This is a genomic window from Salinibacterium sp. NSLL17, from assembly GCF_015864935.1.
Taxonomy (GTDB): domain Bacteria; phylum Actinomycetota; class Actinomycetes; order Actinomycetales; family Microbacteriaceae; genus Rhodoglobus.
On record NZ_JADYWH010000001.1, the window covers coordinates 568,932 to 1,024,622 of the forward strand.

A 455,691-nucleotide genomic window follows, 5' to 3' on the forward strand; every position below is an offset into this window, starting at 1 on the left:
AGCGGATGCCGCAATCCCGACCGCGGTGCGTCTTCCGGGAGTGCTGCTGCCGGGCTTTCGCGACGCGCACGTGCATCTCGGATTGACGGAGCCGCGCGCTCTCGTGGCTGGCGGCCTCGCGGCGGTCGACGATTTGGGTGGGCATCCTGAGCGTCTGCGAGAGTGGGTGATTGACGATGCGGTTCCCGCGCTGAACCACGCGGGCGCTTTCATTACCGCGCCTCATGCTTACCCGGCGAATCGTGCGTGGGCGGCGACGCTTGCGGTTGCTGAAGTGGAGACGGGTGAGCAGGCGATGGCGGCGGTCGCGCAGCAGCTCGCCGCTGGTGCGACCTTTGTGAAGGTTGCGCTGAATGCCGAGGATGGCCCGGTCGTTGATGATGAAACCTTGTGCGCACTGGTGGAGTACGCGCACAGTCGCGGCGCCGAAGTTGTCGTTCATGTGCAGGGGCCAGGGCAAGCGCAGCGGGCGTTTTCTGCGGGGGCCGATCGCCTGGCGCACACACCATGGACCGAGAAACTCAGTGACGCCCTGATTGCTGAAATGGCGGAGCCGAACTCCCGCTTTCTTGCCGGACGTCACTCGTGGATCAGCACCCTCGACATCCACGGCTATGGCCAGCGTGGTCGCGACTTCGAGACTGCGAGCGACAACCTGCGACGCTTTCACGCCGCGGGCGGCACCGTTCGTTACGGCACCGACATGGGCAATGGCGATCTTCCTCCCGGCCTCAACCAGCGCGAACTGACCGCACTGCAGGATGCCGGGGTGCGCTACGACGCCCTGTTGCGGGCGTTGTGCTTACCCGGTTTCGGCAGCACCGTGAGCTACTTGCCGACGGTGCCGACCGCGGATGCCGACCTCGCGTCGTGGCTCATGACCGCCACCGTGGTCACGGCCCGTGAGCTGCTTCACGCTGACTTTGCCGTGAGCGCGACCCGCGCGCACGCGGCTTGGGACGGCGACAGCGCTGTTCCCACCGCAACAACCCCCATCCCGACCACATGGAGGATCGACCTATGACCGACACCCACGCGCCGACTGCTGCGCACGATGACGCGACGGCTGCGCCCACCGGAGCCAGCGCGCCACTCGACACGAGTGCCGAGGCCGCAGCAGCACTCGACGCCGCCGACCCGCTGAAGCAGTACCCGACCAAGTTCGTGCGATCCGCTGAAGTGCGTGCCTACCTCGACGGCAACTCGCTCGGGCGACCCACCACCGCGAGTGCGGCCCGCTTGGCCGAGTTCGTTGACGAGCAGTGGGGTGGCCGTCTCATCCGTGGCTGGGATGAAGCGTGGTACGAACTGCCTCTCACCCTCGGCGATCGTCTCGGCGCTGCAACGCTCGGTGCTGCACCCGGCCAAACGTTCATCGGCGACTCGACCACGGTCGTGCTCTACAAGCTGATTCGCGCGGGTCTGAGCGCGCGCCCCGAGCGCAGCGAGATCGTGATCGACACCGGCAACTTTCCGACCGATCGCTATCTGGTCGAGGGCATCGCCGCCGAGCTCGGCAAGACGCTGCGCTGGATCGACCCCGCGAGCGACGGGGGAGTCACCGCCGCCGAAGTAAAGGACGCGCTCAACGAGAACACGGCCCTTGTCGTGATCAGCCACGTCGCCTACCGCTCCGGCCACCTCGCCGATATGCCCGGCATCACCGCCCTCGCCCACGAGGCCGGAGCGCTCGTGCTCTGGGATCTTTGCCACTCCGCCGGCGTCGTCGAAACCGAACTCGATGCCTGGGGCGTCGACCTGGCTGCTGGATGCACGTACAAATACCTCAACGGAGGCCCGGGTTCCCCCGCCTTCGGCTACGTGCGCGCCGAGCACATCGAGGCCATGACGCAGCCGATCCAAGGGTGGATGGGCAGCAACAACCCCTTCGAAATGGGGCCAGGCTACGCACCGCACGAAGGCATCCGTCGCTTCATCAGTGGCACACCATCGGTCGTCGGCTCGCTCGCGATGCAAGACATGCTCGGCCTTATCGAAGAGGCGGGCATCCCCGCGATCCGCGCCAAGTCGGTCGCCCTCACCGAGTACGCGCTCGCGCTCGTTGACGAACTGCTCGTGCCGCTCGGCGTCACCGTCAGCTCGCCGCGGGATGCCGCCGAACGGGGCAGCCACGTCACGATCGACCACGAGAGCTTCGCCGCCGTGAATGCCGAACTCTGGAAACAGGGGATCATTCCTGACTTCCGCCGGCCTCACGGCATCCGCCTCGGGTTGTCGCCGCTCAGCACAACCTTCGCCGAAGTGCAGCTCGGCATCGAGGCCATTCACGCACAGCTCACCAAGTAACCGCCATGATTCTGGATGACTTCGACTCCCGCCCCGGGAGTGCAACAGCCCTGCTCCGCACCTTTGTGGGCTCGCAGCTGCGTCAGCTTGGCGGCTGGATCTCGTCGGCGCATCTCGTGCGCATCATGGAAGCGCTGGGAGTCTCTGCCAATGGCGCCCGCAGCGCCATCGCACGAGTGAAATCAAAGGGCCTTCTTGTGCCTGAAATGGTCGACGGCCAGCAGGGCTACCGCGTGAACGAGGATGCCGTGCCGATGCTCGAGAGCGGCGATCGCCGCGTCTTCAGCTTTCGCCAGCAGCGCGAAGATGACCCGTGGTGTCTGATCTCGTTTTCGATCCCCGAATCACGCCGCGATGAACGCCACCAGCTTCGTCGCAGGCTCGGCTGGATCGGGTGCGGCACCGTCGCCACCGGCCTCTGGATTTGCCCGGCGCACCTCAAGCCAGAAGTGTTGCGCATTCTTGAAAATCTCGAACTGAGTGAGTGCGCGACGCTGTTTATTGCGGGACGGCCCGAGACGACTCAGTCGTTCGCGGATGCCGTAGCCCAGTGGTGGGACCTCGACCGCTTGCGTGAATTGCACGACAGTTTTCTCGCCCAGCACTCAGCCTTGGTGGGCCCGGCGTCGACCGATGCCGAAGCGTTCGCGTGCTATATCCATGCTCTCGATCAGTGGCGTGTGATCCCGTACGTCGATCCGGGGTTGCCGGATTCTGCGTTGCCCGAGGATTGGCCGGGGCGGGCAAGCGTCGATCTTTTCGGTCGCCTTTCGCGTTCGTTGGCGGCGCGGGCGCACGCTTTTGTGCGCAATTCGGCCCAGTAACGGCGTCGCAGACCGACGCACGAAGCGGGTAGCTGGCCGAGTCGCGAGGCCGCACGCTGCGCACAATAACAACGGGTTACGCGCACATGAGCAATTCGTTTAAAACCTTGGAATGAGCTGTGGGCAGGGCTATCGTCTGACATACCCCCATTGGGGGTAGACCGTTGATTTCACAATTCATAAGGGGACTGCCCGCTATGTATCCACGAAGCAGCAGGCCAACGCGGCTCACGATCGGGGCTCTTGCCACGTCGTGCGCCATTGCGTTGACCGCGATCACCGCTCCGGCCGCCCTAGCGGCCGAAGCAACAGCAACTATTGCCGACGTTCAAGGCACTTCAGCCTCGAGCACCATGGTCGGCAACACCGTCACCGTCGAGGGTGTTGTCACCGCTGACTACCGTGGGGCCTCCGGCTACCGTGGCATTGTCATCCAGACTCCCGGATCGGGTGGGGCGAGCGATGCTACGCCCGGCGCCTCCGACGGAATCTTCATCTTCCTGGGCAGTGCGAACCCCGCAGTGTTAATCGGAGACAAGGTCACCGCAACCGGCCCCGTCGCTGAATACTTCGGACTGACCCAGCTCGGTTCGGGCACGGCCGTCGAACTCGTGACGGCCGCCGCCGACCTTGACCCGGCTGACCGTGTCGAGGCATCCGCCCTCGATGCGAGCGTTGTTGGTGCCGACCGGGAGCCTCTCGAGTCGATGCTCGTTGCTCCCACCGGCGACTACCTCGTGAGCTCCAGCCACCAGCTCTACAACTTCGGCACCCTCTGGCTCAGCCCAGAAGAGCTCGCCGTCAAGAGCACCGAGACTACGGATGCCGGAGCCGACGCCGCCGCGATCGCCGCTGCTAACCGTGCCAGCCGCATCTTCCTCGATGATGGCTACAGCATCCAAATCTCTAACGGTTCTCACCCCGGTGAGCAGCCGTACTTCTCAGCAGACACTTTTGTGCGCAACGGTGACACTGTCGAGTTCCCGGCGAACCCCTACGTTCTGAGCTACGGCTTCGATGACTGGCGTTTGCAGCCGACCGTCGCGATCAACGATGCGAGCCCGGCGGAGTACCTGCCCACGTTCGAGTCCACGAACCCGCGTGAAGAGTCGGCTCCTGTTGTTGGTGGAGACTTCAAGGTTTCGGCCTTCAACGTCTACAACTACTTCACAACACTGACGAGTGAAGACTCGGATGCTCGTGGTGCAGACACCGCTGAAGAGTTCGCCATTCAGCAGTCGAAGATCGTTGCCGCTATCAACTCGCTCGATGCGGATGTTGTGGGTCTCATGGAGATCGAGAACTCGATCAAGCTAGGTGGCAACCTCGACGAAGCGCTCATGGATCTCGTGGGTGCTCTCAACGCGGCTGCCGGCGCCGGAACGTGGGACTACGTTCGCACGCCAGCAGACCTGAACGATGCGGCCATCACCGACTTCATCACGAACGCGATCATCTTCAAGCCAGCAGCAGCCACTCCGGTTGGCGACAGCTTCACTGCTGTTGACGAGTCGGTCTGGGACATCGCGCGCGAACCGATCGCTCAAACTTTTGAGTCGAACGGTGAGCTCATCACGGTGATCGCTAACCACTTCAAGTCAAAGGGCGGTTCGGGAACCGAGCCGACTGACGGCCAGGGCTTCTTCAATGTGGAACGCGTTGAGCAGGCCAACGCCGTGAAGGATCTCGTTGACTCGATCTCCGCTGACGAAGCGAAGAGCGACCAGGTCGTTCTCGTCGGTGACTTCAACGCCTATTCCGAAGAAGATCCGATTCAGGTCTTCACCGAGGCCGGCTTCGTTGACACTCTCGCGGCCATGACCGATGACCAGTACACCTACACGTTTGATGGTGAACTGGGATCGCTTGACCACATCATCGTCTCGCCGTCGCTTGCCGACCACGTGACCGATGCTGCCGTCTGGAACATCAACTCGCCCGAGTGGGGCGATCGCGGCTACGCCTTCGGAGCAACCGAAGCGGGAAGCGTGTTCCGCTCGAGCGACCACGACCCGATCAGCATTGGCCTCAGTACTGAGGCCGCGCCGGTCGAGATCGAGATCCTCACCACGAACGACTTCCACGGTCGTATCGAGGCAGACCGTGGCATCCCCGGTGCAGCTCAGCTCGGCGGAATGGTGAACTACTGGGAAGCCATGAACCCCAACACCACGTTCGTTGGTGCCGGTGACTTCGTCGGAGCCACGACATTCACCTCGTTCATCCAGAACGACCAGCCCACGATCGACGTGCTCAACGAAATCGGACTCGACACGAGTTCTTTCGGTAACCACGAATTCGATCAGGGACGTGCCGATGTTGACGACCGCATCGTGGATGCTGCCGATTGGCCTTACCTCGCCGCGAACCTCTACGACCGGGACACCAACGCTCCGGCCTACGACGAGTACTTCTTGCAGGAGTTCGATGGCGTGACCGTCGGATTCATCGGTGCTGTTACTGAAGACCTCAACGAGTTGGTCAGCCCCGCTGGCATCGAGTCGCTCGAGATCCGCAGCATCGTGACCGAGGTTGACCGTGTTGCGGACTACCTCACCGATGGAAGTGACGCCAACGGCGAAGCAGACGTTCTCGTTCTGCTCGTTCACGAAGGTGCGGCATCCACCGACATCGCAGCATCGACCGACGACTCGGCCTTTGGCCAGATCGTCATGGGCCTGAGCCCGAAGGTCGAAGCGATCGTGTCGGGTCACACTCACCTCGCGTACGACCACGAGGTCACCGTTCCTGGCATGGACCGCCCGCGTTTGGTGGTTTCGGCCGGACAGTATGGTGCCAACTATGGCCACTTCGACCTCAACGTCGACCCGGCAACGAAGGAGATCATCGACTTCGAGGCTGAGGTTCTGCCGATTGAGGGCTTCGAGCCCGATGCCGCTGTTCAGTCGATTGTCGACGAGGCTACTGCAGCGGCCGCCGAGCTCGGCAACGCCAAGGTCGGAGAAATTTCCGACAGCATGTACCGTGCGGTGCAGACTCCGGTTGATGGAACTCCGTTCCCCGAGAACCGTGGTGGCGAGTCGACCATCGGCAACTTCGTCGCCGACGTTCAACTGTGGGCAGCTTCCGATTCGGGCGCAGAGATTGCGTTCATGAACCCGGGTGGTTTGCGCACGGACCTCGTCTACGAAGCATCAGGTGCTGGCGACGGTGACGGTGAAGTGACGTACCGCGAGGCTGCGAACGTGCAGCCCTTCGGCAACACGCTCACGACGATGTCGCTGACCGGTGCTCAGATCAAGTCAGTTCTCGAAGAGCAGTGGCAGCCCGAGGGTGCGCAGCGTCCGTTCCTCAAGCTCGGAGTTTCGGAAGGGTTGACGTACTCGTACGACCCCACCGCGGCTCAGGGTGAGCGAGTAACCGCGATGTACCTCAACGGTGTTCCGGTGGATGTTGCAGCCAGCTACACGGTGGTTGCCAACTCCTTCCTCGCGGCCGGTGGCGACAACTTCGCTACTCTCGCCGAGGGAACCGACCGCGCCGACAGTGGCCGCGTCGACCTGCAGTCCATGGTCGAGTGGTTCGAAGAGAACACGATCGCTGACCCGCCGCTCGAACAGCGCGCCATTGGTGCTGTTGTTTCAGCTCCGGATGCCGACGGCTACAACCCCGGAGATGACGTCACGCTCGACCTCTCGTCGCTCACCTTCAGCCGCGGCGGCTCAGACGCCACCACGGTCGAGGTTTCGGTTGATGGAGACGTGCTCGGTTCGGCAACGATCGACCGCACCATCGTCGACACCACGGATGAGCAGGGCCGCGCTAGCGTGACCGTTACGATCCCCGCCGGCGCACCTTCGGGCACGCTCGCGCTGACCGTCATGGTTGCGGGAACCGACACTGCGGTCGTAGTGCCCATCGAGGTCGCGACGACTGCTGAAGCCATCGAGAACACGAAGGCACCGAGCATCCGCGGCAAGGTCGAGGTTGGTAAGACAGTCAAGGCCGTGCACGGTAACTGGAGTGTGGCTTCGGCCGACTACAGCTACCAGTGGCTGCGCGATGGTGCACCGATCGCTGATGCGACCGACAGCCGGTACCGCATCACGACCGACGACATTGGAACCGAGCTGAGCGTGCAGGTCACGGCCAGCAAGGATGGTTACTCGGATGGTGTTGCAGAATCGGACGCACAATCGGTGGAGAAGATCTCCTCGAGTGTTCGCTCGAGTCTCTCCTCCTGGTTCGTGTGGGGCAACCGCTCCGTCACGGCGGATGCCAGCGTCACGGTCGGCAAGGATGGCACGACCGCAGGCGAGGTGACCTTCTACGACGGTCGCACCGCCGTCGGCACGAGCACGGTAGATAAGCGCGGCAATGCCTCGCTGAAGCTGCCGAAGCTCAGCCGCGGCATCCACTGGATCTCGGTTGAGTACTCCGGTAACGACCTCGTGGAGTCCAGCACAAGCTGGCCGCGACTGGTCTTCGTCTTCTAGGCGAAAGCTGGCAGCTAGCTGCATAACGCGAAGAGGGTCCCGCACAACGCGGGGCCCTCTTTTCGTACTTTTACCCAGATTGATGAAATAAATTTGGCCTGCTGATTGCTACTAACTATGGTGAGCAAGCTCCCATCGATCTCCAACCTGCAAAGGAACCCCTGAATCATGGCTAGTCGTATCTATAAGAACATCACCGAACTTGTCGGTAACACCCCGTTGGTTCAGCTCAACTCCGTCACAGACGGTGCTGGCGCTACGGTGCTGGCGAAGCTCGAATTCCAGAACCCGTCGGCCAGTGTGAAGGACCGCATCGGTGTTGCGATCATCGACGCCGCTGAGAAGGCCGGGGCCCTGAAGCCCGGCGGAACCATCGTTGAAGGCACCAGTGGAAACACCGGCATCGCCCTCGCCATGGTCGGTGCAGCCCGCGGCTACCGCGTTGTGCTCACCATGCCGGAGAGTATGAGCAAGGAACGCCGCATGTTGCTTCGCGCGTTCGGTGCAGAACTCGTCTTGACCCCTGCCGGCGAAGGAATGCGTGGCGCCGTTGAGAAGGCTGCCGAAATCGTTGCTGCTACTGAAGGCGCCGTTGCCGCACAGCAGTTCGCAAACGCTGCAAACCCCGCTATTCACCGTGCAACCACGGGCCCAGAAATCTGGAATGACACCGACGGTGCCGTCGACATCTTCGTTGCGGGAATCGGAACCGGTGGAACGATCACGGGTGCTGGCGGTTACCTCAAGGAACAGAACCCTGAGATCAAGGTTGTCGCTGTTGAGCCCGATGAGTCCGCGATCCTCAATGGTGGAGCTCCTGGCCCCCACAAGATTCAGGGAATCGGCGCCAACTTTGTGCCTGAGATTCTCGACCGCGATGTCTACGACGAGGTTCTCGACGTCAACATCACTCAGTCGGTCACGATGGCTCGTCGCCTCGCTGCTGAAGAGGGCATCCTCGCTGGTATCTCCTCGGGAGCAACCGTTCACGCGGCTCTCGAATTGGCCAAGCGCCCCGAGAACGCGGGAAAGACCATCGTTGTCATCATTGCGAGCTTCGGCGAGCGTTACCTGTCGACGCTTCTCTACGAAGACCTCGTCGACTAGGGGCTTGTCGACTAAGACCGAGTCACCTCAACTCAACGCCGCTAACCACCACTAACGACGGATCCCTCTATTGTTTGCTCGAACTCGTGAAGACATCGCTGCCGTGCGCGAACGCGACCCCGCAGCCCGTGGTGCCTTCGAGATTTGGCTGACCTATTCGGGGATGCACGCCGTGTGGGGTTACCGCTTGAGCCACTGGCTGTGGACTGCGCGGGCATTTTTTCTTGCCCGCGTGGTCTCCCAGTTCGTGCGCTTCTTGACCGGCGTTGAGATTCACCCTGGCGCGCAGATCGGCCGCCGCGTCATTATCGACCACGGCTCCGGAGTCGTCATTGGCGAGACCGCCATCGTGGGCGACGACGTCTTGATTTACCATGGCGTCACACTGGGCGGCACGAGCTCACAGGGCGGCAAACGTCACCCCACGCTCGGCAACGACATTGTCGTGGGCGCTGGGGCTGCCGTTCTTGGCGACATCACGATCGGCTCTGGCTCGGTGGTCGGTGCTGGTGCCGTAGTGGTGGCGGATGCTCCCGCCGATTCTCTTCTCGTCGGGGCTCCCGCCGTGGCGCGCCCCAAGGGCCGCACTAAGGCCCCCAAAGACGGCTTCAACTACATCGATCCCGCCATCTACATTTAGTCACTCGCGCTCGGCGGAGAGCCACTCGCGTTCAGGCGGCCTCACGTAGTGCCCCCTGAGCGCACCGTTCTCCCTGCACCCTCAGGGTCGGTTTCGTCAGTTATGCTCAGCATTATGACGTCAGTTGAGGCAGCGCCCATCGAGCCCGAACGAAGCGAACTAGCGCCCGGCGGGATCGTCGTCGAAAATGTCGCACGATCGTTTGGCGAAGTCCACGCGGTGCGCGACGCCAGTTTCGTCGCGACTCCCGGAACCGTCACCGGCCTCATCGGGCCCAATGGTTCCGGCAAGACCACGCTCATGCTCATGCTGGCATCCCTGCTTCAACCGGATGCCGGCAGCATCCGCATTGCCGGTCACGATCCCGTCACCGAGACGGCAGCGGTCCGCTCGCAGCTCGGATGGATGCCTGATGTGCTCGGTTCGTGGCCCACGCTCAGCGTGCGCGATACGCTCAGCTACACCGCGCGCATGTACGCAATGGATAAGGCGGCCGCGGCCGCACGCGCAAGCGAACTCATTGCGCTCGTCGACCTCACCGAGCTTGCCGACAGCCCCACTCGCGTTCTTTCGCGCGGGCAGAAGCAGCGCCTGAGCCTTGCTCGCGCGCTCGTGCACGACCCCAGCGTCCTGCTGCTCGATGAACCCGCCTCGGGCCTTGATCCGGTTGCCCGTGGTCATTTGCGCACGCTTGTTCGCCGACTTGCTTCCGAAGGAAAAACGCTCCTCGTCTCCAGCCACGTGCTCTCTGAGCTCGACGAAATGGCCGATGGCGCGGTGTACCTGTCGAAGGGCGTCACGGCGTCCGCGGAGGCCTTGGCGCGCAGTCGCGCCACTGCTCGTCCCTGGCGCATCCGCTCGAGCGACGTCGTGGCCCTGCGTGCGGCACTCGTCGCGGAGGGAATCGAGGAGGCTGCGATAGCGACCGATCGCACGGAACTCCTTGTTGCGCTTGAGGGGGAGGCTGCGGCATCCACGCTGCTTGCTCGACTGGTGGGTGCTGGCATTGCGATCAGCACTTTTGCCCCGGCGGTGGGCGACCTCGAACATGCCTTTATCGACCTGAGCTCGGAGGAAAGTAAATGAGCGCGTTCTTCGCCGGTGTCGGAGTAATTCTTTCGCTCGAACTGCGCCAGCGCGTGCGCACTACGAGCTGGTATATCTTGCTCGGTGTCTTCGTAGCGCTGATCCTCATGGTGACGGTGCTGTTGTCATTCGCGCTGAATGGTTTTGGCACTGACGACAATGGTGCTGCCGGGGTCTACTCCACCGTCATCTACTTCGTGCTGCTGCTCGGTACACTGGTGGCGCCCGCCCTGAGCGGCAACGCCATCAATGGCGACCGGGATGCCGGAACCCTGGCAACCACGCAAGTGACGCTCATCACAACCGGCCAACTGATCGTTGGCAAGTTTCTCTCGGCGTGGATCACGGCGCTCGCGTTTTTGGTGGCCGCTATTCCGTTCCTCGTTTATGCGGCTATCGCCGGCCAGCTTCCGGTGAGCACTATCGTCGTGTCGATCGTGGTGCTCGCGCTTGAACTGGGCGTCGTTGCTGCGGTCGGGGTGGGGCTTTCGGGCCTCATGTCGCGCCCGCTGTTCTCCATCGTGGTGACCTACTTGGTGGTCGCTGCTCTCAGCGTCGGCACCATCATCGCGTTCACTCTTGGGGGGCTGGCGCTGCAGACGACGGCAACTCAGACCTCAAGCCACGCGCTTGAATACGACAGCGCCGGAGCGCCGACGGCGTGCTCGGCGCCCGAAGAGTATGAGTACCAGACGCCACGCTTCGATCTGTTCTGGGGCGCATTGGCGGCAAACCCGTACGTGATTCTGGCGGATGCCGTGCCGACAGCGTACGACTCGAACGATCAACCGACCGACCTCTTCGGCTACTTCAAACTGTCGACTCGTATGGCCCAACTTCCGCAGGACGCGGGGTACAGCTACGGCGAGTGCGTCGTTGGTGAGAGTGAGCAATACCCGGACGTCCCGAGTGCTCGCAGCGTGATCGAATCCACGACTCCGAGCTGGGCCGTTGGGTTAGCGATTCACCTCGTCCTTGCGGGGGCGTTGCTTGCTGGGGCCTGGGTTCGCACCAAGACCCCAGCGGCAAAGCTGAGTCGCGGCAGCCGCATCGCTTAGGGAGACGGCTTTCGCGGCGTTAGCCCATCGTGTTGACGATGAGCCCAATGTGAGTGAAGAAGTTGAGTGCGCCGAAGAGGAGGAACGCGGTGCCGCCGAGAGCAAGAGCGACCCCGGTAACCCACTGAACCTTGGTCGGCGTGCTGCGAACCGCAAAGCTGCGGGTGGCGAACGGGAAGAGCAGTGCTCCGAGGCCTACGAGCGCGAAGAGGCCTGACATGAAGATCGCTTCGACCCAGGGCCATTCGGCGAAGGCGCCAGAGATGGGCTCCTCGGGAGGGGCGGCGAAGAGCTGGAAGATGACTCCGGCGAAAGCAATCGCGATGAGAGCGAGGCCGAGACCGAAGATGAGCACGCCAAGGGGTTCAGCAGTGCGGGCGACGGCGCGGGCGGCATCCTTGGATTCTTCGAGCACGGATGCGCGGCGCCAGAGCACGAAGCTCGCGGCGAGCAGCAGCACGCCGAAGGCCAGGCTCGGCTCGCCGAAGATGATGTTGTCGAAGGGGAAGTAGGCCGCGAAGGGCCAGGTCAGCGTCATGTGTGCGCCCGTGACGGTGAGGATCAGGCCCAGCACTCCGAAGTTCACGGCGTGACCGCGGAACTCCACGTCAGCTCCCGCCATGAGCTTGCGAGCAAACAACACGAGACTGAGCAGTCCCGCACCGGCGGCCACCGCCATGATCGTGTTGTAGGTGGGCATTTGTGTCCAGTCGATGACTAATCCTTGATCCATCTCGTCAGTCAACACCCCGCGGCAGCGATACTCAAATTTGCCTAAATCGCGTATAGCTGCGCCGAGATGGTGCACGGTCATGTCTCATTCGTGTTGCGGTAGACAACTCAGTTGCGCAAGCGCTTGCACAAACCGTTGATCGTCACCTAGCGTGAGTCATGAACACGCTCTCTTGAGCTGCAATGAGCGAGCGAGTTCAGAGCTGCAGTTGTTCCCCCGCACGCTGCTCGGCCTGCGGGCAAACCTCGACGAGGAGGATTTGTATGATTTCCCACAACTTTCGACGGGCCATGCTGCCCATCGCCACCCTTGGCGTCGCAAGCATGGTTCTTACGGGCTGCGCCTCCGGTTCCGGTGGCACGGGTGGCCCCGGCGATTCTGGTGAAGCGGATGGCGTAGTCACCATCTACGGCACCATCGCTGACACTGAGGCTGAACTTCTCGAAGAATCCTGGGCGGACTGGGAAGAAGCGAATGACATCGACATTCAGTACGAATCGAGCAAAGAGTTCGAAGCGCAGATCAGCATCCGCGCTCAGGGCGGCAACGCCCCTGACATCGCAATCTTCCCGCAGCCAGGTCTTCTCGCCGACCTCGCTTCGCGCGATTACATTCAGCCGGCGCCCGAGAGCGTTCAGGCCAATGTCGACGAGTACTGGTCTGCAGACTGGGCCGCGTATGCCACCACCGGTGACACCCTCTACGGTGCGCCGCTCATGGCCAGCGTCAAGGGCTTCGTCTGGTACTCGCCTTCGCAATTCGAGGAGTGGGGCGTCGAAGTTCCCGAGACCTGGGACGAACTGCTCACGCTCACCCAGACGATCGCCGACGAAACCGGAACCGCACCCTGGTGTGCCGGGTTCGGTTCGGATGCCGCAACCGGTTGGCCAGGAACCGACTGGGTAGAAGACCTCGTGCTTCGCGAAGCGGGACCAGACGTCTACGACCAGTGGGTTTCGCACGAGATTCCGTTCAGCGATCCTGCGATCGTCTCGGCGTTCGACTCCGTCGGGGACATTCTCCTCAACCCTGAGTTCGTGAATGCTGGATTCGGCGACGTGAAGTCGATCAACTCCACGCCGTTCGGTGACCCGGCACGCGCGCTCGGCGACGGCACGTGTGCCCTCCACCACCAGGCATCCTTCTTCGACGGGTTCATTCAGGACCCCAAGAACGGAAACGCTACGGTCGGACCGGATGCTGACATCTGGGCCTTCGTGACGCCGTCTGCTGAAGCGGGTGGCAACGCAGTCACCGGTGGTGGCGAGATTGTCGGAGCCTTCTCCAACGATGAAGACACGATCGCTGTGCAGGAATACCTGTCGAGCGCGGAGTGGGCAAACTCTCGGGTGAAGCTGGGCGGTGTCATTAGCGCTAACAATGGCCTTGACCCGGCAAGCGCGAGCAGCCCCATCCTGCAGGAAGCCATCACGATTCTGCAGGACCCCGACACCACGTTCCGCTTCGATGCTTCCGACCTCATGCCGGGTGTTGTTGGCGCTGGATCGTTCTGGACCGGAATGGTCGACTGGGTCAACGGCAAGTCAACAGAAGACGTGCTCTCGACCATCGACGCATCATGGCCGTCTGAGTAACATCGTTCAACGGTGAGCGTGGGCTGGACCCTTGTGTTTCCAGCCCACGCTTACTTTTCTCCCACTCGGGCCGACTCCTCGGTAGAGTCGAAACAGCAGCAATGCCAGTGAAGTGAAGAGTCCAGTGATGCACTCGAAAGGTCGCTAATGTCAGCTTTTCTCGCGTGGATTTCCACGCTTCCCGCTCTCGCTCAAATACCGCTTGTGCTTCTGGCATTCTTCGCGGTGATCGCCCTGCTGATCTTCTTCATCGAGATCGCTCCACGCAGTGGCCGCAAGTACACGATCATCCGCGCCGTGGCGTGCGTGCTCATCCCCACCCTCATTTTCTTAGCGCTGGGTTCGGTGTACTGGGCAGCCGGCGCAGCAGCCGTCTTCGGGGGGCTCTTCTTCCTCCTCGACTACCGCTCTAAGCAGGGCGCTGGCTACCTCTTCCAGCTCGTCGGCTTCATGAGCCCGGCGATTTTCTTGCTCGCTATCGGTCTCATCTACCCGACGATTCAGACCACGATCCAGGCCTTCATGAACAGCCGCGGAACACGTTTCGTTGGCCTCGAAAACTTCATCTGGATCTTCACTCAAGACACCGGCATCCGCACCGTTCTCAACACCGTCGTGTGGGTGCTGATTGTTCCCACGGTCTCTACGATTTTCGGCCTCGCCTATGCGGTCTTCATCGACAAGTCGCGCGGCGAGAAAGTGTTCAAAGTGCTCGTCTTCATGCCGATGGCTATCTCGTTCGTGGGCGCGAGCATCATCTGGCGCTTCGTGTACGCGGTGCGCCCGGCCGACCAAGAGCAGATCGGTTTGCTCAACCAGATTGTGGTCTGGATGGGCGGGCAACCGGTCGACTGGATCTCGAACTCTCCGTGGAACACCTTCTTTCTCATCGTCGTGCTGATCTGGATCCAGACCGGTTTCGCGATGGTGATTCTCTCGGCCGCGATCAAGGGTGTTCCCGCCGAGCAGCTTGAGGCTGCGGAACTCGACGGAACGAACGCGTGGCAGAGCTTTATCAATGTGACCGTGCCGGGCATCCGCAGCTCACTGGTTGTTGTGCTCACCACGATCTCGATTGCCTCGCTCAAGGTCTTCGACATTGTGCGCACGATGACTGCCGGCGCGAACGAAACCAGCGTGATCGCGAACGAAATGTACTCGCAGTGGCAAGGCTTTGAGGTCGGCAGGTCTGCCGCCTTCGCGGTCGTGCTGTTCGTGATGGTGCTGCCGATTGTCGTGTACAACGCGAGACAGATTGCTAAGCAGAGGGAGATCCGATGACCGCGACAGTGCCCGCGAAGCTTCCACTCGGCAAGAAAACCAAGAAGCAACTGGCCCGGGGCGAGAAGCAGTCAGCCGCCAAGCGCACCAAGAAACGCCTCACGAGCCGTGGCGCGACGATCGCCGCGCTGGTAATCGCGGTGTTGTGGACGACGCCAACCTTCGGGCTCTTCGTCTCATCGCTGCGGCCGCCCGAGGAAATTCTGCGCAACGGTTGGTGGACGATCTTCCAGAACCCTGGCTTCACGCTCAACAACTACACCGAGGTATTGGCGGCGGGAAACAGCACGCTCAACCTCGCTGGCGCCTTCATCAACTCGATCGCCATTACCTTGCCGGCCACGATTTTCCCGCTCGTCATTGCGAGCCTGGCGGCCTACGCCTTCGCCTGGATCAAGTTCCCCGGCCGCAACTGGATGTTCATCGGCGTTTTCGCGCTGCAGATCGTTCCCCTGCAGATGGCGCTTGTTCCGCTACTGAGCCTGTTCTCCCGGGGACTTTCGATCGGTGACATCGAAATCTTCTCGAGCCTCAACGCCTCCAACTCGTATTCGCAGGTCTGGATTGCGCACACGATCTTCGCGCTGCCTCTGGCCATCTTCTTGCTGCACAACTTCGTCTCCGAGATTCCCTCCGAGCTCATCGAAGCGGCGAGAGTGGATGGCGCGGGGCACGGCCAAGTCTTCTTCCGCATCGTGCTTCCGCTCACGATGCCGGCCATTGCGTCGTTCGCGATCTTCCAATTCTTGTGGGTCTGGAACGACCTCCTCGTGGCGCTGGTGTTTGCCGACGGACGAGTAGCGCCCATGACGAAACTCTTGGCAGAGATCACCGGTAGCCGGGGTCAAGACTGGAACCTGCTCACCGCCGGTGCCTTCATCTCGATCCTCGTGCCGCTCATCGTGTTCTTCGCGCTGCAGCGCTACTTCGTGCGCGGACTGCTCGCCGGTTCGACGAAGGGATAGCGCCAGTCGCACGGACGAGCGCGCCAACGTCTCGGTGAGGCACTAGCCGCCGACCACGAGCAGGACGCTCGCGGTGATGCCCAACGCAATGCCCAGGTATTGCACGGGCGCAATTCGCTCACGCAATACGATGGCCGCGAGCAGCACCGTGCCCGCCGGGTAAAGGGCGGTAAGCACGGCAATGACCGAGAGGTCGCCGATGCGCACTCCCGTGATGATCGCCATGTTGGCGATCACGTCGAGGGTGCCGCCGATCATGGCGAAATAGAGTCCGCGACGCCAGAGGGACGAGCGGGCGGGGGCTGGTGCTCCGGCTCGTTTGCGCTTGGCCAACGCCGCCATCACAAAGAACAGCGAGAACATGAGGAGCGCGTTGACGACACGGTTTCCCACGACCGGGATGATGCCAGAGTCGTCGGGGGCGGCATCCAAGATCACAAAGAACAGCCCGATCGCACTGCCCGCACCAACCGCCATGAGCAGTGCCTTGGCACTCGGTCGCACAGCACCCTTTTCGGGAACGAACCCGACGAGCACGACGGCAATGAGCGCGATCGGGATCGCGACGAACCCAAACGCCCCGAGAGATTCTCCACGCAGCAAGCCGACCGTCACCGGGACGATTGCCGACATGACCGCGGTCACGGGCGAGAGGATGCTCATCGGCCCGATCGCGAGGCAGGCGTAAAGCAGGCCGATTGCCACCGCGCTATTGACGCCAGCGATCGCGCCATAGAGCACGGCCTCGGTTGACCACACGTTCGAGACGAACGGGAAGATCAGCAGCAGCACAGCGAGGCCAGCAACGGCACCGACCGCGGTGGCCAAAATGGGGCTAATTCGCTTGGCTGCGATACCGCCGAAAAAGTCTGCGGCGCCGAATGTGAGCGCGCTAGAAAGCCCAAGAAATACGGTGAACATGGCGCCTGTCGCTATGGGGACTAATCATGCCAATGGTAGTGGCTGCGCCTAGACTTCTCGGCATGGTGTCTGCCCAGTCTGTTCTTGAGTCCACGTTCGGTTACGACTCGTTCCGGGGGCAGCAAGGCGAAATCATCGACACCATCGTCGGCGGTGGTGATGCGCTTGTTCTCATGCCTACCGGTGGCGGCAAGTCGCTGTGTTATCAAATCCCCGCGCTTGTTCGTGAGGGCACCGGCGTTGTTATTTCCCCGCTGATCGCTTTGATGCAAGATCAAGTGGATGCCCTGGCCGCCGTTGGCGCCCGTGCAGAGTTTCTCAACTCCACCCAGTCCGCCGACGAGCGCACTCGCGTCGAAAACGCGTACCGGGCTGGCGAGCTGGATCTTCTCTACCTCGCGCCCGAGCGCCTCCGCGTCTCGTCCACCGTGTCACTTCTCAAGCAGGGCCAGATCGGGCTCTTCGCCATCGACGAGGCGCACTGTGTGTCGCAGTGGGGCCACGACTTTCGCCCCGACTACCTGCAGCTCGATGTGTTGCATGACCTGTGGCCGAGCGTCCCGCGCATTGCGCTCACCGCGACCGCGACTGAGGCCACGCGCAAAGAGATCGCCCAGCGACTGAAGCTCGCTGACGCTACGCAGTATGTTTCTAGTTTTGACCGGCCCAACATCCAGTACCGCATTGAATCCAAGGCGCAGCCGCTGCAGCAATTGCTCACGCTGCTGAACACCGAGCACTCGGGCGACGCCGGCATCGTGTACTGCTTGTCTCGCGCCTCGGTCGAGAAGACGGCGCAGTTCTTGGTGGAGAACGGTATCCCCGCGTTGCCGTACCACGCGGGTCTCGACTCGCGAGTGCGCGCCAGCAACCAGAGCCGTTTCTTGCGCGAAGAGGGCATGGTGATGGTTGCGACGATCGCGTTCGGCATGGGCATCGACAAGCCTGATGTGCGTTTTGTCGCTCACCTCGACCTACCCAAGAGCGTCGAGGGTTATTACCAAGAGACCGGTCGTGCCGGTCGTGACGGTCTGCCCGCGACGGCATGGCTCGCCTACGGACTGCAGGATGTCATGCAGCAGCGCCGCATGATCGATCAGTCGGGTGGCGACCTGGCCCACCGTCGCAACCTGAGCGCGCACCTCGATGCGATGCTCGCGCTCTGCGAAACCGTGGAATGTCGCCGCGTGCAGCTGCTCGGTTACTTCGGTCAAGAGTCGACCGCGTGCGGCAATTGCGACACCTGCCTGTCTCCGCCCGAGTCGTGGGATGGCACTGTCGCGGCCCAAAAGCTGATGTCCACCATTGTGCGGTTGGAGCGCGAGCGCAACCAGAAGTTTGGCGCCGGCCATCTGGTCGACATCCTCATCGGCAAGACCACGCCGCGCGTGACGCAGCAACGTCACGACGATCTGGCCACGTTCGGAATCGGTTCGGATGTCTCGGAGCAAGACTGGCGCTCGGTCGTGCGGCAGTTGCTCGCGCAGTCATTGCTCACGGTGCAGGGGGAGTACGGCACGCTCGCGATCACGCCCGAGAGCGCCTCGGTGCTGAGCGGCGGGCGCACGGTGAAACTGCGCAAGGAAGCGCCTCGCAAGGCTCGTGGTTCCGGTGCAGCGGGCGGTGCGGCGAAGCGCAAGGTTATGACCGACCTGCCCGCCTCGGCAACCGATCTGTTTGAGAATTTGCGCACCTGGCGTTCGGGAGTCGCGCGCGACAACGGTGTGCCCGCGTACGTCGTGTTCGCGGATGCCACCCTGCGCGGCATTGCCGTCACCAAACCAGAGTCGTTGGCTGAGCTGTCGGAAATCAGCGGTGTGGGCGAGAAGAAACTCGAGACGTATGGCGCTGCGGTGCTTGCGGTCGTTGCGGGGGAGTCGCCGGAAGCCGCTGTTGCGCCACCGGTGGCGGCTGCCGCTTCGCCCGCCTTTGCCGCGGCGCCTGCTGTCAGCGCGTCGACTTCCGCGCCGTCACGCCAATCTCGCCCCGCGGCATCTCGCCCAGCGGCATCCAAGTTGGCTCCTTCACGACCGGCTCAGCGCCAAGCGCCCGCCCCGGCAGCATCCGTTCCCGGCGACGAAAACGACATCCCGTTCTACTCGGATGATGACGCCCCCTATGACGGGCCGCCTGAGTTTTAGGCAGTTGCGAGGGGGAGCCGGATGATGATCCGGGTTCCCTCTCCGACAGCAGACTCGACTTCGGCGCTGCCTCCGTGCTGGTCGACAACCTCGCGCACGACCGCGAGACCGATACCGGAACCGGAGATGTCGCGGGCTGCGGTGCCCCGCCAGAGCCGATCGAAAACGTAGGGCAGATCGTCCACGGGGATGCCGGGGCCGGTATCAGAAATCGTGAGTACCGCATCGTCGCCCTGCACGGCCAGCGCAACCGTCAGTGAGTCGTCGTCGCGGCAATAGCGCACAGCATTGGCGATAACGTTGCCGACCGCCTGATGAAGCCGGTCGGCATCGCCCTGCACAAACACTGGCTCGGGAAGATTGGTGATGACGTGAAGCCCGGCCGCTCGAAGTTGGGCGTCATGCAGCGCTACCTCTTCCTGGGAAATCTGAGCCAGATCCACACGGCTCTCGTGGGGCAGAGCCCCGGCGGTTTCGGCGGCAGCTAGTTCGGCCAGGTCGGCGACGATGCGACCGAGCCGCAACGACTGATCGTGCAGTGCAGCAAGTCGTTCAGCATCGGGAACGACCAAGCCATCGCGAAGCTCTTCGAGACCTGCTTGAAGCGCAGCAAGCGGGGTGCGCAATTCGTGAGCGACATCGGCGGTGAGATTGCGACGGTCGCGTTCAGAGCGCGCAACCTCGTCGGCCATCCCGTTGAACGCGACGGCGAGTTCTCCGAGCTCGCCGGGCGCGCGGCCATCTACTCGTGACGTGCGATCTCCCGCAGTGAATGCGCGGGCAGCATCCGTCACCCGGTGCAACGGGCCAACAAGAAAACGGGTGACAACCCAGCTTGCCGTGAACGCGATAGCAAGCGCGGCGAAGGCGGCGATCACAATCCACGCCCACGCTATGTCGAGCACGCGGGACGAGCTGGCCGTCGATAAAGCCACTCGCACGGTACCGACGACCGCATCGTCGACTGTCACGTCTGCGACGCTGGCCGAGGAACTCAGTGCGCCTCCACCACCGGGCGAGTTTTCATTAGGAATGCCGCTTGAGACAACCGTTGTGCCCGCCAAATCGAGGATCACGAGTCGAGCGGATGCTGCTTCGCCGATGCGCACGGCGCGCGACAGATCAGCCGCATCCCAGCTTCCCGCACGCTGAAAAGATTCAGCGGCGGTGGCGGCGATGGCGTCGGCAACCTCCTGTCGATCGGCTTGTTCCCCCGCTTGCACCCCGCGGTCGACACCGATGAGGGCGGCTCCGGCCAGCACCAACACTGTGGAGATTGCGACCGCGAGAAACGCGAGGAGGATGCGTGTGCCCAAGGCTCCAAAGCCCCACAGGTTAAGCCCGGAGGTGCGCGTCATCGTCCTGCCTCATCCTTAGCGAACCCGAGGCGGTACCCCACACCGAGCACTGTTTCGACGACGTGCGTTCCCTCTGTTCCGAGCTTGCGGCGCAGGTTCTTGATGTGGGAATCGATTGTGCGCTCGTAGCCCTCATATTCGTAGCCGCGCACCCGATTCACTAACTCATAGCGTGAATAGACCCGGCCGGCGGCAGCGGCGATTGCAGACAGAAGCCCCCACTCTGTGGGGGTGAGGTCGAGCTCCACGTCATCCAACCACGCGCGATGGGAATGGTCATCGATTCGAAGGCGGCCGCTGCCGTAGGTAGTGACCTCATTCTCGGTCGTGCTGCCACCGTGGCGATTCAGTACGGCTTGGACACGCAGTACAACCTCGTGGGGGCTGAAGGGCTTCGTGACATAGTCATCGGCGCCGAGTTCGAGGCCGCGAATGCGTTCCTCGGTTGTGCTCCGAGCGGTCAAGACGATGACCGGGAGGCTGCCCAGAGTTTTGATCTCGCGAAGAAGGTCGGTTCCCTCGATATCGGGCAAGCCAAGATCGAGCAGAACGAGATCTGCCGAAGCGAACAGTTTGAATGCCTCGGCACCCGAACCGGTCGTGAGCACCGAAAATCCGGCGCGTTCAAGGTAGCGACGGAGCACCTCGCGGATGTCCCGCTCATCTTCGACGACCAGCACGGTTGGCATACCTCACCTTATTCCACGGCGCGAAAATGCAGTCTCCACACGATCTCCACACGGCTGCATCTCCCTCTGCACATCGGGAGCGCACTGTGTGCCTATACACAAGGAACAGGAGCATCACATGCGCAAGGCAACCATCATCACCACCTCAATCGTCGGCGGCGTACTCGCTGTCACTCTCGTCGCGGGAGCCAGTTTCGCTGTCGGTACCGGCCTCGGCCGTATCTCAGCCGGTGCTGGGTCAAGCCAGAGCGGCTTCTCGCACGGAAACTCGGGCCACTCAGCAGGAGAGGGGCAGGATTCATCGAACATGGAACGCGAGGGCCGGAATGGTCATGACTCGAATGACAGCTCGATGGGCGAAAATCTCACTCTCGAAAGTGGCACGCTTACGGGCGCTGAAGAAGCGACGCTCTCCCTCATGGCTGAAGAGGAAAAAGTAGCTCACGACCTGTATGTCGCATTCGGCGACCTCTATGGCGACAAGGTGTTTGACCGTGTTTCGAACTCGGAAAGTAGCCATCTTTCCGCGGTGCAAACCCTGCTCGAGCGCTACGGTCTGGCCGACCCCACCGTCGGACAACCCGTCGGCGAATTCGAGTCCGAGAGCATGCAGGAGCTCTACGACTCATTGCTCGCCCAGGGATCGGTTAGCCGCGATGACGCCTACGAGGCGGCTCGCACCGTCGAAAAGACCGACATCCGTGACCTGGCGGCAGCCGCGGATGAGTTCACGGCACCTGACGTTATCGCTGTGTTCGAACGGTTGCTCGCCGCATCCGAAAAGCACCTGGCTGCGTTCGGCGGTTGATGTCGGGAGGCTGGCGGGCTACCGGCGGCGAGGTGGCGTGCCTTTGGCGCGTTACTGGCGTAGCCCGCATCCACCGCATCGTGGAGTATTGGTCACATGAACGAGACACGCATAGTTGATCTGCGCCGTGAGCGCGGCTGGACCCAAGAGAAGCTCGCCACTGAGTGTGGTGTCGGCATCCGCACCATCCAACGGTTAGAAGCGGGGAGTGACGCCAGCCTCGAAACGCTGTCGCTGGTCGCGGATGCACTCGGGGTGCCGGTTCGGGATCTCTTCGCCAGCATCGAGAGCGATGAGTTGAGCGGCCGGGTCGATTCATTCGAGTCGCGCGCTCAGGATCAGCAGTCGTCACGCAAACGGGTGGCAGGTGCTTGGGTGTGGCTATTCGTCGGTGTGGGCGTGGTGATCAGCATGTTCAGCTTTGCGATCAATACGCAGTTGTCGAGCATGGGTTTCGTCGCCTATTGGCTCGGTGGCAGTCTCATTTTCATTGCTCTGAAGCGACTTGTTCTCGAGCCATATCTCCAACGCACATTCCCGCTGTCGCGCAGCAAAGGTGACCGCCGACTGCAGAAGAGCCGCGAGATCTGACCCTTTTCGCTTCAGGTTAGGTATGCCATACTTAGGCAATGCTTACCTTGGAGCGCGAGATCGCGAAGGACGCCCGCCCGGGCTATCGACCATTCGCTGCCCGCGTGGAAAGCATCCGCGAACTTTCGCCTCACTTTAAGCGGGTTACCTTCGCGGGCGCTGAGTTTGAGACCTTCGGCACTGATGGTTTCGACCAGCGCATCAAGATCGTTTTTCCGCTGCCGGGCATCGGCCTGAGCGACATCGGCGCGAACGATCCGCAGACCATCGCCGATGGCACCTGGTACGCCCGCTGGCGTGCGCTGCCCGACGAGGCGCGCAACCCGTTCCGCACGTACACGATCCGTGCCGTGCGTCCCGAGCTCCGCGAGATCGACGTCGACATGGTCTTCCACGGTGCTAACGGCCCCGCCGGGCAGTGGCTTTCGAACGCAGCAGCCGGTGACGAAGTCATCATTGTCGGGCCCGACGCCGCGAGCATCCACTCGGGCATCGGCATCGACTGGCACCCCGGCCCCGCCCGCACCGTTCTTCTCGCCGGTGACGAAACCTCAGCGCCCGCTATCTGCAGCATCCTCGAACGCCTCGACTCCAGCGTTCAGGCTCACGCTTTCATCGAGATTCCGGATGCCGCAGACCAGCCGCCGCTGAACCTTCCGAGCAACTGCCACGTCACGTGGCTACCGCGGGGCACGCAGCCCGCAGGTTCCGTGCTCGACCCCGCCGTCCGGGCGTGGACGCAAGCCAACGCCTCACTCGTGTTGCCTGCGCTCTCGCCGGCCGCGCAACCACTCGGTGATATCGATGTCGATACCGAGCTCCTCTGGGATTCGCCGGGCGAAGCATCCGGAACGCACTTCTACGCGTGGCTTGCCGCGGAGGCCTGCGTCATCAAAATGCTGCGCCGTTTTCTCGTGAGCGAGACGGGCGTTGACCGCAAGCAGGTTGCGTTCATGGGGTACTGGCGTCTCGGCAAGTCCGAAGCGCAGTAGCTCGCACCACCGCCCCCGACCATGACCCAGACTGCCTCGGCTTCGCGCGCACGACTGAGCCTCCGCACCCAGCGCTGGCTCACTCTCGGCTCAGCTCTTGGTTTGCTCGCGATTGTGCTCGTGCTGAGTCTCGCGCTCGGCGCTCGCGGCGTCGAGTTTTCACAAATTGGGCAAGCACTCTTCGACCCGGAGGCAGGCAACAACGACCAGCTCGTGATTCGTGAACTGCGCTTGCCGCGCACGATCGTCGGCTTGCTCGCCGGGCTCTCTCTCGGAGTCGCAGGAGCCGTCATGCAGGGCGTCACCCGCAACCCGCTCGCCGACCCCGGGCTGCTCGGCGTCAACGCCGGTGCCTCGCTCGCGGTCGTCTTCGCGATCAGTGTTCTCTCGATCACGAATCCCACCGGCTACATCTGGTTCGCCTTCGCCGGAGCCGCGGGCGCTGCCGCCATCGTCTACGCGATCGGCTCTCTGGGCCGCGAAGGTGCCACCCCGGTCAAGCTCGTGCTCGCCGGAACCGCCGTCACCGCCGGCATCACCTCCGTGATTTCCCTGGTTTTGATCTCCGACACCGACACCCTCAACACCTTCCGCTTCTGGTCCGTCGGGTCGCTCGCCAGCCGCGACCTCGAAGCCGTGCGCCTCACGATCGGTTTCGTTGTCGCCGGTGCACTCCTCGCGATCATTTCGGGGCGGATGCTCAACCTTGTCGCCCTCGGAGATGACCTCGCTCGCGGCCTCGGCCAGCGGGTCTATGTTGCGCGTGCCGTTGCTGCCGGAGCCATCGTTCTCCTGTGCGGCTCCGCCACCGCGCTTGCCGGCCCCATCGTCTTCGTCGGTCTCGTTGTTCCCCACATCGTGCGCCCCTTCACTGGCCCCGACTACCGCTGGATCATCGCTGTCTCCGCCGTCGTCGGCCCCAGCCTGCTTCTGATCGCCGACATCGTGGGCCGTCTCGTGGTCGCGCCTTCCGAGCTCGAGGCGGGGCTCGTCGTCGCCGTCATCGGTGCGCCGGTCATGATCGCCCTCGTGCGCCGAGTGAAGTTGGCCGGGCTGTGACCGCCATGCGGGGCGCAACCGTGAGCGCCAGCCGAGCCTCTCGAGTCCCGTTGACGGCCCGTACTCTCCGCATCACCATCGGGCTCATCGTTGCCGCAGTGGCGCTTGCTCTCGTCAGTATTGCCGTTGGGGCATATACGCTCACGCTGCCCGATCTGCTCGCAACTCTCTTCGGCGGCGGCACCTCATCCGACCAGTTCATTGTCTTCAAGTTGCGGCTACCGCGCGTGCTGCTTGCCATCTTGGTGGCGATCGCGTTCGGCCTCGCGGGGGCTCTCTTCCAAAGCCTCCTGCGCAATGCGTTGGCGAGTCCCGACATCATCGGCATCAGCGGTGGAGCCAGCGTCGCCGCCGTGCTGAGCTTGCTCGTGTTCGGCGCGACAGGCCTCATCGTCTCGCTCTCCGCGCTCGTTGGTGCGCTTCTCGTCGCGTTCACGATCTACTTGCTCTCGTGGCGCTCCGGCATGAACGGCATGCGCTTCGTGCTCATCGGCGTCGGTATTGCGTTCATGGCGCAATCCGTGCTCGGGTACCTCATCACGCGCGGTGATGTGCGCGATGCGCAACAAGCTCTCGTCTGGATGGTGGGCGGGCTTGGCGGTGCCAGCTGGGACGACATCCTCATCATGGCCGTTAGCCTTGCCATCTTGCTCCCCGCGGTGGCCGTTCTTGCCTCCAAGCTCCGGATGCTGCAGCTCGGCGATGATCTTGCTGCGGGTCTTGGGGTCTCCGTGCAACGGTCGCGGCTTGCCCTCATCGTCGTTGCCGTCGCTCTCGTCGCCATCGCGACAGCACTCGTGGGCCCCCTCGCCTTTGTCGCCTTTGTCTCCGCCCCGATCGCTCGTCGCCTGGTGCGCGGGGGAGGCCTCGCGCTGGTGCCGAGTGCCCTGGTCGCGATTGTGCTCGTGCTCGGTGCCGATTTCGTCGCTCAACACTTGCTCACTGCCGGAACCCAGGTGCCGACCGGAATTGTCACCGGCATCGTGGGCGCCCCGTATCTGCTGTGGCTCATCTCCACCACCAACCGCGAAGGACGTGCCTCGTGACCCAGGCTGACGCACCCCAGAACCACGCGCCCCAAGCGGACGCGTCCACAGCCGTCGCGCCCCACTCCAGCGCGCCCGTAGCCGGCGCACCCCAACGCCCCGCGCACTCGTTACGCGCCGACAACGTCACCCTCAACTATGGCGGCCGCGACATTGTGTCGAACTTGAGCGTGGAGATCCCCGACGGCAAGGTCACCGTGATTGTGGGCGCCAATGCCTGCGGCAAGTCGACGCTGCTGCGCGGGCTGTCACGGTTGCTGCGACCGGCTTCGGGTCACGTGATGCTCGATGGGCGCGACATCCATTCGGTGCCGTCGAAAGAGATCGCGCAGGTGGTGGGCATTTTGCCTCAGTCGCCAATCGCGCCGGAGGGCATCACCGTTCGCGACCTCGTGGCTCGCGGACGCTACCCGCATCAGGGCTGGTTTCAGCAGTGGTCGGCGGCGGATGAAGCGGCTGTCGAGCACGCGCTCGAAGCGACCGACACGGCCCAGTTGGCGTCGCGGCGCATCGAGGAGCTCTCGGGTGGGCAGCGCCAGCGGGTGTGGATCGCGATGGCTCTGAGCCAGGATCCCGACATTCTGCTGCTCGACGAGCCCACCACGTTCCTCGACGTGCGCCACCAGCTTGATGCGCTCGACGTTCTCGCTGATCTCAATCGTGAACGTGGCACCACGATCGTGATGGTGCTGCACGAACTCACTCTTGCCGCCCGCTACGCCGACCATATGATCCTCATGTGCGAGGGGCAGATCATCGCCGAGGGAACACCTTCCGAGGTTGTTACAGCAGAGCGGATGCGGGAGGCGTTTGGGCTCGAGGCTCAGATCATGGCCGATCCGGTTTCTGGCTCACCGATGGTCATCCCGCTGGGGCGTCGCTCGGGGCGCTAGTGGCACTGTCGTCGGACGCCGGCGCCGCCTGTGCGCCAGCGCCCTGCCGGCATGTTCGCCCGCACGCTGCTTGCGCAACTCACTAAGGTAAGCCTATCCTTACTGTGCACCTATCGTCCGATCGAGGAGATCAATGTCACGCCGTTCCCGCCTTGCAGCCTTCGCTGCGGCCACCGCCGCTCTCATCGCGTTGAGCGGTTGCGCCGCCTCAACGTCCGAAGGCGAAACGGATGCGCCCGCAGCATCCGACGCATTCCCTGTCACGATCGAGCACGCCTTCGGTGAAACAGTCATCGAGAGCGAACCGCAGCGCGTCCTCACCCTGGGTTGGGGCAGCGGCGACGCGGTTCTCGCTCTCGGCGTCGTGCCGGTGGGCATGGAAGCCCAGAACTACGGTGGCGATGAGAACGGCGTTCTGCCGTGGGCGGCGGATGCTCTCGCCGAGATGGGCGCAGAGACCCCGCTCATCTTCCCCGCGACCACGGATGCTCCCGCTTATGAGGAGATCGCGGAAGCCGCTCCCGACTTGATCCTCGCAACCTACTCGGGAATCACCGAGGAACAGTACGATCTCCTCAGCGAGATCGCACCTGTCGTTGCGTACCCCGAGCTGCCGTGGTCGACTCCGTGGCGCGACGTCATCAGCATCACGGGCAGCGCCCTCGGCAAGACTGCTGCCGCGGATGACGTGCTCGCCAACATCGACGCTCTCGTCGCCGAGAAGGCGGCCGAGCATCCCGAGTTCGAAGGCAAGACCGTTGCGGCCACCTTCGACGTGGGCGGAACTTTCTACGTCTACAAGCCCGCCGACCCCCGCGTGGAGTTCTTGCTCGACCTCGGTCTCGAGAACGCGCCCGCCGTCGACGCTCTCTCGAATGGCGACTCCACGTTCTTCTATACGCTCAGCTACGAGAAGCTCGATGAGCTCGACAGCGATCTGTTGATCGCCTATGCCGAGACCGAAGAAGTCGGCGACATCTTCGCCTCGCAGCCTTACGCGCAGAGCATCCCGGCTGTCGCCAACGGTGGCCTCGTTGCCGTCAATGGCGCATCGCTCGTCGCTTCGGTATCGCCTCCCACGGCGTTCTCGCTGCCCTGGGGAATCGACAGCTTCGTGGATGCAATCTCTGGCGCGCTGAAGTAGCGAATCACCACGCGAATCACCTCTCGAAAGCGGCCACAGACGTCAACGTCAGTGGCCGCTTTTGTGTCGCCCGGGGTGCCCGACCATCTGCGCTTTCGGGTGCGGTGGGCCCGGACACCCTTGTGCACGACCTCGCTAACGCCGTGAGCTGATAGCTAGATAGGCAATTCGACCACCCCTGGATAACGATCAGGCCAAACTTTGGGACCAGAAGGGCAGGTAGGCGCCTCGCTCGTTACCGTGAAGTGAGAAATTGCTCACTTTTTGTTAGGGGATGCAGATGTCTACAGCGTTGAGAAGAACCGTGTCCATCGCGGCGGTAGGAGTAACTGCGCTCCTGCTGCTCGGCGCCTGCAGCCCGCCCGTAGAGCCCGAACCTACGGCCGCACCTGCGGGTGGACCCGCTCCCACGGAGACGGCCACGCCCGCGTTCCCCACTACGGTCGTACACTCTGGGGGCGAAACCACGCTCGAAGTTGCCCCAGAACGCATCTTCACTTTCGGCGCTCAGCAGACGCATTCGCTTCTAGCGCTGGGTATCGCGCCGGTCGCCTCCGGCGGCGGCTCGCTTGGTCCTTGGCGGGAGGAAGCGATCGGCTCGCTCGGCGCCGGCGGGGTGCCGACCATCGATCCTCTCGACGGTGACACTCTTGCCGATGTGGAAGCAGTCTCGCCAGACGTTATCGTCACGGCGCTGCCTTCTCATCCGTTCGACATGGATCCGACGTCATGGCTTGCCTTTTATGATGCTCTCCCTGACGTAGCGCCCACTATCCGCCCAGCACTGTCAGCCCTCGACTCTCCCGAATTCAGCTCCTCGAACTCGTGGCGCGAAACCCTCCTCCAGATGGGGCAGATTGTTGGTCACGTGCCTGAGGCTGAGGCTCACCTAGCGTCTATCGACGATTCGTTGGCGGCGCACGCTGCGGCGCATCCTGAGTTCGCAGGAAAGACCATCGCGGTCATCTCGCCGCAAGGAGGCTCTGTTGCCTACAGTAAATCGAACACTGCGGTCGCGGCTCTCCTCGAGCAACTTGGTTTCACTTACTCCGATGACTCAACTGTCGCCTACAACTCAGAATCGGACAACGGCAAGGTGTACTACTTGTGGGCCGACGATGTCGAACAGCTTGACACCGATGTGCTGATTTATATCGGGGACCCGGTCGGTGCGCCCTATTGGGTGACGTTCGTTGAAGCCAGTGCTACGGGGGCTGACGGGGTCATTCACTATCCGGGATTCCTCGATGAGCCGACTCTGGGCATGATCGCGCCCACTGCGCTCACCGTGCCGTGGGCAGTTGATGCCTTCGTGGCAGATCTGGCTGCGTCGATTGGTGCTCCGTAGGCGGCCTTAGTTCACGCGCAGAAAAGGCCCCGCCGACATTGCGTCGGCGGGGCCTTTGTGGTCTGCGGTGGTGCTTCTGGTTAGTGAGAGTGCTCAGCCGGCGCTTCGCCAGCTTCAGCGGCAGCCTGCTGTTCAGCAACCTGCTTGTGAACCTCGACCATGTCGAGGTTCTTGGCGCCCTCAATGACCTGCTCGAGAGCAGGAGCGGGGAGTGCTCCGGGCTGCGAGAAGACGAGTACGCCTTCACGGAAAACCATGAGCGTCGGAATCGAGGTGATTCCTGCTGCGCCAGCGAGTTCCTGCTGGTCTTCGGTGTCTACCTTGCCGAACGTGATGTCCGGGTGGGCTTCGCTTGCAGCTTCATAAATGGGCCCGAACTGCTTACAGGGGCCACACCATTCGGCCCAGAAATCCACGAGGAGGATTCCGTCTTTAGTGACCGCCTGGCCAAAGTCTTCTGAGGTGAGAGTGATTGTCGACATAGTTACATCCTTTCACGGAGGCCAACAACAGCACCTGAACAAAGATTCCCGAGGTATCAGGAGCGAGATTCGCACTAGTTCCCACAACGCTACGGCGGCTGTTTTGCGGTTTTGCACAAAGGGATGCGGTGGGTCCGGCATCCACTTGGTTGACCGTGAACGAGACACTTTGCACCCGCTCGCACCAGTCGTACGTTGTGATTACCGAACTTTGACGAATCGAGATAGCCATGACCCAGGTTCACGACCACACGGCGACCGAGTCGGCGCCGGAGTCATCCACCCCCGCCAACAACGCCGCACCTTCCTCTGCTGCAGCGACGACAGATAGTGCCGCCGCTGCCCCCACCATCGATGTCGAATGGTTGGGCGAATACCTTCTGGGCAAGTGGGCGAAGGAGCGCAAAGAGTCCCGCACGCTGATGTCGAACCCTGAGTTCCACCGCGTCGACGGGCTCTCGATGCAAGACCACCGCGAGCGTGTTCTGCACCAGTTGTCGCTCCTCGTCGAGAACAAAGCTGTTCACCGCGCGTTCCCGGTTGACCTTGGCGGCAACGACGACCACGGCGGAAACATCGCCGCGTTCGAAGAGACCGTGCTGGCCGACCCGTCGCTGCAGATCAAGTCGGGCGTGCAGTGGGGACTCTTCGGTTCCGCCGTCGTCCACCTCGGCACGAAAGAGCACCACGACAAGTGGCTGCCCGACATCATGAGCCTCAAGACTCCCGGCGCGTTCGCGATGACCGAGATCGGTCACGGATCGGATGTCGCGAGCATCGCCACCACGGCGACCTACGACCCCGACACCGATGAGTTCGTCATCAACACCCCGTTCCGCGCGGCGTGGAAGGAATACCTCGGCAACGCGGCCCTGCACGGCAAGGCAGCAACTGTCTTCGCTCAGCTCATCACTAAGGACGTCAACCACGGCGTGCACGCGTTCTACGTTCCGCTGCGCGACGACAACGGCCCGCTCCCCGGAATCTCCACCGAAGACGATGGTCTCAAGGGCGGCCTGAACGGTATCGACAACGGTCGCCTTCACTTTGACCACGTTCGCGTTCCCCGCACCAACCTCCTCAACCGCTACGGCAACGTTGACGAGAACGGCGACTACGCCTCCGACATCGACAGCCCCGGTCGTCGCTTCTTCACGATGCTCGGCACGCTCGTGCAGGGTCGCGTTTCGCTCGATGGTGCCGCAGTGCTCGCGAGCAAAATGGCCCTCACGATTGCGATCAAGTACGGCGCAGAGCGTCGACAGTTCACGGCATCCAGCAACACCAACGAAGAAGTAATTCTGGACTACCAGCGTCACCAACGTCGCCTGCTGCCGCGCTTGGCTCAGACCTACGCGATGTCGTTTGCCCACGAGGAGTTCCTCGACAAGTTCGATGGCGTTTTCTCGGGTCGCACCGACACCGATGCTGACCGTCAAGACCTCGAAACTATTGCGGCCGCACTGAAGCCGCTCAGCACGTGGGCTGCGCTCGACATCCTGCAAGAGTCTCGCGAGGCTTGTGGTGGTTCTGGTTTTATGGCCGAAAACCGCCTCACGCAAATGCGCGCCGATATGGACGTCTATGTCACCTTCGAGGGCGACAACAACGTGCTGCTGCAGTTGGTTGCTAAGCGCCTGCTCACCGACTACTCGCGCAAATTTGCGGGGGCGGATGCTGGTGCCCTGGCTCACTACGTTGCCGACCAGGTCAACGAGGCTGCCGTCAACCGCACGGGTCTTCGCCGCTTCGCCCAGAACGTGGTGGACTTCGGTTCAACCGCTCGTTCGATCGGCTACGTTCGCGACACCGACTCCCAGCGCCAGCTGCTCACTGACCGTGTTGAGACGATGGTGGCGGATGTCGCGGGCAAGTTGCGTCCAGCAAGCAAGCTTCCGCAGGCTGAGGCTGCCGCTCTCTTCAACAGCCACCAGAACCAGCTCATCATGACTGCGTACGCGCATGCCGAGCTGCTCCAGTGGGAGGCGTTCACTCGCGCCATCGAGAAGATCGAAGATAAGGACACCGCTCAGGTCATGACCTGGTTGCGTGACCTCTTCGGTTTCTCGCTCATCGAGAAGAACCTCGCGTGGTACCTCATGCACGGTCGCATCTCCACGAACCGCGCGCAAGCGATCACCGACTACATCGACGACCGTCTGCTGCCGCGTCTGCGTCCGCAAGCTCTGGATCTCGTGGCCGCGTTCGGCCTGACCGACGAGTTGGTGCGCGCACCGATTGCCTCGGGTATCGAAGCGAAGCGCCAGAACGAGGCTCGCGACTACTACGCCGCGCGTCGCGCGAGCGGCGAAGAGCCCGTGCACGAAAAGGATCTCAAGCAGAAGAAGCCCCGCTAACAGCACTGATCTACAGAGAAGGCTGCCGCCCCACATAGCGTGGGGCGGCAGCCTTTGTGTATCTCTACCCGGCGGTTATTCTCGCGCGGACTCGTCAGTTGACTCTGCAGCGTTGCGTGCACCAGCGCCGTCATCGTCGGCACCCTCGGCGTCATCGTCGCCGCGGCGTCCAGCGTCGAGACGAAGGCTGGCGAGGAATCCAAACGCAAGGAAACCGGCAGCCGCGAGCGCGGAATACCGTGTCGAATCGGTGAACGCTTGGCGGGCGTCGGCTGCGGCATCCGGCGACTGAGCATCGAGCGCGCTGATGCCGGTGCCGGCGGAGTCGACGACGAGATCCACGATCTGGGTGCGGGTTTCGGCGGGGATGTCCGCGCGCTCCGCAAGCTTGGCGTCGAGCCCGGTGCCGAGGCTCGCGAAGAGCACGGTTCCCAAGATTGCGATTCCGAGCGCAGAGCCGATCTGGCGAGCGGTGCTCTGGGTTCCGGAGCCCTGACCCGACTGGCTGAGAGGCACGTCCTTGAGCACAACGCTCGTGAGTTGGGCGGTGGCGAGACCGACTCCGAAGCCGTAGATGAAGAGGCCGGGCGCGATGTGCCACCAGGCGGCATCTGGGCTCAGGACGAACGCGACGATCAGCACCCCCACGATCTCGGCGCCGATTCCGACGCGCACGATCGTGACAGGAGTCACCTTGTTGCCGAACGCACCGGCGAAGCCACTCGCGACGAACGAACCAATAGCGAGGGCGAGGATGACGAAACCAGTCTGCAGGGCGTCATAGCCGAGCACGTTCTGCAGCCACAGCGGTAGCGACAGGATGATGCCGAACTCACCGAGAGAGACGATCATCGCAGCAATATTTCCATTGCGGAACGACGGAATCTTCAGCAGTCCAAACGCGAGCATCGTCGATTTGCCAGCGCGCTCGCGAGCGAAACCCCAGCGCACAAACACGATGCCGCTCACGACGGCGAGGGCAAAGGCGAAGGGGATAGGGGAGACGTCCCACGTCCAGAAGGCGGGAGGGGTGTCGCTGAAGAACCAGCCATAGCTGCGGCCCTCAATGAGAGCGAAGACCAGTGACGCAAACAGCACGACAGAGAGAACCGCGCCCACGACATCCACTCGTCGTTGGGCCGAGGGCTCCTTCGATTCGATCGTGAAGATCAGGATGCCGATAACGATGATGACGCCGAGCGGCACGTTGATGCCAAAGGCCCAGCGCCAGGAGTAATACGTCGTGAGCCAGCCACCGAGGAGCGGGCCGACAGCCGCCATGCCGCCGATGGTGGAGCCCCAGACGGCGAAGGCGATAGCGCGCTCGCGGCCGCGGAAGGTTGCGTTGATCGTCGAGAGTGACGACGGAAGGATCATTGCCCCGCCGACGCCCTGCACCAGGCGGGAGGCGATCAGCAGTTCGCCCGTCGCGGCAGTGGCGGCAAGGATCGAGGAGAGAGCGAAGATTGCCACACCGATGAGCAGAACCTTGCGACGACCGTAGCGGTCAGCGAGGGTGCCAAACACGAGCAGTAGTGCAGCGAAAACAAGGGTGTAGCTTTCCTGCACCCACTGCACTTGAGTGGAATTAAGGTCGAGGTCTTCGACGACCGAGGGTATGGCAACGTTAACGATCGTCGAGTCGACGATGATGAGCGCAACAGCAATGCTGATGAAGAGGAGGCCTAACCAGCGTTTGCGTGAGGCGCGTCGATCGTTCATTGAGCGGTCTGTTCAGCCCTCAGGCGTGCGGTGGTGAACACCGCGGCACTGGCGAGTACGGCGACGAGAGCAACGATCGCGGCGACCGCGGTGGGCTGCGAGATGAGGTCGCCGGTGAGGCGTCCAACGGCAACCCATGCGAGCCCCCAGCTCAGCGAAAGCGATGGCGCAAAGTGCGCGCGGCCACGGGCAGCGAGGGCGATACCGACGGCGCCAGCAACGAAGACAACAGCGACGCCCCACACATCTTGCGAGATGCCGAAGCCCGTAAAGCCGATGGCAGTGAGCCACGCGGCGATATTGGCTGCGGTGGCGACGCAGACCCAACCGAGGTAGAGACCGATGGTGCCGTCGGTGATGATGGTGTCGATTGCGCCGGCAGCGGGCAGCTTGACGGTGATGAGGTAGGCCCGGATGAGCACGATGAGCAAGAGGATGATCACCGGAACACTCAGAGCGAGCATGTCGAACTGAATCGAGAGAATCCAGGCCGCATTCAACACGAGAGAGGCAGCTACCCAGTACCCCACGCGACGGTGCAGCTCGGTGCGGGTCTGTTTCGGCAGCATCTGCCACACGGCGTAGGCCACGAGGCCGAAGTAGATGACGCTCCAGATGGTGAATGCTGCACCGGCCGGGGCGATGACGGTAGCATCGGCGCTCAGCGCACCGCCTGCAACTTCCTCTACGGGGGTGCCGCCATAGGCGCCAGATCCCACGAAGGCCCCGATGAGGGCAAAGGTCGCGCTCGCAGCGACGGTGATCTGGCGGACTACATCTTTGGACTCGCGCATCACGTTCTCCTTCGGTAGGCCTTTAGCCTAGAACTCCCGTGTCGGAGTTGTCCGAAGAATCGCTGAAATGTGGGTGTCGCTCAGCTAACGCGTCCGTCGAGGTGACGCATTTAGTGCGTGAAGCCGGCGAGCAAGCTCGGAACGGCCAGGTTCACGAGCAAGATGATGCCCGTGAGCGCAACAATCGCACCCATAACGACGAGCACTGCCTTGCCGAGAACGGTGATTACGGAGATGAAATTCATTCCTCAAGGATATCTGAGTAGATCGGGATGTGGTCCCGGTGCATAGTAAATTCCCTCTATGACGTTCAACGACAATGCCCGCATCAATCCAGACAAAGTCTCCCGGCGCGGGCGCAACACCGGAATCGCGGTCGGCGGCGGCAGCACACTGCTGGTCATTGGGCTTTTCATCGCGTCTCAAGTTCTCGGCGTCGATTTGACCGGGCTTGTGGGCGGCGGTGCACCGAGCGGAGAGCAAGAACAGGGCCAAGCGCTCACGGAATGCACTACGGCAGAGAAAGCCAATAGCGGCATCGATTGCCGTATCGCCGGAGCAGCAGATTCGCTCGATACCTATTGGGAGGGGCAGGTCGACGGCTACCGCACCACCAACGTTGTTCTTTTCACTGATCAGGTCAACACCGGATGCGGTGGCGCGACGAGCGCGACGGGGCCGTTCTATTGCCCTCCAGACGAGAAGATCTACGTCGACACCGCTTTCTACGATGACCTGCGCAGCCGGTTCGGTTCCTCCGGCGGGCCTCTGGCCGAGATGTATGTCATTGCGCATGAGTGGGGCCACCACATTCAGAATTCCACAGGCGTTATGGAGGGCCTCGACCGTCAAACAACGGGCCCGTCATCCGACTCGGTGCGACTCGAGTTGCAGGCAGACTGTTTCGCGGGAGCGTGGGTGGGGGCGGCATCCACCATCACTAACGATGACGGGGTGGTCTTTCTTGACCCCGTCACGGATGCCCAAATTGCGGATGCTCTGAGCGCAGCTTCGGCTGTAGGCGACGACCGCATCCAAGAGTCGACCCAGGGTCAGGTAACTCCCGAGTCGTGGACGCACGGCTCGAGCGATAAGCGTCAGCAGTGGTTTACGACCGGGCTCAACGGCGGTCCGGACGCGTGCAACACCTTTGAGGTGGCAACGCCCTAGCGCTCGCTCGCGAGTCGACGGGCTAGCTACAGTGCGACAGTGCGGAACCCGGCGTTGCCCATCGAGGAATCGGGAGTGTTCTGCGAGCGGGCCGAGTTGCGATAACGGTTGCAGTACGAGATGTGGCATAGGTAACTGCCGCCGCGCAGCACCCGAACGGTTCCCCCGCTGGGGCCGGCCGGGTTGTCGGTGGGCGCATCGGCGGCGAGTGTCGAATAGTAGTTCGCGTCGTACCAGTCAGAGCACCACTCCCACACGTTGCCGACGGTTTGGAAGAGTCCGTAGCCGTTGGGCTCGAAGCTGCGCACGGGCGCGGTGGTCAGGTAACCATCATCGAGAGTGTTGGTGCGGGGAAAGTCACCTTGGAAGATGTTGGTGCGCCAGCCGCCGGCATCCATTTCGTCGTCGCCCCACGGGTACTTGGACTGGTCGAGACCTCCGCGAGAGGCATATTCCCACTCGGCCTCGGTGGGAAGTCGTCGGCCCGCCCAGGCGCAGTATGCTTCGGCGTCGTTGAAGCTGATGTGCACGACCGGATGATCGCCCAAACCTTCGAGGGAAGAATTGCGCCCGCCGGGGTGCTGCCAGTCGGCACCAGTCACGCCGAACCACCACGGAGCTCCTGCGGCCCGCCCCATAATGTCTTCCTCGGGGGCGTCGACAGCGAGATGGAAGACTGCCGAATTTCCGAACGTTTCTGCCTCGGTGAGGTAGCCCGTGGCATCCACAAAGCGGGCGAAGTCGTCGTTCGTCACACTCGTGACGTCGATGGAGAAAGCGCTCAGAGAGACTGGATGTTGCGGCAGTTCGCCATCGGCGGCGTTGCGGTCGCCTGAGGAGTCGCCCATCACGAAGGTGCCCGCGGGAATCGCAGCCTGCTCGACAGGGTGGTCGCCGGTTCCGGCGGTCAGTGGCGTGAATGTTGCTGCTGAGGATGACGCGGATCCGGATGCGGATCCGGATGCGGCAGTGGCGTCGGCTGCTACTGCTGAGGATGACGCGGGCGGTGCTGCCAGTGGCATGCCGAGAGGTGCCGCGGAACTGCGTTGGGGCGTGCAGGAGCAGCTGTCTCCGCAGCCTGAGTTTGAAGCGTCATCCATCGTTCCAGCCTAAACTTTGTCGACGCTGGCGCTTACGGCTGCGTCCGATGACGCGACGTACTTAGCGAAGACGTCACGTACTGAGCGCTCCGGGTTTTCTAAGATTTCACGGAAGTCTTCGAGCCACGTCAGCATCTCTTGCGTTTGGTGCAGCCACAGCCAGTGCATGGCGTGTCGATTGCGCCACACGCGGGTGTTTTCGCGCACTTCGTCCCACGAATCCAGCATGTGCTTGAGGCTGAGTTGTCTGCGTCGCTGGAACGAAATTTCGGCCTCAATGAGGTACCCGGCATTTGTGTCGTCGAGAACCCACAAGGTGAGAAGGCGCATCATTGCATCGTCGCGGATGCCGTGATCAGGCTCGTCATGGAGTAGCCAGCGGCGGAGTTCCTCGACGCCAGCTTCGTTAATGACGTAGCTTGTGCGCCCTCGCTCATTTCGCTCGCTGATGTCGATGAATCCCTTGGACTCCATCTTGGTCAGCTCGGAATAGACCTGCGAGGGGCTCGCATGCCACGCGCGGTCGACATCGTCGGCGAAGCTTGAATTGAGGTCGTAGCCGGTGCGTGGAATGCCACGTGAGAGGGCGGAAAGTATTGCGTGCCTCAGCGCCAAGAGGGCCTCCTTTGATTCGAGCCATCGTCAATTTAGGTCATCGGGCGTTGCTCGTCAAGCGCCGATGCTTGCCAGAATGCTCCTTTCTTGAACTATACCTTTGGCATGAAGTTTTGGGGTTAATGCCGCTGTAACACTTTCGAAATAGAAGTACGGTCTAATTCCAATTGTGGAGTACAAGAATTTGGCACATAACCGGTTTCTCCGGTTCGTTGGGGCACGACTGCTCTTGACGGTTCTCACTGCGTTTTTCGTAGCGGCCGTTGTGTTTTTCGCAATCCGAGCAATACCGGGTGACCCGGCGCTCACGATCCTTGGAACTGACAGTACTCCTGAGGAGCGCGCCGAGCTGCGTATCGTCATGGGCTTAGACCAATCGATACTGGTGCAGTTCTTCGGCTGGCTTGGCCGTCTCGTTACGGGCGATCTGGGGTACTCCTACAGTCAGGGTCGACCCGTCGCAGATATTGTAGGGCCAGCACTCGAAAACACTGCGATGCTCGGAGCAGCCGCAACGCTGATCGCCGTCGTCCTTGCTCTCGTCATGGGCAATCTCGCCACGTCATCCATCCGCTGGGTGCGTCGAGTGATCGACTGGGTCGAGGCATTCTTCTTGTCGGCACCGCAGTACACCGTTGCGCTCCTCCTGCTGCTTGCATTCGCAGTGCTACTTCCTCTCTTCCCTGCCGGTGGCATTAGTTCTCGCGGCGATGGCGGCTTCTTCGATGTCGCCGCACATCTCGTGCTCCCCGCCACAGCATTGGCGCTCGCCCCCGGAGCGCAAATGGCTCGCTCGTTGAAGACGTCGATCGCCACCCTTCAATCGACAGAACTCCTCCCCGCACTTCGCGCTCGAGGGCTTTCCCCGTGGCGACTCGCGGTGCATGCGCATCACAACGCACTGCCGCCCATGATCACCGTGTTGGGAATCCAAGTTGGCTCGATGCTCGGTGGCGCTCTATTCGTCGAGAACATCTTCAGCATTCCCGGCCTCGGTGCCCTCGTGGTGCAGTCAGTTAGCTTGCGCGATTACACCCTCGTTCAGGCAGTCGCGCTGCTCATCGCTGTCGTCTTCGTTGTTGTGCTTCTCCTCGCCGACATTCTCAATGCACTACTTGATCCCCGCATCCGTGTAGGTCGGGCATGACTAGATTTCCCGTCATTGGAAGGAAAGCCACCATGGCAACACCATCGAAGACCGCAGCCCCGCGGTTCCAGCGCAGGGCGCTTCTCTCTCGGCTGCCGCTGAGGAGCCAAATTGCGCTCGCCTTGGTTGCCAGCGTGGGACTGATCGTGATCCTCGCGCCGGTCTTGCCGATCGCTGATCCGCTGAGCGGTTCCCTCTCTGAACGACTGCTGCCGTTTTTTAGCGATGGCCATGTCCTGGGCACCGATAGCCAGGGTCGGGACATGCTAAGTCGACTGGTGTACGGAACGCGTACCTCTCTGATCGCGGGGGTCGTGCCCATCGTGATTGCCACGACGCTCGGCCTAGTTATCGGCACTATTGCGGGGCTCGCGGGCAAGGTAACCAACACCATCCTGATGCGCGCCGTCGACGTCATGTTTGCATTTCCCGGCGTGCTACTTTCACTTCTTCTCGCCATCACCCTCGGCGTCGGTCTGGGAACGCTCATCCTCGCGCTGACTCTGGTCTGGATCGCACCCGTCGCCCGAATCGCAGAGACTGAAGTAACGCGAATTCGTGAACTTGATTTCGTCACGGTCGCGCGAGCTAGTGGTGCAGGCCTCCCGTCGATTCTGGGGCGACAGATCGTTCCGGTTGCGCTGCCGGCGGTCTTAGCATTCTCGACCTCACTTGTGGGGGCCAACATCGCCATTGCGGGTGGGCTTGGGTTCATTGGGCTTGGGGTTCCTTCACCGGAACCGGAGTTGGGATCCATCCTTCAAGAAATGCAGGCTGCCATTTATAGCGACCCCGGGCTGGCGCTCGCACCCGTTGTCGTAATCATCGCGCTCTCGATGCTCTTTCCGCTCGTCGGAGATGGCTTTCGAGATGCCATCTCCGGACGGGGGCAAGAGTCATGAGCCTAGGCACCACAACCGCAGCATCGGGAGGGCGACTCGATGCCCAAACACCGTTGACGCTCGACGCATCACACGTCTCGGTGTCATTTCGATCGCCCCGCGGTGGCTGGAACACTGTCGTCGATTCGATTGGCCTCGGCCTCGAGCGTTCTCAAGTCACCGTCCTCCTCGGCGAGTCAGGCAGTGGCAAGACGGTATTCGCTCGCACCATTACGGGAATGGCGCATCCCGCAGCAAGGGTCGACGGCACTGTTGAGTTTGACGGAGTCGACCTGTTGACCGCCGACCGTAGAGCTCTCCGCCGACTTCACGGGGACCGAATTGGAATGGTGCCTCAAGACCCAAACTCTTCGCTCGATCCCATGAGGCGAATCGGCGGACAGATAACCGAGACACTCCTTCAACATGGGAAGGCTCCCAACCGTGCAGCCGCTTTGGCGCGAGCAACTGAGTTGCTTGAGTTGGTGCACATCGCTGATCCCGAAAGGGTTTTGCACAACTACCCCCACGAAATCTCTGGTGGCATGCGTCAGCGAGTCGCGATCGCGATCGCAATCTGCTGTGAGCCGGAGCTGATCATCGCGGATGAGCCGTCGAGCGCTCTCGACGCCTCAGTCGGCGTTCAAGTCGTGCGACTCCTCGATGATCTTCGTGAGCGTATGGAGACCGCAATTCTCTTCATCACTCACGACATTGGAATCGCAGCGCTCATCGCCTCGAAGCCGCACGACCGCGTTGCGGTCATGTTGGGCGGCCGCATTGTTGAGCTCGGCTTCGCGCATCAAGTTCTCCACAACGCGCAGCACGAGTACACGCGTGCGCTTCTCGCAGCCGAACCGTCCGCTAACACTCCGCGAGGGGCGCTCGCGGTCGTCCCAGACGAGGTGCGGATGAGGCGGGATTGGGGTCCGTTGCGTGACATCGAGCCCGGCCATGCCGTGGCTTCAACTCCTCAGGAGGTAACAGCATGAGTTCAGTTCTCGCTGCCGATGGCATCGTGAAGCGTTTTGGCGCATTTACCGCACTCGACGGGGTGTCCTTCCGCCTCGAGCGCGGACGAACGCTCGGTGTAGTAGGTGAATCAGGTAGCGGAAAGTCGACTCTCGGCAGAATTGTGATGCGACTCATGGCTCCGGATGCAGGTGTCGTCACCCTCGGTGACGATGACTTGTTCTCGATGACTGAGCGCCAGCTGCGTATGGCGCGCCGACGAATTCAACTGGTTCCCCAGGATCCGAGGCACGCCCTCAACCCCACGATGACGGTTCAGCAGTCGCTCGCTTTTCAACTCCGGGCTCAGGGGGTGCCCACCCGCGAGTGGTCCGCACGTTGCGTGGAACTGTTGGCGCGCGTATCGCTCACTGCTGACTACCTTCACGCCTACCCGCACGAATTATCTGGTGGTCAGGCGCAACGGATTGCAATCGCACGCGCGATCGCCAATAACCCAGAGGTGATTGTTGCTGACGAGGCGGTGTCGGCACTGGATAAGTCAGTTCAAGCGCAGGTGCTCAACACCTTTGCGGAGCTGCAGAGCGATCTTGGCGTTGCGCTCTTTTTTATCAGCCATGACCTCGCGGTCATCGAGCACATCAGCGATGACGTGCTCGTACTGAACCGCGGTGAAGTCGTCGAGTCGGGGCCGACTCGCGCCGTGTTGGACGATCCGAAAGACCCGTACACGCGGGTGCTTTTGGACGCGAGGCATAGTGCGGAGGCCGTATGACCGATGAAAAGAAACGCGCACACCCCTACGACACAAGGAGAGACATGCATTTCACAAACACCCGCACGCGGCGCTTAACGGCGGTCGCGGCCGCGGTTGTGTCTACAGCACTCGTCCTGACCGGCTGTGCCGGTAGCGACGGCGGAGACACAGCTGAGCAAGAACTCGTCATCGGTTCACAGATGGCATCCTTCCCCAGCCTTGATACCGGTGCCATCACCACCGCCGGCTATGAGGGCCAGCGACTCATCGGAAACCTGATCTACGAGGGCCTTACCAAGCGAGACGTTTCTGACCCGAACGCCCCTGCTGGCGTCGCGCCGGCTTTGGCTGCGTCATGGGAGATCGCGGAAAACGACCTCGACTACACCATCCACCTGCAAGAGGACGTGACCTTCCACGATGGCACGGCGTGGGATGCTGACGCGTTGCTCTATAACCTCACTCGCTATATGGACGAGACTGACCCGAATTACGACCCGGTGCTGGTGACCTACTACTCGGTGCTGAACTTCATTGAGTCGACCGAAAAGGTCGACGACACGACGGTCGTTTTCCATCTCAACGAGCCTTTTGCCTTCTTCCTTGCTGACCTCTACAACGTCTACTTCGCTAGCCCCGCTTCGTTGGAGGAGTTTGGTGCAGCAGGTCAGGCCAAGGATCCGGTCGGAACTGGGCCGTTCGTTTTCGATTCCCTCGAAGAGAACCAGTCGATCTCGTTCGTTCGCAATGACGACTACTGGGCTGACGTAGCAAAGCTCGACCGGCTGACTGTTGAATTGATTCCTGATGCTTCGGCTCGCACCGCTGCCTTGCGTTCGGGACGTGTCGACTGGATCGAGTCAGCGCAACCAGATGACTTCGCAAGCCTCGAAGCGGCTGGGTTCGTTACGGCTGGTAACGCGTTTGACTGGGAATGGTCATGGCAGTTGATGACGCAGGAGGCGCCGCTGGATGACATCCGCGTGCGTCAAGCGATGAACTACGCGATTGACCGTGAGGCAATTGCTAGTGACCTGCTGCACGACACGGCTTCGCCGGCATATCAGATGTTCGCCCCCGCGAGCCTTTATTATGACGAAGCCGATGACATCTATGACTACGACCCCGAACTGGCGAGTGAGCTTCTCGCTGAAGCAGGCTATGCCGATGGTGTTGACATCACGGTTGGCTACATCACAGCCGGTTCTGGTTCGATGCAGGCCAAGTCGATGAACGAAGCGCTGCAAGCGCAACTGGCCGAGGTCGGCATTCGGGTCACCCTTGACCCAGTGGACTTCTCGGGCATGTACGGGCAGTTGGGTGAGGGTGACACTGGTTGGAACGCTGCGAACCAGGCGTTCAGCCTTGAACAGCCCTCGAGCTGGAACGGCTTCTGGTTCGGTTGCGATGGCAACTTCTTTAGCTACTGCAACGAAGAAGCAGATGCGGCTTACGCTCAGGCGATCGTGACAACTGACGAAGAGGAGCGTGGTGCGCTCCTGACAGAGGTTGGACATCTCGTCACTGAGGATGCTGCGTGGTTGTTCGTTGCGAACGACACCGCACCTCGCGCCATGTCAGCTGCTGTCGAAGGCTATGAGCAGCCGAAAAGCTGGTGGGTTGAATTCACTGACGTATCGATGGCTGACTAAGAACAGCTAGCGCCACAGCGGCCGGCCCCGTCTGACGACGGGGCCGGCCTTTCGCGCGCCTCCACGCCTCATCGACTTCGCACCTTCGCGCGAAGGCGATGAGGGCTCTTTGTCTCTCTCGCCGTCGACCACTGTGTGTCGCGGCGTGTGAGGCTTGCGGAGGCTGGTTCTGGGCCGTGCCGGGGCGCTAGTCCGGGCCGGGAACGCCGGGAAAGTCGGATTGGGCTGCGTGGGCTCATGGCGCTGGGTCTTACTTCTGTGGCATCACTCGGCTCCCAGCGAGTGCGATGCTGCGGTGCTAACTCGGCGGGGTTGTCACGCTTCGGCGCTTGGCCGCCCTGCGGGCTAGATGCTTGCGTGTGCCGCCAGTGGATTCGACTCACGGAGTTCTGGCTCCGCGAGCGGGGCGGTCCTGCGGCTGCGTGCGCGATCTAGGAGCGCGAGGATTGCCGCTATGAACAGGAAGACCGAGGTGAGTGCAATCGCGAGTGTCGGACCGAGCGTGGGTTGGCCCGCGACCGTGGCTACATCCTCGTAGCCGTAGTAGAGGATGAGCGCGAAAGCGATACCGATTGCGGAGCCGAAACGCTGTGAAAATTGAATCAAGGATCCGGCGACACTTGCTCGATAGTCAGGAACTTCAACCAAGGTGCGTGCTTGGTTCGCAGGTCCCGCTAGTGCATTTCCGAAGGAATTGGTGACCAGGATAGCGCTGACGATCCACGGCAGCGCTGCGAGGGGGGCGCTGCCGAAGGCTACTGCGATTCCTGCTAGTGAGAGTGCGCCCATGCCGGTTCCTATCGCGATCAAGCGGTAGGTGGAACGTTGGGGGAGCCTGCCGGCAATCCACGAGCCGATGATCGTGGCCACGGCTGCGGGAAGCATCCAGAGAGCTGTCTGGAGCGCGGTCTGTCCCGCCTCCCGCTGTAGTCCGACGGTGATGACGAGGGTGCCAGCTGTGGCCGCTGCGTGCATGAATCCGGCGATGAAAACACCAACCGTCAGGTGTCGAAACCCGAAAAGCAGTGGGTCAACGAGAGCTTGACGGCCATTGCGCGCTCGCTGTCGCTCGTAGAAAACGAAAGCGAGTGCGAAAATTGCCCCCAGTAGTGTCAATGCCAGCGTTAACCATGATGCAGGCGAGTCAGAAGAGACCGTGCTCAGGGGGCCGGCGAGCAAAATAACGGCTGGCGTCAGGAGAATGACTCCGATCGAGTCGAACCCGTGGCGCTTTTCGCCGCGTGGTTCTCGCACCACGAAGACTGCAACGGGCAGCACCACAATTCCGATAACGACGTTAAGCCAAAAGAGTGCTCGCCAAGCTTCGGGACCGCCGACGAGTTCCATGAGAACTCCAGCGATTACGGGGCCGAACAGCGCGGTAGCCGCGATCGTCGCCGCTAGAGCCGCTAGTGGGCGTGATCGTTCTTCAGGCGGGAAAATGCGTTGGATAAGCCCGAGCACTTGCGGCATCAATATGCCTGCTCCGGCGCCTTGAAGCAGACGCCCTCCGATCAGCCACGCGATATCAGGAGCTAGGGCACAGACCACGCTCGCGCCGAGGAACATAAACCCGCCGACCAAGAAAATGCCTTTGCGGGACAGAACGTCGCCGACGCGTCCGGCGGGCAACAACAAGACGGCGTAAGCGAGGGTGTAGCCCACCACCATGACTTGAATAGTGGAGCCCGAGCCACCAGTAGATGCTTGGATTGCGGGCAACGCAACGCCAACTTTCGACACGTCCAGGATGGTGAGCGCAGCGGTTGCCGCAAGCACGGCGAATGTCGCCCAACGATGTGGTGCGCGCTGCTGAGCGGCTGCTGAGTTGCCGGCGGTCACGAGAGCCTTTCGTTGGTGGCAGCGTCAATGTCGTAGAGAACCGAAATGAAGTGCGGACGGAAACACAAAGGAAACACCGATACTGTACAACAGTATTGGAGTACGTTTCCACACTAAAGATGAGTAGAGAGCGAGAGCCCGATGAGCGACCGGACAGCTGTTGTCATGATCGACATGCAAAACATGTACCTTGAGCAAGATCGACGCGATGCCTTCGGATGGCCTCCGATTTGGAACCTTGATGCGGTGGTAGCAGAGTGTTCAGCGTTGCTCGCCGACGCTCGCTCGACGGGCATCCCGATCATCTACACGCGCCAAGTAAGCCGGCCTGATGGCGCAGACACGACTCCGAGCATCCGTCGCCTCGAAGCAAAGCTCGCGGATGCCGCAGAGGGTCCGGGTTTCGATCCCAGCGACTGGTCGTCACAGATCCTCGATTCCGTGGCCCCGCAGCCCGGTGACATCGTTATCGAAAAACACCGCTGGGACGCCTTCTTCCAGACAGACCTCGACACGATTCTGCGCAATCTCGACGTTCGCCGTCTCGTTGTTGCCGGACTGCAGACCAATGTCTGTATTGAAACCACGTCGCGCACAGGCATGATGAAGAACTTCGAAGTGGCAGTGCCTGAGGATGCGGTTTCGACTGACGGCAAGTCGCTGCATGACAACGCACTTGACGCGATGCGTGTGCTGTACGTCGAGGTTGCGCCGTGGCGTGAGCTCCTGGCCCCGGGGGCCCCCTGGGATCGCGCCTTTACAACGCCCCATTACGGCCGTCGTCAGGAGAGCTAGGCAACAACTCTCATGCGCGCTGGCACCAAGGTGCTCTGCCGTGCCATTCGGGTGCAGGGCAGAGTGCCGCCAGCGGGACTTGCGGAGAGAATCAGCCTAGGACGGGATCCGTCGGCCGCACTTCGCGGGTTCGCCGCGGAAGCTTGAGCACCGCGTAGACCGCAACGACGCTCAGAATCATATTCACCCAGTTGATCTCGTATTCCGCCTTCGGAAAGTACTGCGCTGCGAAGGCGACAAGCCCTCGAAGCACGAGTGCCCACATGTTGATCGCGAGAAAACCTTTGCGGGCCCATTCGCTCCCGCGGCCCACTTGGATAAGCAGAAGAAGCCCGATCACACCAGAGGTGATCAATCCGGCTTCGGGATCGTCGAGGGGAAAGAAGCCCCACACAATCGCGACAACTTGGGTGGCGATCGCGACTCGCAGCCACGGAAACGTGGTCTCGTCATCCGCGGCTATCTCCGAAGCTGATTCGGGAGTCGTGTCAGTCACGTTCGAATCTTTCCATGTGCTGACTCTGTCGACTATCTCTAGCGTCGCCCCAAGTCGAGGGGCATGGGACAGCCTCGAGCCTCGGCCCTCACGTCGCGGGCCGCTGTGATGCTCGCCCCTCGCCGTCGGAAATTCAGGAAAATCTCGCGGGGTGGCAATGCGAGCCCTGTTAGCTTGGCGGGTCGCAGGAACGCATCCTCGGATTTCCTGAGTTTCCAACAGGGTGCGCGCAGCGCGCGCTACTCACGGGGCGAAGTCGCCCCGCTACCTTTCTCGACGTACCTAACGACAGGTCGTAGCCTCTAGTCAGGACGTCACGAGGAAGAGGCGCGCATGAACAGACGCGTGATCGGGCTCGCACTTGTTGCGCTGCAATTTGTGCTGATCGCTGCGTTGGTGCTTGTGCCGTGGACTGATCCGCTGTGGCACAGAGACGCAATCGCTTTCAGCGTCGCTGGCGTGCTCGCGCTCGCCGGAGCGGTCGTCGCGGTCCTCGGGGTGCGCGGGCTTGGCCGTTCCCTCACTGCCAACCCGGTGCCGCTCGCGAGCTCAGAGCTGGTAACGGATGGCCTCTACGGCTGGGTTCGCCATCCGATCTATAGCGGCCTCTTGGTTGGTTCCCTCGGTGTCGCGTTGGCCGGCGCATCCTGGTGGCACCTAGGGACATGGCTGGCGCTCGTGGCGCTGCTCATGGCCAAAGCACGCTGGGAGGAGCGCATGCTCGTCGAACGCTATGTCGACTACGCCGAATATGCGATGCGCGTCGGCCGTTTCATCCCCGGTGTCGGACGCATCGGTTGAACCCGATGTGCCATTGACCTAGGAAGCACGACCCGGCCGGAGCGGCGCCGCGATTCGCGCGCCACGATGCGCCTGGCTGGAAACGATGTTCTTGTTGGCTTGGAGCGTCGCTGCCGTGTTTTCTTAAGCGCGCTGCCGCTCAGGAAAGAGCAGCGCAAGCACTTCGCTTGAGAGGTGCTTGGGGAAGGCCCAGAACAGGTCACCATCGCGTGTCGAGATGACAAAGTGAGCGGAGTCTGCCCAGGCCGCAGGGACCCCAAACTCTGGTTCTCCCGCAACAGCGGTAGCGCTGAGCACGGGAATAGTGCGATCGCCCACAATTCCGAGTTCGGGAACGAAGGTGAGGCGGCCGTCGGCGATTTCACACACGCCGACGCTCCATTCAGTGCCAATGTTGAGAACCCGGCCGTCCAACGCCCGGATGGCGCAGGCCACTTTGTTGGCGTCAAAGAGTCGTCGATCACGTGCTCGGTGATTTGTCGGATCCCACGGGATGAGCGCAGCGAAGACCATGACGAGGAACTCGAAGAGCGCGCTCACTGTGCAGGTGCTCCTCGTTCTGATTGTCCTCGGCAAACGCTGCCCACTGCCGCTACAGAAGAGCATAGTCAGGCGTGGCTGAGGTCGATCGAGCCACTCACGTATGCAATTGGAGACTCGGGAGAATAGGGGAGGCCAGCGTGCACAGCTTGAGGAAAGCAAGGCTTCGTCGAGTGCCTGTTGCGAATTCTCCTGAATTGCCGTGATGGCAATGGCGATGGCAAACGTGAAGACAGAAGTTCAATGGCGAGCTACGCGAGAAGGCCCAGAGGGCAAAAAAATGACCCTCGCCCGGTAGAAGCCCGGGAAAGGGTCAAGTGGCTCCGACGGGCGTCGATCCCGTGACCTCACAATTTTCAGTCGTGCGCTCTACCAACTGAGCTACAGAGCCGTAAGAGTTTCCTCCTACTCGTAAAGGTTTCCCCCTACTACAGAAAAAGCCCCTCCTTGCGAAGAGGCTTTCTGTTTGCGACCCTGACCGGACTTGAACCGGCGACCTCCGCCGTGACAGGGCGGCGCGCTAACCAACTGCGCTACAGGGCCAAGCTATTAAATTCTGTGTGTGTCTGGTGACCCCAACGGGATTCGAACCCGTGCTGCCGCCGTGAAAGGGCGGTGTCCTAGGCCACTAAACGATGGGGCCTCGAAGTCACAGAACTTCTTAGCTACCGAGGGAAAAGCATACGGTGCGTTTCGTGATTTACCAAACTGAGAAGCAAACTGACTGATATTTCATGAAGCGCTTTTTCCAACAGGCTCAAATGTACCCGACTTTTGCGGCGCCGGATACTACGTTCAGTGAGAGGTTGAGACTTTTGCGCCAAGTGTCGTTGGCGCGGGTGATCTTTCCCGCGTGGCTACGCGCTCTAAGCCAACGCCCGATAACGCTGAGGGGAATAATGAAGGTCATGCATGCGAGTCGGGGAACCACGGCAACGCGAGCGCTCCGCTCTCTCGCCTTCCGCGTCATTGGCTTCACCGCCGCGCTTAGCCTTGTCGTTGGCGTGAGCGTCGTTGCCGGTACCAGCCAGGCAGCATTCGCCGATGATTACCCCACGTGGAGTGACGTCACCGAAGCCCGCAATGACGAAGCCGCAACCAAGAAAGTTGTCGAGCGCATTGAGGCGGCACACGTTCAGCTCGAGGCTGATGCCGCAGCCGCCCAGAAAGAGGCCGAAGAAAAGGGCAACATCTGGCAAGAGGCTGACACGAAGTACCAAGCGAAGGCCACCCAGACCGCAACTTTGCAAGAGCAAGCGGATGCCGCAAGCGCCGAAGCTGACGAAGCTGAGACACGCATCGGTGAGCTTGCCGCGCGGCTCGTGCGTGCCGGTGGTGGCGACGTCACCACTAGCCTCCTCGCCAACTCGCAGGACGCAGACGCGCTGCTCTACAACCTGGGCATGTCGTCAAAGATTTCGCAGCAGACATCCTCCCTGTTTGATCGCGCTGTTCAAGCTCGCAATACGGCGCAGTCGCTGAGCGATGCTGCGGAAGTTGCTCGCGCCGAACTTGAAGTTCTCAAGATCGCGGCTGAAAAGGCTTTCGCTGAGGCTCAGGCCGCCGCTCAGGCCGCCGAAGAAGCTCTCGCCGAGCAGCAGGAGCGCAAGATTGAGTTCGACGCTCAGCTCGCCGCACTGACTTCTGCTCGCAAGGCAACTGAAGACAGCTATCTAGAGGGCGTGCGTGAGCGCGAAGCCGCTCGCGCTGCTGCAGAAGCTGCCGCACAGGTTCCGAATTTGGACGCTGGCGAAATCAGCCTGAGTGGTTGGGCCCGCCCCGCCGGGGGATACATCACTTCGGTGTATGGCTACAGCTCGAATTACGGCTCCAGCTTCCATAAGGGCACCGATATCGGTGCTGCTTGTGGTGCTGGCATTTATGCGGCGTCGAGCGGAACCGTTGTTTATGCCGGTTATGGCTGGAATGGCGGCTACGGAAACTACATCATCATTGAGCACAGCGGTGGATTGCGCACCGCGTATGGCCACATCGTTGACGGCGGTATTCGGGTTTCTTCTGGACAGAGTGTGGCCGTCGGAACGAAGATCGCCAGCGTCGGCTCGACCGGAAACTCCACCGGATGCCACCTTCACTTTGAGGTGCGCCCCAACGGCTGGGACACGACAAACCCGGTGCCGTTCATGGCGGGCCAAGGCATTCAACTCGGCTAAAGCCTCAGAACGTGCTCCTGCTGAAGGGAAATGCTCGCGAATCAGCACCGCAGTCTTTCCATGGCATCCTGATGGGCCGGGATCGGCCGGGGAGATGCGTTGCGGCGTGCACTAATGCACGCGAAACCCGCATTCAACAAAAGGTTGAGACTTTTGGGTCGCATGTTGTTAGTGTGGTCAATGTTATTCGTGTGACTAATGGCCATTAGTCGGCGCTGAACAATGTTTAGGGGAACAATTGAAGGTCATGCATGCGAGTCGGGGGACCGCAGCAAAGCACAAGCTTCGCTCACACTCTTTTCGGGCAATCAGTTTCGTCGCGGCGCTCAGCCTCGTCGTCGGGGTCAGCGTTGTTGCGGGAAGTAGCCAGGCTGCTTTCGCCGATGACTACCCCACGTGGAGCGAAGTCACTGAGGCCCGCAACAACGAAGCGGCGACTCAAAAGGTAGTCGACCGCATCAAGGCCGCACTGGTAGAACTCGAAGCTCAAGCCGTCGCCACTCAAAAGGATGCCGAAGAAAAAGGCAACATTTGGCAAGAGGCCGACACGAAGTACCAAGCGAAGTCTGCACAGACCGAAACTTTGCAAGAGCAAGCGGATGTCGCAAGCGCCGAAGCCGATGAAGCTGAGAAGCGCATTGGTGAGCTTGCTGCGCGGCTCGTGCGTGCTGGCGGCGGAGACGTCACCACGAACCTCCTCGCCAATTCTCAAGACGCCGACGCCTTGCTTTACAACTTGGGCATGTCATCGAAGATTTCCCAGCAGACATCCGCTCTGTTCGATCGTGCCGTTCAGGCTCGCAACACCGCGCAGTCGCTGAGCGATGCTGCCGAAGTGGCTCGCGCCGAACTTGAAGTTCTGAAGATTGCCGCCGAGAAAGCGTTTGAGGAAGCTCAAGCAGCAGCGGCTGCAGCGGAAATCGCAGTAGCGGAGCAGCAGGAACGCAAGGTTGAGTTCGACGCTCAGCTTGCTGCTCTCACTGCCGAGCGCGTCGTCACCGAAGCTGACTACCAGGCTGGGGTCAAGCAGCGCGAAGCGGAGCGCATTGCACGCGAGAAGCGGGCTGCTGCGGCAGCCGCGGCTGCAGCTGCTGCTGCCGCCGCTCAAAACGGTGGCTCCAGTGGCGGTTCAGGCTCCTCGAGCGCCAACGGCTGGACTAAGCCTGCCTATGGCTACATCACGTCGGTGTACGGCTACAGCTCGAACTACGGCTCAAGCTTCCACAAGGGAACTGACATTGGCGCTGGCTGTGGTGCCCCGATCTACGCCGCATCAAGCGGAACTGTTGTGTACGCCGGTTATGGCTGGAATGGCGGCTACGGCAACTACATCATCATCGAACACGCTGGTGGAGTGCGCACCGCTTACGGTCACATTATTGCCGGCGGCATCAACGTCTCCTACGGTCAGAGCGTGGGTGTCGGAACCAGAATTGCCAGCGTCGGCACGACCGGAAACTCCACCGGCTGCCACTTGCACTTCGAGGTTCGCCCCAACGGGTGGGACACCACCAACCCCGTGTCATTCATGTCAGGTAAGGGCGTTGGCCTCGGCTAAAGTCTGAGCACAGGCTTGAGGCAACGACGTCTCTGGCAGAGGGAGCACGCCATGCACTCAGTTGCCGGACTCGTTGTTGTGATTACGGGCGCTGCCCGCGGAATGGGCGAGATTTATGCTCAGCGCGCTGTCGCTGAGGGTGCCGCGAAAGTAGTGCTGCTTGACGTCGATGCCACGGCTCTGGATGTCGCAGCAGCCGCTCTGAGTGCTGCGGGCGGTTCCGTCACCAGTTACGTTGTCGATCTCTCGTCACGCACCGCGATCGAGTCTGTCGCCGAACGCATCCGCACCGAAGTCGGAACCCCCCACGTGCTCATCAACAACGCGGGCATTGTGCGCAGTGGCTACTTCTGGGAGCACGATGCTGTCCGCGACATCGAAGCGACCATGCAGATCAACACGCTTGCGGCTATGTATCTCTCGCGCGAACTGCTGCCGGCGATGATCGAGGGCGGAGCGCCCAGCCGCATCCTGAATATCGCGTCGGCGGCCGGAACTCTCTCGAATCCGAATATGAGTGTCTACGCGGCATCCAAGTGGGCCATGATCGGCTGGAGCGATTCGCTGCGGCTCGAACTGAACAAAGCGGGCCACGCCCATATCGCGGTGACCACTTTTGCGCCCAGCTACATCAGCACCGGGATGTTCGCCGGCGTGCGGGGGCCGCTGTTGACCCCCATCATGACTCCCGAGATCGCGACCTCGGCAGCGTGGTCGGCAATGCTCCGCGGCAAGCCGCTACTCATGAAGCCCTGGACAGTGGGACTCGCTCGCGGGCTCAAAGGCGTGCTGCCGACGCGCGCTTGGGACTTTGTGGCAGGGCGAGTCTTCAAGGTCTACAACTCGATGGATGAGTTCACGGGGCGCTGAGTTCACGGGGCGCTGAGTTCACGGGGCGCTGAGTTCACTAGGAGCTGAGCCCACCAGCCGATAAGTTCGGCGGGCGCTGAGCCGCGCTAACCCGTTAAACGCCGATGGCGGATGCCTGAGCATCCGCCATCGGGGTGACGCGCACGGTACCTGAGCACCGCGCGCGAGAAGTGCGTAGTGCTGCTTAGTGGCCTTCGGCCTTGAGCTTCTCGAAGCCAGCCTGAACGATTGCGTCAGCTTCTGCTGCGTCGCCCCAACCGTCGATCTTGACCCACTTGCCGGGCTCGAGGTCTTTGTAGTGCTCGAAGAAGTGCTCGATCTCCTTGCGCGTGAACTCAGGAACATCGTTGATGTCCTGAATGCGCGACCAGCGCGGGTCTTTCGCCTGAACGCAGATGACCTTGGAGTCGATGCCGCCGTCGTCGCTCATGTTGAGCACAGCAACCGGACGAACCGAAATACCCACACCGGGGAAGGTCGGAGCATCGAGCAGAATCAGAGCGTCTACGGGGTCACCGTCGAGGCCGAGAGTGTTCTCGAAGAAGCCGTAGTCGGTGGGGTAGGCGAAGGTGGTGAAGAGAAAACGGTCGAGAAATACGCGACCGGTTTCGTGGTCAACTTCGTACTTGTTCCGGCTTCCGCGCGGAATCTCAACGACAACGTCGTATGCGGCCATGTAGCTGCTCCTAAGAAAAATGTGGGGTTGCTGCAATAACGTTACTGGATGCACTCCGACAGACGCCCCCGTCTTACTCCCGCAATCGCTGATGTGAGGCGTGCTGTGCGCACTGCGTTGAGCTCATTACCGGTGCCCGCGGGTTCGGCGGCGGTGCCTGCAGGCTCAGAACCGCTCGTTCTTGTCGCCCTCAGCGGAGGCCCCGATTCGCTTGCGCTGGCGGCCGCAACGGCCTTCGAAGCGTCCAAGGCCGGCATGCGGGCCGGTGCCGTGATCGTGAATCACAACCTTCAAGACGGGTCAGCGGATGTTGCCGCCGCCGCCGCACAGCAGGCTCGCGACCTCGGGCTTGAGCCCGTCGACATCCGCTCGGTTCTCGTCGGTGACGCCGGAGGCCCCGAGTCTGCCGCCCGGGACGCGCGCTACGCGGCGCTCGCCGAAGCCGCCGCCGAGCATGGCGCCGTCCGGGTGCTGCTCGGCCACACCCTCGACGATCAGGCCGAAACCGTGCTGCTTGGCCTTGCCCGCGGCAGCGGGGCTGGCAGCCTCAAAGGGATGGCAGCCGACACTGGCCAGTACCTGCGGCCGCTGCTGGCAGTGCCGCGAACCACGACCGTTCAGTGCTGCGAAGACTCCGAAATCGCGGCGTGGAATGACCCGCACAACCTCGATACCTCGTACACGCGAGTGCGGGTGCGGCAGACCATTTTGCCGCTGCTGGAAAGCGAACTGGGCCCCGGCATCCGCGACGCTTTAGTGCGAACGGCAGACCAAGCGCGCGAAGATGCCGACGCTCTCGACCATTTTGCAGAAGAAATCGCGGAAGATTTGGCCGAGATTTCGGAGGCGGGAATCTCGTTGCCGGTGCGCGCGCTTGCGGCGAATCCGGCCGCTCTACGTCAGCGTTTGATTAGGTTGGCGGTGGCAAGCGAGTTCCATGTCTCGCTCAGTCGCACCCACACTCTGGAGATCGCGCGCCTCGTCACCGACTGGAGGGGGCAGGGACCGATCGACGTTCCCGGCGTTAGGGTTGAACGACGAGAGAACCTTCTCCACTTTTCGGCCCACAGTGAGGAACGCGATGCAGTTTAGCGATGTCGAAGGAGACCTCAGCGAGGTCCTTCTGACCCAGGAAGAGATCCACGAGAAGATCGCCGTGATGGCGCGTCAGATCGAGGCCGACTATGCCGGCGAGAAGCTGCTGCTGGTCGGTGTGCTGCGCGGTGCTGTCATGGTGATGGCTGACCTCGCACGTGAACTCAACCTGCCGATCGAGATGGACTGGATGGCCGTCTCCTCGTATGGCGCCGGCACGCAGTCCTCGGGTGTCGTTCGCATCCTCAAAGACCTCGACAGCGACCTTGAGGGCCGCAAGGTACTCATCGTTGAAGACATCATCGACTCGGGCCTCACGCTCTCCTGGTTGCTCGGCAACCTGCGCAGCCGCGGTGCTGCCTCCGTGGAGATCTGCACCCTGCTGCGCAAGCCGGATGCCGCCAAGGTCGAAGTGGACGTCAAGTACGTCGGCTTCGACATCCCCAACGCGTTCGTGATCGGCTACGGCCTCGACTACGCGGAGAAGTACCGCAACTTGCGCGGCGTCGCAGTGCTCGCACCCCACGTCTACGCCTAGGGCCGGCTGAATGCGGGCGAAGGCAGCAATCGATCAGGCGACCGACGAGATTGTTGGTCTGTTTGAGAATCGGGTAGCCGAGCAGAAGGCCCCAGCATCGTTCTTCGCGGTGTTTGGTCCAGACGGCATCGTGCTGGAGGGCGGCTACGGCGAGAAGGTTCTTGGCGAAGGCAACGCTCCCGACCGCGACACGGTGTTCCGCATCGCGTCGTGCACGAAGAGCTTCACGTGCACGCTGCTGCTGATGCTGCGCGATCGTGGACAGCTCAGCCTCGATGCGCCGATCACTGACTTTGTTCCTGCGTTCACCGCTCTCGAGCCAGCGGCTGCTCCCGTGACTCCGAGTGTGCGTCAGCTCATGACGATGTCGGCGGGGTTCCCCACCGATAACCCCTGGGGTGACCGCGTGGAGGAGATGACGCGGGCCGAACTCGACGAGTTCATGGCGGCGGGCATCCGCTATTCGAGCACGCCAGGCACTCGCTTTGAGTACTCGAATCTCGGCTACGCCCTGCTGGGTGAAGTCATCGCCGAAATTACGGGCCGCCCCTACATCGAGGCGATTGCCGCCGAAATTCTCGAACCTCTCGGCCTTACCTCGACCCGCTTCGAGGAAGACCCGGATGCCGATGTCGCCCTCGGCTACCGGCTCGCCAATGGGCAGTGGCAGGTTCAGCCGTTCACCGGGCCCGGAGTCTTTTCTTCCATGGGCGGTTTGTTTTCTAGCGCGACCGACCTGGTGCGGTGGTCGCTGTGGCTCGCTGGTGCCCTCGATCCAGACGGCACTTCAGACGGACCCCTGTCTGCCGCCAGCCGCCGCGAACTTCAGCAGATTCAGCGCGCCGTGCCCGAGGGCATGTCGAAGGCTGCCGAGTTTTCCGAGCCGACAGCCCACGGTTATGGCTACGGCCTGTTCATCGATGAGGGCACGACGAAGATCGTGTCGCACTCGGGCGGTTACCCCGGCGTGAGTGCCCACATGCGCTGGCACGCCCCAACCGGCCTCGGCATTGTGGCGTTCGAGAATGGCACGTTTGCGGCATCCTCGATCCCGGCAACTCAGGCTTTGCAGGCTGCGTTGAATGCGTACGGCGAGCTGACGACGCCAGCTCCGGCCTGGCCCGAAACTCTGGCCGCTCGCGACGTGTTCGATGGCCTCGTTCGCGAGTGGGATACCCCCACCGCGGATGCGCTCGCCGCCGTGAACTTGGCGCTCGATGTTCCGTGGGAAGAGCGCATCGCTGGCATTGCGAAAGCGATTGCTGAGGTGGGGCCGCTCACCGGTGCGCCGCTGACCGAAGTACCGCGCACCCTCAGCGACACTCCTGCCGTGACCAACTGGACGATCGACGGCGAACGCGGTCGCATCAAGTGCCACATTTTGATGAGCCCCGAACTGCCACCCCGCGTGCAAACCTTCGCGGTGACAACCGAAAGTCACTAGCCGCAGCGAGCCCGCTCGGAACGCATTACGCCGAGGGCAAACATGCAGTGGTCTTGCAGCGCGATAACGGTAACCTTGCAGCACGTTTCTTCAGAGAGAGGCACTGGGTCACCCGACCCGGAACATCATGAATTTTAAGCGCATTTTCCGCGGCCCCGTTCCGTACATCATCATCGGTATCGCCGCCGTCTCGATCGCCGCGAGCCTTCTCCTCGGCGAGGGCTACAAAGAGATCACCACTCAAGAGGGCCTCGACCTTCTTCAGGGATCGACGGTGTCATCAGCCACCATCATTGACGGTGAGCAGCGCGTTGACCTCGAGCTCTCCAAAGCCGACGGCGACAACGGAACGAAGGTGCAGTTCTACTACGTAGCACCGCGTGGCACCGAGATCGTTTCTGCTGTCAACGGCGCCGACGTCAAGGAGTTCAACGACCAGGTTCCGCAGGAAAACTTCTTCGTCTCCTTCCTCTCGATCATGCTGCCGTTCCTCATCATCGGCATCATCTTCTTCTTCATCTTCAGCCGCATGCAGGGTGGCGGCGGCAAGGTTATGCAGTTCGGCAAGTCGAAGGCCAAGCTCGTGGGTAAAGACACCCCGCAGGCCACTTTTGCGGATGTCGCTGGTGCTGACGAGGCCATCGAAGAGCTCGAAGAAATCAAAGACTTCCTGAAAGAACCGGCCAAGTTCTTGGCTGTTGGCGCCCGCATCCCGAAGGGCGTACTGCTGTACGGCCCTCCCGGAACCGGTAAGACCCTGCTGGCCAAGGCCACCGCGGGGGAAGCTGGCGTGCCGTTCTACACAATCTCTGGTTCTGACTTCGTCGAAATGTTCGTGGGTGTCGGTGCAAGCCGTGTTCGCGACCTCTTCGAGCAGGCCAAGCAGAATGCTCCCGCAATCATCTTCATCGACGAGATCGATGCTGTTGGTCGCCACCGTGGTGCCGGAATCGGTGGCGGTAACGATGAGCGCGAGCAGACGCTCAACCAGTTGCTGGTCGAGATGGATGGCTTCGACGTGAACGCCAACGTGATCCTCATCGCCGCAACGAACCGCCCTGATGTTCTCGACCCCGCGCTTCTGCGCCCTGGTCGTTTTGACCGTCAGATTGGTGTGGATGCTCCCGACAAGATCGGTCGCAAGCAGATTCTCGAAGTGCACGCCAAGGGCAAGCCCATGGCCGAGGGCGTTGACCTCGAAGTGCTCGCTCGCAAGACGCCCGGCTTCACCGGTGCTGACCTGGCGAACGTGCTCAACGAAGCAGCCTTGCTGACCGCGCGCTCCAACGCGCAGCTCATCGACAACCGTGCTCTCGACGAGGCCGTTGACCGTGTCATGGCCGGCCCGCAGCGTCGTTCGCGCCTCATGAACGACAAAGAGAAGCTCGTCACGGCGTACCACGAGGGTGGTCACGCGGTGGCTGCTGCCTCGATGCGCAACACCGACCCCGTCACGAAGATCACCATTCTTCCTCGCGGTCGTGCCCTCGGTTACACGATGGTGATGCCGCTCGAAGACAAGTACTCCGTTTCGCGTAACGAGCTGCTCGATCAGCTCGCCTACGCGATGGGTGGTCGTGTTGCGGAAGAAATCGTGTTCCACGACCCGACGACCGGGGCATCCAACGACATCGAAAAGGCCACCTCGATTGCTCGCCGCATGGTCACCGAATACGGCATGAGTGCCCGAATCGGTTCCGTGAAGCTGGGCAGTGCCTCAAGCGAACCCTTCATGGGTCGCGACATGAGTTCGAGCCGCGAATACTCCGAAGAGCTCGCCAAGATCATTGACGAAGAAGTTCGACTGTTGATCGAGAAAGCTCACGACGAGGCATGGCAGATGCTCAACGAGAACCGCAAGGTGCTCGACAAGATCGCCCTCGAGTTGATGGAGAAAGAGACCCTCGACCACGTCGAGCTCGACAAGATCTTCAAGGGAATTGCCAAGCTTCCCGAGCGTCCCCAGTGGCTCTCGAGCGACGCGCGCCCCGTGTCGCAGTTGCCTCCCATCAAGGTTCCCAAGAAGAAGGTGCCGAAGGCTGACGCAAGCGACAGCGACGAAAGCACCCCTTCGAAGCCGGCACGCACCCCACGGCCACGCAAGTCGCCCGGGGTAGCAACGGCCTAGGACACCATGTCGATCGACCTCGCACGCATTGAAGCTGCGGTAGCCGAGATTCTGGATGCCGTCGGCGAAGACCCGAAGCGGGCAGGCCTCACCGCCACCCCGCGTCGGGTCGCCGAAGCGTACTCCGAGTTCTTCGCAGGCAACACGATCGACCCTCTCGTGCACCTCTCCGACAGCATCGAGTTCACCGCTAAGGCGGATCAGACGGGCGAGCTGGTGCTCGTGCGTGACATCGAGTTTCGGTCCATGTGTGAGCATCACCTGTTGCCGTTCTTGGGCGTCGCGCATGTCGCCTATGTCCCGGATGAGCGCATCATCGGCCTGGGCAATATTGCGCGGGTCGTGGAGACGATTGCCGCGCGCGCGCAACTGCAGGAGCGACTGACCGAGGAGATCACCGAGGCGATCAACACGGGGCTGTCGCCGCGAGGAGTGCTCGTTGTTATTGATGCTGTTCACGGCTGTGTTTCGGCTCGCGGACCCCGCCAGACCGCCAGCTCCACTGTCACTTTGGCGTCTCGTGGAGTTCTCAGCGATCCAGTGGAACGCGCTGAAGTGATGGCGCTCATCGGCCGAGGTGGCGATGCGTAGAAACCCTCGCGTGGCGGTTCCCCAAATCATGGGCATCCTCAATGTCACGCCTGATTCTTTTAGCGACGGCGGCCAGTTCGAACATGTGGACGTCGCCATTGCGCGAGGCATCGAACTGCGCAACCAAGGCGCGGATGTCGTCGATGTCGGTGGCGAATCGACTCGCCCCGGTGCCGAACGGGTCTCAGCCGCGGCGGAGCAGCAGCGGGTAATCCCGGTGATCACGGCGCTCACGGCTGAAGGCGTGACCGTGAGCATCGACACCATGAATGCCGAGACAGCACTGGCCGCGGCGAATGCGGGAGCATCCATCATCAATGATGTCTCTGGTGGGCTTGCTGACCCCGAGATGTACCGCACCGTTGCCGAAACAGATCTGCTTTATATTGCGATGCACTGGCGTGGGCACAGCACCACGATGGGGCAACTCGCGCACTATGACGACGTGGTTGACGACGTGCGCAGCGAGCTGAAGGCGCGTCTGGCAGAAATGATGGTGTGGGGAGTGAAGCCCAATCGGGTGGTGCTCGATCCCGGCCTGGGCTTTGCCAAAGACGCCCGCCACAACTGGGCGCTGCTCGCGCGTATCGATGAGATTGCGTCGCTGGGGCATCCGGTGCTGATCGGGGCGTCACGCAAACGCTTTCTCGCAAAAATGCTTCCGGCCGATGCGCCGCCAGCCGAACGCGACCTGGCTACCGCAGTGATCAGCAATGTCGCCGCCGAGGCGGGCATGTGGGCCGTTCGGGTGCACGATGTTCCGTCAACGCACATTGCACTTTCCGTGTATCGAGCTATGCAGAAGGGCAAGAAACGATGAATCCCGCACTGGACGAAATCACCCTCACCGGCTTGCGCGCCACTGCCTTTCACGGCGTCTTCGACCACGAGCGTCGCGATGGTCAAGTCTTCGTGATCGACGCGACCGTGTATCTCGACTTTGCAGCCGCTGCCCGCACCGACGACCTTGACCGCACCATTCATTACGGCGTCTTGGCCGAAGAGATCGTCGCCGCCGTCGAGAGCAACCCGGTCGATCTCATCGAGACGGTTGCCGAACGCATCGCCGCTGTAGTGCTCGCACACGAGGCCGCCGTGAGCACCAAGATCACGCTCCACAAACCAGAAGCACCCATCACTGTGCCGTTCACCGATGTCTCGGTCACCATCACTCGTCAGCGTGCAGCCCGCGCCCAGACCGCCGGCTTCAGCGCAGAACCGCAGCCGCTGCCGTGATGCGACAGCAACGACTGCACGTCGAGTTGCCGGTGATGCTTGCCATCGGCAGCAATCTTGGCGACCGCGAAACCACCCTGCGCGATGCCGTGCACGCCATCAACCGCATCGACGGTGTGACCGTGGATGCCGCCTCCAGCATTGTGCAGACTCCGGCCCTGAAACTCTCCGGCATCGACCACTCTGCTCCCGCGTATCTCAACGCGGTCGTGTTAGCGAGCAGTTCGCTGGAGCCCCACGCTCTCCTCGCTGAGCTGCAGCGCGTCGAGGCTGAGCATGGTCGCGTGCGCGACGAACGCTGGGGCGATCGCACGCTCGACATCGACATCATTTCTTTCGCGCACCTGCAAGTGGATGACGAACTTCTGACGATCCCGCATCCGCGGGCCGCCGAACGATCGTTCGTACTCGTGCCGCTGCTGCAGCTCGACCCCCACGCGCAGCTCGCCGGAATCGGAAGCGCGGCGGACGCCCTTGCCGGCATCGAGAACGACGCCGCCGAGTTTGAGGCGGAACCCCTGTGGTAGCCCGCACGTCAGCCGTGCACTTGGTCACCATTGCCGCGGCGGGAGCAGCCGTCGGCTGGTTGCTCGAAGTGTTGTTGACGGCATCCGGAAACCCGATTGTGACACCCTCGGTCGCCTTGGCGGTCTCGCTCTTCTTGATCGCCGTGATCGTGGTCGTGCTGGCAGTGCCCATCTACCGCTCATCACGCGGGCTGCGCAAAGAACGCGTGAATCCCTTCTTCGCGCTGCGCGTTGTCGTGCTCGCGAAAGCATCGAGCTTCGCCGGGGCTCTCCTTGGCGGAACCGCCCTCGGCATCGCGGTCTACCTGCTGAGTCGCACCGTTTCTCCCGAAACCGGTGCCATCGGCACGAGCTTCGTTGTTTCGGCTGGCGCGATAGTGTTGCTGATCGCAGGATTGGTCGCTGAATATTTGTGCACCATCCCGCCTGATGATGACGACCCGTCGTCGCAGAACCCGATGGACCCCCAAGGAGCAGCGTGACCGAGCGACTTGATCTCCCCGACGCCGAGTGGCGCGGCGTCTCCCGCAAGTACACCATCGTAGAAGCGGTCGGGCTGCTCATTACGGGCATTATCCTCACGGTGGGAACGTCGATCCCGACCTTCATCACCGGAATCCAGTGGCTTGCCGTAATTCCGATTTCGCTCGGCATCATCTTCGTCATCAACATCGCGCTCACCCCGCGGCGAGTGCGGGCGATCGGCTACATGCTGCGCGAGGATGACCTGGTCTTTCGTCGCGGACTGATGTTCCGCCGCGTGGTTGCTGTGCCCTATGGCCGCATGCAGCTCGTCGACATCAACCGCGGACCCCTCGATCGCGCCGTTGGCCTCAGTGAACTCAAGTTTGTGACGGCCGCGGCATCCACCGGTGTGGTGATTCCTGGCCTTCCTGAGCAGGATGCTGAGGAGTTGAGAGACACGCTCGTCGCCCTGGCCGAGAGCCGCAGGGCCGGACTGTGAGCGACCCGCGCGAGCCCGCCGAGCCGCTGGAGCCTCGAGAACCGCTGGAGCCTCGCGAGCCAGTGGACCCGCTGGAGTCCGTGAACGCAACTGAGCCTGCGAGCCTGAACGCAACTGAACCTGCTGCTCCCGCCGTGGCGCTCACGGTGCCCGAGAGCGCTCGTCGCCTTGCCGACGGCGAGTGGCATCGGCTGCACCCGGCAACGCCGTTCTTGCGCGGTGGCATCGCGTTCGTGGCAATCATCGGTGTCATCATCGTCAACGCCCGCGACGTCTTTCTCGACACCATTTTTGGCGGCGGCAGCCGAGAACTGCGTTTCTTGGAGCGTTTTGCCGAGTCAAGCCTGATCATTTTGGCGATTCTCGCCGTGCTCGTCATCCTGATTCTGAGCGTCGGTGGTTTTTATCTGTCGTGGCGGATGCACACCTTCCGCATCACGGACGAGCTAGTTGAGGTGCGCAGCGGCATCCTGTTCCGCACCAACCGTCGTGGACGACTAGATCGCATTCAGGGCATCAATATCTCGCGGCCATTCTTGGCACGCCTGTTTGGGGCCGCCAAGCTCGAAGTGAATGTGGCAGGTCAAGACGCCAACGTTGAGCTGGCCTATCTCGGCTCCGCTGGCGCCGACGATTTACGAGTCGCGATCTTGCAGCTCGCCTCGGGCACCCGCGCGGCTGAAGCAGCGGCCGATGCAGCCGCACAAGCCCCGACCGGTGTCACGGGTGTGGTGGAGTCGCGCGTCAACGAATTCTTGGCCCCAGAGCTCGACCCCCATGCCGCGCCGCCAGAGTCGATCGTGCGCATCAGCATCCCGCGGCTCATCGGTTCTCTCGTGCTCAGCGAAGCGACCATCATCGCGATTCTGGTGGGCATCGGCATCATCACGACGATCATCGTTACTGGCGACTACGGCTGGATCTTTGCGCTCCTCCCGGGCTTTCTCGGTCTCGGCGGATATTTGGCTTCCAGACTGACGCGCTCGCTTCGGTACTCCATCGCGGCAACGGACGACGGCATCCGGGTCGGTTATGGCCTGTTGTCGACGACCAATGAGACGCTCCCGCCCGGCCGCATTCACGCGGTTGAGGTATCGCAGCCGCTGTTATGGCGCGCTGCCGGCTGGTGGGAAATCAAGATCAACACCGCCTCGCAAGCAACAAGCTCAAGCGGTGCGACCGCGAAGACAACGCTGCTCCCGGTCGGAGATATGGCCGATGTGCACCGCGTGCTGCAACTCATTCTGCCGAGCCTCGCCGACGCCAAGTCGCGGGAACTGCTCGAGTGCGGTCTTGCCGCTGGAGCCCACGATGACGACTACGTCACCTCGCCCAAGCGGGCGGCCTGGCTGCGCTGGTTCTCCTGGCGCCGCAATGGTTTCGTGCTGATTTCGGATGCCGTAGCGCTGCGCAAGGGAGCCATCTGGCGTTCCCTCGTGCTTGTGCCTCAAGCCCGCATGCAGAGCGTCAGCATGAACGAGGGTCCGCTGCTGCGTCGCATGGGTCTTGCTGAGCTGCGAATTCACACTGTTGCGGGGCCGATTTCGGCCACCATCGGTGCGCTCGACCGCAACGATGTTGTGCGCTTCTTCGATGAGGTTGAGCACGCGGCTGTGCATGCCGCAGGCGTCGACACGAGTCACCGCTGGCGCAGTGCTGGCGTGGACGCCGAGTCCCCGGCACCAACACCACGTGAGGACAACGCGTAATGGCGCAGGCAGCTGGCCGACTCGGAATCGGCATCATTGGCGCGGGAAAGGTCGGCCCGATTCTTGGCGCAGCCCTCGCCGGCGCGGGCCATGCAATCGTCGGAATCGCGGCGACGTCAGAGCGCAACCTTGAGCGTGCAAGCGCGATCCTTCCCGACGTTCCCGTGCTCGACATCCCGACTCTGGTTGAACGCAGCGAGCTTGTGATTCTGGCGATTCCCGAGGGCGAGATTGAGTCCTTCGCGAAGGGTCTCGCCGATGCTGGAGTGTGGCAACCGGGGCAACTCGTGCTGCACACTGCGCCGGGGCTCGGCTATCAGGCGTTGGCGCCGGCACTTGCTGTTGGAGCGATTCCGCTCGCCGTACATCCGGCCATGGTGTTCACGGGAACAAGCCTTGACCTCACGCGCCTGCACGAAACCTATTGCGCCGTCAGTGCGCCCACTCCGGTATTGCCGATTGCGCAAGCTCTCGTCGTGGAGATGGGCGCCGAGCCGATCGTGATCTCCGAAGACGAGCGTGCTGCGTGGGCCGAAGCGGTGAGCACCGCGACTAGTTTTTCGGCCGCGATTGTCCGTCAATCTTTAGATTTGCTCGGCAGCGTCGGGGTGGATGCCCCCGCGCGTGTTTTAGGGCCGCTTCTGCGGTCCTCGGTCGAGAGTGCGCTCGCGCGTGCAACTGCGACTAGCATCGATGTTTCCTTGCTCGACCCCGAGCCGAGGCCCCATTCACAGGAGGACCCCTCGTGAGTTCACACTCCCGCCCGCAAGTTATTGAGACCGTCGCGGGTATGCGCGATGTGGTTGCGCACGAGCGCGCCGCTGGCCGCACTATTGCTTTGACGCCCACGCTGGGCGCTCTTCACCAGGGTCACCTCGCTCATGTTGAGCGCGCCGCCGAGCTCGCCGATGTGCGCATCGTTTCGATCTTTGTGAATCCCACCCAGTTCGGTGCCACCGAAGATCTCGACAAGTATCCGCGCACGATGGATGACGATCTCGACATGCTTGGCGAGCTGGGGGTTCCCTACGTCTTCGCCCCCAGCGTGGAGGAAATGTACCCGAAGGGGCCAACCTCCACCACGATCTCGGCCGGCCAAATCGGCACGATGTTCGAGGGCAAAACGCGCCCCGGCCACTTCGACGGTGTGCTCACCGTTGTCGCCAAACTGCTCGCCATCACTAGCCCGCAGTTCGTCACCTTTGGCCAGAAAGATGGCCAGCAACTCTTTCTCGTTCGCCGCATGATCACCGACCTCAACATCCCGGTGCAGCTCGAGATCATTGAAACCGTGCGCGAAGAAGACGGCCTCGCTCTTTCAAGCCGCAACCAGTTCTTGGATGCTCACCAGCGCGAAGCAGCATCCATCCTGTCGACAGCATTGAACGCGGCAACCTCGGCCGCCGACAGCGGCCTTGACGCCGTGATCGCCGCCGCGCAGGGTGCACTCATGGGGGCATCGGGTGTGGAGCTCGACTACTTCACTGTCGTTGACACCGACACCTTCATGCCGGTGCCCGATGGGTACCGTGGGCCCGCTGCTGCCCTCGTCGCTGCCCGTGTGGGGGAGACCCGTCTGATCGACAACGCGACCCTCTACGTCGGCTAGTTTTCGGGCGCATTCTTGGGCGCGGCAGTGTTGCCTTATCCCGGCTACGATTGAGGGCGTGAATGACGCCGCTAACGCCCCCGAGCCCACCGAAGCTGAAGTTTCTGAGCAAAAAGCCGTTCGGTTAGAGAAGCGTCAGCGACTCATCGATTCGGGCGCGGAGGCCTACCCGGTCGGCGTCGCGATCACCACGAGCATTCCGGCCGTGCGCGAGAAGTACCCGTCGCTTGAAGCGGATGACACCACCGGCGATGTCGTTGGTCTCGCGGGTCGCATCGTGCATCTCCGCAACACGGGCAAGCTGTGCTTTGCCTCGCTGCAGTCAGGTGACGGCCAGCGTATCCAGGTCATGGTTTCTCTCGGCGAAGTGGGCGACGATTCGCTCGCGCTGTGGAAAGAACTCGTTGACCTCGGTGACCACCTCTTCGTGAGTGGAGAAGTCATTTCGAGCCGCCGCGGCGAGCTTTCGGTCATGGTCAAGGAATGGAAGATTGCGGCCAAGGCTGTGCTTCCCTTGCCCAACCTGCACTCCGAGTTGAGCGACGAACAACGCGTTCGTAGTCGCTACCTCGACCTCATCGTCCGCGACCAGGCCCGCTTCACGGTGCGCGCTCGCGCCAAGGTCAACGCGAGCCTGCGCGCCACGTTCGCCGCGCACGATTACCTCGAAGTCGAAACGCCGATGCTGCAGACGATGCACGGTGGAGCATCCGCTCGCCCCTTCGTCACGCACTCCAACGCATTCGACACCGAGCTGTACTTGCGCATTGCTCCCGAGCTGTTCTTGAAGCGTGCCGTCGTCGGTGGCATCGAGCGTGCCTTCGAGATCAACCGCAACTTCCGCAACGAGGGTGCTGACTCCACGCACTCGCCCGAGTTCGCGATGGTCGAGGCGTACCAGGCCTACGGCGATTACAACCAGATGGCAGACCTCACGCAGGAGCTCGTGCAGAACTCCGCGCTCGCCGTGACGGGCTCCACGCTCGTCACTCTCTCCGACGGCACCGAGTATGACCTCGGCGGCGAGTGGGCGCGTATCTCGATGTACGATTCCCTCAACGAAGCAGCTGGCCTGAGCGTCACGCCGCAGACTCCCGCCGACGAACTGAAGGTGTTGGCGGATGCCGTTGGCATCGAGGTCACTCAGCCCACCCACGGCAAGTACGTGGAAGAGCTGTGGGAGCACTACGTCAAGCCGGGCCTCGACCACCCGACCTTCGTCATGGACTTCCCCGTCGACACGAGCCCGCTCGTGCGCGACCACCGCAGCATCGAAGGTGTTGTTGAAAAGTGGGACCTCTACGTTCGCGGCTTCGAATTGGCGACCGGCTACTCCGAGCTCGTTGACCCCGTTATTCAGCGCGAACGCTTCGTTGAGCAGGCTCTCCTCGCGAGCCAGGGCGACGTTGAAGCCATGCGCCTCGACGAAGACTTCATCCGCGCTCTCGAGCACGGTATGCCCCCGACCGGCGGAATCGGTGTCGGCGTTGACCGTTTGCTGATGGCCATCACGGGCCTCGGCATCCGCGAAACCATCCTCTTCCCGTTGGTTAAGTAAGCACGACAATGACTGACCCAGTGCCCAACGAGACTCCGGATGCGGCTGAGACGCCGGATGCGGCTGAGACGCCGGATGCGGCTGAGTCTCCGAAGAAGTCGACGATCACCCCCATGCGCATCGCGCTGTGGGTGCTCGTCTCGGGCGCTGGCCTCTTCATGGTCGTCTCGGGACTCGTCGGTGTTATGGTGAAGGCGCAGTAATGGATCGCAAATCTTCACGGCTCATCATGACTGTGACTCTCGTGGGACTTGTCGTTCTCATCGCCATAGTCACCTTCGTCAACGGTTAGGCTAGAAACGTGCCTCAAGAATTCTGGTCGAACGCCATCTTCTCCGTCATCCCGACGATTGCTATTGGCGCCATTTTCTGGATCGTCATGTCGGCCATTATTCGTTCTGACCGCACCGAACGTGACAGCTACGCCAAGATCGAAGCTGAAGAGCGCGCCAAGGTTGCCGCTCAGGCCGAGTCAACACCTACCGCGTAGTTACCGCCGACCGCCTAGTCACTACCGACCGCCTAGGCACCAGTTGGTCGCTGCAGTAGTTTCCTGCTGAGCACCAGAGGTTGGGTTTTAGGCCGAGCCACGCAGTTTGATTTCGGTGGGCAGAATGCGACCGGGAGTTTCCGGTGTGATGCCGTTGACGAGTTCTAACACCATGGATGCCGCTTCTCGGCCCAAGAGATCGGCTGGCTGACGCACTGTCGTGAGTTGGGGTTGACACCGCATCGCCCAGTCGCTGTCATCGAAACCAACGATGCCGATGTCTCCGGGCACTGAGCGCCCGCGTTCGCGCAGCACATCCATGGCGCCGGCAGCGAGAGCATCGGATGCTGCAAAGACTCCGTCGATGTCCCCGGCGCGGTCGAGGAGGGCTTTCATTCCCTCAACGCCGCTGTTGCGCGAGTAAAGCGGAAAGTCGACAACCAGGTTCTCGTCGAACTGGTCGCCCAGGGCATCCCGAAAACCGGCTAGTCGTTCGCTACCGGAGTCGCGGTCGAGGGCGGCGGCAATCATGCCGACTTTCTTGCGCCCGGTGGAGAGGAGCTCGCGGGTGATATCGCGGGCTGCGCCGCGGTTGTCGATGCCGACGTAGGGCATGTCGGGCGCGCTCATGGGGTGACCGACGAAGACGGCGGGGAGTCCAATGTGGGCGATGGCGTCGGCAATGGGGTCGTGTTCGCGGGCCGAGACGATGACGGCGCCGTCGACGAATCCACCGCGGAGGTAGTCGGCAATGCGAGCACTGTCGCGGTCGGAACCGATGATGAGGCAGACGAGTTGGTAGTCCGCTTCGGAGAGGCGTTCGTTGGTGCCGAGAAGAATCGCCCCGATGTTGGGGTCTTCGAGAAAGACCGAGTGGGGCTCATGCACGATGAGCGCGATCGCCTTGGAACGCTGGGTTGCGAGGTTGCGAGCCGCCATGTTGCGCACGTAGCCGACTTTGGCGATGGCCTTCTCGATGGCCTCCCGAGCCGAGTCAGAAACGTACGGTTCGCCGTTGAGCATGCGGGAGACGGTGCCACGGGAGACGTTGGCCTCGGCCGCTACGTCGAAAATTGTCGCGCGGCGTGGTCGTGCCCCAGGTGTTGCCATAACCCCATGCTAGCGCTCTCACGGGTGCGGCACTGGCCCCGTTTCGCGGGACTGTTCACGCTCACAGACACGCCGAATGCTTGACAGAGCGAATAAGGCTCGCTTAGTCTGTGAACGCTCCCAGAGATTGTCGCCAATTTTTGTGGGTCAGGTTCTGTGCACGTTCACAGAATCCGAACAATTGTGAGCAGAACTGCTGACTCAGCAGCTGCGCCCATCGCCAAAGGAGGCACGCGTGACCACACCCCGCGCAGATCGCGTCGCGAGCTGGTCACCCGATTCCCTCGTGCTCGGTTGTGACTACAACCCCGAGCAGTGGTCCGAAGAAGTGTGGCAGCAGGATGTGGCCCTCATGCGTGAGGCCGGGGTCACCCTCGTCGCGATCAACATCTTCGGCTGGGCTGAGATTGAGCCGCGAGCGGGGGAGTACAACTTCACTCGCCTCGACGCGATCATGGATCTGCTGCACTCTGCCGGCATCCGCGTAAACCTCGGCACCGGCACCTCCTCGCCGCCCGCGTGGCTTACGACGGCGCACCCCGATATCTTGCCCACCGCGGCCGACGGCACCCGCCGTTGGCAGGGTGGCCGCCAAGGGTGGTGCCCGAGTTCTCCCGAGTTCCGCTCGGCAGCTCTCGGCCTTGTCGAGAAAGTAGCCGAGCGCTACAGCAGCCACCCAGCGCTCGCGATGTGGCACGTCTCCAACGAACTCGGATGCCACAACGCGCACTGCTACTGCGACACGTCCGCTGCCGCGTTCCGCGTCTGGTTGCAGTCGCGCTACGAGACCATCGATGGCCTCAACGCTGCTTGGGGCACGACCTTCTGGAGCCAGCGCTACAGCGACTGGAATGAAGTTCTCCCGCCCCGGATCACGCTCTCGTCGGCAAACCCTGCGCAACGACTCGACTTCAACCGCTTCAGCTCCGACGAACTTCTCGGCTACTACAAGGCCGAAGCGTCGCTGTTGCGCTCTAAGAGCAGCATCCCGGTGACCACGAACTTCATGGTGACCGCGCACATCCGCAGCCAGAACTACTGGCAGTGGGCGAGCGAAATGGATGTCATCGCCAACGATCACTACCTCGATCACCGGCTGCCGCATCCGAATAATGAACTCTCGTTCGCGGCTGACCTGACTCGTGGGCTTGCCCAGGGTTCGCCGTGGATGCTCATGGAGCAGGCCAGCAGCGCAGTGAGCTGGCAGCCCCACAACCTGGCCAAGCAGCCGGGTGAAATGCTTCGCAACACGTTGACCCACGTTGCTCGGGGAGCGGACACAATCTGCTTCTTCCAGTGGCGTGCGTCGCGACAGGGTGCCGAGAAGTTCCATTCGGCCCTGCTTCCTCACGCCGGTACTGACACTGCTGTGTGGCGCGAGACCCTCGACCTGGGTGAGAAACTCCACTCCCTCGAGACTCTCGCGGGCACTCGGGTCGAGGCGTCCGTCGCTCTCGTCTTCAGCTGGGAATCCTGGTGGGCGGCCGAAGGCGACTCGCAGCCATCGTCGGCCGTGCGCTACCTCGAACAGGTTCACGCCGCCTACAACGCAGCAAGCGCGAACGGCGTGACGGTCGACATCGTCGCTCCCGGTGCCGCGCTTGGCGAGTACACGCTCGTCATCGTTCCTAGCCTCTACCTCGTCGACGACGCGAGTGCGGCCGTCATCAGCGACTACGTTGCGGGCGGTGGCAACGCGGTTGTCACGTTCTTCTCCGGCATCGTGGACGAAACCGACGGCATCCGCCTGGATGTCACCGGCGAGACCCCTCCCGGTGCGTTCAGCGACATGCTTGGCGTCTGGACCGAACAGTTCATGCCCGTGAAGCCCGAAACACGTCTGCTGCTGAACGATGGCGGTCAGGCGAGCATCTGGGCTGAGCACGTCCGCCCCACCACAGCGGATGTCGTTGCCGAGTTCGCGTCCGGCCCCATTCCTGGTGGGCCGGCCGTCACTCGCAATCGCTTCGGTTCGGGAGCTGCGTGGTACGTGGCAACCGCGCTCGACGCTCCGAGTTTTGCCGACCTGATGGGCCGCGCACTCAACGAGGCTGGCGTCGAGGCGCTCGATCTTCCCGCCGGTGTTGAAGTCGTGACGCGTTCAAACGACACCGACCGCTTCCGCTTTGTGATTAACCACAGCGCGCATGAAATTTCTTTCCCCGCCGACGGCGCAGAATTGTTGACGGAAACTACGGTCACAGGTTCGGTGGCTGTTCCCGCTGGTGGCGTTCGCGTCATCCGCCTGACTGTCGAAGAAGGAGCAACGCGATGACTACAGACATTGCTACGCCCGCCACACCAAAGAAGGCGGTGACGAAGAAGGTTCCCCGCGCTACCAAAGCCACGAAGAACCGTGGAGCGGTGCTGTTCTTTATCGCCCCGTTCTCGGTGCTGTTTGCCCTGTTCTACATCTTGCCGATCCTGGTCGCGATCTATCAGTCGCTGCTGACGGTTGAACGAGAAGGAACGTTCGGTAAGCCCACCGAGGTGTTTGGTGGCTTCGTGCAGTACGCACGAGTGTTCCAGGACGACGCTTTCTGGTCATCCATTCTTCGGGTGCTCACCTTCGGTGTCGTGCAGGTGCCGATCATGCTCGGCCTCGCGTTGTTGCTTGCGCTGCTGCTGGACTCCCCGCTCGTCAGAGGCAAGCGCTTCTTCCGCCTCGCGTTCTTCGCACCGTATGCCGTTCCCGGTGTTATCGCGGCGGTCATGTGGGGCTTCCTCTACTCGCCCAAGCTGTCGCCGTTCACCGCGATCACGAGCGAAATCAATTTCCTCGGTGCCGACCTCGTGCTGTGGGCCATCGCGAATGTTGTGACGTGGGTGTTCGTGGGCTACAACATGATCATCATCTACTCGGCGCTGCTCGCGATCCCCAGCGAGATCTACGAAGCCGCTCGCCTCGATGGTGCGTCGCAGGCTCGCATCGCCTGGTCGATCAAGATTCCGTTGATCACCCCCGCGATTACGCTCACCGCCATTTTCTCGATCATCGGAACGCTGCAGCTGCTCGCTGAACCTCAGGTCTTCAAGAGCTTCACCTCAGCCGTGACCAGCACGTTCACGCCCAACTTGCTCATTTACTCGACAGCCTCGGTGCCGAACGTGAACCTCGCCGCCGCTTTCTCGGTCGTGCTCGCGCTCTTCACCTTCGCGCTCTCGTTCACCGTGCTCAAGTTCACCCAGCGAAAGGCTGATTGATGAGTGCCACGACAACTCCCGTGAAGAAGCACAACGGTCCTCGCGAAAGCCTGTTCTCTCGGGCCGGCGCCATGCTCGTCATGGCTATCTGCACCTTCTACTTCTTGGTGCCGATCTGGTGGCTCTTCGTGGCCGCGACGAAAGACCGCGCCGATTTCACGACAAGCGCACCGCTCTGGTTCGCTGACTTCAACCTCATCGAGAACATCGGCAACTTGGCGGCCTACCGCGACGGCGTTTTCTTCCGCTGGATGCTCAACAGCGTGCTCTACGCCGGTGCGGGTGCTGCCATCGCAACACTCTTCGCGACGATGATGGGCTACGCGCTGGCGAAGTACAGCTTCCGCGGCCGCGAAACCCTCTTCAACGTTGTGCTCGGTGGCGTGCTGGTTCCGGCAACGGCTCTCGCGCTTCCGCTGTTCTTGGTCTTCAGTCAGGTGGGCGCCACCAACACGTTCTGGTCGGTGTTCTTGCCGAGCATCGTGAGCCCGTTCGGTGTGTACCTTGCCCGCATTTATGCGACCTCGAGCGTGCCAGACGAGCTTGTTGAAGCTGCCCGTATCGACGGCTCGGGCGAGGTGCGTACCTTCTTTACGGTTGCCACTCGACTGATGACGCCGGCAATGGTCACTATTTTCCTCTTCCAATTCGTCACGATCTGGAACAACTTCTTCCTGCCGCTCATCATGCTGCGCGACGAGAAGCTATTCCCCGTCACGCTTGGCCTCTATATCTGGAACAGCCAAGTCAGCCAGATTCCCGAAATTCGGGCGTACGTGATCATCGGTGCCCTGCTGTCGATCATCCCGCTCATCATTGCTTTCCTCAGCCTGCAGCGCTTCTGGCGCAGCGGGCTGGGAACGGGCGCAATCAAGTAGTCGCCCTCTCGACCACTCGGCTTACCCCGAGGGAAACCCCGCACCACACCACAATCACAATCGCAAGGAAGGTAATCGCATGGCTAATCGCATAGCTCGCGCTGGAGGAGCATTGGTGCTCGTCTCCGCGCTCGCACTCACAGCATGCTCAACCGGAGCCAGCACAGACGGTGGCACTGACGCCGCCGCGTGCGCCCCGTCAGATGGACCCGTAACGCTCAACTTCACCACTTGGTTGCCCGGCATGGAAGACGCCGTCGCTATCTGGAATGAAGCCAACCCCGACATCCAGGTTGAAGTTCAGACTGGACCGAACGGTAACGGCGGAACGTACAACAACTTCTTCAACCAGATCGAAGCAGGCAACGCGCCTGACCTCGGTCAGATCGAATACGACGCACTGCCCAACTTCCGCGTACAAGACGGCGTCGTCAACATCGCCGACTGCGCCGGAGTTCTGGATGCTCAGGACCAGTTCATTGACTGGACCTGGAGCCAGGTGACATTCGGTGAAGAAAACGCTGTGTACGCAGTGCCGCAGGACACCGGCCCCGAGGGTCTCTTCTACCGTGCCGACCTGTTCGAGGAAGCCGGAATTGACATTCCGACCACCTGGGCAGAATTCGAAGAAGCAGCCAAGGCCGTTCGCGCAGAGGGTGGCTACATCACCAACTTCTCACAGAGCGACATCAACGCCTTCGCCGGTCTCGTTTGGCAGGCAGATGGCCAGTGGTTCGAGAACGACGGTGAAGCGTGGGACGTAACCCTCGACTCGCCCGAATCGATCATGGTCGCTGAGTACTGGCAGAACCTGATTGACCAGGACCTCGTTGCTGTTCTCCCGCCGTGGACCGACGAGTGGAACAACGGCTACAACTCGGGTGACGTCTGGAGCTGGGTTTCCGCAGTCTGGGGAGCAAACACCATCACGAGTGGCGCTCCTGACACCGCAGGCAACTGGGCTGTAGCTCAGATGCCGCAGTGGAACGAAGGCGAATCCGCTGCCGGCAACTGGGGCGGATCGAGCACCGCAGTTCTCAAGGGAAGCGAACACCCCTACGAGGCTGCACAGTTCGCACTCTGGTTGAACACTGACCCTGAGGCGCTGTCGAGCATGAACAAGACGGCAAACATCTACCCGGCAACGAAGACTGGTGGCGACCTGCCCGCATTCTCCGAAGGCCTGGACTTCTACGGCGGACAGAACATCTACGACGTGTTCGCTGCTGCCGGCGCCGAGGTCAACCCCAACTTCACGTGGGGCCCGACCATGACGCAGACCTACACGGATGTTGCTGACGGATTCTCCGCCGCAATCTCCGGTTCGGGCACCCTCTCGGAGGCCCTGACCAACGGTCAGCAGAAGACAATCGACGCCATGAAGGCTGCCGCGATTGCTGTCAACGAATAACACGAACGATCTCGTTCACCTCCGTGCCGCGGGCACCAGCTTCGTGCTGGATGCTCGCGGCACGGGCGTGCCGTCGATCACGCACTGGGGCGCAGACCTCGGAGAACTTGACCGCGACGAGCTCGCGGCGCTCGCAGATTCGCGCGAGCGTGCCATCGGGCCGAGTTCCATCGACGAACCTTTCCGGCTGAGCATCGTTCCCTTGCTCGCCGAGGGCTGGACCGGGTTGCCCGGTCTTGAGGGCCGCCACGATCGGGCCGCCGGAGCAAGCGGTGGGCGTGTGCGCCGGCCGTCTCTGCAGACCGCGAGCATCGAGCATCCGACCCCCGACCGTATCTCGGTCACGCTGGTCGACGACGATGCCCTCAGCCTCACTATCGACTTTGAACTGTCTGCCGCCGGAGTGCTGCGCAGCCGTTCACGATTGACCAACACGGCCACCGAGGCTTTCGAGCTGTCGTCGTTGGCCACTGTTCTTCCGCTCCCGCCTGTTGCGCGCGAGCGACTCGACTTCAGCGGAATCTGGGCGGCCGAACGCCAACCCCAGCGCTCCGCCATCGACTACGGAACCTGGCTGCGCGAGTCGCGCCATGGTCGCCGCGGTCACAACGATTCCTTCCTCACGGTGTCGGGAACACCCGGCTTTGGTTTCCGCCACGGTGAGGTGTGGGCGGTGCATGCCGGCACCAGCGGCGATACCCGCGTCTGGATTGATCGCCTCGCGCTCGGCTATACGACGGTGGGCATCGCCGAACTGCTCTCTCCCGGCGAAGTGCGTCTCGCGACCGGTGACACGCACGAAACTCCGTGGGCCTACGCCGCGTGGTCGAATGCTGGTCTCGACGGGCTGAGCGACCGTTTCCACGACTGGTTCCGGAGCCTGCCCGCGCATCCATCGACACCGCGCCCGCTCACCCTCAACACGTGGGAGGCCGTCTACTTCGACCACAACTTTGACCAGCTCGCGGCACTTGCGGATGCCGCAGCCGACGTCGGTGTTGAGCGTTTCGTTCTCGACGACGGCTGGATGACCGGCCGCACCGACGACAAGCGCGCGCTCGGCGACTGGACGGTGGACGCCACGTCATGGCCCGAGGGGCTCGCTCCACTCGTTGATCGAGTGACAGCCAGCGGGATGCAGTTTGGCTTGTGGGTAGAGCCCGAGATGGTGTCTCTCGACTCAGAACTTGCGCGGGAGCATCCGGAGTGGATTCTGCGCGACGACGACCGGCCGCTGCCGAAGTCGTGGCGCAACCAGCACGTGCTCGATCTTGATAACCCTGCCGCGCGTGAGCATGTGCGCGATGCGATTGCGGCGCTGCTCGACGAGTACGCGATCAGCTACCTCAAGTGGGACATGAACCGCGACCTGCTCGGTGGTTCGGTGCATCGTCATGTCGCGGCAACGTACCTCCTCATGGATGAGCTGCGCGAGCGCTACCCGCACGTCGAGATTGAGTCGTGCGCCTCTGGCGGTGCGCGGGTGGATGCCGGAGTGCTCGAGCGCGTGCAGCGAGTGTGGCCATCCGACACCAACGATGCGCATGACCGTTTCTCGATCATGCGCTGGACCAACCTGCTCGTGCCGTTCGAATACTTGGGCTCGCATGTGGGGTCTTCGCCCGCGCACACGTCGGGGCGTTCGCTCTCTCTCGGCTTCCGTCTCGCGACCGCGCTCATGGGGCACTCGGGCATCGAATGGGATCTCACGACGACAACCGCTGAGGAGCAGGAGGCGTTGCGCACCTGGGCGAGCGCCTACCGCTCGCTTCGCGGACTCATCCATTCGGGGCGGGTGGTGCGCAGCGAACTCAGCGCCGACCCCATCATCACCGGCGTTGTGGCGGAGGACATCAACGGCGTTGTGGCTGACGCCCTGTACTGGGTGACGAGCCTCACCACCCCCACCGATTCTGTACCCACCGCCCGGCGTTTGCCCGGGCTTGACCCGCACCGTATGTACCGCATCACCCCCGTCGATGTGGGTGCGGAAGCGGCAACCTACCCGGGCACTGCGCCAGCGTGGTGGCACGACGGCGAGCTCACGCTGTCGGGCGCGGCGCTCGGGTCGGTTGGACTCACTCTGCCGATTCTGCATCCGGATGAGGCACTTGTGTTGCGGGTGACGGCTGTGGGCGGCGAAGACTCGAGCGGCGCGCTCTAACGCGGTCGCCGGAGCACAGCTATTCGCGCGGCTTGAGTCGCACTGTGGGAAGCTCTGGCGCGGGCAATGGCGCTTCGTCGCACCCTGCGACGGTGCCGAAACGACCGTCGGGGTTTCCGCCGTTGATCACATCGGCCTGCCACTGCGCGCGGAACTCTACAATCTCGTCGTGGCTGCGCCCAATGAAGTTCCACCACATGACGATGGATTCGCCGAGTGGCTCACCTCCGAGTAACAGGAGTCGGGCATCCGTCGACGCGCTAATGACGAGCTCGGTCACGCCGGGAGCGAGATAGGCCAGGTGATCGGGTGGGGTCGTGACATCCGCGATAGTCACGGCACCGGCATCCACGAGCACGCCGTGTTCGAAGTTGGCATTGATGGGCAGCGTCACGGTTGTGCCGGCGGGGATGTCGAGTTGGGCGCCGAGAAGCGGAGAGAAGACGCGCGCTGGCGACGATACGCCCGCAAGCTCACCGATGAAGATGCTGACGGTTGCGCCCTGAAGATCGAAAGGGATCGGCGCGAAGTTCTCGAAGCTCGGAGCGGTGTGCCGGTGGGCATCCGGCAACGCGACCCACAGTTGCGCACCGTGCAACAGCGTGGGCTCGGCGGGCGAGATTTCGGAGTGGGAAATGCCGCTGCCGGCCGTCATCAGGTTCAGTTCGCCGGGGCGCACCGCAGCGAGGCTGCCGACGCTATCGCGGTGCTCGATGTCGCCAGCGAAGAGCCAACTGACGGTCTGCAATCCAGTGTGCGGATGCGGGGGCACGAGCATCCGCGTCGTGTCAGGTCCGTAGTGGTCGACGAAGCACCACCCACCGATGAGGGATCGTGACCGCTGCGGAAGAGTGCGCCGCACGTTCATCGCGCGCGGGCCACCGAGCGGGACTTCGCGAGGCTCAAGTAGTTGCACGCCTGCCGCTGGCTGCGTTTCGCACACGACCTCGGCCGGGTTCTTCTCCGGGTTGCTCACGGCGGCTCCTCACTCCAATGTTGCCTCAGTGAGTGCTAGCGTGCCACAAAAATTACCCCGCGATAAGTGGGGTCACCGAACGCCACCATCTGGTCGAGCACCGCGATCGAGACGGGCAGATCGTGGGAGTCGACCCAGGTCTCGCCCTGCTCGGCGGTGATCCACGGATCGTTCAGCAAAACGGTGTCGCCCTTCACCGAGTGAGCGACGACCCAGTGCGGGGTCGAGGCATCGTGCATGGGTTCTTCTTCGATCAACAGAATCGCGAGCTCGCCGCCGGCAACGCGCTCGGTGATCTGCTCAATCGACAGCGGGGCGGTGTGCTGCTGGATGCCGCGGCTCGCCGCTTCGGCCCGCGACTGTTCTTGCAGCTGCTCGCGGAACGTGCGCTCTTCGCCCTCGTAGGTTTCGAGGAGCGTCGGTTCGGTCGTGTCGAGGTGCAGTTCGAGGCTGATGCCGGATGCGGACTGCGCGATCACGTCGTGAACCGCCACCGCGAGACCGAGAGGTTCGCACGCGGGGAAGTTCGTGGCCGAACGCCAGAAAGCGAGTTCGCGTTCGCGGGCATCCTCGTCTTCGGTGTCGGCGAAGGGTTCGAGGCCGAGGTGACTGAGGGCTGTCATTGCGGCTACAGCGCCACAGGTGAAGAGCGTGGTCTGGCCGTAATAGCGCAGTTGCTCGTGCGGCCAGACGTCGTGCCACAGCACGAAGCCGCGAACGCCCTGAGTGCCATCAGCCGAGGAGATAGGGGTTCGCAGTTCGGTGAAGCCGAGGTCGGCGGCGAAGGTGGGGAGCTCAGCGTCGAGCGGGAGCTGCCACTTGAGGGCGGCGTCGCCACGCTCCGCGGAAGCCGCAATCAGTTCGCCGAGAAGACTCTGGGCGGCAGCATCGCTGTCGGCCCAGAGATCAACGAGCTTCGTGTAGCGCGTATTGGGGCGACCGGAGGTGAGGGCCGCTGCACTGCCGGTGGGGGAGTCGAGCATCCACACCCGCGGGTTATAGGGCTCGCGATCGCGTTGCCATGCGGCGGCACGGTCGGTGCCGAGAGCCTCGATGAGATGCGTGGGAAGCTCGGCGGGCGCGAGCTGAACGAGGGCAGCGCCGATGGTCGCGCCAACGACAGCAACGTCAGCGTCGGTTGTGTTCGAGGCGGCAGAGTCAGCAGGAGTGGAGGTGTCCACGGGGTCCTTTCGGGGCGAGGTCGGGCGCTTGTGGCGCCGAGCTCAGTGAGTGGGTGCTTCGTGAATCGACGCTGCAACGAGCGCCTGAGTGTAGGGATGAGTCGGGGCGTTGAGCACGTCGTGGCACTGACCAGATTCGACGACTTCGCCGTGTCGCAGCACGTACACGCGGTCGGCAAGCTGGCGCACCACGGCGAGGTCGTGCGAGATGAAAAGGATCGAGAGGCCGAGTTCAACGCGCAGTTTGGCGAGCAGATCGAGAATCTGCTTCTGCACCGACACATCGAGCGCCGAGACTGATTCGTCGCAAATGAGTAGCTGCGGTTGAACAGCCAGAGCACGGGCAATGGCGACTCGTTGGCGTTGACCACCCGACAGTTCTGCCGGTCGCTTGCTCGCGAAGTCGGTGGGCAGTTCGACCAACTGCAGCAGGCCATTGAGGTCGGATGCCGGACGCCCTGCCACCCGCAACGCCAACTTCAGCGACCGACCAACACTGATCATCGGGTTGAGCGACGAGTACGGATCTTGGAACACGATCTGCATTTGCTTGGGCGTGCGTGAAGCGCGGCCGGCGGCGAGGGCGACACCGTCAAACTCGATCACCCCGCTGGTCTCGTGCTCGAGCCCCGCGACGCAGCGGGCGATTGTGGTCTTGCCCGAGCCGCTCTCGCCGACGATGCCCACGGTCTCGCCGCGGCCCACGGTGACGCTCACTCCGTGCAGCACGGTCTTGTCTCCGAAGCTCTTGGTGATGTCGGTCGCGACCACAAGGTCGCCGGTTGCTGTGTTGGCGCCCGTCTCGGCGTCGGCGTCGGCGTCGGGGTTGGCGGTGCCGGTCCCGGTCTCAGTGCCGCTCGGGCCCGCCGCAGCATCCGCAGCGGTCACGCCGGGCCCGGATGCCGTACGCACCACCCCGGCGGAGCGATCGGTGAGCGAGGGGTCGGCTTCGATCAGCGCCCGAGTGTAGGGGTGGCTTGGCGCATTGAGTACGGAGCTCGTGACACCGCGCTCAACAATCTCGCCGTGGCGCATCACGAGTACGTGTTCGGCTCGCCCACGCACCATTCCGAGGTCGTGCGAGATGAGTAGGGCAGCCATGCCGCGCTTCTCTTGCAGGCCCCGAAGGAGGTCGAGAATCTCGCACTGGTTGCTCGCGTCGAGAGCCGTGGTCGGCTCGTCGGCAATGAGCAGTTCGGGGTCAGTGGCGAGGGCCGCCGCGATAGCAACCCGCTGCCGCATTCCGCCGGAGAGTTCGTGCGGGTAGGCGCGCGCGACATCCGCGGGCAGGTTCACTTCGGCCAGGCTTCGCGTGATGCGAGCGGTGCGTTCCTCGCGGCTGAGGCGGGTCGCGCTCGCGGCATCGATCGTCATCCCGATTTGGGTGCCGCAGCGGTGCACGGGGCTCAGGCTCGTGAACGGATCTTGCAGCAGCAGTGAAATGCGGCGACCTCGGGTCGCACGCCACACGGCATCCGTTGACGGCAGCTCGATGGTGGCACTCGACAGCGCGATGGTGCCGCGCGCGTTGAAGCCCGCAGGCAAAAGCCCGGCGATCGCTTTAGCGGAGAGCGTCTTGCCCGAACCCGATTCGCCGATGAGGGCAAGGGTTTCGCCTGGCGCGATGGAGAAGTCGAAGGGTGCGACAACAACGCCAGCAGGCCCGTCGATCGTGAGTCCGGTAACGGCCACTTGAGCGGTCGAGCCGATGCTCGATCCCGAGCCGATAACCAGCCCGGCACCCGACGCGGGCACGTTTGTCATGCTGGTCTCGGTCATGAGCGTCCCGTTCTGGTCAAGTTTTGGCCGAGCCAGTCGCCCACAAGATTTGCCGCCGAAGCGACGCCGATGATGAGCAGTGCCGGCACCAGAACCGCAGCCGGGTTGTCGATCATGATGGCGCGACCGTCGGTGAGCTGGCGTCCCCAGTCGGCCGTGCCGGGGGCAACACCAACGCCCAAGAACGACAGCGACGAGAACGCCACGAGCGCGAAGGCCACGTTGAGCATCGAGTTGGTGATGATGAGCGACCACACGTTCGGCAGCACCTGCGTGAACATGATGCGGGTCTTGGAGAGCGACAGCATTTGGGCTGCCTCCACGAAGGGGCGCGCGGCCTGCTCCATAACGCCGGCGCGCACAATGCGGATGTCCGAGGGCGAGAACAGCAGAATCAACAGCAGCACGGTCATCCAGTAGCCAGCGCCGAAGACACCCGCGACCACGATCGCCGCCAGCAGCAGCGGAAGCGAGAACAGCAGGTCGGTCCAGCGGCCAATGATGAAGTCGATGGGGCCGCGCAGATAACCCGCCACCGTGCCGAGCAGAATGCCGAGAATCATCGACCCGAGTGCAACACACACCGGACCAACGAGGGCGGATGCCGCTCCCGCGATCGTCAGCGCAAGCACGTCGCGACCGAGTTCGTCGGTGCCGAGAAGGTGACCGGGGCTGCCCGGGGGCAGGAGCGAATCGAGGATCGACTGGGCTGTGGCATCCGGGGCAATCAGGTTGCCGAAGAGCACCAAGAAGGCGACGACTCCGAGCAGGGCGAGTGACAACCACACCGCAACCGGGTGCCGACGGCGCGACCGCGGAAGTTTCGCTAAGACGATAGCTTCGGTGCTGCTCACTGAGCACTCTCCTTGGCGCGGATGCGGGGGTCGAGAAAAATGTAGGCCAGGTCGGCCAACAGTGCGATGGTTGCGATCGTCACGGCCACCAGCAGGGTGAGCGCTTGCACGACGGCGATGTCTTTGAACAGCACGGAGCCTTGCAGCAGGGTGCCGAGTCCGGGCAGCGCGAACGTGGTTTCGGCGAGCACGGTGCCGCCGACCAAGAAGGTCAGTACGAGGCTGGCACCGGTCACGATCGGGATGGCGGCGTTGCGCAGGGCGATCATATGCACTTGGCGGTCGGGCAGGCCGCGCGCGCGACCAAAGGTTACGTAGTCACTTTCGAGTTCGCGCAGCATGGCGGTGCGAGTGAGCTTGAGGATGATCGCGCCGAGCCCGAGCGCCAAGGTGATGGCGGGCAGCACGAGGTGCCAGAGAGTGTCGAGGCCACCGTCGCCCGATCCATAGACCGGGAAGATCGGTAGGTAGAACGCGAACACATAGAGGAGGAGGAGTCCGACGGCGAAGGTGGGGGCGCTGAGGCCGACGATTCCGAAGCCGGTCGCGAAGCGGTCGATCCAGCTTCCTGAACGAACGGCGCTCTGCACGCCGAGCGGAACGGCGACGATCACGGCAAGGAGGAACGCGAGTCCGCTGAGGGCGGCAGTGATACCCAGGCGCGAGCCAATCACGTTCGATACCGAATCTTGCAGCCGAATGGACTGCCCAAAGTCGCCGGTGAGGGTGTTGCCCAACCAGATCAGGTACTGCATATACAGCGGCTGATCGAGGTTGTATTGCGCACGGATGGCGGCGATGGCTTCCGGCGATGATGCCCGGTTGCCGAGCAGGTTCTTAACGATGTCGCCGGGGGCGAGATGCAGCATCGAGAACACGATGATGGACAGCACCAGCAGGATGCCGATGGTGCCGAGCACGCGCACCACAAGCATGCGGCCCAAGGACCGTGATTGTGATGCGCGTGCAATCGGGGTGGTTGTCACAGATTATCCAGCGGGGGTGAGCAGGGTCGGCCACGCGGAGATGAACGCGAATGAGCTGTAGCTACTCATGTCGATGTCCTTGGAGAACGCGGTTGCGGACTGTCCCCACCAGAGTGGAACGCTGATGATGTCTTCTGCCTGCAGCGTTTCGGCCTCGATGAGGAGGTCGATGCGGGCAGAGGGGTCGGTCTCAGCGCCGACACGTTCGAACAGCGAGAGAACTTCGGGGTTCTCGTAGTTCGAGATGTTGTAGTCGCCGAGCATGTACGTCGACACTTCAGCAGGGTCGCCCAGCGTGGAGAAGTACCACATGAGGCCAACGCCGTAGCTGCTGTCTTGTTCGAGGCTCGCGAGCCATTCCTCGATGGGAACTTCACGCACGTTCAGCGTGATCCCGATCTTGGAGAGGTTCTCGGCGAGCGACTGAGCGGCGGTGCCGAGCTGCGGTCCCGTGGAGGGGAACAGAATGTCGGTCTCGAAGCCATCCGGGTGATCGGAGGCCGCGAGGGCTTCCGCAGCAGCATCGAGGTCGAAGTCGTACTGCGGGATGGTCGCGAGCAGGTCGCGCGCATCGTCGGCGCTGTAGACGCTTCCGAGGGATTCGGGAGTCGCGATGGCAGTCGCTACTTCGCCGTGGCCGCGCAGCAGCTTGTCGACGATCGTGGTGCGGTCGACGCTGTGGGCGAAGGCTTCGCGCACCTTCGGGTCGTTGAACGGTTCGAGGGCGGTGTTGAAATACATACCGACGTAAGAGAGGTCGTTGACGTAGTCGACGCGCATGTTGTTGAGGTCTTCCCACTGGGTCGACTGCGCGAGCGGCACGTTGAAGGCCACATCGATGTCGCCAGACTGGGCGGCAAGAAGGCGAGTTCCCTCATCCGGGATGAACTTCACGTTGATGTTCTTCACCTCGGGAAGGTCGCCCCACCAGCTGTCGACGCGTTCGAAGTTCACGTGGGAGTCGGGCACGAACTCGGTGACCTTGTAGGGGCCCGAGCCCAGAAGCAGGGCGCTGCTGGTGCCGACTTCGCCGTTGTTCTCTTCCCAGAACTTTTGCGAAGTGATGAAGGCCGCGCCACCCGTGCTCATGTTGGCGGCGAATGCTGCATCAGGGGCCGAGAGGGTCACGGTGACTTCGAGGTCGCCGGTCTTCTCGACGCTCTCCACGCCACCCAAGTAGTACGAAAGGCCGGGCGAGCTGGTTTCGTCGCGCGCCTGCTCGAGGCTGAACACAACGTCATCGGCGGTCACCGGGGTGCCGTCTTGGAACATCGCATCGTCGCGCAGCTCGTAAACGTAGGTCACGTCATCCGGCTGGTCCCACGATTCGGCGAGGCCGGGCTGCAGGGCCCCGTCGGCGTCGATCGAGACAAGGCCTTCTTGAGTGATGGAGGCAATGTAGTAGTTGAGGATGCCGCTCTCGGCACCCACATAGAGGCTCGAGAGGGAGCCGGGTAGAGCAACCGTGATGGTGTCAATGTTGCCGTCGCCAGTGGGCGTGCTCGACGTGGCACAGCCCGCGAGCAGCAGGGCCGAGGCAGCGACGGCGACTGTGGACGCCCGAGCCCCCTTAGCCAGGGTGGAGTTAGTCGATCTCATGCGAAGTTCGTGCCTTTCGGTGAGCGTTACAGGAGGTGAAAAAGGAGAGGATGCAAATTTCGCGCGTTGGAGGTGCGAGTGCTGTGACAGTGCCGCGCGGTCACTGTTGGTTTTCCGGGCCACCTCGCGCATGGCCAGCAGCCGAAGGGCCACTGCGATGCTTGGAGTGTCGGCGGAGTCGTCGAGCGTTGTCGCATAGATGCGTCGACGAAGCTTGGGTTGCAATTCGAGGGCCACGACGCCGTCGGGCAAGGCGGTAGTGGCTAAGGCGAGTTCTGAGAGGAACGTCACACCGATGCCGGATGCCACGAGCGCGAGTGCTGCGCCGGTGGTTGTCACATCGTGCCGCAGGGTGGGGTTTTCGCCGAGGGCGGTCGCGACGGCAACAAGCTGCTCGGTGCAGGTAGCCGGGCCGCCGATCCACGTAAACGGAAGAAGCCCCGCAACACTCGCTGACGCTCCGAGCTGATCGGCGGTGGCCCGAGGCACAATCGCGAGCACGTTTTCGGAGAGCAGAAAGCGCGAGCGCAGTCCCTCCGGGCTCGTGTGCGAGCTCGACGCGATGGTGTGGTCGCTCGCGTAGCGATAGTCGAGGGCAATATCGGCGCGACCTTCGGCGACGGCGCTGAGGGCGGCATCCGGTGCGGCTTCGCTGAATTCAACGTGGATGCCCGGAAACTCGCGATCGAGCCGCGAGAGTAGTGGCGCGATGATGCTGGCGACGGCGGCGGGGAACGCGGCGAGACGCACAGCGCCCCGGTCGAGTCCGAGGTGCGCGGTGAGGTCGCTCGCGGCGGCGGTGACGGCGGCATCGATGCGGGGCGCGTGGCGGGCGAGCAGGGCGCCGGCTTCGGTGAGTTCCATGCCGCGCGGCGTGCGTGCGACGAGGGCGATGTTTAGTCGGGCTTCGCTGCGCTTGAGATGTTGGGTGATGGCGGGCTGGCTGAAACCGAGTCGGCGAGCGGAGGCAGAAACGCTGCCCGTCTCTTGGATAGCGACGAGGATGCGCAGCATGTGAAGGTCGAGCGCGCGCGTCAGTTCGTCAAGGGTGGCGGATTCCTGCGGTGCGTCCTGCATAACGACACCTTATGGGCAAACGCCACCTGCATAACGTTACAGAATGATTAACTTTGGCTATGGGGCGCGACGCAACCCTTTCGGGGGCAGGCCGAATCGCGACCAGAAAAGTACTCTTAAATCATGACAAGTTCTCGACGCCTGCCCGCACTCATCTCGGGCGCCGTAGCTCTTTCCCTCGTTCTGGGCGGTTGCTCACTTGTGGAGCAGGCCGTGACCTCGGCCGGGGAAGGTGTCATTGCTCACGCCGCGCTGTCTCGGATGGTTTCTGAACTGGCGGAACTAGAGGGTGTGGACGAGGCGTCGTACGACTACACGAGTGATCCCGTGGTGGGGGATTCCGGCGACGTGAGCGTGATTGCGGCGTCGGCGATCGAAGGCGCCGAATTGGAGCGAATTGCCGAACAATTTCGAGAGGGATACACTGATTTTGAGCGAGCTGCGTTCTTGCCGAGTTTCACGCTTGCGCTCGCCGACGATTCCGCTGGGGTTCTAGAAACGTCGGGTCTCCCCGAGTCGACGGAGACATTCGTTGAGAGTTTTGAGTTTTGGCGAGCGGCATCTGCGGCGGCAGGGACCGAACTCAGTGTGAATCTGCAAAACGTTGACGGTTTCGGCGGCAGTTTTCGCTCGGTTTTTATCCCAGATGAATCAGATTTCGATGTAGCGGCAGACCGCGTGGTCGAAAATTACACAGCTCTGCAACAGCTCGCGAGCGAATCAGAGCAGAACCACACGAGCTGGTCTGTGGCCGGCATTTATTCGCCAGACGAACTTGCTCCGCTGGAGTTCGTGGAGCTCGTCACTGATCTTCGCGCAGTGATCCCTTTGCGGGACAACTCGAAGGTTGGCGACTCGAGCCTTGGAGATGCCGACTATCCCGAAGGCTTCCAGGCGACGTGGGCAACACCAGGAGTGCTCGACGGGATTTCCGAGATCTCTGTGGTGAGCAACGAGGACACCGACGAGACGTGGAAAGCGGCACTTCAAGCTGCGACTCGCACTGGCCAAATGGAGAACATCAACTTCCTGTTTCGCGCCGGCGATCGAGGATTTAGTTTCCATACCTCCGCGTGCAGCGGATCGGTCGAGGCCACCGCCAATGACGACACTTTCTTCCAGGCTGTTTCTTCTTCCGGAGCACAGCTTGCTCCCGGCGCTGGCGCTGGCATGTGCTTCCCCGAGCAGTGATGCCGATAGCGGTCCTTGGTGGCTTCGCGGGCGATGGAAGATGAGGGCGAATGATGAGTTTTCGACGGCGGATTGTGAGTGCGCTGGCGGCGCTGTCGTTGCTTGCGCCCGCGCTGGCGGGGTGCTCGTTCTTGAGCGATGACGCAGCCGATCTCGACAGTGCCGGGCTGGTCGCTTCGTACGAGGAGTTCCTTGCCGAGAGCACCACTGAACTAAAGGAAATTGAGGGCATCGGGGAAGTCTCGCAAGCCCCGATCTCCGGTGTGATGTGGGAGAGCCCCGTCATGATCGATGTCGAGGTGAGCGAAGAGTTCGCTGAGGCCCAAGCGGTTGCCGTCGTCGAAACGTTGCGCCGTGTATCCGACGGCTATCCCTCGTACGGCATCCCGGTAGCGTTCACGATTCGGGTGGCGGGAGAATCCGCCGGTCGTTTTCGGGTGGCCGGCCTTGGACTTTACCCAGACTTCGTCATCAGCAACTTCAACTATTGGCGAGCGCTTGAGCAAGCGTTCGGCGCTGAGCTGACGATGGTGCTGTTGACCGACGCCTACGACGAGGCTTCGTACTCGCGAATCATAGGCCCGGGCAACGGCGCGGTCTCGCGAGAAACTATCGCTCAAATGCTGATCAAGTACGACGCGCTCGCGACAGTGTCTTCGGAGCAGAGCAGTGGTGGCATCGGCGTGGCTGCAGCGCAGGGTCGCAAGTACGAGATGTGGGCACTCCCCGGGCTCAATGCCTCTAACCACCTACCGCCGAGGGATGTCATCGAACTCGTTGCCGCCCTCGGCCGCTCTTTTCCGTTGCAAGAGAATGCGTGGCTCGGCCTCGACTACGACTATCCAGCCGCTCTCGCCGCGGCTGGCGCGCTGGTGCAGTGGATTGACAACGAAGCTGCACTGCACGGCCGAGAGGTAGCAGTCAATAGCGCTGAGTACCGCGATGACGAGTGGCCGGCAATCGTCGCCGCTGCCGCAGGCACTGCTCAAGTCACCGGCTTTGACTTCGGCTATGCCTCGCCCGAGCGCGAGTTTCGTTTTCACACTTCCCCCTGCGAAGGCACGATCGAGCAGACAGCCGACGACGAACTGCTCTTCGCTGCGTTGCGCGAGGGCGGTCTTGCCTCATTGGAGGATCTGGCGCCGGGGCGCTGTGTCCCCAACTATCCGCAGTCGCGATAATGGGGCGACGGCCCAGCATTTAGCGATGGGCCCTCAGCGGCACCGGTGAAACGTAAGCTTGAGTCATGAATTTTCCTCGGCGCGTGACGAGCATGGTGATGGCCGTCGTTTTGCTCGCGCTCGGTGGGTGCACTGCGCTCGGTGATGAGGCATCCGACCTCCGCATCGAGGGGTTCTCCGAATCGCAGCAGCGCGATTTCATGGAAAGCCTCGTCGAGCTCAGGAGGATCCCGGGGGTGAGCGAGGTGTCGTGGACGGCAACTCCGAACCCCTTCTGGGAGAGCTTCGCGACGATCGAGGTGGGTGTGAGCGAGGCTTTCGCGGAGCAGCAATTGGGGGTCATCGCCTCGACCATGAATCAGTACGACGGCAATGGTGAAGGCCCTGGGCTGCCGATCTCGTTCAGCATCCGGCTCGACGGCGACGACGATGCCGGGTTCACTGTGTCGGGCCTCGGCCTTCCTCGCGATGAAGTCGTCGAGAACTATCGTTATTGGCGCGAAATTACAGCCGTAATGGAACTCGATATGAGGATGAATCTCCAAACGACCGTCTTTTTCAGGGATGATTACATGCGCGTGATTTCGGCTCCGACCGACACTCACCCGCTGCAGCCGCTACGCCACGTGATCGACCACTACGACGCGCTTGCGGCCCTTACTTCTCCTGAAGGCAATCCCGCTGGTGCGCTCTCCGCAGCGGGCAACGGAGTGTTTGAGTTCTGGTCCATTCCGGGCTTGCAGTCGTCGGGTTCGCTTCCGCCGCGCGAGGTGCTTAATCTTGCGGAGCGGCTCAGCGGCCTATTTTCGTTGCGCACCAATGCGTGGCTCACTGCTGAGCCTGACGACGGCGATAGTTTCCCCGAAGGAGCCGGGATTCGCTGGGATGCCGACCCCACAGCGCAGCAGGGCCGCCAAGTGGATCTACTGTTCTCGGAATACCACGAGGAACATTGGCCCGCGATTGTCGCTGCTGCCGCAGCCTCCTCTCAACTCGCCGTGTTCCATTTCCAGCACTTCTCCTTCGACCGAGACTTCTCCTTCCACACCTCGACCTGCGAGGGAACAGTCCAAAAGTCAGCTGACGACCAAGCACTCTTTGACGCGATCCAGGCGAGCGGCGTCACACTGCTGGAAGGCGCAGCGCCGGGGCAGTGCATCCCCGACTTTTATGAGTGAACGGGTGACATCCGTGCATCGGCGTGCTGGCCCCGGCGCGTGCATTCCTGAGCAGCAACCCAGCACAGTCACGCCTAGGGCGAACAGGGGCCTATTTCGCGATTTCTCTGGTTAGTCTCTTTACATCGGTACCGAATCTGTAGCGGTATCTAAGGAGTGAAGAGATGTTTGAGAGATTTACCGACCGCGCCCGTCGTGTAGTCGTTTTGGCCCAAGAAGAGGCCAAGATGCTCAACCACAACTACATCGGCACAGAGCACATTTTGCTTGGCCTCATCCACGAGGGTGAAGGCGTTGCCGCAAAGGCGCTTGAGTCTTTGGGTATTTCGCTCGACTCCGTGCGCGAGCAAGTGCAAGACATTATTGGCCAAGGTCAGCAGCAGCCGACCGGCCACATCCCCTTTACGCCGCGTGCCAAGAAGGTACTTGAGCTGAGCCTGCGCGAAGCGCTGCAGCTTGGTCACAACTACATCGGCACCGAGCACATCCTGTTGGGCCTCATCCGCGAGGGTGAAGGCGTTGCCGCTCAGGTGCTCGTGAAGCTCGGCGCTGACCTCAACAAGGTTCGCCAGCAAGTCATCCAGCTCCTCGGTAGCTTCCAGGGCAAAGAGGCGGTTGCCGTTGGTGGCAACGAGTCTGCGCCCGACAAGGGATCGCAGGTTCTTGACCAGTTCGGCCGCAACCTCACTCAGGCGGCTCGCGATGGCAAGCTCGACCCCGTTATTGGTCGCGAGAAGGAGATGGAACGCGTTATGCAGATCCTCTCCCGCCGCACCAAGAACAACCCCGTCCTCATCGGTGAACCCGGTGTCGGTAAGACGGCTGTTGTTGAAGGCCTCGCCAACGCGATCGTTGCTGGCGACGTTCCCGAGACGCTGAAAGACAAGCAGCTTTACTCGCTCGACCTCGGAAGCCTCATCGCTGGTAGCCGTTACCGCGGTGACTTCGAAGAGCGCCTCAAGAAGGTCACCAAGGAGATCCGCACCCGCGGCGACATCATCGTCTTCATCGACGAGATCCACAGCCTCGTCGGTGCCGGCGCTGCTGAAGGTGCCATCGACGCAGCATCCATCCTCAAGCCGCTTTTGGCTCGTGGCGAGCTCCAGACCATTGGTGCGACGACCCTCGACGAATACCGCAAGCACTTTGAGAAGGATGCCGCGCTTGAGCGCCGCTTCCAGTCCGTGCAGGTGCACGAACCTAACCTGCCGCACACCATCAACATCCTCAAGGGACTGCGCGACAAGTACGAGTCGTTCCACAAGGTATCCATCACTGACGGTGCCATTGTTGCCGCAGCGAACCTCGCCGACCGTTACGTCGCCGACCGTTTCCTGCCAGACAAGGCCATCGACCTGCTCGACGAGGCCGGCGCACGTCTGCGTCTGTCGATCTTGTCGGCACCTCCTGAGCTGCGCGAATTCGACGACAAGATCGCCGACGTTCGCTCGCGTAAGGAAGGCGCTATCGAGGATCAAGACTTCGAGAAGGCTGCAAGCCTGCGCGACGAAGAGAAGAAGCTGCTCGGCGAGCGTCTTCGCCTCGAGAAGCAGTGGAAGTCTGGCGACGTTGGCGCGAGCGGAATCGTGGATGAAGGTCTGATTGCCGAAGTTCTGGCAGCAGCAACCGGCATCCCCGTCTTCAAGCTCACCGAAGAAGAGTCCAGCCGCCTTATCTTCATGGAGAAGGCACTTCACATGCGCGTCATTGGTCAAGAGGAAGCCATCTCGGTTCTCTCCAAGACCATCCGCCGCACGCGTGCAGGCCTCAAGGACCCCAACCGTCCGAGTGGTTCGTTCATCTTCGCCGGTCCGACCGGTGTCGGTAAGACCGAGCTCGCTAAGGCGCTTGCTGAGTTCCTGTTCGACGATGAGTCGGCCATGATCTCGCTCGACATGAGTGAATACGGCGAGAAGCACACTGTTTCACGACTGTTTGGTGCCCCTCCCGGATTCGTTGGATTCGAAGAGGGTGGCCAGCTCACCGAGAAGGTGCGCCGCAAGCCATTCAGCGTTGTGCTGTTCGACGAGATCGAGAAGGCTCACCCCGACATCTTCAACTCGCTCCTGCAGATCCTCGAAGAGGGTCGCTTGACCGACGGTCAGGGTCGAGTGATCGACTTCAAGAACACCGTCATCATCATGACCACCAACCTCGGCACGAAGGACATCACCGCTGGCCCCATGGGCTTCCAGGTGGAAGGTGACTCGGCAACCAGCTACGACCGCATGCGCGGCAAGGTTGTTGAAGAACTCAAGAAGCACTTCAAGCCTGAGTTCCTCAACCGTGTTGACGAGACCATCGTCTTCCCGCAGCTGAGCAAGCCAGAACTGTTGCAGATCGTTGACCTCTTCATCAAGCGTCTCTCTGAGCGCATGATGGATCGCGACCTCACCGTCGAGATCACTGTTCCCGCCAAGGAGCGTCTCATCGAAGTCGGGTTCGACCCCACTCTCGGTGCACGACCGCTTCGCCGCGCAGTGCAGCACGAAGTCGAAGACGCGCTCAGCGAGAAGATCCTTCACGGCGAGCTCAACGCCGGCGACCACGTACACGTTGACTTCGTTGACAACAAGTTCGTGTTCGTCACGAGCCGCCAGCCGGGTCTCCCCGAAAAGGAGCCGGCCGAGGTCGAGGCCTAAACCTCCGACCTTGCCACCGCGGCACTAGCCACACGACAGCGGCTGCACGACACCTTCTGGTGCCGGGCAGCCGCTTCGTCGTTAACGGAACCAGCCACCTGGCAATCGCCCCGCTGCCGGCGGGAGCAGGTGTTCGGCGAAACTCGTCGCGCGGTGTGGGGCTGTGCGCCCCTGAGCGGTACCGTTACTGCGTGACCACCTTCAGCATCCGCCCGGCACGAACGCATGATGTGCGGGCCATCCAGAGCCTTATCGAGCCCTTGGTGAACGAGCGCATCCTGCTCGGTAAAGACCTTGTCGTCTTTTACGAGGCAGTCCAAGAGTTTCGGGTGGCTGTCGCGCCCGACGGCTCCGTTGTCGGATGCGGTGCCCTCCACGTGATGTGGCACGACCTGGCCGAAGTGCGCACCCTCGCTGTCGCCTCCGAATGGCTGGGAAAGGGCGTCGGCCATGCGCTCATGGATCAGATTGAAGCGGATGCTCGCGCGCTGGGTCTTGACCGGTTGTTCTGCCTGACCTTCGAAACCGGTTTCTTTCAGCGCCATGGCTTTGAGCCGGTTGAGGAAGAAATCGTCGATCCGACCGTATTTGCGCAGTTAGCGCTCTCGCCTGACGAGGGTGTGGCCGAATTTCTGGATCTTTCCCGTGTAAAACCCAACACCCTCGGCAACACGCGCATGCTGAAGCACCTTTAGTGGCCTCAGACGTTTAGCCTTGCGGTATGTCGACGTTTAGGAACCCTGTCGGCCCGCAGTCAAGCAGCGTCTACTGGCGCCGGCGCTTGATCGTCGGGCTAGGACTCCTTGCCGTCATCGCCATCATCTTGCTGATTGTCTTCGGCCCTAAGGCCTCATCGGACCCCGCATCCACGTCTACAACGACGTCGACGACGGATCCCTCGGCCGCCGAATCCAGCACGCCAGCCGCCACTGATGCCTCTGGCTCGCTTGTCTGCGATCCCGCGAAGCTCACCCTTGAGGCGATCACCGACGAATCAAGCTACGCCGAGGGCCAGAACCCGCAGCTGTCGTTCTCTATCAAGAGCACCATGACAGAGCCGTGCGCTATCGAGGCCGGCAGCGACATCCAAGAGTTTGTCGTCACCAGTGGTAGCGATGAAATTTGGAACTCAAAGCACTGCCAGACCGAAGGCGAGCCGGGCACGGTCGTGTTGCAGCCTGGTGTGCCGGTGCAGTCGAGTTCGATCGAGTGGGATCGCACCCGGTCCGCCACCGACACCTGTGAGTCAGACCGCCCCGTTGTTACCGCGGGTGGCGCCAGCTACCACCTTGAGGTCTCGCTTGGTGATATCGCCTCTGACAGCACCAAACAGTTCTTGCTGAACTAACCCGGATAGGCCATGGCTTCCTCAACCTCCGCGGCGCAGAGCGCCGAATTCAGTTCCCCCTTGCTCGCTCAAGCTCTCGAAGCTGGCGACCCCGTAGCGGTTGCTCTGGCGCTGCGCAACGACAGAGTCATGGTGCCGTTGCTGACGGATGCGACGGATGCGACGGATGACGCCGCAGCGTCGAGCGAGAACGAAGCGCAAGTGCGAGTGTTCCGGCGCGGTGAAGCAGACAAATACATGCTCTTGCTGTTCTCGTCGGTTGAGGCCTATGTGGCCATGCTGCCGGAGGAGACTGACCATCAGGTCGTCGCCTATCGTGCAGATGATTTGCGCGCGTTCCTTGAGACCAATCGAGGCGTTCTGGAGTCGGTCTGGTTCGACGTAGCGGGCCCCCACACGATGCAAGCATCGCCCGATGACATCTTGGATGCCCTCACTCTTTCCTAGACCGACTGCTTGTTGACGGCCTTGGGGCAAATATTTGCCTTCCGGGAGGAATCAGGCTTCTGACCCAGTTCAGGGGACAAACACCCCAAAATAGACCATTTAAGGCCCATTTCGGCACTCTTTAGGGTTACATCCAGACTCGCAGCGGCATCAATGTTATAAACAGGCCTTTCTATCCCTTGTCTGTGACGGTTACTCTGTTCAACGTGGAAGACAACAGTTTCGGTGTGCCAGCGGGATGGTACCCAGACCCTCTGGGCTTGCCCCAGTTGCGCTGGTGGGATGCCCAAGCCTGGACTGAGCACACCTCAGATGCACGTGCCCCTATCGTTGTGCAGCCAGCTACCAAGCTGGCGTTCGCCGACGATGACTATGACGACGACGTAGACGAGCTTCCGTCGCGGCGCGAACAGCGCGATCGTGAACGTCATGACACCGGTGACTACCTCAGGACCGAGACTCGTAGCGAGCCGGAGCCCGAGACTGCAGCAGTTCACGACGAACTGAGTGCTCAGCCGCTTCTCGCAATGACATTGCGTGAGCTCGAGGCACCCATTGACGACGCGCAACATGCCGATGAGCCAATGCTGCTGCCGAAGTCGGCTAACGCCCACGCGAACTCGATGCCTGGTGCATCCACCCTCAGCGCTTACGCCGAGGAAGAAGAGGCACCCGAGCGCGAGATCCGCCAACACCGCACGTACAACGCGGCTGTCTGGCTCATCGCGATCCTTCCACTTGTTCAGCTTCTGACCAGCATGTTCCTGATTGCAGGCGCCGGCCTCGGTAGCAACTTGCCGCTGCTGCTCGTCGTCTGGATTGCTCCGTACATCGTCGTTCTGGGCCTCGCCGCCTACGACAACCTGCTGCTGCAGGTGTGGGGTCACGAAAAACCAGCAAACGCTGCGTGGGCATTCCTGACCGCACCGGTTTACCTAGTGGTTCGTGGTCTGCGCACCATGAAGGAGACGGGCAAGGGCATCGCGCCGATCGCCACGTGGGCCGGCACGATCGTGTCGCTGGTTATCGGAATGTTGATCCTTCCCGGACTCCTCATCTCCTTGATTCCGCAGACGTTCAGCAACCAGATCGAGAGTTCGATTCAGGCTCAGGCTGCGACGCTCGGCGCAAACATCGAGCTTTCTTGCCCCGCAACTCCGCCGGTTCTCATGGGCGACACGTTCACGTGTCGTGCAGTGAAGCCCGCCAATGGCCAGAGCGACTCGATCCTGGTCAGCTTGCAGCGTGAGAACGGCTGGATCAGCTGGCGCGTAGAGGACTGGGGTCTCTGGACCCTGTTCGGCTAGCCAACAGTTCACCACCTAGCGTCGCAACGGCGGCTCATCTTCGGATGGGCCGCCGTTGCTGCGTTCTGGGGGAGGAGCGTGACTCGTCGGCTCAGAACTCGGGGATGTGCACGCGTTCTTCGGTCGCCCCGGCGAAGGCCAAGCGGAGGGCTTCGCGAACGTGGGCAGCGTCGGCATCAATGACTGTGTCGAAGCCCAGCCGTGCCGCTTCTGCCAGTCGCTGTTTCGCTGACGATGCTGGCCGAATTTCGCCGGCCAAACTGATTTCGCCGACGACGGCCATCGTGGCGGAGAACGCTTTGTCTTTGTAGGCACTGGCGATTGCCAGTGCAATCGCGAGATCCGCTCCGGGCTCGGTGACGCGGATGCCGCCCACCGTCGACACATAGACATCGAATGTCGATAGGGGAATACCCGCTCGCCGCTCAAGCACCGCGAGCAACATGGCCACTCGTGAGGCATCGACGCCGTTGACGACGCGACGCGGTTGGGGAGCTTGAGACTTCACGATGAGCGCCTGCACCTCAACAGGCAGGGCGCGCCTGCCCTCGAGGGCGATCGTGACACACGTGCCACTCACGGGTTGGCGGGCGTGGGAGAGGAAGAGCCCGCTGGGATCGGAGACTTCGGCGATTCCTTCGCCGGTCATCTCGAAGCAGCCGACTTCTTCGGTGGAGCCAAAACGGTTCTTGTGGGCGCGGACAAAGCGCAGCGCCGTCTGGCGGTCGCCTTCGAACTGGAGCACGACATCCACGAGGTGTTCGAGCAGTCGTGGGCCCGCAATGGTGCCGTCTTTGGTGACATGGCCAACGAGCAGAATGGGCAGGTTCTGGTCTTTGCTAACCCGGATGAGTGTGGAGGCGACTTCGCGCACTTGCGATGGCCCGCCGGCGATACCTTCGGTCGCGGCGGAGGCAACAGTTTGCACGGAGTCGACGATCACGAGTTGTGGCTTGACGTGATCGATCTGACCGAGGATCGTGCCGAGATCGGTTTCGGCGGCCAAGAACAGCGAAGGGTGCAGGGCGTTGGTGCGTTCGGCGCGCAAGCGAACTTGGCTGACCGACTCTTCGGCCGTGACGTAGAGAACACGCTGACCGGATGCCGCAGCCCGCGATGCCACTTCGAGCAGCAGTGTTGACTTGCCGACGCCGGGTTCACCACTCAACAGAATGGCAGCGCCGGGCACGACACCGCCGCCGAGCACGCGGTCGAACTCCGCGATGCCGCTCGGCCAGTGCGCAACGGACTCGGCACCGATCTCGGTGATGGAGCGTGCGCCGCTCGTGTCAGAGACGGCAACGGTGGCCACACGCTTGGTGATGCCTGTTGCTGCGCCCGCATCGGTCACGGTGCCCCACTGCTGGCATTCGCCGCAGCGGCCCACCCACTTGATGCTCGTCCAGCCGCACTCAGTGCAGCGAAAATTACTTACAGCTCGGGCCATGTTTCAACCCTAGGCGGCACGACCGACACTGCTAGGCGAGAGTGAGGAACAGCTTCTCGATATCTGCCGGGGACATTCCATCGTGGCTGCCCTCGCCATCCGCATCATCCGTCGAGCATGATTGCAGGGCGTTCGCGATGATCATGAAGCCAGCGCGATCGAGTGCCTTGCTGACGGCAGCGAGTTGCGTAACGACGTCTTTGCAGTTCGACTCGGCTCCCATCGACTGGATGAGGGCGTGCAGTTGACCTTCGGCGCGCTTGAGGCGGTTCATCACCTTGCGCATCGCTTCGGGGTCGTGCCCGGTAGCGGCATCCGTGGAGGCAGCGATTTCAGAGGTGGTCATGACTAATTGCCTTTCGTAACGGGTAGGCCAGCGGTGCGCCAAGCGGAGGTTCCGCCCTCGATGTTGACAGCGTCGAAGCCCTGGGTGTTGAGCCATTCGACGGCCTGAGCACTGCGGCCGCCGCTTTCGCAGATGACGTAGACGGTCTCGTCGCGGTCGAGTTCTTCGACGCGAGCAACGAGTTCTCCGAGCGGAATACTTGCGGCCTTTGGCGCATGCCCCGAAACGTATTCGACGGGTTCGCGCACGTCAATAACGACGGGGTTGGTGAGTTCGGAGAGGGTTTGGGGTGTAACGGCGTTCATGGGGATTCCTTGGGAGTGACGTGGATCAGGTGGGTACGGGGGAGGGGTAAGTTACGCGTTCGCGGCGAGCCACGTGCGGTAGCCGCCATCGAGGTTGACGGCGTCGATTCCGTGCTGGGTGAGGATGCGCACGGCGGTGTGGCCGCGCTGTCCGACCTGGCAGTGCACGATCACGCGGCGGTCATCGAGCTCACCAAAGCGGGCACGCAGATCGTCGAGCGGGATATTGACGGCGTGCGGGATGGCGCCGCGCTCGAATTCGGCGGGGGTGCGAACATCCACCAGCACAGTGCCGGCCTCAAGCTCGGCAGCGATTTCGTGCCACTGGATCGAGGCACTCAGGTCGTCCCGCAGGTTCTTGGCGACGTAGCCGAGGTGGTTGATCGGGTCTTTCGCTGAACCATACTGCGGCGCATAGGCGAGTTCGAGGTCGGCGAGAGCACTCGCGGTGAGGCCGACGCTCGTGGCGGTGGCAATCACATCCATTCGCTTATCGACACCCTCGCGACCGACAACTTGGGCTCCCAAGATGAGATCGGTGTTGGCGTCGACGATGAGCTTGAGTGACAACGATTGAGCGCCCGGGTAGTAGCCAGCGTGAGAAACCGGGTGGGTGTGAATCACGCGAATGTCGCGACCGGCAGCACGAAGCGCGCGTTCGGTCGAACCGAGGCTGGCGGCAGTGAGATCGAAAACGCCGACGATGGCGGTGCCCAGTGCTGGCTTCGAGTGCACGTCATCCCCGGCGAGAGTGTCGGCAAGGTAGCGGCCGTCACGGTTGGCCGGCCCGGCGAGCGCAACGAGTTCGTGCTCGCCAGTGATGGCCCCGACCTTCTCGGCAACATCGCCGATCGCATAGATATGGGGTGCGCTGGTCTGATACCCCGCACTGACTCGGATGCCGCCCGTTGGCCCCGTAGCGAGGCCAGCGTGCACGGCGAGCCCGTTGTCGGGTCGCACCCCAACGGCCGCAACGACGAGGTCTGCGGCAAGGCTGGAGCCGTCGCTGAGCTGGACGGAGGTGTCATCCATCGCGATCGCTTCCGTGCCGAGGTGGAGGGCAACACCGTTCTCGCGCAGGTGCGCTTCAATCGGGGTCACCATTTCGGAATCGAAGGTTGCCAGAACGTGGGCGGGGCGCTGCACGAGCGTGACGCTAAGCCCGCGCTTGGCGAGGTTCTCGGCCATCTCGATGCCGATGTAGCCGGCACCCAAGACGACGACGTTCGCAGTCGCCGGGTCGAGGGCGTCGAGGGAGGACTGGAGCAGGTCGACGTCTTCGATATTGCGCAGCACGAGCATCCGCTCACTGCCGGGGATGGCGGGGATGACCGCGCTCGCGCCCGTTGCAATGACGAGCTCGTCGTAGCTTTCGGTGCTGATGGTGTCGTCGACGTGGTTGTGCACGGTGATGCTGCGTTGGGTGGGGTCGATAGCGGTGACGTTGTGGTTCACGCGCACGTCGAGGCCAAAACGGCTGCCGAGGCTGGCGGGGGTCTGCAGGAGAAGTTCGTCGCGGTCGGTGATGACGCCGCCGAGGTAGTAGGCAAGGCCGCAGTTGGCGAACGACACGTGACCGCTGCGCTCAAAGATGACGATCTCGGCGTGTTCATCGCGACGGCGCATGCGGGTGGCGAAGGACATGCCGGCGGCAACTCCGCCAATGACGAGGATGCGGCGGGTGCGGTGCGTGGGGGAAGTGCTCATCAACCAAGCATACCTAGGGGGGTATGCGGGCCCCAATCTATCGGGGCAACTAGAGATCCGCTGAGCGCGAAATGCGTGCGGGAGAGGGCGCGCCGCACTCCTCGATCGTTTTTGAGGAATGCGCGACTTATGGATGCTTCCCGCCTACGATGAGGGAGCGAACAAGGGAGCACCGTGGCGAAAGACAAAAACATTGACCCCCGATTCGACCCCGTTTTTCAGCGAGGTTACGCAGCAGGGGAGGGCGGCCAGCGCGAAGAAAACACCCGCGCCGCCCGCAACGTCGACAGCTACCGTCAACCTGGTCCCGCCAGTGTCGCGCCGTCGACTCCGCGAGTCCCCGCCGACGATCGCGCCACAGCAGCGGCAGCGACCGCCACCCTCTCCGCCCGGGAACCTGGCCCTTCGCCGGCCAGCGGCGAAACTCATCCCTCGGCGGCGCCGCAGTCGCAGTATCTGGATGACGCGGCCGCATCCGTAGACCCTGTCGCGACCCGCACGCCGACAAGTCTCGCCCGCAACCCCTGGATCTACGTTCTCTGGGCGGTGGGCGGTGGTCTCATGGCGAGCGGCGTCGGAGGGCTGTGGTGGGCGTTCAAGGGGCTCTATGGTCGCGGCACTATCAACGAAAACAGCTGGGAGCTGTTCAACCTCGCTCAGGTCGCAGCACCGATCTGCATCACCGCTGGCGCATTCTGTGTAGCAAGTGCCCTGCTCGTGCACTGCCTCAACTGGATGCGCCGCAACCCGTGAACGCACGTCACCGATATCTGTACTAAACTCTCTCCCGGTACCGTGTCCGAGCGGCCGAAGGTGCAACTCTCGAAAAGTTGTGTGCGTGAAAGCGCACCGTGGGTTCAAATCCCACCGGTACCGCCAAAGAAAAGCCCCCTACTTCCTGGTGTTTACAAGGAAGTTAGGGGGCTTTTGCTTTCCGCATGTCGCCATTTGGCAACAAACTGGCAGCACATCGCAGGTGTCCTAGCGTGATCCGGCGCCGCAGATCGTGAACCTTGACCCGCTCGAAAGCTTTGTCAGTAGTCGCGCTTGCGGATATCCGCCAGAGCAATCAGGAACATCTATCGGCTCCGCAGACGCCAGAGAAGTCAAGAGCGATATCGGTCGGCTCGTCGATGTGACCGCGAGCCTCGACACCGTCAACGTCACCCACGACGGGGTGAACGTCACCTCTCACGAACGGGAGCGGGCCCGCGCCCTGACGGTGACCGGCCCCGAGCCGATGCGGCATCGTAGAAAATACGAATAGTGGTCCTGTTTTCAAACGGCACTAGTGGCCCTATTTGGGTCGGCGTGACTATGGTGCTCATGAGGAGGCCCTTTCGGCTGCAAATGACGTGGTGATGCCAGCTGTGATGGGTGTTGGTGAGATGCCGAAGACGGTTTCAAAGGCCGTGGAGTCAAAGAGATACGGTGCGGTGTATTGGTAGCTCATCTCGAGGGTTTCGCGCGCTGCAGTGTTGAAGAGAGCTCCGATTCGCAGGGTCGTTGCAGACGTCACGTTGATGCGTGAGTCGGGTGCTCCGGCGAGGTGCAGGTATTCGCGGCCGGTGAGCGCCGGCGCCGTCGGGACGTGCCAGGTGCTCCCGCTGTCCGCGGGGTGGGTGCCGAGGATTGCGAGGGACTCGCCGATATCGGGTGTGTAGGTGAGCGAGTGCGGTTGGTCTGCATCGAAAAGCCAGCTTGCGGGTTTGCCGGCCGCGATCTTGGCGAGGGCAAAAGTGTTGAAGGCGCTGGTTGTCGCCTCGGGGCCGTAAAAGTCGGCGCTGCGCGCGACAGTGAAGGAAAGCCCGCGTTCTTCTTTCGCCGTGTGGAGGGCCGTGAGCGCGTCTGCTCGAATGCGACCTTTCTTGCTGACGGGGCGGAGTGCGCTCAGTTCCGTCATGGGGCCGTCGACGAGCCCATACGCGTAAACATTGTCGAAGTAGATGAGATGGGTGTTGTTGGCGATCGCGGCGTCGATGCTGTTGCGAAGAATGATCGGCCACTGCTGCGCCCAAATGGTGGACGAGTAGGCCAGGCCCGCAGTGAGATACGCGACCTGCGCGCCGGTGAGGGCATGTGCCACGTCCGCGGCGGTCAGGAGGTTCGCAGTGATGGATGACACGCCGTCGATGGTGGACGGCCGGCGGCCAACTGAGGCTATCTTTTCGCCGCGGCGGAGGAGGGCTCGGACGGTCTCACGCCCGATAACCCCGTTCCCGCCGAGGACGACGTGTAGCTGCTGGGTAGTGGTCATGACTTGTCTCGATTCTGGTTGGTATGGAAAAACTTGTGGGTAGCATCTTCCTGGGCGATGCGACGCAGTCCGGCAAAAAGTGGATCTCCGAGAACGGTTCCGACGACCATAAATTCCGCTATCTGGTGCGGGTCCGACAGCATGGTCAGGGCGTGACGGTCCGCAGCTGCCGCGGTCGCTGCAGCTGATGCATACGCGCCCAAATACTCGCTCGGAGCGTCTAAGTCGATCGCGTCTAATCCGTCTAGGGCTCGCACCGAGCGGTCAATCCCGGGACTATCGTCGGTGAACTTCCAACCCTGTGAGCGGGCAAGGCGCATCACGTGCCCCGCGAGGTGTCACGGGGAAGAGACCCTACAACCCGCGGTGTGCCCATCGCGTACGATGCGACGCTGAATATCTCGGCAAACGGCGCACCCTTAGTATTCGGCGCCCGAATGATGTCCTTCGTCGCGGCGATCGAAGGGCCAGCCGTTTCCAGCAACGCACGGGTAAGTCGAACACGTTCGGCATGCAGCTCCTCGTATTCGACCTGATTGGGGGCAGATCGAACTCCTTCAGGAAATAACCCCTCGCGTTGGTAATACTTCACCGCAGAAAGAGGAGCGACGGCTTGCCAGGAAGGTTTGGATATTTGCACTATCGGATAGTATCACTATCTATTGACGGGTCAAAACTCTGTCCAACTACGACCGTCCATGAGGCACATCCGGCACCCAAGGTGGAGATGTGGCTTTCTGAATTTTGTGGCGGGGTTCCTCCTACTTCTAATGGCGGGATTAGTTCACACCGACTACGAGGTCGTCGGAAGTTGGTGCTGCAACGAGGGCGACCGCAGCGATTTCCTGACCGTCGGCAGAGTCCTCGAAACTGTCCGCTAATTACCTCTATGGAACTGGACGCCTGCTCATCGGGCCGCGGGAGCGACACAGGCAAGAGCGAGAGCGACGGCTCCATGCTCAGCCCCCGGGTGGGCGCCTCAACCATTCTCCGAGTGCCATCGCTGATGCAAGCCCGCATCAAGTGAATTGCTGCGCACACGATACGAGCGGGGCGTCCGTCGCGGCATACGCCGGCTGCGGCGAACCCATCACCACTCGCACACACCAAGCATTGCTCGTGTTACGCAGGAACCCTAACGATGCCACTCGCGGTCGAGCACGAGGCATGCAGAACTGCCGAAAGCGCCAAAATCGTGCTTCGTTGATCCCGCCATGTTGGTGCGCTGCGCGGACAGGGTTCTATGACGATGCCGGTTTGGCGATGGGAGATGAGTTCTCGGAATACGTGGAAAACCATTACTGCGCGGTAGAGCTGCATCACATGGCTTCGCTCGCCGCTTCCGCGCCCAAACACGTCTACGCAGCGCGTGATGAAAAGTGGCAACACTTGGTACAAAACCGCAATGTCTCAAGTGCGACGACATGATCGAAATGCCGGAAATGCGGAGAATTTGAGGACGATAACCCTGTGCACAGGGAGGGAATGAGGGTTCACAGCCCACCGGAACCGCCAGCAAAAGCCCCGCATTCCTTGTGAATGCGGGGCTTTTTCGTGCGGGGGCGCTGGCGCCGTGGTGCAGCTCTAGAACTGAGGCTTGTTGCTTGGACGGTTGGGGTCGTCATCGTGGAAGGGCAGCGCGGCAACTACCAATGCCGGAATAAGGAACCCCATGGCGAACGATAGCCAGAAAAACGATCCGAAGCTGCGATCTTTGCGCTTAGCTGAGCCGGCGACCAAGAACGAGATGAAGAGGTTCAGCAGAAAAAAGCCGCCAAGAAATAGGGAGTAAACGAGGTCATAGGTTGCCGGAAGTAATGGGTTCACGTGGCCACACTATCGACCTCGGCGAGTTCGTCTTCGGTCGCCATCCGGAATCCGCCGCCCGCGGGGGTCTCGATCGCGTGGCGGGGCTGGCCGCGCGTGGCCCACAGGCTCGCGCCGATCGACGTGGCCAGGATGACGAAAATCACACCGAGCGACAGAGTCGTCGAGATGTAATACACGTCGAGCAGGAGCATCTTGATTCCGACCCAGACGAGCAAGAGAGCCAGGCCGATCTTCAGATAGATGAAACGGTGCATGAGGTCAGCGAGCAGAAAGTACATTGCTCGTAGGCCGAGGATCGCGAAGGCATTGGCGGTGAACACAAGGAACGCTTCGTCGGTGACGGCGAAGATGGCCGGGATCGAGTCAACGGCGAACACGATGTCGGTGATCTCGACAAGAACCAGCACGGCCAGCAGCGGGGTAGCGAGCAGCACGCCCGCCTTGCGCACGACGAACTTCTGACCGTAGAAAGCATCCGTCATGGGGACGCGGCGACGGAAGATCTTGAGCACGACGGATTTCTCGGGGTCGTAGTGCTCGTTTCGTTTGCGCAGCATCTGGACGCCCGTGAAGACCAAGAAGGCACCGAATACGTACAGCACCCACGCGAAGCTACTGAGCAGGGCTGCACCGGCGGCGATGAAGATGCCACGAAACACGAGAGCACCGATGACCCCGAGGAACAGCACGCGGTGCTGAAACTGTGGGGGTACGGCGAAGGCGGAGAAGATGATTGCCCAGACGAAGACGTTGTCAACGGCAAGCGACTTCTCGATAACGAAGCCGGCAAAGTACTGCTGGCCGAATTCCGCACCAAACAGCCACCAGATAATGCCACCGAAGGTCACGCCGGACGCGACCCAGATCACGGACCACGCTGCGGCTTCGCGCACGCTAATGACATGAGCGGTGTGATGCGCGACCAGGTCGATCGCGAGCATCACGAGGATGACGCCGATAACGGCGAGCCAAGCCCACAGAGGGACGTTCATGAAACAACTCCAGAATGTTAGAAATTCTGGAGGTCTCGTCGAGCACTTTCGGGCCCTAGCTGCACCGGGTCATGATGACACGACCGTAATGACGATGAGCTTCGCGGGGACTACTCCCCTCCGTGCTGATAACTCAAACACACTTCGGGATTCCGCTCAATGAATCGAACTCGGAACTCGGGTTTTTCGCAGCTTGGACCGGTTCGTACAATTAGCCCAACGGGATGTCGAGCATGTCTTCGAGGGTTTCGCGCACGAGCGACTCTCGGGTTTCGCGGGTGCGGAAGTTCACAAGTTGGTACGCCGAGGTGGCATCAACGAGGGCGAAGAGCACGAGGGCGGCGCGCTCCGGGTTGACTGGGGCGAACTGCCCGGCATCCTGACCGGCGCGGATGATCCTGATGGCGAGCGCATGCCAGGAATCCATTGACTGGCGAGCGGCTTCGGCGAGCGAGTCGTTGCGGCGGCCGAGGCTCCACGCATCGGTCCAGACTTCGCCGACGTTATCGCGCGCCGGGTCTGCGATGGCCTCAATGAGCGCTCGAATCTGATCGAGGGGTTCGGCTGGCGCGAGAGCGTAGCGCTCGACTTCGGCGATCTCTTTTTCGGCGATCGACGCGAAGGTCGAAGCCACTAGGGCTTCCATGTTGGGTTCGTAGTGCGTGATGAGCGGGGCGGTTACTCCGCAGTGGGCGGCGAGGTTGCGCAAGGAGATCGCGGCAAGTCCCCGGGCGAGGGCGATGGCCTGAGCCGCGTCACGAATTTCGGATGCTCGCTCGGTGGCGTTTCGTCGTCGAGTTGTGCCTGCTGCCATCCTCGAAGTGTAGCCGTTCTTGACTCTTATTGAACAGGTGGTAAATAATGGAGGGTATGAACACCTTTAACCGCGACGTTGTCATCGTCGGAGCCGGCGCCACAGGCCTTACCGCAGCACGGGCTCTCGTTCGCGCGGGCAAGAGCGTGATCGTTCTTGAAGCGCGTGACCGCATTGGTGGTCGTCTCTGGACGAACGACATCGACGGGCAGATGTATGAGATCGGCGGCCAGTGGGTTTCGCCTGACCAAACCGCACTCATCGACATGCTCGCCGAACTCGGCCTCGAAACCTACTCCCGCTACCGCGAAGGCGAGAGCGTCTACGTGTCGCGCGATGGTGTTGCGCGTCGCTTCACCGGAGACATCTTCCCCGCCGGCGAAGCAACCGAAGCCGAGATCACCCGACTGATTACGGTGCTTGACGCCCTCGTGGCTGAGCTCGACCTTCAGGCTCCGTGGGAGCATCCGCTGGCCGCAGAATTCGACCGCATCTCGTACCGCAGCTGGCTAGAAAGCCAGAGTGCGGATGCCGAAGCTGTCGACAACATTGCGCTCTACGTTGCCGAGGCGATGCTCACGAAGCCTGCCCACTCGTTCTCGCTGTTGCAGGCGTTGCTCATGGCCGCCAGTGCTGGCAGCTTCAGCAACCTCGTGGATGCCGACTTCATTCTCGATAAGCGCGTGGTCGGTGGGCTTCAGCAGGTTCCGCTGCTCATGGCCGACGCCCTGGGTGGCGACGTTGTTCGCCTTTCGCAGCCCGTTCGCCGAATCGAATGGGATGCCACGGGCGCGACCGTCACGAGCGACGAGCTAGCGGTGCGTGCCGAGCACGTGATTGTTGCCGTGCCACCGAACCTCTACGACCGCATTGACTACGTTCCTGCCCTTCCTCGGATGCGCCAGCAAATGCAGCAGCACTCCTCCCTCGGTCTCGTCATTAAGGTGCACGCGACCTATGCGACCCCGTTCTGGCGCGCGGCCGGGCTTTCCGGTACAGCCTTTAGCCCGTACCAAATCGTGCACGAGGCGTACGACAACACCAACCACGGCGAAGAGCGCGGCACCCTCGTGGGCTTTGTGTCGGGGGAGAAGGCCGACGAACTGTTCGCGCTTGATCCGGTCGAACGCAAGCAGCGCATCCTCGAATCGCTCGCGACCTACTACGGCGACGAAGCACTCACTCCGGCCGTGTATTACGAAAGCGACTGGGCCTCCGAAGAGTGGACCCGCGGTGCGTATGCCGCGAGCTTCGACCTCGGCGGGCTCACGCGGTACGGCGCTCTGCAGCTTGAGCCGGTGGGACCAATTCAGTTCGGCTCCAGCGACCTCGCGGCGGAAGGGTACCAACACGTTGACGGTGCTATTCGCGTGGGACAGCGGCTCGCGGCATCCATTATTGAAGCGTCGAAAGGCTAGTCATGAGCTGGAGAATGCCATCCGAAACCGCTGAACATGAGCGCACGTGGATGGCGTTCCCGCGCGTCGGCGAAACGCTCGGTGCGACCGATGCCGAACGAGAACTCGGCTATGCCGCGTGGGCCGATGTGGCCAACGTCGTCGCCCAGTTTGAGCCTGTGTCAATGGTGGTTGACCCCACCGAAATGCTTCGTGCTCGGCGGATGCTCGCCAGCAGTATTGAGCTGTTCGAGGCCCCGCTCGACGAGTTCTGGATGCGCGACATCGGGCCCACGTTCGTGCTCGACGATGAGCGGCCGGGCGTGCTCGGCGCTGTCGACTGGATCTTCAACGGTTGGGGTGCTCCCGCGTGGGCGGAGTGGGCTAAGTCGGCTGAGATCGGTGGTTTCGTCGCGGAAGCTGCGGGTGCCGAACTCGTTAGCTCGCTTCTCGTTGCTGAGGGCGGCGGACTACACGTGGATGGCGAAGGCACCGTCTTGCTGACCGACACGGTGCAGCTCGACCCGCGCCGTAATCCGCTCGCTGACCGAGCACGCGTTGAGCAGGAGATGCTGCGCACGATTGGCGCGACTCATGCAGTCTGGCTGCCGCGCGGGCTCACCCGCGACTATGACGACTTCGGCACCAACGGGCACGTCGATATCGTCGCGACAATCGCATCGCCGGGGCGCGTGCTGCTGCACGCCCAGCCCAACCCCGAGCATCCGGACCATCAGGTGATGGCCGAGATCCGGGCCAGCCTCGAGAGCCAGCGGGATGCTGCCGGTCGAGCCTTCGAGATCGTCGAGTTGCCGACGCCCGCGACCCTTCGCGACGACCATGGCTTCGTCGACTACAGCTACGTCAACCACCTCGTCGTCAACGGGGGAGTCATCGGTTGCGGGTTTGCCGACGAAGTCGCGGATGCCCGAGCCGCCGAAATCTTGGCCGACGCGTATCCCGGTCGCACCGTGCACATGGTCGACTCCCGGGAGATCTTTGCGCGGGGTGGCGGCATCCACTGCATCACCCAGCAGCAGCCGAAAGTGCCCGGGCTCAGCGACGATGCTGCTGCCGCGCTGGAACCGGGAGCGATCGTATGAGTACCTTCGACGTCGTTGAAGCCTCGATAGCCGAACTGCAAGCGGCGCTCGCGGCAGGAACTCTCACGAGCGAAGAACTCGTCACCGCCTACCTCGCGCGCATCGACCGCTATGACCGCAGCGGGCCAAAACTCAACGCCGTCGTTGTGCCGAACCCGGAAGCGCTCGCCGAAGCGCGGGAGTCGGATGCTCGGCGCGCCGCTGGCCAGTCGCGGGGGCCGCTTGATGGCATCCCGTACACGGCTAAAGACAGCTACCTGCACCGTGGGCTCACGGCAGCAGCGGGTAGCCCCGCCTTCGCCGACCTGCGCGCGATGCGGGATGCTGCCACAATTGGTGCCCTGCGCGGTGCCGGAGCCATCTGCCTCGGCCTCACCAACATGCCCCCGATGGCCAACGGCGGAATGCAGCCCGGCGTGTATGGCCGTGCCGAGAGCCCCTACAACTCCGAGTACCTGACCGCCGCCTATGGCTCGGGATCGTCGAACGGATCGGGCACGGCAACGGCGGCGAGTTTTGCGGCCTTCGGCCTCGGTGAAGAGACCTGGTCGAGCGGCCGGGCTCCGGCATCCAACAACGCGTTGTGTGCCTACACGCCGTCGCGCGGCGTGATCTCGGTGCGCGGCAACTGGCCCCTCGTGCCCACGATGGATGTCGTCGTGCCGCACACCCGCACCATGGCCGACCTGCTCGCCGTGCTCGACGTGATCGTGTTCGACGATGACGACACTCGCGGAGACTTCTGGCGCTCGCAGCCGTGGGTGGAGATCCCGGCGGCGTCTAGCCTGCGGCCCGAGACGTATATGTCGCTCGTGATCGAAGATCCGGAGCTACCGCTGGCGGGAAAGCGCTTCGGCGTTCCCCGGATGTACATCAACCGCGATACCGAGGCGGGCTCGGGCACGCGCGGTGTCGGCGGTCCGACAGGAACCGCGATTGACACCCGCCCGAGCATCCTGACCCTGTTTGACCAAGCGCGTCGCGACCTCGAAGCAGCCGGCGCGACCGTGGTGGAGGTCGACTTTCCGGTCGTCTCGAACTACGAAGCCGACCGGGCTGGTGCCCCCACGATCGCGACCCGCGGTCTGGTGAGCCCCGAGTTCCTGAAGCGCGAAATCGTCGATCTCTCGGCGTGGGCGTGGGAAGACTTCCTCCAGGCCAACGGCGACCCGAACTTCGACACCATCGTGGGTGTCGACGGCAGCACGATCTTCCCGACGACACCGGGCACCCCGCATGATCGCTACGACGGCTTCGAAGACGACATCGCGGTGTATCCGACTCAGGTGCGCGACCACCCCTACGAGAAATTCACCGACATCCCCGAGCTCGAAGCGGGCGTGCGCGGCCTCGAAGAAACCCGCCGCATCGACCTTGAAGAGTGGATGCGGGCCAACGAGCTCGACGCCGTAGCTTTCCCCGCGGTCGCCGACGTGGGCGCCGCCGATATGGGAACGAACCCCGCCACGGCGGCAGCAGGATGGCGAAACGGTGTCTGGGTCGCGAACGGCAACCTCGCGATTCGGCACCTGGGCATCCCGACCGTCACTGTTCCCATGGGGCTCATGGACGACATCCGGATGCCCGTGGGAATCACTTTCGCCGGTGCCGCGTATTCCGACCTCGACCTGCTGCGCATCGGCATCGCCTATGAAGCGGCGTCGCAGCGTCGGGTCGCGCCGCCGCGCACTCCGCCGCTGGTCGACTAAGCGGGTCGCACCCTAAAGCTGCTTGATCATTTCGAGTTCGCGTCGGGACTTATCGAGAATGTACGGAACCGTGTGCCTTGTCAGAGCGAAGCCGCGATTTTCGTACGCGGCGCGCGCTCGAGCGTTGTCTTCGTGCACGCCGAGGGTGAGGGTGCTGCCGTACTGGAACGCCCACTGCTCGATGGTCGTGAGCAGGGCATCCGTCACGCCAGCTTTCCGGCCACGAAAATCGGGAGTGACGTAGACACCCACAAGGAGCGGGCCCGTTTTTGCGTCAGGGATATAGCACCCCATCGTGCCGATCCACCTGCCTTCGGTGGTGATGGCGGCGACAGCAATGGCTAACGAGCTCTGCCCGCGAACAGCCCGAAGCTGCCACTCTGCGTCCGTGGCGTGCTGAGCATCCTCTAGGTGCTCCGCGAACCCCATCGGGGTATCGGCCAGCATCTCCAACCTCAGATCGCGGACCTCGCGCCAGTCGGCGGCATCCGTTCGTCGGATCGAAAACTGTGGCTCGCGCATGATCTGAATCTTAGTTGTGGGCCTGGCACGCAGCCTGCCGTACCGTTGCAGACATGGTTCACACTCACAGCGGCAAGGGCAGCGACGTTGAGGCAGTGCCCGCTGCGGTCATCACGGTTTCTGACCGCAGCTTCCGGGGGGAGCGGGCGGATACCTCGGGGCCGCGCGCGGTCGAGCTGCTCACGGCGCAGGGCTATGCGGCGTCGTTGACGGTGATTCCGGATGGCGCGGAATCAGTCACTACTGCGATACGCGCCGCGCTCGCCGCTGGTGCCCGCATCGTGATCACGAGCGGCGGAACGGGAGTGGCTCCCCGGGATCTCACGCCCGAAGGAACCCGGCCCGTGCTCACACGCGAGATTCCCGGCATTGCCGAAGAGCTGCGCCGCGAGGGGGCTCGCCACACAAAGATGGCGGTGCTGAGCCGCGGTCTGGTTGGGGTTGCGGGCACTGCTCTCGTGGTGAACCTGCCCGGGTCAACGAAAGCGGTCGAAGAGGGGCTTGCGGTGGTCGCGCCGTTGATCGGCCACATTCTGGAGCAACTTGATGGCGGAGACCACTAGCGAGATTGCAGGCTGAGGAGCCCGAGCCCGACGGTAAAAGCCAGACGGCTCGCCGCTCACCGCACGTTATTCGGGGCGACGCCAGTCACCCGAACGGCCACCGGACTTCGCGAGCAGTCGCACGTTCTCAATTTGCACGGTCTTGTCCATGCCCTTGACCATGTCGACGATCGCGAGAGCCGCCACCGACACCGCGGTCATGGCTTCCATCTCAACGCCGGTGCGATCGGCGGTGCGTACGGTCGCGGTGACGGCGACACCGTCATCCGTCACCTCGAGGTCGACGGTCGCGCCGTGCACGCCGATGATGTGGGCGAGCGGCAAGAGTTCGGCGGTGCGCTTTGCCGCTTGGATGCCGGCGATGCGCGCGACCGCCAGAACGTCACCCTTGGGAGCGTTGCCCGAGCGCAGCGCATCAATGATCACGGGGGAGCAGCGAACGAAACCCTCCGCCGTCGCCTCGCGAACGGTCGGGGTCTTGGCGGTGACATCCACCATCCGGGCTTGGCCAGCGGAATTGAGGTGGGTGAAAGGCTGATCGCTCATGAGACCAGTGTGACAGTCAGGGTGTCACCGTTGAGCACATCGGTCGTGTCTTCGGGCACGAAAGCCAGGGCGTTGGCGCTGGCCAGACTCGCGACGAGATACGAACCGGCACCGCCGGCGCTCGCGGGACGAACGGATGCCGCACCCTGCCCATCTTCTTCGACAACAGCGGGCATGTATTGCGCTCGCCCCGCGGGGCTGCGCCAGCCCGTTGTCACGGTGGCGGTGAGCGTCGGCCGCACGATCGGCGATCGGCCCGCCAGCGTGAGAAGCGCGGGGCGAACGAGGGTTTCGAAGGAGACGAAGACGCTCACGGGGTTGCCGGGGAGGGCGAAGAGGAGGGGGCCGCTGTCGGGAGCGGTTGCGGCGGCGGTCGTGGCGGTGCTGTTGTCGCTGCTGCCGTCGGTGGCGGCGCTGGCGTTGACGACCGGGAACCGGCCGAAGCCCTGGGGCTTGCCCGGCTGCATCCGCACCGGTCCGAACCAGATGCCGAGCGGGGCGAGCACGGCCTTCACGACGTCGTAGGCGCCGACGCTCACTCCACCCGAGGTGATGATGGCATCCAGGTCGGGGGCGTGCGTGTCGAGGATCGCACGCAGAGCATCGTCATCGTCGGGCACAGAACCGAGCAGCACCGGGATGCCGCCGCACTCGGTAATCAGCGCTTCGAGCAATAGAGAATTCGAGTCATGGATCTGGCCCCGGGCGAGAGGCTCGCCGGGCTGGCGCAGTTCGCTGCCGGTCGAGAGCACGCCAACGCGCGGTGCCGGAATCACCGAAAGAGTTCCGACCCCAGCGGCGGCAGCGGCGGCAAGATCGCGCGGGCCGAGAACGCGCCCGGCAGGCAGCACCGCAGCATCGGTGCGCACGTCGGTGCCCTGGGGGCGAATGAACGCAGCCTCGCTCGGGGCCCGAAAAATGAGCACCGTCGCGGTGCCCTCATCAGTGTCTTCGATGGGAACGATGCAGTCCGCGTCGTCGGGAACGGGAGCGCCGGTCATGATGCGCGCGGCCTCGCCGGGGAGCAGTCGCGGGTTCTCTGCGGACCCGGCGGGGAGGTCGGCAACCACAGTGAGGGTAACCGGGGTTTCGGTGGTGGCCGTTGCGGCATCCGCTCGACGAAGCGCGTAGCCATCCATCGCCGAGTTATCGAAGCCGGGCACATCCGCGGCGGCCCGAACGTCGGCGGCGAGCGTGCGGTGCAGGGCCTGAGCGATCGGAACAGTGATCGCGGGCAGCGTGGCGGTGGTCGTCAGAATGCTCGCGAGGTGCTGCTCAATACTGATCGATGCCGGTAGCGGCGTTGCGTCGAGGGCCATAGGCTCACTCTAGCGAAAACGGTTCACACTCGACTGGGTGCGGGCGTAGCGAAAATCGCCCTTTATCTCCGCAGGTGCGGTGCTAAACTCCGATTTATGACGCACTATCGGATTAGCGAAGCCGCAGGGCTCCTCGGAGTCAGCGACGACACCGTGCGACGGTGGATCGCCTCCGACGGACTGCCTGTCTCTCTCGATGACGCCGGGCGCCAAGTCATCGACGGCGCGGACCTCGCGCAGCGGGCTCAAGAGCGTGCGCAGCAAGCCCTGCAGTCGGCAGCGGCATCCGGCTCACCGAGCAGCGCTCGTAACCGGATGGTTGGGCTCGTCACGGGCATCCTGAGCGACACCGTCATGTCGCAGGTCGAGCTGCAGTGCGGCCCGCATCGCATCGTGTCGCTCATGTCGACCGAAGCGGTGCGCGACTTGAAACTCGAAATTGGGTCGCTCGCGGTCGCCGTTGTGAAGGCAACGATGGTGGTTGTTGAGGCTCCGAAAGACAACTCCTAGTGATGCTTCCGGTGCGGAAGCAGGGGCAGCCGCGGCAGCAGGGCGGGCACAGGCGACGACGGGTTCGCGTGCTGACGACGGTCGCCGCCATCGCGATGGCAGGTCTGGTGGGGCTCGCCGGATGCTCGGCAGCAGACCCGGCACCGGCATCCACGTCTGCTGACGGTGCGCTGCAGGGTGAGCTCACGATTTTCGCCGCAGCCTCGCTGACGGCCTCGTTCACCGAGTTGGCTGAGGCCTTCCACGCCGCGAACCCCGGCGTGACTATCGCTCCGATTTCCTTCGACGGCTCCTCTACTCTCGCGACTCAAATCAGTGAAGGCGCCCCGGCCGACGTCTTCGCCTCCGCGGATGACGCGACAATGCAGCAGGTCAGCGCCGAGCTCGCGACTGCTCCCGTTTCGTTCGCGAGCAACGAATTGCAGATTGCAGTGCAGCCCGGCAACCCGCTGGACATCACGACGCTGAGCGATCTGGCGGAGCCCGGAGTGCAGGTTGCCCTGTGCGCTCCCGCGGTTCCGTGTGGGGCGGCCTCCCGCATCCTGCTCGACGCTGCAGACGTCGAACTCACGCCCGTAACCGAAGAACAGAACGTGACGGCCGTGTTGACCAAGGTTGAGCTGGGCGAAGTGGATGCCGGGCTCGTCTACGTCACGGACGTTCTGAACGCGGCGGGTGCCGTCGACGGCATAGCGATTGCCGACGCTGCAACCGCACGCAACACGTACCCGATCGCTGTGCTGAACGAGGCTGCACAGCCGGTCATCGCCGCTGCCTTCGTCGAATTCGTGCTTTCGCCGGCGGGGCAGAGCATTCTTGCGGGCTACGGATTCTCTAAGCCATGAGTGCCTCCTCGCGCCGTGCGCAGACCGACCGGGACGGAGCCGCCGAGGTCGCGACCGGCCCAAGCGCAGCCAGCCGAAGCGCAGCCAGCCGAAGCGCAGCCTCCCGCACCACGGCAGCAGCAGGCTCTGGCATCCCGCGTCTGCTTTACCTGCCCGCGGCCCTCGGTTTCGCCCTGCTGATCTTGCCCCTCGTCGGGCTGTTTCTCCGGGCCGATTGGCCCAGCGTGCCGGCCGCGATCGTCTCGGAGGAGGCGCAGTCGGCACTCTGGCTGTCGCTGCAGACTGCCCTCGCCGCGACGGTGCTGTGCCTCATCGTTGGCATTCCGCTCGCGCTGGTGATCGCTCGCTCGGGCAATCGGCTGGCCGGTCTGCTGCGTGCGCTCACGACGCTCCCGCTCGTGATGCCACCCCTGGTCGGAGGCATCGCCCTGCTCTACCTTCTCGGACGCAACGGGCTCGTCGGCAGTGTGCTCGAACTGTGGTTCGGCATCCGCATTCCGTTCACGACGGGTGCTGTCGTAATCGCCCAATCGTTCGTGGCGTTGCCCTTCCTGGTGATCTCGGTCGAGGGCGCGCTGCGCACCGCGGGCACTCGGTACGAGGCGGTAGCCGCGACGCTTGGCGCCGGCCGCTGGACGGTCTTTCGTCGAGTCACCCTGCCGCTCATCATGCCGGGCGTCATCGCCGGAACCGTGCTCTGCTTCGCCCGCGCGCTCGGCGAATTCGGCGCCACCGCCCTCTTCGCCGGCAACGCCGCCGGCACCACCCGCACGATGCCCCTCGCGATCTACACCGCGTTCAACGGCGCCGGCGTGAGTCAAGATTCGGCCATCGCTCTGTCGCTGCTGCTCGTGGTGGTCGGCATCGTCATCCTGCTTCTACTGCGCAGCTGGCGCACAACCCCGGAGCGCTGACCCATGACGCTGGATGCCACTATTCAGGTGAGTCGAGGCTCGTTCAGTCTCGACGCGAGCGTCACAGTCGCGCCCGGAGAAACGCTCGCGCTGCTGGGCCCGAACGGCTCCGGTAAGTCGACGCTGCTCGCGGTGATCGCGGGGCTGCTCGCTCCCGACCAGGGCTCCGTCTCGGTCGACGGTCGGGTGCTCACCGAGGTTCCGCAGTCGGGTGGCGGGCGGATGACCGTGGTGCCCGCTCATCGTCGTCGCATCGGGTTGCTCGGACAAGACCCCCTGCTGTTCCCACACCTCAACGCCCTCGAGAACGTAGCTTTCGGGCTGCGTTCGCGCGGGCTGCTGCGCTCGAACGGAATGAATGCCACGGATGCCCGCGAACGTGCTTCCGAATGGCTGGCGGCCGTCGGCATGAGCGAGTTCGCCGCTCGCAAACCCGCCGAACTCTCGGGAGGCCAGCAGCAGCGCGTGGCGATCGCCCGCGTGCTGGCCACCGAACCCGATGTGCTGCTCTTCGACGAACCGATGGCCGCCCTCGACGTGCAAAACGCTTCCCTCGTGCGCACCCTGCTGCGCGAGTGTCTGGCCTCCCGGATCTCCGCCACCCACACCGGAATCGATGGCCGCCCGCCGACCGCGCCCGCCACAATCGTCGTTACCCACGATGTGGTGGATGCCATGGTGCTAGCCGACCGCGTTGCGATCATGGATGCTGGCCGCATCATCGACAGCGGCGACGTTGCCCGAGTGCTCGGCGAGCCCGTCAACCAGTTCGCCGCCACTCTGGTCGGCCTCAACGTGCTGCACGGAATCGTCGAAACCCGTGAACTCGTGCGACTTGCGGATGGGCGTGGATTCGCCGTCGACGACGTCGTACCGGAGGTCGGTGCGGAGGTTTCGGTCGCGTTCCCGCCGTCTGCGGTGACGCTGCGCCGGGAGGTATCCGCCCCCTCGCACCCCAACGAATGGCACGCCACCGTCGATCTTCTCGAGCCCGGCCTCAGGGGAATCCGCGTCACGCTGCTGGGCGACACGGTCGTGGCCGAGACAGCGGCGGCCGATCTGCTCGCGCACGACATCACGCCGGGGGACCGCATCGTGGCATCCGTCGCAGCATCCCAGATCACGGTGTACCCACGCCGCTAAAACGCACCGCCACAACGCGCCGCTAAAACGCACCGCCAATTCGCATCGCGAATCCTCGGGACACTCCCGTCGTTCTTGGGGCGCACGTTGCTAGGATTTGCCCATGCGCGTGACACGACTCAGAGTGTATCCAGTGAAGTCTTTTGCCGGCGAAGACGTCGATTCGGCGGCCGTCAATCCATGGGGCCTTGACCAGGATCGCCGCTGGGCGCTTGTCGATAGCGACGGCAAAGCCCTGACCGCGCGTCAGCACAACCACCTTCTCGGCCTCACCGCTCACGCGCTGAGCGAGACGGCCGTGCGGCTTTCTGACCGAGACGGCTCCAGCGTGACCGTCGACATGGCCGACGGCGGCGACACGATCGAGGTGAGCCTCGATGGGCAAGGCACCGCCCTTGCAGCCCGCGGCGACGTGAACGCCTGGCTCAGCGAACGCGTCGGCCTCGACGCTCGCCTCGTCTGGCAGTCCGACCCCACTGTGCGCGCGATCGACCCCGACGACGGCGGCCAGCCCGGCGAAGTCGTGTCTCTCGCTGATGGTGGCCCGCTGCTGCTCGCAAGTGAAGCGTCGCTGCGTCAGCTCGACGAGTGGACCGACGCTGATGACGCGCCCCTCGACATGATCCGGTTCCGTCCCAACGTGATCATCGACGACCTCGAACCGTTCGTCGAAGAAAGCTGGACCAGCGTGACGATCGGTGACGTGCGCTTCCGCGTCACCATGATCTGCGACCGCTGCGTCATGACCACGATCGAACCCTCCACTCTCGAGCGCGGTAAGGAACCGATTCGCACCCTGGCGCAACACCGCCAGCGGGACCACAAGACGTGGTTCGGCATCCGGCTCACTCCGCTTGATGGCGGCAGCATTCACGTGGGCGATGCGATCGACGCGACGGCCTCGGAGGTTTCGCAGCCTTCCGCGGGTTAGTCTGACGCTATGAGTTCCTCCGCGATCGGCACCCCCGTCGTGGACACCCTGGGTCGGCCGCTGCACGACATTCGCTTCTCGGTCACCGACCGCTGCAATTTTCGCTGCGTCTACTGCATGCCCAAGGAAGTCTTTGGCGCTGACTATGCGTTCATGCCGCGCGACGAACTTCTGAGCTTCGAAGAGATCACTCGCTTGGCGCGCATCGCCGCACGTCACGGTGTCGAGAAGATCCGCCTCACGGGCGGCGAACCGCTGCTGCGCAAAGGACTCCCTGAACTAGTCGGGATGCTGTCGAAGCTGACGACCCCGGCGGGCGCGCCCCTCGACCTCGCCATCACCACCAACGGCTCAGCGCTCGGCCACCTTGCCCCCGCGCTGAAGGAAGCTGGCCTGAAGCGGGTTACCGTGTCGCTCGATTCGCTCGACGATGCGACCTTCCAGTCGATGAATGACGTCAAGTTTCCCGTGAAGAAGATCTTGGACGGCCTCGACGCAGCGCACGCTGCAGGACTGGCCCCGATCAAGATCAACATGGTCGTCAAGAAGGGGCACAACGACAAAGACATTGTCGCGATGGCCCGTCACTTTAAAGACACCCCGTTCATTCTGCGCTTCATTGAATACATGGATGTCGGCACCACCAACGGCTGGCAACTCGGCGAAGTAGTGCCCTCGGCCGAGGTTGTCGCCCGTATCAACGCAGAGCTTCCCCTCGAAGAAATCGCCCCGAACTACAGCGGCGAGACCTCGCAACGCTGGCGCTATCGCGATGGCAGCGGAGAGATTGGCGTGATTTCCAGCGTCACTCAGTCCTTCTGCCACACCTGCTCGCGCGCCCGCATCTCTGTCGACGGCAAGCTCTACACCTGCCTCTTTGCGAGCTCCGGCCACGACCTGCGTGCCCTCATGCGCGACGGCTGCACCGACGGCGAACTGTCGGATGCCATGGCCCACCTCTGGCGCAACCGCACCGACCGCTACTCAGAGTTGCGCTCGCTCAACACCACCCGGCTGGCGACCACGCCAGGACCGGGCGCTAAGAAGATCGAGATGTCGTACATTGGTGGCTGACATGACCACTCACATTCGCTATTTCGCCGCTGCCGCCGAGGCCGCTGGGCGCGATGAAGAGCACCTCGAAATCGAGTCGGGGGCAACTCTGGCAACGCTCAAGGAGCTGCTCATCGAGCGCTACGGTTCGCTCATGCAGCGAGTGGTGGAGTCGGGGTCATTCCTGATCGACGGCGTTGTTCGTCGTGATCCCGCGTACGCGGTGGGCGTTCGCGTCGACGTGCTTCCGCCGTTCGCTGGCGGCTAGAGCCCAGCTCCGCCTACGGCTGCGACGTGGCCTGTGCGCCTGACTGTCGCTCGCCGATCGTGTGCGCCGAAAGTCGCCGCTACAGCCCCACCCATTCGGTCGCGCCACCGGCAAGCTGCTGACGTTTCCAGATCGGCACCGTCGCCTTGATGCGTTCGACGAGCAGTTCGCACGCCTCGAAAGCTTCGCGACGGTGTGCTGCGGAGACGGCTGCCGACAGGGCAACATCCCCAATCTGCAGCAGGCCAACCCGGTGCGCTGCCGCAATCGCCAGGCCGGTTTCGGCCGCCACCTCGGCGCAGCACTGAGCAAGCAGCGCTTCGGCCTCGGGATGCGCCTGATACTCCAGCGACCACACTTCGTTGCCGGCGTCGTGATTACGCACCACTCCCGAAAACACGACGACCGCGCCGGAAGCGGGGGACTCCACCGCGCGCCGGATCGCGGCCTCATCGATCACGGCATCCGTAATGGTGGCGAAGCTTGCGGGGATCTGATCGTTCACGTTTAGTACCTCGCGAGCGCAGGATCAATGACCTGCGAGTAGTCGTCGATGCCGCCCACTAAGTGGCGGATATTGGTGAAGCCGGCGCTCTGCAGCATTCGCAGGGCACGTTCGCTGCGGATGCCGTGGTGGCAATACACAACCACAGGAATGTCGGTGCGGATGTCGGCATGCCGGCCCTCGAGGCCACCCAGCGGAATCAGCTCGGCAGTCTCAATCGCGGCAATCGCGTACTCGAAGGGCTCACGAATATCGATGAGTTGCAGTGGCGCACCCCCGTGGAGCAAGCCCGCAAGTTCGCGTGAGTCGATCTCGTCGCCGGTGCCGCTCGCGTCATTCGAGCCGTGGGTGCCACTCGACGCGGGCGCCGCCGTCACCCCACAGAACAGGTCGTAGTCAATGAGCTTGGTCACGGCATCCGCTTCATCGCTTGCGGCGTACTCAAGTTCCCGGAATCGCCCCGACACAGCGTCGTACGTGGTCACTCGTCCGAGGAGCGGTTCGCCGATGCCCGTGATGAGCTTCACGCTTTCGGAGCACATGATCGCGCCGATCATGGCGCACACGGTCGGCAGCACTCCGCCCTCAGCGCACGAGGGAACGGTGCCTGGCGCGGGTGGAACAGGAAACAGGTCGCGATAGGTCGGTCCGTGACCAGTCCACGCCACTCCGGCTTGACCGCCGTAGCGCAGGATCGCTCCCCAGACGGCGGGGATGCCGGTCAGCGCCGCCGCGTCATTGACGAGATAGCGGGTGGCGAAGTTGTCGCTGCCGTCGAGCACGAGGTCATACCCCGCAAAGAGTTCGAGCGCGTTGCTGGAATCGAGCCACACATCGTGGCCCGTGAACGAGACCTCCGGATCGATCCGGCCGACAGTCTCGGCCATCGAATCGAGCTTGCTGCGCCCGATGTCGGCGACCCCGTGAGCGAGCTGCCGGTGCAGATTGGAGAGCTCAACGGCATCCGTATCGATCACGCCGATGGTTCCAACACCCATTGCAGCCAGCGCGGGAATGGTAGCACTGCCTAAGCCGCCAGCGCCGACAACAAGCACTCGTGCGTGAGCGAGGCGACGCTGAGCGAGCTCACCGAAATCAGGATTAGCCAGCTGGCGCGAGTAGCGAATCAGCGCTTCGGAAGTGAGCGGTGCGCCCGGCTCGACGAGCGGCTGGCGGTCATGCTGAGCAGGCGATGTCACAGGGCGATCCTTACCGCGCCGGGAGCGGCACAGTCTCGATTCTAGCCTCCGCGTTAGGGGCATTCTGGGGGTCTGCTGCGGCTGTCAACGTTGGGACTTTTGCCGATTCGTATCGTGACGTAGAGTGGCAGAAATTAATGAGCGGTAATCAAGTAAGTCACTCATTCGGAATGATCGGAAGATGGCGCAACGATCCCCGTTCGTCGCTGCTGTCCTCTTCAAAGGAGATCCTCTGGTGTCTGTTCGTCGAAGTCGACCGGCATTCGCTGCCGTCGCGGCCGCTCTGCTTATTCTTCCCCTTGCCGCCTGTACCTCCGAAGCTGCAGACCCAATCGATCCGCTAATCGAAACGCAAGCAGTCTGCGAGCAGGTATCCGACGCGGTAACCCTCACCTTCAATCTGAGCACTTCAGTCGATCAGGGGCGGGCGATCGAAGCTGAATACGAAGGAGCGAAACGCGTCGCCGCGAGGATGATTCAGCGGATCTCTCCCTCCGAAGAAACCAAATTGGCCCCGCTGATCGCTGAGCTGCAAGCGGTGACCCCGGCGGCCGCGGTTGCTGCGGAGGGGGAGCCCTACGATCCCGACTCTGCCGAATGGACGGCTGCCTATAGAGCTGTGCTCGATCAGTGCGAGGCAGAACTTGGCATGTTCGGAATCGAAGGCTGGGTCGGCGGCTAAGTTCAGCCCTCGACCCTCGACCCTCGACCCTCGACCCTCGAGCGTCGGTGACTGCCGATAGGGTGTGGGCGGGCCGGAGATCTCGGCCTGCCACCCGATCTAAGGAGTACCCGATGGAAGCCGCTGTAATCGCCGCCTGGACGTTCGTTTCTGAAGCCCCCATTCCCGAAGACGTGATGCCGATGCTGCTGCCCGGCGAACAGCCCATCGCGGCCTACAAGACGTTCCGCGACAGCGCCGTGTTCACTAATAAGCGCCTCATCGTGCGTGATGCTCAAGGCATCACCGGCAAGAAGGTGGAGCTCTACTCGCTGCCCTATTCGAACGTGCTCATGTGGTCATCCGAGAACGCGGGAACCCTCGACATGAATGCCGAGCTTGAACTCTGGACCCGCGCCGGCCACATCAAGATCAAGGTCGGCAAGGCCATCGACGTGCGCAAGCTCGATATGCTCATCGCCAACGTGGTGATCGGCGCGAGCTAACAACACGAACCAATGCACGGCGGGGTGGGGCAATGAAAACAGATTTCAAGAAGACGCTCGACGCGTATCAAGCGCGCCACAACGAGTTCAGAATTCTGGATGTCCCGCCTCAGCAATACCTCATGGTCGACGGCCATGGTGCGCCCGGTGCCGACAGCGACTACACGGCCGCGATCGGCGCGCTCTATCCCGTCGCGTACACCTTGAAGTTTGCAAGCAAAGCCCTCGACCGCGACTACGTTGTGCCGCCGCTGGAAGCGCTCTGGTGGGCCGAAGATATGGCCTCCTTCACGAGCGGTCGTGACAAGTCACAGTGGGACTGGACCGCGATGATCCTTGCGCCCGAGTGGATCACCGCGACCATATTCGAGGATGCCGTTGCGGCGGTCACCGCCAAGAGCAAGACGCCAGAGAGCCTGCCGGTCAGTCTCGACAAGGTGCGCCTCGAGACTCTCGACGAGGGGCTGTGCGTGCAAACACTCCACCTCGGCCCCTATGACGATGAGGCCGAGATTCTTGCGCAGATGCATACCGAATTCATTCCCGAGCAGGGGCTGCGGATGACCGGCAAGCACCACGAGATCTACTTCAACGACTTTCGTAAAGTCGAGGCATCCAAACTGCGCACGCTGCTGCGGCAACCCGTGGAACGCGCCTAGTCCGGAGCGGGTTTAGCTAAAGCTTGGCGATCTCGATTTTCTTCAACTGCATCATGTGCTCGAAGGCATTCGGCCGTGTCATGAGTTCGTCGATATTGGCGGGAGTGATCTGCCAACTCACCCCGAATTTGTCTTTGCACCACCCGCAGGCTTCCGCTTCGGGAACCGCCGAGAGCGACGCCCAGTAGCGGTCAATCTCAGCCTGATCCGCACACGGAATCACAAACGACACTGCCTCGGTGAACGTCACGTGTTGGCGAGTGGCGGCATCCATTGCTACAAACCACAGGTCTCGGAGCCTGACATCGCCAAACATGACGGAACCCGGATGCGCGGGGCCCGTGCGTTTGGGGTAGCGAACGTCGGCCCCCAACTGCGCATTGTCGAACACGGAGGCGTAGAACTCGACGGCTTCTCGAGCACGGTTCTGCACGCCGTCGCCGAACAGCAGCGCGGGCATGATCGTGGGCCGCGGTTCACCAGCGGGATCGGTGAGGATCAGCTGCCAGTTCACGCCAAAACGGTCGCGCAACCATCCATAGCGCGGGCTGAAATCGTAGTTAGCGATCGGCATGAGCGCACTGCCGCCGTCGATAAGCGCATTCCACAACGCATCAAGATTGCGGCGAGCATCCGGATCAATAGAAGGATCGAAATTGACCATGAACGACGTGGACTCGTTGAACGCAAACCGCTCGCCCGCGTTGATCGCCAAAAAGTCTTGCCCGGCAAGACGGAAAGTAACCGTCAGCACCGCACCGGCGAGGTCGCGTTGAAAGTCAGCTAAGCCCTCCGAAGGGTAGTGCGTGGTGTCGACTATCGAACTGTCTGAAAACGCCGCGGTATAGAACTGCACAGCGTCTTCGGCATTGCCGTTGAACCACAGGCACGGCGTAATCGTGGTCATGGTGTTCCTCCTCGAACCCATGTCGTCGCAACGCGCGGCGGCTAATGATCTGAGCCTAAACCCATCTCGGGGCATCCTCTAGAGTGCATGATCTGAAAGGAGCACCGCGGGGGTCGTGCGCCAGTTCCGTATCCTTCCGCTTAAACTGACCGGATGGGATCTTCCGATGCGACCAGCAAGCTCCGCAGCGCGCGCGGTGAGTGGTGGTATGCGTTCCGTCGTGCCTATCACGGCTTCATGCTGCACCGCGGAATCGACTCCGCAGCGACGCTCGCCTTCTTCTCGGCGCTCGCCACTCTGCCGGCGGCGCTCAGCGTCGTCTCCGTGTTGGCGATCGCCGAAGGCAAAGATCAGGCCGCCGACACCGTGATTGATCTCGCCACCGAAGTGCTCAAACCCAGCACCGTCGAAGTCTTGAAAGAACCTCTCACGCAGCTGTTCTCCATTGGCAGCCCGGGAGTCGCGCTCACCGTCGGGCTCCTCTTGAGCGTCTGGTCACTGTCGAGCTATGCGACCGCCTTCGGCCGCGCCGCGAACAGCGTGTACGAGATTCAAGAGGGGCGCCGCTTTGTAAAATTCCGCGGACTCATGCTCGTACTGTCGACCTTCTTGCTCGCCGCCTTCGCCGCCGTCGTTGTGCTGCTGCTGACCACCAGAAACGTAGCATCCGCCGTGGGCGAGGCGCTCGGCATCGGCGAGCCCTGGATTACCGTCTGGTCGGTGGGGCGCTGGCCGGTGCTCGCCGTCATCCTCACCATGATCTTCGCCGTGCTCTACTACTACACGCCCAACGTGCGACACGAACGGATGCGGTGGGTGAGCACCGGAGCAATCTTTGCGATCGTGACGTGGGGGATTGCGACCGCGGGCTTTGGTTTCTACGCCTCCAACTTCGCGAGCTATGACCGTGTATACGGCTGGCTCGGGGGAGCGCTCGCGCTGCTCATCTGGCTCTACATCAGCAACCTCGCGTTTGTCGCCGGCCTTGAAGTGGATGCCGAATTCACCCGGTTGCGTCAGTTGCTCGCCGGGGTGCCCGCCGAGAACACGGTTCAGTTGCCGCTGCGCGACACCTTCCGCAATCACGTGCTCGCCCGGCGCCAAGCGGAGGATGAAGCGCGCGCGATCGTTATTCGCGAGCGCGACATCCCCTAGCTCGTGTCGACTGCGACTCCCGCTGCGGTTCGGAGCGTTAGCCCTAGCCCTAGCGCGGTGCGCGCACGCTCGACTTGAACCCGCGCAACCGCAGACTGTTCGTCACGACAAAGACCGACGAGAAGGCCATTGCCGCGCCCGCGATGAGCGGGTTGAGCAGACCGAGCATCGCGATCGGCAGGGCCGCCACGTTGTAGGCGAAAGCCCAGAACAGGTTGCCGCGGATGATCCCGAGGGTGCGCTTGGCGAGCCGTACCGCGTCGGCGACAACCATGAGGTCACCACTGACGACGGTGATGTCGCTGGCGGCGATTGCAGCATCGGTGCCGCCACCCATGGCAATGCCGAGGTCCGCGGCGGCCAGAGCAGCAGAGTCGTTCACTCCATCGCCGACCATCGCCACAACCCGGCCTTCGGCCTGCAGCTGACGGATGACGTCGAGCTTGCCCTGCGGAGTGATGCCGGCGTGCACGTCGGTGATTCCCACTGCGCCGGCAACGGATGCTGCAGCGCCGGCGTTGTCACCGGTGAGCAACACGGGGCGCAGGCCGAGGCGGACGAACTCGGCGATGGCGTCCGCACTGCTTGCCTTGATGGTGTCGCCGACAACCAGCACGCCTCGCGCTTGACCTGCCCACGCGATGACCATTGCGGTCGACCCGGCAGCTTCGGCCTTCTCGACTAAGGCGCGGGCGGCATCCGACACCATCTGCTGGTGATCGGCGGTGAGCCACGAGGGTTTGCCGACGAACACCACGGTGCCGTCGATGGTCGCCTGAACGCCGGTGCCCGCATGGGCGGCGAAGTCTGTGACGGCCGGAAGGGCGATGGCCCGCTGTTCGGCTGCCGCGACAACCGCACGGCCCACCGGATGCTCCGAGCCAGCCTCGACGGCGGCGGCGCGAGCCAGCACGAGCTCCTCGTTTTCGCCCTCGAGCACATCGATCGAGCTGAGGCGCATTTCGCCCGTCGTGACGGTTCCGGTCTTGTCGAGAACGATGGTGTCAACGGAGCGGGTCTGTTCAAGAACCTGCGGTCCGCTGATCAGGATGCCGAGCTGCGATCCGCGACCGGTGCCCACGAGCAGGGCAGTCGGCGTTGCGAGGCCGAGGGCGCACGGGCACGCGATGACGAGGGTCGTGACGGCGGCAGTGAACGCGAGTTCGATGGGGCCGCCGGCGATCATCCAGCCGACGAAAGCCACGACAGCGAGGCCGAGCACGACCGGAACGAAGATCGCCGAAACACGATCGGCAAGACGCTGGATGTCGGCTTTGCCGGTTTGTGCTTCTTCGACCATCCGACCGAGGCGGGCCAGTTCGGTGTCGCGGCCGACGCGGGTGATTTCGATGACGAGTCGTCCGCCGACGTTGAGGGTGGCGCCGGTGACCCGATCGTCGGGGCCGACTTCGACGGGCACTGATTCGCCCGTGAGCATGCTCGCGTCGACGGCGGAGTTGCCTTCGATGACGAGTCCGTCGCTGGCGATCTTTTCGCCCGGGCGCACGACGACGTGGTCGCCGACGACGAGCGAGGACACGGCAACGCGCTGTTCGACACCACCGCGCAGAACGGCGGCATCCTTCGCGCCGAGCTCGAGCAGGGCACGAAGAGCAGCACCGGACTCACGGCTAGCGCGAGCCTCGATGTACTTGCCGAGCAGAATGAAGACGGTGACGGCGGCAGCAACTTCGAGGTAGATCTCGCTTGAGCCACCGTGGGGTGTTCCGAAGAAGGTCATCGTCATGTGCATGCCGGCCTCGCCAGCACCACCGAAGAAAAGGGCGTAGAGCGACCAGCCGAACGCCGCGATCACGCCGAGACTGATGAGGGTGTCCATGGTGGCGGCACCGTGGCGGAGGTTCACGGCCGCAGCGCGGTGGAACGGCCACGCACCCCACACGACAACCGGCGCGGTCAGCGTGAGGGCCAACCACTGCCAGTAGGTGAACTGCAGCGCTGGGATCATCGACATCAAGACCACGGGCACGGCCAGTGCGGTCGAGACGAGCAGGCGGTGCAGCAATTGCGAAGCCCAGTCGTTGTCGCTGCTCGTGGAGCTAGCGTTGTCGTTTTCGTCACGCTCGTGAATGGGCGCCGGGATGACGGCGCTATAGCCCGCAGCCTTCACGGTTTCTAGAAACTGCTCGGGATCCATGCCCTCGGGCGCGCGAACGCGAGCCTTCTCGGTGGCGTAGTTCACGGTCGCCTCGACGCCCGGGAGCTTGTTGAGCTTGCGCTCGATGCGGCCAGCGCAGGAGGCGCAGGTCATTCCGGTGATGTCGAGTTCGACATCCAGGAGGTTGATGGTGCCGGGCGCTGCGGTGGTGGCGGTGCCGTCGGTGGTTGCTGCGTTGTCGGATGCCGCGACCATTAGAGACTCTTCACGAACGTGTAGCCGGCCTCCTCGATTGCGGCGCTGACGGTGGCGTCGTCGAGAGGAGTCTCAGACGTGACAGAAACGGTGGAGGGCAGGCCCGAGGCGAGGTCAACCGAAACTTCGGTGACGCCATCCACTTCAGAAAGTTCTTCGGTGACGCTGGAGACGCAGTGGCTGCAGGTCATTCCTTCGACCAGGTAATCGGCGGTGTGAGACATGGTTCTCCTTCGATTGCCGCAGGCGCGAGGCGCGGGCGGAAGTTGTTGTTAGGAACGAGTTCTAGGAACGAACGAGGCGCGCGATGGCGGCACTCGCTTCGCGAAGTTTTTCGTCGGCGACAGCTCCGCCTTCACGGCTGGCTTCGGCGACGCAGTGGGTGAGGTGGTCATCAAGTAGCGCGAGCGCTACGGACTCGAGGGCCTTCGTGGCGGCAGACACTTGCGTGAGCACGTCGATGCAGTAGGTGTCTTCTTCAATCATGCGGTGGATGCCGCGAACTTGACCTTCTGCGCGACGAAGGCGCTTGAGCAGCACTTCTTTGTCTTCGACATAACCGACCATGATATTCCCTCCAACTGGATACCCCCAAGGGGTATTTCCATTAGACGCTTCTTGCCGGGAGAAGTCAACCCGAAACCACGTGCGGCTCGAGCTGGCTGCGGTGGCGGCCGCGCGGCCGGGGCGCGAGCTGACCCGGTGGCTAGGCTGCGAGCGCAGGCTGAGTAAGTGCCGACTCGAACTCGTCTACCGAACCGGCCACGGCATCCAGCTCACTGTTCTGAAGAACGGTGCTGATGCTGCCATCGTCGTGATGTGCAAGCACGACAGGCAATCCTGTGGTGGCGACGTGTGCGATCTCGGCGGGAGTGATTTCGTTGCGGTGTCGCACGGTGAAGGGCACACCGAGGCGCGCCACCATGGCATCCCACTGGGGTTTGCGGCGAATAGGCGAGTGCGTGATGTCGCACAGCGAGCACGCGGCGGTGCCCAGCATGTGCCCGATCACGTAGCGGGTTTCGCCCCAGACGCCGCCATCAGCGTTGTAGATGCCGGTGTAACGGATGATCGCCATGATGCCTCCTCGCCCGGCACGGTGCCGGAACTCCTGTGTGAGGAGTTATTCGGAGACCTGGGCTGGTGCGTTTGGCGAGGCGGGTGTGTGCAGGCCGTGGGTGTCAGTCGGGAACGCTGAACGAACGCGCCCATCGCGCTTTTCTCAACAGGATCACCACGGAAACTACTGTCACGATCGTGATGGAGACGATGATCAGCACCACATTGGCATCGACCCAGGTCGCGAAGAATCGTGCAAAACCAGAGCTGAGGATGCCGCCGGTGCCGCCGTCGTAGAGGTAGGTGAGAAACAGGCTGTACGGGTAGCTGATCGCGGCCGCAATGATCATCGTCACAATGCCGATGCCCGCGGCGACGCCGAAGCCGTGCTCTTGAACGGGAAAGCGGTCGGAGGCGCGAGCGAAGAGCGAGAAGGCAATCAGAATCGCAAAGGGGGCGGTAGCGGCTCCCGCGGTTGGCGAGGCGAGGCCGAATATTGCGGCGAGTGCGGCAGCAAGGGGGATGGTGAGTAACGTGACAAGCACTCCGCGGCGAAAGCGGTACGGCCCGTCAGGCTCGAGGATAATGTTGCCGCGGCTGTGCTCAGCGGCAGCGATTTGGGCTTCGACTTCGAATACGCGCCCTTGAGCGTGGGCATAGTTGCCGGGGCCAGGGTTGTGATACATCTCTGACACTGTGATCACCTCGTGTGGCGCGGCGGGAGTTTCTCGCCGGGCACCTTTTCGCTAGCTCTGAGGATACCTAAGTATTTCTCCACAGTGGGCCCTTCACGGTGAGGATCTTGATGCCGCACCGGTTGCGTGGCTGTTTCCCGTGGATGGTTATCTTTCCGTTCGAAGACCTGACCATGCCCTAATCGCTTTGTGGGCGAGGTCGCTCACCCTCGACGCGAACCCCTTCGTGATTTCCTGTTCGTCGAGTGGTTTTCCATTGAGGATGATGCCGGGCGATGAGGCATTGATGGTCATGACGTGATTGGCGAAACGATTGGCTGCATTCGCCGAATTGGTGGCGGATGACGACAACGCTTGTCGCGACGTCTCGAAGCGGGTAGTCGCTGATGTTGCTGCAGCATTGGCTTTCGCGATGATGCTTTCGCGGTGCGCAGCGAGGGCTTTGGCGACGTTCATGACAATCACGAGGATGGCGACAACCGCGGTGACGGTAAGCGGAATGGCGACTTGTTCGGCCCGGGTCGGGAAAGGAAAATCGGCGCGCCCCGCGAGGATGTCCTCAATGATGCCGGTCGTGCCGCCGTTAGAAACGAAGCTGGTGTAGACGTCAGAGAGCAGGCCGGAGAGGGCTCCGAGAACGGTAGCGATGGTGCCAACGACGAGGGCGAACATGAAGTCACGGCCGCGTGTCACGGTCTGGCGAGAACCTAGGGCAAAGAGTTGAAAGGCCGTGAGCATTCCGAGGGCGCCGAAGATGGCTCCGATTCCGAATCCCAGCAGGCCAATAAGGATTGCGGCGGCGATTGCGAGGGGGATCGCGAACAGCGAGAGAAATGCTCCGAGGCCGAAGTTGTAGGGCGTGGTGTCGGCGGGAAGGGTGCGACCGTTGGTGTTCGCGGCGGAGATCATGGCGTTGGAGTGGCGTTCGAGCGAGCGCGCGTATTTGGCGGGGCTCTGCTGTGAGAAGAGACCTGACATCGTGGCGACCTCCGATCGCACCGCAACGGCTCCGTTGCTTGGGCTATCAGAATAGCTTTCTTGCCGGTGAAGCGGCAGGGAGCGTGCGAAGTCTCCTAGGGGCGCGGATGCCCTGTGTTGGGTTTACTGCACACGGTTAACGGTTGCGAGGCCCCGAGGGGTTCGCCGCCTGCGGTTACCCGCGCAGGGTTACCCGCGCAGCGCGAGCGCGAACGGGAGCACGGCATCCGCTCCTGCTTCGCGGAGTGCTTTGGCGGCGATCGTGAGAGTCCAGCGCGAGTCGACAAGATCATCAACGAGCAGGAGCGGGCCCTGAGGCAGTTCGTCACCGACCCACGCGAACTGTCCCCACACGCTTGCGAGCCGGTAGGCACTGTTTCCACCGGGTTCGCCGGTGGGCCCATCGCCGGTGAGCGAGAGCGCGCCAAGGTAGGGCAGTTTGCCGGCGCTGGCGAGGGCTTCGGCGACGGATGCCACGAGTTGTGGTCGGCTGCGTGACGGCGTCGAGACGACGGCGACGGGTCGCTCATCCCACCCCCAGTCGGCGAGTACTCTGACGCAGGCTGCAACGAGCGCGGGGCTCGCTGGCGCGTCGGGGGTGCCGGGGGCGAAGAGGGTGCGTAGGGTGCCGCCCCAGCCGAGGTCGGTGAGGCGGGCGAGGGCGCGGCCTTCGGTGGCGCGCAGGTTGGGGTTGATGCGTCCGCGCACGGGAACGCCGAGCTTGTCGGCTCCGGTGGGCCATTGCGCGCGGGGTTCGATGGGGACGCCGACTTTGTCGAGGGTGGCGGTGGCGCGGGTGGTGGCATCCGTGCTGATGTCGGTGGGGTACCAGATGCCGGCGCAGTTGTCGCAGCGGCCGCAGGGCGTGGCGGTGTCGTCGTCGAGGGCGCGTTGCAAATATTCCATGCGGCAGCCTTCGGTGCCGGCGGGCAGTCGTTCGTAGTCGAGCATGTGTTGTTGTTCGGCGCGGCGGGCGGCGGTGACTCCGGCGTAGCGTTCGGCGTCGTAGCTCCAGGGCTGGCCGGTGGCGGTCCAGCCGCCTTGCACTCGCGCGACGGCGCCATCGACGTCGAGCACTTTCAGTAGCAGTTCGAGTGGGGTGCGGCGCAGGTTCACGCGGGCTTCGAGCGCTGGCGTGGAGACGGGCCCGGCCCCAGAGCTCGCGGCGGCAGTCAGCTCGGCAATCACGAGTTCGGCGTTGGCTTGGTCGGGCATGGATGCGGTGGCGAAGTATTCCCAAATGTCTTCGTCTTCGCGCCCCGGCATCAGCAGCACGTCAGCGTTGTCGGTGGCACGACCGGCGCGGCCGACCTGTTGGTAATACGCGACGGGGGAGGACGGGGCGCCGAGGTGCACGACGAAGCCGAGGTCGGGTTTGTCGAAGCCCATGCCGAGCGCGCTTGTGGCGACGAGCGCTTTCACGGTGTTGTTCTTGAGCGCCTGCTCGGATTCTTCGCGTTCTTGCGGGTCGGTTTTGCCGGTGTAGGCGCGCACATCCATGCCGCTGTCGCGCAGCAGCCGCGCGGTGTCTTCGGCGGCGGAGACGGTGAGGGTGTAGATGATGCCGCTGCCGGGCAGTTCGGCGAGGTGGCTCAGCAGCCAGCCGAGGCGAGCTCGGGCATCCGGCAGCTTCAGGACACCCAAGCGGAGGGATGCTCGCGCCAGGGGGCCGCGGATGGTGACGACTTCGGTGCCGCCCGTGGCTGTGTTTTCGGCGCTGTCGCTGCTCCCGGTTTCGAGTTGGGCGGCGATGTCGGCGACGACGCGGGAGTTGGCGGTGGCGGTGGTGGCGAGCACGGGGACGCCGTCGGGCATGGTGGCGATGAGTTCGCGCAGGCGCCGGTAGTCGGGGCGAAAGTCGTGGCCCCAGTCGCTGATGCAGTGCGCTTCGTCGACGACGAGCATCCCGATGCGGTTGATTAGTGCGGGCAGTTGGTTGTCGCGGAAGCTGGGGTTGTTGAGGCGTTCGGGCGAGACGAGCAGCACGTCGACCTCGTCGTTGGCGAGCTGCTGCTGAACTTCGGCCCATTCGTGCGGGTTGGTCGAGTTGATGGCGACGGCCCGAACTCCGGCACGGGATGCCGCGGCGATCTGATCTCGCATGAGCGCGAGCAGTGGCGACACGAGCACGGTAGGGCCCGCACCTCGCCGGCGCATGAGCAGCGTGGAAACGAAGTAGACGGCGGACTTTCCCCACCCCGTACGCTGCACGACAAGCGCGCGGCGGCGCCCATCGACGAGCGTCTCGATCGCCTCAAACTGTCCCTCATGAAAATCGGCGGTCTCATTGCCGACAAGCGTGCGGAGAACGGCCAGGGCATCGGTGCGGGTATCTGTCACGTGGCTAGTGTGGCAGGGGGTGCTGACTTTTCGGTGCTTGGTCGCTGTCGATCAAGATTCTTATCGGATGTGTGCTCGTGAGATGGAGCAAGTGGCTGACGGTGGCTCCGGGTAACTTGTCCCTCACAGCGCGAATTCTGCAGCGACTTTGAGCCCCACCTGGACTCCTCGCGAGAGAACATATACTCTCGAAGCAGGGCCGGCACCAAAGATCCCCCACCAAACTTTTAAGAGGACCCTTGTACAACTATGTAGATCTCTTTTCCGGATGCGGCGGCCTTTCATTGGGCATCGAACGCTCCGGAGGAGAACTCCAACTTGCGGTCGAAAAATCCGACATGGCGGCTTACACCTTCTATGCGAACTTCATCGACGAATCGATCGACGACGATTCTTGGAAGGCATACGTTAAGTCGTCGATCGAAAATCAAGTTCAGAACCGAGTCGCAGTTTCAGCGCTTCGCGACGTGCTCGACAACGAAGCTGCCATGGCCGGGCTCGCAAGCTCAGGAATTGACGTCGTCGTCGGTGGGCCGCCTTGCCAAGGATTCTCTCTGGCTGGACGCCGCAACCCAGACGATGTCCGGAATACGCTGCCGTGGGAGTACCTCGAGTTTGTGAAGCGCACAGCTCCCAAAATGGTGGTGATCGAGAATGTGGTCGGGATGAGCCACAAGTTCTCGCCTGATGAAGAAGCGCCTTTCGTTCAATTGCAGCAGGCCTTGCGTGAGACCGAACCCGGGTACGAGGTCCAAGGCGTAGCCGTTAACGCTCTGCATTATGGTGCACCGCAGAACCGCCCCCGGTTGATGATTATTGGCATGCGATCAGACATCGCACAAGAACGAGGCATCAAAGCAACCGGACACCTCTGGAAGTCTGCGTTCACCGACGACGAAAAGTTTGAGCCCGCACCCGCTCTCGCGCCTAAGCCGACGGTCTCGTCGAAAGAGTCGCCGACAATCGCTGATGCAATCGGGGATTTACAGGACGTGCTGCCCACGCCCAAAAGCCGTCGGTCCGCGGCGTTCCACAAAGCCACTTCTACACGAACGCTGTGGGGCCTCCCCAAGTCGAAAATTCGGCGCGAACACCTCCCTAACCAGTCACCGCGCAAGCACAGTGAGTCCACGACTCAACGATTCCGCCTTTACCAGTGGCTTAGGGACAACCGACTTCAACCGCGACTGCTATCGCAACTCTCGAGCGGGCCGGCGGAGGCAGCCTCGATTGTCAGATTGCAGCTTGCGGGTGCGAGGTATCCAGCGATCGCCCCCGACGGCGCAGTTCTCGCCGACTCGGCTGAGTCAATGTTCGAATTGATGGTTGAACTCAAGACGAAGAAGCATTCACAGAAGGCGCTGGAGTGGTCTCAACCTGCTCGCACGGTTGTCACGCTGCCAGACGATTACGTGCACCCCAGCGAACCTCGTATCTTTACCGTGCGCGAGATGGCCCGTTTTCAAGGCTTCCCCGATGATTTCGAGTTCCGCGGAAAGGAAACAACCGGATCGCTCCGTCGTCGCTTTGAGGTTCCGCAGTATTCGCAGGTGGGAAATGCTGTGTCGCCATTTCTCTCACTAGCTGTTGGGAAGATGATCGCGGACGTCCTCTAGCGGGAAACGCGAGTTTTGCTCTTCTGTGCTCGTGCGCGGTAGGTTTCGTAGCAACCGATAAACCGTCGCATGGAGAGGCAAAATAATGCGCGAGCTAACTCCTGGGGAACTAGATAATGCTGCATACCTCACTTCGTACGACGTTCCCTATGCTCTTGTCGAAATCACGGGCACCCAGCTAACGAAGTCGATTCTGGACGCGACTGACTTGTTCCGCGAGTTTGTTGCTGCCTCTGGCATTCACGATTACGCCGCTCAGGCTTGGGGCATCGATAAGCGCATCATTTCGACGAGTCTCATCGGAGATCAGGGACGCCGCCTGGGTTCGAAAACTAGTCTGTACCGTGCGAATGGCAGAGGAGATCCTCGACTGTGGATCGCTTCGCTGGCGTCAGTCGCGGCTCACGACCAGATCATCGCGGTGATCTGGTCCCGAGCTCAGTTTTGGGTGGTTAATCTTTCGTTGGGTAAATTGGCGGAACGCATGCTGGCAGAGCCCGCGCTAGCGGATGTGCTCGGAGACTTCGTATCGGAGAAGACTTCGAATGTACGGGAGCTGCTCGCTCTGTTGCGTGTGATTTCAGCGAAGGGCTTCATTCGAGCGCCAGTCGACGGTTCGACGGCTATTGGCCGACTCCTCGAATCTGAGCTCGGAATCGAGATGAATTCGCGTTCCCAACCGGATTTCAAAGGTATCGAGATCAAGTCTTCGCGTGCATCTAAGAACAGGACGAGTCTATTTGCAAAGACGCCCGCGTGGCCCGTGTCAAACTTCCATAGTTCGCGTGAGTTGCTCGATGAGTTCGGCTACGAGAGAGGGGACCGTAGAAAGCTCTACTGCCAGATCGACGGACATAAATTTAACTCGCAGGGGCTTCGGCTTGTCGTTCACGAAACGAAAGACTCGCTCTCTGTAGCCCACGAGCCGTCTGCTGATGGGAACGTAGTCGTGTGGGACCTGGAAACGCTCCGCTACAAGCTATCTGAAAAACACGATGAGACTTTTTGGGTTGAGGCTAGTTCGAAGAAGATAGATGGCTGGGAGTACCTTCACTTCAAAACTGTTCGACACACGCGCAAACCGATCATCGCGCAGCTGGCGCCTTCGCTATCAAACGGCACCGTTTCGCTTGATTTCACAATCTCGTCCAAAGGCTCGAAGGTTCACGACAAGGGCTATTTGTTCAAGCTGTTGCCAAAAAACCGTGACCTACTCTTCCCGCCCGCGGATAGCTATGACCTAGCTGCAGGCGATTGACGTTCAGGCTGTCACGCTCGAAATAATGACGGGGTTAAGGGGCTCGCGTACTTGAAAAAGTTCCTAATTTGGTCGAACAGAATTCTAGCTCCGTCGCCGAAACGGGGTCTAGATAATCCGAATCGCTTATGCATGGGAGCTAGCCGCTTTTCGCGCCGAAGACGCTAGAGGCTGATGGAATATTCGCGCGGCCGGAGTGTGGGGGAACCGTCGGCGCCCCATAACTGGGGTTGTTTCCACGTTCATATGCGGCCGTAGGCTGGGGTCTTCATTAGAAATGAGCTGAAATCAAATGAACACACCGAGCGAATCCCTGCCCGCTGAGTCTCTTGACGGAGAAGGTGCTTTTAGTCAGACGCCGCACGGGTATATGAGCAGCGCGATTGCGGATCAGCGATCTCGCAGCAGAGAGGCAGCTGCTTTGCAGCTGACCGAGGCGTTCGGAATAGAGGCGTTCGATGCCGCCACGATCGCTTCTGCGGCTGCCGATCTCGGCCAAATTCGGGAAGCCATACGAAGAGTCAGAACCCGCAGGTACGGGGCTATCGCCGTCAAATTCATCGAGCTGGACGTGGTCACTTGGCACATTCTGCCATCGCCCGAGAATGTTCGGTTTGAAGAGACTCGAGTTCGTGCTAGTAATCCTGCGCCTCGGTACCAATCGATCGCGACGGAAATGCCAGTGTTGTTGTTGGATGTCGAGTCTGAAACTGAGTTTGTGACCCGCCTCGATTCAGAGGTAGAGGCGGTCTGGATCACAAACGACCATGCTAAGTCGATCCCATCTCGAGGTATAGAAAACCCGGGCCTTCTGTCCGTCGCCAGAATCGAAAGTCCTGAGCACGGCACCGTCGGTTTCTTGGACGCAACTGACGGCTTTGGAAGGACAGTAGGGGCACACAAAGCTCTGGGCATAAGCTCCCGGGACGTGCTTTGGAAGTATTCTGACCCCGCGAAGGACCAGTCTCTACGCCAAGAGTTAGTCAAATTGCGCGTCAACCCGCACGACCCGAACGATCAAATTGGTTTGCACCTTTCGGACGAAGACCGGGCTCGTTTGCGAGGGTCCGTAATGCTCAGAGCTCAAATCATTGTTGGGTTTTCTGATTTTCAGGAACAGACTGAATCGGGGAATTTGACGTTTGATCAGGTTCGCAGAAAACTAGTTGGGCATATCCACATCGAACCGGCCAAGCCGTTTTCTTTGGGAACTCAATATGCGCTCAAGGCGACGGCGGCGATCGATGCTCTTGCAGCGTCTGACGACCTGCCTCCAATTCCTGAGTTTTCAGCAACTGAGGTAGCGACTGCTTTCGGGCTTAATTCAACGTTTGTCGCTTCATCCGAAACGACTTTGCAGGATGGACGCGCTGCGATCAGGCCGGATGAGGTCTTCCTGCTGGGGTTAGCCGCGCTGAGGTCGAGTACGGGGCGCAATGATCGTCGCGTCCGAATCACCAATGCGGCCGTGCGAGACTTGACCGGCCAGACACCCTCTCGTCCCGACCGCACGATGCTGGCGGCAGATCTCGCGTTAAGACTAGGCGAGTTAGCGTCAGGCACCCAGGCCGACGACCCATCCTTCGATTCTCGAAGGAGTGCGCTTGACAGAGCGATTCGACCCCGGTTCCTCGATAGCGTCCAACTCTCTAGAGAGCCGATCCAAGATCTATTGGCTCTGGCGCACCTAGAGCTGAGCGAGTCAAGGGACAGCCTTTCAGAGCAGAAGCCGCGACCATTCGCGGCGGAGTTGTCCGCGTTGGCGCTATTCCATCTCTTAGGGACGCCCGGCCGGCGCTTACTTGAGCGCGCAACGAAGAAGGAAGCGGGAGGAGCCGGATATATCAGCGAGCCGAATGTGATCGTAGAGGCGCTAGTTTCCTCTGAAGCAGGATTGACACAGCTCGCTCAGGTAATTCTCGACGGCCGCGGCGCACGCCTACCTCAGAATGTGAAAGGCGCCTCCGACCCGGTGGACGCCGTGATCCAATCAGGTGAGCTGTTAGATGCCGCGGGGCTTCGAGCGGTAGCCGGAGATTCAAGCGACCCTGGGCCACTTCCCGAGAGCCCTCAATCCAGACTAAATTCGCAGATTTCAGTCTTTCGTCAAGAGGTTAATAATCTGGTGGAGAGAGTCGACGTAATAGGGCAGATTTCCGTGACAAACGATGAGGGTTCGCCAGCGCTGATCGTGTCGCAAGGTGCGCCGCTAGCAGCCGAAGCTGGAGAACTTCAGAAGGTTGTTTACCGTGTCCAAGGTTGGGCGCAGTCTTTGGAAGATCAGATCACTCGAGCTCGCAAATTGGCGGCCGCATCCGACAACGAAGCGCTAGACGATCCGTTGTAGAGATGGTCTATGAATTCTCGCCGGAGCACTATTTCGCGGCGCATCGTGAAGGCGGTGAGTGGGTGAGGAGCTACATCGAAGACCTAGTGCCCCCGCAATCCATAATCGCTGGAGAAAAGTGGGCCGGCGTAGATTCCGCTGTTTACATTGCGATCGACATTCGTCGAACGGTTTCGTACGTTGGCTCAGTTTGCCGAGTGGACCAACAAGGTCTCCGTGGTCGAATGCGGGAACACCTAACGACACCGCGGGGTCGTAGTTGGGTGCTTATTTCCATTATTCCTCTACGCCAGGGGACCCCGTCATCCCAAGTTCGAATTATTGAAGGTCTCGTCGCCCGCATTCTCAACCCTCATTCATTGCTCAGGATGCCAGCAGCGTAGCTTCTTGAGTCGCAGATTCCAGTCTCTTTGTGGAGGCCGGTGCGGCGGCGTGCGTAATAAGCAATTCGCTTCAGATTAAGGGTCGGAAATATCCCATCTAGCGGTGACGCTACATGACGGCCGGATCTGGCTTTCGAATTCCGATGGATCTGTCAACGTAGCCGAAGCTGACATCTCGGCCGAAGGGTTCGCGTTCGCGAAGGTCGGTTGCCCTTAGGCGCTCGCCGCCGTCTCAAGCAGCTCGACGGCAGGAATATCTGCAGGTGCCCATTCGAGCGAACTCAGTTCTGAGGGCGCGAGCCAGGCAACTTCTGCGTGCTCGGTCAGCGCTGGTGTGCCGGAGAGCAGCTCGCAGTAGAACGTGGTCAGCGCGACGATTCCGAAGTCGTACTCGTGCGACGTAGTGGTAATCAGTTCGCCCACGGCGACTTCGCACTGCAGCTCTTCGGTGATCTCGCGCGCGAGCGCATCGTGGGGAGTCTCGCCAGCCTCTATCTTGCCGCCGGGAAACTCCCACATGCCGGGCAAAGCTCCGCCGGGTCCGCGCTGCGCGCACAGGATGAGGCCTTCGCGCACGATGACCGCACCAACGACGTTGATCTGTTTCTTCACGGATGATCTCTCTCAGGGACATCCCGAAGGGAGTCCGTTTCGCGTTTGCCACAGGCGGGCCTGCTCGCTTCAGCCTATTGGCGAGCGTCGACTCTGCAGGGTGCGACACTGCCCGCAGCCGAGCGAGGTCACTTCTGGCAGCTCGGGCACCACCACGTGAAGCGTGTATCCGTGGGGCCAGTACCGAGTTGCGCCGACTCGATGCGGGTGCCGCAGCGCAGGCAGGCATCGCCGCGGCGGCCATGAACCCAGTAGCGCGGTTTTCCCCGCGGCAGACCAGTGAGATTGCGGATGGGGCGATCCTTGTTCACAGTGATCGCCTTGTGTGCGAGAGCCACCAGACGTTTCGGATCGGCGACCTCACCGATCGGCGTATCGGGGCGGAATCCGCGCAGAAAGCTCAACTCGTTCGCGTACACGTTGCCGAGTCCTGCGAGGTTCCGCTGATCGAGTAGCGCGAGCGCCACCGGCCGCGCAGGGTCCGACAGCAGGTTCGTAAGCGCTAGGTCGGCATCCCAATCGGGCCCCAAAAGGTCTGGCCCCAAGTGACCCACGATGCTGTCTTCGGATGCCGTCGGCACCACCTCAAGCAGCCCCAGTTCGAAACCGACCGCGGTCTTCGCTGCCGTGCTCAACACACCCCGCGCAAGATACGCCGGCTTGCGCCAACGCTCACCGTTCGCGTAAATCTTCCAGACGCCCTCCATCTTCAGATGGCTGTGGATGGTGAGACCTGAGTCGGGGTCGCTCGCGGCTGCGGCGGCGTCGGTGCCCTCGGCAACCCGAATCAGCAGGTGCTTGCCGCGGGGCACCACACTCGTGACTCTCTGACCGCTGAGGTCGAGCGTCGCAAAGGCGGGCACTCGGAAGTCGGTGCGGGTGAGCACGTGCTGGTCGAGCGCTGCCCGCAGTTTCGCTGCCGCCTTGTAGACGGAATCACCCTCAGGCACGCAGCCTCAACCCCTGCGGTGTTGCGACAAATCCAGCATCCACGAGCGCTTTGCCCACCGGGGTGCCGACGGCGAAATCACCGTTGACCTTCTCGATGCGCAGCTTCGGTAGCGTTCCGCGCAGGGTGCTCGTCAATGAGCGGGTCGCTGCATCAACGACGGCAGGTTCCAGATCGAACGCCAGCAACGACTTGCCACCACGCTCTAGGTAGAGCGCAAGATGCCCATCGACCATCACGACGATCGCACCCGCCTTGCGGCCGGGGCGATGCTTCTTGGGGGTGTCAGCAATGGACTTTGCGGATGCGGTTGCAGGTGCCGAGGTTGCAGCCCACGCTTCCGAGCCGTCGTCGCCAGCCAGCCCAGCGCCAGAACCGGCCTTGCCAGCGCTGCCAGCAGCAGAAGCGTCGCCACTCTCCGCCCCAGCATCCGCGCCACCGACCCCCGGCCACCCAAGAGCAGCCCCGTAGGGGTTGGCGGGGTCGGTCGCGGCGAGCGTGATCGCCAGAAGTTGGGGCGCAGCATCCGGATCCCGAGTGAAACCACGCAGGCGGTCGACGGTGGCTCCGGTCGCAAACTGGGCGGCACCGAGCCCCTCGATGAAGTAGCCGCGGCGGGCGCGACCGGTCTCTTCGAAGCCGCTCAGCACGCGGTACGTCAGGGCGAAGCCACCACGGATGCCCTCGCTCACGACCGCGCCGCGCGTGACGACAGCGTGCCGTTCGAGCATCAACTCGGCGGTCGACTTGGCGCGCACCGTCGTCTCGCCCTCGGCGGTCTCGAGCAGTGCCCACCGGCCGGACGCACTCGGCGGCCCTGCCTGAGCCACCGTCGATACGCGACCGCGATAGGCACGAGCCCGTGCCGGACGCGGCGCCCGAGTGGCCCGCACCGTTCCTCCGAGATGCGCGCGCAGGGGCGCAAAACTGTCGTTCGTGATGAGCGACCGCCACACCAGATCCCACAGTTCCTTCAGCAGCACCTTGTCATCCGTGCTGCCCACCTGATTCGACAGCTGCCTAAAGAAGAACGCCCCGCCACCGGCCAGCGCCTCAAGAATGCTCTGCTGCAGCTCGCTCAGCCCATCTCGATCGGGCTCGGGCAACGTCAGCGCTGCGGTCGCGGCGGGGTGCAAACTAATCCACCCATCGCTGCCCGCCAGTGCTCCCTGCCCGGCCCACACCACTTCGCCCGACGTCGTCAGCTCGTCAAGCCACGCGGGCGAATAGTCGCGCACGCGCGAACCCAGAATGAAGTTCTCCCACGCGGATGCCGGGGCTGAGTATCCAGCCAGTTGGTCGATCACTTGGGCCAGGCCATCAATTCCGCGCAGTGAGTCACCGGCAGCGGAAACGTGTTGCCAGGCGGGCAGGAACCGTCCGAGCGTCGCGTGGGACACCGGCTCGACCTCTTGGCGCAGCGCCGCAAGTGAGCGACTGCGCAGCCGACGGAGAACATCCACCGAGCACCATTCGGTGCCGCTCGCGCCGGGGCGGAACTCGCCATCGACAACACGACGGTCGGCCGCGAGGCGACGCAGGGTGTCCTGCACGACGGCGGTTCCGAGTCCGAAGCGGGCTGCGGCATCCGCCAGTGTGAAGGGTCCGTGGGTGCGGGCGTAGCGACTCACGAGGTCGCCAACCGGATCGTCGACGGGCTCGATGAACGCGGCGGGCACGCCAATGGGCAGCGGAACCCCGAGCGCATCGCGCAGTCGCGCCGAGTCCTCGATACCAGCCCAGCGACGTTCGCCTGCGATGGTCACTTCGAGTACGCGGTTCGCTTTCGCGAGCCCGGCCAAGTCAGTGGCGAGGGCGGCGCCCGTCACGAGCGAGCGCGCCTCAATCTCGGCAACGGTTTGCGGACCAAGTACGCGCAGCAGATCGACGATGCCCTCGGCATCCCGAGCGTGCCGCTCGGTCACCAGTCGCTGCAGCTCGTTCTCGGTCTGGGCGATCACGTCGGGGTCGAGCAGTTCGCGCAACTCGGCACGGCCGAGAAGCTCGGCGAGCAGTGCCGGATCGAGCGAGAGGGCAGCCGCGCGACGCTCGGCCAGCGGCGAATCGCCCTCGTATACGAAAGCGGCCATATAGCCGAACAGCAGGCTGCGCGCGAACGGCGACGGCACATCTGTCTCGGTCTCCATGACGCGGATGCCGCGGCTCGCGATGCGCTTCGTCAGCGCCGTGAGCGCCGGCAGGTCGTACACGTCTTGCAGCACTTCGCGCACGGTCTCGAGCACGATCGGAAAGCTCGGGTATTTGCGCGCCACATCCAGCAGTTGCGAGGCCCGCTGGCGTTGTTGCCACAGGGGCGAACGCTTGCCGGGATCGCGGCGCGGCAGCAAGAGCGCGCGGGCGGCGCACTCCCTAAAGCGTGCGGCGAACAGCGCGGAGCCGCCCACTTCTTCCGTGACAATCTGTTCGAGCTCGTCAGCGTCGAACACAAAGAGGTCGGCACCGGGCGGGGCGGCATCGGTGTCGGGGATGCGCACGACGATGCCATCGTCACCGGCCATGGCTGCGCCATCCACCCCCAGCTGTTCGCGGATGCGCGCCGTGATCGCTAACGCCCACGGTGCGTGCACGGGCATGCCGTACGGGGAATGCAAGATCACGCGCCAGTCGCCCAGTTCATCGCGGAAGCGTTCGACCACTAGCGTGGTGTCGCTCGGCACGTGACCGGTGGATGCCTTTTGCTCGGTCACGAGGGCGATCAGGTTGGTGACGGCGTGCTCATCGAGCCCAATCGACTCTGCCCGCGCGCGTGCATCGTCAACGGATGCCGTAGCAATTTCTTTAGTGAACGCCCCGATGGCTTCGCCCAGCTCTGCCGGGCGGCCAAGGCCATCGCCCTTCCAGAACGGAACGCGGCCGGGCTGGCCGAAGGCGGGGGAGACGAGCACTTGATCGTGGGTGATGTCTTCGATGCGCCAGCTCGTGGTGCCGAGGGCGAAGATGTCGCCGACGCGTGATTCGTACACCATCTCTTCGTCGAGCTCACCGACACGACGGCCGGGAGCACCCGCTTCGCCGCCGATCATGAAGACGCCGAAGAGGCCGCGGTCGGGGATGGTGCCGCCCGAGGTGACGGCGAGACGTTGGGAGCCGGGACGACCGCTGAGCGTGCCGGCGATGCGATCCCACACGACGCGGGGACGCAGCTCAGAGAATTCGTCGCTCGGGTAGAGGCCGCTCAGCAGGTCGAGGGTCGCGTCGAAAGCACTGCGCGGCAGGGTCGAGAACGGGGCGCTGCGACGCACGGTGTCGAACCACTCTTCGATGTCGATTTCGTCGAGCGCCACGGCGGCGACGGTCTGCTGCGCGAGTACGTCGAGCGGGTTTGTCGGCACGGCCAGTGCTTCGATCTGCCCACTGCGCATCCGCTCAACCGCAACGGATGTGTGGATGAGGTCGGTGCGGTGCTTCGGAAACAGCATGCCCTTGGAGATTTCCCCGACCTGATGCCCGGCTCGCCCAATGCGCTGAAGCCCACTCGCGACCGACGGCGGCGACTCAACCTGAATGACAAGATCGACGGCACCCATGTCGATGCCGAGCTCGAGCGAGCTCGTCGCAACGACGCAGCGCAGCACGCCCGTTTTGAGGTCGTCTTCGATGATCGCGCGCTGATCTTTACTGACCGAGCCGTGATGCGCGCGGGCCAGCAGCGGAGCGGCACCCATCGTGGATCCGCCCTGCGCCATCATTTGGGCTGGCGGCTTCCATGGTTGCTGCGGGGCGGCGTAGGCGGCGGCATCCGCACTGGCTTGGGAACCCGCGAGCACTTCGGCACCGTCGATGCTGCCGTCGCTCATCCGTTCGTCATAAATCTCGTTGAGGCGGGCGGTCAGGCGTTCGGCGAGACGCCGCGAGTTAGCAAAAACGATGGTGGAGCGGTGCTCGAGAATCGCATCGACAATGCGCTCTTCGACGTGCGGCCACAGGGAAGCAGCTGATTCCGGAGTCGCCTCGTCGTCGATGCCGTCACCGCCGCTGGCCTTGCCGCGCGCAGAGGCCACGGTGCCGGGAATGGTCATGTCCGGCACGGGAACGACGACGCTCAACTCGAAGGTCTTCGCCGAGGGCGGGTGCACGATCGTGACGGGGGCGCGTCCGCCCAAGAATCGCGCTACTTCTTCGATCGGACGCACGGTGGCGGAGAGGCCGATGCGCTGCACGGGTTTCGCGAGCAGGGCATCCAACCGCTCAAGGGACAGCGCAAGATGGGCGCCGCGCTTGGTGGCGGCAACCGCGTGAACCTCGTCGATGATGACGGTGTCGACATTCTTGAGGGTCTCGCGGGCCGCCGAGGTGAGCATCAAATACAGCGACTCAGGGGTCGTGATGAGGATGTCGGGAGGGAGCCGGGCGAGCAGCCGCCGGTCTTGCGCGGTGGTGTCTCCCGATCGCACGCCGACGGTGATGTCGGTCTCGCCGAGCCCGAGCCGCCGAGCGGTTTGGGTGACGCCGACGAGCGGTGCGCGAAGGTTGCGCTCGACGTCAACGCCAAGAGCTTTCAGTGGCGAGATGTAAAGAACGCGAGTGCGCTGCTTGGGGTTGGCCGGGGGAGGGCTCGAGGCGAGTTGGTCGATCGCCCACAAGAAAGCGGCGAGCGTCTTGCCGGAACCTGTGGGGGCAACCACGAGCGCATTGGCTCCGGACGAGACAGCATCCCAGGCGCCGAGCTGGGCCGGGGTGGCAGCATCGAACGCACCCTGGAACCACTCTCGGGTGGCGGGCGAAAATTTGCCGAGCACATCGCTCATTGTTCTATCTTCGTCGCAACCCCTGACAGTGCCCTACGGATTTCGCCGAAGGCGTGCAGCGGGTGCGCCGGCCCGCTACGCGTGCGTGCTCACCAAGACCGCACCACAGGCGCGGTCTTGGCGCCAACCCGCTACGCGTGCGTGTGCAGAAAGCTCACAAAGTCGTTGAGTTCGTCGGTCGAGATCGCGTGCGCGAGTCCCTCATAAATGCGGGTTTCGGCGCGCGTGTGGTCAACGAGCCACTCTTCGGTGCGCTCGATCGCCGCCGTCGGAATAACCGGGTCGTCGGTGCCTCGGCCCCAAAACACGGGCGGGCGGATGCTCGCGAGCTTCGCATCTGCGGGGTGCTCGGCACTGGCCACGAACCCGGAGAGTGCGACGGCACTCGCGAAGCGTTCCGGGGCGAGTCGCAAGAGTTGGAGCGACATGGCTGCCCCTTGCGAGAAACCGATGAGGCTCACACTCGTGTACTGCTGGGCATCAAGCCATTCGAGCACGGCGTTGGCTGCGTCATCCACGCCAGAAACCTGGGGGAGGCCGCCACCGCTGAGATCGATCGGAAACCACGAGAACCCACCGCTCTCGGGGAGCGGCGCTCGCAGCGAGGCGATCACGGGGCCGAGCGGCAGGGCGGGAGCCAGCGCAAACAGATCGCCCTCGTGAGACCCATACCCGTGCAACAACACGATGAGCGGACGACCGGCCCGTTCGCGTTCGGGGGCCGACCAGAGCACTGCGGAGGAATCGATCTGCATGGCACCAAGCCTACGCGGCGCGGCTAGGGGAGAACTATCACAGCGAGGGCGCTCGAGAAGAGTTCAAACTTTGAGTCGAACGTCTCGAACGCAGCAGTGTTACACGTCAGCGTGGCGACAAGTTCGCTCTCCGAACTTGGCATCGATCGCGCCGCAATCGCTGTTGTCGTGGGCACCCCATCGGCATCGGTCTGTTCGAGAGTTGCCGTGGCGAATTCCATTGTGGAGTCGCTGTTCGCGGCCGCGACGGGGAGGTCCGTGGTGCCCATAGGGCTTCGAACCGACAAGTTCGGATTCCTTGCTGTGAAATCCCTAAGCTCCTGATCGACCAGCGCATAGGAAGCATTGTCGTCTCCTAAAGAGTCGGGGTTGGGAAAAGCTGTGCGCTGCGAAGTAATGAGCTGACATCCGGTGGCCTCGTCATGAAAGATATTGGTGCCATCGTGACCGACGGTGAGTGGCAGCCATGTCGACTCAAGAGCGAGCGTCCACACGGGTTGACCATCGAAAACCGCTTGTCCGTCAAGTGGAACTCGGTTTGACGGGTCAACCGAGTCGACCGGATCCGCGGTGGCACTCGGCGTCGACTCCGAGCTGCTCCCGAGGCTGCAGTACCCGTCGGCATAACAGATCAGAGCACTCGTCGCCCGGCTAACCAGAACGTTGGCAACGAGCGCTGCGCCCATACCTGAAATCAGCATGAACGGGATTACGAGGACGAGCGCCCAAGCCCACCACGGCCAACGGCGGCGGGCTGCCGGCGCTGCACTGACGGCTGCAGGATCGGTCTGTTCCCGTAGCGGTGTAACGGAGGGCTCAGATTCCTGCACATCAGACGCCTGCAGTTCCCCGCTCGACGACTCAGCACTCGACGGCTCAGCACTCGACGGCGCAGAGGAGGGGTTTTTCTCGGTCATGGTTCCCTTTCGCGTGACAGGCAAGTGCCTGAGACCTGAACGCTAATTCGAGGGCTGTTGCCTCCAGCGGGGGTTGCGCGAGCTGTGCACTGCGCGAATGAAAGCGGGATTGTGGATGACTAGTCACAGGCCTGGGCAGCCCGCCGCGGCATCCGCCCCGCCTTGGAGTGCACGCCAAACCCGCACGATGGGTGACAATGGAGCATGAGCTCCGTCGGCACACCAGATCCCAACTCGTCTTGGCTTTCAGATGAGGAGCTTGCGGAGACCCGCAGGCGACTGCCGCTGATCTATGTTGAGGCTGTTCCGGTGCGTGTGGATGGGCTGGGTCGCGTCACCGAGGTCGGCACTCTGGTGCGCGGCAACGATGGTGAAATCACCCGCACTCTCGTGTCTGGCCGTGTCATGTTTGGCGAGACGTTGCGCGACGCCCTGTTCCGTCATCTGGAAAAGGATCTTGGCCCGATGGCCTTCCCGCTTTTGCCAGCGAGCCCGACCCCGTTCATGGTCGCTGAATACTTCCCGTGGCCCGGCGAAAGCCAGTTCACCGACCCTCGCCAGCATGCTGTCTCGATGGCCTACGTCGTTCCCGTCACCGGCACGTGCGAACCGCGTCAGGATGCGCTCGAGCTCACCTGGCTGAGCCCTGCCGCCGCGGTCTCCGACGACGTCACCGCCGACATGGAAGGCGGCCGCGGAGCACTCTTGCGCGCAGCCCTCGCTTCCGTCGGCGTTCTGCCGTAACTCGCGAACCCCACCACCCGTTAAACGCCGAAGGGCGACGAGCCCCAACCCAGCATTGCTGGGTGAGATTCGCCGCCCTCAGACGGTAAAACTGTGTTGCGCTGGGCCTAAGCCTTAGCGCCCGCTGCTCGAAGCACGACGGTTGGGTCGCACTACCTGGCCAACGCGAACGGGGCCGCTTCCGGCCTGAGCGCGGCCCTTGCCGCCACGCGGACGCGTGGGAGCTTCAGCCTGCTGCTGGCGCGGCTGCTGAGTCGAACGCTGTTCGCTTGAGCCTGAACCGGCAACGACGGCGCCACGGCCGGAGCCCTGACGATCGTTACGCTGCTGGCCGCCACGAGCGCCATCGCGAGCGCCATCACGGGCCTGGCCATCGCGAGCGGCACCGTTACGGCCACCACGAGAGTTGCCTCCGTTGCCGCCACGACCACCGGCTCCGCCACGGCCACCCTCACGGGCACCGTCGCGTTCGCCTTCGTAGAAGCCGGCTTCGCCGTCACGACGTGAACGCTTGCGCTGGGCGTTTGCACCCTGCGAACGTCCACCCTGTGACTGGCCACGGGCGGGGACTGCTGCGCGAGGCGCAGGCTTGACGTATTCGGCTACTTCACCGGTCAGGGCCACTACGGCTTCTGACTTGGCGTTGACGTGCTGCGGGGTCACCGTGATGGCGGCCTTACGCAACAGCGCTGCGGTGTCTTTGCGCTGGGTAGGAAGAACGATTGTGACAACGTCGCCCTCTTCACCAGCACGAGCGGTACGGCCACTGCGGTGCAGGTATGCCTTGTGCTCGGCGGGCGGGTCAACGTGGATAACCAGCTCAATGTTGTCGACGTGCACGCCGCGGGCTGCAACGTCAGTAGCAACAAGCACCTTCACGTCGCCAGCGGAGAACGCGGCGAGGTTACGGTCACGGGCAACCTGCGAGAGGTTTCCGTGCAGGTCAACGGCGGGGATTCCGGCATCCGTCAACTGGCGTGCCAGCTTCTTGGCGTGGTGCTTGGTGCGCATGAAGAGGATGCGGCGGCCGGTGCCCGAAGCAAGCTTCTCGATGAGAACGCGCTTGGACTCGACGCTCTCAGTTTCGAAGACGTGGTGGGTCATAGCGGAGACGTGTGAGTTTGCTTCGTCAACCGAGTGCAGTACCTCGTTGTGAAGGAAGCGGCGAACCAGCTTGTCTACACCGTTGTCGAGGGTGGCGCTGAACAGCATCCGCTGTCCATCGCTGGGGGTCTTGTCGAGGATGCGGGTGACGACGGGCAAGAAGCCAAGGTCGGCCATGTGGTCGGCCTCGTCAAGCACAGTGATCTCGACGGCGTCGAGGTTCACGAAGCCCTGCTTCATGAGGTCTTCGAGGCGACCGGGGCAAGCAACGACGATGTCGACGCCGGCCTTGAGGGCAGCGACCTGGCGGTTCTGGCTGACGCCACCGAAGATCGTGGTGGTGTTCAGGCCATACGCGGCAGCAAGAGGTTCGATCACAGCAGAGATCTGCGTGGCGAGCTCACGGGTTGGTGCGAGCACGAGACCCAGCGGGCGACCCGGGCGACGCTTGCCACCGGAAAGCTTGCCGCCGAGGCGAGCAACCATCGGAAGCGAGAAGGCGAGGGTCTTGCCCGAGCCAGTCTTTCCGCGGCCGAGAACGTCGCGACCGTTAAGGGTGTCAGGCAGGGTGTCGAGCTGGATGGGGAACGGCGTGGTCTTGCCGTCGGCTGCAAGGGCTGCAACCAGCGGGGCGGGTACGCCGAGCGAGCTAAAAGTTTGTTCAGTCAAAGTAATGGTGCCTTTCAGGCATAAGTAACAGATGGGCGTTACACCGGAGGCACACGGGCACAGTTCGCAATGAACGTGGCAGTGCTGATCTACACCGACCCAATCAGGCGTTTCGCACGGGTGCGGCACACAGGTCAGATCTCGAACTTTCGTTCGGCGCGGATTACTCCAGTTCGCCGGAGAAAGTTTTCTACGAGCCGCACGTTTCTGATTGACGTGGGCGAGAAGAGGGAAGCGTTCTACGACGCAGGGAAACACAATTGTTTCGCAAGTAACCCCAGCGTAGCAGTTATGCCCCTAGTAGCGCTCGCCTACCGGCACTTGCCCAGCCAGAGTGTTGCCGGCCTGCGCGAGCGGGCACGCCCACGCGGGGTCGTACGCACACGAGGGGTTGTAAGCAAAGTTGAAGTCGAGCACGAGTGACTCGGGCGTGCTGCCAGGCCCCAGGTCGGCACCCTTCACGGTGTCGAGAAGGTAGCGGCCACCACCGTAGGTGCCGCCCTTCACGCGAGAGAGAGCATCCTTCACGGGGATGAAGATTCCGCCGCCATAGGACGCCAAGCGCCACACATCGAGCGAGCCAACCGAATCAATCTCGACCGTGCCCAGCAGGTCGAACGGCACCACGCCATCCGTTCCCGTTTCCACGTTCATGCGGCGACCGTCACCCGGAACAATGGATGCCTCGAAACGCCAGTCGGGATTGTACGACTCAAACGGCAGCCCCTTAAAGCCGCGCAGGTCCTCCGGCAATAGCGGCGAAGCTGGATGCGTGGCAAACATCTCATCTCGTCCCGCACGCCAGTCGGCGTGGGCGCTCGCGGCATCCGGATTCTCGCGGATAGCGGCGTAGAGAGCAAAGTTGCGGCGGCGCCAGTCGGCTACTTCAAGAGCGGTCATAGATTCAGGCTAACCCTCGCAGCCGACAGCGAGCTTGATGTCGGCCGCTACTTAGTGCGCGTCAGCAGTGCCCGCACTTCACTCTCCGCGGATGCCAACCGCTGCGGATCGATTGTCTCGCCGGCCGAGAACAGGTCAACGATGCGCGGGTCAACGTAACTCTTCTTCGCGATGGCGGGGGTATTGCCGAGCACGTCGGCAGCGGCTTCCATCGCCTCACGGATTGCGCGCGATCGCGCCCGCTGGCTCCGTTTCGGCACCGCGACCTCAGTGGCAGCCGCGCTCACTGCCAAACTCGATGCCGCCGCAATCGTGCCGCGCAGTGTACGAAAGTCCTTGGCCGTGAAGTCACCACCGGTGCGCTCGCGAACGTAGTCATTGATGTCCGCAGCGGTCAGAGACCGGCGCTCGCGGCCCTCCCGCCACGAGAGAACCGACGCATCGGGAGCGCTGCGAAGCCGACGCCGAATGAATTCGGCGAGGTCGGCATCCACAATTTCGCTTTCCCACTGCTGACCACTCTTGGCGGGAAAGCAGAGCTGCACGCGGTCACCGACGACGGTGACGTGGTCGCACAGCAGGGTGGAGAGGCCGTGGCTGCCGTGCTCTTCGGCGTAGCGTTCGCTGCCAACCCGCAAGGAGCCGGTGTCGAGCATCCGAAAGGCGGCAGCAAGAGTGCGTTGACGGGGATCGTCGCTCGAGCGCAGAGTGCGAGTGACGACACCGCGGGCGCCGGGCAAGACCGCCGCCAGTTCGAGGGCGCGATCGAACTTCACGCGATCTTGACGCTCACGCCAGGCGGGGTGATAGATGTACTGGCGGCGGCCCGCTTCGTCGAAGCCGGTGGCGAGAACATGGCCGTTCTCGTACGGGCAAATCCACACGTCAGTCCAGGCTGGCGGGATGCCGAGGGAGGCGAAACGTGCCGTGAGATCGGCCTCGGTTACCGTTGCGCCATCAGGGTCGCGGTAGCTAAACCCTCGCCCTGATCGCACACGCGAATAGCCGCGCCCTGTTGTATTGCTCCGCCGCAGTCGAGGCACCGCGTGTTCCTTTCGCGCCCACGATTCGGCTCACGCCGACGGCTGAAGCCACAACGGTCAACCTAAAGGTTGAGATTACTTCTTCTTGTTGTGCCCCAACTCCACGTTGGTGCCAAGCGCTGAAGCGCTGCACCCCGCCACTGCCAGAAGGCCCAATAGAGCGGCCACAGAAGGGGAGTGACAATGCCGGCGCTGAAGATCAGTTGATCGCGGTACAGAGTTTTTCCGCCGGGAGCGGGGCTGACGGCCATCGTGTGTTCCCACTCGGTGACGAGAGCGAGAGGGCCGCTGAGCCCACGACCACTATCGCGCACGAGGCGAACCCCATCGGGTGTCTCGATGAACGATATGTCGATCACTTGCTGGCCAACCGTGAACAGCCCTAAGGCCGACATATTGACCGGATGCTCGCCCGCCTCCCACAATTCAGGAAATCCCCCGACCTCTAACGAGTTGAAGGTCGTCAGCGGAGCCGAAACTTCCTGAAAAACGTGCGGGCTGCGGATGGCACGCCACGCGTCGTCGGGGTCACAATCGAGTACGAGCTTCAGTAGAACGCGCATAGTCATAGTGTCCTCCTGTGTGAATCAGGAATCCAGAGTGGAACGTAAAAGAGCACGCAGGCGAGCGTGAGCAGTAAGCTGTGCGCACCGATTCGGCAGGAGCCTTGATGTCTATTCCTCCGCACGCGAGCTCGAACTCGAGCACCGCAGTGCCTATTCCCGAGACAATGACGGCGGTGACTGCTCGGCGCTATGGCGATACAGATGTGCTCGCGATCGAGACCATTCCGACTCCCAGTGTCGCGCCGGGAAAGCTGCTTGTGCGGGTCTTGGGCTCCTCCGCCAACGCACTCGATTGGCGCCTGCTGAGTGGCACCCCGCTCTTTGTGAGGCTCGTGATGGGGTTGCGCAAACCGAAGCGTCTCAGTCCGGGAGCGGATGTCGCTGGCCGCGTCGTTGCGGTCGGTGACGACGTCACCGGCTTCGCGATCGGAGACGCTGTCTTTGGCGAGGCAGCCGGCGGAGCCTTCGCCGAGTACGCCGCCGTGAGCGCTAAAAACTGTGTGACTCTGCCCGAGGGCGTCGACTTCGTGGCGGCCGGGGCAACGCCGGTCGCTGGCCTCACTGCGCTGCAAGGATTGCGACGCGAAGGCGCAGTGCAGCCCGGCGATCGCGTGCTCATCAATGGTGCCGCGGGTGGGGTGGGCACCTTTGCCGTTCAGCTCGCCCGCATTCTCGGCGCAACGGAGATCACTGCAGTCTGCAGCGGCCGCAACGCCGAGCAATCGCTAGCTCTCGGTGCGACTCGAGTCGTCGACTACGAAACCGAGGACTACATCGCGGTCGGCGGCCAGTACGACGTCGTGTTCGACCTCATGGGCAATCGAACCGCAGTCGAGATGCGCACCATCCTCGCTCCCGGTGCCCGTTTCGTGGGCGTCAGCGGCCCCATGACTAACCGGTGGGTTGGCCCCGTCTTCCACCTCATGCGCATGGGCCGGGCCTTCAAAGGGGCGGATGTCTCGTTCCGCCAGTTCACTGCTGCACCCACGCCCGAGGATCTCACCTACCTCGCCGAGTTGCTCGCTTCCGGCGAGCTCGTTCCCGCAATCGAACGCGTGGTCGGGCTCGACGGAGTCGTTGACGCGATCGACCAGATCGCCTCCAGTCATGGCAGAGGCAAGGTCGCGGTCGTGCCGGGCGGGGCTCCGAACGCTGGTGAATAGCTGCGTGATCTCGCCGTTGTGCGATGCGGCAGCCGGCAGTCAGCATCCGCCCGTCGGCGTCTGATGTCACATTCTGTAACCCAACGTGACCGAGACGACCGCCGCGTTTAGCCTCAAGAAGTGAACGATCCCCGCACCCAACCCCAGTACCAGGTTCGCTTTGGCTTCGGTCGCGCCCAAGCGCTCGAGCTGAGCGCCGGAGCCGACGTTGTTGTGTGGGCGGATGCTCTGGCCGACGGTTCCACGCCTGCCCCCGAGTTGCCCGGAACATTCTCGATTCTCAGCGCCGGCACCGGGGCAGCCACGGCCGTCGCTGAATGGGTCATCGCGCAACAAGAACTCAAAGGTGACCGCTTCACCGTCGCCGTTATCGCTGCCGGAAACGCGCACGGCGGGTTCGCCGTCGACGACCTCCTCGCGGCGGGTGCGATCGTAGATGCTCTCGCCGATGCCGGCATTGACTACATTTCTCCGGAAGCGGCATCCGCTGTCGCTGCGTTTACCGGGCTCAAGTCTGCCCACAACCACCTTTTGTCGGCGAGCACAGCAGGTCAGCAGCTGATTCTGGATGCCGGACGCGGCGCCCTCGATGAGGCCATTGTCAGCAACGGTGCAGCCAGGTTTGCCATCGTTCGGGAATGACGCTTGCTCCTCGAGCGTTGTTCTGACCAACACCGACTTAATGGAGGACAGTATGAAGGCAGTAATCGGCGACACCGTCATCGCAGAAGCACCCAAGGAAGATCTCCTCAAGATTGAGGGCAACTGGTACTTCCCGCCGGCCAGCGTGAACCACGAACTGCTCGAGAAGAGCCCCACCCCGTACCACTGCCCGTGGAAGGGCGACTGCCAGTACTTCGTCGTCAGCGCCAACGGCCAGCAGTACCAGGACCGTGCGTTCAGCTACCCGAACATCCTCCCGGGTGCAGCAGAGCGCGTCGGCAAAGACTTCTCCAACTACGTCACCTTCTGGAAAGAGGTTCAGTTCGTCGACTAATCGACGACTTTCTCTAGTGCGCAGTTAGCGTGCCGCAGTGCGGGCACGGTGACTGCGCACTTTTGCGCGGTTACCGCAGCGCTGCATCGAGCACCACCGGCGGTTGTTGGAGCGTGACTCGTCGTAGAAGACGAGAGCGCAGTCATCGGCAGCGCACTCCCGAATCCGCTCGTGCTGCTCGTCGCCAAACAAGAAGACGGCTTCACGCGCCATCGTCGCAAGGGCCTGGCCGGTGCGAACGCGCGTGCGGCCTGCCTGCAGGTTTCCTCCCGCTAGCCGCGGGGGAACATCCGGTGTCGCCGCGAACAGGTTGATGATGTCGATCTGCTTCGAGTCAGGCACACCGTTCACGCTCAGAGTGGTGGCGATCGACGAAATCGCTTCGCGTAGACCCTTCGCATCCGTGAGGTCACGATCGGTGACGGTGCCATCGCAGGCTTCGAAGCGGCCCTCAAGCCACGTCGCGAGGTCGGCTGGCGTGTGCAGGCGCTCCCACGCGGGATTGTTGCCCATCGCACCGGTGTAGGCGAAGTCGAGCGCGCGGGCGCCAGAATCGAACCACCACTGACGTGACGTGCGCGACGTGAACCATTGCCCGGTCGCGCCGCCAGCGTTCTCGCTCGTAGGCGTAGGCGTGGGGCTGGCTGCGGGCATGCCAATAGGGGACGCGGTTTCGGGATGATGCACCTAACCATTATCGCCGGTTACGAGACACCCCGTGACCGGGTGCGCTCGCGGCTACCCTCGCGGTCGTGACACAACCCGGTGCACCCACTCGATGCGGTTGGCTGTGCTGAAACGACGCGAACACAGTCCACACGCTAGAGGCCTAGTCGGTTTGCGGTAACGAAAGTGTTGGTGGCCTGCCGGGCAGGTGCCAACCCAGGGTGCGAACTCATCGGCGATGGCTCCGCCGTGCAGGCGTTTGCCCTCATAGCCGAGCTCTTTGGCGACGGCTTTCCACTGCGCTCCATGGCCGGCACCGGGCCCAGCCATTGCGTGCGCTATCTCATGCAGCAGGATTTGGTGGATCTCGTCATCCTCGTACCGCGCAGCCAGATACCGGGACACGGAGATGCGTTTGTGCGTGAAGTTGCAGAGCCCCGCGCGCGTCTTGGCGTTGTCGAAGGTGAACTGCCAGCTGTCATCCAAGTGCAATCGGATGAGCGCATCAGCCCACACGCGCACTCGGGAAAGTTCAGCCACCTGTTGAGGCTAATCGAAAAGTTCTAGCCCAACCGCACGCGGTTATCGACCGGCTCGACCGCATCCGCGTCAGTTGCTGCTTCGATGGATGCCGCCCGATCAGCTTCGCGCTGAGCTCGCGCCCGACGACGCTTGCGCTTGCGGGCGCTCGAGATGATTCCGCTGGTGATCATGAAGCCGGCATAGACGAAGAGTGCAATAGCGATGACGGGAACAAGCCAGGTCTTGGCGTTGCCGTTCACGAAATTGCTGACGTAACCAATCCACGGGACGCTATACCAAAGCTTGCCCTGCACCTGAACGGGCAGTACTTGCAGTTCGTCGGCGACGTCGTTGTTATCGCCCTGCAACGTGAAGGTGCGGCTGCCATCGCTCGAGTTGGTGATTGCGGTGACGCGGTGCGTGATCACACCGGCTTTGCCCGACTCGATTTGGTAGGTGATCACGTCCCCGACAATGATCTCGTTGGTGTCGATGGGCTTGACGACGATGAGCGTTCCCGGGGGAAGGCTCGGTTCCATCGAGCTTGTCAGCACGGTGAGGGGCTGCGCGCCCGCGAGGTTGGGGATGATGATGACGAGGGCGCCGACGAGTAACACCAAGGCGAATAGTCCTCCGCTAATACCCATGCCGAGGTAGTAGAGAACTCCGTGCGATTTTTCATCGTCTGTGACGTTGTTGCGAGCGTCTGCACGCGTCGAAATCTTAGACATCGTCAGTCTCCTTTCGTGAGCGACGACCGACGAGCCACGAAATGCCGGCGCCGATCAGCGCGGCCAAGAACAGGATCAGTACAAGGTACTCCTGGTAGAGCCGCCACGAGTTGGGGTCAAGGTTGAATGAGGTGGGAAAAGTGGGGGTGAGGCCTGACGCCGTGCCGTCCGCAGTGTCGGCTATCGCAGGGCTGGGGCTCGGAGTGGGGATAGGCAGCGTTGATGAGCTTCCGGCTCCCGTCGCTGTTGTACCGGTTCCGTTCGTTGGCCCGGGCACGGCGGGAACCACCGGAACTGTCGAGCCTGAGTTTTCGCACTGCGTTGCTGGCAGGGTTCCCGGCGTCGTATCCGAGAGGGTGAACCGCAGCGATACGGATGCCGTCGCTCCTTGACCTTGCGAGCCAGTCAAGTTGCCGAGGGCGAGAGTTGCGGTCACGGGCACGGTCTGTCCGGCGGCAATGGTCACGCCCTCGTTCGTCACGAGGCAGGGCGAGGCTCCGCTGATGGCGTGGGCTGAGCCCGCATTGCTGGGAGTACTTGTTGTCACGCTGAGCGCGTTCGCAAAGGTGGCATCCGAGTAGGACACATCCTGCATCGTGACGCGGAGGAAGCCCGCGGCGGTGCCGGTGTTGCGCACGTACACGATGTCACTTTGGCTGTCACCGGGGCTCAAGAGTGCGATGCTGTCGAAGATCACACCAGGGTAGGTGCGGGCGAACGAGACGCCATCATCGCTAACTTCAACCACTCCAACGCCGGTCGCGGCGCTCGCGGGAGTTGCCCCGAGAACGACGCCCAGGGCTACTAGTACTGCGAGGCCGGATGCCCGGCGAAGTCCTAGCCGCATGCGATGCCACTATTGCCATTGCGTGGTTGCAGCGAGATCGCAGCTGAGCTGGCAGAGGTGGATCCATTGGAAGCGACCGCTCGCACGGTCAGGCTTCCAGAATTCCCACCGCTTGCGCCATTCCCGGTATCAGTCACGATTGCGTTGCCGCTATTGTTTCCTCTGTTGGAGATGAGCGTGCTTGTGTTCGTCGTGTTGCCAATCAAGACATTGTCGAGATAGACGTTGTAGCCGCCGTTGGGTGCCGTGAAGCCGCTCGGAGTAGTCCACGAGAGGGTGATGTACTCCTTGTCGTTCTCCACGTTTTCGCACGAAATGGCGGTCGGTGCGTTCGGGACAGTGGACTCGAACACGCTCTGCGTGATCGTGCGTTTCGCTTCGGTCTGGCTGTCAGTTGCAATCCACGAGGTTCCAGCGTTCGTGCGAACAGTGAGCGTCGCAGTGAGCGACTTTCCGGCATCAGCAGTCATGTTGCCGGTGAAGGTTGTTGAAGCACAAAGAATGGCGGAACTAGAGGGATTGATCGAAACAGGGAGCCCACTGAGCGACACCGTCCCGGAGCTGAGCGTGGTGGACACGATTGGCGTGCTGGTGGCGCAAGCGGTGCTGCTGCCGACCCAGAGCTTCAGGCTTACGAGCGATCCGGTGAGCGTGCTTGTGCTGCTGCGAGCGATGACGAGGTCTTTCAACGATGTCGCCACCGAACCCGTGTTCTGAACAACGATCGATTTCGTGACCGTTTGATTGCTCGCGGTGTAGGTGGATGGCCCGAGGGTAGAAAACGTGGACGCTCCAGCGCTGGTTCCGGTGGTAACTGCTACGGATCCGGTAGTCGCGGTCGCGGTTTTGGCGGACGATGCAGTCCAAGCGGCAAAGCTGATGCCAGAGACCAGAGTAAGAAAGACGGCAACACCCGCGATGATCGACATCCGGGTGGAGCGTTTCATGCCTCGGTATCCCACCGTGGCGGCGCTTTCTCCTGATCGGATCACGGCTGCACCCCCGAAATCGTTGCGGTGATGGCAACGTTAGTCGACTGGGCACTCGCAGGAGCGTTGTCGGGAAGGGCAACAACGAGGCAGGCGCTCGCGGAGGCGCCGGCGGCGAGCGTGCTGCTCAGCGTTCCCGTAGGTGTTCCGGAGGTGGGGCATGCGCCGTTGGCGACGGAGATCGTGAAGGGGTTCGTCGTTGAGGAACCCGTTGCGGCAGCAGCGATCGCTGCTGAAAGCACGAGGGGCACGTCACCCGTGTTGGTGATGGTGAAGGTGCCGGTGACGGAGTTGCCTGGTGCGAGTGTTGACCAGTTCAACGACTGCGTGCCGACCGTGAGCGCGGCTGTTCCGGCGCTCAGAGTCGGCTCGGGCGTCGCGGTGAGTGAAGAGTTGAGGTAGGCGTAGGTACCGCCGGTGCCGACCAGGCCAAGTGACACGGCGATGGTGAGCACGGCGAGTGCTTTCACGACGCCAAGAGTTCCTCCGCCGAAGATGGCGAGGGGCGATGCTGCACGGCGCTGGTGGCGACCGTTAACCATGTCAAGGCGGTGCGAGCCGCGAACTGTTGAAGAGTCCATGGTGCACCGCCTTTCGATGAGAGAAAACTGCTGCTAAATGTGAAGAGGATTGTTGGGTGTGCGTCCCCCCAGGCCGCACACCCAACCGGGTAAAACTAGTTTTGCGTGAGCGTGATGGCGAAGTTGCTCAGCGAGACAGCGCCGAGCTTCGAGAGGTTCTCGGCTCCGGCAGTCGTGCTCTTCGGGTAGTTCATCGTTACGGTCACGACTACTGGCTGCGTGCCGGTTGTTGGGCTGATCGAAGTCGCGGGTGAACCGTTGACGGTAAAGGTCGCAGTGGCGACGATCGCAGCGGCGAGCTTGACGTCGGCGTCAACGCTGGTGCTGACAGCTGCGACGGATGCGGGTGCAACGGCGATTGCTGCGGAGAGGTTGTCGCCGGTTGCTGTCACGTTGAAGGTCTTGGTGTACGTGAAAGTATCGCCGGGAACGATCTTGAACGTGGGTGATGTCACGGTTGCCTTGGTGCCGAGCTTCCAGCCATCTCCGGTGATCGTTCCGGGTGCTGCGACGATGTCGAGCGTTCCGGCGTTGATGCTCTGGTTTGTTCCGGCGCTTACGGTTGCTGACGAGTTCCACGTAGCGAGGGTTCCTGCACCACCGAGGAGAAGAGCGATTCCTGCTGCACCTGCGATTGAGCCTTTGACGAGCTTGTTCATGATTTCCTTTCGCGGCGCAGCAAAGCAGGCCGGGACGAGTGTGGTTCGGGTGGTTCGGGTTATCAGAAGCTGTGTGCTGGTTTCGGGTTCCTGCATCTCGGACTGAGCAAACGCGAGTTTTTTGGGCTCACGCTCAACTTCCTAAGACGAACCTACATGTCCGCACTATGGAGGACAGGCCCCAGTAATGGGGGGCAGGCTATGTCCGCACCATGGGGGACTAGACGATCCCGTTTGGGGGACGAAATACCCCGATTTTGCAGGGATGTTCGTCAAAACCCGCGGAAAGGGTACAAGCGTTGTACCCCGAAAGTATCGAAACAATCGGGGTACAACGGGACAGATCTGTCTATCCTCTACCCGGTTTGACCTGAAAAATACTTTTCGCGGGAGGGGGAGATTTCACCGCAGTGGCGTCTGTGACCACCGGGGAGCTGCCAATAAAGTCCAAAAGTTCGACCCCGGCGATCACTTTCGAGGGGTGCGGGCCGCTCGCAAGCAGGCGCGGCATCCAATGCAGGGGGAGTGCGGATGGCGACCCCACGAGCACAATATTGCCGAAGCGGCGTCCTTTGAGGATTTGGGTCTCGGCCAGCGCCGCGACATGACCGACCGTGTGCTTGAGCGTGGCGGCCTGGCTGCGAGCAAAAGCGAGCCCTGGGCCATCGGCAACATTGACGACGACGATGCCGTCGGGCGCGAGCAGCGTCATTGCTTCGGTATAGAACTCGATGCTCGTGACGTGGGCTGGCGTGCGGGCTCCGCTGAAGACGTCGACGACAAGAAGATCAACAGCGCCGCGCATCCCGGCCGGAAACTTTGCCAGCACTTCACGCGCATCGCCGTGACGAACGCGGATGGATGCCCGCTTCGACCACGGAAGTTCCTTGCGAACAAAGTCCACGAGATCCGATTCCAGCTCCACGACCTGTTGGCGTGAGCCGGGGCGCGTGGCCTCGACATAGCGGGGAAGGGTGAGGGCACCGCCGCCGAGGTGGACGGCGGTGATCGGGGCGCCGGGCTCGGAGAGCTGATCGATGACGTGTCCCATGCGCTGCACATATTCGAAGAACAGTTCGCTCGGGTCATCCATGTTGACGTGGGATTGCGGGGTGCCATCAACGGTGAGGGTGTACGCGCCGTCTATCCACTTGTCTGGTGCAATTTCTGCATAGTGGCCGCTTAGTTTCAGGGTGGTGCTGGGGTGCTCGGCCATGGCATTGACTTTGCCACACTCCGGTTCGACATGCAGCCACGATCGAGAGCGCTGAGGGTGGTGCGCGGTACGGTGAACCATGGCTGATGTGAACCGCGAACTTCCTCCCCACTTGCAAGCGCAATTGAACGCGCAGTCTTATGTGGGGCCGGCCACCTTTGGCATGCGGCCCATGTTGAGTGAGCCAGAGCAGTTGGATTCGTGGCAGCCCGATGTCGCTGTGGTTGGCGCACCCTGGGATGACAGCACCACGAACCGCCCCGGTGCCCGCTTCGGGCCTCGTGCTCTGCGCGCCAGCGCCTACGACCCCGGCACCTATCACCTCGATCTTGGCGTCGAGATCTTCGACCACCTCAACGTTGTTGACTACGGGGATGCCATCACGAGTCACGGAATGTGGGAGCTATCGAGGGCGGCCATCTTCGATCGCGTCTCTGAAGTTGCCAGTCGTGGCATCATCCCGTTCATCATTGGCGGAGATCACTCCATCACGTGGCCGGCAGCCACGGCGGTTGCCGAGCATCATGGTTTTGGCAATGTGGTCATGATTCATTTCGATGCGCACGCCGATACAGCGAACATCCTCGAGGGCAACCTTGCCAGCCACGGAACCCCGATGCGTCGTCTCATTGAATCGGGCGCCATCCCCGGTCCCAACTTCTTGCAGGTCGGGCTGCGCGGCTACTGGCCAGGTGAAGAAGATCAGAAGTGGATGCGCGACAACGGCCTCAAGCACTTCATGATGCAAGAGTTTTGGGAGCGCGGCGTCAAGGAGATGATTCCTGAGATTATTGCGGCGGCGAAGGCTCGAGCATCCAAGGTCTATATCTCGATTGACATCGATGTGCTCGATCCCGGCTTCGCGCCGGCGACAGGAACGCCCGAGCCCGGTGGCTTCGCGCCCATTGATTTGCTGCGCATCATCCGCCAGATTGTGCTCGAAACGGATGTCGTTGGTTTCGATGTCATGGAGGTCGCGCCGGCCTATGACCACGCGGACATCACCGTCAATAACGCTCATCGGCTCATCTGGGAAGCCTTCGGGGCGATGGCCGCGAAGAAGCGTGCGGCGGGACTCACAGCAAACCCCTAGTCGAATTTGCGATTTAGGTCAAGAATCGAGTGGACACGGCGCGGCATCGAGGCTTATAGTAGATCCTTGCGCTCCCAGACAAATTAAGCGGTCATATTGCGGACAGCTGGGTGCCCCGAGTATAGCGGCGGGGTGTTTCTGGTGAGCATTTCATTACCGACCGTCAATTATCTTGACAGACGAACCCGACGGGGTTCACGGAGGTTGTTCCTTGGCTGCTGCGCGCGATGCGTCCACCAATAAGTCCCCGAAAAACGGCCGCTCAGCTTCGCGGCTTTCTTTCGCAAAAATCACTGACACGCTCACGGTTCCCGATCTGCTCGCCTTGCAGACCGAGAGCTTTGATTGGCTCGTCGGAAACGACATCTGGAAGAACCGTGTAACTGACGGTGTTGCCGCCGGTCGTACCGATCTGCCGACTCGTAGTGGTCTCGATGAAATCTTTGAAGAGATTTCACCGATTGAAGACCTCGGCGAGACGATGCAACTGTCGTTCACTGATCCTGAGCTTGAAGAACCCAAGTACTCGATTGACGAGTGCAAGGAGCGCGGCAAGACTTTCGCTGCGCCTCTCTACGTAAACGCTGAGTTCATGAATCACCTCACCGGTGAAATCAAGACTCAGACCGTTTTCATGGGCGACTTCCCCCTCATGACCGCTCGCGGTACCTTCATCATCAACGGAACCGAGCGCGTAGTTGTTTCGCAGCTCGTCCGTTCGCCTGGTGTGTACTTCGACCGCCAGCCAGAGAAGCTGTCCGACAAGGACATCTACTCGGCTCGCATCATCCCGAGCCGTGGTGCTTGGCTTGAGTTCGAGATTGACAAGCGCGACCAGGTCGGCGTTCGCATCGACCGCAAGCGCAAGCAGTCGGTCACGGTCTTCCTGAAGGCCCTCGGCCTGTCCAGCGAAGAGATCCTCGAGGAGTTCAAGGGCTTCCCGTCGATCGAAGCCACCTTGGAGAAGGACAACATCCTTACCAAGGAAGAGGCCCTCAAGGACATCTACCGCAAGCTTCGCCCCGGCGAGCAGGTTGCTGCTGAAGCCGCACGTGCGCTTCTTGACAACTTCTACTTCAACTCCAAGCGCTATGACCTCGCGAAGGTTGGTCGTTACAAGATCAACCGCAAGCTCGGTCTCGACACTGACATTAAAGAGTCGGTGCTCACCGTTGAAGACATCATCGCGACCATCAAGTACATGGTTTCGCTTCACGACACTTCGGCACCCAACGTTTCGGTAAGCGACAGCGGTGTAGCCAGTGTTAAGGGCGTCCGCGATGGCAAGAAGGTTGCCGTTCGTCTCGACATTGACGACATCGACCACTTCGGCAACCGTCGTATCCGTGCTGTTGGTGAGCTCATCCAGAACCAGGTTCGTACCGGCCTCAGCCGTATGGAGCGTGTTGTTCGCGAGCGCATGACCACACAGGACATCGAAGCGATCACCCCGCAGACCCTGATCAACGTGCGCCCCGTCGTCGCCGCGATCAAGGAGTTCTTCGGAACGTCGCAGCTCTCGCAGTTCATGGACCAGAACAACCCGCTCGCGGGACTGACCCACAAGCGTCGCCTTTCGGCGCTGGGCCCAGGTGGTTTGAGCCGTGAGCGCGCTGGTGTTGAAGTTCGAGACGTTCACCCCTCTCACTACGGCCGTATGTGCCCGATTGAGACTCCTGAAGGCCCCAACATTGGTCTGATTGGTTCGCTCGCATCGTTCGCACGTATTAACGCCTTCGGTTTCATCGAGACCCCGTACCGTCGCCTCATTGACGGCGTTGTTTCGACGACCATCGACTACCTGACTGCAAGCGACGAAGACGACTACATCGTCGCGCAGGCAAACGCACCGCTCACGAAGGACATGAAGTTCGCTGAGCCTCGCGTGCTTGCACGTAAGAAGGGTGGCGAGGTTGACCTCGTTCCCGTTGAAGACATTGCCTACATGGATGTCTCGCCGCGCCAGATGGTGTCGGTAGCGACCTCGATCATCCCCTTCCTCGAGCACGACGATGCAAACCGCGCACTCATGGGTGCCAACATGCAGCGTCAGGCTGTCCCGCTGCTGCGCAGCGAGAGCCCGCTTGTCGGAACCGGTATGGAAGCCTTCGCCGCCATTGACTCTGGTGACGTTGTCACCACGCTCAAGGCTGGTGTTGTCTCTGAGGTTTCAGCAGACGTCGTTGTTGTTCAGCTCGATGAGGGCGGAACGCAGGAATACTTCCTGCGCAAGTTCGACCGCTCTAACCAGGGCACGAGCTACAACCACCGCGTTATCGTCAGCGCCGGAGAGCGCGTCGAGGTTGGCCAGGTCATCGCTGATGGTCCTGCAACTGAGAACGGCGAGCTCGCGCTCGGAAAGAACCTCCTCGTGGCATTCATGCCGTGGGAGGGTCACAACTTCGAGGACGCGATCATCCTGAGCCAGAACCTGGTCAAGGATGACGTACTGTCGTCGATCCACATCGAAGAATATGAAGTGGATGCTCGCGACACCAAGCTCGGTAAGGAAGAGATCACGCGCGATCTGCCGAACGTCAGCCCAGAACTTTTGGCTGACCTCGACGAGCGTGGAATCATCCGTATCGGTGCTGAGGTTCGTCCAGGCGACATCCTCGTCGGCAAGGTCACGCCTAAGGGTGAGACTGAGCTTTCGGCTGAAGAGCGCTTGCTCCGTGCCATCTTCAACGAGAAGAGCCGCGAAGTTCGCGACACCTCGCTGAAGGTTCCCCACGGTGAGCAGGGCACAATCATTGCTGTCAAGGAATTCTCCGCAGACAACGATGACGAACTCGGCTCGGGTGTCAACCAGCGTGTTGTTGTGTACATCGCACAGAAGCGCAAGATCACCGAAGGTGACAAGCTCGCTGGTCGTCACGGCAACAAGGGTGTTATCTCCAAGATTCTGCCTGTCGAAGACATGCCGTTCTTGGCCGATGGAACCCCGGTCGACATCATCCTGAACCCGCTCGGTATCCCCGGTCGAATGAACTTCGGTCAGGTACTCGAAACTCACCTCGGTTGGGTTGCGAAGCAGGGTTGGGAAGTTGAAGGCAAGCCGGAGTGGGCGAAGAACCTTCCTGAGGAAGCGTTCAGCGCTGCACCAGGAACCAAGGTTGCTACCCCTGTATTCGACGGTGCGTACGAAGAGGAAATCGCGGGTCTTCTTGACTCCACGACTCCTACTCGTGACGGCGTTCGTCTCATCGACCACACGGGTAAGACCCCGCTGTTCGATGGTCGTTCGGGTGAGCCGTTCCCGGCTCCCGTTTCAGTCGGTTACATGTACATCCTCAAGCTGCACCACCTCGTTGACGACAAGATCCACGCTCGTTCAACCGGTCCGTACTCCATGATTACTCAGCAGCCACTCGGTGGTAAGGCTCAGTTCGGTGGACAGCGCTTCGGTGAGATGGAAGTGTGGGCACTCGAGGCCTATGGTGCCGCATACGCTCTGCAGGAGCTTCTGACGATCAAGTCGGATGACATCCTCGGTCGCGTCAAGGTATACGAAGCCATCGTTAAGGGCGAGAACATTCAGGAGCCCGGTATCCCCGAGAGCTTCAAGGTTCTCATCAAGGAAATGCAGTCGCTGTGCCTCAACGTCGAAGTTCTTTCGGCCGACGGTTCAACGGTCAACCTGCGCGACACGGACGATGAAGCGTTCCGTGCCGCTGAAGAGTTGGGCATCAACATTTCCGCGCGGTTCGAGTCCTCGTCTGTTGACGAGATTTAACTCGACCGACCACGACTGCAGAACTTTCGAAGAGAGAAGATAAATTGCTCGACGTTCACGCGTTTGATGAAATCAAAATCGGTCTCGCTACCGCCGACGACATTCGTCGCTGGTCGCACGGTGAAGTAAAAAAGCCAGAGACCATTAACTACCGCACACTCAAGCCGGAGAAGGATGGTCTGTTCGGCGAACAGATCTTCGGACCTTCGCGCGACTGGGAGTGCTCCTGTGGCAAGTACAAGCGTGTCCGCTTTAAGGGCATCGTTTGTGAGCGCTGTGGTGTTGAAGTAACCAAGTCGGCTGTGCGCCGTGAGCGCATGGGCCACATCGAGCTTGCTGCTCCGGTTACCCACATCTGGTACTTCAAGGGTGTTCCGAGCCGTCTCGGTTACCTGCTTGACATGGCACCGAAGGACCTCGAAAAGGTCATCTACTTCGCTGCATACATGATCATTTCGGTTGACGAAGAAGGCCGTCACGCTGACCTGCCTGCGCTTGAGAACGAGATCCGTCTCGAAATCAAGACGCTTGAGGGACAGCGCGATTCCCGCATCGCTGACCGCTTGACCAAGTTCGAGGAAGACCTCGCCGCTCTTGAAGAAGAGGGTGCGAAGGCCGACCAGAAGCGTCGTGTCAAGGATGCTGCTGAGAAAGAAATGTCTCAGCTGCGCAAGTCGATCGATGAGCAGATTGCTCAGCTTGAGCGCGTGTGGGAAGACTTCCGCACTCTCAAGATCGGTGACCTGAAGCCTGAAGACTCTGTCTTCCAGGAACTGCAGGACCGTTTCGGTAGCTACTTCGAAGCATTCATGGGTGCCGAGGCAATCAAGAAGCGCCTTCAGGCCTTCGACCTTGCTCTCGAGAGCGTTGAACTGCACGACCAGATCGCGAACGGTAAGGGTCAGAAGAAGATCCGCGCCATCAAGCGCCTGCGTGTAGTCAACTCGTTCCTTCAGACCGGCAACTCGCCGGCCGCGATGGTGCTCGATGTTGTTCCGGTTATTCCTCCGGAGCTGCGCCCGATGGTTCAGTTGGATGGTGGCCGCTTTGCGACCTCCGACCTCAACGACCTCTACCGTCGTGTGATCAACCGCAACAACCGTCTGCGTCGACTCCTTGACCTCGGTGCTCCCGAGATCATCGTCAACAACGAGAAGCGCATGCTTCAGGAAGCCGTTGACGCACTGTTCGACAACGGTCGTCGTGGTCGCCCCGTCACCGGTACTGGCAACCGTGCCCTCAAGTCCCTGAGCGACATGCTCAAGGGTAAGCAGGGTCGTTTCCGCCAGAACCTGCTCGGAAAGCGCGTTGACTACTCCGGTCGTTCGGTGATCATCGTTGGACCGCAGCTCAAACTGCACCAGTGTGGTCTCCCGAAGCAGATGGCTCTCGAGCTGTTCAAGCCGTTCGTTATCAAGCGCCTGATCGACCTGAGCCACGCTCAGAACATCAAGAGCGCTAAGCGCATGGTTGAGCGTGCACGTCCGCAGGTTTGGGACGTACTCGAAGAGATCATTCGTGAGCGCCCCGTGCTGCTGAACCGTGCACCAACACTGCACCGTTTGGGCATCCAGGCATTCGAACCTCAGCTCGTTGAGGGTAAGGCTATTCAGCTTCACCCCCTCGTCTGTGCTGCGTTCAACGCTGACTTCGACGGTGACCAGATGGCTGTTCACCTTCCGTTGTCGGTTGAAGCACAAGCTGAAGCTCGCATCCTGATGCTCGCAAGCAACAACATCCTCAAGCCGTCTGACGGTCGCCCAGTGACTCTGCCCACCCAGGACATGATCATTGGTCTGCACCACCTGACCACGCTCAAGGAAGACGTTGCTGGCGAAGGCCGCGCGTTCTCGTCGGTTGCTGAAGCGATCTTCGCGTTCGATCAGCACTCGCTTGACCTCAACGCCAAGGTGCGTCTGCGTCTCGACAACGTGTACCTCTCTGAAGAAGATGCCCCTGAGGGCTTCGTTCAGGGTCAGTCCAAGCTCATGGAGACGACCCTCGGTCGTGCCCTCTTCAACGAGGCGCTTCCGAAGGACTACCCATACATTGAGGCACTCGCTGACAAGGGCCAGATTTCGGCTATCGTCAACGACCTCGCTGAGCGGTACGTGAAGGTGGATGTTGCATCAGCTCTTGACGCGATCAAGGATGCTGGATTCCACTGGGCTACTCGCTCCGGTGTAACCGTTGCGCTGTCTGACATCGTGACCCCGCCGAACAAGCCGGAGATCATTGGCCGCTACGAGAAGATCGCAGCTAAGGTTCAGGGCCAGTACGAGAAGGGACTCACGACCGACGCCGAGCGTCGTCAGGAGCTCATCGAGATCTGGAACAAGGCAACCGCAGAAGTAGCGACTGCCATGCAGTCCAACTTCCGCACCGACAACAACATCAACCGCATGGTGTCGTCTGGTGCTCGTGGTAACTGGATGCAGGTTCGTCAGATCGCCGGTATGCGTGGTCTGGTATCGAACCCGAAGGGTGAGATCATCCCTCGCCCGATCGTCCACTCCTACAAGGAGGGCCTGACTGTAGCCGAGTACTTCATCTCGACTCACGGTGCTCGTAAGGGACTGGCTGACACCGCGCTGCGCACTGCAGACTCGGGATACCTCACGCGTCGACTCGTTGACGTGTCGCAGGATGTCATCATTCGTGAAAACGACTGTGGCACCCGCAAGGGACTCGACATGCCTATCGCAGCGCAGAACGCTGATGGCAAGTGGATCCTCGACGACAACGTTGAGAACTCGGTCTACGCTCGCAGCCTTGCTGCGGAGGCCACCAACGACAAGGGCGATGTAGTCGCTGCTGCTGGTGCAGACGTCGGAGACGTTCTGCTCGAGAAGCTCGTTGCTGCTGGTGTTCACAGCATCAAGGTTCGTTCGGTGCTCACGTGTGAGTCCGCTGTTGGTGTGTGTGCAGTCTGCTACGGCCGCTCGCTCGCAACGGGACTCCTCGTTGACATCGGTGAGGCTGTCGGAATTATCGCCGCACAGTCGATCGGTGAGCCCGGTACTCAGCTGACCATGCGTACCTTCCACACCGGTGGTGTTGCTTCGGCAGACGACATTACGCAGGGTCTTCCCCGCGTTACGGAACTCTTCGAAGCTCGTACCCCTAAGGGTGCAAGCCCCATCGCAGAAGCCGCTGGTCGCGTCACGATCGAAGACACCGACCGCAGTCGCAAGCTGATCCTCACGCCAGACAATGGTGACGAGCCCATCGCTTACCCGATCCTGCGTCGCGCAACCCTCCTCATCGAGGATGGCGAGCACGTAGAACTCGGCAAGCAGCTGCACGTTGGAAACGTTGACCCGAAGGAAGTTCTTCGTGTTCGCGGTGTCCGTGCCGTTCAGCAGCACCTCGTCGATGGTGTCCAGGGCGTTTACCGCTCGCAGGGTGTACCGATTCACGATAAGCACATTGAGGTCATCGTTCGTCAGATGCTCCGCAAGGTGACTGTTGTTGACCACGGTGACACTGGACTCCTCCCGGGTGAGCTGGTCGACCGTTCGAAGTACAACGAGCTCAACCGCGGTGTTCTCACCGAGGGCAAGGCAACGGCATCCGCGCGTCAGGAGATCTTGGGTATCACCAAGGCTTCGCTGGCAACCGAGTCGTGGCTGTCGGCTGCGTCGTTCCAGGAGACCACCCGCGTTCTTACGCAGGCAGCTATGGAAGGCAAGTCCGACCCGCTCATGGGACTTAAGGAGAACGTCATCATCGGTAAGCTCATCCCGGCTGGTACGGGATTGCCGCGCTACCGCGATGTATCGGTCGAGGCAACGGAAGAGGCGAAAGCCGAACGTTACCCCAACCGCATCTTCGCTGATGATGCAAGCCTCACCGAGAGCGACTTGAGCTTCGTCGACTTCGACAGCTTCAGCTCGAATGATTCCACGCCGGGAACCTACAACTAAGTAGTCTCGGCATCACCTCCGGGTGATACCACGAAGGGCCCTCGTCATTGCGACGGGGGCCCTTTGTCGTGTGACTGAAGTTCGCCGCTAGAGCGCGGGAATCTCGATGCGGGAGTACTCGTCGTCATCCGCCACGAGCGTGGCCAGCAGCGGCCGGCCAGCGGGAAGCAAACGAATCGTCACTGCTCCGATGCTGGCGGAGTCGAGGATTCGCACCGCCGCCTCCGTGATGAGGGGCAGTGTTCCAGGGGGGAGAGGATGCGGGTAGCGGTCATCGAGCAAGACCACTGAAATCCCGCGCCGACGAGTGCGTTGCACTGCGGCCACAATCTCGGGCAGGTCGAGCTGACGTGCGCGCAGGCTATCTCGCAAGCGAGCCTCAGCGATGAGGAGTTCGTCGCGTTCCGCCGTCGTCAACTCAACTCCATCCGCTATGCGTTGCAGCTGGGCCCCCACGGCAGAGTCGAGGGCAACAAGCCGGCGGGAACGTTCTGCAGTGCGAGCGAGTGCCGCAGCTTCCGCGGCGGCGCGGGCCGTCTCAGCCCCATGGATGCCGTCCAAGCGTTGGCTGGTGCGGCGCATGCCGAGCGAGAACAGAGAGCCGACCAACACAAAGGGTGCTTGGCGGGCAACGAGCACAATTGCTTCGAGGAGCCGGTCGTCGGTCGTGAAGCCCCACAGGATTACGGTAGCGCCGATCGCGGCGAACCCGATCCAGGCGAGAAGGTCACGACGGCGCAAACTGAGGTAGAACATCGCGATGGCTCCGGCGCCGACGTACCACTGCGAGAAGCCGCCAGTAATGGCGTTGTCGGAGGAGAGGGCAGAGGCGGCAACGCTGGCGACGATGACATACACACTCACGCCGACCCCTACCCGCGGTTGAGTGTCTCGGGTGAGAACGAGCCAGATGGTGGCGAAGAGCCCGATGGATATATAGACGGGCACAGGGGAGCGCACGTCGTCCAGTGAGAGCAACGCGAGCGCTGACATCGTGACGAAGTAAATCCAGATCAAGGTGTGGGCGCCGCGGCCCGTAATCTGTGGCAGCTCAAGACGTCGGGATTGAGTAGCGTCTTGCCTCATTCGATCCACCCCACCGTTACGCAGGTACCTTCGCCTGGTTCAGACTGCACGGTCGCGTACGCACCGGGTAGCGCCTTCACGCGGCCGAGGATGCTCACCACAATGCCGAGGCGGTTGGCGGGAACCCTGTGCGGCTCAAAGCCTTGGCCATCGTCGGTCACCGTGATTTCGACGCGGTCAGAGTCGAGGCGTAACAGCACGCCCCGACTGACGGGCTCGACGGCCGCTGCCGCATGAACCACGCTATTGCGCAAAGCTTCGACGGTGGCTTCGATGAGCGCACTCGCGATCGACGACGGGAGCGGCGCTCGACGGGTGCCCTCGACGACGAGAGCGGCGGCATCCGTGATCTCGCTGATCGACGATGTCAGCCCTTGAATCAGGTAGTCGACATGGATGAGTTCGGGAACGCTCGCCGTGGCGTGCTTGAGCTCACTCAGTCGAGCGATGGTGCGGGCAGCCTGATCCCGGGTGGAGGTGGAATCACTGCGGCCGGCACCCGCCGCCGCAAAGATGGTGGCGATTACTTCGTCGTGAACGAGGGCATCAAGGTGCGCCTGTTCTTCGCCGCGGGCGGTGAGGGCTGCTGCTCGCATGGTTGAGGTGCGGGCGGCGGCTGTGGCGACATCCACTTCCCGTCCTGCCGTCATAGCGACGGTGGCTACCGCGGTGAAAGCGGCGCACACCGTGATGGTGAAGAACGCATATTGGATAGCGAGAGAGACGTCAGCGCCGCCGTCAGCAAGAATGCGGATCGGGGTTATCGCAAATGAGTTGCCGAGCAAAAACGCCCACGCTGCGGCAGGTCGCCAGGCAATCGCGGCGGGGACGGTGCCGAGGGCGGTGAGGCCGACGGTCCACGGAGCCATCTCGGCGGGCATGGGACCGTTGATGAAAGCGGGAACCCAGCTGAGCACTGCCACGGTGAAGATCACTGCATATGCTCCGTGGAGAATGCGAAGCTGGTGCAGGGAGCTCCACGGGGCCACTGCCACCATCACCATCGGCGTTCCGAAGACTGCGATGCCGGCCACGAGTTGCCAATACGGGTAGGCATACTCCGCTTGATCGAAGAATGAACTGATGGTGAGCGCCAAGAAGAAGAGGGTTGCCGCCGCCAGCACGGTAGTCATGCTGCGCACGACCCCGAGTTCTGCACCGTCTGCCGTGGGCGACAGGCGGGTGAAAGTACTCACGCTGCGGCGGACTCTCATGAGCTCGGTGGAGGCAGGATGCCGTCTTCGACCGCGCGCTTATAGAGGTCTACTTTGGTGTGGGCGGGGCGCCCAGCCATCGCGTACTTATGACGGATGCGGCGCACGTACTCTGCCACGGTGCTGGTGGAAAGCCCGGCACGGTGCGCGACCGCTACCGACTTATCTCCCGACGCATAGTGGGCGAGCACTTCTTGCTCTTTCGGGCTCAGGCCGGCAGCCGGCAGTTCCGGATCGGAGTCGAGTGCGGCGGCCCAGTCGGTCGTCACGACGGGGTTGCCGAGCGCGGCTTCACGCACAGCATCCACAATGATGTCTCGCGATTCAGACTTGCGCACAATGCCAAGCACGCCAGCCCGGGATGCCGCCCGCACTTCAGAAGCGTTGTCTGCTGCTGTGAAGACCAGGACGTTGAGACCGCGCTCGCGCAGCCACGCGACGTTCTGTTCGACGGAGCTGCCGTCAGAGAGGCGCACATCGAGCACGACAAGGTCGAGGAGATCAATAACCGACTCGAGCTCGACCACGCTCGATGCGGAGGCGAGGAGCGTGATGTCGGGGCAGTGACCGAGAAGAGACGCAAAGCCGAGTTGTACTGTTTCGTGGTCGTCCACGTGTGCCACTCGGTAGGTGCGTGGCGGTTGATCCTGCGTTGTCAAAGGTGCCCCGTTCGGATCAGGGTAAGAAAGTGGTTGGCAAGGAATTGCAGTTACCCCACACAAATCTACCGGAACTTTCAGTCTGTCCCCCAAACGGGTGTCATTGATAATGACGACTGTCAGAAGTGGGCACCCAGTGACACGATCAGTCTGTAGGACTACCAAGGGGGCAGAAGGCTCGTGAATCGTCACGCCGTAAACGATCTGATCGACTGCTCGCTTCACCGTTGGTACCGCATGGTGTCGGAGTGGCGCAGCCCGGCTCCCGGAAGCGAAGCAGGATGCGTGGCTTGCCGCGAATCTGAATTTGCCACGGTGGACCGTCGCGGCCACTGGCCGCACGACCTCATCCACTCGTTCGTGGAAACTCTCGAACTTGTGACCTTTCAGCTGGCAGTATCGATCCACGAAGAGCGTCACTGCCCCGGTACGGATGCGCGTTCGACGAAGCCGTGCTCGACCTGCTTGGCTGCGGCCCGGTCTACGGTGCAAGCGTGCGCTCACCGCCATGCGCAAGACATCTCTGACGTAATGACGGAATGTGCGCTGCCGCGATTGGCTGTTTACGTCGAAAAAAACATCAATTTGGCACTTAATGCTGCGACTCGCGGCGAATGGGCTTCCTGAAACGTGCTGACTACCCCTCACAAGTGGGGCTAGTGGTGCAGATGTGAGTCGATTAGCGTTGGACTCCGCTAGGACCTTGGGGGGAGGCACGCGTGACAACACTTGCTGAAGTATTGATTCTTCGCGGAATGATGCCGATTGAGAGCATTGATTCTGTAGGAACTTCGCACTCTGATGAGGAAGCCCTCGTCAGAAATCTACTCGACAGCGGAACAATTTCGCCGGCACAACTCGCGTCCGCGCGTGCTGCGCAGGCCGGAGTGCCGTTCGTTGAGCTCGTTGACTTTGCGGTCGACCACCAGGCTGTTGCGCTTGCACCGGCCTCGATTTGCCGCCGCCACGAGGTTTTGCCCATCGCGTTCAGCGAGGGATACCTCGTGCTCGCCATGGTCGACCCCGGCAACATCTTTGCCCTCGATGACATTCGTGCAGCTACCGGTCGCCAAGTGCGCACCGTCGTTGCTGAGCGCAGCGACCTCCAAGCAGCCCTCGACCGGTTCCACCGCGCTGATGGCGAACTCTCTAGCCTCTCCAGTGAACTTGAGCAAGAAGCGACCTCCACGGATGTCGCGCTCGCCTCGAACAACAATGAGCCGACTGAAGACGACGCCCCTATTGTTCGCTTCGTGAACCTGCTGATTAGCCAGGGCATCCAAGACAAGGCGTCGGATATTCACATCGAGCCCGGTGAACATGACCTCGGCGTCCGCTACCGCATTGACGGTGTTCTGCACGAAATGCAGCGAGCTCCGCGCCAGATCCAGAACGGTGTTATCTCGCGCCTCAAGATCATGGCCGAGATGGACATCGCCGAGCGTCGCAAGCCTCAGGATGGTCGTATCTCGGTCATCCATGGTCAGAAGAAGATCGACCTTCGTGTCGCGACCCTGCCGACCGTGTACGGCGAAAAAGTCGTTATGCGTATTCTCGACAACTCGAACACGACGCTCGACCTCAGCCAGTTGTACCTGCTCGAGCACAACGCCAAGATTTACAAAGAGGCATACACGAAGCCGTACGGCATGATCCTCGTTACCGGTCCTACGGGTTCCGGTAAGTCGACGACGCTGTACACCACCCTTAATGCCGTTGCTCGCCCGGAGATCAACGTCATCACGGTTGAAGACCCGGTGGAGTACCGCATGGCGGGCATCAACCAGGTGCAGGTCAACCCGAAGGCGGGGCTCACGTTCGCGAGTGCGCTGCGCTCGATTCTGCGTTCTGACCCGGATGTTGTTCTCATCGGTGAGATCCGAGACCAAGAGACGGCGCAGATTGCGATCGAAGCCGCTCTCACCGGCCACCTCGTGTTGAGCACCCTGCACACCAACGGCGCACCTGCCGCTATCACCCGATTGATCGAGATGGACATTGAGCCATTCTTGGTCGGTTCGGCCATCGACTGTGTCGTCGCTCAGCGACTTGCGCGACGCCTGTGTGATCGATGCAAGCAGCCTGCGGCTCATAACCCGCAGGATCTCGTGAACTTGAAGGTCGGCTTCAACCCAGAAGGTCCGATGCCGACCCTGTATGCACCTGTCGGGTGCACCGTGTGTTCCAAGACGGGATACCGCGGTCGAATTGCACTGCACGAAGTGATGGCAGTGTCCGAAGAGATCGAACGTCTTGCTGTCGCTCGTTCGTCGAGCGCGGAAATTAGCCGCGTCGCTATCGAGCAGGGGATGCGCACTCTGCGCATGGACGGCTGGGCGAAGGCTCAGCTGGGCTTGACGTCCATCGAAGAGATTTTGCGCGTCGTCGCATAAGACGAAGTACCTGGGGGAATTATGGCTAAGCGGATTTACGACATCCCGTCGCAATCGGTAGACGAAAGTTTGTTCACACCGAAGGGGCAGAGCGCACCGTCGGCTCAGAGTGTCCCGGCGGATGCTCCACCGCCCACACCAGGAACCAGTGTTCCCGGTGTTGGCAGCCCGCAGGCTTCAGCGGCATCGGCGTTCCCCGAGTGGGCGCAAACGGGTGCTGCACCGTCGGCTTCGGCCGCAACGGTGCCAGCATCGCCGCTCCCGACGATTCCACCGCCGTCTGGCTCGATCAAGAGCACCGACACATCTGCCGCTTCGGCGCCTCCTGCACCTCCTGCCCCGCCTGCACCTGCAGCGCAGGCTCCGGCTGAGCCCGCCGCTACGCCGTCAGCGGATGCCGCTGCCGAGGGTGGGCGTCGCGCACGCCGCATGGCTACCGAACCGGTCACTTCGATCGACTCGCTCGACGAACTGTTCCGCCAGGCTGCCGCCGGCGCGATGTCTCAGACGTCGGCTGCGACCTCAGCCGCTGGTGCTTCGATGCCGGTGCCGGAGGCTGCACCTGTTGCCGAGGCTCCGCCCGCAGCACCCGTTCCGTCGCCGACAGCTGCCGAGGTTCCGTACTTCACGGAGGACTCCTCCGGCGCCGGCGATAGCCCGACCGAAGTTCTGAACGAGGTTCCGTTGGATCCACCCACGATGGCGTTCCCGCCACCGTCGGCTGCTGCCCAGGGAGGCCTTCTGGATCTCCCGGATGCCGCGCCTGAGGTTGATGAGGCGCTGAACTTCCCGCCGCCCGGAGTGGACGAGGGGCTCTTGAGCTTCACGAGTGGTTTCGGCGCTGCCGAGCCAACGCCTTCGCGTGAGTCACAGCTTCTCTCGGTTCCTGAGATCGTTGAAGAGGCTCGCGAAGCGCGCCCCGACATGGAACTCACGGCACGTGAGGGGTCGAGCCCTGAGCTGCTCGACGCGCTCAAAGAAGTTGTGTACACCGGCGCTTCTGACCTCCACATTTCCTCGGGTGCTGTTCCCATGATCCGTGTGGATGGTGGGCTGCAGCCGCTGAAGGGAATCGGCGAGTGGGACAAGGACCGTACTCGCGAGGCCCTGTTCAGCATCCTGGACGCAAAGCAAGAAGAACAGTTCCTCGAAGTGCTTGAGCTCGACTTTGCTTTCGAACTGTCTGAAGCTGCTCGTTTCCGCGTGAACTTCTACATGGATCGTGGAAACCTTGGCGCTGCTTTCCGAATCATTCCTACCGAGATCAAGCAGCTCAAGGATCTCGGTATCCAAGAATCCGTTGGCCAGTTCGCTGGCCTGCCGCGTGGACTCGTTCTCGTAACGGGCCCGACCGGTTCGGGAAAGTCGACGACGCTCGCCGCGTTGATCGACCTCGTCAACCGCACGCGTGCTGACCACATCGTTACGGTCGAAGACCCGATCGAGTTCTTGCACGGCAACCAGAAGTCACTCGTCAACCAGCGTGAAGTTGGCCGCGATACTCACTCCTTTACGGCAGCGTTGAAGCACGTTCTGCGTCAAGACCCCGATGTCATCCTGATTGGTGAGCTTCGAGACCTTGAGACGATCTCCATTGCGCTCACCGCAGCAGAGACCGGTCACCTCGTGTTCGCTACCCTGCACACGCAGGATGCTGCTCAAACCGTTGACCGCATCATCGACGTCTTCCCGCCGCACCAGCAGGGCCAGGTTCGTACGCAGCTTGCGGCCGTGCTCCAAGGCATCGTCTGTCAGACGCTTGTGCGCCGTGCGAGCGGTAAGGGACGAGTAGCAGCCACTGAGGTGCTCACGATGACTCCCGCTATCGGAAACCTCATTCGTGAGGGCAAAATCTATCAGATCCCGTCGGCGATGCAGGCGGGTCGTAGTGGCGGAATGCACACGATGGACCAGCACCTTGCCGGTTTGGCTAAGTCGGGCGCTATCACCGAAGAAGCCGCACTTGCAAAGTCGCATGACCCTGAGGGCATGCATCGATTGATGAGCGATAGCTCGACGAGAGTACCCAACTAATGGCTGCACCTACTTCCACCACCAAGTCGTATGAATACAAGGCCCGTGACCACTCGGGCAAGGTCGTCAAAGGCCGGATCGACGCCTCGAGCGAGAACGCCGTGCTCACCCGCTTACGCTCGATGGAGATCAGCCCGATCTCGGTCACAGAAGCAGGCGCCGGCACTGGGCTGAACAAGGAGATTAATATCTCCTTCCTCCAAAAGGGTGTTGGCCTTGATGATCTCGCGGTGATGAGCCGTCAGATGTCAACGATGATCTCCTCGGGTCTCTCTCTGATCCGCGCGCTCGTCATCTTGTCGGAGCAAACCGAAAACCCGACCCTGGCTAAAGCCTTGGCTGAGATTCGCCAGGATGTCGAAACCGGTGGCACACTCTCGGACGCGTTCGCAAAGCACGGCACTGTCTTCCCGCCGATCATGATCCACCTCGTTCGCGCCGGTGAAACCGGCGGGTTCCTCGACAACGCACTTGAGTCGATCGCGAACAACTTCGAGGGCGAGGTTAAACTTCGCGGAACCATTAAGTCGGCGCTGACCTACCCCGTCGTGGTGCTCATCATGGCGATTGCCGCTGTCGTCGGCATGCTGCTCTTCATCGTTCCGGTCTTTGAGCAGATGTTCGCGGATCTGGGCGGTGAACTCCCGCTGCTCACCCAGATTCTGGTGTGGATGTCGGACGCGATGGTGATCGTTGCGCCAATCCTCGTCGTCGGTGGCATCGTTTTCAGCGTCTGGTGGGGCAAGAACAAGCACACCGAACGAGTGCGCAAATTCCTTGACCCGTGGAAGCTGCGGATGCCCGTTTTCGGTCCGCTTTTCCGCAAGGTTTCGATTTCTCGCTTCACCCGTAACTTCGGCACCATGCTGGGCGCGGGTGTCCCCATCCTTCAGGCTCTGTCGATTGTCGGCGAGACTTCCGGAAACTACGTGATCGAAGAATCCCTTCGCCGCGTTGCAGACGCTGTCCGTTCAGGACAGTCGGTCTCAGCCCCGCTAGCGAAGGAAACCGTATTCCCGTCGATGGTGACCCAGATGGTCGCGGTGGGTGAGGACTCCGGATCAATGGAGGTCATGCTCTCGAAGATCGCAGACTTCTACGACGATGAGGTTCAGAAGACAACTGAACAGCTCACGGCGCTTATCGAGCCTCTCATGATTGGCGTGATCGGTGCGATCGTTGGCGTCATGGTTATCGCGCTGTACATGCCTATCTTCGCAATTTTCGATCAGATCAAGTAGTACCTAGTTAATAGGCACCTAGCAGCCCCAGGCGGGGGTATCGTGACCCGAGTCGCGGTGCCCCCGTTTGGTCTTTAACAAGTGGGGAAATCGAGCTTCATGAGATGAATTATCCGCCTCGGTTTACGTAACTGAGCTGTCGGCTCAACCGTGCTTGTGAGGGTCTCCGTACTCCTGAAAAAGGCCCAAAATGCGCTGCGACGCGCACATGACCCCTCAGACTGGGGGCGTGATTCGGGCAGTTCACCCCCGTTTGCGGGATTCTCAGGTAGCCCACATGTTGAGAGTATTTTTTGTGGGGGGCTGAGAAGCTAATTTTTTCTGGGGGCCCCTGTCCAAGATCCGAACCACAGACAGGAAATCCAAAATGATTGCACGTTTGAATGACGCACTGCGCAGCAAGCGCTCAGACCTCGAGAACGACCAGAAGGGCTTCACACTCGTTGAGCTCCTCGTTGTCGTTCTGATCATCGGCATCCTCGCCGCGATCGCTATCCCCTTCTTCCTCAACCAGCGCCAGGGCGCTTGGGAATCACAGGTCAAGTCGGACATCGCCAACGCGGTTATCGCAGCAGAGACTCACGCAGTGAGCGCCAATGGTTCGTTTGAGTTGCTCGACCAGACTGCACTCGAAGACAACGGCTACAAGGCTACGCCCGGCGTAAACCTCTCGATTGACTCCGCGTCAGCTACGCAGTACACCTTCGCCGTTACCCACGACCTTTACGACACGCGTACTTGGGCTTACAACAGTGAAACTGGCGTAACGACCTTCACCGACTAATAATCATTAGTTAGCTGAAGAACGGGGCGTCGCCAAGCGGCGGCGCCCCGTTTTCACACCTCGAGAGTGATCGCTCTCACCGGGAGAACCGATCTCCCCAGCACGACTTTCATACCCTTAAAACCCGCAAGAAAGGGCTCATCATGCTTAAGGTTCTACAGCGTCTTCGTAGCTCCGACGCAGGAATGAGCCTTCTTGAGGTTCTCGTCGCAATGATGATCTTCGCGATCGTCTCGCTCGGCGTACTGCAGACTCTGACAACGGTTCTGGCTATCACCCGCGACAACCGCGCTCGCGTTGTTGCCACCAACTTGGCTGCTCAAGAAGTTGACCTGGCGCGCGACGCCGGCGACGTCTTCACACTCTTCGACGACACGTACACCAAGACGCTCAATGGCGATGTCTTCACCGTGTCTCGCTCAACGGCTTGGGTGCCATCGAGCAACGCCGACGCGACCTGCGGATCGGGTGGCGGAACGCTTCAATACAAGCGCATCAACGTCGAAGTCACGTGGCCCAATATGCGCGTCGGCACCGAACCCGTGCAGTTCGACACTCTTCTTGCTCCGAACGACCGCATCAACGACCCCGATCTCGGCACGATCCTGGTGTCCGTAATTGGCGGTTCGGGTGAAGGGTCATCCGGGGTCAGCGTGGGGGCAACCCCCGCATCGCCGTCTGAAGGAGCTCAGAGTTTGTCGACTTCGCCAGTCCCGACCGATGACGAAGGATGCACTTTTATCCTGAAAGTTGCACCCGGCAACTACAACGTGAGCGTCTCCCGTTCGGGATACATCACCGATGAAGGTCAGTCGAGTTCGCCAAGCCAACTCACACAGGTTGTCGCGGGCACAGCAAGCTCCGTCTCCTTCAACTATGACGAAGCGGCGCGCTTCGATGTGGACTACATCGCGGCGACCGCTCCTGCAGACGTCGAGATGTCGCGCGATATGGATACCTCCTTCGTGAGCACGTACGGAGTTCATTCTGAGTCAAGCAGCTCGTCGAGTCTCTCGCGCAGCGTAGATCTTTTCCCGTGGCGCTCGGGTTATGTCGGGCTTGCCGGCACGTACATCGCCAAGCCGGAAGACCCCGACAGCACGGCAAATTATTGCGCTTCGCCTAATCCTGCTTTGTGGCCAGAAGAAGTGGTTGCCGGCGTTACCTATCGCTCTCCCGCCGCCGCTCCCGTCGCGGCCAATCCGGGCGACAGCGTCGACATGGTTGTGCCGATGGGGCTCGTCGATGTGAGCTCGATCGCTGGCTCCCGCATCCGGGCCACGTCGACGGCTCCAGTCGTAGGAAGCAGCGATCCTGGTTGCACGGAGTCGGTCACACTGAATTTCGACAGGCTGAACTCGAGCACGCAACACATCGCCCTCCCCTACGGAACATGGGAGATCGAGCGTCGTGTTTCTGGATCCTGGGTTTCTCTTGGACTCGGCGATATCCTCAGCCCGATTGTGGGCGCCACGGATACGGTCGCCAGTGTCGTCACTGTCGATCCACGGGTGGCATCGTAATGAGAAGAATACGAGCTGCACTTTTCAGCAGGCTATCGCGACTCCAGCGCGACGAGGCGGGCGTTACTCTCGCCGAATTGATTGTGACAATCGCCCTCATGGGAATGCTGCTGGCAATGGTGATGACGATCTTCATTACCTTCACCCGAACTTTCGCCGTGGAACGGTCTGCAACTGCGAACACTTCTGCGGCGACGATCGCGATGAACGAACTCACCCGTGTTATTCGTTCCGGTACAGAAAATCCTGTAGCGTCCGTGACTCTCAACGAGCCAGTATTCAGCGTTGCCAGCCCAGAAAACGTTGTATTGCAGGCCTACCTCGATACTGATGCTCTTGATCCTGAGCCGGTTCGGGTTCAATTTCAAATCACCGCGGACCGCACACTGGTAGAAACCCGTTGGGACGCGCGTGCGCTTTCCTCTGGATACTTCTCCTTCTACAGCACTCCGGCTTCTGAGCGAACAGTTGTGCGTCAGATTGCCGCTGGCAGCACCTCGGTCTTCCAGTTCTACACAAAAGAGAACATTGAACTCACGATGCCAGCAAGCGGCTATCTCTCAGAATCAGACCGTCGCCTCATCTCTGCGGTAAAGGTGACGATGACCGTTCAGACTGACCCTTCGGGCAACGCAAAAACTGCAACTCTCGAAAACACCGTAGGTATCCCTAACCTCGGTTTCTCCAGGATTGGAATTGACCGATGATTCGTCTTCTTCGTGCTCGCCTTGGTGGCGAAAAAGGTGCGGCTCTCCCCATGGTGATTGGTATCACTGTCGTGTTGGGGCTGTTGGTGACTACAGCTGTTGCTTATGCAACTGGTGGTTTTCGTCAAGCTGCAGCAACTCAAGAGTGGTCTGCCTCTCTCGCAGCTGCGTACGCTGGCGTCGAGGACTATCAGAGCAGGCTTTCTGAAGACACGTCGTACATTCAGTACGGCAACCCTGCCGCCGCTTTCTCTGCCAGCAGCGACGTTCGACTTCCCACGGGAGCGAACGCTAACCCAGCATTCAATGTGGCCGCAGGCGACCCGTGGGTGAGCATTCAGGGAAGTAACGACAACTCTTCCTTCCGGTACGAAGTCGACAACTCCAATTACCAGAGCAGCGGAACAATTCGGGTTCGCTCCACCGGCAAGGTGGGCAGCGAAACCCGCACCATCGTGGCAGACCTACGCCAATCTGGATTTATCGACTTCTTGTACTTCACCGACTACGAAATCATGGACCCTACTTTTAGCAGCGCTAGTAATAGCTGCGTCAAGTACTGGTGGGATGGTCGAGACGGCATCTCTGGAAACTGTGGTGAAATCGCGTTCTCGGGAGGCGACACCATCGACGGTCCGGTGCACTCCAACGACACGATTCGAATTTGCAGTGCAAGCTTCCTCGGTGCCGTAACAACGAGCTACCGCCCCTCGAGCGGCAACAAGTACAACTCCCGCGACTCCAACGGTAACTACTGCAGCGGACAGTACTTCGAGGTTCCTGGTTCTCCGAGCTTCAGCCCGGTGATCGGCATGCCCGCGACTAACTCACAGCACCTGCGTGAAACCCGGTCCGATTTGACAACCGATGGCGTAGCTCGCCCAGGATGTCTCTACACGGGGCCAACTCAGATCACCCTGAACTCGAACGGCACCATCAACGTTCGCTCACCGTGGACTAAGAAAACTCAGATAACCGGATCGCCGGCAACTGGCGGTAGCACGCCTGCCGCCTGTGGCAGCATCACCGCGCTGAACAGCACCTCAGGAGCAACTTTCACGCTGCCGCCAAGCAACGTCATTTACATACAGAATGTGCCAAGCGTGTCCAGCGACCCCAACTACTGGTCGAGCTCCAGCCGTCCGAGCGGTTTGAGCTGCGTTGGTGCCAACAACCACACCGACTCGAACGGCAACGGCAATGGCATCGGCTATCCGATCAGCTCGGAAACAGCTCCGAGCGGAAGCTACGGATGCCGCAACGGCGACCTCTTCGTCAAGGGCACCCTCAGCGGCCAGACCACGCTGTCGGCGGAACATTACATCTATATCACCGGCGATATTAAGTACAACAATGCAGACGAAGACGTCTTGGGCCTTGTCGGAAACGACGCGGTCTGGGTCTGGAACCCGACTACCGGCGACAACCGCTACTACCACAGCACCTTGCTGAGCGGCACGAACCGTCGTATCGATGCGGCTATTCTCTCCGTCGGCCACACCTTCGCAGTGCAGAACCCGGGTATCGGAAGTGGCCGCGGAACACTCACGGTCAACGGTGCTATCGCGCAGAAGTTCCGTGGAATTGTACGCAGCGGTAGTGGTGGATATGTCAAGAACTATGTTTACGATGGCCGTCTCAAGTACACGGCGCCGCCGAAGTTCCTTTCGCCCGTGACCACCACCTATGGTGTGAACGTGTGGATTGAGGTGGAGCCGGCCTACGAGGCATCGGGTGCCGCTCGATGACAGCAACTGCTCTACTCGTCATCTTTGCTGTGATTCTTGGTCTAGCCGTCGGCTCGTTCTTGAACGTTGTGGTGTGGCGGCTGCCGCGTGGGGAAAACCTCACGTCACCGCCGAGCGCGTGCCCGAAGTGTGAACACCGCATCCGCTGGTACGACAACGTTCCGGTGCTTGGCTGGTTGATGCTCCGTGGTCGTTGCCGCGATTGCTCCGAACCCATCGCGGTTCGTTACCCTCTGGTCGAAGCAGCGACGGCGATTGCCTTTGGACTTGTCGCGGCGGTAATCGGCGCCGAAACCAGTCTTATTTGGGCATTGCCGGCGTTCCTTTACTTGGCAGCCATTTCAATCGCGCTGACTCTCATAGACCTTGACACGCAGACGTTGCCCAATCGCATTGTGTTGCCGTCAATCATCGTCGGTATTGTGCTTCTAGCTGTCGCGAGTGCTGGCACCGGAGACTGGGGAGCGCTCATCGGAGCTCTTCTCGGCGGCGCTGCACTCTTCGTTTTTTACCTCATCGTCGCCATCATCCAGCCTCGCGGGATGGGCATGGGGGACGTCAAACTAGCTGCCGTGCTTGGCCTCTACCTGGGGTGGCTCGGATGGGGGGTCGTAGCAGTGGGTGCCTTTGCGGCATTCTTGCTCGGGGGCATATTTGCAATCGCACTGCTCATTATTCGACGAGCAGGCCGACGCACAGCCATCCCATTTGGACCGTGGATGATCGCGGGCGCGTGGGTAGGCATTGCTTTCGGTTCACAACTGTGGAATGGATATATGGTGGCCGCCGGTCTCGTTTGACCGTGGCCCGGGGGGAACTATGGGAAAGAAATTAGTGGGGCTGGATATCGGCTCAACAGCGATCCGTGCTGTTGAAGTCGAAAACCCGCACCTTCAGAAGCCAACGGTGCTTCGCTTCGGCGAAGTGTCACTACCAGAGGGTGCCGTTCGCGCCGGCGAGGTTATTGACTCCGCCACCGTGACGGCATCGATCAAGAAGCTGTGGTCAGCGAATGGTTTTCGGACTCGCGATGTCGTGATCGGCTTCGGCAATTCGAAGGTTGTTGCCCGCGATGTCACGGTGCCGCGTTTGCCCCTGAACCAAGTGCGCGAGTCGTTGCCCTTCCAGGTGCAAGATCTTCTGCCGGTTCCGGCGTCGGATGCGCTCCTCGACTTTTATCCCGCTGCTGAGGCAATGGGCGAGAACGGGCCGATGTTGCAGGGCATGCTGGTCGCCGCGATCAAGGCTCCCGTTCTTGTGAACGTGAATGCCGCATCCGCAGCGTCGGTCACTCCCGTCAATGTGGATCTCGCACCCTTCGCTCTTACGCGTTTGTTTTCCACACCGGAGCTTTCGACGATGACGACACTGTTGGTCGACATCGGAGCGTCGACGACCACGCTGATCGCGTTGGAGGGGCACGTTCCTCACTTCATCCGTTTCTTGCCTAACGGTGGTGCGGACATCACTAAGGGCATCTCGCAGCGCCTGGATATTTCAACGCGAGATGCAGAAGCGATTAAGCGTTCAGTCGGTGTCGTCGCGGCACGCGCGACCGCTGAGCAGCGCCCCGCGCTTGAAGTTTCGTTCGAACTGGTCAACGAAACGCTCATGGCCATTCGTGCCACAATCGCGTACTTCCAGAACGCGCGTAACAACCGTGCAATCGATCGGATCGTTATGACCGGTGGTGGCTCACAACTCCTGGGCCTCGTTGAAACGGTTTCTGAGTTCACGAAGACGCCAGCATCGTTGCCTGATCCGTTCACCATGACCGCGGTATCTCGTGGGCTCAAGGGAACCGGGTCGCCGTTTGACATGGCAGTGGCACTGGGACTGGTTACGGGGGTATCCGCATGAGCGACGATAAGAAAAAGGCGCCGAAGGCTCGTAAAGAGCTGAAGGTTCCCACCGCGTACCCGCCGTACGTCAATCTCCTGCCGCCAGAAGTCGGTCAAAAGAAGGCCGCCGCTCGTGCACGTGGTCGTGCCATTTTCGTGGCAATCATCGCGATTGGCGTGGTCATCCTCGCGTCCGCAGGCATGAATCTTTACGCGCTTCAGCGTTACCTTGCGCTTGAGAATGCGCGGTCGCTCACCCAGAGCTTGCTTACGCAGCAGGGTGAATACAACGATGTGCGTGTCGCCGGTCAAATGGTGCAGTCGGCAACGAACGCTCGAATCTTCGCGACCTCCACCGAGGTCTCCGTCGAGGACATCATTACTGCATTGGGAAAGAATATTCCCGATAGTGCGCCAGGCATCATTTCCTATAGTTTTGAGACGGCCACGCCGCTTCAAGCCTTCGGCGCCGGTATCTCCGTGCTGGAACCGGAGCGGATTGCTCAGTTCGCGATGGAGATCAGTTTCGCCACAATTGCAGACGCTGATAAATGGCTTCGCTCCACCCCCGATGTTGAGGGCGTTTTTGATGCCACCCTCGTCGACGCAGAAAGCGCAGAGGACGGCACAGTCACTGTCAACGTCGTCATTTACCTCGACGACGAAGCTCTCGTCCACCGTTTTGACGAAGTCGAAGTCGAACTCGACCCGGAGGCCGAGGAGACTGAAGCAACGCCAGCTCCCGCGGAAACTCCGGAACCCACATCGACACCCTCACCGACCGAGGAAGCTACTGAAGAGGGGAGCGGATCATGACCATGACACGCTTATGGACGTTGATCGGTGTGCTCGCCGTCGTGATCATTCTCGCCGCGGGCTATGCGGTCGGCGTTGGTCCGGCCTATAGCGCCGCTGGGGAATCTGATCGGCAGCTTGTAGACGTTGACACTCAAAACCAGGTCAAGGCGGCCGAACTTGCTCGGCTTAAGGCTCTGGACGAAGACTCTGCGTCTCTGTTCGCCGAACTGGAAGACCTCCAGCGCGCAATTCCTGCAGTTCACAACACTTCAGTATTCGCTGCGCAGATCGAGTCGCTTGCTTCCAAAGCGGATGTCACGTTGCTCAAAATCAGTTACACGAGCGCGGAAGATGCGTTGGCGCCGGAATCTGATGTCGTTCCTGCTCCTCCCGTAGAGGGAGAGGAGAGCGAGGCTGATGCGGGGGCTGCTACCGAAGCCGAGGCTGGTTCACCCGAGAACACGCAATCCGTGTCCTCAGTGCCTGGTTTGGTCGCCGTAGCAGTGAGTTTCGAGCTGGAAGGCGATCCTGTTGCGCTTCATTCATTTTTAGAGAGCGCACAAACTGGTCTACGAACGCTTACTTTGAGTTCGGTCATCTTTGATTTGAGCAGTGATGCAGGCGTGTTTGAGATGAAAGTCGCTGGATACGTCTATGTGCTTGCTGGCACGGATATCTCGACGCTCAACGCCGACACTGGTGCTGACGGCACCACGGTTGGCTAGCAGCTACGCACGATATGGAAGAACGCCACGACCTTTGGGCCGTGGCGTTCTTCTCGTTTCTGAGGGTTGCTTCGGTAGACTGAGCGGATCAGTCGCTGGCACGAGGAGGCATCAGTCATGACCGATCCATCTGTAGAGCGTGGTTCTTCACCGGAGAACGACGACAACATTGAGGATGCTGTGGTTGTCGACGAGACCCCCGCGGCTTCCGAACCCGTCGCACCTCTTGTCGACCCCGTTGAGGTGCCCACGGCATCCGCGGAGTCCGCTGCGTACGACGACGCCACCCTCGAAGCTGAAGCGGAGCCCGTTGTTGAGCCCGCGCTCGCTGCTGAGCCCGAAATTATCGCCGAGCCCGAGCCCGAGCCGGTAGTAGCCGAGACGACGGGAGCCGCAGCATCCAGTGAGCCCCGCGTCGTTTATGTGACTGCGCCGACGCCGCCCAAGGTGGCAGGCAACCGTGGATTCGGTATTTTCATTGCGCTGGCATCGACCGTCGCCTTCGCGATTGTTTTCGCCATCGCTGTCGTCATCATCGGTGCAGCAGCATCCGGCCGGGTCGCGGTTGCTTTTGTGCAGGCGCCGTCGTTCTACGTTCCCGTCGCCTTCTTTGCACTTGGCGCAATCGTGATTGCGCTCATTGTGAACCGCGCAGGCTGGGCAGCGCACGTCTTTTCGAGCATCATCGTCGGGCTTGTCGTGTACTTCGGCACAGTCGGTGCGCTCCTGCTGATCAACGGAGTCATTCAGAACACTCCGGAACAAGCACATGCAATGTTCCTCGCAGCGCTGGCGGATCCACTAGTCATCGCAGCAGGTTTGCTTGGCCGTGAGGTCTCACTGTGGACGGGTGCGCTGGTCGCGAGACGAGGCCGCAAGGTCACGCAACGCAACGTGGATGCGCGTGCCAAGTGGGAAGCCGAGCTCGCGGAGAAAACTGCTGCTCAGCGCTAAAGTCTCTACCGTGCTCGCGTGCCCCGTTCTGGAGCCTGCGTGTGGGCTGTGACCATTTGACCCCGGCCTGTCCCGGGGGCTATTCTTTCTGAGGTGTGCGCTTTGTCGTGCGCTTAAGCCATGCCTCTCGAGGATTACCGCTCACGCGGGGTTTAGGTGCGAGTCACTCCACACCACAGGGTTCGACCTTCCGGTTGGCCCCCACGGCATACCCGCAAACCAACCGATCAGTTCGGTAGGGGCGTGGGTCCAGATGAACTCGGTGTTCTGAAAAGAACGTCGAATGCTAACCATCATGACGCTGTCACCGTGCAGCAAAATCAAGGAGTAATTTAGTGCCCACCATTCAGCAGTTGGTGCGTAAGGGACGCACGCCAAAGGTCGTCAAGACCAAGGCTCCCGCCCTTAAGTCCAACCCGCAGCAGCGCGGCGTTTGCACGCGCGTCTACACAACAACTCCGAAGAAGCCGAACTCGGCTCTTCGCAAGGTTGCTCGTGTCAAGCTTTCTAACGGCACCGAGGTCACGGCCTACATTCCCGGAGAAGGTCACAACCTTCAAGAGCACTCGATGGTGCTCATCCGCGGTGGTCGTGTAAAGGACCTCCCCGGTGTTCGCTACAAGATCGTTCGCGGAGCGCTCGACACCCAGGCCGTTAAGAACCGTAAGCAGGCTCGTAGCCTCTACGGCGCGAAGAAGGATAAGAAGTAATGCCTCGTAAAGGACCAGCACCAAAGCGTCCCGTAGTCGCAGATCCGGTTTACGGCGCACCCATTGTCAGCCAGCTTGTCAACAAGATTCTTCTTGATGGCAAGAAGGGCCTTGCTGAGCGCATCGTTTACGGCGCACTCGAAGGCGTAACCGAGAAGACCGGCCAAGACGCCGTTGTCACGCTCAAGAAGGCTCTCGACAACGTTCGCCCGACCCTCGAGGTCAAGTCGCGTCGTGTCGGTGGATCGACCTACCAGGTTCCTGTTGAGGTCAAGTCGCACCGTGCTAACACGCTCGCATTGCGTTGGCTCACGAGCTACGCAAAGGGTCGTCGTGAAAAGACGATGACTGAGCGTCTCACCAACGAGATCTTGGACGCATCGAATGGCCTTGGCGCCGCTGTAAAGCGCCGCGAAGACACCCACAAGATGGCCGAGTCGAACAAGGCATTCGCTCACTACCGCTGGTAGTCAGCACCTCGCAGTGAGGCGGGTCAGACGCTGTCTGGCTCGCTTCACTCTTGAGATTCTCGCTTCACCAACATACTTCGGAGGAACCTGTGGCACAGGACGTGCTCACCGACCTGACTAAGGTCCGCAACATTGGCATCATGGCTCACATCGATGCCGGCAAGACCACTACGACTGAGCGCATCCTGTTCTACACGGGTGTAAACCACAAAATTGGTGAAACTCACGATGGTGCGTCGACTACTGACTGGATGGAGCAGGAGCAAGAGCGTGGCATCACGATCACGTCCGCTGCTGTCACCTGTTACTGGAACAAAAACCAGATCAACATCATCGACACCCCCGGCCACGTTGACTTCACGGTTGAGGTGGAGCGTTCGCTCCGCGTTCTCGACGGTGCAGTCGCTGTGTTCGACGGTAAAGAGGGTGTGGAGCCGCAGTCGGAGACTGTATGGCGCCAGGCCGACAAGTACGACGTTCCTCGCATCTGCTTCGTCAACAAGATGGACAAGATGGGCGCGGACTTCTACTACACGGTAGACACCATCGTGAAGCGCCTCGGTGCTCGTCCCCTCGTTATTCAGCTCCCCATCGGACTCGAGTCTGAGTTCGAGGGTGTTGTTGACCTCGTTGAGATGCGTGCACTCACGTGGCGCGGAGACTCAAAGGGTGACGTTCAGATGGGCGCTAAGTACGCCATCGAAGAGATCCCCGAAGACCTCAAGGAGAAGGCTGCGGAATACCGCACCGCTCTGCTCGAGGTTGTCGCTGAGACCGACGACGCCATCATGGAGCGTTACTTCGCCGGCGAAGAGATCAGCGTTGCTGAGATCAAGGCTGCGATCCGTAAGCTCACCGTCAACAGCGAGATCTACCCGGTTCTCTGTGGTTCTGCTTTCAAGAACCGTGGCGTTCAGCCGATGCTCGACGCTGTTATCGACTACCTTCCTTCGCCGGTTGACGTGCCTCCCATGGAAGCACGCGACCCCCGCGATGAAGACAAGATCATCATCCGCAAGCCTGACGCTTCGGAGCCGTTCTCGGCTCTGGCCTTCAAGGTTGCTGTGCACCCCTTCTTCGGTCGCCTCACGTACATTCGCGTGTACTCGGGACACCTTGACTCTGGTGGAGCTGTTGCTAACTCCACCAAGGGCAAGAAGGAGCGCATCGGAAAGATCTTCCAGATGGCTGCTAACAAGGAAATCCCTGTCGACAGCGTTACCGCTGGACACATCTACGCCGTCATTGGCCTCAAGGACACCACGACTGGTGACACGCTGTGTGACCCGAACGACCAGGTCGTTCTCGAGTCGATGACGTTCCCTGAGCCCGTGATCGAGGTAGCGATCGAGCCGAAGACGAAGGCTGACCAAGAGAAGCTTGGTATTGCTATTCAGAAGCTCGCTGAAGAAGACCCCACGTTCCGTACCGAACAGAACCAGGAAACTGGCCAGACGGTAATCAAGGGAATGGGTGAACTTCACCTCGACATCCTCGTAGACCGCATGAAGCGCGAATTCAACGTTGAAGCCAACGTTGGTAAGCCGCAGGTTGCGTACCGCGAGACCATCCGCCGCATTGTGGACAAGCACGACTACACCCACAAGAAGCAGACGGGTGGATCGGGACAGTTCGCTAAGGTCCAGATCTCGCTCGAGCCGATGGAGGTTGAAGGCGACAAGATTTACGAATTCGTAAATAAGGTCACCGGTGGCCGTATTCCTCGCGAATACATTGGCTCAATCGACCAGGGTTTCCAGGCATCGATGAACGTCGGAATCCTCGCAGGATTCCCGATGGTCGGCGTCAAGGGAATCATCCTCGATGGTGCTGCTCACGATGTTGACTCGTCAGAAATGGCGTTCAAGATCGCGGGAACCATGGCATTCAAAGAGGCAGCGCGCAAGGCTGACCCAGTTCTCCTCGAGCCGCTCATGGCGGTCGAGGTTCGTACTCCCGAGGAGTACATGGGAGATGTCATCGGTGACCTTAACAGTCGCCGCGGACAGATCCAGTCCATGGAGGACGCGACCGGCGTAAAGGTCGTTCGCGCCCACGTACCACTGTCGGAAATGTTCGGCTACGTCGGTGACTTGAGGTCCAAGACTTCAGGTCGTGCGGTGTACTCGATGACGTTCGACAGTTACTCTGAGGTTCCCCGCGCGGTAGCTGACGAGATTGTTGCAAAGAACAAGGGCGAGTAATCGCCGCACTACCAGCGCGCAACTAACATAGATACACACCAACTTGCGAAACATTCGGCAGTGAAAAGTCGTCGGGTGCAGAGCAACCGAGTCCTGAGGAGGACCCACAGTGGCTAAGGCCAAGTTCGAGCGGACCAAGCCGCACGTAAACATCGGAACCATCGGTCACGTTGACCACGGAAAGACCACGCTCACGGCAGCGATCTCGAAGGTACTTGCTGACAAGTACCCTTCGGCGACGAACGTGCAGCGCGACTTCTCGTCGATTGACTCGGCTCCGGAAGAACGTCAACGCGGCATCACAATCAACATCTCGCACGTTGAGTACGAGACCCCCAAGCGCCACTACGCACACGTAGACGCTCCGGGCCACGCTGACTACATCAAGAACATGATCACCGGTGCAGCTCAGATGGACGGTGCAATCCTCGTGGTTGCAGCGACCGACGGACCGATGGCTCAGACTCGCGAGCACGTTCTTCTCGCGAAGCAGGTTGGTGTTCCTTACCTGCTCGTTGCACTCAACAAGTCCGACATGGTAGATGACGAAGAGATCCTTGAGCTCGTTGAGCTCGAGGTTCGCGAACTCCTCTCCAGCCAGGGCTTCGACGGTGACAACGTTCCTGTTGTCCAGGTTTCAGGTCTCAAGGCTCTTGAGGGCGACGAGAAGTGGACCCAGTCCATCCTCGACCTCATGGATGCTGTTGACGAGAACGTTCCTGACCCCATCCGCGACAAGGACAAGCCGTTCTTGATGCCGGTTGAAGACGTCTTCACGATCACTGGTCGTGGAACCGTTGTTACGGGCCGCGCCGAGCGTGGAACGCTTTCGATCAACTCTGACGTTGAGATTGTTGGAATCCGTCCGACCCAGAAGACCACGGTCACTGGTATCGAGATGTTCCACAAGCAGCTCGACGAAGCATGGGCTGGCGAGAACTGTGGTCTGCTTCTCCGCGGAACCAAGCGTGAAGATGTTGAGCGTGGACAGGTTGTTGTTAAGCCTGGTTCCGTTACTCCTCACACGAACTTCGAGGGAACCGCATACATCCTGTCAAAGGATGAGGGTGGGCGTCACAACCCGTTCTACGCGAACTACCGTCCGCAGTTCTACTTCCGTACCACCGACGTCACCGGCGTCATCACGTTGCCTGAGGGCACCGAGATGGTTATGCCTGGCGACACCACTGACATGACCGTTGAGCTTATTCAGCCCATCGCCATGGAAGAGGGCCTCGGCTTCGCCATCCGTGAGGGTGGACGTACCGTAGGTGCCGGTAAGGTAACCAAGGTTCTGGCGTAAGCTCAGTAACTAATTACGACGAGGGTCGAGCCGAAAGGCTCGGCCCTTCGTCGTTTAACCAGCGCGGCCGGTGAGCCGCGAGGTGAGCGCGCGAGCGGCGGCCACGGTGGCCTGACCGAGCTCGTCCCACTGGTCATCGACGGCATCCGTTCTGAAAGTCAGCCCGATCGCTGCCGAAGGGTAGCCATTGCGGTCGAACGCTGCAGCGCCCACCGAGGCATACTCCGCAGTGATGTCGCCCACTTCGCTCGCCCAGCCGCGCTCACGAGTCGCAGCCAGTAGCCGGTCGAGTTCTGCCAGCGTGTTCGGCCCGGCAGTCTGGCGCCGAGTAAGGCTGCTGCGCGAGGGATACAGCGCCCGCACTTGCGGAGCAGTCAGTTGCGCGAGCATGGCTCGACCGGTCGCGGTCAAATGCGCGGGGAGTTTGACGCCAACAGCCGAAACAGTGGTGGGCGCCCGGGTTCCTTGCACTCGGGCGGCGTAACTGACATCGGCACCGCTGAGCACGGCAAGGTGCGCGACAACCGGGATCGGGGCTTCGGCCGCGAGGCTCCGCATGAGTGGGCTAGCGAGTGCGGAGAGTCGTTCGCTACGCAGCGCAGATGTGCCGATCTCGGAGACGAGCGAGCTCAACCCATAGGTGCGGTCTTCGGGGTAATGCACCACGAAGCCTTCGTCGATCATGACGGTAAGCAGCTGGTAGACGGATGACCGGGGGAGCGCTAGCTCGCGCGCCAGAGCAGAGGCGGGCACTGGCCCTTTGCGGGTCGCGAGGTGTCGCAGCACGGCCATGGTGTTGCGCGCGGCAGGAATGTTGGACACAGGGCTCCTGTCTGGTATTTCAGACACCATATCGCGATATCCACTCGTGGCGGAGGGGCGATGCGCGTTCACTGGGATCATGACCTCAGCCCCCAGCCAGACAGTGACCATCGGCGTCGGCGCCGTGAGCATCTCCGATGTTGTGGCGGTCGCGCGCCACGGTGCACCCGTCACGATCTCGGCCGAAGCGACGAGCGCGATGGTTGCCTCGCGTGCGGTGATCGAAGCGTTGGCCGACGACGTGCGCCCGCACTACGGTGTCTCCACCGGTTTTGGCGCGCTGGCGACGAAACACATCGCCCCGGAGCAGCGGCTGCAGCTGCAGCGGTCACTCGTGCGCAGTCACGCCGCAAGTTCCGGTGCAGAAATTGCCGACGAAGTGGTGCGTGCGACGATGTTGCTGCGCCTCTCCACGATGGCCACCGGGCGCACGGGTGTGCGGCCCCTCGTTGCCGAAACCTATGCGGCAGTGCTCAATGCGGGCATCACCCCAATCGTCGGTGAGTACGGCAGCCTCGGCTGTTCCGGTGACCTCGCACCGCTCGCGCACTGCGCGTTAGCGGTGATGGGCGAAGGCGACGTACGGGTTGCGGGCGAGCAGCTGCCGGCATCCGCTGCTCTCACAGCTGCCGGCATTACCCCCGTTATCTTGCACGAAAAAGAGGGCTTGGCGCTGATCAACGGCACCGATGGGATGCTCGGCATGCTGTCGCTGGCGATTACTGATCTTGAGGCGTTGCTCACCACCGCCGACCTGTCTGCTGCCATGAGCGTGGAGGGCTTGGCGGGAACCGACCGAGTCTTCGCGGAGGATCTGCACGCCCTCCGGCCGCATCCGGGCCAGGCGCAGTCGGCGGCCAACATGCGCGCGGTGCTGCGCGACTCCGACACGATCGCGGCCCACGCCACGAGCGGCTTCACGCGGGTGCAGGACGCCTACTCGTTGCGGTGCGCGCCCCAGGTCCATGGCGCGGCTCGCGATACGGTCAACTACACGCGTCAAGTGGCCGAGCGCGAGCTTATGAGCGCGATCGATAACCCCGTGGTGATGGTGGATGGCCGGCTGGAATCCAACGGCAATTTCCATGGGGCGCCGGTGGGCTACGCCCTCGATTTCCTCGCGATCGTTGCCGCCGATGTGGCAAGCATGAGCGAGCGTCGCACTGACCGTTTCCTTGACAGCAACCGCAGCGGTGGGCTCAACGCGTTCCTGGCCGATGATCCCGGGGTGGACTCGGGGCACATGATCGCGCAGTACACCCAGGCGGGAATCGTCAGTGAGATGAAGAGGTTGGCAGCTCCGGCATCCGTTGATTCAATTCCGACGAGCGCGATGCAGGAAGACCACGTCTCGATGGGGTGGAGCGCCGGTTTGAAGCTTCGCCGCAGTATCGATGGGTTATCACGAGTGATCGCCATTGAGTTGCTGACGTCGGCACGCGGGATTGAGATGCGTGGCGAGCGACCGTCACCGGTATCAGCGGCGGTGATCGCGAACCTGCGCCAGCACGTTCCCGCTGCAGGGCCCGACCGCTACTTGGCGCCCGACATTGCAGCGAGCGTTGCGCTTGTGCAGTCGGGTGCGCTCTTGTCCGCCGCACGCACTATTACCGAACTCAGCTAGGAGACGTCATGATTCAGGCACACCGCGGTTCCACGCTCAACACTCTTGGCTGGCAGCAGGAGGGTGCTTTGCGCATGCTCCAGAACAACCTCGACCCTGAGGTCGCCGAGCACCCGGAAGATCTCGTCGTCTATGGCGGCACGGGCAAGGCTGCGCGTAATTGGCCCAGCTATCACGCGATTGTTCGTTCGCTCACGACCCTCAAAGGTGACGAGACGCTGCTGGTTCAATCAGGCAAGCCCGTCGGTGTGATGCAGACCCACGAGTGGGCTCCACGGGTGTTGTTGGCAAATTCCAACTTGGTTGGCGACTGGGCCAACTGGGATGAGTTCCGTCGGCTCGAGCAGCTTGGCCTCACCATGTACGGCCAAATGACAGCAGGATCGTGGATCTACATTGGCACGCAGGGGATTCTGCAAGGCACCTACGAGACCTTCTCTGCAGTCGCGGCTAAGCGATTTGGCGGCACTCTCGCTGGCACCATCACCCTCACGGCTGGCCTCGGAGGCATGGGTGGCGCTCAGCCGCTTGCCGTAACCATGAACGACGGCGTTGCGATCTGTATTGATGTTGACCAGAGCCGCATCACGCGTCGCATCGATCACGGCTACCTCGACGTTGAGGCGAAGTCGCTCGCGCACGCGGTCGAACTCGCTGTTGCCGCGCGCGATGCGAAGAAGCCGCTCTCGATTGGGGTGCTCGCCAATGCGGCTGCTGCCGTCCCTGAGCTGTTGGCCATGGGTGCGCCGATCGATATCGTCACTGACCAGACGAGCGCCCACGATCCTCTCGCTTACCTTCCTCTCGGCGTGGACTTCCACGACTGGCAGAGTGCCCGCAGTCATCCTGACTTCGCTCAGCGTGCTCGCGAATCAATGGCGATCCACGTCGAAGCGATGGTGGGCTTCCAGCGTCAGGGTGCCGAGGTCTTCGACTACGGCAATAACTTGCGCACCGAGGCGCTCGCGGCCGGGTATGCCGATGCGTTTGCCTTCCCCGGGTTCGTGCCGGCCTACATCCGTCCGCTGTTTGCTGAAGGCAAGGGCCCGTTCCGGTGGGCCGCTCTCAGTGGCGAAGCCAGCGACATCCACAAGACAGACACGGCGATTCTCGAGTTGTTCCCGGAGAACGAATCGCTCGCGCGCTGGATCAAGCTTGCGGGGGAGCGCGTGCACTTCCAGGGCTTGCCCGCCCGCATCTGTTGGCTCGGCTATGGCGAGCGCGACAAGGCTGGGCTGAAGTTCAATGAGATGGTGGCGTCGGGAGAGCTGGCCGCACCGCTGGCGATCGGGCGCGATCATCTCGATAGCGGCTCTGTCGCGTCGCCGTATCGGGAGACCGAGGCCATGAAGGATGGTTCGGATGCCATCGCCGACTGGCCGCTGCTCAACGCGCTCGTCAACACCTCGTCGGGAGCCACGTGGGTGTCTATCCACCACGGTGGCGGCGTTGGCATTGGCCGGTCGATCCACGCCGGTCAGGTGACGGTCGCTGACGGCACCGAGCTCTCTGCCCAGAAGCTTGAGCGCGTACTCACGAACGATCCCGGTATGGGCGTGATCCGTCACGTCGATGCTGGCTACGATGAAGCTATTGCGGTCGCTGATGATCTCGGCGTTCGCATCCCCATGAACGAGGCTCCGCTCACGAAGGGTCACAATGCTCAACGCTGATCCGCTGTGGCCGCGTGCGGGGGATTGGCCTTCGCCGGTTGACGACGAGTGGGCGGATGTCGCACTCATCGGTATGCCGACGTCGCGCACGTCACTCTCGCCGACGCAGGCTCACACGACTCCCGCTGCGGTTCGTGAGGCACTTCGTCGTTATGCCGCGCTGTCTGATCTTCGGATCGTAGACGCCGGCACCGTGCGCGAGCCTGATCTGAATGAGCAGGGTGCGATTGATGCGGTGGCGCAGTTGCGGGCTGAGCTCGTTATCGCCCTGGGTGGAGACAATGCGGCGACGGTTCCGACGGCGTTGGGGCGGTGGGGTTCAGAGATCGAGTCGGCTGGATTGATCACGCTCGATGCTCACTACGACCTACGAGACGGCACGAGTAATGGTTCACCCGTGCGTCGCCTTCTTGAGGCCGGCCTCGATGGCAGTCGTGTGGTGCAGATCGGCATTGAGCCGCTCGCGAACTCGCTGGCGTACGCCGAGCGGGCGCGCGAGGCAGGAATCACGGTGATCACTCGCGACGAGTTGCGTTCGCGCTCGATGGACGAGGTGATGGCGCAGGCGCTGGAGATTGCTGGCGCGGCGGGCGGGCCTATCCACGTCGATCTTGATGTCGATGTGTGTGATCGCTCGGTCACTCCCGGTTGCCCCGCGTCGGTGCCGGGTGGCATCTCGGCGATTGAGTTGCGCACGGCTGCACGGCTCGCTGGCGCGCATCCGGCGGTCTCCTCGATCGATCTGGTCGAGGTGGATGCTGCCGCCGACGCCCCTGACGAACGAACGGTGCGTCTGGTGGCACTCTGCGTTCTCGAAGCAATCGCGGGAGTGTCGCTGCGATGACAAGCACGGTGATCGAGAACATTGGGCTTTTGCTCACGCATGATGAGGAGCGTCCCGAGATCTCCGCTGCCGCTCTGGTATTCGACGAGGGCCGGGTGGCGTGGTGGGGTGCTTCGGCCGATGCTCCTGCTGCCGACAGGCGAGTGGATGCCGCTGGCCGCTGTGTCCTTCCTGGTTTTGTCGACAGCCACAGCCACATCCTCTTCGCAGGGGACCGCTCGGATGAGTTTGAGGCTCGCATGGCTGGCCGCCGCTACGAGGCGGGCGGAATCCGTCGCACGGTCGCACTTTCGCGCGTAGCGACTGACGCTGAGTTGCTCGCGAACGCGGCCGCTCTAGTTGCGGAGATGCGCCGCCAGGGCACCACGACGGTCGAAATCAAGAGTGGCTACGGTCTGAGCGTTGCAGATGAGGCGCGGATGTTGCGGCTCGCGGCCACGCTCACTGACGAGACCACGTTTCTGGGTGCGCATGTCGTGCCGGCCGAGTACGCGGACGATCGCGCCGCCTACGTGCACCTGGTCATGGGCGACATGCTGGAGGCGTGCGCTCCCCATTCGCGCTGGATCGACGTGTTCTGCGACAGCGGTGCCTTCACCGAGGCGGAGACGCGCGCCATCATCACGGCGGGGCAGGCTCGTGGCTTGGGCGCTCGTCTGCACGGTGCTCAACTGGCGGAGTCAGGTGCTGTGCAACTCGCGGTCGAGCTTGGCGCAGCGAGTGTCGACCACTGCACCTATCTCAGCGATGACGACGTGCAGGCGCTCGCCGGCAGCAGCACGGTCGCCGGACTTCTTCCCGGTGTCGAGTTCTCCACCAAGCATCCGTTCGTGGATGCCCGACGACTCCTCGACGCGGGAGTGACCGTTGCGCTCGCCAGCGATTGCAATCCCGGCTCGAGTTTCACCTCATCCCTCCCGTTCTGCATTGCCCTCGCGGTGCGCGAGATGGGGATGACGTCGCTCGAGGCGGTGACAGCGGCGACGCTCGGGGGAGCCGAGTCGCTCCGCCGCGATGACGTGGGTCGTTTAGCGGTCGGTGCACGAGCGAATGCCCAGATTCTGGATGCCCCGCACTACCGTCATCTGGCGTACCGGCCGGGGGTCCCCCTGGTCTCCAGCGTCTTTGTGGATGGCGTTCACGAGTTGGTGCGGCCGTTGGCCTGAGGCTCCCCAAAAGTCCCGCTATCAGGCGGTAGCGGATGCTCACATCGAGGCATCACGCCGTCGGCAGGACGACACCGATCGGTGCCGTAAAAATCCGACACGCCCGGGTTGCAGTAAATGCGTGGATGTGACAAACTCTTCTAGTTCAACATTTCGCCGCCACGTGCGTGCGGATCACTTCCAGGCAGTGCATAGTTCCACATCGTATGACCCACGCAGAGCGTGAGTTATACACCGTGTTGTAGCTAGGCCGCGGGGAGCAGAACCAAGCTTAACCAACTCCCCAATTCGATTCGAAAGAATTCGTGCTGCGGGAGACGCTTGTGCCAGTTCGCTGGCATGTGCTCCTCGCGGCTTCGCGGGTTGGTATCACAAGCAGTGACAGCAAGAACTTGACAGATAAATAGTGGTGCGAAAGCAAAAGTGCTGAGCGTCTTCGGGTGGCAACATCCGGTGTCGAACAGCCCAGGTGCACGCAGTGCAGCCAAAGTACTAAGGGAAGAGAGCCAGTCATGGCGGGACAAAAGATCCGCATTCGACTTAAGTCGTACGACCACGAGGTCATCGACTCGTCGGCACGCAAAATTGTTGACACGGTTACCCGCGCGGGTGCCACGGTAGTAGGCCCGGTGCCGCTGCCCACCGAGAAGAACGTGATTGCAGTTATCCGTTCTCCCCACAAGTACAAGGACAGCCGCGAGCACTTCGAGAAGCGCACCCACAAGCGGCTCATCGACATCATCGACCCGACGCCCAAGGCTGTGGATTCGCTTATGCGTCTCGACCTGCCGGCCGACGTCAACATCGAGATCAAGCTTTAGCTCGCGCAGTTATTGAGCGACAGAGCCGATAAGGAAAATAATGTCTACAACTAAGACGACTAAGGGTCTGCTGGGCACAAAGCTCGGCATGACGCAGGTTTGGGACGAGAACAACAAGCTCGTTCCCGTGACCGTTGTCGAAATCTCCCCGAATGTGGTTACGCAGCTGCGTAGCCCCGAGGTTGATGGATACAGCGCAGTCCAGATCGCGTACGGCCAGATCGACCCTCGTAAGGTCAACAAGCCGCTTACCGGTCACTTCGACAAGGCAGGTGTTACGCCTCGCCGTCACCTCACCGAGATTCGCACCCCTGACGCCGCGGAATACACCGTTGGCCAGGAGCTCGCAGTCGACATCTTCACCCCAGGCTCGAAGGTCGACGTTGTCGGCACGAGCAAGGGTAAGGGTTTCGCGGGTGTTATGAAGCGTCACAACTTCAAGGGTGTATCTGCAAGCCACGGTTCGCACCGTAACCACCGCAAGCCTGGTTCCATTGGCGCCTCGTCGACCCCCAGCCGTGTCTTCAAGGGCATGCGCATGGCCGGTCGTATGGGTGGTGACCGTGTAACGGTCATGAACCTCGCCGTCCACTCGATCGACCTTGAGAAGGGACTCGTGCTCATCAAGGGCGCTGTTCCCGGTGCTCGTGGCCGTATCGTCTTCGTCCGCAACGCAGTGAAGGGGGCGTAGTACACATGGCTACCTCCATCGACGTCATCGACGCCAAGGGCAAGAAGGTCGACTCTGTTGAACTTCCCGCCGAGATCTTCGACGTGCAGACCAACGTTCCGCTCATCCACCAGGTTGTTGTTGCACAGCGTGCAGCAGCACGTCAGGGTACGCACAACACCCTGCGCCGCGGTGAAGTTTCGGGTGCTGGTCGCAAGCCGTTCAAGCAGAAGGGAACCGGTCGCGCTCGTCAGGGCTCGATCCGTGCTCCTCAGATGAAGGGTGGTGGCATCGTTCACGGGCCGCACCCGCGTGACTACTCACAGCGCACCCCCAAGAAGATGATTGCTGCAGCACTTCGCGGCACGTTGTCCGACCGGGCTCGCGGTGAGCGCATTCACGTCATCGACGCTCTCGCTGTAGACGGCAAGCCTTCGACGAAGTCGGTCTTGGCTCTGCTGAACAACATCGCGCCGAGCAAGAACGTTCTCGTTGTTCTCCAGCGCGAAGATGCAACCAGCCTCAAGAGCATTCGCAACCTCGACACGGTTCACGTCTTGGCTTACGACCAGCTCAACGCCTACGACGTCGTCGTTAGCGACGACATCGTGTTCAGCAAGGGCGCGTTCGACGCGTTCGTTGCGTTCAACACCAAGTCTTCGAACAAGGAAGAGGTCAGCGCATGACCGTCACGTACAAGGACCCGCGCGACATCATCATCGCTCCCGTGGTCTCTGAGAAGAGCTACAACCTGATCGACATGGGCAAGTACACCTTCGAGGTAGACCCCCGTGCGAACAAGACCGAGATCAAGCTCGCTATTGAGAAGATCTTCAGCGTCAAGGTCGACTCGGTCAACACGTTGAACCGCACGGGCAAGACCCGTCGTACCCGTTTCGGTATGGGCAAGCGCAAGGACACCAAGCGCGCCATCGTCACGCTTAAGTCCGGTTCTATCGACATCTTCACGGCTGTCGGCTAGGGACCAAGGAGAAACTAATGGCTATTCGCAAGTACAAGCCCACGACGCCTGGTCGTCGTGGATCCTCGGTTGCAGACTTTGCTGAGATCACCCGTTCAACGCCGGAGAAGTCGCTTCTGCGCCCTCTGCCGAAGACTGGTGGACGCAACAACGCAGGTCGCATCACGACTCGTCACATCGGTGGTGGCCACAAGCGCCAGTACCGCGTAATCGACTTCAAGCGCAACGACAAAGACGGCGTAAACGCCCGCGTTGCCGAGATCGAGTACGACCCCAACCGCACCGCACGTATCGCACTGCTTCACTTTGTTGATGGCACCAAGCGCTACATCGTTGCTCCGAACAAGCTCAATCAGGGCGACATTGTTGAGTCGGGTCCCGGCGCAGACATCAAGCCTGGTAACAACCTCCCGATGAAGAACATCCCCGTCGGTACGGTTATCCACATGATTGAACTTCGCCCCGGTGGCGGCGCCAAGATGGCCCGTTCCGCTGGTGCATCAGTTCGACTCGTTGCAAAAGAAGGCCCCTACGCGCAGCTGCGTTTGCCTTCCGGTGAAATCCGCAACGTTGACGTTCGTTGCCGCGCAACGATCGGCGAGGTCGGCAATGCCGAGCAGTCGAACATCAACTGGGGAAAGGCCGGCCGCATGCGCTGGAAGGGCGTTCGCCCGACCGTCCGTGGTGTTGCCATGAACCCTGTTGACCACCCCCACGGTGGTGGTGAGGGTAAGACGTCCGGTGGACGTCACCCCGTTTCCCCTTGGGGCCAGGCAGAAGGGCGCACACGTAAGCGCAAACTGCCCAGTGACCAGCTCATCGTTCGCCGCCGCAATGTCGGCAAGAAGCGCAAGTAGTAGGAGAGTCAGAAGATGCCACGCAGTCTGAAGAAGGGCCCCTTCGTCGACGACCACCTCCTACAAAAGGTTGTCAAGGCGAACGAAGCCAAGAGCAAGAACGTAATCAAGACCTGGTCGCGCCGCTCGATGATCGTTCCAGCAATGCTGGGTCACACGATCGCGGTGCACGATGGTCGCAAGCACATTCCGGTGTTCATCACCGAAACCATGGTTGGGCACAAGCTCGGCGAGTTTTCGCCCACCCGTACCTTCCGTGGACACGTGAAGGACGACAAGAAGGGTCGCCGCCGCTAACGCGGTGGTGGAGGAGGTAGAGAAATGGTGGAGTCGATCGCACGCGTGCGTCACATCCGCGTGACCCCCATGAAGGCTCGTCGCGTTGTCAACATGATTCGCGGCAAGCAAGCACAGGAAGCACTGGCAATTTTGAAGTTCGCACCTCAGGGCGCGAGCGAGCCGGTCTACAAGTTGGTTGCATCTGCAATCGCGAATGCGCGAGTCAAGGCAGACGCTTCGAACACGTTCCTGGACGAACAGGATCTGATCATCTCGAAGGCTTATGTCGACGACGGTGCAACGCTCAAGCGTTTCCAGCCGCGTGCCCAGGGCCGCGCGTTCCAGATCCTGAAGCGCACAAGCCACATCACGGTCGTGCTGGCCACGCCAGACCACGTCGTTGAAGCCGAGGCCGACAAGGCAGGGAAGAAGTAATGGGACAGAAGGTAAACCCCTACGGTTTCCGTCTGGGAATCACCACCGACCACGTGTCGCGTTGGTTCTCCGACAGCACCAAGCCGGGTCAGCGTTACAGCGACTACGTTGCGGAAGATGTAAAGATCCGCAACCTGCTCAAGTCGAACCTCGACCGCGCAGGTGTTGCTCGCATTGAAATCGAGCGCACCCGTGACCGCGTTCGCGTAGACATTCACACTGCCCGTCCGGGCATCGTGATCGGTCGCCGCGGCGCCGAAGCAGAGCGTATTCGTGGCGAGCTCGAGAAGCTCTCCGGTAAGCAGATCCAGCTCAACATCCTCGAGGTCAAGAACCCCGAGGCTGAAGCTCAGCTCGTTGCACAGGGAATTGCGGAGCAGCTTGCTGCTCGTGTCGCTTTCCGTCGTGCAATGCGCAAGGGTCTTCAGGGCGCCCAGCGCGTTGGTTCGGTCAAGGGTGTTCGCATCCAGGTATCGGGTCGTTTGGGTGGCGCAGAAATGAGCCGCTCAGAGTACTACCGCGAAGGTCGCGTTCCGCTGCACACGCTGCGCGCAAACATCGACTACGGCTTCTACGAGGCTAAGACCACGTTCGGTCGTATCGGTGTCAAGGTGTGGGTCTACAAGGGCGACATCACCAACAAGGAGCTCGCTCGCGAGCAGGCTAACCAGAAGTCGTCGCGTCCAGAGCGTCGCGATGGTGGCGACCGTGGCGGTCGTCGCACCGGTGGCCCTTCGTCCGCACCGAAAGCTGAAGCACCCAAGGCAGAAGCCCCCAAGGCCGACGCATCGGTTGCAGCAGGAGTTGAGGCATAACAATGTTGATTCCGCGTAAGGTCAAGTACCGCAAGCAGCACCACCCCTCCCGTAGCGGCCACGCTACTGGTGGAACCACGGTGTCGTTTGGCGAGTACGGTATTCAGGCTCTGACGCCCGCATACGTTACGAACCGCCAGATTGAGGCAGCTCGTATCGCAATGACGCGTCACATCAAGCGTGGTGGAAAGGTGTGGATCAACATCTACCCCGACCGCCCGCTCACCAAAAAGCCCGCTGAAACCCGCATGGGTTCCGGTAAGGGCTCGCCCGAGTGGTGGGTCGCCAACGTCAAGCCAGGTCGCGTGCTCTTCGAGCTCAGCGGCGTGGACGAGACGACTGCGCGCGAAGCACTCACTCGTGCAATTCACAAGCTGCCCCTCAAGGCACGCATCATCAAGCGCGAGGAGGGCGACGCATAATGGCGATCGGATCCAAGGAGCTAGCCCCTGTCGAGCTAGACACTTTTGAAGACGAACGACTCGTTGACGAGCTGAAGAAGTCGAAGGAAGAACTTTTCAACCTTCGTTTCCAGGCCGCAACTGGTCAACTGGAAAGCCACGGACGTATTCGCGCTGTAAAGCGCGACATCTCCCGCATCTACACGGTTATCCGTGAGCGCGAGCTGGGCATCCGTGCAACCCCCGCTGCCGTCGAGGCTCCCGCCAAGGAGACCAAGAAGCGCAGCACCAAGAAGGCAGACGCCGCGGTTGAGACTGCAGCAGACGCCGCTGACGAGACGAAGGAGGCGTAGTCATGGCCAAGGTTGAAGACAAGAAGACCGCGGAGACGACCGCCGAGGTCGCTCGTGGGTACCGTAAGACCCGTCGCGGACTGGTTACGAGCGACAAGATGGATAAGACCATCGTTGTCATCGTTGAAGACCGCGTAAAGCACCCGTTGTACGGCAAGGTTGTTCGCCGTAACTCCAAGGTGAAGGTTCACGACGAGGCCAACACGGCCGGCGTCGGTGACTCCGTACTTATCAGCGAGACCCGTCCGCTCAGCGCTACGAAGCGCTGGCGTCTGGTCGAGATCCTCGAAAAGGCTAAGTAATGCTTCAGCAGGAATCCCGAGTAAAGGTTGCCGATAACACCGGCGCCAAGGAGCTCCTCACGATTCGCGTTCTCGGTGGCTCAGGCCGTCGTTACGCAGGTCTCGGCGATGTCATCGTGGCAACCGTCAAAGACGCGATTCCTGGCGGAAACGTCAAGAAGGGTGAGGTCGTCAAGGCCGTCATCGTTCGCGTTATCAAGCAGACTCGTCGTCCAGACGGCTCATACATCAAGTTCGATGAGAACGCGGCTGTAATCCTCAAGTCCGATGGCGGAGACCCCCGTGGTACCCGCATCTTCGGGCCGGTCGGCCGCGAACTTCGTGACAAGAAGTTCATGAAGATCATCTCGCTCGCACCGGAGGTGCTGTAGATATGGCAAAGATTCGCAAGGGTGACCTCGTACAGGTCATCAGCGGCCCGACCGAAGAGCGTGGCGGAAGCCGCGGCAAGCAGGGTCGCGTAATCAGTGTTATCGCTGGAAAAGACCGCATTGTCGTGGAGGGTGTCAACTTCGTCACCAAGCACGTCAAGGTTGGCCAGACTCAGCGTGGAACCAAGACCGGTGGCATCGAGACGATGGAGGCATCAATTCACGTGTCGAACGTCGCCCTCGTTGACCCCGAGACCAAGCTCCCGGCTCGTGTTGGCTTTACCGTCGGCACCGATGACCGTGGCAAGACCACGCGCGAGCGCTTCTTCAAGAAGTCGCGCCGCGTAGAGACCAAGAAGTCAAAGGCAGCTAAGGCTGAGCCCAAGGCTTCGAAGAAGGATGCCGAGAAGGCAACCGAGAAGGACGCAGACTAATGACGACGACTGCACCTGCTGCTGGCAAAATCCAGCCGCGCCTCAAGCAGAAGTACCGCGATGAACTTGCGGCTCAGCTCAAGAAGGATCTTGGACTCACCAATGTCCACCAGGTTCCGGGGATCGTTAAGGTCGTCGTCAACACTGGTGTTGGTGAAGCTGCTCGCGACGGAAAGATCATCGATGGGGCCGTCAAGGACCTCACCGCGATCACCGGTCAGAAGCCGTACGTAACTAGCGCTCGCAAGTCGATCGCTCAGTTCAAGCTTCGTGAAGGACAGCCCATTGGCGCACACGTTACCCTCCGTGGTGACCGCGCTTGGGAGTTCCTCGACCGCCTGATCACGCTGGCGCTTCCGCGTATCCGTGACTTCCGCGGTCTGTCGGACAAGCAGTTCGATGGCAACGGTAACTACACCTTCGGCCTCACGGAACAGTCCATGTTCCACGAGATCGACCAGGACAAGATTGACCGCGTTCGTGGTTTCGATATCACTATCGTCACCACCGGTAAGAACAACGAAGAAGGTCGCGCATTGCTTAAGGCTCTGGGCTTCCCCTTCCGCACCGCTGAGAACGCATCTAACTAACCAAGTAACACCGATCGACCAGGTCGGCCTTCGTGTAACGGATGCCGAAACCAGTTGAGACAGGAAACACATAATGACAATGACAGATCCGGTCGCTGACATGCTGACCAGACTGCGCAACGCCAATTCGGCGCACCACGACAGCGTTTCAATGCCTAACAGCAAGCTGAAGTCGCGCCTGGCTGAAATGCTCAAGGCTGAGGGATACATCCTCAGCTGGAGCACCGAGGACGCTCGCGTGGGCCAGACCCTCACGATCGAACTCAAGTACAGCCCCACTCGCGAGCGTTCCATCAAGGGAATCAAGCGCGTCTCGAAGCCTGGTCTTCGTGTCTACGCTCGCTCGACCGAAATCCCCAAGGTTCTTGGCGGACTCGGTGTGGCTATTTTGTCCACCTCCTCCGGTCTTCTGACCGACAAAGAGGCGACTCAGAAGGGCGTAGGTGGGGAAGTCCTCGCCTACGTGTGGTAACCCAAAATGTCACGTATCGGAAGACTTCCTATTGATGTCCCCGCTGGTGTCACACTCACCATCAACGGCCAGGACGTCACTGTAAAGGGCCCGAAGGGTGAGCTTGCGCTCACCGTCAAGGCACCTATCGCTGTAGCACTCGAAGAGGGTCAGGTTCTCGTAACCCGTCCCGACGACGAGCGCGAATCGCGTTCACTGCACGGCTTGACTCGTACACTCATCGCTAACCAGATCATCGGTGTTACCGATGGTTACACCAAGGGCCTTGAGGTCGTTGGTACTGGTTACCGTGTCACCGCAAAGGGCAGCTCAATTGAGTTTGCTCTCGGGTACTCGCACTCGATCACCGTTGACCCGCCCGCAGGCATCAGCTTCGCGGTCGAGGGCAATAACAAACTAGTTGTCAGCGGCATCGACAAGCAGGCGGTTGGCGAAGTAGCAGCCAACATTCGTAAATTGCGCAAGCCAGAGCCCTACAAGGGCAAGGGTGTGCGCTACGCCGGCGAAGTTGTTCGTCGCAAGGCCGGAAAGAGTGGTAAGTAGACATGGCTCTCGGAACCAGAGGTAAGAGCAAGTCGGCCGCTAAGGGCCGCCGTCACGCACGTCTCCGCAAGAAGGTTGTGGGCACCGAGGTGCGCCCCCGTCTCGTGGTTACGCGCTCAGCGCGTCACGTATTCGTCCAGGTTGTTGATGACTCGAAGGGCGTTACCGTCGCTTCTGCATCGACCATGGAGTCGGACATGCGTACGTTCGATGGAGACAAGACCGCCAAGGCACGCAAGATCGGCGAAATGGTCGCCGAGCGCGCGAAGCAGGCCGGTGTTGAGGCCGTCGTATTTGATCGTGGTGGAAGCCGTTACGCAGGTCGCGTTGCAGCTATCGCCGACGGAGCGCGAGAGGGTGGATTGAACCTGTGAGCGACAACGTGGACAACAAGACAACAAACAAGGAGCAGGCCGTGGCCGCTGAGGCGACTAGCGCCATCTCCGTACCCGAGGTCGTCGTAGACGCCCCCGCGACCGACGTAACGAGCGAGCCCCGCGAGGCTCGTCGTGGCGGCCGTGAGCGCGGACCCGACCGTGGTGGCCGTGGTGGTAACAACAGCCGCGACAACGACAAGAACCAGTTCCTGGAGCGCGTCGTCACCATCAACCGTGTATCGAAGGTCGTCAAGGGTGGTCGTCGCTTTAGCTTCACCGCTCTCGTCGTCGTCGGTGACGGTAACGGAATGGTTGGAGTCGGATACGGCAAGGCTCGTGAGGTTCCTCTCGCGATCTCCAAGGGTGTCGAAGAGGCGAAGAAGAACTTCTTCCGCGTTCCTCGCGTCGGCGCTACTATCCCTCACTCGGTCCAGGGCGAGGCAGCTGCAGGTGTAGTCCTGCTGCGTCCCGCATCCGCTGGTACCGGTGTTATCGCTGGTGGACCCGTTCGCGCCGTACTCGAGTGCGCCGGTATCCACGATGTACTGAGCAAGTCGCTCGGTTCCTCGAACACGATCAACATCGTTCACGCAACGGTTGAGGCACTCAAGCAGCTCGAAGAGCCGCGTTCGGTTGCCGCTCGTCGTGGGCTCGATGCAGAACACGTTATCCCGGCTCGCTTGCTGCGCGCCGAGGCTGAAGCTAAGGCAGGTGTCTGATGGCTGGTCGCCTGAAGGTAACCCAGATCAAGTCCAAAATTAGTGAGAAGCAGAACCAACGCGACACGCTGCGCAGCCTTGGGCTCAAGCGCATCGGTTCCGTGGTTGTGCGCGAGGACAACTCGCAGAACCGTGGTTACGTCAACACGGTCGCTCACCTTGTCAAGGTCGAGGAGATTGACTAATGGCTGACGAGAAAGAAACCCCAAAGAAGGCCGCAGCTGCGAAAGCACCTGCTGCCAAGAAGGCTGCTCCTGCAAAGGCCGCAGCTGACAAGGCTCCTGCTGCGAAGGCATCCGCCACGAAGGCTCCTGCGAAGTCGACCGCTGCTAAGGCGTCGACCACCACGAAGTCCTCGAGCGATGATGTTGCAAGCCGCCCGCAGGTTCTGAAAATGCACCACCTCCGTCCCGCTGCCGGTGCTAAGAAAGACCGTATGCGTGTTGGCCGTGGTGAAGGCTCCAAGGGTAAGACCGCGGGCCGTGGAACCAAGGGAACCAAGGCGCGTTACAACATGCGCGTTGGTTTCGAAGGTGGAAACATCAACTTCGTAATGCGTGCGCCTAAGCTGCGCGGATTCAAGAACCCGTTCCGCGTCGAGTACCAGGTTGTTAACCTCGAAAAGCTCGCGGAACTTTACCCCAAGGGAGGCGACGTAACCGTTGCTGACCTCGTGTCCAAGGGCGCGGTTCGTAAGAACGAAAAGGTCAAGGTTCTTGGTCAGGGTGATATTACGGTTAAGCTGAACGTTGTAGTTGACAAGGTCTCCGGCTCTGCCGAGCAGAAGATCGTTGCAGCCGGCGGTTCGGTTCAGTAACTGTCACTACGACAAACGTTAGTGTCGCGTTGGTCACACCGGTGACAAACGCAGGCAGGTTGAGTGGGGAATCCCGCATTGGGATTCCCCACTCGCCCGTAGTACATAGATAAATCGGAGGCCTTGTGTTTAAAGCTGTCGCGCGGATAATCCGCACGCCTGACCTTCGCAGGAAGATCGGGTTCACGCTAGGCATCATTGCGCTGTTTAGACTTGGCTCCTTCATCCCCGCGCCGTTCGTTGACTTTGGTAACGTCCAGGCCTGTCTCGCAGCTAATGCTTCGAGTGGCGGATTGTATGACCTCATCAACCTCTTCAGTGGTGGGGCGCTCCTTCAACTTTCCGTATTTGCACTCGGAATCATGCCGTACATCACGGCGTCGATCATCGTGCAACTACTTCGTGTGGTCATCCCACACTTCGAAACTCTTCACAAAGAGGGCCAGTCTGGCCAGGCAACGCTGACTCAGTACACGCGTTACCTCACGATCGCTCTCGCGATCCTCCAGTCCACGACGCTGATCACGGTTGCGCGAAGCGGCGCACTGTTCCAGTCGGCTGGTACTCCAGAATGTAGCCAGCTCATCACTAACGATGCGTGGTACGCGATCTTGCTCATGGTGATCACCATGACCGCCGGAACCGGCCTCATCATGTGGATGGGTGAACTGGTCACCGAGCGCGGTATCGGTAACGGTATGTCGCTGTTGATCTTCACTTCGATCGCTGCAACCTTCCCGAGCGCGCTCTGGGGCATCTACGTAGCCAGCGGAATCGAGACGTTCGTTCTTGTGCTGCTCATGGGCATCCTCATTATGGCTGCCGTTGTATTCGTTGAGCAGTCGCAACGACGCATCCCCGTGCAGTACGCAAAACGCATGGTTGGTCGTCGCACCTACGGCGGCAACAACACCTACATCCCGATCAAGGTCAACATGGCCGGCGTGATCCCCGTGATCTTTGCTTCGTCGCTGTTGTACCTCCCCGCCTTGATCGCGCAGTTCAACCAGCCACAAGCTGGCGAAACTTCTTCAGCGTGGGTTGTCTGGGTCCAGAACAACTTGGTCTCCGGCGATAGCCCGATCTACATGATCGGTTACTTCCTGCTCATCGTGGGCTTCACCTACTTCTATGTAGCGATTACCTTCAACCCTGAAGAAGTCGCTGACAACATGAAGAAGTATGGCGGCTTCATTCCTGGTATCCGTGCCGGTCGACCGACCGCAGAGTACCTCGACTACGTCCTGACTCGCGTCACTTTGCCTGGTTCTTTGTACCTTGGCCTTGTGGCAATGATCCCGCTGATTGCGTTCGTAGTCATCGGGGCCAACCAGAATTTCCCATTCGGCGGAGCTAGCATCCTGATTATCGTTGGTGTCGGTCTTGAGACCGTCAAGCAGATCGATTCACAGTTGCAGCAGCGCCATTACGAAGGTTTGTTGCGTTGACACGACTTCTCTTGATTGGTCCCCCTGGTGCTGGAAAAGGCACTCAGGCTGCTCGTCTTGCCGAGATCTACGGCGTTCCTGCAATTTCGACCGGCGACATTTTTCGCAGCAATGTGAAGAATGGCACCGAACTCGGGAACAAAGCCAAAGCATTCATGGATGCCGGCGACAATGTTCCCGACTCGCTCACGAACGCACTGATTCGCGATCGTCTCGAGGAGCAGGATGCCAAGCAGGGCTTCTTGCTCGACGGTTACCCTCGCACGACTGATCAGGTCCGTGAGCTTGACGAATTCTTGGCGACCCACGGTGCCGCGCTCGATGTCGTCGTTGAGCTCGAGGCAGACCCTGACGTTGTTGTGGGGCGTCTTCGCAAGCGTGCTCTCGAACAGGGCCGCAGCGACGATACCGAAGAGGTAGTTCGTCATCGCCTCGAGGTGTACAGCGAGCAGACAGCTCCGCTCGTGAAGGTCTATGCAGACCGCGGCGTGCTCGTAACGATCGATGCTCTCGGTGAAATCGACGCGGTTACCGCGCGAATCACTGAGGGTCTGTTCGATCGCGGCATCTCTGCCACTGATGCGGGTTCTCGCTAGAACTCTGATCGGTGGCTAGCGCCACTAGCAGCTCTCGCTGCGCTGTGCGTTGTTACCCACCCCAACAACAAGGGGCTTGTGGATGTCGAACGATGTGTCGAACTCTCAGCAGGATCCTGAGCCTGTAAGTTCGCATGCTGTAGAGCCTGCGCCTGATGCCGCGACGGTCACTGATGCCGCTACAGTCGCGGATGTCCCTGGACAGCCGTCTCGGCGTCGCGGGCTCATCATCACCGTCGTTGTTCTTGCCCTCGCGTTCGTGGCCGCAGCCGTACTGTTCGTGCTTACCTTTGTTCGCCTTGAACAGGCTAGAGAAGCGATCGAGCAGAAGGATCGTGAGATCGAAGAGCAAATCGAACTCATCGATGAAAAGCAAACCTTCGGTCTCGCAATGGACGGCCTCATGGCGGTCGTCGCCGAGTTCGAAGGCGTGCGTGTGGGGGGAGTGGTGAACCTCGACCGCTATGAGGGTTGGGCGCAGCAGACTTGGAAAGACAGGTGGGATGCGCAGGAAGTGCGCGAGGATTCCCTCCGTGTCGAAGAGGCAACCGTGGCACTCCAAGAGACGCTTGCTGCCGCCGCCACAAACCTCGCCACTAATTCAACCGGCACGACTATGGAATCGGTTACTGATTCCTTGGGTCGCGGTTTCGCTCTCTCTGCTGTCGATGACGCGGACGCGTTGTGTGGGCAGGACGTTGCGGGGTGCGTGACCTCTGATGACCCCTATACGGCGCACTACGACGCGCAGTCCGACCAGCAGCCGTATATGAACACGTGGCAGCGCACAGGGCTCGCCTATCACGAGTACGCCCACGTGTTGCAGTTCACAAACTTCGACGAGACAGAGAAGGCTGTGGATGCCTTCGTTGCGAATGCAACCGTGGATGCGCCGAAGTACGAGATCATGGCCGACTGCTTTGCTCTCACTTATCTCGACGGCTGGGCGGTCGAGCAAACCGTATGGGTGAGCGAGTATGAGTATTGGGAGCTCGGCGGCTACGGGTATACCTGCAACGCCTCACAAAAGCAGACTATTCGTGACTGGTACGCGGCGATCGCTTTCGCGCCCCGCACTATCGCGCAGTAGCCCGCTCGCCGCTTCCTAGCTTTCGATGCCGCGAACGAGTTCGTCAATAAAGGTGGGAAAGTCGACTGCTTTCTTGACGAGTTGCTGCACGTAATCGCGATCCGAAAATACGGTGACGAACTGATCGAACACCGTCTGGAACGTCGTGCGGCCGGCAGCGCTGAAGGCGATCAAAGCGATGACGTTAACTTTGTTCTCGCCCCACGGCATCGGCGTTTCATTAATGACGATGCTGATCGCGGTGCGATGGGCATTCATGGTCATCGCGTGGGGAACAGCCAGCGTGTCAGTGAACGCTGTCGATGACATACGTTCCCGTTCGATGGCGCCCGTGATGTAGCCGTGGTCGATCACGCCAGCTTCGATCATCCGATGACCGAGGGCAGCGATCATTGCCTCCTCGCTGGGAGCCGTGAAATTGCGCAAGAAAAGCGCAGGGTCGAAGAATCGCAAGAGCTCGTCAGTAAGCTCTCGACGGCGACGTAGACGACGGATGCGACTGATCGTGCGGCGAATCGCATCGACATCGGTTTCGGTCAAGAACGGCTGGATGAGCACGACATTGTCGGCGAACGACCGCAGATCGATTGTCGTGAGCACGAGATCGGTTGAAAGTTCGGCGAGGTCGACATCGGTGCGCGTGATCACGATGCGAAGTTGCAACTCGTCGCCGAGCACTGCTTCAATGCGCTCCCTCAGGATGACGTGGAGATCGTGATAGTTGGGGCACACGAGCGCAGCGGTGAGCCGCACTTCGCGTTTCGCTTGACGTTCGAGGTGCGACCCAACGTGGAGGGCGATGTAGGAGATCTCATCGTCGTGGATCGTGATGCCCTCATCACGTTGCACTTCTGCGGCGATAAAGACGGCGAGCTCGTAAATCATCGGGTAAGTGGTCTTGATCGACCGAGTCATGGGGTTGCGAGAGTAAGAGAGATCTTGGGCGCGCAAGATGAGATTGCGCACGTGCAGGGACAACCTCATGATGAAGTCGTCATCGTCAAGATCGATGAGATATTCCTCGCCGACGTGTTTCACAGTGCGGCGCACGCGTGTCGTGAGTTCTTCTAGATCGACATCGGCGGGGGAGTCGGGGCTGGCAGCGCGGGTGATCACGCGCGTAGTGAGCAGCAGCTCGATCTCGTTGAGGTCATCTTCGCGCAGGTTCGCACCGAAATGGGAGGTAATGAGCTCCGCAAGGTCGTCCGAGAACGCCGCGGCGTCTGTTGAGTGCACGGGCGCTGTACTCAACGCAGCCGCCGGTTCTGCCTCCGTTGTCTCGGAATCGCGAGGAAGCGTGCGGTCCGCCGCTATCGCGACGTGGAGCAAAACATGGTTGATCCCGTATTCGTTGACGAAGTATCCATGTGAGTCAAGAAGTTCGAGCAGCGAGGTCTTGAACGAGCGGAGGTCTGACGACTCGAACTCGCGCTGAATACTTTCGAGTTCAAGGAACCCCTGGGACTCTTCGTGGCGGAACATTTTGCTCAACAGGCGGCGCAGGTTCGGCTCGGTGCCCGACAAGATAACGAGCGGTCCTCGGCGGGCGAGGGTCAACCCCGACTCTTCGACTGCAGCCTTGATCTTTCGCAAGTCTGCCTCAATGGTGGACTCGCTCACGAAGAAGCTGTCGGCAAGAGCATGGATGTCGGTGCCTTCAGGGGCATCGCCAAGGCGACGAACAAGATGGTACTGCCGATCGCGGGGGCGCTCTGCCTCGCGATTCGAGGCGCCCTTAAGGAACTCCGCGTAGTTGTCGCGATTGAGGCGATAGCCCGAAGTCGACGACTCGATGACTTCAAGGGGGAGCGCTGAAGACTTGACCGCAGTGACATAACTGCGCACGCTGCGCGTAGTGACGCCGAGCTTGTCGGCGAGCTCGGCAGCGGTAACCCACGCCTCGGCCTGAGCGAGGTAGTCGATGAGTCGTGCATGGTTGGCGAGCATAAGAACTCCATTCTCGCCTATGAACCTTTCCGCGGGGGCGGAATCTTCTCTATTGGAACTCAGGGGACCTTCCCAGCGAATATAGATACCGAAGGAATTGAGCAGGTTTATCGCGAGGAGGCGATCAGGTGTCAACGGTGCTGGTCTTGTGCGGAGCAGGTGCCTCGAGCACCTTTTTGGCACACGCACTTCGTCGACAGGCGACTGTTCGCGGACTTCCCCATACCTTCGCCCCCGCGAGCGTTGCAGCGCTGAGCATGCCGCTCACCTCCGTGGATGTCGTGTTGGTGAGCTCCCACGTTGCCGACTTCTTCGATCAGGCAGCAATCGCGGCCCACGCGATTGGTGCGACGGCGATCCAGCTTCCCGCTCTGAACTTTGATGCGGCCGGCGCAAATATTGCCCTCGACCTTCTTGATTCCCTCCCTCAAGTAACGACAGAAAGCAGCAACAATGGCTGAACAGACTATTCGGGTGGCTTCGGCGCACGGGCTTCATGCTCGTCCCGCGTCACTCTTCACGCAGGCAGCAGCTGCCTCGGGCCTCGACATCACAATCGCCAAAGGCGACAAGTCGGTGAATGCGTCGAGCATCCTGAGCGTCATCTCGCTCGGTGTCTCCCACGGCGACGAGGTCACTATCGCCGCTGAAGGCGATGGCGCCGACGCTGTTATCGCCACCTTGACCGAAATTCTCAGTACCGATCACGACGAGAGCTAGTCGTGTTCGGTCGCTTCCCTCGCAGTATCCTCACATCACAGATATCGGAGTAAAACAATGACAACGTCGTCTACGACCGCCAAGAGTGGCGGTGCGCGCGTAGGGGTCCAGAAATTTGGAACCTTCGTTAGCGGAATGGTGATGCCGAACATCGCGGCATTCATCGCTTGGGGCTTTATCACTGCACTGTTCATCCAAACCGGTTGGTTGCCGCTACTCGGCATCGACCCGGTCTGGGTTCAGCAGCTCGGTGGCTGGAGCCTTGACCCTGAGGTAACGAACACGGGCCTCGTCGGCCCGATGATCATTTACCTACTCCCCTTGCTCATTGCTAACACCGGTGGCCGCATGGTCTACGGAACCCGCGGTGGAGTTATCGGAACCATCGCGACGATGGGTGTCATCATCGGCGCCGGTATCCCGATGTTCCTGGGTGCCATGATCGTTGGTCCTGGTGCTGCATGGGTCATGAAGAAGATCGACTCGATCTGGGTTGGAAAGATTCGTCCCGGCTTCGAAATGCTCGTTGACAACTTCTCCGGCGGAATCGTCGGAATGCTGCTCGCGATTGCTTCGTTCTTCCTCATTGCCCCGATCGTTACGGCGATCAGCAACGGTCTCGAATCCGTCATCGCGTTCCTCGTTGACAACGGCCTGCTCCCGCTCGCCAGCGTTTTCGTTGAGCCTGGCAAGATCCTCTTCCTCAACAACGCCATCAACCACGGTGTCTTCACACCGCTCGGTACGGCAGAGTCGCTCGAAAAGGGCCAGTCGATCCTCTTCCTCATCGAAGCAAACCCTGGCCCCGGCCTCGGTATCCTGCTCGCCTTCTTGGTGTTCGGTGTTGGCCTGCTGCGCGCAAGCGCTCCCGGCGCCATCCTGATTCACTTCGTCGGTGGTATTCACGAGATCTACTTCCCCTACGTATTGGCTAAGCCGCTTCTCGTTGTTGCAGCAATTGCTGGTGGAGCAACTGGTGTTCTCACGAACGTCATCTTCCAGTCCGGTCTGCGTGCTCCGGCATCGCCTGGATCGATCATTGCGGTCATCGCGCAGACTCCTCCTGGAAGCATCGTCGGCGTACTGCTGTCGGTAGTGTTCTCGGCTGCCGTTTCGTTCGCTGTCGCTGCGGTCATCATCCGCGCCGGCCGTAAGCGTGACCTTGAGGCAATGGCTAACGGCGACGACGCACTTGCTGCTGCTGTTGCTAAGAACGCTTCCAACAAGGGCAAGGACAGCTCGGTAGGCGACCTGCTCGGAACCGGTGCTGCCGCTGCTGGCGCAACCGCTGGTGCCGCAACTGCTACGAAGATCCAGAACGTTGTGTTTGCGTGTGACGCAGGCATGGGATCGAGTGCCATGGGAGCAACCGTTCTCCGCAACAAGTTTGCGAAGGCCGGCATCGAGGGCGTCAACGTGACGAACAAGGCAATTGCGAACCTCGATGGTTCGGAAGACCTCATCATCACGCAGAATCAGCTGACTGACCGTGCGACGGAGAAAGTTCCCGGCGCAATCCATGTTTCAGTTGATAACTTCATGAACAGTCCGAAATACGATGAAGTCGTAAACATGGTTAGCGAATAACAGGAGAAATCATGAGCAAGGTACTCGAGCTAGACCAGATCAAAGCGGCTGGCACCGCTCGCACCAAAGAAGAAGCCATCGCTGAGGCGGCGGAGATTCTGATTGCTGCTGGCGCGGTAACGCCCGAGTACCTTGGCTTCATGAAGGCCCGCGAAGAGTTGACATCAACTTTCATGGGTAACTTCCTAGCCATTCCGCACGGCACGAACGAGGGCAAGGACACGATCTTGTCGTCTGCGCTCTCGTTCGTGCGGTACGCGGATCCCATCGATTGGGATGGCAACGAGGTTCGCTTCGTTGTCGGCATCGCAGGCAAAGACGGTGGCCACATGGACACCCTCGCCGCCGTTGCCACGATCTTTAGCGACAATGACGAAGTTCAGAAGCTCATTGACGCGTCAAGCGAAGACGAACTTCTCGCTCTTCTCGCTGAATTGAACAACGCATGAAGGCCGTACACTTCGGAGCCGGCAACATCGGTCGTGGCTTCGTTGGTCTGATCCTGCACAAGGCTGGCTATGAGATTGTGTTTGCGGATGTCGCCGCAGAGCTCATCGACAGCCTCGCCGCCGCGGACAGCTACCAGGTGCACGAAGTGGGCGCCGAGCCCCGCACCGAGACCGTCGACAACTTCCGCGCACTCAACAGCGCGAGCAACGAAGCAGGCGTGATCGAAGAGATCGCCACCGCCGACATGGTGACTACCGCTGTCGGCCCCAACATCCTCAAGTTCGTCGCTCCCTTGATTGCTCAGGCGATCAAGGCTCGCGCTGATGATCTGCCACCGCTGCAGGTGCTTGCGTGTGAGAACGCGCTCTACGCCACGAACAATCTGCGCGCCGAAGTTGCGGTCGCTGTCGACGCTGAAACGCTCGCCGCGAAAGCGATTTTTGCGAACACTGCTGTCGACCGCATCGTGCCGGCCCAAGATCCTGCTGCCGGACTCGACGTCACGGTGGAAGACTTTTTCGAGTGGGCTATCGAGAGCGCCCCGTTTGGTGACAACGTTCCCGACATTGCCGACGTGCATTTCGTCGACAACCTCGAGCCCTACATTGAGCGCAAGCTCTTCACTGTCAACACCGGCCACGCCACTGTCGCCTACCACGGCTACCTCCGTGGGGCAGAAACTCTCTCTGCGGCGATGGCGATACCCGAAGTCTCCGCCGAGGTCGATGCCGTCTTAGCTGAGACCAGCGCGATGCTCATCGCTAAGCACGGCTTCGACGCTGCTGAGCACGCTGCCTATGTCGCGACGTGCACTCGTCGATTTAGTAACCCGCACTTGCCAGACACTCCTGAGCGCGTTGGCCGTAGTCCGCTGCGCAAGTTGTCGCGCAACGAACGCTTCATCAGTCCTGCCAGCGAACTGGCAGCATCCGGAACGACTCCTCACGCGATCCTGCGTGCGGTCGGCGCCGCGATGCAGTTCAACGTGCCAGAAGACCCCGAAAGCGTGCGGATGCTGGAGCTGCGGTCATCCCTGACGGCCCCCGATTTCGTGACTGAAGTGATGGGACTTCGCGAGGGCGATGCTCTCTACGCCGCTGCCGTCGAAACGGTTAGCGCGCAATCTTAGCCCCAACTTGGTGAAACGCCCGGGATTAGCGTAGGCTTTCTCTTTGGTGTTTCAGGCCGATTTTTTCGCGCCTTGGCTTTCTCGAAAGTCACTCACCACAATCTACGCAGACCAGCGAACCCCACTTATAGCGACGAAGAGGCTATGGCCAAAAAAGACGGTGTCATTGAGATCGAAGGAGCAGTAGTCGAGGCTCTGCCCAACGCGATGTTTCGTGTTGAGTTGACGAACGGCCACGTTGTGCTCGCGCACATCTCGGGCAAAATGCGACAGAACTACATTCGAATCCTTCCGGAGGACCGTGTAGTTGTAGAGCTGAGCCCGTATGACCTGACTCGCGGCCGCATCACCTACCGCTACAAGTAGACCGCGCTGGAAAGTAACGTCCACGGTGCCCTTGCGGGCTAGTGGAACGACGACAGCGATTCACAAGGAAAAATAATGAAGGTTAACCCCAGCGTTAAGCCCATCTGCGACAACTGCCGCGTAATTCGCCGCAACGGTCGCGTCATGGTTATCTGCAAGTCGAACCCGCGTCACAAGCAACGCCAGGGCTAAGGTTCCGCGAGCAGATCGCACAGTTGCACGGGGTGGGGCGAGCAATCGCCACACACCGCAGCGCACATAACTAAATACAAGAACTAGCAACACCAGATCCGAGGCTTGTGAAAATGAGCAACGGGGACACCACCGGTTGGAGGCCGGTGCACAGGTGCTGTTACAGACCTCCACTCATCAAACAGGAGAAGCCACTATGGCACGTCTAGCAGGCGTCGACATCCCACGCGACAAGCGTGTAGAGGTCGCACTGACTTACATTTACGGTGTTGGCCGCACGAGGGCACTCAAAACCCTCGCCGACACCCAGATCAGCGGAGAGATCCGCGTTCAGGATCTCACCGATGACCAGCTCATCGCGCTGCGCGACTACATCGAAGGAAACTTCCAGGTGGAAGGTGACCTCCGCCGTGAGGTTGCAGCAGACATCCGCCGCAAGGTTGAAATCGGAAGCTACCAGGGTATCCGTCACCGCAAGGGACTGCCCGTTCACGGTCAGCGCACGAAGACCAACGCTCGTACCCGCAAGGGCCCGAAGCGCACCGTAGCCGGCAAGAAGAAGGCCCGATAGACCCTGGGTTCAACCCCAGTGTCGTCGCCATCAACGTTTTAGGAGAAAACAATGGCAGCACCAAAATCGGCCGCTCGTAAGCCGCGTCGTAAAGAAAAGAAGAACATTGCTGTGGGCCAGGCTCACATCAAGTCAACGTTCAACAACACCATCGTGACCATCACTGACCCCACCGGCGCAGTTCTTGCCTGGTCGTCGTCAGGTGTCGTTGGCTTCAAGGGTTCGCGTAAGTCGACCCCTTATGCAGCGCAGATGTCTGCTGAGTCGGCCGCGCGCCAGGCTCAGGAGCACGGTGTCAAGAAGGTTGACGTTTTCGTCAAGGGACCGGGTTCGGGTCGCGAAACTGCGATTCGCTCGCTGCAGGCCGCTGGCCTCGAAGTGGGTTCGATCAACGACGTAACACCGCAGACGCACAATGGTTGCCGTCCGCCCAAGCGTCGTCGCGTTTAGTTTCACGCCGTACTAGCGGGGCAACTCGTTAGTGCTGGCGTCGTGGCGAGGGCCCTTGTGGCCCTCGCTCACAGTTCCAGCGCACAACTCAATACAACGTCGGGCCAGCCACCCGTCGCCCACAAGTGTCATATAGCGGACACTTCGCCGAAAGGAATTACCAGTGCTGATTGCACAGCGTCCCACCCTTGCTGAGGAGAACATTTCCGAATTCCGTTCACGGTTCGTTATCGAGCCGCTCGAACCTGGTTTCGGTTATACCCTCGGAAACTCCCTCCGTCGCACCCTTCTTTCGTCGATCCCCGGAGCAGCTGTCACCAGCATCCGTATCGATGGAGTTCTTCACGAATTCAGCACCGTCGCCGGTGTCAAAGAAGACGTCACTGAGGTCATCCTTAACATCAAGAACCTCGTAGTCTCCAGCGAGCACGACGAGCCGATCACCGCTTACCTGCGCAAGCAGGGTGCTGGTGAAGTTACCGCAGCGGACATCTCAGCACCTGCCGGTGTCGAGATCCACAACCCGGAACTCGTCATCGCAACGCTCAACGACAAGGCCAAGTTTGAACTTGAGCTGACGATCGAGCGTGGCCGTGGCTATGTCACCGCAACCCAGAACCGCAGCGAGTTCAGCGAAGCCGGCCAAATTCCGGTCGACTCGATCTACTCGCCCGTACTCAAGGTCACCTACCGCGTCGAGGCAACTCGTGCCGGTGAGCGCACTGACTTTGACCGTCTGGTTGTAGATGTTGAAACCAAGTCGGCAATCACTCCTCGCGATGCAGTGGCTTCGGCCGGTCGCACGCTGACCGAACTGTTCGGACTCGCTCGCGAGCTCAACACGGCCGCAGAGGGTATCGAGATTGGTCCTGCACCGGTTGACGCCGTGCTTTCGACCGAACTCAGCATGCCGATCGAAGATCTTGATCTTTCGGTGCGTAGCTACAACTGCCTCAAGCGCGAAGGCATCAACACCGTAAGTGAACTGGTTGCTCTGTCGGAGACTCAGCTCATGAACATCCGTAACTTCGGTCAGAAGTCGGTTGATGAAGTGCGCGACAAGCTCGTCGAGATGGGACTGTCGTTGAAAGACAGCGTTCCCGGATTCGATGGAGCACACTTCTACGGCGGATACGCCGACGACGAGACCAACGCTTGAGCCACTGGCTCGAAACTTTGACACTGGAGAATTAGAAAATGCCTACACCTACTAAGGGCCCGCGTCTCGGCGGTGGACCGGCGCACGAGCGCCACATGCTTGCCAACTTGGCCGCAGCCCTGTTTACTCACAAGAGCATCAAGACAACGGAAATGCGTGCCAAGCGCCTGCGTCCCGTTGCTGAGCGCCTGATCACGTTCGCGAAGAAGGGTGACTTGCACAACCGTCGCCGCGCGCTCGGAATCATCGGCGACAAGACCGTCATCCACGAACTCTTCACGGTCATCGCACCGCAGGTTGAGAACCGCGATGGTGGTTACACCCGCATCACGAAGCTTGGATTCCGCAAGGGTGACAACGCTTCGATGGTTCAGATGGAACTCGTTCTTGAGCCCGTAACGCCCAAGAAGAAGGCTCCGAAGGCTGCCGCTAAGGCTGAGCCCAAGGCCGCTGCAGAAGAGCCCGCCGTAGAGGAAGCTCCCGTCGAAGAAGTAGCAACCGAAGACGTCGCCGTCGAGGATGCTGCTGCAGAGACTGCAGAAGAGAAGTAACTTTCTTCGTTCGAGAAAACCCCGGCTCCGCTTCGTGCGGGCCGGGGTTTTCTTCGTGAAATAGGGTTGGACTATGACTGAAACGGCACCCGCCATCCCGGCGCTAGAGTCGGATGCCGCGCCCTTTGCTCGTCTGCGACTAGATATCGCCTACGACGGTACGAATTTCTTTGGGTGGGGCAAGCAACCTGTGCTGCGCACCGTGCAAGGCACCATTGAAGACGCCCTGGCCGTCATCTTTCGGCGGTTTGGGGTTACACCGCAACTGGTCGTTGCCGGACGCACGGATGCCGGCGTACACGCGACAGGCCAAGTGGCTCACCTTGACCTCACTGAGACTCAGCTGCGCAGCCTCGACCGCCCGCGGCGCGGCAACATGGGCGGCCGGCGGTATGACGGACCGGCCTCTCTGGCACGACGGATCAATGGCATCACGGGCCTCGAGTCCGACATCTTTGTTACCCAGTCAGTGATCGCAGCGGACGGGTTCGATGCCCGATTCTCGCCCCTCTGGCGACGCTACGAGTACCGTATTGCCGACAATGAGTCACCGCGCGACCCACGTCAACGCAATCACACACTCTGGTACCCGGCCACGCTCGACGTGGACGCGATGAATGTGGCGGCGAGAGAGCTTCTCGGGCTCCACGATTGGGCTGCCTATTGCAAGCCCCGCGAAGGTGCCACGACGGTGCGCAGCCTTGAGCGATTCAGCTTTACCCGCACCGATGAGGGCATCATCCTCGCTGAAGTGCGCGCCGATGCGTTTTGCCACAGCATGGTGCGGTCGCTGGTGGGAGCCGGAGTCTTTGTGGGACAGGGCAAGATTGATGCTTCGCGCCCCGCCGACATCCGCGATGAACGTTCGAAGGGCAGCGAATACAAGGTCATGCCTGCTAAAGGACTCACGCTTGTCGAGGTCGGTTATCCGCCAGATGAAGAACTGCACGCGCGTGCAGAACTCACGCGATCACGTCGTGAGTTGATCGACTAGTCACCGCTGTTGCCTCGTGCCTCGTCAGTGCTGCGCGGGCGCCCGAAGGTCGGTGGAGCGTCGCACGACGAGCTCGGGCGGGAGTACCTCTTGGCGGTGGGTGTGGGAATCTTCTCGCGCTGAGTGCTCAATGAGCAATCGTGCAGCGCGCGTGCCGAGTTTGTCGATGGGTTGGCGCACTGACGTGAGCGGCACAACCCAGTCGCGGGCGAAGTCAATGTCGTCGTAGCCGACGAGGGCAACATCCTCTGGCACGCTGAGCCCCGCGTCAATAAGTCCGCGGTAGACGCCGAAGGCGAGCATGTCGTTACCGCAAAATACGGCGTCGGGGGTGTCTCCCTCGAGAAGAAGTTCTGCTGCTCGGCGGCCGTCTTGGATGCCGATCCCTGACGTGCTGACTTCAATCAACGACACTTCCGGATCCATGCCAGCCGCAATGATCGCTTCGCGTGCGCCTTGGGCGCGATCGGCGAACTGACGGAGCCCAGTTGGTCCTCCAACGACAGCGATGCGGGTGTGGCCTAGCTGCAGCAGGTGTTCGATTGCGAGGCGCCCGCCTGCGACGTTGTCGACGGAAATGGAGCAGTGTTCTGGACCGCCGTTGTAGTCGAGCAACACGACGGGCAGATCACCCGGGAGGTCTTTGTAGGGGTCGGAGTCTTCGTCGAGGCTCGCAGGTGCCAGTAGTACGCCCCGGACGCGCTGGGCGGCCAACATCGCGAGAAGTCCGGACTCGCGGGTGGTGTCACCTTCGGAGTTGCAGAGCATCACCACGTGGCCCGACTCGCGAACGGTGCGCTCGATGACGTGCGCGGCTTCCATGTAGAAGGGGCTTTCGATATCCAGAACAACAAGCCCGATGACGTTGCTGGAGGCTCCTGTGAGCACGCGGGCTTGCTGGTTGGGCACGAAGCCCAGTTCGGCAATCGCTTTCTCTACGGCGGCGCGGGTGCGAGGGTGGACGGTGTCGGGGCGGTTGATCGTATTCGACACGGTGCCGGTCGAAACCTGGGCCAGCGCGGCGACATCGCGGATCCCGGCGGGCGACTTCGATGTCGCAGTGTCGGGGGTACTCATGGATAGCTCACTTCTTGTGCATGGTTCGGGTGCTGCAGGTTTCTCACTCTAAGGGCATTGCTCGGGTGCGCCGCGTAAGGGTGCAGTCGAGGTTCTCGTAATCGCATCGTTGTGATCATCTCTGCCTAGCGGTTGCATATCGGTATTTGTCCAGTGTACGTTTGAACCGCTTTAAAAAATGAACCGGTTCAAAATTCTCGACCGGGCGCAATGACGCGAAAGTGCTGAGGCTCTAGGCGCTGCGTCCGCGCAACACTGCACTCACACCAAAAGGAGAAACACATGAAGCAACGTCGCTTTGCAGGCCTCGCGATCGGTCTCGTGGCCGTCGTAGGACTCGGCCTCGCCGGATGTTCCGCTGACGCCGACACTTCCACCGCATCCGGGGAAGACGCCTACACAATTGTTATCGTCCCCAAGGACTCGACTAACCCGTGGTTCGTTCGCATGGAAGAGGGCGTCAACAAGTTCGCCGCTGACTCCGGCAACGATGTTTACCAAAAGGGCCCCGCTGAGACGGATGCCACACTGCAGGTTCAGGTCATCCAAGACCTCATCGCTCAGGGTGTAGACGCTATCGGCGTCGTACCGGTTGACCCGGGAGCACTTGAGACCGTCTTGAAGCAGGCCATGGACGCCGGCATCGTTGTTGTCACCCACGAAGGTGCCAGCCAAGAAAACACGATGTACGACATCGAAGCCTTCAACAACACCCAGTACGGCGCATTCATCATGGACAACCTCGCTGAGGCAATGGGCGAAGAGGGCACCTACGCCACGATGGTTGGCCACGTAACGAACGCTTCGCACAACGAGTGGGCCGACGGTGCAGTTGCTCGTCAGGCTGAGGCGTACCCCAACATGACGCTGCTTGCTGCTGAGCCGCGCGTTGAGTCGCAAGACGATGGAGAGGTCGCCTACCAGGCTGCCAAGGAACTCCTCAAGAAGTACCCCGAAGTAACCGGCATCGTCGGAACCTCGTCGTTCGACGCTCCTGGTGTCGCTCGTGCGATCGAAGAACTTGGCCTCACCGGCAAGGTCTTCGTCAGTGGAACCGGTATGCCGGCCGCTAACAAGTCGATCCTCGAAAAGGGCCTCGTCAAGACGCTGACCCTCTGGGACCCGGCAGACGCTGGTTACGCTCTGGCATCGCTCGCCGAGCAGATCCTCGATGGTGAAGACATCGCCGACGGTGTAAACCTCGGAGTCACCGGTTACGAGAACATGACGTTCGCTGAAGGTAGCGACAAGGTTCTCGAAGGTAACGGCTGGGTAGTTATCGACAAGGACAACGTAGATAGCTTCGGCTTCTAAGCAGTCCCGTTTTCGCGATCAGGGCAGATCGAACATCCGTTCTGCCCTGGTCGCACCCCCACGATTTATTCACGCGCGGAAAGGACCGGACGATGGTAGATAACGTCATCGCGGTACGCGATATCGGTAAGGCTTTCGCTGGCGTTCAAGCGCTTGATGGCATCACCCTAGAGATCGCTCCCGGAGAGATCCACTGTCTCGCCGGAGAAAACGGCAGTGGCAAGTCCACGCTGATCAAGGTCATGTCTGGTGTGCACGCCCCCGATACCGGAACCATCGAACTGAACGGCAAAACGTTCTCGAAGCTGTCGCCCATCGAGGCGATCTCGAACGGTGTTCAGGTCATTTATCAAGACTTCTCCGTTTTTCCGAACCTTACGGTGATGGAAAACCTGGCGCTCAACGCCGAGCTCGCCGCCCACCGCACTTTCGTGAGTTGGAAGCGAATGCGGGCCGTCGCCGAAGAGGCGATCGCCAAAATCAACTTCACGATCGACCTTGACGAAAAGGTCGGCCAGCTTTCTGTTGCGCAGAAGCAACTCGTTGCTATCTCCCGCGCTCTCATGAGCGACGCAAAACTCATCATCATGGATGAACCAACGACGGCTCTGACGAAGCGAGAGGTTGACGCGCTCTTCGCCATCATCCTCGATCTCAAGGCCCGGGGAATTGCGACGCTGTTCGTGAGCCACAAGCTCGATGAAGTCTTCGAAATCAGCGAACGCTTCACGATCATCCGCAACGGTAAGTCAGTTATCACGTGCTTGCCGGAGGAACTCGATCACGCGACGTTCTCGCACCACATGACTGGTCGTGAATTCGACGACAACCATTTCGTTCCCGAGCACGTCTCAGACGAGCCCATCCTCGAAACCCGCGGCCTCGGCGTCAACGGCGCCTTCGCGGATGTCGACCTCACTCTGCGCAAGGGCGAGATCCTAGGAATCACCGGGCTGCTTGGTTCTGGGCGAACGGAACTCGCGCTCTCGCTCTTCGGTGCGAAGCCCGCTGACTCTGGTGAGATCCTGATCAATGGCGAAGTCGTCGATGTGAACAGCGTTCGCTCCGCCATCGCCCACGGGATTGGTTATGTTCCCGAAGACCGCCTCACAGAGGGTCTCTTCCTCGAGCGTTCCATTAGTTCCAACATTGTGATCTCCGAGCTCGATTCGTTCGTCTCGAAGTTGGGGGCACTCGATCAGCGCAAGGCGGATGCCGAAGGCCAGCGCTGGGTAGACGAACTCAAGATCGCGACTCCCAACCCCGCTAACGCGGTGAACACTCTTTCGGGAGGAAACCAGCAACGCATCGTGCTGGCGAAGTGGCTCGCTACCCACCCGAAGATTCTGATCCTCAACGGCCCAACGGTCGGAGTAGATATCGGGTCGAAGCACGACATCCATCGCATCTTGCGCACGCTTGCGAGCGAAGGTCTCGGCGTCATCATCATCTCCGATGACATCCCTGAGGTCATCCAGAACTGCAACCGGGTCATGGCGATGAACGCAGGACGAATCGTGGCGGAAATCGACCCGCGCACGACGACCGAATCCGAGCTCGCCGAGCTCATGTCGAAAGACCCGAGCACTATTGACGGGAAGGGCTGAGATGGCCAAGTTAGTGCGAAAGCTCACTAAATCAAACGAGTTCTACCTCTTGCTCGTGATCATTGCCGTGAGCATTGTCATCCAGTTGCGGAGCGGTCAGTTCTTCTCCGCTAATAACCTGGTCGACCTTGCGAACGCGATGGTTGTTCCCGGCATCTTTGCGGTTGGCGCCTTCATGGTGCTGGTGGCCGGCGGAATCGATGTTTCGTTTCCGGCGCTGGCTTCGCTCTCGGTCTACGCGACCACCCGCGTGCTCGTGGATGCGGGCTATTCCGGGGGAGTCTGGCTCCCGTTCCTGCTAGTCATTGTGGTTGGCGCGATCCTCGGAGCGTTCAACGGACTCTTCACCTCGAGGTTCGTGGTGCCCGTGCTCATCATCACTCTCGGTACCGCGAGCGTCTTCTCCGGAGTCATGCAGGGCGTTTTCAAGTCGGTGCAGATTCCGAACCTGCCGCAGGGGATGAGTGACTTCGGCCGGTCAACACTGTTCGTGGCGACAAACCCCGAATCTGGGCTTACGTCCAACATGCCGATGGCCTTCCTCATCTTGGTTGCCGTTGTTGCCGTTGCCTTCGTCGTGATGAGATACACCACCTTCGGCCGTGGTCTCTACGCGATTGGTGGTGACGAAAGTGCTGCCGCTCGTGCCGGCTTTAAGGTGCGCAAGATCAAGTTCTGGCTCTTCGTCATCGTGGGAATCATCGCGAGCCTCGCCGGACTGGTGCGTACGAGCATGATGGACCAGATGCATCCGACGAACCTGCTCGGTATGGAGCTCATGGTCATCGCGGCGGTCGTGCTCGGCGGCGCCTCCATTACAGGAGGAACCGGAACACTGACCGGCACGATGCTGGGAACGCTTCTGATCGTGATTGTGCAAAACAGCATGATCTTGGTCGGCATCCCCACCTTCTGGCAAGGCTTCGCGCTCGGCACCCTGATCCTCGTCGGAACAGGTATCTCGGCCGTGCAACTCACCCGATCACGCAAACGCGCACCTGCGCTGGTTCAAGGATAGGGACGGCAATGTCAGCTCTTACGACTCTTACGCCTCTTCGGGATCGCCTCACTCGCGATCCGCACGTCACGCGCCTCGCCGTGATTCTCGTTCTGCTCTTGACGTTCTTCATGCTCGTCAAGACCAAGAACTTCTTTGGAATCGCGACGTGGCAGTCGATGGCTGTTCAGTTCCCCGAGTTCGGCCTCATGGCTCTCGGGGTGATGCTCACCATGATCATTGGAGGAATCGACCTCTCCGTGGTCGGTGTCGCCAACATGACGGCCATTGGCAGCGCGACCCTCATGATGTCAATCGCGCCCACCGGCGCCGACAGCCCCCAGGGCTACTTGGCTGTTGTCGCGGCGATCGCGTTCTCGCTCATTGTGGGAGCGATAGCCGGCGCCTTCAACGGGTTCTTGATAGCCAAAGTGAAGATCCCCGCCATTCTGGTGACGCTCGGAACATTCGAGCTCTTCACCGGTATCGCGGTCATCATCACGGGAGGAAAGCCCGCAAGTGGCCTTCCCGCGCAGTACGGCGAGATCATGGCGCAGCGCGTCTTCGGGATCATCCCGATGCCGCTCATCATCTTCATCCTTGCCACTGTCGTGATCGCTCTGATCATGTACAAGACAGCATTCGGCACCAAGCTCTACATGCTGGGATCGAATGAGACGGCGGCACGGTTCAGCGGGCTCAAGACCGACAACCTCATCATCCGTACCTACATGACCTCGGGCATTTTTGCCGCCGCTGCCGGTCTCGTGATGCTCGCCAACTACAACTCGGCGAAGGCTGACTATGGCTCCACGTACACCCTGCTCGCCGTGTTGATCGTGGTGTTGGGTGGCGTGAACCCGAACGGTGGATCAGGTCGACTGTCTGGTGTGATTCTCGCGGTCGTCGTGCTGCAGGTTCTCTCCTCGCTGCTCAACACTTTCCCGAACATCAGCAACTTCTACCGCCCGCTGATCTGGGGTGGAGTGCTGCTTCTCGTCATCGTGGTGAATCAATGGACTAAAAAGAACAGGCTCTCTCGTCTGTTCGGTGTGAAAGGAAACAAATCATGAAGCTAACCAAGGACCGCCATGTAGTTGTGGGCGCTGACTTTGCCGGATTCCCGCTCAAAGAGGCCGTCAAGCGCCACTTGGAAGCACGGGACTGGACCGTCACTGACCTGACGCCAACGCTCGACGACATCCCGATGTACCACCGTGCCGGTTTCATGCTCGGAGCCAAAATCGCCGAGGGCGAGTTCGAGAAAGCTCTCGCGTTCTGTGGCACCGGAATGGGCATCCACGTTGCTGCCAGCAAGGTGCCTCACGTGCACGCCGCCGTCTGCGAAAGCGCTCCGGCAGCGCTTCGTGCAGCCACAGCCAATAACTGCAACCTCATGGCCATGGGCGCGTTCTACATTGGCCCGCGCCTCGGAATGGCGATGGCGGATGCGTTCCTTGAGAACAACTTCGGTGACGGTTACGAAGACTGGGAAGGCTTCGCTGACTACCACATGGTCGGTTACGAGGAATGCGAAAACTTCGACTACCAGGCGTACAAAGACAACGGCTTCGAGGTCGTAGGGGAGCGCAACGTTTCCATGGGGCCTGAGCCTCGCGGCCTCGCTTACTAACCGAACGAATAGCCACAGGGAGAGACATGGCGAAGGTATTACTCGCAGGAGAGTCATGGTCGACGACGTCGATCCACACGAAGGGCTTTGACTCTTTTGTCACTTCCGCGTACGCCGAGGGGGCAGATGACTTCATCGCTGCGCTGAAGTCAGCGGGTAACAGTGTTGAGTTCCAACCCAACCACGTTGCGGCCGAACGATTCCCGACTACCGCTGAGGAACTCAGCCAGTACGACGTTGTCGTGCTCAGCGATATCGGCGCGAACACGCTCTTGCTGCCCAACGGCGTCTTTGCCAAGGGCGAGCGGATTCCTCATCGCCTCGAAGTATTGGCCAAGTGGGTGCGCGACGGTGGATCGCTCTTGATGGTTGGCGGCTACCTCAGCTTCCAAGGCATCGAAGCGAAAGCGAACTACCGCAACACAGCTCTCGCGAGCATTCTTCCCGTCGAAATGGAAATCGGCGACGATAGGGAAGAGACTCCGCAGGGCGTCGAAGCGACCTCACTCGGAAATCACCCCGCGACCGCAGGGCTGCCGACCTCCTGGCCAGCAGTACTCGGTCATCACCGTTTGGCGGCACGGGGCAGCGCGCAGACCCTTGCGACCGTCGGCGACTTTCCCCTTCTCGTCGTGGACGGAGAAGGGTTAGGTCGTGTCGCGGCCTTCGCCAGCGACATGGGCCCGCACTGGTTGCCGACCGAGTTCTTGGAATGGGACGGCTTTGCCCCCATGTGGAACCAGCTCATCTCGTGGCTCGCTCGCGAGTCAGACTAAGCACGGAGCGAGTGAGATTTGATGGTGGGCCATGTTGTTGCTCTCGATTGTGGCGCGACTAGCGGCCGAGTAATTCTGGGCGAAGTCGGCCCCAACCAGCTGCGCACGGCAACGCACGCGCGCTTCGCTAACCGTCCGGTGAGCGTGCGCGGCCGCCTGCACTGGGATGTGCTCTCGCTATGGCAGGGCGCGCTCGACGGACTCACCTCCGCGATCCGTGAAGTGCCGACCATTTCGTCGATAGCGACCGATACGTGGGGCGTCGACTACGGGCTGCTGCGCGACGGGCAACTGCTCGGCAATCCACGGCACTACCGCGATGAACGAACCGGCGCCGCGATCGAGCACGTGGAGTCGATGAGCTCGCAGGCTGAGCAGTACGCGGCAACGGGCATCCAGTTCATGCCGATCAACACGATCTACCAACTTGCAGCCGACTCGGCAGAAAATCGGCTTGGGCTAGCTGACACCGTTCTTCTCATGCCTGACCTCTTTACCTACTGGCTGAGTGGGACCAGCATCGCCGAGACCACAATGGCCTCAACGACCGGACTGCTCGATGTGCACACTCGGCAGTGGAGCGACAGTCTGCTTGACGTCGCCGGAGTGCGGCGCGAACTGTTGCCCGAGCTCGTGATCCCGGGTACTCGCGTTGGCGAGCTGGACACGGATGTCGCTACCCAGGTGCGCGCAGAGTCACCCATCGAGGTGGTTGCGGTTGGTTCGCACGATACGGCCTCGGCGGTGACGGCGATTCCGATGCAACCGGAGACGGCAGCATTTATTTCGTGCGGAACGTGGGGACTGGCCGGTGTCGAGTTGGAGAGCCCCGTTGTTACCGAGGCGGCCCGTACCGGTGGGTTCACCAACGAGGTCGGCGTCGATGGACGCATTCTTCTCATGCGCAATGTCATGGGGTTGTGGATTCTGAGCGAAGCAGTGCGCCAGTGGGAACGCGACGGCGAAGCGATCAGTTTGCCCGAACTTATTGAGGCAGCCTCCGCTGTCTCCGACGCGATGCCCGTAGTCGACGTCGACGATCCTCGATTCTTGGCGCCAGGCAATATGCCTCGACGAATTACTGAGTGGTGCACGGAACGCGGCATCCGCCCACCGGGCAATCGCGCCGAAATGGCCCGCTGCATTATCGAATCGCTCGCCCAAGCTTTCGCGGATGCCGTGCTCAGCGCTGGCTCGCTCGGTGACGTCCCCGTAAAGACGATCCACATCGTTGGCGGCGGATCCCTCAACCGGTTGCTGTGTCAGCGCACCGCTGACCGCGCGGGAATCCCCGTTCTCGCGGGCCCGGTCGAGGCGACAGCACTCGGCAGTGTCCTTGTTCAAGCGCGCGCGATGGGGCACATCTCGGGCAGTCTCGACTCGCTCCGCGATCTCGTGCGACGCACGCATCATCCCGTCAGCTATACGCCTAGCTGACACCCCAACTTTCTCTGAATTCGCCTCACCCCTGAATTCGCCCAACAAAGGACTGAAAAGATGACCGCACGAATTGCTCCCGACCTCGTTAGTGCCGACCTGCTGGGACTCACCACCCGCCTCGGCCTGCCCGAGCGCGACCTCGTGATTCTCGCTGAAGGCAACACGAGTGAACTGATCGCTGATGGCACGATTATCGTCAAGACGTCGGGTTCATCGATGCAGAACGCAACGGCAGCAAACTTTGTCAGTGTCGAAATCGAGCCTCTCCTCGAGGTGCTGCGTGATCCGAATGCCAGCCAGGACCGATTGACTGCCGAACTGGATGCCGGTGAGGTCGACGGTCAGCGGGTGCGGGCATCCATTGAGACTCTCATTCACGTTGCGGTGCGTGCGTATGCCCCGGCGCGGTACGTGGCTCATACTCACCCGACCGCTGTTGTCTCGCTACTCGCGAGCGTTCACGCGGAGACTTCATTTGCGGATGCGGTCTACTCTGACGAACTCATGGTCTTGGGTCGCAGCCTCTACATTCCTTATGCTCAGCCCGGTATCGAGCTCGGCCAGTTGTTCCTCACGCGACTCGGTGAGCACGTTGAGCAGCATGGTGAGGTCCCGTCGCTGATCCTGCTCGGCAACCACGGCATTGTTGCCATCGCTGACACGGCGGAGGGTACTGAAGCGATTTCCCTCATGGCTGTGAAGAGTGCACGGGTGCGCCTCGGTGCGTTGCAAGCCGGCGGAATCGCTAGTCTGAGTGCGGAAGTGACCGCCCACTACTTCGATCGCCCCGACTTCCGTGAGCGCCGCGCTGCTCTCACCGGCACCGCTAAATAGTCGCATTGGCGTTTGCCGCCGAGCCACAGTTCCGCTAGAGTTGACCCTTGGTGTCTGCACTATAGGGTGCGGCATCCGATCATGAGCCCTCCAACCGGCATTGTTTCTTCTGAAACAACCATCGGAGCGGGATTCACGAACACCTCACTCGATCAATGAAAGCAGCACTATTGTGACGCGTACATATTCGCCCAAGCCCGAAGACGTCAAGCGGGAATGGGTCATCATCGACGCCGCCGACATCGTTCTCGGTCGTCTCGCCAGCCACGCAGCCATCTTGCTCCGTGGAAAGCACAAGGCCACCTTTGCTCCTCACATGGACATGGGTGACTTCGTCATCATCATCAACGCTGAGAAGGTTGCCCTCACCGGTTCCAAGCTCGCGCAGAAGAAGGCTTACCGCCACTCCGGTTACCCGGGTGGGCTCACGGCCACCACGTACTCCGAGCTGTTGGAGAAGCACCCCACGCGCGCCGTTGAAAAGGCCGTCCGCGGAATGCTCCCCAAGAATTCACTCGGTCGCGCTCAGCTGTCCAAGCTGAAGGTTTACGCGGGTACTGAGCACCCTCACGCTGCTCAGCAGCCGACTCCGTACACCCTCACCCAGGTCGCTCAGTAGCGCCCGCGCTTTACTAAGCAAAGATAAAAGGACTTATTACAGTGGCTAAGATCGAAGATTCAATCACCGAGGGTGCACCCGAGTCGTACACGACCGAGTCGGCAGCAGTTGAGGCGCCCAGCGCACCTCGCCCCGTTCTCACCGTTCCCGGCGCAGCCGTCGGACGTCGCAAGCAGGCAATCGCCCGCGTGCGTCTCGTTCCCGGTTCGGGCACCATCACGGTCAACGGCCGTGAGCTCGCCGAGTACTTCCCCAACAAGCTTCACCAGCAGCTCATCAACGACCCGTTCAAGGTCCTTGACCTGCTCGGCGGTTACGACGTAATCGCACGCATCACCGGTGGTGGCCCCTCGGGTCAGGCCGGCGCACTGCGTCTCGGTATCTCTCGTTCGCTCAACCAGATTGACGAAGAGAACAACCGTGCGATCCTCAAGAAGGCTGGCTTCCTTACCCGTGACGCTCGCGTCAAGGAGCGTAAGAAGGCTGGACTCAAGAAGGCCCGTAAGGCTCCGCAGTTCTCGAAGCGCTAACCCGCTTTCCCTGCTAGCGGCAACGCATGGCACGTCTTTTTGGTACAGATGGTGTTCGCGGATTAGCGAACAGTGATCTTACTGTCGAGCTTGCACTCGGCCTGGCTCAGTCGGCAGCAGTCGTACTGGGTCAGGGTCGAGTTGCTGATGGTCGGCGCGCTTCAGGCCGCCGTCCCGTCGCAGTTGTTGCACGCGACCCCCGCGTATCCGGCGAATTCATTTCCGCCGCAGTATCCGCGGGGCTCGCGAGCTCGGGCGTCGATGTCTTCGACGCCGGAGTAATTCCCACCCCGGCAGCAGCGTTCCTCGTTGCCGATTTCAAAGCCGACCTCGGAGTCATGATCTCCGCGTCGCACAATCCCGCCCCCGACAACGGAATTAAGTTCTTTGGTCAGGGCGGCACGAAACTTCCCGATGAGGTCGAAGACCGCATCGAAGCAGCCCTCGCCGCACCGAGCCTGGCTCCCACCGGCATCGAGGTTGGTCGCATCCGCCGGTTCGCCGATGCTGAAGATCGTTACGTCGTCCACCTGTTGTCGACGCTGCCCAATCAGCTAGCGGGCATCCACGTCGTTCTCGACTGCGCTCATGGCGCCGCGGCCGGCGTCTCACCGCAGGTATTCACGGATGCCGGTGCCAAGGTCACCGTGATCGGTGCAGACCCCGACGGCATCAACATCAATGAGGGCGTCGGCTCGACGCATCTCGACAACCTTGCCTCTGCAGTCCTCGCTCACGGTGCCGATGTCGGCATCGCCCACGACGGTGACGCTGACCGTTGCCTCGCCGTGGACAAAGAGGGCAACATCGTCGATGGCGACCAGATCATGGCAATTCTTGCCGTCTCGATGGCAGAGCGCGGTGTGTTGCAGGACCGCACACTCGTCGCGACTGTCATGAGCAACTTGGGGCTCCGCCGCGCAATGGCTGAGCACAACATCAAGATGCTCGAGACGAAGGTCGGCGACCGCTACGTGCTCGAAGCTCTGGGAGAGCATGGGCTGTCCCTTGGTGGAGAACAATCTGGCCATGTCATCATGACCAAGTTTGCTACCACCGGCGACGGCATCCTCACTGGTCTTCATCTGGTGGCCGAAATGGCGCGCACCGGCAAAACGCTGGCTCAGCTGGCCGCTGTGATGACGGTTTACCCGCAGGTTCTTGTGAACGTTCGCGGGGTTGACCACCACTCGCTCGGTTCCAACGCCGCTATCGCTGACGCGGTAGCTGCTGTGGAAGCCGAACTGGGTGACACAGGGCGCGTACTTTTGCGGGCATCTGGCACCGAACCCATGATCCGCGTCATGGTTGAAGCCGAGCACCACGAGGTCGCTCAGCAGATGGCGGATCGTCTTGCCGCCGTTGTGCTCGCTCAACTCGGCTACTAACGAGCGTTCCCACGGCACGTCGTCGTTACCTGCGTGTGCACCCGGCGCGACCGCGATTTTCTAGGTCTTGCGCAGCAAAACCTTTGAGACCGCATGGTCGGCATCTTTGCGAAGAATGAGCGATGCCCGTGGTCGTGTGGGGCGAACGTTCTGGATGAGGTTGGGCTCGTTGGTGCGCTTCCACACTTCTTGAGCGCGTGCGCGGGCTGCACTCTCGCTGAGGTCGGCAAAGCGGTGAAAGTAGGATCGCGGGTTGCTGAACGCACCGCGCTGGAGTCTCAGGAAGCGCTCCTCATACCAGTGCGCAATGTCGCTCGTGCGGGCATCCACATAGATGGTGAAGTCGAAGAGGTCACTGACGGCGAGGCTATTTCCCGCGCTTGGTGGTTGCAGCACGTTGAGGCCTTCGACGATGAGTACGTCGGGTTTGCGCACAGTCACGGCCGCATCCGGAATGATGTCGTAGGCCAGATGAGAATAGAACGGGGCGCGCACCACAGGCTCGCCGGCTTTGATCTTGCTCACGAAGCGGAGCAGCGCTCGGCGGTCGTAGCTTTCAGGAAACCCTTTGCGTTCGAGGATGCCGCGGCGTTCGAGTTCTGCGTTGGGGTGCAGGAAGCCATCGGTAGTGAGGAGTTCGACGCGTGGTGTGCCTTCCCAGCGGGAGAGCAACTCGCGGAGCAGCCGGGCGATCGTGGACTTTCCGACGGCGACCGACCCTGCGACACCAATGACAAATGGGGTGCGCCCGGTGGATGCTCCCAAGAACTGGGTGGTCGCGGAGTGCAGCTGTTGGGCGTTCTCTGCATACAGATTCAAGAGGCGACTGAGGGGGAGATACACCTCAGCAACTTCGGTGAGGTCGAGTTCGTCGCCGAGTCCGCGCAACTCAATGAGCTCCGCCTGGGTCAGGGGAACTTTCATTTTCGGGGCAAGTTCAGCCCAATCGCTCCGATCGATTTCTAGAAAGGGAGAGATGTGACCGTGTCCGGAGCCATGTTCATGCATCCCGAACATCCTATCTGCGCACGGATACCCAGCTTGGGGAACTAAACTCGTCTCCATGTGTGGAATCGTCGGTTACGTTGGTAACGAAAAAAGCCTTGAGGTTCTCCTCGGCGGTCTAAAGCGTCTCGAATACCGGGGTTACGACTCCGCCGGTGTTGCAATCATTGATGAGGCTGGAGTGCTCGGAACGCGCAAGCGTGCCGGCAAGCTGCAGATGCTCTTGGATGACCTCGAAGCCGAGCCTCTGAGCAACGGCGCCACCGGTATCGGCCACACTCGCTGGGCGACCCACGGTGGCCCCACCGATGTGAACGCGCACCCGCACTTGAGCCGTGATTCAAAGCTCGCGCTCATTCACAACGGCATCATCGAGAACTTCTCTGAGCTGAAGAACGAGCTGCTGCTTGAGGGCGAAACTTTCATCAGCGAGACCGACACTGAGGTGGCGGCGCTCTTGGTTGGGCGCGAGTACGACAAGACGGGTGACCTCACTGCAGCGATGCAGAGCGTTGTTGCGCGTCTCGAGGGTGCCTTCACTCTTCTTGCCGTGCACCAAGACCAGCCTCGGGTTGTTGTCGGCGCTCGCCGCAACTCACCCCTCGTTATCGGTTTGGGCGACGGCGAAAACTTTTTGGGCTCTGACGTTGCGGCTTTCGTGGAGTTCACCCGCCGCGCGGTTGCGATCGGCCAGGACCAGATCGTGACGATCCGTCCTGACTCCGTTGATGTCATCGACTTCGATGGCAACCCTGTTGAGGTCGAAGAATTCGATATCGCGTGGGACGCCTCAGCATCCGAAAAGGGTGGCTGGTCGAGCTTCATGGCTAAGGAAATCAGCGAAGAGCCGGATGCCGTAGCCAACACCATTCTTGGTCGTGTTCAGGATGGGCTGGTCAAGCTCACCGAATTCGAGCCCCTCGGAGACGATGTCATTGCGAACATCGACCGCATCGTCATCATTGCGTGTGGAACCGCGGCCTACGCGGGAATGCTCGGCAAGTACGCCATTGAGGCGTGGGCGCGCGTTCCTGTTGATGTTGAGCTCGCTCACGAGTTCCGCTACCGCAACCCGATTTTGACGGACCGCACTCTCGTGATCTCGATCAGCCAGTCGGGCGAAACCATGGACACGCTGATGGCGGTCAAGTTCGCTATGGAGTCCGGCGCGAAGGTTGTCTCGGTGTGCAACACGCACGGCGCAACGATTCCGCGTGAATCGCACGCTGTTGTCTATACGCACGCTGGTCCTGAAGTTGCTGTGGCATCCACGAAGGCTTTCGTTGCCCAAGCGACCGCGCTGTACTTGATTGGTCTGCACATCGCGGGCGTGCGCGGCACGCTCAGCGAAGAAGAGATTCGCGACAATGTGACCGAGTTGCAGGCTATTCCCGACAAAATCTCTGAGGTCTTGGTGACCTCGCAGTCGATCAAGCAGCTTGCGCACTGGATGACGGACACCCAGTCGGTGCTCTTCCTCGGTCGCCACGTTGGCTACCCGATCGCGCTCGAGGGTGCACTCAAGCTCAAGGAGCTCGCGTACATCCACGCTGAGGGGTTCGCCGCAGGCGAGCTCAAGCACGGTCCGATCGCGCTCATCGAGCCCGGTCAGGTTGTCTTCGTGATCGTTCCGAGCCCGCGCGACCCCAACTCCTTGCACAAGAAGGTTGTCTCCAACATTCAGGAGATTCGTGCTCGGGGCGCTCGCGTTATCGCGATTGCCGAAAAGGGCGACGCTGCAGTGCTGCCGTTCGCCGATGAGGTTATTCCGATTCCGTTGGCCGGTTCGTTCTTTGAACCGCTGCTTGCTGTCATCCCGTTGCACATCTTCGGCATGGAGCTTTCTGCTGCGAAGGGACTCGACGTCGATCAGCCTCGCAACCTCGCGAAGTCTGTCACCGTCGAATAGGTTTCACCGTGATTGTGGGGATCGGTGTGGATGTCGTCGATATCGCCCGCTTCGAGCGAGCGTTGCAGCGCACACCGACCCTCACATCGCGCCTGTTCTCTGAGAGCGAACAGCTCAAGGATGGCAAACCTCGCCCCCTGCGCTCGCTAGCGGGGCGTTTTGCGGCGAAAGAAGCACTCATTAAGGCGCTCGGCGACTCTTCCGGAGTGACCTGGCACGACATGCGGGTGGTTTCCGATCAGCTCGGTAATCCTTCGCTTGAGCTCCACAACTCGACCAAAGCCATTGCCGAACGTCGCGGAATCACCTCGGTGCACCTGTCGATGAGTCACGACGCCGGAATCGCGATCGCCTATGTCATCGCGGAGGCACACCATGGCTGATCTTCGACTCGCCACCATCAACACGGCGGCCATCACTCACAACGTTGAGACCCTGCGTGCGCTCGTTGCGCCGGTGCAGGTGATGGCTGTTGTCAAAGCCAATGGGTACGGCCACGGTGCTATCGAGAGTGCCCGTGCGGCTCTCGCGGGAGGCGCCGACTGGCTCGGCGTTGCTGATCTGACCGAGGCCTTTGGCGTGCGCGGCGCCGGCATCGACGCTCCGCTGCTGGCGTGGTTGCACCAGCCGGGGGCAGCGTTTGGCGAAGCGGTTCGCGCGAACATCGACCTCGGCGTGAGCAGCACCGAGCAGCTGCATGAGGTTGCCGCGACATCCGATACTGCGTTCGTGCATTTGAAAGTCGATACAGGCTTGCATCGCAATGGCGCCTTCCTTGAAGAGTGGCACCAGTTCTTCGAAGCGGCGGTTGTTCACGAGCTCGCGGGTCGCATTCGCGTGCGGGGTCTGTGGAGTCACCTCGCCAATGCGGGCGCCGAGCACGACGCTGACCAGATTGAGCAGTTCTCGGCCGCGGTCGCCATGGCAGAGTCGGTAGGGCTCCGCCCCGAGCTGCGCCACCTGGCCGCATCAGAGGGCGCGATCAAACATCCTTCTGCCCGGTTTGATCTCGTTCGTGTCGGCATCAGCAGCTATGGCCTGTCGCCCGCCGGCGACGTGGATGCCGCGGCTCTTGGCCTTGTGCCGGCAATGACTCTCAGCGCTCCTGTCGTGTCGGTGAAGCGAGTTACGGCCGGTTCTGGGGTTTCCTATGGCTATGCCTATCGCTGCGAGCAGGACACGACGCTCGCGCTTGTGCCGCTTGGCTACGGCGATGGTGTTCCTCGTCACGCCTCCAATCGCGGGCCAGTCTCCATCAACGGTGTCGTTGGTCGGGTCGCGGGGCGAGTTGCGATGGATCAGATTGTTGTCGATATGGGCGATGCGAACGTTGCGGTCGGCGACCGGGCAATTCTTTTCGGTGACCCAGCACAGTCAGTTCCGACAGCGGATGATTGGGCTGCGGCCGCTGACACCATCAATTACGAAATCGTGACCCGCATCGGTTCTCGTGTTACCCGCAGGTATGAGTCGTGACCACTCTGACAATCGCTTCTCCCGACAGCATGGCCGAGCTCGGGGCCGTTATTGCCGCGCAACTCGTGGCCGGTGATCTGGTGATGCTCAATGGTGAACTTGGCGCGGGAAAGACAACGCTGACGCGGGCGATCGGGGAGACTCTCGGCATCCGGGGCACGGTCACGAGCCCCACTTTTGTTCTGGCGCGCACGCATCCGCGACTCGACGGCTCGGGAGCAGAAGTCTCGCACACCGAGGCGCCTCCGCTCGTGCACGTCGACGCGTACCGCCTCGGTAGCGCCGTTGAACTCGACGACCTCGACATCGACTTTGAGGCATCCATCGTCGTTGTCGAATGGGGTGCAGGCCTGCTCGATGGAGTGAGTGAGAGCTGGCTCACGGTCGATATTGTGCGCCCGGTGGGTGCTGGGGCGGCAGATGAGAATCCCGCTTCAGGCTGCGACAGTGCCGCCATCGATCACACCGATGACTTTGCCGAAGAAGCAATCGAACCACGCACCGTTACCGTGACCGGAAACGGCCCGAGGTGGGCAGACATGGAGTGGCTTAATGCTGTTAGCGATTGATACCTCGGCGGGCACGAGTGTCGCGATCGTTGACGCTCAGGGTGTGGTGCATGCGGAACGTAATTCATCAGATACTCGCAAGCACGCCGAAGTGGTTGGCGACTTCATCCACGGCTGCATTGCCGACGCTGGGTGCGCTGTAACCGACCTGACCGGTGTCGTGGCGGGAATGGGCCCAGGGCCCTTTACCGGTCTGCGGGTGGGCATCGTGGCGGCTCGAGCGTTTGCGTTCGGCGCTGGCGTGCCTGTGCTGCCCGTTGTGACCCACGACGCGATTGCCCTTGGCGAAACGGAACCGATCGTTGTGGCGACCGACGCCCGTCGCAAAGAACTTTACTGGTCGACCTATGAAGGGTCGGATGCCGCGGGCTTGCCCGTGCGCGTTGCTGGACCCGCGCTCGCCCCTGCCGCCGCGCTCGCCGCGAGCGTTCCGAATTTCGACCACTTTCAGCTGAGGGACTCGGAGCCTGTGCTGGCCTCGAACCTGGCTCGCCTTGCGTTTCTGCTGCGCGAACACAATCGCCCCTTCGCTGGCGAAGAAGCGCTCTACTTGCGTTCGCCAGACATCACGCTCTCTGCAGGGCCGAAACGAGTGACCGCATGAGCTGGCAATTGCGCCGCGCTACTGAGAGCGACCTCGATGGAATCATGGCCATCGAGCACAGCGAGTTCGCAAACGACGCGTGGTCGAGCGACATGATGCGTGCCGAGATTCGTGACAACCACGGGTACTACGTGATCGCGCATCCGGTGGGGGAGCCCACGGTGGTGACGGCCTATGCAGGTTTACGGTCACCCTTTCGGTCGCCGCAAGCGGACATCCAGACGATTGCTGTTTCTTCGGATGCCCGCCGCCAGGGCATCGGCCGGGCGCTCATGCATGCGCTCATGGTGGAAGCTCGTGATCGTGGAGCGAGCGAACTCTTTCTCGAGGTTCGCGACGACAATCCTTCTGCGCAGCGTTTGTACGATTCGCTCGGGTTCGAGCGTATTGCGGTGCGACCGAACTATTACCAACCGGATGGGGTTGATGCCATCGTGATGCGACTCACTATTCCTGAACCCAAGCTTTCACCGGCGGTGGGCGCATGATGACGAATTCAGTGCCAGCGGTAGCACGCTCTCCCCTTTCGGGACAGCTTCCCGCCAACACCACGAATCCCCTTGTGTTGGGTATCGAGACGAGCTGCGACGAGACCGGCATCGGTATCGTGCGTGGCAACCATTTGTTAGCCAACGTGATCTCATCCTCGATGGATGAACATGCCCGTTACGGGGGAGTGGTGCCGGAGGTTGCGGCCCGCGCGCACCTCGAGGCGATGCAACCGGCGTTGGAGCAGGCGCTCGCCGAAGCCGGCGTTGAGTTGTCAGAGCTAGATGCGATCGCGGTCACGAGTGGTCCGGGGCTTGCAGGCGCGCTCATGGTCGGAGTCGCGGCGGCGAAGGCGCTCGCGGTGGCCACGGGTAAACCGCTGTATGCGGTCAATCATTTGGTGGGCCACGTCGGCGCGGATGTTTTGCGTGACGATGGAACTGAGATTGAACTTCCCACGATCGCGCTGTTGGTGTCTGGCGGCCATACGTCGCTGCTCGAAGTGCGTGACCTGGTCTCTGATGTTGAGCTCCTCGGCGAGACGATCGACGATGCTGCGGGCGAGGCTTTCGATAAGGTCGCGCGTTTGCTCGGCTTGCCGTATCCGGGCGGGCCGCACATCGACCGTGTGGCGGTGGGAGGCAACCCGAAGGCGATCCGTTTTCCGCGGGGACTCACCCATGCCAAAGACGTTGACCGTCACCGCTACGATTTTTCGTTCTCGGGCCTCAAAACGTCGGTTGCTCGGTGGGTTGAGCGCGAGCAAGACGCGGGTACCGATTTTTCGATTGCGGATGTCGCGGCAAGCTTCCGCGAGGCCGTCGTTGATGTTCTCCTCACCAAGGCCGTCTCAGCGTGTGTCGATCGCGGAGTTCCTCGCCTTTTGCTCGGTGGCGGAGTCGTGGCGAATGCGCGAGTTCGCGAGCTCGCTCGGGAGCGTTGCGCGGAGGCAGGGATCGAATTGCGCATTCCGCCGTTGTCGCTCTGTACCGACAACGGGGCGATGATCGCAGCGCTGGGCGCCCAGCTGATTATGGCAAGCAAAGAACCCTCAACGTTGGGCTTTAGTGCTGATTCGACGCTCCCGGTCACCCAAATTCAGGCGTAACGCTGGCGAGAAATCTGGGGGTGCTGCGTTGACAGGCTTCTTTCAGGCTGAGAATATAGGTGCGCCGGTTTCGGCATCATCACCAAAGGAGACCTTCGTCATGTCAGAACCCACGCCTTACGCCGCATCGCCCGCAGGCGCGCCGGTTGCCAAATGGAACGTCCTCTCGATCATCTCCCTCGTGACGTCGGTTCTCGGCCTCAGCCTCGTCGGCATCATCCTCGGGCACATCAGCCTGAGCCAGATCAAGAAGACGGGTGAGCAGGGCAACGTGCTCGCCATCATCGGCCTCGTCCTCGGATACCTCGGTTTCGTTGTCTTCCTCTTCCTCGCCATTGGCTTCGTCGTCACTCTCGGCGCTGTAGGAACCTCGTACTAAGTAGCAACTCACGAAAAGGGCCCGCACGCGAGTGCGGGCCCTTTTCTGTGGGGAGAGTCTTGCTAAAGTGTGCGCATGGCTACCAACAACTCAGACGACTCAATTCCGTCGATCTCAACGCCCGGCGCGTCCTCAACTTCCGGCGAGCCCCTGGCGAAGGCCACTCCCTCAGCTAAGAAGCCCGCAGCGAAGAAGTCGCCTGCCGCCAAGTCGACCACCGCATCCGAATCGACTTCTGCGGCCAAGGTAACCGCCGGGCCCAAGGTCAGTGCAGCAAAGAACACTCCAGCTAAGTCCGCAACCGCTAAGGCCTCAACAACGAAGGCTACGGCGACGAAGGCCGCCACTGCGAAGTCGACGACGGCCAAGGCTGCCACGACGAAAGCTGCAGCCACGAAGGCCGCCGCCGCTAAGACGACCGCGGCCACTACTGCAGCGGCTAAGACGGCCAAGGCAAATGAAACGGCTGCGTCCGCGTCTGCTGCGCCGACCGCAAGCAGCACGGGATCAAGTGTCCCGCCGGTATCGTCAGCGCCCAAGGCCGCCCCGGCTGCCCCCGCAGCGAGCGACGCCGTGAGCGCTGTTTCGCCCGCGGTAACACCACCCGCTGCAGCCGCTAATGATCCCTACTCTGCCCCGACCGGAACCCCAATTCCCGGCTATGCAGCCGGCGCCACCCCCGGTCAGGCGCCATATACGCCAGTCCCTGCCGGTCCGCCGCAGGGCCTGTCGATCGCCTCGATGGTTACCGGAATCGTGGGTGTCTTGTTGACCTTCGTCGGTATGGGACTCCTGCCTGCCGCAGCAGCCGTAGTTCTCGGACATCTAGCGCAGAAGAAGCAGAAGTATGCCCGGCCGTTCTGGTTGACCGGTCTCATCACGGGTTATGTCGGAGTCGGGCTGAGCATCATCATTGGGCTCGTCGTCGCAGCGGTATTCTTTCTGCCGTTCATGCTCATGGGTGGAAACGACTACCGCTTCTAATCGCCACTCTCCGCTGAGCTTCTCGCTCACCCGTTGCGGCGAGCTGCCTAGTCTCAGGCCGGCGTTGGCGTGACGCGCTGCGCAAGCAGTGCGCGCCGCTTGCCAGCAACGCGCGTCAGAATCAAGGTCGCGCTGTTCTCGCCCTTGAGCGAGAGTGACGTTCTAAAAGTCGCGGGGTCGATATCGACCCCGCGCTTTTTGATTTCCAGGGTGCCGATCTTGCGCGCCGCCAGTTCCTTTTTGAGTGAGCGCTTGTCGAGAGTGAAGTCCTCGACGATCTCGAAGCAGGTGGCGAACGGGCTCGCGACAGCGGCATCCGCACTGAAGTAGGCGATTGAAGTGTCGAGCATGCGCCCGTTCAGTTGTCGTGCGAGATCCCCGATGAGGCGCGCGCGGATGACAGCGCCGTCGGGTTCGTAGAGAAACTGCCCGAGCTCTCCCGCGGGTTCGTCTTCGCTGTCAGCGGCTGCCGTGAGTTCAGCGGTGCCGTGGTCTCCGATCACGAGGGCTGCTCGCCGGATGCCGGGGCGGGCGACAGCCCCAAACCAGAGTCCGAGCTCAACAACTTCGCGCCCAACAGAGATCCACTGGGCTTCGGCGGTGTCGGGGATGAGGTCGCGGTCGATTCCGGGGCCGAGTTTGATGCCGGTGGGGTAGCGCTCGGCAAGTCCGAACGCAAAGTCGAGGGAGGGCGTCCAGTCGGCGGGGTTAGTGAGGCGAACCCGGGCGTCGCGGCGAGCAGGATCGAGATACACGCCGTCGATGCCAGCGAGGTCGGCGGTTTCGGCGTCGCCATGAACGACCTGAGCGTTGCTCCACGGCGCGAGGTTGAAGCTGGCAATGGCGGCGGTGGTTTCGTCACGCTCAACGGCGGTGACGTTGATCTCGAGGGCCGCGATGGCGAGCGCATCCGCTCCAATGCCGCAGCCGAGGTCGGCCACCCATTTCACGCCGGCCTTCGAGAACCGACCGGCGTGCTGGGCGGCAACGGAAAGGCGAGTTGCTTGTTCGAGGCCAGCCTCGGTGAAGAGCATCCGGTCGGCAAACGGGCCAAACTTGCTGGCCGCTTTCGCGCGAAGTTTGGATTGGCTCAGCACGGCGGCAACTAGGCCGGGGCTGTGGCCGGCCTTGCGAAGCTCGGCGACGGTGCGCACGATTTCGTCACTCGAGTGCCAGGTCGGCAGCGAGTCCAAGAGGCGAAGGCCCTCGGCTGAAAGTAGCTCGCGCAATTCGCTCTGATTCATTCTCTAACCGTATCCGCATCCGTATTGGCACTCACGTTGATCGAGTGCCAACCAAGCCGTATAGTTGATCTGGCACTCCCGTACGGAGTGTGCCAGCCCAAGCACTTTAGAAAGAGGTCAAACGTGTCGGTGTCCATTAAGCCGCTCGAAGATCGCATTGTTATCAAGCAGGTCGATGCAGAACAGACCACCGCGTCTGGGCTCGTCATTCCTGACACTGCGAAAGAGAAGCCCCAAGAGGGTGAAGTAGTCGCTGTAGGTCCCGGTCGTATCGACGACAACGGAAACCGCGTGCCGCTCGACATCGCAGTTGGTGACAAGGTCATCTACTCCAAGTACGGCGGAACCGAGGTGAAGTACGACGGAGAAGACCTTCTCGTACTTTCGGCTCGCGACGTTCTCGCTGTCATCGTTCGCTAAGTAGTCTCTCGCTCACGCGAAACTAACTTTCTCGTCTCCCGTTCGCGGTGAGGCGTTTCGAAAGCCCAGGGCCTCGGCTCTGGGCTTTCGTCGTTCCTGGTGGCTTTCATGGGCAGCATCCGACCCTAGGATTTAGTAGTGACCTCCACTTCTTCGGCGACTGATCGCGTCTCGCCTAGCGGCCTCGGCTTTGCTATTTCTGCCTACGTCCTGTGGGGCGCGATGCCGATCGTGTTTTTCTCGCTCAAAGAGTCGGGAGCGATCGAGATTGTCGCGTGGCGAATCGTGCTGTCGCTGGTGTTTTGCGCGGCACTTCTGGTGGTCACGCGGGGATACGCACGGGTCATGGCGATCGTCCGCGATCGTCGTACCTTCTGGATGTTGGGCTTGGGCGGCGCCTTTGTTGTCGTCAACTGGCTCATTTATGTGTACGCGAGCCTGAACGGCCACATTGTTGAGGCTGCTCTCGGCTATTTCACGAACCCGATTGTCACGGTGCTGCTCGGGGTGCTCGTGTTGCGCGAGCGACTTCGCCCGCTGCAGTGGGTTGCCCTTGCGATCAGCGCGCTCGCTGTTCTCGTCTTGGCCATTGGCTACGGCAGCTTTCCGTGGATCGCGTTGGGCCTCGCTTTCAGCTTCGGTCTTTATGGGCTCGTGAAGAAAAGCGTGGGTCCGAAGGCGGATGCCGTGGGCGGCCTCGCCGTCGAGACCGCCTTTCTGACGCCGGTTGCGATCGTTGTTCTGCTCGTTCTTGCGGCTAACGGGCAGCTCGCGGCGGGCACTGCGGGCCCGGGACACCTCACTTTGACGCTCTTTTTGGGTGCCATCACCGCGATCCCGTTGATTCTGTTTGCTGCTGCAGCGCGGCGGTTGCCGCTCACCTATATGGGCTTGGCCCAGTACTTGGCACCGATCCTCCAACTCATTGTTGGCGTCTTTGTGTTCCATGAGGCGATGCCGCCAGAGCGCTGGTTGGGCTTCGCGATCGTCTGGGTGGCGCTCGCCATTCTTACGTATGACCTGTTTCGGCACTCTTCTCGTACGCGGCTCGGTTCAGCCGCTGAAGCTCCGGGCGCACCGTAGTATTCCTCTGAAGGTGCGTGATCGCCCGAGATTGGGCACCGAGAGAGGTAAATCAATGACGAGGTTTCGCACGACTCGACGTGTGATTGTGGCGGCAACTATCGTTGTGGCTCTCGCAGCGTGCAGTTCACCGACGCCGTCGGCAACGCCGGTTGCGGCATCAACGCCGACGGCAACTCCCGCTCCGGTCGTGACGCCGACGGGCGATGGCGTTCTTCGTATTGGAACGGTCTTTCCCACCAGTGGCACGTTCTCCTTCTTGGCTGCAGCGCAAAAAGCGGGTGTTGCGGCAGCGGTGAAAGAAATAAATGCTGCCGGGGGAGTCAACGGTGAGCCTGTCGAGATTGTGGCGGTCGATTCGGGCGAGGCTAAGAACACGAAGCTGGAATCAGGTTTCAAGACCCTGGTGTCAAAGGATGTCGACGTGGTGATCGGCCCGTCATCGTCGGTGCTGGCGCAGCGAGCGATGCCGTTGGCGATAGACGCGAAGATCCCTCTCATCTCGCCCGCCGCAACGCTGTCGAGTCTCGACGACGTTTTTGATGACGGCTACTTCTTCCGCACCATCCCGGCCTACGACCAGCAGGGCTATGCGCTCGCTGAGGCATTGGCTGGCGGCGACACAACCCAGAGAATCGCTTTTGTCTATGTCGACGACGACGAGGGTGCAGCGCTGCACGATACCTTCGTCGAGGCGCTCGCCGAGTACGACACGGAACTCGTCGCGGATGAGGTCTTTACGAGTGCAACGACGAAGTTCGACACGATTACGGCCAGCCTGAAAAAGGCGGAACCCGACATCGTGGTGATTGGGTCGACTTATGAGGCTGAGAAAGCAACGAAAGCGGCAATCGAGAAGATCGTGGCTGCGGGGTACAAGGGTTCGGAGCTCTGGCTCACCTCGCTGAACACGGGCGACTATTCGCAAGCGTTCAAGAACGGCACGCTCAAGGGCGTTCGCGGGGTGATTGAGGGAGTTCAGCCGTCGAAGACCTTCACCGCCACGCTCAAGGCCACCAACTCAAAGTTGACAACCTACCGCTACGGGGCCGAAGCGTATGACGCCACGATGGTGGCGGCGCTCGCTGCAATCGTGGCGGGGGACGATGCGGGTGAGGCCATCGCCGGTTCGCTTTACGATGTCTCGAAAAGCGGTGTGAAATGTCTGAGTTTTGAGGAATGCCTCGAAGTGCTCAAGACCACGAACGACATCGACTACGACGGTGTTTCTGGCCCCGTGAACTTCACTCCTGGTGGCAACGTAGAGCCCGCATTCTGGGGTTACTACACTTATGACGGCGAAAATAAGTTCGTCTATAAGACTGGCTCAATCGTCGGCTAGGTCGAGTGCCGCCCGGATTGGGGGCGAGATTGTGCCCATAAATGGCCCGCTCTGAGTTCTTCTTTTCAGCATTGGCCAGTACCGTAACAATGCCGCTCTCTGTTGGGGGTGGTAGATAGGAGCGACTGTGATGACATCCATGCCCTATGGATCACGCGTGTCGTTGCGAACCCGTCGCGGGTTCACGGCAGTTGCAGGCGTTATCGCTGCGGCCCTTGTGTTGAGCGGATGCTCGGCCGAGGCGCCGGTTGAAGAGACCCCTGCGCCCAAAGATTTGACTCTCACCGTCGGAGCCCTGGTGCCCGAGTCGGGAGCGCTCGACAAATTCGGTCCGGCAGTGTCTGCTGCGATCGCATTGGCTGCTCAAGATGTGAATGACGCCAATGCCAAGCTCACGGTGAACGTGGAGTCGGCTGATTCCGGCGACTCCACGGGAACGACCGCTGAGGATGCCGTCACGGAGTTGCTCGCTGCTCGCGCAACAGTGATTATCGGCGGACTCTCCAACGGTATTTCCAAGAAAGTGATCGACAAGATCACGGAAGCGGGCGTTGTCGAGATCTCGCCGGCGAACGATTCTCCTGACTTCTCCAACTACGGTGACAACAACCTGTACTGGCGCACCTCGCCGTCCTGCGCGCTCGAAGGCACCGCATTAGGCAATGAGATGGCAGAGCGAATTGGTGAGGGATCAATCGCGATCCTCTCCGAGGACACCCTGTGTGAACCGCTTCTCCCGCGTGCCTTGAGCGAGGCATTCTTGCGCGGTGGTGGCGAATTGCTTTCGCAAGAGATGATCGATGAAAGCGCTATCGATCTCGATGAGCAGATCGATCGAGCGATCGCAGCCAAACCGGATGCCGTAGCAATCGTGGGTTCAAAGCTCTCCGAGAAGATTGCCAAGGCTTTCATCGCTGCGGGTTACTCGGGCGACCAGCTCTTCTTTACCGGGCTATCGCTCGGCGAGCGTGGCTCGGGATTCGCGGCGGGCAGCCTGACCGGTTCCATCGTGACGCATCCGGGGCTTGATGTTTCGACGATCTCGGACTTCACCGATCGACTGCTGGAAATCAACCCCAGCCTCAAGGACTTCAGCTACGCCGCTGAGAGCTATGACGCGGTCATCCTCGCGAGCTTGGCGGCCTTGGCCTCGCAGAAAATTTCGGGAGAAGCAATCTCGAGCAAGCTGCAAGAGGTCTCCGGTGGCAGTGGTGACGGCGAAGTGGCGACAACATTTGCGGATGCCGCGAAGATTGTGCTCGATGGGCGCACCGTTGATTACGACGGTGTTTCAGGCCCGATAACCCTCAATGACAATGGTGATCCACAGGGCGCCATCATTGGGATTTACCAGTACGGTAGCGACAACGTGTACACCCGGATTAACTGAGAAACGCCCTTGTTTCTCAAAGTCTACGAATGGTAACGATTCCCAAGAGCGTTACAAGGCTGTAGTACAGACGTATTGTGCGGATGTGCCGGGTGGGCATAGCTTGACAGTGTGGTGACACGGTAGTGCCACATTTGATTCCTGAACACATTCGAAACGCAAGGAGCAACATGAGCGTATTCGCGAAGGCTACGGCCTCCCCATCACGGTCCAAGCGGACCCTGTTGAGCGGTCTCGCAATCGTCGGTGCAAGCGCACTGGTATTGGCTGGCTGTGCTACTGACGGTGGAGAAACCTCCACTGGATCCGAGGGTGGCGAACTGTCCCTCAAGCTTGGAACGGCACTGCCCGTAACCGGTAACCTCGCATTCCTCGGCCCGCCCGAGATCGCAGGAACCGAGTACGCAGCGTCACAGGTGAACGAAGCCGACGCTGGCATCCAGATCGACCTCATTCAGGGCGACTCCGGTGACACCGACAACAAGGCATACGAGACTGAAATCCCTCGCCTGCTCGGTGAAGACGTTTCCGCAATTCTTGGTGCAGCATCCTCGGGTGTTTCGCTTCAGTTCATTGACCAGGTTGTTGGCGCTGGAGTAATCCAGTTCTCGCCGGCAAACACCTCGGCCGCATTCACAACGTACGACGACAAGGGCCTGTACTTCCGTACCGCTCCTTCCGACGTGCTTCAGGGTGAGGTTCTCGGTAACCTGATCGCTGGCGATGGTCACGAGACCCTCGGCATGATCGTTCTCAATGACTCCTACGGAACCGGTCTTGCCGGCTACACGCAGGAAGCATTCGAAGCCGCCGGTGGTGAAGTTGTTTCACAGCCCACCTACAACACCGGTGACACCACGTTCGATGCTCAGATCTCTGAAGTTCTTGCTTCGGACCCTGACGCCATCGCACTGATCACGTTCGAAGAAGTTTCGACCATGCTCCCGAGCATCGTCAGCAGCTTCCCGGCCGAGAACCTCTACTTCGTAGACGGTAACCTCGCCAACTTCGGTGATGAGTTTGCTACTGGAACCCTCGAGGGCGCCAAGGGAACTCTTCCCGGCCTGAGCGTCGACACGATTGCTGACTTCACGTCGGCCGTCAACGACTTCTGGGTCGAATCCGGACAGCCTGAGCTCGAAGAGTTCAGCTATGCAGCAGAGTCCTACGACTCGGTAATCCTTCTTGCTCTCGCATCGCTCGCAGCCGGTTCAACCGACTCCGCAGCAATCGCTGAGAAGCTTCAGGAAGTATCGGGTGGTTCGGGCAACGGCGAGAAGTGCACCACTTTCGCTGACTGTGCAGAAATCATCAACGGTGGCGGCGTAGCTGACTACGACGGCATCTCTGGTCCGATCACCTTCGATGAGCTCGGTGACCCCACCGAAGCTCAGGTTGGTATCTACCAGTACGGTGAAGACAACACCTACAGCGCTTACTAAATCTCTCCGAGAGTCACTCTCATAGAGAACGTAAGTTAGCTCAGAGAAAGGCCCCAACCCTCACCGGGTTGGGGCCTTTTTCGTGCGCCCAGCGTTCGGATGTTGTGCTGAATTTCTTTCACGGAAGTCACTAGCGGTGAACCAAACCTGAAACAGCGTCAGGAGCCGTCGTGTGGACGCGAAAGGGCTGTGCGTGAATATCAACCCGCCGAGGGGTGCAAACGCGGCTTAGCGGGCAGCGTGGCGCTCTCTAGCCCTATGGCGAGCCGTGAAGCTGAGCTGCGGAGCGGATGAGAGGGTCGCCCTTAACGCAGTGATGCCCCGTCCGGACGAATCCGGGCGGGGCATCAGGTGCTGCGAAGTGCTGGTGGCTAGGTGCCGAGGGTTCCGAGGTAGAGGCCAATAACCTTGGGGTCATTGAGCAACTCGCGCCCGGTGCCTTCGTAGGCATCGTGGCCCTGGTCGAGAACGTAGCCGCGGTCACAGATTTGCAGGCAACGACGTGCGTTCTGCTCAACCATGATCGTGGTCACGCCGGCCTTGTTGATCTCCGATACGCGGATGAATGCCTCATCCTGCTTCACTGGCGAGAGTCCAGCAGACGGCTCGTCGAGAAGGAGAACGTGCGGATCCATCATGAGTGCGCGAGACATGGCGACCATTTGGCGTTCTCCACCCGAGAGTGAACCCGCGCGCTGCTTGAGGCGCGACTTCAACTCGGCGAAAATGCCGGTCACGAACTCGAGACGCTCATCGTAGATCTTGGGGTTTTGGTACAGCCCCATCTGAAGGTTCTCTTCGATCGTCAGGCTCGGGAACACGTTGTTGTTTTGCGGAACGAAACCAACACCGCGCGCTACAAGCTTGTTTGCTTTGAGCCCGGTGATGTTGTCACCGTTGAGGGTGATTGATCCGCCGCGCACCTGTACCTGGCCGAAGATTGCCTTCAACAGGGTCGACTTGCCGGCACCGTTCGGACCAATAATTCCGATCAGTTCACCCGGGTTAGCGACCAAATTGCAGTCGTTGAGGATGTCGACGCCGGGCAGATACCCTGCGGTCAGGTCCTTGACGTGGACAACCGCATTCTCGGTAGGGATTGCGTTCACTTGCCGGTCTCCTTGCGGTTAGCGATGTTTTCGTCGAGGTGTTTGACCTCCGCGGCGAGTTCGATCGCTTCAGTGTTGAGTTCGCCTTCGATGCGGCCCGTGACGATTCCCAAGTCGACATCCTGATGCGAACCGAGGTACGCATCGATGACGGCTTGGTTCTTCATGACCTCATCCGGGGGACCTTCAGCAACGACCTGACCTTCAGCCATCACGATTACCCAGTCGGCGATGTGACGCACCATGTGCATGTCGTGCTCGACGAACAGCACCGTCATGCCCTCTTCCTTCAGGTCGAGGATGTGGTCGAGCAGCGACTGAGTCAACGCGGGGTTAACACCGGCCATGGGCTCATCCAGCATCACCAGCGTCGGCTGGCTCATGAGGGCGCGAGCCATCTCGAGCAGTTTGCGCTGACCACCGGAAAGGCTGGCGGCGAAGTCAGACGATTTGGCGTCGAGCTTGAACTTCTTGAGTAGAACGATTGCGCGCTCTTCGATCTCGGCTTCTTGCTTGCGCCAGAGGCTGGGGATCATGGCGCGGAAAATATTCTCCCCGATCTGATCCTTCGCGCCGAGTTTCATGTTCTCAAGAACCGTCAAGAGCCCGAGGGCCTTCGTCAGCTGGAACGTGCGCACCTGACCGAGGCCGGCCACTTTGTGCGCGCCCATTCCGGCAAGCGAGTGGCCATCGAAAGTCCACTTGCCTTCGTCGGGCTTGTCGAAGCCGGTCAGAAGGTTGAACAGCGTCGTCTTACCGGCACCGTTCGGACCAATCAACGCGGTAATCGCATTGCGGGGGATCTCGACGTGGTCGACGTTCACCGCGGTGAGGCCACCGAAGGTTCGACGAATTCCGTCAGCGATGATGATCGGGTCGACCTTGGCGACACCAGGAACGATGTCACCCTTGTGGAGTCCGGTTGTCTTTGCTCGCTGCACCGGCGCAGCCGATGCGTCATTACTTGACAAAGGTCAGCTCCTTCTTGTTGCCGAGGATGCCCTGCGGTCGATAGATCACGAGCAACATCAGTGCCACACCCACAAGGATGAAACGCACCGTCTGCGACTGCGTCGTGGTCATGAACGGCAAGAGGCCGACGTTGACCATGGCGGGAAGCAGGTTGCTCAGGAGGGTTTGCACACCCCAGAAGATCACCGAACCGATAATCGGTCCGAAGATCGTTGCAGCTCCACCGAGCAGCAACGCGGTATAGACGAAGAACGTGAGCGACGTGACATACACGCCGGGGTTCACCGAGGCCGGGAGGGCGTAAATGATTCCACCCATGGCACCGAAGACACCACCGAGCATGAGCGACTGCAGCTTGTACGAGAACACGTTCTTACCGAGGGCGCGCACGGCATCCTCGTCTTCACGGATTCCCTTGATCACTCGACCCCACGGGCTGCGCATGACAGCCCAGAGGATGAAGGCAGCAAGCGCCAGAATTGCGATTCCGAAGATGCGAACCCACCAGCCGTTGGCGTTGTACTCCCACGGGCCGAAGCCGTAGGTGCCGTCAGGAATCGGGTTGAACGCACGGAAGCTCTCGTGGTAGCCACTCAGTCCATCGGCAGAGCCGGTGTACTTGTCGAACGTCGTGGTCAGGAACAACAGACGCACAACCTCGGCGGCCGCAATGGTCACGATCGCCAGGTAGTCACCGCGCAGTCGCAGGGTAGGAATACCGAGGATCAGGGCGAAGACAAGCGAGCCACCGACACCGACGAGCATGCCGCCCCACCACGGAAAACCGAAGGTGAGGATCGAGATCGCGTAGCCATAGGCGCCGATCGCCATGAAGGCGGCCATACCCATGTTGAGCAAACCGGTGAACCCGAAGTGCATGGCGAGTCCGAGCGCCGCAAGGGCGTATCCGATCGTTGCCGGTGCAATCAGTGATGACCCGGTGTTGGAGAGAATTTGCAGAATATCCATGAGCGGCCCCTAACCTATTCTCTCTTTGCGACCCAAGATGCCTTGTGGTCTGAACAACAGGACGATGATGAGCACGCCGAGCGCACCCACATACTTCAGGTCGGATGGGATGAAGAGGCTAGACGTCTCAACAAGAACGCCGACGATGATCGAGCCGACAAGCGCACCGAATGCTGTGCCCAGTCCACCGAGGGTCACCGCTGCGAAGACGAGCAGCAGAATCTGCGCTCCCATGTCCCAGCGGATGCCGGGGCGGAAGTAGGCCCACAGCACACCGGCAAGGCCGGCCATGGCTGCAGCGAGGATCCACACCACACGGACGACCTGGTCGACGTCGATTCCGGATGCCGCTGCCAGCGACGGGTTGTCGGAGACGGCGCGAGTTGCCTTACCGATCTTGGTCTTGACGAGCCACCACGCGAAGATACAGATCACGACGATGCTGATGACCATGCTGATCATGTTGGTCTGGCTGAGCGATACCGATCCGAAGAGCGGAATATCGGGGGAGTCGGAGCCGGGCAGTTGCTCGGTTCCTCCTCCACGGAAGTACTGGAAGGTATAGCGCAGTGCCAGCGACAGACCGATTGACACGATCATGAGCTGAACGATACCGACGCCCTTCTTGCGCAGCGGTTTCCAGAGCGCGGCATCGAGTGACCACCCGAAGCCGGCACTGAGGAGCACGGCAAGGGGTATCGCTATCCAGACGGGCCAACCGAGGTCGACCGACACAATGAGTGCCATCACCGCACCGAAGGTCACCATTTCTGCGTGCGCAAAGTTGGAGAGCCCGGTGGTTCCGTAAACGAGCGAGATGCCGATGGCAGCGAGGCCGAGCATCAGTCCGAAGTTCACGCCATTGACGATTCGTTCAACGAATTGATCGAAGAAGCTCGTGACGTTGCGTTCACCGCGGCCGATAAAGAAGTTCATGACGGTCGAGCCGCTGGGCCCGATCATCGCCTCTTTGACGTTGGGAGTGTCGTCGTCGCCTACCTCGTCGATTACCGCAATGCCCTCGGGCAGCGTGTCTTCGTTGAGCGTGACAGTGAATTCGTCACCGTCGGGAACGCCGACTTTCCAACGACCATCAGCATCCGTGGCTACTTCAACCTCGTAGCCGCCGCCAGAGATGGTGAGAAGTACACCCTCTAGCGCCACGCTCTCGAGCTTGACGTTACCGATGATGCTGTTGTCGTATTCGTCGACGTTAACCTCGTCGGCCATTGCAGGCATGGCCATCAGAGAGAAGGCGGCAGAAAGAGCAACAATGAGTGCTACAAGCACTCCTCGTCTATTTTTCCGTCGCGTGCGGCGATATTCCGCTGTGTTCACAGGACCTCCAGGAAGGGACCCAGCCGGAATCAAGAATCCCAGCGGGTTCTGACGTGTCGACGGCAATGACGACACCGGCCGATTGCGGTCCGACATACAAATGCTTGTCGGGTACAAAGCGGTGAAGCCATTATGCGGGGGAATGTTCTGGCATGAAACCCGTTAATATTGATTGGCCGGAGATTTAACACAAGATCACCGGTTTCGCGCTCCCGCCGTAAGGAAGATTTAACATGGAACAGCCAGACCCCTTCGGCTTCGTCGGCCTCACCTATGACGACGTAATGCTTTTGCCCGGGCACACCGATGTAATTCCAAGCGATGCTGACACCAGTTCACGTCTCACCCGCAGAATCCGGGTGTCTTCGCCGCTTATTTCATCGGCAATGGACACGGTTACCGAGGCTCGAATGGCCATTGCGATGGCCCGCAACGGTGGTCTTGGGGTGCTTCACCGCAACCTCTCGATCGACGATCAGGCGGCCTACGTCGACAAGGTCAAACGCAGCGAATCGGGCATGATTACCAATCCGGTAACAACTACGCAACAAGCGACTGTTGCCGAAGTGGACGCCCTCTGTGGCCAGTTCCGTGTCTCTGGTCTTCCTGTCGTGGAAGAAGACGGAACACTCGTCGGAATCATCACGAACCGTGACATGCGGTTCATCGAGCCAGAAGATATGGATTCGGTGCTCGTGCGCGACGTCATGACGACGACGCCGCTCGTGACCGCTCCAGTCGGCATCGACCGCGAGGGCGCTATCGCCCTCCTGAACAAGCACAAGATCGAGAAGCTGCCTCTCGTCGACGACGCAGGCAAGCTCAGTGGTCTCATCACCGTCAAGGACTTTGAGAAGACCGACCAATACCCCAACGCCACTAAAGACGAAGAAGGACGACTGCGCGTCGGAGCGGCAATTGGTTTCTTCGGCGACGCGTGGGAGCGCGCCGAACGCTTGCGCGATGCTGGTGTTGACCTCATCGTGGTCGACACCGCCAATGGCGAGTCCGCTGGCGTGATCGATATCGTTCGTCGCCTCAAGGCTGACTCGTCGTTTGACGCGATCGACATCATCGGCGGCAACGTTGCTACTCGCGCGGGTGCTCAAGCGCTCATCGATGCAGGGGTGGATGCCGTCAAGGTCGGCGTTGGTCCCGGATCGATCTGCACGACCCGTGTCGTGGCCGGTGTCGGAGTACCGCAGGTGACCGCCGTGTACGAAGCGTCACTCGCAGCGCGTGAGGCCGGCATCCCGGTCATCGCTGATGGTGGCCTCCAGTATTCCGGTGACATCGCCAAGGCACTCGTTGCCGGTGCTGAGACCGTCATGCTCGGTTCGTTGCTCGCCGGAACCGATGAGAGCCCCGGCGACCTCATCTTCCTCAATGGCAAGCAGTTCAAGAGCTACCGCGGAATGGGTTCGCTCGGCGCCATGCAGACGCGAGGCAAAAAGACGTCCTACTCGCGCGACCGCTACTTCCAGGCTGATGTGCCGTCGGATGACCAGCTCATCCCTGAGGGCATCGAGGGCCAGGTTCCTTACCGTGGCCCCGTTTCCACCGTCATGTACCAGTTGCTCGGTGGTCTTCGTCAGTCGATGTTCTACACGGGAGCTCGCACCATTGAGGAGCTCCAGCAGAAGGGCAAGTTTGTGCGGATTACCGCCGCAGGCTTGAAGGAATCGCACCCCCACGACATCCAGATGGTTGTTGAGGCGCCGAACTACCGTCGCTAACACGCGCACTCGTCTTGGCCATTGCGCCCGGAAATGAGTGAGCGAGAGACGCTGAAGGCCTGCTGGAGCAATTGCTTCCAGCAGGCCTTCTGTCGTGAAGGGAGGTGTGTGCGTGCGCCCTTAAGCGGAGACGTCGCGGCGGTTGAAGACGACTCCGCCGAGCGCGAGCACAACGGCCGAGATGCCGAAGATGAGGCCGAGGGAACCCCCGTCGACTCCCTCGCTCAGCGGTGAATTGCCGAACGCCCAGTGGTACGGGGAGAGGTTGTGGAGCCATTCGACATCGGCACTTTGGTTGCCGAGCGAGTTAAGAATGTAGCCCAGCAGGGAGATTCCGGCCGCAGCGGCGGAGGCGAAGGCGCGGCGACCGGTGATGGCGCCGACGGCGAGGCCGAAACTGGCTGCGAGCACTCCCATACCGAGTAGCGCCGCGCATCCAGCGACCACGTGGGCAGGCTCGAGGTCGATTCCCGAGGAATCGTTGAGCGCGAGAATCAACAGCGCCGAGACGATGCTGAGCCACAGCAGTCGGAGCATGACGCCGAGACTGCGCTCGACCATGATCTGCACTCGGGAGACGCCGTGGGCGAGAGTGAGCTCGAGCGAACCCGATTCTTCGTCGCCTGCGATTGCGGCCGAGCTCCACAGCGTGGCGGCAATGGTGAACAGAACGAATCCGATCAGGCCGAGGAACGTGGCCTGGACATAGCCGGCGCCGCTCGTGAGGTCCTCGAAACCGAGAGTGCTCGAAAGCCCCTCGGGAATCGATTTGATGACCTCATCGAAGCCCGCGTTCTCGCCCGAGAACGACGAATACAACGGAACGTAGAGGAATATCGCGCCGGCAACTCCGGCAGTCCAGCCGAGCAGGCCACGCCAAGAATCAGCGAGATTGCGGCGAGTGAGCGGGAGAAAGCTGGCGCTCGTGGGCTGACTCATTTGGTTGCCTCATTCGAGTAGAGATCGATGACTGACGATTCGAGATCTTGCTCTTCAACCCGAAGGTCGACCACGTGGAACGGGGCGATCGCCTTGACGAGCGCGTCGATGTGTCCCTCGACCGTGCCGGTGACTTGCACCACATCGCCAGCGGTGACGGCGAGATTGTCTAGTTGAGGCAGCGCAATCAATGCCGTGCGGATGTCGTCGGCTGCGGCATCCGTGAAGTCAATGACAACGCGGCGAATGGCGCTCGCTCGCAGGCTGGCAACGTCACCGACTTTTACTACGGTGCCGTTGCGCAGTACCGCGACCTGATCGGCAGCGTTCTGGATTTCGCTCAAGACGTGAGAGCTGAGGAACACCGTTTGGCCATTGTGTTGGGCTTCGCGCACCATCGAGAGGAACTCTTGTTGCACCAGAGGGTCGAGGCCGCTCGTAGGTTCGTCGAGCACGAGAAGTTTCGGCTCGTGCATGAAGGCCTGCACGAGCCCCAGCTTCTGCTTGTTGCCTTTGGAGAGAGTGCGTACGTGGCGGGTGAGGTCGAGCCCTAAACGCTCAGAGAGCGCGTCGATGCGGCCGGGCGCGACGGGGCCGCTGATCGCGGCGTAGTGCTTGAGTAGTGAGCGGCCAGTGATGCGGCCCTCGAGGAGCAGTTCCCCCGGCAGGAATCCGATGTCGCGGCGCAGCGCAGCACCGCCAGCGATGGGGGACTTGCCGAGCACCGTGGCGCTGCCGGACGTGGGGCGAATGATGTCAAGCAGTAGCCTCATGGCGGTTGTCTTGCCGGCGCCGTTGGGACCAATCATGCCGAACACGCTGCCGGTTTCGACGGCGAGGTCGAGGCCGTCGAGGGCACTATTGCTGCCGTAGCGCTTGGTGAGCGCGTGGGTTTCTATGGCGTAAGTCATGGGTGGGGCCGGAGCCCGGTCCTTCCTAGGAGGGAGTGGTTGAGGGGGTGTAAATGCCGTGGGTGTAGAGCTCGAGGGCGGCATTGCCCATGCGGCTGAGGCTGTCGAGGCTGAAGTGACTGCTGCCGAGGCTGCGAGCGATGTGGCTTTGCAGGGTGAGTGTCGACAGGCTGTGGGTGACGAGGAGCACAGCGCGGGCGTGCTCGTCGGCGGTTGGCGTGATGGCGCCGCTGGCTACTCCCTCGCGCAGCATCGTGTGGGACATCTCGACAAAGCGGTCGAAGAGGTCGGCGCCCGCGACAGAGTCATCGGTGAAGAGGCGGCCCAGGTAGATAAGCCAGGGCTCGAAGGTGGCGAGGTCGGCGTACCACTCGCTTACTGCCGCGCTCACGTCTCCTTCGCCCAGTCCCGCTTTGCGGTGGGTGACCTCCGTGATGATGAAGTCATCGCACGCGGCTTTGAGTTCGCGCATGCTTCCAAAGTGGTGGATGACCAGGCCAGCGCTCACGCCGGCCTCCGTTGCTACGGCGCGGGCGCTCGTTGCGGCGAACCCGTTATGCCCGATGAGCCGAATTGCGGCGTCACGGATGCGGGCTTTGGTGGTGGAGTCATCCGATCTTGAACGCATGTTTAACAAACTAAACAGTTGTTTAATGGTTGTCAATGGTGGACAGGTTCCACCCAATCCTCGGCGCGGTAGGCTGGAGAAGTGAATGATTTCGAGATTGGCCGCGCCAAGCGCGCTCGCCGCGTCTACTCCTTTGATGACATCGCTATTGTGCCGTCGCGCCGTACGCGTGACCCCCGTGATGTGTCGGTGAGCTGGACGATTGACGCCTACACGTTCGACATCCCCGTGATCGCTGCTCCGATGGACTCCGTGGTCTCGCCAGCAACAGCAATTGCGATGGGAAAGCTCGGCGGGCTGGGAGTGCTCGACCTCGAAGGGCTCTGGACCCGGTACGAGAACCCCGAACCCGTTCTCGAAGAAATCCGTTCGCTGCCCGCCGACCAGGCGACCGCACGGATGCAGCAGCTGTATGCCGAGCCGATCAAGCCCGAGCTTGTCACTCAGCGTCTCGCCGAGATCCGCGAAGCCGGAGTGCCCGTCGCTGGCGCACTAAGCCCGCAACGCACACAAGAGCTGTACCAAACAGTGGTGGATGCCGGAGTCGACCTGTTCGTCATCCGCGGCACGACTGTGAGTGCCGAACACGTCTCCAAGACGACTGAGCCGCTCAACCTCAAGGAATTCATTTACGAACTCGACGTGCCCGTGATCGTGGGCGGTGCCGCAACCTACACCGCAGCACTGCACCTCATGCGCACCGGAGCCGCCGGAGTGCTCGTCGGATTTGGTGGCGGAGCCTCCAGCACCACGCGCACTGCCCTCGGCATCCACGCTCCCATGGCAACAGCGGTTGCCGATGTTGCTGGCGCCCGCCGCGACTACATGGACGAGTCGGGTGGACGCTACGTTCACGTCATCGCCGATGGTGGCCTCGGCACCAGTGGCGACATCGTGAAAGCGATCTCCGTCGGCGCCGACGCCGTCATGCTCGGCAGCACCCTTGCCCGCGCTACCGAAGCTCCTGGTGGCGGTTACCACTGGGGCCAAGAGGCGCACCACTCCGAACTTCCCCGCGGAAACCGTGTCGAAGTTGGGCAGCTTGCTCCTCTCGCAGAAATCCTCAACGGGCCATCGTCACACCCGAACGGTCAGTCGAACCTCATCGGTGCGCTGCGTCGCTCGATGGCCACCACCGGCTACTCCGACCTCAAGGAATTCCAACGGGTCGATGTTGTTGTTGCTCCGTACAATCCGCTGTAGCTAAACCCACGTTCACGTCAACTGGCGCTGGAGGAAAACAATGGTCACACTTCGATCGATTGCCCCGACAGCGCCACTGAGCGCTGAGCAACGAACAGCAGCCATTGCGGCGCTGCGCGACACCGAACTCGACATCCTCGTGATCGGTGGCGGCATCGTTGGCACGGGTAGTGCCTTGGATGCCGTGACGCGCGGCCTCAACGTCGGCATGGTTGAGGCGCGTGACTGGGCCTCGGGCACGTCGAGCCGGTCATCGAAGCTCGTGCACGGCGGCATCCGCTATCTGGAACAGCTCGACTTTCGGCTGGTGCGCGAAGCGCTCAAGGAGCGTGGCTTGCTCTTGCAGCGTCTTGCTCCTCATCTCGTGCGGCCGGTGCGATTTCTTTATCCGGTGACGAAGCCGATCTTTGAGCGGCTATATATCGGTGCCGGAATGTTGCTCTACGATCTTCTGAGTTACACGGGTGGGCGACCTCCCGGAGTGCCTCATCACCGTCACCTGACGCGCGGCCAGATGCTGCGGGCGGCGCCGAGCTTGCGCGCTGATGCCTTCCGCGGCGGACTTACGTACTACGACGCTCAAGTCGATGACGCCCGCTATGTATCGACGCTCGCGCGCACCGCGAGCTTCTACGGCGCTCACGTTGCGAACCGTGTTCGGGTCGAAGATTTTGTCAAGGTCGGCGAGCGGGTTGTCGGTGTGCTGGCGCACGATCTTGAGACGGGCGAGAAGTTTGAGATTCGCGCCAAGCAGGTTGTCAACGCCACCGGAGTGTGGACCGATGACACTCAGGCGATGGTCGGTACGCGTGGCCAGTTCAAGGTGCGAGCGTCCAAAGGGGTGCACCTCGTGGTGCCGCGCGATCGTTTCCAGTCGAAGCTGGGGCTGCTGCTGCGCACCGAAAAGAGCGTGCTCTTTGTGATTCCGTGGGGCCGTCATTGGCTCATCGGCACCACCGACACTGACTGGGATCTCGACAAAGCGCATCCCGCTGCCACGGCGGCCGATATCGACTATTTGCTGGCGCATGTCAATAAAGTACTGGCCGTTCCGCTGACCCGTGATGATGTCGAAGGTGTCTATGCTGGCCTCCGCCCGCTGCTCGCGGGGGAGTCAGACCTCACGTCGAAGCTCAGCCGCGAACACATTGTTGCCCACAGCGTTCCGGGTCTCGTTGTTGTCGCCGGCGGCAAGTGGACGACCTACCGCATCATGGCCAAGGACGCTGTGGATGCCGCGGTCGACGCTCTCGACGGCAAGATTTCGCCGAGCATCACCGAAGAGGTCGCACTGCTCGGGGCGGAGGGCTACCGGGCTGCATGGAACAAGCGCGCCGCCCTCGCGCGCAGTTACGACGTGCACAAGTCGCGCGTCGAACATCTTCTCAACCGCTACGGTGTGCTCGCCACCGAGGTGCTTGAGCTTGTGCGCGCGACGCCAAGTCTGGCCGAAGCGCTCCCCGGTGCAGACGACTACATCGCAGCCGAAATCGTGTATGCCACGAGTGCCGAAGGCGCGCTTCACCTCGACGACGTGCTGGCTCGCCGCACACGTATATCGATTGAGGCATGGGATCGCGGAGTCTCCGCTGCGCCCGTCGCGGCAGAACTCATGGCTGGTGTGCTGGGGTGGGATAAAGCCCGTACTCAGACGGAAGTTGAGCGCTACCTACAGCGGGTCGACGCAGAATTGGCGAGCCAAAAGCAGCCCGACGACGAGTCGGCTGACAGGGTTCGCCTCGCAGCACCAGATATTGTTAGCGAGTGAGTACGAGCAATTCCCCCCTGAGCACGCCAGCCCCCAGCACTGAGCCAGCGACGATGTGGGAAATCGCGCGTCGACCGCGCTGGATCGGCGCCCTCGTCTTGGCTCTCGCTATTGCCGCCAGTTTCGCAGCCCTCGGCCAGTGGCAGCTCAGCCGCAGCCTCGAGGGTGGCGAGATCACCGCGCAACAGAGCGAGAGCGTCGTCGAACTCGATTCGGTCGCTACAGCCCAAGAACCGCTGTCGTACCTCACGACAGGTCAAACGGTCACGCTCACGGCTGAGCTCATCACGGGCGACTACGTCATCCTCTCCGACCGCAACAACGACAGCCAAGGAATGGGCTACTGGGTCGTCGCTCATGGAGTCGAACCGAGCGGTGCGAGTATCGCCATCGCGTTGGGCTGGGCCGAGTCGGCGGATGCCGCGGCATCCGCTATCGCTGATTTCGACACGATGGCGACCACGCTGACGATCACCGGAAGGCTGCTGCCAACCGAGTCGCCCCAACAGTCTGACTTTGAAGAGGGGGAGCGCAGCGCACTCGCTGTCTCTGAACTCGTGAACCTGTGGTCAGAGGTTCCGGCGGGAACCTACGGCGGATATGTCATCAGCTTCGATGCTCCCGCAGGTCTCGAGACGATTGATTCGCCCCCGCCATCGACCGAGGTTTCGCTCAACCTGCTCAACGTGTTCTACGCCGTTGAATGGGTAGTGTTCGCGGGATTCGCCGTCTTCCTTTGGTTCCGCCTTGTGCGGGATGTGTGGGAAGAGGAGCGCGAAGCTCGCAGCTCTGACGCGGCCGTAGACTAGAGCCATGGCTCTCGGTCCCCGGCTTTCAGATATTCCCAGCATTCGACGCACTCTTTCGTTCTACAAGGTGTCGTCGATCGTCACCGGTACCTTCCTGCTTGTGCTGTGCCTCATGATGATCTTTCGCTACGGACTGGGCGGCGACATCGAGCTCAACGGCCCTTCCGCTTTCTTGACGCTCACGCCAAAAGAGCTCGTGCAGGGCATCAACGTATCGACCATCATTCTGATCGTTCACGGCTGGCTTTACGTCTTCTATGTCGCCGCAGACTTCATCCTGTGGCGCCTCACGCGTTACTCGTTCCTGCGCTTCCTCTACATCGCCCTCGGTGGTGTCATCCCTTTTCTGTCGTTCTTCCTCGAACGTCAGGTACCGCGACTCGTTGAGACGAAGATCGCGACCCTCGAATCCGCTGCAGCTGCGAAAGCGGCCGGCGCTGACTCCGCAAAGGCAACTGCATGACCGACTCCACGGCCACATCCGCAGACACGAATGCTCGCCCCGTACTCGTCGTCGACTTTGGCGCCCAGTACGCGCAATTGATCGCACGTCGCGTTCGCGAAGCCAACGTGTACAGCGAGATTGTTCCTCACACCATCACCGCTGAAGAGATCGCGGCCAAGAACCCAGCCGGCATCGTGCTGAGCGGTGGCCCCTCAAGCGTTTACGAGCCTGGCTCGCCCGACCTTGACCCTGGCATCCTCAAGCTGGGTGTTCCTGTCTTTGGTATTTGCTACGGCTTCCAGGTGATGGCCCGTCAGCTCGGCGGCACCGTCGCGAAGACGGGGCTGCGCGAATACGGCGCTACCGACATGACTGTTCAGGGCGGTGGTGGAAACCTCTTGGGCGACCAGCCGTCAGAGCAAACCGTCTGGATGAGTCACGGCGATGCCGTCACTGAAGCTCCGGAAGGGTTCGCCGTGTTGGCGAGCAGCGAAGCGACTCCGGTTGCCGCGTTCTCCAGCGTTGAGCGCGGGTTGTATGGCGTTCAGTGGCACCCCGAGGTCAAGCACTCGACGCACGGTCAAGACCTGCTCGAAAACTTCTTGCACGACGCTGCGGGCATCCCCGCCGACTGGAACAGCGGCAACGTTATTGCTGAGCAGGTCGACCGTATTCGTGAACAGGTCGGTTCGGCCAAGGTCATTTGTGGTCTTTCTGGCGGAGTCGATTCCGCTGTCGCTGCCGCGATCGTGCACAAGGCTGTTGGCGACCAACTCGTCTGCATTTTTGTTGACCACGGCCTGCTGCGTCAGGATGAGCGTCGCCAGGTTGAAGAGGACTACGTCGCCTCGACCGGTGTGCGACTCGTCACCGTTGATGCCGTTGACCAGTTCATGGATGCTCTCGCCGGAGTCACTGACCCCGAGACGAAGCGCAAGATCATTGGCCGCGAGTTCATCCGCAGCTTTGAGAATGCCGCAGAAGCGCTCGTGCTTGAAACGAAGGGCAGCGAAGACACCGTCAAGTTCCTCGTTCAAGGAACCCTCTACCCGGATGTCGTCGAAAGTGGCGGAGGAACCGGCACCGCCAACATCAAGAGCCACCACAACGTCGGCGGGCTCCCCGAAGACTTGCAGTTCGAGCTCGTCGAACCGCTGCGCACCCTGTTCAAGGATGAGGTGCGTGCGATCGGTCGCGAGCTGGGATTGCCGGAGGTCATTGTTGGCCGCCAGCCGTTCCCTGGCCCCGGCCTCGGCATCCGCATCATCGGTGAAGTCACACACGACCGTCTTGAGCTGCTGCGCAAGGCCGACGCGATTGCTCGCGCCGAGCTCACCGCTGCTGGTCTTGATGACACGATTTGGCAGTGCCCCGTAGTTCTTCTCGCCGACGTTCGTTCAGTGGGTGTGCAGGGCGACGGTCGTACTTACGGCCACCCGATTGTGCTTCGCCCGGTGTCGTCGGAAGACGCGATGACCGCCGACTGGACTCGACTTCCGTACGACGTACTCGCCAAGATTTCTAACCGCATCACCAACGAGGTGGATGGGGTTAACCGCGTGGTTCTCGACGTCACGTCGAAGCCGCCAGGAACCATCGAGTGGGAATAGCGCTTTAACGACAAAGCCCCCGTCACTCGGCTACTGCCGAAGTGACGGGGGCTTTGTCGTTGCGAGACGGTGGCGCTAGTCGCGAAGGATCGCGAAGAAGCGCAGCAGCTCGAGGTACAGCCACACGACGGTGATCATGATGCCGAAGGTGCCCTTCCAACCGAAGGCGCGGGGTGCGCCGTTGGCGGCACCCTTCTGGATGAAGTCGAAGTCGAGCACGAGCGAGTACGCCGCCATGATGACGACGAGCACACCGAGAACGGCACCGAACGGAATACCGAGGATGGGGATTTCCGCGCTGCGGAGGCCGAAGGCGTCGTCGGTCGCTCCGGTGAGCATCATGACCATGTTTACGAGCGCGAAGACCATGTAACCGACCATCGCGATGAGGAAGACCTTGGTGGCCTTCTTGGATGCACGAATCTTGCCGCTCGCGAAGAGTGCGAGCGTGACGCCGACAACGACGATCGTCGCAATGACGGCCTGGGTGACGACTCCGCTATAGGCGTTCTCGTAGAAACGCGAGATGCCACCAACGAACACACCTTCGACCGCCGAGTAGGCAAGGACGAGGGCGCCGGAGGGTTGCTTCTTGAAGATGTTGACGAGGGCGAGTACGAAGCCCACGAGACCAGCGCCCATCCACAACAGTGGCATGTCGGCAATCCAGCCGATGGCGGCGCCGACGAGCAGAAGCGCGAAGGCCCCTACGGTCTTAGCGATGGTGTCTTCGACGGTCATGACATCGCCGGAGTCGGGAGCCGACTCACGGTTGTACATGTCGTTAAGTTTTTGGTTGGATACCTGGTTCGCGACGGCGATTCCGCCGCGCGAGCTAAATGCAGCATCGCGGGAGAAAGCGGGGTTATTGAGTGCCATGATTCCTCTGGTTGGTGTGGTGTCACACGTTTGTGACGCACCCTTAAAACTACCGGAGTTCGCTGAGAAATGCCGCGTTTTAGCGCCGGGAGGCTGCGCTGACAGCGATCAGCCGAGCAAGCCAGGCTGCCGCCACGAGAACGACGAACGAAATGGCGAGTGCCTGAGGCATCTGCGAGTACTCCTGATAGAACCGCGGCAGGATGATGCCGTTGGCAATCGGGAGGGCAAGCGCGAGATACGAGATGAGCGGCCGGTGTCGCACGATGAGCCAGCACAGCAGCGGAATCACGAGGGTCCACATCGACATGGGGCCCGTGAGCATGAGCCAGATTTGGGTGACGGCGGGCAGGGCCACGATCATCCGTCGCCAGCCTTTGGCGGGCATGATCGAGTACCCGACGACCGTCGATGTGGTGCCGATGAGCAAAATGATGAGCGTGTAGTTGTTGGCGCCCTGCAGATGCATTGCGCCCGCGATGATGAGCACTAACCCCGCGTAATAACGGTCAGCGTAGTGACCCCACTTCAGCGGAAGGCGCCGGGTTGGTTCCCGGAACCGTCTCGGTGTCGGTGGCTTAGCGGCCATTGGTGAGCAGGGAGTACAACAGAATCGCCCACACGACTAGCCACACGTAGCCAAGAGCGGTGGCAATGATCGCCATGGCTTTGCCGCGTTCGCCCGTCTCTTTGATCTGGCGAAGGGCTAAGTGGCCGAAGATCAGTGCGGGAGGCCCGCCAATCGCGGCCAAGATGAGCGCGAGAATCGCCAGAGGGCTTGTTCGTTTCGCCGCCAGAGGGGCCGGGCGCGCAGCATCAGCGGACGTGGGTTCTCCGCAATAAATGCAGAACTTCCACTCCGGTTGCACTGTTGCAGCGCATGACGAACACTCGGGCATATCTAAATATTAGTGGTTGGTCGCGAAACGCATATTCTTGAGCCAATGAGCACCACCATTCGCCCGCTTGTGATCGGGCACCGCGGGGCAAGCGGATACCGCCCAGAGCACACTCGAGCCGCCTACGAGCTCGCATTCACCCTCGGGGCGGATGCCGTCGAACCCGACATTGTGGCCACCCGCGATGGCGTGCTGGTGTTGCGCCATGAGAACGAGATTTCGGGCACAACAGACGTGGCGGAGCATCCCGAGTTTGCTGACCGGCGCACGTCAAAGACGATCGACGGCACCGCGATGACGGGTTGGTTTACCGAAGACTTCACGTGGACCGAGTTGAGCACTCTGCGTGCTCGTGAGCGCTTGCCCGAGGTGCGGCAAGCGAGTACCGCCCACAACGATGCTTCGCCGATTCTGCGATTGAGCGACCTGCTTGAGATTGTGGACCAGCATCCGGAGGCTGCGCGTCGCCCGCTGAAGATCGTCGCCGAGATCAAGCATGCGAGCTATTTCGCGTCGATCGGGCTGCCGCTTGACGAGCTTTTCGCCCGAGACGTGAGCGGGTGGGCGACGGCCGACAATCTCATTGTTGAATCATTCGAGCAGAGCGTGCTGCACAGCATCCGGGATCGTGGGATTCCAGGTCAGTTGGTGTTTTTGCTCGAGGCGAGCGGGGCGCCGTCTGACTTGATTGCACGCTTTGGTGCGAAAGCGCGAAGCTACGCCGACCATCTCACTGATGACGGCCTTGCCCAGTTGGCTCGCGAAGTTGACGGAATCAGCGTTGATAAGAAGATGCTGATGGTGAAAGATCTGGCGGGCAACCTCACGGGCACCAACGATCTCGTAGAGCGCGCTCATGCGGCCGGGCTTCTCGTTTTCTGCTGGACACTGCGGGCTGAGAACCGCTTCTTGCCGACGAACTTGCGTTCGAGCAAGCAGCCCGAGCAACACGGAAATTGGCGTGCGGAGTTTCGGATGCTCATCGATTCCGGTCTCGATGGCGTCTTCGCGGACCAACCCGACCTCGCCGTCAGCGCGCGCGGGTAGAGTCGAGGGGCCATGACGACTGCTCTTGACCCTCACGACCCTGGCCGTTCTGACGACGGGGATTCCACTAGCGACCCTCTGCTCGACGGGCTCAACCCGCGTCAACGGGAGGCTGTTGAATATCGCGGGCCTTCGCTGCTGATCGTGGCGGGTGCTGGCTCGGGCAAGACGAGCGTGCTGACCCGGCGTATTGCCGGACTGTTGCGCTCGGGAGAAGCCTGGCCGAGCCAGATTCTCGCCATCACCTTCACCAACAAGGCTGCCGCCGAAATGCGCGAGCGCGTGGGTGCCATCGTCGGCAATACCGCCGAGGGGATGTGGATCTCCACGTTCCACTCTGCCTGCGTGCGCATTTTGCGTCGCGAAGCTGAAGCCTTTGGGTTCTCCAAGAACTTCACGATTTATGACTCGGCCGACAGCAAAGCTCTGCTCAAGCGGATTCTCAAAGAGCTCGACGCCGACATGTTCGGCCTCACGGTCAGTAAGGCTGCGAACCGTATTTCGCAGCTCAAGAATGAGCTAACCGACGTCGACGGTTTCGCTCGGGATGCCAACATGAGCGACCCGACGGAGAAGAAGTTCCTCGAGGTTTTCCGCCGCTACACTCGCGGCCTCAGCGACGCCAACGCCTTCGACTTCGACGACCTCATCGGGCAGACCGTGTACCTGTTCCGGGCCTTCCCGCAGATCGCGGCAACCTACCAGCGTCGTTTCAAGCACATCCTTGTTGACGAATATCAGGACACCAACCACGCACAGTATTCGCTCATCCGCGAGCTCACGCGGCCGCCGGCTCCTGAGCAGTTCGAGACCTCGCCTGGCGTGCTCATTGCCGGCTCCAGCAATGAGGCGGATGCCGCATCGCTGACCGTGGTCGGCGACAGTGACCAGTCGATTTATGCGTTCCGCGGGGCCGACATCCGCAACATTGTGGAATTCGAGCGTGACTTCCCGAACTCGACCGTGATTCTGCTTGAGCAGAACTACCGCTCGACCCAGACGATTTTGGATGCCGCCAACGCGGTCATCTCCCACAATTTCGATCGCAAAGACAAGAAGCTCTTCACGACGGTGGGCGCCGGCGACAAAATCATGGGCTTCACCGGCTACTCGGGTCATGACGAAGCGCAGTTCGTGGCAGATGAAATTCAGAAGCTGCACGATCAGGGCGTCGCGTACAAAGACGTCGCGGTTTTCTATCGCACCAACTCGCAGACTCGTGCGCTGGAAGAGATTTTCATTCGCGCGGCCCTGCCATACCGCGTGCTTGGCGGTACGAAGTTCTATGAGCGCGCGGAAATCAAGGATGCCTTCGGCTACTTGATTGCGGTCGCGAACCCGGCAGACCCGCTGGCTCTGCGTCGCATCATGAACACGCCGAAGCGCGGCATTGGCCCGGCGACCGAGGCTGCGCTGCAGGCGTGGGCGGATGACCGGGGCATGACCCTGCGCGATGCGATGCGCAACGCCTCCGAACTCGGCCTCGGCCCCAAGGTCACGAAAGCGATCGTTGGTTTGGCTGAGGTGCTCGACGAAGTCATGGCGAAGGTGGAGACATCCAAGCCCGCTGATATTTTGACCGAGCTTCTAGAGCGCTCGGGGTACCTGACGGCGCTGCGCGCCTCGCAAGACCCGCAAGACGAAGCTCGCGCCGAGAACGTGGACGAGCTCGTGGCGGTGACGAAGGAGTTTGGCAAGAACAACCCCGACGGCACCCTGCTCGACTTCCTCACCGAGGTGTCTCTCGTGGCGGCGGCCGATGATCTGGATGACTCCAGCGGAACCGTCTCGCTCATGACGCTGCACACCGCGAAGGGCCTCGAGTACGACTCGGTGTTCCTCACCGGCGTCGAAGAAGACCTGCTGCCGCACCGCATGTCGGCGAATGAACCTGGCGGCCCCGCCGAAGAGCGTCGACTGTTCTATGTCGGCATCACGCGTGCCCGCAAACGACTCTTTCTCTCGCTGGCCATGACCCGCGCCCAGTTCGGCGAAGTCAACGTCGCGATGCCGAGCCGCTACCTGCAAGAGATTCCCACCGAACTCATCGAGTGGAAGCAATCACCCGGGATGGCGAACTCGCGCGGCGGCACCCAGTCCCGTGCGCTCAACGCTCGCCGCGACGGCAACAGCGGCGGCGGCTCGTGGGCCGGCTCGCTGCGACAAGCGGCATCCGGTGGTCTGCCTCCGGCACCGCCGCGGGCAAAGACGGAATGGGCTAGTCCCATCACGGCAACCGTGCGCGACAACGGTGACCTCACACTGGCGGCGGGCGACCGCATCCGCCACACTGATTTTGGTGACGGAACCGTGAATCAAGTCACGGGCGCTGGCCCTAAGAGCATCGCTGACGTTCAGTTCGACACCGCAGGGCGCAAGCGCCTGCTGATCAAGATTGCTCCCATTGAGAAACTTTGATTCTGAAGCAACGGCGAACTCTGGCAGCCCACGGCACGGGGAGCCACGGCTCGTGGTGCCGCGACTGCGACCACTCGACACGGGCGATGAGCTAGCGAAGGCGCTCGCGGCGGTGCGCGCCGATCTTGAACTACCCACCGAGTTCAGCGCCGAGGTTGAAGAGGCCGCCGACGCTGCCGTCGCGGCATTTGAGCCGCCCGAGCTAGACCTCACCGGCATCCCGTTCGTGACGATTGACCCCGAGGGTGCCACCGATCTCGACCAGGCGCTCTACCTCGAACGCACCGGCGAAACGCTGCGCGTGATGTACGCGATTGCCGAAGTGCCGGCGTTCGTGCTGCCCGGTTCCCTCGTTGATGCCGAAGCTCGCAAGCGCGGTCAAACCTTGTACGGTCCCGACGACCGAGTACCGCTGCATCCGACGATCATCAGTGAAGACGCCGCTTCGCTTCTCGCTGGTGCGACGCGTCCCGCTTTTGTGTGGACCTTCGACTTGGATGCCGCGGGCGAGGTCATCGCGACAACTCTCGTGCGCGCCCAAGTGCGTAACCGTCGCCAGTTCAACTACGTCGAAGTGCAAGAGTTGCTCGACAACGACCGCGCGGACGAATCTCTCTCGCTGCTGCCCGAGTTTGGGCGCCTGCGCACCGAGCTGGAACGTCAGCGCGGGGGAGCAAGCCTCAACCGGCCCGACGAGGAAGTGGCTGTCGTTGATGGCCAGTATGTGATCGAGCGTCGAGCGTCGCTACCCGTCGAGGACTACAACGCGCACGTCTCGCTCATGACCGGCATGGAAGCCGCTCGCATCATGCTCGAAGGCAAAGTCGGCATTCTGCGCACGATGCCCGTGCCCGACGACGAGACTCTGGAACAGTTCCGGCGTCAGGTGGCGAGCCTCGGATGCCCGTGGCCCGAGAACCAGAACTATGGCGAGTACCTGCGGGCTCTCGACCACTCCGACCCCCGCGCCCTCGCGGCGACGCATGCCGCCACCTCGCTGTTCCGTGGAGCGGGCTACACGCCCTTCGACGGCGAACCGCCCAAAGACACTATCCAGGCTGCCGTAGCCGCGCCCTACGCCCACGCCACAGCGCCGCTGCGTCGACTCGTCGACCGCTTCGTGCTTGTCGCGTGTGAAGCGATTGTCGCGGGGCGCGAAGTACCGAAATGGGTGCGCGAAGCTCTTCCGCAACTGCCCAAGATCATGGGCCGCACGAGTCAGCTGGCATCGCAGTTCGACCGCGCCTCGGTCGACGTGATCGAAGCGGCACTGTTGCGGCCGCGAGTGGGCGAGGAGTTCGAAGCCACGGTGGTCTCGCAGCGCGGCGACGGTGGCGTCATCCAGATCGCAGAGCCCGTGATTACGGCTCGCATCTCCGGCACGGTTTCAGCTGGCGACACGGTGCGCGTTCGACTCGTTTCTGCCGAGATTGCGACGGGAACGATCGAGTTCGAACTCGCGTAGCTCGCTCGTTCGTCCGCTTGGAGTCGCAGGCGAGGCTGCGCCTAGCTAGGTGGCGTCGGCGAGCGATCGCCGGAACGATGCCAGATACCGGCGCTGCGCCGCGAAGCGCACCCAGCGGGGAAGGTGCGGGTACACCGCGCGGGTGACCCGCATGATCCGGTCGAAGCGTTTCTGGTGGTGGGGTAGCGCATAGGCCTCGCGCAACTCACGGCTCAGCAGCCCGGCGGTCAGCACGCGAACGAGTGGCATTGACGCCCGCAGCCACCACGGTCCGCCGGTCGGATGTAGCAGCTGTTGGGCAACTCGTTGGCTCGCGTCCGTGACGCGCAACGAAGCCACGCTCTCGTTCCAGTAGGCAGCGAATGCCGCACGGTCGGCCGGCCACAGCGCGCGCGGAACGCCCAGCGCGGTCGCAATGACCGCGTAGTCGGCCAGCAGGGTTTCGGCATCCACTTCGCGCAACGGCCCGAACACCAGCTCGCGCACGCGCGTGGCGGTGTCGTACAGCGTGGCGGCGACCCACAACTGCAGCTGCGGGTCACGGGCGTCGTAGCTGTCGGCCCGCACCGGTCGGTGAGCCGCGCCTACGCGCCGCGCAACCTCGGCAGCCTCGGCCGGCGTGCCATAGACGGTGACATAGAGATAGGTGAGGGTGCCGTTGAGGCGATCCAAGGGGCGCCGCGCAAAGTCACTGTGCTCAGCGACCGCCTGACCCACAGCAGGGTGCGCGATTTGCAACAGGATGGCCGCCCCACCGCCGGCCAGCAGAGCGACGTCGGCAGAGACATCCGCAATTCTGAGGGGGTCGAATGCGGGCACACGGCCAGTTTACGAGGCCCGAACCACAAGATTCGCTGATCTTTCGCCACATTCAGTCCGCTATCGGAAAACCCACAACGTTAGGCACGGTAAGGTTTTCTATTGGCGTGCGACTCATGGAGCCGACCAATTTGGCACCGATTCGCCGCCTTCCCCACTCACCATTACGCGCGGATTGGAATGAGCAGCGTGGATCTATATGAGTACCAAGCCAGGGACGTATTTGAGTCTTATGGCGTACCAGTACTTGCCGGCCTAATTGCCGACACCCCAGAAGAAGCCAAAGCAGCTGCCGAGAAAATCGGTGGAACTGTCGTTGTCAAGGCTCAGGTCAAGACCGGCGGTCGCGGCAAGGCGGGTGGTGTCAAGGTTGTTCACAACGCCGACGACGCTTTCGCCGCAGCCGAGCAGATCCTTGGTCTCGACATCAACGGCCACACGGTCAAGCGAGTAATGATTGCTGCCGGTGCTCGCATCGCGCAGGAGTTCTACTTCTCCGTGCTGCTCGACCGAGCAAACCGCTCCTACCTTTCGCTCTGCAGCGTTGAAGGTGGAGTGGAAATCGAGGTGCTTGCTGTTGAGCGCCCCGAGGCTCTCGCCAAGATCGAGGTCAACCCGCTCACGGGTATCGACCTCGCGAAGGCCACCGAAATTGCGATCGCTGCCAAGTTCCCGGCAGAGCTCGTCGACAAGGTTGCTCCTGTCTTCGTGAAGCTCTACGACGTGTACAAGGGCGAAGACGCAACTCTCGTTGAGGTCAACCCTCTCGTGATCACCGAAGACGGCGACATCGTTGCCCTCGACGGCAAGGTATCGCTCGACGAGAACGCTGAGTTCCGTCACCCCAAGCATGCAGAACTCGAAGACGCTGCTGCCGCTGATCCCCTCGAGGCGAAGGCTAAGGCCAACAACCTCAACTACGTCAAGCTCGATGGTGAAGTCGGTGTCATCGGTAACGGTGCAGGCCTCGTCATGTCGACGCTGGATGTTGTTGCCTACGCTGGCGAAAACCACGGCAACGTGAAGCCAGCCAACTTCCTCGACATCGGTGGCGGAGCCTCGGCTGAGGTCATGGCCGCTGGGCTCGACGTTATTCTCAACGACCCTCAGGTCAAGAGCGTATTCGTCAACGTCTTCGGTGGAATCACCGCGTGTGACGCTGTTGCTCACGGAATCGTGGGTGCGCTCGCCGCGCTCGGCGATGCCGCCAACAAGCCTCTCGTTGTCCGTCTCGACGGCAACAAGGTTGAGGAGGGTCGCGCGATTCTCGCAGAAGCGAACCACCCCCTCGTGACGCTAGCCGCCTCAATGGACGAGGGCGCCGACAAGGCCGCCGAACTCGCCAACGCTGCGAAGTAAGGAACCGAGCATGTCAATTTTCCTCAACAAGGATTCCAAGGTCATCGTTCAGGGCATCACCGGCGGTGAGGGCACCAAGCACACCGCTCTCATGCTCGCTGCTGGTACCCAGGTCGTTGGCGGCGTCAACGCACGCAAGGCTGGCACCACCGTTGTTCACGGTGACGTTGAGCTTCCCGTGTTCGGCACCGTTGCTGAAGCAATGGAGAAAACGGGAGCGGATGTTTCGATCGCTTTTGTTCCTCCGGCCTTCACCAAGGATGCCGTTATCGAAGCTATCGACGCTGAGATCCCGCTGCTCGTCATCATCACCGAGGGTGTTCCCGTCGGTGACTCGGCTGAGTTCTGGGCTTACGCCCAGGAGAAGGGCAACACGACCCGCATCATTGGGCCGAACTGCCCCGGCATCATCACGCCCGGTGAAGCACTCGTGGGCATCACGCCCGCGAACATCACTGGCAAGGGCCCGATCGGTCTCGTCTCCAAGTCGGGAACGCTCACGTACCAGATGATGTACGAACTCCGTGACCTCGGATTCTCGACCGCAATCGGTATCGGTGGCGACCCCATCATCGGCACGACGCACATCGACGCACTTGAAGCGTTCGAGGCTGACCCCGAGACCAAGGCCATCGTCATGATTGGTGAGATCGGTGGAGACGCTGAAGAGCGTGCCGCTGACTACATCAAAGCTCACGTCACGAAGCCCGTTGTGGGCTACGTTGCTGGCTTCACGGCACCCGAGGGTAAGACCATGGGTCACGCCGGTGCGATCGTTTCTGGCTCCGCCGGAACCGCTCAGGCCAAGAAGGAAGCACTTGAAGCTGCCGGTGTGAAGGTCGGCAAGACGCCGTCTGAAGCCGCCAAGCTCATGCGCGAAATTCTCGAAACTCTGTAGCAAGCACCTCTCGCTACACAGAAGCGCCGCCGTCCACTGGACGGCGGCGCTTCTGTCGTTTAACGGCGTCCCCCAAAGAGCGGACAATATGTCACGTTAACGTAACGATGAGTTAAAGGGGGGCCCCCATTAAGGGGTAGACCGCGCATATAGTGGCTCGTGGTGAGTGCCCGACCACCAGCTTTGCAAACACGCCATGATCAGCGTGTGTACGTCACATAAGCAAGTCCCATTCACAGAAGAATAGGAACATTCGTGAGCATTCGAAGAGTCATATCGGTGGTGGCAACGACAACTCTTGTCGCCACTTCCCTGGTTACCGGCGCCGCACTCGGCGCCACAGCTGCACCAGCATCCATTGGTGGCGGCGGCCAAACTGAATTTACCCCGGGGCGTTACATCGTCACGATGGTGGATCAGGCTGCTGCAACCTACGACGGTGGTGTGCGCGGTTTTGACGCAACAACCCCGCCCGATGGCGAGCAACTCGACACTCGCCGCCAAGTAGTGCAGGACTACACCGAATATTTGGAAGAGAAGCAAGACGATGTCGCGGCATCCGTCGGTGCTGATATCGACTATTCGTACACGCTCGCGACCAACGGTTTCGCGGCTGATCTGACCGCGGCTCAAGCAGTCGAGCTCTCGGCAAACAAACTTGTTGCCTCGATCGTTCCGGACGAGCTGAAGCACATCACGGCAGCGCAGCGGTCAACAGAGTTCCTTGGCCTTGAAGGCGAAGACGGACTCTGGGCATCCATTGGCGGTGCTGAAACCGCGGGTGAAGGAATCGTTGTCGGCGTGCTCGACACTGGCTTCGCTCCCGAGAACCCTGCCTTTGCGGGTGACGCCCTCGGCAGCACGCCGGGAGCAGCTCCGTATCTCGACGGTGGTTCCGTCGTCTACGAGAAAGCCGACGGCCAAACCTTCACCGGTGTCTGCACCGAAGGCGACCAGTTCACCGCTGACGACTGCACGACCAAGGTCATCAGCGCTCGCTACTTTGTTGATGGTTTCGGTGCCGGCAACCTCGGTGACGCCAGCGTTGGCGAGTACGTCTCGCCGCGTGACGGTGACGGCCACGGATCGCACACTGCGAGCACCGCAGCGGGAAATTACGAAATCGACGCCAACGTTGGCGGAAACGCCCTCGGCTACTTCTCCGGTGTCGCCCCCGCGGCAAAGATCGCTGCCTACAAGGTGTGCTGGAGCGGACCAGACCCGGTCGCCACGACCGACGACGGTTGTGCATCCACCGACCTCTTGGCTGCAATCGACCAGGCTGTCGCTGACGGTGTTGACGTGATCAACTACTCGATCGGTGGAGGCGCTGCCACAAGCACCGTTTCACCCACCGACCAGGCCTTCCTCGGTGCGGCTGCTGCCGGCGTCTTCGTCGCAGCCTCCGCCGGAAACGACGGCCCCGGAGCGACAACCCTCGACAACGCGGCACCGTGGATCACCACCGTCGCCGCCAGCACCATTCCGAACTACGAAGCCACCGTCACCCTCGGTGACGGCCAAGAGTTCGCCGGTGCGTCGATCACGGTTGACCTCGACCCTGCCGCGGAACCGCTGACGGGTGAGCTCGTCTACGCTGCGGATGTCGCCCTCGTCGGTGCTGTTGACCCAGCGCTGTGCCTGGCTGACACTCTCGACCCGGCTCTCGTTGAGGGCAAGATTGTGGTCTGTGACCGCGGTGTCATCGCTCGTGTCGACAAGTCGGCCGAGGTTGCTCGCGCTGGCGGTATCGGTGCGGTTCTTGTGAACGTGACGCCGAGCTCGACCGACCTCGACACTCACGTGATTCCGACCATCCACCTGGATGCTCAGTACCGCGATGCTGTCCTTGCGTATGCAGCGACCGAAGGTGCGACCGCGACCTTCACTCCGGGTAACGAAACCGCGTACCAACCGCCGACCCCTCAGGTCGCTGGCTTCTCGTCGCGTGGTCCCGTTGAAGCTGACGGCAGCGACATCATCAAGCCCGACATCTCGGCGCCTGGTGTCGGAATCCTCGCCGCTAGCGCCAACGCTGAAGGAGCCGAGCCGACGTTCGCGCTTCTCTCGGGAACCTCGATGTCGTCACCGCACGTTGCCGGTCTTGCCGCGCTCTACCTCGGCGAACGCCCCAACGCGACTCCCGCCGAGATCAAGTCGGCATTCATGACAACTGCCTACGACACCGTGGATGCCGACGGAAACCCCGTCACTGACCCCTTCACGCAGGGTGCCGGCCACATCGATCCGACCAAGTTCTTTGAGCCTGGCTTGCTCTACCTGAACGGCATCGGCGACTGGCTGTCCTACATTGAGGGCGCTGGCTACGACGTGCTCGACCCCGCGGTCGAAGCAATCGATCCCAGCAATCTCAACCTGGCATCCATCGGTATCGGCTCGCTGACGGCAGCCGAGACGATCACTCGCACCGTGACCTCCACTCAGGCGGGCACGTTCGAGGCATCCATCTCGGTCCCCGGAATCGAAGCAACGGTCTCACCTTCAACGCTGACCTTTGGTGCTGCAGGCGAGACACAGAGCTACGAAGTGACGATCAGTCGAACGGATGCTCCGCTCGACCAATTCACCACCGGAGCCCTCACGTGGACCAGTGGCGACACCGTCGTGCACAGCCCCATCGCCGTGCGCCCCGTCACCATCCTCGCGCCGGACACAGCCAGCGGAACCGGAACCTACGGCGCCGTTGAAGTGACGGTCACGCCCGGCGGCAACGGCGACATCCCGCTGACATCGACCGGTCTCACCGCGGGAGTCTTCTATGAAGACCCCACTGGCACCGAAACCGATCACTCGGGTTCTGGTGTGAGCGGAGACGAGTTTGAGTACGCAGCAACCGTGCCTGAGGGCACAACGTATGCGCGCTTCGATCTCGATTCGATCGATGACACGGCCGACCTCGATCTGATTGTGTACCTGCTCGATGGCAGTGGCACTCCGATCGCCGGGTGGCAGTCCGCCACGGGAGCCGCCGATGAGCGCGTCAACCTCGCTGATCCGACACCGGGTGACTACCTCGTGATCGCATCGGTGTATGCCGCGAACCCGTCTACCGCGTTCGACGTGCGCACCTTCGCCGTCGTTCCTGGTGCGGGAGAGCCCCTCGGGTTGGACCCCGAAGTTCTCCCGGGTGTGCAGGGTGAAGCAGTGAGCTACACCGCATCGTGGGAGGGCCTCGCCCCCTTCACGAACTACCTCGGTCTCGTCAGCTATGGCGACACGGGAGCAACAACCGCGATTGAGGTTGTGACGCAGGAAGATGTTCTGCCGGGAACGCCCGTGAACACCGTTCTGCCGACCATCTCGGGCAAGCCGCTCGTGGGCAGCAAGCTCACCGCCAACGCTGGCGAGTGGGATGTTGACGGGCTGAAGTTCAGCTACCAGTGGCAGGCAAACGGCGAGAACATCGCCGGCGCCGACAAGCGCAAGTACACGGTCACGAAGGCTGACGAGGGCAAGGCGATCACCGTCGTTGTCACCGCCAGCAAGAAGGACCTGCCGAGCGCAAGCGCCACCTCTGAGGCCGTGATGATCAACTACAGCTCGAGCGTGAGCCTGTCGGTGAGCAAGCACGTTGCCTTCTCGTGGAACACCGTGAGTGCCACCATCCGAGTCGCTACCGGTGAGGATGTCGCAGCGACCGGAACCGTGAAGGTGACGGTCGACGGCAAGAAGGTCGACACCATCACGCTGGACGAAGCCGACAACGGAAAGGTGACGGTGAAGCTGCCGAAGCTCGACCGTGGGCTGCACCAGGTGAAGGCAGAGTTCACTCCGGCCGGTGACAACGTGACCGGCTCAAGCAGCCGCAACGACTGGGTCTGGATCGTCTTCTAGACGACACCTGCTCAGGAGCAACACTCAACAACGGCTGGTCGCCTCCCCACGGGCGGCCAGCCGTTGTTGCGTGTTGGCGCGCTCGCAGTGTGAGGCGCGTTGGCGCGCTGGATGTTAGTCGTCGGTGGGGCGCCGCACGACGGGCGGCGGCCAGGCGGTGTAGCCGAGTTCGCGCGAGATGTTGCGGGCGGTTTCGCGCAACACATTCAATACGTTGTCTTCGGGCGGCCACTCGCTGGAGTGCAACACGACGGCCACGGCGGCGATGACGTTGCCATTGCGATCGGCGATAGGGGCCGCAATCGAGGATTCGCCGAGCACCGCTTCATCTTGCTCCGTGGCGATGCCGCGCTCGGCAATCTGCGCAAACTGCAGAATGAGTTTCGAGGGATCGGTGATGGTGTCACCGGTGAGGCTGCGGAGCGGTTTCTCAAAAAGCTGGTCGGCGGCATCCGCGTTGTAGGTCAACAGGATCTTGCCCATAGCGGAGGCGTGCACGGGAATGGAGAGGCCTGTCTCTGGCATCTGCTCGGTGCCATCTGGCCGGTTGTTGTGATGGATGACGATGACTTCGTCGAAAAGTTCGGAGCCGAGGCGAACAGCGAGCCCGGTGCGTCGCGAAAGTTCTTGGGTCCAGCGCATTGCGCGGGCACGCACGTCGAGGGTGTCGAGGTAGACGTTGGAGAGTTTCAGCAGGGCGGGGCCGAGCATGTAGCGGTTGCCGTTGGGTTCTTTGGCGACGAGTCCGTGTACCTGGAGGGACTTAACGATGCCGTGCACCGTGGACGGCGGCAGCGAGAGAAGGCCGGCGAGTTCCGTGATGCCGAGATGCCGGGCGCCCTGGAGCGACGACAGCACTTGTGCTGCTCGATCAATGGATTGGATCAACGCTGTTCCCCGTCATTTAGCCGGTATTCATTATCTCTGCACCACCGGTCTACTTTCGAACCGGTTGGGCTTGACAAGATGTAACTGAACGTAGCATATTCGACATTATCGAATAACGTTCCGATATTGACGAACGTTCGCGACACCCGGTCGCACGCGCAATACAAGTTCAAAGGAGAACTCATGGATGAGAACAAGCAGTGGCAGAAGCTGGCTGCGGAGTTTCTAGGAACCGCCTTCCTCGTTTTCGTCGGCGTTGGCTCAGTGCCCGCGACGTTCATCTTGAATGGCGATGAGCCGTTCACCATGGCGAGTCTCGGAATCATCTCGTTCGCGTTCGGTCTGATCGTTGTCGTGACGGTCTATGTCTTCGGCTACATCTCCGGCAACCACATCAACCCCGCCGTCACGATCGGCCTCGCTGTCGCTGGCAAGTTCGCGTGGCGTGAAGTTCCCGGCTACCTCATCGCTCAGCTCCTCGGTGCAACCGCCGGTGCCTTTGCGATCGTCGGCGTTCTTGGCCAGGCCGCGGTTGACGCCGGTCTTGGCGTCGCCGCCTACAACCCCGACACGATTCCCGTCAGCCAGGCATTCTTTGCCGAGTTCGTCGGAACGTTCCTCCTCGTCTTCACCGTCTTTGGAGTCATCCACCGCAAGGCAGCCCCCGGCTTTGCCGGACTCGCCATTGGTTTCGTCGTCTTCGCCGCCATCATTCCCGTTGGCCCGATCACTGGCGCATCCATCAACCCCGCCCGTACCACTGGTCCGATGCTCGTTCAGCAGATCATGGGCGGCGAAGTGGCGTGGGAGCAGCTGTGGGTCTACCTCGTAGCTGAACTGCTCGCTGGTGTGCTTGCCGCACTTGCTTTCGGTTTTATTTCCAAGACCAACGCCGACAACGAGACCCTCACTGAAGCACTCACGGAAGAGAAGGCCAAGTAATGAAGAAACTGATCAATACCCCCGAATCGGTACTCGCCGACGCGCTCGCCGGAATCGACGCCGCGCATCCAGAGCTCAAGGTCGACCACGTCAACCGCGTGATCTACCGCGCAGAACCCACTCGCGCTGGCAAGGTTGCGCTGATCTCTGGTGGCGGCTCGGGCCACGAACCGCTTCACGGCGGCTTCGTTGGCTTCGGGATGCTCGACGCAGCGTGTGCCGGCGAAGTCTTCACCTCGCCAACCCCCGACCAGATGCAGGAAGCCACCAAGGTTGCTGACTCTGGTGCTGGCGTGCTGCACATCGTCAAGAACTACACCGGCGACGTCATGAACTTCGAGATGGCTGCCGAAATGGCCGAAGCGGAAACCGGAGTGAAGGTTGCCTCTGTCGTCGTCAACGACGACGTGGCTGTTCAGGACTCGCTCTTCACGGCCGGACGCCGCGGCGTTGGCCTCACGGTATTGCTCGAAAAGATCGTCGGCGCAGCAGCTGAAGAGGGACAAGACCTCGCCGCGGTCACCGCACTGGCACACCGCATCAACGACTCCGGCCGCTCCATGGGTATGGCACTCACCAGCTGTACGGTTCCCGCCGCGGGCAAGCCGACCTTCGATCTGCCCGACGACATGATGGAAATCGGCGTCGGCATCCACGGAGAACCCGGTCGTCACCGCGAAAAGCTCGCGGATGCGGCATCCATTGCTAAGCAACTGGTCGACCCGATCTTGGCCGACATGGACTTCACAGGATCACCAGCCATTGTGATGATGAACGGTATGGGCGGCACCCCGCAGATCGAGCTGTACATCATGTACAACGAGGTCGCGAAGCTGCTCAAGGCTGCTGGAGTTGAGGTTGTGCGCAACCTCGTCGGTGACTACATCACGAGCCTTGATATGGCCGGATGCTCGGTCACGATCCTTAAGGCTGACGAAGAAATGTTGAAACTATGGGATGCCCCGGTGAACACCGCCGGGCTCCGCTGGGGAGTCTAAGAACTATGTCTACAAGCACCATCTCTCTCGACCAACTGATCGCCTGGCTTTCGCGGTTCCGCGATCTCGTGACCGAGAAACAGAGCTACCTGACCGAACTCGATTCGGCCATTGGCGACGCTGACCACGGCTCCAACATGGTCCGCGGCATGAACGCAGTGGTCGAGAAGATTGGTGCAGAGCCCGCGACCGCCGCCGACGCACTGCTGAAGTCTGTAGGTATGACTTTGGTGACGTCCGTCGGCGGCGCGAGCGGCCCGCTCTATGGCACTCTCTTCCTGCGCATGGGCGTGAACGCTGGCCCCGTGGCTGAACTCGACGCTGCCGCCCTCGGCGCAGCACTGCGAGCCGGTCTTGAGGGCGTAGTGGCACGGGGCAAGGCTGAAGCGGGCGACAAAACTATGTTCGACGCGATCGCACCCGCGCTTGACGCGTGGGATGCTGCTGTCGCTGACGGCGCCGATGTTGCTGCGGCGGCATCCGTGGCTCTCACCGCTGCTGAGAAGGGGCGCGACGCGACCGAACCTCTCGTTGCCCGCAAGGGTCGCGCAAGCTACCTCGGCGAGCGTAGCGCCGGACACATCGACCCGGGTGCCACCTCGAGCACACTGCTGTTCCAGGCTCTCGTCGACACCGTTTCGAGCTGATCGTGATTGGCATTGTGGTCGTAAGCCACAGCCCTGCGCTCGCGCAGGCCGCTGTGGATCTCGCGCTTGAAATGGTGGGGGAGACCCCGCCGCCGATCGCGATTGCCGCGGGTGCCGGCGACGGCATCATCGGTACGGATGCCGTGAAAGTTGCTGCGGCAATCGACGAGGTAGCCAACGGCGAGGGCGTTCTTGTCTTCATGGATCTCGGCTCAGCGGTGCTCAGCAGCACCATGGCCACCGAGTTCATGACAACAACTGACGAGGTGCGGCTCACCGATGCGCCCTTCGTAGAAGGACTCATTGCCGCGATTGTTCTTGCGAATGCAGGGGCCTCGCTCGACGAGGTCGACCGCGAAGCGCGGGCAGCAATGGGCGCAAAGCAGAGTCAGCTTGCTGACCAGGGCGGTGCCCCTGACGGGGTTGATGCTCCTGCCGCTGAGACACCCGCTGCGGACGCTCCTGCTGCGGATGCTGTGTCAGCCGACCCTACAGAGGTCACCGCCGAAGCCCCCCTCGTGAACCCTGACGGACTGCACGCCCGACCGGCGTCTCTCATCGTTCAGGCGCTCGCGGGAGTGGATGCCAAACTCACGATCACCGACGTGACTGCGGGCAAGGGGCCGGTTTCGGGCAACAGCCTGATCGGAATCATGTCGCTCGGAGCTGCACACGACCACGTCTTGAAATTCACGGCAACCGGTGGTGCCGCCCAGCAGGCCGTCGACACTCTGGTCGCCATGACGGGCGAAGGCTTCGGGGAACTCGCCAGCTAGCGAATCCGCGGCGACGCCCGCGCGAGTTGTGCCCGCCTGAGCGTCGCCGGTCCGCCCGGCGGCGGCATCCGTCACGCTGACAGATCGATCTATTTTCGGTCCGCCGTCGCGGCTGTTGGCGCGCGGGCGGGTACGCTCACCGAGACATGAATCGCCAGCTCACTCTTCTCTTCGCCGCCTTCGAGGCGCTCCTCGTTGTCGCTATCGGGATCGCGATTCCGCTGGTCCCGCTGACGTTGCTGTGGGGCATCCACTACGGCTTGGCCATCGACTGGACAGTGTTCTGGCGTGCCGCCGTTGATATTTGGCTTGTCGGCCACGGCGTCGACATCACCGTTGTGCTTGATCCGACCGTCGCGAGCGCCGTTGGGTTGCCCGCAGCGAGCACGCCGGTCACGATCACCATGGCGCTGCTCGGGTTCGCCCTTCTGACTCTTCTGCTCGGCGTTCGGGCTGGTCGTCGGGTCGCCGAGACTCCCCACATGCTGCTGGGCACTCTCGCCTCGCTCGCCACCTTCGGCGCAACGTCGCTCGTGCTCACCTTGTCGGCTTTGCACCCGGTGGCGCGCCCCTCGCTGTGGCAGGGCACCCTGTTACCGACGGTGGTCTTCGCGGTCGGCCTGCTGATCGGCAGCCAGATCGTTTCGGCGGCGAACCCTGTGTCGGGAGGCATCCGACGCTGGATTGCTGGATGGCCAGCCCACGTACGCACGATCGTGGCCACCGCGCTGCGGGGCGGGGCGATCGCGGCTGCCGGTTTGCTCACGGTCGCGTCTCTCGTGACGACGCTCGCGATTGTCACGTCCTTCGCTGAGATCATCACGCTGTATGAAGGACTCCACACCGAGGTGCTGGGTGGCGTCGCCGTGACGATCGGCCAACTCGCGCTGTTGCCAAACATCGTGTTGTGGGCGGCAGCCTGGCTCGTGGGGCCCGGCTTTGCGATCGGAACAGGTTCCGCGGTCTCGCCGCTGGCCACCACCCTCGGGCCCATTCCTGCCATCCCCGTCTTTGGCGCCCTGCCGAGCGGAGATTTCGCATTCGGATTCGCCGGACTCCTCGCCCCCGTTGTTGTCGGCTTCCTGGTGGCAGCCGTGCTCGGGCCGCGTATCGCCGGAGAACTTCGTCGCCGCGAACTGGCCATCGTCGCGGTCGGGATCGGATTCACGGCCGCCACCATCATGGGGTTGTTGACGTGGGCATCCGCGGGATCTGCCGGTCCGGGACGACTCATCGATGTTGGCCCCCAGCCGTGGATTGTTGCCCTGTGGGCGTTCGTGGAGTTTTCGGTCGCAGCGGGGCTCGGTCTTCTGGCGTCCGCACGCCCGGAGCGCACTGACGACGGCTTCACTGAGCGCTAGGCTGGGTGCGTGCTCACACTCGTTGTCTTGATTTCCGGGGGCGGGTCTAACCTCGCCGCCCTGCTCGAAGCGGCCGAGAGTGCCGACTTTCCCGCCCGTGTCGTCGCCGTTGGCGCCGACCGCGTTGCTGACGGGCTCGACCATGCCGAGCATTACGGCATCCCCACGTTCTCGGTCGCGATGTCGAACTTCAAGAACCGCGACGAGTGGGGCGATGAACTGCTCGAGCAGATCCAATTCTGGAATGCCGACCTCGTCGTGCTGAGTGGCTTCATGAAGCTGCTGCCGCCGCGCGTCGTCGAGGCTCTTTCGCCCAACATCATCAACACTCATCCGGCCTACCTGCCGGAGTTCCCGGGAGCCCACGCGGTTCGCGATGCGCTTACTGCTGGGGCAACCCAGACGGGCGCCAGTGTTATCAAGGTCGACAACGGTGTCGATAGTGGTCCGATCATCGTGCAAGAGCGCGTTGCAATCGAGCCCGGAGACACCGAAGAACACCTGCACGCCCGCATTAAGCCGATTGAACGGCGCTTGCTCGTGCAGACGATCGAAGACATTGCCACCAATCGCATCAACCTAAAGGAACTCTGAATCCCATGAGCGGCCCCAGCCATAACCCAGCCGATTTCCGCGAACGCGATGTCGTTCCTATCCGCCGCGCCCTCATCTCGGTGAGCGACAAGTCGCGCCTCCTCGACCTCGCGGGTGCGCTTGCCGATGCGGGCGTAGAGCTCGTCTCGACCGGTTCCACGGCGAAGACGATCGCCGAAGCTGGTTATGACGTCACCGAGGTATCGACCGTCACGGGTTTCCCGGAATCGCTCGATGGTCGCGTCAAGACGCTGCACCCGTCCGTGCACGCCGGCATCCTCGCTGACCTGCGCCTCGAGTCGCACGAAGCTCAGCTCGCCGAGCTCGGCATCAAAGCCTTCGACCTCGTTGTCGTGAACCTCTACCCCTTCGTGGAGACGGTTGCCTCTGGCGCTGCTCCCGCCGACATCGTCGAGCAGATCGACATCGGGGGCCCCGCCATGGTGCGCGCCTCCGCCAAGAACCACGCCAACGTTGCCATCGTCACGAGCCCAGACAGCTACGACGAGATCATCGCCGCGGCAGCGGGGGAGGGCACAACCTTCGCGCAGCGTTACGCGCTCGCCTCCAAGGCTTTCGCTCAGACCGCCGCCTATGACACCGCTGTGTCGCAGTGGTTCCTGACCGGTGCGCTTCTCGGTGAGACGGATGCCGCGGCATCCGCCCCCACACTGCCGGTGCACCTCGAGGTTGCCGCCGACCAGCTCGCCGTACTTCGCTATGGCGAGAACGCCCACCAGCAGGCAGCCCTCTACGGTGTGGCCGCGCAGCCCGGAATCGCGCAGGCCACGCAGCTCGGTGGCAAAGAGATGTCGTACAACAACTACGTGGATGCCGACGCCGCTCTGCGCGCCGCCTTCGACCACGACACTCCCGCTGTCGCGGTCATCAAGCACGCTAACCCGTGCGGAATCGCCACTGCAGCCAGCATCGCGGAGGCTCACGTTTTGGCGCACGCCTGCGACCCGATCTCGGCCTACGGCGGAGTGATCGCGGCCAACGGAATCATCACGAAGGCTGCCGCTGAGTCGATCGCACCGATCTTCACCGAGGTTGTCGTTGCTCCCGGCTTTGAGCCCGAAGCACTTGAAATCTTGAAGGCCAAGAAGAACCTGCGCTTGCTGCAGCTGCCTGAGGGCTACGCGCGTGACAGCCGTGAGCTGCGCCAGATCTCGGGCGGCATGCTCGTGCAAGAACTGGATAAGCACTTCTCCCCGGCCTCCGCGTGGACGCTCGCTGCCGGCGACGCCGCCGATGCTGAGACTCTTGCCGACCTTGAGTTCGCGTGGCGAGCAGTGCGCGCCGTGAAGTCGAACGCTATTTTGCTGGCTAACGGCGGAGCATCCGTCGGTGTCGGCATGGGGCAGGTCAACCGTGTTGACTCGTGCCAGCTCGCGATCTCGCGGGCCGGTGACCGTGCCGCAGGTTCGGTTGCGGCCAGTGACGCGTTCTTCCCCTTCGCCGATGGCCTGCAGTTGCTGCTCGATGCGGGTGTGCGTGCGGTGGTTCAGCCTGGCGGTTCGATCCGTGATGAAGAAGTAATTGCGGCAGCGGTTGACGCCGGCGTGACCATGTACTTCACGGGTGAGCGCCACTTCTTCCACTAACAAATGTCGCCCGGTGTACGCCGGCTCTCTACGGGGAGCCGGCGTAGGGCAAACGCATAGAATCTTCCCGGTAGGTTGGGGCGCATGATCAGTGCACAACGGCGTATGGCCGCAGCTTTTATTTCCGGAATTGCCGTTGCCGGCACCGTCTATCTCGCAACCGGGCTGGCGTTCTTTACGTCGAACGGTGCCGCGGCAGAGAACCTGCCGACGATCGCCGAGTACTTCTTGCCGATGGCGCTTGTGCTCTTCTTGCTCTACTCGCTTGCGGCGGCGCTCGAGATTCACCGCTACTGGTACACGACCGCCGTGTCGGCTCTCGTGATCGGCATCGCCGCGGCCTTCTTCGGCACCGCCCTCGGCATCATTGCCTCGGGAGCCGAATGGAATCCCGAAGCGATGGCATTCATCTTGGCGAGCCTGCTCGGCACGAACCTCATCTTTGTCGTAGCCACGATCGTGACCGCACTCACGGTTGGTCGCCGCGTGTGGTTTGCCATGGTCGCCCGTGCCCCGCAGCCGACCCCCACGCTCACCGCTCTCGTTCGCGCCCCTTCCTCGCGCATGGCTGAGGGAGAACTCACTCACCTCGACCGTGTTCCCGTGGATGCCGAACTTGCTGATGCGCAGTGGGAGGCCTACGTTGCCGCCCTCAAAGACAACGGCTTCGAAGTAATCGAAGTGCCCGCCGACGACGATCTCGCCGATTCTGTTTTCATCGAAGACACCGTCGTGATGTTCGGCGAGGTTGCGGTGCTCACGAGCCCCGGTGCTGAGAGCCGTCAGGCCGAGATCGTTGCCGTGCGCACGAGCATCGACGACCTTGGTCTCGAACTCCACGAAATCACCGAACCCGGCACTCTCGATGGCGGTGACGTGCTCAAGGTTGGTTCCACGGTCTACGTCGGTCGCGGCGGCCGCACCAACGCAGAGGGCATCCGCCAGCTGCGGGCGATCGTCACCCCGCTCGGCTACACCGTGATTGCGGTGCCCGTGGAGAAGGTGCTGCACCTCAAGAGCGGCGTCACAGCCCTGCCTGACGGCACGATCATTGGGTACCCCGACCTCGTCGACAACGTCGACCTGTACGACCGCTTCTTGGCTGTTCCTGAGGCCGAGGGTGCTGCCGTTGTTGTGCTGTCGGATGACGCGGTTCTCATGTCGTCGTCGGCGCCCCAGACTGCTGCCCTCATCGAGAACCTGGGCTACCGCGTGGTTACCGTCGACGTGTCTGAGTTTGAGAAGATGGAGGGCTGCGTCACGTGCCTCTCCGTCCGCATCCGCTGAATTGAGACTCTGTCAAAAAATTTGTGGATAGTGATTGTGAAAGCGCCGGGGCGGGCATATTCTAAAAGGCTGTCTGCCCCGCGCCATTCACGACGAGGAGCAGCGGTTCACGGTCGCACACGACGCGACCCGCAGTAATCGCGATCCCTGAACGCAGGGATCCCTCTCGTCAAGGATCCATGGTGTCACCACAGTCTGACCAGCCAGAACGCGTCAAAGCGGTCGGCACTTTTACGGCTATCCGCCGGCTTTACCCCTACGCACAATCGGCCATGCCGTTCATCTACCTCGGCATGGCAGCAGCTCTCGCCGCCGGTATCGTTGCGCTGCTCATCCCGCAAGTGTTGCGCTCGCTCGTGGATGGGCCGCTTCAGTCGGGCGATTCAAGCCAGATTTGGCCCGCCTTCTTCATCGTTCTCGGGCTCGGCATTGTCGAGGCGATCATGATCGCGCTTCGTCGCTACTTCGTGCTCACGCCGGGAACCCATGTTGAAGCGCGCATGCGCAACACCCTCTACATGACCTTGCAGCACCTACCCGTGAGCTTCCACGACCGCTGGCCGAGTGGCCAGCTGCTGTCGCGCGCCGTCAGCGACCTCAACCTCATCCGCCGATGGTTGTCGTTTGGTCTCGTCTTGCTCGTGGTCAACGTGCTCACGATCATCGTGGGGCTGCTGTTCCTCGTGAACATCTCGTGGGTGCTCGGTGTGATCTTTATCGTCACGTCGATCCCGTTGTGGATCTACGGGTACGTCTTCGAAAAGAAGTACTCGATCGTGGCCCGCCGCAGCCAAGACCAAACCGGTGACCTCGCGACTGCTGTCGAAGAGTCGGTGCACGGCATCCGTGTTCTGAAAGCATTCGGGCGAGGAAAGCACGCGCTCGTCGGCTTCTCGGCTCAGGCCGAAAGCTTGCGTGGCACCGAGATTGAGAAAGCCCGCGCAATTGCCGGCATCTGGCTCTGGCTGCTGCTCGTGCCCGACGTCATGTTCGCGCTCGGACTTCTCGGCGGTGTGTGGCTCGTTGTCGAGGGCAACATCTCAGCGGGTGACCTGGTCGCGTTCTTCGCCACGGCCACCGTCTTGCGCTTCCCCGTGGAATCGATCGGCTTCTTGCTGTCGATGACGTTCGACGCGCGCACCGCCGCCGACCGTTTCTTCGAAGTCATGGACTCCGCAAACCCCATCACCGATCCAGAACACCCCGAAACCATCACGGATAGCCAGGGTCGCCTTCAATTCACGAACGTGCACTACCGCTACCCCGATTCACCCGCGAACGTTCCCGATCTCGTGAACGGTATCGACTTGAGCATTGAGCCGGGGGAGACCATGGCCCTCGTGGGGCTGACTGGCTCAGGCAAATCGACGATCACAGCCCTGACGACACGTCTCTACGACGTGACGGAAGGATCGATCAGCATCGACGGCGTCGACATCCGCAACCTCACTCTGATTGAGCTACGGCGTCATCTTGCGATGGCGTTCGAGGATGCCACGCTGTTCTCGTCGAGTGTGCGCGAGAACGTGCTCATGGGGCGCCCCGATTCCACCGAAGAAGAACTGCGCGAAGCGTTGAGCATCGCGCAAGCCGACTTCGTGTACGACCTGCCCAAGGGCCTCGACACCCTCGTCGGCGAAGAGGGCCTGAGCTTGTCAGGTGGGCAACGGCAGCGCCTCGCGCTCGCCCGCGCCGTTGCCGCGAAACCCGCGGTGCTCGTGCTCGATGACCCGCTCTCGGCGCTCGACGTCGATACTGAAGCGCTCGTCGAGGCCGCGCTGCGCAAGGTGCTGAGCTCCACGACCGCGCTCATCGTTGCTCACCGTCCATCGACCGTGATGCTCGCCGATCGCGTTGCTCTTCTCGAAGATGGCAAGGTTACCGCGGTCGGAAAGCACTCCGACCTGCTGGCCACCAGCAGTCATTACCGTTACGTCATATCCAGTCTTGAAGAGGAAGAGCAGGAGGTCAGTTCATGAGCGTGATGGGAACCTCCGGCGAAGAACGCAACGACTACACCAAGGACGAGAGCCGTCAGATTCGCCAGCGCTCGCTGCGCCTGCTCGGATCGCTGATCGCGCCCGTGCGCCTTCGTGTGGTTCTCACGATGGCCGTGGTCGTCGTGAGCACTGCCGCGCAAGTAGCTGGCCCCGCGCTGATCGCCTACGGCATCGACAACGCGTTGCCCGCCCTCATCGACGGCGAAACGTTGCCGCTCGTGCTCGTCGTCAGCGCCTACCTGTTCACGGGCATCGTTGGTGCATCGATGATTGCCTGGTACACCGTGCTGAGCGCGCGCGTGAGCCAAGCAATCCTGTTCGACCTGCGCAAACGCGTCTTCTTGCACACGCAACGCTTGAGCCTTGAATTCCACGAGAGCTACACCTCGGGGCGCATCATCGCGCGCCAAACAAGTGACCTCGATGCGATTCGCGAACTACTCGACTCGGGCATCAACCAGCTCGTGCAGGGTGCGCTCTACATGGGATTCATTGCTATCGCGATGTTCTCGCTCGACTGGGTGAGCGGCGTCATTCTGTTCTGCGCGCTCGTTCCGTTGGGCTTCCTCACGCGCTGGTTCCAGGTGCGCTCGCAATTGCACTTCCGTGAGACTCGCACGACTTCGGCCAAGCTCATCGTGCACTTCGTGGAAACCATGACCGGCATCCGTGCGGTGAAGGCCTTCCGCAAAGAAGAGCGCAACCGCGAACAGTTCGGCGGGCTGGTCGAGAACTATCGGGATGCCAACGCTCGCGTCATCCAATTGTTCGGAATCTTTGACCCGGGTCTGGTTCTCATCGGAAACGTTGCTCTCGCGATGATCCTGCTCGTGGGCGGCTTGCGCGTCTCGACTGGCGACCTTGCGATCGGTGCCCTGCTTGGTGCGCTGCTGTATGCCCGCCAGTTCTTTGCGCCCGCACAAGAGATGGCGATGTTCTACAACTCGTACCAGTCCGCTGCCGCGGCTTTGGAGAAGATTTCGGGAGTGCTTGAAGAGCGCCCGACCGTTGCTGACCCCACGACTCCCATTGACCTGCGCAAGGCCAAGGGAACCGTGACGTTCGACGGTGTGGAATTTGCCTACAACGCCGACAAAGTGATCCTGCCGAAGTTCGATCTTGAGCTGCCCGCCGGTCAGACGGTAGCAATGGTGGGAACGACGGGCGCCGGAAAGTCGACGCTCGCCAAGCTCATTTCGCGCTTCTATGACCCCAGCCAGGGCACCGTCTCGCTCGACGGGGTGGACCTGCGCAAGTTGCATCCGAAGGATCTGCGCCGTGCGATCGTCATGGTCACACAAGAGGCGTATCTGTTCTCGGGCAACGTTGCCGACAACATTGCTCTCGGCAAACCTGATGCCACCCGCGAGGAGATCATCGGTGCAGCGAAAGCAGTGGGCGCGCACGAGTTCATCGAGGCGCTGCCCAATGGGTACGACACCGACGTGAACAAGCGTGGTGGTCGAGTGAGTGCCGGGCAGCGACAACTGTTGTCGTTCGCGCGCGCGTTCATCGCCGACCCTGTTGTGCTGATTCTGGATGAGGCAACCGCGTCGCTCGATATCCCGAGCGAACGCCTTGTTCAGGCTGGCCTTCAGACGCTGCTCTCCGACCGCACCGCCATCATCATTGCGCACCGTCTATCGACGGTCGCAATCGCTGACCGCGTGCTAGTGATGGAACACGGTCGCGTTATCGAAGACGGCACCCCGCAAGAACTCATTTCGGGCTCCGGCAAGTTCGCGCAACTGCACGCGGCCTGGCGAGACTCGCTCGTTTAGGGGCGGTGTCGCGCTGACCGCAGGTCGACGCGATAGCTGCCGTCGGGCATCCATTTCAGCGGCGTTGATTCGGCCTCGTAGTGCACGAGTGCCCGGTCTTCGTGAGCGAGAGGTGGATGCCCGCCAGAACGGATGACGCGCCACCACGCCACGTCTGAGCCGTAGCGGGCCATCACGGTGCCGACTGCCCGCGCGGCTCGCGAGCCGATCGTGGCAGCTACCTCGCCGTAGGTCATCACGTGCCCCGGCGGGATCGACTCCACAACCTCGAGCACGCGGCTCACGAAGTCGTCGCTAGGAGCGGGCACGCTTAGAGCGTGTATTCGCCGAGCTTCTCGCCGTACTGAGTTTCGCCGACGACCTTAAAACCGACCTTGAGGAAGAACTGCTCCGGGCCGTCGTCGCCCTCTTCCCAAATGGCGGTGATGCGGTCGAAGCCACGGCTGCGTGCTTCTTCGCTGAGAGCCTTGACGGCGAAGCGGCCGATGCCCTGGCCCTGCTCGTCTCCGGCGACGCTGACCCGCCAAATGCAGCTGCGGAACTCTTCTTGCGACGCATTGTTGTCGAAATTGCCCCGGACGAATCCGACAACTTTGTCGCCCTCGAGGACAACGCGCGGCCACGACGTCAGCGGGTCGATGAAGGCGTCCGCGATCGCGTAGGAGGGCGGCGTAACGAACTGCTCCTGCCCGCGACGCAGCGACAGGTTGTTGGCAGCCACGATGGTGCTTGCCGATAATTCTTCAAGTCTTAGCTCACCCATGAATACAGGCTAACCCGCGGTAGACAGATGCGCCAAGGTATCTCGATGTCGAGATACATAGGAAAAAGAGTAAGCTGGAGGTGGCCACTAACTAAGGAGCAAAGCTTGTCCAAGATCAAGGTAGAAGGCACCGTCGTCGAACTCGACGGCGACGAAATGACGCGCATTATTTGGCACCGGATCAAGGAAACCCTGATCCACCCCTACGTTGACGTCAACCTCGAGTACTACGACCTCGGCATTGAAAGCCGCGACGCAACCGACGACCAGATCACCATTGATGCGGCTCACGCCATCCAAAAGCACGGTGTTGGCGTCAAGTGCGCAACCATTACCCCCGACGAAGCCCGTGTTGAAGAATTCGGTCTCAAGAAGATGTGGCGCAGCCCTAACGGCACCATCCGCAACATCCTTGGTGGCGTTATCTTCCGCGAGCCCATCATCATCTCGAACATCCCGCGTCTCGTACCGGGCTGGAACAAGCCGATCATCATCGGCCGTCACGCCTTCGGCGACCAGTACCGTGCCACTGACTTCCGCTTCAAGGGCAAGGGAAAGCTGACCGTCGAGTTCGCTCCCGAAGATGGTTCAGAGCCCATGAAGTTTGAGGTCTACGACTCCCCGGGCGATGGAATCGCTCAGGTTCAGTACAACCTCGATGACTCGATCGTTGACTTCGCTCGTGCCAGCCTCAACTACGGCCTCACGCGCAACTACCCCGTGTACCTCTCGACGAAGAACACGATCCTCAAGGCCTACGACGGTCGCTTCAAGGACATCTTCGAGGAGATCTTCCAGACCGAGTTCAAGGACAAGTTCGAAGCTGCCGGCCTCACCTACGAGCACCGCCTCATCGACGACATGGTCGCTTCGGCCATGAAGTGGGAGGGCGGCTACGTCTGGGCCTGCAAGAACTACGACGGCGACGTACAGTCCGACACCGTAGCTCAGGGCTTCGGCTCGCTCGGCCTCATGACCTCCGTTCTGGCCACGCCAGACGGAAAGGTTGTTGAAGCAGAGGCAGCTCACGGCACCGTGACGCGTCACTACCGCCAGCACCAGCAGGGCAAGCCCACCTCCACGAACCCGATCGCTTCGATCTACGCGTGGACCCGTGGACTGGCTCACCGTGGTGTGCTCGACAACAACCAGGAGCTCATCGAGTTCGCTTCGACCCTGGAAGACGTTGTCATCAAGTCGGTAGAGGGTGGTCACATGACCAAGGACCTCGCACTGCTCGTCGGACCGGACCAGAAGTGGGAAACCACCGAAGAGTTCCTCGACACGCTCGACAAGAACCTCGCCGCACGCCTCGCATAGTCTGCGTTTCGCGCGGTAACTGACTGGTTCACACCACGAGGTTTCAGGAAGGGCCCGAAAGCTTCGGTTTTCGGGCCCTTCCGCGTCTGCGCACCCGCCGGAAAACACCCAGCTGTCTCTCGTTATTCTTGAGCGGCGGGTGCTGTGAGGTGCCCACTCATGCAGAACGCGACAGCGTGCCAAGCGGTGCGCCGTGAGGAGGCAGCAGTGACCGTCGTCATAGCCGGATGTGGTGACCTAGGTATCGAGGCTGGGCTCCGCTTTGCGGCGCTGGGGCATCCTGTGCTGGGCCTGCGGCGTTCAGTCGAGAAGCTGCCGCCCGAGATCGCTGGGCAATCCGTGGACTTGTCTGCGCACGTGCCCACGCTTCCTGCAGATACCAGCGTCGTAGTGATTGCCGTCAGCCCCGATGAGCGCACGCGCGACGGCTATCTCGCTACCTATGTCGAAAGCGTGCGGAACATCGCCGCCGCTATTGAGCGAGACTGCGCTGCTGCGCCGAGGGTCATTTATGTCTCGTCCACCGCGGTCTATGGCGTCAGCGATGGCTCATGGGTCGATGAATCTACGCCGGCCACACCCGCCTCGCCGACCGCAACTGTCTTGCGAGAAGCCGAAGTACTGCTGCTCGAGAGCGTCGCTAACTCGACAATTCTGCGCTTGGCGGGAATCTATGGGCCAGGCCGCACCCGTCAGATCGACCGCATCCGTGAGGGGAACGAAACCTTAGCGCTCACCCCTTACTTCACCAATCTGATCCATCGGGATGATGCTGCAGCGGCTATCGTGCACCTCGCGACAATGGCCACATCGCCCGCCAGTATCTACCTCGGGGTAGACGACGAGCCGGCCGATCAACGCGAGGTCATCGGCTTTCTCGCCCGCAGTATCGACCGACCGGTGCCGCCGCCGAAGGCAGACGACGGCGCCAACGATGGCAGGGGCCGCGGCAAGCGTTGCCGCAATGACCGGCTGAAAGGCGCAGGCTTCTCGTTCGTGTACCCGAGCTACCGCGAGGGGTATGCGGCAGTGCTCAGGGGAGTGGGAACCCTTCATCGCTAACGTCTCCTGCTCATTCGATGAGGACCGGGAAAGCGACCTCAGTTCCCGCAGAACTCATCTAAACTCTCCTCACCAGATCTAAGGGGGTTCGCGTGGCAACAGCCAATCGCTCACGGTCATCCTCTCGCTCGGATGATGAGCTCATTGACACAGTAATCGGCGGCCGGTATCGCATCACAGATCTGATCGGCCGCGGCGGCATGGCTTCCGTCTACCGGGCCCGTGATGAGTCGCTTCCCCGGGAAGTCGCGCTCAAACTGATGCTGCCTGGCCTGGCAAATCCGGATGAGATCCGGAGACAGCGCAACGAGGTGGAGACTCTCGCGGCGCTCAACCATCACGCATTGGTCACTCTCTTCGATGCGGTCACCGAGACGGCTGAGACTGCGGATCGCGTCTTTCTCGTCATGGAGTTCGTGGACGGTCCCAATCTGCGTGAAGCGATGACGGCTCCTTTGCCGTCGCCATTGGTGGCCCACCTCGGAGCCGATATTGCCGAGGCGCTTCATTACATGCACGGTCGTGGCGTCGTGCATCGCGACATCAAGCCAGCCAATATCTTGCTAGCGCCTTCGGAACTTCCGGACCGAAAATTTCATTCGAAGCTTGCAGATTTCGGGATTGCACGTCTTGTCGATGGTGCGAAGATGACCTCGACGGGAACAGTCATCGGCAGTGCAAGTTACCTCAGCCCCGAGCAAGCACGCGGCAGTGACGCATTGGGACCTTCCGATGTCTATTCGCTCGGTCTCGTTTTGCTTGAAGCGCTCACGGGGCAGCGCGCGTTTCCCGGGAGCGCCGTCGAGACGATCGGTGCGCGCCTCAACACCCCACCCCGGGTGCCGGACGGTCTCAGCGCGGCGTGGCGAGAGATGCTGGTCACTATGACGGCACTCGATGCTGAACAGCGGCCGCTTCCGATGGATATCGCTGTCGCTTTGCGGGCGCTCGCCTATTCCTCTGAGGATGTGAACGACGCCGAAGGTGAACCCACCCGTTCGCTCGTTCCCTCGGAGAACGGGACAAATGAGGCAACGGGTCTCGAACCCACGAAGGCGTACGCCCGCGTGGAGACACAAGCAACCGAAGCGTGGCCTGCGCCGGAGGCCTCAGAATCTGCAACGGTATCAGCGGCAGCGGCATCATCCGCAGTGCCAGCGCCAGCGCCAGCGCCGAAGCGAAACCCCAGACTAAGTCGGCACAGCGCCAAGCGCCTCGGGATTGTGCTGGCTACCGCTCTCGTGCTCACCCTGGGTGTGGTCGCGTGGACAACTACTCAGAACCAACAGGCGACTCCGTCTGAACCGACGTCGCCCAGCTACCCGGTGGTTCCTGGCGAGCTTGGCACGCACCTCGAGCAGCTCCAAGAGAGCGTGGAGCCATGAATCTCAGAAATCTAACCCTCCCGCGCCGCATCGTCGCCGTCGGCGCTGCCCTCATGCTCGCCCTATCGTTGAGCGCCTGTGCGCCAACCTCACCGGACTTCGATCCCGACGCCGCGGCGCTGCTGCAGTCATCGGTTGCTGATGTAACTGATGCTGCCGCGGCGGGTGACCCCGTGGCAGCCCTGGCAGCCCTCGATGTTCTCCAAGAACAGCTCAACGAGAACACGGCGACTGGTGCCGTCGGGGCTGAGCAAAGTGCCCGAATCCAAGCGTCTCTCGACCTTGTACGCGCCGACCTTACGGCGGCGTTGCCTGACCCCTCGCCCGTTACCGATCCGGTGGACGAAGAATCAGACGAAACATCGAACGGCAACGGCAACAGCAACGGCAACAGCAACGGCAACGGCAAGGACGACGATAAAGAGAAAGACGACAAGGGCAACAAGAAGGATTAGGCGCAGTCTGTCGTGCGCGATTTTTGGTGCGCCGGCATCGGCTCCTTGCTCTCATCCAACGCTCGGCTAGTACTCGGCCAGCATTGAGGATTGCTCCCTAGCGTCGAAGGGCCAGTACAACTGCGCAACCTTCGACGAATTGGAGACACCATGTCATCTCATGCCCACGCAACAGCAGATCAGCTCGGCACCATCCGCTCCATCATGAAGAGCACACGCATCGCGATGCTCACGAGCGTGTCCGCGGATGGCGCGCTTCACAGCCACCCCATGACCGTGCAGGAGGCAGAGTTCGATGGCGACTGCTGGTTCTTGGCTTCCGCCGAGTCGGACACCGTTCAGCAGCTGCTCGCGAATCCTCACGTCAACCTCGCGTACGCGGGTTCGTCTGAGTGGCTGTCGCTGGCCGGCTCCGCCGAAATTGTCCGGGATGGCGTCAAGAAAGAAGCGCTCTGGGACACCTTCACCGACGTGTGGTTCGACGGCGGTGCGGAAGATCCTTCGGTGGTGCTGATTCACGTGAAGGCCGACTCGGCACAGTATTGGGAGAGCCCCGGCAAAGTGGCGACTCTCGTTAGCGTTGTCGCTGCGAAGGTAACCGGGGATGAGCCTCACACCGGGTCATCCGAATCGGTCACGATCTAGTTCTCCAACAACACGCGCTGAGAGGGACGAGGCTCTGATGAAACGACTGCCAGTATTGCGAAACGTTGACCGTCTAGAGGAAGCGGCCGCGCTCGATCCCGCTGTTGAGAAGACGCAGGGCGTCGTGGATGCAGTTCTTCGCCCGCGGTGGTTGCGAGACCTGCTGCATGGCGTTCCGCTGGGTCACCCCGTGCATCCGCTCGGTGTGCACGTTCCTCTGGGCGCGTGGATCTCGGCGGGCGTGCTGGATGCCCTGCCCGGAACCGAGAAGGCGTCGCGAGCACTCGTCGGAGTTGGTGTGCTGGGAGCGAGCGGAACAGCCGTCGCCGGCTTCGCGGATTGGTCGAAGCTCGACGAGAAGCAGCAGCGCGTCGGCATCGTGCATGCCGCGGTCAACATTGTGGCGACAGGATTCTTCGCGGCATCCTTCGTGCAGCGCTCGCGAGGAAAGCACACGAGTGGCAAGGTGCTGAGCTACGCGGGGCTGGCCATCGCGTCGGGCGGCGGCTACCTCGGTGGCCACCTGACCTACCGCCAAGCAGCGGGCGTCAGTCATGCTCCCGACGTCGAGACGACCTTCCCCAGCGGGTGGCAGCAGCTAGCGCCGCTCACTGAGCTTGCGGATGGCTCACTCGAGAAGCGCGTTGTCGCCGATACCGAGGTGGTGGTCTTCCGTCGCGGAGACCGCGTCTCCGTGCTCTCGAACACGTGCAGCCACCTCGGAGCCGAACTCCATGACGGGTACGTCGTCGGCGATGATTCCACCCCGGGCGGGGCGTGTGTGGAATGCCCCTGGCATCAGAGTGCGTTCTCGCTCGACACGGGTGAAGTCATCCACGGGCCAGCGACAAGTCCGCAGCCACGCTTTGAGAGCCGCATCGTGGATGGCACGGTAGAGATTCGGTTGCCGCTCTAGTCGAAGCGCAACCCGTCGGGGCGCGATCCGCGCAGAGCGAGCACGAGCACGATGAGGGCGCCGAGCGGGACGAGTGCGAGAAACGCCCACCCTCCCGAGAGGTTCGAGTCGTGGAGGCGCCGCACGGCAATGGCGATGCCGGGAATTGCTGTGAGCAACACCCAGCCTCCCGCGATGAAGGAGAGAAACACGAGCGCGGGAGAAGTGGCCGTGGTGGCACCGCTCCAGCTTGCGATGCTGAGAGTCGGATAGACCAGCGAGCCGAACGGGCCCACAGTGAGTTCAGTCACCATGGGGCGGCCGGCAATCAGAAGCGGCGCGACGACCTCCAACGCGGTGACCACGGCGATGTTCACGAGCATCCACCACCAGTATTCGCTGCGACTGGCGCGCCCGCGCATCCGGAACGAATGATCGAAGAACCGACGCATCGCGACTCGCATCGACGCCCCGAGGAGTGGTGCGCTCGCCGGCTCCATCGTGGGTGCTGCCGTGGCAGTGAAGGTCATGCCCACAGCTTAGGTGAGCGAATTTCGTTTCGTAAGTCTAGGACGACGGTTTTTTTTCGGAGGAGCCGGGCAAGGTGGGGGCTGGGTTTCCCGAGGTTGCTGCCATTTGCGTCGCATGCTCGAGGAGCACGTGCTTAAGCTCAGCCACCTGCTTCGTGAGATCCGTGACTTCGCGACGGGTAGCGACATGCGAGAGCTCGTCTTGAGCCGCCACTCGTTCCACGATCCAGGAGGCGAGGGTTGCGGTCACGACACCGAGCAGGGCGATTCCGGCCACCATCACGCCAGCGGCAATCACCCGACCGAGCGTCGTCGCGGGATAGATGTCGCCGTAGCCGACCGTGGTGATGGTGACGAACGCCCACCAGATGCCGTCGCCCAGATTGCTGATCTGGGTGCCGGTCACGCTGCGCTCGGTATCCAAAATGGCGAGCCCGGCGACAAACACGAGCAGGAGAGATGATCCGACCGCATAGGTGAGCACACCGCCGCGCACGGCGGTTCCCGCCCGTCGTTGCAGCACGTTCAGCAGAGTGACCAAGCGTAGGAGGCGCAGCGGGCGCAACATCGGCAGCACGACAACAAACAGGTCGAAGAGGTGCTTTCTGAACCAGAACCAGCGTCGGTCAGCCAGTACCAGATTCACGAGGTAGTCGGCCACGAATACCACCCAGGTGACGGCGATGATGATTTCGGCGACGAGCATGGCGGTGCCGTCGAGGTTGGCGATCACTTCCCACGCATACGCGATGAGGAAAATTACGGCGGCAACGGTGAGCGGAATATCCATGATCTGTTGCCAGCGCCGTTGAGTCATGGTGTCGAGCCTAGCGAGGCACAAGCGTCGTGCGGTGCAGGAAGCGGCTAAGGGGAGCCTGTGCTGGCTGGCTGGATGTCGCGAACGAGAGTACAACGAAGGTATGGCTACATTCCTTTCCGTAACGCTGCGCGCGGCTGTGCGTCGCTATCCGCTCGTTGCTCTCACGGTCGTGGTCGGCGTCGTGGGGCTCGCGCTGAACTGGACTCCGGCATCCGCCGTCGTTCCGTGGTTGTTGTCGCTCTATGCGCTGGCGGTTGCCGTGCGCGAGGGCGTGTCGATGGTGCGCAAGCTGCTGCAGCATCAGTTCGGGCTTGATGTGCTGGCGGTCACCGCGATCGTCGCGACGGTGGTCGTCGGCGAGTACTGGGCGAGCATCGTGATTGTGCTGATGCTCACCGGTGGTGAAGCACTCGAAGATTTTGCGGCTGGTCGCGCCAAGCGTGAGCTGAACGCGTTGCTCAGCCGTGTGCCTCAAACGGCCCATCGGCTGACGGCCGCCGGTGACCTGGTCGACGTGCCGGCCACTGAAGTGGCAGTCGGGGATCGTCTTGTGGTGCGTCCGTCTGAGATTGTGCCGGTGGATGCGGTGCTTGTCTCCGCAGCGACCGCCATCGACGAGTCATCCCTCACCGGTGAAAGCATGCCGGTTGAGAAAGTCACCGGAGACCTGTTGTTGAGCGGTTCAGTGAACGGGCCAGAGGCAGTCACAGTGCAGGCGAGCGCTCGCGCCGCCGACAGCCAATACCAAAGGATTGTCGAGCTCGTCACGGAAGCGGCCGAGAGCAAAGCACCGATCGTGCGCCTCGCCGATCGGTACGCGGTGCCGTTTACGCTCATCTCTATCGGCTTGGCTGCAATCGCGTGGTGGATTTCGGGTGACCCCGTGCGGTTCGCCGAAGTGCTCGTGGTGGCGACGCCATGTCCGCTGCTGATTGCGGCCCCGGTGGCGTTTATGGCCGGGATGTCGAGTGCCTCCACCTATGGCGTCGTCGTGAAGAACGCCGGCACTCTTGAGGTGCTCGCTCGGGCGAAAACTGTCGTGTTCGACAAAACAGGCACGCTCACGAGCGGTCGTCCCGTTGTGGTCGACGTTCGTCCGCAGGGCGCGCTAAGCCGCGACGAGCTGCTGGCCCTGGTGGCTGCCGCAGAACAGTATTCGTCTCACGTGCTAGCGGCATCCCTCGTTGATGCAGCGAAGCACGAGTCTCTCGACCTTCCTGAGGTGTCGGATGCCCGCGAAGTGGCGACCCACGGAGTGCAGGCTCGAATCGACGGCAGGCTCGTGACCGTCGGCAAGCCCGCGTTCGTCGCCGAGCAGGCTCCCGCACTCACTCGCATCGATCTTGCGAGCGGTGAAGCTGCTGTGTACGTCGGCATCGATGATCAGTACGCCGGCGCAATCGTGCTGCGCGATGCAGTGCGGCCCGAAGCGGCCCGCACCCTGACAGGACTGCGCGAGCTGGGCATCCAGAAAACGTTGATGCTCACGGGGGATGTGGAGCAGACGGCGCGCAAGGTCGCCGACGAACTTCACATCAGTGAAGTTCATGCGGAATGCCTGCCTGAAGATAAGGTGCGTCTCGTGCACGCGACTAGCCCGCACCCGGTCGTGATGGTGGGGGACGGCGTAAACGATGCCCCCGTACTGGGAGCCGCTGATGTTGGCATCGCGATGGGCGCCAAGGGTTCGACGGCGGCGAGCGAGTCGGCTGACGTGGTGATTCTCGTCGACGATCTCTACCGCGTGGTCTCGGCGGTGCAGGTCAGTCAGCGCACGGTGCAGATTGCGTTGCAAAGCATTTGGATCGGTATCGCCATCAGCATCGGGCTCATGCTTTTTGCGATGACGGGAGCGCTGCCCGCTGTGGTCGGTGCGGCGCTGCAAGAAGTCGTTGACCTCGTCACAATCCTCAATGCGCTGCGGGCGCTGAGCCTCAAGCGTCGCTTGCGCTAATACCCCGAGAAGTAGTCGGTGTGGATGCGGCGGGCTCCGTTAGCGCGCAGCGTCGCCTTGAGGTCTTTGACCAGGGCGGGCGGGCCCGAGAGGTAGGCGCGGCGGTCAGCTAGATCAGGCACGAGCGCGGAGAGGGCGTCGCCGTTCATCCGTCCCTCGCTGCCGAGCACCCAGCCCTCAGGAAGCGACTCGACCGGCTGCGGCCCGAACACAATGACGCGCACGCCGGCTTCGACAAAGAGTCCGCTGAAGGGCAGTGTCTCAGTGCTTGAGGTGGCGTAGATCAGCACGATGTCGCGTTCGTCATCGTGCAGGTGAGAGTGCGCGATATGGCTGGCGAAAGGCGTGACACCGATGCCGCCGGCGACGAGCAAGAGCGGCTCGGTGGTCTTTCGCGGAAGTACGAAGTCGCCCCAGATGCCGGTGGCGTTCACGTCAGCGCCGCGGGGCAGTGCCAGAAGCGCGGCTTTGAAGCTGCTCGATTTCTCAGGCGCCGTAAACGTAATCGACAGGGTTGCCCCCGCCGAGGGTGCTGACGAGATCGTGAAGTATCGACGCGCTCCCCGCAGGTCGGGCGAGGGATGCGGCAACGTGAGCTCAATGTATTGCCCCGCCCGGAACGAGAGGGTGCGGTGCGGGGCAAAGGTGAGTTCCCACGTGCCGGGAGCTATCTCTTCTGTTTCGGTGAGTGTCATCCGGATGGTGCGGCGCTGGGTGAAGGCGAAAGCGACCAGGTTGCCGATGAGGAGTGCCAGCAGCGGGTCGCTGTAGAGGCTGCCGATGGAGAACGGGATGGCGACGAGCAGCGCGACGAGGGCGGCGACGCTGAGGCGTTGCCACCGTCGTGGCGGCAACGTGAGGGGTTCGCTGAGCATGAAGCCGACGAAGAAGATCAACTGCGACGACGTGAAGGTCACGGCAATCGCTTCGGCAATGTCACCGCCATTGGCGAGCGTGAGAGCGATGCGGATGCTGGCCGCGAGCACCACAAAGGTGATCCCCAGATCGAGTCGTTGCGTGCGATACAGGATGAGGAAGGCGGCGATCACGATCAGCGGCTGCAACCACGGTGTGCCAATCCACCAGGTGGGGAAGCCGATCGGAATCCAGTAGAAGACGTAGGCGCCGAGCGCGGCAGGGTTGAAAATATGGCGCCCGCGGAATGCGATCAGAAACTTGGATGCCGCCGCCGCTGTTGAGGCAAGCGCGATCGCCAGCAGCCCGTCGAGTTGCAGGCTCGGTGCCATGATGAAGAACACGAGCAGCCCGGTGATGAGCGACGATTCGAGGTGAGCGCGCTGCCGCACGATGCGGGCGCCGAGCCAGCTGGCGGCGACGCTGAACACGACTGCGATGGGCAGGCTGGCAAGTAGCGCGAAAGGGTCGGGGGAGATGAGGCCGACGAAGGCGAGCACGATCGACGCGACACCGATCACGGCGAGGGAGCCGAGCACGAGGGTGTACATCGGCACGGCACCGAGGGTGCGATCAAGCCAGCGCTTCATAAAAACAATTCTCCCGTGAAATCGGGCGAGTGCTCCACTCGACCGGTGGACAGCATCCGCACCCAATGAAAGTCGAACTCTTCGGCAAGTGACGCAGGATCGGCAAAAAAGAGCGCGGTGGCGAGGCCGTCGGCTTCGAGTGCGGTTGGGGCGATCGCCCAGGTGGCGATGATGCGGTCGGTGGGGAGGCCCGTGCGGGCATCCAGAATGTGGTGCAGCCCAGCCCACGCGCGTCGGTTCGGGGCTGAGGCGCACATCGCCTGATTGCTCACGGTCACGATTCCGATGGCCTTGCTGGTGTCGAGTGGATGCTCCAGCGCGACCCGCAGTTCACCCGCGCCCCGGTGCAGCATGTCTCCGCTCGCGTCCACCGTTGCCGCGGTGACGCCGTGCTCGGCGAGCACCTCCGCCACGAGATCGACGAGGTAGCCCTTTCCGGCAGCGCCGACGTCGAGCATGGCGGGCGTGAGGGTGGTGAGGGTGCTGCCGTTCCAGCTGATGGCTTCGTGCCAGTCGGGCACGCGCGTGCGGGCCGCGGTGGGCTGCAACGAGTAGGTGCGGTCATAGCCGAGCTCTTCCAGAGCGCGGCCCACGAGCGGACTCATGGCGCCGGCGGTGGCATCGTAGAGACGACGGTAGAGCTCGAACAGGGCAGGAGCATCCGCCGGGAAAAGGTAACTGCCGGGGGTTCGTGCAATGCGACTGACGAGGGAGTCGTCACGAAATCGCGAGTACGTGCTATCGAATTGCTCGATGCGCTGCGCTATGGCCGCGAGAATGGCGGCACCCAGTGGCTGTGCCGTATCAATCTGCCAGGGCGCACCAATGGCATCGAACTGTTTACTGGGCGAGGGCATCCGCCTTGATGGCGTCGACGGCGTTGTTGAAACCGCCGCTCGTGAGGGAGGAGCCCGCTACTTTGTCGACGGAAAGTTCGTCGATGTTCTTGCCCACAACTTCGGCGGCGATTCCGTCAATGAACTCGCCTTGAAACTGCTTCGAGTTGGGGTTGTCTCCGTTGCCGACAACGGTGACGTCGGTGATGACGTTACTTTCGAGAGTGAGCGTCACGTCGACGTTTTCTTGGCCGTCGGGGGAGGTGTATTCGCCCGACTCTGTGTAGGTGCCGTCGGTGTACTCGGCACCGGTCGCGGTGGCATCGGGAACAGTCGTTTCAGCCGAACCGACATCCGCAGTGGTTGCCGTGCTTGAGCAGGCGGAGAGTGCACCCACGAGGGTGACACCGGCAAAGAGGGCAACGGCGGTCTTGTTGTCGGTGAGGCTGCGCATGGGGCTCCCAGAGGTAGGCGAGTGTTCAGTATGCCCGAGCAACCCTGACGGGAAGCTGGAACTTCGGCATCGCTCACGACGGTTGGTTGCCGTCAGCCGTCGAGTTGTGTTCCCTCGTCGCTACCGAGCGGATTGTGAGCATTCGGCACGCTTGTAGGCGGCGCACTGCTCTCTCCATCGTCGTCGCTCGGCGTTGCGTCATCCGAATCGTCGAATTCTGGAGCGGCATCGATGGCCTGCTCAAGTTCATCGACGAGGAGCGATTGGGGCGCGATGATTCCTCCCCGGTACCCGGCGCGAGCAATCATGTGCGCCGACACCGGAGCGGTGATCATTTGGAAGATGAGCAAGAAGATCAGCAGGAGAATCGTGGAGAGCTGACGTTCTTGCAGGGCGATGGCCAGGAGCACGAACGCTAAGCCCAGAATTTGGGGCTTGGTCGTCGCGTGCAGGCGTGCAATGGCATCCGGAAAACGGAGAAGGCCAACGCCGGCGGCGACGGAAAGGAAGCCGCCGAGCAAGAGAAATAGGCCGGTAAGGATGTCGAGGATTGAGTCGAGAATCATGAGTTGGTTCTCCTCGACACATAGCGCGCCACCACGACGGAACCGAGGAATGCGGTGCTCGCGAGCACGAGCATTGCGGGCAGGCTTCGCGTATGGCCGTTGTAGACCATCTCCGCTCCTAGCGCGCAAATGATTGTTGTGAGCAGCATGTCTGAGGCGATCATGCGGTCAAGGATGGAGGGGCCGCGGATGATGCGGTAGAGCGCCAGTAGGCCGGCCACGAGCAGCATCACACCGACGGCAATAAATACCCATTCGCTCATCGGGTGGCCTCCGCTTCGTGAATCCGAGCAAGATCATCTTTCGATCCGATGGCGCGGACGATGCGCGCTTCGACAACGAGAACTTTGGTGCGCATCGCCTCGACGTCGGCGGCCGTTGTCGTATCGAAGGAGTGGAAATACAGGATGGCGCGTTCCCGATCGGCTTCAACGACGATGGATCCCGGAACTAGCGACATCGCAATCGCGTCGAGCGTCATGACGAAGTCGGAACGAGTACACAGCTGAACTGCAATGACCGAGGACGTGGGAATCGGTCGCGGGTTCAGAGCCTGGAACGCCACCGTAAACGACGCTACGGTGACGTCGGCGATGAAGTGGGCGATAAAGACGAGCGAGTACCAGAGGTTCAGCCGCCCCGAAATATCGGCGGGGGGCAAATACAGCACTCGGGTAACGGCGATCGCCACGAGGAATCCGGTCAGGATGTTGAGCCACGAGAATTGGCCCCAGAGCACGCCCCAGAGCACCACGAGCCCGAGCAGCAGCGGCAACTGCTGCCAGACCCGGCCGCGAACTTCGGTGCGCGAGACCTTGCGTGCACTCGCTGATTCGGAGGCTGTCGGAGCCGTTGACGCCGATACAGAGGCGGGCTGGTTGTCATGAGGACTCATTCAAGGCCTCCCGGAAACACTGTGTTGACGTAGTAGGCCGGGCCATTGATGTTCTCACCGGCGTTAGCGCTCAGGTCGAAGAGCGGGGTCGCGAAGACGGTGAGCGCGATGCTCACCGCCACCATCGCGACGGTGGCGCCGACCATGATTCGAGGTGTTGTGCGCACTGATTCGACGGTGGGGGAGCTTCCGGTTTCTGCCCGCATCGCCAACGGATTTTCGTAGTCGGCAACCTCTTCAGCGTCGCGCCAGAAGATCATGCTCCACGCGCGAGCGAGGGCATAGAGAGTGAGCAGCGACACGGCCGCGCCGCAGCCGATCAGTACCCACGCCAGCACGGAACCGTTGTTGGCCCCGGCCTCGAACAGCGCCAGCTTGCCGAGGAATCCGGAGAAGGGAGGGATACCGCCCAGGTTCAACAGGGGGATGAAGAACAGCACCGCAATCATGGGACTGGTCTTGAGCATCCCGCCCAGTTTGTTGATGCCGGTCGTGCCACCTTGACGTTCCACCAACCCGGTGGCCAAGAAGAGGGTGGTCTGAACGGTGATGTGGTGAACGATGTAGAACGTGGCCGCGGCGAGGCCGGCCGCCGTGTCGATGCCGATACCGAACAGCATGTAGCCGATGTGGCTGATGAGCGTAAAGGACAACAGTCGCTTGATGTCGGACTGCGCAACGGCTCCCAGAATTCCGATCACCATCGTGAGCGCCGCCACAACGAGCAGCACCGTATTGAGTTGGCCATCCGGGAAGATGATCATTTCGGTGCGGATGATCGCGTAGACGCCGACTTTGGTGAGCAGGCCGGCGAAGACAGCCGTTACCGGCGCGGGCGCCATCGGGTAGGAGTCGGGCAGCCAGAACGACAGCGGGAAGACTGCGGCCTTGATGCCGAACCCAATCAGCAACATGACGTGGAGGATCAACTGGATGTCGTCGGGCAACTCCGCGAGTCGCACGGTGAGCTGCGCGATGTTGACAGTGCCGGTCGCACCGTAAATCATGGCGATGGCCGCGAGGAAGATGGCGGAGGAGACCAGGCTCACGACGATGTACACGGTGCCGGCACGGATGCGGGGCTTGGTGCCCCCCACGGTGATCAGCACGTAGCTCGCGACGAGAAGGATCTCGAAACTGACATACAGGTTGAAGAGGTCACCCGCGACGAAGGCGTTGAAGACTCCGGTCGCCAAGATGAGGTAGGTCGGATAGTAGATCGAGACGGGAGTTTCGCGGTCGCCATCGGCGAGGCCTTGGCCCACCGAGAACACGAGAACGGCCAGAAGCACAGCGGCGGAGACGACGATCATGAGGGCCGAGAGTCGGTCGACCACGAGCACGATGCCGTAGGGGGCAGGCCACCCTCCGACTTCAACGGCAATTGCGCCATTGGTGTTGACGGCCACCAGCAAGGCGGCACCGATCAGGAGAACGGCGCTGAGCACGCTCACGGCAATGAGCGTTTGAACGCGGGGACGGTTGGCTTGGGTGAGAGCTGCTGCCGCGCCGAGCAATGGCAGGAGAACGACAAGAGTGGTTAGTGCGCTCATGCGTCTTCCTCCTTCTCGTCAATTTCTCGCTGTCTGCGTTCGGCCGCCAGGCTCTCTTGCTCCTCGCGTTCCTCTTGCTTCTTGAGGTCGAGGGCGGTGGAGATGGCCGCTGCGGCGCGAGTACCGAACTCGGTGTCGTCACCGTCAACGGCACGATCGGTGGTCACCGAGGTTTTCCTGCTGCCCATCGCGAGGTCTTCTGAATCGTCGTAGACCACATCAGCGTTGGCTAGTCGCCACGACCGGTAGATAAGGGCGAGCAGGAATGCTGAGACGCCGAAGGTGATCACGATGGCGGTCAGGATGAACGCCTGCGGCAGCGGATCGGCGGTGGCATCCTCTTCGCCAAAGAACGCTGCAGCTCCGGAGGGCCCCGAGACGATGAGGATCAGCAGGTTGGTGGCATTGCCCACGAGCAAGAACCCCAACAAAACGCGCGTCATGCTGCGCTCGAGAAGCAGGTATACCCCTACCGAGTAGAGCACGACCATGATGACGACGAGGGTGAGAGAGGCGTTCATATGGTGCTTCCGCTCTCGAGAGATTCAGAGGATTCTTCGCGCTGACGGTCGATCTCAGCTCCGAGGCTGCGGAGAACATCCAGCACCATTCCAATGACGACGAGGTAGACCCCGATATCGAAGAGGGTGGAGGTAGAGAACTCCACATGGCCGAGCACGGGAATCGTCGTTTCGAAGAAGGTGGAGGTAAGAGCATCCGCCCCCAAGAGCAGTGGCACGGTTGCGGTTCCCGCCGCGAGCACGAGCCCGACCCCAAGGATGCGCCCGGCGTCAAAGGGTGCCGCTGCGCCGAGTTCGTAGCGTCCACCGGCGAGGTAGCGGCCTGCCAGTGCGAGTCCCGCCACGAGACCGGCGGCGAACCCGCCTCCCGGCAAATTGTGGCCAGCAAACAAGAGGTAGATCGACAGCACGATCAGGGGGTGGAAGAGCAGGCGAATAACAACTTCGAGGAGAATCGACCGGTTCTCGGGAGCCAACTTGCGGCCCGCGAGTAGCCACGCGTTGCGCGTCGACGGGTCTTGAACGCCGGGCAGATACTCGGAGGAAACGACCTCACGCGACGGCTTGAGACGAGCGCGGATCGTTCCACGGGCGCGGGTTTCGGAGACGCGGGGCAGGTTGTCGGTGCGGCTGCGCAAGAACACCAGACTGGCGACGCCGGTGGCCGCAGCCACGATCACCGAGAGTTCTCCGAGGGTGTCCCAACCGCGGATGTCGACGAGCACCACGTTGACGACGTTGCGGCCGTGACCGATGTCGTACGCGAGTTCAGGCAGCGACGCGGAGATGGGATCTGCACTTCGGGCGCCGAGCGCGACGATGGCGACGATGCCCATGAGGAGGCCGACGGAGAGGCCAACGGCAGCACGCAAAACGCGTCGCGAACTGCCGTGCGCTTTGCCCAAGCGAGCAGGAAGTCGCCGGAGCACTAATACGAAGGCAATCAGAGTGACGGTCTCGACCAGCACCTGAGTGAGAGCGATATCGGGAGCACCGTGGAATGCGAACAACGCGGCCATGCCGTATCCCACGACTCCCACGAGCACAGCAGCTTGGAACCGCTTCTGGGCGCCGAGCAGGGCGAGGGCGGCAACGATCATGACCGTACCGATAGCGAGTTGCCCCGGGCTGTCAAAGAGTCGGATGGAGTCGGGCCACGTGCGATTCAGCGCCAGCGTGCTGCCTACCGAACCGACCATCACGAGCAGGATGACGGTGAGGTAGAACGGCAGCGAACCTCGTTGAGTGGTTGCTGTCACTCGCAGGGCAATGCGGTCGAGCGTGCGCAGGCCGGAGCGGTACAGCTTGTTCGAGTCGACTAGCGAGGGCACTCGGGACTGAAGCCTGAAGACCTGGGCGCGTGCCCAGAAGAGTGCGAGACCGCCAATGAGGGTGGCGGCAGAGATAAAGAAGGCCGCATCGAAGCCGTGCCAGAGCTTGAGGGAATACTCGTAGCCCTCCGAGGGGAACAGCTGCGAATAGCCTTCGAGCACGGTTCCGATGGTGCCGAAGAGCGGTGCGAGCACGAGTCCAGTGAGCGCAAGAATGGCCGGCGACGACAGGAACCAGACATTCTCATGCAGCGGCCGCACTGTCTCGACGCCCTCTTTGCGGGCGAAGGCGCCCCAGAGGAAACGTGCGCTGTAGGCCACAGTGAGGGTGGACCCCACGGCGACTCCGATGACTGCGATCCAGCCGAGTGCCGATCCCGTGCTCGCGCTTTCGAGGAAGCTGGCGAGAACTGCTTCTTTGGCGACGAACCCGGCGGTGAAGGGGATACCGGCCATCGATGCTGCGGCGATGATCGCGACCGTGGCGAGGAAGGGCGCTTCGCGGCCGAGCCCGCTCAACTTGGTGAGGTCGCGCGTTCCGACGCGGTGGTCAATGAGCCCGACGACCATGAACAGCGCCGCCTTGAAGAGAGCGTGGGCAAGCAGCAGCGCGACTCCAGCGAGAGCCGCGGTGCGAGTGCCAAAACTCACGATCGTCAGCAAGAACCCGAGCTGACTGACGGTGCCATAGGCAAGCAAAAGTTTGAGGTCGACCTGGGTGAGCGCGCGCCATCCGCCCACCAGCATCGTGAAGACGCCCAACCCGAGGAGCAGCGGCTGCCAGCCGGGGGTTTCAGCGAACCCGGGTGCCAGGCGAGCGATGAGGTAGATACCAGCCTGCACCATGGCGGCAGCATGCAGATAGGCGCTGACCGGGGTCGGGGCGGCCATCGCCGAGGGCAGCCAAAACTGGAACGGAACGATGGCCGACTTGCTGAGCGCGCCCACGAGAATCAGCATGATCGCGATGGTGACAGTGGTGCCCTCGGGAGCGAGGTCGATGAGCCGCGCCAAGCTGGCAGTGCCGGTGCGTTCGGCCAGCATGACGAGCCCAACCAACATCACGAGCCCACCGGCGGTCGTGACGATGAGGGCCTGCATTGCAGCAATGCGGCTCGCGAGTCGACCGGTGTTGTGGCCGATAAGGAGGAACGAGAACACCGTCGTGGCTTCCCACAGGATGAAGAGCAAGTAGACGTTGTCGGCGATCACGAGGCCGTACATCGTGCCCGTGAACGCGAGGAAGACCGCAGCGAAGCGACCAAGACCTTCTTCGGTGGCAGCGAAGTACTTGATGCAATAGAGCATCACGAGTGTGCCGACGCCGGTAACGACGAGGGCAAGCAGCCACGAGAGGGTGTCTACCCGAAAACTCAGATCGAGGTTCAGCTGGGAGATCCATGGAACGGTCTCCGTTGGCGGAGTATCCGCGAGAACGGCGGGAGTCTGCAGCAGGGTATAGATAAATGCCGCTGCGGGAATGATGGCCGTAACGAAGAAAACACGAACGCCAATGCGGCGGGTGAGCGCAGGGATCACGAGGGAAACGAGCGCGAACGCACCGAGCAGCGCTATCACAGGGCTCTCCGCTGTGAGCTGGGGCTGGAACCTTGCGGATTCAGTGCAGTTCTCCCTTAGGGTGCTCGATCTGGTAGTCGAGTGCTGCAGCGCAACCAGGGCGAGTGGTGTTGCGGCAGAGTGGCGAGATGGTCGGTGTCTTCGTCACGAACATTCTACCGGACGAATATCTGGACGGGTGGTGAAGGCGTCGATGGGGGTGCTGCAGGGATTCGCAGAGACCACTTCGGCAATCCTCCCTCGATCACACTGGGTAGCTCTAAGGTCGATGACATGGCAGAAATAGTGATTGTCGACTCGAAGGAGGCGGCGGGCGAAGTCGCTGCCGACCTCATCGAGGCACTCGTGCGTCAGGCTCCGGATGCCGTCCTAGGCCTAGCAACCGGGTCGACCCCATTAACAACGTGGGCTGCGCTCGCGGCTCGAGCCCTCGACCTTTCTGCTGTGCGGGGTTTCGCTCTCGATGAATATGTCGGATTGCCTGCGGGGCATCCCGAAAGCTACCGCTCGGTGATCACGCGCGAAGTTGTTGAACCGCTGGGGTTGACGCCCGAGCTCGTGCAGGTGCCGGCGGAGAGCGGGCCCATCGAAACGGCGGGTGATGACTATGAGCGCGCGATTGTGGCGGCCGGTGGTGTTGACCTGCAGATTCTGGGAATCGGTTCGACGGGGCACATTGGCTTCAACGAGCCTGGATCGTCGTTCGCCTCCCTCACGCGAGTGAAGACGCTGACCCAGCAGACCCGACTCGACAATGCGCGCTTTTTCGATTCGCCCGATGATGTGCCCAAGCACTGCATCACGCAGGGGCTCGGCACTATTCAACGCGCGGGGCATTTGGTGCTGCTCGCCTTCGGCGTGAAGAAGGCGGCGGCGCTCGCGGGAGCGGTCGAGGGGCCGGTGACGGCGAGCCTTCCGGGATCGGCAATTCAGTTGCATTCAACTGTCACGGTGATTGTGGATGAGGCTGCGGCATCCGAGCTGAAGTTTGCTGACTACTACCGCTACTCCTGGGAGAACCGTCTCGACTGGGAACGGTTGCGCTAAGTCATGACGAACTATGTGGCGCTGCTTCGCGGCATCAATGTGGGCGGCTCAAACGTGATCAGCATGGCGGCGTTGAAAGAGTGCTTCGCCGATGCTGGCTTCGGTGACGTGCGCACCTACATCCAGAGCGGCAACGTCGTGTTCGCCTCTGATGCAAACGGCAGTGCCGAGCTCGAAGTCGCAATTGAGCGGATGCTGCGCGAGCGGTTGGGCGCCGACATCCTCTCGGTCGTGCGTTCCCGCGACGAGTTCGCGGCGACCGTGGCGGCCGCCCCGAGTAACCACGGTGCTGCGGAACTGCTGAGTGATGTGCTCTTTCTCAAACGCCCGCTGACGGCCGCCGAAGCACTGACGCAACTGCCCGAACTCCATCCGCAGGTCGACTCTGTTTCAGCCGGCCCAGACGCGCTCTACTTCTCGCGCACCGTTGTCGATTCAGCGAAATCGCGCGTCGACCGACTGCGCGCAAACCGGCTCTCTAAGCGGATGACGGTGCGCAACTGGCGCACAACCTTGAAACTGCGCGACCTGCTCGAGGTCGACTAGCGGAAGATGATCGTGCGTGCCCCATCGAGCAGCACGCGGTCTTCGGCGAACCACTTCACGGCCTGCGTGAGGGTGCGGCTCTCTTCGTCTTGACCGATCGACCTGAGTTCGCTTGAGGTGCTCGCGTGATCCACGCGCACGACGTTTTGCTCAATGATCGGGCCCTCGTCGAGGTCGCTCGTCACGAAGTGCGCGGTCGCACCGATGAGCTTCACGCCGCGAGCGTGGGCCTGCTTGTAGGGGTTCGCGCCCTTGAAGCCGGGCAGGAAGGAGTGGTGGATGTTGATGATCTTGCCACTCAACTGCGCGCACAGTTCAGGCGACAGAATCTGCATGTAACGGGCGAGCACCACGAGCTCAATGTCGTGCTCTTCGACAACTTCGATGATGCGCTCTTCGAAGGCCAACTTCTGGCCGGGTGTGGTGACCGCGTGCGACTCGAACGGCACCTCATAGAACGCGGCGAGCGAGCCCAGGTCGGGGTGGTTGCTCATGATCAGCGGCATATCGATGGGCAACTGGCCAGCGCGCTGGCGGTAGAGAAGGTCGTTAACGCAGTGTCCGGCCTTGGATGCCAACACGAGAGTACGCAGCGGACGCCCCACAACGTCGAGTTGCCATTCCATCGCGTACCGCTCGGTCACGGGGGCGAGAGCGTGCTCGAATACTTCGCGCGGAGCATCCGATTCCACTTGGAGGCGCATGAAGAAACGGCCGGTGTCTCCGCTGGAGAACTGCTGCGATTCGGTGATGTTGCCGCCGGCCTCAACGATGGCGCCACTGATGGCGTGAACGATGCCGGGCTTGTCATCACAAGTGAGAGTTACGATCCAGTGCATTGAGGTAGTCACTGATTTAGCGTACCGGTGCTCACGGTAGAGTTAGTCAAACATGAGCACGCCACACACTTCCTCGCCATCGTCTTCTCAAGCATTTCCGTGGGCGGGCCTCTTCACTCTCTCGGCACTGATCTTCACCTCGGTAACCAGCGAATGGTTGCCCACCGGTTTGTTGCCGGAGATCGCCGCCGAGTTGTCGGTGTCAGAGTCGCAGGTCGGTCTGCTCATCACGATCTTCGCCGCGACTGTCGTTGTCTCTACGGCTCCGCTCGCCGCGCTCACGCGTAACCAGCCCCGCAAGAAGCTCGTGATCATCGTGCTGATTGTCTTCGTGATCGGCAACCTGCTTGCTGCCGTGGCGCCCAACTATGCGGTGCTCGTGATCGCCCGCATCATCGGTGGGCTTTCGCACGGACTGTTCTGGGCGGTAGTCGGTGCCTACTCGGCTCACCTCGTTCCGCCGCACCAGGTTGGCCGCGCCGTTGCTGTCACGAGCGCGGGCGCGACTGCCGCCTTCGTGCTCGGAGTGCCCGTAGGAACCGCTCTCGGTCACGCCCTCGGCTGGCGCCTCGCCTTTGTCGTCATCGCGATCATCATCGCGGCCCTCACCATCATGGTCGTGCGCATCTTGCCGCCTGTCGATCACCAGCAGCCCCTCGCCACCGGCGAGATCTCGATCCCGCTGCGCAAAGACCGGTCAGTTCCCGGCGTGATCTACGTGTGTATCTTGGTCGCTCTCGTGATGCTCGGCCACAACCTCTTCTACACCTACATCGTTCCGTACCTGATCGGCCCGGCCGGAATCGACACCGGTGCCGTCGCCGGCGTGCTCCTCGTCTTCGGCGCCGCTGGTGCGCTCGGTCTCGCGCTCGCCGGTCTCCTGATCGACCGCTTCCCGCGCAGCATCATCCCCGTCACCGTTGCGCTCGTCGCTATCTGCGCCGTGCTGCTCGCCATGTTCCCCGCCGAACCCGCCATCATGTTCACCGTCATCGTCGTCTGGGGAACCGCTTTCGGTGGCGTTCCCGCGATGATGCAAACGCGACTCTTGCAACTGGCCTCTCCGCGCATGCGCGACGTCGGCTCGGCATACCTCACGACCTCGTTCAACATCGGTATCGGTGGCGGCGCGCTCGTGGGCGGCATCCTGCTCGACAACTACGGGGTCATCTCGTTGCCCTACGTCGACGCCGCCATTCTGGGCGTTGCTGTGATCTTCGCGATCATCGGCGGCGAACTGCTTAGGCGACGAGGCGCGAAGGCCGCGGCAATTCGCGACCAGCAGCCCACACCGCCCGTACCTTAAAGTCGGCATCGAGCAGCACGGCGTCGGCGGCAAATCCGGGAGCAAGCGAACCTAGGTCGCCGGAGCGCCCAATGGCCCGGGCAGGAACAGCGGTAGCCGCGGCAACAGCCTGGGGCACGCTCAATCCCACTTCGGTGACAGCGCGGCGCACCGCGGCATCCATCGTCAGGGTCGATCCGGCAATGGCGCCGCTGTCGCTCAAGCGGGCAACGCCGTCGGTCACCGTGACATCGAGTGAGCCGAGAAGGTAGTGACCGTCACCAGCGCAGGTCGCCGCCATCGCGTCGGTAACGAGCGCGATGCGGCCCGGGGCCGAAGCGAACAACATTTTTACGACATCCGGATGCACATGCACGCCGTCATTGATGACCTCGAGCGTGACACCGGGGGAGTGGAAAGCGGCAGCCACCGGGCCGGGAGCGCGGTGATGGATTTCGCGCATGCCGTTGAACGCGTGCGTCAAAATGCTGGCGCCAGCCTCGAACGCGGCGCGAGTCTCGGCGTAGGTGGCGGCCGTGTGGCCAACCGCTACGCGCACATCGGCGGCGACGAACTGGGCAACAGCGTCGGCGCCGCCCGAAAGCTCAGGGGCCAGTGTGACCTGGCGCAGAGTGCCATTGGCCGCAGCCAATAGCTGCTCGATCTCGGTGGGCGTGGGGGCGCGAAGTGTGGCCGGGTTGTGTGCTCCGCGAAACTCGTTGTCGATAAACGGACCCTCGAGGTGGCTGCCCAACACGAGCGGATCGCGGTGCGCGAGTGCGGCGACCTCGGTCAACCGTTCAACCAGGTGTTCGTGGCAATCACTAATCAGTGAGAGAACAGACCGAGTGGTGCCATGACTGCGGTGGGCGGCAAGCGCCGTTGTGATGGCATCCAGCCCATCGTCGAAGGAGACTCCGTTGGCTCCATGAGAGTGGATGTCGATGAAGCCGGGAGTAAGAAAGTCGCCTTCGGCGTCGGTAACAATGGTTGCCGCATCCGCTCCCTCGCGCCACGAGCCCCCAGTGCCGGTGGCCGCAATGCTGTCGTTCGTGAACGCTACCCACGCGTTGTCGCGCTGCACACCGTCGCTCACGAGCGTCGCGGAGTGGATGATGCGGGTAAACATGGGTTCCGTTCAGGGGAGGAAGGGTGCTCTCAGGCGTGGCGTTTAGCGCGACGATGTAGTCCAAAGTCTGACAGAAATAGGGTGTATCTCAAGGGTGCGTTAGACCACTTTGGGCTCAGACTTCTTTCCGGCCCTGCGGAAATGAGACAAACACTAACTGCTTGCGTTGAGCGTTCACCCGGTATCTTGGAAGTATCCACCCCGTCGCAAGGAGATCATCTGTGTCAACGTTCCTTTCGCCTCTCTCTGAGGTAGACCCTGAGATCGCTGCGGTGCTCGCTCAAGAGCTCGACCGTCAGCGCAATACTCTCGAGATGATCGCGAGTGAGAACTTCGTTCCGCGCGCTGTTCTTGAGGCGCAGGGGTCGGTTCTCACCAACAAGTACGCCGAGGGTTACCCCGGGCGCCGCTACTACGGTGGTTGCGAATTTGTGGATATTGCCGAGAAGCTTGCCATCGACCGCGCCAAGAGCCTCTTCGGTTCCGCGTTCGCTAACGTTCAGCCCCACTCGGGTGCGTCGGCCAACGCCGCCGTACTGTCGGCTATCGCCAAGCCCGGCGACCGCATCCTCGGTCTCTCGCTCGACCACGGCGGGCACCTCACGCACGGCATGCGCCTCAACTTCTCGGGCAAGCTCTACGAAGCTCACGCTTATGGTGTGAACGAAGAGACCGGCGTTCTTGACATGGCGGATGTTCGTGCCAAGGCCATTGAGGTTCAGCCGCAGGTCATCATCGCTGGGTGGTCTGCCTACTCGCGTCAACTCGACTTCGCCGAGTTCCGTTCGATCGCCGATGAGGTCGGAGCTGTGCTCTGGGTCGACATGGCGCACTTCGCCGGACTCGTTGCCGCAGGCCTGCACCCGAACCCCGTTCCTTTCGCGGATGTCGTGTCGTCGACCGTTCACAAGACCATTGGTGGTCCCCGCTCGGGCTTCATCCTCACCAACAACGTTGACATCGCCAAGAAGATCAACTCCAACGTGTTCCCCGGTCAACAGGGTGGACCACTCATGCACGTGATCGCCGCCAAGGCCACCGCTTTCATGCTCGCGGCATCCGATGACTTCAAGGACCGCCAGGAGCGCACGCTTCGCGGCGCCAAGCTTCTTGCTGAGCGTCTCGTTCAAGACGACATGACGTCGATCGGCATTGACGTGCTCACGGGAGGCACCGACGTGCACCTCGTGCTCGTCGACCTGCGCAAGTCAGAACTCAACGGCCAAGAAGCCGAAGACCTGCTGCACTCCGTCGACATCACGGTCAACCGCAACGCTGTTCCGGCTGACCCGCGCCCGCCGATGGTGACCTCTGGTCTCCGCATCGGAACGCCGGCGTTGGCCACCCGCGGATTCGGAGACGCCGAATTCACCGAGGTTGCCGACATCATCGCCGAAACCCTCAAGCCCGGTGCCGACATTGCCGCGTTGCAGCGTCGAGCCCGCGCGCTCGCCGATGCCTTCCCGCTCTATGAAGGACTCGAGAGCCCCGGTAGCTGGGCCTAACCAGCACCAGCAACAGAACCAGCAGAATCTCGGCCGTTCGCGGTCGCTAATAAAGAGCCCGTCGTCGTGTGAACACAGCGGCGGGCTCTTTAGCGTTTAATAGACAAGGCAGTTGATAGACATGGCAGTTGTAGGTGGCCGATCAGCGCATGGGCCCGATGGGAACGGAAAACGATGACCGCAGTAAAGCTTGATGGTGTTGCCACAGCAACCGCAGTGAAGAATGAACTGCGCATTCGCGTCGACGCGCTCAAGGCTCGCGGCATCACTCCGGGCCTCGGCACCCTTCTGGTCGGTGACGACCCCGGAAGTCGTTCCTACGTTGCCGGCAAGCACCGCGACTGTGCCGAAGTGGGCATCGAGTCGTTCCGGGTCGATCTGCCGGCCACGGCATCCGCTGACGAAGTTCGGGATGCCATTGTGGCGTTGAACGAAAACCCTGCCGTTACCGGTTACATCATTCAGCTGCCGCTGCCCGCCGGTCTTGATGAGAACGCGATGCTCGAACTCATGGACCCCGCCAAGGACGCGGACGGACTGCACCCCACCAACCTCGGTCGCCTCGTGCTGGGCGTCGGTACGAAGCTCGATTCGCCGCTGCCCTGCACTCCGGCCGGAATTGTCGAAATGCTCGAACGCTACGACGTTCCTATCGCGGGCAAGCACGTTGTCGTTGTCGGTCGCGGCCTGACAGTTGGTCGCCCCATTGGCCTGCTCCTCACCCGCAAGGGGCTGGATGCCACGGTCACCCTCACTCATTCCCGTACGACCCAGCTGGAGACTCACGTTCGCCAGGCGGACATCGTGGTTGCCGCCGTCGGCTCTGCTGGCCTTATTCGCCCCGAGTGGATCAAGCCCGGAGCAGCCGTTCTCGACGTCGGAATCACCCGCGTCATCGACGAAGCAACCGGCAAGGGCCGCCTCGTCGGAGACGTTGACCCTGGCGTTGCTGACGTCGCCGGCTACCTCTCGCCCATGCCGGGCGGCGTTGGCCCGATGACCCGCGCGATGCTCGTGAAGAACGTCGTCGACGCAGCCGAACGGCTGTAACGGTGAGCTCGAAGCGTCCGGCGCCGCAGCAGGGTAGCGCCACTCAGCGCACCCCGCGCAAGCGTCGGTTTCCGTGGGCCCAAGTTTGGGTGTGGACAGGCACGATCGTGGCGATTGCCTTCGCTGTCGCCCTCGTGCTCAAGATCGTGAGCGAATAGCGAATGCGCCTTAGCGGTCGCGCAACGCCCCGAGCGACGGCAATACTTCGGTCACCGTCGGCTGGCCCATGGCATGCTCGGCGAAGGCGCCATCGAGAGCAACGCGCACTCGCGATGCGGTGTCGGTGTCGACGAGAGCGACGGCTACTCCGCTAAAGGGACGGCCGAGCATCCGCGCGCCAAGTGCTCCGGATGCCAGAGCAGTTTCCACGGCAAGGTCGACCTCGGTGGTGGAGATTCCGTAGTCGTCGCGCAGGCTCGCGTGTGAGGCATCGAGCAGGGCGCCCAGCAGGCGAGGCGTCTCGTCACGGATAGCGAGAGCCGCGTCGCGGACCCGCTGGTTTTCAGTGATGGTGTGGAGGGTGCGACGCACTTCGTCATCCGCGACCGCTGTTTCGAGTTCGTCGGCGGTGGGCGCATCGGTGTCGATCACCAGCAGCTCGAGCCCGGCGGTTTTCCAGTCGAGGGGGAGCGGCTCGGGGCGGGTTTCGCCTTCCAAACGCACAAGAGCGTGGTCGTCGAGTGCAAAGACGCTCGCGGCAACGTCGGGGTGCTCGGAAAGCTGAGCGGTGTGCTCGTCTAGGTTCCACAGATTAGTGAGGGCGAGCGCCAGTGCCGCCTCCAACGCCGACGATGACCCCATGCCGGCCCCGACGGGAATGGTGGTGTCGATGAACACGTCAATGCCGCTCAATGCGTCGGAATCAGCGGATGACGCCATCACCTCCTGCACGATGGCGAGCGCACTGCGGCTCCAGCCTTCTACCGCGGTCGTCGCTAGCTCGTCGAGATCCACCGTGACCATCTCGTCGACGAGGGCACTCGCGATGCGCACGGTGCGGTCAGGGCTGGGGCCGGCGGCGAGCACGGTGCGACGGTTGATCGCGATGGCGAGTTCGGCATCCCTGTCAGGGCTATCGGGGGTGCCGAGCAGGGTGAGGCGACCCGGCGCCGACCAGACGCCAGCGGCGGGGCGACCGAACACGGCCTCGAAGTCGTTGAGAACGTCATCGCGAATATCTGACATGAGTGCTTCCTTCGTTGTTGCGTCTGCGCCGGTAGGCTGTTGCGGTGAGCACGCCTACAGGAACCCAGTACATCATCACTCGCGCCACTGAGCAGGGCGAAGCGCGAGCGACCATCACTGAACTTGCCGCATCGTTGCGTGAGTTCAGCATCGGTGGTGTCGATCTTGTGGAGTCCTACGCCGAATCGGCGATGCCGCCCTTCGCTGATGGCATCGTTTTGGTGCCGTGGCCCAATCGCATCGAAGACGGCACGTGGATGCTCGACGGTGAGCCACAGCATCTCGACATCACCGAACGCGACCGTAACAACTCCATCCACGGCCTGCTGCGCAACACGGGGTATTCACTCATTGAGCGCACAGAAGGCTCGGTCACTCTCGGCGCCACGATCTTCCCGCAGCACGGTTATCCCTTTCACGTGCACACCACGGTGCGCTACGAACTCGTCGAGGGCGGACTGCGCGTGAGCCACACTGCCACCAACCTGTCGGATGCCGCAGCCCCCTACGCGCTCGGAACCCACCCGTTCTTCAAAATCGGTGACACTCCCATCGCGGAGCTGACGCTCACGATGACCGCCGCCACTCGCTTCGAGTCGAACGAGCGCCTCATCCCGACGGCAGAGGTAGCCGTGCCCGGAACGGACTTTGACCTGAGCGCTGGCCGCCCCATCGGTGAACTTGATCTCGACATGGCATTCGCTGGCGTCGAAGTCGTCGAAGGAGTCGCGGCTCGCCTCACTGCTCCCGATGGCCGCGAAGTACGCGTGACGGTCGACGAGAAGTTCGACTTCGTTCAGCTCTTCACGCCCCGCAACTTCCCGACCCTCGCCGGCATTAGCCAGGTCGTCGCAATCGAGCCCATGACAGCGGCGCCCAACGCGTTCAACACCGGCCGCGGACTGCTGTGGTTAGAGCCCGGTGCCCCGTTCTCGGCGACGTGGGGAGTCGAGTTCTCCGCATGACCCAGCCCGACGTGAGTTCAGCACCCCGAGCCCGCGATGTGCGCCGGTGGCGACGGTATCTCGCCGCCGAACGAGCCGAAGCAGCCGTGTATCGGGATCTCGCATCCCGCCGCACGGGAGAAGAACGCGAAATCCTGTTGGCGCTCGCCGCCGCCGAAAAACGCCACGAGGACCACTGGCTGGTCTTGCTGGGGGAGCACGCCGGTCGACCGCTCCCCACCGATCCGCGCACCCGGATGCTCGGCTTCCTGGCCCGACGCTTTGGCTCGGTCTTCGTGCTCGCGCTCGCCCAGCGCGCCGAGTCACGGTCGCCGTATCTGGATGACGACGACGCGACCGACACGATGGCCGCCGACGAAGCCGTGCATGAGGAAGTGGTTCGCGCTCTCGCTACCCGTGGGCGCCAACGGCTCTCGGGAACGTTCCGCGCCGCCGTGTTCGGAGCAAACGACGGGCTCGTCTCCAACCTCGCCCTCGTGCTCGGTATGAGTGCTGCCGGCCTTCCCAACGCTGTCGTGCTGCTCTCCGGAGTCGCCGGCCTCCTCGCCGGCGCACTCTCGATGGCCGCCGGCGAATACGTCTCGGTGCGATCGCAACTCGAACTCGAACAAGCCGCAGCGCACGGACCCGTCGCCACCGACTCCGTCACCCACCTCGACGTCGACGAAAACGAACTCGCCCTCGTCTACCGGGCGCGCGGAATGTCCGCTCAGGAGGCCGAGCTGCACGCCGCCGAAGTGCTCGCCGGCCGCCAAACGGATGCCGCGACAGCGACGGCAGAACACAACCCGATCGGCTCAGCGCTCGGGGCTGCGGCATCCAGCTTCGGCTTCTTTGCGTCGGGCGCCGTCATTCCCGTGCTGCCGTATCTCTTTGGCGCCGAAGGACTCACCGCTGTGGTGATTGCGTCGGTCTTGGTGGGAATCGCCCTGCTCGTTACCGGCTCGATTGTGGGACTGCTTTCTGGGGCCTCACCGCTCAAGCGTGCCCTGCGTCAACTCGGTATCGGTTTCGGTGCTGCTGCGGCAACGTACCTCCTCGGACTACTATTCGGGGTAAGCGTCGGCTAAACCCCGGAGGTTGTCATGGCTTCAGCACTCATCGTTGTAGATGTGCAGCAAGGTTTCGATGATGCTGCCTACTGGGGGCCACGCAACAACCCCGACTGCGAGTCGAATATTGGTGTTCTGATCGGGCACTGGCGCCGCGAAGGCTGGCCCATTGTGTATGTGCGGCACGATTCCCACGACGACACGTCGCCGCTGCATCCAAGCTCGCCAGGCAATGCCTTCAAGGAGTTGCTCTCGGGCACCCCCGATCTGCTCGTCACCAAGAGCGTGAATTCGAGTTTTCATGGCAGCCCCAACCTCGACGAGTGGCTGAAAGCATCCGTTATTGATTCGATTGTGGTGTGCGGCATCACCACCAATCACTGCTGCGAAACGACCGCGCGGGTGGGCGGCAACCTCGGCTACGACGTCACATTTGTGGTGGATGCCACCCACACGTTCGACCGCGAGGGCCCGTTTGGCGAAGAAATAACCGCCGATGAGCTCTCGCGCATCACCGGAGTGAACCTGCATGACGAATTCGCTCAGGTGGTGTTGACCCGCGACCTCGTGGGAGGAAACGCGGGATTCAGCGGAGTCGTGCTCTAGAGCAGCGCGCTATTGCGACCAATCGCAAACCAGATCAGTGGACCGAGGAATGGTGCGACCAGAATCACGATGAGCCACAGGAGTTTGGTATTCGTGGGCATGGTGGAGCGGTAAATCTGCAGCAACGCCACGGCGATCAGGGCCACGTAGGCGACGATCGCGAGAATGCCGATCACGTTCCACAAGATAACTTCAGACATGAAAGCCTCCCGATAGGCTGTTCGACCGCGTGGAGCGGGTACGTCAACTGTAGCGAGCATCGCTCATTAATCAAGCGAGGGATGAGCGTAGGGTCGGCAGCATGTAGTTCGGCGTCGCCGGGCGCAATCCGACCGATTCTCAGCGGGTCAGGCTACTCTCAGAGAAGCTAAAGGCACGCCGATTTTCGGTCGCTTGGCAGCTCACTCACGCTATAACGACGGGGCCCCCATGATTGACCATGTTTCTTCTCCTGCGGTAATGAACCGCGACGATGTTGTACTGCACGATGGACTCCTCGCGCTCAGCAATGACACTCTGACGCCGCGCGAAGCAGTGCGGGACGATCTACTGTTTATTCGCGGCATTCTTGATGACGCTGAGATCCCGTTTCTGCTCGTGCGCGGCGACGGGGAGACCCCGGTTGTTGCCGTCGATTGGAAGGATCGCAAGGCGCTGAAGAACGCTTTGGTCACGGCCTGCCAGAACGAGCCCTTCTATGTGAAGCCGGCGCGCATCAAGGAGAACGGCAAGCCTGTTGCTTCGGATGAGCGCGATAGCCCCGTGTTGGTCGCCGATGGTGTGCTGGTCTCGTCGATCAAGGCAAAAGCGATGATGCTGTTTCGGCCTCGAGTTGAGCCCGCGGGTCGCCTGCGTTTCGATGCGCCATTCGGTGTGCGTCTCGAACTGTGGGAGCACGTGCGCAACGAGGTTGTCGCGCCGAACCCGAACGCCCTCATGCGCCGCTGGGTGCCGCGCAGTGAAGCCATCGACGACACCGTTGAGTTCTATGGGCAGTCGTGGCCGACGCTCAAGGGCATGTTCGAGCCACTGGCTAGCGACATCCAGTTCGACATCGACATTGTGTTCTCGTGGGTTGATGGTGCCGCGGTCGAGTGGCAAAAGGCGAGAGCTGCCCGCATGGCGAACTTCATTGTGGGCGAGGGCGACGACTCTGAGGCGCGCTACCGGCAGTTGGATGAGCTCAAGTACGCGCTTCGTTCCGTGCACTTGTTCGCGCCGTGGATTCGCAACATCTACATCGCAACCGACTCTCCTCGACCGGCTTGGTTGGCCGAGCATCCGCGGGTCACGTTGATGCGCAGCGAAGACTTCTTCGCGAACCACGACGACCTGCCAACGCACAACTCGCATGCGGTCGAGAGCCAGCTACACAACATCCCGGGCCTCAGCGAACATTTCTTGTATTCCAACGACGACATGTTCTTCGGTCGCTCGGTAAGCCCCTCGGCGTTCTTCACCCCTGGCGGCATCTCGAAGTTCATCGAGGCACGCACCCGCATCGGTTTGGGCGAGAGCAGCATTGAGCGCTCCGGCTTCGAGAACGCGGCGCGGGTGAACCGTCGACTACTTCAAGAGAAGTTCGGCGCGACGATTACTCGTCACCTGGAGCACGCGGCGACTCCGCTGCGCGTTTCGGTGATGAAAGAGCTCGAGCAGACCTTTCCGGAAGACTTCAAGCGCACGAGTGCGAGCGCCTTCCGTCAGGCCACCGATGTGTCTGTCACGAACTCGCTGTACCACTACTTTGCGCTGCTGAGCGGCAAGGCAATGATTCAGGCGGATGCCAAAGTCAAGTACGTCGACACGACGTCGCTTGAGGGGTTGCGCAAGATGCGCTCGCTGCTGCGCAAGCGCACGAGCGACTTCTTCTGCCTCAATGACGGCAGCTTCCCGGAGATCTCGGTCGAGGATCGTGCAGCCGCAGTCGGCTCATTCCTCGATGAGTACTACCCGGTTGCAGCGCCGTGGGAGTTGCCCGAGCCTGAATAGCGGCTAGCGGCTAGCGGCTAGCGGCTAGCGGCTAGCGGCTAGCGGTCGCAGCGTAGTGTTCTACGCTGCAATGGTGATTGCTGAGACCGTGTGTGTGGCGACGTTATCCTGAGCGTCATCGGTGACGTTGCTGGGCGCTGCGTCAGTGGTGCTGTCGGCGGGGCTGCTGGCCGTCACGTGCGGGTTCACTGCGGGGGCGATCGTGATGCCCTCCTTGACCAGAATCGCAGCGGTCTCTTCTGGCGTGACATAGGCGAGACTGCCGTAGTCGCCGAGCGGAACGACCGAGTGCAAGACGGTGTCGTCATACACGTGCACCAGGTTGAACGACTGGGCGCCATCGCGGCCACGGCTGCCGCCAACGGCCACGTTGAGGTCTTGCGTGTAACAGGTTGCCGAGGCAACAGACACGGGGATTCCGGCGAAGGTTGCCGCCGTGGAGTAGTGCAGGTGGCCTGCGATGATGCTGCGGATGTCGCTGCCGCGAATCACAGCGGCCAGTTCTTTCTGGCCACGTAATTCGACGGTCACCGCAAGGTCAAGCACGGCGGGTACCGGCGGGTGGTGCATTGCGAGAATGGTGCCGTGGGGCGCCGGGGTGGCAAGCACATTCTGCAACCACAGCAGCTGGGCATCCGTCACATGGCCGTAGTGGTGGTCGAGAACGGTGGAATCAAGCGAGATGATGCGAAGCCCGTTGATGTCGATGACTCGGTCGATGGGCTCTTCGGAGGCGGCCTCATCGAGCAGGTGGGAGTTGAACGCAGAACGGTTGTCGTGGTTGCCCATGACCCACACCACACGAGCGCCGAGGCGTTCTGCTGCAGGTTCGACGATTTCGCGAATAGCGCGGTAGGCCACCGGGTCGCCCTTGTCGGCGATGTCGCCGGTGAAGACAATTGCTTCCGGACGGGAGTTGGATGCCTCGAGTTCGGCAAACAATTGCCGGAGTTTGACCTCGCTGTCGAGGGAGTCGTAGAGCTTCCCCCCGTTTGCCAAGAAGTGAGTGTCACTCAGATGCAAAACGAAATGGTCGGGCCGTGGATACTGCGACGCGTAGCCGGTCATAGAGGTAGTCCAACACTTCAACATGGATGCGAGGTGAACATACTGCGGCAAGTTGCAGCGCGGTACAAGGGTTTAGGCGGGTCGCGCCGCGGTTTGTGGCCCGGTTTGGGGGCATACATCCGCTTGCGGCGGAATGGTCTTGATCTCGCTGGCGATCGTGCGGTGCCGCTTACGAGTTCTGTCGTGTTGCTGCCAGGGTCGTGGCGACGGCATCTAGCACGCGCTACACCTTCATGCCGCGAGCCTGGAGAGCATCGGCAGCGGGTGCGGAAAGCCCAAACTCGTCGATGCCGATCATCTGGACGAATGGCTCGGAGTGGGCTGTTCTCCACGCAGTTCCCGTCGGTAAGGGCGACAGCGATATCGACCACGTGGTCGTGGGCCCGGCCGGAGTTTTCACGATCAACACGAAGCGCCACCGAGGCAAGAAAATATGGGTCGGCGACAGAATGCTCATGGTATCCGGACAGAAGACGGATCACCTTCGCAATTCCCGTCATGAGGCCAAACGGGCAGCCAAGCTATTGACGAAGGCCACCGGTATCTCCGTTGAGGTGCACCCGGTACTGGCAATCGTGGAACCCGCATCGTTCACCTTTCGGCAGCGGCCACAGGACGTCAGCATTATGGATGCCCGCCGGCTGCCCCGCTGGTTGAAACGGCGCAGGGCGGTGTTGGCCCCTGAAGAGCTCGCGTCGATTATCGATGCCGCGACAGAGGTGCGCACGTGGCACCCGACCGCAGACCTCTCGATAGACCCCTCCTACCGTGAACGTTTTTCCGAACTTGAGCGCAAGGATCACCAGGCCTACCTAGTTCGATTGGCGTGGTCGCTTGCTATGGCCATTGCGGCGGGTGCCGTCGCAGTCTCATTCCTCACTTCGTTCACGGCAGGTTTTTGATCGTTCCGCAGGCTCCATCGAAAGCGCGGAAGTGGTCTAAGTTCCCGCCCCGAAGTGTTCGACGTTGTTACGCTGCTGTGAACCCGAAGCCTGCTTTCAGTGCGGTGACGACAGCGAGTGGTTTCCCGCTTTCTGCTGTTGTTGGTGCTGTTTTACCCGAGATGTGCACCGTGATCCCCACCGCTTTATCCCGTTCGTCGTTCTCTGCTCTGCGATCCGGCTTTGCTGCTGTTGTCGCGTTGGCGCTGTTCGTGCCCGCTCTCGGGGTGGCGCTGCCCGCCAGTGCTGCTCCAGTAACGGTGACGACTGAAGCCGAATTGCAGTCGGCGATTGCAGCCGCGAATACTCAAGTAGGCGCAGACGTTATCAACATCGGCGCTGACATCCTCGACGTTGACGTTCTGCTCGATGTGGACGACGAACTCACGATCAACCTCAACGGGTACTCCGTGGGGAGCGTCCGTGTTCGGGCTGCGGCTGATCTCACCCTCGAGGGCCCAGGATCGTGGACAGCGGGCATTGACTATGGCGGCAACTCGGCCGACGAGCGCGACGGTGACCTTAATGCGGCACCCGGATTAGGTGTGCGCGAGGGCAGTACGCTCACGATTAGCAGCCTCACTGTTCATGCGTATGGAACCTTCTGCGACGCCGCCATTGGCGGCTGGAACACCTCAGCGGTGCTCGTGTGTGCATCGACCACCATTGTGGAACCGGGAAGCATTGTGATCGTTGGCAGCGACGTCTACGCCAGAGGAGGATCCTCTGCGTCGGGAATTGGAGGCGGGGCGTTCTCGCAAAGCTCCACCGTGTCGATCACCGGAAGTGTGGTTGAGGTTTCTGAAGGAATTGGAAGCCAGGATCGATTCGGCGAGACTGGCCCGAACGTGCTCACCGTACAGAACTCAACCCTCATCAATGCGGTCATCGAGCAGACAGCGGTATTTGACAGCGGCACCGTACGTTTTCAGGGGCGGTCAGAAATTCGACAGCCACTGCGCAATGAGGGGACTATCGAAGTTGATCCCGCGGGAACGCTGAGGGTCACCGCCGCCGTGACCAATAATGCGATCATTCGGCCATCGACTCTCGTCACGAACGTCGGCGACATGATCTCTGGCAATTCTTACCGGATCATTGCTGATGTGAACGCTGTGGCCCCCGCGGCGCCTGCAACCACAGTTCTCACCGCGTATGCGCCGACACTGGCCGCTGCCGGGGAAGAGTTTCCTGCTGTGAGCAACGGGCAACTCGTGGTCTCGGGATGGAACACTGCTCCTGATGGATCGGGGGTGACCGTCACGACCTCAACCGCCCTCTCAACGCTCGCTGACGCATCCGGAGATCTCGTTGTGTACCCACAGTGGGTTGACCCTGTTCTCACAATGGCCCCACTGCTCGCCGCGGTGACCGCAGGAGATTCGCGCAGTTTCACTCTGGATGCTTCAGGAACCGAGCAGACGGCAGCGGCGACGTTCGTTTCCTCCAACACGAGCGACGTGATCAGCGGGAACGTGATCACCGCTACCGAGGTGGGAACGCGCACGATCACGGCCCGATATGGCACCTTCGCCGTCTCAACTGAGCTGAGCGTTGAAGCGGCGGAGTTCGGCGCGCTCACCGTTACTCCTTCAGTAGCCGACGTTGATCAAGACGGTTCCGTCACCCTCACGATCGCTGGCTTCGACGCGTACGGAAACCCCGTTATGGTCGACGCTTCTGCAGCAGTCGTGACGAGCAGTGTTGCGACTGATGTTATCGATGGACTCACCGTGACCTTCCCCCATGCCAGCCCTCACACGTTGACGGTGACGCTCGGGGCGATCTCCGGGTCGACGACGATTAATGTGATCCCTGCCGCGACCACGGCGGCTGCGGGGCTTGCTTACACGGGATCAGATTCGGGCGCAGCCGGACAGCTGATGTGGCTTGCGCTTGCGCTCGTGCTCGCCGGGCTCGCTCTGGTCGCAGCCCGAGTAGTGGCGGGTCGGGCCTAGCCCCGCCAGCTGTGCTGCGGCGCGAACGAAAAGCATGAGTTGGCCGCGAACAACGCTAGTTCTCGAGGCCTCGTCTCACTTACACGGCCCCGAAGAACTCGTAGTCGGCCACGAGTTCCGCGAGTAACGCGGGTGGCAGCTCCGAGAATTGTGCTGCGCCACCGCTGCCGCGCGGTGTGATCCGGCGAATGGTGAGCGCCCCGAGTTCGATAGGGATGTTCGTTTCCGGCAAGCTGCTTCCCGAAAACGACAGCACGCCTTCCAACCCGACGGTATCGAACCGCTTCACGTATTCGAAGAAGCTCACGTCGTCGCCCGTCTCCCCGCGGTTCCATTCCCTCGCTTTCGCTCGCGAGCGGAGTCGGAACGATTCACTCTCCGTCCCGTCGAGGTTGTCGCGCCGTGACTCCGTTCCTGTGATGGCAATCGGGGTTGCGCCAAATTGGTCAAAGCCAAGAGCCAAGGGGGCTGCATTCGCGCGCCAGGCTTCAATCACGGAGGTGTCGAGCGTTGTCGGGTGCGCAACGCTCACGCGGGCATCCGAGGTCACTTCGACAGGAGAGCCATCGACGGTTCGTAGGGTGCCGTCGAGATCAGGGCGAACTGTGATGCCATCGACGTGCCAGACCAACGCCGCAACGAGAACGCCCATGATCGGATGCTCGAGCAGCCGCTCGCGCCACTCAGCGCCAGTCCACTCTCGTCGCAGGCACATCGCGTCGTAAAGCCGCCGGCGTTGGGTAGTGACGACCGCGGTGAGTTCCTTCCTATTGGTGGCCCAGTGGGTTTTCGCTGCCGCAGCAGATTCGTCAGCCTTGCGCGGGGCGGGGAGTGCCTTGATCAGTTCGCCCTCAGCGGTTTCGAGACTGAGTTTGAGAGAGGTACCGAATCGCGCGACAAAGGAGCGCGGCCCATAGTCGAGGGCGAACGAACGTGAGCTGTCGAGACCGGCGGTCGGGATCATCCGATCGGCAAGTTCGTCTGTCGACCACCCGCGGGCCTCGGCAATCGCATCGACAAGCTCGCCAGCCCGCTTTTGGATGCCTGCGGTGCGATACCGCCGTGCCGTCGCGACGAGGAGCTGGGTCGGTTCTGGATCGCCCGATAGCGACACGACCACGAGGAGGGCGTCGATCTGCGCCCGCTTCAAATGCTTACGTCTCATGTACTGCCGCACGATTTCGGCGAGCTCGGGGCCCGGAACGTGGCTGCAGAGCGAGAGGATGCCACGGTGTGCTGTCGCGGTGGGCACTTTGCCATATTCCCGCAAACGTTCCCGCTCGAAATAGTCCAACTCTCTTGAGTTCGCGAGAGAAAACTCCGGTGGTAAATCTGCATCCACGATGTCGAAGAACAGCAGAGTTTCGCGCGTAATTTCCGGATCATCTAGGGCGAGTGCCTTCACGATGCCTGAATAGCGGATAGCAGCTGTGAACGCTTTCTCCATGGAAACGGCGTCGTCTTTTGTCGCGTCGCGTGCGATCCACGTCGTCAGCACGAAGCGGCCGAGTTCACTGGCGCTCGCCGCAGTGAGCGTACGCAGGTATAGCGGCAGCAGACCCGCACCGGCAGGGTCTTTCAACGTGAAGCCGAGAACGATCCACCAGCGCAGAACGTCGGAGGGCACCTCAGCGCCGTCCGCGTAGGCGGCCGTCGGCAGGTCGGCGAAGGGAAACCACTCCATCTCCTTGGGCAGGCCCTTAGCGAGTCCCTTGGCTGCCTCGGACGCAAGAGCAGATGGCTGCAGATAAACACCGATGTTTCGCCCTAGTCGCTCAAGCGCGGCGATGATCGTTGCGCGAACTGTCGGGACTGTTTCTTGTTCGAGTTGCTGAGCGAGTGCATCAACCGCCCAGTCGCCGCCGAGCGATCCCACCCAGACCACTGCTGCGGTGCGAATTTCGGTGTTGCCGACGCGGAGAGACTCCTCGGCGATGCGCTCCGCCAGGCCGTGCTTCTCCAGCACCCGCTGAGCCGCTGCGCGATTCGACTTTGCAGTGCCGATTGCGAGGTCAGTGACAAGGGGTAAGTAGCGCGCAGCGAGACGGGGAGATGCTTCCAGAATCGGAAGCACATCGGCGCGCAAATCATTGCCGGACCAGTGGTCTTCGATCTCACCGAACTCAAGCCCCAGAACCACATCAAATAGGTGGGGGTTCTCCGCCATGAAGCCCACAAGTTGGGACGGCAACAGCGATGGTCCGCTGAAATAGTCGGTGAGCGCTGATCCGAAGATATGGATGTTGGCACTGCCGACCGTCGACCCCGATTGGATGAGCGCGTGTGCGATCGAACGAGCGTCAATCTCCCGATCGCTATCGCTGGCTCCACGTCCCCAGTAGGAGGTTCCCGATTGTCGTACCCAGTTGATGGGGGCGAAGCCCACGAGGCGATGGCTCACGTGATTCAGCGGGTATAACAGAGTGCGCTCGAGTGCCTCGCCTCCGTAGGAGAGGTAGTTGACGACCTGGGGTAGTGCCTCAAGTGTCACGTCTGCCTCAGCGACCTGTCCCTGATAGGACTCAACTAAATTGCCTGTGGCGTTGCCCGGGTATTTCTTGAGAAAATCCTCTCGTTCTTTCTTCGCCGATTCGACCAGGCGGCTCTGTCGTGCGCGGTAGTCCGTGACAGCCGTGCGTATCGATTCGACAGCGGCGTCGTCGAGCACATTCTCGGCGAGTGGCACCATCGCGGGTACCTCAATGTGCTCCGGGGCTCCATACAGCTCGTAAATGGCGAGGCGTTGAATCGCCCGATCGATCTCTACCGTGCCCTTCTTGCCTCGTGCAAGCGCGCGCTCAAGTACACCGATGGCAGCCGGGATATCTGGCACGTTCTCCAGTGCGTAGATGACCCTTTCGCGATGGGCTGCAGACCCCGTTTCGAGAAGAGTTTCGAGAACGGCGAGTTGGCGGGCAGGGGCGATTCCGCGAAGAACGGCCAGTGCAGGCATCCGCAATTTCTTATCGCCGTGAATGGCGAGGGCCGCGATGAGCTCCCCATGCATCTCTGCGAGCGGGGGATGGCTCGCGGCGATTCTGACTAACTCGAAGAGCGCTCCGTACGTGAATTTGGGGAGCAAGTCTTCAAGCGCGTCGGCGTTCGTGACGAGAAACTCAGCCATGCCGGGAATCGCTCGAAGTCTGGTGGCTCGATAGCGAGCGTAATCGTCTGCAGTGCCGATTAGTTCGGCGATCAACGTTTGGGGGAGATCATTCTCGTTCACCTGCTCAAGTCGCATGAGCGCGGCGATTCTTTCAGTCGTTATCGACGTGAACGGAATGTCGGCAAACCTCCGCCGTCCGTTGCGGCTGAAAGCAGACAAGGCATCCATGAGGAGCGCCCACACAGAGTCGGGCATCGTGCCAGGAGTGCTGAGGGGCTCGACTCGAGCCGCCGAGAGAAAACGACCCCACCGCACGAGAGTCTCATCGTCGGCTCGCTCAATGGACTCCAGCTGAAGGTAGAAGTCCGTGCGGGTAAGGGTGTCGATGCTGGAAAACGCGGCACGGTCGTTCTTGCTGAGCCGCGACGGATAATCCTGATTGCTGCCGTCGAAGACGTAGTCGAGAATGTCGTGACGCAGCACAACATCCAATTCCGCCAAAGAATCTGCGAGCAGAGTGCGGGGGTCGCTGGATGTCATGTGGTTCCTCACCGGGACGCGAACACGGGGTGAGTGAACCTCACAATGAAATGCTACGGGTCTGGATGCTACCGCGCTGTCCCCACATAGGGGCGCGTTGAGCGCGACGTTAGCAGTGCCTCGGCAGCACTCGCGGTGAGCGTCCTAGCCGCGCAGGGGGAACTCGGCGAGTTCCGTCTCCCACGCCGCGACCGCCTGCTTGAGGTCACTCGGCGCGATCGTGAGGTCCATGAAGAATTCCATCTCGCTCGTCACGCTCGGCGGTTGTGACTCAAGCCAGAGGAACACGCGGAGCACGACGGCAGAGGGATCCCAACTCACGAGACCAAATCCGAGGTTCGGTTCGACGTGAGAAATGGTGGGCTGCAGCGCGCCCGCCCCGCTCAGCTCTATTGGCTCAACAAGTCCGCGGGCGGCACGCGTCAGCCACGTGCCCAAGTTGAGCGCTTCCTCGACGAGCAAGCATGGCTCGAGAAAGTTCCACTCTTCGGTGCCGCAGCGCGCACGCCCGTCGATCAACAGCCAGTTGGCGTCGTAGGGATCGACCCGTACATCCTCAAACTGGTACGCCATGGGCTCGATGCTGAGATAGTTCGTTCCGCCAGCGTCCCATAACTCCATGGTGAGGAGCCTAATCGCGGCACGCTCCTGAATGCGGAAAACAACCGCAAGCCGGAGAAGAACCGCAATCAGCTACTTCGAAGGCGAAGAAAAATGTGGGCCCGCCGGGACTCGAACCCGGGACCCGCGGATTAAAAGTCCGATGCTCTACCAACTGAGCTACAAGCCCTACACGTTAAGCGTACCGTGAACTTATGGCAGATAACTTCCATAAGCCCACTCAATACTCTGGAGATAAGTTTGACACATTCGAAGGCGGTCAGGATCCAGCCCAAATAATGCGCGCGGCCCATGACACGGCCCATGCACTCATCGATGGTGCCCGCAATTCGGATGACCCTGCCGTAGTCGACCGCATCGTTGCGTACACCGACAAGCACGGCATCGATGCGCTCGCCGAACTCTGGTCGCGATCGAGCGCCAGCAGCCTTCCGGGCGCACTCTGGCGCATCTATTTGTTGCGTGCCGTCATCCAGCAGGATGCGGTGGGCACAAGCCTTCTCTTCCAGCGCGGTATCGACACTCTTCCCACTATCGATGCCGCCGTGACCGGTGCCGTGAATCCGACCGGGCCTCACGAGATTAAGGAGCTTGCTGACCAGATTCTGCGCGGGCTCTTCCACGGCGACTTCGGGGTCGCGCTCGATCGGGCGGCATCCTTCAGTCGCATCTTGGCATCAGGTGCGACGAGCGTTGCGGATGATCAGGAGCTCCTCAATCCCGAGCGTGCGAGTGAGCTCACGACTCGAGCCGCTCGCTACTCGCTCACCGCCCAAGAGTTCACGGCCTGCGCGAAACTATTCCGCGCAGGTTCGCTCGACTAGTTCACTCCGGCCTGGTGCAGTTTCTCGAGTCGTTTCGCTCGGGCCGCGCCCGACACCTGCACGGTGACGACAACGATCAACGCGAGGATGAACACTGCTGAAGCGAGAACGTTCGCTTCAGCAGGGATTCCTCGTGCCGCCGATACCCAGATGTACTTGGGGAAGGTCGACACAGCGCCCGAGTTGAAGTTGGTGATGATGAAGTCGTCGAATGACAGCGCGAACGACAGCAGGGCTGCGGCGAGAATACCGGGGAGCAACAGCGGGAACGTGATGCGCAGGAACACCTGAAGCGCTGAGCCGTAGAGGTCGCGGCCGGCTTCTTCGAGCGCGGGGTCCAAGCTCGCAACGCGGGCCTTCACCGCGACGACCACAAAGCTAATGCAGAACATTGTGTGGGCCAAAATGATGGTCAGCATGTCCTTCGGAACACCGATCGATAGGAACTGGGCAGCAAGCCCGGCACCCAATACAACTTCCGGGGTAGCCATAGGGAGGAACAGGAACAGGCTCAGCTGCGAGCGGAACTTGAACCGATAGCGCACCATCGCTATGGCGATCATGGTGCCCAGGGTGGTCGCCAGCACTGTTGCTACGACACCGATGAAGATGCTGTTACCGAAGGCCTCGCACACGGCGCCGTTTTGCACGTTGCAGACGTTGAGCCACTTGTCGAAAGTGAATCCGCGCCACGTGATGTTCGACTTGAGCGAATCGTTGAAGCTATAGACGAAGGTGTAGCCGATCGGAATCATGAGGATCAGCAGCGCGAGGGCGCTGTACGCGGGTAATACCCATTTGCTGATGGAGTGTTTCACAGCAGGTCCTCCGTTCCCGACTTCTTCACATAGAAACTCACCATCACGAGAATTGCTGACATCAGAATGATGGAGAGAGCTGCTCCCGCCGGAAAGTTTTGCAGCACAAGAAAGTTCGCCTCGATCACATTGCCCATCATTTGGGTTCCGGTGCCACCGAGAAACTCTCGGCTCGCATTGATGTAGTCACCCGCGGCAGGAATGAACGTGAGCAGGGTCCCTGCCACGATGCCCGGCATGGAGAGCGGGATGGTTACCTTGCGGAATACGTGGAACGGGCTGGCATAAAGGTCACTGCCGGCTTCGAGGTAGCGCACATCGAGCCGTTCCAGAGTCGTGTACAACGGCAGCGTCATGAACGGGATGAAGTTGTAGGTGAGGCCGAAGATCACCGAGAAGGCGGTTCCCGTGACGTGGGCATCCGGGGCAAGCAGCGACATTGCTTTGAGCGAGGTCACCAGAAACGACTCATCCGAGAAGATTTGCTTCCATGCCAGCGTGCGCAGCAGAAAGCTGATGAAGAACGGCGCGACGACCATTACCAGGGCGAGGCTCTGCAGCAGCGGCCAACGACGAGCTTTGACCCCGATGAAATACGCCAAGGGGTAACTAATGATCAGAGCAAAGAACGTGGCCGTGATCGCGTAGCCGAATGAGCGAAGAATGTGGGGCCAGTACGCGCTGATGACGTCTGTGTAGTTTTCCCAACGGAACGCGTAGCTGAACTCTCCAATGTCTCCGAACTCTGCCGGCACCTTGAACGACGTCAGCAGCAGCGACACCAAGGGCGCGAGAAAGAAGAGAACGAGGTACAGGATGCCGGGCAGGAGCAACAGGAGCGCTACCGGGCTCTTCTTCTTGATGCTGTCAGAAGAAGTCGGAGCAGCTGTCGTAGAGAAAGCCGCGAAAGCCATCGCTACGCACCCTCGAGGTGGCGCTGCGCGGCAATCGAGCGAGTGTCGAAGTCAGCCTCGAACCGCGGAGCATCCGCAGGATCGTCGTCAAGGCCAAAACCGTGGCCAACGCCCCAGCTGACCCACACTTCATCTCCGAACTTGACGTCAGAGCCGAAGGTCATGTTTTGCGCGAACACAATGAGCGTGCCTGCGCCGGGGACCTCGACCAAATACTGCGTGCTCACGCCGCTGAACGAGACATCCGTGACGCGGCCGGGGCCCATCACGTTGACGTCAGCGTCATGGGTGGGCTTTGCGGAGTGCAAGGTCAACTTCTCGGGGCGCACGCCGATCGTGATTTCACCGGTTGTGCGGTGCGCTCGGGTGGTGGGCACGACAACTTTGTGACCCGCGACATCCACTGCCACACCCGCGCTTGTCGTGCTCACAACGGGGCCGGTGAACAGATTGGACTGCCCTAGGAAGTTCGCCACAAACGATGTCCTGGGCAATTCGTAGAGCTCTTGGGGGGCGCCCATCTGCTCGATGCGGCCCTTGTTCATCACGGCGATCGTGTCGGCCATAGTCATGGCCTCTTCTTGATCGTGAGTCACGTGCAGGAAGGTGAGACCGACATCCTCTTGGATGGTTTTGAGCTCAAGTTGCATTTGGCGACGCAACTTGAGGTCGAGTGCTCCCAGCGGTTCATCGAGCAAAAGCAGTGCTGGCCGATTGACGATGGCGCGCGCCAGCGCAACGCGCTGCTGCTGCCCTCCGGAGAGTTGCTGAGGTCGCCGGCTAGCGAGGTGGTCAAGTTCCACCAGTCGCAGCACTTCGTGCGCTTTGCCCAGCGGGTCGGCCATCTTGCGGCGACGCAACCCAAAAGCGACATTCTCCAGTACGGTCATGTGCGGGAAAAGGGCGTAGCTCTGAAACACCGTGTTGACGGGGCGTTGGAACGACTTCTGGTTGGTCACATCGGTGCCGCCGACCAGGATCCGTCCAGCGGTGGGAGCCTCGAGGCCAGCGACGAGTCGCAGCGTCGTTGTCTTGCCGCAGCCAGATGGTCCGAGCAGTGCAAAGAATGACCCTGCGGGGATCGTGAGGTTGAGTTCTTCGATCGCTGTGAAGCCGGGGAAGCGTTTATGGATTCCCACCAACTCCAGGTCGGCGCCACTCTCCGCGAACGTGTCTGTCGTCATTAAGCTGCCCCGAGCACGACGCTCTGGAAAGCGGTGTTGTACTTCTGCTCCTCAGAGCTGTCGAGCTCACGGAACACGAACGCTTTCGACAGCATCTCGTCGTCGGGAAAAATCAGTTTGTTGTTGGCGAGCTCAGGATCGATGGCGGCGGCGGCCTCTTGGGCTCCGCTGACCGGAGTGATGTAGTTCACGTAGGCGGCTACCTCGGCAGCGACCTCGGGGTCGTAGTAGTAGTTGATCATTTCTTCCACGTTCGACTTCGCGCCACTGCCAATCGGCACCATGAAGTTGTCGTTCCACAGAGTTCCGCCATCGTCGGGAACGATGAACTCCCACTTGTTACCGTTTTCGGCGTTCAGCTGCACGATGTCACCCGACCACACAATCGCAGCAACGGTGTCGCCGTTCACAAGGTCCTCCTTGTAGGAGTTGCCCTTGATGTTGCGAATCTGGCCATCGGCCACTTGCTTCGAGAACTCGTCGATCGCTGCGTTGAACTCGTCGTCGCCCCAGTCTCCGGCGATATCGACGCCCTGGGCGAGCATGATCAGGCCCATGGTGTCGCGCATCTCCGAGAGCACTCCGACGCGTCCCTTGAGCTCGGCTTTCCAGAGATCCTCAACGGATTCGATTCCACCGGGCAGCAGTTCCTTGTTCCAGCAAATGCCCGCGAAGCCGCCCTGCCACGGGATGCTCAACTCGCGACCCGGGTCAAAGTCGACGTTCTGCAGCGACGGCAACAGGTTGTCGACGTTCGGCATCTTGCTGCGATCAAGCTTCTGCGCGTAGCCAAAGCGGATGAGGCGAGTGGCCATCCAGTCCGTGAGGCAAACGACGTCGGCACCAATATCTTTGCCGAGCGAGAGCTGGTCTTTGACCTTGGCGTAGTAGGTGTTGTTGTCGTCAACAGCTTCGGTGTATTCGACCGTGATGCCGGTCTGAGCTTCGAAGGCGTCGATGGTGGGGTAGTTGCCCGCATCATCGACGTCGACATACAGCGCCCAGTTGTCCCAACGGACGAGCTTGTCGGTGGCGCTGGTGTCTGGGGCTGCGGTCAATTCAGCAGGGCCGGTCGAGCAGGCAGAGAGTGCAAGCCCGGTCGCGCCTGCAGCGGCACCAGTCAGCAACGCACGTCGATTCATGGTGGCGCTCTGGGCCTTGCGGACCAGCTCGCGGATGATCGGATCAGCAGGTAAAGGCTTGGACTTCATGACAAGTTCTCCTAGCATTCGTGACGTGCACCGGACGCCCCGCTGCGCTGTAGGGCTGACTGATATTTGCACATATGCGCAGGAAAATCATTAAAAAGTGTCGAAAACATCGGCATTGCAATATATTTGTCACGAAATCCGCACAAACCGGAAACAAAGGGCGTCTGCTCACAGGAGCGCATTCGGAGCGTGCGCACAGGAAGCCCTTTGCTACACTTTTCTTCGCCGGGCCACAGTAACCCCGGGCTCCAAAATTAGCCGCTTAGAGCGGCCCTGCGTCGTGAGGCGTTCTCTGTGGCTCGGCTTTTCTTCTGTCCGGGCACAATGCTGCACGACAGTACTGCGCCGCGAGACAACACCACGGTTTCTGAATGCCGACCAATCCCTTCACGCGAGGGCACCGAATTACCCACCAGTGAAAGCAACTGACACAAGCCAGTGTCGGCCCGCATCCACTGACTGAAGATTCGCTGCTGAACCCGAAAACTGCGATGAAGGAGCACAGGAACCTGTCATGCTTGTCCTTATGTCTCGTGAAGCTGATGTCGGCGTAACGCCCGAAGAACCCGGCGTGCCCGCCACAAGCCCGCAAGACCTACTCGAGCGTGTCGCCACCGGTGATCAAGCCGCGTTTAGCGCGCTTTATGACCAGATGGCCCCCCGAGTTTTTGGACTCGTCAAGAGGCTCCTGCGTGACCATTCGCAGTCCGAAGAAGTGACGCAAGAAATCTTCTTAGAGATCTGGCAAACCGCAACCCGTTTCGACTCGAACCGGGGCGCCGCGGTCAGCTGGATTCTCACCATGGCTCACCGCCGAACTGTTGACCGTGTGCGTGCATCACAGTCGTCTCGCGACCGTGACGTGCGCATCGGCATCCGTGATCACAACCCGGACTACGATCACGTTTCAGAAACCATAGAAGTCCGACTCGAACACGAAAGGGTAGAGAAGGCCATGTCCCGACTGACTGAACTCCAGCGCCAAGCTGTTTCCCTTGCGTATTACGGCGGCTACAGCCACAGTGAGGTGGCGACCATGCTCAAGGTTCCTGTCGGCACTGTCAAAACCCGACTACGTGATGGAATGATTCGCTTACGCGACGAAATGGGGGTGGCATCATGAACGACCGCAACGACGACTTCGCCGCCCAATCTGGCGCCTACGCCCTCAACGCGTTAAGCCCAGAAGAGCGCGAAGCATTCGAGAAGCACCTGGCCTCGTCCAGCGAAACTCGCACCGAAACCACTGAACTCTCTGACACGGCAGTAGCACTCGGCTTGGCTGTTGACCCTGTCACGCCGCCGCCAGCGCTCAAGAACAACCTCATGGCGCTGATTGCGCAGACTCCACAGTTGCCGCGCGAAGCCGACGTTGTTGCAGAAAGCGACGCCGACAGTGTGGATGCCGCATCTGCGCCACTCGCACACGTCACGCCGTTGGCAGCTTCGGCTGCGCTCGCGGCTGACGACTCGGCTGAGCAGTCAAGCACCGCGCCTGCTGCCCCGGCAACTCCCGCTCAGACCAAAGCTCAGGCCCGCTGGTTTACGCGTCCGGCAACTGCGCTCGCCGCGGTTGCCGCCGCAGTGGCGCTCATTGTTGCGGGTGGGGTGGTGGCTGATTCCATCGGTCGCTCAAGCATTGAGCAGTCCACTTTTGCGTCGCAGCAGGCTGACCAGCTTGCGGCAATTAACGCGGCGAGTGATTCGCAGCGGCTGGTTTCGACTGTTACGGGCGGCGCGACGGCTACCTTCGTGTGGTCGAGTGAACTCGCATCATCCGCAGTGATTGTGGATGGTCTTGAAGCGCTGCCCGCTGATCAGGTTTACGAACTCTGGTACATCGATGACTCTGGCGCTCGGCCGGCGGGTCTCATGGATGCCGCTGACGATGGTCCCACCTGGCGCGTGCTTGATGGCGAGATGGGTGCCGGCGATATTATCGGTGTCACGATCGAACCTCAGGGCGGCTCGGATGCACCAACCACCGATCCCATCGTTGTCTTCGAGAGCGCGTAAACTGTTGCTGAGTCGCTAACGCAGGCTGGCTCGCCCACGCAGCTGGCTCGCGTCACTCGCGAACTGTCGCACTCAGAGGAGCAATCATGATCGGCAGGGGAACCCAAGTTCTCCGGGCGCTGATCGTCGCTGCCTTCTCGGTCTTTGTTGCCGCAGCCGCTCACGTTTTTGCTGGCGGCAGCATGCCCAGCTGGGTTGCTCTCGTTCTCGCTCTTACGTTCGCGGCGCTCATCAGCATTCCGCTCATCGGAAAGCGGATGTCGCTTCCGCGCGTCGCCGTGGCGGTCACGATTGCTCAAACGCTCTTCCACACCGTCTTCGCGGTTATCGGCAATCCGGGCAACGTCGTGGCTCAGTCCAGCGGACACCACGACCTCGCGTTCACGGTCCTCGCTGGGTCGATTAACCATGGCTCGCACGGTGCGGGGGCAATGACCGCAGGGCACATTGTTGCCGGCATCATCACGATTGTGGCGCTGCGTCAGGGCGTGACCGCTCTCAGTTCGATTGCCGCGAGTGCTGGCCGCCACCTTCGTCACTTGTTCTCGACACAGGTTGTTCCGGTTGTTATCCGTCGCACGGTTGTTGCTAACGCCGTCTGCCGCGACGAGTTTGTGGCAACGCTTCAGTTATTACGTTCCGTTGTGAGCCGCAGAGGGCCACCGACCGTCAGCGCGGTCTTCTCCTAACCTTCTCTGCAGTGTGGCGGCTTCGTGCCGCCCCTGTGCGGTTGCGCGCACGCCCCTGTGCGGTTGTGTGTGCCTCCGCGATAACAACGGAAAGCTGACAACTCAGATGACGTTTGTGCGCACTAGTGCGCGCGTAGTCGGGGGAGTGGCTCTTGCTGCTCTGCTCGTATTCGCGATGCCTCAGACGGCTTTTGCCCACGATCAAATCATTGGGCAAATACCGAATGAGAACGAAGTGCTTGAGGTTGCCCCGAGCGAGATCACTCTCGAATTTACGGGCGAACTCATGGACATCACGCAACTTGCCATGGTGGTGGATGCCGACGGCACCGACTGGGTCAGTGGACCCATGCAGGTGACAGATCGCACAGCCATCCAGCCTCTGCTGCCTGACATGCCCGAGGGCAGTTATCAGGTGCGGTGGCGTGTGGTGTCGAGCGATGGCCACCCGATTTCGGGCAGTTTTGAATTCGCGGTTGGTCAGGAGACGCCGGGGGCAACTTTCGGCCTCGAAGAAGAAGCCTCGGAGCAAGAAGACACCGCAGCCTCAGCAACAGACACCTCGACAACGGGCATGAGTCCGCTCGTTGTTACCAGCCTCATCGGTGCCGGCAGCGGCATCGTCCTTTTTGCCGGAGTCATCGCAGCGCGATGGTTCTGGATTCGACGAAAGAAGTAATACAGAAATGATCCGCACCAAAAACACCTTTAGCCTCATCGCCGTTCTCGCGGCAGGGGCACTTGCTCTCGCCGGATGCTCGACCACAGCATCCACCGATGGCGACGACAGCATGGAGTCGACCGCCACTACTCTCACGACGTCCGACACGTGGGTCAAGGCAATCGACAGCGGCATGACGGCCGCGTTCGGCATGGTTGAAAACCCCACCGATCACGACATCACGATCGTGTCGGCGACCACGAGTGCCTCAGATATGACGGAACTCCACGAGACGCTGGAGAACGAATCGGGCGACATGGTCATGCAGCCGATCGAGGGTGGCTTCACCATTCCGGCGGGCGGAATGCTCATGCTTGAGCCCGGCGGAAACCACATCATGATCATGGGCGTTACTGACCCGATTCTTGCGGGAGATGACGTCACTGTCACCCTCACGCTCGATGATGGCAGCACGCTTGAGTTCACGGCTCCGGCCAAGGACTACTCCGGCGCCAACGAGAACTACGAGGGCGACGACGAGATGGACATGGACAACGGCGACACGGACCACGATGACATGGAGATGGACGAATAATTGTCTGAACCAGTAGAGCCTGACACTTCGCGTCGGCTCTCGCGGCGGCACCTCCTCTGGGGCGGTGCCGCTGCGGCGGGCGTCGGCGCGGCAACAGCAGCCGGAGTGAGCATCGTTGGTGGCACTTCGGGTTCGGTCGCACCGACGAGCTCTGGCGATGCCACGACTGCGGGTTTCACCCCGCAGGAGGCCTTTGAAGGTGCTGTGCCGTTTTATGGGGTGCACCAGGCTGGCATCGAAACGCCAGCCCAGTCCAACGCCGTCTTTATCGCGCTCGATCTACGCGACGATATCGACGCTGCTGGGTTGCGTCGCCTCATGAGCGTCGTGACGGATGACGCGGCTCGCCTCACGGCAGGCCAGCCCGCGTTGGCGGACTCCGAGCCTGAGCTCGCCGTCATCCCGGCGCAGCTCACGGTCACGTTCGGATTCGGTCCTCGCGTTGTCGAGCTGGCAGGCAAAGCTGCTCCCGAGTGGCTGCGCCCGCTTCCCGCCTTCGGTATTGACCAGCTCGATCCGGCGTACTGTGATGGCGATCTCCTCATCCAGATCGCTGCCAATGACCCGCTGACGGTCACGCACACCGCGCGCATGCTGCTCAAGGATGCTCGGAGCTTCGCTCTGCCGCGGTGGTCGCAGAGCGGCTTCCGTCGCGCGGCGGGAGCCGAGAATCCCGCCGCCACGATGCGCAACCTGTTTGGTCAGCTCGATGGCACCGGAAATCCTTCGCCTGGCACCACCGAGTTCAGTGACGCTGTGTGGAGCACCGACGTTCCTTCGTGGCTGGAGGGTGGCACGAGTTTCGTGTTGCGCCGTATCGCCATGGATCTCGATGGCTGGGACAAGATCGACCGCCTCGGCCGCGAGGAGACGATCGGTCGCACCCTCGACACCGGTGCGCCCCTCACTGGCACCGTTGAGGGTGACGAACCCGACTTGGAGGCCAAAGACAGACTGGGCTTCCCTGTCATTCCCGCCTTCGCCCATGTTCGCCGGGCGAAAGAGAACGAGGCAGCAAACAAGATGTTCCGTCGTGGCTACAACTACGACGACACGGTGCTGACGGGCGCCGAGAGCGTCTCGAACTCGGGGCTGCTGTTCGCCGCATTCCAAGCGGATGTCGATAAGCAGTTCGTTCCCGTGCAGAAGGCTCTCGACACGCTTGACTTGCTCAACACGTGGACAACGCCCGTCGGGTCTGCGGTCTTTGCTATTCCGCCCGGCTGTCAGCAGGGTGGCTACATCGGAGACACCCTCTTTTAGAGCGTGCGAGCAGACAACGAGAACAGCCCCCGGCCAGCTGGCGCGGGGGCTGTTCTGTTGTGCTTAGGTGGCTCGTTAGCCGAACTTGCCCGAGACGTAGTCTTCGGTTGCTTGGATGCTGGGGTTCGAGAAGATGGTGGTGGTGTCGTCGTATTCGATGAGCTTGCCTGGCTGGCCGGTGCCCGCGATGTTGAAGAATGCGGTGCGGTCAGAGACTCGGGCGGCCTGCTGCATGTTGTGGGTCACGATCACGATCGTGTAGTCCTGCTTGAGTTCCTCGATGAGGTCTTCAATGGCCAGGGTCGAGATGGGGTCGAGGGCCGAACACGGCTCATCCATCAGTACGACGTCGGGCTTGACGGCGATGGCGCGCGCGATGCAGAGTCGTTGCTGCTGTCCACCAGAAAGTCCTGATCCTGGCTTGTCGAGGCGTTCTTTAACTTCTTGCCACAGGTTCGCCCCGATGAGGGACTGCTCGACGAGGTCGTCGGCGTCACTCTTGCTCATGCGGGAGTTGTTGAGCTTCACACCAGCAATCACGTTGTCGCGAATCGACATCGTGGGGAACGGGTTGGGGCGCTGGAAGACCATGCCCACTTGGCGGCGAACGCTTACGGGGTCAACACCGGGCGCGTAGAGGTTGTTGCCGTCAATGAGCACTTCACCCTCAACGTACGCACCGGGAATTACCTCGTGCATACGGTTCAGGGTGCGCAGGAACGTTGATTTGCCGCAACCAGACGGGCCGATGAAGGCGGTGACGGTGCGGGGCTCAATGGTGAGTGACACACCTTCTACAGCGCGAAACTTGCTGTAGTAGACGTTGAGGTCATTGACTTCGATGCGCTTAGACACGAGTGGGGGTTCCTTCGGTTATCGACCGGTCTTGGGGGCGAAGATCTTGGCGATGATGCGTGCCAGGAGGTTCAGTGCCATCACGATCAGGATGAGGGTGAGTGCTCCAGCCCACGCCCGATCGATGTAGGCCTGGGCGTCGGTGCCCTGAGAAATGTAGGAGCTGTACACGAATACGGGCAAGCTCTGCATCCGGTCGCTGAACAGCGAGTAGTTGAAGTTGTTGGTGAAGCCAGCGGCAACCAGCAGCGGGGCGGTTTCACCGATGACGCGGGCGATGGAGAGCATCACACCGGTCGTGATTCCGGCGATGGATGTCGGCAGCACAACCTTCAGAATGGTCAGCCACTTGGGCACGCCGAGTGCAAACGCAGCCTCACGCAGTTCGTTGGGCACGAGTCGCAGCATTTCTTCGCTCGAGCGCACGACCACGGGGATCATGAGCACCGACAGGGCGACTGCTCCGGCGATTCCGACGCGAACGCCGGGGCCGAAGAAGATCACGATGAGGGAGTAGGCGAAGAGACCGGCGACGATCGAGGGGATGCCGGTCATGACATCCACGAAGAAGGTGATCGCTTGGGCAAGACGACCGCGCCCGTATTCGACGAGGTAGATCGAGGTCATGAGACCGATGGGCACCGAGATGATGCTTGCAGCGAGCGTCATTTGCAGGGTGCCGATGATGGCGTGGGCCGCACCGCCACCTTCGCCGACGACGTTACGCAGCGAGAGGGTGAAGAAGTCGAGGTCGAAGCGGGCAGCGCCGTTGATCGCCACGGTGTACAGCAGCGAGATGAGCGGCAGGAGCGCGATAACGAACGCGAGCGTAACCAGAGTCGTCACAAGGCGGTCTGTGGCGCGACGGTGGCCTTCAACGAGCCGTGAGACGGTCACGAGAACGACGCCGTAGAGCACGACGCCCAAAAGCACGGCGCCGACGACGTTGAATTCGGCTGCATCCTGGCCTGCTTGAACGAACAGGAAGATGATGACGAAAGTGGCAAGGCTGCTGATCAGGATGAGCAGGGGAGCCCAGCGGGGCAGTTGCCCGGCGGCGTAGGCGTTCTCGATGGGGCGCGCGGGTGTGGTGGTAGTCATCAGTTCGCTCCCGAGAATTCCTTGCGGCGGTTGACGATGTAGCGCGCGATCGTGTTGACGATCAGCGTGATGGCGAACAGGATCAGGCCTGTTGCGATCAGTACGTTCACATTGAGTCCGTAGGCCTCGGGGAAGCTCAGTGCGATGTTGGCGGCGATTGTCGACGGGTTAGTCGAGCTGATCACGTTGAAGGTGATGACGTTGGAGGCCGACAGCACCATCGCAACAGCCATGGTTTCGCCGAGGGCCCGACCGAGGCCGAGCATTGCTCCCGAGACGATGCCGGCGCGACCGAAGGGAAGCACCGCGATTTTGATCATTTCCCAGCGCGTGGCGCCGAGGGCGAGTGCAGCTTCTTCGTGCAGCACCGGGGTCTGGAGAAAGACTTCGCGGCAGATGGCGGTGATGATCGGCAGGATCATGACGGCGAGCACGATGGAAGCGGTGAGGATGGTGCGGCCGGTGCCAGAGGCAGGGCCGGCAAAGAAGGGGATCCAGCTGAGGTTATCGGCAAGCCACGCGTAGGCGGGCTGCACGCCGACGGCGAGAACGTTGCCACCCCAGAGGCCGAAGACTACGGAGGGCACTGCGGCAAGCAAGTCGATGATGTAACCGAGGGTTGCTGCCAGCGGGCGCGGCGCGTAGTGCGAGATGAAGAGCGCGATGCCGATGGCGATCGGTACGGCCATGATGAGGGCGAGGCCAGCTGACCAGAGCGTTCCGAAGACGAGCGGGCCGACATACGCCCAGAAGTTCGTTCCTTCAAGGAGCGTCGTCTTCTCGGGATCCGCGGTGATTCCGGGAACTCCCTGGATGACGAGGAAGGCAGCGACGGCGGCGAGAATCGCGAGGATGAGCGCGCCAGCGGTGAGGGCCGTACCTGAGAAGAGGCGGTCTCCGGGGCGCTGTTTCGCGCGAATACGGGCGGCCGCAGTCGAGGTCATGTGTCGAGTATCCCTTATCCCTGGCTTGGCTTAGTGCGTGATCTGTACTGCGTGGTGCTCACGGGGACTGCGCGGTGCGCCGGGCCCAGTGCAAAGTCTGCCCGACCCCGCTGCCAGTAGCAACGGGGTCGAAGCAGACTCGAGGTGTTACTTGATGGCGTCTACTGCAGCCTGAGCCTTCTCGAACAGCGTCGAGGAGATCGGAGCTGAACCAGCGGACTCTGCGGCAGTTGCCTGGCCTTCGTCGCTAATGATGTAGGACATGTAGGCCTTCACCAGGTCAACGTTGTCGCTTGATGCGTACTCGTTGCAACCGATGAGGTAGCTGATCAGAACGACCGGGTAGACACCCGATGCGTCGGAGGCGCGGTCGATCTCTACAGCGAAGTCGGTCTCGCCGCGGTCTGCTGCGAAGGGCGAGGCGTCAACGATTGCTGCTGCAGCTTCAGGCGAGTACGGCACGTACTCGTCGCCGACCTTGACGGCAACGATTCCGAGGTCACCGGCGCGCGATGCGTCGGCGTAGCCGATGGTTCCGGTTCCGTTGGTTACTGCGTCAACGAGACCAGAGGTCTGAGGAGCACCCTCGCCACCGAACTCGGTTGGCCAGGCTTCGATCGATCCGACGGTCCAGACCGACGAAGCTGCAGCCGACAGGTAGTCGGTGAAGTTCGCGGTCGTTCCCGAGTCATCAGCGCGGTGAACTGCGGTGATGCCGAGGTCGGGGAGGTCTACGCCATCGTTCTGGGAGACGATTGCATCGTCGCTCCAGTTGGTGATTTCACCCGTGAAGATGCCGGCGATCGTGTCAGCGTCGAGGTTGAGCGAGTCAATGCCGTCGATGTTGAAGATGATCGCGATGGGGGAGATGTAGGCCGGGATCTCAAGGATGCCGGTGCCGGGTACGCAAGATGCGAAGTTGTCTTCAGCGATTTCTTCGGCGCTGAATGCGCGGTCGGATCCAGCGAACTGGCTTCCGCCACCGATGAACGTGTCGCGTCCTCCACCAGAACCGATGGGGTCGTACTCGACCGTGACGTTCTCGTTGGCCGTCTGGAATCCAGCAACCCAGGCCTCCTGGGCTGACTGCTGCGACGAAGCTCCGGCGCCAACGAGGGTGCCAGTGAGGTCGGACATGTTCTCATCGCTGCTGCCGTCTTCGGCTGCTGTGGCGCAGGAGGAGAGGAGGATCGTGCCTGCGATAGCAATGGCACCGATGGTGCCAAGACGCTTGAAGTTCACAGTTTTCCCTTCGGAATGTTGATTACAGGTTTCAGGTCGGTGCGACCCAAATAGAAAACTTAGGCACGGCAGGTAGCCACCTTCGCCCGGTTAGGTAAACGGGAGGTAAACGCCGAATCAACATGAGAAGGGTGAGCCCCGGTTTCGCGGGGATGACGACGGGGAGGAGCTGTAAATTACTTCATCGCGGCTACGGCGGCCAACGCTTTCTCGTAGAGCGAGTCCGAGATGGGGGCCGAACCGGCAGACGCGGCAGCAGCCTGCTGACCTTCGGGACTGATCACGTAGTTCAAGTAGCCCTTAATGACATCCAGCCGGTCGGTGGCAGCATATTCGTTGCAGGCGATGAGGTAGCTGATGAGCACAACCGGGTACACGCCGCTGGCGGTGGATGCTCGGTCAATGTCGACCGCAAAGTCTGTGTCGCCACGGCCTTCCCCAAACGGCGAGACATCGACAATCGCTGCGGCGGCTTCTGCCGAGTAGGAGACGTACTCGTCACCGACCTTCACGGCGACGGTGCCGAGGTCACCGGCGCGCGAGGCATCGGCGTAGCCAATCGTTCCCGTTCCGTTGGTGACAGCATCCACGACACCGGATGTTTGCGGTGCCGCTTCACCGCCGTACTCGAGCGGCCATTTCTCGATTGAGCCAACCGTCCAGGCGTCGGGTGCTGCGCCAGAGAGATAGTCGGTGAAGTTGGCGGTGGTGCCCGAGTCATCGGCGCGGTGTACGGCGGTGATGTTCAGGCTGGGCAGCTCAACGGTGGGATTTTGCTCGGCGATGGCCGCGTCATCCCACTGATCGATCTCGCCCGTAAAGATGCCAGCGATGGTCTCGGCGTCGAGGTTGAGCGAGTCGATCCCCTCGAGGTTGAAGATGATGGCGATCGGTGAAATATAGGCAGGGATTTCAAGGATGCCGGTGCCGGGCACGCACGAAACGAAGTCGGCTTCGGCGATTTCTTCGACCTTGAATGCGCGGTCGGATGCCGCGAACACTGCGCCACCACCAATGAAGGTGTCGCGTCCTCCTCCGGAGCCGATGGGGTCGTATTCGACCGTTGCCGCCACGTTGGCGAGCTGGAAACCTCGAACCCATGCCTCTTGCGCTGCCTGCTGTGACGAGGCGCCGGCGCCGATGATGGTGCCGGAGGGGCCAGACGCGTCGCTAAGGTCGGTGGGTACACACCCGGTGAGCGCGAGTGCGCTGGTCATCGCGATGATGCTGACGGTGCCGAGGCGGGTGAACTTCACTGGGGTCCCTTCGAGAAAATGACGTGCACGTCATTGTCTCGCGAATTCCCTAGTAATTCACCGCCCGGCAACCTTGATGGCCTGCAGGGTGGGCAGGCTTGACTTAGGACTCGTGGGTCTCCACCGCTACGAGGCGCGGTTTTTTGGCATCGCGGGCGAAGTGCAGCACCGAAAAGTCACCGGTGTTGAGCAGGGCCGCTGCGCGCAACTGGGAGTCGGGCTTTGCCTGGGCGGCTTCGGCGAGCGCCCCCACTATCTGTGGCAATACGGGCCCGTGACTACACATCACAGCCGTCTGCTGCTTCTTGAGTCGCTTGGCGACGAGGGCGGTCACCGCTTTGCCGTTGCTCGCGTAGGCGTCTTGGCTCAGATCATCGGTCGCTTTGATTTCGAGTTCGGTGCGTTGCGCGAGCGGGGTGATTGTGGCGAGGCAGCGCGCTGCGGTGCTGCTCAGGATGCGGTTGGGGGCGAAAGCAGCAATGCTCCCGGCGATGGCGGCAGCCTGGTCTGTTCCGCGGTGCATGAGCGGGCGGGTGGCATCCGGTCCGTCCCAGGTTTCCCCGGGAACGGCTTTGCCGTGGCGAACGGCGATCATCGCAAAGGTGCGCGCGTTACCGGCGTCGTAGACGGACGCGAAGCGATCGAGAATGTCAATGTCGTGCGTGTAGCTGACCTTTTTGCGTGCTTTTGCCAGCGATAACCATTCGAGCGAGGAGATTTCGCCGTTGGGGGTGAACTTGGCGCGCTCAAGAATGTGGTCGTTCACTTCGGCAGCCCAGTAGTGCACATACTTGTCGCGGCCGTTAGCGAGTGTGTAGTGCACGTCGCCGAGTGGCACCCCGAGATCGACGGTTAACCCGGTCTCTTCGAAGATCTCGCGCACAGCGGTCTCCGGCAGCATCTCACCAGGGTCGAGCTTGCCCTTGGGCAGCGAGACGTCCTTGTGAACGGTGCGATGCACGAGCAACACTCGCGGTTTGCCGTCGACAACGCGCCAGCAGACTATGCCTGCGGCGAGGACCGGAGTGTTCGCGGCGCTCACCGGCGAGACCCTCCTCGTTTGCGCTGCGTTATTCGCTTCATAAGAACATTCTGCATGTCATTGAGGGGTTCACCGGTCTCTGAACGGCCGTGGCGCACCCAATCGCCTGCCGCATCGAGCCACCACGAGGAGGTCTCTTCGTCGACGGCGAGGTCGAACATGTACTCGAGTTCCGCGATGTCGTCGGGTTCGACGATGCGCACAAGGGCTTCAACGCGACGGTCGAGGTTGCGGTGCATCATGTCAGAACTGCCGATGTACACCTGAGGGTCTCCGCTGTTGTGGAACGCAAATACTCGCGAGTGCTCCAAGTAGCGACCGAGGACCGAGCGCACCCGAATGTTTTCGCTAAGGCCGGGAACTCCCGCCCGCAGGGAACAAATCCCGCGCACCACGATGTCGATCGGAACGCCAGCATTGCTCGCCCGGTAGAGCGCGTCAATGATCGCCTCATCCACCATCGAGTTCAATTTGATGCGGATGCCTGATGGCAGGCCTTCGCGAGCGTTGGCGGCTTCGTTCTCAATCTGCTTGATGAGGCCCTTGCGCAGATGGCGCGGAGCCACCAGAAGCCGCTTGAACTTCTTTTCGATCGCGTACCCCGAGAGCTCGTTGAAGAGTCTCGTGAGGTCTTTTCCGACTTGATCGTCGGCCGTGAGCAGCCCCAGGTCTTCATAGAGGCGGCTGGTCTTCGGGTTGTAGTTTCCCGTGCCGATGTGGGCGTAGTGACGAAGCTTGCCCTCTTCTTGGCGCACCACGAGCGCTAGCTTGCAGTGGGTTTTGAGGCCGACGAGTCCGTACACGACGTGCACTCCGGCTTTCTCGAGCTTGCGAGCCCACGAGATGTTCGCGGTCTCGTCGAAGCGGGCCTTGATCTCGACAAGTGCCAGAACTGCTTTCCCGGCCTCAGCGGCGTCAATGAGTGCCTCGACGATGGGGCTGTCACCACTCGTGCGATACAGCGTCTGCTTGATGGCCAGCACGTTGGGGTCAGCGGCGGCCTGCTCGAGGAACGCCTGAACGCTCGTGGAGAACGACTCATAGGGGTGGTGCAGCAGGATGTCTTTGCGTGCGATCGCTCGGAAGATATCCGCCCGCTCATTGCCCTCGGTCGGCATGAGGCTGCGACTCGTGATCGGCACGTGGCGCGGATACTTCAGCTTGGGGCGGTCGATGCCGGCGAGCTGAAAGAGTCCGCTGAGATTCAGTGGTGCCGGAAGGCGATAGACCTCTTGCTCGGTGATCTTGAGCTCGCGAACGAGCAGGCCGAGCGTGACGTCATCCATGTCGTCGGTGATTTCGAGCCGGATGGGCGGCCCAAAGCGACGGTTGAGAATCTGCTTCTCGAGCGACTTGATGAGATTCTCCGACTCATCTTCGTCAACGTTGACATCTTCGTTGCGGGTAACGCGAAACTCGTGGTGCGCCAGAATCTCCATACCGGGGAACAGGGCGCCCAGGTGATTGGAGATCAAATCTTCGAGCGGGATATAGCGCAGCTGGTCGCTGCCGTCATCCGGCAATTGGATGAAGCGAGGCAGAACGCTCGGCACTTTCAGGCGCGCGAACTCTTCTTTTTGGGTCTTCGGGTTACGCACTCGAATCGACAGGTTGAGCGAGAGCCCCGAAATGTAGGGGAACGGATGCGCGGGGTCGACCGCCAGCGGCATCAGCACGGGAAAAATCTGATTGGAGAAGATGTCGTGAACGCGCTCGCGGTCTTCCGGCCCGAGGTCGGCCCACGTTTCGATATGGATGCCCTCGGAATCCAGTGCAGGCTTCACACTGTTGCGAAACTCGGCAGCGTGGCGCTCTTGCAGGGCGTGGGCGGCAGCACTCAGTTCTTCGAGAACCTCTGCCGGCGCCCGGCCGGTGTTGCTTGGCACGGCAAGCCCGGTGTCGATACGGCGCTTGAGGCCAGCAACGCGCACCATGAAAAACTCATCGAGGTTGCTCGCAAAGATGGCCAAGAAGTTGGCGCGTTCGAGCAGGGGCAGAGACTCGTCTTCGGCTAGTTCGAGCACGCGCTGGTTGAAGGCTAGCCAGCTCAATTCCCGATCAAGGTAGCGATCGTAAATCAGTGTTCCATCATCAACACTCGACGACTCGTCATTGTCGTACTCGTCAAGCGAGTCCGTTGCAGAGCTCGGGTCGACGATCGCGGTCTCGTTGTCCATCCCCTCATCCTGCCACTGAGTGATGAACAACTGATTAACTCCGCCCACACTGGGAGGCAGTTGATAGCGCTTTGCTAGACAGCGATACTTTGCTGATCGAGGTCGGCGGTGGAGCTAGTAACTACATCTACGGCGGGGGCTTTTTCTGTCTCTTCCGCGATATTGAAGCAGTAACCAACGTTGCGTACGGTGCCGATGAGCGATTCGAGATCCCCGAGCTTGGCGCGCAAGCGACGCACGTGCACGTCTACCGTGCGGGTTCCACCGAAGTAGTCGTAACCCCAGACTTCGCTCAAGAGCTGCTCACGCGTGAAAACATGCGAGGGGTGTGAGGCCAAGAAGCGCAGCAATTCGAACTCTTTGAAGGTGAGGTCGAGAGAGCGGTCGCGCGCCTTCGCCGAGTAGCTGGCTTCGTCGATGACGATTCCGGATGCTCGAATCTTCGAGGCGGAACTCTCACCTTCGCGGCGGGCCAGTGCCAACCGGATGCGAGCATCCACTTCGGCTGGTCCGGCACCTGCAACGAGGAAATCGTCGATGTGCCACTGGTGATTGACTGCCGCCAGGCCGCCGTCGGTGACAATGGCGAACAACGGAACCGCTATTCCGCTGGAATTGAGCACGTTGCACAGCCCTTTGGCTGCCGCAAGATTTGTGGTCGCGTCGACCATGATGAGGTCTGTCGTTGGGGCGGCAACAAGAGTTGCAGGCGCAGCAACGACTACCTCCACCGTATGGCTGAGCAATCCCAGGGCTGGGAGCGGTTCAACGTCGGGCGCAGAGCTAAGCATCAAGATGTGTGCCATATGGCCTCCCCACTGCGTGAAAGAAATTCTAGCGCGTGCTCGCGCTCTCCCTTGACGGGGCCCGGCTTCGCCCATTCGTCGATACGATGGGGAGCATGACTTGGCAAAAGTGGAGCGTCGTGCCCGTATGGGCATTAAGTCTTATCGGTGCCGTCATTATTGGTGTCTTCGAGGCACCGGAGCTGCGGGTGACGTGGCTGGCGATCGTGCTGGCGGCCTGCGTCATTCTTACTTTCGTTATCCAGTTGATAATTCACCGCAAAGAGGGATTCGTGGCGCGAGCCACCGCCAGCATGGTTGGCGCGCTTGTCATCGTCGCGGCCGCTACCGCGATTTTCGCTCTGATTTAGTGCGGTTCGGCTGCACAGGGATAGGATTAGTACATGCTTCTCGCACTTGAGCTCTTCTTCGTCGGCCTTCTCGGTCTCGCGACGCTGTCAATCGGCTACGTGTCGGTTGTCGTTGTCTACAACCTCTTTCGCGGCCAGCGCTAACCGCGCCGCATCGTGATTGAGCTAGACACCTCCGGCCCCGCTGAACTCGCGCCACTTTCGTGGCTCGTTGGACTGTGGGAAGGCACTGGCATCGTCGACTATAAGTTCGGCGAAGAGTCACGCAGCGTCGAATTTGGGCAGCGCATCAGCTTCACTCACGACGGTCTTCCGCACCTCAACTACAACTCGTACACGTGGTTGCTTGACGACAAGCAAACTCCGCACGTCACCGAAACCGGGTACTGGCGACTTCGCCGTCCCGCCACCGAGGGAGACCCCGGTCCCGGCCTGTTGCCCGCGATCGGCGAACGCCCCTACGGCACGGCTGACGACGTCGAAACGCTGCGCACAGCCGACGGCGGCTTCGAAATCGAAGTATCGATCGTGCATCCAAGTGGCATCAACGAGTTTTATATCGGCGAAGTGAAAGGGCCACGCATCGATCTGGCTACCGACGCCGTGATGCGCACCGAAAGCGCCAAAGAGTACACGGCAGCTACTCGCATGTTCGGCCTCGTTGAAGGCCACTTGCTCTGGGCGTGGGATATTGCCGCGCTCGGCCAAGATCTCCGCACGCACGCTTCAGGAAGACTCGCTCGTGTCGAATAATTCCTTTGCGGCTCGGCCCGGCGCGGTCGGAACCCCTCCCGAGCATTACGGAAACCCGTTTGGCGAGCAACGCGCTCTTGTCGAGGGGCGTTCCATTGTCGAGCTTGCCGACCGCGCAGTCATCACGATCACCGGTCCCGACCGGCTCACGTGGCTCGACTCTCTGACGACACAGTCGCTCAAGGGGCTTCAGCCCGGAGAGAGCGCCGAAACGCTGTTGTTGAACCCCAACGGTCGCGTTGAGCACGCCATGCGCCTTGTCGACGATGGCGAGACCGTCTGGTTGCTTGTCGATGGTTCGCAACGCGAGGCGCTCGCCGCCTGGTTCGATCGCATGCGCTTCATGCTGCGCGTCGAAATTGCCGACCGCAGCGACGACTTCATGACGATTGGCAGTTTCGGCACCTCGCTTGAGCTTCCCGTTGCCGTCTCGCGCGACACCGCACTTGACTGGCACGATCCGTGGGCAACCGTGACTCGTGGCGGGCACCAGTACTCCACAACTGATGCGCACCCGGCTGCCACCTGGAACTACCGTGAATCACTCGTCGCAGCCGACGCCGACCTCAGCGGTTTCGCCGCCGCAGGATCGCTCGCCGTCGACGCACTCCGCATTGCTGCCTGGCGCCCGGGCTACAGCTCCGAAGTCGACGACCGTACTATCCCGCACGAACTCGACTGGATGCGCTCCGCCGTGCACCTCAACAAGGGTTGCTACCGCGGGCAAGAGACAGTGGCCAAGGTGCACAACCTTGGGCACCCTCCTCGTCGCCTTGTGATGCTGCACCTCGACGGCTCTGAGGGCGCACTGCCCGAAGCGGGTGCCGAAGTGAAACTGGGCGAAAAGACTGTCGGCAGCGTCACCGCTTCCGCACGACACTTTGAGCTGGGACCCATCGCTCTCGCCGTGATCAAACGGGGAGTGAATGCCGCGGAGACTCTGGCTGTTGCCTCCGACATCGGTGAGATCGCCGCAGCGCAAGAAGTGATCGTTCCGCCTGACGCGGGTGCCGAAGCCAACGTGCCGCGCCTGCCTCGGCTCGGAGCCGTCACTCGCGGCTAGCACCATCCATTCGCTGTCCACAGTCCAGGCGACTCTGAACGTTCATTGCGAGTGACCTGTCATGGATGCACGTAACGTCGCTGTTCTCGGTACTCTTGAGGTATGACTCACACCCTGATTTTGTTGCGCCACGGCAACTCCGAATGGAACCAAAAGAACCTCTTCACCGGATGGGTGGATGTCGGGCTCACCGATCAAGGCCGCACCGAAGCGAACCGCGCAGGCGAGCTCATCGCCGCGTTCGACAAGCAGCCTGACGTTCAGTACACCTCGCTGTTGAAGCGTGCGATCCACACCGCAAACATCGCGTTGCAGGTCGCTGACCTCGACTGGCTGCCCGTGAAGCGCTCATGGCGACTCAATGAACGCCACTACGGTGCTCTGCAAGGTAAAGACAAGGCGCAGACTCTCGAAGAGTTTGGCGAAGAGAAGTTCATGACCTGGCGTCGTAGCTTTGATGTACCGCCGCCCCCGCTCGACGACGATGCTGAGTACAGCCAGGTTCACGACCGCCGCTACGTCGGCATCGACGGTGAGATCCCTCGCACCGAGAGCCTCAAGCTCGTGATCGACCGCATGTTGCCCTACTGGGAGTCGGACATCACCAAGGACCTCGCCGCCGGCAAGACCGTGCTCGTCACTGCCCACGGCAACTCGCTGCGCGCGCTCGTGAAGCACCTCGATGGCATCTCGGATGACGACATCGCGAGCCTCAACATCCCGACCGGTATCCCGTTGGTGTACGAACTCGACGACAACTTCATGCCGATCAAGCCGGCCTACTACCTCGACCCCGAAGCAGCAGCAGCCGGTGCTGCCGCTGTTGCGTCGCAGGGCAAAAAGTAGCCTCAGCCCCACGCACGCTTAACGCACAAAGCCCCGACGAGAACGAATCTCGTCGGGGCTTTGTCGCGGAGTGACGGGGTTAGTCGTCTGTCGGAACCCAGTCGCCGGTAGCAAGGTACTGAACCTTCTTGGCGATGGAGACCGCGTGGTCTGCGAAGCGCTCGTGGTAGCGAGACGCCAGAGTGGCATCGACGGTATCAACCGCTGCGCCCTTCCACGTCTCACCGAGCACCTTGTCGAAGACGCTCAAGTGCAGCGCGTCGATCTTGTCGTCGTCGTTGCGAATCTCTTCAGCAACGCGCACGTCTTCATGCTTGAGCAGCTCGACCAGCTTGTTGGCGACCGCGACATCGAGTGCACCGAGTTCTGCGAAGGTTCCTCGCAGCGACTTCGGCACAACCTTGTCGGGGAAGCGGTAACGCGCAAGCTGAGCAATGTGCTCAGCCATGTCACCCATGCGCTCGAGTGAAGCGCTGATGCGCAGGGCGCTCACTACAATCCTCAAGTCGCGGGCGACTGGTTGTTGACGAGCGAGGATATTGATCGCAAGCTCATCGAGTTCGGCTGCCGCCGCATCAATCTGGTCGTCGTCTGCGATCACTGTTTCTGCCAGTGATACATCCGACTCATTAAATGCTTTTGTGGCGTTGTCGATCGACACCGCCACCAGGCTGGCAATTTCCACGAGGCGATCTTGCACCTCGCGTAGTTCTTGTTGAAATACTTCGCGCACGCTATCTACGTCCCTTCGATACGGGCATGACGAAGCCCGCACGGCTTAGGCCACCCTGCCCGCGTCAGGTTAACAGCAGGTGTTGGCGGCCTGAACTTTATCTGAAGTGAGCCCCCGTCGCGAACTTGCGGCAAGTGAACGCCTCAGATGTAACTAACCTAGTGGCTATGGACTCTGCGTGGCTCGTGCCGGCCGCCCTCGCTTTCGGGGTATTTCTTGGCAGCGGTATGTCCTTCATCATTTATGCGGCCGCTAAACGCGGTCAGCGGGCTGCCCACGTGGTGTCTTCTGCGGTGCCGGATGGCGTCGATCAGGTCATTGATGCGCTCGAATCCGCGGGTATCGTGCTCGATCCGTCGAACAACATCATGAAGGCGTCTAATGCGGCGCTGACCTACGGTCTCGTCTGGAATCACGCGCTCGTTCATCCCGAGCTTGTGGAGTTCGTCGACCAGGTTCGCCGCACTGGGGTGCCCATTGCGCAAGAAGTTCACGTTTCTCGTGGCCCCTTCGGCGACGCGAACATTTATCTTTTCGTTCGTGTTGCTCGCTTGGGCACGCGATACGTTTTACTGTTGGCCGAAGATCGCACCGAGTCGTACCGGCTCGACGAGGTACGGCGCGACTTCGTCGCCAACATTAGCCACGAGCTGAAGACCCCGATCGGCGCTGTTGGATTGCTGGCAGAAGCGCTCGTGAGCGCTTCTGATGAACCGGATCAAGTGAAGCGATTCGCAAAACGGCTCACCAAGGAGTCGCATCGTCTCGCTCGCATCACGCAAGAGATCATCGAACTTTCACGACTGCAGTCTGCTGACGGGCTTGCCAAGGCGGCTCCTGTCGACATCGACACCGTCGTGTCAATCGCGATCGATCAGAACCGTGCGGTGGCGGAGTTCAACAAGGTCACGCTCGTGAGTGGCGGGCTGACCGGGTTCGAGACGTTCGGCGATGAAACCCTTCTTGTGCTCGCCCTCGACAACCTCATCTCTAATGCCGTGCAGTACTCGCCCGAGAACACTCGAGTCGGCATTGGGGTAAGGCACCGTGACGGTGCCGTCGAAATTTCCGTCACTGACCAGGGCGTCGGAATTCCGGAAGAGGAACTCGACCGTGTCTTCGAACGCTTCTATCGCAGTGACCCCGCCCGCAGCAGGCACACGGGCGGTAGTGGGCTTGGCCTCAGCATCGCTAAACACGTTGTGCAGAACCACGGTGGCGACATCCGTGTGTGGTCACAGCTTGGCCACGGTTCAACTTTCACGATTCGCCTACCCGAGATCGATCCCGACGTAATTAACGCAACAGGAGAAAAACAATGACTCGCATTTTGATCGTCGAGGACGAACCGTCGTTGAGCGAGCCCCTTGCGTTTCTTCTTGAGCGCGAAGGCTACGAAACAACCATCGCCGAAGATGGACTTGCCGGCCTCGCGGAATTCGACCGCAATGGTGCCGATCTGATCCTGCTCGACCTCATGTTGCCTGGACTTGCCGGCACTGAGGTTTGTCGCGAGATTCGCACGCGTTCCAGCGTTCCGATCATCATGCTCACGGCCAAAGACAGCGAAGTGGATATCGTGGTCGGTCTCGAGCTGGGAGCGGACGACTACGTAACGAAGCCGTATTCGAGCCGCGAGCTCTTGGCCCGCATCCGTGCTGTTTCTCGCCGTCGTGCGGAAGACATCGACGACACCGATTCGGTTCTTGAAGCCGGGGGAGTTCGCATGGATGTCGAGCGCCACACGGTGTCGGTGGATGGCAAAGATGTCACTATGCCCCTGAAGGAATTTGAACTGCTCGAGCTCTTGTTGCGCAACGGCGGTCGCGTACTGACGCGCGGCCAGTTGATCGATCGAGTGTGGGGTGCTGATTACTTCGGCGATACGAAGACGCTTGATGTGCACATTAAGCGCATCCGCTCGAAGATCGAGAAGACGCCGTCTCAGCCGACGATGCTCGTGACGGTTCGCGGTCTCGGGTACCGCTTCGAAGACTAGAGATCAGCGGGGGTGCATGCCGGACTCGCTGAGCCGGTGTGCACCGCTAGGCGCCCCTCTGTGTCGCTGGGGTGAACGAACGCTAGTGCGGGCTATTCGCCGAGCGCGCTTGCCGGAGCGAGGTCGCTGTAGATCGGGTTGTCGCCGGAGATGACCGGAACGAGAAGTTCCTGGCCGCCCTCGTCGCCGAACTGCATGTAGATCGGGAAAAGCGCGCCAGCCTTGACGCCGGCATCGGTGATGACGATCGTGTCGCCGTCTACCTCGGTGCCGTAGGTCTTGACTGCGTTGGAGGTGATCGGCTTCGAGATGTCGATGCGTTCACCGTCGGCCGATTCGTACTGAAGGCGCAGGCTGCCGCTCGTGGTGGTCGTGTTGACGACCGTGATCATGAGGCTTACAGCGCTGTTGTCGTCGTTGCTGATGGCAAGAACGTTGCGCACCTTGACGTCGCCAACCTCGGCCCCGATGCCGTCGCTGGGGTCATAGTGGTTCAATGTCGCCGTAGGCGTGATGAACGAACAACCGGCGGTGCCCACTAGGAGAGCGCCGGCAATAAGGGCGGAGGCTGCAGCGCGTGCTGCGCGAGTGCGTACTGTCACAGATCCATACTATAGATAGCCGAGCCGAGGGGTTTACTTAGGCAAGCCTTACCATGTGTTTACTGTGATAAACTGGGTTTTCTTCGAGAGGACCACTATTCATGTTGTTTGAGGTCGGCGAGACAGTCGTTTATCCCCACCACGGTGCTGCAACCATCACCGAGGTTAAGAAGCGCACCATCAAGGGTGAAGAGAAAGTTTATCTAAAGCTCAATGTAACCCAGGGTGATCTCACCATCGAAGTGCCTGCAGAGAATGTTGATCTCGTGGGTGTTCGCGACGTTATCGGTCGCGAGGGACTCGACGCAGTATTCGAAGTGCTCCGCGCGCCGTTTACTGAAGAGCCCACCAACTGGTCGCGCCGCTATAAGGCCAACCTGGAGAAGCTTGCTTCTGGCGATGTCATCAAGGTTTCCGAAGTTGTTCGCGACCTGTGGCGCCGTGACCAAGACCGCGGGCTTTCAGCCGGCGAGAAGCGCATGCTTGCCAAGGCACGTCAGATTCTTATCTCCGAGCTCGCTCTTGCTGAGAAGACTGACGAAGACAAGGCATCGCTGGTTCTCGACGAGGTTCTGGCTTCCTAAGCCTCGAATAGCTGGCCGTATTCACAGGTGAGCATGGGTAGGCTGATTCGCTACGTCTTTCTGGCGGAGGAGTATTTCCTCGCCCATCGATTTGGAGATACCCGCCCCCTATGACTCAACAGAATGCTCCGCGCATTGCAGTAATCCTGCTCGGCGCCGGAAACGGTACCCGCCTCGGCCGCAACGAGCCAAAAGCTTTCGTTCATCTCGCTGGCCGTCCGACCCTGAGCCGTGCTCTTGAATCCGTGTTCGCCATGGTCGATCCGATTCAAGTCATCATCACGGTGCCTAAGTCGTACGCTCCCATCGCCAAGCAGCTTGCGCGCTCGGTTCCGGGCGGTCGCGACCACGAGCCAACGATTATTGTCGGTGGCGCTACTCGCCAAGAGTCCGTGGCAGCCGCGCTCGACTTCCTCGAGCCCAGCGTCGATGTTGTTCTCGTGCACGATGCCGCGCGCCCGCTGACCCCGAGCGTTGTCTTCGACTCTGTTGCTGCTGAAGTTCGCAGCTCCGGCGCTGGCGTTGTTCCCGGCCTGCCGGTTGCTGACACCATCAAGCGCACGGATGACAGCGGCCTGATTGTTGAGACTGTTGATCGCTCGGTGCTCATGGCCGTCCAGACCCCACAGGGCTTTCCCCGCGACCAGCTCGTCGCGTCGCACGCCGCTGCTCAAGAAGAGCACACCGATGATTCAGCTCTGGTAGCCGCCGCCGGGTATCCCGTCTCGATCATTGCTGGCGACCCTCTCGCGTTCAAGATCACCACGGCGTGGGAGCTTCGTCGCGCCGAACAGCTGTTCACCGAATCCGCGGCCACCGGCATCCGGGTCGGCACGGGCACCGATGTGCACGCCTACGACGAGACCAAACCGCTCTGGCTTGCGGGTCTTCACTGGCCAGACGAGGTCGGCCTTCGCGGTCACAGCGATGGTGACGTGGTTGCACACGCAATCTGCGACGCAATGTTGTCCGCAGCAAAGCTCGGTGACCTCGGCAGCGTCTTCGGCACGAGCGATCCCAAATTCGAAGACGCTCACGGTGATGTGTTCCTGCGTGAAACTCTCTTCCTCCTTCGGGATGCGGGTTTCGAGGTCGGCAACGTTTCCGTTCAGCTCATTGGCAATCACCCGATGGTGTCGCGCCGCCGCGTTGAGGCAGAGGAGTTCCTCAGCGGAATCCTTGGTGCTTCGGTGAGTATCGCTGGCACGACATCCGATGCTCTCGGCTTTACGGGCCGCGGCGAAGGAATGGCGGCGATCGCTACAGCGCTCGTGCACGTGCGCACCGTCGCCGAAGCGGCACACAGCAAGGGCTAGCTTCCCGCGTCACCCCTGGCGCTGGACTCTTTCTGGGTCCCGTCGCTTTGTCGTCGTTTTTCGAGCCTCGTTGCGCGAGTTCTAGCGGTATGGGGCGCACTGTCGCGCCCTCGGGCAGAATCTGAGCGGTATTTTTTTTCGGTTCTGCCTTGGTTCATTGCTTGTCGGACTGCTATACCTGTTATTACACGACTGTGAGCCCAATGCTCACATATGTGCAAATGCAGTACCAGGGTCGATGGGGACACGCACCTCACGTCTACGCCGCCGGCCCTGACAGGCGCCGACAACGAAGTTGCGGCTGGAGAAAGGTGTGAGATGCAATCTGTTCTGGACACGATAATCTGGGCGGCTGATTCGCCGCCAGTGCCGGCCAGCGACAACCCGTTCATTCAGGCCCTTACGTGGGGTGCAACGCACTTCATCGGCCTCTTCAACGCTTCGGGCGAAGCCCTTGTCGGTTTGGCTACCGGCATCCTGCCGACACTGATCGTGCTCCTCACGTTCATGTACGCGATCACCACCTGGGTGGGCGAAGCGCGCATGACTCGTGCGGTGCAGTGGTCAGCTCGTTGGGCCATCACTCGCTACACGCTCATGCCCATCATCGCGGTCATTGTGTTGACCAACCCGATGGCGTACTCCTTCGGCATCTATCTACCCGAACGACAGAAGCCGGCGTTCTACGACTCAGCAGTATCGTTTGTGCACCCCGTAACGGCCTTCTTCCCGCACGCTAACGCTGGCGAGATCTTCGTCTGGGCTGGTGTCTCGGCTGGAGTGCTCTCCATCGCTCCTGAAAAGTACCCGCTGCTCGCGCTGCTGTACTTCGGAACCGGCATCGTCGTTATCTTCATTCGTGGCATCGTCACCGAATGGATCACGAACCTGCTCATCCGTCGTCAGGGTCTGACCGCCGTCTTCGACGAGTACGACCGCGAATTTGCTTTGGCCAGCGAACGCTTCATCGAGGCAAAGTCGACCAAGAAAACCGGATCCTCGGTTGCCACTGAAGGGACGGTGTGATCATGACTGAGAACACCTACAACAAAGTATTCGTCAAGCCAGGCAACGGCGGCTGGGGCAAGGGCCTCCTGCTCGAGCCCAGCGAGACCAAGAACGTCGTTCTCTCGGTTACCGGTGGCGGAATCCACCCGGTCGCCGCTCGCATCGCTGAACTGACTGGCGCAGAAGCTGTGGATGGCTTCACCAACAGCATTCCCGAAGAGCGCGTTGTCGCTGTCGTGATCAACTGTGGTGGAACCGCTCGCATCGGCGTTTACCCCAAGAAGCGCATGATGACAGTGGATGTTTTCCCGGGGGAGCCATCGGGCCCCCTCGCGAAGTACATCACCGACGATGTCTTCGTCTCTGCAGTAGGAACCGAAGATGTTGAACTGGCCGGAGGCTCAGCAGCGTTCGCAACTCACGCTGCTGAAGCGGCTGCAGCATCCGAAGCCGCAATTGGCAGCCCCGCACCGTCGGGAGCGTTCGGTACAAGCAACGTGACGCACTTCACGGCCGAGACCACAACCGGTGGCGGTTTCATCGGTTTCTTCTCGAACATCGCTACACGCTTTGGTTCGGTCATCGGAAACATCATCAACACGCTCCTGTCGTCTGGTCGCCAGACTGTTCAGCTCGTGCTGCAGACGATCCTCCCGTTCATGGCGTACGTGAGCCTCTTGATCGGTTTCGTCACCTACTCGGGACTGTCGGACCTCATTGCGCAGGCAGTGACTCCGCTGGCCTCGAACCCGATCGGCCTCATCCTCCTTGGGGTGATCACGGGACTACCGTTCCTGTCGCCCATCCTGGGACCGGGTGCGGCTATCGCTCAGGTCGTCGGTGTACTCATGGGTACACAGATCGCCGCTGGCGCTCTGCCCGTGCAGTACGCACTGCCGACGCTGTTCGCCATCAACGGTCAGGTTGGTTGTGACTTCGTTCCCGTGGGTCTTGCCCTCGGAGAAGCCAAGCCAGAGACGGTCGCAGTGGGTGTTCCCGCTGTACTCTTCTCTCGCCTGATCACATCGCCGCTGGCAGTCTTGATCGCGTGGGGCGCAAGCTTCGCACTGATCTAACCAGCACAACCACCACACGTAACAGCAGAGAAAAGCGAGACAGCAATGACTACCTACTACCGCAGCGAGGTCACGTCCATCGGAACGGACGCCACCGAAATGTTCGAAGGAGGAGTGGTGATCTTCTTCGGAGAACCCTGCCCCACCGAACTGGCTGAGGTAAGCGTGGTCCACACTGTCGCGCACCACCACCCGCAGCGCGACCCCCAGCCGGGAGACGTGCTGCGGGTGGGGGGCTCTGAAGTCACCATTACGGAGGTCGGCGAAATTGCCGGACACAACCTCCGCACGCTTGGCCACTTCGTGGTCTACAGCGACCCAGAAGACAGCCAGAAAGTTCTCCCCGGCGCCATTCACGCGAAGGGCACACTCTCGTTGCCCAACGCGGGCGTCACCATTGAGCTCATCGAAGGTAGTTGACATGGACACCGGCTTCGCATTGCTGCTGATGGCAGCGCTCGTTCTGAGCGTTGTATTCAGCCTTCTTCAACAGCGCACGTACTCACGTGCAACCAAGCGCCTGGGGACCAGCTTCCTCGGCGTCAAAGACCACTTCCTCGTCTCCGGACGAGGCAAGAACTTCCTCCGGGGAGCGATCGTGCTTCTCGTCGTCGACGCATCAACGTCGCGCATCGTGGCCGCTGAGGCCATGGTGGGCAGCACCGTGATGGCGCACTTCAAGCCGCGGCCCGAGCTGATCGGTGATCTCGACACCGCCGTGCTTCGCACGAAGGAAAAGATGATGACCGCAGCCGTGGACTATGCGACCAAGCAGTACTGGGTCACGTACAAGCGCAACGTCGCAGCGGCAGCCCGCAAGTAGCGACCGTGCATGTTCGGGTGCTTCGGCATCCGGCATTGCATCGTCGTTCCTATCGGGGCATACTAAATACACATACTTGATTAACTAACGCACATAAGTGCATATAACGTGGTTTCAAAGGGGTAGTCATGGGTTACACAAACAAACTGCTTGCGCGTCAGCGTGAGGTCGGTCGTCCCGTCCGCATCGGACTCGTGGGAGCAGGCCAGATGGGCTCCGGCTTCATCGCCCAGATCGCACGTCAAAAGGGCGTCGACATCACCGCCGTCGCCGACATCGCGATCGACCGTGCCGTAAGCGCTCTCGCCAACGCCGGCATCACCGACGTCGACCAGTCGGCCGATCTTGACGCTCTCGCCGCCACGATCGAAGCGGGCGGCCACGTTGTCGTCAACGACGCTCTGACGCTCCCCAAGCTCCCCATCGACATGGTTATCGAGTGCTCGGGCGTTCCCGAGATCGCCGCCAAGGTCGCGCTGGCATCGCTGCTCGGCGGCAAGGACGTCGCCCTCATGACGGTGGAAGCAGACGTCACCGTCGGTCTCCTCTTGGCTCGCATCGCAGCGCAGACCGGCAACATCTACACGGTCTGCCGCGGCGACGAGCCCGTTGAGTGCCTCAAGCTCGTCGAGTACGTCGAAGACATCGGTCTCGACGTTGTTCTCGCCGGTAAGGGCAAGAACAACCCCCTCAACGAAACCGCTACCCCCAGCAGCCTCGAAGCAGAAGCAAAAGCCAAGGGCATGAACCCGCGGATGCTGTGCAGCTTCGTCGACGGAACCAAGACGATGATCGAGATGGCTGCCCTCGCTAACGCGGCAAACCTCGAGCTCACGAAGCGTTCGATGCACGGACCGGCCGCAACAGTGCCGACCCTGCAGGACATCTTCAAGCCCATCGAAGACGGCGGAATTCTCGACCGCAGCGGTGTTGTCGACTACGCCACTGGCCCGGTTGCTCCCGGAGTGTTCGTTGTGGCCAAGGCAACCGACCCCGTTGTTCATGAGGAGCTCAGCTACCTCAAGCTCGGCGAGGGCCCCTACTTCGCGTTCTATCGCCCGTACCACCTCGCGAGCGTCGAGGCAGTGCTCTCGATTGGTGAGGTCATGATCGACCGCCAGCCGTCGCTTGCTCCGATCGCCTGGAACGCCGATGTTTCGGCCATGGCCAAGCGTGACCTCAAGGTCGGCGAGAAGATCGACGGTATCGGTGGCGAGCACGTCTACGGCGATGCTGTTCCGGCAGCCGAGGCTAAGGCCGGGCGCGAACTGCCTATCGGTCTCGCATCGGCGGGCACGCTCATCCGTGACGTTGCCCAGGGCACCGCGGTGACCTACGACGACGTACAGCTCGACGAAACAAAAACCATTGTCATCTTGCGCAAGCTGCAGGATGCCCTTCTCGCCGATGGCCAGTTGCAGGTTCCTGCACTCGCATCGTTGCTCTCCGCCTAAGAAAGGTGACCTCTATGAACACGCAGATCGTTGCGGACCGCGAACTCGCGGCAGCCAGCCTCGCCACCATGTGGAAGATCCGCCGCTTTGAAGAAGCAGTGGAAGACCTCTACGGTCGTGGACTCATGCACGGCACCATGCACCTCTCGATCGGTCAAGAAGCCGTGCCGACCGGTGCGTGCCTCGCCCTCAACAAGGACGACTACATCACCTCGACGCACCGTGGCCACGGTCACTGCATCGCCAAGGGCGCCGACATGGAGCGCATGATGGCCGAACTCCTCGCCAAGGAAACCGGCTACTGCCGCGGACGTGGCGGCTCGATGCACATTGCGGATACCGAAACCGGAAACCTCGGCGCTAACGGCATCGTTGCCGGTGGAATCCCGATCGCGACCGGCGCAGCGCTGTCGGCCAAGATGCGCGGCACCAAGCAGGTTGCTGTGAGCTTCCACGGTGACGGTGCGATGGGTGAAGGTGCCTGGCACGAGGGTGTTGTGCTCGCGGCCATGTGGCAGCTTCCCGTGGTGTTCCTGTGCGAAAACAACCTCTACGGAATGTCGATGTCGTCGGAGAAGGCCTTCAATCTCGACCAGCTTTCTGACCGCGCAAAGGGCTACGGCATCCCCGGAGTCACCGTCGACGGTAACGATGTTCAGGCTGTCTACGATGCCACGAAGGAAGCGGTTGACCGCGCTCGTGCCGGCGGCGGACCGACCTTCATCGAAGCGAAGACGTACCGCTGGCGCGGACACTCGAAGTCAGATAAGAACCTGTACCGCACGCGCGACGAGATCGATGAGTGGCGCGGCAAGGACCCGATTCCGCACTTCGAAGCTCTGGCTCTCGCCGCCGGTGGCCTGACGCAGGCTGACATCGACGCTGTGCGCGACAACGTGCGCACCGAGCTGCGCAGTGCCGTTCAGCGCGCCAACGCTGCACCGGACGCCACTGCTGACGATCTTCTTTCCGCCGTCTACGCGAGGTAACAACGATGACTATTGAGACGACCGCGGCCCAGCCCGCAGCGGCCCCCGCAACGGCCGAGACAGTGACAATGACCTACTCTGAGGCCATTCGCGACGCTATGCGCATCGCCATGGCTAAGGACCCCGCCGTCTTCATCATGGGTGAAGACGTCGGAACCTACGGTGGCGCCTTCGGAGTGACCGGCGAGCTGATCAACGAGATCGGCCCCGACCGCATCCGCGACACCACCATCAGCGAGCTCGGCATCATGGGTGCCGGTGTCGGTGCAGCGATGACAGGCATGCGCCCGATCGTGGAGATCCAGTTCTCTGACTTCACAGCTCAGGCCATGGACCAGATCGCGAACCAGGCAGCGAAGATCCACTTCATGCTCGGCGGCGCGGTGAGCGTGCCGATGGTTATTCGCGCTCCCGGCGGTTCGGGAACGGGTGCTGCCGCGCAGCACTCGCAGAGCCTCGAAGCGTGGTTCGTGCACATTCCTGGACTCAAAGTTGTCATGCCAGCCACGGCGGATGACGCCAAGGGCCTGCTGCTGTCGGCCATCGACGACCCCAACCCGGTCATGGTTATCGAGCACAAGCTGCTCTACAAGACCTCGGGAGAGGTGCGCACGGGAGACATCCGCACTCCGCTCGGTGTCGCTGCTGTTCCTCGCGAGGGCAAGGATCTCACGATCATCGCCACCGGTGTCGAGGTGAGCCGCGCGCTCGAGGCTGCCGAGATTCTCGCCGCCGACGGTATCGAAGCAACCGTGGTCGACCCGCGCACACTCAAGCCGCTCGACAGCGACACCATCCTGCGCACCGTCAAGGCCACCGGTCGTGTCCTGCTCGTTCAAGAGGCTGTGCGTACACTCGGCTTCATGTCCGAAGTATCTGCGATCATCTCCGAGTCGGATGCCTTCGGCTACCTTCGTGCGCCGATCAAGCGTCTTGCTGGCCTCGACATTCCCATCCCGTACGCACCCAAGCTCGAACGTGCTTCGGTTCCTCAGGTTGAAGATATCGTCGCGGCAGCCACTGATCTCGTTCGGAAGTGGTGACATGTCTGAGCTGCCACTGACAATGCCCAAAATGTCCATGACCATGGAAGAGGGCACGATGGTCGCGTGGCTCAAGCAGGAAGGTGACTCGGTTCGATCCGGGGAACCGATCTGTGAGGTCGCGACCGACAAGGTCGACATGGAAGTGGAGTCGCCATTTGATGGTGTGCTCGCTCGCATCATTGCGCAGCCCGATGACGTCTACGCGGTAGGCGACACGATCGCGTTCATCACAACCGAAGCTGACGACCTGCTCGGGGGCCTCTTCGATGAGCCCGTTGTTGAGGCTCCGGCTGCGGTCGCGGCTGACGCGGCTCTGCCCGTTGCTGCGCCTGCGCCGATCGCCACCGGCTGGATCCCTGCCGTTCCGGCCGCCCGCAGTGCAGCAGAGACCGCAGGCATCGACCTCGCTACCGTGACGCCGACTGGCCCAGATAACACCGTGCGAGTCGCGGATGTCGAAGCGGCTACCGCAGCACCCGCTGCGCCAGTTGCGGCAGTTGCGGCACCGGTCGCGCCAGCCGCTCCCGTTGCTCCTGCGGTCGTTCCGACCGCTGCAGCACCCGTCGCCGCGCCAGCAGCTCCGACTGCGGCTCCGGCTGTGGCCGCCGCGCCCGCCGCAGCTCCCGCTCCCGCGGTGGACCCGGTAGAAGCTCGCCGTCTGCGCACCCGCAAGCAAGTTGCCAAGGTGATGTCGGCATCCGCTCTCGTTCCGCAGTTCACTGCCTACGTTGATCTTGATTTGTCAGCTTTGGCTGCCGTGCGCAAAACCACGCTCGGCGGCGCAAGCTGGACTGCACTCTTTGTGCGGGCTCAAGCAATCGCTCTGGCTGAGAACGCTGCGCTCAATGGCACCTGGACTGATGGGGGAGTTGCTGCCAACGAGCACATCGGAATCGCGCTCGCGATTGACTCACCATCGGGGCTCATCGCGCCGGTGCTGACGAACTCGCACGAGGGAACGCTCGCTGAGCTGGTAGCCGAAATCGCCACCGTCGTAGATGAGACGCGTAATGGCACACTGCCGCCAGCGCGCCTCGGCGGCGGAACAAGCGTATTCTCGAACCTGGGTGGATTCGGCGTGGAATCGTTCAACGCACTACTGACACCACCGCAGTCGACGGCTCTGTCGTCGGGGGCCGTCAAGCCACGCATGCGCGTGTTCGCTGATGGAACCTTCGGTGTTCGTTTGAGCTGCACGATCGGCCTCACCGTCGATCACCGTGTAGCTGACGGTGCGGATGCCGCACGCATGCTCGCGACCATCACCAACCTCGTCGCGACCCCGGAGCGCTTGCTCTAGAGCCGCAACCCGCTCGCGGGTTCCACCCCAGCGCTCCGTACGGGCGCTGTCCACCACGTTTCGAAATAGGTACCCATGTCAGAACGCACAGCCACAATCGTTTCGCCGTCCGGACTTCACGCCCGCCCCGCTGCACTGTTCACGCAGGCCGTCAGCAAGAGCGGTTTCAAGATCACTGTCGCTAAGGGTGAGAAGGCTGTCAACGCAGCCAGCATCCTCGCGGTGATCTCGCTCGGCGTTGCTCAGGGAGAAACCGTCACAATCGCTTCGGACGATGAGGGCGCTGACAGCGTTCTCGACCAGCTCGCAGAGCTGCTCGCCACCGTCGAATAACTCGCACTGCAGAAGGCCCGCACCGGCATGGTGCGGGCCTTCTGTGCGTTAAGCGCCGTTCGCCGGTGGGCGATTCTCCTTCAGTGCCGTCTAGTGCCGCCAGTGACGTCTAGTGCCGCCGGTGCCGTCTAGTGCCGCCTAGGGCCGTCTAGTGCGCGCACAAAAGCCCCGCTCCTTCCTGGGGGAGCGGGGCTTTCGGCGGCGAAGCCAGGCCGGTTAGGCCTTGGCTGCTTCTTCGTCGGATGCTGCAACAGCATCCGCTTCGACCTGAGCACGAACGATGTCGCGCTTCTTTTCGAGGCGGCTCACCCAGTAGGCGAATCCGAGGGAGAGAACGGCGAGGACCGCAATGGTCCAGCCGCCGAGGTTTGCTACTCCGAAGAACAGACCGGTCAGAGGGTTAGCTCCGTCGACGAGCGACGAGATGAGCTGTGATCCCTGGTTGTCGCTGAAGCCGGACGCTTCGGCGATGGCGGTGAACTGCGGTGCCGTTGCGGTGGCGATGAACAGGCCGATCGCAATAACGATGGCGCCACCGATGACGGAGCGCACGATGTTGCCGCGGAAGATCGGAACCATCATGGCCACGATGAACGGCAGGGTGGCAAGGTCAACGAGCGGCAGCACCTGGTTGCCCAGGGGAGCAAGCGCAATAGCGATCAACACGGTAACCGGCACGAGCACGAGCGATGTGGCGAGCACAGCGGGCTGTCCTACTGCGATCGCGGTGTCGAGTCCGATGTAGAACTTGCGGCCGGGGAAACGCTTCTGCACGAACTCGCGAGCGGAGTCGGAGACGGGGATGAGGCCTTCCATCAGGATCGACACCATGCGCGGCAGCAGCAGCAGAACGGCGGCGAGGCTGATCGCGAGAACGAGAATCGCGATCGAGTCTTCACGCGGGTCGTCGAAGCCGAAGCCAGCGAGCCCGATGATGATTCCGAGCACGAGACCGAGGATCATCGATTCGCCGAAGACACCGAAACGCTTCTCGATGGACTGCGGGTCGGCCTTCAGGTTGCGGAAGCCGGGGATGCGGTCGAAGATCCAGTTGAAGGGGATCGCGAACAGAATGTACGGCGCGCTGGTGCCGTGCGGGAACGAGATGTCGGGGAAGTTGAAGTACTTCTGAATCAGCGGCGCGGAGAGGTCGGCGAGGGCCAGAACGATCACCATGTGCACGGCGGCGGCGGCGATACCGATCCAGAAGTTGTCAGTGACGGCACCGACGAGAGCGCCGACGAGGGCGAAGTGCCAGAAATTCCAGAGGTCAATGTTGAACGTGCGGGTAAGGCCTGACCACAGCAGCAGCATGTTGACGAGGATGCCGACAGGGATAATCACCGCCCCGATGGTTGATCCGAAGGCGATGGCGGCGCTCGCGGGCCAGCCAACGTCGAGAACGGTGAGGTTCACGCCGAGGTTCACGGCGAGAGCCTGCGCGGCGGGACCAACGGTGCCGGCCATGAGGCCGATGACGAGGTTGATTCCGATGAAGCCGATACCGATGAGGACACCGGCGCGGAGGGCTTGGCTAAATTTTTGGCCAAGAATCATGCCGAAGATGGTGATGAGGATCGGCAGGGTGACCGCGGCACCGAGTGCCGTGAGATAGCTGGTGATATTCGTCAGAATATCTTCAATGATGTTCAACGTTGAACGTCCATTTCTCTGTCTGAAGTGAGTGGTGTGGGTGCGCTAGAGCGCGCTGTAATGCACCGCAATGGTTAACTGCGGTGCACGACGTAGGGGTGAATTAGGCGAACTGCTTCTCGATTTCGGCATACACCTTGTCGAGGCCCATTCCGGTAAGGAACGGGAGTCCGGCGATAACGGGGATTCCGACCGAGTCGGGCACTTGGGTAGTGGCGACGATGAAGTCTGCAGCGAGGTCGCCGCGCAGAGTGTCGGTTACTTTGCCTTGCGAGATTGTGGCGTCGAGGCCCTTGGAGGCGCAGAAATCCTTAATCTTGGTTGCAACCACGGTGGATGTTGCTACTCCGGTGCCGCAGATCACGAGGATGCGTTTTGAGGCCAATTTCGATACTCCAATGTATTCGCGAAGGACTGTTGTGACACAATTATGCACGTTTGATGTACAAATGTGTACAAGTGGTTCTTGTTTTGACTATGACAGTCACCAAGTGCCCGACAGACACGAGACTTAACCACCGCCAATGAAGGATGAGGGTTCATGAGCGACACAACCAACGCAGCTGCGGCAGACGCCAACCACGACGGCGCGACCGCGGCCGTAGTGCCCCGCGCCGATCTCAGTTTTGTGGGGCTGCGGGCCAATTCGAGTGCGGAAGTTCTCACGGCTTTCGCGACCCAAGCACTCGCAGTCGGAGCCGTGCATCCCACCTATGAGGTGGCACTTCTCGAACGCGAAAGCGCGTACCCCACCGGGCTCCCGACCGTCATCCCTGTCGCTATCCCGCACGCGGATGTCGAGCATGCCATCGAATCAGGCCTCGGGATTGCGATGCTGGCAGAGCCAGTTCACTTCGGCGAGATGGGCGGAGCCGACTCCACTGTCGCAGCCAGAGTCGCGGTGCTCATTTTGGTCACCGAGCCGCACGCGCAAACGGAGATGCTCACGCAACTCATCGCCGTGTTCCAACTCGATGGCTGGCACGAGGCTCTGAGCGCCGCCACGACTCCCGAGGAGCTCGCCTCAGCGTTCGCGGGCCTGCTGGCCTCAACGGGCCAGTAACCGCCGGCCTTGCGCCGGCCTGGCCTAGATCTGGTTGAGGAGCGCGAGCGCGAGTTCCGAGTCGACAACCAGCACGTCAAAGAGCCCACCCTTCAGCGCAGCATGGGTGCCCTCTAGTTTCTGTGCTCCGGCGGCAACGCCTACGACGGTGGGAATGTTGCCGAGCTCGTCGAGGTCGATCGCGATAACGCGGTCATTGACGACAGACTCGACCAGTTTTCCGTCGCGGTCGAAGAAGCGCGTGCAGCAGTCGCCGACGGCTCCGGATGCCGCGAACTCGCTGCGTTCTGTCTTGCTCAGGTTCATCGACTCGATGATGGCCCCGGATGCTCCGACGCCAACGTTACCGACACCGACAATGGCGATCTTGGCGCGTCGTGATGCGTTCAGAACGCCCGTGATGGAGGGCTCGCGCAGAAATGCTTCGCGGGATTCGCGGGATTCGACGACGGCGGGCGCGTAAAGGCGGCGGTGCTGCGCTCCCAGTTTGGTGGCGAGCAAGCGCACGAGAACGTTGCCGTCGCGAGCGGAATCGACGATGGAAAGCCCACCGACGAGAGGCAAGACTTCGATGTTCTCGTGGGAGGCGTCATCCGGAATCTCGTCGACGACGGCCTGAACGCTCGAACCCCAGGAGAGCGCCACGCCGCCATCGCGGGGCAGATTGTCGATGAGCCACTGGGCGCCGAGTGCGCCAACGCGGGAAAGTTGATTGTCGGCACCGGTGCTGGGGGCTACGCGGCACTCGCGCAGTCCGTAGCGGGCGACGAGCTGGGCTTCGAGGTCTTGAGCGCGGCCGAAAGGATCGTTGATGCGGATCTCGACGATGCCGTTCTTGCGGGCGTCAGCAAGAACGCGCGAGACGTTCGATCGCGAGACGCCAATCTCTTGGGCGACTTCGGCTTGTGATTTGCCCTCGAGGTAATAGAGAGTGGCTGCCTTCACAAGCATGGCCTGATTGCGTGGACTGGGTATCGGTCCATTCCTCTCTCATGCTTCGTTGCTGATTTGCACTGATTCTACTTCGGTCTTCACACCCGTGCGCGTGATTTGCAGGGTTCTGCTAGCTAGGAGTGTCGAAGGCGTGCCGGCCAACGCGCTAGTTTCCACAGGAAACATCCGAATTTTGTGAGGGCCAAACCCGGCTGGCTCACTTCTGGGGCACAGCCAAGGTTCAGGCGATCGGGAGTAAATTGGGAGGATCGGATCAGGTTACAAACCGAAGAGAAGAGAACACAATGACAAACATTCAGCGTGTAACGGTTCTAGGCACTGGAGTGCTCGGATCGCAGATCGCCTACCAAACCGCGTTCAGTGGATTTGAGGTCGTGGCATACGACATCAACGACGAGGTGCTCGAGAAGGCTCGCACTCGTTTCGACGGACTCGCAAAAACGTACGTTGACGACAGCGTCGCTGGCGCGGCAGACGGCAAGGCACAAGAAGCTCTCGGACGCGTACGATTCTCGTCCGACCTCGCCGACGCCGTTAAGGATGCTGACCTCGTCATCGAGGCCATCCCCGAGATTTTGGACCTCAAGAAGACCACGTACGCCGAGCTGGGAAAACTCGCTCCCGAACACACGATTTTCGCCACGAACTCGTCGACACTGTTGCCGAGCGACATGAAGGACTCCACTGGTCGTCCTGACAAGTTCTTGGCGCTGCACTTTGCCAACCAGATCTGGAAGTTCAACACTGCCGAGATCATGGGCACGAGCGACACCGATCCCGCAGTCTTCACTGCAGTGGTCGAATTCGCTTCGTCCATCGGAATGGTTCCCATTCCGATCCACAAGGAGAAGGCCGGCTACGTTCTCAACTCCTTGCTCGTTCCGTTCCTTAACGCTGCGGCAGAGCTCGCGGCCGATGGTTACGCAGAGCCCGCTGACGTTGACAACACGTGGCGGATTGCCACCGGCGCCCCCATGGGACCGTTCCAGATCCTTGACGTTATTGGGCTCACGACTCCGTACAACATCATGTCCCACGGCGACGAGAACACGAAGCGGTTCGCCGAGTGGATGAAGGCCGAATACATCGACAAGGGCTACCTCGGTATTTCCACCGGTCGAGGCTTTTACACCTACACGAAGTAGTGCTGAGAGGCACGGGGGTGCTCACCTTCCCCCGTGCTCTCTACCCGACCGTGTAACGTCCAGCGTTGGTCGCTAAACTTGCTTAGTGACTATTCGCCTTTATGACACTCGCAGTGCCAGCCTTCTCGACCTCGATCCCCGTGAGCCGGGCAAGGTGGGCATCTACGTCTGCGGTCCTACCGTGCAGTCGTCCCCGCACATCGGTCACCTGCGTTCGGCGCTCGTCTATGACATTTGGCGTCGTTGGCTCACCTATCGGGGGCTCGATGTCACGCTCGTGCGCAACGTCACCGACATCGACGACAAGATTTTGACCCGAGCAGCGGATGCCGCAGCCGAAGGCTCGACCGAACAGTGGTGGGCCTTGGCTTACCGTGTCGAACTCGAGTTCACCGCGGGCTACAACGAGCTCGGCATTCTGCCGCCGACCTACGAACCCCGCGCCACCGGCAACATCGGTGAGATGCGCGAGTTGATCGCCACCCTTATCGAGCGTGGCCATGCTTATGCCGCAAGCGACGACTCCGGCGACGTCTACTTCGACACCCAGTCGTGGCCCTCCTACGGTGAACTCACTCGCCAAAAGCTCGACGACATGGTCGCCGCAGCCGATGCCGACCCTCGTTCCAAGCGTGACCCCCGCGACTTTGCCCTCTGGAAGGGCAGCAAGCCGACCGAGCCTGAGTCGGCGTCATGGTCATCGCCTTGGGGCAATGGGCGTCCAGGGTGGCACATTGAGTGCTCTGCCATGTCTCGCCGGTATCTGGGCGGGGCCTTCGACATCCACGGTGGCGGCCTCGATCTGCGGTTCCCTCACCACGAGAACGAACTCGCTCAATCGACTGCGGCTGGCGACGAGTTCGCTCGCCACTGGGTGCACAACGGTATGGTCAACGTCAACGGGCAGAAGATGTCGAAATCACTCGGCAACTCGGTGTTCGCTCGCGACCTTTTGGACGCCGCTCGGCCCATCGTGGTGCGCTATTTATTGGGAGCGGCCCATTACCGCTCCACAATCGACTACACTGACACGTCACTTGCTGAAGCGGAAGCAGCCTTTGAACGCCTTGAGGTGTTCATTGAGCGTGCCTCGCGTCGACTGCGAGACACTCGCTTCGACGTCGCGAACACCACAGAGGTGCCCGAGGCATTCGGCGAGGCTATGGATGACGACCTCGCAGTGCCTCAGGCGCTCGCGGTCGTGCACGAGACGATTCGTTCGGGCAACGCTGCCCTCGACGACGGAGATCTTGCGGCGGTTGCCACCGCGCGATCACACGTGATCGCTATGGCACAGGTTTTGGGTATCAACCCACTTGATCCACGATGGGGTTCTGAGCGTTCAGAGCCAGCCGTTGCTGCTTTGTCAGTACTGGTTGAACAGCTCATTGAGGATCGCAATACGGCCCGCGCAGCAAAGGATTTTGCTGCCGCAGACCGAATCCGTGATGAACTATCAGCGGCGGGCATCGCACTAGAAGATGACTCGACCGGATCGCATTGGAGCTTGCCGTGACTGATCGGCGCTTCCGACAGGAGCAACACTCGTGAAAAACCCAGGTAACACACCCCGCGCAGGAGCGGTACGCAAGGGCCGCAAGGGCCCCCAGGTCGGCTCGGGAGGCCAGGGACGTCAGGCTCTCGAAGGTCGCAAGCCCACCCCCAAAGCTGAAGACCGCCCGTACCACCCCGCAGGCAAGCGCAAAGCTGCGGCCGAGCGCTATGAAGCAGCCGGTGGAACTCGCCGCAACGGTGGCAAGCCCTCCGAGGGCGGCCAGCGTCCGAGCCAGCCCAGCCGGTCGCGGGTAGCGAAGTCTGCCGACGAGTCTGAGATGGTCACCGGCCGTAACTCGGTGCTCGAGGCCCTTCGCGCCAAGATCCCCGCCCACACTCTCTACATGGCTGCACGCATCGAATACGATGACCGCGTCAAGGAGATCCTCAAGCTGGCGACCTCGCGCGGCATTGCCGTGCTCGAAGTGATGCGTCCAGAACTCGACCGCCTTGCCGGTTTCGACTCTGTGCACCAGGGCTTTGCCCTGAAGGTGCCGCCGTACGAGTACGCGCACCCCATGGAATTGCTCGACAAGGTAGAAGCACGCGGCCAGGTTCCGCTGCTCGTTGCCCTCGACGGCATCACCGACCCGCGCAACCTTGGCGCCATCGTGCGCTCGGTTGCCGCGTTTGGTGGCCAGGGTGTCATCGTTCCGCAGCGTCGCTCAGTCGGCATGACGGCATCCGCGTGGAAGACCTCCGCCGGTGCTGCCGCTCGCACGCCCGTTGCCATGGCTAACAACCTCACGCAGATGATCAAGGAATACAAGAAGCGCGGTGTCTTCGTGCTCGGACTTGATGGGGATGGCGACGTGTCGCTTCCCTCCTTGCCGCTGGCGAAAGAGCCCGTGCTGATCGTTGTCGGCAGCGAAGGCAAGGGTCTCTCTCGACTCGTTACCGAAAACTGTGACGCCATCGTCTCGATCCCGATCAGTGCATCGACCGAGTCGCTCAACGCCGGTATCGCCGCGAGTGTCACGCTCTACGAAATCTCGAAGCTGCGTTCAGCAGCTCGCAAAAAGAAGTAGCGTGCCGCAGGAGTGATCCTGCGCCGCAACGCAGAGAGCCGCTGCCCCCGAGGGGACAGCGGCTCTCTGCGTTTAAGGCTGCTGTTAGCTGGCGCTGACCGCGTCAAGCGCAGCCGTGATGTCGTTCATGAGGTCATCGACGTGCTCGAGCCCGACCGAGACGCGCACGATTCCCGCTCCGGGCTTCGCTTCCGACGCAACCGGGCGGTGCGTGAGTGATGCCGGATGCTGCACGAGGGTGTCGATTCCGCCGAGCGATACCGCGTGCGTGATGAGCTTTACCGACTCCGTGAACTTCGCTGCAGCGTCGTAGCCACCGGCGAGGTCAAGGGCGATGAGCGAGCCGGCACCGTCGGATTGCGTGCCGATGAGGCCTGACGGGTCCTGGCCGGGAAGGCCGGGGTAGAGCACGCGAGCGAGTGCGGGGTGGCCGTCGAGGCGACGAGCAAGCTCCCCAGCGGTCTCCTGCTGGGCGCGTACGCGCAGGGGAAGTGTGCGAAGTCCGCGGTGCAGCAGGTAGGCCGCAAACGGGTGCAGAACGCCACCGGTAAGGGCGCGAACGTTGCGCAGGGCCTTGGCGTGCTCTTCGCTTGTCGCGATAACGCCGCCCATGACATCCCCGTGGCCGCCGAGGTACTTGGTGGCGCTGTGCAGCACCATGGCTGCGCCGAGTTCGATGGGGCGCTGCAGAACGGGGGTCGCGAAGGTATTGTCCACGAGAACGGGCACGGTGCCGGCGGCTTCGACGACCTTCTTGATGTCGACGAGCTCGAGAGTGGGGTTCGCGGGCGACTCAATGATGACGAGGCCCGTGTTGGGCTGAATAGCGTTAACGATCGAGTCGGCATCCGCCCAGGTCACAGTCGTGCCGAGCAGTCCGTTGTCGAGCACGTGGTCGGTTCCGCCGTAGAGCGGGCGAACGCCCACAACGTGCGGGCGGCCGGCGGAAGCGATAGCGATGAGCACCGCGGAGAGTGCTGCCATGCCGCTGGCGTAAGCGACGGCTGCTTCAGCGCCTTCGAGGGCCGCGAGGCTGTCTTCAAAGCGAGCAACTCCGGGCTGCCACAAACGCTGGTACACCGCAGAGTGGCCATCGATGAGGGGATTTCCCGTGGCGAGGTTCTCGTAGGAGTCGCCACCCACTTCGACGCTGGGCAGCGGATTGGTCGTGGAGAGGTCAATAGAGGGAACGTGTTGACCAGATTCCTGCACGCCCTCCATTCCCGCGTGAACAGCAAGGGTTTCGATATGGATGTCGTGAGGCAGCATTACTTGATAACAGCAGAAACTTCGACGCTAATCAACTCTCCTGCAGAATCTTCACGAATTGTGTCGTTTTTCGCATAAGCTGCGACGCAGGAGGCGACCGTGAGAGAGAACACCAGTGTGCCGATCGACTCAATCGATCAAAAAATCTTAGCGAGCTTGGCCGGCAATGCTCGGATGTCCGGATCGGCGCTCTCGGCAGCAGCAGGCGTTTCCGAGTCAACAGTCTCCCAACGTCTTCGCCGGCTGCATGATGAAGGCTATTTGCGAGGCTTTCACGCTGATATCGATGTGGCCAAGCTCGGCGTGAGCGTGCAAGCTCTCATCTCGATCAAGCTCGTCAAGCACGTGCGCGAGGACGTGGATGCCTTCCGAACCGCCGCTCCCCACTGGCCTGGGGTGCTGGCCTTCTTCCACACCGGCGGCGGAGACGACTATCTCCTCCACGTTGCGGCTCACAATGCGGCAGAGCTCAGAGACTTCGTGCTCACCTATTTGGCCGGTCATCCGGCCGTGGCGCACTCCGAGACCAATCTGGTCTTCGAGCATGTGACCGGGCGCGGACTCGAGCAGCTCTTGTCGTAGCGCGTGAGGCGGCGCTAGACCTTGAGGCGCCAGTCCTCTTCGTCATCGCCACCGTCATCCGCCGCGGCTAGCTCACCCTGTATTGAGATGGGCATCGTGAACGAGCCCGTTGGCGGGTTGATCATCGTTGCCTCGTCGCGCCGGAACTGCAGAACGTTTTCTACATAGCTGCCAACCGCTTCAGCCAGCGGGATGTCGTGACCGGAATCCTGCGCGAGCTGACGACGGTGATCCAGCAGCTGGTGGAATGCCTCAGCAGGTTCAAGCTTGCCGCGCATCTCTTTCGGGATCGCGCGAATGACAGGTTCGAAGACGCGTGCTGCCCACTCGTGGGCAAGCATCTCTTCGTCCATGTCTTGCTTGTCGAACGCGGCGCGGTAGGAGTCCATGTCATTGAGCAAGCGGCGAGCTTGGTTTTCTTGAGCATCGAGACCGGTCAACCGCAGCAGACGACGTGAGTGGTGTCCAGCATCCACAACCTTCGGCTGAATGCGCACGCGGGTGCCCGAGTCTTCCGTCTTGATGGCGAGTTCTTCGATGTCAAAGCCGAGAGCGTTGAGACGCTCAACGCGCTGGTTGATGCGCCAGCGTTCTGACTGGTCGAAGCGTTCGGAACCCGTGAGTTCCTGCCACAGCGTGCGGTACTGGGCGACGATGCCATTGCTGATCTCGACGGGGTCAATGTCTTGTTCGAGTCGTCCGCCGGCCTGCAGGTCGAGCAGTTCGCCCGCAATGTTGACGCGACCGATTTCAAGGTCGTTCTCGCGTTGACCATTCGACAGCCGGTCATACAGCTGCCCGGTCTCGGCATCCACGAGGTAGGCCGCGAACGCGCCAGCGTCACGGCGGAAAAGAGTGTTGGAGAGCGAAACATCGCCCCAGAAAAAACCGACAATGTGCAGACGAACCAGCAGCACCGCCAGAGCATCGACGAGCCGGCGAGCGGTCTCTGGACGAAGGCTCTGGGAGTACACGGCCCGGTAGGGGAGTGAGAAGCGCAAGTGTCGGGTAACAAGAACCGACTTCAGTTCTTCGCCATCGGCCGCCGTGCGGTTCGTGATGATCGCGAGCGGGTCAACACAGGGAACGTCGAGTTTCTGCAGCGTGCGCAGCATCTCGTACTCGCGCTTGGCGAGCTCGCTCGAGGTCTCTTTGATCGCCACGACGTAGCCGCTGAGATTGGCAAAGCGCACGAGGTGTCGCGAAATACCCTTCGGCAGGATCGCGATGGAATCATCGGGCCACAGCTCAAGCGGCAACTCCCACGGCAGGTCCAGCAGGGCCGGATCGACGGTGGCGGCGGTGATGTTGACAGAACCAGTCATTCACGTGTCCTTGAAAATAGAACGAGCCCGCCAAACATCCGAACTGGGTTCGACGTCGACGGGCTCGATCGTAAAGCGGAAGTTAGCTTGCGACTACAGGCTTCTTGGTGAGGCGCAGGCCCGACTCGGTGTCGAACACGTGCACGTGGTGAGGCTCAGGGGTCAAGAAGACCTTGTCGCCAGCGTTCGGGTGCGAGCGGCCATCAACGCGAGCAACGATGTCAACACGCTCACCCTTGATCTCTGCGTGACCGTAGAGGTAACCGTCAGCACCGAGTTCTTCAACCAGGTCAACATCAACGGGAAGACCGTTGCCCGTCGTCGAAACAATGACGTCTTCAGGACGGATGCCGATGGTGACGGTCTTAGCGTCGGTTTCGCCGAGGGTCTCAGCGTCAACCGCAACAACAGCGTCGCCGAACTGCAAGCCACCGTCGACAATGTCAACGCTGAAGAGGTTCATGGCTGGGCTGCCGATGAAGCCAGCAACGAAGATGTTCTGCGGTGCTTCGTACAGGTCGCGAGGAGTACCAACCTGCTGGAGGATGCCATCCTTGAGCACAGCGATGCGGTCACCCATGGTGAGCGCTTCGGTCTGGTCGTGAGTCACGTAAACCGTGGTGACTCCGAGGCGACGCTGCAGGCTAGCGATCTGCGTACGAGTCTGAACGCGAAGCTTGGCGTCCAAGTTCGACAGCGGCTCATCCATGAGGAAGACCTGAGGCTGGCGAACGATGGCGCGACCCATGGCAACGCGCTGACGCTGACCACCCGAGAGTGCCTTGGGCTTGCGGCTCAAGTAGGGCTCGAGGTCAAGAAGCTTCGCTGCTTCGAGTACGCGAGCGGCGCGCTCTTCCTTGTTGATGCCAGCGATCTTGAGCGCGAAGCCCATGTTCTCGGCAACCGTCATGTGTGGGTAAAGCGCGTAGTTCTGGAAGACCATGGCGATGTCGCGGTCTTTCGGCGGAACGTCGGTGACGTCGCGGTCGCCGATGAGGATGCTGCCATCGTTGACCTCTTCAAGGCCGGCGAGCATGCGAAGGCTGGTGGACTTACCGCAACCCGATGGGCCGACAAGTACGAGGAATTCGCCGTCTTCTACGTGAAGATTCAGCTTGTCTACAGCGGGGACCGTTGATCCCGGGTAGAGACGTGTTGCGTTGTCAAAAGTTACAGACGCCATTGTTCTAGTTTTCTCCTTCACCGGCAGGTACGTGCCGGACGATCCGTAGTGATGGACAGCGATCGAAATCGCGTTTCGTCATTATTGCACTCTTTTGGGGGGTGGATGACAGAGTGGTCCACCCCAGAACAGTGCGCATCTTAGGATTCGGTTGGGCAATTCCCAGAGATTTCTCCTAGGATTCGAGAGGTGCGCCGTCATTTCTGGGCGCCCCACACAGCGATATACACGGCAGATGAGGTTCGATTGAGCAACGGCAACCCCGGCGACAGCCGACTCAGCAAGAATGAGCGGCGCGAAGCAGCGCGCGAAAAGGCTCGCATTCAGCGTGACGAACAGAAGAAGAAGGATCGCCGCACGAAGTGGATTCTTCAGGGCAGCGTTGGCCTCGCGCTCGTCGCCATCGTCGCAGTAATCGCGCTCGTACTCGTGAACTCAAACCAGCCAGCAGGCCCAGGCCCGCAGAACTTTGCTAGCGACGGAATCCAGCTCAATCAGGGCTTCATCGCGACGACATCCGACGCTCAAGCAGCAGACGCTGAGCCCATCGCGAACGATCGCGATGAAGAATCGGGCGTTCTCGACATCCAGATGTATGTCGACTACCTGTGCCCGATTTGTGGTTCTTTCGAGCAGACCAACGGTGCCTACATTGAGAGCCTCGTTGCCAACGGTGCCGCAACTCTCGAAGTGCACCCGATCACGATTCTTGACCGTCTTTCGCAGGGTCAGCGTTACTCGTCACGTGCGGTCAACGCCGTTGCGTGTGTTGCAGACACTTCGCCGAACGACTTCTACGCGTACCACTCGCTGCTTCTCACCGAAGAGGTGCAGCCTGAAGAGAACACGAGCGGTCTCAGCAACGAAGAGCTCATCGAACTCTTGGATGTCGCCGGCGTCGAAAGCACCGACGCGATCGCCGAGTGCATCACCGATGAGAGCTTCAAGTCGTGGGTGAGCAACTCAACTGCTCGCGCTCTTTCGGACCCCATCCCCAACTCTGACGTCGGAGCGGTCACCGGAACCCCGACCGTTCTCGTCAACGGAATCAAGTACGAGGGTGCAGTAAACGACCTCGTCAGCTTCCAGGCATTCGTTACTCAAGCTGCCGGTGATGACTTCATCGAAAGCTCAACGCCTACGCCTACGCCGACACCTACTCCGTAGCTCGCGCTAGCGCACGAAACGGGCCCCCGATCCGGTTGGATCGGGGGCCCGTTTCGTTGTGCAGAGGAGCGCTGATTATCCGAAGGTGTACGAATACGCTTCGACGGGAAGCTGTAGATGTTGGTGCCCGATGAACACTTCTCGTGGCCGCCATAGTTCACGAACGAGCTTCTCGGTGGTCTGGTAGCTATCTTCACCGAACGTGATGTGACGGCCAACGACCTCAGCGCCAGCCTTGACGTTGGCCGGAACCTTCTCAAGGCGTACTCGGGGGAGTGGGCGTCGATGACGTTTAGGCCGAGGTCCTTGTTCTGCTCGTTGACGAGACCGCCCAAGTTGAGCTGTTCTGCAATCTGTGCTGAATTGCTGAATTGCTGAATTGGTCTTTCAGTGCGCTCGTGGTTTCGGGAGGGAGGCCGAGAGCGAGAGCGTTCACACCGCAAACGCAACCGTTTACCTCATCGATGGTGTCCTCACCCCCGGTGCGTATTTTGTAGCAAAACTTACGGGGATCCGCGCCTGGCGCGGGTCCCCGTTTGTGCGTTAGGGCCCGTAGTTGCAGGGTTTCTGGTGCATCGCCACGGGGTAGACGCGGGGCTCTAGGGTCGTGAGGGCGATGCGCTTTCGTTACCTCGAGGCTTGACTTTCTTCCCTTGGCAGAGTTATTTTCTCTAGGTGAGCAATGAAGCCGTAAGCCGATTCGATGAGGCAACCTCTGTACGTGCGCAGGTCTTGACCATGCTGCGCGACAGCGGACCGTTGCCCCGAATTGAACTCGCCCGCCGCGCTCACCTCAGCCCCACCACCATCACCCGTGCCGTCAGCCAGCTCGTTGACGAAGGCGTGATCGTCGAGGGCAACTCGATCTCACCGACCAAGCTCGGTCGGCCCGCCACCGAGATTTCGATCGTCCGCGACGCGTTCGTCGTCGTCGGCGTTCAAGTGGGCGTCGGCTTCGTTCAGCTCGGTCTTATCGACCTGCTGGGCGGCACTGTGGCATCCAGCTCGCTCAGCTACGACATCGAGACCCCCGCCACCGAGGTCATGGTGGAGGCCGCGACCGCGATCAACGAACTTATAGCGGCATCGGAATATGACCAGTCGATGGTCATCGGCGTTGGAGTGGCCGTTCCTGGTCCCGTGGATGTCGCGGGCCGAAGCATCCTGCTCCCCATCAACCTGGACTGGCGCGATGTTCCCGTCGCCGACATCCTCGAACCGCTCACCGGACTTCCTGTCACCGTCGAGCACAACGTTCGCTCAATGGCGCTCGCCGAAGCCCGCTTCGGTGTCGCCAAAGACCTCGGCAGCGTTGCGTTCATCTACTTGCGCACCGGCCTCGGCGCCGGCCTCGTCGTTGAGGGGCAGCCCTTCGCTGGCGGCGTGCGTGGGGCCATTGAACTCGGTCACTTGCACGTTATCGACAACGGCATCGACTGCGTCTGCGGCGGAAACGGATGCCTCGAAACCATCGTGAGCGAAGGTGCCCTGCAGCGCCAGCTCGCCGAAGCCGGGCTCTCGAGCAACGGCGGGGGAGCGCTCACCGCGCTGTACGCCGCGGCGGACACGAACGAGACCGCGCGAGCATCCATCGACTCGATCATCACCCAGTTGGCTACCGCAACATCGGCCATCGTCAACCTGCTCAACCCCGACGTGATTCTGCTGGGGGGCGCGCTCGCCGAGGTGCCCGAGGCTTTCTTCGAGCGCCTGACCGAACAGACCCGCCAACAAGTGTTTCCGCTCATCCGCCCTCTCGTTCGTATCGAGCCATCGTCGCTCGGCATGTACGCGGGAGTGCTCGGAGGCGGAACCGCTGCGCTTGAACGCTATTTCTACATCTAAACCACAACTTCTCCATCGAACCAAGAGGACCGGACAATGACGTCGAACAGGAACGTGACATGACAGATCGAAAGGCCGAACCAGAGGCCCTGACCATGGCAACACCGACAGCTATCGCTGAGGACACCGAAAAGGGCGAGCGTTCTCTCAAAGGGCTGTACGTCATCACGTTCTTCCTGGGCATTGGAATCTGGACGCTGAGCGCCGTACTCTCGCGCAACGCGCTCATCCCGACGCCCATCGATGTCGTTGCCAGCTTTGCGGAGCTCATCGCCAATGGAACCCTCTGGGGCCACACCGTGACGAGCCTCAGCCGAGTCACGACCGGATTCCTCCTCGGTGTCGCGCTGGCCATTCCCGCCGGCTTCCTCATGGGCTGGTACTGGCTGGCGCGGGGGTTGCTTGAGCCGTGGATTCAGTTCTTCCGCACCATCCCGCCGCTCGCGCTCATCCCGCTGGTCATCGTGATCCTCGGAATCGGTGAGACCGCGAAGATCTTCGTGATCTTCCTCGCCGCGTTCCTCTCCTGCGTGCTCGCGACCTTCCAGGGAGTGCGCAACGTGGACATCACCCTCATCAATGCCGCGCGAGTGCTCGGCGCCAAGGACTTCACGATCTTCACCCGCGTTGTCATTCCGGCATCCACCCCGTTCATCTTCGTCGGAATGCGCGTCGCGCTCGGTGCCTCGTGGGCGACCCTCGTGGCCTCGGAGCTGATCGCCGCCCCGACGGGTCTTGGACGGATGATGCAGCAAGCCGCCCAGTTCTTGCAAACCGACCGCATCGTCGTCGGCATCATCATGATCGGTGCGCTCGGCTTCATCATGGACCGTTTGCTTCTTCTCGCCGAACGGCGACTTACTCGCTGGCAGGAGACTCGCTAATGCCTCTCATCTCGATCAAAGACGTCACCAAGATCTACAACACGGAGCGCGGCCGCACGGTCAGCCTCGACCACGTCAGCCTCGACGTGGAGCAGGGCGAGTTCATCACTCTCGTCGGGCCAAGTGGCTGCGGCAAGTCCACGATGCTCAACCTCGTCGGCGGCTTGCTCATGCCGACCTCTGGTCAAGTGCTCGTGAACGATGAACCCGTCAAGGGGCCCGGCCCCGACCGCGGTGTAATCTTTCAGCAGTACGCGCTGTTCCCGTGGCTTACCGCTCAAGAAAACGTTGAGTTCGGGCTTCGCCTGCAGAAGGTCCCCAAGAAGGAGCGGGCCGAACGTGCCATGCACTACTTGAGCCTCGTCGGTCTTCAAGACTTCGCCAACGCGCTGCCCAAGGAACTTTCGGGCGGTATGAAGCAGCGTGCGGCAATTGCGCGGGCCTACGCCGTGCATCCATCAGTACTGCTCATGGATGAGCCGTTCGGTGCCCTTGACGCCCTCACCCGGGTTCAGATGCAGGATGACCTGCTCGAGACCTGGGAAAAAGAAAAGCGCACCGTGGTGTTCATCACCCACGACGTTGACGAGGCCGTGTACCTCGCCAGCCGCGTGGTGGTCATGAGCCCACGCCCCGGTCGCATCAGCGAAATTATCGACGTTCCCCTCGCGTATCCACGCGGGGAGGAGATTCGGCTCTCTCCCGAGTTTGCCGAGATCCGCGCCAGAGTGTGGCGCGGAGTGCACCACCACGAATGACCCAACCAATCATTACCAACCAATCATCTCCAATCACAGGCAAGGACGCCCCATGAAGAAGAAAATGCTCGGCGCGGCAGCAGTCGCCGCAACATTTGCTCTCGCATTGACCGGTTGCACGACGGATGCCGGTAGCAACGAGAGCGGCGAAGAACTCGTCGCCATCAACGTCGGCTACATCGACACCAGCATCAACGGTGTCGGCATTATTGCCGTCGCTAATGAACAAGATCTCTGGACCAAGGCTGGCCTCGACGTCAACCTCGTTCCCTTCACCAACGGCCCGACCCAGATCCAGGCTATGGCCAGTGGCTCGCTCGACGTCGGTTACATCGGTGGTGGCGCCATGTGGATGCCCGCCTCAGGCCAGGGCACCGTGATCACCCCCAACGAGAGCACCTTTGGTGACTTCCTCATTGCTTCGCCCGAGTCGGGTGCAACCGAAATGGCCGACCTCAAGGGACTCAAGATTGGTGTTCCGGATGGCGGATCGGGCGAAATGATTCTCGCACTCGCCCTCGAAGAAGCCGGCCTCACCGAAGCTGACATCGAGCGCATCCCGCTGGACCCGCCGAGCGTCGTTTCGGCATTCGTTGCTGGCCAGATCGATGTCGCAGCAATCTTCTCGCCCTTGAGCGACCAGATCTTCGAGTCGGTTCCTGATGCTCAGGTCATTGCTAACAACGTCGACTTCCCCGAAACCGAGTTCCTCGGAGCCTGGGTTGCCTCGAACGACGCGATTGCCGACAAGAGCGAAGCGCTTACCCGCTTCCTCGAGGTCTTCATCGAAGCGAACGACTACCGCATCTCCGACACTGAAGACACTGTCGCTCTCTCTGCTGCGCTCTCGGGTGCTCCCGCAGAACAGCTTCAGAGCCAGGCCGATGGGCTCGAATGGTGGACATCTGACCAGATCTTGGCTGACAACGCCGACGGATCAACCTACGAGCGTTTCGGTTCCTTCACGCAGCTGTTCCTTGACGTCGGTCGCCTGACGGCAGACGAAGCTGCAGCACCGGAGGACTTCATCAACGTCGACCTCTTCGCCGCAGCCAAAGACAACCTCAAGTGACCGGTCGGCTAGGGACCGGTGCTCCGGTCCGAATAGGGATCGTGGGCGCCGGCTTCGTAGCCGACTTCTACCTTCGAGCACTCGGCAGCATCCGCGGGCATGACGTAACAGTTGTTGCGGCACGCTCGGCGGAGTCGGGGGCAGCATTCGCGGAACGCTTTGGCATTCCGGTAGTTGTCTCCACTGTCGCTGAACTCGTGGAGCGCGACGATGTCGACATCGTCATCGTCGCGCTCCCGCAAGACCAACACGTGGCAGTTGTTGCCGCTGCGGCGGCCGCGGGCAAGGGCATCATTTGCACCAAGCCGCTCGGCCGTAACTCCGCCGAAGCTGCCGAGTGTCTGCGACTCGTTCGCGACGCAGGCGTCTGGCACGCCTACGCCGAAACCGAAGTGTTTGCTCCGGGTCTCGTGAAAGCGAAAGAACTCGTGGATGCCGGCGCCGTTGGCCGAGTGACCTCGGTTCGAGCGCGGGAATCTCACGGGCATCCGCACAAGCATGCTCGCGATGTATCGCGTTCGGGCGGCGGACCACTGCGCGCTCTCGGCTGCCACTGTGTAGCCATCGGGCGCTGGTTCATCGGCTATGACACCGCTCCCAAGGAAGTCTTCGCGTGGGGTGCACGCCTCTCGCGCGACGACGTCGAAACGGAAGACACCGCTGTGGCGCTCATCCGTTTCGAGGATGACCGCATGGCCCAGGTCGAAGTGAGCTGGGGCCACATTGCCGGGCTGGATGTGCGCAACGAGATTCACGGAACCGCGGGCTGGATCGGCACCGACGAGACCGGTGAGACAGGCATCCGTGCCTTCGCCGGAAACCCCGCCGACTATGTCGTCGAAAAAGCGGGAGCCGCAACCGGCTGGATCACTCCCGTGCCCGACGAGCCCTGGGTGTACGGCTACCACGGAGAACTCACCCACTTTGTGGAGTGCTACCGCGCTGGCACCACGCCGCGCCAAACCTTTGTCGATGGCTACATCGACAACGCAATCATTGATGCCGCGTATCGCTCCATGGAGGTCGGAACCTGGGTTCCGATCGACATGTCCGCGGTCTAACGCAGCACGCTGAACGACGAAAGAACACTAATGACTGAGAAATCCACGCGCCGCCCCAACATCGTGATGATCCTCACTGACGATCACGCATCGCACGCTATCGGTGCGTATGGGTCGGTAGTGAACCAGACTCCGCGCATCGACGAGATCGCGCAGCTGGGCTGGAAGCTCGACAACTGCTTCGCAACCAACTCGCTCTGTTCGCCGAGTCGGGCATCCATTCTCACCGGGACATATAGTCACATCAACGGTGTCAGCACCCTTGTGACGCCGATCGATGCGAGCCAGCCGACCTTCGTCTCTCAGCTGAAAGAGGCCGGCTACCGCACCGCCATCGTCGGCAAGTGGCACATGGGCGATGGCGGAGAAGCTGACCCCCAGAACTTTGACTACTGGGATGTGCTCATTGAGCAGGGCGAGTACCACGATCCAAAATTCTTGAACCCGGATGGGCTGCGCACCGTTCCCGGTTATGCGACTGACATCATCACCGACCTGTCGCTCAAGTGGGTCGATGAGCTCGAGGGTGACGACCCGTGGTGCGTTCTGATTTACCACAAGGCACCGCACCGCCCGTGGGAGCCCGACGAAAAGCATGCCGGAATGTACTCCGACCCCATCCCGGTGCCCGCGACGTTCACCGATGACTACGAAACGCGCACGTCGTCGGCTCGCCGGGCCGCGATGCGCATCGCCGAAAATCTCAACGAAGACGACCTCAAGCAGACACCACCCGAGGGGCTCACGTATGACGAGCTCGCTCTGTGGAAGTACCAGCGCTTCATGGAGGACTACCTCGCGTGCGTCGCCTCCGTCGATGACAACGTTGGCCGCGTCACCGACTGGCTCACAGAGCGCGGCGACTTCGACGACACCCTTCTCATGTACAGCTCAGACCAAGGCTTCTTCTTGGGCGACCACGGTTGGTTCGACAAGCGCTTCATGTACGAAGAATCGTTGCGGATGCCGTTCGTGCTCAGCTATCCAGCTCAGCTGGCGGCCGGCAAGTCGTACGAGGGCATCGTGACCAATGTTGACCTCGCGCAGACAATTCTCGACGCCGCCGGGGTCGAACACCACCCGCGGATGCAGGGCCGCAGCCTCTGGCCCGACCTCATTGAAACTCCGGATGTCGAACCCGCCGAGGGCATGTACTACCGCTACTGGGAGAACGACGATGTCTTCCATCGCGCGCCCGCCCACTACGGCTACCGCACCGACCGCTACAAGCTGATCTTCTTCTACAACGACGGATTGGGTGTGCCAGGAACTGGGCCATTCTCGTACCCCTCCGAGTGGGAAATGTACGACCTCGAAACCGATCCCGACGAACTCAACAACGTCTACGGAACGGCCGAATACGCCGAAGTCGAAGCAGATATGAAAGTCAAAATGTGGAAGGCGCAGGCGTCATTCAAGGATGAGCCGCACCCCAGCCAGCCGAAACCGGTTGGCATCTAAAGAACTTTTCGAAAGTTTTTTCAGGGCACGTGTCGATTCGGCACGTGCCCTGCGTCATGTCAGTGAAGGGCAGGGAAATCCCCGGCCCCGAAAGGACATGATGACGCTGAACTTTCTGGCAATCGCGGTAGCTACGGTGGCAGGGATGCTCGTCGGTTGGGCCTGGTTTTCACCAGCGCTTCTCGGCAAGCCGTGGGCGGCGCGAGCCGGGATAGATCTGGCTGCGAAAACTCCCGGGTGGGCGTATCTATTGGCGCTTGTGGCCACGGCCATAACGGCAACAGCGCTGGCGCTTGCAGCAGCGATCGCCCACGACCAGTTTGGTGGCTCGTTTCTGACCGTGACGTTGGCTGTGGCATCCATTGGCTGGCTCGGTTTTACCGCGTCGCGGAACGCTGTCGAGTATCTTTTTGAGAAGAAGTCCTCGACGCTGTTTGCGATCGATATGGGTCATCAGCTTGCAGTTCTCATCGTCATGTCCGTTGTTATTGGCCTTTTTGGCCACACTTCACAAATCGGTTAGGGAGAAAAACATGCAGTACATGATCCTGATTCACTCTGAACCCATGGACGGCCCGAACCCGGGAGAGCCCGGATTCGACGAGATGATGGCGCCCTGGATGGCCTTCAACCAGAAGCTCATTGATGGCGGCCACTATGTTGCGGCCGACCAGCTGCAGGGCGTCGAGACCGCGACTACGATTCGCCGGGCCTACGGTGCCGGCGACACGATCGTCGATGGCCCGTTCGCTGAAACCAAAGAACACTTCGGCGGCTTCTACATTGTGGAAGCTAAAGACTTGGATGAGGCGCTTGCGCTCGCTGCCGAGGTTCCGATTCCGGCCGGCTCGCTCGAGGTTCGCCCGGTGGTGCCCTCGTAGCGTGCCTGACAACTCAGAGGCGGTCACCCGCCTGGCGCGTGAGGAGAGTGGGCATGTGCTCGCTCTTCTCACGCACCGCTTCGGCCTCGACGTTGCCGATGATGCGGTGCAGGATGCGCTGGTTGAGGCCCTGAACTGGGCCGTAGTGCCTGACAACCCCGCCGCGTGGCTCTATACGGTCGCGCGCAATCGTGCGGTAGACCGTGTGCGACGAGAGGCTGCGGCTGCTCGACGACTAGCGCGAGCAGCGCCCGATCTCGTGCTGGCCGCAGAGCGCAACGGCGCCAGCGGCGGGCACGGCGGACTCGACGGCAACGATGAGGAGGTGCCCGAAATGATCGATGATGCTCACTATTCGGGCGACGAACACCTGCGGTTGCTGCTGCTCTGTTGTCACCCGGCGCTGAGTCGAGACACCCAAGTGGCACTGACCCTCCGGCTCGTCGGCGGCCTCTCGACGGCGGAGATTGCCGCGGCATTCTTGCTGCCCGAGCAGACCCTTGCGCAACGAATCGTGCGGGCGAAGCGCAAGATCCGCGACGCGGGCATCCCGCTCAGCATCCCCGAAGACCTCACGTCGAGAGTCGATGCCCTGCTCACCGTTGTGTATCTCATTTTCAACGAGGGCTATCTCTCGCGGGGGAGTGCGGCAGGCGCCCGCATCGACCTCGTGGAAGAAGCGATTCGACTCACGATCACCGCGCGCGAGCTGCTCCCCGGCAATCCCGAAGTCGAAGGCCTATTAGCGCTGGAGCTGTACGCTCGCGCCCGCCACGACACTCGCTTTCGCGGCGACGAACTGATTCTCCTTGAGCATCAGGATCGCACCCGCTGGGATGGCGAACTCATCGAGCAAGCGAACGGGCTCCTGCGCAGTGCGCTCGCACGCCTGCAGCCGGGGCCGTTCCAAACCCAAGCAGTCATTGCGCGTCACCATGCCACCGCGCGCACTGCTGCCGACACCGACTGGCCGGCTATCGCATCCGCCTACACGGTGCTGCTGGCTATGACTGGTGGCTCTCCGGTTGTGGCGCTCAATCGCGCCGTCGCGGTGTCGATGGCCGACGGGCCCGATGCGGGGTTGCGCTTGCTCAACGACGTCACCGGTCTTGACAGCTATCACCTGTACTGGGCGACTCAAGCGGAGCTGCTGTTGCGTGCCGGTGACGCGGATGCTGCGGCAATCGCCTTCGCCCGTGCGCGTGAAATCGCCACGAACACTGCCGAACAGCAGCATCTCGATCGGCGTATTGCGCAACTGCCCGAGTAGCTCCAGCGGAGTCCCGCTCGCCCCGCAGTTAGGGCCGTTTCGGCGGGGGCGTCGGCTGCGCGTAGTGGTGCTCGCCGACCGCACCCTTCTCGACGACATCCCGGATGCGGGCGGCGCGCACCGCTGGCGTCTTGATGCCGGTAAGGCGCGCATAGATCTGAAAGCGCTCGCTCCGGGTAAGGCTGGCGTGAAACTCTGCCGAGGCCGGGTTTGCGTCGAGGGCGGCCTGAAGGTCGGGGGGAGTCGTCATGTTCTTCTGGCTGTAGGCGGCATCCCAGCGGCCATCCGCTTGGGCGCGTTCGACTTCGGCGAGACCGCCGGGGCGCATCGTTCCCTCCTCGATGAGGCGAGCAACATGGTCGCGGTTCACTTGTGACCAGGGGCTGTTCTTGCGGCGTGGAGTGAACGCTTGCAGCGTGTAGTCGTCGTCGAGGCGTGCCATTTGACCATCGATCCATCCGAAGCACAGGGCAACGTCGAGCGCTTCGCTCCAGGTGATCCCAGTGGCCTTCGATAGTTTCTTGCGCAGCTTGAGGCGCACGCCCTCGAGCGAGGGCTCGCTTTCAAGGTAAGCCGTCCACTCGGCGATGGTGACGTCGAGGATGGGTTTGTCGGCGAAGCTGGCCACGGTGAAGTCCTCCTAGAGTGCGTCGCCCTCAAGCATCGCACCATCCACTGACGGCTACTCCTGTTCGCTGAACAAACACTGATTCGTTGCTGGGCGCGAATCGGGCGTTGAATAGACTCATGCGAGCTACTTACATTTACGGCGCCGGCGATGTCCGCGTCATCACTGCCCCTGACCCCAAGCTCATCGAGAGCACCGACGCAGTCGTTCGCATTACGCGGGCGTGCGTGTGCGGCAGCGATTTGCACCCGTTCCATTCGATGCCAGCGGATGCGGATGCTCGCCCTATCGGCCACGAATTCATCGGCGTTGTCGAAGAGCTCGGCAAAGACGTTTCTACGCTCAAGGTCGGCGACTTCGTCATCGCGCCGTTCGCGTACTCCGACGGAACCTGCGAGTTCTGCCTCGAAGGGCTCCAGACCTCGTGCATCCACGGTGGCTACTGGGGCAACGGCGGCATCACGGGCGGCCAGGCTGAAGCCGTGCGCGTGCCCTTCGCTGACGGCACCCTCGTGAAGGTTCCCGGCACCGTTGACGAGTCACAGTACGCCGGCCTCTTGTCTCTCTCTGACGTCTATGCCACCGGCTGGCACGCCGCCTACAAGGCTCGCGTCGCTCCCGGCCAGACCGTTACCGTGATCGGTGATGGCGCTGTCGGCCTCCTCGCTGTGCTCTCTGCCAAGCAGATGGGTGCTGAGCGCATCATCCTCATGGGGCGCCACAAGGCACGCACCGACCTTGGCATCCACTTCGGAGCCACGGATGTCGTAGCCGAGCGGGGCGAAGAAGGCATCGCGATGGTGCGCGAACTCACCGGCGGCTCCGGAAGCCACGCGGTTCTCGAAGCTGTCGGCTTCATGCCCGCCTACGAGCAGGCCCTCGGGGTCGTTCGTGCCGGCGGAGTGATCAGCCGTGTCGGCGTTCCGCAGTACGAGAATGCCCCGGTCGGCCGCGGCAGTCTCTTCGGCAAGAACGTCGGCCTTGTCGGCGGTGTGGCCCCCGCTCGCGCCTACATCGAGCAACTGCTGCCTGGTGTGCTCGACGGAACCGTAAACCCCGGCCTCGTCTTCGACCAGACCGTGAAACTCGAGCAGACCCCCGACGGCTACGCCGCGATGGATGAGCGCACCGCTCTCAAGGTGATGGTCGACCCGACGTAGCAGTCGCGCGGCATCCCGACGACTAGCGGGAGGGCTCAATGCAGCCTGCGGACGACGTGGATGCTCTGCCAGAAATCGAAAATCACGCCGTGTAGGGTTGTTTCGTCATCTGGTCGCGCGTTCACGGATCCACGTGGAGAACGACTTCAGCCGCAGGCTTATAGTGCGAGGAAACCCTATGAAGGCAACATTTCTTTACGGCGCGGGCGACGTCCGAGTGGAGACAGTAGCGGACCCGGTGATCCAGCTTCCGACAGACGCTATCGTCCGGGTGGTTCGTGCGTGTGTCTGTGGCTCAGACTTGCACCCGTATCACACGCGTAAGCCAGGCCTGGTTGGTGCTCCGATGGGCCACGAGATGGTCGGAGTAGTCGAAGAAATCGGCTCTGAGGTTTCTACCGTGAAGCGAGGGGACCTCGTCGTCGCCACGTTTACGTACCAAGACAACACCTGCGTTTTCTGCCAAGAAGGATTCCACACATCGTGCCTCCACGGCGGCTTCTACAACAAGCCCGAAGTCGGCGGCTTCCAAGCGGAATACGCACGGGTGCCGCAGGCAGACGGCAGCCTGGTGACGGTGCCGGGCGTCGACGAGAAAAGTGAACTGATTCCGTCGCTTCTCGCCCTGTCCGATGTTTACCTCACTGGCTATCACGCCGCGCACATGGGGCGGGTCGGTGCGGGCAAGACTGTGACAGTGATCGGCGACGGCGCGGTCGGGTTGTCGGCCGTACTGGCGTCAAAGAAGCTCGGGGCCGAGCGGGTCATCCTCATGGGGCGGCATCAGTCGCGCACTGATCTCGGTGTCGAGTTCGGGGCAGACGAGATCGTGGCCGAGCGCGGAGAAGAAGGAGTCGCCCGGGTGCGCGAACTCACCCGCGGCGAGGGTAGCCACGTCGTTATCGAGGCGGTTGGCCACTTCCCGGCATACCAGCAAGCTTTGGGATCCGTCCGTGTGGGCGGCACCATCTCGCGCGTAGGCGTTCCCCAGTATTCCGAGGCTCCGATCGGATGGGGTTCACTCTTCAGCCGCAACATTACGCTCACGGGTGGCCCCGCCCCCGTGCGCGCCTACATCGAATCCGCGCTCCAGGACGTGCTCGACGGCTCGATCGCCCCGGGTCGCGTCTTCGACCGCGTCGTGGGTATCGACGAGGTTGCACTGGGATACGCCGCCATGGACTCGCGCGAGAGCCTCAAGGTGATGGTCGCCTTCTAAGCCCTGAGCTGGTTTCTCGTCAGCGGGACCACGAGCTGTGGTCTCGTCAGCGGGACCATGACTGGAGCGCGGTGATAGCCCGGTCGAGGTATTCATCGCGAACCGTCACGGCAAAGCGCACGAATTGCGTGCCGCTCGGACCGTAGAACTCGCCGGGCGAGACAAGCACGCCGATGTCGGCGAGCGCCATCGCGGTATCAATTCCGCTTTCGCCCCGCGTGGCCCAGAGGTACAGGCCGCTTTCCGAGCCGTGAATCTGGAGTCCGGCTGCCTCGACGGCAACTCGGAGACGCTCGAGGCGGGAGGTGTAGAGGGCGCGCTGCTCGGCCACGTGCTCATCATCGGACAGGACTGCGCTGAGCACCTGCTGCACGGGCGCGGGGACCATGAGACCTAGGCTGCGGCGCTTCGACGCGATCTTTCCGATCAGTTGTTCGTCTCCGGCGATCATGCCGCCTCGGTACCCAGCCATGTTGGACTGCTTGCTGACCGAATAGCAGGCGAGAACCTGGCTCATGTCGTCGCCAACTACTCTGGGGTCGAGGATAGAGGGGATCCGCTGCCCGTCGACCTCATTCAACACGGCGTAGCACTCGTCGCCGACGATCACCGCACCGAGCTCACGAGCTCGGGCGACAGCACGACGCAACTCCTCAACGGTCAAGGTCTGACCGTCGGGGTTGCGAGGGGAGTTCAGCCAAATGAGTTTGGTCGCTTCAGGCCACTTGGCCGGATCGTCCTCAGCAACGACGCTGGCACCCACGGCGAGCGCCCCCGCTTCATAGGCGGGATAAGCCAGTGCGGGGCGTACCACGACGTCATCCGCGCCGAGCCCGAGCAAGAATGGCAGTAGACCCAATAGCTCTTTGGACCCGATCGTGGGTAGAACACCCTCTCGATTGAGAGGGACGCCACGTACGCGGTCGAACCAGTTCACCATCGCGTCACGCAACTCGACGACCCCAATGGTCAGGGGATAGCCAGGTGCGCCGCCCGCTGAAGCCAGCGCATCAATAAAGACTTGCGGCGTCGGGTCGACAGGGGACGCGGTCGCGAGGTCGGCAAACCCGCCCGGGTGGGCGACTGCGCGACGGCGGAGCTCGGCCGACACCTCCATCGCTGAAGGGCTCACAGGAGCCGAAGACCCCACGGGGGCGCTCACGCGGCTACTCCGGAGCAGCGAATCGAGCGAATCGATACCGCCAGGGGAAGGGGCGATCGGGCTCCGGTGTGGTTAAAGAAAGCATCCATGTCATCCATAAAATCAGCGCTTCCTATGAATCTCATGGACGTGAACAGCCCATTGGTGTTGTGGGCACCGCTTTTAGGGTGATGAATGACCCGACGTAATAGACGTGTGGCACTCCGCCGACGGCCACTGGTTAAACAGCGATGTCGAGGACAGCTAGGGTTAAAACAACCCCGACTGCCCTCGACATCTTTGCTGGGCCTCCTGTCGGATTCGAACCGACGACCCCCGCTTTACAAGAGCGGTGCTCTAGCCAGCTGAGCTAAGGAGGCTTGGGCCAACGCCCTATTTTAGACATGACTTCACCTATGCTCCCAACCAACCCGCGCAGTCGCCGTCGCGCGCTCGCCGGAATCATCGCTGCAATCGTCGCTGGAGCCCTTGTTGCAGGCCAAAGTCGCATCAATGGAGAGCTCGCAGTAGAACTTCACGATTCGACTCTCGCGGCCCTCATTTCGTTCGGATCAGGGCTCGTCATCCTCACTCTGATCGTTCCGTTTGTGCCGAGTGCACGCGCCGGCTTCCGCACCCTGGGCGTCGAAGTGAGAAGCAAACGTCTTCCCTGGTGGTATCTCACCGGTGGAACCTTTGGCGCATTTTTCGTGCTCACTCAAGGTCTCGCTGCAACAGCCCTCGGAGTAGCGCTGTTCACCGTTGCGGTAGTGGCGAGTCAAACCATTAGCTCTGCGGTCATCGACCGAGTCGGAATCGGCAGCCTGCAGAAGCGGCCCGTTACTCCGCTCCGAGTGGCGGCATCCGCCCTCGCCGTGGGCGCAGTCATTTTTTCGGGGCTGTCAGACCTGCGCCTCGACGGACCCTTCCTGCTGGTGTTCTTGCCGCTTGCCGCTGGCTTCGGGATCGGATGGCAGCAAGCCATCAATGGTCACGTGCGGCATGTGACGCGTTCGCCGCTCACCGCGACCTACGTCAACTTCATTGCGGGCACCTCGGTGCTGGCCATCGCAGCGATCGTTTTCGGTTTTGTTGGCGGCTGGCAGCACGAGTTCCCCACCGACCTGACGCTGTATCTCGGGGGAGCGATCGGCGTGATCTTCATCATCGTTGCCGCAGTGCTCGTGCCCATCACCGGAGTGCTGTTCTTTGCCCTTGGCTCGATCGCCGGGCAACTGCTCGGAGCGCTCGCTCTCGAACTCCTTTTGCCCACAGACAGCGATGGGGTGGCACCAACCACCATAATCGGCGTGGTACTCACCCTCATCGCAGTGGCGATCGCTTCGCTCTCAGGCAAGCGACCGCCCAAAACGCTGCTGTCGAACTAGTCCTGCTCGTCGAACTCCAGCGAGCTCGAGTTCAAGCAGAAACGGTCACCGGTCGGTGTCTGGCTGGCATCGTCAAAAAGATGTCCGAGGTGTGAGCCGCAGGTTGCACAGACAACCTCGGTGCGCACCATCCCGAGTGAGCGGTCTTCACGCAGCTCAACAGCATCCGGGTTGATTGCTTCGTAGAAGCTTGGCCATCCCGAACCGGAGTCGAACTTGGTGTCGCTCTTGAACAACTCTGCGCTGCACGCACCGCAACGGTAGGTTCCCGCACGCTTTTCGTCGAGAAGGGCGCCAGACCACGGACGGTCGGTGCCGGCTTCACGCAGCACTGAAAACTTGATTCCGAGCTCTTCGCGCCATTGCTCGTCTGTCTTAGTCACCTTGTACGTCATGTGGTCTCCTCTATTCGTGAGCTTTCTCTGCTCAGTACATTAAACTCGGGGATGTGCCTATTGATTCCGTGATCGCCAAGTCTTGGGGCGAATTAACAACATCCGAGCTCTACTCGATCATGAAACTGCGCACTGACGTATTTTTTGTTGAGCAAAAAGTCGACGAGACCGAACTTGATGACCGTGATCAAGAGGATGCCACCCGCCACTATTGGCTCGCCGACGGTGCTGACGTCGTCGCCTACATCCGCGTCCTGTTCAACGAGACAGCCGAACACCTCGACGGTCACCGTGTCATCGGTCGCGTTGTCGTGCGCGACGACCACCGCGGTGAAGGCCTCGCCCAGATCATCATGAAGCGCATCGTTGACGACTTCGGTGGCGAAGGGATGCTGCTGCACGCCCAGAAATACATCGTGCCGCTCTACACAAAGTTCGGTTTCGAAGCCTTTGGTGAGCTCTACGACGAAGCCACCATCATGCACCAGTCGATGTACCGCGCAGGTCGCTAATGCGCGGCCTCAACGTCTGCGTGCTCGGCCCCGCCGCGCTCATCGTCACCGCTGTTCTTATTGCGCTGACGCCGATGACCAGCAATGCTGCAGTTCTGGATGCCGCGGGCACCCCTTCTGCGCCGGCAGACGTCACCCTCGCGGCCGACTCTGTCAGCTGTGACGTGACGGATGCCGCCATCACCTGGGGCCTCAAAGAGTCGCTGCGGTCATACATCAGCGGCACCATCGCCAACGGCGAATGGGCGGTGAGCGACGGTGCCACCTACGAAACTCCCAACTTCGGTTGGACGGCAGGCTCCGGCCAACTCGACGCGGGCAGCGGCACTCTGGCTTTTGACGGCAGCCTTCGCCTCACGGGCCACGACGGCATCCTCGACACCACCCTCACGGGCCTTGAGATCGTCTTCGACGGCAGCACGACCGCCAACCTCGTTTTCGATGTCTTTGGAACGACCCAAGAAGGGCTCCCCGTAAACGAGAGTGCTGTCGAGTTCGCCACGATTGATGTCTCAGGCATCACCGTCGCCGATGGCGTAGCAACGCTCGCGGGCGCACCCGTCGTGCTCACTGAAGCAGGATCCGAAGCCTTCGGCACCTATCCGGCTGGGGAAGAATTCGACCCCATCACCGTCACTTTCAGCGCCAACCCCGAGTGCATGCCGCAACCTCAGGATGGCAACCAAGCCCTGCTAAGCGCTCTCATCATCGTCGGCGCCATCATCGCAATCCTCGTAGCGATCGCCATCGTTCTGATTCTGGGACGCCGGCGCCGCCGCAAGCGCGCTGCGGCAATGTAGCTGACGCTCTACGAACCTGACGTTGGCGCGTAAATCGCCCGAGCGAGAGCATCAAGCACCGTGACCGTGCGCGGGCCGAAGCTCAAAATTTCGCCGTCATCCATCTCGACGAAGCGCTGGTTCTTGCCCGCTTCGGTGAGCGCGACCGCGGGGCGGGCTTCGAGCAATCCACTCACGCCGCCAACACTGTCGAGACCGCCCGTCATCACCAGAATGAGATCAGGGTTCGCCGCGACCATCGCCTCGTCGGTCATAGGGCGCATGCCTTCGAGACCGATCTCGGCTGCGACATCCACGCCGCCGAGCGCATCGATCAGCACATCTGAGCCCGACTCTTGACCGAACAAGTAGTAGATCCCTGACGTGCCCCGCAAGTAGAGGAACATCATCCGCAGCCGGTCACCCGAGGGAACGATCTGAGCGATCTCCGCAACCTTCGCCTCGATCGTGGCGCTGAGCTCCGCAGCCAAGGCGTCGCCGGCGGCGGAAACCCCCAGCGCGGCTGCCGTTTGACGTGCCAACTCGGCGATGCCCTCAAGAGAAGGGTCCGTGTCGACGAACACCACCGGAATGCCCGCATCGCGCAGTTGCAGCACCACATCGATCGGGCCAATCGAGCCATCCGTCAATACAAGGTCAGGGCGCAGCGCCAAAATGGCCTCGCTATTGACGGTGTGAGCGTTCGACGTAATCACCGGAAGAGTGGATGCCTCATCAAACGTCGTTGAAATATCTCGCGCCACCAGCGAATCCAGCATTCCCAGACCGGCAATCGTCGCCGCGATGGAGCCCGAAATGTCCATAGAAATCACACGGTCAGTCGATGACACCGTGACGGGCACATCGCCAGCCAAATCGTGCGAAACCACCGTCACCGGCAACGACTGGGCGGGAGCGCTCGGGGGAGCGAGGATTCCGGATGACGGAAGCGCCGCCTGAACCAGCCCGCTGTAATCCTTCGCATCATCCAGCACCGTCAACGCGGTGAGGGGAGAAGCGAGATCAGCCGTGACCGTCACCGTCGGAGTCTCCGCAATAGTGGCAGCCGAACATCCACTGGCGGCAAGCACAACACCAGACAACACCGCCGCAGCAGTGAACAGTCGAGTGCGCATGACAACCAATCAGAAATATCGGGTACTAAGGCAATCCTAACCTCGACTCGCTCCAATTGGTCCACGAAGCCGAGTCGTTCGGCGGGCGCGCAGCCCCAACGCCCTAGGCTTGCCAGCACAGTGGAGGTATTGCCGTGTCCGAAAACGAAGCCGCGTCGCATCCCACTACACGCCTGTCCGAACGCGACAGCCTCATCCTCGACTTTGAGCGCGAATGGACCCGACACGTCGGCGCCAAAGAAGAGGCCATTAGCTCCCAGTTTCAGGTGTCAAGCGCACGCTATTATCAAATGCTCAATGCGGTAATCGACTCACCGGCAGCCGTGCGCTACGACCCCATGTTGGTCTCGCGACTGCGCCGCAATCGAGACAACCGGATGCGCAACCGATCAGTGCGCACCCCCGACCACGACGAAGAATTGACAGACTAAGCAATGGCGAGTTACCCGAAAGACCGATTCGACGAACTACCCGACGACGTCGACCGCATAGGTGCCCACCGCGGCCCTCGACGACGCGGACGCGGCTGGATCGGCTTCGCCTGGGCCCTGCTCGCCACCGGCGTGCTTGTCTTCGGCGGTCTCTTCGCCCTCAGCCAGTACCTCGATGACGACCTCGGCATCCCCTTCTTCGCCACACCAGAAGAGGCTGTCGTCACCCCAGAACCCACCGAAACCGTCCCGCCCGTCACCGACCCCGCCGCAATAGACCCCGAACGCGCGCTCACCATCGACGTGCTCAACGGAACACCGGAAAGCGGACTCCAAACCACCGTCTTTGACGAACTCACCGCAGCAGGATGGCCGACAGGCAGCGCAGCCCCCGCCTCCGCGCGAGACATCGAAGACACCTACGTTTATTACAGCAATCCCGACGATGAAGACGTCGCTGCCGGCCTTGTTGCCGCCATCGGCCGCGGCGAAATTCGCCTCGTGGAAGAAGACATCTTCCCCGGCGCAGAACTCACCGTCGTTCTTGGCACCGACTACCTCGCCCCCGCAGCAGAAGCCACAGAAGAGCCCACAGAATAAAGGGAAGCCCGCACTGCGGGCTGACGCACGCTCGCCCTGATGGGGTGCGCTGCGTCGACTTCTGATTGCCCGCTCCGAGTGCGCTGCGCTGTCTTGCACTCACCCCCGTCGAGTGCTAATTTTGACCTTGGCACTCGCACAGTTCGAGTGCCAACTTATTCGCTTGTACGACGTCCGGGAGGGACGAGAAACACACATGGCAAAGATCATTGCTTTCAACGAAGAGGCCCGTCGCGGCCTTGAGCGCGGCCTGAACATTCTCGCTGACGCCGTAAAGGTCACGCTCGGCCCACGTGGCCGCAACGTAGTTCTTGAGAAGAAGTGGGGCGCTCCCACCATCACGAACGACGGTGTATCCATCGCCAAAGAAATCGAGCTCGACGATCCTTTCGAAAAGATCGGTGCTGAACTCGTCAAAGAGGTAGCAAAGAAGACGGATGACGTTGCCGGAGACGGTACGACCACTTCTGTTGTTCTTGCTCAGGCTCTCGTTCGCGAAGGCCTCCGTAACGTTGCTGCGGGTGCAGACCCCATCAGCCTCAAGCGCGGTATCGAAAAGGCAACCAACTCGGTCATCGAGGCACTCATTGCGAGCGCCAAGGAGATCGAGACCAAGGAAGAGATCGCGGCTACCGCATCCATTTCTGCTGGTGACCCCGAGATCGGTGCACTTATCGCTGAGGCGATCGACAAGGTCGGCAAGGAAGGTGTTGTCACCGTTGAGGAGTCGAACACGTTCGGCACCGAGCTTGAGCTCACCGAAGGTATGCGCTTCGACAAGGGATTCCTGTCGGCATACTTCGTCACCGACCAGGAGCGCCAGGAAGCGGTCTTCGAAGACCCCTACGTTCTTATCGTCAACGGCAAGATCTCGAACATCAAGGATCTGCTCCCCATCGTCGACAAGGTAATCCAGAGCGGCAAGCAGCTGCTCATCATTGCTGAAGACGTTGACGGAGAAGCACTCGCAACTCTCGTTGTGAACAAGATCCGTGGCATCTTCAAGTCGGTTGCCGTCAAGGCTCCTGGCTTCGGAGACCGTCGCAAGGCTCAGCTCGCTGACATCGCCATCCTCACCGGTGGCCAGGTCATCTCTGAAGAAGTTGGACTCAAGCTCGAGAACGCAACTCTCGAACTCCTCGGTCGCGCCCGCAAGGTCGTTATCACCAAGGACGAGACCACGATCATCGAAGGTGCTGGTGAAGAAGAGGCGATCGCAGGTCGCGTCAAGCAGATCCGCGCCGAGATCGACAACACTGACAGCGACTACGACCGTGAGAAGCTCCAAGAGCGTCTCGCCAAGCTCGCCGGTGGTGTTGCAGTTATCAAGGCTGGTGCCGCAACTGAGGTTGAACTCAAGGAGCGCAAGCACCGCATTGAGGACGCAGTCCGCAACGCCAAGGCTGCTGTTGAAGAGGGAATCGTCGCCGGTGGTGGCGTGGCCCTGATTCAGGCTGGCAAGATCGCATTCGACAGCCAGGCAATGGCTGACTTGGTCGGCGACGAAGCAACCGGAGCGAACATCGTCCGCGTTGCTATCGACGCACCGCTCAAGCAGATCGCACTCAACGCAGGCATGGAGCCCGGTGTTGTTGCTGACAAGGTCCGCAACCTCCCCATCGGTCACGGCCTCAACGCAGCAACCGGCGAATACGTCGACATGCTCGCTGCAGGCATCAATGACCCGGTAAAGGTAACGCGTTCGGCTCTGCTCAACGCATCGTCGATCGCCGGTCTGTTCTTGACGACCGAAGCCGTCGTTGCTGACAAGCCTGAGAAGAACCCGGCACCCATGGGTGACCCGTCGGGCGGAATGGACTTCTAAGTCCCACCGCTCTACACAGCTTCACTGCACTACACAGAATGGGCGTCTCCTTCGGGAGGCGCCCATTCTGTCGTTAACGAGAGTTTCTGTGGGTGGGGGAGTCTCTAGCGCCCGCAGCGTGCTGGTCGTGCCGGGGGTGGGCTTGGGCGCGTTGTGAGCGTGCCTGGGCGTACCGCTAGCGGGAGAAGAGGCGCGCGTTTGCGGCTTCGATCTCCGCGTACTGCTGCCCGGCCTGGCTGAGGGCGGTATTGATCGCGGCGAGGTTCTCTTCTACGCGCTGTTGAGTGGCCTTCCAGTCGGTGACGACCGTGGAGAAGGCTGTCGCTGCCTGCCCGGTCCACGAGCCCTGCAGGTTCGTGAGTTGACCGTGAAGGCCAGCAACTTCCGCTTGGATGCGGCCAATGGAATTCTGAACCGCTCCGGTGGCGCTGAGAACGGCTTCGCTATCTACTTGGTATCGAGTCATAACTCGACGGTAGATTCCCGGTCCGCGTTGCGGCGGTCGCTATTCCGCTTCGGTGTCGTCTGACGGGCTCGGAGTGCTGGGGAGGAGAGGAAGCTCCACACGGAAGGTTGCGCCGCCTCCGGGTGTCTCAAGCGCCTGCACGGTGCCGTGGTGGGCTGTGACGATGGCCGCAACGATGGCGAGCCCTAGGCCGCTTCCGCCGGTGTCGCGGTTGCGCGAGCTGTCGGCACGCCAGAAGCGTTCGAAGACCTTGGCGCGAATCTGTTCCGGGATGCCCTCGCCGTGGTCGATAACCGACAACACAGCCAGCTGGCGCTCATGGTCAACTCCAACGCCGATCTCAACAGGAGTGTCTGTCGTGAAGCGCAGAGCGTTGGTGACCAGGTTGGTGAGTACCTGGCGAATCTTGTTCTCTTCGGCCATCACAACGGCGTTGAGGTCCTTCGGCACCGGCGCAATGGCCTGAGTGAGACGAGCAGTCGCCTTAGCGACGGCGGCAGACTTCTTGCGGGATGCCAAGCGTGAGAGGCGAGCGCCTGCGGCAGCAATGGGGCCGGTGGCGAGCGCGGCAACTCCGCGAGAGGGGGTGCTGGGATCGGGGTGTGAGCTCTCGGGGAGAGTGATCACCTTCGTGTCGGTGTCAGCATCCGCGGTGAGGTCTGCCTTGACGATCGCGTCGGAGTCAATGCGGGGGTTGGTGTTGATGACGGTGACGACGCGGCCGGTCGAGGCACGAGCATCCATCGCGGCATCATTGGCCAGCGGCAAGAGGTCGACTTCGGTGAACTGCACCGGTTTGCTGCCATCGATGCGCGCCAGCTCGAGGAGGTCTTCGACGAGCCCGCCCATGCGGATCGCTTCTTTCTCGATGCGCTCCATGGCCTGAGCGATGTCGTCCGACTTAGTGATAGCGCCCATGCGGTACAGCTCGGCGTACCCACGCACGGTGACGAGGGGGGTGCGAAGTTCGTGGCTGGCGTCACCGACGAAGCGGCGCATCTGATCAATCGTGCGCGCGCGGTCGGCGAATGCGCGGTCGATTCGGCCAAGCATGGAGTTGAGGGAGCGGTTGAGCCGCCCCACTTCTGTGTTGGGGGTGGCGACAGAGAGTCGCTGATCGAAGTCTCCGTCGGCAAAACGCGCCGCGGTCGCTTCCACTTCGCGCAGTGGCGCGAACGTCGAGGTGACCAAAAGGCGCGTGAGCGCTCCACCGACGATGACAACGGTGAGGCCGAAGAACAAGAAGATGGCGGCGTAGCGAGCCACAATGGCGTTGGAGTCGCTCAAGTCGCGGGCGATGACGATCGTCACAAAGTCAGGGCCGATGGTGCTGATCGCGGGGTAGGCAATCACTCTCCATTGCCCTCCGATGGCTGTGCTGGGAAGAGTGAACGGGGCGGTCTGTGAATTTGCAACGGCGATCGTGAGACCGTCGAGAACGGGGCGCGAGGCATCCTCTTCCCGGCTGTTGCAACGCATGCTGCCGTCGTGGTTGAGCACCGCGAAATAGAGGTCATTGGGCAGGCGAGACACACTGCACTGAGGATCGCGGGTTGTGCCGGTGTATTGGATGCGGCCATCGAGCCCATCGGCGGCGGCGGTGATCTTGTCGTCGGTTTGCTCGATCAGATAGTCGCGCAACACTGCGGCGGTTCCGACACCGGCAACGAGGAGCCCCATGGTGAGCAGAAGCACCGTGACTCCGGTGACCTTGGTGCGCAAAGAGATGCGGCTCCAGGCGTCGGGGATGTTCTCCTGCATGATAGTGAACGGTACCTTGCGTGTCTGGGAATCGGGAACGAATATGGCCAGCCGAACATGAACAATTACATGTCAGCTGGCCATCGTTGGTGGTTACGGCTTTGCTGCCTTCAGCATGTAGCCGAATCCGCGCTTGGTTTGGATGATCGGCTCTTCGGTGTGCTGATCGAGCTTGCGGCGCAGGTAGGAGATGTAGCTCTCTACGATGCCGGCATCGCCGTTGAAGTCGTACTCCCACACGTGATCGAGGATCTGAGCCTTCGAGAGCACGCGGTTGGGGTTCAGCATGAGGTAGCGAAGCAGCTTGAACTCGGTGGGGCTGAGCTCAATTTGTTCGCTGCCGATCGATACCTCGTGGGTGTCTTGGTCCATCGTGAGGTCACCGGCGCGGATGATCGTCTCTTCGTCATCTTGCATCGTGCGGCGAAGAATCGCCTTGATGCGGGCAACGATTTCATCGAGGCTAAACGGCTTCGTGACGTAGTCGTCACCACCGACGGTGAGGCCGGTTATCTTGTCTTCGGTGTCGTCTTTTGCCGTGAGGAACAGGATGGGAGACGTGTAGCCGGAGGCACGGAGGCGTTTGGTCACGCCAAAGCCGTTCATGTCCGGCAGCATCACGTCGAGGATGATCAAGTCGGGTTCTTCTTCGAGAACAGCCGAGATGGTCTGGGCGCCGCTTCCTACCGCGCGCACCGCAAATCCCGCGAAGCGCAAGCTCGTCGTGAGCAGATCGCGAATGTTCGGTTCGTCGTCAACAATGAGAATTTTCGGTCCGTCAGCCATGTGCCCAGTATCTGCGTGTTTCCTGAATGTGACCTGATAGCTCAGGGCGTGTCGGCAAGTTGTTCACCAGATCGTTCATTGAGTATTTGTTAATTTTAAGCATAGGGTGGCTGCATTGGGATCAGGCGAAGGGGAATCAACTGATGAAGAGATTGATCATAGGAACGCTTATCGCATTCGGCGTGGGAGCCATCGCACTCGCCGCCATCACGCTTCTGTCGAACCTCGCTCGGTCGCAAGACATTACCTGGTGGAGCGTCAATGGGGTCACCCCAATGTGGCCACTCAGCGTCGGATTCGGCGCTCTCTGGCTGATGGCCCTGAGCTTCGCTTTTCTCGTTGTGCTTTCGGTGGTCGGCCTGGCGAAAGACTTCATGATCAAGCGTCGTGCTCGCCTCGAGGGCGAACCGGTCTGAACGAAGTCGGTTATCCGGTGAGTTGAAACAGGTACGCGAACGCAGTTTTTGTGTACGCGATACCTCGACCGCTGGCGCGAATGAGGTCGGCGGTGGCCTGTTCTGGTTTCTTGGGAATCAGATAGCGATCGAGATCGCTGCTGTCGATTCTGTAGCGTCCATCGCGGTGGTGGACGCCGCCCACCAGGGTCAGACGTGGATCAAGGGCGGCGAGGCTTGCATCCCCGTGGCTGCTATTGGCCAAGAAGAGCCCGCGCGGCGCCAGATACCGCGCGCAAGAATCCCACGCGGGGCCGGTGAACAGGGCAATGATCAGGTCGAAGGATGCGTCGGCCAGCGCAAGCGGCTTCAGGAAATCGGCCTTGAGGAAAGTGATCTCGGCCGCGGCTCCCGGCAACGTGGCGCCTTCCAGCTCACCCCGGACCCGCTCGGCGTCGGCAAAGAACGCGGCGGCCCGGCGGTCGGTATCTACATAGGTGACGGCGGGGATGCTGGTCGAGGGAGACAGATCGAGGTAGCTGCCCACATTGAGCGCAGCGACCGGTGCCCAGTGCTCGAGCAGTGCGCGGTACATGTCTGACCGATCACCGATCGACTCTCGATAGCTCAGCCACGATGGGCTTGACTGCGATGACGTGGACGATGGCGACTGTGGCATAGAAAGGGGCCCCTGGGCTCTGTGGTGGGGTTCAACCGTAGCCGGTGCGGTAGCTCTCAATGGTTTGCACGATGCGGCATCCGGGCACCTCGACTTCAGGGGTACCCGGGAGCACACTGGAACGATGGATGACTCAGCCGACACCGTCGTGGGCGATGCCGCGTGCTGGCTGCCGCGCGTCTGCGTCGAGTGCGGCGCCCTCGTCGAGGGGGAGCTCCCGGCACCGTGTTGGCGCTGTGGTGCAGTGGTGGGCGGCGTTGGATACAGTGGGTCCGACTGAGGAGGATTCAGATGGCAGGACCCGGATATGCCGTAATCGATTTCGAAACTACTGGCCTTTTCGCTGGCGGGCACGACCGCGTCGTTGAGTTGGCCGTGGTGCATGTCGATTCCCAAGGCAATCTAGAGGGTCGATGGGAAACTCTCGTGAATCCCGGCCGGGATCTAGGGCCGCAACGAATTCATCAGATTCGTGCTGCGGATGTCATCGAGGCACCGCGCTTCGAGAACATCGCGGGCAAGCTAGTCGGCCTTCTCTCAGGACGCGTGCTTGTTGCACACAACGCGAGCTTTGACCTCAAGTTTCTCGTGGCGGAGCTCGAGAGGACGACTTCCTGGATGAGCACTGACTTCGTGAGTCTTTGCACTATGCAGTTGGCGCGGGAGTATCTTCCTGGTGCCGGCCGCGCACTATCCGACTGCTGTGCGGCGCTCGATATTCAGTTGGATGATGCGCACCGGGCTTCTGCAGACGCGTTCGCGACGGCGCAACTATTGGCGGCGTACATTCAAGCGACCGAGCAGAAGGAATTCTGGAAGGAGCATCTCGACGCAGCGACTAAGCACCCGTGGCCCGCGATAATCTCTCCAGAAAAGGCTTGGATTCCTCGTCCGCCCTTCAACGAAATTACAGCATCGTCATTTCTTCAGCGGGTAACTGAGAAGTTGCCCGAGTACGCAGGGCCCGCTGAGTGCCTGGACTATCTAGCATTGTTGGACCTCTGCCTGCTCGACCGTCATGTGTCGGTGCATGAAGCAGGGCAGCTTGTTGCGCTGGCAGAAGAGCTCGGAATCAGTCGAATAACATGTCAGCAACTCCACTATGAGTACTTCACCGGACTGACCGAAACAGCTTGGGCTGACGGAATTCTAACTGCAGATGAAACTGCGGATCTCGTGCACGTGGGTGACCTTCTTGACGTACCAACGGAGATCATCGCAGCGGCGCTTGACGAGTGCGGTAATCGGCCCCGTACTTCTGAGGTAGCGGAGAGCTGGCCTCCTAGCGACGAGCAAAACGCTCCATCCTTCGCACTCAAACCGGGCGATCTCATCGTGCTAACGGGCGAGATGTTACGCCCGCGTAGCGAAATCGAGTCCGCCCTCGTGGAGCTCGGCTACAAACCATGGAACGCCGTTACCAAAAAGGTTCGACTCCTAGTCGCTGCCGACCCAGACTCACTATCTGGAAAAGCACGTAAGGCGCGGGACTACGGAATTCCTGTGGTTGATGAGACTGGTTTGGAACGCCTTTTACGCACCTAAGCGACCTAAGCCGTCAGGTCTGCGGCATCCAGAATCGTGTAGCTGTAGCCCTGTTCGGCCAAGAACCGTTGGCGGTTTTGTGCGAAGTCTTGGTCGACCGTGTCGCGTGCCACGAGCGTGTAGAAGTTGGCGGGCAGGCCGCTCTCCTTGGGGCGAAGCAGGCGGCCAAGACGCTGAGCTTCTTCTTGGCGAGAGCCAAATGAACCACTAACTTGCACGGCGACGGTCGCCTCGGGCAGGTCGACCGAGAAGTTGGCAACCTTTGACACGATGAGCACCTTCGTGACGCCGTCGCGGAACTCTTGATACAGACGCTCGCGCTCCGGAACGGAGGTGGCACCGGTCAGCTTGGGAGCATTCAGCTGCTCAGACAGATCATCGATCTGGTCGAGGTATTGCCCGATAACGAGAATGCGCTCGCCGGCGTGCTTTTTCACGAGCGCGCGCACCACTTCAGTTTTAGCGGGTGCTGTTGCGGCCAGTCTGTAACGTTCGTCATCAGCGGATGCCGCGTACTCAAGCCGCTCGCTCTCGGGGAGGTCAACGCGCACCTCGAAGCAGCTAGCGGGGGAGATGAAGCCCTGGGCCTCAATCTCTTTCCACGGGGCATCGAAACGTTTGGGGCCGATGAGGGAGAACACGTCGCCCTCGCGCCCATCTTCGCGAACAAGCGTCGCGGTGAGGCCGAGGCGACGGCGTGCTTGCAGATCAGCGGTGAGCTTGAACACGGGCGCAGGCAACAAGTGCACTTCGTCATAAATGACGAGGCCCCAGTCGAGAGCATCCAGCAACGCAAGATGGGCGTACTCGCCTTTTCGCTTCGCCGTCAGGATTTGGTAGGTCGCGATCGTGACAGGCAAAATCTCTTTCACCTGCCCCGAATACTCACCCACTTCTTCTTCAGTGAGGGTGGTTCGCTTCAAGATTTCGGCTCGCCACTGGCGCGCAGAAACCGTATTGGTGACCAAAATCAGGGTCGTGGTGTTGCTTTGCGCCATCGCGCCGAGGCCCACCAAGGTTTTGCCGGCGCCACAGGGCAGCACTACGACGCCTGAACCGTGGTCGAAGAAATTGTCGATGGCGTGCTGCTGGTACTCGCGCAGGCCCCAGCCCGAGGCATCCAGATCAATCTCGTGAGGGGTGCCTGGCGTGTAGCCGGCGTTATCTTCAGCCGGCCAACCGAGTTTCAACAACTCTTGCTTGAGCTGCCCGCGGGCCCACGGCTGGACCACAAAAGTGTGGTCGCCGCGACGTTCGAACAGCAGGCTTGCGACCTTCTTGGCGCGCGTGATCTCGCGCAGCACCGCCGGGTCAGTGGCAGTCAGGGTCAACGCGCCGTCGTCATCACGATCAATGACGAGGCGGCCATAGCGGCCAACCGTCTCAGCAATATCTACGCTGACACTCTGCGGGATAGGAAACTTCGAATACTTCTCGAGCGTCTCCAGCATCGCGGGAGCGTCGTGACCTGCGGCCCGAGCGTTCCACAGTCCCAAACGCGTGATGCGGTAGGTGTGGATGTGCTCGGGGGCGCGCTCCAGCTCCGCGAAAACGGCCAAATCATGGCGCGCGTCTTCGGCCAAAGGGTGCGCTACCTCAAGCAGAACCGTGCGGTCAGACTGCACGATCAGAGGTCCGTCGGGTGCTGTGTTCATCCGACCTAGACTACGCCCGGATGCTTAGCGTTCGTTGGTGGCTTCCACCCCGACGATGCTCTTCAGCGGTAGCGTTCGCTCAATATCGGCTGCGCGGTCGAGGCCGCGCATGCGACCAGCTGCCACGCTGGAAGGTTCGAGCGTGTACTGCACGAGATGGCCATCTGGCATTTTTACCGTGACAAACAGCAGCAGTTTGTTGCGAATCGCGACCTCGATTTGTCGCGACAACCACGCCTGATCTTCATCGCCGGTGGCGCCACCCTGGCCACTGCGCAGCTTCGCCAGCAACTTATCTGGGCCGTCATCTTGAGGCTCTTCTGTGCTTGCAGCACTAACTTGGTCGCGTCGCAGCGACAAGATCGCGCCCTCCGAGTTCTCGGCGGCAACCGGGTAACGGGCATCGCTCAGTGCCCAAAAAAGCTGCTCGACTCCGAATCGCGAGACCAAACGGTCGCCCTCGAGGCGCAATCCGAAGGCACCAAAGTTGGGATCAACCGCGATCGACTGCAGAAGCACTGAGTCAGGAGAAATGACGTAACTGCCGGCCGCCCCTTGCTGGCCAACCCGCACTAGGCCGTGGCGGCCCGCAGCCTCCGTTAGCAAATACTCGACGGGCTGGGGAACCCCCGTCAATGAGATGTCAGTCAAGAAGCTTCGAATGCTGTCAAGCGTCTCGCCGAGCGTCATGGCATGGTGCAGGCTCGATCGCGAGATGCGATAGGTGGATGCCAGGGCGCGGGTCTCGACGTCGGCAATGACGCGCAGCCGAGCATCCAATTGCGGCGCCAACGGTCCTGGCGAAATCACGCTGAGGTCGGGCTGCACATAAACCTGATGCACTTCGTTGGGAAAGACCGCGGCCATGGCGGCGGTTGCTTCTGTCGTTGTGCGGGTGAGCAGGGCAACGCCTGCGCTGCTGGGGAGGCGATTGGCCGTGACGCCCAGGAGGCCAGCATCGCGGGCGTAGCGACGCACCTTCTCGAGCATCGACTCAACCCCGGCGGGGAATAACCAGCGCGTGTAGTCCTCGACGCCGTCGCCCCAGAAGCTGTGAGTGCGGTCGGCCAAAATGGTGCGGATGTCGTCAGGAATTCCCTGATGCCACGCCTCAGCCAAGTGCACCCAGCGTTCAGCCGCGCCGCGCGACATCCACTCGGTGGCATCGGCGGTTGGCATCCACTGGGCATTCGTGGTGGCGATGAGACCGGCACGTTCTGCGATGTCGACGAGGCCGGCGATCTTGTCGAGAGGCACCGACATCGCTGCCGCCAGCCGTTTTGAGTCGGGGAGGGAGACTCCGCCGCGCGCCAAATCGCGCACGGGACTCGAACGCAGCTGATTGATGAGTTCGGTGACTTCGTTGGTGGTCGCGAACGCGTTCTCGGCGGCGATGCTGTCGATACTGTCGCGCTCGGAGGGTTCAACCGACGTGAGAGTGGAGGGCGCGGGAGTGTCGAGCAGTTCACCGGTGGAGGGCAAGCCATCGAATGGCCAACCTGCCAACTGGTCGGTTACGCCGTCAGGGGCGCTGTAGCGACCGCCACGATGAATGAGCAGGGCCAAGCTCACGAGCCGATCGAGTCGACGCTGAACGGCAACCTCGTCGTCACCAAAGTGCCCGACGGCAGAGGCGACTTCCTGCGCGGTAAGGGACGCAGTGTCAGCGACCACCGCGAGAGTGGCAAGCGTGGGGCGGTCGAGATCGCGCAGCACGCGTTCAACCGAGGTGGACTGCTGCAGAGCATCCGCTAGGTCAAAGAAGTCGCTTACAGAGTTGCCGCGCACCGTGCGTGAGCGCAACAACTCAAGAAGTTGATTGTCGTCTAGTGCCCGCAGTTGAGCGGCGAGCAGAAGAGCCGCATCGCTAATTGTGGCCATTCCTATATTCACGTTGGCGACGGCGGCCATTCAACACGAGAAGGGTGATGATGAAAACGACGCCCAAAGGCAAAGCAAAGTAGGGCATAGTGATCACTACGGGCCACACACCGTAATCGAATACGGTTTGGCCCACTGCGGTAGCAACGACTACGGCGACAAAGCTAAGCACAGCGAGTGCGATCGAGATGGCGACCAGGTATGCGAGCACACGCTCGATGCGAAGGTCGCGTTCAGTTGAGTGATTTGTCACGTTGACAAGGATACGCGCCCGTTTACGTTCTAAGCTTGAGTCACGACTACAAAGGAGCATGCCCATGCCTACCGGCAAGGTTAAGTTTTACGACGACGAGAAGGGTTTTGGCTTCATCATGAGTGATGAAGGCCAAGAGGTCTTCTTGCACGCCTCAGCGCTGCCTGCGGGCACGACTGGGATCAAGGCGGGTACACGCCTCGAATTCGGCATTGCTGACGGCAAGAAGGGCGCTCAGGCGCTCTCCGTGCGCGTCATGGATGCTCCTGCAAGCATGGCCAAGATCAACCGCAAGCCCGCCGATGACATGGCCGTGATCATTGAAGATCTCGTCAAGCTCATGGACGGCATCGGTTCTGGCCTCAAGCGCGGTCGTTACCCTGATAAAACCCACGGCGCCAAGATCGCCTCCATGCTACGTAAAGTTGCGGACGAACTAGATGCCTAATAGCCAGTACGAAAAGCTTGCTCGGGGAGCACTCCTCGAGATCACCACTGATGCGTCGATTGGTGCGCTCGTCGGTGAGCAGATCGAAAGCGAAGGCACCGTTTCGGTACTCTTCGCTTCGGCTCTGCCGGGCTATCCGGGCTGGAATTGGACCGTCAGCGTTGCTCACGTTGAGGGTCAGGACCCCACGGTTCTTGAAGCAGAACTCATGCCGGCCGAGGGCGCACTGCTCTCGCCCGACTGGGTGCCGTGGTCTGAGCGTCTTGCGGAGTACAAGGCCGCGCAGGCCGCTACTGAAGCGGCGGATGCCGAAAAGGCTGCTGCAGAAGAAGCCGACGACGATCTTGACGACGACGACGATGATGACGATGACGAGTTCGGCTCGTCCGTCTTACACGGCGGTGACCTCGACGGCGTTGACATTGATGCATCGGATGATGATGAGTCAGACGATGACGACGAAGAGTCAGACGACGACTACGACACTGGTGCGTTTCGCGGCGGTGACCACGAGGGCGTGAGCGTTGATGACCTCGACGAGTCGGATGACGACGACGACGATGATGACGATTCAGACGATGCTGAACTCGACGACGATGATGACGAGTCAGATGATGACGACGACGATTCGGACGAAGAAGACTAGCGAGTTCGCTTTCCGCGCTGTGCGTGCGTGTAGATCAGGCCGATAAGGCCGAGCACGAGGCCCGCAACGGCAGTCCAGAGCCACCACAGGTTTCCGGATGCATTGAGCGGTTCGATAAAAAGCAGCAGCAGTGCAAGACCGATGATCCACAACACCATGCCCACGAGCATGGCTTTGCGGTCGTCGGTCTGCACCGGCTCAGGATCTGGCCGGCGTTCTGAGTCTTTCAACCAGATACGCACGGTTTCAGATTAGTGGCTGTTGGCGATCACATACTCAATCGATGACACCAATTTGCGGATGTCATCCGGCTCGATGGCCACGAAGGTAGCAACGCGCAGTTGGTTGCGGCCCAGTTTGCGGTACGGATCGGTGTCGACGATTCCGTTGGCACGGAGCGTCTTCGAGATCGCGGCGGCGTCGATTGCATCGTCGAAGTCGATCGTTGCGATGACCTGCGAGCGGTGCTCAGGGTTGGTGACGAATGGCGTGGCGACATCGCTGGCGGCAGCCCAGTCGTAGAGCACCGACGAGGATTCGCGCGTGCGAGCATCCGCCCAGGCCAGTCCACCGTTGCCATTGATCCAGTCGATCTGGTTCTCGAGCAGCAGCAGGGTGCTGAGTGCGGGAGTGTTGAGGGTCTGGTTGAGGCGCGAGTTGTCGATCGCGTTTTTGAGCGACAAGAACTCGGGGATGTAGCGACCCGACGCGGCGATGCGCTCGACGCGCTCGATTGCCGCGGGGGAGAAGAGAGCGATCCACAGGCCGCCGTCTGATGCAAAGTTCTTCTGCGGTGCAAAGTAGTAGACATCTGCTTGGTCGGCGTCGAAGTTCACGCCGCCGGCTGCGCTCGTGGCGTCGACAACAGTGAGTACGTTTGCGTCGTCGAAGCGGCGCACGGGGGCCATCACGCCGGTAGAGGTCTCGTTTTGGGGGAACGCAAAGACGTCCGCGCCTTCGATGTTGTCGAGTTCGGCGAGCGACCCGCCCGGGGCGGTGACGACATGAGGCGATTCAAGGTGGGGTGCTGCGGCCGCTTTCGCGAACTTGGAACCGAATTCTCCGAAGGAGAGGTGCGCGCTGCGACGCTCGATAAGGGCGAAGGCGGCGGCATCCCAGAACGCGGTAGAGCCTCCATTGCCGAGTACTACTTCGTAGCCCTCCGGGATCTGGAAAAGCTCTCCGAGGCCCGAACGTACGCGGCCAACGAGGTCACGAACCGGTGCTTGGCGGTGGGACGTGCCGAGGATGTTTCGCGCGCTAGAAACGAGATGCTCGATCTGTTCGGGGCGCACTTTGGAAGGGCCAGCTCCGAATCGTCCATCGGAGGGAAGGAGGTCAGTAGGAATCGTCAGGCTCGGCATGCGTCCAATTCTATTGGCCAGTTCGGGCTAGTCTGGTTTCATGACCGATCTCGTTGACACCACCGAGATGTACCTGCGCACGATTCTTGATCTCGAAGAAGAGAACATTGTCCCGTTGCGGGCCCGCATCTCTGAGCGGCTCGGCCACTCTGGCCCGACCGTCTCGCAAACCATCGGCCGCATGGAACGTGACGGCCTCGTCGTCGTAGAAGGCGACCGCCACCTCGAATTCACGGTTGAGGGCCGGCGTCGTGCCACGCATGTCATGCGCAAGCACCGTCTTGCTGAGCGGCTCCTCGCCGATGTTATTGGTCTCGACTGGGCGCTCGTTCACGACGAAGCCTGCCGGTGGGAGCACGTGATGAGTGAGCAGGTAGAGCGCAAGCTCATCGAAATTCTTGATCACCCCACCGAGTCGCCTTATGGCAACCCCATTCCTGGCTTGGAAGAGCTGGGTGGTGTTGCTGCGGCATCTTTCAGCGACGGCATGGTTAACATCGTTGAGCTTGTCGCTGAAACAACCACCCCGGTGACCGGACTCATCCGTCGATTGGGTGAACCCGTGCAGTTCGAACCTGAACTGTTGCAGCAGCTGTTTGGTGCTGGCGTTATGCCAGGCAAGACAGCCACATTCGCTGCTGCAGACTCCTACGTTGCGGTCACCGTTGAAGGGTTTGGCGAAGGTCTCGAGCTGCCCAACGAGGTTGCCGTTCATATCTTTGTGGAGAAGCCGAGCGCGTAGCTTTCGGATTCCGGCGTTCACCGAGGCGTAACCGTCTCGTCATCCGATTCGGCGCGCCCGCGTGCAATGTGCCCCAAAAACTGGGTTAGCCTGTAGCCCTTGGAGTTCACGAATGAACCGGAGAATCGCATGTTAAGTAGGTGCAGCATCCAAACCGTGGATGCGCGTGCCCACTTCGACATACGACACAGCAGTACTGTGCGCAGCAGTTTTTGCGCGCTGAATCACTAGGCATCGTCTTTCGACGGTGCCTTTTTGTGTTTCTGCCTCCTTTTCGCTGAATTTCGGGGAAGTCGATTGCCTGCAAGCCGTGCAGGCTCTTTCGAGAGGATGACAATGCGCACTTTGGTCCTGAACGCCGGCTATGAGCCGCTCGCGGTCGTGTCCTTTAAACGAGCCGTTGTGCTCGTGATGAATCAGAAAGCGACAGTTATCGCTGCCGACCCGGATCATCCGGTGTGGAGCGCGAGTGAATCGTGGGAGCGACCGTCGGTCATCATCCTTCGAAATTATGTGCGTATTCCTTCTACGCGCAGGTTGCCGGTTTCTCGTCGTGGAGTGCTGCGACGTGACGGTCACCGGTGTGGCTATTGCGGGGCTTCCGCAAACACCATCGACCACGTGATGCCTCGCTCTCGCGGTGGCGAAGATTCGTGGGAAAACCTGGTGGCGTGCTGCTTGCGTTGCAACAACGTGAAGAGCAATCGCACTCCCGCGGAGATGAACTGGCGCCTGCTAATCAAGCCGCGTCCGCCCCACACCAGCGCGTGGTTGGTGCGGGGTATTGAAAGGGGACTCCCAGATTGGGAAGAATATTTGGCTCCAGCGGCGTAACTGTTATGCTGTTGTGATTATTCCTGTGTTCAAGGATTTCCCTAGTTTTCTTTGAGCGCGCTCCACCTGAAGGTTCCCGATTGTCCCGTATCTCATCTGATGGCCCGGACGTTTCCGGCGTGCCCTCGGCGGAACCTTCGAGTGAAGCTCCTGTCTTTCTTTCGCGTCGCGAAGCACGTGCCGCACGAGATGCTGCGACTGTCGCCAAGCCTGTAGCTGCGCCGCAGATTCCTCGTGCTCCTGCTGCGGTCGCTCACGATGAGGCACCGGTTGTGTACACCCCGGCAGCCCCCGCGCTGAATAACCGTGTTGCGCCGATCGTTGCTCAGGCACCTCGTGCCCACTCGGCTCCGAAAGCCACAGCCAAGCGTGTTCGCAAGAGCCCGCTTCGCGCTGTGGCGTCGATGGCTGTTATTGGCGGGCTGTTTGCTGTGGCAGGGTTGCCGGCCTACGGCCAAGGCGGTCTGATCTCAGACGAGGGAACACTCGTGTCAGTTTCTGCTGTCGCGGATGCCGCTCAAGCGAGAGTCCAGTCGGTGACGGTTAGCGCTGAGCTGGAATTGCCGGAGCTCACGCGTGATCAGTTCGAAGCGACATCGCCCGAAGACCTGGCGGCGATTCAGCAGCAGGATGCGATTGCCTCGGCAAACGCGCTCTACGCTTCATCGGGCGCTCAAGCATTGGGCGATGACTACCCGTGGCCGACTGCGGGCAGCAGCCTTTCACCTTTGAATTACTACTACCGCCAGTGCACCGACTTTGTAGCGTGGCGGCTGAACCGCGACGTTGGTTCCTTCGCGGCACCGTTCCGCTGGGCCTGGGCAGATCTCACGCCGAATGGTGGAGACGCATACCAGTGGAAGTCGGCTTGGGAGACCCACGGCTGGACCGTGAGCGCGACTCCCGTTGTCGGTTCTGTGGCGTGGTTTGGCTGGGACAACCACGTTTCATACGTGAAGCAAGTCAATTCCGACGGTTCAGTTCTGCTTGAGGAATACAACTACGTCTACCTCTCCTATGGTCAGCGCACCATCCCGGCCAGCGAGGTCGAGTCGTTCCTCTACCCGCCAGGCCAGTAACTGTTTGGTGTGACCGCGCGCTGGCGAGCATGAAGCCTGCGAGAGTAACTGTGTGGAGTGATTGATCATGACTGACGACGAACTCATGACAACGTTCGAAAACAACACCATCGCGCCTGCCGCGTTTTCACACGAACGTCATGTTCGCGTGGCGTGGTTGCTTGCTCGTGCGTATGGCGCTATTGACGGCTTCGAACGTCTCGCGGTCGGCATTAAGAGCATGGCCGTGCGGGCGGGCAAACCGGATGCTTTTCACATCACGCTCACTCGCGCCTGGTTCGACCTCATTGCGCTGGTAGATGACGTGGATGACGCACCGGAGCTGCTCGACAAGTCCATCATCAAACGTTTCTACTCACGCGAGCGCATCGCTGAGGGTCGCACGCAATGGTTGGAGCCCGACCTGCAGCCGCTGCAGTATCCGCTGCCAGCCGCGATCGATGGTGCAGCACCGCCGACCTCGTAACGCTGGCCTTCTGGCTGAGGGTTCTTCGTGCCGTACTCGGCTACACTCGAAAAGCCAGCCTCTGTAGCTCAACGGAAGAGCAACTCCGTCCTAAGGAGCAGGTTGGGGGTTCGAATCCCTCCAGGGGCACACTCACTTTCTTGCGAACCGGGCTCTTTGGGCCAGGTCATTCGGAGCGTTTCGTTTACGTAACAAAGAATGCTCACCTCTCACGTCGCGCCGCGCTATTCATATGCTCTAGATATGACCAAGACACGGAGAGCGCTGGCAACGGCAGCTCTCGGCGCCGTGGCGATGATGTCGCTCTCAGGGTGTCTCGCTTGCAGCGCCGTCGGCTACGTCAACAACGGTCCTGCCGTGATTGAGCTAGAAGATGCGCTGCACGAGGCTGAGATGCTCTCGGCCTGTTTTGGCGAGGAGTGCGTTGTGCAACCGGTGACTCGAAGCGACGGCAAACGGTGGGAAGTGCCGCAAGAGCCGCCGTACGTGGATGACTCTGTCTTCGTCTTGGGAGGAGAACGCTCGCTCCACGTGGTGGTATCTGACCGCGACGGGTTTGTGATCAGTGACGCAACATATGAGATTCCGGTAAGCGTTGAGCGACGCGGGCTGTTCGGCCAGTGTTCTGGGCCAGTCTCGTTTGAGCCAGTCCTGATCGAAGCACGCCAGTAACATTTCACGAAACGTCGGCTGACAAACTCTCAGCGTTTGTCGTTTACCTGAGCGTTACCGCGCCGCTAACTCCGGTGTTTAGCGTGGGCACCAACATGAGCGAGTTGAGATGGCGTGGCACAGCGGCGGGGGAGTTTCCCCTCATCGCTTCTGTGCAAGAACACGGCATGCTCAAGGATGCACTTGAGAGCGACGTAGCGCGCATCAACCTGCTGGTGGGAGACATCAATTCTCTCGCAGGCATGGTTGCCCGCATCCATGACGCCGGTAAAACAGCCCATGTTCATCTTGAACTCGTGGGCGGAATCAGCCGTGACGGTGCTGCCGTGCAGTTTCTTGCGGAACACGTCGGAGTTGACGGAGTCATCACTACCAAGAGCGCTGCGGTTGCTGCCGCACGAAAGCTCGGCATTGCGTCGGTGCAGCGGTTCTTCGCTGTCGATACTCACGCGGTCGACAACGCGATGCGCCAAGTGCACGCGAGCCGTCCCACCGAGGTCGAGGTGATGCCAGGGCTCATGCCGCGCGTCATCCGCGATCTCAGAGCCAGCATCCAGCAGCCCCTCATCGTCGGTGGGCTCATCCGTAATCCTGACGAAATCGACGCCGTGCTCGACTGCGGCGCCGACTACGTATCTACCGGAAACCCCGCACTGTGGCGGCGTCGACGGTCACGAATTCATACCCGCGTCGCCTAACCTCGACGCTTCCCGAGGCAGATCACCGCCTCACCAGAGTTGCCAGCACCACCCACAACTGAAAACACACCCCAGGGCAGAGTCACTAGAGAGCACCCGGAGGGTCAGCATCATCAACGCGCACGGCACAGCCGTGTGGTGCGTTGGCGCTGCTGACTCCCCGGGTTTTTTTATGCCCAGAACCGAACGAAAGAAGTCCCAATGACTGCGTCACCCCTCATCCTTGGCCACCGAGGTGCGATGGCCTACGCCCCAGAGAACACCCTCGAGGCCTTCGAACTCGGCGCAGACCTAGGCGCGGATGGCATGGAAATCGACATCCATGCCACCAGCGACGGCGTGATTGTCGCCATTCACGACGACACGATCGACCGAACGTCGAACGGTACGGGCCGCGTCTCGGAACTCACTTTCAGTGAGTTGCGCCGTTTGGATTTCGGAACAGGAAACCCGGGCGATTACGCCGGCGCTCTCATCCCGACGCTCGACGAAATCTTTGACCTTGTTGAACGTCGCAGTCTCGTACTGAATATCGAAGTCAAAGACATCTACCGTCACGACAAGGCCTACGGTGAGTTGGCTCGTCGTGCTGCCGATGAAGTACTGCGCCGGGGTCTCGTCGAGCAAGTCTTCTTCTCATCGTTCAACCACACGTCAATGGCTGAGCTCAAGCTCAGCCACCCCGACGTGCGCACCGGTCTGCTCCACATGATGTCGCTGCACGAAATCGGCAACTATGCTGCCACGACCGGTGCGGATGCCATCCATCCCGCTCATCTGGCCCTCACGCCCGAGACCATGCGGCAGGCGCGCGCGGCGAACCTTGCCGTGAATGCCTGGACTATGCCAGCGCCATTCTCCAGCCGGAGTGAGGCGGAACAGATCGACGACCTCATCGCCGCCGGTGTTGATTCGATCATCACGAACACCCCGGATATCGCTGTCGCGCGGCGAGCAGCGCTCGCGAAAGTAGAGGCGCTCGTATGACTCTCGTTTTTGCGCGTCGAGGTGCCGCCGACGTTGCACCGGAGAATTCTCTCGCCGCGATTGAGCAGTCGCTTCGCCGTGGGGCTGACGGGGTCGAAATCGACGTTCGACTCTCACGAGATGCTGAACTTGTAGCGCTTCGCGGCGCAAGCGTTCTCTACGATGGTCAGCCAAAGGCGCTTGTCGAAGAGCTCACCTTGGCTGAGCTGAAGACGGTCGACATTGGCGTTGGGCGCGAGGGATTCGCTGGCACCCGAATTCCGACGCTTGCTGAAGTGGTCGAGTTGCTGGCCGGTTCCGATGCCCATCTCATCCTTGATGTGAAGGAAGACCCGCAGCACAGTGAGGGAGCCAGCCCCGCCGCTGTTGCGGTCGCAGAGCTCGTGCACAAGCGTCGTATGCACGAGCGCGTGACAATCACCTCCACTAATCATGTGTCGATGGCGGCGCTTGCTGTCGCGCATCCGTCTCTCAAGATTGGACTTCGCCACCTTGTCGTGATGGAAGAGGCCGCATCGTATGCCGCTGCGGTCGGAGCGATCGCCCTTCACCCGATCGCTGTCGGCGCCGCCACCGGCGACGTTCATGGTGCGCGAGCTCTCGGCGTGATGGTGTGCGCCTCCACCCTGGTTGCCGAGTTCTGGCCCGTCACCGAAGAGGAGCAGCTCGATCAACTCTTCGCTCTCGGGGTCGACGCTGTGGTCACCGATTCGTACCAATCCGCTCTCAACCGTCGAGGAGTATCCGCATGAACCGGTCTGCATTGAGCAGCGGCGATCGACCGACCATCGATAGCCGCATCATCGCCCACCGCGGTGCCAGCAGCTACGCGCCGGAGAACACTCTTGCCGCGTTCGAGCTTGCCGCCGAAATGGGAGCGACCAAGATCGAATTGGATGTTGACGTTACGAGCGACGGACACCTGGTCGTCTTGCACGACCCCCGTGTCGATCGCACGTCAGACGGCATGGGCTGGGCGCGGGATTTCACTCTCGCCGAGTTGCGCGTGCTCAACTTCGATCGCGGGTTTGAGGGCCAGTTCGCTCGCGCGGTTACTCGCATCCCGACGCTCAGTGAAGTGTTATCGTTCGCGGCCGAGCGAGGCGTCTGGGTCAACATCGAGACGAAAGATTTCACCAACTCGTGGGGTGCTGTCAACGATCTCGTTGCCGCCGAAGTTCGCGCGCATGATGGGGTTGACTCGACCCTGATTTCGTCGATCAACCATCGCGCTATCGCTGGTTTCGCTCGCTCCTACCCAGAGTTTACGACGGCGATCGCATTCGTCGAAACCTTCGCCGATCTGCCCGGCTATGCGCGCCGCTGCGGCGCGAACGTGTTGCACCCCCATTTCTCCCTCATCAACGAGCGATTTGTGGCGGAAGCCCGAGAGCACGGGCTGGGCATCAACGCCTGGACTGTCGACGACGACGCAGCCGCTGACCGCATCCTCGAGTTCGATATCGATGGTCTGATGTCGAATCGACCCGACGTCGGCAACGTCCAGAACCGCGGCGTCGATAACCGCGGTGACCAGCACCCACCACACAGCACATCCCACGACACGGAGGCACGCGCATGAGTCAGATTGAACTGCGAAACATTGGTAAGTCGTATGGCGACAAGGAGATCATCCCGAGCCTTGATCTCACGATCGAAGCCGGCAGCTTCTCGGTTCTCGTTGGCCCGTCGGGGTGCGGAAAATCGACAACGCTGCGCATGATTGCCGGTCTCGAGAAGCCAACCACTGGCACGATCTCGATTGGCGGAAAGACGGTCGACAATGTGACTCCCGGTCAGCGTGGTGTCGCCATGGTCTTTCAGAACTACGCCATCTACCCGACGATGACGGTGGAAGAGAACATCGAGTTTGGCCTGCGCAACAACAAGGTCCCCAAGCTGGAGCGCCGCGAACTTGTGCACGAGATTGCCGAGACCGTTGGCCTCACGCCGCACCTGCGCAAGAACCCTGACGCACTGTCGGGCGGCGAACGCCAGCGGGTTGCGTTGGCGCGCGCCATGGTCAAAAAGCCTGCCGTCTTTCTCATGGACGAACCGCTCTCCAACCTCGATGCGAAGCTGCGCCAGCACATGCGCATTGAGCTCATCGAACTTCACGAACGCCTCGGGGCAACCTTCGTCTACGTCACTCACGACCAGGTCGAAGCGATGAGTATGGGCACCTCGATTGTGCTCATGGACGCGGGCCGCATCCAACAGCAATCGGCACCGACCGAGCTGTACGCGAAACCGCAGAACGTGTTCACGAGTCGCTTCATCGGAACCCCACCCATGAACGTCGTGCCCATTGCTGCATTCGGTGCGGATGTCGACGCCGATGCTCCCGAGGGTGCCGAGTGGCTCGGAGTGCGCCCTGAGCGACTCACGTTTGCCGACACCAGCCGCCCCGTGGTGCCAGGCGAAACTGAGCTCACGGTCACCATCATCGCCCTCGAGAACCTTGGAGCGGAGCTCGTGTACCGCGCCGTGCTGCCCGACGGCTCGCGCATTGCGATTAAGCGATTCGACGAGATCGCGCGCCCCCTCGGTGACGCTCTCGTGCGAGTTGAGACCAACGACATCCACTGGTTTGATGCTAACGAAGAGCGCATCGCCGAACCGGCTATCTCCGGCCAGGTTCGCGAGGTCGTCTCCGCATGAAAACCTCGCTACTGAGAGATCGACGGCTGTTGCCGTACGCGCTCATCGCGCCAGCGCTCGTGATTCTCGCTGTCTTCTATCTGTATCCGATCGGCTACAACGCCGTACTGAGTGTCTTCTCCTGGGACCTTCGTGGCCCGATGAAGTTCGTGGGTTTCGGAAACTTCGCCGAGCTCTTCACGGACCCTGACTTCGGCAAGGTCATCCAGAACACACTCGTGTATATGGGCATGGAAGTGTCACTCGTCATGATCTTCGGTCTGATCTTGGCACTGTTTCTTAATCGCCAAGGCTGGCTCAGCGAGTTCTTGCAGGGCGTCAGCTTTGCTCCCAACGTGATCGCGCTGGTCTCGGTCTCGCTCATCTTTGTGTGGTTGATGGATGACGATATCGGGCTGTTCAACCAAATCTTGAACGCAGTCGGGCTTGAGCCTGTCGGCTGGCTCTCCGATACCGAAGTCGCCCTGTTCTCGCTGGTTCTTGTGTCGGTCTGGAAGTCGGTCGGGCTGAACGCCTTGATTATACTCTCGGCGTTGCAGTCGATTCCGCGGTACCTGTTCGAAGCCGCGGACCTCGACAATGCTTCGGCGTGGACCCGCTTTCGCAAGATCACCATCCCGATGATCTCGCCCACGCTGTTCTTTCTCGTTCTCGTCAACGTCATCGGGTCGTTTCAGGCCTTCGACACAATCAACGTCATGACGCAGGGCGGACCGCAAAGCTCAACCAACACACTCATCTTCGCCGTCTACCGCGAAGGCTTCGAGTACTACCGAGTTGGTTATGCCGCTGCGATCGCCGTCGTGCTGATGGTGCTCGTGGGCCTCATCACCGTGCTTTATTTCCGCGCGTTCCAGAAAAGAGTGCACTACCGATGACTACGACGATTGCCCCTCCTACGCCACCCACGGCTGCCGGTTCTTCGCGCGGCCCCGTGTCGCCACCGCCACCGCCCGTTACACCGAGCGCTCGCACGGCCCGAAGCGGCACGATTCTGTGGAAAGCGGTGCGCGTCATCGCACGCATCGTGGTGTCGCTCCTGCTCGTGTTGGTGTTCGCCGGTCCGTTCTACTGGATGGTGCTCACCGCCTTTCAGACAGCATCCGAAGCGCTCTCCATTCCTCCGCAGTTCTGGGTGGATGCCGTGCGCTGGGATAACTTCATTGCAGCGTTCGACCGGGTGAACTTCGGCCACTTCGCGTTGAACTCGGTAATCGTCACGGGCGGCACCCTGCTCGGTCAGTTTCTGATCATCGTGCCAGCCGCTTATGCCTTCGCACGTTTCCATTTCAAAGGCCGCGACGTGCTCTTCGGCGTCGTGTTGGCGACGATGATGATCCCTGGCCAACTGATCTTCCTTCCGGTGTTCGCGATGTACGCCAAGATGGGGCTGCTCAACACACACCTCTCGCTGATCTTGCCCTTCATCGCGAGTGGGTTCGGCATCTTCTTGCTGCGTCAAACCTTCATGCGAGTGCCCGACAGCTTGATCGAAGCAGCGCGACTTGATCACGCGAGTGAGTTCACGATCATCCGTCGCATCATGTTGCCGCTGGCCAAACCGACCATCGTGACCATCGGGCTGATCACGTTCATTGGCACCTGGAATAACTACTTCTTCCCGCTGGTCTGGACCACCACGGATGCGGCCCGCACGCTTCCGGTGGCCGTGCCGCGACTCGAAGCGCTCGATGAGATCGCGCCGACCATTGTGATGGCCGGAAACATGCTCCTCGTCGTGCCGATCCTCATCGTGTTCCTGTTTGCGCGCCGTCACATCATCTCGGCGTTCACCTATACCGGCGTCAAATGATGCCCTTCGATTTCCTCGTCCGCATCAACCAACAACGCACCACCTCAACACGCACCACCTCAACCACATCAAAGAAAGGCACCACCATGTCCTCTACCCGTTTCTCGCGAGGTCGGGCACGCGCCGGCGTTCTCGCTTCGATTGCCCTCGGCTCGGTTCTGCTCTCTGGCTGCACCGCAGCCAATGCGGATGCCGCAAGCTACACCTACGAGCCCGGTGAAGAGACCGTCGAGCTTGAGTTCTGGACCGCAGCCGTTGAAGACGTGAACCAGGAGCTCGTTGATATGTTCAACGAGACCCGTGGTGACGAGCTCAACATCCACGTCACCGCCAACTACCAGGGCGACTACGTCGAGACCGAGCAAAAGGTCAACGCCGCAGCGCTCGCTGACACTCTTCCCAACATGTTCGTGGATGAGGTCGGCATGACCGACCGGTTCGCTCGCGCCACCACCACGCTCAACCTCGAGCCGTACATGGCCGCTGTCGAGATGGACGACGCGGACTTCCAGATGGGTGAAACCGACAACCTCTACGTTGATGGCGACATGTACGCCTTCCCGCACATGCGCAGTGTTCCCGTGATGTACGTAAACCAAGACATGATGCGCGAACTCGGCCTCAAGGAGACCGGCCCCGAAACATTCGACGAGTTTGAGGAGTACCTCGAGGCGGCTCACGACTATGTCGGCGGCCCTGCGATGATCTTCTGCGACTATGACTTCTGGGTCATGGAAGCACTCTTCTACTCGTACGGCGGAACCGCTGTGCTCAACGACGACGAGACCGCGTCGATGTATGACACCGAGGGTGCCATCAAGACGATCGAGTGGATCGCCGACCTCGAAGACCGCGACCTCATCAAGGTCACCGGTGCTGCAGACGTGAGCGCGTTCTTCGCGGCAGCCGGCAGCGCAGATACAGCATTCACCTTCTTGAGCTCGGGCGGCATCCAGTCGATCCTTGGGCTTGCTGCCGGTAACGGAGTGGATGTTGGTGTCTCGCTGATTCCCGCCGGTGACAACGGCCAGCGTGGTGTCTCAGTCGGTGGATCGAACATCTACCTCGCCAACACCGGTACGGACCAGGAGAAGGCCGCAGCATTCGAGTTCATGAAGTGGACAAGCGACACCGAGCAGGCTGCCTACTCCTCGTCGCGCACCGGGTACCTGCCCGTGCGTCTTTCGGCTCTCGAAACCGACCTGATCAAGGACCTCATGGAGACCACTCCTGGCTATGCGGTTGCTGCTGAGCAGATCACCTACGGCAAGCCTCGCCCGATGACGAAGGCCTACAGCGAGCTCGAAGACCTCATGACCGAGCGCATCCACGCCATCTACTTCGACGACCTCGACGCGTCAGAAGCGATGCCGGCGCTCGCTGAAGAAGTCAACGAAGTGCTGAACCGCTAGCGTTCTCCACACGCACGAAAACAACGGCCGTGAACGGGGAAACCCGCTCGCGGCCGTTGTCGTTGTGCCGTGAGGAGCACGCGCGAACAGCACGTCGCGGACGGAAGGGTCTGTGGGGCGGTGCCCATCAGCGCACTGTCGCGTTCGCACGCACACCTCTAGTCGTACCAACGCCACCGTTGTAGCGTGGGGCTATGACAACAGGCGTGTCGGAGGAACCGTGGCACGCGCTCGATTCTGCTGAGGCGTTTGTTCGTCTGAAGTCGAGCGCGCAGGGGCTGAGCACCGCCGAGGCCGCCGAACGGCAAGCCGAGTATGGGCCGAATCGGTTGGAAGTGCGCAAGCCAACGCCCGCCATAGTGGTGGCATTGCGACAGTTTCGTTCGCCGCTGATCGCGATCCTGTTGGTGGCCGCGACGATTACGCTGCTGCAGCAAGATTGGGTCGACTCGACCGCCATTCTCATTGTGCTCGTGCTGAATGCCTCGATTGGTTTTTGGGAAGAGTCCCGGGCCGAGCGAGAAATGCGAGCCCTCGCCTCGCTCGCTGTTCCACGGGCACGCGCTCTGCGGGACGGCCACGTCATCCGTCTTCGAGCGGTGGATCTCGTTCGCGGTGATGTTGTCACGCTGGAGAGTGGTGAGCAGGTAACCGCAGATGTCAGAATTGTTGATGCTCACGCGCTTCAGGTTGATGAATCGATGCTCACGGGCGAGTCGGAGCAGGTTCACAAAACTCCTGACGCGGTTCCCGTGCATGCGGCGACGGCCGACCGCCGCGGGATGCTCTACAGCGGTACGTTCGTCACGTCTGGCCGTGCTCGTGGTGTGGTCGTCGCGACGGGTCGCGACACGGAGCTGGGGCGGATAAACGAACTGATCCAAACCCGCCCGGAGAGAACGCCACTCCAGCGGAGCATCAACAGTCTCGAACGCCGCATTGGAATTTTCGTTGCAGTCGTTGCCGTCGCGGTGATCGCGACTGGTCTGCTGCTCGGCGAAGAACTCGAATCGGTCTTGCTATCGGCGATCGCCATGGCGGTAGCAACCATCCCTGAGGCGTTGCCCGTCGTGATGACGGTCGCGCTGGCACTCGGAGTGCGCCGGATGGCAACCCAGGGCGCGATCGTGCGCACGCTGCCGGCCGCCGAAACGCTCGGCTCGACGACGGTGATTGCGAGCGACAAGACGGGTACGCTCACCCAAAACCGCCTCGCCGTCGAGCGGGTGTGGGTGCCAGACCGCGGCGTCATTGAGGTTGAGGGCATGCGTTACGAGCCGAGTGGGGTGCTACACGATCTCATCATGGCGGGTTCACTCGTGAACGAGGCACACTCTCGCGATGACGACGAAGGCGGTTTCATCGGTGATGCCGTCGATGTTGCGCTTGCAGTGCTCGCACGCTCGCTTGGTGTTACGAGTGACGATGACGAGCCCGATCAAGTGGCACGGCTGCCGTACGAACCACAGAACCGTTATTCACAATCGCTGCGCCGTAACGACAAGCGGGAGACGGATGCGGCACTCATGCTTTACGTTAAGGGCGCGCCGGAGCTCGTGCTCTCGATGTGTAGCGAGGAGGCCGGGGGAGGCTCCCTCGATGCGACCGCACGCCAGCGGGTGTACGACGCCCAGGCTCAGCTGGCCAGCGATGGTTACCGCGTGTTGGCAATCGCCTGTCGAAGTGTGGAACACAACGAGCTCACGGGTCCGGAACTTCCGCACCCCAGCAAGCTCCAACTGCTCGGCCTTGTTGCTCTCACCGACCCTCCGCGGGCGGAGGCCCTCGAGTCGATCGCCCTCTGTGTTGGAGCGGGGATCCGCGTCATCATGGTGACGGGTGATCACCCGTTGACGGCTACTACGATCGCACGACGACTCGGAATCGCCGACTGTGACGATGTAATCACGGGGGCTCAACTCGACGACCTTGACGATGCTGCGCTAGCTGACCGGGTAGCCCACGCCGGCGTGGTCGCGCGTGTTTCGCCGGCAGACAAGCTCCGCGTTGTTCAGGCGTTGCAAGCCACGGGGGAAACGGTCGCAGTAACGGGGGACGGCGTGAACGACGCCCCCGCGCTGAAAGCGGCCGCTATCGGTGTTGCGATGGGCAAGGCGGGCACTGACGTTGCGCGAGAAGCTGCGGATGTCGTGCTCACCGATGACCGTTTTGCCACCGTTGTCGAGGCAGTTCGGCAGGGTCGCATCGTGTTCTCGGCCATCCGCAAATCAACGTTCTTTCTGCTGTCGACTGGCTTCGGAATCATGTTGGCCGTCGCGATCAGCTTCTTTTTCGATCAGCCGCTGCTGCTTATCCCGGTGCAGGTGTTGTGGATCAACGTTGTCACGAGCGGCCTGCAAGATGTTGCGCTCGCGTTCGAGCCCGCCGAGGGGGACGAGCTTCGGCGGAGGCCGCGGGCAGCGCACGAGGGGATCCTGTCGCGCGAGTTGTGGGTGCGCACCGTGATGTCGTCGAGCTGGATGGCGACCGTGCTGATCATCACGTTCCAGCTGGCGCTCGCCGCAGGCTATGAACTGGATCGCGTGCGCACAATCACGATGACGGTCTTTGTACTGATGAGCTTCTTCCAAGCAGGTAGTGCGCGTACCGAGCGACGCTCGCTCTTCACGATCAGTCCGTTCAGCAACCCGTTCCTTGTTGCGACCGCCCTCGGCTCGCTTGGACTGCAGTGGCTTGTGATGTCGTGGCCGGTCAGCGCCAGCGTGCTGCAACTCGTGCCGCTCACGCTCGGGGAGTGGATGGGGTGCGCAGCCGCCGCGTCGACCGTGCTGATCTTCATCGAGGTCGAAAAGCTTGTGCGCCGGGTTTTGGCGGGGCGAACACGATTGTGAGCGCTACGCCTGGGGCCACTATCGATTTCCCCTCTCCAGATAGAGCAAGAGACGGAAGGCCGAGCAGCCCTCGGGATTCTGCGTAAATACCGACAGCAAGCACAGCGGCTTCGCTGACCTCCTTCCGGGAGCCGCTCGCCTGGGGCTGTTCAGAATTCCTATTCCGCTTCCCTGCCAAGCTTTTTCTGCGCCCGAGAAATTGATACCAAACCATTTAGCGTTGGGCGCCGAATCATCTACATGTCACTCACCAGAACACTTCGGGCACCGAAAGCCACCCTCGCAGGTGCGCTCATCTTGCCAGCACTTCTCATTGCGCTTTCGGGATGTGCAGGTTCTCAACCGTCCGCAACGACGCCGTCCGAGACGAGCGGGAGCGAACAGCCCGCCGAAACCGACGAAAACGTTGTCACGACTATCGGCCTGAAGTTCATGCCGAAGGATCTCACCGTCAAGGTCGGTACGACGGTTACGTGGCAGAACGGCGAGACGATCGGTCACACCGTTACCTCCGGAGCTTGGGGCGACGTCAACGAGTCGACCGGTCTCCGCGGGACGCAAACACCAGACGGCCTCTTCGACCACGACCTAGCTCCGAAGGGCCAGGAGGGCGACACGTTCTCCTACACCTTCGACGAACCCGGCGAGTACTCGTACTACTGCCAACCGCACTTGACCATGAACGCAACCGTCACGGTCGAACCGTAAGAACCCGCACGACACAACGCACCACCAACAAAAAACATCAACAAGGAGAAGAAGCAATGCGTAAATTCACAGCAATCACCGGTCTCGGACTCGCAGCGGCACTCACACTCTCGGGCTGCTCGGCAGCTACAGAGGCTCCGGCCACCACTGATGAGAGCAACTCTTCGATGGTCGTCGACACAGTAAACAGTGACGGCTCCGCACTGCGTGCATCGCTAACGGCCCTGCTCGCTGACCACGTCTACCTCGCCGGTGCAGCCATCGACCAGGCGCTCGCCGATGGTGGCGACCTTACGACGGCCGATGTTGCCGGAGCAGTCGAAACGCTCGACACCAACTCGGTCGAGATCGCAGCCCTCGTGGGCTCGGCTTACCCCGATGCCGAGCAGCCGTTCCTCGATTCCTGGCGCTCGCACATCCCGTTCTTCGTGAACTATGCAGTCGCGAAGGCAACGGATGACCAGGCTGGCATCGACCAGGCAATGTCAGATCTCGGCGGCTACGCAGTGTCGTTCGGCCAGCTGATGGATTCGGTTGTTCCTGAGCTCTCGGCTGAAGATGTACAGGCCGGCCTTGAGACGCACGCTTCATCGCTCATTGCAGCGATCGACGCCAACATCGCCGGTGACCCTGCCTACTTCGCGCTGCTGAAGGAAGCTGCTGGACACATGCCGATGACGGCAACAGCTCTCGCTGGCGGAATTGCAGCCAACAAGGGTATTCAGTAAAACCAATTCACGAGTGAGCCGGCGGGGAGCGATCGAATCGCTCCCCGCCGGTTTCATTGTTTCCGGGAAGTTGTTGAGAGAAAGGGCAAGTACATGAAGATTTTCAGTATTGCGGCACGGATTTGGATTGCACTCGCGTTGCTGGTTAACGCCTACGTGCACTTTGTTCTCGCGACTCCGTTCGATGCCATTGTCGGCTCGCTAGTCAGTCAGGGCGCGTTGTTCCGCATCCAGGGCGTGATGAATATCCTCGCGGCCGTTCTGGTCCTGGCGGTGTACCGCTGGTGGACCGGGCTGGTCGTGGCAGTGATCGCGGCGGGCGGCCTTGCACTCTTGGTGGCATCCGTTTATGTTCCATTGGACCTGAGTGCAATTGGGCTTCCCGTCATCTACGAGCCTGTCTGGTATTCCGACAAGGTGATAGCAGTCATCGCTCAGGGCTTCGCGCTAATCGGCGGCGTCGCGGTGGCGCTGCTTACTCGTAGCGCAAAGACTCAACCGGGTCGGCCTTAGCAGCGCGGGCGGCGGGCAGGGTGCCCGCGAGGAACGCGATGGCCATGACGACCAGGATGATCACGGTGACCGATAGTGGGTCGAAGGCGATCAAGGTGAGCCCCGGGAGGTCAGCGAGGAGTGCCCCGGCGAGCACCGAACTGATGCCTGTTCCGACGAGCATCCCGATGCCGACACCGATCGCGCTCCCGAGGAAGCCGATGATGACAGCTTCGAGGCTGAAAAGTCCGAAGATCTTGCCGCCGCCCATTCCCATGGCTTTCATGAGACCGATTTCGCGGGTGCGTTCCTGTACCGACATGAAAAGGGTGTTCACGATGCCGAAGCTTGCTGCCAGCAGGGCGATGATGGCGAAGGCGTTCAGCACGAGCACGATGGCGTCGATGATGGTTTTGAACGTTCCGAGCTGGTCGGCCACGGTCGTGCCGGTGTAACCGGCATCGGTGAGGCGTTCCTTGAGGGCCGTGACATCGGCATCCGTCGCGGCAGCATCGAAGCGGATGCTCGCCTGGGCGTAGCGCTCTTGCTCATCGAGAGCGATTCCGATGTTCTGCGTCGAGTACAGCTCGTCAGTCAGCGCATCGTTCACGACCAGTCCACCGGCACCAGTGGCGGCGATGCTTTCTTCGGCGACGCCCACGATGGTCGCGTCGACGAGATGCTGGGTGCGTTCCGCGTCAGTGATCGCGATCGTCAGGGTCTGGCCCACCGCGGCATCCGCGTCAGCGAAGCCGAGCGATTCCACATAAGAGATTGGCACATTCAGTTCGAAGGCATCCGAATCGGCGGAGGGAGCTGTGCCGGCTGCAAGCTGCACGGTCTGGCCATCAACGAGTCCGCCCACGGAGGTCAGGTACTGGGGGCCGTCGCCTGACTGGATCCAGTCAGGAGAAATTGACTTGGTTGCCTCAACATCGAGCACGCCGTCAATGTTAGCGAGCGTCTCTAGATCGTCGGGGGTGAGGGCCACCACGGTGGAGCCGGGGCGGTTGAAGCCATCGCTGGCAATCGCATCGGGGTCGTATTCGGCGGGCCCAGAGCTGTCGGCGAAGCCGGCGTTGGCGTCTTGGCTTACTGACACGGTCATAACATCTTCCGCGCCGATCGAGGTCACCGTGTCATCGATGTAGCGATTGATGCCCGTGCCGAGGCCATTGGTGATGGTGAGCGTGAAAGCACCAACGAAGATCGCGAGGATCGTCAGAACGGTGCGGGTCTTCGAGCGGAAGGTATTGGATGCGGCGGTGCCGATCAGGTCGAGGGCGTTCATGCGGCCACCTCCGTGGTGTCGTTCACGAGGAGTCCGTCGCGAATGTAAATGCGGCGATCGCAGCGGGCAGCCAACTCATCATCGTGAGTGACGACAATGAGGGTGATGCCCTTGTCGCGGTTGAGTGCGAAGAGAATGTCCTCGACATTGCCTCCCGTCGCGGTGTCCAAGTTTCCGGTGGGTTCATCCGCGAAAATGATGCGCGGGTTGTTCACGAGCGCGCGGGCAATCACCGAACGTTGCTTCTGACCGCCCGACAGGTTGACGGCCTTGTTCGACGCTTTGTCATCCATCTCCAATTGCTCAAGAGCGGCGTGCGCGCGTGCCTTCCGCTCGCTGCGGCGCACCCCGGCAATCTTCATCGGGAGCATCACATTCTCCAGAACGGAGATGTTGGCGGTGAGAAAGAACTGTTGGAACACAAATCCGAACGTCTTGTTGCGCGCACGATTGAGCTTCTTGCCCTTCAACGTGCTGGTGTCGATCCCTTCAAGCTCGACCGTTCCGGCGGTCGGGGCATCAAGAAGCGCAAGCACGTGCATGAGGGTCGACTTTCCCGATCCGCTCTTGCCGATGATCGCGACGCTCTCGCCCTCGTTGATGTCGAAGGTGACACCTTTGAGGGCGTCAAAGCGGTTAGGGCCTTTGCCGTAGGACTTGTGGACATCCTTGACTCGGATGATGGGGGTAGTCATACGCCCCAGTCTCGCTGACTTCAGCGCTGAGCGAGTCAGCCGAGGGGAGTCACTGGCCTACGGCGAGAGAAGTATCTTCTGCGGTCTACTTCTTGAGCGCTGCTTGGCGTTTCTGCTCAGCAGCACGCTCGAGGCGTTCGATGCGCAACACGTCGACAAGCAGCAGGGCAATGGGCACCACGGATGCGACGCCCCACCATTCTTGATCTCCGCCAGTGTTTACATAAATGACGTTAAACACTACGGCCCAGATGAGCCCGCCGATGAGCCACACCAGTCGCCACCACGGAGTGGTGAGTTGGCGGATGCGTGCCTTCACAAGGGAGGGCTTCGCTGGGGGAGTGGCGTTGTCGGGCATGCCTGCTGGCGCGTCGTCGTGCATCCGCCAACTCTACGTTCTCTCTGTGCTCGCTGGGAAAAGCATCATGGTTCGATGGAATTGAGGGGATGCTGAGTAATTCTTTTCTACAGTGAGAGTGGCGCCACCGCGCTAGCCGCTTGTGAGAAAAGGGAGACCATGGCACACGACCAGTACACCTTCGTTGATCCAACCACTCGCTTCGAGAAGGTTTCGCCTCCGAAGCAGCATCAGCCGGAACCGGGTCTTGACTCAGAGTTGAAGCCGCTCGCTGACCTTGGCGAAGACAGTTATCGTGGCAGCGGCCGCCTTTCGGGCCGCCGGGCACTTATTACGGGTGCCGACTCGGGTATTGGGGGCGCTGTCGCAATTGCGTTCGCGCGAGAAGGAGCCGATATCGCCCTCTCCTATCTCCCGAGCGAACAGAGCGATGCCGAGCGCATTGCCGGCTATATCCGGGATGCCGGTCAGCAAGCCCACCTCTTCCCTGGCGACATTTCGAACGCGGAAGCCTGCCGCACCCTCGTCGCAGACGCCGCCGAAAAACTGGGCGGCCTCGATACTCTCGTGAACAATGCGGGAAAACAGGTCTTTTGCACCAAGCTGGAAGATCTCACCGACGAGGCATTCGATCAGACGTTCAAGACAAATGTCTATGCAATGTTTTGGATCACCAAGGCCGCTCTGGAACACTTGCCGGCGGGCTCCACAATTATCAACACCACTTCCGTTCAGGCCTACAAGCCATCACCGGTGCTTGTCGATTACGCCTCGACGAAGGCCGCGATCAATTCGTTCACGAAGGCAACAGCGGCTCAGCTGGCTGAACGCGGTATTCGAGTCAACGCGGTTGCTCCGGGGCCAGTCTGGACACCGTTGCAGGTGTCAGATGGACAGCCTCAGGAGAAAATCGCCAGCTTCGGGCACGACACCCCTCTGGGGAGAGTCGGTCAGCCCGCTGAAATGGCGCCGGCGTACGTGTTCCTAGCATCGGCTGAATCGAGCTATGTCATCGGCGAAACCCTCAACGCGAATGGTGGAATTCCGACGCCTTAGCCACGTGCGCGGCTGGATTCACCGAATACGTTTGGCTTCTTGAAACCTTTACGTAACACCCAACGGTCACGTTTAACGTTCCCGAAACATAACTGAGGGTCTAACGAAACGCTAAGACGGGATGCTTTGTCGTGCGGGTCAGTGGGAGTGGAATAACCCGACACTCACTGACAATCCGCAAAAGCATCCGTGTGCACAGGGCGCACAAAGCGAAAGAGGTTGAGATGGATACAGTCGTATGGGTACTCATTAGCACTGCATTAGTGCTGCTCATGACCCCCGGTTTGGCATTCTTTTACGGTGGACTCGTAAAAGAGAAGTCAGTAGTCAGCATGATGATGATGAGCTTCGGATCGCTCGGCCTTGTTGCCGTTCTCTGGATCCTCATCGGTGCAAACATGAGCTCGATCGACGGATCGGTCTGGTCGTTCGCCGGCAACCCGTTCAGCAACTTCGGTCAAGAAGGCGTCGCCGGCTCTGACCTCCTCGTTGTTGCATTCGGTGGAACCTTCGCCATCATCACCACCGCACTTATCTCCGGTGCCATCGCAGACCGTGCTCGCTTCGGACCCTGGATGATCTACACCGGTGTGTGGGCAACGCTCGTTTACTTCCCCGTTGCTGCATGGGTATGGGGCGGTGGCTGGATCCAGAACCTCGGAGATAGCCTCGGTGGCCTTCCTGCAGTTATCGACTACGCCGGTGGTACCGCCGTTCACATCAACGCTGGTGCAGCTGCTCTCGGACTCGCCCTGGTACTCGGCAAGCGTGTTGGTTTCAACAAGAACATCACCCAGCCTCACAACGTTCCTCTCGTCCTTATCGGTGCAGCACTGCTCTGGTTCGGTTGGTTCGGATTCAACGCTGGTGCGTCTAGCGATCCAGACGAGGCCGGCCTGATCGTGTTCAACACGCTCGCCGCTCCTGCCGCAGCAATCCTCGGTTGGATCGTTGTTGAGAAGCTCCGCACCGGTAAGGCCACCGCAGTTGGCGCCGTATCGGGTGTTGTTGCTGGTCTCGTTGCCATCACCCCCGCTTGTGCAAACCTGACGCCTGGTTGGGCCTTGGTTCTCGGTCTTGTCGCCGGTGCCGTGTGTGCTCTCGCTATCGAGCTCAAGTACAACCTCGGCTTCGATGACTCGCTCGACGTAGTGGGACTCCACCTCGTCGCCGGCGTCATCGGAACCATCTACCTTGGCTTCTTCGCCACCGACACCGGACTCTTCACTGGTGGAGATGCAGGACAGCTCGCCGTTCAGACGATCAGCGTGCTCGCCGTAGCAATCTTCTCCTTCGTAATGTCCTGGTTGATCGGAACCGCGATTCAGAAGACCATCGGATTCCGCGTTACTTCGGAAGAAGAAATTGCTGGTATCGACCTCGCCGTCCACGGCGAGTCGGGTTATGCACTGTCGACGCAGGAAACTGTATCGGCTAAGTAGAACCCACAACCTCGGGAGGGGCACAGTTGTTATCGCAACTGTGTCCCTCTTTTGGTGGTTAACGAACAAACCCCGCGCCCTCTGGTCCATGCCAGGGAAAACGGGGTTTCGTCGTGCGCGTGCGCGTACACGGAGGTAGGCGTGCGCGTCGTCGAGGCAGGTTACGGCTGCAACCGCATCCGCTCCCACTCGCCAGAGGCGGCACGCGTGAAGCGCACGCGGTCGTGAAGGCGGGAGCTGCGGCCCTGCCAGAACTCGATCGTCGAGGGCTCAACGACAAAGCCACCCCAATCATCCGGTCGGGGCACGTCGCGGCCTTCGAACTCAGCCTCGAGCTCGATCACACGGGCTTCAAGCACGGCCCGGGATGCGAGGGGTTGCGATTGTTCGCTGGCGTGCGCCGCGATCTGACTACCTCGCGGTCGCGTGGCGAAGTACGCGTCAGAAAGGGCAGCAGCGACAGGCCGAGCGGTTCCTTGCACGAGCACTTGCCGGTGGATCGAATACCAGGGGAAGACGAGCGCCGTGGCGGGATTCGCCAGCAGCGCGCGGCCCTTGATGGAGCTGTAGTTCGTAAAGAACTCGAATCCGGTGTTGTCGATGGCGCGCAGCAGCACGGTGCGGCTACTGGGGGAGCCGTCGGCGTCAACGGTCGACAGCACCATCGCGTTGGGTTCGTAGACATTCGCTCCGCTGGCATTTGCTAGCCAGAGGCGGAACTGCTCTATGGGATCAGCGAGCACATCCGAATCATTGAGCGGCAGCTGGCCGTAGTCGGTGTGGGTGCTCAAAGGGTCGGACACGGTGCATCCTTTCGACAGCGTGCGGGGTGCGCGCTGGTTAGTCCTCGTCTTCGATGAGGGCCTTGTTGCGGTCGGGGATGCCGTCCTCGTTCATGTCGCGCTTGCGAGCGAGTCGAGAATCCCAGCGGAGGCTGATCGCGGCGAGGATCGCCGCGAGTCCCGTGCCGATGAGAATGGCAAGTTTTGCACCAGTGGTGTGTTCGCTGTCGGGGAAGGAGAGCTCTGCGATGAGCAGGGAGACAGTGAAGCCGATTCCCGTGAGGAATCCGATGGGCAACAGGTCTCGCAACCCGATCGAGTCGGCGAGACGGAACTTTGTCACCTTGGTGATGAGAGCGGTCGTGCCGAGCACTCCGATGATCTTTCCGACCACCAGCCCGACGATGATGGCAGCGACAACGGGCTGCACAATTACGTCGCTGACGCTTTCACCGTCACCACCGAGGGAAACTCCGGCGGCGAAGAAGGCGAAGACGGGCAGCGCGATTCCGGATGACGTGGGGCGGACCGCATCGTCGAACGCGTGCGTGCGAGTGTCTTTCTCTCCGTGGATGAGTTTCGCTGGAACGGTGAAGCCGAGAACGACGCCTGCGATAGTCGCGTGAACTCCGGAGTCGTGCATGAATGCCCAGGCAACGAGCGCAAGGGGAACCAGCAGCCACCAGCGAGGTTTGCGTGAGCGAACCACGAAGCCGAAGAGCACGATCGCGATGAGTGAGAACAGCAGCGAGAGGAGGTCGATGCTCTCTGTGTAGAAGAGGGCAATGATGATGATCGCGAGCAGGTCGTCGACGACAGCCATTGTGAGCAGGAAGGTGCGCAGGGCGCGGGGGAGTCCGCGACCGAAGATCGCGAGCACTGCGAGGGCGAAGGCAATGTCGGTGGCGGTGGGAATCGCCCAGCCTCCGAGCGCAGTCGAGTCACCCGAAACGAGGATGATCAGCGTGAAGAGTAGCGCGGGAAAGAGCATCCCGCCGATTGCAGCAAAGACAGGAACGGCGGCTTCGCGTGGTTTGCGCAGGCTGCCAGCAACAAGCTCCTGCTTAAGCTCGACGCCAACCACGAAGAAGAAGATCGCGAGTAGGCCGTCTGCCGCCCAAGTGGCCAGCGAGAGATTCAGGTGAAGAGCCTCAGGGCCGATGGTGGTCTCGGCAAGAGCTGCATAGCCGTCACGCCACGGCGAATTGGCCCAGATGAGGGCGATCGCTGCGGCAACCATCAGCAGCACGCCGCTGGTGGTCTCCATGGTGACCCACCGGCGTACTCGCTTGCGGGGGCTCAGTTTCTTGACGGATGTGGTCACAAAATTCCAGACGTTGAGGTTCGTCAGCGGGGTCGCCGACACAATCGCCGACCAGACTTCCCGGCACTCCGCTCGCAATTCTACCGGTTGTGCGCCTGAGGGAGTGCACGGAAAGGCCGCGGGCCTGACCATGCGCTCCACTGACCATGGGAGTTGTCTCAGAATCACGCCTCAGGCTTGCTGACGGCCACTCACTAAGGAAGCGTGGGGGTTTCATCTCGCTGAACCTGGAAGGACGAACATATGCTCACCCTCACCGAAACAGCCACCACGGTCGTCAAGACGATCGTCGAGCAGGACCCCAATACGGAAGCCTCGGGCCTCCGCATTAACGGGGAACCTGGTGCCCCTAACCTCACCGTCGCCGTCGTTGCGGCACCCGAGGCTGGCGACTCTGTCGTCGAAGCTGACGGCGCCCGCGTTTTTCTTGAAGAGAACGCCTCGGTCGCGCTGAGCGACAAGACGCTCGATGCCAGCGTGGGCGAGAACGGCGCAGTGAACTTCGCCATCGTCGACAACGCTTAACTAGTTACTACTTCTGTAGCTAGACCAGATTGTAGCTAGACCAGAATTCGTCGGCGCGCGGTCGATTGAATTCTGTACCTAGTAGCGGGCGAGAGCGTCAGCATCTCGAGCATGAGTAACCGACCGGCGAATAGCATCCAATGCTTCAACCGGATCAGTCTCAGCTTCAGCGATCATTAGCTGGCGCTCCGCCTCTGCTAGTCGAGTCCGGGCGCGCGCACTTGCGCCGCTGCGTCCCACAAGCTCGTGCACGACGGAGATCTGACTCCGTGCCGCCACCAGAGTCCCTTGGTAGGCAGCGCGTGCGTGTTCAAACCGCTGTTGCTGGTTACGCGCCGTCGCAAGAGCCGTATCCAGCTCAGCAGCAGCATCCCCGAGCAGGGCCAACTGCTCAAACGGATCATGAAGAACTCCGGATGCCGGCGCCGTCTGCTCGAGCGCCCTTTCGTTGGCAGCGATTGCAGTCACAATGCGCGCTCCACTCGTCGGATCGGGAGCAGTTTCTCGTGCCACCCGCGCTTCGAGCAGGTCGCTCGCGCTGTCCGCGCGCATCCGAGTCACCGCAGCGTCGGCTTGGGCTAGTTCGTTGACGGCGCTCTCGGCAGCAGACACGGCGCGATCGGCACGATGAAGAGCAGTGGCGGCGGCGCGAAGGGTGTCGGTGACCGCATTAACGCCGGTGGGGCTGATGCCGGGCGCTGCGGCATCCAGTGCTGTCTCGCTCTCATCGAGGGCGGTGCTCGCTGTATCGAGGTGGTGACGTGCAGCTTTCACCGCTGACTCCACGTAGGTGGTTGCGAGCTCCGCGACTGTGTCCTGCGCCGCGGTCTGCCGCAACCGCACAGCCGTCAATCGGGCTCGCAATTGCTGTTCTGTCTCCGCTGCGCCTACCTCGCTCCGACGCCGCTCAGCGAAGGCGGTATCGAAGCGATCGAGCTTCGCGAGTGCCTGTTCGCACAGGGCTGTCATCTGCAAGGTGATGCGGCGGCGCACATGGTCGGCCGTCGCGGAGACGTCGTCACGCTGCTGACCGAGTCGAAAGGCTTCCGTGAGCTGGCCGCGCGCTTCGGCAAGAGCACTCGCAAAGTCGCGGGAGGCTGCGGCGCCGAACTGGGCCACCGCAAAACCGAGTTCGTAGTCGGCCTCGCGCACCCGATCATCCAGCGTCACCAACAGACTGGCCGCGCGAGATTCCAAGGCCGACTGCGACGACGTTCCCCGGATGCCGCGGTCGCCTCCGCGACGAAACAAGACGATGAAAGCGATAACCCCGATCGCCAGCACGAGCACGACGACAGTGGCGACGGCGATCGTGGTGCCGCGCAGGAGTTCGGCGGTGTCGGTGGCGACGAGGAGGGGCAGGGCATGAGGCACCATGCACCGTATTCTAGGGCGGTTTGTCGCGAGAACTGGGGGTGGGGCTACCGGGTGAGTCTGGCGAAACTCGTGGTTGTTGCACGCTTTCTGGAGGTAACTCGCTTAAGGTGGCGGTGTGTGGCGTGCAGATAGAGTTTCCGATGATTTCACGGTCGACCCAGATTCGGGCGACCATGACGTTGACGACGGCGAAAACGAGCACGCTCACGCCCACGTTCAAGTAACAGCGCCTCACACGCTGAGTTTTGGTGAGCCGAACATTATGGCCGGAAACGTTGCAGAGCCCACGTGGACGCTGTGGCGTTCGCAATTGTCAGAACTGGGTGGGCGTTCGCCGCTCATCCACTTCGTTGATTCGCCTCGCACGCGAGTCGATCTTTCGACGACGCATCCCGGTGGTCTTGCCCAGTTCATCACCGGTAAGCGCACTCTGTTGTCGAGCCTCATCCGCGATGATGTCGCCCTGCGCTCGGCGAAGACAGCCGCTGGGGCTGTCGCCGCGAAGGGCCTTGAGCTGGCAACTGCCCGCGGCATTGACTCGGTGCACCTGGGAATCGGTATCGCTCGCTGGACCCACGATGATGTCGAATTCTGCGGCCCCGTCTTGCTGCGCCCGCTCGCTATTCGCCGTCACGGTCGTGACTTTGAACTCAAACTTCGTGGTGCCGCCTTCTTGAACCCTGCGCTTGCCCGCGCTCTTGACGAACAGTTCCATTTGCGGCTCGATGCTGAATCGTTTGTCGCGCTCGCCGATGCCGACGGCACCTTCAAGCCGAACCCGGTTATTGACCGGTTGCGTGGTCTTACCTCGCACCTCGACGCTTTCTCGGTCAGCCCACGCCTCGTGGTGTCGTCCTTTGCAGACGTCGCGCACGGTTTGGCCGATGACGCTGTAGATCTCAAGCACCCCATCCTTGACGCGCTCGCCGGCAACACCGCCGCCGCGTGGACCATCAAGGAAGGTTATGCGCCGGTTCCCGCTCTCTCCGCTGATGAGCGCTCGCCGCAGACCGACAATCTTCTGCTGGATGCGGATGCCGAACAAGAGAATGTGATTGCCCAAATCGAGGCAGGCAACTCTCTCGTCGTTCGCACCCTGCCCGGCACCGGTGGCACGCAAACCATCGTGAACGCGGTGGGTGCCCTTGTTGCTCAGAACAAGCGTGTTCTCGTTGTCAGCCCGCGTCGTGCATCGCTGCAATCGATCGCTGACCGCTTCGCTGACATCGGGCTGCCGGGTCTCTCGGTCGCACCGCGCACGCTTCGCCGCGACATCATCCGTTCCATTTCTCGCAGCGAGAAGGCCAGCCGTCCACAAATCGAAGACGTGGATGACGCCCTGCTGCGTTTGCGCAAGATCATGCTCGACTACCGCGAGTCCATGTCGGTTGCCGACGGTGTGCTTGGTGTCTCGGTGCTCGATTGCGTCTCAGAACTCAGCCGTTTGGCGCTGCTGCCGACACCGCCGTCCACGACCGCTCGTTTGTCGCGGGAGGCAGTGGAGAAGCTCGCGAAGGATCGCAGCGCAGCCACCGGCGTGATTATTGCTGCCGCCAAGCTCGGCGAATTCAAATACGGTCCGGGAGATTCGCCGTGGTATGGCGCCCAGTTCGCCAATGGGGGAGAAGCTCTCAAGGCCCACGGTATTGCTCAGCGTGCGAGCGAGCAGTTGTCGTCGCTGCTGGATGTCGCTAACCGTCTTGTCTCGAACACCCGTATGCGTCCGTTCCAGAGCATCGATGAGCTTGGCGTCTACTTGCGGCTGCTCGTTGATCTTCGCGAAACGCTTGACCGCTTCGTGCCGACCGTGTTCGACCGCGCCATCACTGAGCTGATTGCCGCTACTGCTCCGCGTCGCGATTTTCCGGATATGACGAGCGCGAACCGTCGCCGTCTCAAGAAGCTTGCCCTCGAATACGTTCGCCCCGGCGTTCGCGTGCCCGACATGCACGGCGCTCTCAAGCGCATCCAGAAGCAGCGCGTGCTGTGGCACCGTTTCGTGGCCGAAGGCGCGAGCCCAGCCGTTCCCGTGGGAATCGGTGAAGTGCAGCGGTCGTACCAGCAGGTTTCTGACGATCTCGCAGCCCTCGACATCCCGCTGGGCATCGCTGACTCGCACATGAATCTCTCGAGCCTTCCGATCCCGTTCTTGATCGAGAAGGTCGAGTCGCTCGCGGCCGAATCTGATGTGCTCAACAACCTGCAGGAGCGCACCGCCCTCATGGGCAGTTTGCGTGACCTCAAGCTGAATCCGCTGATCGAAGATTTGGCTCAGCGCCATGTTCCTGAAGATCAAGTGGCGGCAGAACTCGAACTGTCGTGGTGGAAGTCGGCCCTCGATTCCATGCTCGAAGTTGACCGTGCGCTGCTCAACGCCAACACGAGCGTTGTCGACCGTCTCGAAGCCGATTTCCGTCTCGTCGATGAAGCTCACGCTTCTGCCAATGCCAAGCAGCTTTCGTGGCAGATCGCCGAAAACTGGAAGATCGGTCTCGTCGACTGGCCCGATGAGGCTAGTGCTCTCAAGCGCGCTCTCGCCAAGGAACGACTCACGTCCTTCGACGTGCAAACCTCGGCACCCCACTTGTCGCGCACCATTGCGCCCGTGTGGCTTGCTTCGCCCTACGAAATCGATTCGGTTGTCGACACCATGCCGTTCGACACCGTCGTGCTGGTTGACGCCGGTGCTGTGACGGTCGCCGAAGCGGCCGGAGCAATCCGCCGCTCGAAGCAAGTCGTCGTTATTGGCGACCCTGTCATTCAATCGCCGACACCGTTCGAGACGGCGGTGCGCGATGCGACCGGCGATGCTGCACCGCTCGTTGACGACGACACGCGCGAAGCACTCGTTGACGACTCTGCTTTCGCGAAGCTCAGCGGCTTGCTGCCGACCCTCACTCTCACGCGCAGCTACCGCCCCGGCGGTGAAGAGCTCGCCGAACTGGTCAACCGTCGTTTCTATGACGGCCAGATCGAGTCGCTGCCCTGGGCGGGAAGTTTCCTCGGTCACGGCAGCCTCGCTGTCAGCTACGTCGCTGACGGAATTGGAATGCCCGACCCTGACTCTGGTGCTGTTGAAAGCCCTGACGCCGAAGTCTCTCGCGTTGTCGAACTCGTTCTCGACCACGCCACCAAGCGTCCGCAAGAGTCGCTCATGGTCATCACGGCAAGCCCCGTGCACTCTGTTCGTGTCATGCAGGCGGTGTTGGATGCCGTCAGCCGTCGTCGCCCGGAACTGCTCGATGTCATCATCGGCGATCGTGCCGAACCGTTTACGGTCACCACGATTGATCAGGCTGTGGCCCAAAGCCGCGACCGCGTTATTTTCTCCATCGGATATGGCCGCACACCACACGGTCGCGTGCTCTCCGACTTCGGTTCGCTTGGTGAGCCCGGGGGAGAGCGCCTGCTTGCTGTCGCGATGACGCGGGCACGTCGTTCGCTCGAAATCGTCACATCGTTCCGCTCAGAAGACCTCGACGACGGGCGCATGAAGCACGGCGCTGTTGCTCTGGCTGAAGTGCTCGACGAAGTGGATGCCCGCTTTGCTGAAGTTCCTGTGCCCGACGACAGCGACCCCATGCTCGTTGACCTCGCTCGCCGCCTCGAAGCTCGCGGACTGCGCGTTTCGCTCGGGCACCGGGGCAAGCTCGGCCTCGTCGCCTCGCGCGGTGGTCGCTGCGGCACCATCGAAACCGACGCCATGGTTCACGAATCAAGCCTGCGCGAATCGCTGCGCTTGCGTCCTGAGTTGCTACGTCGTCTCGGCTGGCACTACTTGCGGGTGCACGCGTTCGAACTCTTCAGCGACCCCGATCAGGTTGCCGACAAGGTAGCCCGGATGCTCGGAGCAGAACCTGCTCCCACGACCGAGCCCATCACGATCATCCCCGCCACCCGTCCGCAGCAGTAATGACAGACAGCACCCACCCCGAGCAGTCGGGCGCACCGGCGAGCGATCGAGCGTCTGAGGGCGAGCAGTGCAGTGCGGCGGGAGCCGAGCAGTCGGGCGAGCCGCGCGCGAAGCCCACGAAGCGTCGCCGCGTGACGACGGCTCCGCCGGCGGGGTCAGATCCGCATCCGCCTGCTGAACCGGAACGGCATCAGGTTAACGAAAACGACGAGCGGCTCAAGGGCGACAAACCTCCGCATTGGGGGTAAGTGCCTTGGCCGCTCGCCGATAGTGTGTGAGCTACAGCGGTAGCTGCGAGTTGCGGTGCGCTAGCTGTTTTGCTTAGCGAGCAGGTCGCGAATCTGCAGAAGCAATTCTGCTTCGGTGGGGCCGGCTTCAGGTTCAATAACGACCGGCTTGCGCGCGTTCGCGAGCTTGTTGGCGTAGTTCATCGGGGCAACGATCGCGAAGTACACGACGGCTGCGACGAGCACGAACTGGATGATCGCCGCGATGACCGCGCCGAAATAGATCACTGCCCCGCTGGTGCCAACCTCGACCGGGAGTGCTGTCGCCAGTGACTCTGCACTAAACAGGGCGCCGATGAGCGGGTTGAAAACCGCTTCGACAATGGTGTTGACGACTGCCGTGAACGCAGCGCCAATGACGACTGCTACGGCTAAGTCGATGACATTGCCACGCAGAATAAATTCTTTGAATCCGCTTAACATGGGGGCTCCTTTTAGTAGGGGATACGTCAACTATGACGCTTTAGCGGCCGATGATGAAGAAGATGACGAAGAAGTAGTGGAAGAAGTCGACGAGCTCGACGACCCTGAATCACTCGAACTTGAGCCGGATTTCTCCGGCGATGACGGTTGTGAGCTCGAGGAGCCGGAGCCGGAGCCGGAGCCGGAGCCGGAGCTTGAGTCGCTCGAACTCGTGGTGGAACGCGAATCGTTGCGGTAGAAGCCAGAGCCGTTGAAGGTGACTCCGACGGCGGAAAAGATCTTGCGCAGTTTGCCTTGGCAGGCGGGGCACACCGTGAGCGAGTCGTCGGTGAACGATTGCTGAATATCGAACGCGTTGTCGCACTCGGTGCAGCGGTAGGAATAGGTAGGCACGAGATCCTTAGTTGTGCTCGGTGATGGTCACAATTCCCGTGGGGGTAACTATGCCGTTTACTGGTTGGTCATGAATTTCGGTGGGAACTTCATCCACAAATTCGCTGTCGAAGATCACGGCGTAGACGGGCGGCTTGGTCTCCATGGAGCCGAGGGTCTTGTCGAAATAGCCGCGCCCCCAGCCCATGCGCATGCCGGAACGATCCACGGATGCCGCAGGCACGATGATGAGGTCGACATCATTGATGGCGATCGGGCCGAGCACGTCGCTCGTAGGCGCTGGCATCCCGATGAGGTCCTGGTCTTCATCTTCGCCGTCGTAGGGAGCCCAGTCGAGCAGACCGTCGGCGCGCGAGATGGGAAGCAGCACGGTGATGTCGTGTTCGCAGGCCCAGTGCAAGAATCCGCGGGTTTCTGGTTCGTCGGTGGTGGAAAGGTAGGCGGCGATCGAGGTAGATCCGAGTCTCTGAGTGAGCTCGATGAGGTGCTCTGTTACACCAGTGTTAAATTCTTCCCGCTCTTTGGCGGTGCAGATGCGTCGGCGTTCGCGTAATTCGGCCCGGAGTGCACGTTTATCGTGACTGACGTCGTCGGTCATATAAGCATTCTACGAGACTGGCCGACTACGCTGTACCTATGGCTACGAAGATTACTAAAGCGGTTATTCCTGCTGCAGGTCTGGGCACACGATTTCTCCCGGCAACGAAAGCTATGCCGAAGGAGATGTTGCCGGTTGTAGATAAACCGGCCATCCAATATGTCGTAGAGGAGGCGGTTGCCGCTGGCCTCACTGACGTGTTGATGATCACTGGGCGTAACAAAAACGCTCTTGAAAACCATTTCGATCGAATGACCGAGTTGGAGTCGACGCTCCAGCAAAAGGGCGACACTGACCGGCTATCCAAGGTCGAGTTCTCTAACGACCTCGCCGACATGCACTACGTACGTCAAGGTGACCCGCGCGGTCTCGGCCACGCCGTTCTCCGCGCCAAAATGCATGTGGGTCACGAACCGTTCGCCGTATTGCTCGGTGACGACCTCATCGACGACCGCGACGTTCTGCTCTCCCGCATGCTCGAGGAGCAAGAGGGCCGCAACGCGACCATCATTGCTCTCATGGAGGTCGACCCCGCGCAAAGCCACATGTATGGCATCGCGACAGTGGAACCCACCGATGATCCCGATGTTGTGCACATCACCGGACTCGTCGAGAAGCCGGCTCAGGGCACGGCGCTCTCCAACCTCGCCATCATCGGCCGCTACGTGTTGAGGCCAGAAATCTTCGAGGTTCTTGAGCGCACCGATCCCGGCAAGGGCGGCGAAATCCAATTGACGGATGCCCTGCAGGAGATGGCAGAGAACGATATAGCCGGTGGCGTTTACGGCGTCGTGTTCCGCGGCCGTCGTTATGACACTGGTGACCGTCTCGACTACATCAAGGCCATCGTGCAGCTTGCTGTTGAGCGCGACGACCTGGGCCCTGACCTGCGCCCGTGGCTTAAGCAGTTCAGCTCAACACTGGACTAGCGGATGGCGTTTGGCATTCCGACGCTTGGCGACGGAAACATCAGTATTCGGCCCATTCGGGTGCGAGACGCTCGTGCGTTAGAAACAGAACTCCGTGACAACCGGGGGTGGCTTCGCAAGTGGGAGGCCACCAGCCCGGTTGGTCCGTCGTCGTTCGACGTGAAGTCGAGCATCCGCGGTCTACTGCAACAGTCTCGCGTGGGCACCGGTTTGCCGTTCGTCATTGAATACGACGGCGTAGTCGCTGGCCAACTCAACGTGTCGTCCATCACGTACGGGTCGCTCGCTTCGGCATCCCTCGGGTACTGGGTGTCAGAACGCTTCGCTGGCAAAGGTCTCACCCCAACCGCGGTAGCGCTCGCCACCGATTACTGTTTTTTTCAGCTCGGTCTTCACCGCATGGAGATCTGTATCCGGCCGGAGAACGAGCCGAGCCTTCGTGTGGTTGAGAAGCTGGGGTTCCGTTACGAGCAACTGCGTCGCCGCTTCATCCACATCGATGGCGACTGGCGTGATCACTTCTGTTTCGCGCTCACGGTCGAAGAGCTTCCTCAGGGAGTCTTTCAACGGTGGAAATCAGGAAACGCCCCCGAGCAGGATGCTCATATTCCCGCCGAGGACCGTGTGCGGGCCGCGCACCCCTTGGCGCTTCCCCAGCGCTAAGTCGCTCTCGCGCATCTCATCGGCGAGCGCACATCAACGCGCTGTAGCCGTTGTTGCCGGGGGGACTCTCAGCAACTTGTCACGTCACTACCGCGTGCCGACAGCCCGACACGCACGGATACTCGTAGCGTATAGCCATGGAACTCACCAGCATCGGCGGCGGCGTTATGATCGCGCTCGCTGCGGCGCTGTGGCTCGTGTACTTGGTGCCGAACTGGTTCAAGAATCGCGAGTACTTGGCTACCGAACGAAATGCCGTTCGACTTCAGCAAACAATCCGCATTCTCGCGCAGACCTCAGAGATCCCGGACGAGGTGCGCGCCGAAGCTGTTGCACGGCAAGCGGCGGAACTCGCCAAGGCAAGCGTGAACCAAGGACCGGTCGCGGTCGGTCGCGCCGTTACCCCACCCACTCGAGAGCAAGCTCTCGCCCTCTCCGCGCGACGCTTGCGCCGCACGCGCGCCTTCACGGGCGCAGTCCTCCTCGCGAGCGTTGCCGTTATTGCTGTGCAGATCGTCATGATCATCACAGCCGGAGCCGCCATCATTTCTGGCACCTGGCTTGTTCTCGCCGCCGCCACGATGGCGGGTATTAGTGCGAGTGCGATGCTGTCGCGGCTAGCAGAACGCTCACGCAGCCGTCGCGAGAGCAGTGCACCACGAGTTCGTACCGCCGCACCCCGCCGTCGCGTTGTTCTTTCGTCAGAAGCTCCCATCGAAGACGTCACGTCAAAGGTCAGCTGGACCCCGGTTCCCGTGCCGAAGCCCATGTACTTGACCCGCAGCAACGCACCGGAATCAGCCGTTGCGGCAGCCCGCCACGCCGGGCAGATCGACAGCGAGCTTCGGGCCGCGGCGGAATCCGCCGAGCAGGCTCTGCGCGCAAACACTGTCGCGATGGCCTCGGCTACTCGCGAAAGGGAACTTGCGCGTGATGCTGAGCGTGCAGCGACCGCCGCGGCGGAGACTCCGGTTGTGGCATCCGTCCCCAGTCGTTTCGCTGGGATGGGTATCGTCGAAGAATCGGGCAACTCGCTCGACCTCGACGCCGCGCTTGCTCGTCGTCGCGCTAGCTAGCATCTCGCGCTCCTGATTCGTTGCTCGGCACCGGGCAGAACAATAGGGCGCGCCGTGCGGAGATTCTCCGCACAACACGCCCCGTCGCTGTTCTAGTGTGTTGTCGCTGTTTCAGCCCCGTGACCGCTGAGTGAACGCACATCCATCTCGGCGGCAAGCGCCGGATCTTCCTTCTCACGCGACGTGATCGTCCCCAACCAACCGAGCGCGAACCCGAGTGGAATCGAGACGATGCCGGGGTTCTGAAGGGGGAAGATAGCGAAATTCACGCCTTCACCCAGCATTGATGTCGGTGTTCCGCTCATGACGGGCGAGAACACGATCAACAGAACCGCTGCCGAGAGGCCACCAACCATGCTCCACACTGCGCCGCGAGTGTTGAACCGCTTCCAGTACAGGGAGTACAGGATCGTGGGCAGGTTCGCGCTTGCCGCAACAGCGAACGCGAGAGCTACGAGGAAGGCAATGTTCTGACCTTGAACACCGATACCTCCCGCGACGGCGAGGACACCGATCACGACGACGGTGCGACGCGCGATCTTGACTTCCGCATCCGGGTCTCCCTTGCCCTTCTTGATCACGTTGGAGTAGATGTCGTGAGCGAAGGATGCCGCTGCCGTGATCGTGAGCCCGGCCACCACCGCGAGGATGGTGGCGAACGCAATCGCCGAGACGAACCCAAGCAGCAGTGGCCCGCCCAGTTGCAGCGCCAGTAGTGGAGCCGCAGAGTTCACTCCGCCCGGAGCATCCAGGATCGTTGCGGAACCTACGAGGGCTGCCGCACCGTAACCCAACACGAGGGTGAGGATGTAGAAGCCGCCGATGAGCCAAATCGCCCACACGACTGAGCGCCGTGCTTCTTTGGCGGTTGGCACCGTGTAGAAGCGCATGAGCACGTGAGGCAGGCCTGCCGTGCCCAGCACGAGGGCGAGCGACAGTGAGATGAAGTCGAGCGGATTCGCGCCGTACTTGAGCCCCGGCGCCAAGATGGCGTCAGCGGGTGTCGCCACGGAGTTGTCGACCGCGCTCTGCAGCACGCGCGACAGGTCGAACCCGTTGAGCACGAGCACCCAGATCGCCATCGCGATTGCGGCGCCCACGAGGAGGAACGCTTTCACGATCTGCACCCACGTGGTGCCCTTCATGCCGCCAATCAGCACGTACAGGATCATGAGTCCACCGACGATGGCGACCACGATGGACTGACCGACCTTGTCGTCAATGCCGAGGAGCAGCGAGACGAGACCGCCAGCTCCGGCCATTTGAGCGAGCAAGTAGAAGAAGCAGACGGCGAGCGTCGTTAGTGCTGCTGCCATTCTCACCGGACGCTGCTTCAGGCGGAAGGAAAGTACATCCGCCATCGTGAACTTGCCGGTGTTGCGCATGAGTTCAGCTACGAGGAGCAGGGCGACCAGCCACGCCACCAAGAAGCCGATGGAGTACAAGAAACCGTCATAGCCATTGATCGCAATGGCGCCAACAATGCCGAGAAAGGATGCCGCCGAGAGGTAGTCCCCGGTAATGGCGAACCCGTTTTGCGGTCCGGTGAACGAACGACCGCCCGCGTAATAATCTGCCGCCGACGCGTTGTTGCGGCTGGCGCGAATAACGATGAACAGCGTAATTCCGACGAACCCGATGAAGATCGAGATGTTGAGAACCGGATTGCTCTGGGACTCAGCATCAACGGCCGCGGCGGCGAGCATTCCTAGGGTGGTGGCGATCATGCTGCAGACTCCTTTGCTGCGAGATCTTCTCTGATCTGGGCGGCGAGCGGATCCAACCGCCGATTAGCGAACGATACGTACGTCATGGTGATGGCGAACGTGGTGATGAACTGGCCGAAGCCGAGCAGCAATCCAACGTTGATGACGCCGAAGACGGGCGTTGCCATGAAGTCATGCGCGTATGCGGCCAAGATCACATAGGTGAAATACCAGACGAGGAAGAAGACCGTGAGCGGGAACACAAACGAGCGGTGTCGCCGTTTGAGCTCGATGAACATGGGGTCCTTCTCCTCCTCTTGATAATCGAGCCCCGGCTTCACTCTCGGCGCGTTGCCGGTCTCGCCGGGCGGGGAGAGCACATCTTTCGTGGGGGAACTTTCATCAGACATTTGGGGCCTCCTTGCCACAAACAATTGATAGGGGAATGGGTGAAGCGGGAACTAGGGGGAGCGAGTGCGGCCGGCAGCGGTGTATAGCGCATCAAGCACGGTGACGTCTTCAATCGTCGGAGGAATGCGCACCTCGTCGCCGTCGAAAATCTGGCGAATAGTTTTGCGAAGAATCTTGCCCGAGCGCGTCTTGGGCAGCCGCTCGACAACCATCACGTCGCGGAAGGCGGCGACCGGGCCGATGACCTCGCGCACCAGCGCCACGAGTTCGATGGCGAGATCGTGCTCCAGGCGATTGCGGCCGTGCTTCATCGTGATGAACCCAGCAGCCCGCTGGCCTTTCAGCTCGTCGTGCAATCCGAGAACCGCGCACTCAGCGACATCCGGATGCTGCGAAAGCACTTCCTCCAGCGACCCTGTCGAGAGGCGATGTCCGGCCACGTTGATGACGTCGTCGGTGCGACCCATGACAAAGAGGTAGCCGTCGTCATCAAAGTAACCCGCGTCGCCCGTGGCGTAGTACCCGGGAAACTCGTCGAGGTAGGAGCTCGCGAACCGCTCCGGACTGCCCCAGAGCCCCATGAGGGCGCCGGGAGGAAGGGGCAACTGGATAGCAATGTTTCCCTCGGTGCCCGGCGTCGTCACATCGTTGCCGTCACCGTCGAGGATGCGGGGTTGGAAGCCCGGCATCGGCACGCCAGTCGATCCCGCCTTAGCCGGTAGCTGCTGAACTCCGCGCGGATTTGCGCAGATTGGCCATCCCGTCTCGGTCTGCCACCAGTGGTCGATGATGGGAACACGGATGCCGTCGTTGGCCCAGTGCCAGGTCTCAGTATCGAGGCGCTCACCCGCGAGATACACCGCTTGCAGGCTGGAGATGTCATATTTTCCCAGCTCATCGAGCGTGGGGTCTTCACGCCGGATAGCGCGGAGCGCCGTCGGGGCCGTGTAGAGCACGTCAACCTTGTAGTCCTGGATGATGCGCCAGAAGGTTCCTGCGTCGGGGGTGCCAATAGGTTTGCCCTCGTACAAGACGGTGGCCGCGCCGGCCAGTAATGGGCCGTAGACGATGAAGGAGTGGCCAACGACCCAGCCGACATCCGAAGCGGTAAAGATCGTGCTGTCGTTGCCGACATCGTAGATATGACTCATTGCCCACTGCAGTGCCACGGCGTAACCGCCGGTATCGCGAACGACTCCTTTGGGGCTCCCGGTGGTGCCCGAGGTGTAGAGGATGTAGAGCGGGTCTTGAGCGCGCATTTCGACGGCGTCAGCCGGCACAGCGGCGGCCTCAAGCTCATCCCAGTCCAGCCAGGCCACGTCGAGAGAGCCTCCGCTGGTGGTGCCGGTGGAGCTGGTGGCGTATTCGGCGATGTCGCCGTTGATGTGCGGGCGATCTTTGACCACGACGTAACGTACGCTTCCGGTGCTCAGCGCAATGGCTTGGTGCACGATCGGCAGGTACTCCACGGTGCGGGATGGCTCGAGGCCTCCCGTCGCGGTCACGATCACGGATGGCGTGGCGTCGTTGATTCGAACGGCCAATTCGTTGGCGGCGAACCCTCCAAACACGACGGAGTGGATGGCGCCGATGCGTGCACACGCGAGCATCGCCACAACAGCCTCAGAGATCATTGGCAAGTAGATCAAGACACGATCGCCAACGCCGACTCCGAGCTCCTGCAGTGCGCCGGCGAACGAGCGAACGCGTTCGAGCAGTTCCGCGTAGGTGAGGACTTGTTGCTCGCCCGTCATGGCGGAGTCGGTGATGAGAGCAGGGTTGCCTCCTCGCTCGGCGGCAACGTGGCGGTCGAGGGCATTGACGCTCATATTGAGCGTGCCGTCGGCGAACCAGCAGCCCTGGTCGGTTCCGGGTTCAAGGGCGTGCGTTGGTATGGAAAGCGTTGGCGGGGTTATCCACTCAACCCGGGAGGCTTGCTGGAGCCAAAACCCGTGCGGGTCGTGAGTGGCATGTTCCTGAATTTCAGCGAAAGAACCGCTCTGCTGGCGCGAGCGCACAATCGTGCTCTGCGCCGAGACTCGCTCGAGCGAAGGGGCATCTGACATCGATTTCTCCTTTGAAATGCTTGATGTGGATTCTCAGTTGAGGCGGGAGAATCCCGTGCTAGCCTCAGATTACGGAGGGGCGTACAGCACGTAATACCCCCGAAAGTTGGGAATCCGCAATGACGCAGATGTCTGAACCAAGTGACTTCGATTTGATCCAACAGGCCACTCGGGAGATCGCCGCGAGCACTGGTTTCAGCCTGTCGTTTGGCGGCCTCACCTCGGGAATTGAGCTCACCGTCAACGCTTTTAGCGGTGCTCGAACGGGCAAGCTCGATGGTCTAAAAGTGCGAAAAGAGCGCGGCCTTGGTGGGCTAGCTATGGCTCAACGCAGCCCACGTTTTACTCGCGACTACGAGCACTCGCCCGACATTACCCATGACTATGACGGTGCTGTCTTGGGCGAAGGCGTCGTGTCACTCTTGGCGATCCCGATCATTGCCGGGGGAACGCTTCGGGGCCTCATCTACGCCGGCTCGCACTTCCTCGTGGAGCCCGATACTGCGGCGGCACGACCTGCAGTGGCCATTGCTACCGCTCTGGGTAATGAGCTTGCCATTCGCGACGAAGTCACGCGCCGAATGCTGGCGCTGCGCTCGAATCAGGGTGGGGGATTGTCACCGGTCGCGGAGGAACACCTTCGGGAACAGTTCGCTCAGCTTCGCCAACTTGCGGCCACGGTTTCGGATCGGGAGGTGCGGCAAAAGCTTCGCGACATCGGGCGCGGAATGTCTGAAGCGTTGTGCAGTGGAGCTGACGCTGCGCAGGCTCGCCCGACCGTGCAGCTATCGCCGCGAGAGACGGATGTGCTTTCATGTGTCGCGCTTGGCTACAGCAACGCGCGCACTGCTGCACTCCTCTCGCTCACGGAACAAACGGTTAAGGGATACCTGGGGAGCGCCATGAAGAAGCTCGATGCGTCGTCACGCTTCACTGCCGTCTCCACCGCACGCAAGCTTGGGTTGATGCCCTAGGGCTGGCCGAGTGCCACAGCAGTCGATCTCAGGTGTCGAACGCTCGTTCCTGAGTGATATCGTTGGTGCTGTAGTACGGGCCCTTGGCGCAGTTGGTAGCGCGCCTCGTTCGCATCGAGGAGGTCAGGAGTTCAAATCTCCTAGGGTCCACCACTCGCTTAGCCAGAGCCATCGGCCAGTTCGCGAAACACGAAAGAGCTGCGGTCGCTAGATAAAGCCGTTCTCGGTTGCCACCCGCACGGCATCTGGGCCAGAGCTGACATCGAGCTTGCGGTAAGCGTTGCGCAGCTGAGATTTCACCGTGTTCACGGAAATGAAGAGAATCTGTGCCACATCTTCCAGGCGTGACACCTGTGCAAGAGTGGCGAGCACCTCACGCTCTCGAGGGCTCAACGGGTTGATGAGCGCGATCCGAGCGAACGGCTGGGCCACGGCATCAAAGAGTGTGACGAGTTCTGGTGCACGACGCGAGGCAAGCTCTCGCAATTCCGTGTGGGGGACCATCACGCTAGGGCTCGTGAGACCATGGCGCGACATGACGTCGGCCGCTCGTCGGAGCGACTTCTCGGCATCCGTCTCATGGCCGCGGAGAGCGTCGCGTGCGGCGTCCAACAGCAGCGCTTCGGCAAATTCTCGTGGTGTTCCGTGTGCGTGAATGAACTCAGGATGCTGGGTGCTGGACGGCGTAGGGGCGGAGCCAGAGGAAAGCGCGAGTCGCGCCCGAGCGAGCATCGCCGCGCACGTGTCCGAGCCAGTTGCGCGGTCAAGTTCCTGTTCAGCAGTCGTGCGGTGGCCGAGCGCTAGCTGAAGGTCGGCTTTCATCGATTGCAGGAGTGAGCGCGCATAGTCGCTGATTGGGCGGAACTCATTCTGCTTTACCGCAGCAGTCAGCTCATCGAACGCGACCTGGGGGCGGCCAGCGGCAAGCTGCAGTCGGGCCCGAGTCCACACGATGGTTGGCCAGTGTTCAAGGTGGTCGAGGCGTGCGCCGACGAGGGCGATAGCGTCAAGTCCGCGTTCCGGCTGACCGTCTTCGAGATCCCGCAAGGCCGATGCAATGTGCCAGCCGGTCGATGGCACGCTCGTGCGCCAACCGGGGCGGTTGACGTGGGTCACGGCATCCAATTGGGCAGAAGCGTCACGCATGTTCCCGGTGAACGCATAAACATAGGCCAGCAAACTCGAGCGGTGTTGCGTGCGTCCTTCATGGTGATCGGCAGCGAGAAGGTGGGCAATGCTGATTGCCCGTTCCCAGCGTCCGAGCAGAATATTCGTGATCACGATCTGGATGATTCCTGCGCTGATGGCGTGCATCGTCGCGCTACGGGTTGCAGCGCTGAGAAGTTCGACTTGGGCGACAAATCGATCCCCCTCGGCGGCGGCGTCCTCGTAGCGACGCGCGGCTCTGAGCCCAGCAAACCGTGCCAACGAAAGCAGCAGTCTTTCGTGCGGCAGGGAACGCGGCCACTCCGAATCGACACTGTCAATTCCGTGCGCGACGAGCTGGCGCAGACGGGCGGAGGGAGTGCGTTCTCGCTCGCTCATGACAACGGCTAATGAAATGGCCGCGGTGCCGTGCAACGCCACGATGTCGGTCGGTAACTCGCTCAGAAGCGTGTGAAGTTCATCCTGTTGGTAGACGATAAGTTCGGAGAAATGGTGGGCGACAGTCGGCCACAACTGTTCGTACGCTCCTGCACTGATGAACAGTTTTATGGCCTCAAGGCCGTTGCCGCTCTGGCTCAACTGCGTGGCGCTCGTGAGGCGGGCAATGCGCAATTCTTCGGCGCTGAGGCTGTGTGCTGCGTGAATCTGGAGCGCCTCTGAGATCAGCGGATGAAACCGGAACACAAATGTGGAACCAACTTCGCGGAACTCACCAAGACCCTCATTCGCAAATTCTTCAAGAGTCGATTCAGCGTCGACAATGCTCCGGCCGCTCAGCGTGCTGGCTAACGCGATCGACAACTCAGGGGGGAGCGACGCAACTGCCGCAAAATGCAGTTGGTGTGCATGCGCAAACGCCGGCAGAAGGCTCTGGGCGATGTGGGCGGCCAACTGGCGCGTGAGTGCAGCGGGGTCAGCGACGGGTGCGTCCACTGACTCGGGGCGCTGCATCAGAAGGGTGACAGCGATGCGCGTCGCGAGGGGGTGGCCTCGGGTCGCCGCGTGAGCAATGAGGGCGTGCTCCGCCGAGAATCGTGTTGCATTCGCGAAGAGGTCGCGGGTTTCTTCCGGCGTGAAAGCGAGAGCGTTCTCGGTGATGACAGTCGAGTGGATGCGCGCCGCGACGTCGAGGGCTTCAAAGTGACCGCGGCGTCGAGTCGTAACGACAATCGTGAGCCAGTGGCTCTGTTTGAGCAGCCAAACGATGTCGAGCGCATTGTCGTCGTCGACGAGGTGAAAGTCGTCGAGTACCAGACGAGTGGCAATGCGGTCGTGCTCGAGCTGGGCCAATACCAACCCCGGAACGTCATCGAGCTCCGCGTAGCCCAGAATGAAATTGGAGAGGGGGCTCTCGTCAGTCACAGAACCGATTGCTTGGAAAGCACGGACGATCCTGCGCCAAAAACTCGAGCGTGAGCGAGCTCCATCGTCGAGCGAGACCCACAGATCTCGCTGGGGCGCTGCCGCCGAAGGAGATTGGTCGCGTAACCAGGATGCCACGAGACCGGATTTTCCCGAGCCGCCGGAACCACGCACCACGATAAGGGCGCTATCGCGCGCCGAATCGAGCAGAGAACTCAGACGAGTGCGCTCAATGAATCCGTGTGGGATAAGCGGGATGCCGCTGCCGTCGGTGCGACGCGCGGAGGCATCTCGACTCTGGGTTGGCACTGTCATCCGATTCTGGGCACGCACAAAGCACCCCTCATCACCATTCTCGCGGTGGGTAGCACCCGATTTCAACGGGACACAGCACTGCGGGGTGAAAAATGGGGTGAAATGTGGATCGGCGTGCAGAATTCCTAGTCGGCGATGTTCAGGAGCAAATGACCCGAGGACACCGTGAGGCCGACACTGGCGTTCATGGTCGCGATAACGCCATCTTTGTGAGCGACGAGTGGCTGCTCCATCTTCATGGCTTCAAGCACGAGGATGAGGTCGCCCTTGACGACCTTGTCGCCCTCGGCAACCGCGACCTTCACGATCGTTGCCTGCATCGGTGCCTTGACCGAGTCGCCCGTGATGGTGTTGACGCTGGATGCTGCACGACGCTTCGGAGCAGCTGAGAGCGTTGCGCCGGTCGAGGTGCTCGGTACCAGTTTCGAGGGGAGGTTCACTTCGACACGCTTGCCGTTGACCTCAACGACCACGTTGTGGCGAGCTACAGCAGGCGTCTCGTCAGCGAGTGATCCGGTCCACGGCTCAATGTCGTTGTCGAACTCGGTCTCGATCCAGCGTGTGTAGATGGTGAACGGTTCGCTCGTGAACGCAGGATCGCGAACGATCTTGCGGTGGAACGGAAGCACCGTCGGGAGACCAGCAACCTCGAACTCGTCGAGGGCGCGGCGTGAACGCTCGAGAGCATCCTCGCGGCTAGAGCCGGTAACGATGAGCTTGGCGAGCAGGGAATCGAAGGCTCCACTGATCTCGTCGCCGGTCGTGACACCGCTGTCGACGCGGATGCCAGGGCCGCCAGGCATGCGCAGAACGTGCACGGGGCCGGGGGAGGGCATGAAGTTGAGTCCGGCATCCTCACCGTTGATGCGGAACTCGAAAGAGTGACCGCGCGGGATGGGATCGTCGTAGTCGAGAACTCCGCCTTCAGCGATGCGGAACTGCTCCCGCACGAGGTCGATGCCCGTCACTTCTTCGGAGACGGGGTGTTCGACCTGGAGGCGCGTGTTCACTTCGAGGAACGAGATTGTGCCGTCCTTGGCGACCAAGAACTCACATGTGCCGGCGCCGAGGTAGCCCACCTCGCGCAGGATCGCTTTGGACGATTCGTAGAGGGCTTTGTTCTGCTCATCGCTCAGGAACGGGGCCGGCGCTTCTTCCACAAGCTTCTGGTGGCGGCGCTGCAGCGAGCAGTCGCGAGTAGAGATCACGACGACGTTGCCGTGAGCATCCGCAAGACACTGAGTTTCAACGTGGCGCGGCTGGTCGAGGTACTTCTCGACGAAGCACTCGCCGCGACCGAACGCGGCGACAGCCTCGCGGGTAGCGGAATCGAACAGTTCGGGGATCTCTTCGCGAGTGCGGGCAACCTTGAGGCCACGACCGCCGCCGCCGAATGCTGCCTTGATGGCAACGGGAAGACCGTGAAGGTCAACAAAGTCGAGAACCTCAGCAGCACCCGAGACCGGGTTCAGCGTTCCGGGAGCGAGCGGTGCGCCGACCTTCTCCGCAATGTGGCGGGCGGAAACCTTGTCGCCCAGCTTCTCGATGGCATCGGGTGAGGGGCCGATCCAAATGATGCCAGCGTCGATGACGGCGCGAGCAAACTCGGCGTTCTCGGCCAAGAAGCCATAGCCGGGGTGAATGGCGTCCGCCCCAGAGCGGCGAGCGATCGACAAAATCTTGTCGATCACGAGATACGTCTCAGCGCTCGTGGAGCCCTCGAGGGCATACGCCTCGTCGGCGAGCTTGACGTGCCGAGCATCCCGGTCCTGATCGGCGTAGACCGCCACTGAACCGATGCCACTGTCTTTAGCCGCGCGGATAACGCGAACGGCGATCTCTCCGCGGTTGGCGATGAGAACCTTCGTAATACGAGCCATAGTGACCTAGCTTATGGGGATGAGGGCCGAAGCCTTGGGGTGAAGCGCACAAAAATATGGGACAAGCACTGTGAATGCCTACAGAGCGGGCCGATCGATGTTCCAGAGATCCGTCCACTCGGCGTCAAACTCACGCATGAGCTGGCGCACCAACGACACCGAGAGTCCCACGACAGCGTGCGGATCACCCTCGATGCTCTCGATGAAAGCGGCGCCGAGACTGTCGATGGTGAACGAGCCGGCAACTTTCAGCGGCTCTCCGGTAGCGACGTAGGCATCGATTTCGGCATCCGAAATATTGGCGGCGAAGCTCACGCTTGCGCTGGAGACGGCACCGGTGGCGCCACGAACCTGGCCTCCGCGGTGATCGATGAGCCAGTGTCCGGAGTGCAAGACGCCGGTTCGGCCGCGCTGGGCAAGCCACCGCTGTCGCGCGATCTCTGGCTCATGTGGTTTTCCGAATAATTCGCCATCCAATTCGAAAGCGGAATCGCCGCCCAGAATAAAGCCATCAATCGGGGCACTATTCACCAGCGCGCCCACAACCGCTTCGGCCTTGGCGCGAGCCAACAAGTCAACAAGCGCGGGGCCGTCGAGAGGGCCAGGGGCCGCAGCAGCGACTGCGTCTTCGTCAACGCCAGAGGCCAAAAGCACGGGGTCGACGCCCGCAGCGCGCAGGGTTGCGAGTCGCGCAGGAGAGGTGGACGCAAGATAAAGGCGCACAAAGGCTCCTATGCTTAAGGGATGGGTGAATTGCTTGGCGAAATGATCGAAGTAGACGTTACCAACATTGCGCACGGGGGTGTCAGTGTGGCGCGGCACGACGGCCGTGTCGTGTTCGTCTCCGACGCGATCCCGGGAGAACGGGTGCTCGCGCGCATTACCGACGATACAAAGAAGTCGTTCTGGCGCGCGGAGACAGTAAAAGTTGTAACGCCGAGTGAGCACCGTCAAGAGCATGTGTGGTCGGCGGCGAGTGTTGACCGCGACCCCGACAACCGTGCGGGCGGAGCCGAATTCGGTCACATCGAGCTCAGCCATCAGCGCGAGCTCAAAGCTCAGATCCTCAGCGAGTCTCTCGAGCGCATGGCTAAAGTCACGCTCGCGCCCGTCGTCGAAGCCGTTCCCGGTGACGATGAACGCAAGGGACTCGGATGGCGCACCCGCGTCAGCCTGCACGTTGACGAACACGGAAATGTTGGCCCGTTCGCGGCCCGTTCGCACCGCGTTATCTCTGTCGCCGACCTGCCGCTCGCCACTCCAGAGCTCTCTGCCGGTGCACCGCTCGGTGAAAACTTTGATGGCTTCGAGCGCGTAGACATCCTGAATCCCAGCTCGGGCGGAGTTCGCCTGATCATGGGTAAGCAGAAGCCGCAGGTCATCACCGAAACTGTGGGGGAGCGCGAATTCACGCTGCTCGATTCCGGATTCTGGCAAGTGCACCACGGCGCTGCCGCGATGCTGACGTCTGCCGTGCAAGACGCGATCGATCCCGCTCTGTTTGACCCTGCGGCATCCAACCTCGATTTGTATGGGGGAGTCGGGCTGTTCGCCGCCGCGGTGGGCGACAAGTTTGGTCCAACGACCAAGATCACTACCGTCGAAGCCGAGTCGTCGGCAACCGATCACGCCGCCAATAATCTCTCAGACTGGTTGGGCGCCCATGCCGAAACTGGCCGCGTTGACCGGTGGCTGCGTCAGCACCTCAAAGAAGCTACGGCTGTTGAGCGTGACCGTCTGGAACGCTCCACGATCATTCTCGACCCGCCGCGGTCGGGTGCTGGTCGGGAAGTTGTCGACCTCGTTGCCAAGGCGCGCCCTGCGCAAATTGTGTACGTTGCGTGTGACCCTGTCGCCTTCGCGCGGGATGTTGCCTTCTTCTCCGAGCGCGGCTACGGACTCTCGGGAGTTCGAGCGTTCGATCTCTTCCCGCACACTCACCATGTCGAGGCTGTGGGAACGTTCACACGTAACTAGCTCAGTGTGTTGGGCTGACAAAGCCGCATGTTCGCGCTCTCTCGCACTACTATGGGGGACAGAAACTCAGGAGGACGCCACATGGCCCAGACAGAACCATCCGGGACAGAAACGCCCAGTGAGAGTGCCCAGCGCAAAATCACCGTCGCTGTTGTCGATGACCACGAATCAGTGCGATTGGGCCTCAAGGCTGCCTTTATTGATGAGGGATACGACTTCGTTCTCGCCGCAGCAACCGTGAAAGAACTTGTAGAAGGCCTCAACGGCCGTGAAGTCGATGTCGTTGTGCTCGACCTGTCGCTCGGTGATGGCTCGACCGTCACCGACAACGTCAAGAATGTTCAGGCCACTGGCTCCGCCGTGCTCGTGCACAGCATCGCCGACCGAGTCGCCAGCGTGCGAGAAGCTCTTGCTGCCGGTGCCGCCGGAGTGATCCCTAAGTCGTCGGCTACCAAGACCGTGCTCGCTGCCGCTGCAACCGTCGCCCGCGGAGAGGTGCTCAACAATCTTGAATGGGCCACCGCTATTGACGCCGACCGCGACTTCTCCAAAGCACAACTCGGTCGCCGCGAGCGTGAAATCCTGCACCTCTACGCCTCGGGACTGCCGCTCAAGCTCGCAGCCCAGCAGCTCGGCATCGGTTACTCAACCGCTCGCGAATACCTTGACCGCATTCGTGTCAAGTACGTCGAGGTCGGACGCCCAGCGCCCACCAAGGTAGACCTATTGCGCCGCGCAGTCGAAGACGGCATCCTGCCGGGACTTGATTCTGAAGGCGGCGATGGCCACTAGCCTGGCGGTGGCGCGACCCGCGCCGACGGCAAAGCAGCCGCGAAACCCGATCAGCCGCAAACAGGTTGAGCGGGTTATTTCGCGTTCCGTGGCCGTTATTGGTCTGGTCTTTGGCGCCCAAACGCTGCCGTGGCTACTGGCCCAAGCGAGCGAAGCCCAGCCGTGGTGGTTGCTGATTTTTGTTCCGGCGTTGTTCGGAATGCTCATCGTGGTTGTCATTGCCTCGTTTGCCAACAAAGCAGTGCGTGCGGCGCACGGTACGTTCGCCGTGATCTACTTTCTTGCTCTGCTGAGTTGGCCGTTCACGGTGATCCCTGGCGTGGAAGTCTTCAGCGGAATCCATTGGCTCAACTACCTCATCACGGTAGCGACGGCTATGGCAGCAATTTCGTTCAGCCGAGTGCTTGCTACGATCTACCTCTTTGCTGCGCCGTTGGTGTACCTCATCGTGCGCATTCTCCCAGTGGGCGGTGGGGCGCCGTGGCAACTTGCAGTGCTCGAAACGTTCTACGCCCTCATTCTCGGCAGCGCGATCATGATCATCGTCACGATGCTTCGGCAGGCAGCATCCAACGTCGATAGTGCGCAAGCGACGGCGCTATCGCGGTACGGCAATGCTGTGCGCCAGCACGCTACTGAAGTGGAACGCGTGCAGGTGGACTCAATCGTTCACGACAGTGTGCTCACGACGCTCATCTCTGCGGCTCGCGCCTACACGCCCGAAGCTGAGCGGCTCGCGGCAGTCATGGCCGGCAATGCAATTGGCCATTTGCGTGAAGCCGCGGCAACGTCGCCCGACGACATCTCAACCGTGCAGGCCACTGATCTTGCACAACGGGTCGTCACCTCGGCGGAGTTGCTCGCCTCTAATTTCACGTGCGCCGTTCGCAGCGTTGGCGCTCGCTCGCTCCCTGTGGTCGCGGCAGAAGCGGTCCACTCTGCTGCCGTGCAGGCAATGATGAACAGCATCCAGCACGCGGGCGGCTCTGACATTCAGCGCAGTGTCGAGGTGCGCGGTCTTGAAGGTAACGGCATCGAAGTTCTTGTCACCGATACCGGGGCGGGATTCGATCTGGACTACGTGCCGCAAGAACGTCTCGGGGTGCGGGTATCGATTGTGGAACGAGTGGCGAATGCCGGTGGTCGAACGGCTATTGCCTCGGTTCCCGGCGCGGGAACACAAATCTGCATCCAGTGGCCGCACGGCAATCGCAGTGACGAAGTGAACACTGAAAGCGTGCGCACGATCGAGAACGACGCCCAGGGGGATGAGCTGTGAACATCGGAGTTCCTCGCTACCTGATCGTCGGCATGGCGGCGCTCTTCTCGGCGTACCACATCGTTTTGGCGAACTACACGATCGATATCCCTGACACACCCGGTCCGATCTACGTTGCCATGGTTCTTTACGGTGTGGCTACGATCGTCAGCCTGTTGCCGTGGGGCCCCGTGCGGATGCCGATCTGGATGGCGACCTTCAACTTCGCCACCGTCGTCGCGATCTCGCTGCTCGTCGCCAACGAGCTCGACTTCACTCGCGAGGGTGGCACCGGTTACGCAACGTGGTACGTCGCCGCGAGCGGAACCCTGTTGACGATCACGTCGACCCGTGGGCGCCACACCTTTGCCTGGTTAGGCATCGGGTTCCTCGTGGCTCACACGTTTAGCCTTGGCCCCGTTGGGCCAGCTGGTCTCTTCAGCTTGGGCATCATTGGAAGCGCGTCCTGGGTTGCTGTCTCGCACGTGCTCTCGAGTGGACTGGCGAAGGCATCCAAGGATGCGCAGCGGTTCGTTCTCGCTGAGCAGGAAGCGACCGACTGGCAAGCGGCGCAAGATGCCCACGTGCACGAACGGCAATTCCGGCTCGAGCAGACCGGAATGATGGCGCTCGACATGCTCGAACGAATTCGGGAAACCGACGGTGATTTGTCGGAAGCCGAACGCCGCGAGTGCCTCAACCTTGAGGGAGCCATCCGCGATGAGATTCGCGGTCGCAAACTCCTGAACGATGCCGTTCGTGACCAAGTCATGATCGCTCGTCGCCGTGGAGCCACGGTGACCCTGCTCGATGAGGGCGGGATTGACGACCTGTCAGATGAGGACCTCGATCGGGTGCTCAACCGCCTTGCGCAAGCGATCCAGTCGACGAGCGCAGACAAGGTGATTGCGCGCACCGTCCCTGAGGGATCGGATGTCGCGATTACGGTGGTGGGGTTGCACAGCGCCGGCGATGGCGAATCAAGCGCTCTCGGTCTGGATTCACTCGAAGAGGATGTCGTCGACATCTGGCTCGAGATCCCGCGCGTCGACAGCATCAGCGTCTAGCGGCACTGGTCGCGCCCTCTGCGGGTGGCGGGCTGAGCGCGTTATCGTGTGCTCAAACGCGGTTCTAACGCCGGAGAGCCCCGCTGAAGGCTCTGCGTGGTGCGTGTGCTGGCGGTGGGCCGACTGGTTAAAGGCGGAAGGACCGGAGTGGCTATAAGAAGCACTTCTCCGGTCCTTCGCTAGAACCCGGATCAGGACGATAACCCGAATACCGTCCTGATCCGCCCCCAAAGAATTGGCCCGCTTACCCTAGTCGGCCAATCTTTGGCGGTGTAACTCCTATGGAGATCCACCTAGCAGTTAATATTCTGCATCATGCAAACAACTAACAAAGTCGGTTTTTAGGGGGACTCTCGGGGGACAATTCGTCAATTCAGGTGACAAAGTGGCCCTAATTTACAGTTTTCGACGAAATCCGCACCCCGCGAACGGGGTACGACTACGAAACCACATGTTTTCGTCAAAAGGCGGTGCAAAAGCGCCGTCGCTAGCGGCGAGCGCTCGCCTTCCATGCCCCAGGACCGGGAGTGAGCGGTTGCCGAATCGGCCGTTGGCTGCGGGCCCATGCCGTGATCGGGGCCGTCTCATCGGCTCCTGCAAGCTCCGCGGATTCGAGCAGGGCGGCACGAACGACCGCCGTAACCGCTGCGGCCTCCTCTGGCGTGACGTTGCGCGAGACGATGCGGATGTCGGCCGGCTCGTCCTGCGTGTGCTTGCCGGTCACAGCGGAATGTTTCCGTGCTTCTTGGGCGGCATGCTCGCGCGTTTGGTGCGCAGTGCGCGTAGTGCCTTGACGACCTGCACGCGAGTGGCAGCGGGTTCGATGACTCCATCGAGCTCTCCGCGCTCGGCCGCGAGGAACGGGCTAGCAACGTTGTAGGTGTATTCGTTGGCCAAGCGAGTGCGCACGGCTGCGACATCCTCACCAGCAGCCTCCGCAGCCTTGATCTCACCGCGGTACAGGATGTTGACGGCGCCCTGGCCGCCCATGACGGCGATCTCAGCGGTCGGCCATGCGTAGTTGAG

The 455,691-nt window shown here is 61.4% G+C and carries 441 protein-coding genes, 8 tRNA genes and 2 pseudogenes (2 of these 451 running past the window's edge); 296 read left to right on the forward strand and 155 right to left on the reverse strand.

From position 1 onward, the window contains the following. The 8 genes from I6E51_RS02740 to I6E51_RS02775 form a co-directional block, all read left to right on the forward strand. Positions 1-1,024 carry the 3' portion of an amidohydrolase family protein gene (locus I6E51_RS02740; protein WP_197109378.1) on the forward strand. 158 nt of this gene lie to the left of the window's left edge, so the window shows 1,024 of its 1,182 coding nt (coding positions 159-1,182); its start codon lies beyond the left edge, outside the window; it ends in the stop codon at positions 1,022-1,024. Then, complete coding sequence (locus I6E51_RS02745) at positions 1,021-2,307, forward strand: kynureninase (RefSeq protein WP_197109379.1); 1,287 nt, start codon at positions 1,021-1,023, stop codon at positions 2,305-2,307. Before I6E51_RS02740 ends, I6E51_RS02745 begins: the two co-directional genes overlap by 4 nt. Positions 2,308-2,312: 5 nt before the next feature. After that, positions 2,313-3,131, forward strand: coding sequence for a PaaX family transcriptional regulator C-terminal domain-containing protein (locus tag I6E51_RS02750; protein ID WP_197109380.1), 819 nt, complete (start codon positions 2,313-2,315; stop codon positions 3,129-3,131). Positions 3,132-3,328: 197 nt separating this feature from the next. Continuing rightward, positions 3,329-7,588, forward strand: coding sequence for an ExeM/NucH family extracellular endonuclease (locus I6E51_RS02755; protein ID WP_197109381.1), 4,260 nt, complete (start codon positions 3,329-3,331; stop codon positions 7,586-7,588). A 168-nt stretch (positions 7,589-7,756) separates the two neighbouring features. Further along, on the forward strand, positions 7,757-8,695 hold the full coding sequence (gene cysK, locus I6E51_RS02760) for a cysteine synthase A (RefSeq protein ID WP_197109382.1): 939 nt from the start codon (positions 7,757-7,759) through the stop codon (positions 8,693-8,695). A 70-nt stretch (positions 8,696-8,765) separates the two neighbouring features. Beyond that, the gene (cysE, locus tag I6E51_RS02765) at positions 8,766-9,335 is read left to right on the forward strand and encodes a serine O-acetyltransferase (protein WP_197109383.1); all 570 of its coding nucleotides are present in this window, start codon (positions 8,766-8,768) and stop codon (positions 9,333-9,335) included. Positions 9,336-9,449: 114 nt separating this feature from the next. Next, positions 9,450-10,421 carry an ABC transporter ATP-binding protein gene (locus I6E51_RS02770; protein WP_197109384.1) on the forward strand — a complete coding sequence of 324 codons (972 nt, stop codon included), beginning with the start codon at positions 9,450-9,452 and terminating at the stop codon, positions 10,419-10,421. Then, on the forward strand, positions 10,418-11,479 hold the full coding sequence (locus I6E51_RS02775) for an ABC transporter permease (protein WP_197109385.1): 1,062 nt from the start codon (positions 10,418-10,420) through the stop codon (positions 11,477-11,479). The genes I6E51_RS02770 and I6E51_RS02775 overlap by 4 nt, the downstream gene beginning before the upstream one ends. Positions 11,480-11,498: 19 nt before the next feature. Here the strand turns inward: I6E51_RS02775 and I6E51_RS02780 are convergent, their stop codons facing one another. Beyond that, entirely contained in the window at positions 11,499-12,212 is a 714-nt protein-coding gene (locus tag I6E51_RS02780) for a DUF981 domain-containing protein (RefSeq protein WP_231599634.1), read from the reverse strand. 263 nt (positions 12,213-12,475) lie between these two features. On the opposite strand from I6E51_RS02780, the gene I6E51_RS02785 reads away from it, so the two are divergent. The 3 genes from I6E51_RS02785 to I6E51_RS02795 all read left to right on the forward strand — a co-directional run bounded on the left by I6E51_RS02785 (position 12,476) and on the right by I6E51_RS02795 (position 16,053). Continuing rightward, positions 12,476-13,807 carry an ABC transporter substrate-binding protein gene (locus tag I6E51_RS02785; protein ID WP_197109386.1) on the forward strand — a complete coding sequence of 444 codons (1,332 nt, stop codon included), beginning with the start codon at positions 12,476-12,478 and terminating at the stop codon, positions 13,805-13,807. Positions 13,808-13,954: 147 nt separating this feature from the next. After that, complete coding sequence (locus I6E51_RS02790; RefSeq protein WP_197106597.1) at positions 13,955-15,088, forward strand: carbohydrate ABC transporter permease; 1,134 nt, start codon at positions 13,955-13,957, stop codon at positions 15,086-15,088. After that, positions 15,085-16,053 carry a carbohydrate ABC transporter permease gene (locus I6E51_RS02795; protein ID WP_197106596.1) on the forward strand — a complete coding sequence of 323 codons (969 nt, stop codon included), beginning with the start codon at positions 15,085-15,087 and terminating at the stop codon, positions 16,051-16,053. The genes I6E51_RS02790 and I6E51_RS02795 overlap by 4 nt, the downstream gene beginning before the upstream one ends. A 42-nt stretch (positions 16,054-16,095) precedes the next feature. On the opposite strand, the gene I6E51_RS02800 is transcribed toward I6E51_RS02795, so the two are convergent. After that, complete coding sequence (locus tag I6E51_RS02800) at positions 16,096-16,974, reverse strand: DMT family transporter (RefSeq protein ID WP_197106595.1); 879 nt, start codon at positions 16,972-16,974, stop codon at positions 16,096-16,098. A gap of 62 nt (positions 16,975-17,036) precedes the next feature. On the opposite strand from I6E51_RS02800, the gene recQ reads away from it, so the two are divergent. Then, the gene (gene recQ / locus I6E51_RS02805; RefSeq protein ID WP_197106594.1) at positions 17,037-19,115 is read left to right on the forward strand and encodes a DNA helicase RecQ; all 2,079 of its coding nucleotides are present in this window, start codon (positions 17,037-17,039) and stop codon (positions 19,113-19,115) included. Here recQ and I6E51_RS02810 read toward each other — a convergent pair. After that, positions 19,112-20,473, reverse strand: a complete 1,362-nt coding sequence (locus I6E51_RS02810; RefSeq protein WP_197106593.1) for a HAMP domain-containing sensor histidine kinase — start codon at positions 20,471-20,473, stop codon at positions 19,112-19,114. The two genes, recQ and I6E51_RS02810, sit on opposite strands and share 4 nt — an antisense overlap. After that, on the reverse strand, positions 20,470-21,162 hold the full coding sequence (locus I6E51_RS02815) for a response regulator transcription factor (RefSeq protein ID WP_197109387.1): 693 nt from the start codon (positions 21,160-21,162) through the stop codon (positions 20,470-20,472). The genes I6E51_RS02810 and I6E51_RS02815 overlap by 4 nt, the downstream gene beginning before the upstream one ends. Before the next feature lie 118 nt (positions 21,163-21,280). Here I6E51_RS02815 and I6E51_RS02820 point away from each other — a divergent pair, with 118 nt between their 5' ends. The 8 genes from I6E51_RS02820 to I6E51_RS02855 all read left to right on the forward strand — a co-directional run bounded on the left by I6E51_RS02820 (position 21,281) and on the right by I6E51_RS02855 (position 29,043). After that, a complete protein-coding gene (locus I6E51_RS02820; RefSeq protein ID WP_197106591.1) occupies positions 21,281-21,970 on the forward strand; it encodes a DUF2202 domain-containing protein in 690 nt (229 codons plus the stop codon). Between the two features lie 96 nt (positions 21,971-22,066). Next, positions 22,067-22,561, forward strand: coding sequence for a helix-turn-helix domain-containing protein (locus I6E51_RS02825; RefSeq protein WP_197109388.1), 495 nt, complete (start codon positions 22,067-22,069; stop codon positions 22,559-22,561). Between the two features lie 38 nt (positions 22,562-22,599). Next, positions 22,600-23,553: a siderophore-interacting protein gene (locus I6E51_RS02830; protein ID WP_197109389.1), complete on the forward strand. Its 954-nt coding sequence runs from the start codon at positions 22,600-22,602 to the stop codon at positions 23,551-23,553. 21 nt (positions 23,554-23,574) lie between these two features. Then, on the forward strand, positions 23,575-24,612 hold the full coding sequence (locus tag I6E51_RS02835; protein ID WP_197106588.1) for an iron ABC transporter permease: 1,038 nt from the start codon (positions 23,575-23,577) through the stop codon (positions 24,610-24,612). Between the two features lie 5 nt (positions 24,613-24,617). Then, a complete protein-coding gene (locus tag I6E51_RS02840; RefSeq protein ID WP_231599816.1) occupies positions 24,618-25,658 on the forward strand; it encodes an iron chelate uptake ABC transporter family permease subunit in 1,041 nt (346 codons plus the stop codon). 152 nt (positions 25,659-25,810) lie between these two features. Next, positions 25,811-26,551 carry an ABC transporter ATP-binding protein gene (locus tag I6E51_RS02845; RefSeq protein ID WP_197110124.1) on the forward strand — a complete coding sequence of 247 codons (741 nt, stop codon included), beginning with the start codon at positions 25,811-25,813 and terminating at the stop codon, positions 26,549-26,551. Between the two features lie 133 nt (positions 26,552-26,684). Beyond that, complete coding sequence (locus I6E51_RS02850) at positions 26,685-27,695, forward strand: iron-siderophore ABC transporter substrate-binding protein (RefSeq protein ID WP_197109390.1); 1,011 nt, start codon at positions 26,685-26,687, stop codon at positions 27,693-27,695. A gap of 280 nt (positions 27,696-27,975) precedes the next feature. Next, positions 27,976-29,043, forward strand: coding sequence for an ABC transporter substrate-binding protein (locus I6E51_RS02855; RefSeq protein ID WP_197109391.1), 1,068 nt, complete (start codon positions 27,976-27,978; stop codon positions 29,041-29,043). An 80-nt stretch (positions 29,044-29,123) separates the two neighbouring features. Here the strand turns inward: I6E51_RS02855 and trxA are convergent, their stop codons facing one another. Then, positions 29,124-29,525 (reverse strand): thioredoxin, encoded by a 402-nt coding sequence (trxA, locus tag I6E51_RS02860; protein ID WP_197106585.1) that lies wholly within the window; start codon positions 29,523-29,525, stop codon positions 29,124-29,126. 230 nt (positions 29,526-29,755) lie between these two features. Here trxA and I6E51_RS02865 point away from each other — a divergent pair, with 230 nt between their 5' ends. Beyond that, positions 29,756-31,882, forward strand: coding sequence for an acyl-CoA dehydrogenase (locus tag I6E51_RS02865; RefSeq protein WP_197109392.1), 2,127 nt, complete (start codon positions 29,756-29,758; stop codon positions 31,880-31,882). A gap of 75 nt (positions 31,883-31,957) precedes the next feature. Here I6E51_RS02865 and I6E51_RS02870 read toward each other — a convergent pair whose 3' ends face one another. The 3 genes from I6E51_RS02870 to I6E51_RS14365 form a co-directional block, all read right to left on the reverse strand. Continuing rightward, the gene (locus I6E51_RS02870) at positions 31,958-33,604 is read right to left on the reverse strand and encodes a DHA2 family efflux MFS transporter permease subunit (RefSeq protein WP_231599635.1); all 1,647 of its coding nucleotides are present in this window, start codon (positions 33,602-33,604) and stop codon (positions 31,958-31,960) included. Next, entirely contained in the window at positions 33,601-34,398 is a 798-nt protein-coding gene (locus I6E51_RS02875; protein WP_197109393.1) for a tryptophan-rich sensory protein, read from the reverse strand. The genes I6E51_RS02870 and I6E51_RS02875 overlap by 4 nt, the downstream gene beginning before the upstream one ends. 110 nt (positions 34,399-34,508) lie before the next feature. After that, on the reverse strand, positions 34,509-34,643 hold the full coding sequence (locus I6E51_RS14365; RefSeq protein WP_255528431.1) for a hypothetical protein: 135 nt from the start codon (positions 34,641-34,643) through the stop codon (positions 34,509-34,511). 58 nt (positions 34,644-34,701) lie between these two features. Here I6E51_RS14365 and I6E51_RS02880 point away from each other — a divergent pair, with 58 nt between their 5' ends. Beyond that, on the forward strand, positions 34,702-35,568 hold the full coding sequence (locus I6E51_RS02880) for a neutral zinc metallopeptidase (protein ID WP_197109394.1): 867 nt from the start codon (positions 34,702-34,704) through the stop codon (positions 35,566-35,568). Positions 35,569-35,594: 26 nt separating this feature from the next. On the opposite strand, the gene I6E51_RS02885 is transcribed toward I6E51_RS02880, so the two are convergent. Continuing rightward, entirely contained in the window at positions 35,595-36,668 is a 1,074-nt protein-coding gene (locus I6E51_RS02885; protein WP_255528579.1) for a formylglycine-generating enzyme family protein, read from the reverse strand. Positions 36,669-36,677: 9 nt separating this feature from the next. Then, the gene (locus tag I6E51_RS02890) at positions 36,678-37,283 is read right to left on the reverse strand and encodes a PadR family transcriptional regulator (RefSeq protein WP_197109395.1); all 606 of its coding nucleotides are present in this window, start codon (positions 37,281-37,283) and stop codon (positions 36,678-36,680) included. Between the two features lie 169 nt (positions 37,284-37,452). Between I6E51_RS02890 and I6E51_RS02895 the strand changes: the two genes are divergently transcribed. The 5 genes from I6E51_RS02895 to I6E51_RS02915 are packed head-to-tail and all read left to right on the forward strand — an operon-like array spanning position 37,453 to position 42,692. Next, entirely contained in the window at positions 37,453-38,430 is a 978-nt protein-coding gene (locus I6E51_RS02895; RefSeq protein ID WP_307783774.1) for an ABC transporter permease, read from the forward strand. 32 nt (positions 38,431-38,462) lie between these two features. Next, positions 38,463-39,332, forward strand: coding sequence for an ABC transporter permease (locus I6E51_RS02900; RefSeq protein ID WP_197109397.1), 870 nt, complete (start codon positions 38,463-38,465; stop codon positions 39,330-39,332). Then, complete coding sequence (locus I6E51_RS02905) at positions 39,329-40,303, forward strand: ABC transporter ATP-binding protein (RefSeq protein WP_197109398.1); 975 nt, start codon at positions 39,329-39,331, stop codon at positions 40,301-40,303. The genes I6E51_RS02900 and I6E51_RS02905 overlap by 4 nt, the downstream gene beginning before the upstream one ends. After that, positions 40,300-41,058, forward strand: coding sequence for an ABC transporter ATP-binding protein (locus I6E51_RS02910; RefSeq protein WP_197109399.1), 759 nt, complete (start codon positions 40,300-40,302; stop codon positions 41,056-41,058). Before I6E51_RS02905 ends, I6E51_RS02910 begins: the two co-directional genes overlap by 4 nt. 44 nt (positions 41,059-41,102) lie before the next feature. After that, positions 41,103-42,692: an ABC transporter substrate-binding protein gene (locus I6E51_RS02915; RefSeq protein ID WP_197109400.1), complete on the forward strand. Its 1,590-nt coding sequence runs from the start codon at positions 41,103-41,105 to the stop codon at positions 42,690-42,692. Between the two features lie 345 nt (positions 42,693-43,037). Here the strand turns inward: I6E51_RS02915 and I6E51_RS02920 are convergent, their stop codons facing one another. After that, positions 43,038-44,534 (reverse strand): MFS transporter, encoded by a 1,497-nt coding sequence (locus I6E51_RS02920; RefSeq protein ID WP_197109401.1) that lies wholly within the window; start codon positions 44,532-44,534, stop codon positions 43,038-43,040. Positions 44,535-44,675: 141 nt separating this feature from the next. On the opposite strand from I6E51_RS02920, the gene I6E51_RS02925 reads away from it, so the two are divergent. Next, on the forward strand, positions 44,676-45,329 hold the full coding sequence (locus I6E51_RS02925; RefSeq protein ID WP_197109402.1) for a cysteine hydrolase family protein: 654 nt from the start codon (positions 44,676-44,678) through the stop codon (positions 45,327-45,329). A gap of 91 nt (positions 45,330-45,420) precedes the next feature. Here I6E51_RS02925 and I6E51_RS02930 read toward each other — a convergent pair whose 3' ends face one another. Continuing rightward, the gene (locus I6E51_RS02930) at positions 45,421-45,825 is read right to left on the reverse strand and encodes a hypothetical protein (protein ID WP_197109403.1); all 405 of its coding nucleotides are present in this window, start codon (positions 45,823-45,825) and stop codon (positions 45,421-45,423) included. Positions 45,826-46,158: 333 nt separating this feature from the next. Between I6E51_RS02930 and I6E51_RS02935 the strand changes: the two genes are divergently transcribed. Next, a complete protein-coding gene (locus I6E51_RS02935) occupies positions 46,159-46,626 on the forward strand; it encodes an isoprenylcysteine carboxylmethyltransferase family protein (protein ID WP_197106579.1) in 468 nt (155 codons plus the stop codon). A 123-nt stretch (positions 46,627-46,749) separates the two neighbouring features. Here I6E51_RS02935 and I6E51_RS02940 read toward each other — a convergent pair whose 3' ends face one another. From I6E51_RS02940 to I6E51_RS02955, 4 genes are all read right to left on the reverse strand, one after another. Further along, positions 46,750-47,166, reverse strand: a complete 417-nt coding sequence (locus I6E51_RS02940) for a hypothetical protein (RefSeq protein WP_197106578.1) — start codon at positions 47,164-47,166, stop codon at positions 46,750-46,752. Positions 47,167-47,484: 318 nt separating this feature from the next. Beyond that, positions 47,485-47,557, reverse strand: a tRNA-Phe gene (locus I6E51_RS02945). Positions 47,558-47,635: 78 nt separating this feature from the next. Next, a tRNA-Asp gene (locus I6E51_RS02950) sits at positions 47,636-47,709 on the reverse strand. Positions 47,710-47,733: 24 nt separating this feature from the next. Then, positions 47,734-47,809, reverse strand: a tRNA-Glu gene (locus tag I6E51_RS02955). Between the two features lie 256 nt (positions 47,810-48,065). Here I6E51_RS02955 and I6E51_RS02960 point away from each other — a divergent pair. From I6E51_RS02960 to I6E51_RS02970, 3 genes are all read left to right on the forward strand, one after another. After that, on the forward strand, positions 48,066-49,340 hold the full coding sequence (locus tag I6E51_RS02960) for a M23 family metallopeptidase (RefSeq protein ID WP_197109404.1): 1,275 nt from the start codon (positions 48,066-48,068) through the stop codon (positions 49,338-49,340). A gap of 247 nt (positions 49,341-49,587) precedes the next feature. Then, complete coding sequence (locus I6E51_RS02965) at positions 49,588-50,898, forward strand: M23 family metallopeptidase (RefSeq protein ID WP_231599820.1); 1,311 nt, start codon at positions 49,588-49,590, stop codon at positions 50,896-50,898. Between the two features lie 51 nt (positions 50,899-50,949). Further along, positions 50,950-51,768: an SDR family NAD(P)-dependent oxidoreductase gene (locus tag I6E51_RS02970; RefSeq protein WP_197109405.1), complete on the forward strand. Its 819-nt coding sequence runs from the start codon at positions 50,950-50,952 to the stop codon at positions 51,766-51,768. Between the two features lie 184 nt (positions 51,769-51,952). On the opposite strand, the gene I6E51_RS02975 is transcribed toward I6E51_RS02970, so the two are convergent. Next, positions 51,953-52,444, reverse strand: a complete 492-nt coding sequence (locus tag I6E51_RS02975; RefSeq protein WP_197109406.1) for an inorganic diphosphatase — start codon at positions 52,442-52,444, stop codon at positions 51,953-51,955. Between the two features lie 48 nt (positions 52,445-52,492). Here I6E51_RS02975 and tilS point away from each other — a divergent pair, with 48 nt between their 5' ends. The 16 genes from tilS (at position 52,493) to I6E51_RS03055 (ending at position 66,333) form a co-directional block, all read left to right on the forward strand. After that, positions 52,493-53,536, forward strand: a complete 1,044-nt coding sequence (tilS, locus tag I6E51_RS02980; protein ID WP_197109407.1) for a tRNA lysidine(34) synthetase TilS — start codon at positions 52,493-52,495, stop codon at positions 53,534-53,536. Next, on the forward strand, positions 53,526-54,077 hold the full coding sequence (gene hpt / locus I6E51_RS02985; RefSeq protein ID WP_197109408.1) for a hypoxanthine phosphoribosyltransferase: 552 nt from the start codon (positions 53,526-53,528) through the stop codon (positions 54,075-54,077). Before tilS ends, hpt begins: the two co-directional genes overlap by 11 nt. 10 nt (positions 54,078-54,087) lie before the next feature. After that, on the forward strand, positions 54,088-55,521 hold the full coding sequence (locus I6E51_RS02990; protein ID WP_197109409.1) for a serine hydrolase: 1,434 nt from the start codon (positions 54,088-54,090) through the stop codon (positions 55,519-55,521). A gap of 127 nt (positions 55,522-55,648) precedes the next feature. Further along, on the forward strand, positions 55,649-57,649 hold the full coding sequence (gene ftsH, locus I6E51_RS02995) for an ATP-dependent zinc metalloprotease FtsH (protein ID WP_197106570.1): 2,001 nt from the start codon (positions 55,649-55,651) through the stop codon (positions 57,647-57,649). 6 nt (positions 57,650-57,655) lie between these two features. Continuing rightward, entirely contained in the window at positions 57,656-58,240 is a 585-nt protein-coding gene (folE, locus tag I6E51_RS03000; protein ID WP_197106569.1) for a GTP cyclohydrolase I FolE, read from the forward strand. A gap of 10 nt (positions 58,241-58,250) precedes the next feature. Beyond that, positions 58,251-59,060, forward strand: coding sequence for a dihydropteroate synthase (gene folP / locus I6E51_RS03005; protein WP_307783776.1), 810 nt, complete (start codon positions 58,251-58,253; stop codon positions 59,058-59,060). Further along, positions 59,057-59,476 carry a dihydroneopterin aldolase gene (gene folB, locus I6E51_RS03010; RefSeq protein WP_197106568.1) on the forward strand — a complete coding sequence of 140 codons (420 nt, stop codon included), beginning with the start codon at positions 59,057-59,059 and terminating at the stop codon, positions 59,474-59,476. The genes folP and folB overlap by 4 nt, the downstream gene beginning before the upstream one ends. After that, a complete protein-coding gene (folK, locus tag I6E51_RS03015; protein WP_231599637.1) occupies positions 59,476-60,003 on the forward strand; it encodes a 2-amino-4-hydroxy-6-hydroxymethyldihydropteridine diphosphokinase in 528 nt (175 codons plus the stop codon). The genes folB and folK overlap by 1 nt, the downstream gene beginning before the upstream one ends. Further along, on the forward strand, positions 59,997-60,485 hold the full coding sequence (locus I6E51_RS03020; RefSeq protein WP_129072313.1) for a DUF3180 domain-containing protein: 489 nt from the start codon (positions 59,997-59,999) through the stop codon (positions 60,483-60,485). Before folK ends, I6E51_RS03020 begins: the two co-directional genes overlap by 7 nt. Further along, complete coding sequence (locus I6E51_RS03025) at positions 60,482-60,967, forward strand: PH domain-containing protein (protein ID WP_129072312.1); 486 nt, start codon at positions 60,482-60,484, stop codon at positions 60,965-60,967. Before I6E51_RS03020 ends, I6E51_RS03025 begins: the two co-directional genes overlap by 4 nt. After that, the gene (locus tag I6E51_RS03030; RefSeq protein ID WP_307783777.1) at positions 60,964-62,676 is read left to right on the forward strand and encodes a PH domain-containing protein; all 1,713 of its coding nucleotides are present in this window, start codon (positions 60,964-60,966) and stop codon (positions 62,674-62,676) included. Before I6E51_RS03025 ends, I6E51_RS03030 begins: the two co-directional genes overlap by 4 nt. Next, the gene (locus I6E51_RS03035; protein WP_197109411.1) at positions 62,676-63,425 is read left to right on the forward strand and encodes a Rossmann-like and DUF2520 domain-containing protein; all 750 of its coding nucleotides are present in this window, start codon (positions 62,676-62,678) and stop codon (positions 63,423-63,425) included. The genes I6E51_RS03030 and I6E51_RS03035 overlap by 1 nt, the downstream gene beginning before the upstream one ends. Beyond that, positions 63,422-64,285: a pantoate--beta-alanine ligase gene (gene panC, locus I6E51_RS03040; protein WP_197109412.1), complete on the forward strand. Its 864-nt coding sequence runs from the start codon at positions 63,422-63,424 to the stop codon at positions 64,283-64,285. The genes I6E51_RS03035 and panC overlap by 4 nt, the downstream gene beginning before the upstream one ends. A gap of 58 nt (positions 64,286-64,343) precedes the next feature. Beyond that, positions 64,344-65,843, forward strand: a complete 1,500-nt coding sequence (gene lysS / locus I6E51_RS03045) for a lysine--tRNA ligase (protein WP_197109413.1) — start codon at positions 64,344-64,346, stop codon at positions 65,841-65,843. 8 nt (positions 65,844-65,851) lie between these two features. Then, positions 65,852-66,046 (forward strand): hypothetical protein, encoded by a 195-nt coding sequence (locus I6E51_RS03050; RefSeq protein ID WP_197109414.1) that lies wholly within the window; start codon positions 65,852-65,854, stop codon positions 66,044-66,046. Positions 66,047-66,144: 98 nt separating this feature from the next. Beyond that, on the forward strand, positions 66,145-66,333 hold the full coding sequence (locus I6E51_RS03055) for a hypothetical protein (protein WP_197106563.1): 189 nt from the start codon (positions 66,145-66,147) through the stop codon (positions 66,331-66,333). 87 nt (positions 66,334-66,420) lie between these two features. On the opposite strand, the gene I6E51_RS03060 is transcribed toward I6E51_RS03055, so the two are convergent. Further along, positions 66,421-67,443 (reverse strand): LacI family DNA-binding transcriptional regulator, encoded by a 1,023-nt coding sequence (locus tag I6E51_RS03060; RefSeq protein WP_197106562.1) that lies wholly within the window; start codon positions 67,441-67,443, stop codon positions 66,421-66,423. A 235-nt stretch (positions 67,444-67,678) separates the two neighbouring features. Between I6E51_RS03060 and I6E51_RS03065 the strand changes: the two genes are divergently transcribed. From I6E51_RS03065 to I6E51_RS03085, 5 genes are all read left to right on the forward strand, one after another. After that, on the forward strand, positions 67,679-69,718 hold the full coding sequence (locus I6E51_RS03065) for a beta-galactosidase (RefSeq protein WP_197109415.1): 2,040 nt from the start codon (positions 67,679-67,681) through the stop codon (positions 69,716-69,718). After that, on the forward strand, positions 69,715-70,647 hold the full coding sequence (locus I6E51_RS03070) for a carbohydrate ABC transporter permease (protein ID WP_197109416.1): 933 nt from the start codon (positions 69,715-69,717) through the stop codon (positions 70,645-70,647). Before I6E51_RS03065 ends, I6E51_RS03070 begins: the two co-directional genes overlap by 4 nt. Beyond that, complete coding sequence (locus I6E51_RS03075; protein WP_197106559.1) at positions 70,647-71,525, forward strand: carbohydrate ABC transporter permease; 879 nt, start codon at positions 70,647-70,649, stop codon at positions 71,523-71,525. The genes I6E51_RS03070 and I6E51_RS03075 overlap by 1 nt, the downstream gene beginning before the upstream one ends. 79 nt (positions 71,526-71,604) lie before the next feature. Next, positions 71,605-72,936, forward strand: coding sequence for an ABC transporter substrate-binding protein (locus I6E51_RS03080; RefSeq protein WP_197106558.1), 1,332 nt, complete (start codon positions 71,605-71,607; stop codon positions 72,934-72,936). Continuing rightward, positions 72,920-75,100, forward strand: coding sequence for an alpha-galactosidase (locus I6E51_RS03085; RefSeq protein ID WP_197109417.1), 2,181 nt, complete (start codon positions 72,920-72,922; stop codon positions 75,098-75,100). The genes I6E51_RS03080 and I6E51_RS03085 overlap by 17 nt, the downstream gene beginning before the upstream one ends. Before the next feature lie 19 nt (positions 75,101-75,119). On the opposite strand, the gene I6E51_RS03090 is transcribed toward I6E51_RS03085, so the two are convergent. The 6 genes from I6E51_RS03090 to I6E51_RS03115 are packed head-to-tail and all read right to left on the reverse strand — an operon-like array spanning position 75,120 to position 83,552. Continuing rightward, a complete protein-coding gene (locus I6E51_RS03090; protein ID WP_197109418.1) occupies positions 75,120-76,076 on the reverse strand; it encodes a pirin family protein in 957 nt (318 codons plus the stop codon). A 35-nt stretch (positions 76,077-76,111) separates the two neighbouring features. Beyond that, positions 76,112-77,257, reverse strand: a complete 1,146-nt coding sequence (locus I6E51_RS14370) for a peptidase C39 family protein (RefSeq protein ID WP_307783779.1) — start codon at positions 77,255-77,257, stop codon at positions 76,112-76,114. Between the two features lie 42 nt (positions 77,258-77,299). Continuing rightward, positions 77,300-79,036: an ABC transporter ATP-binding protein gene (locus tag I6E51_RS03100; protein ID WP_231599638.1), complete on the reverse strand. Its 1,737-nt coding sequence runs from the start codon at positions 79,034-79,036 to the stop codon at positions 77,300-77,302. Beyond that, positions 79,033-79,890, reverse strand: coding sequence for an ABC transporter permease (locus tag I6E51_RS03105; protein ID WP_197109419.1), 858 nt, complete (start codon positions 79,888-79,890; stop codon positions 79,033-79,035). The genes I6E51_RS03100 and I6E51_RS03105 overlap by 4 nt, the downstream gene beginning before the upstream one ends. Continuing rightward, positions 79,887-80,876: an ABC transporter permease gene (locus I6E51_RS03110; RefSeq protein WP_197109420.1), complete on the reverse strand. Its 990-nt coding sequence runs from the start codon at positions 80,874-80,876 to the stop codon at positions 79,887-79,889. The genes I6E51_RS03105 and I6E51_RS03110 overlap by 4 nt, the downstream gene beginning before the upstream one ends. Before the next feature lie 3 nt (positions 80,877-80,879). Beyond that, positions 80,880-83,552, reverse strand: coding sequence for an ABC transporter substrate-binding protein (locus I6E51_RS03115; protein WP_197109421.1), 2,673 nt, complete (start codon positions 83,550-83,552; stop codon positions 80,880-80,882). A gap of 123 nt (positions 83,553-83,675) precedes the next feature. On the opposite strand from I6E51_RS03115, the gene I6E51_RS03120 reads away from it, so the two are divergent. From I6E51_RS03120 to I6E51_RS03155, 8 genes are all read left to right on the forward strand, one after another. Then, positions 83,676-84,743 (forward strand): hypothetical protein, encoded by a 1,068-nt coding sequence (locus I6E51_RS03120; protein WP_197109422.1) that lies wholly within the window; start codon positions 83,676-83,678, stop codon positions 84,741-84,743. 50 nt (positions 84,744-84,793) lie between these two features. Then, positions 84,794-85,924: a hypothetical protein gene (locus I6E51_RS03125; RefSeq protein ID WP_197109423.1), complete on the forward strand. Its 1,131-nt coding sequence runs from the start codon at positions 84,794-84,796 to the stop codon at positions 85,922-85,924. A 65-nt stretch (positions 85,925-85,989) separates the two neighbouring features. Next, positions 85,990-87,102 carry a hypothetical protein gene (locus tag I6E51_RS03130; RefSeq protein WP_197109424.1) on the forward strand — a complete coding sequence of 371 codons (1,113 nt, stop codon included), beginning with the start codon at positions 85,990-85,992 and terminating at the stop codon, positions 87,100-87,102. Between the two features lie 164 nt (positions 87,103-87,266). Beyond that, positions 87,267-89,744: an ATP-dependent Clp protease ATP-binding subunit gene (locus I6E51_RS03135; RefSeq protein ID WP_197106549.1), complete on the forward strand. Its 2,478-nt coding sequence runs from the start codon at positions 87,267-87,269 to the stop codon at positions 89,742-89,744. 191 nt (positions 89,745-89,935) lie between these two features. Further along, positions 89,936-90,439 (forward strand): amino-acid N-acetyltransferase, encoded by a 504-nt coding sequence (locus tag I6E51_RS03140; protein ID WP_197106548.1) that lies wholly within the window; start codon positions 89,936-89,938, stop codon positions 90,437-90,439. Positions 90,440-90,465: 26 nt separating this feature from the next. Then, positions 90,466-91,092: a hypothetical protein gene (locus tag I6E51_RS03145; protein ID WP_231599639.1), complete on the forward strand. Its 627-nt coding sequence runs from the start codon at positions 90,466-90,468 to the stop codon at positions 91,090-91,092. Between the two features lie 12 nt (positions 91,093-91,104). Then, positions 91,105-91,539, forward strand: coding sequence for an SseB family protein (locus I6E51_RS03150; protein WP_197106547.1), 435 nt, complete (start codon positions 91,105-91,107; stop codon positions 91,537-91,539). A gap of 185 nt (positions 91,540-91,724) precedes the next feature. Then, positions 91,725-92,846: a DUF2510 domain-containing protein gene (locus tag I6E51_RS03155; protein WP_307783782.1), complete on the forward strand. Its 1,122-nt coding sequence runs from the start codon at positions 91,725-91,727 to the stop codon at positions 92,844-92,846. A 91-nt stretch (positions 92,847-92,937) separates the two neighbouring features. Here I6E51_RS03155 and radA read toward each other — a convergent pair whose 3' ends face one another. From radA to I6E51_RS03175, 4 genes are read right to left on the reverse strand one after another with little or no spacing between them, the layout of a single operon-like run. Continuing rightward, the gene (radA, locus tag I6E51_RS03160; protein ID WP_197106545.1) at positions 92,938-94,293 is read right to left on the reverse strand and encodes a DNA repair protein RadA; all 1,356 of its coding nucleotides are present in this window, start codon (positions 94,291-94,293) and stop codon (positions 92,938-92,940) included. Between the two features lie 31 nt (positions 94,294-94,324). Next, entirely contained in the window at positions 94,325-94,639 is a 315-nt protein-coding gene (locus I6E51_RS03165; protein WP_197106544.1) for a metal-sensitive transcriptional regulator, read from the reverse strand. 2 nt (positions 94,640-94,641) lie between these two features. Beyond that, positions 94,642-94,944, reverse strand: coding sequence for a rhodanese-like domain-containing protein (locus tag I6E51_RS03170; RefSeq protein ID WP_197109425.1), 303 nt, complete (start codon positions 94,942-94,944; stop codon positions 94,642-94,644). Between the two features lie 51 nt (positions 94,945-94,995). Next, complete coding sequence (locus tag I6E51_RS03175; RefSeq protein ID WP_197109426.1) at positions 94,996-96,651, reverse strand: FAD-dependent oxidoreductase; 1,656 nt, start codon at positions 96,649-96,651, stop codon at positions 94,996-94,998. 174 nt (positions 96,652-96,825) lie between these two features. Here I6E51_RS03175 and I6E51_RS03180 point away from each other — a divergent pair, with 174 nt between their 5' ends. The 3 genes from I6E51_RS03180 to I6E51_RS03190 all read left to right on the forward strand — a co-directional run bounded on the left by I6E51_RS03180 (position 96,826) and on the right by I6E51_RS03190 (position 97,918). Further along, positions 96,826-97,404: a hypothetical protein gene (locus tag I6E51_RS03180; protein WP_197109427.1), complete on the forward strand. Its 579-nt coding sequence runs from the start codon at positions 96,826-96,828 to the stop codon at positions 97,402-97,404. A 36-nt stretch (positions 97,405-97,440) separates the two neighbouring features. Then, positions 97,441-97,530: transfer RNA gene (locus tag I6E51_RS03185), tRNA-Ser, on the forward strand. A 127-nt stretch (positions 97,531-97,657) separates the two neighbouring features. Beyond that, on the forward strand, positions 97,658-97,918 hold the full coding sequence (locus I6E51_RS03190) for a hypothetical protein (RefSeq protein WP_197109428.1): 261 nt from the start codon (positions 97,658-97,660) through the stop codon (positions 97,916-97,918). A gap of 57 nt (positions 97,919-97,975) precedes the next feature. Here the strand turns inward: I6E51_RS03190 and I6E51_RS03195 are convergent, their stop codons facing one another. The 5 genes from I6E51_RS03195 to I6E51_RS03215 form a co-directional block, all read right to left on the reverse strand. Further along, the gene (locus I6E51_RS03195) at positions 97,976-98,908 is read right to left on the reverse strand and encodes an NAD-dependent epimerase/dehydratase family protein (RefSeq protein WP_197106540.1); all 933 of its coding nucleotides are present in this window, start codon (positions 98,906-98,908) and stop codon (positions 97,976-97,978) included. A 319-nt stretch (positions 98,909-99,227) separates the two neighbouring features. After that, positions 99,228-99,548 carry a MerR family transcriptional regulator gene (locus I6E51_RS14630; RefSeq protein ID WP_197106539.1) on the reverse strand — a complete coding sequence of 107 codons (321 nt, stop codon included), beginning with the start codon at positions 99,546-99,548 and terminating at the stop codon, positions 99,228-99,230. Between the two features lie 944 nt (positions 99,549-100,492). Next, positions 100,493-100,735 carry a hypothetical protein gene (locus tag I6E51_RS03205; protein WP_197109429.1) on the reverse strand — a complete coding sequence of 81 codons (243 nt, stop codon included), beginning with the start codon at positions 100,733-100,735 and terminating at the stop codon, positions 100,493-100,495. Then, complete coding sequence (locus tag I6E51_RS03210) at positions 100,732-101,730, reverse strand: TerC family protein (protein ID WP_197106537.1); 999 nt, start codon at positions 101,728-101,730, stop codon at positions 100,732-100,734. Before I6E51_RS03210 ends, I6E51_RS03205 begins: the two co-directional genes overlap by 4 nt. Positions 101,731-101,941: 211 nt before the next feature. After that, the gene (locus tag I6E51_RS03215; protein WP_197106536.1) at positions 101,942-102,544 is read right to left on the reverse strand and encodes a TetR/AcrR family transcriptional regulator; all 603 of its coding nucleotides are present in this window, start codon (positions 102,542-102,544) and stop codon (positions 101,942-101,944) included. 56 nt (positions 102,545-102,600) lie between these two features. Here I6E51_RS03215 and I6E51_RS03220 point away from each other — a divergent pair, with 56 nt between their 5' ends. Genes I6E51_RS03220 through I6E51_RS03230 form a run of 3 tightly spaced genes read left to right on the forward strand, consistent with a single transcriptional unit; the run spans position 102,601 to position 106,753 of the window. Further along, positions 102,601-103,962, forward strand: a complete 1,362-nt coding sequence (locus I6E51_RS03220) for an NAD(P)/FAD-dependent oxidoreductase (RefSeq protein ID WP_197106535.1) — start codon at positions 102,601-102,603, stop codon at positions 103,960-103,962. A 2-nt stretch (positions 103,963-103,964) separates the two neighbouring features. Continuing rightward, positions 103,965-105,044 carry an agmatine/peptidylarginine deiminase gene (locus I6E51_RS03225; protein WP_197109430.1) on the forward strand — a complete coding sequence of 360 codons (1,080 nt, stop codon included), beginning with the start codon at positions 103,965-103,967 and terminating at the stop codon, positions 105,042-105,044. Beyond that, on the forward strand, positions 105,041-106,753 hold the full coding sequence (locus tag I6E51_RS03230) for an amidase (RefSeq protein WP_197109431.1): 1,713 nt from the start codon (positions 105,041-105,043) through the stop codon (positions 106,751-106,753). The genes I6E51_RS03225 and I6E51_RS03230 overlap by 4 nt, the downstream gene beginning before the upstream one ends. Before the next feature lie 12 nt (positions 106,754-106,765). Here I6E51_RS03230 and I6E51_RS03235 read toward each other — a convergent pair whose 3' ends face one another. Further along, complete coding sequence (locus I6E51_RS03235; protein ID WP_197109432.1) at positions 106,766-107,275, reverse strand: N-acetyltransferase; 510 nt, start codon at positions 107,273-107,275, stop codon at positions 106,766-106,768. A 53-nt stretch (positions 107,276-107,328) separates the two neighbouring features. On the opposite strand from I6E51_RS03235, the gene I6E51_RS03240 reads away from it, so the two are divergent. Then, positions 107,329-107,838 (forward strand): molybdenum cofactor biosynthesis protein B, encoded by a 510-nt coding sequence (locus I6E51_RS03240; RefSeq protein ID WP_197109433.1) that lies wholly within the window; start codon positions 107,329-107,331, stop codon positions 107,836-107,838. Between the two features lie 66 nt (positions 107,839-107,904). Here I6E51_RS03240 and moaC read toward each other — a convergent pair whose 3' ends face one another. Together moaC and glp are read right to left on the reverse strand one after the other, a co-directional pair. Next, entirely contained in the window at positions 107,905-108,384 is a 480-nt protein-coding gene (moaC, locus tag I6E51_RS03245; protein WP_197109434.1) for a cyclic pyranopterin monophosphate synthase MoaC, read from the reverse strand. Next, positions 108,381-109,703: a gephyrin-like molybdotransferase Glp gene (gene glp / locus I6E51_RS03250; RefSeq protein ID WP_197109435.1), complete on the reverse strand. Its 1,323-nt coding sequence runs from the start codon at positions 109,701-109,703 to the stop codon at positions 108,381-108,383. Before glp ends, moaC begins: the two co-directional genes overlap by 4 nt. A 96-nt stretch (positions 109,704-109,799) precedes the next feature. Between glp and I6E51_RS03255 the strand changes: the two genes are divergently transcribed. The 7 genes from I6E51_RS03255 (at position 109,800) to I6E51_RS03285 (ending at position 115,367) form a co-directional block, all read left to right on the forward strand. Next, positions 109,800-110,213, forward strand: a complete 414-nt coding sequence (locus I6E51_RS03255; protein ID WP_197109436.1) for a molybdopterin-binding protein — start codon at positions 109,800-109,802, stop codon at positions 110,211-110,213. Between the two features lie 68 nt (positions 110,214-110,281). After that, complete coding sequence (modA, locus tag I6E51_RS03260; protein WP_307783784.1) at positions 110,282-111,058, forward strand: molybdate ABC transporter substrate-binding protein; 777 nt, start codon at positions 110,282-110,284, stop codon at positions 111,056-111,058. Then, positions 111,055-111,972 (forward strand): ABC transporter permease, encoded by a 918-nt coding sequence (locus I6E51_RS03265; protein ID WP_231599640.1) that lies wholly within the window; start codon positions 111,055-111,057, stop codon positions 111,970-111,972. Before modA ends, I6E51_RS03265 begins: the two co-directional genes overlap by 4 nt. Before the next feature lie 3 nt (positions 111,973-111,975). Further along, the gene (locus I6E51_RS03270) at positions 111,976-113,115 is read left to right on the forward strand and encodes an ABC transporter ATP-binding protein (protein ID WP_197109437.1); all 1,140 of its coding nucleotides are present in this window, start codon (positions 111,976-111,978) and stop codon (positions 113,113-113,115) included. A gap of 103 nt (positions 113,116-113,218) precedes the next feature. Beyond that, positions 113,219-114,046, forward strand: coding sequence for an MOSC domain-containing protein (locus I6E51_RS03275; protein WP_197109438.1), 828 nt, complete (start codon positions 113,219-113,221; stop codon positions 114,044-114,046). A 9-nt stretch (positions 114,047-114,055) separates the two neighbouring features. Further along, on the forward strand, positions 114,056-115,120 hold the full coding sequence (gene moaA, locus I6E51_RS03280; RefSeq protein WP_231599641.1) for a GTP 3',8-cyclase MoaA: 1,065 nt from the start codon (positions 114,056-114,058) through the stop codon (positions 115,118-115,120). A 1-nt stretch (position 115,121) separates the two neighbouring features. After that, on the forward strand, positions 115,122-115,367 hold the full coding sequence (locus I6E51_RS03285) for a MoaD/ThiS family protein (RefSeq protein WP_231599642.1): 246 nt from the start codon (positions 115,122-115,124) through the stop codon (positions 115,365-115,367). Positions 115,368-115,446: 79 nt separating this feature from the next. Here the strand turns inward: I6E51_RS03285 and I6E51_RS03290 are convergent, their stop codons facing one another. Next, positions 115,447-115,872, reverse strand: a complete 426-nt coding sequence (locus I6E51_RS03290) for a molybdenum cofactor biosynthesis protein MoaE (protein WP_307783786.1) — start codon at positions 115,870-115,872, stop codon at positions 115,447-115,449. 2 nt (positions 115,873-115,874) lie between these two features. After that, positions 115,875-117,071, reverse strand: a complete 1,197-nt coding sequence (locus I6E51_RS03295; protein ID WP_307783788.1) for a ThiF family adenylyltransferase — start codon at positions 117,069-117,071, stop codon at positions 115,875-115,877. 181 nt (positions 117,072-117,252) lie between these two features. Between I6E51_RS03295 and I6E51_RS03300 the strand changes: the two genes are divergently transcribed. The 3 genes from I6E51_RS03300 (at position 117,253) to I6E51_RS03310 (ending at position 118,897) form a co-directional block, all read left to right on the forward strand. After that, positions 117,253-117,753 carry a hypothetical protein gene (locus tag I6E51_RS03300; RefSeq protein ID WP_197109441.1) on the forward strand — a complete coding sequence of 167 codons (501 nt, stop codon included), beginning with the start codon at positions 117,253-117,255 and terminating at the stop codon, positions 117,751-117,753. A gap of 113 nt (positions 117,754-117,866) precedes the next feature. Beyond that, a complete protein-coding gene (locus tag I6E51_RS03305; protein ID WP_197109442.1) occupies positions 117,867-118,238 on the forward strand; it encodes a PH domain-containing protein in 372 nt (123 codons plus the stop codon). A 32-nt stretch (positions 118,239-118,270) separates the two neighbouring features. Continuing rightward, positions 118,271-118,897 carry a GyrI-like domain-containing protein gene (locus I6E51_RS03310; protein WP_197109443.1) on the forward strand — a complete coding sequence of 209 codons (627 nt, stop codon included), beginning with the start codon at positions 118,271-118,273 and terminating at the stop codon, positions 118,895-118,897. Positions 118,898-118,913: 16 nt separating this feature from the next. Here the strand turns inward: I6E51_RS03310 and I6E51_RS03315 are convergent, their stop codons facing one another. After that, positions 118,914-119,804: a VOC family protein gene (locus tag I6E51_RS03315; RefSeq protein WP_197109444.1), complete on the reverse strand. Its 891-nt coding sequence runs from the start codon at positions 119,802-119,804 to the stop codon at positions 118,914-118,916. A gap of 153 nt (positions 119,805-119,957) precedes the next feature. On the opposite strand from I6E51_RS03315, the gene I6E51_RS03320 reads away from it, so the two are divergent. Continuing rightward, on the forward strand, positions 119,958-120,959 hold the full coding sequence (locus I6E51_RS03320; protein ID WP_197109445.1) for a YihY/virulence factor BrkB family protein: 1,002 nt from the start codon (positions 119,958-119,960) through the stop codon (positions 120,957-120,959). 49 nt (positions 120,960-121,008) lie between these two features. Here I6E51_RS03320 and I6E51_RS03325 read toward each other — a convergent pair whose 3' ends face one another. The 7 genes from I6E51_RS03325 to I6E51_RS03355 form a co-directional block, all read right to left on the reverse strand. Beyond that, on the reverse strand, positions 121,009-123,267 hold the full coding sequence (locus tag I6E51_RS03325; RefSeq protein ID WP_197110135.1) for a cation-translocating P-type ATPase: 2,259 nt from the start codon (positions 123,265-123,267) through the stop codon (positions 121,009-121,011). Between the two features lie 65 nt (positions 123,268-123,332). Next, on the reverse strand, positions 123,333-123,557 hold the full coding sequence (locus tag I6E51_RS03330) for a heavy-metal-associated domain-containing protein (RefSeq protein ID WP_197109446.1): 225 nt from the start codon (positions 123,555-123,557) through the stop codon (positions 123,333-123,335). Between the two features lie 61 nt (positions 123,558-123,618). Next, the gene (locus I6E51_RS03335; protein ID WP_197109447.1) at positions 123,619-123,900 is read right to left on the reverse strand and encodes a metal-sensitive transcriptional regulator; all 282 of its coding nucleotides are present in this window, start codon (positions 123,898-123,900) and stop codon (positions 123,619-123,621) included. Between the two features lie 139 nt (positions 123,901-124,039). Beyond that, positions 124,040-124,411, reverse strand: a complete 372-nt coding sequence (locus I6E51_RS03340) for a hypothetical protein (RefSeq protein ID WP_197109448.1) — start codon at positions 124,409-124,411, stop codon at positions 124,040-124,042. A 103-nt stretch (positions 124,412-124,514) separates the two neighbouring features. Continuing rightward, a complete protein-coding gene (locus I6E51_RS03345) occupies positions 124,515-125,078 on the reverse strand; it encodes a hypothetical protein (protein ID WP_197110136.1) in 564 nt (187 codons plus the stop codon). A gap of 156 nt (positions 125,079-125,234) precedes the next feature. Further along, on the reverse strand, positions 125,235-126,065 hold the full coding sequence (locus I6E51_RS03350) for a hypothetical protein (protein WP_231599643.1): 831 nt from the start codon (positions 126,063-126,065) through the stop codon (positions 125,235-125,237). Positions 126,066-126,254: 189 nt separating this feature from the next. Beyond that, on the reverse strand, positions 126,255-128,405 hold the full coding sequence (locus I6E51_RS03355; protein ID WP_197109449.1) for a DEAD/DEAH box helicase: 2,151 nt from the start codon (positions 128,403-128,405) through the stop codon (positions 126,255-126,257). Between the two features lie 239 nt (positions 128,406-128,644). Between I6E51_RS03355 and I6E51_RS03360 the strand changes: the two genes are divergently transcribed. The 3 genes from I6E51_RS03360 (at position 128,645) to I6E51_RS03370 (ending at position 133,626) form a co-directional block, all read left to right on the forward strand. Beyond that, entirely contained in the window at positions 128,645-130,021 is a 1,377-nt protein-coding gene (locus I6E51_RS03360) for a DNA cytosine methyltransferase (protein ID WP_197109450.1), read from the forward strand. 85 nt (positions 130,022-130,106) lie between these two features. Continuing rightward, on the forward strand, positions 130,107-131,279 hold the full coding sequence (locus I6E51_RS03365) for an MvaI/BcnI family restriction endonuclease (protein WP_197109451.1): 1,173 nt from the start codon (positions 130,107-130,109) through the stop codon (positions 131,277-131,279). Positions 131,280-131,571: 292 nt separating this feature from the next. Then, entirely contained in the window at positions 131,572-133,626 is a 2,055-nt protein-coding gene (locus I6E51_RS03370; protein WP_197109452.1) for a hypothetical protein, read from the forward strand. Between the two features lie 596 nt (positions 133,627-134,222). Here the strand turns inward: I6E51_RS03370 and I6E51_RS03375 are convergent. From I6E51_RS03375 to I6E51_RS03395, 5 genes are all read right to left on the reverse strand, one after another. Beyond that, the gene (locus I6E51_RS03375; RefSeq protein ID WP_197109453.1) at positions 134,223-134,621 is read right to left on the reverse strand and encodes a (deoxy)nucleoside triphosphate pyrophosphohydrolase; all 399 of its coding nucleotides are present in this window, start codon (positions 134,619-134,621) and stop codon (positions 134,223-134,225) included. A gap of 128 nt (positions 134,622-134,749) precedes the next feature. Beyond that, positions 134,750-135,571 carry a DNA-formamidopyrimidine glycosylase family protein gene (locus I6E51_RS03380; RefSeq protein WP_197109454.1) on the reverse strand — a complete coding sequence of 274 codons (822 nt, stop codon included), beginning with the start codon at positions 135,569-135,571 and terminating at the stop codon, positions 134,750-134,752. Continuing rightward, positions 135,564-140,339 (reverse strand): ATP-dependent helicase, encoded by a 4,776-nt coding sequence (locus I6E51_RS03385; RefSeq protein ID WP_197109455.1) that lies wholly within the window; start codon positions 140,337-140,339, stop codon positions 135,564-135,566. Before I6E51_RS03385 ends, I6E51_RS03380 begins: the two co-directional genes overlap by 8 nt. A gap of 131 nt (positions 140,340-140,470) precedes the next feature. After that, positions 140,471-141,094, reverse strand: coding sequence for an alpha/beta hydrolase (locus I6E51_RS03390; RefSeq protein WP_197109456.1), 624 nt, complete (start codon positions 141,092-141,094; stop codon positions 140,471-140,473). Positions 141,095-141,117: 23 nt separating this feature from the next. Then, positions 141,118-142,011 (reverse strand): hypothetical protein, encoded by an 894-nt coding sequence (locus I6E51_RS03395; protein WP_197109457.1) that lies wholly within the window; start codon positions 142,009-142,011, stop codon positions 141,118-141,120. 204 nt (positions 142,012-142,215) lie between these two features. Here I6E51_RS03395 and I6E51_RS03400 point away from each other — a divergent pair, with 204 nt between their 5' ends. Further along, positions 142,216-142,755: an NUDIX hydrolase family protein gene (locus I6E51_RS03400; RefSeq protein ID WP_197109458.1), complete on the forward strand. Its 540-nt coding sequence runs from the start codon at positions 142,216-142,218 to the stop codon at positions 142,753-142,755. 114 nt (positions 142,756-142,869) lie between these two features. Here the strand turns inward: I6E51_RS03400 and I6E51_RS03405 are convergent, their stop codons facing one another. The 4 genes from I6E51_RS03405 to I6E51_RS03420 form a co-directional block, all read right to left on the reverse strand. Then, positions 142,870-144,528 (reverse strand): DEAD/DEAH box helicase, encoded by a 1,659-nt coding sequence (locus I6E51_RS03405; RefSeq protein WP_197106501.1) that lies wholly within the window; start codon positions 144,526-144,528, stop codon positions 142,870-142,872. A gap of 297 nt (positions 144,529-144,825) precedes the next feature. Beyond that, positions 144,826-145,428: a DUF1684 domain-containing protein gene (locus I6E51_RS03410; protein WP_197109459.1), complete on the reverse strand. Its 603-nt coding sequence runs from the start codon at positions 145,426-145,428 to the stop codon at positions 144,826-144,828. A gap of 47 nt (positions 145,429-145,475) precedes the next feature. Further along, on the reverse strand, positions 145,476-146,471 hold the full coding sequence (locus tag I6E51_RS03415; RefSeq protein WP_197109460.1) for a DNA topoisomerase IB: 996 nt from the start codon (positions 146,469-146,471) through the stop codon (positions 145,476-145,478). 62 nt (positions 146,472-146,533) lie between these two features. Further along, the gene (locus I6E51_RS03420) at positions 146,534-147,040 is read right to left on the reverse strand and encodes a hypothetical protein (RefSeq protein WP_231599644.1); all 507 of its coding nucleotides are present in this window, start codon (positions 147,038-147,040) and stop codon (positions 146,534-146,536) included. A gap of 101 nt (positions 147,041-147,141) precedes the next feature. Between I6E51_RS03420 and I6E51_RS03425 the strand changes: the two genes are divergently transcribed. The 3 genes from I6E51_RS03425 (at position 147,142) to I6E51_RS03435 (ending at position 149,197) form a co-directional block, all read left to right on the forward strand. Next, complete coding sequence (locus I6E51_RS03425; protein ID WP_197109461.1) at positions 147,142-148,200, forward strand: NAD(P)-dependent alcohol dehydrogenase; 1,059 nt, start codon at positions 147,142-147,144, stop codon at positions 148,198-148,200. 120 nt (positions 148,201-148,320) lie between these two features. After that, on the forward strand, positions 148,321-148,842 hold the full coding sequence (locus I6E51_RS03430) for a 2-phosphosulfolactate phosphatase (RefSeq protein WP_197109462.1): 522 nt from the start codon (positions 148,321-148,323) through the stop codon (positions 148,840-148,842). A gap of 52 nt (positions 148,843-148,894) precedes the next feature. Next, positions 148,895-149,197, forward strand: coding sequence for a DUF427 domain-containing protein (locus I6E51_RS03435; protein ID WP_010203891.1), 303 nt, complete (start codon positions 148,895-148,897; stop codon positions 149,195-149,197). 24 nt (positions 149,198-149,221) lie between these two features. On the opposite strand, the gene I6E51_RS03440 is transcribed toward I6E51_RS03435, so the two are convergent. The 8 genes from I6E51_RS03440 to I6E51_RS03475 form a co-directional block, all read right to left on the reverse strand. Then, a complete protein-coding gene (locus tag I6E51_RS03440) occupies positions 149,222-149,851 on the reverse strand; it encodes a CGNR zinc finger domain-containing protein (protein ID WP_231599645.1) in 630 nt (209 codons plus the stop codon). Positions 149,852-149,935: 84 nt separating this feature from the next. Continuing rightward, the gene (locus I6E51_RS03445) at positions 149,936-150,403 is read right to left on the reverse strand and encodes a SprT-like domain-containing protein (RefSeq protein WP_197109464.1); all 468 of its coding nucleotides are present in this window, start codon (positions 150,401-150,403) and stop codon (positions 149,936-149,938) included. 23 nt (positions 150,404-150,426) lie between these two features. Further along, positions 150,427-151,116: a signal peptidase I gene (locus I6E51_RS03450; RefSeq protein ID WP_197106494.1), complete on the reverse strand. Its 690-nt coding sequence runs from the start codon at positions 151,114-151,116 to the stop codon at positions 150,427-150,429. Further along, positions 151,109-151,963 (reverse strand): hypothetical protein, encoded by an 855-nt coding sequence (locus tag I6E51_RS03455; RefSeq protein ID WP_197109465.1) that lies wholly within the window; start codon positions 151,961-151,963, stop codon positions 151,109-151,111. The genes I6E51_RS03450 and I6E51_RS03455 overlap by 8 nt, the downstream gene beginning before the upstream one ends. After that, entirely contained in the window at positions 151,954-152,910 is a 957-nt protein-coding gene (locus I6E51_RS03460; RefSeq protein ID WP_197109466.1) for a hypothetical protein, read from the reverse strand. The genes I6E51_RS03455 and I6E51_RS03460 overlap by 10 nt, the downstream gene beginning before the upstream one ends. 41 nt (positions 152,911-152,951) lie before the next feature. Beyond that, entirely contained in the window at positions 152,952-153,533 is a 582-nt protein-coding gene (locus tag I6E51_RS03465; RefSeq protein ID WP_197109467.1) for a TasA family protein, read from the reverse strand. Between the two features lie 95 nt (positions 153,534-153,628). Continuing rightward, a complete protein-coding gene (locus I6E51_RS03470; RefSeq protein ID WP_197109468.1) occupies positions 153,629-154,192 on the reverse strand; it encodes an alternate-type signal peptide domain-containing protein in 564 nt (187 codons plus the stop codon). 349 nt (positions 154,193-154,541) lie between these two features. Then, positions 154,542-155,408, reverse strand: coding sequence for a spermidine synthase (locus I6E51_RS03475; protein ID WP_197106489.1), 867 nt, complete (start codon positions 155,406-155,408; stop codon positions 154,542-154,544). A gap of 79 nt (positions 155,409-155,487) precedes the next feature. On the opposite strand from I6E51_RS03475, the gene speB reads away from it, so the two are divergent. From speB to I6E51_RS03490, 3 genes are all read left to right on the forward strand, one after another. Next, a complete protein-coding gene (gene speB, locus I6E51_RS03480; protein ID WP_197109469.1) occupies positions 155,488-156,501 on the forward strand; it encodes an agmatinase in 1,014 nt (337 codons plus the stop codon). Between the two features lie 211 nt (positions 156,502-156,712). After that, entirely contained in the window at positions 156,713-160,237 is a 3,525-nt protein-coding gene (rpoB, locus tag I6E51_RS03485; protein WP_197106487.1) for a DNA-directed RNA polymerase subunit beta, read from the forward strand. 44 nt (positions 160,238-160,281) lie between these two features. Continuing rightward, complete coding sequence (locus I6E51_RS03490) at positions 160,282-164,163, forward strand: DNA-directed RNA polymerase subunit beta' (RefSeq protein WP_197106486.1); 3,882 nt, start codon at positions 160,282-160,284, stop codon at positions 164,161-164,163. An 87-nt stretch (positions 164,164-164,250) separates the two neighbouring features. Here the strand turns inward: I6E51_RS03490 and I6E51_RS03495 are convergent, their stop codons facing one another. The 3 genes from I6E51_RS03495 to I6E51_RS03505 are packed head-to-tail and all read right to left on the reverse strand — an operon-like array spanning position 164,251 to position 167,077. Then, positions 164,251-165,249, reverse strand: coding sequence for a hypothetical protein (locus I6E51_RS03495; protein ID WP_197109470.1), 999 nt, complete (start codon positions 165,247-165,249; stop codon positions 164,251-164,253). Beyond that, entirely contained in the window at positions 165,246-166,445 is a 1,200-nt protein-coding gene (locus I6E51_RS03500) for an ATP-binding protein (protein ID WP_307783792.1), read from the reverse strand. The genes I6E51_RS03495 and I6E51_RS03500 overlap by 4 nt, the downstream gene beginning before the upstream one ends. Before the next feature lie 14 nt (positions 166,446-166,459). After that, positions 166,460-167,077: a LuxR C-terminal-related transcriptional regulator gene (locus I6E51_RS03505; RefSeq protein WP_307783793.1), complete on the reverse strand. Its 618-nt coding sequence runs from the start codon at positions 167,075-167,077 to the stop codon at positions 166,460-166,462. Between the two features lie 225 nt (positions 167,078-167,302). On the opposite strand from I6E51_RS03505, the gene I6E51_RS03510 reads away from it, so the two are divergent. The 17 genes from I6E51_RS03510 (at position 167,303) to tuf (ending at position 186,557) form a co-directional block, all read left to right on the forward strand. Further along, entirely contained in the window at positions 167,303-167,749 is a 447-nt protein-coding gene (locus tag I6E51_RS03510; RefSeq protein WP_197109472.1) for a hypothetical protein, read from the forward strand. Between the two features lie 92 nt (positions 167,750-167,841). Continuing rightward, entirely contained in the window at positions 167,842-169,515 is a 1,674-nt protein-coding gene (locus I6E51_RS03515) for a GspE/PulE family protein (RefSeq protein WP_197106481.1), read from the forward strand. A gap of 21 nt (positions 169,516-169,536) precedes the next feature. Next, a complete protein-coding gene (locus tag I6E51_RS14470) occupies positions 169,537-171,549 on the forward strand; it encodes a type IV pilus twitching motility protein PilT (protein ID WP_304610920.1) in 2,013 nt (670 codons plus the stop codon). Then, positions 171,549-172,790, forward strand: coding sequence for a type II secretion system F family protein (locus tag I6E51_RS03525; RefSeq protein ID WP_197109473.1), 1,242 nt, complete (start codon positions 171,549-171,551; stop codon positions 172,788-172,790). Before I6E51_RS14470 ends, I6E51_RS03525 begins: the two co-directional genes overlap by 1 nt. Before the next feature lie 367 nt (positions 172,791-173,157). Continuing rightward, positions 173,158-173,574, forward strand: coding sequence for a prepilin-type N-terminal cleavage/methylation domain-containing protein (locus I6E51_RS14475; protein ID WP_197109474.1), 417 nt, complete (start codon positions 173,158-173,160; stop codon positions 173,572-173,574). Between the two features lie 143 nt (positions 173,575-173,717). Beyond that, a complete protein-coding gene (locus I6E51_RS03535; protein WP_197109475.1) occupies positions 173,718-175,097 on the forward strand; it encodes a prepilin-type N-terminal cleavage/methylation domain-containing protein in 1,380 nt (459 codons plus the stop codon). Further along, entirely contained in the window at positions 175,097-175,804 is a 708-nt protein-coding gene (locus I6E51_RS03540) for a Tfp pilus assembly protein FimT/FimU (protein WP_197106477.1), read from the forward strand. The genes I6E51_RS03535 and I6E51_RS03540 overlap by 1 nt, the downstream gene beginning before the upstream one ends. Beyond that, positions 175,801-177,552 carry a hypothetical protein gene (locus I6E51_RS03545; protein ID WP_197106476.1) on the forward strand — a complete coding sequence of 584 codons (1,752 nt, stop codon included), beginning with the start codon at positions 175,801-175,803 and terminating at the stop codon, positions 177,550-177,552. The genes I6E51_RS03540 and I6E51_RS03545 overlap by 4 nt, the downstream gene beginning before the upstream one ends. Further along, the gene (locus I6E51_RS03550) at positions 177,549-178,352 is read left to right on the forward strand and encodes an A24 family peptidase (protein WP_197106475.1); all 804 of its coding nucleotides are present in this window, start codon (positions 177,549-177,551) and stop codon (positions 178,350-178,352) included. Before I6E51_RS03545 ends, I6E51_RS03550 begins: the two co-directional genes overlap by 4 nt. 19 nt (positions 178,353-178,371) lie before the next feature. Then, positions 178,372-179,412, forward strand: coding sequence for a type IV pilus assembly protein PilM (gene pilM, locus I6E51_RS03555; RefSeq protein ID WP_197109476.1), 1,041 nt, complete (start codon positions 178,372-178,374; stop codon positions 179,410-179,412). Next, the gene (locus tag I6E51_RS03560) at positions 179,409-180,209 is read left to right on the forward strand and encodes a fimbrial assembly protein (protein ID WP_197109477.1); all 801 of its coding nucleotides are present in this window, start codon (positions 179,409-179,411) and stop codon (positions 180,207-180,209) included. Before pilM ends, I6E51_RS03560 begins: the two co-directional genes overlap by 4 nt. Continuing rightward, on the forward strand, positions 180,206-180,916 hold the full coding sequence (locus I6E51_RS03565) for a hypothetical protein (RefSeq protein ID WP_197109478.1): 711 nt from the start codon (positions 180,206-180,208) through the stop codon (positions 180,914-180,916). The genes I6E51_RS03560 and I6E51_RS03565 overlap by 4 nt, the downstream gene beginning before the upstream one ends. A 117-nt stretch (positions 180,917-181,033) precedes the next feature. Continuing rightward, the gene (locus I6E51_RS03570) at positions 181,034-181,870 is read left to right on the forward strand and encodes a hypothetical protein (protein ID WP_197109479.1); all 837 of its coding nucleotides are present in this window, start codon (positions 181,034-181,036) and stop codon (positions 181,868-181,870) included. A gap of 335 nt (positions 181,871-182,205) precedes the next feature. Continuing rightward, a complete protein-coding gene (rpsL, locus tag I6E51_RS03575) occupies positions 182,206-182,580 on the forward strand; it encodes a 30S ribosomal protein S12 (RefSeq protein WP_197106470.1) in 375 nt (124 codons plus the stop codon). After that, positions 182,580-183,050, forward strand: a complete 471-nt coding sequence (gene rpsG / locus I6E51_RS03580; RefSeq protein ID WP_009773140.1) for a 30S ribosomal protein S7 — start codon at positions 182,580-182,582, stop codon at positions 183,048-183,050. Before rpsL ends, rpsG begins: the two co-directional genes overlap by 1 nt. 89 nt (positions 183,051-183,139) lie before the next feature. Then, complete coding sequence (fusA, locus tag I6E51_RS03585) at positions 183,140-185,254, forward strand: elongation factor G (RefSeq protein WP_197106469.1); 2,115 nt, start codon at positions 183,140-183,142, stop codon at positions 185,252-185,254. A gap of 109 nt (positions 185,255-185,363) precedes the next feature. Further along, the gene (gene tuf / locus I6E51_RS03590; RefSeq protein WP_197106468.1) at positions 185,364-186,557 is read left to right on the forward strand and encodes an elongation factor Tu; all 1,194 of its coding nucleotides are present in this window, start codon (positions 185,364-185,366) and stop codon (positions 186,555-186,557) included. 54 nt (positions 186,558-186,611) lie between these two features. Here tuf and I6E51_RS03595 read toward each other — a convergent pair whose 3' ends face one another. Beyond that, a complete protein-coding gene (locus I6E51_RS03595) occupies positions 186,612-187,379 on the reverse strand; it encodes an IclR family transcriptional regulator (protein ID WP_197106467.1) in 768 nt (255 codons plus the stop codon). 79 nt (positions 187,380-187,458) lie between these two features. On the opposite strand from I6E51_RS03595, the gene hutH reads away from it, so the two are divergent. The 27 genes and pseudogenes from hutH (at position 187,459) to I6E51_RS03730 (ending at position 206,058) form a co-directional block, all read left to right on the forward strand. Further along, entirely contained in the window at positions 187,459-189,003 is a 1,545-nt protein-coding gene (gene hutH / locus I6E51_RS03600; protein ID WP_197109480.1) for a histidine ammonia-lyase, read from the forward strand. An 8-nt stretch (positions 189,004-189,011) separates the two neighbouring features. After that, positions 189,012-190,676 (forward strand): urocanate hydratase, encoded by a 1,665-nt coding sequence (gene hutU, locus I6E51_RS03605; protein ID WP_197109481.1) that lies wholly within the window; start codon positions 189,012-189,014, stop codon positions 190,674-190,676. Further along, the gene (locus I6E51_RS03610) at positions 190,663-191,520 is read left to right on the forward strand and encodes an agmatinase family protein (RefSeq protein WP_197109482.1); all 858 of its coding nucleotides are present in this window, start codon (positions 190,663-190,665) and stop codon (positions 191,518-191,520) included. Before hutU ends, I6E51_RS03610 begins: the two co-directional genes overlap by 14 nt. Beyond that, positions 191,517-192,686, forward strand: a complete 1,170-nt coding sequence (hutI, locus tag I6E51_RS03615) for an imidazolonepropionase (RefSeq protein WP_197109483.1) — start codon at positions 191,517-191,519, stop codon at positions 192,684-192,686. Before I6E51_RS03610 ends, hutI begins: the two co-directional genes overlap by 4 nt. 512 nt (positions 192,687-193,198) lie before the next feature. After that, on the forward strand, positions 193,199-193,507 hold the full coding sequence (gene rpsJ / locus I6E51_RS03620) for a 30S ribosomal protein S10 (RefSeq protein ID WP_009773132.1): 309 nt from the start codon (positions 193,199-193,201) through the stop codon (positions 193,505-193,507). Positions 193,508-193,547: 40 nt separating this feature from the next. Further along, on the forward strand, positions 193,548-194,198 hold the full coding sequence (rplC, locus tag I6E51_RS03625) for a 50S ribosomal protein L3 (protein ID WP_197106462.1): 651 nt from the start codon (positions 193,548-193,550) through the stop codon (positions 194,196-194,198). 5 nt (positions 194,199-194,203) lie between these two features. Continuing rightward, positions 194,204-194,863 (forward strand): 50S ribosomal protein L4, encoded by a 660-nt coding sequence (rplD, locus tag I6E51_RS03630; protein WP_197109484.1) that lies wholly within the window; start codon positions 194,204-194,206, stop codon positions 194,861-194,863. Next, positions 194,860-195,159: a 50S ribosomal protein L23 gene (gene rplW, locus I6E51_RS03635; RefSeq protein WP_010203832.1), complete on the forward strand. Its 300-nt coding sequence runs from the start codon at positions 194,860-194,862 to the stop codon at positions 195,157-195,159. The genes rplD and rplW overlap by 4 nt, the downstream gene beginning before the upstream one ends. A 17-nt stretch (positions 195,160-195,176) precedes the next feature. Continuing rightward, complete coding sequence (gene rplB / locus I6E51_RS03640) at positions 195,177-196,016, forward strand: 50S ribosomal protein L2 (protein ID WP_197106460.1); 840 nt, start codon at positions 195,177-195,179, stop codon at positions 196,014-196,016. Positions 196,017-196,031: 15 nt separating this feature from the next. Further along, entirely contained in the window at positions 196,032-196,313 is a 282-nt protein-coding gene (rpsS, locus tag I6E51_RS03645) for a 30S ribosomal protein S19 (protein ID WP_009773127.1), read from the forward strand. 24 nt (positions 196,314-196,337) lie between these two features. After that, positions 196,338-196,730 (forward strand): 50S ribosomal protein L22, encoded by a 393-nt coding sequence (gene rplV, locus I6E51_RS03650; protein ID WP_197106459.1) that lies wholly within the window; start codon positions 196,338-196,340, stop codon positions 196,728-196,730. Next, a complete protein-coding gene (gene rpsC, locus I6E51_RS03655) occupies positions 196,730-197,545 on the forward strand; it encodes a 30S ribosomal protein S3 (protein ID WP_197109485.1) in 816 nt (271 codons plus the stop codon). The genes rplV and rpsC overlap by 1 nt, the downstream gene beginning before the upstream one ends. Positions 197,546-197,547: 2 nt before the next feature. Next, positions 197,548-197,967 (forward strand): 50S ribosomal protein L16, encoded by a 420-nt coding sequence (gene rplP, locus I6E51_RS03660; protein WP_009773124.1) that lies wholly within the window; start codon positions 197,548-197,550, stop codon positions 197,965-197,967. Further along, positions 197,967-198,299 (forward strand): 50S ribosomal protein L29, encoded by a 333-nt coding sequence (gene rpmC / locus I6E51_RS14480; protein ID WP_197106457.1) that lies wholly within the window; start codon positions 197,967-197,969, stop codon positions 198,297-198,299. Before rplP ends, rpmC begins: the two co-directional genes overlap by 1 nt. Positions 198,300-198,301: 2 nt before the next feature. Beyond that, positions 198,302-198,601 (forward strand): 30S ribosomal protein S17, encoded by a 300-nt coding sequence (gene rpsQ / locus I6E51_RS03670; protein WP_197106456.1) that lies wholly within the window; start codon positions 198,302-198,304, stop codon positions 198,599-198,601. Then, a complete protein-coding gene (gene rplN, locus I6E51_RS03675; protein ID WP_100388198.1) occupies positions 198,601-198,972 on the forward strand; it encodes a 50S ribosomal protein L14 in 372 nt (123 codons plus the stop codon). The genes rpsQ and rplN overlap by 1 nt, the downstream gene beginning before the upstream one ends. Positions 198,973-198,974: 2 nt before the next feature. Further along, a pseudogene (gene rplX, locus I6E51_RS03680) lies at positions 198,975-199,316 on the forward strand (50S ribosomal protein L24); the annotation flags it as partial. Between the two features lie 89 nt (positions 199,317-199,405). Beyond that, a complete protein-coding gene (rplE, locus tag I6E51_RS03685; protein ID WP_197106454.1) occupies positions 199,406-199,996 on the forward strand; it encodes a 50S ribosomal protein L5 in 591 nt (196 codons plus the stop codon). Positions 199,997-200,069: 73 nt separating this feature from the next. Then, positions 200,070-200,468: a 30S ribosomal protein S8 gene (gene rpsH / locus I6E51_RS03690; protein WP_197106453.1), complete on the forward strand. Its 399-nt coding sequence runs from the start codon at positions 200,070-200,072 to the stop codon at positions 200,466-200,468. A gap of 6 nt (positions 200,469-200,474) precedes the next feature. Next, positions 200,475-201,011 carry a 50S ribosomal protein L6 gene (gene rplF / locus I6E51_RS03695; protein WP_197106452.1) on the forward strand — a complete coding sequence of 179 codons (537 nt, stop codon included), beginning with the start codon at positions 200,475-200,477 and terminating at the stop codon, positions 201,009-201,011. A 2-nt stretch (positions 201,012-201,013) separates the two neighbouring features. After that, positions 201,014-201,385 carry a 50S ribosomal protein L18 gene (gene rplR, locus I6E51_RS03700; RefSeq protein WP_100388203.1) on the forward strand — a complete coding sequence of 124 codons (372 nt, stop codon included), beginning with the start codon at positions 201,014-201,016 and terminating at the stop codon, positions 201,383-201,385. Continuing rightward, positions 201,382-202,107, forward strand: a complete 726-nt coding sequence (rpsE, locus tag I6E51_RS03705) for a 30S ribosomal protein S5 (protein WP_197106451.1) — start codon at positions 201,382-201,384, stop codon at positions 202,105-202,107. The genes rplR and rpsE overlap by 4 nt, the downstream gene beginning before the upstream one ends. Beyond that, entirely contained in the window at positions 202,107-202,292 is a 186-nt protein-coding gene (gene rpmD, locus I6E51_RS03710) for a 50S ribosomal protein L30 (protein WP_009773114.1), read from the forward strand. Before rpsE ends, rpmD begins: the two co-directional genes overlap by 1 nt. Further along, positions 202,292-202,924, forward strand: a complete 633-nt coding sequence (rplO, locus tag I6E51_RS03715; protein ID WP_197106450.1) for a 50S ribosomal protein L15 — start codon at positions 202,292-202,294, stop codon at positions 202,922-202,924. The genes rpmD and rplO overlap by 1 nt, the downstream gene beginning before the upstream one ends. 125 nt (positions 202,925-203,049) lie before the next feature. After that, complete coding sequence (secY, locus tag I6E51_RS03720) at positions 203,050-204,372, forward strand: preprotein translocase subunit SecY (RefSeq protein ID WP_197106449.1); 1,323 nt, start codon at positions 203,050-203,052, stop codon at positions 204,370-204,372. Next, positions 204,369-204,968 carry an adenylate kinase gene (locus tag I6E51_RS03725; protein WP_197106448.1) on the forward strand — a complete coding sequence of 200 codons (600 nt, stop codon included), beginning with the start codon at positions 204,369-204,371 and terminating at the stop codon, positions 204,966-204,968. The genes secY and I6E51_RS03725 overlap by 4 nt, the downstream gene beginning before the upstream one ends. Before the next feature lie 82 nt (positions 204,969-205,050). Further along, positions 205,051-206,058: a hypothetical protein gene (locus I6E51_RS03730; protein ID WP_197109486.1), complete on the forward strand. Its 1,008-nt coding sequence runs from the start codon at positions 205,051-205,053 to the stop codon at positions 206,056-206,058. 15 nt (positions 206,059-206,073) lie between these two features. Here I6E51_RS03730 and I6E51_RS03735 read toward each other — a convergent pair whose 3' ends face one another. Further along, positions 206,074-208,005, reverse strand: a complete 1,932-nt coding sequence (locus I6E51_RS03735) for a transcription antiterminator (RefSeq protein WP_197106446.1) — start codon at positions 208,003-208,005, stop codon at positions 206,074-206,076. Between the two features lie 128 nt (positions 208,006-208,133). On the opposite strand from I6E51_RS03735, the gene I6E51_RS03740 reads away from it, so the two are divergent. The 12 genes from I6E51_RS03740 to I6E51_RS03795 all read left to right on the forward strand — a co-directional run bounded on the left by I6E51_RS03740 (position 208,134) and on the right by I6E51_RS03795 (position 216,174). Next, positions 208,134-208,466 carry a PTS sugar transporter subunit IIB gene (locus tag I6E51_RS03740; RefSeq protein ID WP_197106445.1) on the forward strand — a complete coding sequence of 111 codons (333 nt, stop codon included), beginning with the start codon at positions 208,134-208,136 and terminating at the stop codon, positions 208,464-208,466. After that, positions 208,459-208,725 carry an HPr family phosphocarrier protein gene (locus I6E51_RS03745; protein ID WP_197106444.1) on the forward strand — a complete coding sequence of 89 codons (267 nt, stop codon included), beginning with the start codon at positions 208,459-208,461 and terminating at the stop codon, positions 208,723-208,725. Before I6E51_RS03740 ends, I6E51_RS03745 begins: the two co-directional genes overlap by 8 nt. A 57-nt stretch (positions 208,726-208,782) precedes the next feature. Then, positions 208,783-210,312 (forward strand): PTS mannitol transporter subunit IICB, encoded by a 1,530-nt coding sequence (locus tag I6E51_RS03750; RefSeq protein ID WP_197106443.1) that lies wholly within the window; start codon positions 208,783-208,785, stop codon positions 210,310-210,312. A gap of 11 nt (positions 210,313-210,323) precedes the next feature. Further along, positions 210,324-210,761, forward strand: a complete 438-nt coding sequence (locus I6E51_RS03755) for a PTS sugar transporter subunit IIA (protein ID WP_197106442.1) — start codon at positions 210,324-210,326, stop codon at positions 210,759-210,761. After that, positions 210,758-211,891, forward strand: coding sequence for a mannitol-1-phosphate 5-dehydrogenase (locus tag I6E51_RS03760; RefSeq protein ID WP_197109487.1), 1,134 nt, complete (start codon positions 210,758-210,760; stop codon positions 211,889-211,891). Before I6E51_RS03755 ends, I6E51_RS03760 begins: the two co-directional genes overlap by 4 nt. A 144-nt stretch (positions 211,892-212,035) precedes the next feature. Then, positions 212,036-212,257, forward strand: a complete 222-nt coding sequence (gene infA, locus I6E51_RS03765; RefSeq protein WP_010203795.1) for a translation initiation factor IF-1 — start codon at positions 212,036-212,038, stop codon at positions 212,255-212,257. A 75-nt stretch (positions 212,258-212,332) separates the two neighbouring features. Further along, positions 212,333-212,449 carry a 50S ribosomal protein L36 gene (gene rpmJ, locus I6E51_RS03770; protein WP_197106440.1) on the forward strand — a complete coding sequence of 39 codons (117 nt, stop codon included), beginning with the start codon at positions 212,333-212,335 and terminating at the stop codon, positions 212,447-212,449. Between the two features lie 196 nt (positions 212,450-212,645). Next, positions 212,646-213,020: a 30S ribosomal protein S13 gene (gene rpsM, locus I6E51_RS03775; protein ID WP_197106439.1), complete on the forward strand. Its 375-nt coding sequence runs from the start codon at positions 212,646-212,648 to the stop codon at positions 213,018-213,020. Between the two features lie 51 nt (positions 213,021-213,071). After that, positions 213,072-213,470, forward strand: a complete 399-nt coding sequence (gene rpsK, locus I6E51_RS03780; RefSeq protein WP_197106438.1) for a 30S ribosomal protein S11 — start codon at positions 213,072-213,074, stop codon at positions 213,468-213,470. 163 nt (positions 213,471-213,633) lie between these two features. After that, a complete protein-coding gene (locus I6E51_RS03785; protein ID WP_129072180.1) occupies positions 213,634-214,629 on the forward strand; it encodes a DNA-directed RNA polymerase subunit alpha in 996 nt (331 codons plus the stop codon). Positions 214,630-214,667: 38 nt separating this feature from the next. Then, positions 214,668-215,180 carry a 50S ribosomal protein L17 gene (gene rplQ, locus I6E51_RS03790; protein WP_197106437.1) on the forward strand — a complete coding sequence of 171 codons (513 nt, stop codon included), beginning with the start codon at positions 214,668-214,670 and terminating at the stop codon, positions 215,178-215,180. Between the two features lie 73 nt (positions 215,181-215,253). Then, the gene (locus I6E51_RS03795) at positions 215,254-216,174 is read left to right on the forward strand and encodes a tRNA pseudouridine(38-40) synthase TruA (RefSeq protein ID WP_197109488.1); all 921 of its coding nucleotides are present in this window, start codon (positions 215,254-215,256) and stop codon (positions 216,172-216,174) included. Positions 216,175-216,198: 24 nt separating this feature from the next. On the opposite strand, the gene I6E51_RS03800 is transcribed toward I6E51_RS03795, so the two are convergent. Then, positions 216,199-217,251 carry a LacI family DNA-binding transcriptional regulator gene (locus I6E51_RS03800; RefSeq protein WP_197106435.1) on the reverse strand — a complete coding sequence of 351 codons (1,053 nt, stop codon included), beginning with the start codon at positions 217,249-217,251 and terminating at the stop codon, positions 216,199-216,201. 282 nt (positions 217,252-217,533) lie between these two features. Here I6E51_RS03800 and I6E51_RS03805 point away from each other — a divergent pair, with 282 nt between their 5' ends. The 11 genes from I6E51_RS03805 to glmM all read left to right on the forward strand — a co-directional run bounded on the left by I6E51_RS03805 (position 217,534) and on the right by glmM (position 228,389). Further along, positions 217,534-218,565 carry an autoinducer 2 ABC transporter substrate-binding protein gene (locus tag I6E51_RS03805; protein ID WP_197106434.1) on the forward strand — a complete coding sequence of 344 codons (1,032 nt, stop codon included), beginning with the start codon at positions 217,534-217,536 and terminating at the stop codon, positions 218,563-218,565. A 92-nt stretch (positions 218,566-218,657) separates the two neighbouring features. Beyond that, complete coding sequence (locus I6E51_RS03810; protein WP_197106433.1) at positions 218,658-220,172, forward strand: sugar ABC transporter ATP-binding protein; 1,515 nt, start codon at positions 218,658-218,660, stop codon at positions 220,170-220,172. A gap of 1 nt (position 220,173) precedes the next feature. Beyond that, positions 220,174-221,190, forward strand: coding sequence for an ABC transporter permease (locus I6E51_RS03815; RefSeq protein WP_197106432.1), 1,017 nt, complete (start codon positions 220,174-220,176; stop codon positions 221,188-221,190). 8 nt (positions 221,191-221,198) lie between these two features. Then, positions 221,199-222,242 carry an ABC transporter permease gene (locus tag I6E51_RS03820; protein ID WP_197106431.1) on the forward strand — a complete coding sequence of 348 codons (1,044 nt, stop codon included), beginning with the start codon at positions 221,199-221,201 and terminating at the stop codon, positions 222,240-222,242. Then, positions 222,239-222,802, forward strand: coding sequence for an RpiB/LacA/LacB family sugar-phosphate isomerase (locus tag I6E51_RS03825; RefSeq protein ID WP_197106430.1), 564 nt, complete (start codon positions 222,239-222,241; stop codon positions 222,800-222,802). Before I6E51_RS03820 ends, I6E51_RS03825 begins: the two co-directional genes overlap by 4 nt. Before the next feature lie 26 nt (positions 222,803-222,828). After that, a complete protein-coding gene (locus tag I6E51_RS03830; protein ID WP_197106429.1) occupies positions 222,829-223,578 on the forward strand; it encodes a glutamine amidotransferase in 750 nt (249 codons plus the stop codon). A 21-nt stretch (positions 223,579-223,599) separates the two neighbouring features. Continuing rightward, the gene (locus I6E51_RS03835; RefSeq protein ID WP_197109489.1) at positions 223,600-225,015 is read left to right on the forward strand and encodes a rhamnulokinase family protein; all 1,416 of its coding nucleotides are present in this window, start codon (positions 223,600-223,602) and stop codon (positions 225,013-225,015) included. 60 nt (positions 225,016-225,075) lie between these two features. Then, a complete protein-coding gene (locus tag I6E51_RS03840; protein WP_197109490.1) occupies positions 225,076-225,852 on the forward strand; it encodes a class II aldolase/adducin family protein in 777 nt (258 codons plus the stop codon). A 172-nt stretch (positions 225,853-226,024) separates the two neighbouring features. Next, complete coding sequence (gene rplM / locus I6E51_RS03845; protein WP_197106426.1) at positions 226,025-226,471, forward strand: 50S ribosomal protein L13; 447 nt, start codon at positions 226,025-226,027, stop codon at positions 226,469-226,471. A gap of 41 nt (positions 226,472-226,512) precedes the next feature. Then, positions 226,513-227,001: a 30S ribosomal protein S9 gene (gene rpsI, locus I6E51_RS03850; RefSeq protein ID WP_010203784.1), complete on the forward strand. Its 489-nt coding sequence runs from the start codon at positions 226,513-226,515 to the stop codon at positions 226,999-227,001. 26 nt (positions 227,002-227,027) lie between these two features. Then, positions 227,028-228,389, forward strand: coding sequence for a phosphoglucosamine mutase (gene glmM / locus I6E51_RS03855; protein WP_197109491.1), 1,362 nt, complete (start codon positions 227,028-227,030; stop codon positions 228,387-228,389). A 60-nt stretch (positions 228,390-228,449) separates the two neighbouring features. Here the strand turns inward: glmM and coaA are convergent, their stop codons facing one another. Further along, entirely contained in the window at positions 228,450-229,406 is a 957-nt protein-coding gene (gene coaA, locus I6E51_RS03860) for a type I pantothenate kinase (RefSeq protein ID WP_197106424.1), read from the reverse strand. A 46-nt stretch (positions 229,407-229,452) separates the two neighbouring features. On the opposite strand from coaA, the gene glmS reads away from it, so the two are divergent. From glmS to I6E51_RS03905, 9 genes are all read left to right on the forward strand, one after another. Further along, positions 229,453-231,303 (forward strand): glutamine--fructose-6-phosphate transaminase (isomerizing), encoded by a 1,851-nt coding sequence (gene glmS, locus I6E51_RS03865; protein WP_197106423.1) that lies wholly within the window; start codon positions 229,453-229,455, stop codon positions 231,301-231,303. 8 nt (positions 231,304-231,311) lie between these two features. Beyond that, on the forward strand, positions 231,312-231,686 hold the full coding sequence (locus I6E51_RS03870; RefSeq protein ID WP_197106422.1) for a holo-ACP synthase: 375 nt from the start codon (positions 231,312-231,314) through the stop codon (positions 231,684-231,686). After that, on the forward strand, positions 231,679-232,779 hold the full coding sequence (alr, locus tag I6E51_RS03875; RefSeq protein WP_197109492.1) for an alanine racemase: 1,101 nt from the start codon (positions 231,679-231,681) through the stop codon (positions 232,777-232,779). Before I6E51_RS03870 ends, alr begins: the two co-directional genes overlap by 8 nt. Next, entirely contained in the window at positions 232,776-233,348 is a 573-nt protein-coding gene (gene tsaE, locus I6E51_RS03880; RefSeq protein ID WP_307783796.1) for a tRNA (adenosine(37)-N6)-threonylcarbamoyltransferase complex ATPase subunit type 1 TsaE, read from the forward strand. Before alr ends, tsaE begins: the two co-directional genes overlap by 4 nt. Further along, positions 233,332-233,952, forward strand: coding sequence for a tRNA (adenosine(37)-N6)-threonylcarbamoyltransferase complex dimerization subunit type 1 TsaB (tsaB, locus tag I6E51_RS03885; RefSeq protein WP_197109493.1), 621 nt, complete (start codon positions 233,332-233,334; stop codon positions 233,950-233,952). Before tsaE ends, tsaB begins: the two co-directional genes overlap by 17 nt. Next, complete coding sequence (gene rimI / locus I6E51_RS03890) at positions 233,949-234,440, forward strand: ribosomal protein S18-alanine N-acetyltransferase (RefSeq protein WP_197106419.1); 492 nt, start codon at positions 233,949-233,951, stop codon at positions 234,438-234,440. The genes tsaB and rimI overlap by 4 nt, the downstream gene beginning before the upstream one ends. Continuing rightward, the gene (gene tsaD / locus I6E51_RS03895; protein ID WP_231599846.1) at positions 234,440-235,549 is read left to right on the forward strand and encodes a tRNA (adenosine(37)-N6)-threonylcarbamoyltransferase complex transferase subunit TsaD; all 1,110 of its coding nucleotides are present in this window, start codon (positions 234,440-234,442) and stop codon (positions 235,547-235,549) included. Before rimI ends, tsaD begins: the two co-directional genes overlap by 1 nt. Positions 235,550-235,649: 100 nt before the next feature. Continuing rightward, positions 235,650-235,928 (forward strand): DUF4190 domain-containing protein, encoded by a 279-nt coding sequence (locus I6E51_RS03900; protein ID WP_197106418.1) that lies wholly within the window; start codon positions 235,650-235,652, stop codon positions 235,926-235,928. Between the two features lie 75 nt (positions 235,929-236,003). Then, positions 236,004-236,912, forward strand: a complete 909-nt coding sequence (locus I6E51_RS03905) for a DUF4190 domain-containing protein (protein WP_197109494.1) — start codon at positions 236,004-236,006, stop codon at positions 236,910-236,912. Positions 236,913-236,965: 53 nt separating this feature from the next. On the opposite strand, the gene I6E51_RS03910 is transcribed toward I6E51_RS03905, so the two are convergent. After that, the gene (locus I6E51_RS03910) at positions 236,966-238,156 is read right to left on the reverse strand and encodes a class I SAM-dependent methyltransferase (protein ID WP_197106416.1); all 1,191 of its coding nucleotides are present in this window, start codon (positions 238,154-238,156) and stop codon (positions 236,966-236,968) included. A gap of 123 nt (positions 238,157-238,279) precedes the next feature. Here I6E51_RS03910 and groES point away from each other — a divergent pair, with 123 nt between their 5' ends. The 5 genes from groES to I6E51_RS03935 all read left to right on the forward strand — a co-directional run bounded on the left by groES (position 238,280) and on the right by I6E51_RS03935 (position 243,833). Continuing rightward, positions 238,280-238,576, forward strand: coding sequence for a co-chaperone GroES (gene groES, locus I6E51_RS03915; RefSeq protein WP_197106415.1), 297 nt, complete (start codon positions 238,280-238,282; stop codon positions 238,574-238,576). 138 nt (positions 238,577-238,714) lie between these two features. After that, a complete protein-coding gene (rarD, locus tag I6E51_RS03920; protein WP_197109495.1) occupies positions 238,715-239,659 on the forward strand; it encodes an EamA family transporter RarD in 945 nt (314 codons plus the stop codon). Between the two features lie 55 nt (positions 239,660-239,714). Beyond that, positions 239,715-241,001 carry an ABC transporter substrate-binding protein gene (locus I6E51_RS03925; RefSeq protein ID WP_197109496.1) on the forward strand — a complete coding sequence of 429 codons (1,287 nt, stop codon included), beginning with the start codon at positions 239,715-239,717 and terminating at the stop codon, positions 240,999-241,001. A 130-nt stretch (positions 241,002-241,131) separates the two neighbouring features. Beyond that, positions 241,132-242,391: an ABC transporter substrate-binding protein gene (locus I6E51_RS03930; protein WP_197109497.1), complete on the forward strand. Its 1,260-nt coding sequence runs from the start codon at positions 241,132-241,134 to the stop codon at positions 242,389-242,391. Positions 242,392-242,561: 170 nt separating this feature from the next. Further along, positions 242,562-243,833 carry an ABC transporter substrate-binding protein gene (locus I6E51_RS03935; RefSeq protein ID WP_197109498.1) on the forward strand — a complete coding sequence of 424 codons (1,272 nt, stop codon included), beginning with the start codon at positions 242,562-242,564 and terminating at the stop codon, positions 243,831-243,833. 371 nt (positions 243,834-244,204) lie between these two features. Here the strand turns inward: I6E51_RS03935 and I6E51_RS03940 are convergent, their stop codons facing one another. From I6E51_RS03940 to I6E51_RS03955, 4 genes are read right to left on the reverse strand one after another with little or no spacing between them, the layout of a single operon-like run. Further along, positions 244,205-244,942, reverse strand: coding sequence for an ABC transporter ATP-binding protein (locus I6E51_RS03940; RefSeq protein WP_197106410.1), 738 nt, complete (start codon positions 244,940-244,942; stop codon positions 244,205-244,207). Continuing rightward, positions 244,939-245,913 carry an ABC transporter ATP-binding protein gene (locus I6E51_RS03945; RefSeq protein WP_197106409.1) on the reverse strand — a complete coding sequence of 325 codons (975 nt, stop codon included), beginning with the start codon at positions 245,911-245,913 and terminating at the stop codon, positions 244,939-244,941. The genes I6E51_RS03940 and I6E51_RS03945 overlap by 4 nt, the downstream gene beginning before the upstream one ends. Continuing rightward, positions 245,903-246,883: a branched-chain amino acid ABC transporter permease gene (locus I6E51_RS03950; protein WP_197106408.1), complete on the reverse strand. Its 981-nt coding sequence runs from the start codon at positions 246,881-246,883 to the stop codon at positions 245,903-245,905. The genes I6E51_RS03945 and I6E51_RS03950 overlap by 11 nt, the downstream gene beginning before the upstream one ends. A gap of 9 nt (positions 246,884-246,892) precedes the next feature. After that, positions 246,893-248,173, reverse strand: coding sequence for a branched-chain amino acid ABC transporter permease (locus I6E51_RS03955; RefSeq protein WP_197106407.1), 1,281 nt, complete (start codon positions 248,171-248,173; stop codon positions 246,893-246,895). Between the two features lie 281 nt (positions 248,174-248,454). Here I6E51_RS03955 and guaB point away from each other — a divergent pair, with 281 nt between their 5' ends. Beyond that, positions 248,455-249,957, forward strand: a complete 1,503-nt coding sequence (guaB, locus tag I6E51_RS03960) for an IMP dehydrogenase (RefSeq protein ID WP_197106406.1) — start codon at positions 248,455-248,457, stop codon at positions 249,955-249,957. A gap of 120 nt (positions 249,958-250,077) precedes the next feature. Here guaB and I6E51_RS03965 read toward each other — a convergent pair whose 3' ends face one another. From I6E51_RS03965 to I6E51_RS03975, 3 genes are read right to left on the reverse strand one after another with little or no spacing between them, the layout of a single operon-like run. After that, complete coding sequence (locus tag I6E51_RS03965; RefSeq protein WP_197109499.1) at positions 250,078-250,896, reverse strand: ABC transporter permease subunit; 819 nt, start codon at positions 250,894-250,896, stop codon at positions 250,078-250,080. Then, the gene (locus I6E51_RS03970; protein ID WP_197106404.1) at positions 250,893-251,807 is read right to left on the reverse strand and encodes an ABC transporter ATP-binding protein; all 915 of its coding nucleotides are present in this window, start codon (positions 251,805-251,807) and stop codon (positions 250,893-250,895) included. Before I6E51_RS03970 ends, I6E51_RS03965 begins: the two co-directional genes overlap by 4 nt. Positions 251,808-251,832: 25 nt before the next feature. Next, a complete protein-coding gene (locus I6E51_RS03975) occupies positions 251,833-252,435 on the reverse strand; it encodes a TetR family transcriptional regulator (RefSeq protein ID WP_197109500.1) in 603 nt (200 codons plus the stop codon). Between the two features lie 81 nt (positions 252,436-252,516). Here I6E51_RS03975 and I6E51_RS03980 point away from each other — a divergent pair, with 81 nt between their 5' ends. Genes I6E51_RS03980 through guaA form a run of 5 tightly spaced genes read left to right on the forward strand, consistent with a single transcriptional unit; the run spans position 252,517 to position 258,270 of the window. Then, positions 252,517-253,638 (forward strand): GuaB3 family IMP dehydrogenase-related protein, encoded by a 1,122-nt coding sequence (locus I6E51_RS03980; RefSeq protein WP_197106402.1) that lies wholly within the window; start codon positions 252,517-252,519, stop codon positions 253,636-253,638. Positions 253,639-253,678: 40 nt separating this feature from the next. Further along, positions 253,679-255,406, forward strand: coding sequence for a glycerol-3-phosphate dehydrogenase/oxidase (locus I6E51_RS03985; protein ID WP_197109501.1), 1,728 nt, complete (start codon positions 253,679-253,681; stop codon positions 255,404-255,406). After that, positions 255,403-256,215, forward strand: coding sequence for an SURF1 family cytochrome oxidase biogenesis protein (locus I6E51_RS03990; RefSeq protein WP_307783797.1), 813 nt, complete (start codon positions 255,403-255,405; stop codon positions 256,213-256,215). The genes I6E51_RS03985 and I6E51_RS03990 overlap by 4 nt, the downstream gene beginning before the upstream one ends. 4 nt (positions 256,216-256,219) lie before the next feature. Beyond that, positions 256,220-256,678 (forward strand): DUF3817 domain-containing protein, encoded by a 459-nt coding sequence (locus I6E51_RS03995; RefSeq protein WP_197106400.1) that lies wholly within the window; start codon positions 256,220-256,222, stop codon positions 256,676-256,678. Further along, on the forward strand, positions 256,675-258,270 hold the full coding sequence (gene guaA, locus I6E51_RS04000; protein ID WP_197109502.1) for a glutamine-hydrolyzing GMP synthase: 1,596 nt from the start codon (positions 256,675-256,677) through the stop codon (positions 258,268-258,270). The genes I6E51_RS03995 and guaA overlap by 4 nt, the downstream gene beginning before the upstream one ends. Before the next feature lie 75 nt (positions 258,271-258,345). Here guaA and I6E51_RS04005 read toward each other — a convergent pair whose 3' ends face one another. The 3 genes from I6E51_RS04005 to I6E51_RS04015 all read right to left on the reverse strand — a co-directional run bounded on the left by I6E51_RS04005 (position 258,346) and on the right by I6E51_RS04015 (position 260,018). After that, a complete protein-coding gene (locus tag I6E51_RS04005; RefSeq protein WP_197109503.1) occupies positions 258,346-259,149 on the reverse strand; it encodes a Bax inhibitor-1/YccA family protein in 804 nt (267 codons plus the stop codon). Positions 259,150-259,228: 79 nt separating this feature from the next. Continuing rightward, a complete protein-coding gene (locus I6E51_RS04010; RefSeq protein ID WP_231599646.1) occupies positions 259,229-259,639 on the reverse strand; it encodes a hypothetical protein in 411 nt (136 codons plus the stop codon). Between the two features lie 88 nt (positions 259,640-259,727). Then, the gene (locus I6E51_RS04015; protein WP_197109505.1) at positions 259,728-260,018 is read right to left on the reverse strand and encodes a DUF4190 domain-containing protein; all 291 of its coding nucleotides are present in this window, start codon (positions 260,016-260,018) and stop codon (positions 259,728-259,730) included. A gap of 75 nt (positions 260,019-260,093) precedes the next feature. Between I6E51_RS04015 and I6E51_RS04020 the strand changes: the two genes are divergently transcribed. Genes I6E51_RS04020 through I6E51_RS04030 form a run of 3 tightly spaced genes read left to right on the forward strand, consistent with a single transcriptional unit; the run spans position 260,094 to position 264,978 of the window. Further along, positions 260,094-261,095: a glycerophosphodiester phosphodiesterase family protein gene (locus I6E51_RS04020; protein ID WP_197109506.1), complete on the forward strand. Its 1,002-nt coding sequence runs from the start codon at positions 260,094-260,096 to the stop codon at positions 261,093-261,095. 12 nt (positions 261,096-261,107) lie between these two features. After that, entirely contained in the window at positions 261,108-263,513 is a 2,406-nt protein-coding gene (locus tag I6E51_RS04025; RefSeq protein WP_197109507.1) for an ATP-dependent helicase, read from the forward strand. 52 nt (positions 263,514-263,565) lie between these two features. Then, entirely contained in the window at positions 263,566-264,978 is a 1,413-nt protein-coding gene (locus tag I6E51_RS04030; RefSeq protein WP_197110141.1) for an RNB domain-containing ribonuclease, read from the forward strand. 45 nt (positions 264,979-265,023) lie between these two features. On the opposite strand, the gene I6E51_RS04035 is transcribed toward I6E51_RS04030, so the two are convergent. Then, positions 265,024-265,797 carry an oxygenase MpaB family protein gene (locus tag I6E51_RS04035; RefSeq protein WP_197109508.1) on the reverse strand — a complete coding sequence of 258 codons (774 nt, stop codon included), beginning with the start codon at positions 265,795-265,797 and terminating at the stop codon, positions 265,024-265,026. A 189-nt stretch (positions 265,798-265,986) separates the two neighbouring features. Here I6E51_RS04035 and sucC point away from each other — a divergent pair, with 189 nt between their 5' ends. From sucC to I6E51_RS04050, 3 genes are all read left to right on the forward strand, one after another. Further along, positions 265,987-267,156, forward strand: coding sequence for an ADP-forming succinate--CoA ligase subunit beta (gene sucC / locus I6E51_RS04040; protein WP_197109509.1), 1,170 nt, complete (start codon positions 265,987-265,989; stop codon positions 267,154-267,156). A gap of 10 nt (positions 267,157-267,166) precedes the next feature. Then, the gene (gene sucD / locus I6E51_RS04045) at positions 267,167-268,054 is read left to right on the forward strand and encodes a succinate--CoA ligase subunit alpha (protein ID WP_197109510.1); all 888 of its coding nucleotides are present in this window, start codon (positions 267,167-267,169) and stop codon (positions 268,052-268,054) included. Positions 268,055-268,309: 255 nt separating this feature from the next. Then, positions 268,310-271,909: a S8 family serine peptidase gene (locus I6E51_RS04050; RefSeq protein WP_307783800.1), complete on the forward strand. Its 3,600-nt coding sequence runs from the start codon at positions 268,310-268,312 to the stop codon at positions 271,907-271,909. Between the two features lie 114 nt (positions 271,910-272,023). Here I6E51_RS04050 and I6E51_RS04055 read toward each other — a convergent pair whose 3' ends face one another. Further along, a complete protein-coding gene (locus I6E51_RS04055; RefSeq protein ID WP_197106390.1) occupies positions 272,024-272,797 on the reverse strand; it encodes an IclR family transcriptional regulator in 774 nt (257 codons plus the stop codon). A gap of 183 nt (positions 272,798-272,980) precedes the next feature. On the opposite strand from I6E51_RS04055, the gene I6E51_RS04060 reads away from it, so the two are divergent. The 10 genes from I6E51_RS04060 (at position 272,981) to I6E51_RS04105 (ending at position 284,790) form a co-directional block, all read left to right on the forward strand. Beyond that, positions 272,981-273,739, forward strand: coding sequence for an MIP/aquaporin family protein (locus tag I6E51_RS04060; protein WP_197218695.1), 759 nt, complete (start codon positions 272,981-272,983; stop codon positions 273,737-273,739). Further along, the gene (gene dhaK, locus I6E51_RS04065) at positions 273,739-274,737 is read left to right on the forward strand and encodes a dihydroxyacetone kinase subunit DhaK (RefSeq protein WP_197109511.1); all 999 of its coding nucleotides are present in this window, start codon (positions 273,739-273,741) and stop codon (positions 274,735-274,737) included. The genes I6E51_RS04060 and dhaK overlap by 1 nt, the downstream gene beginning before the upstream one ends. 5 nt (positions 274,738-274,742) lie before the next feature. Next, positions 274,743-275,384 (forward strand): dihydroxyacetone kinase subunit DhaL, encoded by a 642-nt coding sequence (gene dhaL, locus I6E51_RS04070; protein WP_197109512.1) that lies wholly within the window; start codon positions 274,743-274,745, stop codon positions 275,382-275,384. A gap of 2 nt (positions 275,385-275,386) precedes the next feature. Then, entirely contained in the window at positions 275,387-276,160 is a 774-nt protein-coding gene (gene dhaM, locus I6E51_RS04075) for a dihydroxyacetone kinase phosphoryl donor subunit DhaM (protein ID WP_197109513.1), read from the forward strand. Between the two features lie 146 nt (positions 276,161-276,306). Further along, a complete protein-coding gene (locus I6E51_RS04080) occupies positions 276,307-277,521 on the forward strand; it encodes a DUF6350 family protein (RefSeq protein ID WP_197106385.1) in 1,215 nt (404 codons plus the stop codon). Between the two features lie 9 nt (positions 277,522-277,530). Beyond that, on the forward strand, positions 277,531-278,115 hold the full coding sequence (gene purN / locus I6E51_RS04085) for a phosphoribosylglycinamide formyltransferase (protein WP_197106384.1): 585 nt from the start codon (positions 277,531-277,533) through the stop codon (positions 278,113-278,115). 5 nt (positions 278,116-278,120) lie between these two features. Then, positions 278,121-279,722, forward strand: coding sequence for a bifunctional phosphoribosylaminoimidazolecarboxamide formyltransferase/IMP cyclohydrolase (gene purH / locus I6E51_RS04090; protein ID WP_197109514.1), 1,602 nt, complete (start codon positions 278,121-278,123; stop codon positions 279,720-279,722). Positions 279,723-279,806: 84 nt separating this feature from the next. Next, positions 279,807-281,009: a dimethylargininase gene (gene ddaH, locus I6E51_RS04095; RefSeq protein ID WP_304610921.1), complete on the forward strand. Its 1,203-nt coding sequence runs from the start codon at positions 279,807-279,809 to the stop codon at positions 281,007-281,009. Positions 281,010-281,188: 179 nt separating this feature from the next. Then, entirely contained in the window at positions 281,189-282,988 is a 1,800-nt protein-coding gene (locus tag I6E51_RS04100) for an ABC transporter ATP-binding protein (RefSeq protein ID WP_197106382.1), read from the forward strand. Beyond that, the gene (locus I6E51_RS04105; RefSeq protein WP_197106381.1) at positions 282,985-284,790 is read left to right on the forward strand and encodes an ABC transporter ATP-binding protein; all 1,806 of its coding nucleotides are present in this window, start codon (positions 282,985-282,987) and stop codon (positions 284,788-284,790) included. Before I6E51_RS04100 ends, I6E51_RS04105 begins: the two co-directional genes overlap by 4 nt. Here I6E51_RS04105 and I6E51_RS04110 read toward each other — a convergent pair. Together I6E51_RS04110 and I6E51_RS04115 are read right to left on the reverse strand one after the other, a co-directional pair. Beyond that, on the reverse strand, positions 284,787-285,098 hold the full coding sequence (locus tag I6E51_RS04110; protein ID WP_197106380.1) for an MGMT family protein: 312 nt from the start codon (positions 285,096-285,098) through the stop codon (positions 284,787-284,789). The two genes, I6E51_RS04105 and I6E51_RS04110, sit on opposite strands and share 4 nt — an antisense overlap. A gap of 2 nt (positions 285,099-285,100) precedes the next feature. After that, a complete protein-coding gene (locus I6E51_RS04115; RefSeq protein WP_197109515.1) occupies positions 285,101-285,553 on the reverse strand; it encodes a GNAT family N-acetyltransferase in 453 nt (150 codons plus the stop codon). A 105-nt stretch (positions 285,554-285,658) separates the two neighbouring features. Here I6E51_RS04115 and I6E51_RS04120 point away from each other — a divergent pair, with 105 nt between their 5' ends. The 6 genes from I6E51_RS04120 (at position 285,659) to I6E51_RS04145 (ending at position 291,336) form a co-directional block, all read left to right on the forward strand. Then, entirely contained in the window at positions 285,659-286,873 is a 1,215-nt protein-coding gene (locus tag I6E51_RS04120; protein ID WP_197106378.1) for an NADP-dependent isocitrate dehydrogenase, read from the forward strand. A 207-nt stretch (positions 286,874-287,080) separates the two neighbouring features. Next, positions 287,081-287,935 carry an NAD-dependent epimerase/dehydratase family protein gene (locus tag I6E51_RS04125; protein ID WP_197110144.1) on the forward strand — a complete coding sequence of 285 codons (855 nt, stop codon included), beginning with the start codon at positions 287,081-287,083 and terminating at the stop codon, positions 287,933-287,935. Positions 287,936-288,027: 92 nt separating this feature from the next. After that, complete coding sequence (locus I6E51_RS04130; RefSeq protein WP_197109516.1) at positions 288,028-289,320, forward strand: serine/threonine-protein kinase; 1,293 nt, start codon at positions 288,028-288,030, stop codon at positions 289,318-289,320. Beyond that, positions 289,317-289,775 carry a hypothetical protein gene (locus I6E51_RS04135; RefSeq protein WP_197109517.1) on the forward strand — a complete coding sequence of 153 codons (459 nt, stop codon included), beginning with the start codon at positions 289,317-289,319 and terminating at the stop codon, positions 289,773-289,775. Before I6E51_RS04130 ends, I6E51_RS04135 begins: the two co-directional genes overlap by 4 nt. A 150-nt stretch (positions 289,776-289,925) precedes the next feature. Further along, positions 289,926-290,420, forward strand: a complete 495-nt coding sequence (locus tag I6E51_RS04140; protein WP_197106374.1) for a pyridoxamine 5'-phosphate oxidase family protein — start codon at positions 289,926-289,928, stop codon at positions 290,418-290,420. 37 nt (positions 290,421-290,457) lie between these two features. Next, positions 290,458-291,336, forward strand: a complete 879-nt coding sequence (locus I6E51_RS04145) for a Rieske 2Fe-2S domain-containing protein (protein ID WP_197109518.1) — start codon at positions 290,458-290,460, stop codon at positions 291,334-291,336. On the opposite strand, the gene I6E51_RS04150 is transcribed toward I6E51_RS04145, so the two are convergent. Next, positions 291,333-291,845: a DUF805 domain-containing protein gene (locus I6E51_RS04150; RefSeq protein WP_197109519.1), complete on the reverse strand. Its 513-nt coding sequence runs from the start codon at positions 291,843-291,845 to the stop codon at positions 291,333-291,335. The genes I6E51_RS04145 and I6E51_RS04150 overlap by 4 nt on opposite strands. Positions 291,846-291,882: 37 nt before the next feature. Continuing rightward, positions 291,883-292,662 (reverse strand): potassium channel family protein, encoded by a 780-nt coding sequence (locus I6E51_RS04155; RefSeq protein ID WP_197106371.1) that lies wholly within the window; start codon positions 292,660-292,662, stop codon positions 291,883-291,885. Positions 292,663-292,765: 103 nt separating this feature from the next. Here I6E51_RS04155 and I6E51_RS04160 point away from each other — a divergent pair, with 103 nt between their 5' ends. Continuing rightward, a complete protein-coding gene (locus tag I6E51_RS04160; RefSeq protein WP_197109520.1) occupies positions 292,766-294,619 on the forward strand; it encodes a heavy metal translocating P-type ATPase in 1,854 nt (617 codons plus the stop codon). Here the strand turns inward: I6E51_RS04160 and I6E51_RS04165 are convergent. From I6E51_RS04165 to I6E51_RS04205, 9 genes are all read right to left on the reverse strand, one after another. Then, entirely contained in the window at positions 294,616-296,124 is a 1,509-nt protein-coding gene (locus tag I6E51_RS04165; protein ID WP_197109521.1) for an FAD-dependent oxidoreductase, read from the reverse strand. The genes I6E51_RS04160 and I6E51_RS04165 overlap by 4 nt on opposite strands. Then, a complete protein-coding gene (locus tag I6E51_RS04170) occupies positions 296,121-296,981 on the reverse strand; it encodes an FAD:protein FMN transferase (RefSeq protein ID WP_197109522.1) in 861 nt (286 codons plus the stop codon). The genes I6E51_RS04165 and I6E51_RS04170 overlap by 4 nt, the downstream gene beginning before the upstream one ends. Next, positions 296,965-297,414, reverse strand: coding sequence for an FMN-binding protein (locus tag I6E51_RS04175; RefSeq protein WP_197106367.1), 450 nt, complete (start codon positions 297,412-297,414; stop codon positions 296,965-296,967). The genes I6E51_RS04170 and I6E51_RS04175 overlap by 17 nt, the downstream gene beginning before the upstream one ends. Before the next feature lie 92 nt (positions 297,415-297,506). Further along, positions 297,507-297,980 carry a monovalent cation/H(+) antiporter subunit G gene (mnhG, locus tag I6E51_RS04180; protein WP_197106366.1) on the reverse strand — a complete coding sequence of 158 codons (474 nt, stop codon included), beginning with the start codon at positions 297,978-297,980 and terminating at the stop codon, positions 297,507-297,509. Continuing rightward, positions 297,977-298,243, reverse strand: coding sequence for a monovalent cation/H+ antiporter complex subunit F (locus tag I6E51_RS04185; RefSeq protein WP_197106365.1), 267 nt, complete (start codon positions 298,241-298,243; stop codon positions 297,977-297,979). Before I6E51_RS04185 ends, mnhG begins: the two co-directional genes overlap by 4 nt. Then, the gene (locus I6E51_RS04190; protein ID WP_197109523.1) at positions 298,240-298,875 is read right to left on the reverse strand and encodes a Na+/H+ antiporter subunit E; all 636 of its coding nucleotides are present in this window, start codon (positions 298,873-298,875) and stop codon (positions 298,240-298,242) included. Before I6E51_RS04190 ends, I6E51_RS04185 begins: the two co-directional genes overlap by 4 nt. Next, complete coding sequence (locus I6E51_RS04195) at positions 298,872-300,428, reverse strand: Na+/H+ antiporter subunit D (protein WP_197106363.1); 1,557 nt, start codon at positions 300,426-300,428, stop codon at positions 298,872-298,874. Before I6E51_RS04195 ends, I6E51_RS04190 begins: the two co-directional genes overlap by 4 nt. Then, positions 300,425-300,949: a Na(+)/H(+) antiporter subunit C gene (locus tag I6E51_RS04200; RefSeq protein WP_197106362.1), complete on the reverse strand. Its 525-nt coding sequence runs from the start codon at positions 300,947-300,949 to the stop codon at positions 300,425-300,427. Before I6E51_RS04200 ends, I6E51_RS04195 begins: the two co-directional genes overlap by 4 nt. Then, the gene (locus tag I6E51_RS04205) at positions 300,946-303,858 is read right to left on the reverse strand and encodes a Na+/H+ antiporter subunit A (protein ID WP_197109524.1); all 2,913 of its coding nucleotides are present in this window, start codon (positions 303,856-303,858) and stop codon (positions 300,946-300,948) included. Before I6E51_RS04205 ends, I6E51_RS04200 begins: the two co-directional genes overlap by 4 nt. Positions 303,859-304,131: 273 nt before the next feature. Between I6E51_RS04205 and I6E51_RS04210 the strand changes: the two genes are divergently transcribed. Both I6E51_RS04210 and I6E51_RS04215 read left to right on the forward strand, forming a co-directional pair. Then, positions 304,132-304,905 (forward strand): glucosamine-6-phosphate deaminase, encoded by a 774-nt coding sequence (locus I6E51_RS04210; RefSeq protein WP_197109525.1) that lies wholly within the window; start codon positions 304,132-304,134, stop codon positions 304,903-304,905. A 3-nt stretch (positions 304,906-304,908) separates the two neighbouring features. Further along, on the forward strand, positions 304,909-305,451 hold the full coding sequence (locus I6E51_RS04215; RefSeq protein ID WP_197109526.1) for a DUF1697 domain-containing protein: 543 nt from the start codon (positions 304,909-304,911) through the stop codon (positions 305,449-305,451). Here I6E51_RS04215 and purU read toward each other — a convergent pair. Further along, a complete protein-coding gene (gene purU, locus I6E51_RS04220; RefSeq protein WP_197110145.1) occupies positions 305,448-306,290 on the reverse strand; it encodes a formyltetrahydrofolate deformylase in 843 nt (280 codons plus the stop codon). The genes I6E51_RS04215 and purU overlap by 4 nt on opposite strands. Positions 306,291-306,342: 52 nt before the next feature. On the opposite strand from purU, the gene I6E51_RS04225 reads away from it, so the two are divergent. After that, the gene (locus tag I6E51_RS04225) at positions 306,343-307,596 is read left to right on the forward strand and encodes an MFS transporter (RefSeq protein ID WP_197109527.1); all 1,254 of its coding nucleotides are present in this window, start codon (positions 306,343-306,345) and stop codon (positions 307,594-307,596) included. Here I6E51_RS04225 and nagA read toward each other — a convergent pair. Then, on the reverse strand, positions 307,532-308,704 hold the full coding sequence (nagA, locus tag I6E51_RS04230) for an N-acetylglucosamine-6-phosphate deacetylase (protein ID WP_197109528.1): 1,173 nt from the start codon (positions 308,702-308,704) through the stop codon (positions 307,532-307,534). The two genes, I6E51_RS04225 and nagA, sit on opposite strands and share 65 nt — an antisense overlap. 221 nt (positions 308,705-308,925) lie before the next feature. Between nagA and glyA the strand changes: the two genes are divergently transcribed. From glyA to I6E51_RS04245, 3 genes are all read left to right on the forward strand, one after another. Then, a complete protein-coding gene (gene glyA / locus I6E51_RS04235) occupies positions 308,926-310,209 on the forward strand; it encodes a serine hydroxymethyltransferase (RefSeq protein WP_197109529.1) in 1,284 nt (427 codons plus the stop codon). 174 nt (positions 310,210-310,383) lie between these two features. Then, on the forward strand, positions 310,384-311,259 hold the full coding sequence (locus I6E51_RS04240; RefSeq protein WP_197109530.1) for a bifunctional methylenetetrahydrofolate dehydrogenase/methenyltetrahydrofolate cyclohydrolase: 876 nt from the start codon (positions 310,384-310,386) through the stop codon (positions 311,257-311,259). A 2-nt stretch (positions 311,260-311,261) separates the two neighbouring features. After that, on the forward strand, positions 311,262-311,417 hold the full coding sequence (locus tag I6E51_RS04245) for a hypothetical protein (protein WP_197106354.1): 156 nt from the start codon (positions 311,262-311,264) through the stop codon (positions 311,415-311,417). Between the two features lie 10 nt (positions 311,418-311,427). Here I6E51_RS04245 and I6E51_RS04250 read toward each other — a convergent pair whose 3' ends face one another. Continuing rightward, on the reverse strand, positions 311,428-312,444 hold the full coding sequence (locus tag I6E51_RS04250) for a galactokinase family protein (protein WP_197109531.1): 1,017 nt from the start codon (positions 312,442-312,444) through the stop codon (positions 311,428-311,430). A 44-nt stretch (positions 312,445-312,488) separates the two neighbouring features. Here I6E51_RS04250 and I6E51_RS04255 point away from each other — a divergent pair, with 44 nt between their 5' ends. Genes I6E51_RS04255 through I6E51_RS04265 form a run of 3 tightly spaced genes read left to right on the forward strand, consistent with a single transcriptional unit; the run spans position 312,489 to position 315,067 of the window. Further along, positions 312,489-313,409, forward strand: coding sequence for an aldose 1-epimerase family protein (locus tag I6E51_RS04255; protein WP_307783803.1), 921 nt, complete (start codon positions 312,489-312,491; stop codon positions 313,407-313,409). Further along, positions 313,406-314,479, forward strand: coding sequence for a VIT1/CCC1 family protein (locus I6E51_RS04260; protein ID WP_197106352.1), 1,074 nt, complete (start codon positions 313,406-313,408; stop codon positions 314,477-314,479). The genes I6E51_RS04255 and I6E51_RS04260 overlap by 4 nt, the downstream gene beginning before the upstream one ends. A gap of 15 nt (positions 314,480-314,494) precedes the next feature. Then, positions 314,495-315,067 carry a cysteine hydrolase family protein gene (locus I6E51_RS04265; protein WP_197109532.1) on the forward strand — a complete coding sequence of 191 codons (573 nt, stop codon included), beginning with the start codon at positions 314,495-314,497 and terminating at the stop codon, positions 315,065-315,067. Here I6E51_RS04265 and I6E51_RS04270 read toward each other — a convergent pair. Next, entirely contained in the window at positions 315,064-315,267 is a 204-nt protein-coding gene (locus I6E51_RS04270; RefSeq protein WP_197109533.1) for a PLDc N-terminal domain-containing protein, read from the reverse strand. The two genes, I6E51_RS04265 and I6E51_RS04270, sit on opposite strands and share 4 nt — an antisense overlap. A 229-nt stretch (positions 315,268-315,496) precedes the next feature. Between I6E51_RS04270 and I6E51_RS04275 the strand changes: the two genes are divergently transcribed. Next, complete coding sequence (locus I6E51_RS04275; RefSeq protein WP_197109534.1) at positions 315,497-317,059, forward strand: stealth family protein; 1,563 nt, start codon at positions 315,497-315,499, stop codon at positions 317,057-317,059. Between the two features lie 60 nt (positions 317,060-317,119). Here I6E51_RS04275 and I6E51_RS04280 read toward each other — a convergent pair whose 3' ends face one another. Continuing rightward, on the reverse strand, positions 317,120-318,127 hold the full coding sequence (locus tag I6E51_RS04280; RefSeq protein ID WP_197109535.1) for a phosphodiesterase: 1,008 nt from the start codon (positions 318,125-318,127) through the stop codon (positions 317,120-317,122). A gap of 200 nt (positions 318,128-318,327) precedes the next feature. Between I6E51_RS04280 and I6E51_RS04285 the strand changes: the two genes are divergently transcribed. Beyond that, entirely contained in the window at positions 318,328-319,029 is a 702-nt protein-coding gene (locus I6E51_RS04285; protein ID WP_307783805.1) for a nuclease-related domain-containing protein, read from the forward strand. Positions 319,030-319,106: 77 nt separating this feature from the next. Next, entirely contained in the window at positions 319,107-321,026 is a 1,920-nt protein-coding gene (locus tag I6E51_RS04290) for a hypothetical protein (protein ID WP_197109536.1), read from the forward strand. Positions 321,027-321,105: 79 nt separating this feature from the next. Here I6E51_RS04290 and I6E51_RS04295 read toward each other — a convergent pair whose 3' ends face one another. From I6E51_RS04295 to I6E51_RS04305, 3 genes are all read right to left on the reverse strand, one after another. Beyond that, positions 321,106-324,672 carry a DUF4132 domain-containing protein gene (locus tag I6E51_RS04295; RefSeq protein WP_197109537.1) on the reverse strand — a complete coding sequence of 1,189 codons (3,567 nt, stop codon included), beginning with the start codon at positions 324,670-324,672 and terminating at the stop codon, positions 321,106-321,108. A gap of 144 nt (positions 324,673-324,816) precedes the next feature. Beyond that, the gene (locus I6E51_RS04300; RefSeq protein WP_197106338.1) at positions 324,817-325,293 is read right to left on the reverse strand and encodes a hypothetical protein; all 477 of its coding nucleotides are present in this window, start codon (positions 325,291-325,293) and stop codon (positions 324,817-324,819) included. Positions 325,294-325,389: 96 nt separating this feature from the next. Next, positions 325,390-325,462, reverse strand: a tRNA-Lys gene (locus I6E51_RS04305). A gap of 25 nt (positions 325,463-325,487) precedes the next feature. On the opposite strand from I6E51_RS04305, the gene I6E51_RS04310 reads away from it, so the two are divergent. Beyond that, positions 325,488-326,117 (forward strand): DNA-directed RNA polymerase subunit beta, encoded by a 630-nt coding sequence (locus I6E51_RS04310; protein WP_197106337.1) that lies wholly within the window; start codon positions 325,488-325,490, stop codon positions 326,115-326,117. On the opposite strand, the gene I6E51_RS04315 is transcribed toward I6E51_RS04310, so the two are convergent. From I6E51_RS04315 to I6E51_RS04330, 4 genes are read right to left on the reverse strand one after another with little or no spacing between them, the layout of a single operon-like run. Beyond that, positions 326,114-326,935 carry an ABC transporter permease gene (locus I6E51_RS04315; RefSeq protein ID WP_197109538.1) on the reverse strand — a complete coding sequence of 274 codons (822 nt, stop codon included), beginning with the start codon at positions 326,933-326,935 and terminating at the stop codon, positions 326,114-326,116. The genes I6E51_RS04310 and I6E51_RS04315 overlap by 4 nt on opposite strands. Then, complete coding sequence (locus tag I6E51_RS04320) at positions 326,932-327,849, reverse strand: ABC transporter permease (RefSeq protein WP_197106335.1); 918 nt, start codon at positions 327,847-327,849, stop codon at positions 326,932-326,934. The genes I6E51_RS04315 and I6E51_RS04320 overlap by 4 nt, the downstream gene beginning before the upstream one ends. 2 nt (positions 327,850-327,851) lie before the next feature. Further along, complete coding sequence (locus I6E51_RS04325; protein ID WP_197109539.1) at positions 327,852-329,033, reverse strand: ABC transporter ATP-binding protein; 1,182 nt, start codon at positions 329,031-329,033, stop codon at positions 327,852-327,854. Beyond that, complete coding sequence (locus I6E51_RS04330) at positions 329,033-330,244, reverse strand: PotD/PotF family extracellular solute-binding protein (protein WP_197109540.1); 1,212 nt, start codon at positions 330,242-330,244, stop codon at positions 329,033-329,035. Before I6E51_RS04330 ends, I6E51_RS04325 begins: the two co-directional genes overlap by 1 nt. Positions 330,245-330,770: 526 nt before the next feature. Here I6E51_RS04330 and I6E51_RS04335 point away from each other — a divergent pair. The 6 genes from I6E51_RS04335 (at position 330,771) to I6E51_RS04360 (ending at position 335,468) form a co-directional block, all read left to right on the forward strand. Then, positions 330,771-331,367 carry a sigma-70 family RNA polymerase sigma factor gene (locus I6E51_RS04335; RefSeq protein WP_231599859.1) on the forward strand — a complete coding sequence of 199 codons (597 nt, stop codon included), beginning with the start codon at positions 330,771-330,773 and terminating at the stop codon, positions 331,365-331,367. Next, positions 331,364-332,260 (forward strand): anti-sigma factor, encoded by an 897-nt coding sequence (locus I6E51_RS04340; RefSeq protein WP_197109542.1) that lies wholly within the window; start codon positions 331,364-331,366, stop codon positions 332,258-332,260. Before I6E51_RS04335 ends, I6E51_RS04340 begins: the two co-directional genes overlap by 4 nt. A gap of 86 nt (positions 332,261-332,346) precedes the next feature. Continuing rightward, the gene (locus I6E51_RS04345; protein WP_197109543.1) at positions 332,347-332,949 is read left to right on the forward strand and encodes a hypothetical protein; all 603 of its coding nucleotides are present in this window, start codon (positions 332,347-332,349) and stop codon (positions 332,947-332,949) included. Positions 332,950-333,055: 106 nt separating this feature from the next. Then, positions 333,056-333,628: a copper resistance protein CopC gene (locus I6E51_RS04350; RefSeq protein WP_197153685.1), complete on the forward strand. Its 573-nt coding sequence runs from the start codon at positions 333,056-333,058 to the stop codon at positions 333,626-333,628. Between the two features lie 7 nt (positions 333,629-333,635). Next, the gene (locus I6E51_RS04355; protein WP_197109545.1) at positions 333,636-334,205 is read left to right on the forward strand and encodes a copper chaperone PCu(A)C; all 570 of its coding nucleotides are present in this window, start codon (positions 333,636-333,638) and stop codon (positions 334,203-334,205) included. After that, positions 334,206-335,468 (forward strand): Dyp-type peroxidase, encoded by a 1,263-nt coding sequence (locus I6E51_RS04360; protein WP_197109546.1) that lies wholly within the window; start codon positions 334,206-334,208, stop codon positions 335,466-335,468. A 75-nt stretch (positions 335,469-335,543) separates the two neighbouring features. Here the strand turns inward: I6E51_RS04360 and pstB are convergent, their stop codons facing one another. The 8 genes from pstB to I6E51_RS04400 all read right to left on the reverse strand — a co-directional run bounded on the left by pstB (position 335,544) and on the right by I6E51_RS04400 (position 344,891). Then, positions 335,544-336,323, reverse strand: coding sequence for a phosphate ABC transporter ATP-binding protein PstB (gene pstB / locus I6E51_RS04365; RefSeq protein WP_197106326.1), 780 nt, complete (start codon positions 336,321-336,323; stop codon positions 335,544-335,546). 18 nt (positions 336,324-336,341) lie between these two features. Then, on the reverse strand, positions 336,342-337,424 hold the full coding sequence (pstA, locus tag I6E51_RS04370; RefSeq protein ID WP_197106325.1) for a phosphate ABC transporter permease PstA: 1,083 nt from the start codon (positions 337,422-337,424) through the stop codon (positions 336,342-336,344). Continuing rightward, complete coding sequence (gene pstC, locus I6E51_RS04375) at positions 337,424-338,368, reverse strand: phosphate ABC transporter permease subunit PstC (RefSeq protein ID WP_197106324.1); 945 nt, start codon at positions 338,366-338,368, stop codon at positions 337,424-337,426. The genes pstA and pstC overlap by 1 nt, the downstream gene beginning before the upstream one ends. Before the next feature lie 147 nt (positions 338,369-338,515). Then, the gene (locus tag I6E51_RS04380) at positions 338,516-339,610 is read right to left on the reverse strand and encodes a phosphate ABC transporter substrate-binding protein PstS (RefSeq protein ID WP_197106323.1); all 1,095 of its coding nucleotides are present in this window, start codon (positions 339,608-339,610) and stop codon (positions 338,516-338,518) included. Positions 339,611-339,786: 176 nt separating this feature from the next. Further along, a complete protein-coding gene (locus I6E51_RS04385) occupies positions 339,787-340,866 on the reverse strand; it encodes a phosphate ABC transporter substrate-binding protein PstS (protein WP_197109547.1) in 1,080 nt (359 codons plus the stop codon). A 103-nt stretch (positions 340,867-340,969) separates the two neighbouring features. After that, positions 340,970-341,908, reverse strand: coding sequence for an NUDIX domain-containing protein (locus I6E51_RS14500; protein WP_197109548.1), 939 nt, complete (start codon positions 341,906-341,908; stop codon positions 340,970-340,972). Continuing rightward, positions 341,905-344,085 carry an RNA degradosome polyphosphate kinase gene (locus I6E51_RS04395; protein WP_197106320.1) on the reverse strand — a complete coding sequence of 727 codons (2,181 nt, stop codon included), beginning with the start codon at positions 344,083-344,085 and terminating at the stop codon, positions 341,905-341,907. The genes I6E51_RS14500 and I6E51_RS04395 overlap by 4 nt, the downstream gene beginning before the upstream one ends. Before the next feature lie 74 nt (positions 344,086-344,159). Further along, on the reverse strand, positions 344,160-344,891 hold the full coding sequence (locus I6E51_RS04400; RefSeq protein ID WP_197106319.1) for a response regulator transcription factor: 732 nt from the start codon (positions 344,889-344,891) through the stop codon (positions 344,160-344,162). Between the two features lie 95 nt (positions 344,892-344,986). Here I6E51_RS04400 and I6E51_RS04405 point away from each other — a divergent pair, with 95 nt between their 5' ends. The 4 genes from I6E51_RS04405 (at position 344,987) to I6E51_RS04420 (ending at position 347,903) form a co-directional block, all read left to right on the forward strand. Further along, positions 344,987-345,241 carry a hypothetical protein gene (locus I6E51_RS04405; RefSeq protein ID WP_197106318.1) on the forward strand — a complete coding sequence of 85 codons (255 nt, stop codon included), beginning with the start codon at positions 344,987-344,989 and terminating at the stop codon, positions 345,239-345,241. Between the two features lie 156 nt (positions 345,242-345,397). Then, positions 345,398-345,994 (forward strand): FABP family protein, encoded by a 597-nt coding sequence (locus I6E51_RS04410; protein WP_197109549.1) that lies wholly within the window; start codon positions 345,398-345,400, stop codon positions 345,992-345,994. Continuing rightward, positions 345,984-347,057, forward strand: a complete 1,074-nt coding sequence (locus I6E51_RS04415) for a folate-binding protein YgfZ (RefSeq protein WP_197109550.1) — start codon at positions 345,984-345,986, stop codon at positions 347,055-347,057. The genes I6E51_RS04410 and I6E51_RS04415 overlap by 11 nt, the downstream gene beginning before the upstream one ends. A 102-nt stretch (positions 347,058-347,159) precedes the next feature. Further along, positions 347,160-347,903, forward strand: coding sequence for a phosphoglyceromutase (locus I6E51_RS04420; protein ID WP_197106315.1), 744 nt, complete (start codon positions 347,160-347,162; stop codon positions 347,901-347,903). A 79-nt stretch (positions 347,904-347,982) separates the two neighbouring features. On the opposite strand, the gene phoU is transcribed toward I6E51_RS04420, so the two are convergent. Further along, a complete protein-coding gene (gene phoU, locus I6E51_RS04425) occupies positions 347,983-348,636 on the reverse strand; it encodes a phosphate signaling complex protein PhoU (RefSeq protein ID WP_197106314.1) in 654 nt (217 codons plus the stop codon). A 167-nt stretch (positions 348,637-348,803) separates the two neighbouring features. Between phoU and I6E51_RS04430 the strand changes: the two genes are divergently transcribed. Further along, positions 348,804-349,958 carry a cell wall metabolism sensor histidine kinase WalK gene (locus I6E51_RS04430; RefSeq protein ID WP_197106313.1) on the forward strand — a complete coding sequence of 385 codons (1,155 nt, stop codon included), beginning with the start codon at positions 348,804-348,806 and terminating at the stop codon, positions 349,956-349,958. Beyond that, on the forward strand, positions 349,955-350,635 hold the full coding sequence (locus I6E51_RS04435) for a response regulator transcription factor (protein WP_197106312.1): 681 nt from the start codon (positions 349,955-349,957) through the stop codon (positions 350,633-350,635). Before I6E51_RS04430 ends, I6E51_RS04435 begins: the two co-directional genes overlap by 4 nt. A 92-nt stretch (positions 350,636-350,727) precedes the next feature. Here the strand turns inward: I6E51_RS04435 and I6E51_RS04440 are convergent, their stop codons facing one another. Continuing rightward, positions 350,728-351,237 carry a hypothetical protein gene (locus tag I6E51_RS04440; RefSeq protein WP_197106311.1) on the reverse strand — a complete coding sequence of 170 codons (510 nt, stop codon included), beginning with the start codon at positions 351,235-351,237 and terminating at the stop codon, positions 350,728-350,730. A gap of 101 nt (positions 351,238-351,338) precedes the next feature. On the opposite strand from I6E51_RS04440, the gene I6E51_RS04445 reads away from it, so the two are divergent. The 11 genes from I6E51_RS04445 (at position 351,339) to I6E51_RS04495 (ending at position 361,166) form a co-directional block, all read left to right on the forward strand. Continuing rightward, positions 351,339-351,821 (forward strand): CarD family transcriptional regulator, encoded by a 483-nt coding sequence (locus tag I6E51_RS04445; RefSeq protein ID WP_129072070.1) that lies wholly within the window; start codon positions 351,339-351,341, stop codon positions 351,819-351,821. 110 nt (positions 351,822-351,931) lie between these two features. After that, on the forward strand, positions 351,932-353,137 hold the full coding sequence (gene ispD / locus I6E51_RS04450; RefSeq protein WP_197106310.1) for a 2-C-methyl-D-erythritol 4-phosphate cytidylyltransferase: 1,206 nt from the start codon (positions 351,932-351,934) through the stop codon (positions 353,135-353,137). Between the two features lie 318 nt (positions 353,138-353,455). Continuing rightward, positions 353,456-354,163 carry a PTS glucitol/sorbitol transporter subunit IIC gene (locus tag I6E51_RS04455; protein WP_197106309.1) on the forward strand — a complete coding sequence of 236 codons (708 nt, stop codon included), beginning with the start codon at positions 353,456-353,458 and terminating at the stop codon, positions 354,161-354,163. 2 nt (positions 354,164-354,165) lie between these two features. Further along, positions 354,166-355,221 (forward strand): PTS glucitol/sorbitol transporter subunit IIB, encoded by a 1,056-nt coding sequence (locus I6E51_RS04460; RefSeq protein ID WP_197106308.1) that lies wholly within the window; start codon positions 354,166-354,168, stop codon positions 355,219-355,221. Positions 355,222-355,266: 45 nt separating this feature from the next. Next, positions 355,267-355,641: a PTS glucitol/sorbitol transporter subunit IIA gene (locus tag I6E51_RS04465; RefSeq protein ID WP_197109551.1), complete on the forward strand. Its 375-nt coding sequence runs from the start codon at positions 355,267-355,269 to the stop codon at positions 355,639-355,641. Between the two features lies 1 nt (position 355,642). Further along, entirely contained in the window at positions 355,643-356,044 is a 402-nt protein-coding gene (locus tag I6E51_RS04470) for a transcriptional regulator GutM (RefSeq protein ID WP_197106306.1), read from the forward strand. Between the two features lie 128 nt (positions 356,045-356,172). Further along, positions 356,173-357,498, forward strand: coding sequence for an NAD(P)H-dependent oxidoreductase (locus I6E51_RS04475; protein ID WP_197109552.1), 1,326 nt, complete (start codon positions 356,173-356,175; stop codon positions 357,496-357,498). A 14-nt stretch (positions 357,499-357,512) separates the two neighbouring features. Beyond that, positions 357,513-358,487, forward strand: a complete 975-nt coding sequence (locus I6E51_RS04480; protein WP_197106304.1) for a thiamine pyrophosphate-dependent dehydrogenase E1 component subunit alpha — start codon at positions 357,513-357,515, stop codon at positions 358,485-358,487. Positions 358,488-358,492: 5 nt separating this feature from the next. After that, on the forward strand, positions 358,493-359,530 hold the full coding sequence (locus I6E51_RS04485) for an alpha-ketoacid dehydrogenase subunit beta (protein ID WP_231599651.1): 1,038 nt from the start codon (positions 358,493-358,495) through the stop codon (positions 359,528-359,530). Between the two features lie 22 nt (positions 359,531-359,552). Continuing rightward, positions 359,553-360,833 carry a dihydrolipoamide acetyltransferase family protein gene (locus I6E51_RS14485; RefSeq protein WP_304610923.1) on the forward strand — a complete coding sequence of 427 codons (1,281 nt, stop codon included), beginning with the start codon at positions 359,553-359,555 and terminating at the stop codon, positions 360,831-360,833. Positions 360,834-360,908: 75 nt separating this feature from the next. After that, positions 360,909-361,166, forward strand: coding sequence for an HPr family phosphocarrier protein (locus tag I6E51_RS04495; protein ID WP_197106302.1), 258 nt, complete (start codon positions 360,909-360,911; stop codon positions 361,164-361,166). Between the two features lie 216 nt (positions 361,167-361,382). On the opposite strand, the gene I6E51_RS04500 is transcribed toward I6E51_RS04495, so the two are convergent. Then, complete coding sequence (locus I6E51_RS04500) at positions 361,383-362,819, reverse strand: PTS galactitol transporter subunit IIC (protein WP_197106301.1); 1,437 nt, start codon at positions 362,817-362,819, stop codon at positions 361,383-361,385. Between the two features lie 103 nt (positions 362,820-362,922). After that, positions 362,923-363,204: a PTS sugar transporter subunit IIB gene (locus I6E51_RS04505; RefSeq protein ID WP_197106300.1), complete on the reverse strand. Its 282-nt coding sequence runs from the start codon at positions 363,202-363,204 to the stop codon at positions 362,923-362,925. A gap of 156 nt (positions 363,205-363,360) precedes the next feature. Here I6E51_RS04505 and I6E51_RS04510 point away from each other — a divergent pair, with 156 nt between their 5' ends. Beyond that, positions 363,361-363,882 (forward strand): PTS sugar transporter subunit IIA, encoded by a 522-nt coding sequence (locus I6E51_RS04510; RefSeq protein WP_197109554.1) that lies wholly within the window; start codon positions 363,361-363,363, stop codon positions 363,880-363,882. Between the two features lie 24 nt (positions 363,883-363,906). Here the strand turns inward: I6E51_RS04510 and I6E51_RS04515 are convergent, their stop codons facing one another. Beyond that, positions 363,907-364,827, reverse strand: a complete 921-nt coding sequence (locus tag I6E51_RS04515; protein ID WP_197218709.1) for a sugar-binding transcriptional regulator — start codon at positions 364,825-364,827, stop codon at positions 363,907-363,909. Positions 364,828-365,120: 293 nt separating this feature from the next. Here I6E51_RS04515 and I6E51_RS04520 point away from each other — a divergent pair, with 293 nt between their 5' ends. The 3 genes from I6E51_RS04520 to rlmB all read left to right on the forward strand — a co-directional run bounded on the left by I6E51_RS04520 (position 365,121) and on the right by rlmB (position 368,563). Then, positions 365,121-365,981 carry a 3-hydroxyacyl-CoA dehydrogenase gene (locus I6E51_RS04520; protein ID WP_197109555.1) on the forward strand — a complete coding sequence of 287 codons (861 nt, stop codon included), beginning with the start codon at positions 365,121-365,123 and terminating at the stop codon, positions 365,979-365,981. Positions 365,982-366,066: 85 nt separating this feature from the next. Next, positions 366,067-367,497: a cysteine--tRNA ligase gene (gene cysS / locus I6E51_RS04525; protein ID WP_197109556.1), complete on the forward strand. Its 1,431-nt coding sequence runs from the start codon at positions 366,067-366,069 to the stop codon at positions 367,495-367,497. 31 nt (positions 367,498-367,528) lie between these two features. Further along, positions 367,529-368,563, forward strand: a complete 1,035-nt coding sequence (gene rlmB, locus I6E51_RS04530) for a 23S rRNA (guanosine(2251)-2'-O)-methyltransferase RlmB (RefSeq protein ID WP_197106295.1) — start codon at positions 367,529-367,531, stop codon at positions 368,561-368,563. Between the two features lie 84 nt (positions 368,564-368,647). Here the strand turns inward: rlmB and I6E51_RS04535 are convergent, their stop codons facing one another. Beyond that, complete coding sequence (locus I6E51_RS04535) at positions 368,648-369,832, reverse strand: PLP-dependent aspartate aminotransferase family protein (protein ID WP_197109557.1); 1,185 nt, start codon at positions 369,830-369,832, stop codon at positions 368,648-368,650. A gap of 99 nt (positions 369,833-369,931) precedes the next feature. Here I6E51_RS04535 and I6E51_RS04540 point away from each other — a divergent pair, with 99 nt between their 5' ends. Next, a complete protein-coding gene (locus I6E51_RS04540) occupies positions 369,932-370,414 on the forward strand; it encodes an Lrp/AsnC family transcriptional regulator (protein WP_197109558.1) in 483 nt (160 codons plus the stop codon). Between the two features lie 14 nt (positions 370,415-370,428). Here the strand turns inward: I6E51_RS04540 and I6E51_RS04545 are convergent, their stop codons facing one another. Next, entirely contained in the window at positions 370,429-371,739 is a 1,311-nt protein-coding gene (locus I6E51_RS04545; protein WP_197106292.1) for a DUF4032 domain-containing protein, read from the reverse strand. Positions 371,740-371,821: 82 nt separating this feature from the next. Continuing rightward, a complete protein-coding gene (locus I6E51_RS04550; RefSeq protein WP_197106291.1) occupies positions 371,822-372,922 on the reverse strand; it encodes an ABC transporter ATP-binding protein in 1,101 nt (366 codons plus the stop codon). Between the two features lie 246 nt (positions 372,923-373,168). On the opposite strand from I6E51_RS04550, the gene I6E51_RS04555 reads away from it, so the two are divergent. The 11 genes from I6E51_RS04555 (at position 373,169) to I6E51_RS04605 (ending at position 383,321) form a co-directional block, all read left to right on the forward strand. Next, positions 373,169-374,089 (forward strand): thioredoxin domain-containing protein, encoded by a 921-nt coding sequence (locus I6E51_RS04555; protein ID WP_231599652.1) that lies wholly within the window; start codon positions 373,169-373,171, stop codon positions 374,087-374,089. Positions 374,090-374,330: 241 nt separating this feature from the next. Continuing rightward, on the forward strand, positions 374,331-374,378 hold the full coding sequence (locus I6E51_RS14635; protein WP_368855205.1) for a hypothetical protein: 48 nt from the start codon (positions 374,331-374,333) through the stop codon (positions 374,376-374,378). 386 nt (positions 374,379-374,764) lie between these two features. Continuing rightward, on the forward strand, positions 374,765-375,934 hold the full coding sequence (locus I6E51_RS04565; protein ID WP_197109559.1) for an ROK family transcriptional regulator: 1,170 nt from the start codon (positions 374,765-374,767) through the stop codon (positions 375,932-375,934). A 59-nt stretch (positions 375,935-375,993) separates the two neighbouring features. Beyond that, positions 375,994-376,818: an ABC transporter permease gene (locus I6E51_RS04570; RefSeq protein ID WP_231599653.1), complete on the forward strand. Its 825-nt coding sequence runs from the start codon at positions 375,994-375,996 to the stop codon at positions 376,816-376,818. Further along, entirely contained in the window at positions 376,818-377,576 is a 759-nt protein-coding gene (locus tag I6E51_RS04575) for an ABC transporter ATP-binding protein (protein ID WP_197106288.1), read from the forward strand. Before I6E51_RS04570 ends, I6E51_RS04575 begins: the two co-directional genes overlap by 1 nt. A gap of 52 nt (positions 377,577-377,628) precedes the next feature. Further along, complete coding sequence (locus I6E51_RS04580) at positions 377,629-378,648, forward strand: ABC transporter substrate-binding protein (RefSeq protein WP_197106287.1); 1,020 nt, start codon at positions 377,629-377,631, stop codon at positions 378,646-378,648. Then, on the forward strand, positions 378,645-379,709 hold the full coding sequence (locus I6E51_RS04585) for a Gfo/Idh/MocA family protein (protein ID WP_197109560.1): 1,065 nt from the start codon (positions 378,645-378,647) through the stop codon (positions 379,707-379,709). The genes I6E51_RS04580 and I6E51_RS04585 overlap by 4 nt, the downstream gene beginning before the upstream one ends. 30 nt (positions 379,710-379,739) lie before the next feature. Further along, positions 379,740-381,170, forward strand: a complete 1,431-nt coding sequence (locus I6E51_RS04590; protein WP_197109561.1) for a sulfatase — start codon at positions 379,740-379,742, stop codon at positions 381,168-381,170. A 100-nt stretch (positions 381,171-381,270) separates the two neighbouring features. Continuing rightward, complete coding sequence (locus I6E51_RS04595) at positions 381,271-381,693, forward strand: DUF1761 domain-containing protein (RefSeq protein WP_197109562.1); 423 nt, start codon at positions 381,271-381,273, stop codon at positions 381,691-381,693. Between the two features lie 10 nt (positions 381,694-381,703). Further along, positions 381,704-382,051: a YciI family protein gene (locus I6E51_RS04600; RefSeq protein ID WP_197109563.1), complete on the forward strand. Its 348-nt coding sequence runs from the start codon at positions 381,704-381,706 to the stop codon at positions 382,049-382,051. Between the two features lies 1 nt (position 382,052). Then, positions 382,053-383,321 carry an RNA polymerase sigma factor gene (locus I6E51_RS04605; RefSeq protein WP_197109564.1) on the forward strand — a complete coding sequence of 423 codons (1,269 nt, stop codon included), beginning with the start codon at positions 382,053-382,055 and terminating at the stop codon, positions 383,319-383,321. Positions 383,322-383,349: 28 nt separating this feature from the next. Here I6E51_RS04605 and I6E51_RS14505 read toward each other — a convergent pair whose 3' ends face one another. Then, positions 383,350-383,949, reverse strand: a complete 600-nt coding sequence (locus I6E51_RS14505) for a YdeI family protein (RefSeq protein ID WP_197109565.1) — start codon at positions 383,947-383,949, stop codon at positions 383,350-383,352. Positions 383,950-384,068: 119 nt separating this feature from the next. Between I6E51_RS14505 and I6E51_RS04615 the strand changes: the two genes are divergently transcribed. After that, entirely contained in the window at positions 384,069-385,109 is a 1,041-nt protein-coding gene (locus I6E51_RS04615) for an alcohol dehydrogenase catalytic domain-containing protein (protein WP_197109566.1), read from the forward strand. A 178-nt stretch (positions 385,110-385,287) separates the two neighbouring features. Then, positions 385,288-386,328, forward strand: coding sequence for an alcohol dehydrogenase catalytic domain-containing protein (locus tag I6E51_RS04620; RefSeq protein WP_197106280.1), 1,041 nt, complete (start codon positions 385,288-385,290; stop codon positions 386,326-386,328). A gap of 46 nt (positions 386,329-386,374) precedes the next feature. On the opposite strand, the gene dapC is transcribed toward I6E51_RS04620, so the two are convergent. Beyond that, the gene (dapC, locus tag I6E51_RS04625) at positions 386,375-387,460 is read right to left on the reverse strand and encodes a succinyldiaminopimelate transaminase (RefSeq protein ID WP_307783810.1); all 1,086 of its coding nucleotides are present in this window, start codon (positions 387,458-387,460) and stop codon (positions 386,375-386,377) included. A gap of 315 nt (positions 387,461-387,775) precedes the next feature. Beyond that, positions 387,776-387,849 (reverse strand) — tRNA-Thr (locus tag I6E51_RS04630). 36 nt (positions 387,850-387,885) lie between these two features. On the opposite strand from I6E51_RS04630, the gene I6E51_RS04635 reads away from it, so the two are divergent. Then, positions 387,886-388,857 (forward strand): DMT family transporter, encoded by a 972-nt coding sequence (locus tag I6E51_RS04635; protein ID WP_197106279.1) that lies wholly within the window; start codon positions 387,886-387,888, stop codon positions 388,855-388,857. Here the strand turns inward: I6E51_RS04635 and msrB are convergent. Next, positions 388,854-389,252 (reverse strand): peptide-methionine (R)-S-oxide reductase MsrB, encoded by a 399-nt coding sequence (gene msrB, locus I6E51_RS04640; RefSeq protein ID WP_197106278.1) that lies wholly within the window; start codon positions 389,250-389,252, stop codon positions 388,854-388,856. The two genes, I6E51_RS04635 and msrB, sit on opposite strands and share 4 nt — an antisense overlap. 53 nt (positions 389,253-389,305) lie before the next feature. On the opposite strand from msrB, the gene I6E51_RS04645 reads away from it, so the two are divergent. Together I6E51_RS04645 and I6E51_RS04650 are read left to right on the forward strand one after the other, a co-directional pair. Continuing rightward, positions 389,306-389,764, forward strand: coding sequence for a GNAT family N-acetyltransferase (locus tag I6E51_RS04645; RefSeq protein WP_307783811.1), 459 nt, complete (start codon positions 389,306-389,308; stop codon positions 389,762-389,764). After that, positions 389,764-390,564, forward strand: a complete 801-nt coding sequence (locus I6E51_RS04650) for an HtaA domain-containing protein (protein WP_197109567.1) — start codon at positions 389,764-389,766, stop codon at positions 390,562-390,564. The genes I6E51_RS04645 and I6E51_RS04650 overlap by 1 nt, the downstream gene beginning before the upstream one ends. 8 nt (positions 390,565-390,572) lie before the next feature. Here I6E51_RS04650 and I6E51_RS04655 read toward each other — a convergent pair whose 3' ends face one another. Next, entirely contained in the window at positions 390,573-391,679 is a 1,107-nt protein-coding gene (locus tag I6E51_RS04655) for a hemin ABC transporter substrate-binding protein (RefSeq protein ID WP_197109568.1), read from the reverse strand. Positions 391,680-391,813: 134 nt separating this feature from the next. Here I6E51_RS04655 and I6E51_RS04660 point away from each other — a divergent pair, with 134 nt between their 5' ends. The 3 genes from I6E51_RS04660 to groL all read left to right on the forward strand — a co-directional run bounded on the left by I6E51_RS04660 (position 391,814) and on the right by groL (position 394,535). Beyond that, the gene (locus tag I6E51_RS04660) at positions 391,814-392,110 is read left to right on the forward strand and encodes a DUF3263 domain-containing protein (RefSeq protein ID WP_197109569.1); all 297 of its coding nucleotides are present in this window, start codon (positions 391,814-391,816) and stop codon (positions 392,108-392,110) included. A gap of 3 nt (positions 392,111-392,113) precedes the next feature. Beyond that, complete coding sequence (locus I6E51_RS04665) at positions 392,114-392,710, forward strand: LytR C-terminal domain-containing protein (RefSeq protein WP_197109570.1); 597 nt, start codon at positions 392,114-392,116, stop codon at positions 392,708-392,710. 196 nt (positions 392,711-392,906) lie between these two features. Then, positions 392,907-394,535, forward strand: a complete 1,629-nt coding sequence (groL, locus tag I6E51_RS04670; RefSeq protein WP_197106273.1) for a chaperonin GroEL — start codon at positions 392,907-392,909, stop codon at positions 394,533-394,535. A gap of 175 nt (positions 394,536-394,710) precedes the next feature. Here groL and I6E51_RS04675 read toward each other — a convergent pair whose 3' ends face one another. The 3 genes from I6E51_RS04675 to I6E51_RS04685 form a co-directional block, all read right to left on the reverse strand. After that, positions 394,711-395,001 carry a WXG100 family type VII secretion target gene (locus I6E51_RS04675; RefSeq protein ID WP_197109571.1) on the reverse strand — a complete coding sequence of 97 codons (291 nt, stop codon included), beginning with the start codon at positions 394,999-395,001 and terminating at the stop codon, positions 394,711-394,713. Between the two features lie 39 nt (positions 395,002-395,040). After that, on the reverse strand, positions 395,041-396,762 hold the full coding sequence (locus tag I6E51_RS04680) for a HAMP domain-containing sensor histidine kinase (RefSeq protein ID WP_197106271.1): 1,722 nt from the start codon (positions 396,760-396,762) through the stop codon (positions 395,041-395,043). 93 nt (positions 396,763-396,855) lie between these two features. Beyond that, entirely contained in the window at positions 396,856-397,548 is a 693-nt protein-coding gene (locus I6E51_RS04685; protein ID WP_197109572.1) for a response regulator transcription factor, read from the reverse strand. Positions 397,549-397,691: 143 nt separating this feature from the next. Between I6E51_RS04685 and I6E51_RS04690 the strand changes: the two genes are divergently transcribed. After that, positions 397,692-397,964, forward strand: coding sequence for a hypothetical protein (locus tag I6E51_RS04690; RefSeq protein WP_197106269.1), 273 nt, complete (start codon positions 397,692-397,694; stop codon positions 397,962-397,964). A 10-nt stretch (positions 397,965-397,974) separates the two neighbouring features. Here the strand turns inward: I6E51_RS04690 and I6E51_RS04695 are convergent, their stop codons facing one another. Next, complete coding sequence (locus tag I6E51_RS04695; protein WP_197109573.1) at positions 397,975-398,538, reverse strand: hypothetical protein; 564 nt, start codon at positions 398,536-398,538, stop codon at positions 397,975-397,977. Positions 398,539-398,913: 375 nt separating this feature from the next. Between I6E51_RS04695 and I6E51_RS04700 the strand changes: the two genes are divergently transcribed. Then, positions 398,914-400,167: an exonuclease domain-containing protein gene (locus tag I6E51_RS04700; RefSeq protein ID WP_197109574.1), complete on the forward strand. Its 1,254-nt coding sequence runs from the start codon at positions 398,914-398,916 to the stop codon at positions 400,165-400,167. 5 nt (positions 400,168-400,172) lie between these two features. On the opposite strand, the gene I6E51_RS04705 is transcribed toward I6E51_RS04700, so the two are convergent. From I6E51_RS04705 to I6E51_RS04715, 3 genes are read right to left on the reverse strand one after another with little or no spacing between them, the layout of a single operon-like run. Next, positions 400,173-401,822 carry a DNA repair helicase XPB gene (locus I6E51_RS04705; RefSeq protein ID WP_197106265.1) on the reverse strand — a complete coding sequence of 550 codons (1,650 nt, stop codon included), beginning with the start codon at positions 401,820-401,822 and terminating at the stop codon, positions 400,173-400,175. Positions 401,823-401,846: 24 nt separating this feature from the next. Beyond that, positions 401,847-403,703 (reverse strand): helicase-associated domain-containing protein, encoded by a 1,857-nt coding sequence (locus tag I6E51_RS04710; protein WP_197109575.1) that lies wholly within the window; start codon positions 403,701-403,703, stop codon positions 401,847-401,849. Continuing rightward, positions 403,690-403,956, reverse strand: coding sequence for a hypothetical protein (locus tag I6E51_RS04715; protein ID WP_307783812.1), 267 nt, complete (start codon positions 403,954-403,956; stop codon positions 403,690-403,692). The genes I6E51_RS04710 and I6E51_RS04715 overlap by 14 nt, the downstream gene beginning before the upstream one ends. A 64-nt stretch (positions 403,957-404,020) precedes the next feature. Between I6E51_RS04715 and I6E51_RS04720 the strand changes: the two genes are divergently transcribed. After that, positions 404,021-404,404, forward strand: coding sequence for a cold-shock protein (locus tag I6E51_RS04720; protein ID WP_197106262.1), 384 nt, complete (start codon positions 404,021-404,023; stop codon positions 404,402-404,404). Next, positions 404,397-405,050: a DUF3027 domain-containing protein gene (locus I6E51_RS04725; protein ID WP_197109576.1), complete on the forward strand. Its 654-nt coding sequence runs from the start codon at positions 404,397-404,399 to the stop codon at positions 405,048-405,050. The genes I6E51_RS04720 and I6E51_RS04725 overlap by 8 nt, the downstream gene beginning before the upstream one ends. Here the strand turns inward: I6E51_RS04725 and I6E51_RS04730 are convergent. Further along, positions 405,047-405,292 carry a DUF2530 domain-containing protein gene (locus I6E51_RS04730; protein ID WP_197106260.1) on the reverse strand — a complete coding sequence of 82 codons (246 nt, stop codon included), beginning with the start codon at positions 405,290-405,292 and terminating at the stop codon, positions 405,047-405,049. The two genes, I6E51_RS04725 and I6E51_RS04730, sit on opposite strands and share 4 nt — an antisense overlap. A 9-nt stretch (positions 405,293-405,301) precedes the next feature. Next, positions 405,302-406,414, reverse strand: a complete 1,113-nt coding sequence (serC, locus tag I6E51_RS04735; RefSeq protein ID WP_197106259.1) for a phosphoserine transaminase — start codon at positions 406,412-406,414, stop codon at positions 405,302-405,304. Positions 406,415-406,454: 40 nt separating this feature from the next. Between serC and I6E51_RS04740 the strand changes: the two genes are divergently transcribed. The 18 genes from I6E51_RS04740 (at position 406,455) to I6E51_RS04825 (ending at position 422,579) form a co-directional block, all read left to right on the forward strand. Beyond that, positions 406,455-407,156, forward strand: a complete 702-nt coding sequence (locus tag I6E51_RS04740) for a metal-dependent transcriptional regulator (protein WP_197109577.1) — start codon at positions 406,455-406,457, stop codon at positions 407,154-407,156. 336 nt (positions 407,157-407,492) lie between these two features. Continuing rightward, positions 407,493-407,990: an HNH endonuclease gene (locus tag I6E51_RS04745; protein WP_197106257.1), complete on the forward strand. Its 498-nt coding sequence runs from the start codon at positions 407,493-407,495 to the stop codon at positions 407,988-407,990. 80 nt (positions 407,991-408,070) lie between these two features. Continuing rightward, the gene (locus I6E51_RS04750) at positions 408,071-409,069 is read left to right on the forward strand and encodes a CHAP domain-containing protein (protein ID WP_197109578.1); all 999 of its coding nucleotides are present in this window, start codon (positions 408,071-408,073) and stop codon (positions 409,067-409,069) included. A gap of 67 nt (positions 409,070-409,136) precedes the next feature. Continuing rightward, positions 409,137-409,535 carry a hypothetical protein gene (locus I6E51_RS04755; RefSeq protein WP_197109579.1) on the forward strand — a complete coding sequence of 133 codons (399 nt, stop codon included), beginning with the start codon at positions 409,137-409,139 and terminating at the stop codon, positions 409,533-409,535. 57 nt (positions 409,536-409,592) lie between these two features. Continuing rightward, positions 409,593-409,664: transfer RNA gene (locus I6E51_RS04760), tRNA-Arg, on the forward strand. A gap of 114 nt (positions 409,665-409,778) precedes the next feature. Next, entirely contained in the window at positions 409,779-410,207 is a 429-nt protein-coding gene (locus I6E51_RS04765) for a hypothetical protein (protein WP_197109580.1), read from the forward strand. 95 nt (positions 410,208-410,302) lie between these two features. Beyond that, positions 410,303-410,905, forward strand: a complete 603-nt coding sequence (locus I6E51_RS04770; RefSeq protein WP_197106253.1) for a glycerol-3-phosphate responsive antiterminator — start codon at positions 410,303-410,305, stop codon at positions 410,903-410,905. 201 nt (positions 410,906-411,106) lie between these two features. Next, entirely contained in the window at positions 411,107-411,892 is a 786-nt protein-coding gene (locus I6E51_RS04775) for a glycerophosphodiester phosphodiesterase family protein (protein ID WP_197109581.1), read from the forward strand. Next, positions 411,889-412,644, forward strand: coding sequence for a glycerophosphodiester phosphodiesterase family protein (locus tag I6E51_RS04780; RefSeq protein ID WP_197109582.1), 756 nt, complete (start codon positions 411,889-411,891; stop codon positions 412,642-412,644). The genes I6E51_RS04775 and I6E51_RS04780 overlap by 4 nt, the downstream gene beginning before the upstream one ends. Next, positions 412,641-413,474: a glycerophosphodiester phosphodiesterase family protein gene (locus I6E51_RS04785; RefSeq protein WP_197106250.1), complete on the forward strand. Its 834-nt coding sequence runs from the start codon at positions 412,641-412,643 to the stop codon at positions 413,472-413,474. Before I6E51_RS04780 ends, I6E51_RS04785 begins: the two co-directional genes overlap by 4 nt. Continuing rightward, complete coding sequence (locus tag I6E51_RS04790) at positions 413,471-414,553, forward strand: ABC transporter ATP-binding protein (RefSeq protein WP_197109583.1); 1,083 nt, start codon at positions 413,471-413,473, stop codon at positions 414,551-414,553. The genes I6E51_RS04785 and I6E51_RS04790 overlap by 4 nt, the downstream gene beginning before the upstream one ends. Then, entirely contained in the window at positions 414,550-415,431 is an 882-nt protein-coding gene (locus I6E51_RS04795; protein WP_197109584.1) for a carbohydrate ABC transporter permease, read from the forward strand. The genes I6E51_RS04790 and I6E51_RS04795 overlap by 4 nt, the downstream gene beginning before the upstream one ends. After that, a complete protein-coding gene (locus I6E51_RS04800; RefSeq protein WP_197106247.1) occupies positions 415,428-416,366 on the forward strand; it encodes a carbohydrate ABC transporter permease in 939 nt (312 codons plus the stop codon). The genes I6E51_RS04795 and I6E51_RS04800 overlap by 4 nt, the downstream gene beginning before the upstream one ends. An 86-nt stretch (positions 416,367-416,452) precedes the next feature. After that, positions 416,453-417,778: an extracellular solute-binding protein gene (locus I6E51_RS04805; RefSeq protein ID WP_197106246.1), complete on the forward strand. Its 1,326-nt coding sequence runs from the start codon at positions 416,453-416,455 to the stop codon at positions 417,776-417,778. A 194-nt stretch (positions 417,779-417,972) separates the two neighbouring features. Further along, complete coding sequence (locus I6E51_RS14395; protein WP_197109585.1) at positions 417,973-420,630, forward strand: HAD-IC family P-type ATPase; 2,658 nt, start codon at positions 417,973-417,975, stop codon at positions 420,628-420,630. Positions 420,631-420,870: 240 nt separating this feature from the next. Beyond that, positions 420,871-421,338 carry a plastocyanin/azurin family copper-binding protein gene (locus I6E51_RS04815; RefSeq protein WP_197109586.1) on the forward strand — a complete coding sequence of 156 codons (468 nt, stop codon included), beginning with the start codon at positions 420,871-420,873 and terminating at the stop codon, positions 421,336-421,338. Positions 421,339-421,394: 56 nt separating this feature from the next. Then, positions 421,395-422,066: a hypothetical protein gene (locus tag I6E51_RS04820; protein WP_197109587.1), complete on the forward strand. Its 672-nt coding sequence runs from the start codon at positions 421,395-421,397 to the stop codon at positions 422,064-422,066. A gap of 93 nt (positions 422,067-422,159) precedes the next feature. Then, complete coding sequence (locus I6E51_RS04825) at positions 422,160-422,579, forward strand: hypothetical protein (RefSeq protein WP_197109588.1); 420 nt, start codon at positions 422,160-422,162, stop codon at positions 422,577-422,579. Here the strand turns inward: I6E51_RS04825 and I6E51_RS04830 are convergent. From I6E51_RS04830 to I6E51_RS04840, 3 genes are all read right to left on the reverse strand, one after another. After that, positions 422,542-423,849: an ABC transporter permease gene (locus tag I6E51_RS04830; protein ID WP_197109589.1), complete on the reverse strand. Its 1,308-nt coding sequence runs from the start codon at positions 423,847-423,849 to the stop codon at positions 422,542-422,544. The genes I6E51_RS04825 and I6E51_RS04830 overlap by 38 nt on opposite strands. Further along, positions 423,846-424,544 carry an ABC transporter ATP-binding protein gene (locus tag I6E51_RS04835; protein WP_197106240.1) on the reverse strand — a complete coding sequence of 233 codons (699 nt, stop codon included), beginning with the start codon at positions 424,542-424,544 and terminating at the stop codon, positions 423,846-423,848. Before I6E51_RS04835 ends, I6E51_RS04830 begins: the two co-directional genes overlap by 4 nt. A gap of 85 nt (positions 424,545-424,629) precedes the next feature. After that, complete coding sequence (locus tag I6E51_RS04840) at positions 424,630-424,926, reverse strand: hypothetical protein (protein ID WP_197109590.1); 297 nt, start codon at positions 424,924-424,926, stop codon at positions 424,630-424,632. A 135-nt stretch (positions 424,927-425,061) separates the two neighbouring features. Here I6E51_RS04840 and I6E51_RS04845 point away from each other — a divergent pair, with 135 nt between their 5' ends. Then, complete coding sequence (locus I6E51_RS04845; RefSeq protein WP_197109591.1) at positions 425,062-425,958, forward strand: SDR family oxidoreductase; 897 nt, start codon at positions 425,062-425,064, stop codon at positions 425,956-425,958. Between the two features lie 224 nt (positions 425,959-426,182). Continuing rightward, the gene (locus tag I6E51_RS04850; protein WP_197106237.1) at positions 426,183-427,400 is read left to right on the forward strand and encodes an ammonium transporter; all 1,218 of its coding nucleotides are present in this window, start codon (positions 426,183-426,185) and stop codon (positions 427,398-427,400) included. 161 nt (positions 427,401-427,561) lie between these two features. On the opposite strand, the gene pdxH is transcribed toward I6E51_RS04850, so the two are convergent. After that, on the reverse strand, positions 427,562-428,203 hold the full coding sequence (pdxH, locus tag I6E51_RS04855) for a pyridoxamine 5'-phosphate oxidase (RefSeq protein WP_197109592.1): 642 nt from the start codon (positions 428,201-428,203) through the stop codon (positions 427,562-427,564). Between the two features lie 37 nt (positions 428,204-428,240). After that, the gene (nhaA, locus tag I6E51_RS04860) at positions 428,241-429,548 is read right to left on the reverse strand and encodes a Na+/H+ antiporter NhaA (RefSeq protein ID WP_307783814.1); all 1,308 of its coding nucleotides are present in this window, start codon (positions 429,546-429,548) and stop codon (positions 428,241-428,243) included. Between the two features lie 201 nt (positions 429,549-429,749). Between nhaA and I6E51_RS04865 the strand changes: the two genes are divergently transcribed. Continuing rightward, positions 429,750-430,031 carry an iron-sulfur cluster assembly accessory protein gene (locus I6E51_RS04865; RefSeq protein ID WP_197106235.1) on the forward strand — a complete coding sequence of 94 codons (282 nt, stop codon included), beginning with the start codon at positions 429,750-429,752 and terminating at the stop codon, positions 430,029-430,031. Between the two features lie 78 nt (positions 430,032-430,109). Here the strand turns inward: I6E51_RS04865 and I6E51_RS04870 are convergent, their stop codons facing one another. After that, positions 430,110-431,408 (reverse strand): hypothetical protein, encoded by a 1,299-nt coding sequence (locus tag I6E51_RS04870; RefSeq protein WP_197109593.1) that lies wholly within the window; start codon positions 431,406-431,408, stop codon positions 430,110-430,112. 262 nt (positions 431,409-431,670) lie between these two features. On the opposite strand from I6E51_RS04870, the gene I6E51_RS04875 reads away from it, so the two are divergent. Beyond that, entirely contained in the window at positions 431,671-435,321 is a 3,651-nt protein-coding gene (locus I6E51_RS04875) for an ATP-binding protein (RefSeq protein ID WP_231599877.1), read from the forward strand. Further along, positions 435,321-435,569, forward strand: a complete 249-nt coding sequence (locus tag I6E51_RS04880; protein ID WP_197109595.1) for a hypothetical protein — start codon at positions 435,321-435,323, stop codon at positions 435,567-435,569. Before I6E51_RS04875 ends, I6E51_RS04880 begins: the two co-directional genes overlap by 1 nt. A 60-nt stretch (positions 435,570-435,629) precedes the next feature. On the opposite strand, the gene mscL is transcribed toward I6E51_RS04880, so the two are convergent. Then, a complete protein-coding gene (gene mscL / locus I6E51_RS04885; RefSeq protein WP_197109596.1) occupies positions 435,630-436,031 on the reverse strand; it encodes a large conductance mechanosensitive channel protein MscL in 402 nt (133 codons plus the stop codon). Here mscL and I6E51_RS14510 point away from each other — a divergent pair. Continuing rightward, positions 436,030-436,269, forward strand: a complete 240-nt coding sequence (locus I6E51_RS14510; RefSeq protein ID WP_307783904.1) for a hypothetical protein — start codon at positions 436,030-436,032, stop codon at positions 436,267-436,269. The genes mscL and I6E51_RS14510 overlap by 2 nt on opposite strands. 14 nt (positions 436,270-436,283) lie before the next feature. Here the strand turns inward: I6E51_RS14510 and I6E51_RS14515 are convergent. After that, positions 436,284-436,424, reverse strand: a pseudogene (locus tag I6E51_RS14515) (FmdB family zinc ribbon protein); the annotation flags it as partial. A 7-nt stretch (positions 436,425-436,431) separates the two neighbouring features. Further along, positions 436,432-437,022: a 5-formyltetrahydrofolate cyclo-ligase gene (locus I6E51_RS04895; protein ID WP_197106229.1), complete on the reverse strand. Its 591-nt coding sequence runs from the start codon at positions 437,020-437,022 to the stop codon at positions 436,432-436,434. A gap of 38 nt (positions 437,023-437,060) precedes the next feature. Here I6E51_RS04895 and galU point away from each other — a divergent pair, with 38 nt between their 5' ends. The 3 genes from galU to I6E51_RS04910 all read left to right on the forward strand — a co-directional run bounded on the left by galU (position 437,061) and on the right by I6E51_RS04910 (position 439,690). Next, positions 437,061-437,951 (forward strand): UTP--glucose-1-phosphate uridylyltransferase GalU, encoded by an 891-nt coding sequence (gene galU / locus I6E51_RS04900; RefSeq protein ID WP_197106228.1) that lies wholly within the window; start codon positions 437,061-437,063, stop codon positions 437,949-437,951. A gap of 3 nt (positions 437,952-437,954) precedes the next feature. Beyond that, a complete protein-coding gene (locus tag I6E51_RS04905) occupies positions 437,955-438,614 on the forward strand; it encodes a GNAT family N-acetyltransferase (RefSeq protein WP_197106227.1) in 660 nt (219 codons plus the stop codon). Positions 438,615-438,751: 137 nt separating this feature from the next. Beyond that, positions 438,752-439,690, forward strand: coding sequence for a hypothetical protein (locus tag I6E51_RS04910; protein WP_197106226.1), 939 nt, complete (start codon positions 438,752-438,754; stop codon positions 439,688-439,690). A 92-nt stretch (positions 439,691-439,782) separates the two neighbouring features. Here the strand turns inward: I6E51_RS04910 and I6E51_RS04915 are convergent, their stop codons facing one another. The 3 genes from I6E51_RS04915 to I6E51_RS04925 all read right to left on the reverse strand — a co-directional run bounded on the left by I6E51_RS04915 (position 439,783) and on the right by I6E51_RS04925 (position 443,873). Continuing rightward, positions 439,783-441,417 (reverse strand): cation acetate symporter, encoded by a 1,635-nt coding sequence (locus I6E51_RS04915; RefSeq protein WP_231599654.1) that lies wholly within the window; start codon positions 441,415-441,417, stop codon positions 439,783-439,785. Beyond that, on the reverse strand, positions 441,414-441,695 hold the full coding sequence (locus I6E51_RS04920) for a DUF485 domain-containing protein (RefSeq protein WP_231599878.1): 282 nt from the start codon (positions 441,693-441,695) through the stop codon (positions 441,414-441,416). The genes I6E51_RS04915 and I6E51_RS04920 overlap by 4 nt, the downstream gene beginning before the upstream one ends. Before the next feature lie 162 nt (positions 441,696-441,857). Further along, positions 441,858-443,873, reverse strand: coding sequence for an AMP-binding protein (locus I6E51_RS04925; protein WP_197109599.1), 2,016 nt, complete (start codon positions 443,871-443,873; stop codon positions 441,858-441,860). Positions 443,874-443,992: 119 nt separating this feature from the next. Here I6E51_RS04925 and I6E51_RS04930 point away from each other — a divergent pair, with 119 nt between their 5' ends. Further along, positions 443,993-444,847 (forward strand): LuxR C-terminal-related transcriptional regulator, encoded by an 855-nt coding sequence (locus tag I6E51_RS04930; RefSeq protein ID WP_197106223.1) that lies wholly within the window; start codon positions 443,993-443,995, stop codon positions 444,845-444,847. A gap of 77 nt (positions 444,848-444,924) precedes the next feature. Further along, positions 444,925-445,000: transfer RNA gene (locus I6E51_RS04935), tRNA-Ala, on the forward strand. A gap of 54 nt (positions 445,001-445,054) precedes the next feature. Here the strand turns inward: I6E51_RS04935 and I6E51_RS14520 are convergent. The 3 genes from I6E51_RS14520 to I6E51_RS04950 form a co-directional block, all read right to left on the reverse strand. Next, positions 445,055-447,685 (reverse strand): LuxR C-terminal-related transcriptional regulator, encoded by a 2,631-nt coding sequence (locus I6E51_RS14520; protein WP_197109600.1) that lies wholly within the window; start codon positions 447,683-447,685, stop codon positions 445,055-445,057. Between the two features lie 131 nt (positions 447,686-447,816). Then, positions 447,817-449,571: a biotin carboxylase N-terminal domain-containing protein gene (locus tag I6E51_RS04945; RefSeq protein WP_197106221.1), complete on the reverse strand. Its 1,755-nt coding sequence runs from the start codon at positions 449,569-449,571 to the stop codon at positions 447,817-447,819. A 78-nt stretch (positions 449,572-449,649) separates the two neighbouring features. Next, on the reverse strand, positions 449,650-450,294 hold the full coding sequence (locus I6E51_RS04950; RefSeq protein ID WP_197109601.1) for a nucleoside triphosphate pyrophosphatase: 645 nt from the start codon (positions 450,292-450,294) through the stop codon (positions 449,650-449,652). Between the two features lie 21 nt (positions 450,295-450,315). Here I6E51_RS04950 and I6E51_RS04955 point away from each other — a divergent pair, with 21 nt between their 5' ends. The 4 genes from I6E51_RS04955 to I6E51_RS04970 all read left to right on the forward strand — a co-directional run bounded on the left by I6E51_RS04955 (position 450,316) and on the right by I6E51_RS04970 (position 454,665). Further along, on the forward strand, positions 450,316-451,548 hold the full coding sequence (locus I6E51_RS04955; RefSeq protein WP_197109602.1) for a class I SAM-dependent RNA methyltransferase: 1,233 nt from the start codon (positions 450,316-450,318) through the stop codon (positions 451,546-451,548). A gap of 81 nt (positions 451,549-451,629) precedes the next feature. Continuing rightward, positions 451,630-452,340 carry a response regulator gene (locus tag I6E51_RS04960; RefSeq protein WP_197106218.1) on the forward strand — a complete coding sequence of 237 codons (711 nt, stop codon included), beginning with the start codon at positions 451,630-451,632 and terminating at the stop codon, positions 452,338-452,340. Continuing rightward, the gene (locus I6E51_RS04965) at positions 452,330-453,619 is read left to right on the forward strand and encodes a sensor histidine kinase (RefSeq protein ID WP_197106217.1); all 1,290 of its coding nucleotides are present in this window, start codon (positions 452,330-452,332) and stop codon (positions 453,617-453,619) included. Before I6E51_RS04960 ends, I6E51_RS04965 begins: the two co-directional genes overlap by 11 nt. Continuing rightward, complete coding sequence (locus I6E51_RS04970; RefSeq protein WP_307783816.1) at positions 453,616-454,665, forward strand: hypothetical protein; 1,050 nt, start codon at positions 453,616-453,618, stop codon at positions 454,663-454,665. Before I6E51_RS04965 ends, I6E51_RS04970 begins: the two co-directional genes overlap by 4 nt. Before the next feature lie 487 nt (positions 454,666-455,152). Here the strand turns inward: I6E51_RS04970 and I6E51_RS14195 are convergent, their stop codons facing one another. Both I6E51_RS14195 and I6E51_RS04980 read right to left on the reverse strand, forming a co-directional pair. Further along, complete coding sequence (locus I6E51_RS14195; RefSeq protein ID WP_197106216.1) at positions 455,153-455,389, reverse strand: acyl-CoA carboxylase subunit epsilon; 237 nt, start codon at positions 455,387-455,389, stop codon at positions 455,153-455,155. Continuing rightward, positions 455,386-455,691 carry the end of an acyl-CoA carboxylase subunit beta gene (locus I6E51_RS04980; RefSeq protein ID WP_197107163.1) on the reverse strand. 1,266 nt of this gene lie beyond the right edge of the window, so the window shows 306 of its 1,572 coding nt (coding positions 1,267-1,572); its start codon lies off the right edge, out of view; its stop codon occupies positions 455,386-455,388. The genes I6E51_RS14195 and I6E51_RS04980 overlap by 4 nt, the downstream gene beginning before the upstream one ends.

Excerpts from the sequence above, each read along its gene's own strand:
- I6E51_RS02795 (WP_197106596.1), top strand. The coding sequence starts at position 15,085 with ATGACCGCGACAGTGCCCGCGAAGCTTCCACTCGGCAAGAAAACCAAG.
- I6E51_RS03330 (WP_197109446.1), bottom strand. The coding sequence starts at position 123,557 with ATGTCTCACACCGCCGATTACCTGGTCGAAGGAATGACCTGCAGCCAC.
- I6E51_RS04615 (WP_197109566.1), top strand. The coding sequence starts at position 384,069 with ATGCGAGCTACTTACATTTACGGCGCCGGCGATGTCCGCGTCATCACT.
- I6E51_RS03910 (WP_197106416.1), bottom strand. The coding sequence starts at position 238,156 with ATGAATCAGAGCGAATTGCGCGAGCTACTTTCAGCCGAGGGCCTTCGC.
- rpsQ (WP_197106456.1), top strand. The coding sequence starts at position 198,302 with ATGGCCAAGGTTGAAGACAAGAAGACCGCGGAGACGACCGCCGAGGTC.
- I6E51_RS02885 (WP_255528579.1), bottom strand. The coding sequence starts at position 36,668 with ATGGATGACGCTTCAAACTCAGGCTGCGGAGACAGCTGCTCCTGCACG.
- I6E51_RS04455 (WP_197106309.1), top strand. The coding sequence starts at position 353,456 with ATGCAATCTGTTCTGGACACGATAATCTGGGCGGCTGATTCGCCGCCA.
- rplV (WP_197106459.1), top strand. The coding sequence starts at position 196,338 with ATGGTGGAGTCGATCGCACGCGTGCGTCACATCCGCGTGACCCCCATG.
- I6E51_RS04600 (WP_197109563.1), top strand. The coding sequence starts at position 381,704 with ATGCAGTACATGATCCTGATTCACTCTGAACCCATGGACGGCCCGAAC.
- I6E51_RS02915 (WP_197109400.1), top strand. The coding sequence starts at position 41,103 with ATGCATTTCACAAACACCCGCACGCGGCGCTTAACGGCGGTCGCGGCC.
- I6E51_RS03905 (WP_197109494.1), top strand. The coding sequence starts at position 236,004 with ATGGCTACCAACAACTCAGACGACTCAATTCCGTCGATCTCAACGCCC.
- I6E51_RS03550 (WP_197106475.1), top strand. The coding sequence starts at position 177,549 with ATGACAGCAACTGCTCTACTCGTCATCTTTGCTGTGATTCTTGGTCTA.
- I6E51_RS04920 (WP_231599878.1), bottom strand. The coding sequence starts at position 441,695 with ATGTTCATCGAGCTCAAACGGCGACACCGCTCGTTTGTGTTCCCGCTC.
- cysK (WP_197109382.1), top strand. The coding sequence starts at position 7,757 with ATGGCTAGTCGTATCTATAAGAACATCACCGAACTTGTCGGTAACACC.
- I6E51_RS03985 (WP_197109501.1), top strand. The coding sequence starts at position 253,679 with ATGGTCACACTTCGATCGATTGCCCCGACAGCGCCACTGAGCGCTGAG.
- I6E51_RS04835 (WP_197106240.1), bottom strand. The coding sequence starts at position 424,544 with ATGACTACCCCCATCATCCGAGTCAAGGATGTCCACAAGTCCTACGGC.
- I6E51_RS02910 (WP_197109399.1), top strand. The coding sequence starts at position 40,300 with ATGAGTTCAGTTCTCGCTGCCGATGGCATCGTGAAGCGTTTTGGCGCA.
- I6E51_RS04320 (WP_197106335.1), bottom strand. The coding sequence starts at position 327,849 with ATGGCTTTCGCGGCTTTCTCTACGACAGCTGCTCCGACTTCTTCTGAC.
- rpsS (WP_009773127.1), top strand. The coding sequence starts at position 196,032 with ATGCCACGCAGTCTGAAGAAGGGCCCCTTCGTCGACGACCACCTCCTA.
- I6E51_RS04280 (WP_197109535.1), bottom strand. The coding sequence starts at position 318,127 with ATGACCGGCTACGCGTCGCAGTATCCACGGCCCGACCATTTCGTTTTG.
- I6E51_RS04655 (WP_197109568.1), bottom strand. The coding sequence starts at position 391,679 with ATGCGCACTCGACTGTTCACTGCTGCGGCGGTGTTGTCTGGTGTTGTG.
- I6E51_RS04685 (WP_197109572.1), bottom strand. The coding sequence starts at position 397,548 with ATGGCTGACGGACCGAAAATTCTCATTGTTGACGACGAACCGAACATT.
- I6E51_RS04700 (WP_197109574.1), top strand. The coding sequence starts at position 398,914 with ATGGCAGGACCCGGATATGCCGTAATCGATTTCGAAACTACTGGCCTT.
- folE (WP_197106569.1), top strand. The coding sequence starts at position 57,656 with ATGTCGATCGACCTCGCACGCATTGAAGCTGCGGTAGCCGAGATTCTG.
- I6E51_RS02905 (WP_197109398.1), top strand. The coding sequence starts at position 39,329 with ATGAGCCTAGGCACCACAACCGCAGCATCGGGAGGGCGACTCGATGCC.
- rpmC (WP_197106457.1), top strand. The coding sequence starts at position 197,967 with ATGGCGATCGGATCCAAGGAGCTAGCCCCTGTCGAGCTAGACACTTTT.
- I6E51_RS04710 (WP_197109575.1), bottom strand. The coding sequence starts at position 403,703 with ATGGCCACAATTAGCGATGCGGCTCTTCTGCTCGCCGCTCAACTGCGG.
- rplD (WP_197109484.1), top strand. The coding sequence starts at position 194,204 with ATGGCTACCTCCATCGACGTCATCGACGCCAAGGGCAAGAAGGTCGAC.
- I6E51_RS03390 (WP_197109456.1), bottom strand. The coding sequence starts at position 141,094 with ATGCAGATCGATTCCTCCGCAGTGCTCTGGTCGGCCCCCGAACGCGAA.
- I6E51_RS03365 (WP_197109451.1), top strand. The coding sequence starts at position 130,107 with ATGCGCGAGCTAACTCCTGGGGAACTAGATAATGCTGCATACCTCACT.
- I6E51_RS04025 (WP_197109507.1), top strand. The coding sequence starts at position 261,108 with ATGACGACTGCTCTTGACCCTCACGACCCTGGCCGTTCTGACGACGGG.
- rpsH (WP_197106453.1), top strand. The coding sequence starts at position 200,070 with ATGACAATGACAGATCCGGTCGCTGACATGCTGACCAGACTGCGCAAC.
- I6E51_RS03795 (WP_197109488.1), top strand. The coding sequence starts at position 215,254 with ATGACTGAAACGGCACCCGCCATCCCGGCGCTAGAGTCGGATGCCGCG.
- I6E51_RS02750 (WP_197109380.1), top strand. The coding sequence starts at position 2,313 with ATGATTCTGGATGACTTCGACTCCCGCCCCGGGAGTGCAACAGCCCTG.
- recQ (WP_197106594.1), top strand. The coding sequence starts at position 17,037 with ATGGTGTCTGCCCAGTCTGTTCTTGAGTCCACGTTCGGTTACGACTCG.
- I6E51_RS04510 (WP_197109554.1), top strand. The coding sequence starts at position 363,361 with ATGAGCGACACAACCAACGCAGCTGCGGCAGACGCCAACCACGACGGC.
- I6E51_RS04340 (WP_197109542.1), top strand. The coding sequence starts at position 331,364 with ATGAACGACCGCAACGACGACTTCGCCGCCCAATCTGGCGCCTACGCC.
- I6E51_RS04020 (WP_197109506.1), top strand. The coding sequence starts at position 260,094 with ATGAGCACCACCATTCGCCCGCTTGTGATCGGGCACCGCGGGGCAAGC.
- I6E51_RS02825 (WP_197109388.1), top strand. The coding sequence starts at position 22,067 with ATGAACGAGACACGCATAGTTGATCTGCGCCGTGAGCGCGGCTGGACC.
- I6E51_RS04740 (WP_197109577.1), top strand. The coding sequence starts at position 406,455 with ATGACCGATCTCGTTGACACCACCGAGATGTACCTGCGCACGATTCTT.
- I6E51_RS03050 (WP_197109414.1), top strand. The coding sequence starts at position 65,852 with ATGACTGACCCAGTGCCCAACGAGACTCCGGATGCGGCTGAGACGCCG.
- I6E51_RS14365 (WP_255528431.1), bottom strand. The coding sequence starts at position 34,643 with ATGAATTTCATCTCCGTAATCACCGTTCTCGGCAAGGCAGTGCTCGTC.
- I6E51_RS04575 (WP_197106288.1), top strand. The coding sequence starts at position 376,818 with ATGCCTCTCATCTCGATCAAAGACGTCACCAAGATCTACAACACGGAG.
- I6E51_RS03395 (WP_197109457.1), bottom strand. The coding sequence starts at position 142,011 with ATGACCGAGAAAAACCCCTCCTCTGCGCCGTCGAGTGCTGAGCCGTCG.
- I6E51_RS03460 (WP_197109466.1), bottom strand. The coding sequence starts at position 152,910 with ATGAAACGCTCCACCCGGATGTCGATCATCGCGGGTGTTGCCGTCTTT.
- I6E51_RS04295 (WP_197109537.1), bottom strand. The coding sequence starts at position 324,672 with ATGACATCCAGCGACCCCCGCACTCTGCTCGCAGATTCTTTGGCGGAA.
- I6E51_RS03275 (WP_197109438.1), top strand. The coding sequence starts at position 113,219 with ATGCGCGTGACACGACTCAGAGTGTATCCAGTGAAGTCTTTTGCCGGC.
- I6E51_RS02790 (WP_197106597.1), top strand. The coding sequence starts at position 13,955 with ATGTCAGCTTTTCTCGCGTGGATTTCCACGCTTCCCGCTCTCGCTCAA.
- rplW (WP_010203832.1), top strand. The coding sequence starts at position 194,860 with ATGACCGTCACGTACAAGGACCCGCGCGACATCATCATCGCTCCCGTG.
- I6E51_RS04845 (WP_197109591.1), top strand. The coding sequence starts at position 425,062 with ATGGCACACGACCAGTACACCTTCGTTGATCCAACCACTCGCTTCGAG.
- I6E51_RS04850 (WP_197106237.1), top strand. The coding sequence starts at position 426,183 with ATGGATACAGTCGTATGGGTACTCATTAGCACTGCATTAGTGCTGCTC.
- rpsJ (WP_009773132.1), top strand. The coding sequence starts at position 193,199 with ATGGCGGGACAAAAGATCCGCATTCGACTTAAGTCGTACGACCACGAG.
- I6E51_RS03965 (WP_197109499.1), bottom strand. The coding sequence starts at position 250,896 with ATGAGTCAGCCCACGAGCGCCAGCTTTCTCCCGCTCACTCGCCGCAAT.
- I6E51_RS04460 (WP_197106308.1), top strand. The coding sequence starts at position 354,166 with ATGACTGAGAACACCTACAACAAAGTATTCGTCAAGCCAGGCAACGGC.
- glp (WP_197109435.1), bottom strand. The coding sequence starts at position 109,703 with ATGGCCCTCGACGCAACGCCGCTACCGGCATCGATCAGTATTGAGCAG.
- I6E51_RS04535 (WP_197109557.1), bottom strand. The coding sequence starts at position 369,832 with ATGCTGCCTCACGACATCCATATCGAAACCCTTGCTGTTCACGCGGGA.
- I6E51_RS04060 (WP_197218695.1), top strand. The coding sequence starts at position 272,981 with ATGGATGAGAACAAGCAGTGGCAGAAGCTGGCTGCGGAGTTTCTAGGA.
- I6E51_RS02970 (WP_197109405.1), top strand. The coding sequence starts at position 50,950 with ATGCACTCAGTTGCCGGACTCGTTGTTGTGATTACGGGCGCTGCCCGC.
- I6E51_RS03340 (WP_197109448.1), bottom strand. The coding sequence starts at position 124,411 with ATGGCGATCATCCGTTACACCGGCATCTACAACGCTGATGGCGGCGTC.
- I6E51_RS14475 (WP_197109474.1), top strand. The coding sequence starts at position 173,158 with ATGATTGCACGTTTGAATGACGCACTGCGCAGCAAGCGCTCAGACCTC.
- infA (WP_010203795.1), top strand. The coding sequence starts at position 212,036 with ATGGCCAAAAAAGACGGTGTCATTGAGATCGAAGGAGCAGTAGTCGAG.
- I6E51_RS04395 (WP_197106320.1), bottom strand. The coding sequence starts at position 344,085 with ATGGACAACGAGACCGCGATCGTCGACCCGAGCTCTGCAACGGACTCG.
- rplE (WP_197106454.1), top strand. The coding sequence starts at position 199,406 with ATGACGACGACTGCACCTGCTGCTGGCAAAATCCAGCCGCGCCTCAAG.
- I6E51_RS03075 (WP_197106559.1), top strand. The coding sequence starts at position 70,647 with ATGAGTGCCACGACAACTCCCGTGAAGAAGCACAACGGTCCTCGCGAA.
- I6E51_RS04240 (WP_197109530.1), top strand. The coding sequence starts at position 310,384 with ATGACCGCAGTAAAGCTTGATGGTGTTGCCACAGCAACCGCAGTGAAG.
- I6E51_RS03495 (WP_197109470.1), bottom strand. The coding sequence starts at position 165,249 with ATGAGGCAAGACGCTACTCAATCCCGACGTCTTGAGCTGCCACAGATT.
- I6E51_RS03225 (WP_197109430.1), top strand. The coding sequence starts at position 103,965 with ATGAGCTGGAGAATGCCATCCGAAACCGCTGAACATGAGCGCACGTGG.
- I6E51_RS03730 (WP_197109486.1), top strand. The coding sequence starts at position 205,051 with ATGTCGAACGATGTGTCGAACTCTCAGCAGGATCCTGAGCCTGTAAGT.
- I6E51_RS04495 (WP_197106302.1), top strand. The coding sequence starts at position 360,909 with ATGTCAGAACGCACAGCCACAATCGTTTCGCCGTCCGGACTTCACGCC.
- I6E51_RS03400 (WP_197109458.1), top strand. The coding sequence starts at position 142,216 with ATGAGCTCCGTCGGCACACCAGATCCCAACTCGTCTTGGCTTTCAGAT.
- I6E51_RS04185 (WP_197106365.1), bottom strand. The coding sequence starts at position 298,243 with ATGAGCGAATGGGTATTTATTGCCGTCGGTGTGATGCTGCTCGTGGCC.
- I6E51_RS04795 (WP_197109584.1), top strand. The coding sequence starts at position 414,550 with ATGAAAACCTCGCTACTGAGAGATCGACGGCTGTTGCCGTACGCGCTC.
- I6E51_RS04165 (WP_197109521.1), bottom strand. The coding sequence starts at position 296,124 with ATGAAGCGCTGGCTTGATCGCACCCTCGGTGCCGTGCCGATGTACACC.
- I6E51_RS03435 (WP_010203891.1), top strand. The coding sequence starts at position 148,895 with ATGAAGGCAGTAATCGGCGACACCGTCATCGCAGAAGCACCCAAGGAA.
- I6E51_RS03560 (WP_197109477.1), top strand. The coding sequence starts at position 179,409 with ATGAGCGACGATAAGAAAAAGGCGCCGAAGGCTCGTAAAGAGCTGAAG.
- mscL (WP_197109596.1), bottom strand. The coding sequence starts at position 436,031 with ATGTTAAGCGGATTCAAAGAATTTATTCTGCGTGGCAATGTCATCGAC.
- I6E51_RS04150 (WP_197109519.1), bottom strand. The coding sequence starts at position 291,845 with ATGACCTTCACTGCCACGGCAGCACCCACGATGGAGCCGGCGAGCGCA.
- I6E51_RS03165 (WP_197106544.1), bottom strand. The coding sequence starts at position 94,639 with ATGACCACCTCTGAAATCGCTGCCTCCACGGATGCCGCTACCGGGCAC.
- I6E51_RS04100 (WP_197106382.1), top strand. The coding sequence starts at position 281,189 with ATGGTGTCACCACAGTCTGACCAGCCAGAACGCGTCAAAGCGGTCGGC.
- I6E51_RS04690 (WP_197106269.1), top strand. The coding sequence starts at position 397,692 with ATGAAGAGATTGATCATAGGAACGCTTATCGCATTCGGCGTGGGAGCC.
- I6E51_RS04350 (WP_197153685.1), top strand. The coding sequence starts at position 333,056 with ATGACGTTTGTGCGCACTAGTGCGCGCGTAGTCGGGGGAGTGGCTCTT.
- I6E51_RS03410 (WP_197109459.1), bottom strand. The coding sequence starts at position 145,428 with ATGACCGCTCTTGAAGTAGCCGACTGGCGCCGCCGCAACTTTGCTCTC.
- I6E51_RS14470 (WP_304610920.1), top strand. The coding sequence starts at position 169,537 with ATGGCTAAGCGGATTTACGACATCCCGTCGCAATCGGTAGACGAAAGT.
- tsaB (WP_197109493.1), top strand. The coding sequence starts at position 233,332 with ATGCTGTTAGCGATTGATACCTCGGCGGGCACGAGTGTCGCGATCGTT.
- I6E51_RS03220 (WP_197106535.1), top strand. The coding sequence starts at position 102,601 with ATGAACACCTTTAACCGCGACGTTGTCATCGTCGGAGCCGGCGCCACA.
- I6E51_RS03215 (WP_197106536.1), bottom strand. The coding sequence starts at position 102,544 with ATGGCAGCAGGCACAACTCGACGACGAAACGCCACCGAGCGAGCATCC.
- I6E51_RS02990 (WP_197109409.1), top strand. The coding sequence starts at position 54,088 with ATGCGGGCGAAGGCAGCAATCGATCAGGCGACCGACGAGATTGTTGGT.
- I6E51_RS04870 (WP_197109593.1), bottom strand. The coding sequence starts at position 431,408 with ATGGTGCCTCATGCCCTGCCCCTCCTCGTCGCCACCGACACCGCCGAA.
- I6E51_RS04270 (WP_197109533.1), bottom strand. The coding sequence starts at position 315,267 with ATGTCTGAAGTTATCTTGTGGAACGTGATCGGCATTCTCGCGATCGTC.
- I6E51_RS04550 (WP_197106291.1), bottom strand. The coding sequence starts at position 372,922 with ATGGCGTCTGTAACTTTTGACAACGCAACACGTCTCTACCCGGGATCA.
- I6E51_RS03120 (WP_197109422.1), top strand. The coding sequence starts at position 83,676 with ATGACAAGTTCTCGACGCCTGCCCGCACTCATCTCGGGCGCCGTAGCT.
- I6E51_RS02820 (WP_197106591.1), top strand. The coding sequence starts at position 21,281 with ATGCGCAAGGCAACCATCATCACCACCTCAATCGTCGGCGGCGTACTC.
- I6E51_RS03230 (WP_197109431.1), top strand. The coding sequence starts at position 105,041 with ATGAGTACCTTCGACGTCGTTGAAGCCTCGATAGCCGAACTGCAAGCG.
- I6E51_RS02755 (WP_197109381.1), top strand. The coding sequence starts at position 3,329 with ATGTATCCACGAAGCAGCAGGCCAACGCGGCTCACGATCGGGGCTCTT.
- I6E51_RS03610 (WP_197109482.1), top strand. The coding sequence starts at position 190,663 with ATGCTCAACGCTGATCCGCTGTGGCCGCGTGCGGGGGATTGGCCTTCG.
- I6E51_RS03535 (WP_197109475.1), top strand. The coding sequence starts at position 173,718 with ATGCTTAAGGTTCTACAGCGTCTTCGTAGCTCCGACGCAGGAATGAGC.
- purH (WP_197109514.1), top strand. The coding sequence starts at position 278,121 with ATGAGCGGCCCCAGCCATAACCCAGCCGATTTCCGCGAACGCGATGTC.
- I6E51_RS04930 (WP_197106223.1), top strand. The coding sequence starts at position 443,993 with ATGACGCAGATGTCTGAACCAAGTGACTTCGATTTGATCCAACAGGCC.
- I6E51_RS03570 (WP_197109479.1), top strand. The coding sequence starts at position 181,034 with ATGACCGATCCATCTGTAGAGCGTGGTTCTTCACCGGAGAACGACGAC.
- I6E51_RS04965 (WP_197106217.1), top strand. The coding sequence starts at position 452,330 with ATGGCCACTAGCCTGGCGGTGGCGCGACCCGCGCCGACGGCAAAGCAG.
- I6E51_RS04910 (WP_197106226.1), top strand. The coding sequence starts at position 438,752 with ATGGAACTCACCAGCATCGGCGGCGGCGTTATGATCGCGCTCGCTGCG.
- I6E51_RS04925 (WP_197109599.1), bottom strand. The coding sequence starts at position 443,873 with ATGTCAGATGCCCCTTCGCTCGAGCGAGTCTCGGCGCAGAGCACGATT.
- I6E51_RS03310 (WP_197109443.1), top strand. The coding sequence starts at position 118,271 with ATGAAAACAGATTTCAAGAAGACGCTCGACGCGTATCAAGCGCGCCAC.
- I6E51_RS03745 (WP_197106444.1), top strand. The coding sequence starts at position 208,459 with ATGGCTGAACAGACTATTCGGGTGGCTTCGGCGCACGGGCTTCATGCT.
- I6E51_RS02835 (WP_197106588.1), top strand. The coding sequence starts at position 23,575 with ATGACCCAGACTGCCTCGGCTTCGCGCGCACGACTGAGCCTCCGCACC.
- I6E51_RS04905 (WP_197106227.1), top strand. The coding sequence starts at position 437,955 with ATGGCGTTTGGCATTCCGACGCTTGGCGACGGAAACATCAGTATTCGG.
- I6E51_RS04590 (WP_197109561.1), top strand. The coding sequence starts at position 379,740 with ATGACTGAGAAATCCACGCGCCGCCCCAACATCGTGATGATCCTCACT.
- rplB (WP_197106460.1), top strand. The coding sequence starts at position 195,177 with ATGGCTATTCGCAAGTACAAGCCCACGACGCCTGGTCGTCGTGGATCC.
- I6E51_RS03470 (WP_197109468.1), bottom strand. The coding sequence starts at position 154,192 with ATGAACAAGCTCGTCAAAGGCTCAATCGCAGGTGCAGCAGGAATCGCT.
- I6E51_RS03335 (WP_197109447.1), bottom strand. The coding sequence starts at position 123,900 with ATGGTCGGTTATGTCGAAGACAAAGAAGTGCTGCTCAAGCGCCTTCGT.
- I6E51_RS02810 (WP_197106593.1), bottom strand. The coding sequence starts at position 20,473 with ATGACGCGCACCTCCGGGCTTAACCTGTGGGGCTTTGGAGCCTTGGGC.
- I6E51_RS03420 (WP_231599644.1), bottom strand. The coding sequence starts at position 147,040 with ATGACTATGCGCGTTCTACTGAAGCTCGTACTCGATTGTGACCCCGAC.
- I6E51_RS04880 (WP_197109595.1), top strand. The coding sequence starts at position 435,321 with ATGACAGACAGCACCCACCCCGAGCAGTCGGGCGCACCGGCGAGCGAT.
- hutI (WP_197109483.1), top strand. The coding sequence starts at position 191,517 with ATGACAAGCACGGTGATCGAGAACATTGGGCTTTTGCTCACGCATGAT.
- I6E51_RS04470 (WP_197106306.1), top strand. The coding sequence starts at position 355,643 with ATGGACACCGGCTTCGCATTGCTGCTGATGGCAGCGCTCGTTCTGAGC.
- I6E51_RS04635 (WP_197106279.1), top strand. The coding sequence starts at position 387,886 with ATGCTCCCAACCAACCCGCGCAGTCGCCGTCGCGCGCTCGCCGGAATC.
- I6E51_RS04825 (WP_197109588.1), top strand. The coding sequence starts at position 422,160 with ATGAAGATTTTCAGTATTGCGGCACGGATTTGGATTGCACTCGCGTTG.
- I6E51_RS04820 (WP_197109587.1), top strand. The coding sequence starts at position 421,395 with ATGCGTAAATTCACAGCAATCACCGGTCTCGGACTCGCAGCGGCACTC.
- I6E51_RS03115 (WP_197109421.1), bottom strand. The coding sequence starts at position 83,552 with ATGCAGGACGCACCGCAGGAATCCGCCACCCTTGACGAACTGACGCGC.
- I6E51_RS03525 (WP_197109473.1), top strand. The coding sequence starts at position 171,549 with ATGGCTGCACCTACTTCCACCACCAAGTCGTATGAATACAAGGCCCGT.
- folB (WP_197106568.1), top strand. The coding sequence starts at position 59,057 with ATGAATCCCGCACTGGACGAAATCACCCTCACCGGCTTGCGCGCCACT.
- I6E51_RS03175 (WP_197109426.1), bottom strand. The coding sequence starts at position 96,651 with ATGAGCACTTCCCCCACGCACCGCACCCGCCGCATCCTCGTCATTGGC.
- I6E51_RS03270 (WP_197109437.1), top strand. The coding sequence starts at position 111,976 with ATGACGCTGGATGCCACTATTCAGGTGAGTCGAGGCTCGTTCAGTCTC.
- I6E51_RS03815 (WP_197106432.1), top strand. The coding sequence starts at position 220,174 with ATGGCCAAGTTAGTGCGAAAGCTCACTAAATCAAACGAGTTCTACCTC.
- rpsC (WP_197109485.1), top strand. The coding sequence starts at position 196,730 with ATGGGACAGAAGGTAAACCCCTACGGTTTCCGTCTGGGAATCACCACC.
- nagA (WP_197109528.1), bottom strand. The coding sequence starts at position 308,704 with ATGTTTACCCGCATCATCCACTCCGCGACGCTCGTGAGCGACGGTGTG.
- alr (WP_197109492.1), top strand. The coding sequence starts at position 231,679 with ATGGCTGATCTTCGACTCGCCACCATCAACACGGCGGCCATCACTCAC.
- I6E51_RS03735 (WP_197106446.1), bottom strand. The coding sequence starts at position 208,005 with ATGCTCGCCAACCATGCACGACTCATCGACTACCTCGCTCAGGCCGAG.
- I6E51_RS04580 (WP_197106287.1), top strand. The coding sequence starts at position 377,629 with ATGAAGAAGAAAATGCTCGGCGCGGCAGCAGTCGCCGCAACATTTGCT.
- I6E51_RS03545 (WP_197106476.1), top strand. The coding sequence starts at position 175,801 with ATGATTCGTCTTCTTCGTGCTCGCCTTGGTGGCGAAAAAGGTGCGGCT.
- I6E51_RS04790 (WP_197109583.1), top strand. The coding sequence starts at position 413,471 with ATGAGTCAGATTGAACTGCGAAACATTGGTAAGTCGTATGGCGACAAG.
- I6E51_RS04080 (WP_197106385.1), top strand. The coding sequence starts at position 276,307 with ATGAATCGCCAGCTCACTCTTCTCTTCGCCGCCTTCGAGGCGCTCCTC.
- I6E51_RS04250 (WP_197109531.1), bottom strand. The coding sequence starts at position 312,444 with ATGTCAGATATTCGCGATGACGTTCTCAACGACTTCGAGGCCGTGTTC.
- I6E51_RS03170 (WP_197109425.1), bottom strand. The coding sequence starts at position 94,944 with ATGAACGCCGTTACACCCCAAACCCTCTCCGAACTCACCAACCCCGTC.
- I6E51_RS03760 (WP_197109487.1), top strand. The coding sequence starts at position 210,758 with ATGAAGGCCGTACACTTCGGAGCCGGCAACATCGGTCGTGGCTTCGTT.
- I6E51_RS02785 (WP_197109386.1), top strand. The coding sequence starts at position 12,476 with ATGATTTCCCACAACTTTCGACGGGCCATGCTGCCCATCGCCACCCTT.
- rplC (WP_197106462.1), top strand. The coding sequence starts at position 193,548 with ATGTCTACAACTAAGACGACTAAGGGTCTGCTGGGCACAAAGCTCGGC.
- I6E51_RS04675 (WP_197109571.1), bottom strand. The coding sequence starts at position 395,001 with ATGACTCGATACCAAGTAGATAGCGAAGCCGTTCTCAGCGCCACCGGA.
- I6E51_RS04520 (WP_197109555.1), top strand. The coding sequence starts at position 365,121 with ATGACAAACATTCAGCGTGTAACGGTTCTAGGCACTGGAGTGCTCGGA.
- I6E51_RS04665 (WP_197109570.1), top strand. The coding sequence starts at position 392,114 with ATGGCGAGTTACCCGAAAGACCGATTCGACGAACTACCCGACGACGTC.
- I6E51_RS03150 (WP_197106547.1), top strand. The coding sequence starts at position 91,105 with ATGGCTTCCTCAACCTCCGCGGCGCAGAGCGCCGAATTCAGTTCCCCC.
- I6E51_RS03265 (WP_231599640.1), top strand. The coding sequence starts at position 111,055 with ATGAGTGCCTCCTCGCGCCGTGCGCAGACCGACCGGGACGGAGCCGCC.
- I6E51_RS04260 (WP_197106352.1), top strand. The coding sequence starts at position 313,406 with ATGACCCAGCCCGACGTGAGTTCAGCACCCCGAGCCCGCGATGTGCGC.
- I6E51_RS03300 (WP_197109441.1), top strand. The coding sequence starts at position 117,253 with ATGGCGCAACGATCCCCGTTCGTCGCTGCTGTCCTCTTCAAAGGAGAT.
- I6E51_RS04465 (WP_197109551.1), top strand. The coding sequence starts at position 355,267 with ATGACTACCTACTACCGCAGCGAGGTCACGTCCATCGGAACGGACGCC.
- hutU (WP_197109481.1), top strand. The coding sequence starts at position 189,012 with ATGATTCAGGCACACCGCGGTTCCACGCTCAACACTCTTGGCTGGCAG.
- I6E51_RS03975 (WP_197109500.1), bottom strand. The coding sequence starts at position 252,435 with ATGCGTTCAAGATCGGATGACTCCACCACCAAAGCCCGCATCCGTGAC.
- coaA (WP_197106424.1), bottom strand. The coding sequence starts at position 229,406 with ATGTTCGGGATGCATGAACATGGCTCCGGACACGGTCACATCTCTCCC.
- purU (WP_197110145.1), bottom strand. The coding sequence starts at position 306,290 with ATGCACTGGATCGTAACTCTCACTTGTGATGACAAGCCCGGCATCGTT.
- I6E51_RS04105 (WP_197106381.1), top strand. The coding sequence starts at position 282,985 with ATGAGCGTGATGGGAACCTCCGGCGAAGAACGCAACGACTACACCAAG.
- rplN (WP_100388198.1), top strand. The coding sequence starts at position 198,601 with ATGCTTCAGCAGGAATCCCGAGTAAAGGTTGCCGATAACACCGGCGCC.
- I6E51_RS04430 (WP_197106313.1), top strand. The coding sequence starts at position 348,804 with ATGGACTCTGCGTGGCTCGTGCCGGCCGCCCTCGCTTTCGGGGTATTT.
- I6E51_RS03240 (WP_197109433.1), top strand. The coding sequence starts at position 107,329 with ATGGTTCACACTCACAGCGGCAAGGGCAGCGACGTTGAGGCAGTGCCC.
- I6E51_RS03425 (WP_197109461.1), top strand. The coding sequence starts at position 147,142 with ATGTCTATTCCTCCGCACGCGAGCTCGAACTCGAGCACCGCAGTGCCT.
- I6E51_RS03995 (WP_197106400.1), top strand. The coding sequence starts at position 256,220 with ATGGCTCTCGGTCCCCGGCTTTCAGATATTCCCAGCATTCGACGCACT.
- I6E51_RS04720 (WP_197106262.1), top strand. The coding sequence starts at position 404,021 with ATGCCTACCGGCAAGGTTAAGTTTTACGACGACGAGAAGGGTTTTGGC.
- I6E51_RS04960 (WP_197106218.1), top strand. The coding sequence starts at position 451,630 with ATGGCCCAGACAGAACCATCCGGGACAGAAACGCCCAGTGAGAGTGCC.
- I6E51_RS04005 (WP_197109503.1), bottom strand. The coding sequence starts at position 259,149 with ATGGCACTCAATAACCCCGCTTTCTCCCGCGATGCTGCATTTAGCTCG.
- I6E51_RS04405 (WP_197106318.1), top strand. The coding sequence starts at position 344,987 with ATGACTTGGCAAAAGTGGAGCGTCGTGCCCGTATGGGCATTAAGTCTT.
- I6E51_RS02815 (WP_197109387.1), bottom strand. The coding sequence starts at position 21,162 with ATGCCAACCGTGCTGGTCGTCGAAGATGAGCGGGACATCCGCGAGGTG.
- I6E51_RS04330 (WP_197109540.1), bottom strand. The coding sequence starts at position 330,244 with ATGAAGTCCAAGCCTTTACCTGCTGATCCGATCATCCGCGAGCTGGTC.
- pstA (WP_197106325.1), bottom strand. The coding sequence starts at position 337,424 with ATGACTACCACCACACCCGCGCGCCCCATCGAGAACGCCTACGCCGCC.
- I6E51_RS03840 (WP_197109490.1), top strand. The coding sequence starts at position 225,076 with ATGACCGCACGAATTGCTCCCGACCTCGTTAGTGCCGACCTGCTGGGA.
- I6E51_RS04745 (WP_197106257.1), top strand. The coding sequence starts at position 407,493 with ATGCGCACTTTGGTCCTGAACGCCGGCTATGAGCCGCTCGCGGTCGTG.
- rpmD (WP_009773114.1), top strand. The coding sequence starts at position 202,107 with ATGGCTGGTCGCCTGAAGGTAACCCAGATCAAGTCCAAAATTAGTGAG.
- tsaD (WP_231599846.1), top strand. The coding sequence starts at position 234,440 with ATGACGAATTCAGTGCCAGCGGTAGCACGCTCTCCCCTTTCGGGACAG.
- I6E51_RS03315 (WP_197109444.1), bottom strand. The coding sequence starts at position 119,804 with ATGACCACGATTACGCCGTGCCTGTGGTTCAACGGCAATGCCGAAGAC.
- I6E51_RS04175 (WP_197106367.1), bottom strand. The coding sequence starts at position 297,414 with ATGCGCAGCCTCACCGACAACAAGACCGCCGTTGCCCTCTTTGCCGGT.
- I6E51_RS03345 (WP_197110136.1), bottom strand. The coding sequence starts at position 125,078 with ATGTATCACAACCCTGGCCCCGGCAACTATGCCCACGCTCAAGGGCGC.
- dhaL (WP_197109512.1), top strand. The coding sequence starts at position 274,743 with ATGTCTACAAGCACCATCTCTCTCGACCAACTGATCGCCTGGCTTTCG.
- pilM (WP_197109476.1), top strand. The coding sequence starts at position 178,372 with ATGGGAAAGAAATTAGTGGGGCTGGATATCGGCTCAACAGCGATCCGT.
- I6E51_RS02865 (WP_197109392.1), top strand. The coding sequence starts at position 29,756 with ATGACCCAGGTTCACGACCACACGGCGACCGAGTCGGCGCCGGAGTCA.
- I6E51_RS04945 (WP_197106221.1), bottom strand. The coding sequence starts at position 449,571 with ATGGCTCGTATTACGAAGGTTCTCATCGCCAACCGCGGAGAGATCGCC.
- I6E51_RS03210 (WP_197106537.1), bottom strand. The coding sequence starts at position 101,730 with ATGAACGTCCCTCTGTGGGCTTGGCTCGCCGTTATCGGCGTCATCCTC.
- I6E51_RS03350 (WP_231599643.1), bottom strand. The coding sequence starts at position 126,065 with ATGTCAGGTCTCTTCTCACAGCAGAGCCCCGCCAAATACGCGCGCTCG.
- I6E51_RS04345 (WP_197109543.1), top strand. The coding sequence starts at position 332,347 with ATGATCGGCAGGGGAACCCAAGTTCTCCGGGCGCTGATCGTCGCTGCC.
- I6E51_RS03565 (WP_197109478.1), top strand. The coding sequence starts at position 180,206 with ATGACCATGACACGCTTATGGACGTTGATCGGTGTGCTCGCCGTCGTG.
- I6E51_RS03750 (WP_197106443.1), top strand. The coding sequence starts at position 208,783 with ATGACAACGTCGTCTACGACCGCCAAGAGTGGCGGTGCGCGCGTAGGG.
- I6E51_RS03465 (WP_197109467.1), bottom strand. The coding sequence starts at position 153,533 with ATGGACTCTTCAACAGTTCGCGGCTCGCACCGCCTTGACATGGTTAAC.
- I6E51_RS04145 (WP_197109518.1), top strand. The coding sequence starts at position 290,458 with ATGAAACGACTGCCAGTATTGCGAAACGTTGACCGTCTAGAGGAAGCG.
- I6E51_RS03285 (WP_231599642.1), top strand. The coding sequence starts at position 115,122 with ATGACCACTCACATTCGCTATTTCGCCGCTGCCGCCGAGGCCGCTGGG.
- serC (WP_197106259.1), bottom strand. The coding sequence starts at position 406,414 with ATGCCGAGCCTGACGATTCCTACTGACCTCCTTCCCTCCGATGGACGA.
- I6E51_RS04770 (WP_197106253.1), top strand. The coding sequence starts at position 410,303 with ATGAGCGAGTTGAGATGGCGTGGCACAGCGGCGGGGGAGTTTCCCCTC.
- I6E51_RS02830 (WP_197109389.1), top strand. The coding sequence starts at position 22,600 with ATGCTTACCTTGGAGCGCGAGATCGCGAAGGACGCCCGCCCGGGCTAT.
- I6E51_RS03830 (WP_197106429.1), top strand. The coding sequence starts at position 222,829 with ATGGCGAAGGTATTACTCGCAGGAGAGTCATGGTCGACGACGTCGATC.
- I6E51_RS04955 (WP_197109602.1), top strand. The coding sequence starts at position 450,316 with ATGGGTGAATTGCTTGGCGAAATGATCGAAGTAGACGTTACCAACATT.
- rplR (WP_100388203.1), top strand. The coding sequence starts at position 201,014 with ATGGCTCTCGGAACCAGAGGTAAGAGCAAGTCGGCCGCTAAGGGCCGC.
- I6E51_RS04875 (WP_231599877.1), top strand. The coding sequence starts at position 431,671 with ATGGCCGGAAACGTTGCAGAGCCCACGTGGACGCTGTGGCGTTCGCAA.
- rpsK (WP_197106438.1), top strand. The coding sequence starts at position 213,072 with ATGGCAGCACCAAAATCGGCCGCTCGTAAGCCGCGTCGTAAAGAAAAG.
- I6E51_RS04475 (WP_197109552.1), top strand. The coding sequence starts at position 356,173 with ATGGGTTACACAAACAAACTGCTTGCGCGTCAGCGTGAGGTCGGTCGT.
- I6E51_RS04865 (WP_197106235.1), top strand. The coding sequence starts at position 429,750 with ATGCTCACCCTCACCGAAACAGCCACCACGGTCGTCAAGACGATCGTC.
- I6E51_RS04275 (WP_197109534.1), top strand. The coding sequence starts at position 315,497 with ATGATTGACCATGTTTCTTCTCCTGCGGTAATGAACCGCGACGATGTT.
- I6E51_RS04595 (WP_197109562.1), top strand. The coding sequence starts at position 381,271 with ATGACGCTGAACTTTCTGGCAATCGCGGTAGCTACGGTGGCAGGGATG.
- rpsM (WP_197106439.1), top strand. The coding sequence starts at position 212,646 with ATGGCACGTCTAGCAGGCGTCGACATCCCACGCGACAAGCGTGTAGAG.
- I6E51_RS03475 (WP_197106489.1), bottom strand. The coding sequence starts at position 155,408 with ATGGCCGAGCACCCCAGCACCACCCTGAAACTAAGCGGCCACTATGCA.
- mnhG (WP_197106366.1), bottom strand. The coding sequence starts at position 297,980 with ATGATTCTCGACTCAATCCTCGACATCCTTACCGGCCTATTTCTCTTG.
- I6E51_RS03930 (WP_197109497.1), top strand. The coding sequence starts at position 241,132 with ATGACATCCATGCCCTATGGATCACGCGTGTCGTTGCGAACCCGTCGC.
- I6E51_RS03540 (WP_197106477.1), top strand. The coding sequence starts at position 175,097 with ATGAGAAGAATACGAGCTGCACTTTTCAGCAGGCTATCGCGACTCCAG.
- I6E51_RS04435 (WP_197106312.1), top strand. The coding sequence starts at position 349,955 with ATGACTCGCATTTTGATCGTCGAGGACGAACCGTCGTTGAGCGAGCCC.
- I6E51_RS04650 (WP_197109567.1), top strand. The coding sequence starts at position 389,764 with ATGCGCGGCCTCAACGTCTGCGTGCTCGGCCCCGCCGCGCTCATCGTC.
- I6E51_RS03255 (WP_197109436.1), top strand. The coding sequence starts at position 109,800 with ATGACGCACTATCGGATTAGCGAAGCCGCAGGGCTCCTCGGAGTCAGC.
- I6E51_RS02850 (WP_197109390.1), top strand. The coding sequence starts at position 26,685 with ATGTCACGCCGTTCCCGCCTTGCAGCCTTCGCTGCGGCCACCGCCGCT.
- I6E51_RS02770 (WP_197109384.1), top strand. The coding sequence starts at position 9,450 with ATGACGTCAGTTGAGGCAGCGCCCATCGAGCCCGAACGAAGCGAACTA.
- I6E51_RS04420 (WP_197106315.1), top strand. The coding sequence starts at position 347,160 with ATGACTCACACCCTGATTTTGTTGCGCCACGGCAACTCCGAATGGAAC.
- I6E51_RS04355 (WP_197109545.1), top strand. The coding sequence starts at position 333,636 with ATGATCCGCACCAAAAACACCTTTAGCCTCATCGCCGTTCTCGCGGCA.
- I6E51_RS14395 (WP_197109585.1), top strand. The coding sequence starts at position 417,973 with ATGACAACAGGCGTGTCGGAGGAACCGTGGCACGCGCTCGATTCTGCT.
- rpmJ (WP_197106440.1), top strand. The coding sequence starts at position 212,333 with ATGAAGGTTAACCCCAGCGTTAAGCCCATCTGCGACAACTGCCGCGTA.
- I6E51_RS02855 (WP_197109391.1), top strand. The coding sequence starts at position 27,976 with ATGTCTACAGCGTTGAGAAGAACCGTGTCCATCGCGGCGGTAGGAGTA.
- hpt (WP_197109408.1), top strand. The coding sequence starts at position 53,526 with ATGCAGTTTAGCGATGTCGAAGGAGACCTCAGCGAGGTCCTTCTGACC.
- dhaK (WP_197109511.1), top strand. The coding sequence starts at position 273,739 with ATGAAGAAACTGATCAATACCCCCGAATCGGTACTCGCCGACGCGCTC.
- I6E51_RS03455 (WP_197109465.1), bottom strand. The coding sequence starts at position 151,963 with ATGCGGCTAGGACTTCGCCGGGCATCCGGCCTCGCAGTACTAGTAGCC.
- I6E51_RS03100 (WP_231599638.1), bottom strand. The coding sequence starts at position 79,036 with ATGACCGAGACCAGCATGACAAACGTGCCCGCGTCGGGTGCCGGGCTG.
- I6E51_RS04190 (WP_197109523.1), bottom strand. The coding sequence starts at position 298,875 with ATGAGTCCTCATGACAACCAGCCCGCCTCTGTATCGGCGTCAACGGCT.
- I6E51_RS03810 (WP_197106433.1), top strand. The coding sequence starts at position 218,658 with ATGGTAGATAACGTCATCGCGGTACGCGATATCGGTAAGGCTTTCGCT.
- I6E51_RS04135 (WP_197109517.1), top strand. The coding sequence starts at position 289,317 with ATGAATCTCAGAAATCTAACCCTCCCGCGCCGCATCGTCGCCGTCGGC.
- I6E51_RS04400 (WP_197106319.1), bottom strand. The coding sequence starts at position 344,891 with ATGGCACACATCTTGATGCTTAGCTCTGCGCCCGACGTTGAACCGCTC.
- rplP (WP_009773124.1), top strand. The coding sequence starts at position 197,548 with ATGTTGATTCCGCGTAAGGTCAAGTACCGCAAGCAGCACCACCCCTCC.
- I6E51_RS03320 (WP_197109445.1), top strand. The coding sequence starts at position 119,958 with ATGGGATCTTCCGATGCGACCAGCAAGCTCCGCAGCGCGCGCGGTGAG.
- I6E51_RS03925 (WP_197109496.1), top strand. The coding sequence starts at position 239,715 with ATGACGAGGTTTCGCACGACTCGACGTGTGATTGTGGCGGCAACTATC.
- I6E51_RS04570 (WP_231599653.1), top strand. The coding sequence starts at position 375,994 with ATGACAGATCGAAAGGCCGAACCAGAGGCCCTGACCATGGCAACACCG.
- I6E51_RS03835 (WP_197109489.1), top strand. The coding sequence starts at position 223,600 with ATGGTGGGCCATGTTGTTGCTCTCGATTGTGGCGCGACTAGCGGCCGA.
- groL (WP_197106273.1), top strand. The coding sequence starts at position 392,907 with ATGGCAAAGATCATTGCTTTCAACGAAGAGGCCCGTCGCGGCCTTGAG.
- speB (WP_197109469.1), top strand. The coding sequence starts at position 155,488 with ATGGCTGATGTGAACCGCGAACTTCCTCCCCACTTGCAAGCGCAATTG.
- I6E51_RS02775 (WP_197109385.1), top strand. The coding sequence starts at position 10,418 with ATGAGCGCGTTCTTCGCCGGTGTCGGAGTAATTCTTTCGCTCGAACTG.
- I6E51_RS04695 (WP_197109573.1), bottom strand. The coding sequence starts at position 398,538 with ATGTACCGCGCACTGCTCGAGCACTGGGCACCGGTCGCTGCGCTCAAT.
- I6E51_RS03755 (WP_197106442.1), top strand. The coding sequence starts at position 210,324 with ATGAGCAAGGTACTCGAGCTAGACCAGATCAAAGCGGCTGGCACCGCT.
- I6E51_RS02875 (WP_197109393.1), bottom strand. The coding sequence starts at position 34,398 with ATGCGCGAGTCCAAAGATGTAGTCCGCCAGATCACCGTCGCTGCGAGC.
- I6E51_RS02840 (WP_231599816.1), top strand. The coding sequence starts at position 24,618 with ATGCGGGGCGCAACCGTGAGCGCCAGCCGAGCCTCTCGAGTCCCGTTG.
- I6E51_RS03195 (WP_197106540.1), bottom strand. The coding sequence starts at position 98,908 with ATGACCACTACCCAGCAGCTACACGTCGTCCTCGGCGGGAACGGGGTT.
- I6E51_RS03825 (WP_197106430.1), top strand. The coding sequence starts at position 222,239 with ATGAAGCTAACCAAGGACCGCCATGTAGTTGTGGGCGCTGACTTTGCC.
- I6E51_RS04155 (WP_197106371.1), bottom strand. The coding sequence starts at position 292,662 with ATGACTCAACGGCGCTGGCAACAGATCATGGATATTCCGCTCACCGTT.
- I6E51_RS02745 (WP_197109379.1), top strand. The coding sequence starts at position 1,021 with ATGACCGACACCCACGCGCCGACTGCTGCGCACGATGACGCGACGGCT.
- I6E51_RS04800 (WP_197106247.1), top strand. The coding sequence starts at position 415,428 with ATGACTACGACGATTGCCCCTCCTACGCCACCCACGGCTGCCGGTTCT.
- I6E51_RS03035 (WP_197109411.1), top strand. The coding sequence starts at position 62,676 with ATGGCGCAGGCAGCTGGCCGACTCGGAATCGGCATCATTGGCGCGGGA.
- I6E51_RS14485 (WP_304610923.1), top strand. The coding sequence starts at position 359,553 with ATGCCCAAAATGTCCATGACCATGGAAGAGGGCACGATGGTCGCGTGG.
- I6E51_RS04480 (WP_197106304.1), top strand. The coding sequence starts at position 357,513 with ATGAACACGCAGATCGTTGCGGACCGCGAACTCGCGGCAGCCAGCCTC.
- I6E51_RS04680 (WP_197106271.1), bottom strand. The coding sequence starts at position 396,762 with ATGCAGGAGAACATCCCCGACGCCTGGAGCCGCATCTCTTTGCGCACC.
- rplO (WP_197106450.1), top strand. The coding sequence starts at position 202,292 with ATGGCTGACGAGAAAGAAACCCCAAAGAAGGCCGCAGCTGCGAAAGCA.
- pstC (WP_197106324.1), bottom strand. The coding sequence starts at position 338,368 with ATGACCTCGACTGCGGCCGCCCGTATTCGCGCGAAACAGCGCCCCGGA.
- I6E51_RS04485 (WP_231599651.1), top strand. The coding sequence starts at position 358,493 with ATGACTATTGAGACGACCGCGGCCCAGCCCGCAGCGGCCCCCGCAACG.
- I6E51_RS04160 (WP_197109520.1), top strand. The coding sequence starts at position 292,766 with ATGGCTACATTCCTTTCCGTAACGCTGCGCGCGGCTGTGCGTCGCTAT.
- ftsH (WP_197106570.1), top strand. The coding sequence starts at position 55,649 with ATGAATTTTAAGCGCATTTTCCGCGGCCCCGTTCCGTACATCATCATC.
- I6E51_RS04785 (WP_197106250.1), top strand. The coding sequence starts at position 412,641 with ATGAACCGGTCTGCATTGAGCAGCGGCGATCGACCGACCATCGATAGC.
- I6E51_RS04780 (WP_197109582.1), top strand. The coding sequence starts at position 411,889 with ATGACTCTCGTTTTTGCGCGTCGAGGTGCCGCCGACGTTGCACCGGAG.
- I6E51_RS04805 (WP_197106246.1), top strand. The coding sequence starts at position 416,453 with ATGTCCTCTACCCGTTTCTCGCGAGGTCGGGCACGCGCCGGCGTTCTC.
- trxA (WP_197106585.1), bottom strand. The coding sequence starts at position 29,525 with ATGTCGACAATCACTCTCACCTCAGAAGACTTTGGCCAGGCGGTCACT.
- I6E51_RS03370 (WP_197109452.1), top strand. The coding sequence starts at position 131,572 with ATGAACACACCGAGCGAATCCCTGCCCGCTGAGTCTCTTGACGGAGAA.
- ddaH (WP_304610921.1), top strand. The coding sequence starts at position 279,807 with ATGATCAGTGCACAACGGCGTATGGCCGCAGCTTTTATTTCCGGAATT.
- I6E51_RS03900 (WP_197106418.1), top strand. The coding sequence starts at position 235,650 with ATGTCAGAACCCACGCCTTACGCCGCATCGCCCGCAGGCGCGCCGGTT.
- msrB (WP_197106278.1), bottom strand. The coding sequence starts at position 389,252 with ATGACGTACAAGGTGACTAAGACAGACGAGCAATGGCGCGAAGAGCTC.
- I6E51_RS03950 (WP_197106408.1), bottom strand. The coding sequence starts at position 246,883 with ATGGATATTCTGCAAATTCTCTCCAACACCGGGTCATCACTGATTGCA.
- rpsG (WP_009773140.1), top strand. The coding sequence starts at position 182,580 with ATGCCTCGTAAAGGACCAGCACCAAAGCGTCCCGTAGTCGCAGATCCG.
- I6E51_RS04840 (WP_197109590.1), bottom strand. The coding sequence starts at position 424,926 with ATGCACGACGACGCGCCAGCAGGCATGCCCGACAACGCCACTCCCCCA.
- I6E51_RS04200 (WP_197106362.1), bottom strand. The coding sequence starts at position 300,949 with ATGAACGCCTCTCTCACCCTCGTCGTCATCATGGTCGTGCTCTACTCG.
- I6E51_RS03385 (WP_197109455.1), bottom strand. The coding sequence starts at position 140,339 with ATGAGCGATGTGCTCGGCAAATTTTCGCCCGCCACCCGAGAGTGGTTC.
- I6E51_RS04830 (WP_197109589.1), bottom strand. The coding sequence starts at position 423,849 with ATGAACGCCCTCGACCTGATCGGCACCGCCGCATCCAATACCTTCCGC.
- rimI (WP_197106419.1), top strand. The coding sequence starts at position 233,949 with ATGAGCTGGCAATTGCGCCGCGCTACTGAGAGCGACCTCGATGGAATC.
- I6E51_RS04300 (WP_197106338.1), bottom strand. The coding sequence starts at position 325,293 with ATGGAGTTATGGGACGCTGGCGGAACGAACTATCTCAGCATCGAGCCC.
- I6E51_RS03305 (WP_197109442.1), top strand. The coding sequence starts at position 117,867 with ATGGAAGCCGCTGTAATCGCCGCCTGGACGTTCGTTTCTGAAGCCCCC.
- I6E51_RS04265 (WP_197109532.1), top strand. The coding sequence starts at position 314,495 with ATGGCTTCAGCACTCATCGTTGTAGATGTGCAGCAAGGTTTCGATGAT.
- guaA (WP_197109502.1), top strand. The coding sequence starts at position 256,675 with ATGACCGACTCCACGGCCACATCCGCAGACACGAATGCTCGCCCCGTA.
- I6E51_RS03125 (WP_197109423.1), top strand. The coding sequence starts at position 84,794 with ATGATGAGTTTTCGACGGCGGATTGTGAGTGCGCTGGCGGCGCTGTCG.
- I6E51_RS04215 (WP_197109526.1), top strand. The coding sequence starts at position 304,909 with ATGACGAACTATGTGGCGCTGCTTCGCGGCATCAATGTGGGCGGCTCA.
- I6E51_RS04210 (WP_197109525.1), top strand. The coding sequence starts at position 304,132 with ATGGCAGAAATAGTGATTGTCGACTCGAAGGAGGCGGCGGGCGAAGTC.
- I6E51_RS04115 (WP_197109515.1), bottom strand. The coding sequence starts at position 285,553 with ATGGGTGAGCTAAGACTTGAAGAATTATCGGCAAGCACCATCGTGGCT.
- guaB (WP_197106406.1), top strand. The coding sequence starts at position 248,455 with ATGGAACAGCCAGACCCCTTCGGCTTCGTCGGCCTCACCTATGACGAC.
- I6E51_RS03450 (WP_197106494.1), bottom strand. The coding sequence starts at position 151,116 with ATGTCTAAGATTTCGACGCGTGCAGACGCTCGCAACAACGTCACAGAC.
- I6E51_RS03145 (WP_231599639.1), top strand. The coding sequence starts at position 90,466 with ATGTCGACGTTTAGGAACCCTGTCGGCCCGCAGTCAAGCAGCGTCTAC.
- I6E51_RS04620 (WP_197106280.1), top strand. The coding sequence starts at position 385,288 with ATGAAGGCAACATTTCTTTACGGCGCGGGCGACGTCCGAGTGGAGACA.
- I6E51_RS04755 (WP_197109579.1), top strand. The coding sequence starts at position 409,137 with ATGACTGACGACGAACTCATGACAACGTTCGAAAACAACACCATCGCG.
- sucD (WP_197109510.1), top strand. The coding sequence starts at position 267,167 with ATGTCAATTTTCCTCAACAAGGATTCCAAGGTCATCGTTCAGGGCATC.
- I6E51_RS02900 (WP_197109397.1), top strand. The coding sequence starts at position 38,463 with ATGGCAACACCATCGAAGACCGCAGCCCCGCGGTTCCAGCGCAGGGCG.
- folK (WP_231599637.1), top strand. The coding sequence starts at position 59,476 with ATGCGACAGCAACGACTGCACGTCGAGTTGCCGGTGATGCTTGCCATC.
- moaA (WP_231599641.1), top strand. The coding sequence starts at position 114,056 with ATGAGTTCCTCCGCGATCGGCACCCCCGTCGTGGACACCCTGGGTCGG.
- I6E51_RS04195 (WP_197106363.1), bottom strand. The coding sequence starts at position 300,428 with ATGAGCGCACTAACCACTCTTGTCGTTCTCCTGCCATTGCTCGGCGCG.
- I6E51_RS02925 (WP_197109402.1), top strand. The coding sequence starts at position 44,676 with ATGAGCGACCGGACAGCTGTTGTCATGATCGACATGCAAAACATGTAC.
- I6E51_RS02960 (WP_197109404.1), top strand. The coding sequence starts at position 48,066 with ATGAAGGTCATGCATGCGAGTCGGGGAACCACGGCAACGCGAGCGCTC.
- I6E51_RS04915 (WP_231599654.1), bottom strand. The coding sequence starts at position 441,417 with ATGATCGCCACCACCCTAGGAATGCTCGCCGCCGCGGCCGTTGATGCT.
- I6E51_RS02975 (WP_197109406.1), bottom strand. The coding sequence starts at position 52,444 with ATGGCCGCATACGACGTTGTCGTTGAGATTCCGCGCGGAAGCCGGAAC.
- I6E51_RS04310 (WP_197106337.1), top strand. The coding sequence starts at position 325,488 with ATGGCAGATAACTTCCATAAGCCCACTCAATACTCTGGAGATAAGTTT.
- I6E51_RS03970 (WP_197106404.1), bottom strand. The coding sequence starts at position 251,807 with ATGACTTACGCCATAGAAACCCACGCGCTCACCAAGCGCTACGGCAGC.
- I6E51_RS04545 (WP_197106292.1), bottom strand. The coding sequence starts at position 371,739 with ATGACTGGTTCTGTCAACATCACCGCCGCCACCGTCGATCCGGCCCTG.
- I6E51_RS03800 (WP_197106435.1), bottom strand. The coding sequence starts at position 217,251 with ATGAGTACCCCCGACACTGCGACATCGAAGTCGCCCGCCGGGATCCGC.
- I6E51_RS14510 (WP_307783904.1), top strand. The coding sequence starts at position 436,030 with ATGGGGGCTCCTTTTAGTAGGGGATACGTCAACTATGACGCTTTAGCG.
- tilS (WP_197109407.1), top strand. The coding sequence starts at position 52,493 with ATGCACTCCGACAGACGCCCCCGTCTTACTCCCGCAATCGCTGATGTG.
- I6E51_RS04170 (WP_197109522.1), bottom strand. The coding sequence starts at position 296,981 with ATGCCCTCGCCCAGTAAACAGTTCGATGCCATTGGTGCGCCCTGGCAG.
- I6E51_RS04335 (WP_231599859.1), top strand. The coding sequence starts at position 330,771 with ATGTCTCGTGAAGCTGATGTCGGCGTAACGCCCGAAGAACCCGGCGTG.
- I6E51_RS02800 (WP_197106595.1), bottom strand. The coding sequence starts at position 16,974 with ATGTTCACCGTATTTCTTGGGCTTTCTAGCGCGCTCACATTCGGCGCC.
- I6E51_RS03130 (WP_197109424.1), top strand. The coding sequence starts at position 85,990 with ATGAATTTTCCTCGGCGCGTGACGAGCATGGTGATGGCCGTCGTTTTG.
- I6E51_RS03135 (WP_197106549.1), top strand. The coding sequence starts at position 87,267 with ATGTTTGAGAGATTTACCGACCGCGCCCGTCGTGTAGTCGTTTTGGCC.
- I6E51_RS02780 (WP_231599634.1), bottom strand. The coding sequence starts at position 12,212 with ATGGATCAAGGATTAGTCATCGACTGGACACAAATGCCCACCTACAAC.
- I6E51_RS04140 (WP_197106374.1), top strand. The coding sequence starts at position 289,926 with ATGTCATCTCATGCCCACGCAACAGCAGATCAGCTCGGCACCATCCGC.
- I6E51_RS04225 (WP_197109527.1), top strand. The coding sequence starts at position 306,343 with ATGAGCACGCCACACACTTCCTCGCCATCGTCTTCTCAAGCATTTCCG.
- radA (WP_197106545.1), bottom strand. The coding sequence starts at position 94,293 with ATGGCCCGAGCTGTAAGTAATTTTCGCTGCACTGAGTGCGGCTGGACG.
- I6E51_RS03235 (WP_197109432.1), bottom strand. The coding sequence starts at position 107,275 with ATGCGCGAGCCACAGTTTTCGATCCGACGAACGGATGCCGCCGACTGG.
- I6E51_RS04815 (WP_197109586.1), top strand. The coding sequence starts at position 420,871 with ATGTCACTCACCAGAACACTTCGGGCACCGAAAGCCACCCTCGCAGGT.
- I6E51_RS04775 (WP_197109581.1), top strand. The coding sequence starts at position 411,107 with ATGACTGCGTCACCCCTCATCCTTGGCCACCGAGGTGCGATGGCCTAC.
- I6E51_RS04325 (WP_197109539.1), bottom strand. The coding sequence starts at position 329,033 with ATGACGACAGACACGTTCGCGGAGAGTGGCGCCGACCTGGAGTTGGTG.
- rplQ (WP_197106437.1), top strand. The coding sequence starts at position 214,668 with ATGCCTACACCTACTAAGGGCCCGCGTCTCGGCGGTGGACCGGCGCAC.
- moaC (WP_197109434.1), bottom strand. The coding sequence starts at position 108,384 with ATGAGCGATCAGCCTTTCACCCACCTCAATTCCGCTGGCCAAGCCCGG.
- I6E51_RS02880 (WP_197109394.1), top strand. The coding sequence starts at position 34,702 with ATGACGTTCAACGACAATGCCCGCATCAATCCAGACAAAGTCTCCCGG.
- I6E51_RS02965 (WP_231599820.1), top strand. The coding sequence starts at position 49,588 with ATGCATGCGAGTCGGGGGACCGCAGCAAAGCACAAGCTTCGCTCACAC.
- I6E51_RS02870 (WP_231599635.1), bottom strand. The coding sequence starts at position 33,604 with ATGAACGATCGACGCGCCTCACGCAAACGCTGGTTAGGCCTCCTCTTC.
- I6E51_RS03060 (WP_197106562.1), bottom strand. The coding sequence starts at position 67,443 with ATGGCAACACCTGGGGCACGACCACGCCGCGCGACAATTTTCGACGTA.
- I6E51_RS03820 (WP_197106431.1), top strand. The coding sequence starts at position 221,199 with ATGTCAGCTCTTACGACTCTTACGCCTCTTCGGGATCGCCTCACTCGC.
- I6E51_RS03070 (WP_197109416.1), top strand. The coding sequence starts at position 69,715 with ATGACTACAGACATTGCTACGCCCGCCACACCAAAGAAGGCGGTGACG.
- hutH (WP_197109480.1), top strand. The coding sequence starts at position 187,459 with ATGACCTCAGCCCCCAGCCAGACAGTGACCATCGGCGTCGGCGCCGTG.
- ispD (WP_197106310.1), top strand. The coding sequence starts at position 351,932 with ATGACTCAACAGAATGCTCCGCGCATTGCAGTAATCCTGCTCGGCGCC.
- I6E51_RS04725 (WP_197109576.1), top strand. The coding sequence starts at position 404,397 with ATGCCTAATAGCCAGTACGAAAAGCTTGCTCGGGGAGCACTCCTCGAG.
- I6E51_RS03080 (WP_197106558.1), top strand. The coding sequence starts at position 71,605 with ATGGCTAATCGCATAGCTCGCGCTGGAGGAGCATTGGTGCTCGTCTCC.
- I6E51_RS03440 (WP_231599645.1), bottom strand. The coding sequence starts at position 149,851 with ATGCCCGCAGCCAGCCCCACGCCTACGCCTACGAGCGAGAACGCTGGC.
- I6E51_RS04895 (WP_197106229.1), bottom strand. The coding sequence starts at position 437,022 with ATGACCGACGACGTCAGTCACGATAAACGTGCACTCCGGGCCGAATTA.
- I6E51_RS04765 (WP_197109580.1), top strand. The coding sequence starts at position 409,779 with ATGACCAAGACACGGAGAGCGCTGGCAACGGCAGCTCTCGGCGCCGTG.
- glmS (WP_197106423.1), top strand. The coding sequence starts at position 229,453 with ATGTGTGGAATCGTCGGTTACGTTGGTAACGAAAAAAGCCTTGAGGTT.
- galU (WP_197106228.1), top strand. The coding sequence starts at position 437,061 with ATGGCTACGAAGATTACTAAAGCGGTTATTCCTGCTGCAGGTCTGGGC.
- I6E51_RS04705 (WP_197106265.1), bottom strand. The coding sequence starts at position 401,822 with ATGAACACAGCACCCGACGGACCTCTGATCGTGCAGTCTGACCGCACG.
- rplF (WP_197106452.1), top strand. The coding sequence starts at position 200,475 with ATGTCACGTATCGGAAGACTTCCTATTGATGTCCCCGCTGGTGTCACA.
- glmM (WP_197109491.1), top strand. The coding sequence starts at position 227,028 with ATGGCACGTCTTTTTGGTACAGATGGTGTTCGCGGATTAGCGAACAGT.
- I6E51_RS03805 (WP_197106434.1), top strand. The coding sequence starts at position 217,534 with ATGAAGCAACGTCGCTTTGCAGGCCTCGCGATCGGTCTCGTGGCCGTC.
- I6E51_RS03935 (WP_197109498.1), top strand. The coding sequence starts at position 242,562 with ATGAGCGTATTCGCGAAGGCTACGGCCTCCCCATCACGGTCCAAGCGG.
- I6E51_RS04445 (WP_129072070.1), top strand. The coding sequence starts at position 351,339 with ATGTTGTTTGAGGTCGGCGAGACAGTCGTTTATCCCCACCACGGTGCT.
- I6E51_RS02935 (WP_197106579.1), top strand. The coding sequence starts at position 46,159 with ATGAACAGACGCGTGATCGGGCTCGCACTTGTTGCGCTGCAATTTGTG.